Below are 461,373 nucleotides of genomic sequence, written 5' to 3'. Positions count from 1 at the left end.
GTTGAGCAAGACAGCTGCTTCTACACGGTGGTCGCCAGTTGCTCGGCGGCGCGTTGATCGGACCTGCTTGTCGCCACCAGCAACCCGGCGACCCCCAGCCCTGCAGCGGCCAGCAGCAGCGCTGGTTGCAGCCCGCCGCTGAAGTGGTTGCTCAGGGCGGCCAGCAACGGTCCGCTGAGCTGGCCGAGGGCGAAGCAGGCGGTCAGCAGGCCGGCGTTACGCTGGGTGGCGTGGGGCGCAAGTTCACGTGAGCGCTGCATCACCAGTTGCATGCACGCCAGGAACGGGCCTCCGCACAACAGCACGCCCAGGCCCAGGCCAATACCTCCACCCAGCAGGCAGGCCAGCACGCCCAGGGCTTGCAGCCAGAGTGTCGCGGTCAGCCAGGCGCTGGTGCGGCCTGCGCCGCGCAGGCTGACGATCAGTACGCCAAGCGCTGCGGCCAGGCCGAAGCCGGGCCAGAACAGGTCGGCAAGCCATTGCCCCTGGAACTGCTGGCTGGCCATCTGCGAAAGGAAGGTGGCCGGCAGGATGTAGCCGATGCCGTACAGCGCATAGACCAGCGCCAGGCGGGCGATGCCGCGCTGGTGTGCATGAGCCTGTACCGGTGCGTTGGTGGTCGTGGGCGTCAGCAGGTGGGCGCGGGGCAGCCACGGCAGCACGGCCAGCAGCATGACCAGTGCGGCTACCGAATACATCAGCCACAGCGCGGCCGAATCGAGGCTGAGCAGGTGTGCCCCGAGCGCGAGGAAACCGGTGATGGCGATCCCCACGCCGGGACCTGCGAACACCAGGGCGCCCAGTCGCGCCCGGCCATGGCGGCTGGCCACGTGCTGGCTGAGGCTGGTCAGCATCACCAATGCCCAGGCGCTCGCCACACCTGTGCCGAAGCGCAGCAGCAGGTGGCTCCAGAAACCGTTGGCAGCCCAGGAGGCCAGGGTCAGCAGCACGCACAGCCACAATCCGGCATGCAGGCGCAGGCGTACCTGCTGTGGGTGGCGGGCGAACATGCCGTCCACGGCGCCGATGAAATAGCCGAGATAGTTGGCTGCGGCCACCAGGCCACCTGCGGTCAGGTCGAACTGGCCCTCGGCAATCAGGCGGGGCATCTGCGGGGTCAGGGCGAAACGGCCAATGCCCATGGCCATCATCAGCGCGACGGCACTGGCCATGAGTTGCAGTAGCGGCGACATGGGAAAACTCCTGCGCGGTGATAAGCGATGGATGGCAGGGTAGGCGTTCTTGACTTTCAGTAAAATTGAATAATGATGATAAAGTTGTTCTGTTTTGGAGAATGTCGTGGACTTCAGCCAACTGCGTATCTTCCAGGCCGTCGCCGAGGAAGGCTCGGTGACCCGCGCCGCCGAGCGCCTGCACCGGGTGCCGTCGAACCTGTCGACGCGCCTGCGTCAGCTCGAGGAGCAACTGGGTGTCGAGTTGTTTTTGCGTGAGCGTCAGCGCTTGCAGTTGTCGCCGGCAGGCAAGGTACTGCTGGATTACGCCAACCGCCTCGCGGCGCTGCGCGATGAGGCCATGGCGGCGGTACAGGGTGGCCAGCCCGCCGGGGACTTCACGCTCGGCACCATGTACAGCACGGCGGCAATCCAGCTCCCGGCGTTGCTGGCGCGTTATCACCAGGCCTACCCGGCGGTGAACCTGCAGGTGCAGGCCGCGCCCAGCGGCGAACTGCTGCAGGGTCTGCTCGAGCGGCGCCTGGATGCCGCGCTGGTGGATGGCCCGCCGGGGCTGGCCGGGCTCGATGGCGTGCCGTTGTGCGAGGAACGACTGGTGCTGATCACCAGCCCCGAGCATCCGCCTGTGCGCAGTGCGCGCGATGTGGCCGGGCGTTCGGTGTTCACCTTCCGCCAGGGCTGTGCCTACCGCATGCGCCTGGAAGCCTGGTATGCCCACGACCACACGCCAATGGGGCGGGTCATGGAGATCGAGTCGTACCAGGGCATGTTGGCCTGTGTGATCGCGGGGGCGGGGGTGGCGATGATGTCGCGCTCGATGCTCGACAGCCTGCCAGGGCGCGAGCGGGTCAGCGCCCATCCATTGCAGGCGCCCTTCGATCATGCCGAGACGTGGTTGATGTGGCGCCAGGGCATGTGCGGGGCGAATCTGCAGGCCTGGATCGACCTGCAACAAGGTGAAACAGTAAACCGGCTGTCGGAGTACGGCGTTTCCGCTTGATCTGCGGCAAAATCGCCCATATCTGTAAGATTAGACGCAGGCGATATACAGAACATGGGACTATGATCTGTATGAAGCATCGCAGAATTGATTCGCCGTGAGGCTGACCCGTAAAGGGGGCAACTATGAACAAACCCATGTCCAACTGGCTCCACGACCTCGCCGTCGCCCTTGGCCTGGTACCGCCGCCATTGCAGCCGGTGCCGATTCCCAGCGACGAAGAACAGCGCAAGCGCCAGCCGCGTCGGCGCTGATAAACGCAGGAAAAAGGCCGCCGCATCCTTGGGGGATGCGGCGGCCTTTTGCGTTTTTGCAGGGGGAGTTGTGCTATGGCTTTCGCGGGCAAGCCCGCTCCCACGGAAGGGGGCGGGTTTGCTCATCCAGGCCCACTCTGCAGATCAGGCCAGGTTCACTGCCGCCGCCGGTTTGCGCGACATCAGGCTGACCACGACGAAGCTCACCAGGCCCACCGCCAGGCTGTAGTAGATCGGCGAGTTGGCATCCAGGCCGTCCTTGAACATGAAGAACAGCGCGGTGGCAAAGCCCAGCGACATGCTGGCGATGGCGCCCGGGGTGGTGGCGCGTTTCCAGAAGATCGCCCCGATGAGCGGGATCAGCATGCCGCCGACCAGCAGGTTGTAGGCCAGGGTCAGGGCACTGATCACATCGTTCACCGCCAGGGCGATCACCAGCACGGCCAGGCCAGTGAGCAGGGTGAACAGGCGGTTCACGCCCAGGCTCGAGCGCTTGCCGCCACGCAGCTTGGGCAACAGGTCTTCGGTCAGGGTGGTGGATGCCGCCAGCAGGCCGGCGCTTGCGGTCGACATCATCGCCGCCAGTGCCGCGGCCATCAGCAGGCCACGGATGCCGTCGGGCAGGGTGGTCTTGATCATCTCGGCGAAGGCGTTGTTCGGGTTGGCCAGGTCCGGCATCAGCACGTGGGCGGCCATGCCGATCAGGGCGCAGGCCAGACCGTAGATCACGCAGTACACGCCTGCGGCGGTGCCGGCGCGCTGGCAGACCTTCTCGTCACGGGCAGTGAACACACGCTGCCAGATGTCCTGGCCGATCAGGATGCCGAAGAAGTAGATCAGGAAGTAGGTGATGATGGTGTCCCAGCCGATGGTGGTGAGCTGGAAGCTGGCCGCCGGCAGCTTGGCCACCAGGGCATCCCAGCCACCGGCCTTGTACAGGCACACCGGCAGGAGGATGAACATCAGGCCCACGGTCTTGATGACGAACTGCACGATGTCGGTGAGGGTCAGCGACCACATGCCGCCGATGGTCGAGTAGACCACCACCACGCCACCGCCGAACAGCAACGCCATCCAGAACGGGACGTCGAGCAGCACTTGCAGCACGGTGCCCATCGCCAGGGTGGAGACCACGCCGATCATCAGCGCGTAGGCCAGCATGATCACGGCACTGGCCTGGCGCGCCATGGGGTTGTAGCGGCGCTCCAGGACCTGGGTCACGGTGAAGATGCGCAGGCGCAGCAGCGGTTTGGCCAGGAACAGGTTCAGGGCGATGATGCCCAGGCCCAGGGCCGCGCACAGCCAGAATCCGGAAATGCCATGGACATAGCCCAGGCGCACGGTGCCGACGGTGGACGCGCCACCCAGTACCGTGGTGGCCATGGTGCCCATGTAGAGGGTCGGGCCGAGATTGCGCCCGGCCACCAGGTAGTCTTCGTGGGTTTTCGCCCGCCGCATGCCGTACCAGCCAAGCCCGAGCATGCCGGCGGCATAGATCAGTACAACGATGATGTCCAAGGCCATGGGTGTCTCCGATTATCTTTATTATGCGAGATCGATCGCTCGGGCGCTGTCACCGCGCCCGGCGTTCCTCATCGAGTGTTGGCGGGCCTCTATGGCCCTGTCCCACGGCTCCTGCCCGGGTACTGCAGGTGTTTCAGGTCAACAGGCTCAGCGACGCACCACGCCGGGAAGCACGCAGAGCATCTCGAACAGCAGGTTGGCGCCCAGCAGCGAGGTGTTGCCGGTGGTGTCGTACGGCGGCGAGACCTCGACCAGGTCGCAGCCGATCAGGTCCAGGCCGTGGCAGCCGCGGATGATCTCCATCGCCTGGATGGTGGTCAGGCCGCCGATTTCCGGGGTGCCGGTGCCAGGTGCCCAGGCCGGGTCGATGCCGTCGATGTCGAACGACAGGTACACCGGGCCGCCACCGACCTTCTCGCGCACTTCGGCCATGAGTGGTTCCAGCGACTTGTGCCAGCACTCTTCGGCCTGCACCACGCGAAAGCCCTGGCGGCGGCTCCAGTTGAAATCGTCGGCGGTATAGCCCTGGGCGCGCAGGCCGATCTGCACCACGCGGTCGCAGTCCAGCAGGCCTTCCTCGACGGCGCGGCGGAAGGTGGTGCCGTGGGCGATCTTCTCGCCGAACATATGATCGTTGACGTCGGCGTGGGCGTCGATGTGCACCAGGCCGATCTTGCCGTGTTTCTTGTGCAGCGCCCGCAGGATCGGCAGGGTGATGGTGTGGTCGCCGCCCAGGGTCATGGGGATGACGTTGTGTTCGAGGATTTCGTCGTAGGCTTCTTCGATGATGCGCACGGCGTCGAGCAGGTTGAAGGTGTTGATCGCCACGTCACCGATGTCGGCGACCGACAGCGAGTCGAACGGGGCGGCGCCGGTGGCCATGTTGTAGGGGCGGATCATCACCGATTCGGCGCGGATCTGCCGCGGGCCGAAGCGGGTGCCGGAGCGCAGCGAGGTGCCGATGTCCAGCGGTACGCCGATGAAGGCAGCGTCCAGGCCTTCGGCGCTTTGCAGGTGGGGGAGACGGAGCATGGTGGCGATGCCGCCGAAACGCGGCATTTCGTTGCCGCCCAGTGGTTGGTGGAGAGTCTTGTCCACGGTGGGCCTCATCAGTCGGTCGATTGTTCTGTTTGTTCGAACCTGTGTCGCGGCACGCTTGGCAAGCACGAAGGCGCCAGCGACCAGGGACATTTCGGCCAGTCTGCGCAAGGTAGTGCCTGGAAAGAATCGCTACCGACAAATACTTACTTCAGGAATTTCTGAACTATCGCGGCGAAGGCGCGGTAGACTCCGAGCGAATTCCTGTTTGCGGACCCCATGCTCCATGGCCTCATCGCTGCCCGACCTGAAACTGCTGCGCATCTTCGTCAGCGTGGTGCGCCACCAGGGGTTCGCCAATGCCCAGCGCGACCTCAACCTGTCCACGTCGGCCATCAGCACCTACATGAGCCAGCTGGAGAGCGCCCTGGGCCTGGTGCTGTGCCATCGCGGGCGCGGCGGCTTCAGCCTGACCAGCAAGGGCGAGCTGTTCCATCAGGAGACCCTGCGCCTGCTGGGCGAGCTCGACGGCTTCGAGCAGTACGCCGCAGCGCTCAAGGGCGAACTGCGCGGCACCCTCAACCTGGGTGTTATCGACTCCACCGTGGGCGACCGCGCGCTGCCCTTGGCCGAGGCGATCGGCGCCTACAGCCAGGAGCACCCGGCCGTGCACTTGCACCTGTCGGTCTCCAGCCCTTACGAGCTGCAGCTGGGTGTGCAGGACAACCGTCTGGACCTGGCGATCGGCGCCTTCTCTTCGCGCATGAGCGGGCTGGTCTACCAGCCGCTGTATCGCGAGCAGCACTGGCTGTATTGCAGCAGTCGCCATCCATTGTTCAGCGAGCGGCGCATTCCGGCGCAGGTCATTACCCAGCAGCGCATGGTCGGGCGCGGCTACTGGAGCCAGGCCGAACTGGCCCGCCACGGCTTCAAGCACAGCGCCGCGACAGTGGAGAGCATGGAGGCGCAGCTGATCCTGATCCTGTCGGGCGCCTACATCGGCTATCTGCCCGAACACTATGCCCAGGCCTGGGCCGACAAGGGCGATCTGCGTGTGCTATCGCCGTCGACTTTTGGTTATCAGGCGCCATTTTCGTTGATCATTCGCCGTGGGCGCAGCCGCGAACCTTTGATCCAGACCTTCCGCGACCTGCTCAAGTCGCAGTTGAACGTGGGCTGATCGGCGTTGCCGAAAATACGTTCCGTCAGGTCGGGAACTTTTCTTGCAAATGCTGATCTCGCGCGTGAAAAAGCTCTGCTAAACCTTTACTTGCTTTGATGAAATTTCCCTCTCATCTACACAAGCAAGGACCGCCCGAGATGCGCACGAATCTGCCCGTAACCGAGCATGAAAGAACGTTCTCCAGCGAGCAGCGGTTGATTTCCACCACCGACCTGAACAGCCGGATCACCTACTGCAACGATGCGTTCGTGGCGATCAGCGGATTCACCTACGACGAGCTGGTGGGGCAGCCGCACAACCTGGTGCGCCACCCCGACATGCCGCCGTCGGTATTCGGCCATATGTGGGAAACCATCAAGCAAGGCAAACCGTGGATGGGTGTGGTGAAGAACCGTGCCAAGAACGGCGACTTCTACTGGGTCAGCGCCTATGTCACGGCGATCTACGAGAGCGGCCGCATCAGTGGCTACGAGTCGGTGCGTTCGGTGCCGACCCGCGAACAGATCCGCCGCGCCGAGGCGTTGTATGCGCGCCTGCGTGCCGAGCGCTCGCCGGTGCCCTGGGCGGCGCGGCTGAGCCATGGCCTGGGCGACGGCTGGCCGCTGATCGGCGCAGGGCTGGTCTCGGCGGCTGCGTACCTGTGGCTGCCGCCTTATGCGGCGCTGGGGCTGCTGATGACCAGCCTGCTCGGCGCCTGGTACCTGATCGAACACCGGCAGAACCAGGCCATCCGCCGGACCCTGGCCGAGCATCCCAAGGCGTTCACCAGCCCGCTGGTGGCGCTGACCTACAGCGACAACCCCGGCCTGCGCGGCCAGCTCGACCTGGCGATCATCAGCGAAGAAGCGCGCCTGCAGACCGCGCTGACGCGGCTGGTGGACGCCGGTGTCGGGGTCAAGTCGCGGGCGGCGCAGTCGGCCGAGCTGTCCGACGCCCAGGCACAGATGCTCGACCGCCAGCGCAGCGAAACCGACCAGTCGGCCACCGCCATCGCGCAGATGGCCGCGACCATCCAGCAGGTCACCCACAACGTGCAGAGCACCGCCCATGCCGCAGGCGATGCCGACCAGCTGGCGCAGCAGGGCAGCGACCTGGCCCAGCAGAGCCTGCGCGCCATGGGCAGCATGAGCGAGGCGGTGAACGACATCGGCCAGGCGGTCAACGCCCTGGCCGAGCAGACCCAGTCGATCGGCAGCGTGGTGGATGTGATCACCTCGATCGCCGAGCAGACCAACCTGCTGGCGCTCAATGCCGCGATCGAGGCGGCGCGTGCCGGCGAGCAGGGCAGGGGCTTTGCGGTGGTGGCCGATGAGGTACGGTCGCTGGCCCAGCGCACCCGCTCGTCCACCGAAGAGATCCACCAGATCATTGCCTCGTTGCGCGCCGGGGCTGAAAGGGCGGTGAGCAGTGCCAGCCGTGGCGAGCAGATTTCCCGCGACAGCGTGCACAGTGTCGAGGCGGTGCAGTCGGCCCTGACCGGCATCGTCCAGGCGGTGAGCCGCATCACCGGCATGAGCCAGCAGATGGCGACCGCCTCCGAGCAGCAGAGCCATGTGGCCGAGGATATCAACCAGCAGATCGTGCGCATCGCCCACCTGTGCGACGAGAGCGCCGGGCAGGCCAAGCAGGGTGCCGAGATCAGCCAGGACCTGGAGCGGATGGCGGAGTACCTGCATAGCCTGGCGGAACGGTTCAGTCGTTAGCGGGGATGGCGACGCCGACAAGCCCACACAGGACAGCACCGCATTCGAGGCGTGTGGTGTACCTGTGGGAGTGGGCTTGCCCCGCGAATGGCCCGCAAGGCGGGCCCCGATTTCCGGCATATCGTCCTGGCATATGGCAAAATCCCTCCGCCAACGGAGACCCCCATGCCCAGACCCCGCTGCGAACGCTGCCAGCGCCCGCTCGACCATTGCCTCTGCCCGCTGATCCCGTCACTCGCCAGCCGCACCCGCGTGGTCCTGTTGCAGCACCCCAGTGAAACCAGCCACGCCCTGAACACCGCCCGCCTGGCGGCCCTGGGCCTGGTCAATGCCGAGCTGCGCATTGGCGAAGTGTTCGACGACCTCCCTGAACTGCTCGCGACCCCGGGCTATCGGCCGGTGCTGCTGTTCCCGGGCGAGCAGGCCGAGGTGGTGTCGGCCTATGGCGAAGGCGATGCGCTGCCTCTGCTGCTGATCGTCCCCGACGGCACCTGGCGCAAGGCACGCAAGCTGCTGTATCTCAACCCGTTGCTGGAGGGCTTGCCGAGGTTGACGCTCGGCCAGGTACGGCCCTCGCGCTACCGGCTGCGCAAGGCGCCGGAGGCGGGCGCGCTGTCGACGTTGGAGGCGGTGGTGCAGGCGTTGAATGTGTTGGAGCAGCCAGCGAATTTCGATGAATTGCTCAGGCCGTTCGAGGCGTTGATCGAGGGGCAGATCAGCGCCATGGGGGCTGAGACCTTTGCGCGCAATCATGGGCAAGGATGACAGATTGGCGGGGGGCTTTTCGCGGGCAAGCCCGCTCCCACAGGGGCCTCACAGCATTCAGAATGCTATGGGCAGTTCAATTTGTGGGAGCGGCGGTTCGCCGCTGCGACTTGCCCGCGAAAAGGCCACCACGCATCCCACGGCCCTCACCGCTCGCGCATCGCCTCGGTCCTGGCCTTCATCACGGGCTTGAGCAGGTAGTCCAGCACGCTCTTCTGCCCGGTGATGATGTCCACCGTCGCGGTCATCCCGGGGATGATCAACAGCGGCTTGTTGTCGCCGCCCAGGTGATTCTTCTCGGTACGCACCTGGATCAGGTAGAACGCGTTGCCCTTGTCGTCGGTGACGGTGTCGGCGCTGATCAGCTCGAGCGTGGCCTTGAGCCCGCCGTAGATGGTGTAGTCGTAGGCACTGAACTTGACCATCGCCACTTGCCCCGGGTGCAGGAAAGCCACGTCCTGCGGGCGGACCTTGGCTTCGATCAGCAGGTTGTCCTCGATCGGCACGATCTCCACCAGGTCGCTGCCCGGCTGGACCACGCCGCCGATGGTGTTCACTTTCAGCAGCTTGACGATGCCGCGCACCGGCGACACCACGGTGGTGCGGTTGACCCGGTCGTCGATGGCGATGCTGGTGGCAGTGATCTTCGACAGCTCCGTGCGCTTGTCGTTGAGCTCCTTGGCGGCGTCCGAGCGGAAGCTGGCGTCGGACTCCTGGATCTTGCTGCGGATCTCGGCGATGGCAGCTTCGGCACGGGGGATCGCCAGGCTGGTGGCGTTGAGCTGGCCGCGGGCTTCGACGGTGCGTTGCTTGAGGCGCAGGATCTCCACCGGCGAAATCGCGCCCTTGCCCACCAGCGGCGCAGACATGTCCAGCTCCTGCTGCAGCAGGCCGACGGCCGAGCGGTACTGCTCGACCTTGGAACGGAACTCGGCAAGTTCCTGGGTCTTCTGCCGCAGTTGCTCGTTGAGCGTCTGCTTCTCGCTGGTCAGGCGGCGTTGGCGCGACTGGTACAGGGCGACTTCGTCCTCGGCCACCTGCGGGGCCTTGGCGCGGACCTCGTCCGACAGGGTGAAGGGGCGCCCTTCGGCTTCTGCCGACAGACGCTCGACCTGTGCGGTCAGGGCGTAACGGTCGGCCTCGCTCTCGCCCTTGTTCGACTTGAAGCGGGTATCGTCCAGGCGCAGCAGGGTGGCGCCCTTGTCGACCATCTGCCCTTCGCGCACGAAGATCTCGGTGACAATGCCGCCTTCGAGGTTCTGGATCACCTGCACCTTGCTCGAGGGGATGGCCTTGCCTTCGCCGACCGTGACCTCGTCGAGCACGGCGAACTTGGCCCAGACCAGCGCCACCAGCAACAGCAGCGCCGCCAGCCATACGGTAACGCGCGACAGGCGCGGCGAGTCCTGCAGGGTGGCGCCGGCCAGCTCCGGCATGTAGTCGCGCTCGGCATGCTTGTCGGTGCCGGCGAGGTGGCTGCGAACGCTATGGCTCAGGGGCATGTCGACCTCCGATGAAAACCGCGGGCCTGTGGCCGCGCGCCGTTCTTGACGTCGTTTACAGGGCAGCGCCGATACGGCCTTTGCGCAGCGCGTCGATCACCGCATCTTTCGGCCCGTCGGCCACCACCTTGCCGTTGTCCAGCACCACCAACCGCTCCACCAGGCTGAGCATCGAGCTGCGGTGGGTGACCAGCAGCAGGGTCTTGCCCGGTACCCAGGCCAGCAGGCGTTGGCGCAGTTGGTCTTCACTGCTGTTGTCCATGTGGCTGGTGGGTTCGTCGAGGATCAGCAGCGGCGGATCCAGCAACAGTGCGCGGGCCAGCAGCACGGCCTGGCGCTGGCCGCCGGAAAGCAGCTGGCCGCGCTCGCCCAGGGGGCGATCGAAGCCTTGCGGGTGTTGGCGGGCCAGTTCGCTGGCGCCGGTCAGTTCGGCGACCTCGAGCATGCGTGCATCGCTGACATGGCGCGCCCCGAGGGTCAGGTTGTCGCGCAGGCTGCCGGCAAGCAGGGGCATGTCGTGGGCGACGTAGCCGAGCTGGTTGCGCAGGTCGGCGATGTCCAGCTGGCGCAGGTCGAGGTTGTCCAGCAGCACCTGGCCCTCGTCGGGGTGGTGAAAGCCCATGAGCAAGCGGCCCAGGGTGCTCTTGCCCGAGCCGCTGCGGCCGATGATGCCGATGCGTTCGCCGGGCTTGACCGAGAGATTGATGTCGCTCAGCGCAGCGGCGGCCTGGCCGGGATAGCGGAAGGTCACGTGGCTGATGCCCAGGCCACCTTGCAGGGCCGTATGCTCCAGCGCCTGATGACCGGGCTGGCGTTCTTGCGGCAACCCCATCAGCGCATCGGTGCTGCGCATGGTCAGTTGCGCCTGCTGGTAGCGGGTGATCAGCCCGGCGATCTGCCCCAGCGGCGCCAGCACACGGCTGCCGAGCATGTAGCAGGCAACCAGCGCGCCGACGCTGAGGCTGCCGGCGATGATCGAATAGACCCCGGCGACGATGGTGGCCATGCCGCAGAACTGCTGGATGAACAAGGTGCCGTTGCTGGCCAGGGCCGACAGGTTGCGGGCATGGGCGTCCAGCCGGGCGATGGCGCCGTTGGTGTGTTCCCACTGGTACTGGCGCTCGCTTTCGGCGCCGTAGGCCTTGAGGGTTTCCAGGCCACCGAGGGTTTCGATCAGCAGGGCCTGGCGCACCGCGCCCAGGCTCAGGCTCTTCTGCACCGTGTCGCGCAGCCGCGCCTGGATCAGCAGTGCCACACCCACCGCCAGCGGGAAGGCCACCAGCGGGATCAGCACCAGCCAGCCGCCGAGCAGGCCGATCACCACCAGCATCAACACCACGAAGGGCAAGTCGATGATGCTGGTCAGGGTCACCGCGGTGAGGAATTCGCGCAGGCCCTGGAAGTCGTGGATGCTCTGGGCAAAGCCGCCGACGCTGGCCGGGCGCGCCTTCATGGCCATGCAGGTGATGCGCTCGAACAGGGTCGCCGAGAGAATCAGGTCGGTCTTCTTGCCAGCCTGGTCCAGCAGGTGCGCGCGCACCATGCGCAGCACCAGCTCGAAGGCGGTGCCGATGAACAGGCCGATGACCAGCACCCACAGGGTCGACAGCGCCTGGTTGGGCACCACGCGGTCGTAGGTCTGCATGACGAACAGCGGCACCATCAGCCCGAGCAGGTTGATCAGCAGGCTGGCGAGCAGGGCGTCGCTGTACAGCCAGCGCGAGTGCCTGAGGGTGTCGCGGAACCAGGCTTCGACCCGTGGCAGCAGCGGCGTGCGCAAGTCTTCCAAGGTGTGCCGTGGTCGGGCGAACAGGGCCTGGCCGCTGTAGGCCTGCTCCAGCGCGGGGCGCTCGACCCACTGTTCGCCGCCTTCGGCTTCGCACGGCAGGATCAACGCCCGGCCGTCTTCGCTCCAGCGCTGCAGCACCGCGCTGCGGCCGTTGTCGAGCAGCAGCAGCACCGGCAGGTTGAGGGGGGAAATGGCGGCCAGCTCACGGCGCAGGATGCGTGCCTGCAGGCCGGCCCGTGCGGCGGCGCGCGGCAGCAGCTCCAGGCCCAGGCGCTGCTCGGCCAGCGGCAGGCCGGCGCACAGGCTGGCACGGCTGGCCGGGCAGCCGTGCACCTTGCACAGGATCAGCAGGCCATCGAGCAACGGATCGTCCGCAGCCAGGGAGGGCTGCGTGCTTTGCATACTGGTCACGATGGCCTACTCCTGCCGCAGTGGACGGGAAGCGGCCGTGGCGTTGCCCGGCCGCGTTGCAGGACCTAGCGCATGTCGGGCAACTGGGCCTGGTTGCGCACCTCGGTCTTGGCGATGGCTTCCGGCGGCAGCGAGATGCGCTGCTTGCTCAGCAGCTCGCCCATGGTCGCCAGCACCCGGTACATGGAGAACTCTTCGGTGTAGCGCACTTCGGTGTAGCGACGGTTGGCGTTGTACAGTTCGTTCTCGCTGTCGAGCACGTCGAGCAGGGTGCGTTGGCCGAGGCCGAACTGGTCCTGGTAGGCGCCACGTACGCGCTGGGTGGTCTCGGCGTATTCGCGGGCGCTCGGGGTCTGCTTGCGCGCGTTGTTCATGGCGTTCCAGGCCAGGCTGAGGTTCTCGGTCAGCTCGCGCAGGGCATTGTTGCGGATGTCCATGGCCTGGTTGATCTTGTGCGCATCGGACTGCAGGCGGGCCTTGTCGCTGCCGCCACGGAACAGGTTGTAGCTGAGCTCGACGCCGGCCTGCCAGTCGTTGTTGCTGTGGCCGCGCTCGCCGCCCAGGTTGTTGTTGGCGCCGGTGGCCAGCACTGCGTCCAGGCGTGGGTAGAACGGCGACTTGGCCACTTCGTACTGTTTCTCCGCGGCATTGACGTCAGCCTGCGCGGACTTGAGGTACGGGTTGTTCTCGCGCATGCCCTGGCGGGCTTCGTCGAGGGTGCCGGGCATCTGGATCTTGATCGAGGTCGGCGTTTCCAGTTCGTCTGGCTGGCGACCAATGACGCTGTAGAAGTTGGCCTCGGCGTCGGCCAGGTCGACCTCGGCGGTGTCCAGGTTGTTTTCGGCCAGGGCGCGACGGGCGCGGGACTGATCAAGGTCGGCGGTGCTGCCCACGCCGCGCTCGCTGCGCAGGCCGATCTGGTCGTTGACCCGCAGGTGCGCCTGCAGGTTGTTCTTGGCCAGGGTCACCAGTTCGCGACGCTTGAGCACTTCCAGGTAGACCTCGATGGCGCGCAGGGCGACATCCTGGGCGATGGCCTGGGTGTAGTATGCCCGCGAGGTGGCCACCGACTCGGTCCGGCCGACTTCGTTCGAGGTGTTGAAGCCATCGAAGATCATCTGCCGCAGGCGCAGTTCGGACTGTGTGTAGCTGAGGGTTTCCTTGTTGTGGTTGCGCGTGCCGTCGGGGTTGATGCCGCGGGTGTTGAGGTTGTCCGAGCGCTGGCGCCCGTAGCCGGCCACCAGGTCGACCGTGGGGAAGTAGCCACCGCGTGCGAACTTCACATCCTCATCGGCCGACAGCTTGCTGTTGCGATTGGAGCTGATCTGAGGGTGGTAGTCCACGGCACTCTGGACGGCCTCGGTGATCGACATCGCCTGGGCGTTGGCACAGGCCATGGCCAACAGGATCGCACTGGTGATGGGGGTTAGAACGCGCATGGGGTACATCTCCCTGGTCTTGAATAAGGTGCTGCAATCGCCAAAAAAATGACGAAAAATGAAGTTGAAACCGTTTCAGGTTTGTAACAACAGAGCTAAGAACATTTAACGGGCGAGCTAAGAAGATTTTTTCATAAGGTCTATGCGAAAAAAAACTTATGCGGTCTAAGGAAAGCAAGACATTGTTCTATTCAAGCGCTCGGCTAAATCGGCTGCAGTACCTGATTTCCGGGCTTCGCAGAAAGTTCCAGATTTTTTGCAGCTAAGGACCCTGGAGAGGACAACAACGGCAGAATTTGGCGACAGAAAATTGGCATTCGAATAATGGCCAATTACCATTACTGCCCGTGTTGAGCTGTCCTGGTGAGTGAGCTTTCTCACCTTCGTGACAGACGCGAGACCCAACGGATCGCTTCCCGCATTACCTGGCCCCACTGCAAGAAGCCAATCGGCAGGGGAGGCGTGCGTTCATGGCTAAATCAATCGGCGTGGTCAGCAAGGTCGTGGGTCAGGTGTTCGCGGTAGGCGATGACGGCGCCCGGCGCTTGCTGGTGGAGGGCGACCGTCTGTTTGCCGGTGAACAGCTGGAAACCGGCGCGGCCGGTGCGGTGGCCGTGCGCCTGGGCAACGGCGCCGAACTGACGTTGGGGCGTGGCAGCAGCCTGGAGATGACCCCGGAGTTGCTGGCCAATCGCGCGCCTCATGTGCAGGCGCCCGACCCCGTGCCCAGCGAGGCGCAGCTCAGTGATGTCGAGCGTTTGCAGCAGGCCATTGCCGCCGGTGCCGACCCGACCCAGGACGCTGAGGCGCCGGCCGCCGGCCAGAGTGCCAACGGCGCACCGGGAGCACTGGGGGGCGGGCACAGCTTCGTGCTGCTCACCGAGGTGGCCGCGCGGGTCGACCCCACCGTCGGCTTCCCGACCGCCGGGTTCAATGGCATCCCGGAGCTGGCCAACCGTTACATCGGCACGCTGGACTTCGACAACAACGCCGCCCCGGGTATCAACCCGCCGCTGACGCCCCCGGTCAACCCTCCGGTCAACCCGCCCGTAACACCGCCGGACAACCCGGTGACCCTGCGCGGGCTCGACCTCAGCCCTGCGGAGCTGACCCTCGACGAAGCCAACTTGCCCCAAGGCTCGGCCAGCAATCCAGCGGCGCTGACCCAGTCGGGCAGTTTCACCGTGGTGGCGCCGGATGGGGTGTTCAACCTCAGCGTCGGCGGTATCAACGTGGTGACTGCAGGTGTGGTGACCGGCGTCGGCCAGTCGATCACCACCGGGCTTGGCAATCTGCTTACCATCACCGGCTACAACCCCGCGACCGGCGTGGTCAGCTACAGCTACACCCTCACCGGCGCCGAGCAGCACGCAGATGGCGCGGGCAACAACGTGCTCGGCGAGCACTTCCCGGTGCTGGTCAGCGACACCGACGGTGACGTGGCCAGCGGCTCGCTGGACGTGATCATCCGCGACGACGTGCCCACGGCAGTCAATGACAGCAACGCGGTGCATGCCACCGAGCAACACACCCAGCTCACCGGCAATGTGCTGGACAACGACATCCAGGGGGCCGACCGGGTGGTCGGCGGGCCTGTGGTGGCCGGGACCTTCGTCGGCACCTACGGCACCCTGGTGCTCGCCGCCGACGGCTCCTACACCTACACCCTCAACACCGAAGACCCGGACTTCAAGCAACTCAACGGCGGCGGACAGGGTGTCGAGACCTTTACCTACACCCTGAAGGATGCGGACGGTGACACCAGCAGTGCGACCCTGACCCTGAACATCACCAACCTCGACGATCCGGTGACCCTCGGTGGCCTGGATGTGAATGGTGGGGAGCTGACGGTCTACGAGAAGAACCTGGGCAACGGCAGCGCGCCGGACACTGCGGCCCTGACCCAGAGCGGCAGCTTCACCGTCAGCGCCCCCGATGGCCTGCAGAGCCTGAGCGTCGGTGGCATCAGCGTGGTCAGTGGCGGTGTGGTGGCGGGCTTCCCGCAGTCGATCACCACCGCCCTGGGCAACACCCTGACCATCACTGGCTTCAATCCGCTCACCGGTGTGGTGACCTACAGCTACACCCTGCTCGGCAACGAGGGCCATCCGGCGGGCGATGGGACCAACAGCCTGAGCGAGCATTTCAGCGTGATCGCCCAGGACACCGACGGTAGCAGCGCCACCGCCAGCCTGGATGTGAACATCGTCGACGACGTGCCCCAGGCGCAGCCTGACTCGGCCAGCGTGGTGGAAGGCGGTACGGTCAGCGGCAACGTGCTGCTCAACGATCAGTTGGGCGCCGACCAGGCAGGGACCGGCAATGTAGTGGTGGGTGCGCGGGCGGGGACCGACACCTCGACCTCGGCCATCGGCAATCTCAACACTGCGATCGGTGGCCTGTATGGCACCCTGACTATCGATGCCGCCGGCAACGCCACTTACCATGCCAACCCGAATGCCGTGGCGCCGCCCGGTGCTACCGACGTGTTCGTCTACACCATTCGCGACACCGATGGTGACGAGAGCACCACGACCATCACCATCAACGTCAAGGATTGCTCGCTGATCGCCGGGCCTGACGATGGCGTGACGGTGTACGAGAAAGCGCTGGACCTGGTGAAGGATGGCAATGACCTGGCCCCGGGCAATGTCACCGGTAGCGCGCCGGGCTCCACCGGCGAAACGGCTTCCGGTAGCCTGGCGGGCTCCGTGAGCGGTGGCGTCGGTGCCCTGACCTATACGCTGGTGGGCAGCGCAGTGGGCCAGTACGGCCAGATCCAGCTCAATGCCGATGGTTCCTACACCTACACCCTGACCTCGGCGCCGAAATCGCCGGATAACCTCAATGACGGGGCGAACAGTCTGACCGAGAGCTTCACCTACGAGGTGAAGGATTCGCTGGGCAATTCGACCACCAGCACCATCGTCATCACCATTGTCGACGACGTGCCCAAGGCGCACAGCGACTTCGCCAATGTCTTCGAGGGCGGTACGGTCAGTGGCAACGTACTGGTCAATGACGTGTTCGGCGCCGATGTGGTGGCCGATGGCAAATACGTGGTCGGGGTCCGCGCAGGCGGTGATACCTCCACGTCGGCCATTGGCCAACTGGGCGTCCAGGTGCTCGGCCAGTACGGTTACCTGACCCTCGATGCCCAGGGCAACGCGATCTATCATGCCAACCCCGACAGCGTCGCGCCGCCCGGTGCAACGGATGTGTTCGTCTACACCATCCGCGATGCCGACGGCGACGAGAGCACGACGACCATCACCATCGATATCCACGACTGCTCGTTGGTCGCGACGCCTGACGGCGGCGTGACGGTGTACGAGAAGGCACTGGACCTGGTCAAGGATGGCAATGACCTGGCGCCGGGTACTGTCACCGGCAGCGATCCGCACTCCCCGGGCGAGACGGCGTCGGGCTCGCTGGCCGGCTCGGTAAGCGGTGGTATCGGGGCGATGACCTTCACCCTGGTGGGCAATGCCACCGGGCAGTACGGGCAGATCCAGCTCAATGCCGACGGCTCCTACACCTACACCTTGACCTCGGCGCCGAAAACGCCGGGCAACGTCAACGACGGCACGAACACCCTGACGGAGTCCTTCACCTATCAGGTGAAGGATTCGCTCGGCAACTCGACCACCGGCACCATCGTCATCAGCATCGTCGACGATGTGCCCAAGGCGCACTGTGACGTGGCCAGCGTGACCGAAGGCGGCGTGGTCAGCGGCAATGTGCTGGACAACGACATTGTCGGTGCCGATGTGCGGGGGGACGGTCAGTACGTGGTCGGCGTGCGCGCCGGATCCGACACCTCGACCTCGGCACTAGGCCAGCTCGGCAGCCAGGTCATGGGCCAGTATGGCTACCTGACCCTCGATGCCCAGGGCAATGCGACCTACCATGCCAACCCCAACAGCGTGTCCCAGGCCGGTGCTACCGATGTGTTCGTCTACACCATCCGCGATGCCGATGGCGACGAGAGCACCACCACCATCACCATCAATGTGCACGACAGCAAGCTGGTCGCTTGCGAAGACAGTGAAGTGAAGGTGTATGAAAAAGCACTGGACCTGAACAAGGACGGCAATGACCTGGCCGCAGGCAATGTCACCGGCAGCGACCCGCATTCCACGGCGGAAACCGCGTCAGGCAGCCTCGTGGGCTCGGTAGGTGGTGGTGTTGGCGCGCTGAGCTTCAGCCTGGTCGGCAACGCCACCGGGCAATATGGGCAGATCCAGCTCAATGCCGACGGCTCCTACACCTATACCTTGACCTCGGCGCCGAAAACGCCGGGCAACGTCAATGATGGTGCGAACAGCCTGACCGAGTCGTTCACCTATCAAGTGACGGACTCGGCAGGCAACTCGACCACCAGCACCATCGTCATCACCATCGTTGACGATGTACCCAAGGCCCATTGCGATGTGGCCAGCGTCACCGAAGGCGGCGTGGTCAGCGGCAATGTGCTGGACAACGACATCGTCGGTGCCGATGTGCGGGGGGACGGTCAGTACGTGGTCGGCGTGCGCGCCGGCTCCGACACCTCGACCTCGGCAATAGGCCAGCTTGGCGGCCAGGTCATGGGCCAGTATGGCTACCTGACCCTCGATGCCCAGGGCAATGCGACTTATCACGCCAACCCTGACAGCGTGTCCAAGGCTGGCGGCACCGATGTGTTCGTCTACACCATTCGTGATGCCGATGGTGACGAGAGCACCACGACCATCACCATCAATGTGCAGGACAGCAAGCTGGTGGCCTGTGAGGATCGTGACGTCACCGTGTACGAGAAGGCGCTGGACATGGTCAAGGACGGCAACGACCTGGCGGCGGGCACGGTCACCGGCAGCGACCCGCATTCCACCGCGGAAACCGCGTCCGGCAGCCTGGTCGGTTCGGTTGGCGGCGGTGTAGGGGCGCTCACCTACAGCCTGGTCGGCAATGCGGTAGGCCAGTTCGGGCAGATTCAGGTCAACGCCGACGGCTCCTACACCTACACCCTCACTTCAGCGCCGAAAACCCCAGGGGGCGCCGATGATGGGGCCAACAAGGTCGTCGAATACTTCACCTACAAGGCCACCGATTCGCTGGGCAACAGTGTCACCAGCACCATCGCCATTTCCATCGTCGATGATGTGCCCAAGGCCGTGTGTGCCGAGCGCAACATCACGCCGGGCCAGGTGGATTCGAACATCCTGCTGGTGATCGATGTGTCCGGCAGCATGAACTTCGCCTCGGGTGTGCAGGGATTGAGCCGCCTGGCGCTGGCCAAGCAGGCGATCACTGCACTGCTGGACAGGTACGACGACATGGGCGACATCAAGGTGCAGATCGTCACCTTCGCCACCGGCGCGCAGGTCAAGACGCCGGTCTGGGTGTCGATCGCCGAGGCCAAGAGCATCGTCGCCGGGCTGAGCGCAGACGGCTCGACCTACTACGACTCGGCCGCGACCAAGGCGCAGGAGGCCTTTGCCACCAGCGGGAGGATCGAAGGCGCGCAGAACATCAGCTACTTCTTCTCTGATGGCGTGCCCACCAATGGCCATTCGATGACTGCCGTGCGGGAGACCGCTTGGGAGAGCTTCCTCGATAACAACGGGATCAAGTCCTACGCCATTGGCCTCGGCACCGGGGTGAATCAGGCCAACCTCGACCCGCTGGCCTACGATGGCAGCAGCCATGTCGATACCGACTCGGTGGTGGTCACCGACCTGAGCCAGCTCAGCGCGGTGCTGTCCGGCACAGTGCAGGGGGCGCCGATCACCGGCAGCCTGATGAGCGGTGGCCACTTCGGTGCCGATGGCGGCTTCATCAAGGCGCTGCTGGTCGATGGCGCTACTTATACCTTCGACCCGAAAGCCAATGCCGGCCAGGGCGGCTACACGGTCGCCGGTGGCCCGGACAAGGCCAGCTTCGACACCACCGGCAATACCCTGTCGATCAAGACTGCACTCGGCGGCACGCTGCTGGTGGACATGGACACCGGCGAGTTCACCTATACGCCGCCGAAGGATACCGGCAGCAGCCAGGTGGAGAAGTTCGGCTTCACCGTCAGCGACAACGACGGCGATACCAGCAGCGCCAACCTGGTGGTGAAGATCAACAGCAACAGTGCTCCCCTGGCCGGTGCCGACCACATCATCACCAACATCGCCGGCGCCAGCGTCACCGTACCGGCCGAAGCGCTGCTGGCCAGTGACAGCGATGCGGATCACGACCCCCTGAGCGCTGCGCCCATCACCTTCAACACGGGCTTTGCCGACAAGGGGGCGGGCTTCACGGCGGGCAGCCAGGCCCAGACGCTCAAGTTCGACGGCACTGGCAACCGGCCCGAGAACCAGCTCAAGGATCTGGCCCGCAGCGACTTCACCGCGATCTCAGGTTCCATGACTGCGGCACTGGTGATTGCCGGCTACCTGGGGGCGATCAGTACGGCCAACGCCAATGACGAAGACACCCTGACCGTCACCCTGCGCAAGGGCGAGAGCCTCAGCCTCGACCACGACCGCCCGGCAGGCAACCTGATGCTGGAGTGGAAGGATGCCAACGGCAGCTATCAACCCATTGCCGATGGCGGCAGTTTCACGGCCAGTCACGATGGGGTGTACAGCATCCATGTGATCAACAGCGAGAATGCCCAGGGCAACAGCAAGGCGGCCGAAAGCTACAAGCTGAGCATGGTCATCGACTACAGCCATGCCGAGAACGCGGTCTACCAGGGCAGCTACACCCTCAGCGACAACCACGGTGGCAGCGCCAGCGGGGCGGTGGACATTACCTACCAGGCCGGCAGCACGCTGCAGGGCACGGCGGGCGACGACGTGCTGCTGGCCGGCAATGGCGATGACACCTTGATCGGTGGCAACGGCCACGACGTGCTGGTCGGTGGCGCGGGGAACGACAAGCTGTACGGCGGGGAGGGCGATGACCTGCTGATCGGCGGGCCGGGCAACGATCTGCTCGACGGCGGGCCGGGCAACGATACCGCAAGCTACGCGTCGGCGACTGCCGGGGTGACGGTCGATCTCGGTCATGTCGGTGCGCAGAACACCGGTGGTGCAGGGCTCGACACCTTGGTCAGCATCGAGAACCTGATCGGCTCGGACTACAACGACACGCTGATCGGCAACGACGGGGACAATGTGCTCAGCGGTGGAATGGGGGACGACACCCTCATTGGGGGCGGGGGTAACGACATCCTCATCGGCGGGCCAGGCAACGACACCCTCACCGGCGGCAGCGGCAACGATACCTTCGTCTGGCAGAAAGGCGACACCGGGCACGACCGGGTGACCGACTTCACGCCGGGCGGCGACCGACTCGACCTGTCGCAATTGCTGCAGGGCGAGAATGCCACGGCGGCGTCACTGGACGACTACCTGCACTTCAAGGTCAGTGGCTCGGGCGCCAATGTGGTCTCGACCATCGAAGTCAGCAGTGTGGCGGGCGCTGCGGCGACCCAGACCATCGATCTTGCCGGCATCGACCTGGCCCAGCACTACGGGGTGACGGCAGGAGCGGGAGGCATGATCGCGGCGGGGCACGATACTGCGACTGTCATCAATGGCATGCTCAACGACCATTCGCTGAAGGTGGATACCGTGTAACGAGCGCTCCTGCCATCCCTGTGGGAGCAACTGTCTTGCTCAAGATCCAAAGGTCAGTCCAGGAATTGGGCTGGCCTCTAGATTTTGAACAAGACAGTTGTTCCTGCACAGGGGTGTGTTCAGGGCAGGCGCAGGGTCTTCTGCTTGAGGATGTAGAGGGTGACCAGTACGGCACTGGTGAGCATGAAGGCCCTGGCCCAGAACAGCGGCACCAGGTAGCAGGACAGGCCGATGCTCGCCCACATCAGGCCGATGGCGTAGACCTTGCCCTTGAGCGGGATGCCCTCACCGCTGAGGTAGTCGCGGATCCACGGCCCGAGCCTGGGGTGGTTCACCAGCCAGGCGTGGAAGCGCGGCGAACTGCGGGCGAAACAGGCGGCCGCCAGCAGCAGGAAAGGGGTAGTGGGCAACACCGGCAGGAAGATTCCCAGCACCCCCAGCGCGACACTGAGCCAGCCGACGGCCAGCAGCAGGTAGCGCACCACTGCGGATCAGTGGTGGCGCGGCTTGAGCAGGGCCGGTTTTTCTTCCGGTGCGTGCAGCAGCAGGAACAGCGCGCTCAGTGCCTCGGGGATCTGCACGACCATGTCGTCCTGCAGGTTGGCGTTGCTGGCGATGTCGGCAAATTCCGGCTGCTCGTCGAACAGGCCCGAGCCGACCATGATCGGCAGGAGCATTTCGCTGACTTCCTCTTCGGCGTTCTCGAACCAGGCCTCTTCACGCAGGAACACCCCCTCCATGAAGCCGATGCACCAGCCGCGCAGGTCGGAATCGTCCGGCTCGTCGGTCAGGTCCAGCTCACAAGGCAGGTCGAATTCTTCGTCGCTGGCCAGCTGGCGGGCGATGTGGCCCTTCAGCGCCACCAGCGTGGCTTCGATCTCGGTGCGCTGGGCTTCGCTGGCGTAGTGCGGTTCTTCGGCGAAGAGCGCGTCGATCCATTCGCGCTCGGGAACGTCCTCGGCGCAGATCGACAGCGCGGTCAGGTAGCCGTGTGCGGCGACGTAGTCCAGCGCTTCTTCGTGCAGCTCGTCGGCGTCGAGGAAGGCTTGCAGGCGGGTCAGTTGCTCGGCGAAGGACATTACAGGGCTACCTTGGGGGAATAAACGATAGTGAATTCTAGCACCTTGCGGCCTCGGCGGGGCAAAGGGAACGTCTGTCACCCAAGCCTGCCGCAGAGCGGGGCACTCGGGTATACTCCGCGGTTTTTCAAGCCAGGTGGCGTTTCACTGCCACCCGGTAAAAACCGCTTACGCATCCGGCGTGTGCGCGGCGGATTTATCGTCCAGCCTGTGTCCAGGATGGTACGGCGATTTGGAGTGGCAAATGCTCGAACAGGCTCAGCGCGTCCTCAAGGACATCTTCGGCTACGACAGCTTCCGCGGGCGCCAGGCAGCGATCATCGAATGCGTGGCCAACGGCGGCGATGCCCTGGTCCTGATGCCCACTGGCGGCGGCAAGTCGCTGTGCTTCCAGGTGCCGGGCCTGCTGCGCCCGGGCCTGACCGTGGTGGTGTCGCCGCTGATCGCGCTGATGGACGACCAGGTCGCCACCCTCGACGAGCTCGGTGTGGCCGCTGCGGCGCTGAACTCCACGCTCAGCGCCGAACAGCAGCGCGACCTGGCCGGGCGCCTGCGCCGTGGTGAAGTGAAGATGCTGTACCTGGCACCGGAGCGCCTGGTGCAGCCGCGCATGCTGGATTTCCTGCGCACCCTGGACATTGCCCTGTTCGCCATCGACGAAGCGCACTGCGTGTCGCAGTGGGGGCACGACTTCCGCCCCGAATACCTGCAGCTGGGCCAGCTCGCCGAGCTGTTCCCGCACGTGCCGCGCATCGCCCTGACCGCCACCGCCGACATGCGCACCCGCGAGGAAATCGTCCAGCGCCTGCACCTGCAGGGCGCCGAGCGTTTCCTGTCGAGCTTCGACCGGCCCAACATCTTTTACCGCATCGTGCCCAAGGAGTCGCCGCGCAAGCAACTGATGGCCTTCCTCGGCGAGCGTCGCGGCAACGCCGGAATCGTCTACTGCCTGTCGCGCAAGAAGGTCGACGAAACGGCCGCCTACCTGTGCGAGCAGGGCTTCCCGGCGCTGCCTTACCATGCCGGCCTGCCGGCTGAGACGCGTTCGGCCAACCAGCACCGCTTCCTCAACGAGGAAGGGCTGATCATGGTCGCGACCATCGCCTTCGGCATGGGCATCGACAAGCCCAACGTGCGCTTCGTCGCCCACCTCGACCTGCCCAAGTCGCTCGAGGCCTACTACCAGGAAACCGGCCGTGCCGGTCGTGACGGGCTGCCGTCCGATGCCTGGATGGCCTATGGCCTGCAGGACATGGTGATGCTCAAGCAGATGCTGCAGAACTCCGAAGGCGACGAGCGCCACAAGCGCGTCGAGCAGCACAAGCTCGATGCCATGCTGGCGCTGTGCGAGGAAACGCGTTGCCGTCGCCAGTCGCTGCTGGCGTATTTCGACGAAGTGCTCGAGCAGCCCTGCGGCCACTGCGACAACTGTGTCGACCAGGTGCAGACCTGGGACGCCACCGAGCCTGCGCGCCAGGCCCTGTCGGCGGTGTTCCGCACCGGCCAGCGCTACGGCGTCGGCCACCTGGTCGATGTGCTGACCGGCAAGGACACCGAGAAGGTACGCAGTTTCGGCCACGAGAAGCTGTCGGTGTTCGGTGTCGGCAAGGCCCTGGGCGAACATGAATGGCGCTCGCTGTTCCGCCAGCTGGTGGCCCGTGGCCTGGTGGACATCGACCTGGAAGGCTACGGCGGCCTGCGCCTGTCCGACAGCTGCCGGCCGCTGCTGCGCGGCGAGGTCAACCTGCAACTGCGCCGCGACCTCAAGCCGCAGACCGTGGCCAAGTCCTCGGGCAGCGGCGGTGGCAGCCCGGCCAGCCAGCTGGTGCGTGCCGAGGAGCGCGAGCTGTGGGAGGCGCTGCGTACGCTGCGGCGCAAGCTTGCCGAGGAGCACAGCGTGCCGCCCTACGTCATCTTCCCCGATTCGACCCTGCTGGAAATGCTGCGCAGCCAGCCCACCAGCCTCAGCGACATGGCCCAGGTCAGCGGTGTCGGTGCGCGCAAGCTCGAGCGCTATGGCCAGGCGTTCCTGGAGGTGCTCAACGGCGCTGGCGGCACCGAGGAGGCGCCGAAAGTGGTGCTCGACCTGCGCCACGAACTGGTCAGCCTGGCCCGCGCCGGCATGACCCCGGCGCAGATCGCCGGTCAGCTGAACTGCAGCGAGAAGAACGTCTACAGCCTGCTGGCCGAAGCCATCGGCCGCCAGGAACTGAGCCTGGAGCAGGCGCTGGATCTGCCCGAAGAGCTGATGATGGAAGTGCAGGACGCCTTCCTCGACGGCGAGGGCGAGCTGCCGCCGGTCTCGGCCATTGCACCGCAGTTCGGCCCGCGTGTGCCGGAAGGGGTGCTGTACTGCGTGCGTGCGGCGCTGGCGGCCGAATTCGAGCTGTGAGCCGGCGATGCCCGTTGTTCGAACGCCCCACTGCGGCGCGGTGCGGGCGTCGTCGATGGGCATGACATTCCGGTCAATCCTGACCTTTGTCACGCTTTTTGACGATTATCGGACGTTTCCCACCTGACGAACCTTGCCTGATCCCCCGGGGCATGATTAGCTGACTAATAATTAGTTCTATCGATCGAGTTGTTTATGCCCCTGACCGACAACCAACACCGCTTCGGCATGCAGCTGGCACAGATGTCCCGCGGCTGGCGCGCCGAGCTGGACCGCCGCCTGGCCGGGCTCAACCTGTCCCAGGCCCGCTGGCTGGTGCTGTTGCACCTGGCCCGTTTCGACGAGGCCCCTACCCAGCGTGAGTTGGCGCAGAGCGTCGGTGTCGAGGGGCCGACCTTGGCGCGTCTGCTCGACAGCCTGGAAACCCAGGGCCTGGTGCGGCGTCAGGCGGTGATGGAAGACCGGCGGGCGAAGAAGATCCTGCTGTGCCCGCCGGCCAAGCCGCTCATCGACCAGATCGAGACCATCGCCAACGCCCTGCGCGCTGAGCTGTTCACCGGTGTCGACGAGGCCGACCTGGAAGTGTGCATGCGCGTGCATGCCAGGATTCTCGACAATCTCGAGAAGCCCTGAGGGCAGCATTGCGACTCGAGCTTCAAGAAAACGGATAGCGTGCATGCGCCTTCCGTTTTTTTGTGCGCCTCGGGTGGCGGGCATTTTCCGAACACTGTTTTTTCGCGCGGCAAGGGGAGGGGCATGAAAGCCACCTGGGACATCTTCTGCACGGTCGTGGACAACTACGGCGATATTGGCGTGACCTGGCGCCTGGCGCGCCAGTTGGCGGGCGAGCATGCGCTGGCCGTGCGCCTGTGGGTGGACGACCTGCAGGCCTTCGCGCGACTGTGCCCGGAGGCCGACCCGCAGGCCGCGCAGCAGTGGCAGCAAGGTGTCGAAGTCCGGCATTGGGCGGCCCAATGGCCAGGGTGCGAAACTGCCGAGGTGGTGATCGGGGCCTTTGGCTGCCGCTTGCCGGGCGCCTATGTCGATGCCTTGGCCGCGCGCCCGACCCCGGCGCTGTGGCTGAACCTCGAATACCTGAGCGCCGAGGACTGGGTCGAAGGCTGCCATGGCCTGCCGTCGCCGCAGCCCAATGGCCTGCGCACGGTGTTCTTCTTCCCCGGCTTCAGCGACGGTACCGGCGGTTTGCTGCGTGAGCGCGAGCTGCTGGACAAGCGCGCAGCCCTGGAGAGCGATACCGCCGCGCGCCAGGCGTTTCTCGCTGGCCTGGGCGTACGGCAGGCGCCCGGTACGCGGCTGATGTCGCTGTTCGCCTACGAGAATGCGCAGCTGGGTAGCTGGCTGGACGCGCTCGCCACAGACGCTCATCCCACCCACTTGCTGGTGCCCGAGGGCCGTATCCTGGTGGACGTGCATGCCTGGCTGGGCGAGCCGCTCGGCGTTGGCCAGGTACGACAGCGCGGGGCGCTCACCGTGCAGGTGATCCCGTTCGTCAGCCAGGACGATTACGACCGCATTCTCTGGTGCTGCGATTTCAATGCGGTGCGTGGCGAGGATTCCTTCGTCCGTGCGCAATGGGCCGGGCGGCCTCTGCTGTGGCACATCTACGTGCAGGAGGAAAACGCCCACTGGGAAAAGCTCGAGGCCTTCCTGAAGATCTATCGACAGGGTTTGTCGGACGATGCTGCAGATGCACTGCTGGCACTGTGGCGCGCCTGGAACATGGACCGCGACATGGGCCAGGCCTGGCGCGGGGTGTTGAAACACTGGCCGCAACTGCAGGCGCATGCCCGGCAATGGGCGCAGATTCAGGCCGCTCGGCCGGACCTTGCCACAGCGCTGGTACAGTTTTACCGAAATTGGATATGATATGCGGCCTCGATTTTTATAAATCCATCCAGATTCGGATACTTCGTAATGAAAACTGGTAAAGAGCTGAAACCCGGTACCGTACTGCGGATCGACAACGACCCGTGGCTGGTTCAGAAAGCGGAATTCACCAAGTCGGGCCGTAACAGCGCGATCATGAAGACCAAGCTGAAGAACCTGCTGACCGGCTACAAGACCGAAACCGTCTACTTCGCCGATGACAAGCTGGACGACGTGATCCTGGATCGCAAAGAAGCGACCCTGTCGTTCATCAACGGTGACGAATACACCTTCATGGACACCACCGACTACACCATGTACGAGCTGAACGCCGAAGACATCGACGCCGTTCTGCCGTACATCGAGGAAGGCATGGAAGACGTCTGCGAAGCCGTCTTCTTCGAAGGCCGCCTGGTATCGGTCGAACTGCCGACCACCATCAGCCGCAAGGTCGTCTACACCGAGAACGCTGCTCGTGGCGACACCTCCGGCAAGGTCATGAAGCCTGCCAAGCTGGCTAACGGTACTGAAATCCAGGTCGCCGATTTCATCGAAATCGACGAGTGGATCGATATCGACACCCGCGACAACAGCTTCAAGGGCCGCACCAAGAAGTAATCCTTCTTGCGACCCACGAAAAACCCGGCCTAGGCCGGGTTTTTTTGTGTCTGCTGCAAGGCCGCTACGGGCTTGCTCAGACTGTCACGTGCAGGCGCACATCGACGTTGCCACGGGTGGCGTTGGAGTACGGGCAGACCTTGTGCGCCTTCTCCACCAGCCCTTCGGCATCGGCCTGGGCCAGGCCCGGCAGGTTGATGTGCAGGTCGATGTCCAGGCCGAAACCACCAGGAATCTGGCCGATACCGACCTTGGCGGTGATCGATGCGTCGGCAGGCAGGGCTTTCTTTTCCTGGCCGGCAACGAACTTCAGGGCGCCGATGAAGCAGGCCGAGTAGCCGGCGGCGAACATCTGCTCGGGGTTGGTGCCCTCACCGCCAGCGCCGCCCAGTTCTTTCGGGGTGCTCAGCTTGACTTCCAGCTTGCCGTCGCTGGAGCGGGATTTGCCGTCGCGCCCGCCGGTGGAGGTAGCTTCTGCGATGTACAGGGGAGTGACCTTTTGCATCTTGAGCCTCGCGTGTGTGCTGTGCGCCGTGGCGCTGGGTGGGTATGGGTTTAAATTAGCGCGCAATCATTTAGTGCGCAAGATAAATTTTCAACCATTCGTCCGACAGCCATCCCACAGCATAGCCGTCAGAGGGTTTTTTGCAGGCTGTTGCGCAGGTCCAGCAGTTCCGCCTGCAGCTTCTGCAAGCGCTCCACGGTGCGCCCGGAGGCCTCCAGGATGCAGTGCGGCACCTTGCGTGCTTCGTCGCGCAGGGCGCGGCCCTTTTCGGTCAGTTGCACCAGCACCACGCGCTCGTCTTCGCGGCTGCGGTTGCGCTGCAGCAGGCCTTCGCTTTCCAGGCGCTTGAGCAGGGGGGTAAGCGAGCCGGGGTCGGTCAGCAGGCGGTGGCTGATTTCGCCCACGGTCAGGCCGTCCTGCTCCCACAACACGAGCATGGCCAGGTATTGCGGGTAGGTCAGGCCCAGGGCCTGGAGCAAGGGCTTGTAGACCTTGGTCATCAGCAACGAGGTGGAGTGCAGGGCAAAGCACACCTGGTTGTCCAGCAGCAGCTCGTCGCACGGGGCTTTGGGGTCGGCGTTCATGCAGGTCCTTGAATGAGTTCAGTTAAGAATCTAGCACGCTGATCGTTAGCGCGCTCATCAACTACGCAGTCCACTGCGTAGCGCCAGGTCCCAGGGTGGGACCGGGCTGAAGCGGCTCTTGAGGAATTCGAGCAGCAAGCGGCTGCGAGAGTTCGTTTCATGTTCGAGTCGCAGTGCATAGATGCCGGTGGTTTCCGCTTCCGGCAGGCCGTTTTCGCAGAACAGCGGCAGCAGTTCGCCGCGCAGCAGGTACTCGCTGACCAGCCAGGTGGGCAGGTGGGCAATGCCCAGGCCGGCGAGCGCGCCGAACAGCAAGGTCTCGGCATTGTTGGCAGTCATGCGCAGGCGTGCCGGTCGATACAGGCGCACCTGGCCATCGACTGCGAAGCGCCAGGCGAAGGGCGGCGCGAGGCCGTCCCAGTCCAGGCCGTCGTGCTGTGGCAGTTCGCTGGGACAGGTCGGTACGCCGCGGGCAGCCAGGTAGGCCGGGCTGGCGCAGGCGATGCGCACCATGTAGGCCAGCGGCGTGGCCACCAACCGGGTATCGGCCAGGGTGCCGGCGCGCAGCACCAGGTCGACCTCGCCCAGGTGGCTGCCGTGCATGTCGACGAAGCTGTCGATCAGGCGCAGTTGCACATCGAGCCCGGGATACGCCACCAGGAAGTCGGCGATCGCCGGTGCCAGGTGGCGGCGGCCGAAGGCGGCCGGAGCGTCCATGCGAATCAGGCCTTCCGGCGCGTTGCTCAGCGACACCGCTTCGGCGCGGGCCAGGCGCAGCTCCTCGATGATGCGCCGGGCGCGTTCGGCGAAGGCGTTACCCGCCGGGGTCGGGCGTACGGCGTGGGTGCTGCGCGCGAACAAGCGGCTGCCCACGGCGTTCTCCAGGTTGTCGATGCGCCGGGCGACTGCCGAAGGCGTCAGCGGATGACGGCGCGCAGCGGCCGAGAAGCTGCCTGTTTCCAGGACATCGAGAAACAGGCTCAGTTGTTCGGTGAGGATATCGGGGCTCATGGCCACTCCCATGCTTGTGCGTATCACGCAAAGCCATTGTGCGCTGCTGTGCGTTTCCCTGCCAGCCTGCACTGGGTAGCATGCGCAGATTAAGAACGCAGTCGGATGAGGCGCTGATGATCGAGTGGTTGATGTACATCGTTTTGGGTGCCGCCCTGGGCACCATGGGAGGGTTGTTCGGCATCGGTGGCGGATTGATCGCGATTCCTGCGCTGGGCGTGCTGTTCGGCCTCGACCAGCAGTTGGCCCAGGGCACTGCCCTGGTGATGGTCGTGCCCAATGTGCTGCTGGCGCTGTGGCGCTACCACCAGCGCAACCGCATCGAGCTGCGTCATGCCGTGCCGCTGTCGCTGTGCAGCTTCATCTTCGCCTGGCTGGGGTCGATCTGGGCGGTAGGGCTGGACGCCCACGCCATGCGCCTGGGATTTGTCGCCTTCCTCGTGGCCCTGGCGGTATGGAACGTGGCGCGGATGTTCATGAAGGTCAGGCCGCCCAGCAGCCAGCTGCGCTATCCATGGCCGTGGCTGGGTGTACTGGGCTGCTTTGCCGGCAGCATGGGCGGGCTGTTCGGGGTAGGCGGTGCGGTGGTGGCCACACCGATCCTGACCAGCGTGTTCGGCACCACCCAGGTGGTGGCCCAGGGGCTGTCGCTGGCGCTGGCGGCGCCGAGCACCATGGTCACGCTGTTCACCTACGGCGTGCATGGCAGCGTCGACTGGCATGTGGGCATCCCCCTGGCGGTGGGCGGCCTGCTCAGCATCAGCTGGGGGGTGAAACTGGCCCATGCCCTGCCCGAGAAAGTGCTGCGTACGCTGTTCTGTGTGTTCCTGATCGTCTGTGCGGTGATGCTGGGGCTGGAGCTTTGACAGCGTTTACCTGAAGCCGTCGATCACATACTCGGCCATGCAGTCGGTGATCGGCGAGTGGCTTTGCGCATTGCGCAGCAGCATCACATTGGCCATCGGCAACTGCGGCAGGCCCTCGTCTTCGCCGAGGATGCACAGGGGATCGCTGATAAGGCTCTGCAACTGAGCGGTAACCGCCAGGCCCGCGCCGACGATGGCAAAGATTGCAGCCAGGCTCGGGCTTGTATAGGCGATGCGGTAGTCAATCCCCTGATGGTCCAGGGCGTTGCAGGCCCAGGAGCGGCAGAAACAGTCGGTGTTGAACATCGTCAGGGGCATCGGCCGCTGTTCATGGGGGCAGAAACCCTTGGCGGCTGCCCATACCAGGCGCTCCTGGCGCAGCAACTGACCCACCTCGGCACCTGGCTCGCGGGTGATGATGGTCAGGTCCAGGTCCTGGCGCTGCATCAACTGCTTCGATGGCTCGCAATGCACCTCCACCTGGATCAGCGGATAGCTGCTGGCGAAGCTGGCAAGAATCGCCGGCAGAAAGCGCATGGCGTAGTCGTCCGGTGTGCCGATGCGTACCACGCCGACCATGTGCGGCATGCGCAAGGTGTTGAACACCTCGCCGTGCAGCTTGAGGATGCGTCGGGCATAACCCAGCAGCACCTGGCCCTCGGCGGTCAGGCGCACCTGGCGTCCGTCGCGCTCGAACAGCTGGCGCTGGAGGACGTCTTCCTCCAGGCGTTTCATCTGCATGCTCACTGCCGACTGGGTACGGTTGACGACTTCCCCTGCGCGGGTGAAGCCGCCTTGTTCGGCGATGGCGACGAAGGTGCGCAAGACCTCGGCATCGAGGCTCTGGTAAGTGGACATTCATCAATCCTCAAGATGCAAGGCATCAGAAACATTCGTTGGATTGATCCTAAGCCTGGCGCGAGACTGAAACCACTCACACGGAGGGCTTCACGATGAAAGGTCATGTCGGCGTCACGCACGCTCCCTTCTCATTGGGCCAGCGACTCGCTCAGGCGCTTCAGCGACTGCTGCGCTGGCAGCAGTTGTACCGTCAGCGCCGGCAATTGGCCAGCCTCAGCGACGATGCGCTGCACGATCTGGGGTTGAGTCGGGCGGATACCCTGCAGGAGGTGGAGCGTCCGTTCTGGGGCGACCCATTGCGCAAATGAGGCGTCGCTGCGGAGCAGGGCCGCCCCACAGGATTTAAAGGCTGTAGTAGTAACCGCGGCTGCGCAGGGCGACGATGCGCGGGCGGCCGTCGGCGTGCGGGCCGATCTTCTTGCGCAGGTTGCTGACGTGCATGTCGAGGCTGCGGTCGTAGAGCGTCAGTTTGCGGCCCAGGCCGATCTGCGCCAGCTCCTGCTTGTCCAGGGGCTCGCCGGGTTGGCGCAGCAGGGCTTCGAGGATGCGGCTTTCCGAAAGGGTGAGGCTCATCTCGCGCTGGTCGATGCTGACCACCCCGCGCACGGGGCTGAAGGTCAGGTCACCGATTTCCATCTGGGTACTGGGCGCTGCCGGGTGGCTGCGACGCAGCACGGCGCGCAGGCGGGCGGTCAGCTCGCGCGGGTCGCAGGGTTTGGCCAGGTAGTCGTCGGCCCCCAGCTCGAGGCCGAGGATGCGGTCCAGCGGCTCGCCCCGGGCCGACAACATCAGCACCGGCAGCTCGGCGTGATCGCTGCGCAGTTGCTTGAGCAGCTCCAGGCCGCTGCCATCGGGCAGCATCACATCCAGCACCACCGCCGCCGGGGCGTGGGCGGCCAAGGCCTGGCGCGCGCTCTCGCCATCATGGCAGGCGCGGACCGCAAAGCCTTCCTGAGTCAGCCAACTGCCGAGCAGCTCGCACAACTCCTGGTCATCATCAATCAGTAACAGCTCGCTCATGACTCACTCAATTCAACCATTGTCGGCGTCTTCTGTGTCCGCCGCTGGCTAAGATACCGCAGACTACCGAGAACAGTGCAACGGCCGATCCGATCAGGAACCATTGTTGCTGCTCGGTGAGCAGGCGCAAGGGGCTGGCGGCCTGCAGTTTTTCCACTGCTGCCTGCAGGCGCTGGTTGTCCTGGCGCAGGCGTTCGAGCTGGCTGCTGTCGCGGGCGCTGCCGGCTTCCTGCAGTTGCCGGTTCAGGGCCGCGCGCTGTTTCTCGCTTTCATCCAGGCGCTGCTGCAGCTCGGTGATGCGCGCGCCGGCTTCCAGCGACAGGGGCTGTTCGGCGAGGGCGAGGGGGCTGAGCAGCGACAGGCAGAAAAGCAGCAGGGATATCGGACCTTGGCGCATCGGGACTCCTGATTCTTGTTCGATTCAGAAGGTTGTCGGCAGTGGGTCGCAATAAATGAATCCAGGGGTGTAGCGGCGCTGTTCGCAGGCGCGGTGTGCCGGCCAGCAGCGCCGGGCAGGCTCAGGGCAGCACTTGCTTGAACGGCTTGACCAGCACCTGCTCGTACACGCCGGCAGCGATGTACGGGTCGGCGTCGGCCCAGGCCTGGGCGGCCGCCAGCGAGTCGAATTCGGCGACGATCAGGCTGCCGCTGAAACCGGCAGCGCCCGGGTCGTTGCTGTCGATGGCAGGGTGCGGGCCGGCCAGCACCACGCGGCCCTCGGCCTTGAGCTGCTGCAGGCGCTCGAGGTGCGCAGGGCGGGCGGCCAGGCGCTTTTCCAGGGAGTTTTCGACGTCGCTGGCGATGATGGCGTAGAGCATGTCAATCCTTGGGTTTGGAGGTGGAGGGGTCGGTGTCGTGCAGGTGGCGCGACAGGTACACGCCCTGGGCCACCAGGAAGATCACGGTCATGCCCAGGCTGCCGAAGACCTTGAAGTCGACCCAGAACGCCTGGAAGGTGAAGGCGACGAACAGGTTGGCTGCACCGCAGACCAGGAAGAACAGGATCCAGGCGACGTTCAGGCGCGTCCAGATTGTATCCGGGAGTGTCAGGGCGTGGCCCATGATGCGTTTGATCAGTACCCGGTCGCCGATGAAGTGGCTGCCGGCGAAGGCCAGGGCGAACAGCCAGTTGACCACCGGCGCCTTCCACTTGAGGAAGGTTTCGCTGTGGAAGGCCAGGGTCAGGCCGCCGAACACCAGGCAAGCCACCAGTGTCAGCAACTGGCCCTTCTCGAGCTTGCGATGGCGCAGGAACAGCGCGCCGTAGACCACCACCGAGCTGAGGATGAGCATCGCCGTGGCGCTGTAGATACCGCCGAATTCGAAGCTTTGCCCGGCGAATTCGAGCGGACGTGGGTCCAGCTTGTAGACGATGAAGAACAGCAGCAGCGGGATGAAATCGATGAATTGTTTCACAGTGGCAGCCAGAAGCGGGATGTGACGGCATAATAACAAACATCGATTAAGGCGAAAGCGCTCCACCATGAATGTTGATCTGCACTGTCACAGCACCGCCTCCGACGGCGCCCTGTCGCCCACGGCACTGGTTGCCCGGGCCCACGAGCACGGAGTGCGAACGCTGGCGCTGACCGACCACGACACCCTCGAAGGCCTGCCCGAGGCACGCCAGGCCTGCCAGGCGCTGGGCATGCAGTGGGTCAGCGGGGTGGAGCTGTCGTGCACCTGGGGCGGGGCGACCATCCATGTACTGGGGTACAACTTCCCGCTCGATGCGCCGCCCTTGCTGACGGCCATCGAGCAGTTGCACCGCGGTCGCTGGCTGCGTGCCGAGGATATCGCCGGGCGCCTGGCGGGCAAGGGCATGCCCGGTGCGCTCGAGGGCGCGCGGGCCGTGCAGCAGGAGCTGGGCGATAGCGGCAACGCCCCGGCGCGTCCGCACTTTGCCGAGTTCCTGGTGCGCGCCGGGCACGTCAAGGACCGTGGCGAGGCGTTTCGCAAATGGCTAGGCGCCGGCAAGCTGGGCGACGTCAAGCTGCACTGGCCGACGCTCGAGGAAACTGTTGCCACGCTTCGTCAGTCCAACGCTTGGGTGAGCCTGGCCCATCCCATGCACTACGAACTGACCCGCAGCAAGCGCAGACGGCTGATCGCCGACTATATTCAAGCAGGAGGGCAGGCGCTTGAAGTGGTCAATGGCATGATGCCGCCCGAGCAAGTGGGCACGATGTCCATCCTTACCCGTGAGTTCGGCCTGCTGGCAAGTGCTGGCAGTGACTTCCACGGCCCCGGCACCTGGGGCGAGATCGGTGCCTACCGGCCACTGCCCGAGGACCTGCCACCTCTGTGGCGCCGATTCAGCCATGAACAGTCTATGGCGGTATGAACAGGACGATTACGTGAGTCAATTCTTCCAGATTCACCCGGAGAATCCGCAGCCGCGCCTGATCCGTCAGGCGGTGGAGATCATCCGCAAGGGTGGCGTGGTGGTGTATCCGACCGATTCGGCGTACGCCCTGGGTTGCCAGATCGGCGACAAGGCGGCGATCGAACGGGTCCGGCGCCTGCGCGGCCTGGACAAGACGCACAATTTCACCCTGATGTGCTGCGACATGTCGCAGCTGGGGTTGTATGCCAAGGTCGATACCGGCACCTTCCGCCTGCTCAAGGCCCATGTTCCCGGCCCGTACACCTTCATTCTCAACGGTACCCGCGAGGTGCCGCGCCTGTTGCTGCACGAAAAGCGCCGCACCATCGGCCTGCGCGTGCCGGACCATGCCATCACCCTGGCGCTGCTCGCCGAACTGGGCGAGCCGCTGATGAGCGTCAGCCTGATCCTGCCCGGCGACGATGAGCCGATGACCGATCCCTACGAAATCCGCGAACGCCTGGAGCATCACGTCGACCTGGTCATCGACGGTGGCTTCGGCGACCTGAAGGCGTCCACCATCATCGACCTGTCCGGTGACGAGCCACAACTGATCCGCGAAGGCTGCGGCGACCCGTCGCCCTTCCTGGTCGACGCGTGAGCCAGGTGCAGGCCCCCGAGGCGCCGACGGTCGAGACCGAGGCGCCGCAGCAACTGCAGCTGGCGCTGGTCTACGGTGAAGCCCTCACCGAAATGCCGGTCGACCTGTACATTCCGCCGGATGCCCTGGAAGTCTTCCTCGAAGCCTTCGAGGGCCCGCTGGACCTGCTGCTGTACCTGATCCGCAAGCAGAACATCGACATCCTCGACATCCCCGTGGCCGAGATCACCCGGCAGTACATGGGCTACGTCGAGCTGATGAAGTCGGTGCGCCTGGAGCTGGCCGCCGAATACCTGGTGATGGCCGCCATGCTCGCCGAGATCAAGTCGCGCATGCTGCTGCCGCGCTCCAGCGAGGTCGAGGAGGAAGAGGGCGACCCACGCGCCGAGCTGATCCGTCGCCTGCAGGAGTACGAGCGCTTCAAGGCCGCCGCCGAAGGTATCGACGAGCTGCCACGGATCGGTCGCGAGGTGCTGGTGCCGCAGCTCGAAGCGCCGCAGGCCAAGGTGCGCAAGCTGCTGCCCGAGGTCGCGCTGGAGGAGATCCTGCTGTCGATGGCCGAGGTCATGCGCCGCAACGACCTGTTCGAAAGCCACCAGATCACCCGCGAGACCCTGTCGACCCGCGAGCGCATGAGCGAGGTGCTCGAACGCCTGAAGGGGGGCGGCTTCGTGCCCTTCATCGAGCTGTTCAGCGTCGAGGAGGGCAAGCTGGGCGTGGTGGTCACCTTCATGGCGATTCTCGAGCTGGTGAAGGAATCGCTGATCGAACTGGTGCAGAATGAGCCTTTCACCCCGATCCATGTCCGTGCCCGGGCCGAATGACAGCAAAGAGCGCCGATGAACCTGAACGAACCCCGCGACCTGGCGTCGCTGATCGAGGCTTTCCTGCTGGCCTCCGGCAAGCCGCAATCCCTGGAGCGCCTCTTCGAATTGTTCGAAGAAGCCGAGCGCCCGGCGCCGGCCGTGTTCAGGAAGGCGCTGGAGGTGCTCGGCAAGTCGTGCAACGGCCGCGCCTTCGAGCTCAAGGAAGTTGCCAGCGGCTACCGCCTGCAGATACGTGAGGATTTCGCGCCCTGGGTCGGTCGCCTGTGGGAGGAGCGCCCGCAGCGCTACTCCCGTGCCCTGCTCGAGACCATGGCGCTGATCGCCTATCGCCAGCCCATCACCCGTGGCGAGATCGAGGACGTGCGCGGCGTGGCGGTGAACAGCAACATCATCAAGACCTTGATGGAGCGCGAGTGGATCCGCATCGTCGGCTATCGCGAAGTCCCGGGCCGTCCGGCGATGTTCGCCACCACCAAGGCGTTTCTCGACCACTTCAACCTCAAGAGCCTGGATGAGCTGCCGCCGTTGGCCGAGTTGCGCGAGATGGAGCCTGAGCCGGTGCTCGACGACCTTGACGATGCGCCCGTGCCGGCGCACCTGCAGGCGCTGGCCGATGCCAGCCTGGGTGAGGATGAGGAGGAGGGTGAAGCGAAGGAGGAGACCAGTTTCCGCAGCCTGCTGGTGGAGCTCGATGCCATGGAAGAAGGGCTCAAGACCGACTTCGATGACCTGCGCGAGGAAGAGGACGTGGTCGAGCCCGAGGACAAGCCCTGATTGGCGCCGCCCTTGTGTAGGCGCGATTGCCCGCGGCAAGGGCGACGCCGCTACACCACCGGGCAGAAAAACGCCCTCACCCCGATGCGCCAGCCCCATGAAACGCGTACAATGCGCGCCCCCTTGGCGCATCCGTCGCCAAACCGTTTTCACTACACCGTACACCGGGAGGTGCCCAGATGAGTGACAAAGACCTGCAGGAAACCCAACCAACCCCTCCGTCCGGCGAGAAGCTGCAAAAAGTCCTCGCGCGTATCGGCGTGGGCTCGCGCCGTGATGTCGAAGCCTGGATCAGCCAGGGCCGCATCAAGGTCAACGGCGTCGAGGCCACCCTCGGCCAGCGCGTCGACCTGCACGATGCCATCGCCGTCGACGGCAAGCTGATCAAGCGCGAGGAAGCCGCCGAGGCGACCCGCCGCGTGATCATGTACAACAAGCCCGACGGCGAGATCTGCACCCGTGACGACCCGGAAGGCCGCCCGACCGTGTTCGATCGCCTGCCGCGGCCGAAGGAAGGCCGCTGGATCAACATCGGTCGCCTCGACATCAACACCACCGGCCTGCTGCTGTTCACCACCGACGGTGAGCTGGCCAACCGCCTGATGCACCCGTCCTACGAGATGGACCGCGAATACGCGGTGCGTGTGCGTGGCGAGGTCGACGACGAGATGATCGAGCGCCTCAAGGCGGGCGTGATGCTCGAGGACGGCCCGGCCAAGTTCACCGACATCCAGAAGGCGCCAGGCGGCGAAGGCTTCAACCACTGGTACCACTGCGTGGTGATGGAAGGCCGCAACCGTGAAGTGCGTCGCCTGTGGGAGTCGCAGGGCATGGTGGTCAGCCGCCTCAAGCGCGTGCGCTTCGGCCCGGTGTTCCTCAACTCCGACCTGCCGATGGGGCGCTGGCGCGAAATGAGCCAGGGCGAGATCGACATCCTCGCCGCCGAAGTGGGGCTGCAGCCGGTGGCCCTGCCGCAGTTGAACCTCAAGGCCAAGGACAAGCTCGAGCGCCTGCAGCGCAAATCCACGCGCCCGATGGGCCGTGGCGAGCGCGTGCGCGACCTGCGCCCGGCCAAGGATGCGGGCGAGCGTCAGCCGCGCGCAGCCAGTGAGCGCCCGGCCCGTCCGGCCCGTGAGGAAGCGCCGCGCAAGGGTGGCCGTGGCAGCGCCGTGGCCGAGCGCCCGAGCGAGATGCGCAAGCGTCCTGCACGTGCCGAAGGCGACAAGCCAGCGGGTCGCGGTCGCGGCAAGCCGCGCGGCTGATCCCCTGATGCGGTGCCAGAGCCAGCCTTCGGGCTGGCTTTTTTGTGCCGGGTCGTAAACACGCAAGCAGCTGAACAGAAAGCATTTTTGCCCGCTCTGGAAAGTATTTGAACCATCCTGTAAAGAAATCTGTACGAAACGGAGCGGGATTGTCGTGCGGTTGGCTGCATGCCTCGCCGGTGTAAACAGATCTTGCCGCACGGCCCGCTGCAGAGCCTCTCCATGGCCGTCCACGCTATTGCCCAGGGCCGCGTTCCACGCTGTGATGACAGCCATTGCCCTGTGCATCGGCCCGCCTGCCAAGCTGGCCTTCAGAACAACAAATGGAGGCGCCATGTACGCCGATCACCGCGCCTTTTCAGGCCATCACCCCAGGACCGCTGCGTTTTTTCCCGAGGAAACGACGCAACGCGTTGACGCCTGCGCGCTTGCAGGGGTATACAATGCGCCGCGTTTTACCTGTGACCCCCTCGCGTACCACGCATTCCCGCCGACTCCCGGCTGATCCGCCCAGGCCCTGTGCCAGGCGCGACACCAGGGTCCGGGAACCCAAGGTAACCACCTTGCCTCATTCCGCTGTGCCACGAGCGCGGCGGGTCCGATTCCGTCACAGATAAAAACAAGCAGGTGACTTCGTTCATGAGTGGACACAATTCGCAGTCGTCAGGCGAACTCAAGCGTGGCTTGAAGAACCGCCACATCCAGCTGATCGCCCTGGGCGGCGCCATCGGTACCGGCCTGTTCCTCGGTTCGGCCGGGGTGATGAAATCCGCCGGCCCGTCGATGATCCTCGGCTATGCCATCTGTGGCTTCATTGCCTTCATGATCATGCGCCAGCTTGGCGAGATGATCGTCGAGGAACCGGTGGCCGGCTCCTTCAGCCATTTCGCCCACAAGTACTGGGGCGGTTTCGCCGGCTTCCTGTCGGGCTGGAACTGCTGGGTGCTGTACATCCTGGTGGGCATGTCGGAACTCTCCGCAGTCGGCAAGTACGTTCACTACTGGTGGCCGGAGATCCCGACCTGGGTGACGGCGGCAGGCTTCTTCCTGCTGATCAATGCGATCAACCTGATGAACGTCAAGGTGTTCGGCGAGGCCGAATTCTGGTTCGCGATCATCAAGGTCGCAGCCATCGTCGGCATGATCGCCCTGGGTGCCTACCTGCTCACCAGCGGCAGCGGCGGCCCCGACGCCTCGGTGACCAACCTGTGGAGCCATGGCGGGTTCTTCCCCAATGGCGTGAGCGGGCTGGTGATGGCCCTGGCGATCATCATGTTCTCCTTCGGCGGCCTGGAAATGCTCGGCTTCACCGCTGCCGAGGCCGACAAGCCGAAGACCGTGATCCCCAAGGCGATCAACCAGGTCATCTACCGTATCCTGATCTTCTACATCGGCGCCCTGGTGGTGCTGCTGTCGCTGACCCCGTGGGACAGCCTGGTCGCCAGCATCGACGCCTCCGGCGGCAGCTACGGCAGCAGCCCGTTCGTCCAGGTGTTCTCGCTGCTCGGCAGTGATGTGGCGGCGCATCTGCTGAACTTCGTGGTGCTGACCGCTGCGCTGTCGGTGTACAACAGCGGCACTTACTGCAACGCCCGCATGCTCTACGGCATGGCCGAGCAGGGCGATGCGCCGGCCGGCCTGGCGAAGATCGACCGTCGCGGCGTGCCGGTGCGGGCGATCCTGGCCTCGGCAGCCTTCACCCTGATTGCCGTGCTGCTCAACTACTTCATGCCGCAGCATGCCCTGGAGTTGCTGATGTCGCTGGTGGTCGCGGCGCTGGTGATCAACTGGGCGATGATCAGCTACTCACACCTGAAGTTCCGCCAGCACCTCGACCGCACCGGCCAGAAGCCGCTGTTCAAGGCGCTGTGGTACCCCTACGGCAACTACCTGTGCCTGGCCTTCGTGGTGCTGATCCTGGGCATCATGCTGCAGATCCCGGGGATCCAGATCTCGGTCTATGCGATTCCGGTGTGGCTGGTGGTGATGTATGTGTTCTACGTGATCAAGAGCAAGCGCATGGCGCAGGCGGAGACTGCGGCCGGCAGCGTCGCCAAGTAAGCCGGCAGCTTGATTCGGAAAAACCCGGTGCCGGGTGACTGGCATCGGGTTTTTTGTTGCCAGGTCAGGCCCTGTGGGAGCGTGCTTGCCCGCGAAAGCGCCCAACCAGGCACCCGCTAGATCTGCTCCAGCAACCACCCGCGAAACGCCCTGAGCGACGGCAGCGCCTCGTTGCGCGGCGGGTAGATCAGGTAGTAGCTGCGCTGGCTGGCGAAAGCCTCGCCCGGGCTGAACAGCTCGCCCTTGGCCAGTTCCTCGGCCACCAGGATTCTTGGCACCAGGCCGATGCCGATCCCGGCGCGTACCGCCTGGATCAGGTGCGAGGTCAGCTCGAAGCTCGGTCCCAGGCGCATGGCGCGGTGAGCCAGGGCGTGATGGGAAAACCACTCGCCCCAGGCATGTGGGTTGTTGGCGACATTGAGCAGCAGTTCCTCGCTGATCCGCGCCGGTGTCCACGCCTGCGCAGCGTCCGCCGCCTGCGGCGGCAGGATCACCACCAGTTCCTCGGCATGCAGGCGGTGGCAGATCAGCCCGGGCAGGTCGTGGCTGGCCACGCCGATGGCGGCATCGATCTCGCTGGTGTCGAAGTTGATCGCCTCGATGCGCGAATGGATGTGCACCAGCATCCCCGGGTGGGCGCTGTAGAACGCGTTCAGGCGTGGCAGCAGCCATTTCGAGCCGAAAGTCGGCAGGGTCGCCAGGCGCAGGGTGCCGACACCGGACTGGTAGGCGAGGGCCTGCAGCGTGGCGCTGCGGATACGCCCGAGGGCTTCGCTGAGTTCGCGCTGATAGAGGCGCCCGACATCGGTCAGTTGCACCTGGCGCCCTTCGCGACGGAACAGGGTCAGGCCCAGTTGCTGCTCCAGGGCCTGGACCTGGCGGCTGACTGCGCTCTGGGTCAGCGACAGTTCGACGGCGGCGCGGGTGTAGCTTTCATGCCGGGCAGCGGCTTCGAAGGCCAGCAGCAAGGACATCGATGGCGTCAGGTGGCGGTAATTCATTCATGAAACTCATCGATAGCGGCAGGATTATCCGTTTGCCCTCGGCTGGAAAGTACAGGAACATTGGCCTCCTCGTCATCTGCGCAGCGTGCATTCATGCGCTGATGGCAACCGTGAACCTGCCTATACAGATCAAGAGGCCATCCTTCGATGATCGCCCAGTTGCCCGTCCGTGCGCCTGCCGCCGGTTACCCCGAATTCCTCGAAGCCCTGCGTGCCAGCGGCTTCCGTGGCCAGATCAGCGCCGACTACGGCACCCGTACGGTGCTGGCCACCGACAACTCGATCTACCAGCGCCTGCCCCAGGCGGCGGTGTTCCCGCAGGATGCCGACGATGTGGCGCGGGTCGCGACGCTGATGGCCGAGCCGCGTTTTCGCCAGATCAAACTGACCCCGCGTGGCGGTGGGACCGGCACCAACGGCCAGTCGCTCACCGACGGCATCATCGTCGACCTGTCGCGGCACATGAACGGTATCCTCGAGATCAACACCCAGGAGCGCTGGGTGCGGGTCCAGGCCGGTGTGGTCAAGGACCAGCTCAATGCTGCGCTCAAGCCGCACGGGCTGTTCTTCGCCCCTGAGCTGTCGACGTCCAACCGCGCCACAGTGGGCGGCATGATCAACACCGACGCCAGCGGCCAGGGCAGTTGCACCTACGGCAAGACCCGCGACCATGTGCTCGAACTGCACAGCGTGCTGCTCGGTGGCGAGCGCCTGCACAGCCTGCCGATCGACGACGCCGCGCTGGAGCAGGCATGCGCTGCATCCGGGCGGGTGGGCGAGGTGTACCGCATGGCGCGGGATATCCAGCAGACCCAGGCCGAGCTGATCGAAAGCACGTTCCCCAAGCTCAACCGCTGCCTGACCGGCTACGACCTGGCGCACCTGCGCGACGAGCAGGGGCGCTTCAACCTCAACAGCGTGCTGTGTGGTGCCGAAGGCTCGCTGGGCTACGTGGTCGAGGCCAAGCTCAACGTGCTGCCGATCCCGAAGTACGCGGTGCTGGTCAACGTACGCTACACCAGCTTCATGGATGCCCTGCGCGACGCCAATGCACTGATGGCGCACAAGCCGCTGTCGATCGAGACGGTCGATTCCAAGGTGCTGATGCTGGCGATGAAGGATATCGTCTGGCACAGCGTCGCCGAGTACTTCCCCGCCGACGCCGAGCGCCCGACCCTGGGCATCAACCTGGTCGAGTTCTGCGGCGACGAGCCGGAGGAGGTCAATGCCCGGGTCGAGGCGTTCGTCGAGCACCTGCGCAACGACACCGGCGTCGAGCGACTGGGCCACACGCTGGCCGAAGGCGCCGAGGCAGTGACTCGCGTCTACACCATGCGCAAGCGTTCGGTGGGGTTGCTGGGCAACGTCGAGGGCGAGGTGCGCCCGCAGCCGTTCGTGGAAGATACCGCGGTGCCGCCGGAGCAACTGGCCGACTACATCGCCGAGTTCCGCGCGCTGCTCGATGGTCATGGCCTGGCCTATGGCATGTTCGGTCACGTCGACGCCGGTGTGCTGCACGTGCGCCCGGCGCTGGACATGAAGGATCCGGCGCAGGCCGCGCTGGTCAAGCCGATCTCCGACGCGGTGGCAGCGTTGACCAGGCGCTATGGCGGCCTGCTCTGGGGTGAGCACGGCAAGGGCCTGCGTTCGGAGTACGTGCCGGAATACTTCGGTGAGCTGTATCCGGCGCTGCAGCGCCTGAAGGGTGCGTTCGACCCGCACAACCAGCTCAACCCGGGCAAGATCTGCACGCCGCCCGACAGCGCCGAGGGCCTGACCCCGGTCGACGGCGTCACCCTGCGCGGCGATCTGGACCGCAACATCGATGAGCGCGTGTGGCAGAGTTTCGGCAGCGCGGTGCACTGCAACGGCAACGGCGCCTGCTACAACTACGACCCCAACGACGCCATGTGCCCGTCGTGGAAGGCCACTCGCGAGCGCCAGCATTCGCCCAAGGGGCGCGCCTCGCTGATCCGTGAATGGCTGCGCCTGCAAGGCGAGGCCAACATCGATGTACTCGCCTCGGACCAGCGCAAGGCGTCGTGGCTCAAGGGCCTGCCGGCGCGCCTGGGCAACCTGCGCGCCCAGCGCAAGGGGCAGGAAGACTTCTCCCACGAGGTGTACGACGCCATGGCCGGTTGCCTGGCCTGCAAGTCGTGCGCGGGGCAGTGCCCGATCAAGGTGAATGTGCCGGATTTCCGTTCACGTTTCCTCGAGCTCTACCACGGCCGTTACCAGCGTCCGCTGCGTGACTACCTGATCGGTTCGCTGGAGTTCACCATTCCGTACCTGGCCCATGCGCCGGGTCTGTACAACGCGGTGATGGGATCGAAGTGGGTCAGCCGCCTGCTGGCCGACAAGGTCGGCATGGTCGACAGCCCGCTGATCAGCCGCTTCAACTTCCAGTCCACCCTGACCCGTTGCCGTGTCGGCGTGGCCAGCGTGCCTGCACTGCGCGAGCTGACTCCAGCCCAGCGCGAGCGCAGTATCGTGCTGGTACAGGATGCGTTCACCCGCTATTTCGAGACGCCGTTGCTGGCCTCGTTCATCGAGCTGGCTCATCGGCTGGGCTACAAGGTGTTCCTGGCGCCCTACAGCGCCAACGGCAAGCCGTTGCACGTGCAGGGCTTCCTCGGTGCCTTCGCCAGGGCCGCGATCCGCAATGGCCGGCAGCTCAAGGCGCTGGCCGATTGTGGTGTACCGCTGGTGGGCCTGGATCCGGCGATGACCCTGGTCTATCGCCAGGAATACCAGAAGGTCGATGGCCTGCAGGGCTGCCCGACGGTGCTGTTGCCGCAGGAGTGGCTGATGGATGCCTTGCCCGAGCAGGCCACGGGGCAGGGTGGCAGCTTCCGCCTGATGGCGCACTGCACCGAGAAGACCAATGTGCCGGCCAGCACCCGGCAGTGGGAACAGGTCTTCGCGCGCATGGGGCTGAAGCTTTCCACCGAGGCTACGGGGTGCTGCGGCATGTCCGGCACCTACGGTCACGAGGCGCGTAACCAGCAGACCTCGAAGACCATCTTCGAGCAGTCCTGGGCGACCAAGCTGGACAAGGATGGTGAGGCGCTGGCGACCGGTTATTCCTGCCGCAGCCAGGTCAAGCGCATGACCGAGAAGCAATTGCGCCACCCGTTGGAGGTGGTGTTGCAGCACGTGGTGCGTTGATCTCGCAGCCTCTTCGCGGGCAAGCCCGCGAGGAGGTCAGCGCAACCTTCAGCCGTGCTGTGCTCGCCCGAGCCGCGCCTGCCGGTACAGGTACAGGCTCAGCACCAGCCCGCACACCGCCGCGCCGGCGGCAAACAGGAAGATCGACCTGAAGCCGAACCCCGAAGCCACTGCGCCAACCAGTGGCCCGGTGATCCCCAGCGACAGGTCGATGAACAGCGAATACGCCCCGACCGCCGCCCCGCGGTTGGCTGCCGACACCTGGTTCACTGCCTCCACGCCCAACGCCGGGAACACCAGCGAGAAGCCGAAGCCGCTCAAGGCCGCGCCCACCAGGGCCAGCTCGGCATTGGGCGCCAGCCACAGCATCAGCAGGCCCAGGGTTTCCACCGACAGGCAGGCAATGGCGACCCGGAAGCCGCCGATACGGTTGATCAGGTTGCCGAACAGCAGGCGTGCGCAGATGAAGCTGGCACCGAACAGGCTCAGGGTCAGCGCGGCGTTCGGCCAGCTACGGCTGGCGTAGTACAGGGTGATGAAGGTGGCGATGGTGCCGAAGCCGATCGAGCCCAGCGCCAGCCCCGAACCATGCGGGAACACCTTGCCCAGCACCTGCAGGAAGGGCAGGCGCTTGCCGGCCACCACCGGTGCCGCCTGCTTCGGCCAGGCCAGGGCCAGGCCGAGGATGCCCAGCAGGATGATGCTCACGCCCATGCTCCACAGCCCCAGGCCCTTGACCATCAGCACCCCCAGCGGCGCGCCGACGGCCAGTGCGCCGTAGCTGGCGATGCCGTTCCAGGAGATGACCTTGGCCGTGTGCTCGGCGCCGACCCGGCCGATGCCCCAGCCAATCGAACCCGAGCCCACCAGGCTTTCCGCGCTGCCCAGTACCAGGCGCCCGACCAGCAGGCAGGCCAGGCTCAGCCAGGGCAGGTGGGTGAGGAAGCTGCAGGCGAGCATGAACACCCCGCTCAAACCGCAGCCGAACAGGCCCCACATCACCGCCTTCTTGCTGCCAAGGTTGTCGATGATGCGGCTGGCGGTCGGGCGGCTGAGCAGGGTTGCCAAGTACTGCACGCTGATCACCAGCCCGGCGAGCACGGCGCTGAAGCCCAGGTCGTTGTGCACGTAGCTGGGTAACACGGCCAGGGGGATGCCGATGTTCAGGTAGCCGATGAAGGTGAAGAGGACGATGGAGACGACTTGCAGGGTGACCGCAAGAGGGCGCGGTGAGTCGGGCATGGGGGCCTTCGTGGCAGAGGTTCTGGACTGTGTGAAAACGCGATGACGGGGGTAGCCCGCAGGTCAGCCGTTTTCACACGGTCGGTGGGGATGCGCGGTTATTCCTGATCGGCGCTGGATTGATCGTCACTGTCCTGCGAAGCAGGTGCCGGCTCGGCGGCGTGGGCGGTGACGGTTTGCTCTTCGGGGTTCAGGCTTGGGAAGGGAAGATTCGGGATTTCATGCATCTCGTCGTTCCTCGCAAGTGTGAGTGAAAAGGCGGCGCGTAGCGCAGTGGAAGCTTTTGCAAAGCCGGGGCAGGATACAGCAGTCTGGATGACAGTTTATAAATTTTCCTGTTCGCCGGTCGGTTTGCGGGCGAACAGCGGACGGGCAAGGCGCCCTTTTCGCCGGTACGTCGCCACACTCGAGAGCGACGCAATACCGGTGGGAGCGGGTTTACCCGCGAAAAGGGCGATGCGATATATCAGGCGTTATTTACGCCCTTCAGCCGTCTCGGCCACCTTGTCGGTACGTGCGCACATGATGAAATCGTTGCGGTGCAGGCCCTTGATCGAGTGGCTCCACCAGGTCACGGTGACCTTGCCCCACTCGGTGAGCAGGCCTGGGTGGTGGCCCTCGGCCTCGGCGATCTCGCCGACGGCGTTGGTGAAGGCCAGGGCGTGCTTGAAGTTCTTGAACAGGAACACACGCTCCAGTTCCATATGGCCATCACGCACTTCGACGTTCCATTCCGGAATCTCGCGGATCAGTTCGGCCAGTTCTTCGTCGCTGACCTTCGGGGCGTCGGCGCGGCAGGCTTCGCAGTGGGCTTGGTTCAAGGCATTCATGGAGGTTTTCCGCTTTCGAGTTGTTGTCGGCAAGGCGGCTCAGGCCGCCTTGGGTGGGAATTTCGGCGCGTGCAGGCCCAGCTGCATGGCCTGCTGGACCATGCCCATGATGTCATCGTGGGCCAGGTCGAACAGGCGCTTCATGTTCGGCAGGACGAAGTACACCGGCTGCAGGATATCGATACGGTAAGGCGTGCGCATGGCCTCGATCGGGTCGAAGGCCTGGTGCTCAGGCTCGCCGGACAGGCTGTAGACCGTCTCTTTCGGTGAGGAGAGGATACCGCCGCCATAGATCTTGCGGCCCTGGGCGGTTTCCATCAGGCCGAACTCGATGGTCATCCAGTACAGCCGCGCCAGGTACACCCGCTGCTCCTTGGTCGCGGCCAGGCCGAGCTTGCCATAGGTGTGGGTGAATTCGGCGAACCAGGGGTTGGTCAGCAGCGGGCAGTGGCCGAAGATCTCGTGGAAGATGTCCGGTTCCTGCAGGTAGTCCAGCTCCTCCGGGGTGCGGATGAAGGTGGCGACCGGGAAACGCTTGCTGGCCAGCAGTTCGAAGAAGGTCTGAAAGGGAATCAGCGCCGGTACCCGGGCCACCTGCCAGCCGGTGGTGGCGCCCAGCACCTTGTTCACTTCGCCCAGTTGCGGAATGCGGTCATGGGGCAGCTTGAGCTGTTCGATGCCGTCCAGGTATTCCTGGCACGCGCGGCCCTCGATCACTTTCAACTGGCGGGTGATCAAGGTGTTCCACACCGCATGCTCTTGCTGCGGGTAGTCGATAAAACCCTGCGCATCGGGCTCGCGGGCCACGTATTGCGTCTGCTTCATGGAGCTCTCCTGGTGAGGGCTTTCTTGTTATGTGGGACGTGCCCTAGAAATAGCCCTCTGCCGGTCGTTTTGCACTGCTTCTGCAAGTAGGAAAGCCGAGCAGGAGGAAGGCTTGTTGTAACGATAATTTTACAAAATAACGGTTATCCCGGAAAATCAAGGGTGTCCGGCTGATGTTGTGTGCATTTTTGTCAGCTTATCTTTACGAGTTTTCTGCGCGTCGATGAAAAATCGTCTGCCTCGGGGTCTTCCATGCGTATCAAAGTCCACTGCCAGAACCGCATCGGCATCCTGCGCGACATTCTCAACCTGCTGGTGGAGTACGGCATCAACGTGCTGCGCGGCGAGGTCGGCGGCGATCACGGCAACGCCATCTACCTGCACTGCCCGAACCTGATCAACCTGCAGTTCCAGGCACTACGGCCCAAGTTCGAAGCCATTGCCGGTGTCTTCGGGGTCAAGCGTGTCGGATTGATGCCCAGCGAGCGTCGGCACATGGAACTCAATGCGCTGCTGGGGGCGTTGGAGTTTCCGGTGCTGTCGATCGACATGGGCGGCAGCATCGTCGCGGCCAACCGCGCCGCCGCGCAGCTGCTTGGGGTGAGGGTCGACGAGGTGCCGGGCTTGCCGTTGGCGCGCTATGTCGAGGACTTCGACCTGCCGGAGCTGGTGCGGGCCAACAAGTCACGGATCAACGGGCTGCGGATCAAGGTCAGGGGCGATGTGTTCCTGGCCGATATCGCGCCGTTGCAGTCCGAGCACGACGACAGCGAGGCGCTGGCCGGCGCGGTGCTGACCCTGCACCGCGCCGACCGTATCGGTGAGCGCATCTATAACGTGCGCAAGCAGGAGTTGCGCGGGTTCGACAGCATCTTCCAGAGCTCGCGGGTGATGGCTGCCGTGGTGCGCGAGGCGCGGCGCATGGCACCGCTGGATGCGCCGTTGCTGATCGAGGGCGAAACCGGAACCGGCAAGGAACTGCTGGCCCGTGCCTGCCACCTGGCCAGCCCGCGAGGCCAGGCGCCATTGATGGCGCTCAATTGTGCCGGGCTGCCCGAGTCGATGGCCGAGACCGAGCTGTTCGGCTACGGTCCGGGCGCCTTCGAGGGGGCCCGGGCTGAGGGCAAGCTGGGGCTGCTGGAGTTGACCGCGGGTGGCACGCTGTTCCTGGATGGGGTAGGGGAGATGAGCCCGCGCCTGCAGGTGAAGCTGCTGCGTTTCCTGCAGGACGGCTGCTTCCGGCGAGTCGGCAGCGACGAGGAGGTCTACCTCGATGTGCGGGTGATCTGTGCCACCCAGGTCGATCTGTCGGAGTTGTGCGCACGGGGGGAGTTCCGCCAGGACCTTTACCACCGGCTCAATGTGCTGTCGCTGCACATCCCGCCGCTGCGCGAGTGCATGGATGGCCTGGAAGGGCTGGCGCAGCACTTCCTCGACCAGGCCAGCCGGCAGATCGGTTGCCCATTGCCACGTCTGGCGCCTGCGGCGATGGACAAGTTGAGTCAATACCACTGGCCGGGCAATGTACGGCAACTGGAAAACGTGTTGTTCCAGGCCGTGTCGTTATGCGAAGGCGGTATCGTCAAGGGCGAACATATACGCCTGCCGGACTATGGTGCACGACAACCTTTGGGCGAGTTCTCATTGGAAGGAGAACTTGCACAGATTGTCGGGCGTTTTGAAAAAGCGGTATTGGAAAGTTTGATGGCAGAGTTTCCAAGTAGCCGGGCGCTGGGTAAAAGACTGGGTGTTTCCCATACCACGATTGCCAACAAGTTGCGGGAGTATGCGTTGGGCAAGTCGGCGGATTAATGATGGTTCGGGTAAGGGATATTTAATCGGCGGTGTTATTTTCGCGGGCAAGCCCGCTCCCACAAAAGCCCGCTCCCGTAAAGGTGTCGAGATCTGCCGAAGGGAGCGGGCCGGCGAGTTAACCGTTGGAGCAGCCGTTGCCCATGACGCGGTATTCGAGAATGTGCTTCTGGCCCTTGGAGTCTTCGTAGGTCATGCGCGCCGGCACCACTTCGCAGACATTCGGCACTTCGCTCATCGACAGCACCCTGGCAATGTCCAGGTGCTGCGAGTAGGTGTACTGTTCGACCGGAATCTGCTCGGCATTCGTTGCAACGTCGTCGGCCATTGCCGCGCTGCAGACACTGCCAAGTACCAATACCAGTAAAGCTTTCATTTTCAATTTACCTGTCTAAGGTCGTGAGGGGGCGCGCGGCACTTGTGGTGCCGCGTATACATCCAAAGTTTCACTGTCGTAATAGAGAGGCGATCAACGTGCCTTCGTGGGGGCTGTTACATGAAATTAATCGCCTTGCCGTTGCTGGCGAGGTGAATTCTAGGAGCCTGCCCTGAATTGAAAAAGAGCAGGTTTTGATAAAGTTTTCCGGGCTTTTGACGAATCTGGTAACAATCGCTGGTACGGGCGTACCTGTTTTAGCGGTGCAGCGCCGAAACACTGCGGGCTAGAGCCGCTTGATGAAATTCATCCTCGCTGCACGCTACACGTTACTACCAACGTCGAATGGTCATGGGCGCTCTGGTACAGTTAAAACCGTCCCATACAAAAACAACTATTCCACCGAGGTAACACAGATGAGTGCGGCTCCACTGTATCCCGTTCGTCCCGAGGTTGCGGCAAACACCCTGACCGACGAGGCCACCTACAAGGCCATGTACCAGCAATCGGTGATCAACCCGGACGGTTTCTGGCGCGAGCAGGCCCAGCGCCTGGACTGGATCAAGCCGTTCACCAAGGTCAAGCAGACCTCGTTTGACGACCACCATGTCGACATCAAATGGTTCGCCGACGGCACTCTGAACGTTTCCTACAACTGCCTGGACCGCCACCTCGAGGAGCGCGGCGACCAGTTGGCAATCATCTGGGAAGGCGACGACCCTTCCGAGCACCGCAACATCACCTACCGCGAGCTGCACGAGCAGGTCTGCAAGTTCGCCAACGCCCTGCGTGGCCAGGACGTGCACCGCGGCGACGTGGTGACCATCTACATGCCGATGATTCCCGAGGCCGTGGTGGCCATGCTGGCTTGCGCCCGCATCGGCGCCATCCACTCCGTGGTATTCGGCGGCTTCTCCCCCGAGGCCCTGGCCGGTCGCATCATCGACTGCAAGTCCAAGATCGTCATCACCGCCGACGAGGGGCTGCGCGGTGGCCGCCGTACGCCGCTCAAGGCCAACGTCGACCTGGCGCTGACCAACCCTGAAACCAACAGCGTGCAGAAGATCATCGTGTGCAAGCGTACCGGTGGCGACATCGCCTGGCACCAGCACCGCGACATCTGGTACGAAGACCTGATGAAGGTCGCGTCCAGCCACTGCGCGCCGAAGGAGATGGGCGCCGAGGAAGCGCTGTTCATCCTCTATACCTCCGGCTCCACCGGCAAGCCCAAGGGTGTGCTGCACACCACCGGCGGCTACCTGGTGTATGCCGCCCTCACTCACGAGCGCGTGTTCGACTACCGTCCGGGCGAGGTCTACTGGTGCACCGCCGACGTGGGCTGGGTCACCGGTCACAGCTACATCGTCTACGGCCCGCTGGCCAATGGCGCGACCACGCTGCTGTTCGAAGGCGTGCCGAACTACCCGGACATCACCCGTGTGTCGAAGATCGTCGACAAGCACAAGGTCAATGTCCTCTACACCGCCCCGACCGCCATCCGCGCGATGATGGCCGAAGGTCAGGCCGCAGTCGAAGGCGCCGACGGCTCGAGCCTGCGCCTGCTCGGTTCGGTGGGCGAGCCGATCAACCCGGAAGCCTGGAACTGGTACTACAAGACGGTCGGCAAGGAGCGTTGCCCGATCGTCGACACCTGGTGGCAGACCGAGACCGGCGGCATCCTCATCAGCCCGCTGCCGGGTGCCACCGGCCTCAAGCCGGGCTCGGCGACCCGTCCGTTCTTCGGTGTGGTCCCGGCCCTGGTGGACAACCTGGGCAACCTGATCGAGGGCGCCGCCGAGGGCAACCTGGTGATCCTCGATTCGTGGCCGGGCCAGTCGCGCTCGCTGTACGGCGATCACGACCGCTTCGTCGACACCTACTTCAAGACTTTCCGTGGCATGTATTTCACCGGTGACGGTGCGCGCCGCGACGAAGATGGCTACTACTGGATCACCGGTCGCGTGGACGATGTGCTCAACGTCTCCGGGCACCGCATGGGGACCGCCGAGATCGAGAGCGCGATGGTCGCCCACTCCAAGGTTGCCGAGGCTGCGGTGGTGGGTGTGCCGCACGACATCAAGGGGCAGGGCATCTATGTCTATGTCACGCTCAATGCCGGGGTGGAATCCAGCGAGCAACTGCGTCAGGAGCTGAAGAACTGGGTGCGCAAGGAGATCGGCCCGATCGCCTCGCCGGATGTCATCCAGTGGGCGCCGGGCCTGCCCAAGACCCGCTCGGGCAAGATCATGCGGCGCATCCTGCGCAAGATCGCCACGGGTGAGTACGATGCACTGGGTGATATCTCGACCCTGGCCGATCCGGGCGTGGTCCAGCACCTGATCGACACGCACAAGGCCATGAGCCTGGCGACCGCGTGATGATGCCCTGGGGGTAGGCTGCCTTGCCCTTGCTCCCTGCAACCAGACCCCGCCGTTGATCGGCGGGGTTTTTGCATTCTGTTACCCGACATTCATCGGTAACCCGCTGCTGTCACCCTGATTGCACGCAAGCGGGGCCAGGGGAAACATCCATGCGCCTTCGCGGTGCGGCCTTGTAGCCATTTTTTGCAGTGGTGCACCCTGCACTTGCCGGATTACAAGGCTTTGCCAATAATAGGCCCACTTATTGCTTCGTCTAAAGGTTGTTTTCCTTTTGCGCTTGCATGTTTCGCAAGAGCTGTCAATATCGCCGCCCGCAGCTTCAGGCGCTTCTGTACGTAGTTGTCGCTTTGAAGAAATATCGACTACCGGGCTGTCGTTAAAATGCCACTCACTCGCTCGTGGTCTGCGACCTTGGTCGAACCCTGCGCGGCTCGCGTTGTACTCATTCGCATATCCGGCAATCGTGTCCCTGCCGAGTATTGCCCCGTACCGATGGAGTTACCTGATGAAGAAGCTTGCACTGCTTGGCGCCCTGGCGCTGTCTGTGTTTTCCCTGGTCTCGCAGGCCGACGAGAAGCCGTTGAAGATCGGTATCGAAGCCGCCTACCCACCCTTCGCCTTCAAGCAGCCTGACGGCAGCATCGCCGGTTTCGACTACGACATCGGCAACGCCCTGTGCGAAGAGATGAAAGCCAAGTGCACCTGGGTCGAGCAGGAGTTCGATGGTCTGATCCCGGCGCTGAAAGTGCGCAAGATCGACGCCATCCTGTCGTCGATGTCGATCACCGACGATCGCAAGAAGTCGGTCGACTTCACCAAGCGCTACTACCTCACTCCGGCGCGCCTGGTGATGAAGGAAGGCAGCACCGTCAGCGACAGCCTCGACGAACTCAAGGGCAAGAAGATCGGCGTGCAGCGCGGTTCGATCCACGATCGCTTCGCCAAGGAAGTCCTGGCACCGAAGGGCGCCACCGTCGTGCCTTACGGCACCCAGAACGAAATCTACCTGGACGTCGCCGCCGGCCGCCTCGATGGCACCGTGGCCGACGCCACCCTGCTCGAGGACGGCTTCCTGAAAACCGACGCCGGCAAGGGCTTCGCTTTCGTCGGTCCTTCGTTCACCGACGTGAAGTACTTCGGTGACGGCGTCGGCATCGCCGTGCGCAAGGGCGACAAGGCCAACGCCGACCGCATCAACGCCGCCATCGACGCGATCCGCGCCAACGGCAAATACAAAGAGATCGAGAAGAAGTACTTCAACTTCGACATCTACGGCCCAGACGCCAACTAAGTCGTCGGGTTCACCTGTGCAATGGTGCAAACAGCAGAAGCTCTGAGGTTTGCACCATTTTTCATTCCCAAGTCCTGAGGAATCCCAATCATGTTGAAAGGCTACGGGGCAGTCATCCTCGAGGGGGCGTGGCTGACGTTGCAGCTCGCCCTGTCGTCGATGGCCCTGGCCATCGTTCTCGGCCTGATCGGCGTGGCCCTGCGGTTGTCGCCGGTGCGCTGGCTGGCCTGGCTGGGCGACCTGTACTCCACGGTGATCCGTGGCATCCCGGACCTGGTGCTCATCCTGCTGATCTTCTACGGCGGCCAGGACATCATCAACCGGGTCGCGCCGCTGGTGGGCTACGATGACTACATCGACCTGAACCCGATGATCGCCGGTATCGGCACCCTGGGCTTCATCTTCGGCGCGTACCTGTCGGAAACCTTCCGCGGTGCCTTCCTCGGTATCCCCAAGGGCCAGGCCGAAGCCGGTGCGGCCTACGGCATGAGTGGCCGCCAGGTGTTCTTCCGCATCATGGTGCCGCAGATGATCCGCCTGGCCATCCCGGGCTTCACCAACAACTGGCTGGTGCTGACCAAGGCCACTGCGCTGATTTCCGTGGTCGGCCTGCAGGACATGATGTTCAAGGCCAAGCAGGCGGCGGATGCCACCCGCGAACCCTTCACCTTCTTCCTGGCGGTGGCGGCGCTGTACCTGGTGCTGACCAGCGTCTCGCTGCTGGCGCTGAAGTATCTCGAGAAGCGCTACTCGGTGGGCGTAAAGGCGGCTGAACTATGATCTTCGACTACAACGTCATCTGGGAGGCCATGCCGCTGTACATCGGCGGTCTGCTGACCACCCTCAAGCTGCTGGCGCTGTCGCTGTTCTTCGGCCTGTTGGCGGCGGTGCCGCTGGGTCTGATGCGGGTGTCGAAACAGCCGCTGGTGAACATGACTGCCTGGCTCTACACCTACGTGATCCGCGGCACGCCGATGCTGGTGCAGCTGTTCCTGATCTACTACGGCCTGGCCCAGTTCGAGGCGGTGCGTGAAAGCGTGTTCTGGCCGTGGCTGTCGAGTGCGACTTTCTGCGCTTGCCTGGCCTTCGCCATCAACACCAGTGCCTACACCGCCGAGATCATCGCCGGCAGCCTCAAGGCCACGCCCCACGGCGAGATCGAGGCGGCCAAGGCCATGGGCATGTCGCGCATGAAGATGTACCGGCGCATCCTGCTGCCCTCGGCCCTGCGCCGGGCGCTGCCGCAGTACAGCAACGAAGTGATCATGATGCTGCAGACCACCAGCCTGGCGTCGATCGTCACCCTGATCGACATCACCGGTGCCGCGCGCACGGTCAATGCCCAGTACTACCTGCCTTTCGAGGCCTACATCACGGCGGGCGTGTTCTACCTGTGCCTGACCTTCATCCTCGTGCGCCTGTTCAAGATGGCCGAACGCCGCTGGCTCGGCTACCTGGCGCCGCGCAAGCACTGACCGCTCTGTGAGAATCGACAGCATGTACAAACTCCAAGTCCAAGACCTGCACAAGCGCTACGGCAGCCATGAGGTGCTCAAGGGCGTCTCGCTCGAAGCCAAGGCAGGCGACGTGATCAGCATCATCGGCTCGAGCGGTTCGGGCAAATCGACCTTCCTGCGTTGCATCAACCTGCTGGAACAGCCGCATGCCGGCAAGATCCTGCTCAACAACGAGGAACTCAAGCTGGTCGCCGGCAAGGACGGTGCGCTCAAGGCCGCCGACCCCAGGCAGCTGCAGCGCATGCGTTCGCGCCTGTCGATGGTGTTCCAGCACTTCAACCTGTGGGCGCACATGACCGCGCTCGAGAACATCATCGAGGCGCCGGTGCATGTGCTGGGCGTGAGCAGGAAGGAAGCGCTGGAGAAGGCCGAACATTACCTGGCCAAGGTCGGCGTGGCTCACCGCAAGGATGCCTTCCCCGGGCACATGTCCGGCGGCGAGCAACAGCGTGTGGCGATCGCCCGTGCGCTGGCCATGGAGCCTGAGGTGATGCTGTTCGACGAGCCGACCTCGGCGCTCGACCCGGAGCTGGTCGGCGATGTGCTCAAGGTCATGCAGTCGCTGGCCCAGGAAGGCCGCACCATGGTGGTGGTCACCCATGAGATGGGCTTCGCCCGCGAGGTGTCCAACCAGCTGGTGTTCCTGCACAAGGGGCTGGTGGAGGAGCGCGGCAATCCGCGTGAGGTGCTGGTCAACCCGCAATCGGAGCGCCTCAAGCAGTTTCTCTCCGGCAGCCTCAAGTAAAGGCTGCCTTCCTGCACCAGAATAGGGCATGCTGCGCAGCGAGCGCGGCATGGCCTGCGCCACTCGACTTCAGGTTTCGGACCGTAGCCTATGACCACCCAGCGAATCGGATTTCTTATCTGGCCCGGCACCAAGCCGCTGACCCTGGCCCTGGCCGAGGAAGTGCTGCAGGTGGCCCAGCGGGTGCATCCTGATGTGGTCTACGAGCTGGCGTACCTGCAGGCCGAGCCGCTCGAGGAGGGTGCCTGGCGCTTGCCGGGCGAGCCCTGGAACGGTCGCCTGGAGGGTTTCCAGAAGCTCCTGCTGCTGGCCGACGAACCGCCACTGGCCGTGGGTTCGGCGTTGTCGGCGGCGCTCAAGCACCTGGCCCGCAGCGGCTGCATGATCGGCGGGTTGTCGGCCGGCGTCTATCCGCTGGCCCTGCTCGGCCTGCTCGACGGTTACCGCGCGGCGGTGCACTGGCGTTGGCAGGACGACTTTGCCGAACGCTTCCCCAAGGTGATCGCCACCAGTCATCTGTTCGACTGGGACCGCGACCGCCTGACCGCCTGTGGCGGCATGGCCGTGACCGACCTGCTGCTGGCGGTGCTGGCCCGTGACCACGGGGCGGAGCTGGCGGGTGCGGTGTCCGAGGAGCTGGTGGTCGAACGGATTCGTGAGGGCGGTGAGCGCCAACGCATTCCCCTGCAGAATCGCCTTGGCTCCAGCCATCCGAAGCTGACCCAGGCGGTGCTGCTGATGGAGGCCAACATCGAGGAGCCGCTGACCACCGACGAGATTGCCCAGCATGTCTGCGTGTCGCGTCGGCAGCTGGAGCGGATCTTCAAGCAGTACCTCAATCGCGTGCCGAGCCAGTATTACCTGGAGCTGCGGTTGAACAAGGCGCGGCAGATGTTGATGCAGACCAGCAAGTCGATCATTCAGATCGGCCTGTCGTGCGGGTTTTCTTCCGGGCCGCATTTCTCCAGTGCCTATCGCAATTTCTTTGGTGCTACGCCGCGGGAAGATCGTAATCAGCGGCGTAACAGCAGTCCGTTCGAGTTGAGTTCGGCGCCTGCCGAGAAGGGTTGAGTCAGCGGCTGTTTCTGATCTTGAGCTTGATCTTGCTTCTAGTGAGCTGCATGAATCGTGTGAATATCCATTTGCCAAGGTGAGGCTCAATCACCTTTCCGCCCTTACGGCGGGTCCCTTTTTGGAGCCCCAAAAAGGAACCAAAAAGGGCTGGCTCCCACATACGGCCCTCCGCTTCGCTCCGGGTCCCCTCGCTACGGCGTCTTCCGGGCCCATCGCCGCTACGGTTTGCTGCGCAAACACTTCGCCTGGCGACTTCGGCTGACGCCGAAGGGCGCTGCGCGCCTGGCCCTCCAGACGCCTACGCTCGGCCTCCTGAGGTCGCGATTTGTGGCGCCTGAACTATCACGCACTTAGAAGCAAGATCAAAGGCGAGTGTGGTGGGATTGAAACGAGGGCTCATCAAACCTCCCTGTCGTACTTGGCTGCTTGATGGGGCCTTCGATTCTTCACTTCTGTGTTCGCGGCCTGGCCGGATAAGAGCTGTTGCTGTTGCTGTTGCTGTTGCTCTGGCTTCTGCGTGCGCGATGGATCAGACACCACAAGGTGCGACCTCAGGAGGCCGAGCAGAGGTGCCTGTAGGGCCAGGCGCGCAGCGCCCTTCGGCGTAGCCGAAGTCGCCAGGCGAAGTGTTTGCGCAGCAAACCGTAGCGGCGATGGGCCCGAAAGGCGCCGGCGCGAGGGGACCCCGGAGCGTAGCGTAGGGGCCGTATGTGGGAGCGAGGCGGTTTTGGTTACTTTGCCCGCGAGCAAAGTGACTCGCTGTAAAAGCGAAAAGGTGATTGAGCCTCACACTGGCAAACGGATATACACACGGTTTTCGCATCATCGCGCTTTTTTAGCCGCTTTGAGGCGAGGCGCATGGCTGCATGAATGGAGTGAATATCCGTTTGCCAGGGTGAGGCTCAATCACCTTTCCGCCCTTACGGCGGGTCCCTTTTTGGAGCCCCAAAAAGGAACCAAAAAGGGCTGGCTCCCACATACGGCCCTCCGCTTCGCTCCGGGTCCCCTCGCTCCGGCGTCTTACGGGCCCATCGCCGCTACGGTTTGCTGCGCAAACACTTCGCCTGGCGACTTCGGCTGACGCCGAAGGGCGCTGACGCGCCTGGCCCTCCAGACGCCTACGCTCGGCCTCCTGAGGTCGCGATTTGTGGCGCCTCAGCTATCGCGCGCTTAGAAGCAAGATCAAAGGCGGGTCAGGTGGGATTGAAAAGAGGGTTCATCGAACCTCCCTGCAGTACTTGGCTGCTTGATGGGGTCTTCGATTCTTCACTTCTGTGTTCGCGGCCTGGCCGGATAAGAGCTGTTGCTGTTGCTGTTGCTGTTGCTTCTGAGTGCGCGATGGATCAGACACCACAAGGTGCGACCTCAGGAGGCCGAGCAGAGGTGCCTGTAGGGCCAGGCGCGCAGCGCCCTTCGGCGTAGCCGAAGTCGCCAGGCGAAGTGTTTGCGCAGCAAACCGTAGCGGCGATGGGCCCGGAAGGCGCCGGCGCGAGGGGACCCGGAGCGAAGCGGAGGGCCGTATGTGGGAGCGAGGCGGTTTTGGTTACTTTGCCCGCGAGCAAAGTGACTCGCTGTAAAAGCGAAAAGGTGATTGAGCCTCACACTGGCAAATGGATATTCACACGATTCATGCGGCTCGCTTCAAAACTTTTAAAGCTATATCCGCTTGCCAGTCAGGCACCTACGCTCAGGCCTCCTGAGGTCGCGAGTTGTAGCGCCTGAGCTATCACGCGCTCAGAGGCAAGATCAAAAGCAACGGCAAGAGCAACGGCAAGACCACAAGCCCGGTCGGCCTCAGGATCGAGGCCAGCAACGCCAAGTTGTGAACACCCGTTCTCCGAACCCCCGCCTACCGGTACACTGCGCGATTGCGACAGTGTTTGTCGCATTGCCGAAAGCCTTGGCAAAACAGGGTTTGGCGCTGTAACAAGTTGTCGCCTGGCAGCAAGGACAGGCGCCGATCAGTCCTTACAATCCCCCCATCGCTCGCCACTTCCAGGCCAGCGTTCCTCTTCAGGAGACTCAGATGTCCGTTGAGCAAGCCCCGGTGCAACGTGCCGATTTCGACCAGGTCATGGTCCCCAACTACTCCCCGGCGGCGTTCATTCCTGTTCGAGGCGAGGGCTCCCGCGTCTGGGACCAGTCGGGCCGCGAACTGATCGACTTTGCCGGCGGCATCGCGGTGAACGCCCTGGGTCATTGCCATCCGGCACTGGTCAAGGCACTGACCGAACAGGCCAACACCCTCTGGCACGTGTCCAACGTCTTCACCAACGAGCCGGCCCTGCGCCTGGCGCACAAGCTGGTCGATGCCACCTTTGCCGACCGTGCCTTCTTCTGCAACTCCGGCGCCGAAGCCAACGAGGCCGCCTTCAAGCTGGCCCGTCGTGTCGGCCATGACCGCTTCGGCCCGGAAAAGCACGAGATCATCGCCACCGTGAACAGCTTCCACGGGCGCACCCTGTTCACCGTCAGCGTCGGCGGCCAGCCCAAGTATTCCGACGGCTTCGGTCCGAAGATCACCGGCATCAGCCATGTGCCGTACAACGACCTGGAAGCGCTCAAGGCGCAGATTTCCGACAAGACCTGCGCCGTGGTGATCGAGCCGATCCAGGGCGAGAGCGGTGTGGTCCCGGCAGACAAGGCCTACCTCGAAGGCGCGCGCAAGCTGTGCGACGAGCACAACGCGCTGCTGATCTTCGACGAAGTGCAGACCGGTGTCGGCCGCACCGGCTCGCTGTATGCCTACCAGCACTACGGCGTCACCCCGGACATCCTCACCAGCGCCAAGAGCCTGGGCGGCGGGTTCCCGATCGGCGCCATGCTGACCACCACCGAACTGGCCAAGCACCTGGCCGTTGGCACCCATGGCACCACCTACGGTGGCAACCCGCTGGGCTGCGCCGTGGCCTGCGCCGTGCTCGACGTGATCAACACCCCCGAGACGCTGGACGGTATCAAGACCAAGCACGAACGTTTCAAGACCCGCCTGGACAAGATCGGCCAGGACAGCGGCCTGTTCACCCAGGTGCGCGGTGTCGGCCTGCTGATCGGCTGCGTGTTGAGCGAGGCCTGGAAAGGCAAGGCCAAGGACATCCTCAACGCGGCCGAGAAAGAAGGCGTGATGGTGTTGCAGGCCGGTCCTGATGTGGTTCGCTTCGCCCCGAGCCTGGTGGTCGAGGACGCTGATATCGACGAAGGCCTGGACCGCTTCGAGCGTGCCGTGGTCAAGCTGACCCAGGGCTGATCGGCCTGCGGTCCCGTCACCGGCGTGGTGTTGCACCGCGCCGGTGATACCTGAATTCCAGTGCGGGTGCCTGCTTGCCCAGGCAGCGTGGCGCCCGCCGTTCTTCCGTGCCGACCGGGTCGGCCCGTATTCCAAAGGAGTGACACCATGCTGGTGATGCGCCCCGCGCAAATGGCGGATCTGAACGAAGTGCAGCGCATGGCTGCCGACAGCCCCATTGGTGTCACCTCGCTGCCCGATGATGCCGGTCGTCTGGGCGACAAGATTGCCGCTTCGGAAACGTCCTTCGCTGCTGAGGTCAGTTTCAACGGTGAGGAGAGCTATTTCTTCGTGCTCGAAGACAGCGCCACCGGCAAGCTCGCCGGTTGCTCGGCCATCGTTGCTTCGGCCGGCTATTCCGAGCCGTTCTACAGCTTTCGCAACGAGACCTTCGTGCACGCCTCGCGCGAGCTGAAGATCCACAACAAGATCCACGTCCTGTCGTTGTGCCACGACCTCACCGGCAACAGCCTGCTGACCAGCTTCTATGTGTTGCCGGAGCTGGTTGACAGCGGCTTTGCCGAGCTCAATTCGCGCGGGCGCCTGCTGTTCATGGCCGCGCACCCCGAGCGCTTCGCCGACTCGGTGGTGACCGAGATCGTCGGCTACAGCGACGAGCAGGGCGAGTCGCCGTTCTGGGATTCGATCGGGCGCAACTTCTTCGACCTCAACTACGCCGATGCCGAGCGCCTGTGCGGCCTGAAGAGCCGGACCTTCCTCGCCGAGCTGATGCCGCACTACCCGATCTACGTGCCACTGCTGCCCGACGAGGCCCAGGAAGCCATGGGCCAGGTGCACCCGCGGGCGCAGATCACCTTCGACATCCTCATGCGCGAGGGCTTCGAGACCGAGCACTACATCGACATCTTCGATGGCGGTCCGACCCTGCACGCGCGCACGTCGGCCATTCGCTCGATTGCCCAGAGCCGCGTGGTGCCGGTCAGGCTCGACGACACGCCGGTCAAGGGTGGGCGCCCGTACCTGGTGTGCAACGGCCAGTTGCAGGATTACCGCGCCGTGCTGCTGGAGCTGGACTGGGTGCCGGGCAAGCCGGTGGCACTGAGCAATGAAGCGGCCGACGCCCTGGGTGTCGGCGAAGGTGGCAGCGTCCGTCTGGTTGCCGCCTGAGCCTGGGTGCTCCGCTGGCAAGCGCGATTCGCGGCAGGCAGAGGCCGCCGCACAAGGAGATAGCATGATCGTTCGTCCTGTACGCAGCAGCGATTTACCCGCGCTGATCGAATTGGCACGCAGCACCGGTACCACCGGGTTGACCACGCTCCCGGCCAATGAAGAGCGCCTGGCCCGTCGTGTCGGCTGGGCCGAGAAAAGCTTCAGCGGCGAAGCCGAGCGCGGCGACACCGACTACCTGTTCGTGCTGGAAAACGATGAAGGCCTGGTGGTCGGCATCAGTGCCATTGCCGGCGCGGTCGGCCTGCGCGAGCCCTGGTACAACTACCGTGTCGGCCTGACCGTCAGCGCCTCCCAGGAGCTGAACATCTACCGCGAGATTCCGACCCTGTTCCTGGCCAACGACCTGACCGGCAACTCCGAGCTGTGCTCGCTGTTCCTGCGCAGCGATTACCGCAGCGGGCGCAATGGCCACCTGCTGTCGAAGTCGCGCATGTTGTTCATCGCCGAGTTCCCCGACCTGTTCGGCAAGAAGATCATCGCCGAAATGCGCGGCATGTCCGACGCTGCCGGTCGCTCGCCGTTCTGGGAAAGCCTGGGCCGGCACTTCTTCAAGATGGAATTCAGCCAGGCCGACTACCTCACCGGCGTGGGCAACAAGTCGTTCATCGCCGAGCTGATGCCAAAATTCCCGCTGTACACCTGCTTCCTGTCGGAGGCGGCGCGCAGCGTCATCGGCCGTGTGCACACCGATACGGAACCTGCGTTGGCGATGCTCAAACGCGAAGGTTTCAGCTATCAGGGCTACGTCGACATCTTCGACGCAGGCCCGGCGATCGAGTGCGAGACGGCGAAGATCCGTGCCGTGCGCGACAGCGAAACCCTGGTGCTGGCCGTCGGCACGCCGGGTGACGACGCCACCCCCTACATCATCCACAACCGCAAGCGCGAAGACTGCCGCATCACCGCAGCGCCGGCGCGCCTGGCGGCCGGCACCCTGGTGGTCGATCCGCTGACCGCCAAGCGCCTGCGCCTGGGCGTCGGCGACAATGTCCGCGCCGTGCCGCTGACTGCACCCCGGGAGGCCCAATGATGACCACGCACTACATCGCCGGACACTGGCAGGCCGGCCAGGGTGAAGCCCTGCAATCGCTCGATCCGGTCAGCCAGGCCGTGGTCTGGACAGGGCAGGGCGCGACATCCGCCCAGGTCGAGACTGCCGTGCAGGCGGCGCGCCAAGCGTTTCCCGCCTGGGCGCAACTGAGCCTGGAGGCACGCATCGCCGTGCTCGAAGGCTTTGCCGACCAACTCAAGTCCAGCGCCGACGAACTGGCGCGCTGCATCGGTGAGGAAACCGGCAAGCCACTGTGGGAATCGGCAACCGAAGTCACCAGCATGATCAATAAGGTGGCGATCTCGGTGCAGAGCTACCGCGAGCGGACCGGCGAGAAGAGCGGCCCGCTGGCCGATGCCACCGCCGTGCTGCGACACAAGCCCCATGGCGTGGTGGCGGTGTTCGGCCCCTACAACTTCCCTGGCCACCTGCCCAACGGGCATATCGTGCCGGCGCTGCTGGCCGGCAACTGCGTGGTGTTCAAGCCCAGCGAGCTGACGCCCAAGGTCGCCGAGCTCACGGTCAAGTGCTGGATCGCCGCCGGCCTGCCCGCCGGCGTGCTCAACCTGGTGCAGGGCGCGCGCGAAACCGGTGTGGCGCTGGCCGCCAACCCGGGTATCGACGGGTTGTTCTTCACCGGTTCCAGTCGCACTGGCAACCTGCTGCACCAGCAGTTCGCCGGTCGCCCGGACAAGATCCTGGCGCTGGAGATGGGTGGCAACAACCCGCTGGTGGTCGATGAGGTCAAGGATCTGGACGCGGCGGTCTACACCATCGTCCAGTCGGCGTTCATCTCTGCCGGGCAGCGTTGCACCTGTGCCCGTCGCCTGCTGGTCCCGCAGGGCGCCTGGGGTGATAAATTGCTCGCGCGCCTGGTCGAGGTCAGCCGCACTATCAGCGTCGGCGCCTTCGATCAGCAACCTGCTCCCTTCATGGGCTCGGTGATTTCCCTGCAGGCTGCCGCTGCCTTGCTCGCGGCGCAATCCGCGCTGCTGGCCAAGGGCGCGCAGGCGTTGCTGGAAATGACCCAGCCGCAGTCCGGCGCCGCCTTGCTGACGCCAGGTATTCTCGATGTGACTGCAGTTGCCGATCGACCGGACGAAGAGTTCTTCGGCCCGCTGCTGCAGGTGATCCGCTACAGCGACTTCGACGCTGCGATCGACGAGGCCAACGCTACCCAGTACGGCCTGGCGGCCGGGCTGCTGTCCGATTCGCGCGCCCGCTACCAGTATTTCTGGCTGCGCAGCCGCGCTGGCATCGTCAACTGGAACAAGCAACTGACCGGCGCCGCCAGCAGCGCGCCGTTCGGTGGCGTGGGCGCCAGTGGCAACCACCGCGCCAGCGCCTATTACGCGGCCGACTACTGTGCCTACCCCGTGGCCTCGCTGGAGACCGCCAGCCTTGCCCTGCCGGCGACCCTGACGCCGGGCGTCACCCTATAACAACAGGTCTCGGAGCTAGCCGATGAAATCCCATGAAGTGAATTTTGATGGCCTGGTGGGGCCGACCCACAACTACGGTGGCCTCTCGTACGGCAACGTGGCCTCGCAGAGCAACAGCCAGCAGCACTCCAACCCGCGTGAAGCCGCGCGCCAGGGGCTGGCGAAGATGAAGGCCCTGATGGAAATGGGCTTCACGCAAGGCGTGCTGGCCCCGCAGGAGCGACCGGATGTGGCTGCCCTGCGCCGCCTGGGTTTCACCGGCAGCGACGCCGAGGTGATCCGCCGTGCGGCCAAGGAGGCCATGCCACTGCTGGTCGCCAGTTGCTCGGCCTCGAGCATGTGGGTGGCCAACGCCGCCACCGTCAGCCCCAGCGCCGACACTGCAGATGGTCGCGTGCATTTCACCGCAGCCAACCTCAACTGCAAGTACCACCGCAGCATCGAGCACCCGACCACCAGCCGCGTGCTGGCGGCGATGTTCGCTGACGAGCGGCATTTCGCCCATCACCCGGCGTTGCCGGCGGTGGCGCAGTTCGGCGACGAAGGCGCGGCCAACCACACGCGTTTCTGCCGTGCCTATGGCGAGCCTGGCGTGGAGTTTTTCGTCTACGGCCGCAGCGCCTTCGATGCGCGCTATCCGTCGCCGCAGAAGTACCCGGCGCGCCAGACCCTCGAAGCCTCCCAGGCGGTGGCCCGCCTGCACGGGCTGAGCGAGGACGGCGTGGTCTACGCTCAACAGAACCCGGCGGTGATCGACCAGGGCGTGTTCCACAACGACGTGATCTCGGTGGGCAACGGCGAGGTGCTGTTCTACCACGAGGACGCCTTCCTCGAGACCGACACGGTACTCGGCCAACTGCAGGCTAAACTGGCTGCAAAGGGCGGCAACTTCCAGGCGATCCGCGTGCCGCGTTCGGCGGTGACGGTAGAGGATGCAGTGCGTTCCTACCTGTTCAACAGTCAGTTGCTGTCACGTGACGATGGTTCGATGCTGCTGGTGGTCCCTGAAGAGTGCCGCAACAACGAGCGGGTGTGGAGCTACCTGGGCCAGTTGACCGGTCAGCAGGGTGTGGTCAGGGAGGTCAAGGTGTTCGACCTCAAGCAGAGCATGCAGAACGGCGGTGGCCCGGCTTGCCTACGCCTGCGCGTGGCCCTGAAGGAAACCGAACTGGCGGCGGTCAACCAAGGCGTTATCATGACCGCCCCGTTGTACGACACGCTGGTGCAGTGGGTCGACAAGCATTACCGCGACCGCCTGGGCGAAGCTGATCTTGCCGACCCGCAGTTGCTGGACGAGTGCCGTACGGCACTGGATGAGCTGACCCGGATCCTGAATCTGGGCTCGGTGTATCCGTTCCAACGCCAACCTTGAGAGAGAGAACTTGCAATGTCCGATGCCCTGCGCCTGATCCTGGAAGATGAAGACGGCACCCAGCTGGAAACCTCCTGCACCCGTTTCGCCGTTGTCTGGCAAGGCAAGGAAGTGTGGATCCAGCAGGATGGCCGCGGCCAGCTGCTGATCGGTGTCGATGTCGAGGAAGGCGACAGCGAGTACGCCAACTTGCTGCTGCGCCCGATGGCCACCAACCTGGTCAGCCTGCAACTGGAGATGGAGCCTGCCGAGGTCGATGAAGACGACGACCACGTGCATGGCCCGGACTGCGGTCACCACCACTAAGGAAGCGCCCTATGCTCGCCCTCGGCAAACTGCTTGAGCTGACCCTGACCGATCACGAACCGGCCGAGAAGACCCAAGTGACCCCCAAGGGCGTGCGCTTGCGCTGGCTGGGGGAGGGCGCGCTGGAGGTGCGTCCGGCCGAGGCCGAGGATTGCGGGCTCGACCTGCTGCTCTCGGCAGGGATCCATGGCAACGAGACCGCACCGATCGAGTTGCTCGAGCGCCTGTTGCATGGCGTGGCCAAGGGCACGATCCAGCCGCGCGCACGGGTGCTGTTCCTGTTCGGCAATCCGGCGGCGATCCGCAAGGGCGAGCGTTTCATCGAGCAGGACATCAACCGCCTGTTCAACGGTCGCCATGAACTGTCCAGTGGTTTCGAGGCGCTGCGCGCTGCGGAGCTGGAGCAGTTCGCCCGGGTGTTCTTCAGCAAGCCTGAGCGCACCCGCCTGCATTACGACTTGCACACGGCCATCCGCGGCTCGAAGATCGAGCAGTTCGCGCTGTATCCGTTCAAGGAAGGGCGCAAGCATTCGCGCCGCGAGCTGGCACGCCTGGCTGCGGCAGGCATGGAGGCGGTGCTGCTGCAGAGCAAGTCGTCGATCACCTTCAGCGCCTTCACCTACGAGCAGCTCGACGCTGAAGCCTTCACCCTGGAACTGGGCAAGGCCCGTCCGTTCGGGCAGAACGAACAGGTCAACCTCGACAAGCTCGAAGCACGGCTGATTCAGCTCATCGAGGGGAACGAGCCCGAGATCGGGCACAACCTCGATGGTCTGCAGCTGTTCAGCGTTGCCCGTGAAATCATCAAGCACAGCGACAGCTTCCACCTGCACCTGCCGGCGGACATCGAGAACTTCTCCGAGCTGAACAAGGGCTATCTGCTGGCCGAAGACCTGGCCGAGATGCGCTGGGTGGTCGAGGAGGAGGGTGCGCGGATCATCTTCCCCAACCCCAAGGTCAGGAATGGCCTCAGGGCAGGAATCCTGATCGTGCCGGATTCCGGGCAGCGCCTGGGCTGAACCAGCGATCCCTGTGGGAATGATTTCATCCGCGAATGCGGCCACAGGGTTTGGATCCCATCGCTCATGAAATCCTTTTAATTCCCCGCCTATTCCCTTTTCCCTTCCTCTGGGCGGTAATTGGCTTGTCAGTGACGAAAGCCGCGTTTTAGCATCCGCTCATGTCGTTTTTGCTGGTTCGCAACGGAAAAACTGTCCGATTGCCGGTTTCCATCGCATAAACACACTGCACCTCGATTGCAGGACCGATATAATGCGGCCCTTTGCCGTCGTTTCGTCGATCCGACGCGTTAGCCAAAACGGCCGCCGTTTCCGTGGAAGAACCTATGAAAAGCGCAGAAATCCGTGAAGCCTTCCTTCGCTTCTTCGAAGAGCAGGGACATACCCGAGTCGCCTCCAGTTCGCTGATCCCGAACAACGACCCCACCCTGCTGTTCACCAACGCAGGCATGAACCAGTTCAAGGACTGCTTCCTGGGCGCCGAGAAGCGTGCCTACACCCGTGCCGTCAGCAGCCAGAAATGCGTGCGCGCCGGTGGCAAGCACAACGACCTGGAAAACGTCGGCTATACCGCGCGTCACCACACCTTCTTCGAGATGCTGGGCAACTTCAGCTTCGGTGATTATTTCAAGCGCGACGCGATCACCTTCGCCTGGACCTTCCTGACCTCCGACAAGTGGCTGAACCTGCCCAAGGAGAAGCTCTGGGTCACGGTCTATGCCACCGACGACGAAGCCTACGACATCTGGACCAAGGAAGTCGGCGTGCCGGCCGAGCGCATGGTGCGCATCGGCGACAACAAGGGCGCCCCGTACGCCTCCGACAACTTCTGGACCATGGGCGACACCGGCCCTTGCGGCCCGTGCACCGAGATCTTCTACGACCACGGCGCCGACATCTGGGGTGGCCCGCCCGGCTCGCCTGAAGAAGACGGTGACCGCTACATCGAGATCTGGAACAACGTCTTCATGCAGTTCAACCGCACCGCCGATGGCGTGCTGCACCCGCTGCCGGCGCCGTCGGTCGACACCGGCATGGGCCTCGAGCGCATCAGTGCGGTGATGCAGCACGTGCATTCGAACTACGAGATCGACCTGTTCCAGAGCCTGCTCGACGCCGCTGCCCAGGCCATCGGCTGCCGCAACGAAGAGCAGTCGTCGCTCAAGGTGGTTGCCGACCACATCCGTTCCTGCGGCTTCCTGATCGCCGACGGCGTGCTGCCGTCCAACGAAGGCCGCGGCTACGTGCTGCGCCGCATCATTCGTCGCGCCTGCCGCCACGGCAACAAGCTCGGCGCCAAGGGCAGCTTCTTCCACAAGGTCGTGGCCGCACTGGTCAGCGAGATGGGCGAAGCCTTCCCCGAGCTCAGGAACCAGCAGGCGCACATCGAGCGCGTGCTCAAGACCGAGGAAGAGCAGTTCGCCAAGACCCTCGAGCAGGGCCTGCGCATCCTCGAGCAGGACCTGGCGCAACTGCAGGGCAAGGTAGTTCCGGGCGACGTGGTGTTCAAGCTGTACGACACCTACGGCTTCCCCATGGACCTGACTGCCGACATCGCCCGCGAGCGCGAGCTGACCATCGACGAAGCCGGCTTCGAGCGCGAGATGGACGCCCAGCGCGAGCGTGCCCGCTCGGCCAGCGCCTTCGGCATGGACTACAACAGCCTGGTCAAGGTCGACACCGCCACCGACTTCCTCGGCTACAGCGCCACCGAGGGCGAGGGCAAGATCATCGCCCTGTACAAGGACGGCCAGTCGGTCGATCAGCTCGGTGAAGGCGAGGAGGGCGTGGTCGTCCTGGATCGCACGCCGTTCTACGCCGAATCCGGCGGTCAGGTCGGTGATAGCGGCTACTTGCAGGCCGGTGCGGCGCGCTTCGACGTGCGTGACACCACCAAGACCGGCGGCGCCTTCCTGCACCATGGCGTGGTCGCCAGCGGTGCGCTGCTGATCGGTGCGCCGGTCCAGGCCCGCGTGGATGCCGAGGTGCAGCACGCCACCTCGCTGAACCACTCCGCGACCCACCTGCTGCACGCTGCACTGCGCGAAGTGCTGGGCGAGCACGTCCAGCAGAAGGGCTCGCTGGTCGACAGCCAGCGCCTGCGCTTCGACTTCAGCCACTTCGAGGCGGTAACGCCTGCGCAGATCAAGGCCCTGGAAGACATCGTCAACCGTGAAGTGCGCAAGAACTCTGCGGTCGAAACCATCGAGACCGACATCGAGACCGCCAAGCGCAAGGGCGCCATGGCGCTGTTCGGCGAGAAATACGGCGATACCGTGCGCGTGCTGAGCATGGGCGGCGACTTCTCGGTCGAGCTGTGCGGCGGTATCCACGCCAAGCGTACCGGCGATATCAGCCTGTTCAAGATCATCAGCGAAGGTGGCGTGGCTTCCGGTGTGCGCCGTATCGAGGCGATCACCGGCGCTGCGGCGCTGGCCTACCTGAACGCTGCCGAAGAGCAGGTCAAGGAAGCGGCGCAACTGGTCAAGGGTAACCGCGACAACCTGATCGACAAGCTGTCGGCTGTGCTCGAGCGCAACCGCCAGCTGGAGAAGCAGCTCGAACAGCTGCAGGCCAAGGCCGCCAGCGCCGCAGGGGACGATCTCTCCAGTGCGGCCGTTGAGGTCAAGGGTGCCAAGGTGCTTGCCGCTCGTCTCGACGGGCAGGATGGCAAGGCGCTGCTGGCGCTCGTCGATCAGCTGAAGAACAAGCTCGGCCATGCAGTGATCCTGCTGGGCAGCGAGCATGAGGGCAAGGTCGTGCTGGTGGCCGGCGTGACCAAGGACCTCTCCAGCCAACTCAAGGCTGGCGACCTGATGAAACAGGCCGCTGCGGCGGTGGGCGGCAAGGGCGGTGGTCGTCCGGACATGGCCCAGGGTGGTGGCGTCGACGTCGCTGCACTGGACCAGGCCCTGGCACTGGCCGTGCCGTTCGCCGAGCAGGGGCTTTGAGATGACGCGCCCCGTGGTCTAGTGACGGGGCGCGTCAGCAAGGATTGATTACTGGGTGCCCTTCGTGGGCTGAGGCACTTTGAAATGGCGTTGATCGTACAGAAATTTGGCGGCACCTCCGTCGGCTCCGTCGAGCGGATCGAGCAGGTGGCCGACAAGGTCAAGAAACACCGCGAGGCGGGCGATGACCTGGTGGTTGTGCTGTCGGCCATGAGCGGGGAAACCAACCGCCTGATCGACCTGGCCAAGCAGGTGAACGATCAACTGGTTCCGCGTGAACTGGATGTGATCGTCTCGACGGGCGAGCAGGTGACCATCGCCCTGCTGGCCATGGCCCTGATCAAGCGTGGCGTGCCGGCGGTATCCTACACCGGCAATCAGGTGCGGATCCTGACCGACAGTGCGCACAACAAGGCGCGCATCCTGCAGATCGACGACCAGAAGATCCGCGCCGACCTCAAGGCCGGTCGCGTAGTCGTGGTAGCCGGTTTCCAGGGGGTCGACGAGCACGGCAACATCACCACCCTCGGCCGTGGCGGCTCCGACACCACCGGTGTCGCCCTGGCGGCGGCGCTGGGTGCAGACGAGTGCCAGATCTACACCGACGTCGATGGTGTCTACACCACCGATCCGCGTGTGGTGCCGCAGGCCCGTCGCCTGGAGAAGATCACCTTCGAGGAGATGCTGGAAATGGCCAGCCTCGGCTCCAAGGTGCTGCAGATCCGTTCGGTGGAGTTCGCCGGCAAGTACAACGTTCCGCTGCGCGTGCTGCACAGCTTCAAGGAGGGTCCGGGTACCCTCATTACCATCGATGAAGAGGAATCCATGGAACAGCCGATCATTTCCGGTATCGCCTTCAACCGTGATGAGGCCAAGCTGACCATTCGCGGCGTGCCGGACACCCCGGGCGTTGCCTTCAAGATCCTCGGTCCGATCAGCGCGGCGAATATCGAAGTCGACATGATCGTGCAGAACGTCTCGCACGATAACACCACCGACTTCACCTTCACCGTGCACCGCAACGAGTACGAGAAAGCGCTGAGCGTGCTGGAGAACACCGCCCGCGAAATCGGTGCCCGTGAAGTGGTCGGCGACACCAAGATCGCCAAGGTGTCGATCGTCGGCGTCGGCATGCGCTCGCACGCCGGTGTTGCCAGCCGCATGTTCGAGGCCCTGGCCAAGGAGAGCATCAACATCCAGATGATCTCCACTTCCGAGATCAAGGTGTCGGTGGTGATCGAGGAGAAGTACCTGGAGCTGGCCGTACGTGCGCTGCACACCGCGTTCGAGCTTGATGCGCCTGCCCGACAGAGCGAGTGACGCATTGCCCAGGAGGGCGCGGCTCTGGCCGCGCCCTTCGTGTTTCTGGCTGTCGTGCAGGTTACTGTCCTTTCCTGCCTGATGGCCGACAAGGGTGCCGGGCCGTCGTCCCGACCGGCACCCTGCTTCCAACAGACTGTTGTCCCTGAATGATTGCGTGAGGAGAAAGCTATGTTGATTCTGACTCGTCGGTGCGCCGAGAGCCTGATCATTGGTGACGGTGAGATCACCGTGACGGTCCTGGGTGTCAAAGGCAACCAGGTGCGAATCGGCGTGAGTGCCCCGAAGGAAGTGGCCGTACACCGTGAGGAAATCTACCTGCGGATCAAGAAAGAGAAGGACGAAGAACCAAGCCTTTAATTTTTTTGAAGTTTTTTTCAAAAAAGGGTTTGCAAACGGGGAGGGGTCTGGTTAATATACGCCCCGTGTTGCGGTGAGGTGGCCGAGTGGCCGAAGGCGCTCCCCTGCTAAGGGAGTATACCTCATAAGGGTATCGGGGGTTCGAATCCCCCCTTCACCGCCATTCTTCGTGTAGGGCGCTGTAATTGGTCAAAACGCTTAAGTCGTTGAAATTAAACGAAAAAGTACTTGGCAAAACGATTTAGCGAACTATAATGCGCGGCAAGACACGGACTCATAGCTCAGCTGGATAGAGTACTCGGCTACGAACCGAGCGGTCGGAGGTTCGAATCCTCCTGAGTCCGCCATACAATGAGGCGGTTTTCCTCTGGAAGACGCATCATTTCACCAGTGGTAATCTGGTCTAAAAGTACCAGCGACGGACTCATAGCTCAGCTGGATAGAGTACTCGGCTACGAACCGAGCGGTCGGAGGTTCGAATCCTCCTGAGTCCGCCACTTTCTGAAGTGGCTTTGCTTGTCGAGAGATCCTCAAGAAGAGAAGCTTCAAAAACCAGTGGTAACCTGGTCTAAAATTACCACCACGGACTCATAGCTCAGCTGGATAGAGTACTCGGCTACGAACCGAGCGGTCGGAGGTTCGAATCCTCCTGAGTCCGCCACACCCTGAAAAGCCCGCTCACGTAGCGGGCTTTTTCTTTTCTGCAGTTTCACGGAATTGTCAGTGCCGCACGGCTAGACTCCGTATTACACCGCCTGCATCGATGTGCTTTTTCGCTGTTGCCCGCCGTCGCACTGTTGGCTTCGAGCGTTGTCACAGCTTTATCGCGCAACCGATTGTTCTGGCCAAAAATTTAAGCGATCCCACCGCGTGAGCAGTGTATGATTGCGCCCGTCAGCCCCGCCGGGGCTTGTGGAATACCACCATGGACTTACCCAGTAGTTACCCCTTAATACGCTTTATCAAGCCAGATCTGACCGATTGATTCTCCCGGCGTGCTCCGCTGCTGGGAGTGGAGTTCGCCTATGACCGAAGTCGAAGTAAAGAAAGTCCAGGAAAGCCTGCAGGATCGCCTTGCCCAGGTGATCGAGCTGCTGCAGCGCCAGCGTGTCGTCGAAGACCTGACCCACCGCCAGGAAGGTCAGCACAACGACCTGGTGGAAAACCTCGTCCACCGTCAGAACCTGGTCGAGCTGCAACGCAAGCTCGATGACCTGCACCCGGCCGACATCGCCTACATCCTCGAAGCCTTGCCCCTCGAAGACCGTCTGACGGTCTGGCAGCTGGTGCGCTCGGATCGCGATGGCGACATCCTCCTCGAAGTGTCCGACGCCGTACGCCAGACGCTGATCGCCGACATGGACGATCACGAGCTGCTGGCGGCGGCCAAGGAAATGGACGCCGACGAACTGGCCGACCTGGCGCCGGAACTGCCGCGTGACGTTGTCCATGAGCTGATGGAAACCCTCGACGCCCAGCAGCGCGAACGCGTGCGTTCGGCCCTGAGCTACGACGAGGAGCAGGTCGGTGCGCTGATGGACTTCGAGATGGTCACCATCCGCGAAGATGTCAGCCTGGAAGTGGTATTGCGTTACCTGCGTCGCCTCAAGGAGCTGCCGGGCCACACCGACAAGCTGTTCGTGGTCGACTACGACGGCATCCTCAAAGGCGTGCTGCCGATCAAGCGCCTGCTGGTCAACGACCCGGACAAGAAGGTGGCGGAGGTCATGGCGACCGACCCTGTCAGCTTTACCCCCGAGGAAGATGCCTACGATGCAGCGCAAGCGTTCGAGCGTTATGACCTGGTGTCTGCGCCGGTGGTCGACAAGGGCGGTCGCCTTATCGGCCGTCTGACCATCGACGAGATGGTCGACCTGATCCGTGAAGAGAGCGAGAGCGAAGTGCTCAATATGGCCGGTCTGCGCGAAGAAGAAGATATCTTCGCCTCGGTCTGGCGCTCGCTGCGTAACCGTTGGGCGTGGCTGGCGATCAACCTGATCACCGCCTTCGTCGCCTCGCGGGTGATCGGCCTGTTCGAGGGCTCGATCGAGAAGCTGGTCGCGCTGGCGGCGCTGATGCCCATCGTGGCCGGTATCGGCGGCAACTCGGGTAACCAGACCATCACCATGATCGTCCGTGCCATGGCGCTGGACCAGGTCTCGCCGGGCAACACGCGTCGCCTGATGCGCAAGGAGCTGGCGGTATCGCTGCTCAACGGGCTGATCTGGGGCGGGGTGATCGGGGTGGTGGCGTTCCTGCTGTATGGCAGCTGGTCGCTGGGTGTGGTGATGACCGCAGCAATGACCCTGAACCTGTTGCTGGCGGCGCTGATGGGCGTATTGATCCCCATGACCCTGGCGCGCCTTGGGCGCGATCCGGCGATGGGCTCGAGCGTGATGATCACTGCGGTGACCGACAGTGGTGGCTTCTTCATCTTCCTCGGCCTGGCGACGCTGTTCCTGCTCTGACGGGCAGGCGCCAGGCGCTATGCGCAAGATGCCGCTCTAACGAAAAAAGCCAGCTTGCGCTGGCTTTTTTCGTGGGCGTTGGAAGCCTCAGGAGGCGTCGGCGGCCATTTCCACATCGTGAGCGATGAGGGCGACCAGCGCATTCTGCTGGCGGTGGGTGAGTTGACGGAAGCGTTGCAGCAGCTCGCGTTCGTGCAACGACAGTTCCGGGCTGTCGAGGCGCATGCTCAGCTCGTCGCCCAGCGCACCTTCCTGGATAAGGCTCTGTTCCAGGCGGGCGATGATCTCGGAGTTCATGCTGCGGTGATGGTTGCGCGCTACCTCGGCGATGCGCTCACGCATCCCGTCAGGCAGGCGGACGACGAATTTGTCAGCGGTGCGGCTGGAGTAGATAGCCTGTTTCATTGGGCGCATATAAATTGACCGGTTGTTCTGGTTCAGGGGAAGCGGTTCTCAAATTGGCCGCACGGTTGTGGGTACGACCGTCGCGACGACAAAATGTTCAACCGTGATGTGGTTTTGGATGCTCATCTTGCCTCATGGTCGCCGTTTCCTTGGCGTCAATTCTGTGACAAATAGTGATCCGGATAAAGGCTTTATGCCAGTACCAATTATCAGAAATGAGTACTGGTTTGAAAAGTTTTACTCTTTTCCACCTCTCCGGGATGTCAGGTCCTGGTCGTCAAAATCCTGTAAAAAACGACAAAGGCCCGGGAAAAATCCTTAAACCCGAAAGGATCTCTCTACCATTGAGCATAGTGGCTATGCAACATGACGCAAGCATTCCCCATCAGGCCGAAGCGCCCGACGTTGTGGTTATGACCACGCCAGCGCAAAAAATTCCCTGGCGATGCCATTAATATGCAATTAAATCCCGTGTACTCGGGATTCGAGGTGAAATCGCGGAAAAGGCCTACCTGAAAATGCCTGCTTCGGACATGACAAACGGTCGCGTGCTGGTTACCATGCTCGCCGCCGACATGCTGCGGCGCTTCGGATGGCTTCTCCAAGCTACTGAATTTGCGTAGAATGCGCGCTGTGATGTCCCCTTAGTTCAACGGATAGAACAAGCCCCTCCTAAGGGCTAGATGCTGGTTCGATTCCAGCAGGGGACACATCCTTTCTCTTCTGCTGCCTTTCTGCCCAGCGTCTCCACGACGACCGGCGTTGCACCGGCCATCGTGATCACAACCTTCAGACGGCCTGCGCCTTTTCCTTGTCTTCCTGCTGCTTGCTGTTCTCGCCAGCCTTGCTCATGTCGGCCATATTACCGGCGGCACGTTCGGCCTGCTGTTCCAGCTTGGCCTGGGTCTTGAGTTCGACATCCTCTTTCATGCGCTGGGCGATCTGGTCGTCGATCTTCTGTTTCTTCTCAGGTGGCAGGGCGTTGTAGTCCTCTTCCGTCATGCCCAGTTTCTGCAGGATCTTCTCCTTGATCTTTTCCGCCGGCGACTTGGACATGTAGTCGCGAAACTCCTGCAGGGCATTGCTGGCCGCCGGTTTCGCAGCGCTCGCCTGCTGGCGTGCGGCGATGTCCGGGTTCTGCAGCGCAACCTTGAGCTTGGCGAAGGCTTCCTGGCGGGCGTCTTCGGCGTTCTGCTGCGAGGTATTGCCCTGGCTGTTCTGCTGGGCACTGGTATTGCTGGTGGCCATCGCCTGACGCTGCGGCATGAAATCGGCCTGCACTGCGTCATGGTTGACCCGGCTTGGCTGCTGCACTGCAGTCTGCCAGCCCAGCCCGTTGAGGCTGATCATCATGTGTTTCCTCCTTGGATGGTTAACCGCACAGGGCCAGTGGCAAAACCTGTGCCAGAGGGCACGGGCCAGGATCGACAAGGGTTGTGGCCGCAGAGCGGCGATGGCCGAGGCAGCGCATTGCCTGCAGGAGGAAGCCGCTTGCCGATATCGGCAAACGGCACAAGGGCCATGCCCCTGGTGTGGCCAGGCAAAAAAAGACCCGCAGCACCTTCGGTGTTGCGGGTCAACACGGCCTGAGCCGCTTCAGTGTCGATCAGATATGCAAGGCATGCCCCAGCGCGCGCAGCGCCGCTTCCTGGACCGCTTCACCCAGGGTCGGGTGGGCGTGGATGGTGCCGGCCACATCTTCAAGTCGCGCGCCCATTTCCAGCGATTGGGCAAAGGCCGTGGACAGTTCGGAAACCGCCACCCCGACCGCCTGCCAGCCGAGGATGAGGTGGTTGTCGCGCCGCGCTACCACCCGCACGAAGCCAGTTTTCGATTCCAGGCTCATGGCCCGCCCGTTGGCGGCGAAGGGGAACTGCGCAATGATGCAGTCCAGGCCTTCGGCGCTGGCCTGTTCCGGCGTCTTGCCGGCGACTACAACCTCCGGGTCGGTGAAGCAGACGGCGGCGATTGCGGCAGGCTCGAAGCGGCGGTTGTGGCCCGCGATCAGCTCGGCGACCATCTCGCCCTGGGCCATGGCGCGGTGGGCGAGCATCGGTTCTCCCGCCACGTCGCCAATGGCCCAGACATTGCGCATGCTGGTCTGGCAGCGGGCATCGATGGCAATCGCCGCGCCATTCATTTCAAGGCCCAGGCTCTCCAGCCCGAAGCCCTGGGTACGTGGCCGACGGCCAACGGCAACCAGCACCTGGTCAGCCTCCAGGCGCAGTTGCTCGCCAGCACGGTCGCGCGCCTGCAGGCTGCCGCCCTCATAGCCTTCGACGCTGTGCCCCAGGTGCACGGTGATCCCCAGCTTCTTCAGCGACTCGGCCACGGGTGCGGTGAGTTCGGCGTCATAGGTGGGCAGGATGCGCTCACGCGCTTCCACCACGCTCACCCTGGCGCCGAGCTTGCGGTAGGCGATGCCCAGCTCCAGGCCGATATAGCCGCCGCCGACCACCACCAGGTGCTGCGGCAGGCTTTTCGGGGCCAGGGCCTCGGTGGAGGAAACCACCGGCCCGCCCAGCGGCAGCATCGGCAGTTCGACACTGCTCGAGCCGGTGGCCAGCAGCAGGTGCTCGCACTGGATGCGCTGGCCGTCGACCTCGACGTTCTTGCCGTCGAGGATCTTCGCCCAACCGTGGATCACCTTCACTCCGTGCTTCTTCAGCAGGGCGGCGACGCCGCTGGTGAGGCGGTCGACGATGCCGTCCTTCCATTCGACGCTGCGGGTGATGTCCAGTTGCGGTGCCGAGACGCTGATGCCCAGCGCCGAGCCGTCGGCGTAGCGGCTGGTCTGGTGGAACTGCTCGGCCACATGGATCAGCGCCTTGGACGGGATGCAGCCGATGTTCAGGCAGGTGCCGCCCAGTGCCTGGCCTTCGACCAGCACGGTCGGGATGCCCAGTTGCCCGGCGCGGATGGCGGCCACGTAGCCGCCGGGGCCACCGCCGATGATCAGCAGGGTGGTATCGAGGATCTGTTGCATGCTCACTCCACGAACAGGCAGGCGGGCTGTTCCAGCAGGCCGCGCACGGCCTGGATGAACAGGGCGGCGTCCATGCCGTCGACCACCCGGTGGTCGAACGAGCTGGACAGGTTCATCATCTTGCGCACCACGATCTGGCCGTCGATCACCACTGGCCGCTCGACCATGCGGTTGACGCCGACGATCGCCACTTCCGGGGTGTTGACCACCGGGGTGCTGACGATACCGCCCAGGGCGCCGAGGCTGGTCAGGGTAATGGTCGAACCCGACAGCTCCTCACGGCTGGCCTTGTTGTTGCGTGCGGCATGGGCGACACGGGCGATCTCGCCGGCGTTGCTCCACAGGCTGCCGGCTTCGGCGTGGCGCAGCACTGGCACCATCAGGCCGTTGTCGCCCTGGGTGGCAATGCCCACGTGCACCGCGCCGTGGCGGGTGATGACCTGGGCTTCGTCGTCGTAGGTGGCGTTGATCTGCGGGAAGTCGCGTAGGGCCACGACCATGGCGCGTACCAGGAACGGCAGCAGGGTGAGCTTGCCGCGGCTTTCGCCATGCTTGGCGTTAAGCTGCTGGCGCAGGGCCTCGAGCGCGGTGACGTCGATTTCCTCGACGTAGCTGAAGTGCGCGACGCGGCGCTTGGCGTCCTGCATGCGCTGGGCGATCTTGCGGCGCAGGCCGATCACCGGCACCTGCTCGCTGTCGGTACGCTTGCCATAGCCGCCCGGCGCCTGGCCGACGGCGGTCTGCGGCTTGCTGATGAAGGCGTCGAGGTCTTCGTGGAGAATGCGCCCGGCCGGGCCGCTACCGTGTACGTAGCGCAGTTCGATGCCGGCATCCAGGGCGCGCTTGCGCACTGCTGGCGAGGCCAGCGGCTTGTCGTGCGCCTCACGCGGCACGATCGGCGCGGCAGTGTGCAGGGTGGCAGGCTGCGCACGGCTCTCTGGCTGCGGCTCGGGTCGTGCCTGGGCCTGCACGGGCGCCGGTGCGGCATGAGGCTCCACTGCCTTGGCCTGCGGCACATCGACGTGGTTGCCGCTGCCTTCGACTTCGATGCGGATCAGCTCGCTGCCGACCGCCATGACTTCACCAGGCTGGCCGCCCAGCGCCAAGACCTTGCCGCTGACCGGCGAGGGGATTTCCACCGTGGCCTTGTCGGTCATGACGTCGGCCACTACCTGGTCTTCGGCGATCAGGTCGCCGACCTTGACGAACCATTCCACCAACTCGACCTGCGCGATGCCTTCGCCGATGTCCGGCATCTTGATGACGTGCGTGCCCATTCAGACCTCCATGACCCGTTTCAATGCCGCACCGACCCGCGAAGGACCTGGGAAATAGGCCCATTCCTGTGCATGGGGGTAGGGGGTGTCCCAGCCGGTGACGCGTTCGATCGGTGCCTCGAGGTGATGGAAGCAATGCTCCTGCACCAGCGCCACCAGCTCGGCGCCGAAACCGCAGGTGCGGGTAGCCTCGTGAACGATCACGCAACGGCCGGTCTTCTTCACCGACTCGACGATGGTTTCCAGGTCCAGCGGCCAGAGGCTGCGCAGGTCGATGACTTCGGCATCGACACCGCTTTCTTCGGCCGCCACCTGGGCCACGTACACCGTGGTGCCGTAGGTGATCACCGTGACGTCGTTGCCGGGGCGGGTGATGGCCGCCTTGTCCAGCGGCACGCTGTAGTAGCCGTCGGGCACGGCGCTGTGCGGGTGCTTGGACCAGGGGGTTACCGGGCGGTCGTGGTGACCGTCGAACGGGCCGTTGTACAGGCGCTTGGGCTCGAGGAAGATCACCGGGTCATCGCATTCGATGGAGGCAATGAGCAGGCCCTTGGCGTCGTAGGGGTTGGACGGCATCACCGTGCGCAGGCCGCAGACCTGGGTGAACATCGCTTCCGGGCTCTGGCTGTGGGTCTGTCCGCCGTAGATGCCGCCGCCACAGGGCATGCGCAGGGTCAGCGGCGAGATGAACTCGCCGGCCGAGCGGTAGCGCAGGCGGGCCATCTCCGAGACGATCTGGTCGGAGGCGGGGTAGAAGTAGTCGGCGAACTGGATTTCGACTACCGGGCGCAACCCATAGGCGCCCATGCCCACGGCGGTGCCGACGATGCCGCTTTCGGAGATCGGCGCGTCGAACACGCGGGATTTGCCGTACTTGGTCTGCAGGCCTTCGGTGCAGCGGAACACGCCGCCAAAGTAGCCGACGTCCTGGCCGTAGATCACCACGTCGTCATCGCGTTCGAGCATCACGTCCATGGCGCTGCGCAGGGCCTGGATCATGGTCATGGTAGTGGTGGCCATGGCGGTTTCCGGGTTGATGCTGTTGTTGTGATCGTTCATCTCAGACCCCCAGTTCCTGGCGCTGACGGCGCAGGTGATCGGGCATTTCCTTGTACACGTCCTCGAACATCGAAGCCGCGCTGGGGATGTGGCCGTTGGCCAGGGTGCCGAACTGCTCGGCGTCCTTCTGCGCCTTGATCACTTCGGCTTCCAGCTCGGCGCTGACGGCCTGGTGCTCGTCTTCGGACCAGTGGCCAGCCTTGATCAGGTGCTGTTTCAGACGCAGGATCGGGTCGCCCAGGGGGAAGTGGTTCCAGTCGTCGGCCGGGCGGTACTTGGACGGATCGTCCGAAGTGGAGTGCGGGCCGGCGCGGTAGGTGACCCATTCGATCAGCGTCGGGCCCAAACCGCGGCGGGCACGCTCGGCGGCCCAGCGCGAGGCGGCATACACGGCGATGAAGTCGTTGCCATCGACGCGCAGCGAGGCAATGCCACAGCCCACGCCACGCCCGGCGAAGGTGGTCGACTCGCCACCGGCGATGGCCTGGAAGGTGGAGATCGCCCACTGGTTGTTGACCACGTTGAGGATCACCGGGGCGCGGTAGACGTGGGCGAAGGTCAGGGCGGTATGGAAGTCGGACTCGGCGGTGGCGCCGTCGCCGATCCAGGCAGAGGCGATCTTGGTATCGCCCTTGATCGCCGAGGCCATGGCCCAGCCGACCGCCTGCACGAACTGGGTCGCCAGGTTGCCGCTGATGGTGAAGAAGCCGGCCTCGCGCACCGAATACATGATCGGCAGCTGGCGGCCCTTGAGTGGATCGCGGGTGTTGGACAACAACTGGCAGATCATTTCGACCAGCGACACGTCGCGGGCCATCAGGATGCTCTGCTGGCGGTAGGTGGGGAAGCACATGTCGCTGCGGTTCAGCGCCAGTGCCTGACCGCTGCCGATGGCTTCCTCGCCCAGGCTCTGCATGTAGAACGACATCTTCTTCTGGCGCTGGGCGACCACCATGCGGCTGTCGAAGATGCGCGTCTTGAGCATGGTACGCATGCCTTGGCGCAGCACCTGCGGGTCGATGTCCTCGGCCCATGGGCCGACGGCATTGCCGTGCTCATCGAGCACCCGCACAAGGCTGTAGGAGAGGTCCGCGGTATCGGCGGGCTCGACGTCGATGGGTGGTTTACGGACTTGCCCTGCATCGTTCAGACGCAGGTAGGAAAAATCGGTCTGGCAGCCTGGCCGGCCTGTAGGCTCGGGCACGTGCAGGCGCAGGGGGGCGTACTCGTTCATGCTTTTCACGCTCGCTCGAATGTTGTTTTTGTGAGCTCTGAAGCGGCCGCCGCTGCCTGCCGGCTTGTGACTGGCGGGTCAGCGTCATTTACATCTTAGAGGGTGAGCCGGAGAATTTTTCTCTCAAGTTCATTGCCTTTGTTGTCCAGCGCAGATAAACATTCCGCATAAACACAAGAATCAGGTGAATTTGTCTCATGCGTAAACTCGATCGCACGGATATCGGCATTCTCAACAGCCTCCAGGAGAACGCCAGGATCACCAACGCCGAACTGGCGCGCTCGGTGAACCTCTCGCCCACGCCCTGTTTCAACCGGGTCAAGGCGATGGAGGAAATGGGGGTGATTCGCCAGCAGGTGACCCTGCTGTCACCGGAGGTGCTGGGCCTGGACGTCAACGTGTTCATCCATGTGAGCCTGGAGAAACAGGTGGAACAGTCGCTGCACCGTTTCGAGGAGGAAATCGCCGAGCGCCCCGAGGTGATGGAGTGCTACCTGATGACCGGCGACCCGGATTACCTGCTGCGGGTGCTGTTGCCGAGCATCCAGGCGCTGGAGCGCTTTCTCGATTACCTGACGCGGCTGCCGGGAGTGGCCAACATCCGCTCCAGCTTCGCTCTCAAGCAGGTGCGCTACAAGACAGCGTTGCCGTTACCGGCGAATGGGATGACCGTGCGCGAGTGACCGGCATCCGCTCAGGCATGTGCCCTGGGCTGCTCAGCTGACCCAGATGTTGCGCAGGTTGAACTCCAGTATCTCGCCCGGCAGGTCCCCGGCTGCCAGGAAATGTGCGGAGGATTGACTGGATCCGGCGGGCCGGGTGTGGGCGACTTGGTAACCTCGTGAGTCACGCAGATAGAAAGGTATGCTCTCGACGGTCTGTATATCGCCATCCCAAGAGGCCAGGGGCTGTATCTTCCAGAACGGCCGCGGGCCCGCAAGGCTGAAGGTGTCACTCTTGAGCCTGCCGAACACATGTGTTCCGTAAAGGCCCAGCCAGCCGTTGGCGTTGCTGTCAAGCACGGCGCCGGAATAATCCCAGTGTTGATCGCAGCGAATTGCGTAGTGCCAACGGTTTTCCCCCTGGCTCAGGAAAGTGAACTGGAACACAACAGGCTTGAATTGGCCTGGCCTGGTTCTGTTGCGCTCTACCTCGGTACACAGCCAGCCGTCCTCGTCGGCACTGGTGAAAATGCTTTCAGAGAAGTTGGTGTCGGCAATGACAACTTGACCGTATCGGCAATGCAGTTCAGCGCTGAAGTTGGCGTTGATCATAACGGTTCCACGGTGAGTGAGATGGAGGTGGTACGCATGCGTGTTGCCAGCGTAACCCTGCGTCTGCAGGCCCATCAGCGGGAAACCTTTGCATGCACCTGGCGGTCCCATGACGCCTGGAGCACTGCTGACGCGCTGGGCAGACACGCCTGATCGCGACGTGAGCTGCACCGACCACGTCGTGGCAAGGGAAAATCGTTGAAGGGGGCCTGCGCCCGGCGGTTTTTGCCCTTATGCTGCAAGCAGCCGCCACCTGACCAAGGGAGCTTCACGGGACCTATGCGAAATATATGGAAGCCGTTTCAGTCGTTGTATTTCGCCGCGCTGATGATGTTGATCGGCTCGGGCTTGCTCAGTACCTACCTCGCCCTGCGACTGGCCGCCGACCATGTCGATAGCCTGTGGATCGGTGCCTTGATGGCGGCCAACTACTTTGGCCTGGCACTGGGCGGCAAGATCGGTCACAGGCTGATTGGCCGGGTCGGGCACATACGTGCCTATGCCACCTGTGCGGGCATCGTTGGCGCGGCGGTGCTTGGCCACGGACTGACCAACTGGCTGCCGGCCTGGATCGGCCTGCGCATGATTGTCGGTCTTGGCATGATGTGCCAGTACATGGTCATCGAGAGCTGGCTGAACGAGCAGGCTGATGTGAAACACCGCGGTGCGGTGTTCAGCGGCTACATGATCGCCTCCTACCTGGGTTTGGTGCTGGGCCAGCTGATCCTCGTGGTGCACCCGGCGCTGGGGCCTGAGTTGCTGATGCTGGTGGCAATGTGCTTCGCCCTGTGCCTGGTGCCGGTGGCCATGACCCGCCGCATCCACCCGGCGCCGCTGCGCCCGGCGCCGATGGAGCCGAAGTTCTTCATCAAGCGCGTGCCGCAGTCGCTGAGCACGGTGCTGGGGGCGGGCCTGATCGTCGGTTCATTCTATGGTCTGGCACCGCTGTATGCGGCGCGCCAGGGCCTGAGCACCGAGCAGGTCGGTCTGTTCATGGGCTGCTGTATTTTCGCCGGGCTGCTGGTGCAGTGGCCGCTGGGCTGGCTGTCGGACCGTTATGATCGGGCGGTGCTGATCCGCAGTGTGTCGATTGGCCTGGCGGTGGTATCGCTGCCGCTGGCGATCCTGTCCAGTGTGCCGCTGGAGTTGCTGTTCGTTGCCGGCTTCACCGTCTCCTTGCTGCAGTTCTGCCTCTATCCATTGGCCGTGGCATTCTCCAACGACCATGTGGAGAGCGAGCGGCGGGTGTCGCTGACGGCAATGCTGCTGGTCACCTACGGGGTGGGCGCGAGCATCGGGCCGCTGGTGGCGGGCGTGCTGATGAAGGCGCTGGGCGCGCAGATGCTCTATGCCTTCTTCACTTTCTTCGCCCTGGTGCTGGTGTGGCGAATTCGACCGAAGGCCGTCACCGGGCTGCACCAGGTGCAGGACGCACCGCTGGGTCACGTGGCCATGCCGGCAGCGGGTTCGCCACTGTCTGCTGCGCTCGATCCGCGGGTCGACGAGCAGACCGTGCAGGATGTGATGCAGGCGCCGGTGGCGGCCGAGGATACCGAGGCCGAGGAGGAGAAGGGCACGGTTGCCAAGGAGCCACAGGCCGAGGTGGACAAGTCGGTCTGAGGGGCCGCCATGCGGGGCCCGCGACAGGGTCCTCGCAGACCAGAACGAAAACGCCACCGATCGGTGTAATGCTGTTCACTTAAGCGGAACAGCCTTACGGTCCACCGGATACCGGGTTTTGGAAATCTTCACCGTCCTTGGCCGCCCTGGCCTTGGGCGGTGATCCAGAAACATCCCCGCGACACCTCCCCGCATCTCAGCCAACCTTCTACCTGTAGCCGATACCGGATTGGCCGCAGCCATGACGATCAACTGCACGGCGATGTACTGGCAGCCCGGCTTGAAACGTATGTCAGAAGGCGTTCGGCCAAAGGCTACAGCCGCTTGGCTAGCCTCCCGACGGATGATGTTGTAAGCCAGCAAGAGTCCCCAGACCTCCTGATAGATCAGCTCGATTTTCTTGCTGCGCAGCGTCACGGCATTCTGTTGCATGGAGCTTTTGATGTCCCGGAAACCTAGCTCGATCTCCCAGCGCTCCAGGTACAGCTCGGCTACCGCGTCTGCGCTGTAACGGTCGGCAGGCAATGAGGTGAGCAGCGATCTGACGTGCCCCTGGCTTTCATAAGTGACTTCACGCACTTCCCAGTGCGTGGGCAAATCCGGGTTTCGTTTGCGAGCCTGGGGGGAGACCTTCATGCGAACACGCCGGTCGTGCTCGCCATAACGCTCAACTTCTTCCATGACCAGATTCTTGCGAGCCGGCGTCAACCAGTGACGATTTATACCCCCTTCAGCGACGCTCAATAGCAGGTCGGCACCCCAAAAGCCCTTATCGAATAACGTGATCGAGTCATCTGGAATCTGCCCGAGGAAGCTTTCGGCCAGGCGCATTTCGCTGCCCCGGTAAGGACTGAGCTGGGCGTCGAGGATCACATGGGAGCGCACATTCATCAGCGCAACGAGGCGCAGCATCGGGAACGGTGTCTGGCGCTCGGTGCCGGTGTTGCCTGAGCCAAAATGCTCTCGCAACTCAGGTGAGTCAGGCGTTCGCATCAATGCGCCGTCCACCGCGAACACTTGTAGGCCACCCCAGTCATCACCTTCGTATCGCTCGCAGCCCCACTGCTTGGCAGTCTGGCGGAACAGCGACTCGACTGGGTCGGCACCCAGCCGTTTACGCGCCTCAGTCACGCCGCTGCGCGCTAACAACTGATCAGAAGCCAATCCTTGGGCACAGATATTCAGGCGTCTGGCCACCTCGTGCACAGGTTCATCACGGAACAAGGCCATGCCCAGCACCAACCAAAGCACCTGATCGCTCGGCAAGCGGCGCCTCCGGATGGTGGCTTGTGTCGAAAGATTAAGCGCACTGGCAACCCACTCAACAGGGATGTTCTGGGTAAAAGTGCTGAGGTCAGAGAAGTTGAAGAGATCGCCGAGGTCGAGCAACTGCTGCTGAATGGGCATAAAAAATCCGATACCAGAGGGCTGGTATCGGATTTTCTAGAAACCCCGGCTTGGACTCAAATGCTTAAGTGAACAGCATTACACCGATCGGTGGCGTTTTTCATTCTCGCAGGACGATCAGTAGTCGTCTTTATCGAACCGCCGCGCTTCGCGCTGCAACTGATACACGAAGCTTTCGATCTTGCGCTGGCTCTGCCCGTTCAGATTGTGGAAGCGCACACCGGCGAAGGTGGTGTTGATGCGCTCTTCGAAGTGCAGGTGGCGCAACTCCACCATGACGTCGGCAAGGCCCAGCGGGTTGGCGGCCTTGAACCGCTCGTACACCTGGCCCAGTTGCAGGCGTTCTTCGACATTGCCTTCGAAGCGCAGCTTGCAGCCGGTGGCGGAGACGTCCAGCAGCTTGCCGCGCAGCGCACCGTTGCCCTTGAGGTGAGTGCCGTCGAGCATGATGTCGACCAGTTGCGACAGCTTCAGCGCGGCGCGGAAAGCGTTGCGGCGCTGGTGATAGGTCATTTCGGCAGGCAGCGGGCCGCGGTAGCAGCGGTGGCCATCGACTTCGCCGATGGTCAGTGCAGTGTCGCATTCCCAGGCGATGCGTACGCCGTCGTGAAAGCCCTCGACGCGGAAGGGTTCGCCGTTCTCGATGAATTTCTCGCCGTCACGCGGGATCATTTCGTCCAGCGCCAGCATGTTGCTGTCGCGGTCTACGTGGACCACGTAACTCTGGAAGCGCTGGCTGCGTTCGTGGAAGCTGATGATCAGCGGATCGTGGCTCTCCATCAGCTGGCGCAGGTTCGCCGAAATCTCCAAAGGGGTGGTCAGCACCTTTGGCGGCTGAGGAGCATCGGATTCATTGAACACGGGTAATCAATCTCCAGGCAAAAACGACACACGCAAGTAAAGGCATTTTGCCAGTATGTTCCGTGCCTTGAACAGGAATAATCACACCTGGCTGATTGCCCGGGGCTTGTCCATGGGGGAGGTGGTGCCACGGCTGTCGTACAGCGACGGAGAATCGCCGCCGTTGAGGATTCTGATCTGGTTGGCCGTGGCATGTTGCTGCACCTGGATGACCCGGCCGTTGGTCTCGTTGACCTTCTGGCAGGTGTCCATCAGCTGGGTGAGCGCATCGAGTTGCTGCAGGATGATCTCGCCGTTCGGCGATTGCGCAGCAACGGCTTGTACCCCTGCGCGGTCGGCACTGAGGCCGAGCTCGGTGAGCAGGTAATTGCGCCGCATGCCCTGCTGCTCGAGCAAAACGATCAGCGATTGCTTGCGGGCGAGGATGTTCTCCAGCACCAGCATGTCCCGACCGTGCAGGGCGACCGTTTCCTTCTGGAGAAGGTCGAGCAGTTCCTGGGTCGGCGCGATGTCGTCTTCGATCAGTTGCAGCAGTGTGGTGTCGTGCATGGCTGGCTCTTGGCTCTGGCGTCCTGGAAGTCAGCGCACCGTCAGGTTAGCGCTGTGCTTCGAAATCTAGCAGTTTGCTGGCGATCCGGCCGGCATCGACCTGGTAGCTGCCGTCTGCGATCGCCTGCTTCAACTGGGCCACGCGGGCGCTGTCGACGGCTGGTTGATCGCGCAGCTTGTCGCTGATCTTCTGCAACTGCTGTGCCTCTTGACTGAGGTGTACCGCCTCTCCGCTGACGCTGGCTGGCTTGCCTGCATCGCTGGCCACACCGGGTTTTTCGGTGCTGCCGGATGCGGCGGTGCCGCGAACGCCGCCCGTGACGGACGGAGAGTTATTCAAACGACTGAAGTCGATGACCATGATCAGAAACCTCTGGGTGAATAGGACGCTTGCCTTTGTTTCGGCCAACCCGAAACAAACTTTAGGCACAAATGTTCTGCCGTCCGTCAGCAAACCCGCATATCCCGATTTCTGACACAGTTTAGGAAAAGCGGTTCCTCGCCGCCAGTCCCGGGCCTTGCATTGTGTGTTTCGCCGACGATGGACTGTCGGCGGCTGTTGCAGCCTACATGGCCACTTCGACCTGCCCCGGCCCGACCACCGTGGCCTTGACCACGCGTTGCGAGTTGAGGTTGCGCACGCGGATCTGCTCGGTCAGGCCGCCCTTGCTCAGGGCTTCGCCCGGCATGCGCACGCTCAGGCCGCCGCTGCGCGCGGTGATCACCACGTGGTCGCCCTTGCGAATCACATCCGCCTGCTCCAGTTGCTGCAGGGTCAGAACCTGGTCGAGCGTGGTCGGACGCAGCAGTTTCATGCCCACGGCCTGGTCAAGCTCGCTCAGAAAACCCTGGCCGAGGCTGCTGACGTCGCGTTCACGCAGGGCCACATCGCCTTCGCCGATCACGCTCTCACGCTTGAGCGGGCGGGTCATCACCACCACGTCGCGAAACAGCTTGACCTGCGCCGGCACGAACACCGTCCAGGGAGAAGCGCCATCGCAGCGCACCCGCACCGTCACCCGTCCCAGCGGTTGCGCGGGGCTTTCCAGCGAAGCGTCCAGCTGCTGGCTGCACAGCGGCATGCGCAGGCGTGGATCGAGGTTGTTGACCTGGATGTCGTAGCGACCCACGGTCTGGGTCTTGGTCATGTAGTCTTCGACGGCGAATTCAAGAAACCCTTGGGTGACACCGATAAGCTGTTCAGGCAAGGTAAACGAATCCGCCAGCGTGCGAGCGCCGGATGCGAACAGGCATGCGATGGCCAGGGGGATGGCCAGCAGGCGCGTCGGTCGTCGGAAAAATGTCGTTTTCGTATACATACGCTCAAAAAAGCAAAGCCCGTGCCGACTTGTTGGCAAGCGAGCAGAAAAATAGAAGGAGTCTGGCATGGCTGGCGTTATGGATTCGGTCAACCAGCGCACGCAACTGGTTGGACAGAATCGCCTGGAACTGCTGTTGTTCCGTCTCAATGGCGATCAACTCTACGGCATCAACGTGTTCAAGGTTCGGGAAGTGCTGCAGTGCCCGGAGCTGACCCTGTTGCCCAAGTCCCATCCGGTGGTGCGCGGTGTGGCGAACATTCGGGGGGCGACCATCCCTATTCTCGACCTGTCGATGGCGACCGGTCTGCCGAGTCTCAAGGAAGAGACCCGTAACAGTTTCGTGATCATTACCGAGTACAACACCAAGACCCAGGGTTTCCTGGTGCATTCGGTCGAGCGCATCGTCAACATGAACTGGGAAGAGATCCATCCGCCACCCAAGGGCACCGGTCGCGATCACTACCTGACCGCGGTCACCCGGGTGGATAACCGCATGGTCGAGATCGTCGACGTGGAGAAGGTGCTCGCCGAAGTGGCGCCGTCGTCGGAGTCGGTGTCCGCCGGTGTGGTGGATGCCGAGGTGCAGGACAAGGCGGTGCTGCTGCGGGTACTGACCGTCGACGATTCGTCGGTGGCGCGCAAGCAGGTCAGCCGTTGCCTGCAGACCGTCGGCGTGGAGGTGGTGGCGCTCAACGACGGACGCCAGGCCCTGGACTACCTGCGCAAGCTGGTGGACGAGGGCAAGCGTCCGGAAGAAGAGTTCCTGATGATGATCTCCGACATTGAAATGCCGGAAATGGACGGCTATACCCTCACGGCAGAGATTCGCAGCGATCCGCGCATGCAAAAACTGCACATCGTCCTGCATACTTCGCTATCGGGTGTGTTCAACCAGGCGATGGTCAAGAAGGTCGGCGCTGACGACTTCCTGGCCAAGTTCAAGCCGGACGACCTGGCCCAGCGCGTGGTCGACCGGATCAAGGCGACGCATTGAAACGGCCGGGGGCCTTGCTCCCGGCGCAAGTGATTGAAAAGAGGCGGCAGCATTGTCTACGGGTAATTTGGATTTCGAACAGTTCCGGGTCTTCCTGGAGAAAGCCTGTGGCATCCTGCTGGGCGAAAATAAGCAGTATCTGGTGTCCAGCCGTCTCAACAAGCTGATGGAGCAACAGGGCATCAAGAGCCTGGGCGAGCTGGTGCAGCGTATCCAGACCCAGCCACGCAGCGGCCTGCGCGAGCAGGTGGTCGATGCCATGACCACCAACGAGACCCTGTGGTTTCGCGACACCTACCCGTTCGAAGTGCTGAAGAACAAGGTGATTCCCGAATTCATCCGCAACAACCCCGGCCAGCGCCTGCGCATGTGGTCGGCGGCCTGTTCGTCGGGGCAGGAGCCGTACTCGATCTCGATGGCGATCGACGAGTTCGAGCGCAGCAACCTGGGGCAGTTGAAGATGGGGGCGCAGATCGTTGCCACCGACCTGTCGGGTGCGATGCTCAACAACTGCAAGACGGGCGAGTACGACAGCCTGGCCATTGCCCGCGGCTTGTCGCAGGAGCGCCTGCAGCGCTACTTCGACCCCAAGGGGGCGGGTCGTTGGGCCGTGAAACCGGCGATTCGCAGCCGTGTCGAGTTTCGCTCGTTCAACCTGCTCGACAGTTATGCAGCGCTGGGCAAGTTCGACATCGTGTTCTGCCGCAACGTGCTGATCTACTTCTCGGCGCAGGTGAAGAAGGACATCCTCATGCGGATCCACTCGACGCTCAAGCCGGGCGGGTATCTGTTCCTGGGGGCTTCTGAGGCGCTGAATGGGTTGCCGGATCATTACCAGATGGTTCAGTGCAGCCCGGGAATCATCTATCAGGCCAAGTGAATGAAAAGGCCGGTATCGAGAGATACCGGCCTTTTCGTTTTCGGGCCTGGCCGTTGCTCGTGTGTCCAGTCAGCAAGGCCAGGATCGATCGAGGTTGCGATCAGAAGTCGTAGCGCACCTTCGCCGAGAACACATCGGCATTGAAGTCCGATTTGCCCACGTAGTCATAGTTGACCCCGAGGGTCACCGCACCCAGCTTGTAGTCGGCACCGATACCCGCTTCGTAGCTGTTGCGCACCGCGCTCGCACCTTGGGTCACGAACGGAGTGTTGCCGAGCAGGAAGGTCGAGGTGCTGTTGGTCTGGTCGGCGGCGAAGTCGTGGTAGGCCATCAGCTTGAGCTGCGGCTCCAGCCTGCCGACGCCCACGGCATAGCTGCCTGCCACCCGCACACCGGCGCCGAGTTCCAGGGTTTCGTAGCGTTCGTCTTCGACCTTCAGCGCCGCAGACGAACCCTTCTCGCGGTACCCATCAATGTCGACGCGGCTGTAGCGGGCGGCCACGCGCGGTTCGACCAGCAGGTGCGGGTCGAGGCGCCAGGTGTAGCCGCCTACCAGGTTGGCCGCCAATTGCTTGCTGTCGTAGTCGGCCTTGGCGCGGGTGTCGGCGATCTCGCGCTTGCCTTCGTTGTCGCCGAAGCCGTAGGTCAGGCTGGCGTCGACGAAGTAATTGCCCAGCGTGTAGGCGCTGTACAGGGTGAAGGCATGGCTCTCTACCGACGTCTTGTTGCCACTGCTGCCGTTGACGTCAGTGTCCAGGAAGCTGTACGCCAGGCCCAGGGTGAGCTGGTCGTCGAGCTTGCCATCGGCGCCGACGGCAATGCCGCGACTATAGGCGTTGTAACCCGCCACGCCGTCGCGGGTGCTCTGGGTGGCGTCACTGTACAGCGATTGAATCCACACGCCGGCCTGGCTGAAGCCTTCCCCCGACGAGGCACCACGCAGGTTGCTGGCGCGGCTGCTGATGGCGTTGCCGATCATGCGCTGGCTGCCCGTGGCCGCCTGGCGTGCACCGCCGTTGACCTCGGGTGCCAGCTGGCGGGCCAGTCTCGCGACCTGAGCCTGGTCGGCGTTGGCGGCGTAGGCCAGCAGCGGGTCGCCCTTGGGCAGTTGCGCCAGCAGGCCGTTGTCGATGGCGTTGCCGATCGCGCCCTGGGCATTGCCGTTGCCGCCACCTTCCTTGACGATTTCCGTGACTTCTTCGGCCGGCTTGGTGGTGACCTGTGCGTAGACCTTGTTGTCTTCCACCGCGCTGCTCTGCACGCGCAACAGTGCCGAGGTGCTGGTGACCTGGATACCGTTGGGGTCCAGGCTGTGGCCGGCGGTATCGACCAGTTGCACCTGGCCGGCTTCGACCAGCAGGTAGCGCGAGCCGGACGGCTGGAAGTCCTCCTCGTCGGCGTGCAGGGCGATGCGTGAGCCTTGCTCGAACCTGCTGGTGCCGCTGACCTTGAGTACCGCCACGCTCGGGTCGGTTTCGCTGGACAGTTCCAGGCCCAGCGCCGAGTTGCCGGCGATCGACAGGTTGCCGTCGATCACGGTGCGGGTTGCGGTCAGTGACAGGGTTGCGCGGGTATCATCGCCCAGGTAGCCGACGTCGATCCAGCCGTCGGGCTTGAGGCGGATGTCCGGGGTGGTGTGGGGCAGATAATGGGACTGGAACTCGCTGTTGCCCTCGACCTCGATGTTGCTCAATCCGTCGAGCATGCCGGTGATCTGGCTGCCCTCGCGCAGGATGAGCTCGACCGGCCGATTGCTGTGGCTGGCGTCGATGGCGACCTGGGCCATGATGGTGCCGCTGTTGAAGATGTTCAGGTCGCCGTGGTCGCGATAACCAGGTTGCTGGCCGGGGGCGTCGAACGCTACATCGCCGATGCGAATGCCGGTGCCGCTCATGGCGTAGATCGAGCCACGGTTGTCGATGTGTCTTCCGAGGTTGGTGGTCAGGGTTGCACCGTCGAGCGCGATGGCCTGGCTGTTGGTATCGCTGGCGACGATGTTGCCGTAGTTTCCGATGCTGTCCAGGCGGGTTGGCATGCCGGCGGCGCCGCCGCGCGAAGTGGCGTTGACGCTGATGGCGTTGGGGCCGCTGCTTTCGATGGCGCCGCGGTTGATGATCTTGCCCTGCACGGTGGCACCGGCCAGGTTGAGGGTGATCGCGTTGTAGCCATAGGCGCGGACCTTGGCGTCCTGGGCATTGACCAGGTCACCCTTGATCAGCGTCGATCGGCCGGGGGCGCTGGCCAGGTTGATGCCGTAGGCCTCTCGTCGGTTCACGATGCCGATACCGGTGCCGGCCTGCAGCGTGCCCTGGTTGACCAGGCTGCCATCGACGGTGGTATTGCTGATTTTCAGCGCATTGCCATCGAGGCTGGTGCTCCTGACGAACGCCTGGTTCACCAGGTCGCCGGTCACCTGGCTGTTGCGCAGGGTAAGGGCATCGCTGCGATTGACCATGTCAACGGTGGTGCGGTCGTTGTCGTTGATCGGGCTGTTGAAGGTCAGGCCGCCCTGTACCTTGGCGTCGTCGAGCACGATCGCGCTGCGGGAGATATTGGTGAAGCTGCCGCCGAACTCGAGCCCATTTGCGTAGTTCTGGTGGCTGGAGCTGAAGCCTGCATCGGTCAGCTGGACGGTCTGGCCGTGGGCGGGCAGGGCGCTGGCAGCGATGGCCAGGGCAAGCAGGGTCTTGCGGTAGTTCAGCGAGGGCACGGTTTCTTCCTTGGAAGGCGATGAGGACGGTGCGCATCCATGCTGACCCTGAAACCGTAAACCGTGGCTTCATGCCACATCTCTGCGCGGGTGCGAATCCTACGCCGGATAGTGGCAAAATAACACTATCGCGTTGACGTCAATTTTTTGGATTGCCGCTTTTGCCGCTCGGCAATTGCCGCTCCCCCGTCATCAGGCGGAAGCACTTTGCCGCTTTTCTGGCATGGGCGCCGTTTCGTTATGTAGCCGATGCCCGGTATTGCTGGGCTTGCGGGTGTTGGCACAGCCCTTGCTAAAGCTTGAGCAACGCAACGCTGGTCAACCTTCGAAGGTTCCCCGACATGAGCATCAGCTTCGACAAGGCCCTCGGCATCCATGAACAGGCACTGGGCTTTCGCGCCCAGCGCGCCGAGGTGCTGGCCAACAACATCGCCAACGCCGACACGCCCAACTACAAGGCGCGTGACATGGACTTTTCCTCGGTGCTTGCCGCCGAGGCAGACAAACAAAGCAACGGGCGTATCTCGCTGACCCGCACCAACGGCCATCACATCGAGGCCGAAGGCCTGGCCATGGGCGACGACAGCCTCAAGTACCGCACGCCGATGCAGCCGTCGATCGACCAGAACACCGTTGATGCCCAGATCGAGCAGTCGAACTACGCGCAGAACGCCATCGACTTCCAGGCCAGCTTCACCTTGCTCAACAGTAAATTCAAAGGGCTGGTATCGGCCCTGCGCGGAGAGTGACCATGTCCCTTGCCAGTGTCTTCAATATCGCCGGTAGCGGCATGAGTGCGCAGAACACGCGCCTGAACACCGTCGCCTCGAACATCGCCAACGCCGAGACCGTCTCGTCGAGCATCGACCAGACCTATCGTGCGCGCCATCCGGTGTTCGCCACCACCTTCGAGCAGGCCCAGAACGGTGCCGGCCAGTCGCTGTTCGACGACCAGGGCCAGGCCGGGCAGGGCGTGCAGGTCAAGGGCATCATCGAGGACCAGAGCAATCTGGAAGCCCGCTACGAGCCCAATCACCCGGCGGCGAACAAGGACGGCTACGTCTACTACCCGAACGTCAACGTGGTCGAGGAGATGGCTGACATGATCTCCGCCAGCCGTGCGTTCCAGACCAACGCCGAGCTGATGAACACCGCCAAGACCATGATGCAGAAGGTGCTGACCCTGGGTCAGTGATTGAGGAGCGCAAAGCATGGCAGTCAATGTTAATGATGTGCTCGCCAATTCCGGTGTGAGCAACGGCACCAAGAAGCCCACCAGCGAGCCGACCGACAAGAACGCGCTGGGCAAGGATGCGTTCCTGCAGTTGCTGGTCACCCAGATGCAGCACCAGAACCCGCTCGACCCGCAGGACAACGGCGAGTTCGTCGCCCAGCTGGCGCAGTTCAGCAGCCTGGAAGGCATCCAGACCCTCAACCAGTCGGTCAATGCCATTACCGGTGCATTGGGTTCGTCCCAGGCGCTGCAGGCTTCGTCGCTGGTCGGTCGCTCGGTGATCGTGCAGAACGACAAGGCCCTGGTCGATCCGAGCAAGAGCTTCAACGGCCAGGTCGTGGTGCCGCAGAACATCGAGAGCGGCAAGATCACGATCAAGGACAAGGACGGCAACGTCGTCAAGACCCTCCAGCTGGGCGAGCAGAAGAAGGGCACAGCCGACTTCATCTGGGACGGCACCAACGACAAGGGCGAGAAAGTCGCTGCGGGCAACTACACCTTCACCGCGACCACCACCGTCGATGGCAAGGCCCAGGAGATGTACACGCTGCTGCCGGCCACCGTCACCAGTGTCACCGTCGGCGGTACCGGCGGCGAGATGATGCTCAACCTGGCGGGTATCGGCAAGGTCGGCATCTCCAAAGTACAAACCATCGGAATCTAAGGCCGGACTGTTCGGCAGAAGGAGCAACGCATGTCTTTCAATATCGGCCTTAGCGGTCTCTACGCAGCCAACAAGCAACTGGACGTCACCGGCAACAACATCGCCAACGTCAACACCACCGGCTTCAAGTCCTCGCGTGCCGAGTTCGCCGACGTCTATGCCGGTGCCAACCGCCTGGGCGTCGGTCAGAACCAGGTGGGCAACGGTGTGCGCCTGGCGGCCGTGTCGCAGCAGTTCACCCAGGGTGACGTGAACAACACCGGCAACGTGCTGGACATGGGTATCCAGGGTCAGGGCTATTTCGTCCTCTCCGACAACGGCTCGCTGACCTACACCCGTGCCGGTGCCTTCCGCACCGACAAGGACAACAACGTGGTGACCTCCGATGGCCTGAACCTGCAGGGCTACGCCGCCGACAGCAGTGGCAAGATCCAGAAGGGCATCCTCACCAACCTGAAGATCGATACCTCGGCGCTGGCCCCGAAAGCCACCACCCTGATCGACCAGGGCATCAACCTGAACTCCTCCGCCGACACCATCCCGCTGGAAGTGTCCAACGGCGCGACCCCGCCGGTGATGGTGCCGAACAAGCCGTTCGACCCGGCCGACCAGTCGACCTACACCAAGTCCTTCCCGACCAAGGTGTACGACAGCCAGGGCAATGAGCACACCATGGAGCAGTTCTACCGCAAGACCGGCACCAACGAGTGGACCATGTACACCCTGGTCGACGGTCGCAACCCGTTGAATCCGGGCAGCACCACGCCGCTGACCGGCACCATGACCTTCAACTCCGATGGCAGCATCAAGGCCATGGCCACCGACAACACCACGGTGCCGGCGGCTTCCTGGAGCGTGACCAACAACACCTTCAGCCTCAAGGGCTGGATCCCGGCTGCCAAGGATGCCGCCGGCAACTGGGCGGCCAACGGTTCGACCGGCAATGCCGACGGCATGCGCCTGGCCATGAACAGCACCACCTCGTACAACACCGAGACCGCGCGCATGTCGCAGAACCAGGACGGCTATGCCACCGGCATCCTGTCGAGCCTGTCGATCGACTCCACTGGCGTGATGTTCGCCAGCTTCAGCAACCAGCAGTCGCGCGCCATCGGCCAGGTGGCCATCGCCAGCTTCGCCAACGACCAGGGCCTGCAGCAGATCGGCGGCACCCGCTGGAAGGAGACCTTCTCCTCGGGTATCCCGGGTATCGACGCGCCGAAGACCGGCACCCTGGGCTCGGTCGAGTCCAACTCGCTGGAGGCGTCCAACGTCAACCTGACCCAGGAGCTGGTCGAGCTGATCAAGGCGCAGAGCAACTACCAGGCCAACGCCAAGACCATCTCTACCGAAAGCACCATCATGCAGACCATCATCCAGATGACCTGATGGTCGCGGGTTGAGTGTGTCTGGACGAGCCCCTTTCCCGTGAAGGGGTTCGTCGTTTTTGTCGGAGGCATCATGAGAAAACTGGCTGTCGCACTGCTGACGGCGCTGTGCCTGCTCCAGGCCCAGGCCGGTACGGCCTCCTGGTGGCGCTGGGAAAGCCAGGTGGATGGGCGACTGGTGTGCTCGCAATGGTCGCCGGGGGAGGGCTGGAAGCGCTTTGCCGGGCCTTACAACAATGGTGGGTGCCGGGATTAGGCTCTCAAGGCGTTTCATGCAGACCCTGCCAAGGGCTTGAAGGCGGCAGTGTCTGCTTCGCGGCCACGACACCACTGTTGCTGAACTTTGGCACCCCTTTGCCGCGAGCGGCAATGCAGCGCCGGATAACCGACGTTCCGCCCTTGGCAAAAACCCGTAATAGCCCGTATCCACGGGCTTTTTCCTGTCCTTGAAAAAGTTGGTTCGGAACTTGCTTTATAGCCTGCATAGCAACGGTGAGCGGTAATCGATCGCCAGTGCAGCGGAGGATGACTGTGGACAAGATGCTTTACGTGGCCATGACCGGCGCCGCCCAGAACGCGGTGGCCCAGAAGGCCCATGCCAACAACCTGGCGAACGTTTCCACCACCGGTTTTCAGCGTGACCTGGAGCAGGCGCGTTCGATGCCGGTGTTCGGCGACAGCTTTCCGGCGCGTGCCTTCGCCATGAGCGAACGCCCGGCCACCGACTTCACCGCAGGCCCGATGATCGAGACCGGTCGCGAGCTGGACGTGGCGGTCAGCGGCAACGGCTTCATCGCCGTGCAGGCCCCCGACGGCAGCGAAGCCTATGTACGCACCGGCAGCCTGAACATCGACGCCCTCGGCGTGCTGCGTGCCGGCAACGGCATGCCGGTGATCGGCAACGGCGGTCCGATCGCCATTCCGCCAGAGCAGAAGGTCGAGGTTGGCGACGACGGCACCATCAGCATCCGCGCCATGGGTGAAGACCCGCGCGTGATGGCCGAGGTCGACCGCATCAAGCTGGTCAACCCCGACATCAAGAACATCAGCAAGGGTCTCGATGGCCTGATCCACACCAACAACGGCCAGCCGGCCGATGCGGACGTCAACGTCCGGGTGGTGTCGGGCTTCCTCGAGGGCAGCAACGTCAACGCCGTCGAAGAGATGACCTCGGTGCTGACCCTGTCCCGCCAGTTCGAGCTGCACGTCAAGATGATGAAGACTGCCGAGCAGGGCGACGAAGCCATGGCTCGGGTTTTGCAAATCAGCTAATTACCTTTGAACGGGTGCCGTAAAACAGGCGCACGAGGAGAACATTAAATGCTTCCGGCTCTCTGGGTCGCTAAAACCGGCCTGTCCGCCCAGGACACCAACCTGACGGTCATCTCCAACAACCTGGCCAACGTCTCGACCACCGGCTTCAAGCGCGATCGCGCCGAGTTCCAGGACCTGCTGTACCAGACCAAGCGTCAGCCTGGTGCCCAGTCGACCCAGGACAGCGAACTGCCCTCGGGTCTGCAGGTGGGTACTGGTGTGCGCATCGTCGGCACCCAGAAGAACTTCCAGACCGGCAGCCTGCAGACCACCGAGAACCCGCTGGACCTGGCGGTCAACGGCCGTGGCTTCTTCCAGGTGCTGCAGCCTGATGGCACCGTTTCCTACACCCGCGACGGTACCTTCCACCTGAACTCCGATGGCCAGATCGTCACCGCCAACGGCTTCGCCCTGGAACCTGCCATCGTCGTGCCGCCGGAGGCCCAGACCTTCACCGTCGGCCAGGACGGCACCGTGTCGATCACCACCGCCGGCAACGCTGCGGCGCAGATCATCGGCAACATCCAGACCGCCGACTTCATCAACCCGGCCGGCCTGCAGGCGATCGGCAACAACCTGTTCTTCGAGACCGCTGCCAGCGGCGCGCCGCAGATCGGCACCCCGGGCCTGAACGGCTTCGGCACCACCCTGCAGCAGACCCTGGAAAACTCCAACGTCAGCACCGTCGAAGAGCTGGTGAACATGATCACCACCCAGCGCGCCTACGAGATGAACTCCAAGGTCATCTCCACCGCCGACCAGATGCTCTCGTTCGTCACCCAGCAACTGTAAGCCCTGGCTCTAGCTACCCGGCCGCTGTCGCAGCGCCTGTTACACCGTGAGGTAAGCGTCATGAATCGTCTGTTGTCCGTCGTCGCCCTGGGAGCGGCTGTAGTGCTGGCCGGTTGCGTTGCCCCGGCGGCAAAGCCCAACGACCCGTACTATGCGCCCGTGCTGCCGCGCACGCCCCTGCCGTCGGCGGCCAACAACGGTTCGATCTACCAGGCCGGTTTCGAGCAGGACATGTATGGCGATCGCAAGGCGTTCCGCGTCGGTGACATCATCACCATCACCCTCAACGAACGCACCTCGGCGAGCAAGAACGCCGGCTCGCAGATCCAGAAGGACAGCAACGCCAACATCGGTCTGACCTCGCTGTTCGGCGCCACGCCCAACACCAACAACCCGTTCGGTGGTGGCGACCTGTCGCTGAACGCTGGCTACAAGGGCGAGCGCGCCACCAAGGGCGCCAGCCAGGCCAGCCAGGGCAATACCCTGACCGGCTCGATCACCGTGACCGTGGCCGAGGTGCTGCCCAACGGCATCATCGCCGTGCGCGGCGAGAAGTGGATGACCCTCAACACCGGCGAGGAGCTGGTGCGCATCGCCGGCCTGATCCGCGCCGACGACATCGCCACCGACAACACCGTGCCGTCCACCCGGGTGGCCGACGCGCGCATCACCTATTCGGGTACCGGCTCCTTTGCCGATGCCAGCCAGCCCGGGTGGCTGGACCGCTTCTTCCTGAGCCCGCTTTGGCCCTTCTGAGTACGGATGACCATGTTCAACGCCAGGCAGTTGATTGCCGCGACCCTGCTCCTGTCCTTCGCATTCGGCGCACATGCCGAGCGCCTGAAGGATATCGCCAGCATTTCCGGCGTGCGCGCCAACCAGTTGATCGGCTACGGCCTGGTGGTGGGGCTCAACGGCACCGGTGACCAGACCACCCAGACCCCGTTCACCCTGCAGACCTTCAACAACATGCTGTCGCAGTTCGGCATCAAGGTGCCGCCAGGATCGGGCAACGTGCAGTTGAAGAACGTTGCGGCGGTGTCGGTGCATGCCGACCTGCCAGCCTTTGCCAAGCCCGGCCAGGTGATCGACATCACCGTGTCGTCGATCGGCAACTCCAAGAGCCTGCGCGGCGGCAGCCTGCTGATGACCCCGCTCAAGGGGATCGATGGCAACGTCTATGCCATCGCCCAGGGCAACCTGGTGGTCGGCGGCTTCGACGCCGAAGGCCGTGACGGCTCGAAGATCACCGTCAACGTACCATCGGCCGGTCGCATTCCGGGTGGTGCCTCGGTCGAACGCGCAGTGCCGAGCGGTTTCAACCAGGGCAACAGCCTGACCCTGAACCTCAACCGTCCCGACTTCACCACCGCCAAGCGCATCGTCGACAAGGTCAACGAGCTGCTGGGTCCGGGTGTCGCCCAGGCGCTGGATGGCGGTTCGGTGCGGGTGACCGCGCCGATGGACCCGAGCCAGCGGGTCGATTACCTGTCGATCCTCGAGAACCTGGAAATCGATCCGGGCCAGGCCGTGGCCAAGGTCATCATCAACTCGCGTACCGGTACCATCGTCATTGGCCAGAACGTCAAGGTGTCGCCGGCCGCCGTCACCCACGGCAGCCTGACCGTGACCATCACCGAAGACCCGATCGTCAGCCAGCCGGGGCCGTTCTCCAACGGCCAGACCGCCGTGGTGCCGCGTTCGCGGGTCAATGCGCAACAGGAAGCCAAGCCGATGTTCAAGTTCGGCCCGGGCACCACGCTGGATGAGATCGTCCGCGCGGTGAACCAGGTCGGCGCGGCACCGGGCGACCTGATGGCGATCCTCGAAGCCCTGAAACAGGCCGGCGCCTTGCAGGCCGACCTGATCGTGATCTGAGGACGCTGGCGATGAATCCCAAGAGCCTGGTCTCGAGCAGCGCCGACAGCGGCGCCTACACCGACCTCAACCGTCTGAGCTCGCTCAAGCACGGAGATCGCGACAGCGAGGCCAACATCCGCAAGGTGGCCCAGGAGTTCGAGTCGCTGTTCATCGGCGAGATGCTCAAGGCGTCGCGCAAGGCCGGCGATGTGCTGGCTGCCGACGACCCGATGAACACCGAGACGGTCAAGCAGTACCGCGACATGTACGACCAGCAGCTGGCAGTGAGCATGTCGCGTGAAGGCGGCGGCATCGGCCTGCAGGATGTACTGGTGCGCCAGCTTTCCAAGAACAAGGCCGCGCGCCCGAACACCAGCCCGTTCCCACGTATCGACGGCAATGCGCCGGCGCTGTGGGGCACCAAGGTGGTTACTCCAACCCACGTCGCCGAATCGACCGCAACGCGCAACGACGTTGCCGCGCTCAATTCGCGGCGCCTGGCGCTGCCCGGCAAGCTCACCGACCGCCTGCTCGCCGGCATCGTGCCCTCGGCCGCCAATCCGGCGGCGACCAACACCTCGGCGCTGCCGGGCCGCGGCGACATCCCGCCTGGTGGCGTGGCCACCGGTGACTGGGAGCCGGCCCAGGCCTTCGCCGCCCCAGGGCGCGGCATGCAGATTCTCGGGCGTGCCGTGGCCCAGCCACCGCTGGCACCGAAGAAAGCCTTCGCCGACAGCGACGAATTCGTCGCCACCATGCTGCCGATGGCCGAGCAGGCCGCCAAGCGCATCGGTATCGATCCGCGCTACCTGGTGGCCCAGGCTGCCCTGGAAACCGGCTGGGGCAAATCGGTCATGCGCAACACCGATGGCAGCAGCAGCCACAACCTGTTCGGCATCAAGGCCACCGGTAGCTGGCAGGGCGGCGAGGCGAGGGCGATCACCAGCGAATTCCGCAACGGCCAGTTCGTCAAGGAGACCGCAGCGTTCCGTTCCTACGACTCCTACCAGGACAGTTTCCACGACCTGGTGAGCCTGCTGCAGAACAACGCGCGCTATCAAGATGCAGTGAAGTCGGCCGATAACCCGGAACAGTTTGTGCGAGAGCTGCAGAAGGCCGGGTATGCCACCGACCCGAACTACGCCAGCAAGATCTCGCAGATCGCAAGGCAGATGAAGTCGGACACGAGCTACGCAATGCTCGGGACCACCACGCAACTTTAAGGGCATCGAATCATGGCGAGCTTGATCAATATTGGCATGTCGGGGCTGGGCGCCGCGCAGTCGGGGATGTACACCCTGGGCAACAACATTTCCAACGCCGATGTGGAAAGTTACTCGCGCCAGCAGAACGTGCAGAAGACCAAGGGCTCGCAGCAGAACGGCAACGTCTTCATCGGCAGCGGCACCACGCTGGCCGACGTACGCCGGGTGTACAACTCGTTCCTCGAGAACCAGCTGCGCACCACCACCTCGCTGTCCAGCGATGCCAACTCGTACCTGAACCAGATCAACCCGCTCGATACCGCCCTGTCGAGCGCTGACACTGGCATCACGGCGGCCCTCAAGGGTTTCTTCACCGCCATGCAGGATGCCGCGGCCAAACCCAACGAAGATGCCTCTCGCCAGTTGCTGCTGACCAGCGCCCAGTCGCTGGCCAAGCGCTTCAACAGCCTGTCGACGCAGCTCAACCAGCAGAACAGCAACCTCAACGCCAACATGGCGTCGATTGCCGACCAGGTGAACAAGCTCACCTCGACCATCGCCCAATACAACGACCAGATCGCCCGCGTCTCGGCGATCCAGGGCCAGCCGAACGACCTGCTCGACAAGCGTGACGGCGCCGTGCGCGACCTGAACAAGCTGATCGGCAGTCAGGTGGTGGAGCGCGAAGGCAACTACGACATCTACCTGCCCAACGGCCAGGCACTGGTGCTGGGCAAGACCACCCAGGCGCTGGAAGTGGCGCCGAGCCGCAACGATCCGACGCGCATGAGCCTGCTGATCAACCGCGGCAGCACCAAGATGGACATCACCGACACCACCACCGGTGGCGAGCTCGGTGGCCTGCTGCGCTACCGCAAGGAAACCCTGGACCCTGCGCTCAACGAGCTGGGGCGCGTGGCGCTGGTGGTGTCCGATGCGATCAACAGCCAACTGGCCCAGGGCGTCGACAAGAACGGTGAATTCGGTGCGCTGCTGTTCGGCGATATCAACAGCGCCAAGGCCATCAGCGAGCGCAGCATCGCGCGCCAGGGCAACAGTGCAGGCTCCGGCAACCTCGATGTGACCATCAAGGATACCGGCAAGCTCGGCACCAGCGACTACCAGGTAACCTTCACCAGCGCCACCGGCTACAACGTGCGCAAGCTGCCCGAAGGCACCGACATGGGCAACTTCGATCTCAACGACAACCCCCCGAAAGTGATCGACGGCTTCAGCCTCTCGCTCAACGGTGGTGCCGTGGCCGCCGGTGACAGCTTCAAGGTCACCCCGACCCGCAACGCTGCAGCCGGCATCGAGTCGGTGCTGACCGATCCCAAGCGCCTGGCGCTGTCTGCGCCGTTGGGTGCGGTCAGTGGATCGGGCAACAAGGGCACCGGGCAGATCACCCAGCCGAACCTGACCTCCAAGCTGGACATCTACAATGCTGCCGACCGCGCTCAACTGCAGACCGGCCTGAAATACTCGACCCCGGTCAAGCTGGTGTTCGGTGACGACACTGCATCGCCCCAGGGCTACACCCTGTACGACGCCAAGGGCAACTCCATCGGTACCGGCACCATCGTGCCTGGCCAGAGCAACAAGCTGCAGCTCTCGGTGCCGATGGTCGATGGCTCCGGCAACCCAATCATGGACGGCGCTACCCAGCGTTCGTTCACCTTCGAGATGGAAGTGGCCGGTGCGCCGAAGAACGGCGACAGCTTCACCGTCTCGCTGACCGGCGCAGGTTCCTCCGACAACCGCAACGCCAAGTCGGTGATCGACCTGCAGACCAAGTCCACCGTGGAAGTCGGCGCCGACGGCAAGGGCATCAGCATGACCGATGCCTACGCCAAGCTGGTGTCCAACGTCGGCGGCAAGGCGGGCCAGGCGAGCATGGACGCCGACGCCACCAATGCGCTGCAGAAGTCGGCGCTCGATGGGCGCAACGCCGTCTCTGGTGTGTCGATCGACGAAGAGACCGGCAACCTCATCAAGTTCCAGCAGTACTACACCGCGTCGTCGCAGATCATCAAGGCGGCCCAGGAAACCTTCGCCACCTTGATCAACAGCCTTTAAGGAGCCGTAGACCGTGCGCATTTCCACTTCGCAGTTCTACAACACCAGCAGCGCCAACTATCAGCGCGGCTTCGCCAACGTGGTGAAAACCCAGCAGGAATCCAGCGATGGCATCCGCGTGCGTACTGCAGCCGACGATCCGGTGGGCGCCTCGCGCCTGCTGCAGCTCGAGCAGCAGCAGAACATGCTCGACCAGTACAAGAGCAACATCACCAACGTGCGCAACTCGCTGAGCACCTCCGAAAGCACCCTCGATGCCATCGGCAAGGTGCTGCAGCGGGTCAACGAACTGGCGATCAGCTCCGGCAACGCCGGCTTCACCGATGCCGACCGCAAGGCCAACGCCGACGAACTGGGCTCGCTGGAAGAGCAGCTGTTCTCGCTGATGAACAGCAAGGACGAAAACGGCAAGTACCTGTTCTCCGGCTCCAAGGGCGACACGCCGCCCTATGTGCGCAACGCCGACGGCACCTACAGCTACCAGGGTGACCAGGGCCAGTTGAAACTGCAGGTCGGCGACATGCTCAGCCTGGCGGCCAACGAGAACGGGTTCGACGCCTTCGAGCAGGCGCTCAACACCAGCCGCAGCAAGACCACGCTGACCGCCCCGGCGGTGGATGACGGCCGGGTCAGCCTGTCCAATGGCCAGGTGTCCGGCAGTGCGACCTTCAACGATCGCTTCCGCAGTGGCGAGCCGTACCGCGTCGAGTTCCTCAGCAGCACCCAGTACCGCATCCTCGATTCGGGCAACAACGACGTCACCCTCGAGGCCTCCCAGGGCGGCACCTACAATCCGAATGCCGAGAACGGTTCGATCTCGTTCCGTGGGGTCGACCTGCGCCTGAAGATCACCCTGCAGCCGGGCGACAACCCGGATACCGCGATTGCCGGCCACACCTTCAGCCTGGGCTCCAAGCCCGATGCCATCGCCGGCTCGCGCAGCCCCGGCAACACCTCCGGTACCCAGGTCAGCAACGCCACCATCAGCAACCAGGCGCAGTACAACGCCTCGTTCCCCGGCGGCGGCGCAGTGCTCAAGTTCACCAGTGCCACCGACTTCGAGCTGTACGCGGCGCCAGTCACCGACAACAGCCGGCCGATTTCCACCGGCACCCTGGCAGGCAATACCGCCACGGCGTCGGGCGTGAGTTTCCAGTTGTCCGGTGCACCCAATGCCGGCGACTCGTTCGCGATCAAGGTCGATACCCACCAGAACCAGAACATGCTCAACACCATCGGCCAGCTGCGCACCGCGCTGAGCGTGCCGATGAACAGCGACCCCAAGGCGCGCCAGGACTTCCTCGCGTCGCTGGACTCGGCCATCGGCAACATCGCCAGCGCCACCAACCAGGTGAGCTCGTCGATCAGCGCCATCGGTGGACGCGGTGCGGCACTCGATGTGCAGGCCGAAACCAACGAGGCCCTGGGCGCTGAAAACTCCAAGACCCAGAGCTCGATCCGCGAGAGCGATCCGGCCACGGTGATGCTGCGCCTGCAGATGCAGACCAACATGCTCCAGGCCTCGCTGCAGTCCTATGCCAAGATCGCCGGTCTGTCGCTGGTCAACTACATCTGAACCCTGGCGCGGGTGATCGCGGGGTGATCGTCCGTCGAGCCTGCCTCGCCACCCGCCGGGAATCGCGCGTCCGTCCAGGACGCGCCAGCGCCGGGCCGGGTGGCAGCCAGGTCCTGCGGTTCAATCGCTTGAGTGAGTACCTGTGAACGCACATCCCCTCGTCACCATCGCCATCCCCGCGTTCAACCCCGAGTTTTTCCGTGCCACGCTGGCCAGCGCCATCGGCCAGGACTACCCGAACCTGGAGATCGTCGTCTGCGATGACAGCCGCGGCGACGAGATCGAGACGATCTGCACAGAGCTGCGGGCCGGTTGTGCGGTACCTTTGCGCCACGTACGCAACCCCGAGCGCCTGGGCTTTGCCCGCAACCTGCAACGCTGCCTGGAGCAGTCGTCGGGCGAGCTGATCAAGTTTCTCTGTGACGACGATGTGCTGTTCGGCACCTGTATCAGCCAGCAGGCCAGGGTGCTGGCCGAGCATGCGCAGGTCAGCATGGTCATCTGCCAGCGCCTGCTGTGCGCGGCCGACGATGTGCTGCTGCCGGCGCGCTGGCTGAACTTCGTCATTTCCCTGAACAGTGCCGTGATCAAGGGCACCGACCTGCTTGAAAGCGTCGCCGATGGCGTGCCCAATCTGTTCGGCGGGATCAGCCATGCGCTGCTGCGCCGTGACGAGGTGCAGGCCTACCTGCCGGCGCTGGTCGGCAACGGGCAGGGCTTTGCCGCCCGCCTGGACCTGGCACTTTATGCCTGCCTGCTGCGCCGTGGTCACCTGTGCAGCCTGGACCAGGTGCTGAGCCTGGAGCGGGTGCATGCGGGGCGCCTGAGCCATCAGGGGACCATGGTCGAAGCCGCCAGGACCGAATCCGAATGGCTGCTGCAGATGCTTGCCGAGTCCACCGGCGAGCCGGCGCCGGCCGATGGCTGGGTGCGTACCGTGCCGTTGGCCGAGTTCACCGGGGCGGCCGATCAGGTCTGGGAGGAAATGGACCTGCGCCGCTTCTTCTCCGGGCAGATGGCCAACCTCGGCCAGCAGATCGGCACCGACAGCATCAGCTTCGACGAACTGTATGCCGAGTGGCTGGAGTCTCGCCAGTTGTCGGCGGGGCAGGTCAGCCTGCTGCCCAAGCGCATCGAGCAGTGGCCACGCCAGCCGCGTATCGCGGTGGCGGTGTTTGCCGATGCGGGCGATGAAAAGGCCCTGCGCACGACGTTGCAGAGCCTGCAGGAGCAGTCCTATCCCGCTCGCAGCACCTTGGTGCTGGGGCCTTCGGCGCTGGCAGGCCATCTGCAGGGCGATGCCCGCCACCTGCACAGTGACGGCGATGGTTTTGCCGAGCTGGGCCAATGGCTGACCACCGCGCACGACCTCGACTGGCTGCTGCTGTTGCGCGCCGGCGACCGCATGCACCCGCACACGCTGGTGATCATGGCCGAGCGCATGGCCTTGCGCGGCGACAGTCGCTGCCTGTACCTGGATGAGGGCGCCAACGACAACCTGGCGGCGTCCTGTCCGATCTTCAAGCCCGATTTCAACCTCGACCTGATGCGCAGCCTGCCTTATGTCGGCCGGGTGCTGGCGTTCGATATCGACACGCTGCGCGAGCTCGGCGGCTTCGATCCGGGCTTTGCCGGCCTGGCGCCCCACGATCTGCTCTGGCGCATGGTCGAGACCCATGGCCTGCAGGTGGTCGAGCACATTGCCGAAGTACTGGTGCAGTGTCACCACAGCTACGCCGACTGGCTCAACGATGCGCGGGCACAGGTGCAGGCTCCTCGTGTGCTGCAAGCGCACTTCGAGCGCCTGGGCGTGCAGGCCCAGGTCACGGCCATCGAAGGCAGCCTGATGACGCGGGTCACCTACCTGCATCCGCAAGCCGCCAGTGTCTCGATCCTCCTTCACGCCGCTGGCGAGCTGGCGCCGCTGATGCGTTGCGTCGACTCGCTGTTTGCCCATACCGCCTACGCTGATTTCGAGGTGCTGCTGGTGGCCAGTGGCGAAACCTCAGCCGAAGTGCGCGACTGGCTGAGTGGCCTGCAGGGCCTGGGCAGTGACCAGTTGCGGGTCTGCCAGGTACAGGCCAGTGGCCGCGCGCAGAGCCTCAACGAAGCCAGCCGCCAGGCCCGTGGCGAGTACCTGCTGCTGCTCGATGCGGCCTGCGTGCTGTTCGACGGTCAATGGCTGCAGGAACTGATGCACCTTGCGCAGCGCCCGGAAGTCGGCATGGTCGGCCCGAAGCTGTTCGACAACAACGGCGCGGTGCTCTCGGCCGGGTTGGTGATGGGGATGAACGGCACCGCCGGTACACCGTTCCTGAGCTGCGCAGTGAATGCCGACGGCTACATGAACCGCCTGAGCCTGGTACAGAACTGGAGCGCCCTGAGCCTGGACTGCCTGCTGGTGCGCGGCGCACTGTTCGCCGAACTGGGCGGCCTGGACAGCGCAGCGTTCGAGGTGTCGCTGTTCGATGCCGACCTGTGCCTGCGCGCGCGCGAAGCCGGTTACCTGTCGGTGTGGACGCCGTTCTCGCGGGTCGCCCAAGTGCCGGTGCCCATTCTGGATCAGCCTGCGCCGCAAAGCCTGCTGGCCGATCAGGAGCGCCTCTACGAGCGCTGGCTGGCCTGGGTCGCCTTCGATCCGGCGTACAACCGCAACCTCAGCCTGAAACTGCCCAACTTCAACTTCGAACCCGGCCTGCGCGGCGGCTGGGATCCGTTCATCGCGCGCGCCATGCCGTCGGTGATGGGCCTGCCCAGCAGCACCTCGGCCATTGGTCACTACCGTGTATCCCAGCCGTTCGCCGAGCTGGAAAAGGCCGGCTGGATCCAGGGACGCATCGACTACAGCGCCCCAAGCCTGATCGACCTGGAGCGGGAAAAGCCCGACGTGGTGATCCTGCAGTGCCGCTACACGCCGGCGAGCCTGCGCGACATTGCCCGCTTCAAGCGCTTCTCCAGTACCCGCCGCATCTACGAGCTGGACGACTACATCATCGACCCGCCGAAGAAGAACGATCACGCCCGCAACCTGCCGCGCAACATGCGCGAACTGGTCAGCGAGGCCATCGGCCTGTGTGATCGGGTAGTGGTGTCCACCGAGCCGCTGGCCGATGCCTTGTCGAGCATGCACCACGACATCCGCGTGGTCCCCAACATGCTCGCTGCGCCACTGTGGACCGGGCTTCGCAGTCAACGTCAGATGAGCGCGCGACCCCGTGTGGGCTGGGCCGGCGGCACCAGCCACCGCGGTGATCTGGAGCTGTTGCTGGACGTCGTGCGCACCCTGGCCGACGAGGTCGACTGGGTGTTCTTCGGCATGTGCCCGCCGATGCTGCTGCCCTATGTGAAGGAGTTCCACCCGGCCATTTCGTTCGGCGACTACCCACGCAAGCTGGCCAGCCTCAACCTCGACCTGGCCCTGGCGCCGCTGGAGCAGAACCTGTTCAACGACTGCAAGAGCAACTTGCGCCTGCTCGAATACGGCGCCTGTGGCTTCCCGGTCATCTGCACCGACACCAAGGCCTATGCCGGCTACCTGCCGTGCACGCGGGTCGCCGACAACACCACGGCGCAGTGGCTGGACGCGATCCGCATGCACCTGGACGACCCGGCGGCCAGCTATCGCCAGGGCGATGCACTGCGCGAGGCGGTACTGAGCGACTACGTCCTGACCGAACATCATCTGCAGCACTGGGCCAACGCCTGGCTGGCTGACTGAAATCCAGGCGCCGGGCCTTGGTCCTGCGCAGAATCGAACTCTTGAACAGGTGCCTTATGATCGAAACTGCAACCGGCTCGCACAACCAGGTGACCGTTGTCCTGCTCGGGCATGACCAGGCGGATCACCGCGCTCGCGCGCGTCACTACTACGCAAGCCAGGGGGTTGCATGCCTGGCGCTGGACGTCGGTGGGCAACTGGGTGAATTGCTCGGGCAGGTACAAACACCCTTCGTCTGCCTGGCGCTGGATGCCGACTTCGTGCTCGCCGATGCCCTGGGCAAGGCCAGTGCGCACCTCGCCGCACAGCCCCGGTCAGCGGGCGTGCAGGGCCATGCGCTGGCCTACGCGCCGGGCAACGGCGAGCTGAGCTACCACAAGCTTGGCGATTACGTTGCGGTCGAGGGCGAAGAGGACGCCCTGGCGCGGCTGCGTCGCTATGGCGACAGCGGGCAGCAGGCCTGGCGAGCGGTGCTGCGCCTGGCCACCCTGCAGCGTGCGCTGACAAGCCTGCCGCACGACCTGGACACCGCCGGCTGGCGCGTGGCGCTGAGCTACGCGATCCTGCTGCAAGGCGAGATCGCCAGCCTCGAGCAAACCGACGTAGTCTGCGAACTGCTGCCCGACGACCTGACCGCCGCCGCCCGGGAAGAGCGCCTGACCCACACCGTGCGCAGTCTGCGCCAGTGGGACGAAGCCTTTGGCGTGTGTGCCGGCGAAGACGGGTTCGCGGTGCTCAACCGCTTCGTGCGCGGCAGTTACGACCAGGGCGAGACGCCGCTGCTGTTCCGCTCCGACTGGGCCAGCGTGATCGACGACCCCGAGCAGACCTTCGAGCCGCGCCAGTATGTCGAGCTGCCGTACTACAACGGCGCGCTGTTGCGCCGTCTGACCGAGATCGAGTTCCTGTGCCATGCCTGGCCGACCGGCGAGCGTCACCTGCGTGCGCTCGAAGGCACCTGGGTGCGCCAGCACGACCTGCTGCAGGTGCACCCGAACGATACCAACGACAGCCTGCAGCAGCGCTACCTGCATGCCCTGGGCCTGGGCCTGTTCAACCAGGATGTCTGCAAGCGTCTGGTGCCACTGCTGACCGGCGCCAAGGATACCCATCATGTGCGCGAGATGCAGGATTGGCTCGCGCGCTTGAGCCAGGTGCCGGCGCCGGATGCGCAGGCGCTGCTGGACACCACCCCCTCCGGCAAGGTGCTGGCAGCCATTGCCGCGGCAACTCCGGGCCAGGCCGATCGGACCCGCGCGCAGACCTACCTGGCGCGTCATCCGGCTGCACAGATTGCCTTCGTGGTGCTGGACCTGGGCAATGACGACCAGGCCCTGCAAGCGACGTTCGACAGCCTGCTGGCCAGCGGCCTGCGCAACTTCAAGCTGGTGGTGCTCAAGGGTGGCAAGCCGCCGGCCATCACCACCGCGCGCGATACCCTGCACTTCATCCAGGTCAATGAAGGCAACTGGGCGACCCACCTGAACCAGGTGGTGAAACAATTGCCCAGCGAGTGGTTGCTGCTGCTCGATGCCGGTGATGTGCTGCTTGCCGGTGGCCTGCTGCGCCTGGCCGTCGAACTGGCCCAGGCGCCGGGTTGCCAGGCGATTGCGGCGGACGAAGTGCAGCGTGACGACGAGGGCCGCCTGCTCGATGTGGCCCGCCCGGGCAGCGACCTGGACCTTCTGCGCAGCCAGCCGGGGTTGATGTCGCGGCACTGGCTGGTACGCCGCCAGGCCGTGCTCGACCTGGGGGGCTACAGCGAGTCCTACCGCCATGCGCTGGAATACGACCTGTTGCTGCGTCTGGTCCAGCAGCAGGGTGTCGGCTGCCTGGCGCACATGGACGACTATCTGGTCATCGGCCAGCAGCCGGTGCAGGCGCTGAGCGACGAAGCGGCCAGGATCCTCAATCGGCACCTGACCGAACTGGGCTATCGTGCCCAGATCAGCGACCAGGGCGCTGCGGGCCTGACCGTCGACTTCCGTCATACCGCCACGCCGCTGGTCAGCATCCTGCTGGCGGGCGAGGGCGATACCGCGCAGTTGCAGGCGTGCCTGACCGGGATCTTCCAGCGCACCCGCTATCCGCGCTTCGAGGTGGTGGTGGCCCTGCCTGGGCATGACAGCCAAGGGCAGGGCGCTATCGCCCAGGCCTTCGGCAGCCGCGTGCGGCTGATCGCCGGTGAAGCCAACGCTGCGCGTGAGCAATTGCTGGCGCTGGCGGCCGGGCAGGCGCGGGGCGATTACCTGGTGCTGATGTCCGAGCGCTGCCACGTCATCACCCCGGCCTGGATCGAATCGCTGCTCAACGAGGCCCAGCGCCCCGAGGTGGGCATTGTCGGTGCAAGCCTGTTGGGGCGTGGCGAGGTGCTGTTGCACGCGGGTTACGAGTTGCTCGAAGGTGGCCAGGTCAACGCGCCCTGGGCCGGCCTCTCGGCGGCCCGCCTTGCCACCGCGCGCTGGCCGCTGTCGGTCCGTGATTGCCCGGCGGTGTCCGGCGACTGCCTGATGATCGGGCGTGAGGTTCTGGAGCAGTGTGGCGGCCTGTCGGCCGCGGGCGCGGCGGACCTGGCCCTGTGCCTGGCCGTGCGCAGCAATGGCTTGATGGTGGTGTGGACGCCGCGTGCACGCCTGCTGGGTAACGAGCTGCTGGTGCCAGCCGGGGAGGCTGTGCAGGCGCTGGCCGAGCAATGGCCCGATGCATTCCAGGGGCGTGCAAGGCTTGACGGTCAAGGCGCTTCGCGCGCACCGCAATGGCTTGCGCAGCTGGGGTGACTGGCGCGCTAATTGCAAAAAAGCCGGGTCAAGCCCGGCTTTTTCATGCCCGCTGGCAAATTATTGACAGGCTGCCGGGCTCGATGGCCGGCGGCCTGCCCTGATCCTGGAGTTCGTCCCCCCCATGTCGACCGCTGCGCAGCTGGATGCTCTTTCGCTCGAACAGGCGCTGACGCGCCTGCGCCTGATGTTCACCAAGCCCGGGCATCCCTACTACCTGCTGGCACCGGCCTACCGGGATACGTCCTCCGGTATCGTCTCGATGCACTACCTCTGCCACATGCTCAACCTCAACGGGCGCGAGGCCTATATCTGTGGCACCGAGGTGGTCAATCCTGAACTCAAGACACCCCTGTTCGACCCGGTCGTCGCGCGCCGTCACCTGGCCGAAGGCAAGGTGCCGATCGCGGTCTACCCCGAAGTGGTCAGCGGCAACCCGCTGGAGTGCCCGGTGGTGGCGCGCTACATGCTCAACTTCGAGAGCTTCATCAGCGGCAAGAGCATGAATGCAGCGGCAACCGACCTGATCTTCTATTACGCCGAGCGCCTTGCCGAGGCCCGTGGCGATGTCAACGTCGACCTGCTGTGCCTGCCGACCATCGACATCGAGCTGTTCGCCGCAGGCGCGGCCGATGGCCAGCGCCAGGGCGCCTACCTCTACCAGAACCGCCACCCGCTGGAGCGCATCGACTACGGCCAGTTGCCAGAGGGCATCCGCCTGCTGAGCGTGGCCAATGCCCTGAGCCTGCCTGAACTGGCCCAGGTGCTGCGTCATGCCGAGGTGCTGTACACCTACGAGTGGTCGATGACCTGCGTGATCGCGGTGCTCTGTGGTTGCCCGGTGCTGTTCATGCCGGGCCATGGTGTCGATCAGCAGGTGCTCGACAACAGCTTCTTCGGTTGTGTCGGTTTTGCCATGGCCGACCAGCCGCAGGCCCTCGAACAGGCCCGCGCCACCGTCGGCGATGGCCTGCAGCGTTATGTGCAACGCACCGCATCGTTCTGGCAGCAACTCGACACCTTCATCGCCAAGACCCAGGACGCAGCGGCCCGCGAAGCTGCGGGCAACCGCCATGGCATGCTCGACTGGCTGCGCCAGCGTTACCCGTTGCCCGCCCAACTGCTGCGATTGCAGCAGGCGTTGTCCGGCCCCGATGCGCCAAAGCTTGCAGTACTGGTTCGCGATCATGGCGACCGCCAGGCCCTGGTGCAGACCCTGGAAAGCCTCGACCGTGGCCTGTACCGACAAGTGCAGGTGCAGGTGCTCGGCGAGAGCGACCCGCAGCGCGTCGGCGTGCGATGGCAGGCGTGCGACCCGGATGAGCCGGTGGCGGCGATCAATGCGCTGCTGAGCCAGGGTGACAGTGACTGGTACTTGCTGGTCGAGGCTGGCGAGACCTTCATCGCCAGCGGCTTGCTGGCGCTGGCGGTGCGCTTGCTGGATGCGCCCGACGATTGCCGGGCGGTGTACGCCGACGAAGGGCTGCGCCGCGAGGACGGGGATATCGAGCTGGCATTGCGCCCGGACCTGAACCTGGACCTGTTGCTGGCACTGCCGGGCAGCCTGTCGCGGCACTGGGTCTACCGACGCGAAGCGCTGGCGGCGGGCTTTGACCGCACTGGCGGGCGCGCTTTCGAGCTGGCGCTGCAGCTGGGGCTGTTGCTGGAACTGGGGCTTGGCGCGGTCATGCATGTCGCCGAGCCCCTGCTGATCGGCAAGGGTGCGGCGCTGGCGGCCTGCGCCGACGAGCAGGCGGTCATCTCCCATCACCTGCGCCAGCGCGGTTACCAGCAGGCGCAGGTCCTGGCCCTGGACGATGTGCCGGGCGGCTACCGGATCGACTATGCCCATGCGCAGGTTGCGTCGGTCAGCATCCTGGTGCCGCTGCGCGGGCAACTGGTCGACTTCCAGCGCTGCCTGGAAACCCTGCTGACGCACACCGCCCATGAATCGTTCGAGGTGTTGCTGATCGAGGCGGGCAGCGACGATCCGGCGCTGCTCGAGTGGCTGGACATGGTGGTGCAGATCGGCCAGGGACGCTTCCAGGTGCTGCGCTACATGCCTGGACAGTCTTGGGCGGCGCTGTGCAATGCGGCCGCGCAGGAGGCGCGGGGTGATTACCTGGTGTGGCTCGACGGGCGCGCGGCCGTGCTCGATGGTCACTGGTTGCCGGCCTTGCTCAATCATGCCCAGCGCCCTGAAGTCGGTGCCGTCGGCGGCAAGCTGCTGGCCGCCGACGGCACGGTGTGTCAGGCGGGTCTCCTGCTGGGCATGGACGGCGCGGTGGGCGCGGCCTTCGCCGGCCTGCCTGCGCAGTCTGCAGGCTACATGGCGCGCCTGGCGCTGGAACAGAACTTCGCTGCCGTAGGCGGCGAGTGCCTGATGCTGCGGCGCGAACTGTTCCACGAGGCGGGCGGTTTCGATGCCGGCGAGCTGCTGGCGCCCTGGACCGATGTCGACCTGTGCCTGAAGCTGCACCAGGCCGGTTACCTGAATGTCTGGACGCCCCATGCACGGTTGCTGATGGATGCGCCACGCCAGACGCAGGCCAGCGAGGAGCAGCATGACGCGCTCTATGCCCGTTGGTTGTCGCGTCTGGCGCACGACCCGGCGTACAACGGCAATTTTTCGCTGCGTGCGGGCCAGGGGTTCGTCCTGGAAAGCAACGACCTGAGCTGGCGCCCCCTGCTCGGCAAGGTGCCGCGCGTATTGGCGTGTCTTGCCGAGCAAGATGGCGATGCACTGTCGCGGCTGGTCCTTCCGCTCGCGGCGCTGTGCGAAAACGCGATGCTCGACGGCGCCGCAATCGTGGGAAGGCTGTCGCCGGTTGAGCTGGAGCGTTTCGCCCCGAGCAGCGTGATCCTGCAGCGGCCGCTGGATGATGAAGGCTTGCTGGCCATGCGGCGGCTGAGCGCGTTCTCCCAGGCCCTCAAGGTCGTGGAAATCGGCGCTTATCCCGAACCGATGCCGTTCGAATCCGCCGACGACCTGTTGCAACGCCTGCAGGCCGTGCTGATGCAGGCCGACCGGGTGCTGGTGCCGACGCCTGCACTGGCCGAATGGCTGCGCGGGCTGCATCAGGATATCCGCGTGGTGGACAACGCCTTGCCGGTCGGCTGGGGCCGCCTGCAGGGCAAGCGAGGAGTGGGGGCGCTGCCGCGTCTGGGCTGGATCGCCGGCAAGGACGACGCTCTGCTCGAGCAGGTGGTGCCAGCCTTGGTCGGTGAGGTCGAGTGGGTGGTGCTGGGTGAGTGTATCGATTCGCTGAAACCGTTCGTCAGCGAGTCGTATCCGGCGGTCGAGCCCCAGCACCTGGGTGAGGCGCTGGCGGCGCTGAACCTGGACCTGGCCCTGGTGCCCATGGCCGACTCGCTGGAAAACGCCTGCTCCGGCGACCTGCGCGTACTGCAGCATGCCGCCTGTGGTCATGCGCTGATCTGCAGCCGGGTGCCGGGCTTCACCGCAGCCGATGTCTTGCCGCTGTCGCGGGCGGACAACCGGCCCGAGGCGTGGCTGCAGGCGATCGGCCTGCACCTGTCGGACCGTGACGCCTCGGCAGCCCTCGGCGATGCGTTGCAGGAGGCCGTGCGCGCCCATTGGCTGCTGGAAGGTGCGCGACTGGAGAGTTGGCGCCAGGCCTGGTTGGCCGATTGAGGGTTTGCCCACGCCGATGATGTGACGCTATCGTGTCCATTCGACAAAAAACGCGTGACTTGAGAGTCACTGCGCGCATCTTCACTGTATATTGTCGAAACCAGGAGCCGCCGTAGCGCATCCGCAAACGCAGTCAGGAACAGGGGCGTCCCGTGTTCCTGGCGTTTCGTCGTTGCGTACGCCGTGGGCTGCTTCACTGTTACTGAACGGGAAGCCACATGATTGGCATTAAAAGCATCGCCAGTTACCTGCCGACTCAAGGGGTAGACAACTACGCCCAGGGCGCAAAATTCGGCAAGGACCAGGAATTCATCTTCGGCAAGATCGGCTCCACCTTCTTGCCGCGCAAGGAAGACGGGCAGGAAACCTCCGACCTGTGTGTCGCAGCTGCACGCAACCTGTTCGCTGCCAACCCTTCGCTCGATCCTGCCAGCATCGATGCGGTGATCGTCGTCACCCAGAACGGCGATGCCGAAGGCCTGCCGCACACGGCGGCGATCGTCCAGCACAAGCTGGGGCTTGCGACCCATGTCGCGGCGTTCGATGTTTCGCTGGGCTGCTCGGGCTATGTCTACGGCCTGTACGCCATGAAAGGCTTCATGGAAGCGGCTGGCCTGAAGAACGGCCTGCTGATCACCGCCGATCCGTACTCCAAGATCGTCGACCCTGAAGACCGTAACACCACCATGCTGTTCGGCGATGCTGCCACCGCGACCTGGATGGGCGAGGGTGCTGCCTGGCAACTGGGCAAGTCGCTGTTCGGCAGCGACGGTGCCGGTGCCGAGCACCTGCGCACCACCGATGGCAAGTTCTTCATGAACGGCCGCCAGGTCTACAACTTCGCCTTGGTCAAGGTGCCTGCGCACCTGAACCAGTTGCTCGAAGCCAGCCAGCTCAAGGCTGACGACATCGACCTGTACTGCCTGCATCAAGGCAGCGCGGCTATCGTCGACGCGGTGTCGGCCCGCTTCGCCGAGGGCGAGCACAAAGGCAAGTTCGTCAAGGACATGGTCGAGACCGGCAACACCGTGTCTTCGAGCATTCCCCTGCTGCTGGAGAAGCATGTGCTGGGCTCGACCCACAAGCGCGTGGCCCTCAGTGGCTTCGGCGTCGGGCTGTCGTGGGGTTCGGCGATCATCGAACGCAGCGACTGACGGCTGCGTGGAGTGTGAAAAAAGCGCTGGGCGGGAAACCGTCCGGCGCTTTTTCGTTGGAATTCTGGCGTCAAACCCTTGATTTCATTGGAGTGGCAGCGTGCCACTAAAAAAAATCGCAAAACCCCCTAAAGCAAAGCGCACGGACGACGATAACCATTACGAAGGTTCTCTAGGCCACACACCCGGCAAACGCCAGGGCCGGAAGCCGCAGTACCCAATCCAACGAGGAATTCGTCATGGCTTTGACCGTTAACACCAACACCACCTCTCTGGGCGTTCAGAAAAACCTGAGCCGTGCTTCCGACGCTCTGAGCACCTCGATGACCCGTCTGTCGTCCGGCCTGAAAATCAACAGCGCCAAAGACGACGCTGCCGGCCTGCAGATCGCTACCCGCATGACCTCGCAGATCCGCGGTCAGACCATGGCAATCAAGAACGCCAACGACGGTATCTCCATCGCCCAGACCGCTGAAGGCGCGATGCAAGAGCAGACCAACATCCTGCAGCGTATGCGTGAACTGGCCGTCCAGTCGCGAAACGACTCCAACAGCCAGCAAGACCGTGACGCTCTGGACAAAGAGTTCCAGTCGATGCTGTCGGAAATCGACCGTATCGCCGACTCCACCCAGCTCAACGGCAAGAACCTGCTGGACGGTACCGCTGGCGTCATGACCTTCCAGGTCGGCTCCAACACCGGCACCGCCAACCAGATCACCGTTACCCTCAGCGCCGCGATGAAAACCACCGGTACTGGCGCCGCCCTGACTGCCCTGGCCAACAAGAGCATCACCGGTGCCAACAGCACCGCCGCCGAGCAGACCTTCACCGCCGCCATCAGCGCCATCGATGCTGCCCTGCAGGCAATCAACACCAACCGTGCTGACCTGGGTGCCGCCCAGAACCGTCTGACCAGCACCATCAACAACCTGCAGAACATCAACGAGAACGCCGAAGCCGCTCGTGGCCGTGTACAGGACACCGACTTCGCTGCCGAAACTGCCCAGCTGACCAAGCAGCAGACCCTGCAGCAAGCTTCGACCTCGGTTCTGGCCCAGGCCAACCAGCTGCCGTCGGCAGTACTGAAGCTGCTGGGCTAATCTGCCTGATAGCTGTCGGCGGGGGAGTGCACACGCGGCGCTCCCCCGCCTTTTCATTACGAGGTGGTGGACATGGACATGAGCGTCAAGCTGAACCTGTCTTATCCGGCCGCACGCTCGGCCGAGCAGGTTACCGACAAGCCGGTCTCGCGGCCGTCGGAAGCATCCGCTGAGGGTGGCAAGAAGGACGCGGTCAAGGTGCATGACACCGACAACGTCAAGAACGCCGTCTCGCAGATCGAGCAGTTTCTGAAAGAAACCCGCCGTAATCTTGAGTTTTCCACGGATGAAGAATCCGGCAAGATTGTGGTCAAGGTCATCGCCAGCGAAACCGGCGAGCTGATCCGGCAGATTCCCTCCGAAGAGGCCCTGCGGATCGCCGAAAGCCTGCGCGATGTCAAAAGTGTACTGTTCAACGCCAAGGTCTGACCGGCGGCGAGCATTGCACGTCACGAATCATGCCGGCCTTGCAGGAGCGAGGCGGGCGCGTTGAAGAGAGGGGCAGGACATGGCAGCAATTACTCCTACCACAGGCGTGGGCTACGGCCTCGAGATCAGCAAGATCGTCGATGCGTTGGTGAAGTCCGATACTTCGGCCAAGTCCAACCAGATTGCCCGGCAGTCGAGCAACAACACGGCGATCCTCTCGGGCATTGGCTCCCTGCGCAGCGCCCTGACGGCGTTCCAGGACGCCATGAAGAAGCTCAACGACAAGGATGCGCCTTCCTTCAACGCCTTTGCCGGTACCTCCGGCAACGAAAGCGTGGTCAAGATCAAGACCACCAATACCGCCGTTGCCGGCACCTACGATATCAAGGTGAGCCAACTGGCCACCGGCTCGAAGGTCGCCAGCCAGCGCTTCGACGGCGGCGCCACATCGCCGATCAGCGAGGGCGAGCTGACCATCAGCCAGAACGGCAAGACCTACAAGGTCAACGTTGCTGCCGGTTCCACGCTGCAAAGTGTGCGCGACCAGATCAACAAGGAGCTGAGCAAGGAAGGCATCACCGCCAACGTGGTCAACGAGGCGGGCGGTTCGCGCCTGGTGTTCGGCTCCACCACCACGGGCAAGGGCAGCGATATTTCCGTTGGCGGTATCCCTGAGCTCACCGTAGATGGCACCAAGCAGATGAATGGCGCTGGTGCGGGCTTTATCGACGCCCTGGCCCAGGATGCCGAGTTCACCGTCGACGGCCTGAAGCTGACCAGCTCCAAGAACGTCGTCGACAACGCAGTCAGTGGCCTGAGCTTCGAGCTCACCGGTGTCACCCCTGCCTCCGCCACCACCGGGACCAAGGTCACTGTGGCGCTCGACAACGACGGCCTGAAGAAGTCGGTGCAGTCGTTCGTCGATGCCTACAACACCCTGCGCAAGGCCGTCACGGCACTGACTGCGCCGACCAAGGATTCCTCCGGCAACGTCACCAGCCTCGGCCCGCTGACCAACGACCCGACCACGCGTTCGCTGCTGGGCGACATCAGCAAGGTGATTGCGGAGGCCGGCTCCGGCACCCAGCTCAACACCCTCAGCCAGCTGGGGATCAACACCCAGAAAGACGGCACCCTGGAGTTCAACAGCACCAAGTTCACCGCTGCGCTGAACGACAAGAAGCTGGGCTCGCAGATCCAGGGGCTGTTCAGCGGCGAAGGTGGCATTTTCGACCGGATGACCAAGGCCCTCGACCCTTACGTCAAGACCGGCGGCTCGCTGGATTCGCGCAAGTCGGCCCTGGACAAGGTGACCAAGAACCTGCAGGACCAGCAGGCGGCGCTGGACCGTCGTACCGAGCTGCTGACCACTTCGCTGACCAAGAAGTACGCTGCGCTCGACACCGCCCTTGGCCTGATGAAGAAGCAGGGCGAGCAGATCGTTTCCATCTTCGATGCGATGAACGCCCAGGCCAGAAAGGGCTGATCGTTCGCTGAAGGTGAAAAGCCCGGTGGCACCTTGCAGGTGCCCCGGGCTTTGTGTTTCATGGCTAAAGTTTTTTGACGAACCGGCGATACAGCAGGTATACGCAACCTTTTCGCTGCAATGAGGTAGTTCCATGAACCCGATGTTGGCCCTTCGGCAGTACCAGAAAGTCAATGGTGCTGCGCAGACTTCCGAAGCCAGTCCGCACCGTCTGGTGCAGATGCTGATGCAGGGCGGCCTCGACCGGATGGCCCAGGCCAAGGGCGCCATCGCGCGCAAGGACGTGGCGCAGAAGGGCATTCTGATCGGCAAGGCCATCGACATCATCGGTGGCCTGCGCGAAGGGCTGGACCTGGAAAACCATGCCGACAGCCTGACCGACCTGGACAACCTGTACCAGTACATGAGCCGCCGCCTGATCGAGGCCAATGTCCACAGCGATCCGGAAATCATCGACGAAGTGGCGCGCCTGCTGATCACGGTCAAGGAAGGCTGGGACGCGATCGGCGAACAGGTGCCGGCAGAGTAAATCCAGGAGGTGCACATGAGCGAAGTGATTGCACGTATCGAACAGACCCGCGACGACCTGCTGGCAGCGTTCGCCGAACGCGACTGGGATGCCGTGGGCAAGCTCGACCTGGCATGTCGCGTGTGCGTCGAGGAGATCCTCGCCGAGGCACAGGAAAACGATGCGCAGGTCAGGAGCAGCCTGGATGAATTGTTGGCGGTCTATCGACAATTGATTGAAGTTGCAAGTGGGGAGCGTCAACAAATAGTCGACGAGATGTCGCAGATCCGTCAGGCGAAAAACGCAACAAAGGTATACCATCTGTTCAGCTGATCGCTGGGCAATCCAAGAAGCTGCGCCATAAATTTGACTGTGTGCTGTTTTTTGACTTAACTAGTGGCTGTTTTCGAAATTTCAGACGTCCGAGCACTGACCATTTCAGTCGGAATGATGTCGAGCACGCCTGCGGGCGCCGATATGACTAGGGAAGTTAGTATTGAATGTGGCGTGAAACCAAGATCCTCCTGATCGATGACGACAGCGAACGCCGCCGCGATCTGGCGGTGGTCCTGAATTTTCTCGGCGAAGAGAACCTCTCCTGCTCCAGTGCCGACTGGCAGCAGTCGGTCGAGGCGTTGTCTTCGAGCAGGGAAGTGCTCTGCGTGCTGATCGGGGCTGTGAACGCTCCGTCCAGCGTACTGAGCTTGCTTAGGACAGTGGCTGGGTGGGATGAGTTCCTTCCGGTCCTGCTTCTGGGCGAAATTTCTTCCGCCGAGTTCCCCGAAGATCTGCGCCGGCGCGTGTTGTCCAACCTGGAAATGCCGCCCAGCTACAGTCAGTTGCTCGACTCGCTGCACCGCGCCCAGGTCTACCGCGAGATGTACGACCAGGCCCGTGAGCGTGGTCGCCAGCGCGAACCCAACCTGTTCCGCAGCCTGGTCGGCACCAGCCGTGCCATCCAGCATGTGCGCCAGATGATGCAGCAGGTCGCCGACACCGACGCGAGCGTGCTGATCCTCGGCGAGTCCGGCACGGGCAAGGAAGTGGTGGCGCGCAACCTGCACTACCATTCCAAGCGCCGCGAAGCGCCGTTCGTGCCGGTCAATTGCGGCGCGATCCCGGCCGAGCTGCTCGAAAGCGAGCTGTTCGGTCACGAGAAGGGCGCCTTCACCGGGGCGATCACCAGCCGCGCCGGGCGTTTCGAGCTGGCCAACGGCGGGACGCTGTTCCTCGACGAGATCGGCGACATGCCGTTGCCGATGCAGGTCAAGCTGCTGCGTGTCCTGCAGGAGCGCACCTTCGAGCGGGTCGGCAGCAACAAGACCCAGAGCATCGATGTGCGCATCATCGCCGCGACCCACAAGAACCTCGAGAGCATGATCGAGGAGGGGACCTTCCGCGAAGACCTGTACTATCGCCTGAACGTCTTCCCCATCGAGATGGCGCCGCTGCGCGAGCGTGTCGAGGACATCCCGCTGCTGATGAACGAGCTGATCTCGCGCATGGAGCACGAGAAACGCGGGTCGATCCGTTTCAACTCGGCCTCGATAATGTCGCTGTGCCGCCATGGCTGGCCGGGTAACGTCCGCGAGCTGGCCAACCTGGTCGAGCGCATGGCGATCATGCACCCGTACGGCGTGATCGGTGTCGCCGAGCTGCCGAAGAAGTTCCGCTATGTCGACGACGAAGACGAGCAGCTGGTCGACAGCCTGCGCAGCGACCTCGAAGAGCGCGTGGCGATCAACGGCCACACGCCAAACTTCTCCAGCCACGCCATGCTGCCGCCGGAAGGGCTGGACCTCAAGGACTACCTTGGCAGCCTCGAGCAGGGTCTGATCCAGCAGGCCCTGGACGACGCCAATGGTATCGTCGCGCGCGCCGCCGAGCGCTTGCGCATACGTCGAACCACGCTGGTGGAGAAGATGCGCAAGTACGGCATGAGTCGCCAGGGCGGCGAGGACGCCACGGACGACTGAGGCGTGCCACACGCCTTGTAGAAGCGGCGTGTGTCGCGAAAGGGCCGCGCAGCGGCCCGATTGTGACACACGGCCGCTTGCGCAAGCCCAGGTGGATTTGTACAAATCCCCATCCCCGGCACGGCTATTGCTACACCGCAGGCAAAGTACCGTTTTTATGACGGTCAGCCACGCGAGAGAGCACGATGCCCCAGGCCGCCCACATCTCCCGAACCCCAGACCCGCACGGGCGCACCCCGGTCGAACAGGAAAGTCGACAAGGGCTCGAGCAGGCGTTCGCGCTGTTCAACCAGGTGTCTTCGCAACTGAGCGAGTCCTACAACCTGCTCGAGGCGCGGGTCAGCGAGCTCAAGGGCGAGCTGGAGGTGGTCAGCGCGCAGCGCATGGCCGAGCTGGGCGAGAAGGAGCGCCTGGCCAATCGCCTGCAGCACCTGCTGGACCTGCTGCCTGGCGGGGTGATCGTCATCGATGGACAAGGGCTTGTGCGCGAAGCCAATCCGGCGGCCTGCGAGCTGCTTGGCGAGCCCCTGGTCGGCCAGCTCTGGCGCCAGGTCATCGCCCGCAGCTTCGCTCCGCGCGAGGATGACGGCCACGAGGTTTCGCTGCGTGACGGGCGGCGCCTGTCCATTGCCACGCGCTCGCTGGATGCCGAACCTGGCCAGCTGGTGCTGCTCAACGACCTCACGGAAACGCGTCGTCTGCAGGGGCAGCTGGCGCGCCACGAACGTCTGTCGTCATTGGGGCGCATGGTCGCCTCGCTGGCCCATCAGATTCGCACCCCGCTGTCGGCCGCCATGCTCTACGCCAGCCATCTGGCCGACGACCAGGGCGCCCTGGCCCTTGAGACGCGCCAGCGCTTTGCCGGCAGCCTCAAGGAGCGCCTGCACGAGCTGGAGCATCAGGTGCGCGACATGCTGGTGTTCGCCCGTGGCGAGCTGCCGCTGGGCGACCGGGTGACCCCCAAGGCGCTGTTCCAGGCCCTGCAGCAGGCAGCACAGGCGCATGTCCAGGGGCATTCGGTGCGCTGGCAGTGCGATACCCATCTTGGCGAGTTGCTGTGCAACCGCGACACCCTGGTCGGAGCCTTGCTCAACCTGATCGAGAACGCGCTGCAGGCCAGCCCTGAACCTGCGCGCCTGAAAGTGCACCTGTTCCGCCGCGGGCAGAGCCTGCACCTGTGCGTCAGTGATGCCGGCAGCGGGATCGACGCACTGCTGCTGGCGCGCCTGGGCGAGCCGTTCCTGACCACCAAGGCCACCGGCACCGGCCTGGGCCTGGCGGTGGTCAAGGCGGTGGTCAAGGCTCACCAGGGCAGCCTGGCGTTGCGCTCGAAGGTCGGGCGCGGCACATGCGTGCAGGTGGTGCTGCCGCTGATCGGCGGGCAATCGGCGGAGGTGGTGTGATGGTCAAGGTGCTGCTGGTCGAGGACGACCGTGTCCTGCGCCAGGCGCTGGGCGATACCCTGGAGATCGGTGGCTTCGACTACCGCGCCGTGGGCAGCGCCGAGGAAGCGCTGGAGGCCGTGGCCGAGGATGCCTACGGGCTGGTGGTCAGCGATGTGAACATGCCCGGTATGGATGGCCATCAGTTGCTGGCCCGGTTGCGTCGCCATCATCCGCAGTTGCCCGTGCTGCTGATGACCGCCCACGCTGCGGTCGAGCGCGCCGTCGAGGCGATGCGCCAGGGCGCTGCCGACTACCTGGTCAAGCCATTCGAGCCCAAGGCCCTGTTGAGCCTGGTCGAGCGCCACGCCACAGGGCATCTGGACGCCGAGGAAGAGGGGCCGGTGGCCTGCGAGCCGGCCAGCAGGCAGTTGCTCGAACTGGCTGCCCGTGTGGCGCGCAGCGATTCCACGGTGCTGATCTCGGGTGAGTCGGGAACCGGCAAGGAAGTGCTGGCACGCTACATCCACCAGCAATCGGGGCGTGCAGCGCAGCCCTTCGTCGCAATCAACTGTGCGGCGATCCCGGACAACATGCTCGAGGCCACCCTGTTCGGCCACGAGAAGGGTGCCTTTACCGGTGCCATCGCAGCCCAGGCGGGCAAGTTCGAGCAGGCCGAAGGCGGCACCTTGCTGCTCGACGAGATTTCCGAAATGCCGCTCGGCCTGCAGGCCAAGCTGCTGCGAGTGCTGCAGGAGCGTGAAGTGGAGCGGGTCGGTGGGCGCAAGCCGATCGCTCTGGATATCCGCGTGCTGGCCACCACCAACCGTGACCTGGCGGGCGAGGTAGCTGCAGGTCGTTTCCGCGAGGACCTGTACTACCGCCTCTCGGTGTTCCCGCTGGCGTGGCGCCCGCTGCGCGAGCGCAGCGGCGATATCCTGCCGCTGGCCGAGCGCCTGCTGGCCAAGCATGTCGGCAAGATGAAGCACGCGCCGGTACGCCTGTCGGCAGAGGCGCGCGCGTGCCTGCAGGCGCACGCCTGGCCGGGCAACGTGCGCGAGCTGGACAACGCACTGCAGCGGGCGCTGATCCTGCAGCAGGGGGGCGTGGTCGAGGCGGCGGATTTCTGTCTGGCAGGCGCCATTCCGTTGTCACCTGCGAGCAGTGCCATCATTGAGCCATCATGCGCTGAATCGGCTTCCGAGTCCAGTGGCCTGGGTGACGACATGCGCCGTCATGAATTCCAGATGATCATCGACACCCTGCGCGCCGAGCGCGGGCGACGCAAGGAGGCGGCCGAGCGACTGGGCATCAGTCCGCGCACGCTGCGCTACAAGCTGGCGCAGATGCGTGATGCGGGGATGGACGTTGAGGCCAGCCTGTACGGCTGACGGCCTTTGTCGAGGGTGCTGCACGAAGGCTGGCACCTTTGTTGCTTTATCCGTCCTACCCGCTGCATCAGTGTCAAAAAAATGCGGCCGCCGGAGAGAGAAGGTCATGAGCCAAGGTGTTGAATTCAATCGTCTGATGTTGGACATGCGCGCGATGCAGGCCGATGCCATGTCGCTGCCCAAGGTCACGGCTGCGCCTGAGCTCGCGCCGGGCCAGAGCAGCTTTGCCGACATGCTCGGCCAGGCCATCAACAAGGTCAGCGATACCCAGCAGGCTTCCAGCCAGTTGGCCAACGCCTTCGAGATCGGCAAGAGCGGCGTCGACCTCACCGACGTGATGATCGCCTCGCAGAAGGCCAGCGTGTCGTTCCAGGCCCTGACCCAGGTGCGCAACAAACTGGTCCAGGCGTACCAGGACATCATGCAGATGCCGGTTTGAGGACGAATTGAGTCATGGCCGAAGCAGTCGTCGATAACGCCCCCGCCAAGAGTGGCCCGCCCGTGGCCAAGCCGCCGCTGTTCGGCATGGCGTTCCTGGAAAACATCTCGCAGATGCCCATGCTGCGTCAGGTCGGCCTGCTGGTCGGGTTGGCCGCCAGCGTGGCCATCGGCTTCGCCGTGGTGCTCTGGTCGCAGCAGCCCGACTACCGTCCGCTGTACGGCAGCCTGGCCGGCATGGACACCAAGCAGGTCATGGAAACCCTGGCCGCTGCCGACATTCCCTACACCGTCGAGCCCAACTCCGGTGCGCTGCTGGTCAAGGCCGACGATCTCTCCCGTGCGCGCATGAAACTGGCCGCCGCCGGTGTGGCGCCGAGCGACGGCAACATCGGTTTCGAGATCCTCGACAAGGACCAGGGCCTGGGTACCAGCCAGTTCATGGAGGCGACCCGTTATCGCCGTGGTCTGGAAGGTGAGCTGGCGCGGACCATCTCCAGCCTCAACAACATCAAGGCTGCCCGTGTGCACCTGGCGATTCCGAAGAGCTCGGTGTTCGTGCGCGACGAGCGCCGCCCGAGCGCTTCGGTGCTGGTCGAGATGTTCCCGGGCCGCAACCTCGAAGCCGGCCAGGTGATGGCCATCGTCAATCTGGTCGCGACCAGCGTGCCGGAACTGGACAAGTCGCAGGTCACCGTGGTCGACCAGAAGGGCAACCTGCTCTCCGACCAGTTGCAGGACACCTCGCTGACCATGGCCGGCAAGCAGTTCGACTACACCCGCCGCATGGAAGGCCTGCTCACCCAGCGTGTGCACAATATCCTGCAGCCGGTGCTGGGCAACGACCGCTACAAGGCCGAGGTCTCCGCCGACGTCGACTTCAATGCCGTCGAGTCCACCTCCGAGCAGTTCAACCCCGATCAGCCGGCGCTGCGCAGCGAGCAGTCGGTGAACGAGCAGCGCGCCAGCAGCCAGGGCCCGCAGGGCGTCCCCGGTGCCCTGAGCAACCAGCCACCGGCCGGCGCCGCCGCACCTGAGAACGCCGCCGGTACTGGCACCCCGGCGGGTGCCATTGCGCCCGGCCAGCCGCTGGTCGATGCCAACGGCCAGCAGATCATGGACCCGGCCACCGGCCAGCCGATGCTCGCGCCGTATCCTTCGGACAAGCGTCAGCAGAGCACCAAGAACTTCGAACTGGACCGCTCCATCAGCCACACCCGTCAGCAGCAGGGTCGCCTGACCCGCCTGTCGGTGGCGGTGGTGGTCGACGATCAGGTCAAGGTCGACGCCAATGGCGAGACCACCCGCGCGCCGTGGGGGGCCGAGGACCTGTCGCGCTTCACCCGCCTGGTGCAGGACGCGGTCGGCTTCGACGCCAGCCGTGGCGACAGCGTGACGGTGATGAACGTGCCGTTCTCCGCCGACCGTGGTGAAGTCCTGGCCGACATCCCGTTCTACTCGCAGCCCTGGTTCTGGGACATCATCAAGCAGGTGCTGGGTGTGGTGTTCATCCTGGTGCTGGTGTTCGGCGTGCTGCGCCCGGTGCTCAACAACATCACCGGTGGCGGCAAGAGCGCGGCCAGCGACAGCGACATGGAACTGGGCGGCATGATCGGCATGGACGGCGAGCTCGGCAACGACCGCGTCAGCCTCGGTGGGCCGAGCAGTATCCTGCTGCCAAGCCCGAGCGAAGGCTACGAGGCGCAACTGAACGCAATCAAGGGCCTTGTGGCCGAAGATCCGGGCCGTGTCGCCCAGGTCGTGAAAGAGTGGATCAACGCCGATGAGTGACAACCGAGCCGTTACCGCCAAGCTGAGCCGCGTCGACAAGGCGGCGATTCTTCTGCTGTCCCTGGGCGAGACCGACGCGGCCCAGGTACTGCGCCACATGGGGCCCAAGGAAGTGCAGCGGGTCGGCGTGGCCATGGCGCAGATGGGCAACGTGCACCGCGAGCAGGTCGAGCAGGTGATGAGCGAGTTCGTCGAGATCGTCGGCGACCAGACCAGCCTGGGCGTCGGCTCCGACGGCTACATCCGCAAGATGCTCAACCAGGCCCTGGGCGAAGACAAGGCCAACGGCCTGATCGACCGCATCCTGCTCGGTGGCAACACCAGCGGCCTGGACAGCCTCAAGTGGATGGAGCCGCGTGCCGTGGCCGATGTCATTCGCTACGAGCACCCGCAGATCCAGGCCATCGTGGTGGCCTACCTCGATCCGGACCAGGCCGGTGAAGTGCTGAGCAATTTCGACCACAAGGTGCGCCTGGACATCGTCCTGCGCGTGTCTTCGCTGAACACCGTGCAGCCCGCAGCGCTCAAGGAACTCAACCAGATCCTCGAGAAGCAGTTCTCCGGCAACTCCAATGCCGCGCGCACCACCCTGGGCGGCATCAAGCGTGCTGCCGACATCATGAACTTCCTCGACAGCTCGGTCGAAGGCCAGCTGATGGACGCGATCCGAGACATCGACAGCGACCTGTCCGAGCAGATCGAAGACCTGATGTTCGTCTTCAACAACCTGGCCGACGTCGACGACCGCGGTATCCAGGCGCTGCTGCGCGAGGTGTCCTCGGACGTGCTGGTGGTGTCGCTCAAGGGCGCGGACGAGAAGGTCAAGGACAAGATCTTCAAGAACATGTCCAAGCGTGCCTCGGAACTGCTGCGCGACGACCTGGAGGCCAAGGGGCCTGTGCGGGTCAGCGACGTGGAAACGGCGCAGAAGGAAATCCTCACCATTGCCCGACGCATGGCCGAGGCCGGCGAGATCGTGCTCGGTGGCAAGGGTGCAGAGGAAATGATCTAAGCGATTTCGCGCACCGTGCTGACTGGCGCTGACCCTGTGGACGCGCGTTGGCTGAACATGGTTTCGAGAACATGACCGCATGTCCACCAAAGAACATCCCAGCGACCTGATCCGCGCCCGTGACCTCGAGGGTGTCGATGTGTGGGCGCTGCCCAGCTTCGACCCGGAACCGGAGCCGCAACCCGAGCCGGAACCCGAGGTGGTCGAGGAAGTCGAGGAAGTGCCGCTGGAGGAAGTCCAGCCGCTGACCCTCGAAGAGCTCGAGGCGATCCGCCAGGAAGCCTACAACGAAGGCTTCGCCACCGGTGAGCGCGAGGGTTTCCACAGCACCCAGCTCAAGGTGCGCCAGGAAGCCGAAGAGGCGCTGACGGCCAAGCTGGCAAGCCTGGAGCAACTGATGGCGAACCTGCTCGAGCCCATCGCCGAGCAGGACACCCAGATCGAGAAGTCCCTCGTGCACCTGGTCGCCCATGTCGCGCGCCAGGTGATCGGCCGCGAGTTGCGCAGCGACTCCAGCCAGATCACCCATGTGCTGCGCGAGGCCCTGAAGCTGCTGCCCATGGGCGCCGACAACATCCGCATCCACCTCAACCCGCAGGATTTCGAGCTGGCCAAGGCCCTGCGCGAGCGCCATGAGGAGAGCTGGAAGCTGCTCGAGGACGAGTCGCTGCTACCCGGTGGCTGCCGCATCGAGACCGCCCACAGCCGTATCGACGCGACCATGGAAACGCGTATGGAGAAGGCCGTGGCGCAGCTGTTCGAGCAGTCCCACGATCAATCCCTGCACCCGGCGGCGCCGGACCTGTCCGTCGATCTGGATACCCCCGATGCGCCTTGAACGCACCAGCTTTGCCAGGCGCCTGGGCGGTTACGCCGAGGCCGTGAAGCTGCCCGAGCAGCCGGTGGTCGAGGGGCGCCTGCTGCGCATGGTCGGCCTGACCCTCGAGGCTGAAGGTCTGCGTGGCGCCGTGGGCAGCCGCTGCATGGTGATCAACGACGACAGCTATCACCCGGTGCAGGTCGAGGCCGAGGTGATGGGCTTTGCTGGTAGCAAGGTGTTCCTCATGCCGGTCGGCAGCATTGCCGGCATCGCGCCAGGCGCACGGGTGGTGCCGCTGGATGACAGCGGCCGCCTGCCGATGGGCATGAGCATGCTCGGGCGGGTGCTCGATGGCGCCGGCCGTGCCCTCGACGGCAAGGGCGGGATGAAGGCCGAGGACTGGGTGCCGCTGGATGGCCCGGTGATCAACCCGCTCAACCGTGATCCGATCAGTCAGCCCCTGGATGTCGGCATCCGCAGCATCAACGGCCTGTTGACCGTCGGCCGCGGCCAGCGCCTGGGCCTGTTCGCCGGTACCGGTGTCGGCAAGTCGGTGCTGCTGGGCATGATGACCCGCTTCACCAAGGCCGACATCATCGTGGTCGGGCTGATCGGTGAGCGGGGTCGCGAGGTGAAGGAATTCATCGAGCACATCCTTGGCGAGGAAGGCCTCAAGCGCTCGGTGGTGGTTGCCTCGCCAGCCGACGATGCACCGCTGATGCGTCTGCGCGCAGCCATGTATTGCACGCGTATCGCCGAGTATTTCCGCGACAAGGGCAAGAATGTCCTGTTGTTGATGGATTCACTGACCCGTTTTGCCCAGGCGCAGCGGGAAATCGCCCTGGCCATTGGCGAGCCACCGGCCACTCGCGGCTATCCGCCTTCGGTGTTCGCCAAGCTGCCCAAGCTGGTCGAGCGCGCCGGTAACGGCGAGGCCGGGGGTGGCTCGATCACGGCGTTCTACACCGTGCTCTCCGAGGGCGACGACCAGCAGGACCCTATAGCCGACTCGGCGCGAGGCGTGCTGGATGGCCACTTCGTGTTGTCCCGGCGCCTGGCCGAGGAAGGCCACTATCCGGCGATCGATATCGAAGCCTCGATCAGCCGGGTCATGCCGCAGGTGGTGGACGCCGATCATCTGCGCCAGGCGCAGAAGTTCAAGCAGTTGTGGTCGCGCCTGTCGCAGAGTCGCGACCTGATCAGCGTCGGCGCCTACGTTGCCGGCGGCGACCCGGAAACCGACCTGGCCATTGCCTTGCAGTCCAAACTGGTGGCCTTCCTGCGCCAGGGGCTGGACGAGAGCGTCGGCATGCCCGAGAGCCGCGAGCAGCTCGGCGCGGTGTTCGCACCGCCGGCGGGCGGCTGATAGCTCATGGCCCTGCCCAGTCGTGCCGCGCGCCTGTCGCCGGTGGTGGAGATGGCCGAGGAAGCCGAGCGCAAGGCGGTCCAGCGCATGGGGCACTTCCAGCAACTGGTGGCCCAGGCCCAGGCCAAGCTCGCCGAGCTTGAGCGTTTTCGCGAAGACTACCAACTGCAGTGGATCAATCGCGGCAGTCAGGGTGTGGGCGGCAGTTGGCTGGTGAACTACCAGCGCTTCCTCGGCCAGCTTGAAACGGCCATGACCCAGCAGCGCCAGAGCCTGACCTGGCATCAGAACAACCTCAGGAACGCCCGTGATGCCTGGCAGCAGGCCTATGCCCGGGTCGAGGGGCTGCGCAAGCTGGTGCAGCGCTACCTGGACGAGGCGCGTCGGGCCGAGGACAAGCGCGAGCAGAAACTGCTCGACGAGCTGTCGCAGCGATTGCCCCGCCAGCAGCATTTCTAGGTCTTCAAACACTTGCAGTTGCGGCCTTGCATCGCGCCCGATCGCGACACAAGGTCGCTCCTGCACAAGCCGCTGCGCTTGCGGCCCGGCCGGGCGACTGCTACACCTTCCTGAGTCGTAGCCATCATCGAAGGAATCGCACGCATGGCAGTCGAATCTGATTTTTCACCGGACGAAAAGCAGCTGACGATCAAGGTCAAGGGCCGTTTCGATTTCGGCAAGCATCAGGAATTTCGTGACGCCTACGAGCTCCAGAGCCCGCCGCCCGCCTCGGTGGTGGTGGATCTGAAGGAAGCCACGTACCTCGACAGCTCAGCGCTGGGCATGCTGCTGCTGTTACGTGATCACGCCGGTGGTGAGCGCTCGGATATCAAAGTGATCAATACCAGCTCCGACGTGCGCAAGATTCTCGCCATTTCCAACTTCGAAAAATTGTTCGACGTCAGTTGAGGCTCCCATGCCCGTCGAACAGGGGTTGAGGGTGCTGATCGCCGAGGACGGTGCGGCAGATCGCTTGCTGCTCGCGCAGATCGTCCGGCGCCAGGGGCACGCGGTAGTCACCGCCGAGAACGGCGAGCAGGCCGTGGCCCTGTTTGCCGAGCATTCGCCGGACCTGGTGTTGCTCGATGCCCTGATGCCGGTGATGGACGGCTTCGAGGCTGCGCGACGGATCAAGGCAATGGCTGGTGAAGCGCTGGTACCGATCATCTTCCTGACTTCGCTGAACGAAGAGCAGGGGTTGGTGCGCTGCCTGGAGGCGGGCGGCGACGACTTCATGGCCAAACCCTACAGTGCGGTGATCCTGGCCGCCAAGATCCGCGCCATGGATCGCCTGCGACGCTTGCAGGCCACGGTGCTGGAACAACGTGACGAACTTGCCCGGCATCACCATCACCTGCTCAACGAGCAGCGCGTGGCCAAGGCGGTGTTCGACAAGGTTGCTCATTCCGGGTGCTTGCGCAGCAGCAATATCCGCTACCTGCAATCGCCTTACGCGCTGTTTAACGGCGATCTGCTGCTGGCGGCTTTCACCCCGTCGGGCGACATGCATGTGCTGCTCGGGGATTTCACAGGTCACGGATTGCCCGCAGCGGTGGGTGCCATGCCCCTGGCTGAAGTGTTCTATGGCATGACCGCCAAGGGCTACGGCCTGGTGGAGACGCTGCGCGAGATGAACGCCAAGCTCAAGCGCATCCTGCCGGTGGACATGTTCTGCTGCGCGCTGCTGCTGAACCTGAGCTTCGAGCGCGGCACGGTTGAGGTGTGGAATGGCGGGATGCCGGATGGCTACCGGCTGTCGGCAACCGGCGAGGTGCTGTCGGTGCTGGCGTCGCGTCACCTGCCGTTGGGGATCCTCGAGCCCGAACGGTTCGACGACGGCACCGAGATACTGCCGCTGGCCACCGGGGAGCGGTTGTTCCTGCTCTCCGACGGGGTGGTCGACACTGGCGATGCGCAGGAGCGCCTGTTCGGTGTGGAGCGCCTGCGCCAGGTGCTGGAGGCCAACCGCGAGCCGCAGCAGCTGTTCGACGAAGTGATGCAGGCATTGGCGCATTTCGGTGGCGTACCGCGCGACGATATCAGCCTGTGCGATATCCGCATGGCCGAACCGGGCGGCCTGGCGCCGCTGGTGCCGGTGTATTCCGACAGCGGTCAGTCGAGCCCGCTGGACTGGTCGCTGTCGCTGGTGCTGCATGCCGAAAGCCTGAAACGCTTCAACCCGGTGCCCTACCTGCTGCAGTTCCTCCAGGAGATCCATGGCCTGCGTCCCAGCAGCGGGGTGTTGCACAGTGTGTTGGGCGAGCTGTACTCCAACGCCCTGGAGCATGGCGTGCTGCGCCTGGATTCGCGGCTCAAGCAGGACGCCGAAGGCTTTGCCGAGTACTACCATGAACGCGCCCAGCGCCTCGCGCGTTTGCACGAAGGCTTCGTGCGTATCGAGCTGAAGGTGGAACCCATTGCCGCTGGAGGGCGTCTGACAGTGGAAATCAGTGACAGTGGCACGGGTTTTGATATCGAAAAGGTGTTGCGACGTCCTGCGTCGGAAAAAGGCTTCAGCGGCCGCGGTCTGCATTTGGTAAGGCGCTTGGGTGTTCGCGCCGAATGGCTGGATGGAGGTCGGCGGGCGCGCGTGGAATTCGGCTGGTGAGAGGTCCCTGAGGATTGAGGCATGATCAGGCTTGATCAAGGAGTGAACAAGTGACACACGAGCATATCGACCATAAGGTCCTCAGCGACCTGCAGGAGGTCATGGAGGAGGGTTACCGGCAGTTGCTGGAAACCTTTCTGGAAGACTCCGAGCGTCGCCTCGCCCAGTTGCACGAGGCCAAGGATGCGCACGAGCTGAGCATGGCAGCGCACAGTTTCAAGGGCAGTAGCAGCAACATGGGGGCCATCGGCCTGGCCAGCCTGTGCCAGCAGCTCGAGGACCGCGTGCGGCAACAGCCGCTGTATGGCATCGAAGACCTGATCAACCGCATCGACCAGGAGTTCGCCGAGGTCCAGCGCTTCTATCGCGGCGAGCGCGAGCGGGTTTCTGCAGGCTGAGGGCAAAGCTGGCGCGACTTTTGCCTGTCTACACCCAGAGATCATTTCGGTTCACTGGCGTGGAGAGTTTCAATGCCTGTCGCATCCAACCCCCTGTTGCAAGCCGGCCTCGCCAACGCGACCTCGCGGGCGCCTGCACCTGCGGCGGACAAAAGCCCGCAAGCGCCGGGCAATCAGGGCAGCGGCTTCGATCAGTTGATGGCCAGGCAGCAGCGCGACACCACGCCGTGGCGCAACGACAAGGCTTCCCAGCCGGCGCCGAAGGATAAGCCCGACTACAGCAGCAGCGGCAAGACCGGCAACGACAAATCCTCGGCGGTTGCCGCCAATGGCAAGAATTTGCCAGGCGCCAGCAACAAGGCCACTGACAAGAGCAGCCCGGGCAGCGACAGCACCCAGCAGGCGGGCGACACTGCGCAACAGCCCGGCGACAGCACTCAGGCCAGCGATTCGAGTTCGCTGGATGCCAATCTGGTGGCGGGGCAGGTGACCGACGCCCAGGCCGGCGCGCAACTGATCCAGGCCCAGGCCGAAGCCGTCGCGCCGGTGCTGCAGGCTGCGGTCCAGCAACCGGCGGCGCAACCTGTGCCTGAACAACCGGCGCCCCCGGTCGCCGAGCAGGCCGACAGCGATTTCGACCCCGAGGCCGATGCCTTGGCGAACATGCCCACCCTGCGCCTGGCCCTGGAGCAGAGTGCCCAGGCCAAGGGAACGACCTCCACTCACGCCTCCGCGCCGGGCGACAAGACCCAGGCCCAGGACGACAGTGCCCAGGCCAACGTCAATACCTTGGCGAACCTGGCCATCAAGCCCGAGGGTGAGTCCGAGCGCGGGCAGTCGCAGCCTGGCGAGAAAGGTTTCTCCGAATTGCTCGCCAATGGCCTGAAGGACGCCAGGCATGCCGACAGCGACACCCGTGTGGACGACTTCGCCAACCGCCTGGCCAACCTCACCCAGGCCGTTACCGCCAAGACCGCCCATGCCGTGCCGCCGACCAATCCGCTGCACCAGCCGCTGGCGATGAACCAGGGCGCCTGGACCGAAGGGCTGGTCAACCGCGTCATGTACCTGTCGAGCCAGAACCTCAAGTCGGCCGATATCCAGCTCGAGCCGGCCGAACTCGGGCGCCTTGACATCCGCGTCAATGTCGCGTCCGACCAGGCCACCCAGGTCACCTTCATCAGCGGCCATGCCGGCGTGCGTGATGCGCTGGACAGCCAGCTCTACCGCCTGCGCGAGCTGTTCGCCCAGCAGGGGTTGGCGCAGCCTGACGTCAATGTCGCCGACCAGTCGCGCCAGCAACAGCAGCAGGCCCAGCAGGGCGGCTCGAACCTGTCGGGTGTCGCCGCACGTCGGGCCGGGGAGGGCAGTGATGACGGTGAGCTGGCCGATGCCTCGCGGCCGCTCGAGCAGCAGGTGGTGATCGGCGACAGTGCGGTGGACTACTACGCCTGACAATCCATGAGCGGCGCCCGCAACGACACCGGCGTACCTGAAAAAAATGTGCTCAAGCCCGCCTGGGCAAATCTGGCATAACACTTGCTCAAGCCACGTCATCCTTTCTTGAAACCGCGATGGACGACGGATTATTGGCATGGCGAAGAGCGACGCAGTCAAAGACCCCGCCACTAAAGGCAAACTGAAGCTGATCCTGCTGCTGGTCCTGGCCTTGCTGCTGGCCGTGGGCCTGTCGGTGGGCGCCACCTGGTTCATCATGCACAAGAGCGAGCCGGCGCCGGCCGCCGACCCTGCTGCTGCCAACGTCAAGCAGGCGGCGATCTACGAGCCCCTGGCTCCGGCCTTCGTGGTCAACTTCAACCAGAACGGTCGCCAGCGCTACATGCAGGTGAGCATTACCCTGCAAGGCCGCAACCAGGCCGATCTCGATGCGCTGAAAGTGCACATGCCGGTGATCCGCAACAACCTGGTGATGATGTTCTCCGGGCAGGGCTTCGACACCCTGGCCAGCAGCGCCGTGGGTCAGGAAATGCTGCGCCAGAAGGCCACCGCCGTGGTCCAGGAAGTGGCGCAGAAGGAAGTCGGCAAGCCGGTCATCGACCAGTTGCTGTTCACCAATTTCGTATTGCAGTAGGAGCACACTAGATGGCCGTGCAGGACCTGCTGTCCCAGGATGAGATCGATGCCCTGCTGCATGGGGTCGATGATGGGCTGGTACAGACCGAGAGCGCTGCCGAACCCGGTGGCGTCAAGAGCTACGACCTGACCAGCCAGGACCGGATCGTCCGCGGTCGCATGCCGACCCTGGAAATGATCAACGAGCGCTTCGCACGCTACACCCGCATCAGCATGTTCAACCTGTTGCGGCGCTCCGCCGATGTGGCGGTGGGCGGCGTGCAGGTGATGAAGTTCGGCGAGTACGTGCATTCGCTGTACGTCCCCACCAGCCTCAACCTGGTCAAGATCAAGCCGCTGCGCGGCACCTCGCTGTTCATCCTCGACGCCAAGCTGGTGTTCAAGCTGGTGGACAACTTCTTCGGCGGCGACGGCCGTCACGCCAAGATCGAAGGCCGCGAGTTCACCCCGACCGAGCTGCGCGTGGTGCGCATGGTCCTGGACCAGTGCTTCGTCGACCTCAAGGAAGCCTGGCAGGCGATCATGCCGGTGAACTTCGAGTACATGAACTCCGAGGTCAACCCGGCCATGGCCAACATCGTCGGCCCCAGCGAGGCGGTGGTGGTCTCGACCTTCCACATCGAGCTCGATGGCGGTGGCGGCGACCTGCACGTGACCATGCCGTATTCGATGATCGAGCCGGTGCGCGAGATGCTCGATGCCGGTTTCCAGTCGGACCTGGACGACCAGGACGAACGCTGGGTCAAGGCCCTGCGCGAGGACGTGCTGGACGTCAGCGTGCCGTTGTCGGCCACCGTTGCCCGCCGCCAGCTCAAGCTGCGCGACATCCTGCACATGCAGCCCGGTGACGTGATTCCGGTGGAACTGCCCGAACACCTGGTACTGCGCGCCAATGGCGTGCCGTCGTTCAAGGCGCGGCTGGGTTCGCACAAGGGCACCCTGTCGCTGCAGATCATCGACCCGATCGATCGCCGCTGACGGCGGGTCGGTCGCACCACGAATTGAAAGCCTGTCGAGGACTTTATGGCTAACGAAAACGAGATTACCTCCCCGGAGGAACAGGCCCTGGCCGATGAGTGGGCAGCTGCCCTGGAAGAGACCGGTGATGCGGGTCAGGCCGATATCGACGCGCTGCTGGCAGCCGATGCCGGTCGCTCGCCAGGCGCCGGTCGCCTGCCGATGGAGGAGTTCGCCAGCTCGCCGCGCCCCAGCGAGAACGTCAGCCTCGAAGGCCCGAACCTGGACGTGATCCTGGACATCCCGGTGAGCATCTCGATGGAGGTGGGCGCCACGGAAATCAGCATCCGCAACCTGCTGCAACTGAACCAGGGTTCGGTGATCGAGCTCGACCGCCTGGCCGGCGAACCGCTGGATGTGCTGGTCAACGGCACGCTGATCGCCCATGGCGAAGTGGTGGTGGTCAACGAGAAGTTCGGCATTCGCCTGACCGACGTGATCAGCCCCAGCGAACGCATCAAGAAGCTGCGCTGAGTGAAGGGCATGATGCGGGGCGTGGCCGCCCTGGTCGCACTGCTTGCCAGCGAGGCAGTGATCGCCGCCGCCGAGCCTGCACCGGCCGCCGCCAGTGCGGCGCCGGGCGGCCTGGGCGGGCAGCTGGCGCAGATGGTCTTCGGGCTGCTGGTGGTGGTGGGCGCGATCTTCCTGCTGGCCTGGCTGCTGCGTCGCCTGCAGGTGGCGCAGCCGCGCGGCGGCCAGGTGATCGAAATCGTCGGCAGCAAGGCGCTGGGCCCGCGCGATCGGCTGTTGCTGGTTCAGGTCGGCAAGGAGCAGATCCTTATCGGCCACAGCCCGGGCAGCATCGAAGCGCTGCACGTCATGGCCGAACCGGTGGAGGTGCCTGCCGGCGCGCGCCAGGCGGCACCGGAATTCGCCCAGCGGCTGCTCGAGCTGATGGGCAAGGACCAGAAGGACAAGAAGTGATGAGCGGCGCATTGCGCTTGATGCTGACCGTGGCGCTGCTGCTGGCCGCGCCCCTGGCCCTGGCTGCCGATCCGTTGTCGATCCCGGCCATCACCCTGTCCAATGGGCCGAACGGCCAGCAGGAGTATTCGGTCAGCCTGCAGATCCTGCTGATCATGACGGCGCTGAGCTTCATCCCGGCGTTCGTCATCCTGATGACCAGCTTCACCCGCATCATCATCGTCTTCTCCATCCTGCGCCAGGCCCTGGGCCTGCAGCAGACCCCATCGAACCAGCTGCTCACCGGCATGGCGCTGTTCCTGACCATGTTCATCATGGCGCCGGTATTCGACCGGGTGAACCGCGATGCGCTGCAGCCCTACCTGAACGAGCAGATGACTGCCCAGCAGGCCATCGACAAGGCCCAGGGGCCGCTGAAGGACTTCATGCTGGCGCAGACCCGGCAGAGCGACCTGGACCTGTTCATGCGCCTGTCCAAGCGCACCGACATCGCCGGCCCCGACCAGGTGCCGCTGACCATCCTGGTGCCGGCCTTCGTCACCTCGGAGCTCAAGACCGCGTTCCAGATCGGCTTCATGATCTTCATCCCGTTCCTGATCATCGACATGGTGGTCGCCAGCGTGCTGATGGCGATGGGCATGATGATGCTGTCGCCGCTGATCATCTCGTTGCCGTTCAAGATCATGCTGTTCGTGCTGGTCGATGGCTGGGCGCTGATCATGGGTACCCTGGCCGGCAGTTTCGGCGGCGTCTGAGGCCGTTCGAGGAGAGTGTTCCATGACCCCTGAAGTTGCTGTCGACCTGTTTCGCGATGCGCTTTGGCTGACGGCTCTGATGGTTGCCGTGCTGGTGGTGCCGAGCCTGCTGGTCGGCCTGCTGGTGGCGATCTTCCAGGCCGCCACGCAGATCAACGAACAGACCTTGAGCTTCCTGCCGCGCCTGCTGGTGATGCTGATCACCCTGATCGTCGTCGGGCCCTGGCTGGTGCAGAAGTTCATGGAATACATGACCGGCCTGTACAGCGGCATTCCGCAGTTGATCGGATGATGAGCCCATGCTCGAGCTGAGCGCCGCACAGATCGGCACCTGGGTCGCGACCTTCATCCTGCCGCTGTTCCGTGTGGCGGCAGTGCTGATGACCATGCCGGTGTTCGGCACGCGGATGCTGCCGGCGCGCATTCGCCTGTACGTGGCGGTGGCGATCACCGTGGTGATCGTGCCCGGCCTGCCGCCCTTGCCGGAGTTCGAGCCGTTGAGCCTGCGCGGGGTGCTGTTGTGCGCCGAGCAGATCATCGTTGGCGCGCTGTTCGGGTTCTCGTTGCAGATGCTGTTCCAGGCCTTCGTCGTGGCCGGGCAGATCGTCGCGATCCAGCTGGGCATGGCCATGGCCTCGATGGTCGACCCGGCCAACGGCGTCAACGTGGCGGTGGTCGGGCAGTTCCTGACCATGCTGGTGAGCGTGCTGTTCCTGTTGATGAACGGCCATCTGGTGGTGATCGAGGTGCTGACCGAGAGTTTCACTACCTTGCCGGTGGGCAATGCCCTGGTGGTTGCGCACTTCTGGGAGATCGCCGGGCGCCTGGGTTGGGTGCTGGGTGCCGGGCTGGTGCTGATCCTGCCGGTGATCGCTGCGCTGCTGGTGATCAACATCGCCTTCGGCGTGATGACCCGCGCGGCGCCGCAGCTGAACATCTTCTCCATCGGTTTTCCGCTGACCCTGGTGCTGGGCCTTGCCATCTTCTGGGTCGGTCTTGCCGACATCCTGTCGCACTACCAGCAACTGGCCAGCGAGGCCCTGCAGTGGCTGCGTGAACTGGCGCGGGCGGGCTGAGCATGGCCGAGAGCGAGAGCGGTCAGGACAAGACAGAGGAACCCACCGAGAAGCGCAAGCGCGACGCACGGGAAAAGGGCGATATCGCCCGCTCCAAGGAGCTGAACACCTTTGCCGTGACCCTGGGTGGCGCCGGCGCCTTGCTGGCCTTTGGTGGGCACCTTGCCGAAACCCTCATGACGCTGATGCGTGTCAACTTCACCCTGTCGCGTGAAGTGATCGTCGACGAGCGGGCCATGGGCGCCTTCCTCATGGCTTCGGGGAAGATGGCGATCTGGGCCACGCAGCCGGTGCTGGTGCTGTTGTTCGTGGTGTCGTTCGTCGCCCCGATCGCGCTCGGCGGCTTCCTGTTCTCCGGCTCGCTGCTGCAGCCCAAGTTCAGCCGCATGAACCCGCTGTCGGGGATCAAGCGCATGTTCTCGCTGAACTCGCTGACCGAACTGCTCAAGGCGGTGGCCAAGTTCTTCCTGGTGCTGGTGGTGGCGCTGGTGGTACTGGCCAACGACCGCGAGGCGCTGATGGCCATCGCCAAGGAGCCGCTCGAGCAGGCGATCATCCACAGTGTGCAGGTGGTGGGCTGGAGTGCGCTGTGGATGGCGGCCGGGCTGTTGCTGATCGCCATCGTCGACGTGCCGTTCCAGCTCTGGCAGACGCACAAGAAGCTGAAGATGACCAAGCAGGAAGTGCGCGACGAATACAAGGATACCGAGGGCAAGCCGGAGGTCAAACAGCGCATCCGCCAGCTGCAGCGCGAGGCATCCCAGCGCCGGATGATGGCGGCGGTGCCCGAGGCCGATGTGATCATCACCAACCCGACGCACTACGCCGTGGCGCTCAAGTACGATCCGGAGAAGGGCGGCGCAGCGCCGTTGCTGCTGGCCAAGGGCACGGATTTCCTGGCGCTGAAGATCCGTGAGATCGGCCAGGAGCACAAGGTGCAGATCCTCGAGTCGCCGGCACTGGCGCGGGCGATCTACTACTCCACCGAGCTCGAGCACGAGATCCCGGCCGGGCTGTACCTGGCGGTAGCGCAGGTGCTGGCGTACGTGTTCCAGATCCGTCAGTACCGTTCGGGCAAGGGTAAGCCGCCGGAGCCGCTGAAGAAGGATCTGCCGATTCCGCCGGACTTGCAGCGCGACAGTTGATCTTTGAGGAGGGTGGCCGGCCCTTTCGCGGGTAAACCCGCTCCCACAAGTCTTCCCGGTCTCCACCCTGGCAAAGTTGGAAAGCTTCTTGCAAAGCCACGCCCAGGCGCTGCTCAGGCGTCAAAGTTTTGCTTGAAGAGGATACCCGGTGGATCGCGCTCAGTTAATCAGCAACGCCCGCAACAACCTGGCCGGTCTCGGTCGGGGGAACCTGGGTGTGCCGCTGTTGCTGCTGGTGATGCTGGCAATGATGATGTTGCCCATCCCGCCGTTCCTGCTCGACGTGTTCTTCACCTTCAACATCGCCCTGTCGATCGTGGTCCTGCTGGTCTGCGTGTATGCCCTGCGGCCCCTGGATTTCGCCGCTTTCCCGACCATCCTGCTGGTGGCGACGCTGCTGCGCCTGGCGCTGAACGTCGCCTCGACGCGGGTGGTCATGCTCCACGGCCAGGAAGGCCATGGCGCGGCGGGCAAGGTGATCCAGGCCTTCGGTGAGGTGGTGATCGGCGGCAACTACGTGGTCGGTGCGGTGGTGTTCGCCATCCTCATGATCATCAACTTCGTCGTGGTGACCAAGGGTGCCGGGCGTATTTCCGAGGTGAGCGCGCGCTTCACCCTCGATGCCATGCCCGGCAAGCAGATGGCCATCGACGCCGACCTCAACGCCGGCCTGATCGACCAGGCCCAGGCCAAGGCGCGGCGTGCCGAAGTGGCCCAGGAGGCCGAGTTCTACGGTTCGATGGACGGCGCCAGCAAGTTCGTGCGCGGTGACGCCATCGCCGGCCTGCTGATCCTGTTCATCAACCTCATCGGCGGCATGCTCATCGGCATGCTGCAGCACGGCATGACCTTCAGCGACGCAGGCAAGGTGTACGCCTTGTTGACCATCGGTGACGGTTTGGTGGCGCAATTGCCCTCGCTGTTGCTATCGACCGCGGCCGCGATCATGGTCACCCGCGCCTCGGGCTCCGAGGACATGGGCAAGCTGATCAACCGGCAGATGTTCGATTCGCCCAAGGCACTGGCCGTTTCCGGCGCCTTGATGGTGGTGATGGGCCTGGTGCCCGGCATGCCCCACATCGCCTTCCTCAGTCTCGGCCTGATGGCCGGTGGCGGCGCCTATCTGGTGTGGAAGAAGCAGCAGAAGGCCAAGCTCGTGGCCGTGCAGGAGGCACAGCGTCAGCAGGACCTGCTGCCATCGCCGCAGCGGGCCATGGAAACCAAGGAGCTGGGCTGGGACGATGTCACGCCGATCGACATGATCGGCCTGGAGGTCGGCTACCGCCTGATCCCGCTGGTCGACCGCAACCAGGGCGGCCAGCTGCTGGCGCGGATCAAGGGCGTGCGCAAGAAGCTCTCGCAGGACCTGGGCTTCCTCATGCCCACCGTGCATATCCGCGACAACCTCGACCTGCAGCCCAGTGCCTATCGCCTGACGCTGATGGGCGTGATCCTGGCAGAGGCCGAGATCTACCCGGACCGCGAGCTGGCGATCAACCCGGGCCAGGTGTTCGGCACCCTCAACGGCATCGCCGCGCGCGACCCGGCCTTCGGCCTGGAAGCGGTGTGGATCGATGTCGCCCAGCGCGCCCAGGCGCAGTCGCTGGGCTATACGGTGGTCGATGCCAGCACCGTGGTCGCCACCCACCTCAACCAGATCCTGCAGAAGCACTGCCACGAACTGATCGGTCACGAGGAAGTGCAGCAGTTGCTGCAGGTGTTGTCCAAGGCCTCGCCCAAACTTGCCGAGGAACTGGTGCCGGGTGTCATTTCCTTGTCAGGGCTGCTCAAGGTCCTGCAGGCCTTGCTCGCCGAGCAGGTGCCGGTGCGTGATATCCGCAGCATTGCCGAGGCCATCGCCAACAATGCCGCCAAGAGTCAAGATACCGCCGCGTTGGTGGCGTCGGTGCGGGTCGGTTTGTCCCGTGCCATCGTGCAAAGCATTGTCGGCGTTGAGTCCGAGCTGCCTGTGATCACCCTCGAGCCAAGGTTGGAACAGATCTTGCTCAATAGTCTGCAAAGGGCCGGGCAAGGTCAGGAAGACGGTGTTCTTCTGGAGCCGAGCATGGCCGAGAAGCTGCAGCGTTCGCTGATCGAGGCGGCGCAGCGCCAGGAGATGCAGGGCCAGCCGGCCATTCTCCTGGTCGCCGGCCCGATCCGTGCCATGCTGTCGAGATTCGGTCGTCTGGCCGTGCCCAACCTGCACGTGCTGGCGTACCAGGAAATACCGGACAACAAGCAAGTCACCATCGTTGCCACCGTGGGCCCTAATGGCTGAGGTAGTGGGTTATGCAAGTTAAGCGTTTTTTCGCCGCCGATATGCGTCAGGCCATGAAGCTGGTCCGTGATGAGCTTGGCGCCGATGCCGCGATCATCGGCAACCGGCGCATCGCCGGGGGTGTCGAGCTGACGGCCGCGCTGGACTACAAGCTGTCCGCCCTGGCCCCGCGCGTGCCCAACGTCGAGCTCGAGGACGAGCTGCGCAAGACCCACTCGCGCATCGCCACTGCCCAGGCCGAACTGGACGGGCGCGGTGAGGTCGATGTCGGCAACCGGCAACTGTTTGCCGGCCTGTCGCTGACCGCCTCCGAGCCGTTGGTCGAGCCGCACGTGGATGTGCCGGCGCCCGCGCCGGCCCCTGCCGCGCCATCGGTGGACAAGCGCGTGTTCGATGCCATGCGCTCGGAGCTCTCCGGCCTGCGCGAGCTGCTCGAAGTGCAGCTGGGGTCGCTTGCCTGGGGCCAGTTGCAGGGCAACAAGCCGCAGCAGGCCAACCTCTGGCGCCGCCTGCAGCGCCTGGGCCTGTCCGGCCCGATCGCCCGCGAACTGCTCGACCTGGCTGGTGAGATCGAAGACCCGCGCCAGGCCTGGCGCATGGTCCTGGCCCACCTGGCGCGCCTGATCGAGGTGCCCGAGGTCGAGCCGATCGAGGAGGGCGGTGTCATCGCCATGGTCGGCCCGGCCGGCATGGGCAAGACCACCACCCTGGCCAAGCTCGCCGCGCGCTACGTGCTCAAGTACGGCTCGCAGCACCTGGCGCTGGTGAGCATGGACAGCTACCGCATCGGTGCCCAGGAGCAGCTCAAGACCCTGGGGCGCATCCTCAACGTACCGGTGACCTACGTCGACCCCGGCCAGTCGCTGGCCCAGGCCCTGGAGCCGCTGCTGCGCAAGCGCGTGGTGCTGATCGATACCGCCGGCCTGCAGGCCAGCGATCCGGCACTGCGCATGCAGCTGGAGTCGCTCGCCAGCCGCGGCATCGCCGCCAAGAACTACCTGGTACTGGCCACCACCAGCCAGAAGCAGGTGCTGACCGCCGCCTACCACAGCTACAAGCGCTGCGGCCTGGCCGGTTGCATCCTGACCAAGCTCGATGAAACGGGCAGCCTCGGCGAAGTGCTGAGCCTGGCCATCAGTCACGAACTGCCCGTGGCCTATCTCACCGATGGTCCGCGCATTCCTGACGACCTGCAGTTGCCGCGCAAGCACCAGTTGGTGAGCCGCGCGGTCAGCGTGCAGTTGCAGGAGGAGCCCAGCGAAGAGGCCATGGCCGACATGTTCGCTGATCTCTACCACAATCCCGATAAGCGCGCGGGTTGAAGATGAACGGCGCAGGGGGTCGGCAGCGATCCGTCAAGTGGGCACGTCCCACGCGAGACAAGGTAAAGAACAGACATGGGTAGCATGCATCCCGTACAGGTGATCGCCGTCACCGGTGGCAAAGGTGGCGTCGGCAAGACCAACGTTTCAGTGAATCTGTCCCTGGCGCTGGCCGAACTCGGCCGCCGGGTCATGCTGCTGGACGCCGACCTGGGTCTGGCCAACGTCGACGTCCTGCTGGGCCTGACCCCCAAGCGCACCCTGGCCGACGTCATCGAAGGCCGTTGCGAGCTGCGCGATGTGCTGCTGCAGGGCCCTGGCGGTGTGCGCATCGTGCCGGCCGCCTCGGGCACGCAGAGCATGGTGCACCTGGCGCCGGCCCAGCACGCCGGGCTGATCCAGGCCTTCAGCGAGATCGGCGACAACCTCGATGTGCTGGTGATCGACACCGCTGCGGGCATCGGTGACTCGGTGGTCAGTTTCGTTCGCGCCGCGCAGGAAGTGCTGCTGGTGGTGTGCGACGAACCCACCTCGATCACCGATGCCTACGCCCTGATCAAGCTGCTCAACCGCGACTACGGCATGAACCGTTTCCGCGTCCTGGCCAACATGGCGCAAAGCCCGCAGGAAGGGCGCAACCTGTTCGCCAAGCTGACCAAGGTCACCGACCGCTTCCTCGACGTCGCGCTGCAGTATGTCGGCGCCGTGCCGTATGACGAATGCGTGCGCAAGGCGGTGCAGAAGCAGCGCGCTGTCTACGAAGCGTTCCCGCGCTCCAAGTGCGCCCTGGCCTTCAAGGCCATCGCGCAGAAGGTCGACAGCTGGCCGCTGCCGGCCAACCCGCGCGGGCACCTGGAGTTCTTCGTCGAGCGCCTGGTTCATCCCACCAGTGCGGGGCCGGTGCTATGAATGCGAGCGGGTTCAAGATGTACAGCAAGGCGTCCAAGGACGCCCAGTACGAGCTGGTCGAGCGCTATGCACCGCTGGTCAAGCGCATCGCCTACCACTTGCTGGCGCGCCTGCCGGCCAACGTGCAGGTCGAGGACCTGATCCAGGCGGGCATGATCGGCCTGCTGGAAGTGGCCAACAAGTACGATGCCAGCAAAGGCGCCAGTTTCGAAACCTACGCCGGCATCCGCATCCGTGGCGCCATGCTCGACGAGGTGCGCAAGGGCGATTGGGCACCCCGTTCGGTGCACCGCAACACGCGCATGGTCAGTGACGCAATTCGCGCCGTCGAAGCAAGAACCGGTCGTGACGCTAAAGATCACGAGGTTGCTGCCGAACTCCAATTGGGTCTCGATGATTATTACGGGATCCTGAACGATACCTTGGGCAGCCGCCTGTTCAGTTTCGACGACCTGCTGCAGGACGGCGAGCACGAAGGGTTGCACGAGGACGGTGCCAGTGGCCAGGTCGAGCCGTCGCGTGATCTGGAAGACGAACGCTTCCAGGCTGCGCTGACCGATGCGATCGCCAACCTGCCGGAGCGCGAGCGCCTGGTCCTGGCGCTGTACTACGACGAAGAGTTGAACCTCAAGGAAATCGGGGAAGTGCTGGGGGTCAGCGAATCGCGTGTCAGCCAGTTGCACAGCCAGTGCGCGGCGCGTCTGCGCAGCCGCCTGGGCGAATGGCGGGCACGTTGAACCCGGGTTCGATGCAGTCGTTGTAAGTGATGCCGAATTGATTGAGCGCGCGCTTGTGAGACGAGCGCGTTTAAGACTGCTTGGAGGTCTAATTGAACAAAGATATGAAAATCCTCATCGTTGACGACTTCTCGACGATGCGGCGGATCATCAAGAACCTGTTGCGTGATCTGGGCTTCACCAACACCGACGAAGCCGACGACGGCACCACCGCGCTGCCGATGCTCGAAAGCGGCCACTACGACTTCCTGGTGACCGACTGGAACATGCCGGGCATGTCCGGCATCGACCTGCTGCGCAAGGTACGTGCCCATGATCGCCTCAAAGGCATGCCGGTGCTGATGGTGACTGCCGAGGCCAAGCGCGACCAGATCATCGAAGCGGCCCAGGCCGGCGTCAACGGCTACGTGGTCAAGCCATTCACCGCGCAGGTGCTCAAAGAAAAGATCGAGAAGATCTTCGAACGCGTCAACGGCTGAAGCATGTCTGGGGGCGCTATGGAATCAAGAAACGATTCTCTGGGGGAGTTCGAGTCGACCCTGAAGAAGCACGCCGAACAGCTGGTGCAGAGCCTTGAGCGCGGCCAGTTCGGCGAGGCGGTGCAGCTGATCCACCAGCTCAACCAGACCCGTGACCGCGGCCTGTACCAGGAAGTCGGCAAGCTGACCCGCGAGTTGCACAGCGCCATCGTCAGCTTCCAGATCGACCCGCGCATGCCGCAGGCCGAGGAAGTGTCGCAGATCACCGACGCCACCGAACGGCTGTCCTACGTGGTGCGGCTGACCGAGAACGCGGCCAACCGCACCATGGACCTGGTGGAGCAGAGCACGCCGGTGCTCAACGACCTGGCGACAGAGGCGCAGGGCCTGTCTGCCGACTGGCAGCGCTTCATGCGCCGCGAAGTGGCGGCGCCGGAGTTCCGCGAGCTGGTCAAGCGCGTCGACAGTTTCCTGACGCAAAGTGCCGAGGGCAACCGCAAGGTCGCCGGCCACCTCAACGATATTCTCCTGGCTCAGGACTATCAGGACCTGACCGGGCAGGTGATCAAGCGGGTGACCGCGCTGGTCACCGAAGTCGAAAGCAATCTGCTCAAGCTCGTGCTGATGGCCAGTCAAGTCGACCGCTTTGCCGGCATCGAACATGACCACGATCAATTGCGCGCTGAAAAAGATGAAGAAAAACATCCAACTCGGGGTGAAGGTCCGCAGATTCATGCCGATAAGCGTGAAGACGTCGTGTCCGGTCAGGACGATGTCGACGATCTGCTGTCCAGCCTGGGTTTTTAGGGAGCACGTTTAATGAGCTTCGGCGCCGATGAAGAAATCCTTCAGGATTTCCTGGTAGAAGCCGGCGAAATCCTCGAGCAACTGTCCGAGCAACTGGTCGAGCTGGAAAGCCGGCCCGATGATGCGGACTTGCTCAATGCGATCTTTCGCGGTTTTCACACTGTAAAAGGGGGCGCCGGCTTCCTTCAGCTCAATGAGCTGGTGGAGTGCTGCCACATTGCCGAGAACGTCTTCGACATCCTGCGCAAGGGAGAGCGCCGGGTCGATGCCGAACTGATGGATGTGGTGCTCGAAGCGCTGGACACGGTGAACAGCATGTTCGGCCAGGTCCGCGAGCGCAGCGACATCACCCCGGCCACGCCTGAACTGCTGGCCGCGCTGTCGCGCCTGGCCGAGCCTGCCAGCGCCGACGCCATGGCACCGGTTGCCGCAGCGCCCGTCGCCGTCGAAGCGCCCGCTGCCGAGCCGGACATCACCGACACCGAGTTCGAACAACTGCTCGACTCCCTCGACGCGGTCAAGGCCCAGGCCGAGGCGGCCGAGCAGTCGCAGGGCCAGGCCGTTTCCGGCGCTGCCGACGAGATCACCGACGCCGAGTTCGAATCGCTGCTCGACCAGTTGCACGGCAAGGGCCAGTTCTCGCCGGAAGTTGCTGCGAGCGAGCCTGAGGCTGCCGTTACAGCGCCTGCCAGTGACGAGATCACCGACGCCGAGTTCGAAGCATTGCTCGACCAGTTGCACGGCAAGGGCACCTTCGCCGCCGATGCACTGCCAGGCACCGAAGTGGCGGCGAGTGCGCCGATGGCCGAACCTGCCGGCGACCACATCACCGACAACGAATTCGAAGCGCTGCTCGATCAACTGCACGGCAAGGGCAAGTTCAGTGGCGATGCCGTCGCTGCTGAGGCGCCTGCCGTTGCCGTGGCTGCCGCTCCTGCTGCCAAGGTTGAAAGCAAACCGGTCGCCAAGCCGGCGACTGCTCCCGCTGCGGCCGCCAAGCCGGCCGCAGCTCCGGCCCCGGCGCGCGCTGCAGCTCCGGCTGCCGACAAGCACGGCGCCAGCGAGGCGGAAACCACGGTGCGGGTCGACACCGCGCGCCTGGATGAAATCATGAACATGGTCGGCGAGCTGGTGCTGGTGCGTAACCGCCTGGTGCGCCTGGGCCTGAACAGCGGCGACGAGGCCATGTCCAAGGCCGTGTCCAACCTCGACGTGGTCACCGCCGACCTGCAGACCGCGGTGATGAAGACCCGCATGCAGCCGATCAAGAAAGTCTTCGGCCGCTTCCCGCGCCTGGTTCGCGACCTGGCCCGCCAGCTCAAGAAAGAGATCAACCTGGAGCTGGTCGGCGAAGAGACCGACCTGGACAAGAACCTGGTCGAGGCCCTGGCCGATCCGTTGGTGCACCTGGTGCGCAACGCGGTCGACCATGGCGTCGAGACCCCCGAGGAGCGCGAGGCTTCCGGCAAGTCGCGCACCGGCCGCGTGGTGTTGTCGGCCGAGCAGGAGGGTGACCACATCCTGTTGTCGATCTCCGACGACGGCAAGGGCATGGATCCCAACATCCTGCGCGCCAAGGCCGTCGAGAAGGGGCTGATGGACAAGGATGCCGCCGACCGCCTGAGCGAGTCGGACTGCTACAACCTGATCTTCGCCCCGGGCTTCTCGACCAAGACCGAGATTTCCGACGTGTCCGGCCGTGGCGTGGGCATGGACGTGGTGAAGACCAAGATTTCCCAGCTCAACGGCTCGATCAACATCTTCTCGGCCAAGGGCCAGGGCTCGAAGATCGTCATCAAGGTGCCACTGACGCTGGCAATCATGCCGACGCTGATGGTGATGCTGGGCAACCAGGCGTTCGCCTTCCCGCTGGTCAACGTCAACGAGATCTTCCACCTGGACCTGTCGCGCACTAACGTCGTCGACGGCCAGGAAGTGGTGATCGTGCGCGACAAGGCACTGCCGCTGTTCTACCTCAAGCGCTGGCTGGTCCAGGACCAGCAGCACGAGGAGCAGCTCGAAGGGCACGTGGTGATCCTGTCGGTCGGCACCCAGCGCATCGGCTTCGTGGTCGACCAGCTGGTGGGCCAGGAAGAGGTGGTGATCAAGCCGCTGGGCAAGATGCTCCAGGGCACCCCGGGCATGTCCGGCGCGACCATCACCGGCGACGGTCGTATCGCGTTGATCCTCGACGTACCGAGCATGCTCAAGCGTTACGCCGCCCGGCGTATTTGATTTCGGCGGCGCGACCTGGCGGTTGCGCCGCCTAATGGAGTGTTTATGGCAGTCAAGGTCCTGGTGGTGGATGATTCCGGTTTCTTCCGCCGCCGCGTCTCGGAAATCCTCTCGGCGGACCCGACCATCCAGGTGGTCGGCACCGCGACCAACGGCAAGGAAGCGATCGACCAGGCGCTGGCGCTCAAGCCCGATGTGATCACCATGGACTACGAGATGCCGATGATGGACGGCATCACCGCCGTGCGCCACATCATGCAGCGCTGCCCGACACCGGTCCTGATGTTCTCCTCGCTCACCCACGAAGGCGCGCGCGTAACCCTCGATGCGCTGGACGCAGGGGCGGTCGATTACCTGCCGAAGAACTTCGAGGATATTTCGCGCAACCCCGAGAAGGTCAAGCAGATGCTGTGCGAGAAGGTCCATACCATCTCGCGCAGCAATCGCCGTTTCAGCAGCTTCGCCAGCCACGCACCAAGCCCGGTCGCCAGCGCCGCGCCCAGCACCAGCCATGCTCCGGCCAGCACCTTGGGCAGCACTGTTCCGGCTCGCGCTGCGGCGCCGGTGCGTGCCGCAGCCAGCCATTCGCCAGCCCCCAAGCGCAAGCCTTACAAGCTGGTCGCCATCGGCACCTCCACCGGTGGCCCGGTGGCGCTGCAGCGGGTCCTGACGCAACTGCCCGCCAGCTTCCCGGCGCCCATCGTGCTGATCCAGCACATGCCGGCTGCGTTCACCAAGGCCTTCGCCGAGCGCCTCGACAAGCTGTGCAAGATCAGCGTCAAGGAGGCCGAGGACGGCGATGTGCTGCGTCCGGGCCTGGCGCTGCTGGCCCCTGGTGGCAAGCAGATGATGGTCGATGGTCGCGGCACGGTGAAGATCCTGCCGGGTGACGAGCGCCTGAACTACAAGCCGTGCGTCGATATCACCTTTGGCTCGGCGGCCAAGACCTATGGCGACAAGGTGCTGTCGGTGGTGCTGACCGGCATGGGCGCCGATGGCCGCGAAGGTGCCCGCCTGCTCAAGCAGGGCGGAAGCACCGTGTGGGCCCAGGATGAGGCGAGCTGCGTGATCTACGGCATGCCCATGGCCATCGTCAAGGCCAACCTGGCCGATGCGGTGTACAGCCTGGACGAGATCGGCAAGCACCTGGTAGAGGCCTGTGTCTGATGGATGTCCTTAGCCTTATCGGCCTGATCCTGGCGTTCGTCGCCATCGTCGGCGGCAACTTCCTCGAAGGCGGCCACGTCGGTGCGCTGCTCAACGGCCCGGCCGGGCTTATCGTGCTGGGCGGCACCCTGGCCGCGGCGCTGCTGCAGTCGCCGCTGTCGGCGTTCAAGCGCGCGCTGCAGATCCTGCGCTGGATCATCTTCCCGCCACGGGTAGACCTGGCGGGCGGTATCGATCGCGTCGTCAACTGGAGCCTGACCGCACGCAAGGAAGGGCTGCTGGGCCTGGAAGGGGTGGCCGATGCCGAGCCAGACCCATACGCGCGCAAAGGCTTGCAGTTGCTGGTCGATGGTGCCGAGCCGGAGTCGATCCGCAGCATCCTCGAGGTCGACTTCCTCACCCAGGAGAGTCGCGACATCCAGGCCGCCAAGGTGTTCGAAAGCATGGGCGGCTATGCACCGACCATCGGCATCATCGGTGCGGTGATGGGCCTGATCCACGTGATGGGCAACCTGGCCGATCCGTCGCAACTGGGCAACGGCATTGCCGTGGCCTTCGTCGCCACCATCTATGGCGTGGCCAGTGCCAACCTGATCCTGCTGCCGGTGGCCAACAAGCTCAAGGCCATCGTCATGCGCCAGTCGCGTTATCGCGAGATGCTGCTCGAGGGCCTGCTGTCGATCGCCGAAGGCGAGAACCCGCGCTCGATCGAGCTGAAGCTGCAAGGCTTCATGGAGTAAGCCATGCGTCGTCGTCGCCATACCGAGGAACATGAGAACCACGAGCGCTGGCTGGTCTCGTATGCGGACTTCATCACATTGCTGTTCGCCTTCTTCGTGGTGATGTACTCGATCTCCTCGATCAACGAAGGCAAGTACAAGGTGATTTCCCAGGCGCTGATCGGCGTGTTCAACGACCCCGAGCGCAGCCTCAAGCCGATCCCGATCGGTGATGAACGCCCGCTGACGGTCAAGCCTGCCGAGCCGCTGATCAAGGACAGCGACCAGGTCGATGCCGGCCTGGGGCAGACCAGCGTCGATCCGCTCAAGACCATCACCGACCAAGTGGCCGATGCCTTCGGCGACCTGATCAAGTCGAACCAGATGACCGTGCGCGGCAACGAGCTGTGGGTGGAGATCGAGCTCAACTCCGCCTTGCTGTTCGGCAGTGGTGATGCGATGCCCAGCGACATCGCCTTCGAGATCATCGAGAAGGTCGCCAAAATCCTCAAGCCGTTCGCCAACCCGGTGCATGTCGAGGGCTTCACCGACAACCTGCCGATCCGCACCGCCCAGTACCCGACCAACTGGGAGCTGTCGTCGGCGCGGGCCGCGAGCATCGTGCGCCTGCTGGCCATGGAAGGGGTGAACCCGGCACGCATGGCTTCGGTGGGCTACGGTGAGTACCAGCCGGTGGCCGGCAACGACACCGCCGAAGGACGGGCGCGCAACAGGCGGGTGGTGCTGGTGATTTCCCGCAACCTCGAAGTGCGCCGCAGCCTGACCGGCTCGGGCAGTGCCAATGCCACTCCGGACGCGGCGCTGCGCCGTGCTGGCACACAAAGTGCACCAGCTAAGCCAGCCACGACGGTCGGGAGCAATCCCGTCAAATCTCCGTCACCGAATCTATAGAACCGTTCCCGGCAGGACATTCAGCCCAGGCTGGGAGGAAGCAACGCACGATGAGAGTCTGGGCAGTAGCCAATCAAAAAGGTGGCGTCGGCAAGACCACCACTACCATCGCCCTGGCAGGCTTGCTGGCCGAGGCGGGCAAGCGCGTGGTCGTCGTCGACCTCGACCCGCACGGCTCGATGACCAGCTATTTCGGGCATAATCCCGATGCCCTGGAGCACAGTTGCTACGACCTGTTCCTGCACAAGGGCGCGGTGCCGGAAGGGTTGCCGGGGCAGTTGCTGCTGCCGACCAGCCATGAGCGCATCTCGTTGCTGCCCTCGAGCACGGCGCTGGCGGTGCTCGAGCGCCAGTCGCCGGGGCAGAATGGCCTGGGCCTGGTGATCGCCAAGAGTCTGGCGCAGCTGTGGCAGGATTTCGACTTCGCCCTGATCGACAGCCCGCCGTTGCTGGGGGTGCTGATGGTCAACGCCCTGGCTGCCAGCCAGCAACTGGTGATTCCGGTGCAGACCGAGTTCCTTGCAGTCAAGGGGCTGGAGCGCATGGTCGGCACCCTGGCCATGATCAACCGCTCGCGCAAGCAGGCGTTGCCCTACCAGATCGTCCCGACTCTCTTCGACCGCCGCACCCAGGCCTCGCTGGGCACGCTCAAAGTGCTGCGCGACACCTATGGCGAGCAGGTGTGGCAAGGCTACATCCCGGTCGACACGCGCCTGCGCGATGCCAGTCGCAACGGTGTCACGCCCTCGCAGTTCGACGGCAAGAGCCGCGGTGTGATCGCCTATCGGGCGCTGCTCAAGCACCTGCTGACCTACCGCAACGCATTGCAGGTGGCCTGATGAACCACGCCCCGCAGATCACCAGCAAGCCGCAACTGGCCCTGCAGTCGTACCTCGACGGCCTGCTGCAGGAAGCCACCGAACCGACTGAACTGCCGCAGGCACCGCTGCCGACAGCACCCGTCCAGCATGCCGAACCCAGCGACGAATTCGCTGCAGCGGTACGTGAGGAACAAGCCCGCGATGCCGTTCGCCCGCCCGAGCCGGTGGCGGCGCTCAAGCCCTTCGCCGAACCTGTGCCCAAGGTATTGCCTACGCTGCTGCCGCCGGTGGAGCCGGTAGTCAGCGTGGTCGAAGACCAGGTACTGCCCGAGGCAGCGATTCCGGTCCTGGGCGAGGCGCAGGTCATCGAGCCGGTCGCACCACTGGTCGAGGTCCACCTGCCGGCGCCTGCCGCGCCCGTCCCGCCGGCTACGGTCGACGGTCGTCCAGCCTGGGCCGCGGAGCCGTTCGAGTGCCTGCTGTTCGACGTCGCCGGGCTGACCCTGGCGGTGCCGCTGGTGTGCCTGGGCTCGATCTACAGCCTGGCGGGCCAGGAGCTGACGCCGTTGTTCGGCCAGCCGGACTGGTTCCTCGGCATTCTCAGCTGCCAGGCGGGCAACCTGAAGGTGCTGGACACTGCGCGCTGGGTCATGCCCGACCGCTACCGCGAAGATTTCCGTCAGGGCCTGCAATACGTGATTTCGGTGCAGGGCTACGAATGGGGCCTGGCGGTGCATCAGGTCAGCCGCTCGCTGCGCCTGGACCCGGCCGAGATCAAGTGGCGCAGCCAGCGTGGCCAGCGGCCATGGCTGGCCGGTACGGTGATCGAGCACATGTGCGCTTTGCTCGACGTCGCCGAGCTGGCCGAGTTGATCGCCAGTGGTGCGGTCAAGCAGATGAACATTCAACACAACTGACATAGGCGCCGCATCTGCCGCGGCCATAACGAGCATACCGTCAAGGGCGGTTAAAGAGGGCTAGGGGAATGAAGAAGTCGTCTGCACAAGGTTCCGAAGATCCGATCCTGCAGTGGGTCACCTTCCGTCTGGACAACGAGTCCTACGGCATCAACGTCATGCAGGTGCAGGAAGTCCTGCGCTACACCGAGATCGCCCCGGTGCCGGGTGCGCCGAGCTATGTGCTGGGCATCATCAACCTGCGCGGCAACGTGGTCACCGTGATCGACACCCGCCAGCGCTTCGGCCTGATGCCCTCGGACGTCACCGACAATACCCGCATCGTGATCATCGAGGCGGACAAGCAGGTGGTGGGCATCCTGGTCGACAGCGTGGCCGAGGTGGTCTACCTGCGTCAGTCGGAGATCGAGACCGCACCGAATGTCGGCAACGAAGAATCGGCCAAATTCATCCAGGGCGTGTGCAACAAGAATGGCGAGCTGCTGATCCTGGTCGAGCTGGACAAGATGATGACCGAGGAAGAGTGGTCGGAGCTGGAGAACATCTGAGGTGATCTTCGAGGCTGCAGTAATCCTCCTTGCATTGTTGTGGGCGCTGAGCCTGTGGTTCTTCCTCAACTACAGCAAGCGCCAGCGCGAGCTGGCCAGCCAGCAGGCCCAGGGCGATGCGCTGCGTGACCAGCGCATCAAGGACCTGGCCAAACGTCTGGATGACTACCAGAACGTCACCGTGCGCATGGGCGAGGCGATCCATGAACTGCGTGCGACGGTTGCACCACTGCCGGAAAAACTGCTGCAACTGGAGCAGCGCGACCCCAACAGTGTCACCTTCACCCAGGCCGCCAAGCTGGTGGGCATGGGCGCCAGTGTCGAGGAGCTGACCCAGACCTGCGGGCTCACCCAGGCCGAAGCGGAGCTGATGAGCAAGCTGCACCGCAACGGGTGATCGGCTTGATCACCCGCAGGGCGCGGTTCAGTGGTGCATCCAGCTGTGTGCCCGTCCGATCATCGCCACATGGTCCAGCGGCACATGCCGTTCGAGGACCGTCAGCAGCTTGTGCACGTCCACCAGCTCCACCGCATCGCGCACCGGTGAGGCCAGCAGGTTGCAGGCCTCGCGCAACTGGCGCAGCCAGGGCAGGCGCTGATCGATCACATCATTGAGCACGCCCGGACCGGTCAGACGGTTCAGGCGTCGCGCATAATCGTTGAACGCAGCAGGCGACCGTATGGGGTCGGGGCGCTGTCGGTAGAAGTCCGGCTCCAGTTGCAGGCGCCGGACGATCTCGTCGGAGATGGCATCCAGGGTCGGATTGCCCGGGTGACTGCCGATCATGCTGCTGTTGTACTTGATGTACATGCCCAACTGGTCGTTGCTCACCGGCGGTGAAAGCACCAGGCCGTCGCTGCTGGTCTGCAGCTTCAGACGCTCCAGTGGCAACTGCCCGGAAGCTTCGACAGGCAGCAGCAGGTCGTCGGCGTCCAGGTAGATTCCACCGTAATGGCTGAGCAGGCGGTAGCGCAGGATGTCGCTGGCGGAGCTGAAGTTGGTGGCCATGCCGCCACTGCCCTCGATCGCTGCCCGATAGCCCGGGAAATAGCTGGAGCGTTCGAAGGCCAGGTACCAGGGCTGCTCCTCCAGGGTCAGGATCTGCAGGTTCGGCGCATGCCGGGCCAGCAGGCGCACATTCTGCTCGAAGACCTGCGGGACCTGGCGCGAGAGCAGTAACTGGTACTCGAACGTGCTCTGGTGCAGGACCCTGGCGTTGTGCGTCAAGGCGTCCAGGAAACTGTCTCCGATCAGACGGTCGCCGATCCAGACGCTGCTGATCCGACGGGGGATCGGCAGCTCCTGCAATCTGTCGAAGACGCTGTAGTCCATGGGCAGGTCGAGATCGATACCCAGTGACCGCAGCGAGGCCATGCGCGTGGCGTCGTCGGTGGCATGGGCATCGCCCAGCAGGCGCAAGGCCAGCGGATTGTCCGGGTCGACGATCCAGCGCGACGGGTTCGCTTGTTCGCTCTCGCTTTCACGAATGAAACTGTCGGTGCGCGCCTCGTATTCGACCCAGTCGCAGGGCGGTCCCTGCTCGACATTGAGCCAGGCAGCGAAGCGCGGCCGCAGGCTCTCGTCGATGCGCACCACCAGGGCCGACACCGAGGTCGAGGCCTGGACCGGTTGCTCGCGAAACGCCATCTCGGCGGGCAGCAGCGGCAGTTCTTCGGGCAGGGGCGCGGCGCCTATTCGTGTCCGCGCCCGTTCGGCCAGGCGTGCCGACGAGAAGAACCCCGGCCTGCAGTAGCGAAACAGGGCCTCGGGACGGGCCAGCACGCTGCCCGTTGCGGCAACGGCGTTGAACAGGCCGATGGTCTGTTCGGACACCCCGGCAACCTTTTGCTCGAGCGTCTTGCCATGCAGGGCCTGGTCCAGGCCCAGGCTGAACTGCGCGAGCCCTGTCGCCGCCAACACCAGGCCAAGCTCCGGTACTGCAATGGCAACGGGTGCCAGCAGCGTCAGGGCGATGTGCAGGTAGCTGATCCAACGGGTCTTGTCGATGTCGTGGTTGCTGGTGATCTGCGCATCGGCGTCGGCGTAGCTGCGGCGTTGCTGCAGGCGTGTGAGTTGGCCGAAGAGTTCGCCGGTGATGGGTGGGCTGTACGTGTGGTTGCGGTAACCGATCATCTCCTGGGGATTCCAGATACCGCTGGTGGCAAAGCCTTGGTGGAACGGCGAAAGACGGTGGGGCCTGGGGTACAGGCCCAGTCCCTGGAGCGCGGTGCGAAGGCCGCTGAAGTCCAGGCCGTCCGGGCGATCGGCGACGGCGAAGTGGTGCAGCAACGCTTCGCGCTTGTCGGGGATCTGGCACTGGCCGGCGACCCAGTGCTTCATGGCGGCTTCGTCGATGAACTCGTGCAGGGGAAAGGTATTGCCTGGGATGTAGAGCAGGGTGAGGGGGCTGTGGTTATCCTTGACGAGGAAGATCGTGCTCGAGGTGTAGCCGTAGATATCCAGCATGTGCACGGTGTGCGCGCCCGCGTGTTGCGGCAGCAGGCCGGCTACCTGCCAGGCCATCAGCCTGGCGGCTTCGGACAGTCTGCCCTGGCTGACCTGGCGGTTGCAGGCGGCAATGAAGTTGATGCGCATCGCCCGCTCGTAGAGGGCGCGGCGCTGCTGCCAGTAGGTGTCGAGGCGGGTCTTGAAGTGCTGCAGCAGGTGCTGGTTCCAGATGAACCCCTGGAAGTCCTCGGCGCGAACCGGCAGCCGGTTGTGAGGGCCGAAGGAGGATGGCGTGGTGCGGCGGTAGAGGCCGTTGAATATCAGGTAGCCCCTGTTGTTGGCGAGTGCGCCAGGCTTCTTGAGCTGGTCGACCAGGTGTACCTTCGCTTCGGGGGCCAGGCCGGCCCAGTCGCCTAAATGAAAACCCTGGAAACTACCGGCCACTTCGCCCTGCCAATTGCCGAGAAGGGCTTCGACAAGGTTCGACTGCTGGCTGATCAGGGCATCGATGCGCAGCGTTCTGGAGTCGTCGACATAGGCGTACTGGTAGTGGAGGGTGACGATGTCGATGTCCCAGGGCGAGGTCTCGACGCCGTGTTGTTTCAGCCAGGGCTGCAACAGCTTTTCGGCGAGGGTGTCGGGCCGGGGGAAATCGATCAGTGCTTCACGCACCAGGTGCAGGTTTTCCTGGGGAATGGCGTTCATGGGCGACTGCTGCCTCTTTGTCAGGGGAGGCTGCAGCATCCTTTGTACCCTTGGCCAAAGGTGTTAGATAAGGCTGGGTCCGGTCATCGGCTCGATGGCAGGCGCAAGGTCTCGGGCGAGATGTCGCGGGGTGGCGACTGCTCGTCGTTGAAACCTGCGGGCACGCGGCCACGCAGTTGCCAGGCGAAGGCGATGATCTCGGCGATGGTCAGGTACAGCGCTTCGGGAATCTGCTCGCCCAGTTCCAGGCGGGCGAGCAGGCGCACCAGCTCGGCATTTTCGTAGATCGGCACTTCATGTTCGCGGGCCAGGGCGAGGATGGCGTCGGCCAGCTCATCCTCACCCTTGGCGCTCAGGGTCGGCGCCTGATCACCGTCGTAGCTCAGGGCGATGGCCTGGCGGGGGGCTTTGCTGCTCATGCGGTTTCATCCACCCAGCGTTGCTCAAGTCGTGTGTGTGGGCCTTGCGGCGGGATGCCGGGGTGGCATTCCAGGTCACCCACGTCCAGGCCACGCGCCAGCAGGCGTTCGCGCAGGCTGCCGAGCTGGCTGTCGATCAGCTCGGCGGTTTGCGGGCGCTCGGCCCAGAGCTGGCCGCTGAGGCGACCCTTGACCAGTTGCGCCTGGACCTGCAGTGGCCCCAGCGGTGGCAAGTCGAAGGCCAGGTCGATGCGCCACAGCGATTCGAGGGGATCGCGTTGCTGGCGTTGCGGGTCGGCTTGTTGCTGCGGGGTTTCCTCGCGTTGCAGCTTGGCCTGCAGGGCGATGAACTCCTGGCCGTGGCGCAAGGGGATCTCGGCCTGCCAGGTGGTCTGCTGGTTGCCGCTTTCGGTGGTGCCGGTCTGTTGCAGGCTGGCCAGTTGATGGCTTTGCACCCGGGAGATGGCGGCGGCGGCCAGGCGCAGCAGCTGTTGCAGGTCGCCCTTGTCTTCCAGGCTCTGCAGCAGTCTTGCAGGCAGCGGAAAGGCGCCGGGCAAGGGACGGTTGCTGACCTGGTCGAGCATCCCCAGGGCACTGCGGGCCATGCCGGGAAGCACCTGGGCCAACGCGCTGGCTGCCAGTGCCGGGTTGAAGCTCGGGTTGCCGGGCACGCCGGGCGCGATCTGCGCCACCAGGCGCACCAGCTGTGCCTTGAGGTCGGGCGCGACCGTGGTGCCCAGGCCACCGAGCAGCTTGGCCTCGAGAAACGCGCCGCTGTTGTTCAGGGCCTGGGCGACGCTCTTGGCATCGACCAGTTGCCCAGCGTTCGGCAGGCTGGCCAGCAGGCGCGCAGCGGTGGCGCTCAGTTCGGTGTTGCCGGCGGGGGCGCTGGCGATCTGCTGCAGGGTATTGAGCAGGGCTGGCAGCGAAGCCTGGCGGCCTTGCTGGGTCAGCAGTTGCTGGGCGATGCTCAGTTGATCCTGGCGACCGCTCAGGGGCACGAAGCGCAGCGACTGGTCGCCTTGCACCAGGGCGCTGAGCAGGCTGCCGACCGGCAGCGGGCGCGGGCTGTCGATGGTCAGGGTGGCACCGGCCTGGCTGCTGTTGAGCAGGCTGACCAGCGAGCGGAAGGCCGTGGTCTGCGCCGCATCGCCCGGCAGCGCCTGGCTGGTCAGGACCTTGCCCTGGAGCAGGGTGCCGATCGGCAGCTTGTCGGTGTCGAGCTGGGTGAGGGTGGCGATGTTGCTGGCGCTGGCCTGCTGCAGGAGCACCGCCAGGCGGCTGCCGTCGGGCTGGCCGAGGGTGATCTGGCTGCCCGGCGGCAAGGGCTGGCTGGCGCTGGCCTGAACCTGCACCTGGCTGCCGTTGGCCAGGCTCAGGCGCAGCAACAGCATGAAGTCCTGGCCCACCTGGCGCAGGTTCAGCACTTCGGCCTGGGCCGTCTGGCCCGGGGGGATCAGGCCCGGTTGCGCCTGCGTCAGGCGCAGCAGCTCACCGGTCAGGCTGGCCTTGGCCATCTGGGCGGCGAATGCGCTTTGTGCGCCGAGACTATTGATTTCCGTCATGATTGTATACAACCTGTCGAGCCAGCCCTCTTGGCAGCAGGGCGGCACATGCAATAATGCCGGGCGCGCTGCCACTGCCAGTATAACGGCCAGGGGCGGGGCGACTTGAGACAAGGGTGTTGATCTGCAGTGTTTCATTCGCGGGCAAGCCCGCTCCCACAGGATCGATGCGGCCTGTGGGAGCGGGCTTGCCCGCGAAGAAGGCGCCACCGCTCGACACGCCAAGAACAGCATAAGGCGAAACCGTGACCCTCCACCTCCAAGCCGCCAACCTTTCCTGCGAGCGCGATTGGCGATTGCTTTTCGAGCACCTGGACTTCGAGCTGCGCCCCGGCGACATGCTGCAGGTCAGCGGCCCCAACGGCAGCGGCAAGACCAGCCTGCTGCGCCTGCTGGCCGGGTTGATGCAACCGACGGCGGGGCAGATCCTGCTCGATGGCCGCGCGCTGGACGAGCAGCGCCATGCTCTGGCCAGCATCCTGCTGTGGATCGGGCATGCTGCGGGGATCAAGGAGCTGCTGACGGCCGAAGAGAACCTGGCCTGGCTTTGTGCCCTGCATCGTCCGGCGACCCGCGAGAGCATCTGGACGGCACTCGAGGCGGTTGGCCTGCGTGGCTTCGAAGACGTGCCCTGTCATACGCTCTCGGCCGGCCAGCAGCGGCGAGTCGCCCTGGCCCGGCTGTATCTCGACGGCCCGCCGCTGTGGATTCTCGACGAGCCCTTCACCGCCCTCGACAAGCAGGGGGTGGCCCAGCTCGAAGCCCACCTGGCCGCACACTGCGAGCAGGGCGGTACCGTGGTATTGACCACCCACCATCATCTGCAGGGCAGGCCGTCCGGCTACCGTGAACTCAATCTGGGGCAGTGGGCGGCATGAGCGTATTCCTTCTGTTGCTGCGCCGCGAAGCGCGCCTGCTGTTCCGCCGTCCGGCCGAGCTGGCCAACCCGCTGGTGTTCTTCGCCATCGTCGTGGCGCTGTTCCCTCTGGCGGTCGGTCCCGAGACACAATTGTTGCAAACCTTGTCGCCCGGGCTGGTCTGGGTCGCGGCTTTGCTGGCGGTATTGCTGTCGCTGGACGGCCTGTTTCGCAGCGATTTCGAAGACGGCTCGCTCGAGCAGTGGGTGCTGTCACCGCATCCGTTGCCGCTGCTGGTGCTGGCCAAGGTACTCGCGCACTGGACCTTTTCCGGCCTGGCGCTGGTATTGTTGGCGCCACTGCTGGCGCTGATGCTGGGCTTGCCGGCCGCGTGCCTGCCGGTGTTGCTCGCCTCGCTGCTGCTCGGTACCCCGGTGCTGAGCCTGCTGGGTGCGGTCGGTGCCGCCCTGACCGTCGGCCTCAAGCGCGGCGGTTTGCTGCTGGCGTTGCTGATTCTGCCGTTGTATATCCCTGTATTGATCCTGGGCAGTGGTGCCCTGCAGGCGGCGTTGCAGAATATGCCCGCGACCGGACACCTGCTCTGGCTGGCCAGCCTGACCGCCCTGGCCGTGACACTGACACCCTTTGCGATAGCGGCCGGCCTGAAGATCAGCGTCGGTGAATAACGAGTCCCGGGCATCGAAGCCCGGCCAAGATCCTGGATGTACCCTGATGAAAATGAGCTGGACGTGGTTCCACAAGCTGGGTTCCCCCAAATGGTTCTATGCCATCAGCGGGCGCATGCTGCCCTGGCTGGTCGCAGCTGCCGTGCTGCTGCTGGCGGTCGGTATCGTCTGGGGCCTGGCCTTCGCCCCGCAGGACTACCAGCAGGGCAACAGCTTCCGCATCATCTACATCCACGTCCCGACGGCCATGCTGGCGCAGTCCTGCTACGTGCTGCTGGCGGTCGCCGGGGTGGTCGGGCTGGTGTGGAAGATGAAACTGGCTGACGTCGCCCTGCAATGCGCTGCGCCCATCGGCGCCTGGATGACCGCGGTGGCGCTGGTCACCGGGGCCATCTGGGGCAAGCCGACCTGGGGCAGTTGGTGGGTGTGGGACGCCCGCCTGACCTCGATGCTGATCCTGCTGTTCCTGTACTTCGGCATCATCGCTTTGGGCCAGGCGATCAGTAACCGCGACAGCTCGGCCAAGGCCTGCGCGGTGCTGGCCATCGTTGGCGTGGTCAATATCCCGATCATCAAGTACTCGGTGGAGTGGTGGAACACCCTGCACCAGGGCGCCACCTTCACCCTCACCGAAAAACCGGCGATGCCTGCCGAAATGTGGCTGCCGCTGTTGCTGACGGTGCTGGGTTTCTACTGCTTCTTCGGCGCCGTGCTGCTGCTGCGCATGCGCCTTGAAGTGCTCAAGCGCGAAGCTCGTGCCAGTTGGGTACGTGAAGAAGTGCTGAACAGCCTGGGCCGGGGGATTGCGCGATGAGCTTCGCCTCCTTCAGTGATTTCCTCGCCATGGGTCACCACGGCCTGTACGTGTGGTCGGCCTACGGGATCTGCCTGGCAGTGCTGGCGATCAACGTCGCCCTGCCGCTGCTGGCCCGCCGTCGCTACCTGCAAGAAGAGGCGCGCCGTCTGCGCCGGGAGAACCACCAGTGAATCCGCAGCGCAAGAAACGCCTGTTGCTCATCCTCGGCCTGCTGGTCGGCGTCGCAGTGGCCCTGGGCTTTGCCCTGAGCGCCCTGCAGCAGAACATCAACCTGTTCTACACCCCGACCCAGATCGCCAATGGCGAAGCGCCGCAGGACACGCGCATCCGCGCTGGCGGCATGGTCGAGAAGGGCTCGGTGCAACGTTCGGCCGACTCGCTCGACGTGCGCTTCGTGGTCACTGATTTCAACAAGTCGGTGCCGATCACCTACCGTGGCATCCTCCCGGATCTGTTCCGCGAAGGGCAGGGCATCGTGGCCCTGGGCAAGCTCAACGCCGAAGGCGTGGTGGTGGCCGACGAAGTGCTGGCCAAGCACGACGAGAAGTACATGCCGCCCGAAGTGACCAAGGCGCTCAAGGAAAGCGGCCAGGCCGCCACTGCCGGGGAGGTCAAGCCATGAACGCAGCCCTGGTGATGCCTGAACTGGGCCAGTTGGCGATGATCCTGGCGATCTGTTTTGCCGTGGTCCAGGCCAGCGTGCCGCTGCTCGGTGCCTGGCGCGGCGACCGCCTGTGGATGAGCCTGGCGCGCCCGGCCGCCTGGGGGCAGTTCGCCTTCCTCGCGTTTGCCTTCGCCTGCCTGACCCATGCCTTCATGACTGACAACTTCTCGGTCGCCTATGTCGCCCACAACTCCAACACCGCACTGCCCTGGTACTACAAGTTCAGCGCCGTGTGGGGCGCCCACGAGGGTTCGCTGCTGCTCTGGGCGTTGATCCTGGGTGGCTGGACCTTCGCCGTGTCGGTGTTCTCGCGCCAGTTGCCGCAGGTGATGCTGGCGCGGGTGCTGGCGGTGATGGGCATGATCAGCACCGGCTTCCTGTCGTTCCTGATCATCACCTCCAACCCCTTCACCCGCCTGCTGCCGCAGGTGCCTACCGACGGCCGCGACCTCAACCCGCTGCTGCAGGATTTCGGCCTGATCGTGCATCCGCCGATGCTGTACATGGGCTACGTGGGCTTTTCGGTGGCCTTCGCCTTCGCCATCGCCGCACTGCTCGGCGGTCGCCTGGATGCGGCCTGGGCGCGTTGGTCGCGGCCCTGGACCATCGTCGCCTGGGCATTCCTCGGCATCGGCATCACCCTGGGCTCGTGGTGGGCCTACTATGAGCTGGGCTGGGGCGGTTGGTGGTTCTGGGACCCGGTGGAAAACGCCTCGTTCATGCCGTGGCTGGTCGGCACTGCGCTGATCCACTCGCTGGCCGTCACCGAGAAGCGTGGCGTGTTCAAGAGCTGGACGGTGCTGCTGGCCATCGCTGCCTTCTCGCTGAGCCTGCTGGGCACCTTCCTGGTCCGCTCCGGTGTGCTGACCTCGGTACATGCCTTTGCCGCCGACCCGTCGCGCGGCGTGTTCATCCTGATCTTCCTGTTGTTCGTGGTCGGCGGTTCGCTGACCTTGTTCGCCCTGCGCGCTCCGGTGGTCAAGAGCCAGGTAGGCTTTGGCCTGTGGTCGCGCGAGACGTTGCTGCTGGCCAACAACCTGGTGCTGGTGGTGGCCGCTTCGATGATCCTGCTGGGTACGCTCTACCCACTGGTGCTCGATGCCCTGACCGGCGCCAAGCTGTCGGTCGGCCCGCCTTACTTCGACGCCCTGTTCCTGCCCTTGATGGCCCTGCTGATGGTGGTGCTGGCGATCGGTGTACTGGTGCGCTGGAAGGACACGCCCGGCCAGTGGCTGCTGGGCATGCTGACCCCGGTGCTGATCGGCAGTGCGATCCTGGCGCCGGTGGCCGGGCTGATCGTCGATGATTTCGACTGGCCGGCGCTCAGCGTGTTCGCCCTGGCCGCCTGGGTGGTGCTGGGCGGCGTGCGCGACATCCTCGACAAGACCCGTCACAAGGGGCTGATCAAGGGCGTGCGCGGCCTGCACCGCAGCTACTGGGGCATGCAGCTGGCGCACCTGGGGCTGGTGGTCTGTGCCCTGGGCGTGGTGCTGTCGAGCAACAACAGTGCCGAGCGCGACCTGCGCATGGCGCCGGGCGAAAGCGTCGAACTGGGCGGTTACCACTTCCTGTTCGAGGGGGCGAAGCACTTCGAGGGGCCGAACTTCATCTCCGACAAAGGCACCGTCCGCGTTTCCCGCGAAGGCCGTGAAGTCTCCGTGCTGCACCCGGAAAAACGCCTGTACACCGTGCAGCAGTCGATGATGACCGAAGCCGGTATCGATGCCGGCTTCACCCGTGACCTGTATGTCGCCCTGGGCGAGCCGCTGGAAAACGGCGCCTGGGCGGTGCGGGTGCATATCAAGCCCTACGTGCGCTGGATCTGGCTCGGTGGCCTGCTGACCGCGCTGGGCGGGCTGCTGGCAGCCCTCGACCGGCGTTATCGGGTCAAGGTCACGGCGCGGGTGCGCGATACATTGGGGATGTCTGGAGCGACGGCATGAAGCGTTGGATCATGGTAGTGCCATTGGCGGTGTTCCTGCTGATGGCCGTGTTTCTGTACAAGGGGCTGTTCCTCAAGCCTGACGAACTGCCGTCGGCGATGATCGGCAAGCCGTTCCCGGCGTTCTCGCTGCAGAGCGTGCAGGGCGATCGCACCCTGACCCAGGCCGACCTGCAGGGCCGCCCGGCGCTGGTCAACGTGTGGGGCACCTGGTGCCCCTCGTGCAAGGTCGAGCACCCTTACCTGAACCAGTTGGCCGAGCAGGGTGTGGTGATCCACGGCATCAACTACAAGGACGACAACGCCGCCGCGCTCAAGTGGCTGGCCGAGTTCCACAACCCCTACCAGCTCGACATCCGCGACGAGCAGGGCACCCTGGGCCTGGACCTGGGCGTGTACGGCGCGCCGGAAACCTTCCTGATCGATGCCAAGGGCATCATCCGCTACAAGCACGTCGGCGTGGTCGATGCCTCCGTCTGGCGCGAGCAGCTGGCGCCGCTGTACCAGGGGCTGGTCGACGAGGGCCGCCCATGAAGCGCTGGCTTGCTGCCGCCGTACTGGGCCTGAGCATGGCTGGTGTGGCCAAGGCGGCGATCGACACCTATCAGTTTCGCGATGACGCCGAGCGTGAGCGCTACCAGCAACTGACCAAGGAACTGCGCTGCCCCAAGTGCCAGAACCAGGATATCGCCGACTCCAATGCACCGATCGCCGCCGACCTGCGCCGCGAGATCTTCCGCATGCTCGGCGAAGACAGGAGCAACCAGCAGATCATCGACTTCATGGTCGATCGCTACGGTGACTTCGTGCGCTACAAGCCGGCGCTGACGGCGCGTACCTGGCTGCTCTGGTTCGGTCCCGGGGTGCTGCTGGCCGGCGGTTTCGTGGTACTGGTGGCGATCGTTCGCCGCCGCCGCAACCCGGTGGCGCAAGGCAACTCCGAACTCTCCGTGGACGAACGCGAACGTCTCGCCAAACTGCTGGATAAAGAACACACCCATGACTGAATTCTGGCTGAGTGCGAGCCTGCTGTTGCTCGCTGCCCTGGCTTTGCTGCTGATCCCGATCCTGCGTGGCCGTCGCCAGCAGCAGGCCGAAGAAGACCGTACCGCGCTCAACGTCGCCCTGTACCAGGAACGTGTGGCTGAGCTGGCCGCCCAGCACGAGGCCGGGGTGCTCGATGCCGGGCAGTTGGCCAAGGGCCGCGACGAGGCCGCGCGCGAGCTGCTCGCCGATACCGAGGGCGTCGACGCCCCGCGTCAGGGGCATCTGGGCAGGACCTTGCCGTTGCTGGCGGCAGTATTGGTACCGGTGATGGCGCTGGGGCTGTACCTGCATTTCGGCGCGGCGGACCAGGTCGAATTGACCCGCGAGTTCGCCCAGGCCCCGCAGACCCCCCAGGAAATGATCAGCCGCCTGGAGCGTGCCGTGCAGGCCCAGCCGGACTCTGCCGAAGGGCTGTATTTCCTGGGTCGCGCCTACATGGCCGACCAGCGTCCCGCCGACGCCGCCCGCGCCTTCGAGCGTGCGGTGGCCCTGGCCGGTCGCCAGCCCGAGCTGCTCGGGCAATGGGCCCAGGCGCAGTATTTCGCTGCCGACAAGCAGTGGAGTGCGCAGTTGCAGAGCCTCACCGATGAGGCTCTCAAGGTCGACCCCAACGAAGTCACCAGCCTGGGCCTGCGCGGTATCGCCGCCTTCGAGGGTGAGCGCTACCAGGAGGCGATCGACTACTGGCAGCGCCTGCTGGCGCAGCTGCCCGAGGGCGATGCCTCGCGCGCGGCCCTGCAGGGTGGGATCGACCGCGCCGCCGACAGGCTCAAGGGCGAGGGCGGCAAGCCTGCGCAGGCAGCGAGCCTGACCGTGCGTGTGGAGCTGGCTGCAGCGCTCAAGGACAAGGTCAGGCCCGACGACACGGTGTTCATCTTCGCCCGGGCCAGCAATGGTCCGCCGATGCCGCTGGCGGCCAAGCGGGTGACCGTGGCCCAGTTGCCCATCGAGGTGCAGTTGTCGGACGCCGACGCCATGATGCCGCAGATGAAACTGTCGGACTTCGCCGAAGTCCAACTGGTTGCACGCGTGTCACGTGCCGGCCAGCCGACCCAGGGCGAATGGATCGGCCAGAGCGCGCCGCTGGCCACCCGGGGCCAGCCTGCCCAGCAGCTGACCATCGACCGTCCCGACCGATAAGAGATCGCCACCATGAACCGCAGCGTACGCCTGACCCTGATCACCCTGGCCCTGGGGCTTTCCGCCTGTACGGTGCACCAGCAGCCGGGTGAGCGCGAACCGCTGCCGCCGATCGAGACCACGCCACCACCGCACCAGGGGCCGGTGGTCAAGCCCTTGCCCGGCGGCCAGACTGCGCCGCAGCCTGGCGCTCCGAGCGGCATTCCCAAGCCGCTGCCGCGCACCTCGGCAAGCTTCGCGCCGCCACCTGGCGGGGCCAGCCACTGGGACCCGAAACTTGGGGTGTACGTGCTGGAGAAGCAGCCCAACACTTTCTACCGCCAGCGCACCTACTATCGCTTCGACAATGGCTGGAGCTGGTCGCTGAGCCCCAATGGGCCCTGGCAGGAGACCGACAGCAGCGGTGTGCCGGGCGGATTGGGCAGGGCCTTCGCACAGTAGGCGCACTCGAGGGACCTCGCAGTCTCCAGCCGAACTGGCATAATCCCCCTCTGAATCGAACCGGAGGGTGGCATGAGCAAGACAGTCCTGGTACTGGTGGAAACCGTCGACGATTACCTGCCGTTGCTCGAACAGGCCGGTTACCGCCTGATCCGCGCACCGTCTGCGCAGTTGCGTGCCAAGGCCATCTCCGAACAGGGCGAGCAGATCGACGCCGTGCTCACCCGTGGCCCGCTGGGCCTGACCGCCGCTGAAATCCAGGCGCTGCCCAGGCTTCAGATCATCTGTGTGATCGGTGCAGGCTACGAGCAGGTCGACCTGGCCGCCGCCAAGGCCCGTGGCATCACCGTCACCAATGGCGCTGGCGCCAATGCCGGTCCGGTCGCCGACCATGCCATGGCCTTGCTGCTGGCGTTGCTGCGTGACATTCCCCGTTCTGACGCCAGTACCCGGCGCGGCGAGTGGAACCGGGTCATCAGTCCGTCGGTGAGCGGCAAGCGTTTGGGTATCATCGGCCTTGGCGCCATCGGTCAGGCCATCGCCAGGCGTGCTGCCCAGGGCTTCGACATGAGCGTCAGCTACCACAGTCGCACTCCGCGCACCGATACGCCCTACACCTGGCATGAAACCCCGCTGCAACTGGCCCAGGCCGTGGATATCCTGGTGATCGCCACCCCGGGCGGTGCCGGTACCCATCACCTGGTCGATGCACCGGTGCTCGCTGCGCTGGGCAGCGAGGGTTATCTGGTCAATATCGCCCGTGCCAGTGTGGTCGACACCCAGGCGCTGGTGCAGGCTTTGCAGACCGGCGTCATTGCCGCTGCCGCACTGGACGTGTTCGATGACGAACCCGCTGTGCCCGATGCCCTGAAGGCTCTGGGCAATACCGTACTGACCCCGCATGTGGCTGGGCAGTCGCCGGAAGCGGCACGCGACACCGTGACCTTGGTGCTGCGCAACCTGCAAGCGTTCTTCGCCGGTGAGCCGGTGCTCACGCCGGTCCATGGGTAATCTCTGCTTCGATCCCGCCCTACAAGGAGTGTGTGCATGCAACTCGAGATCTTCCAGGTCGACGCTTTTTCCGCTGAACCCTTTGGCGGCAACCCCGCGGCAGTGATCCCGCTGGACACCTGGCTGCCGGACGATGTGCTGCAGCGTATCGCCGAAGAGAACAACCTGTCCGAGACGGCCTATTTCGTGCGTAACGGCGAAGGTTACGACCTGCGCTGGTTCACCCCTACCGTTGAGGTCGACCTGTGTGGTCACGCCACGCTGGCTTCGGCCTGGGTGTTGTTCGAGCAGTTGGACGAACAGGCCGAAGTGCTGCGCTTCAATACCCGCAGTGGCGAGCTGCGGGTCAGCCGTGGTGCTGATGGCCTGCTGGCCATGGACTTCCCGGCCAAGCATCCGCAGGCGGTGCAGATCCCTGATGGTCTGCTCCAGGCCCTGGGCCTGCCGAGCGCCAGTGCGCTGTACCGCTCGGACGATTTCGTGGTGGTGATCGACGATGCGGCCCTGCTCGATCCGCTCAAGCCCGACTTCGTCGCACTGTCGGCCTTCGATGTGCGTGGCATTGCCGTGACCGCGCCGGGCCGTGGCTTCGACTTCGTTACCCGCTGGTTCGGCCCGCGTGTAGGGGTCAACGAAGACCCGGTGACCGGCTCTGCGCACACCACGCTGGCGCCGTACTGGTCCGAGCGCCTGGGCAAGCGCAGCCTGAGCTGCGAGCAGGGCGGGGCGCGCAAGGGGCAGTTGCACTGCGAGGTGCCGGGCAACGGCCGGGTGATCATCAGTGGGCGCGGGGCACTGTACATGCGAGGGAAGGTGTTTATCTGATCGGCTGGGTGGCCTTTGCCGGCCTCATCGCGGGGCGAATCGCAGCAGCGAGCCGTCCCGCGATGAAGGCGGCAGATGCACCGCTATACTTGGCAACTTCCTACCTGCCAGGAGCCCACCCCATGTCTCACACCAAGCACGGCGCCTGCCTCTGCGGCGCCACACGCCTGACTGCCACGGTCGACAACCTCGAGGTCAATGCCTGCCACTGCAGCATGTGTCGCACCTGGACCGGCGGCCCGATGTTGGCGGTGCACTGTACCCGGCCGCCGAGCTTCGAAGGTGCTGCTCCCAGCGTTTACCGCTCCTCGGACTGGGCCGAACGGGGCTTTTGCGGGCAGTGTGGCACCCACCTCTATTATCGGTTGATCGCCAAGGACGAGTATGCATTGCCGGCCGGTCTGCTCGAAGGCGAGCAGGACTGGCAGTTCACGATGCAGATCTACGTCGACCAGCGCCCGGCCTGGTACTGCTTCGCCAATCAGACCCAGGACCTCACCGGCGAACAGGTCATGAAACTGTTCGGTTAGCCCTGCACTGGCTGCGGCGGCTGATTTGGGGGCGATCGACATCATTGGTCAGCCGCGATGAACTGGAAGGTCGCACTGTTTTTGTGTGTGGCGGGCAACGTGACCTTGATGAGCGGCACGTTGATGCCGGTCTTGGCCAGGAAGCGCTGCTTGTTCTTGCGTGCATCGACCAGACCTGCGGCCGATGCATAGAAAAACGCTTCGATGGGCAACACCTTGCCTTGGGCCTGCGGCCAGATTTGCAGAAGCAATTCGTTCTGTTCGCCGAAGTAGGCGGTGTTCAGCCACTTTGCCTGCAGGCCCGCATAGAAGTTCGGTCCGGCATGATGATTGAGTTTGTCACGCACATCGAAGCCGCAGATATTGCTGCCGGGGGTGCCGGGGGGAAATTTGCTTACCCACTGCCTGCCTGTGGTAATGCCCAACTGATGGCAGGCGTTGCTTCCCGGTACGCCAGGATAAACGCCGCACGCCCGTCGGTCTGTCCTGTTGTCCGTCCAGCCATCCATCGGGAAGTGACAGAGAATCTGTATCTTGAGTTTGCCAGGCGGGGTACTGAGAATCGGGTAGAAGATGAATCCGTTAGCGTTGTTCGGCGCCCACGCGAATATCTTGAAGTTGTTGTCCTTGCGCAGATAAGAGAATGAAACGCTGCCCTTCTTGATCGCCTTTGGGCTCGGGTCCCAGGAGTCATAGGCATCACCGTAGATAGTCGCGCGGATAATGATGCCGGAGCAGAGAAACGCGGGTTTGCTGTCGCTTCCGCAGTTGCGGCGGGTATTGTTGTAACGGCGCGTGAGTTCCGCTGCAGTGGCGGGGCCGTTGAGCACGGTGTTCAACGTGGAGACGGAAGACAAGGTGGAAGCGGAAGACAAGGTGGACGCGGAGGGCTGGATGGATACGGGCGGCTCGGTCGACACCCTGGGCTGATTCGACTGCCGGCCAGAGCAGGCGAGTAAAGGTATGAATACCGCCAGCAGCAGTATCTTGTTCATCGAGTAGCCCTCAACCAACGGAGGATACGCGTCAGGATCACGCGACCGCTCAGAGACCAGCCCTGCCACGGCCTTTCCAATCTCTCGATGTACAGCACCTGGGAAATGACCCTGCGCGTGTCGGCAGGGCGAAGAACGGCGTAGTTCAGCCAGACCTTGCGGCCTTGGTTCTGTCTGAACCAGTTCTCATCGATGGTAATGCTCACCGATCTGGAACCGGCCGGCACTGCGACTTCCTTTGTGTCGACGTACGTGGTCGGCCCGCTATAGAGGCGGGCACGTACTCGGTGTCCGGCCGCTATGTTCGTGTAGCTGATTCGAAGTGTGCGGGTGCCTTGGGGCAGGCTGGGTCGCTCAAGCACCATCGCCGGAGATTGCACCCTGACGTTCCGACTCTGGGAGATCCGCCAGCCTTCGGCGCCGGTGCGCAGCGCGAAATTCAGGTCCATGACGTTACCGGCGGAGCCGTACAGCATGAATTTGGGAATTGCAGTCAGCAATGGACGTTGCAGGGAGTCGAGCCGTCGCTCGATATCATCGTAGATGACCTGGCCGATGCGCCCACGCACGCGGATGTAATCGCCAACAGCCATTCCCGCCGAGATCGGTACCTCGCAGCGCAGTGTTTCGCCAGAGATACCGTAGATCGTGTCGATCGTCAGGTATTGGCTCGAAGGGTTGCCTGGGTCGCTGTCCGCTTGCGGCAAGCTGGGAGCTGTCCAGGCTTGCTCCATGTCGTTCATGTGGAACTCCAACGCAGGTGTTGATTTTCGATCGATTTTCTCTGGCAAGCACGGACCTGTAACCTGGCAGAATTATCAGGTAACCCTGGCGCCCCACGGCAAGTCGGGCTTGCCATTGGTGCGCATTCCTGAGAAAAACCACGCCGGTACGACTGTGTTGGAGCAGGTTCATGAGTAATGTCTTACAGGTCAGCGATGTGTTGGAAGGCGACGGCAAGGCCGTGGTCAAGGGCGCCCTGATCACCACCCAGTACACCGGCTGGCTGGCCGACGGCAGCGAGTTCGACTCGTCCTGGTCACGTGGCAGGCCGTTCCAGTGCGTCATCGGCACCGGCCGGGTGATCAAGGGCTGGGACCAGGGCCTGGTGGGCATGCGTGTGGGCGGCAAGCGCAGGTTGCAGGTGCCCGCGCACCTGGGCTACGGCGAGCGTTCGGTGGGCAGCATCCCGCCGAATTCGGACCTGACCTTCGAAATCGAGCTGCTCGAGGTGCTGACGCGGGATGATTGAGTAACTGGCTTGGCCTCAACAAATCCAGCTCTACTGCTGGTGCAGCACTACGTGGTGCTTTTTCTAGGGCCGGTAGCTGCACAGGTGTACCACTGGTGCAGGAGTTCGAAGCCCAGTATTCCCTGGAGCGTGATCAGGCTTTTCTGAGCTTCCTAGAGGGCAAGGTGAAAGAGTTGGAAATCACCCTAGTGGTTACACAGCTCCAGCTCTGTAACCACAGGGTGCACATGGGCTTGGAACAGCCCTCAGTTGGTGAGTAAGGATCGGTAATGAGTTTGTATGTAGTGGTGGCAATGTGCATCCAAATGGCAGGGGAGGCTACGCCAACGTGTAGCCCTTATGCCACTGATGGTAAGGTGTACAGGAGCGAAGCTCTCTGTGAATCAATGGCGGAATATCGCTATCAAGAGGGGGTGAAAGCCCTTAAGGCACAGGCTGCCCAACGTGGACAAGAGCCGCAGAGGATGGCCGTTTACAGTAAGTGCCTCAGTGCAGATGACACGATAAAGCTCTTGGAGAACCCCGATTCCAACGGGCTCAACCTCTGAGAGTGCAAGCCCAGCCTAACCCGCTGGGCTTTTTCATTCTCAACTCAAGCTATACATTTGGTGTAGATGAAGGCTGTAAGCGCCACAGCCGCTAGCAGATAGGGTGCCATAAGGTCTAGCGTCTCCCTGTGAGACACCCAAGCTTCCCACCTATATTTAAACTCATACCTCAGCAGCTTTCTGAAATGCTTCTTGCTCCAGCTCTCGGTATATTTGTTTAAGTCTATGTGGTTCCTTGTGGATACAGTGCCGTAATACTCATGCTCGAATTTTGTTGGGTAGGAAATCCCTCTCTTGAGTATTCCTTTCTTTTCGTATCTAGGTTCTTGGATTCCCGGTTCATCCCCACCATAGACGTCAACCGCAGCACCCACTAGCGCCTCAACTTCATCTGTATCATGGGCGTAATAGTAAACTGAAGGATCATCAAGAAGCTTGCTCGACCATTGCACAAATAGCCTTTTTCTGTATTTCTCTGAGTAGGCGTAATACCGTAAGACGCTGTACAGCACCCCCGCGACAAGAAACCATTGCAGATTCTCATGACGGGTGAGTTCAATCTTAAATATTAGTGTGTTCACTTCCTTCACCTGTGCACCCGTGGCCACTAGCGCTAGCATCAGCAGGGACAGGGAAAACAGCATGGCACGCTTACTCTTAAAGCCTTTGTCGTTCTCTGGTTCTGGGTCGAGTTGTTCCGCACTCATTGCAGGGGTCCGTCTTCATCCAATTGAAAGGTGAGGGCACAGCGCCATCATTGTCTCATATCCCGTCTTCCCCAGCAGCGGCAGCCTAAGCCCTTGGGCTTCACGATATAACCCCGTGTACTGTGTAGCTTACAAAATACTTGTGACCAGGGCCTGATGGGCATGCGTGCGGGCGGCAAGCGCAGGTTGCAGGTGCCCGCGCACCTGGGCTACGGCGGGCGTTCGGTGGGCAGCATCCCGCCGAATTCGGACCTGACCTTCGAAATCGAGCTGCTCGAGGTGCTGACGCGCGACGAATGATGTCCAGTTGTTGCCGTGGTGACGTAATTCGGCAATATCGAGGGTCCAACATGGCTGCTGCCACGGAGGGCCAGCATGGAACAGCCCATGAGACAGCCGGTACGCAGCACTGCGGCTGTCCAGCATGGTGCACAGGCAAGGATGCTTCCCGTCCTTAGCCGAACGAGCCCTGCCATGAAGTGGATGCAATACGTGCGACGCCGTCACCTGTTACTCGGACTCACCCTCGCTGCGGTGCTGATACCGCTGACCCTCGATGTGGTGCAAAGCCGCGACCAGCACGGTGACGGAACCCAGACCCTGGTATTCCTGCGTCACGCCGAGAAGCCCGGCGAAGGACTCGGGCAACTGAACTGCCAGGGCCTCAATCGCGCCATCGACCTGGCCACCCTGCTGCCGGAGCGTTTCGGCGCGGCCGACTACGTGTTTGCCGCCGACCCCGGGCGGCATGTCGAGGAAGGCAGCCAGGATCAGCGCTACAGCTACATCCGCCCGCTCATGACCATCAGCCCCAGCGCCATCCGCCTCGGCCTGCCGGTCAACATCGACTTCGGCGCCAACGACTATGACGACCTCGCCGAAGAACTGCTGCGGGCCAAGTACCGCAATGCCACGGTCTATACCGCCTGGTCGCACGGCTATCTGCCCGACCTGATCAATGCCGTGGCCGGCAAGGCCCTGGGCGAGAAACGCGTCATCACCTCGGACTGGGACGGCGACGACTTCGACACCCTCTATGTGATCACCCTGACCTGGCACGACGGCAAGGCCACGATGCTCAGCCGTAACGTGCGTCAGGAACTTGATGGCGGGTCGGAGGTTTGCCCGACCTGATTCAGACGTTTCTGACTCAATCGAGGTGTTCAGGCTGACATATTTCCAGATGACGAAAAAGGCACTGTCCACGGGGTTTCGGAAGTCCGATTCCGGGAGTGAATAGTGCGGGGTTGCATGGAAATCGATCGGTCTTATCGGTTCATTGGTCATCGCGGCGTGACCTTCGATGTCATCGAGTTCACTGTCAGGGCCGATAACTGCTGCTGGCTCAATACGCTGCATATTCCGACAGCGGGCCGACATCAATATCGGGTGGTGAGTGAGGTAAAGGCGTTATACGCGCGGATGCTGGCCGGGCAATTGCCCTGCGTGATGGCGGTGGCGGTTTCATTGCCGTTGACGCGCGAGCAGGGGGATGCTTTGAACGCACAGCGCTGGACAGTCGCTGCTCTGGTGTCGGCAGGGGGGGCTGCAGTTACCGGGACGTTCGCTCCGGCGTTGGTAGCTGGTGCGGCAAAGATGGGCACATTCGCTTTTGTCTCCAGCCGTCTGTCAACGTTTCACGCGGGTGATGTCTTGGTATCGGTCGAGGCCAAGGTCCAGGGCGGTATCGGTCCGCAACGCAGTTCTACTTCCCTGATACTGGAAGGTGGGGTCGAGCATGTCGTTCGATGATCTGCTGCAGCCGATTTTGATCATGATCAGCTGGTGGGCACTGGATCGCTGGACCGTATCACCCTGGCGCGGATGGGTAGGGCTGGCCCTCCTGGCGGGTGGCCTGGCCAGCTTTTTCTGGACCGAAATGTGGAGAGTTTTTGGTCACGAAATAATCATGTGGAAGTCGTCCGCTGTATCTCTCGGCTTTTTTCTCATGGTGCGCAACAATCGGCATGTCGACGGGTCGTGAGCGTTACTGGGAGAGGAGTATCCTGCGCCTGGCCGCCGCACCCTTGGCTGATGATGCGGCGGCCTCGCGCTGAATTTACCGCCCCAACCGCATCGGCCAGCCCACCACCTTCTTCGCCCGTGGCGTTGCATAGGTGCGCACCTTCGACGTGCTCAACCCCAGGCGCACCAGTGATTCGGCAATGGTCACCGCCGCGCTCACGCCATCGACCACCGGCACGCCGGTACGCTGGCGAATCTGTTCGTCGAGCCCGGCCATGCCGCCGCAGCCCAGGCAGATCACCTCGGCCTTGTCGTCACGCACGGCGCGTTCGGCCTGTTCGACGATGGCCTCCACGGCGCGCTGCGGATCAGCCTCCAGCTCCAGTACAGCCAGGCCGCTGGCCCGAACCGAGGCGCAGCGGTCATACAGTCCGGACAGCTTCAGGCGGTCCTCGATCAGTGGCACGGTGCGGTCCAGCGTAGTCACCACCGAATAGGCATGGCCCAGGTACATCGCGGTGCTGGCGGCGGCATCGGTGATATCCACCACTGGCACATCGAGCAGCTCCTGCAAACCCTCGCGGCCGTGCTCGCCGTAGCCGGCCTGGATTACCGCGTCGTAGGGCTGGTCATAGGCCAGCACCCGGTCCATCACGGCGATGGCGGCCAGGTAGCTTTCGAAATTGCCTTCCACCGACTCGGCGCCGAACCAGGGCGTCAGTCCGACGATCTCGGTACCAGGCGCTGCCACGCTGCGCGCCTGCTCGGCGATGGCCTCGGTGATGGCTTCGGTGGTGTTGACGTTGACGATCAGAATACGCATGGAAAATCCCTTGATCAGTGGCTGCTGTGGTCGACGGCGATGGCTTCGCCGCTGACGTCGAGGTATTGGCGGTTACGCGGTGCGATCAGCAGGTAGAGCGCTGCGGCGGTGCTGGCGCCGATCAGCCAGGAGAACGGCGCGACGCTGTGGAAGTGCGGCACCAGGGCCAGGACGATGGCCAGCAGGGCCGAGGGAATGAAGGCCGCGAGGGCACGCAGATTGATGCCACGCGAGTAGTGGTAGGCCCCGGCCGGGTTCTCGCTGTACAGCTCCGGTACATTGATCCGGCCTTTGCGCAGCAGCCAGTAGTCGGACATGATCACCCCGTACAGCGGGCCGAGCAGGGCACCCAGGCCAGACAGGAAGTACACGATCACCAGTGGGCTGTTGTACAGGTTCCACGGCAGGATCAGCACCGCCACGGTCGCGCTGATCAAGCCGGCGCGGCGGAAGTTCAGGTGCCGCGGCGCGAGGTTGCTGAGCACGAAAGCCGGAGCGACGAAGTTGGCCATGATGTTCACTGCCACGGTGACGATCAGGAAGGCCATGCAGCCCAGTACCAGGAACAGTGTGTTGGGGATGGTGGCGACGATCTGGGTCGGACTGTCGATCACCTGGCCGTTGATCTGGAACTGCGCACCGCACAGCACCACGGTGATCACCGCGAACACCAGGATGTTCACCGGCAGACCCCAGAAGTTGCCGACGCGGATGGTCCGACGCGACGGCGAGGAACGGGCGAAGTCGCAGAAGTTGAGCACCAGGGTGCCGTAGATCGCCAGCCACAGTGCGCCGCCGGCGAAGATGTTGCGCCACATCTCGTAGCCGGTCAGGGGATCGCTCACCGACCAGGCGATGCGTGCGTCGTTCTTGAAGAACATCCAGGCCGCCAGGCTCGCCACGGTCAGCAGGATCACCGGACCCGCGAAGCCTTCGTAACGACGCACCATCTCCATGCCGTAGGCGAGGATCACCAGTTGTACGACCCAGATGGCGACGAAGCACATCCAGCCAAGGCTGGACAAGCCAAGCACGCTGTCGTGATCGTACGCCGCGACCTGGGGCCATACGGCGCTGAGCAGCACGCGCAACACCACCGAGGCGAGGTAGGTCTGGATGCCGAACCAGGCGATGGCGATCACCGCGCGGATCAACGCAGGGATCTGCGCGCCGTGGATGCCGAAGGCGATGCGGCTCATCACCGGAAAGGGCACGCCGGTCTTCTGGCCCATGTAGCCGGAGAGGTTCATGAAGAAGTAGACAAGCGCGGCACCGATCGCCAGGGAGACGAGGATCTGCCAGCCGCCAAGGCCGAGGGCGAACAGGCCCATGGCGAAGGAGTAGTTGGCGATGTTGTGCACGTCGTTGGTCCACAGCGCGAAGATGCTGTAGCCGCCCCAGCGGCGGCCCTCGATGCGGGTGGGGGCAAGATCGCGGTTGTGCAGGCGCGGGCTCAGCTCGAAGGATCCTGCGGGGGATTCGAGTGGTGTGGCGGTGGGGTGGGTGCTGGCAACGGAAAGTTCAGGGGCAAGGTCGAGACTGCTACTCATTCCGGCGGCTCCTGATGCGCTAGGACTGCGATGAGGCGGGCTTGCGCACGGGCTCGCCTTCTCGTCTGTGCAGCATTGGCATCACTGGGTTCTGGGCGCGAACGGCCTGCGGGACAGGCGCTGCGAGTTCTTGTGTATTTATGTTTTGTTCGAGTTGTATACAAAACATGAGTTCACTAAAGCCAGTTCCATGCCAGAGAGGACACAGTTTTCAAGTTGCTATTATTTTGAATTCGTCCTTATTGATGATAACTAGATGATAAATAGCCAATATAACTTGACCATTTGATCAGCATTTATTTTTCCTAGAAGCGTTACTTGATTTTTGGGTCAATTTTTAGCGCGCAGTTCATGTAACTTGTTGGGGCACTGTCGTAACCAGTGCACACAAAAATGGCACCTGAGGTGACATTCTTGTGTACAGATTTTGCTCAGGCCATCGGTGGCAGGCGTCGCTTGACCGGTGTCTTCTTGATGATCGCGGTGTTGGTCTCGGCCAGGGTATTGAGCCGATCCAGCAGGCTGTCCAGTTGTTCCATCGAGCGCACGTGCAGGCGGGCGATGAAGCAGTCGTCGCCGGTCACCTTGTCGCATTCGGTGAATTCGGGAATGGCGATGATCTGTCGCTCGACTTCCTGCAACTGCCCCGGCAGCGGGCGAATGCGCACGATGGCCTGCAACTGGTAGCCGAAACAGCGCGGATCGATCTCGACGGTGTAGCCGCGCAGGACGCCGCGCTCTTCCAGGCGCCGCAGGCGCTCGCTGACGCTGGGGGCGGAGAGGCCGCTGATCTGCGCCAGTGCCTTGAGCGAGCGGCGCGAATCGTTCATCAGTGCATTGATCAGCAGTTGGTCGATATCGTCGGTCATGGATGCCTCGTCAGGTAAAAAGCCGAATCTACCTTGATAGTAAAGGTGAATACGGCTATCCGGCTTTTTTATCCGCTGGAGGGGGCGGTCTGCTCTACGCATACTGTTGCCATCTTCGACAGGAGGCATGAGATGGACAGTTCGATTCGTCGCGGCTCGCTGGAAATGGTGGCCGCCATGCTGATTTCCGGGACCATCGGCTGGTTCGTCCTGGTGTCCGGTCAGCCGGTGCTGGAGGTGGTGTTCTGGCGCTGTGTGCTGGGCGCCGGCACCTTGTTGCTGATCTGCGCGGTCATGGGCTTTCTCAAGCCCGGTGTTCTGACCCGCGCGACTTTCCTGCTGGCGGTGCTAAGCGGTGTGGCCATCGTCGGCAACTGGTTGCTGTTGTTCGCTTCCTACTCGCGGGCCTCGATTGCCATCGGCACGGCGGTGTACAACGTCCAGCCGTTCATGCTGGTGGGGCTGGCGGCGGTGTTTCTCGGTGAGCGGATCACCGCAGCCAAGCTGACCTGGCTGGGTCTGGCTTTTGTCGGCATGTTGGCGATCGTCAGTGCTCACGGGCAGGGGCAGGGCGGCGACCAGTACCTGCTGGGCGTCGGGTTGGCGCTGGGGGCGGCGTTGCTCTATGCCTTGGCGGCATTGATCATCAAGCGCTTGAGCGGGACGCCGCCGCACCTGATCGCCTTGATCCAGGTCAGTACCGGAGCCTTGCTGCTGGCCCCTTGGGTCGGGTTCGGCGATCTTCCGGCAGCGCCTGTCGCGCTGGGTAGTCTGGTGACACTGGGTGTGGTGCATACCGGATTGATGTACGTGCTGTTGTACAGCGCCATCCAACGCTTGCCCACGGCGCTGACCGGAGCACTGTCGTTCATCTATCCGATTGCCGCGATCCTGGTCGACTGGGTCGCCTTCGGCCATCGCCTGGCCGCGCTGCAGTGGCTCGGGGTGGCACTGATCCTGCTGGCGGCGGCAGGGATGCAGCAGGGCTGGTGGTTCAGGCCGCGCAAGGCGGGCACGGCGCCGCAAAGCAGGTAGAATGGCGGTTTTTCGCAATGCGGCCCGCCATGACGTCTCCGATCCACACCCTGGAGCAGCACCTGCTCACCGCCCTTGATCCGGCTCCTGTCGAAACCCGTCGGTTGTTCCATGGCCGCGGCCGCTGCTGGCCGGGCCTGGAGCAGATCACCGTCGACTGGCTCGACGGCGTGCTGCTGGTGGCCCTGTTCCGCGAGCCGGCCGAAGGCCAGTTGGCCGAGCTCGAGGCGATGCTGCGCGCATTGGCCGAGCGCCCGCAATGGACCGGCCAGGCGATTCTGCTGCAGCATCGCTACCTGCCCGACAGCCCCGGCCAATGGTTGCTCGGTGAGCCTTGCCAGCAGCGTACCGTGGTCGAGGATGGCTTGAAGTACCTGCTCGACCTGGGCGTTCGGCAGAACAACGGCCTGTTCCTCGACATGCGCTACGGTCGGCGCTGGGTGCGCGAGCAGGCGGCGGGCAAGCGGGTACTGAACCTGTTCGCCTACACCTGCGGCTTCTCGGTGGCGGCCATTGCCGGCGGCGCGCAGCAGGTGGTCAACCTGGACATGGCCAAGTCGGCGCTGTCGCGCGGGCGCGAGAACCACCGCCTCAATGGTCACGATGCTGCAAGCGTCGCTTATCTCGGGCATGAGCTGTTCAAGTCCTGGGGCAAGGTACGCAAGTACGGGCCGTACGACCTGATCATCATCGACCCGCCGACCTTCCAGCGTGGCAGCTTCGTGCTCACCCAGGACTACGCCAAGATCCTGCGCCGGTTGCCCGAGCTGTTGAGCGAGGGGGGAACAGTGCTGGCCTGCGTGAACGATCCGGCGATCGGCCCGGCGTTTCTCATCGAAGGCATGGCGCAGGAGGCACCGCAACTGGCCTTTGTCGAGCGCCTGGAGAATCCGCCGGAGTTTCCCGACGCAGACCCGCAGGGCGGCTTGAAGGCGCTGGTGTTCCGCCAGCAGGGCTGAACCCGAGGGTGTCGGGTTCGGCCCGACAGAATCAGTATTCGGACAGCGAAAACTCGGTCAGGCAGAAGGTCGGCACCCCGGCGGCCTGCAGGCGGCGCGAGCCTTCGAGCTCTGGCAGGTCGATGATCGCCGCGGCCTCGAATACCTTGGCCCCGGTGCGGCGCACCAGGTTGGCGGCTGCCAGCAGGGTGCCGCCGGTGGCGATGAGGTCATCGAAGATCAGCACCGAATCGCCGTCGCACAGGCTGTCGGCGTGCACTTCGAGGAAGGCTTCGCCGTATTCGGTCTGGTAGGGCTCCGACAGCACGTCGGCCGGCAGCTTGCCCTGCTTGCGGAACAGGATCAGCGGCTTGTTCAGCTGGTGGGCGATGATCGAGCCGATCAGGAAACCCCGCGCGTCCATGGCACCGATGTGGCTGAACTCGGCCTCGACATAACGCTCGATGAACTGGTCGGCGACATAGCGCAGCCCGCGCGGCGACTGGAACAGCGGGGTGATGTCACGGAAGATCACGCCCGGCTTGGGGAAGTCCACTACCGGGCGGATCAGGGCTTTGAGGTCGAAGGCGTCGCTGTGCATGGGGCGGGTATCCTGGAAAAACCAAGCACTCAGTATACCCTGCCCGTGTCGCGATCAGGCCTCCATCGCACCACCGGCCAGCGCGCACAGCTGGATCGGGTCGAGGATGTGCACTTCCTTGCCCTCGGCCTTGAGCAGGCCGTTCTGCTGGAAGCGGGTGAACACCCGCGACACGGTTTCCACCGCCAGGCCCAGGTAGTTGCCGATCTCGTTGCGCGACATGCTCAGGCGGAACTGGTTGGCCGAGTAGCCACGGGCGCGGAAACGGGCCGAGAGGTTGACCAGGAAGGTGGCGATGCGCTCGTCGGCGGTTTTCTTCGACAACAGCAGCATCATCTGCTGGTCGTCACGGATCTCGCGGCTCATCACCCGCATCAACTGGCGACGCAACTGCGGCAGTTGCACCGAGAGTTCGTCGAGGCGTTCGAAGGGGATCTCGCAAACGGAGGTGGTTTCCTGGGCCTGGGCCGACACCGGATAGGCTTCGGTGTCCATGCCCGACAGCCCGACCAGCTCGCTGGGCAGGTGGAAACCGGTGATCTGCTCTTCGCCGGCATCGCTGAGGCTGAAGGTTTTCAGGGCGCCGGAGCGTACCGCGTAGACCGAGCCGAAATTGTCACCTTGGCGGAACAGGAACTCGCCCTTCTTCAGCGGGCGACCGCGCTTGACGATTTCATCCAGTGCGTCCATGTCCTCGAGGTTGAGCGACAGGGGCAGGCACAGGGGCGCCAGGCTGCAATCCTTGCAATGGGCCTGGCTGTGGGGGCGCAGTTTGACTGGCTCGGACATTTCTTTCGATCCTTGTGATAAAGCACACATAAGCTGTAAGGGTAACCCACAGCTGGATTGGAGGCCAGCCTGCACTTTTTTGGTGCGGCCTGGCGGCGCCTGCGCGCGGGTGTGCGCGCAGGCCTTCTACCCTCCATGGTGTGCCTGACAAGGCGGGCCGTCCATGCGGTGTAACGTCCCGGAAAATCGACTAGATCACCCGGGAAAAACGCTGGCGATTGTGCAGGGCCAAGTAGGCATCGAACACCATGCATACCGAGCGCACCAGCAGGCGGCCGGCCGGCAGCACCTTGATACCGCGAGCGTCGAGGGTGATCAGGCCGTCGCGCTGCATGGCCTGCAACTGCGGCCACAGGGCCTTGAAGTAACCTCGAAAGTCGAGGGTGAAGGCCTGCTCGATCTGCTCGAAGTCCAGTTCGAAATGGCAGATCAGTTGCTGGATCACCGCGCGTCGGATTCGATCGTCCTGATTGCACAGCAGGCCGCGCTGGGTCGCCAGTTGGGCGCTGGAGAGCGCGTCCTGGTAGGTATTCAGGTCGCTGCTGTTCTGGCAGTAGAGGTCGCCGATCTGGCTGATGGCCGAAACGCCCAGCCCCACCAGGTCGCAATGACCGTGGGTGGTGTAGCCCTGGAAGTTGCGCTGCAGGGTGCCTTCTTCCTGGGCGATCGCCAGCTCGTCGTCAGGCAGGGCGAAATGGTCCATGCCGATGTAGCGATAGCCGGCAGCCGTCAGTTGCTCGATGGTGTTGTGCAGCATTTCCAGCTTGGCTGCCGGTGCCGGAAGCTCGCTTGCGTCGATGCGCCGCTGGGGCATGAAGCGCTCGGGCAGGTGCGCATAGTTGAACACCGACAGGCGATCCGGCTGCAGGCGGATCACTTCCTCGACAGTGCGGGCGAAGCCCTCCGGGGTCTGACGGGGCAGGCCGTAGATCAGGTCGAGATTCACCGAGCGGAACTGCAGGGTGCGTGCGGCCTCGACCAGGGTGCGGGTCTGCTCCAGGCTCTGCAGGCGGTTGATCGCTCGCTGCACCGCAGGGTCGAGATCCTGCACGCCGAGGCTGATACGGTTGAAGCCCAGCTCACGCAGCAGGCCCATGGTCGACCAGTCGGCCTCGCGCGGGTCGAGTTCGATGCCGTAGTCACCGGAGTCGTCGTCCAGCAGGTTGAAGTGCTGGCGCAGGCTGGTCATCAACTGGCGCAGTTCGACGTGACTGAGGAAGGTCGGGGTGCCGCCGCCGAAGTGCAACTGCTCGACTCGTTGCCTGGGATCGAGGTGGCAGGCGATCAGCTGGATCTCCTGCTCCAGGCGCTGCAGGTAGGGCGCGGCGCGGGCGCGGTCCTTGGTGATGACCTTGTTGCAGGCGCAGTAGTAGCAGATGTTGGCGCAGAACGGCACGTGGACATAGAGCGACAACGGGCGTACCGCGCGGCGGCTTTCACGCAGGGCGTGCAACAGGTCGAACGAGCCCACATCGCCGTGCAGTTGCACGGCAGTTGGGTAGGAGGTGTAGCGTGGACCGGCCAGATCGTAGCGACGAATCAGGTCGGCGTCCCAATGTAGGTCGTCGAGCATGTGGGTAGTCCCCGGAGAGAGCGGCAGTGTCCGGAGTCTAGAGAGGTCTGCAGGAAGGGGTCTTGACCTGCATCAACGGGGGAAAACCGCCGGCAGCCAGTCTCAGTGTCCCATCAGCCAGTGCTGGTGCGGCCCGGGCAGGGTCCACAGGCCGAACAGCATGACCATCACGCCGCCCGCCAGGCGTACGCCGCGGCGGCGCAGCAGGGCATTGACCCGTTCGGCGGCCATGCCCGTGGCCAGCAGCACCGGCCAGGTGCCGACGCCGAACGCCAGCATCAATGCCGCACTGTGTAGCGCGTTGCCCTGGCTCGCAGCCCACAGCAGGGTGCTGTAGACCAGCCCGCAGGGCAGCCAGCCCCACAGCGCGCCGAGCAGCAATGCCCGTGGCAGGCTCGAGACCGGCAGCAGGCGTGAAGCCAGCGGCTGGATGTGCCGCCACAACCCCTTGCCCAGCGCTTCGATACGTGTCAGGCCACTCCACCAACCGGCCAGGTACAGGCCCATGGCGATCAGCAGCAGGGCCGCCACCACCCGCAGCACCTGCGCCGCCGGGCTGCTGGCCAAGGCCCAGCCGGCCAGGCCGAGCACCAGGCCGGCGGCTGCGTAGCTGAGCACGCGACCCAGGTTGTAGGCGATCAGCAGTCGCAGGCGACGGCTGCGCTGCTCGGGCGGTATGGCCAGGGTCAGCGCGCCCATCAGCCCACCGCACATGCCCAGGCAGTGGCCCCCGCCCAGCAGGCCGAGGACCAGGGCGGAGCCGAGCAGCGCAAGCAGGTCAGGCACGCGGGGTCGGGTCCTTGTCGTCGGGCTGCTCGGTCTTGGCCTCTTCGGTGTTGATCGCGGCCTGGTGGCGCGGGTCCTGGTCGTCGAACAGGATGCTGTGGGCAGGGCCTTCGAGGTCGTCGTACTGGCCGCTGTCCACGGCCCAGAAGAAGATGTACACCGCCACGCCGACGAGCAACAGGGCGGCGGGGATCATCACATAGAGGGCGGGCATGGGGGATTCCTGCTCAGGCCATGACGGGACTAGGGGCAGCATTGGCAGCCTGCACGGTTGGCATGCGGGTCAGGCGCAGGGCATTGAGCACCACGATCAGCGAGCTTGCCGACATGCCGATTGCCGCCCACACCGGCGTGATCCAGCCCAGCGCGGCGAAGGGCAGCATCAGCCCATTGTACAGGGTTGCCCAGAGCAGGTTCTCGAGGATGTTGCGGCGCGTGCGGCGCGCCAGGTCGAAAGCCTGGGCCAGGGCCTGCAGGCGGTTGGACAGCAGCACCGCGTCGGCGCTGGTCTTGGCCAGGTCGGTGGCCGAGCCCATGGCGATGCTGATGTCGGCAGCGGCGAGCACCGGCACGTCGTTGACGCCGTCGCCGAGCATCAGCACCTTGCGCCCTTGCGTCTGCAGAGCCTTGACCCGTGCCAGCTTGTCGTCCGGGCGCAGGTCGCCGATGGCCTGATCGATGCCCAGTTGCGCAGCGACCTCGGCGACCATCGGCGAGCTGTCGCCCGACAGCAGCACGGTGCGCCAGCCACGGGCCTTGCAGGCGGCCAGCAGCTCGCCGGCATCGCTGCGAAGGTGGTCGTCAAGGCCGAACCAGGCCAGCGGGCCCTGGCGATCACCCAGCAGCAGCCACTGCCCACGCGGTTCGGGGACGGCCGGCACTTCGGCGCCGCTCAGTGCGCAGACGAAGGTGGCCTGGCCGATGCGCAGCCGCTGTTGGCCGACCTGGCCCTCCAGACCCAGCCCCGGTACCGCCTGGACGTTCTCGGCGGGCTCGGTGCTGCGTCCGAAGGCGCGGGCGATGGGATGCTCCGAGCGGTTCTCCAGGGCGGCTGCCAGGGCCAGGCAGCGGTCGGGTGCCACCGTGCCCAGCGGGCGAATGCTGCGCAGGGCCAGGCGGCCCTCGGTCAGGGTGCCGGTCTTGTCGAACACCACCGTGTCGATCTGGTTCAGCCCTTCGAGCACATGGCCGCGGGTGACCAGCAAGCCGAGCTTGTGCAGGGTGCCGGTGGCGGTGGTGAGCGCGGTCGGGGTGGCGAGGGAGAGGGCGCAGGGGCAGGTCGCCACCAGCATCGCCAGGACGATCCAGAACGCCCGGTCGGCATCCAGGTGCCACCACCAGAGGCCGATGGCCAGCGCGGCCACCAGGCTGAACAGCAGGAACCACTGCGAGGCGCGGTCGGCGATCTGCGCCAGGCGCGGTTTTTCCGACTGGGCGCGTTCGAGCAGGCGCACGATGGCCGACAGGCGCGAGTCCTGGCCGAGGGCCTGGACCTCGACTGTCAGGGTACTCTCGACATTCAGCGTGCCGCCGGTGACCCGGTCGCCGACCCGTCGGGCCTGGGGCAGGTACTCACCGGTGAGCAGCGACTCGTCGATGCTCGAGCGGCCTTGGAGAATGCGCCCGTCGGCAGGAATCACCGCCCCCGGCAGGACCTGCACGCGATCGCCGCAGGCCAGTTCGGCCAGGAGGATGCGCTCGGGTCGGCCCTGGGTATCCAGGCGCAGGCACGACGCCGGCAGCAGGTTGACCAGCTGTGCGGTGGCCGCGGCAGTACGCTCGCGGGCGCGGCGCTCCAGGTAGCGGCCGGTGAGCAGGAACAGCGCGAACATGCCGACGGTGTCGAAATACAGCTCGCCGCTGCCGGTGATCGCGGTCCAGATCCCGGCCCCGTAGGCCAGGGCGATGGCCAGCGACACCGACAGGTCCATGGTCAGGTGGCGGGTGCGCAAGTCGCGGGCGGCGCCCTTGAAGAACGGCGCACAGCTGTAGAACACGATGGGCGTGGTCAGGAACAGCGCAACCCAGCGCAGGATGGTATGCAGTTCGGGCGACAGGTCGATGTTGAATTCCGGCCAGGTCGCCATGGTTGCCATCATTGCCTGGAACCACAGCAGACCGGCCACACCCAGGCGTCGCAGGGCCGTGCGGTTTTCCCGGGCCAGCTGTTCGGCGGCCTGGTCGGGCTGGTAGGGGTGGGCGGCGTAGCCGATGCCGCGCAGCTCGGCGATCAGCCGCGAGAGCGGCAGTTGCCCGTCGTTCCAGCTGACGTGCAGGCGATGGTTGGACAGGTTCAGGCGCGCCTCGCCTACTGCATCGAGGTTGCGCAGGTGTTTTTCGATCAACCAGCCGCAGGCGGCGCAGCTGATGCCCTCGATCATCAGGGTGGTTTCGGCCAGGCTGCCCTGGTGGTGCACGAAATTCTGCTGGACGTCGGCGCGGTCGTATAACGCCAGTTCGTCCTGCAATTGCCGTGGCAGCGTCTCGGGGTTGGCGCTGGTTTCGCTGCGATGCTGGTAGTAGTGCTCGAGCCCGCCCGCGACGATGGCCTCGGCCACGGCCTGGCAGCCAGGGCAGCAGAACTGCCGGGGCTGGCCAAGCACCACAGCGGTGAAGCGGCTGCCGGCGGGGACGGGCAGGGCGCAGTGGTAGCAGGGTGTGGGCTGGGTCATCGTGGTTTTGCCTGGCCTTGGGCAACAGCATGAAACCTGTGGGGGCTGATGCGGCGGTTCATTCCTGATGCTCGGCGCCCTGCAGGGCTTCGTCGCCCAGCTGCAAGGTCACGCCATGCTCGACCTTCTCTTCCTCGAACAGGCGCCAGACCTGGCCGTTCTCCTGGCCGAGCAGCTCGACGAAGCGCCGCCCTTCGACCTTGTCGTCGAGCTGGCCGACATAGCGCCCGGCTTCGCTGCGGGCCAGCTGGACCTTGCGGTCCTTGTCCGGCTGGGTCGGCGAGATCAGGTTCAGTTCCAGGGTCTGCGGGTCGCTGTTGCCGGTCAGGCGCAGTTCCACTTCGCCGGTCAGCTCGTCCAGGTGCACGCTGGCCTTGAGCCCGAGAGTCTGGGCCAATAGCTCGCGGTCCAGCGAACGGTTGATGCCCTTGCCGGCCTCGTAGTAGTTGTCGTTGACCAGATTGTCCGGGTTGCGCACGGCAATGCTGACCATGGTCAGGCTCAGGCACACCGAGGTGGTCAGGATGCCGATGATGATCCAGGGCCAGAGATGCTTGTACCAGGGGCTGGTGGCGGTGGCGGCGGTCATTGTGAAAAGTCTCTCTCAGCGGATCTGTGGGCCGATGAAGCGGCTCTTGGCTTCAACCTGGGTGGCGCTGTCGTCGGCGTCCTTGAGGATGAAGGTGATGTCGTTGGTGCTCGAAGGCAGTTTCTCGGGGGCGACCGACAGTTGTACCGGCAGGCTGACGATATCGCCGGCGGCCACGCGGATCTCCCGTTGCCCGGACAACTGCAGCCCCGGCAGGCCGGCTGCGTCGAGTACATAGACGTGGTCACGCTGGTCCTTGTTCATCACCTTGAGGCTGTAGACGTTCTCGATCCAGCCCTGGGCATTCTCGCGGTACAGCACGCGGTCCTTGCTGACGTCGAAGCCGACCAGCGAGCGGGTGGCGAAGGCAGTGGCCAGCGCGCCGATCATCAGCAGCAGCACCAGGGCGTAGCCGATCAGGCGTGGGCGCAGCATGTGGGTCTTCTGCCCGGAAAGATTGTGCTCGGTGGTGTAGCTGATCAGCCCACGCGGGTAGTCCATCTTGTCCATGATGCCGTCGCAGGCATCGATGCACGCGGCGCAGCCGATGCACTCGATCTGCAGGCCGTCGCGAATGTCGATGCCGGTGGGGCAGACCTGCACACACATCGTGCAGTCGATGCAGTCGCCCAGGCCCTGGGCCTTGTAGTCGACGCCTTTCTTGCGCGGGCCACGGGTTTCGCCACGGCGCGGGTCGTAGGAGACGATCAGCGTGTCCTTGTCGAACATCACGCTCTGGAAGCGCGCGTACGGGCACATGTACACGCACACCTGCTCGCGCAGCCAGCCAGCGTTGCCATAGGTGGCGAGGGTGAAGAAACCGACCCAGAAGTAGGCCCAGCCATCGGCCTGGCCTGTAAAGAATTCAGTGACCAGTTCGCGGATCGGCGAGAAGTAACCCACGAAGGTCAGGCCGGTGACGAAGCCGATCAGCAGCCACAGGCTGTGCTTGGCCAGCTTGCGCAGGAACTTGTTGCCGCTCATGGGGGCCTTGTCGAGCTTCATGCGCTGGTTGCGGTCGCCTTCGGTGACCTTTTCGCACCACATGAAGATCCAGGTCCATACGCTCTGCGGGCAGGTGTAGCCGCACCAGACGCGGCCGGCATACACGGTGATGAAGAACAGGCCGAAGGCGGCGACGATGAGGATGCCCGACAGCAGGATGAAGTCCTGCGGCCAGATGGTCGCGCCGAAGATGTAGAACTTGCGTTCGGGCAGGTTCCACCATACGGCCTGGTGACCGCCCCAGTTCAGCCACACGGTGCCGAAGTAGAGCAGGAACAGCAATGCACCGCCGACCATGCGCAGCCTGCGGAACAGGCCGGTGAAGGCGCGGGTGTAGATTTTCTCTCGGGCGGCGTAGAGGTCGACGGAATCCTTTCCTTTGTTGGCAGGCGGGGTGACGTCATGTACCGGAATCTGCTTGCTCATCATCAAGTCCCACGGCAGTGGAGAAGTGCCAGGGCCAGTGCATGCCGGCCGTGGTCGCGCGCCGATGCTGGCGCTCTGCGGCCCATGATACGCCTGTGATGGCAGGGTAGGGCTTGGCTGCGACGTTTAGTCGCGTTGGGTGGTCGTTTGAATCGTGTTATGGCGAGTGTCAATTGATCCAGGTCAGGCGGTGGTGCATTTGTTGGCCTCATCGCGGGGCAAGCCCGCTCCCACAGGTTCCCGGTTATCCCACAATCTGTGGGAGCGGGCTTGTCCCGCGATGAGGCCAGGCCTGCATTACTCCTGTTTGGCCGGCTCCGCCTGCTGCGACAGGCTGTACACATAGGCCGCCAGCAGGTGCACCTTGTCGTTGCCCTGGATTTCAGCCTGCGCCGGCATCTGGCCCTGGCGCCCGTAACGGATGGTCTGCTGCAGCTGGGCGAAGCTCGAGCCGTAGATGAACGCCTGCGGATGGGTCAGGTTCGGTGCGCCCATGGCCGGGGTGCCCTTGCCTTCGGGGCCGTGGCAGGCCACGCAGTTGGTGGCGAAGAGTTTCTGCCCGTTGCCGACATCGGCCTTGATCCCTTCGGGCAGGCTGCGACCGTCGAGGTTGGTCAGCACGAAGGCGGCGACATCGGCCACGCCCTGCTCGCCGATCACCTCGGCCCAGGCCGGCATTACCCCGTGACGACCATTCATGATGGTGGTCTTGATGGTTTCCGGCTCGCCGCCCCAGCGCCAGTCGCTGTCGGTCAGGTTGGGGAAACCGTAGGCGCCCTTGGCGTCCGAGCCGTGGCACACCGAGCAGTTGGAAGCGAACAGGCGCGCGCCCATCTTCAGCGCTTGCGGATCCTTGGCGACGTCTTCCAGCGGCATGGCGGCGAACTTGGCGAAGATCGGCCCGAAGCGGGCATCGGCCTTGGCCATTTCCTTCTCCCACTCGTGCACGCCGGTCCAGCCCGACTGGCCATTGCTGAACTCGGTCTGCTTGTCGTTATCCAGGTAGCTGTAGCCTGGCAGGATGCCCTTCCAGTTGCCCAGGCCTGGGTAGAGCACCAGGTAGCCGAGGGCGAAGACGATGGTGCCGACGAACAGCCAGAACCACCATTTGGGCAGCGGGTTGTCGTACTCCTCGATACCGTCGAACGCATGGCCGACGGTTTCGTCGGTGATCTCTTCGCGCTGGCCCTTGCGGGTCGACAGCAGCAGCCAGGTCAAGGCGAAGATGGTGCCCAGGGTCAGGACGGTGACGTACAGACTCCAGAAGGTTGTCATTGTTGTTTGCTCCCAGAAGCATTCTTTTGCGCGTGCTCGACATGCCGGCTGGCCTCGGGGTCATCCGCGAAGGGCAACTGCGTGGCCTCGTCGAAATCCTTCTTGCGCCGCGGGCTGAACACCCACAGCGCCAGGCCCACGAAGGCCACCAGCACGACGACGGTGCCCAGGCCGCGAATCATCCCGATATCCATCAGCGTCACCGTTTGCTCTTGATGAGGGTGCCAAGGCCTTGCAGGTACGCCACCAGGGCGTCCATCTCGGTCTTGCCCTTGACCGCGTCGCGGGCCCCGGCGATGTCTTCGTCGGTGTAGGGCGTGCCGAGGGTGCGCAGCACTTCGAGCTTCTTGGCCGTATCCTTGCCATCGAGGTGGTTCTCGACCAGCCACGGGTATGCCGGCATCTTCGACTCCGGCACCACGTTGCGCGGGTTGTACAGGTGGGCGCGGTGCCAGTCGTCGGAGTAGCGTCCACCGACGCGGGCCAGGTCCGGACCGGTGCGCTTGGAGCCCCAGAGGAAGGGGTGGTCCCACACGCTTTCACCGGCCACGGAGTAGTGGCCGTAGCGCTCGGTCTCGGCGCGGAACGGGCGGATCATCTGCGAGTGGCAACCGACGCAGCCCTCGCGTATGTAGATGTCGCGGCCTTCGACTTCCAGCGCGGTGCGCGGCTTCATGCCTTCGACCGGCTTGTTGGTAACGTCCTGGAAGAACAGCGGGACGATTTGCGTCAGGCCGCCGATGCTCACGGCAATGACCATGAAGAAGGCCAGCAGGCCTATGTTCTTCTCGACTGCTTCATGCTTCATCAGTGCGCTCCCACGACGACGATCTTGGCGGCTTCATCGGCCTGTGCCGGATTGGCAGCGCGGACGGTACGCAGCACGTTGTAGGCCATCAGCAGCATGCCCGAGGCGAAGAAGGCGCCGCCCAGTGCGCGGACGATATAGCCCGGATGGCTCGCCTGCAGCGCTTCGACGAAGGAGTAGGTGAGGGTGCCGTCATCGTTGATCGCACGCCACATCAGGCCCTGGGTGATGCCGTTGACCCACATCGAGGCGATGTACAGCACGGTGCCGATGGTCGCCAGCCAGAAGTGCGCGTTGATCAGGCCGACACTGTGCATCTGCTCGCGGCCGTAGAGCTTGGGAATCATGTGGTACACCGCGCCGATGGAGATCATCGCCACCCAGCCCAGCGCACCGGCATGCACGTGACCGATGGTCCAGTCGGTGTAGTGCGACAGCGAGTTGACCGTCTTGATCGCCATCATCGGCCCTTCGAAGGTCGACATGCCGTAGAAGGCCAGCGACACCACGAGGAAGCGCAGGATCGGGTCGGTGCGCAGTTTGTGCCAGGCACCGGAGAGGGTCATCATGCCGTTGATCATGCCGCCCCAGCTCGGGGCCAGGAGGATGATCGACATCACCATGCCCAGCGACTGCGCCCAGTCGGGCAGGGCGGTGTAGTGCAGGTGGTGGGGGCCGGCCCAGATGTACAGGGTGATCAGTGCCCAGAAGTGGACGATGGACAGGCGGTAGGAGTAGATCGGCCGCTCGGCCTGCTTGGGCACGAAGTAGTACATCATCCCCAGGAAGCCTGTGGTGAGGAAGAAGCCTACGGCGTTGTGGCCATACCACCACTGGATCATCGCGTCGGTGGCGCCGGCGTAGGCCGAGTACGACTTGAACAGGCTGACCGGCAGCGAGATGTGGTTGACGATGTGCAGCATCGCGGTGACCACGATGAAGGCGCCGTAGAACCAGTTGCCGACGTAGATGTGCTTGGTCTTGCGCTTGACGATGGTGCCGAAGAACACCACCGCGTAGGTGACCCAGACGATGGCCAGCAGGATCGCGATGGGCCATTCCAGCTCGGCGTATTCCTTGGTGGTGGTGTAGCCCATCGGCAGGGTGATCAGCGCGCCGAGGATCACCGCCTGCCAGCCCCAGAAGGTGAAGGCGGCCATGCCGTCGGAGATCAGCCGGGTCTGGCAGGTGCGCTGCACCACGTAGTAGCTGGTGCCGAACAGGGCACAGCCGCCGAAGGCGAAGATCACCAGGTTGGTGTGCAGCGGGCGCAGGCGTCCGAAGCTGGTCCAGGGCAGGTCGAAGTTGAGCTGCGGCCACACCAGTTGCGATGCGATGAAGACGCCGAGGCCCATGCCAAGGATCCCCCAGACCACCGTCATGATGGCGAACTGGCGGACGACCTTATAGTTATAAGCAGTCGGACTGATTGCTGTGCTCATGCTAAGGTTCCACGGTTTGGGTGTTCTTGTTGGTGGAAAAATCGGCGCCAGTCTCGTTAGCCGCAACGGCTACTACCACGCAAGGTACCCTGCGCCGACCCGTGTCCATACCCTCCCCACCACCGTCCCGTGGCGTTTCGGGTCGAACGATTGTACACAAATAAATATCTGTAATGTGTACCGTTTTTCACCTTTTTCTGATCGATCGGTCAAGCTTTTTTTCAGGCTGCTTTTTAGCACACGACGTCAGGCAATGCGCCGTGCCAGTGGCGTCGCTGCAAGTGCGGCCACTGTGGCAACAAGCTTAGTTCCGTTCGGAGGGGGTGCAAGGGAGGGGGAGCGGGGTAGGGGCGTTAGAGTCAGCGCAAGCATTGTTGTCTTCGAGTGCGGGTGCGATGGCTGTAGGGGCTTGCCCACGAACACTCGCGTAGTCGGTGCCATCCATGAAGTAGCCAGCATGGCAGGGCTCGCCCCTACGTACCCGGGTAGACCGATTAGCGACAGTAGCCCCCATCGGGTGCAGTTCACTCATTCAGGGGCTGTTTTGGCCTTGCGGGGATTCTTCTCCGGGCGCTTGCCCGGCTTCAGGTGCCAGCGGTCGGCGTTGGCGAGCAGGCGCTGCTGAATGTCAGGCGGGTAGTCGCTCAATGTGGTGAGTGGGGGCACCGGTTTACCCGGTAGCCCGGCCTCGCGGATGATCTTCGGCCAGCGTGGACGCCAGCAGAGCATCAGGCTGAGCCAGTGCGAGGTGCCAATGATCACGAAGGCAGGCCAGACCAGCAGCAGGGCAACCTTGAAGGGCCACCTGCTATTGCGAAAGAAACGGCCCATGCCTTCGAATTGGGCACTGAACGCCTGGATGGGAGAGGGGAAGCGTGTGCTCAGGCGCGGGCGCGGGACGGAGTCGGGGCCTTCTTCCATGTAGCGGCGGATGAACTCCCATTCGTCCCGCAGTTCGCTGTCGCCTTGGCCTTGTTTGCCCAGGAGGGCCATTTCCATGTGAGGTAGGCCTGTGAAATGAGGGTGCCAAGCCAGAACGAGTCGCATACCCATGCTAAGACGATCATCCTTTGGGTTAGTGGCGGTGCTTCCTGTTGTTTTCCAGGCAAATGTAACAATGCCGCCGCAGTAGCCAGGGCGGTGCAAATGAACTTGCTGAGTTTTACGGTTGAACCGTATTAATAAGTGGCGGCTTGTCAGCATTTCCAAGCGAGTCAGTCGAAAGCCGTACCGAGCGTAAAAATAGCCTGTGCTGCCACCCAGTGCCAGCAGAAACGTAGTCAGTGATAGCGTCAGTACGCTGAAGTCTGGGAGCTGTGTGATGATTAGTGATATGAATCCGAAGGTTATTGTTGACCATGCCCAAGCTGCAGGTGCCAGCAGTCCTAATGTAGCCATGGTTATCAAGCCGCGTTTTTCCTCTGATCCGCCGCAGCGCATTTCCATGATGTTGTCGTCAAACTCGAATACCGGCCCGCGGCTGATCGGATTATCACTGACGGGTCTAAAATGTAAGTCAGATGTAAAATCCTCTTCGTAATTATCTTTGGCGGCTCGCAGTTGAGCGCGCGTTTGGATTGATTCTGCTATTTTGCGGTCCACCGATGACTCGATGTGCATTCTCCAGAATATCCATTCAATTAGGTGCATTATATGACCTCATTGAACGCTTTGTAGAGTTCTGGAAGTTCATGGGTGCTATCGAAAGGTTTTTTTTGTAGATCCCGTCGGTAGACGCTTTTTTTGCACCATTTCTCCAGTGCATTATCGTCAAAAATAAAAATGATCACTGTAATTGCAATACCAATCCAGAATGTGCCGAGTACGAGCCTGGCCAATATGAGACGGGCGGCTTGAGTTCCTAGCCTTGCGGAAAGCGCGCTAAATGAACTGGCTACGCTGCTTAAAAGTGTGTTGGAGGTGGTTCTGGCTAGATGTTGGAACAGCGGCTGGGCAATGGCTATGGCTGTGCCCACCTCAGCTAGCGATAAACCCACGACGGCGAAAGCGCGCGTAAGGTATGCAGTAGCTAATATTTGGCTACTGCTTCTGGGAGTATGTGAAGGTTCTATAGACTTATAGTGCTCAATCCCATCCGCAAAGTCCCACCAGGCCAACACCAGCCCCCCCATCCCCGCCAACCCCGCCCCCCACAACTTTAACCGCCCCAACGCCACCGTTGCCCCGCCGCCAGTCACGCTTTGTGCGCCATAGCGTGTCATGACCATTTCCACATAACTAACCCCGATCTCGAACCCGGCAGCCGCCGTGCTCATCGCTGCTGCCAGTAGTTCGGTTTTCAGGCGCATGTCGCTGTCTGGTAGCTGTCGCGCCTTGAAGGCCATCAACATCCCCTCGATGAGGGTGATGACCCCGGATACCCGAACTTTGTAGAAGTCACTATTGTGCGCCTGCATCAGCCCTTCGGCCCAGGCCTGATCGAGGTAGCGGGTGATCTGGCCGGCGCTGCGTTGTGGGTTGATGGTTTGGTTGAGCTCCGCTGCTTGCGCAAGGCGCACATTCACGGCGGCTTCGTGCACGGAGGCAAATAGCGTGACCCGCAGCCCTTGGTGCAAGGCGCGGTCCATGTTGTTCGGCGCCGCGGTGCGCAGCACTTGGCGCCCGAGCGCGACATACCAGGCATACAAACCAACGCTAGCCCTGGCGTTTTGTGCCTGACGCTGTTCGTACAGTGTGTTCAGTCGGGTAAAGGCGTTGGCCGCTGCATGGGCCTGGCGGGCGAGGGCTTCCGGCAGGTCGAAGGAGGTCTCTGAACCGGATGCGGCCTTGGCGGCGTCGCGCAGCTGCGCCAGCTCGTCGCGCAGGGTCTGTTGGTTGAAGGCGATGCTGCGCATGGCCAGGTTGTCTCGCTCGGTGGGGTCGCTGCGCCACCAGTGGTCCAATACCTTGGTGCCGAGCTCGCTGAGTTCCATGCCGACCACGCACTGCCCGGTCTGTTCGGCGAAAGCCAGGCCGTCTGTAGAGTCTGCGTCGTCGTAACGGTCCAGGGCCTGGAGGAAACGCTCGTTGATCACCCAGCGCAGGTGGTCCAATGCGCGTGCCTCGGCGGCGAGCTTGGCCGACTGCGTGACCTGGTCGAAATGTTCGAGCTGAAGGCGCATGGCGGCGCGGTCCACCAGGGGGCCGTACTTCTCGTCGAACTGCCGGTTGAACTCGCCCGCTTGCTGGCGGGCGTTTACCCGCGCTCGGGTGTCTCGCTCGAATTTTTCGAGATGGGGCTTGAGCTGGGCATCGTGGGCGTCCGCGTCTTTTCTCGCCTGTTCTGTGAAACCGTAGTACTCCGCAGGCATTACCGGTTGAAGGCGCAGGGTTTCTGCCATGACCTCACGTTTGATGATCTGTTCGGCGCGCATTGCGGGATAGAGCTTTTCGATCTTTAGAAACGACTGCGCCACCAACAGCCGGCGCTCATTGTCGACGCCCGGCTCCACGCTGCGCTGCAGCCAATCACTGCGCACCTGGTCGACTGCTGCATTACGCCAGGCGTTGAGTTCCTGGGTGATGCCGATAATGTCATCGACCACGATGGCGGCGCCGCGGGGGTTGTTGCGGTTAGGTGGCGGGGCGAAGGCCTGGCGCGTAGCCTGCAACGACAGTACATGGTCCTGGTTGAACGGCTGCTGCTTCAGCAGAGCCCGCAGTTGAGGGTCTTGTTGAGCCTTGAAGTCGGCGATGCACTCCAACTGGTCGTACTTGAGCACTGACGGTGGTGAGGGGAGCTCCACCGGCTGAACGAGAGTCTCGACGTCGATGCTCGGCAAGCTGTCGCGGTAGCCATCCTCGATCAAGCGGTAATTGTCGAGCATGCGTGGTGTCAGCGGGGTGGGGCTGTAGAGAGGGCGTAGCTCCTGCATGCTGTCGAGGTCGTACAGGGTTATCGTCCAGCCGAAACTCTGGATCAGATCATCGAGGGTCGCGCTGGGCAGGGCCTCCCAGGGGGCATCAGCGCTGATCGCGCGCAGCGATCCGTTGGCGAGGACGCGATACTGGCTGTGCCAGTGATAGGCCGGGTTGCCATGGCGCTTGAGCAACAGGTACAGAAACCCTTCGCGCAATGGGCGCAGCGCGTAGCTGGAATGACTGAGAGGTTGCACGTCGGGGTAAGGAGTCAGCGGCTCTGTAAGCGTGGGTAGCCGGCTGCGTTGCGTGGCTTCGCCACCGACTGCTGCGAAGCGTAGCGGCAGCAGTTGGAAGCTGCGCGTGCATGAGGCCACCGGGCTGTTGCTCAGCGCAGGTTTGTAGGTGGCATTGACTTGTTTGCAGAGTTCGAGTGTTTCCAGCAGGGTGCTCATAATTGGCCTCAGCGCGTGGACGCAGGCAGGAAGGTCTGCAGGTTGTCGACAAGCGCGGTCTGTTGCTCACAGGTCGCACTCAGGGCTTGCTGCCAGGCAGGTGTGTCGGCGAGCTTGTCACCGTTGCACGCGAGCATCAGCACGTAGGTGATCAGGTCCTTATCCAGCGTCAGGCCATGTTCGCGGGCTTGGCGCAGGTAGAGGTCGATGAGGCCGATCCGTGTGTCGGGGCAGGCCCGATTGAATGCTGGAGCGGTGTTTTCCTTGCGCAGCAGTTTGGCCAGGCGATAGCTCAGCGGGTCCCCGGCCAGCGCAGTCCAGCTATCGTCATCGAGGTGTATCGCAGGCACAGCGAGTGCTTCTGGCTGATCGGCGCCAGTAAGCGACCTCCAGCGCCGTTCATTTGGATTGAGGGTAGGTTCCGGGAACCACCAGCAGTGAACGGGTGCGAACAGTTGCCTGACGCCGGGCAGGTCACGGCGGCTGTCCAGCACCTTTAGCGCCGCGGCGGTGTGGTAGCGCAGCAGGTAGCGATGCCCGTCCGGCCCGGTTGCTACCGCGGCCTGGCTGAGGTGCCTGGCCAGTTGTTCGGGTGCAAGCGCGCTGATGATCCAGCCGCAAACCGCGCGCTCTGCACATTCATCGAGTGCTCCCAGAAAATCGTACTGTCCGGACACGTCGGCACTTGGTCTGGCCGCGAACAGCCAGGGCCCTGCGGCCTGCAGGTTGGCGAACTGCGCCTGTTGCAGCAGCGGCCAGCAGTACGTCGAGACGTGTTCCTGAACCCTGTCACGCGCAGAAGGGGTGAGGGAGGCTATGTCGATAATGCCGCTGAGCCGATAGCTGTGGGACTTTCGCAGAGTCGTGACGATTGACTGGATGAACGGGCTGAGCATCAGGCACCCTCCATGGGAATCAGGCTGCGTCTTTCGGCGGTCGCCTTGAGCGGTGTGCTGGTAGTGCGTGCCCTGGTCGGCGGTGGCGGCTTCTCGCCCTGGCTGAAGCTGCTGGCCAGGCCGGGAACGTGACGTACTGGCCGTTCTCCTTTCCAAAGGGTGAACAGCACGGGCTTGTCGAGCAAGTGACCGAAGTCGACGTCGTTGTCGTGGCTGACCAGTTCCCGCTGCAGTTGGTAAGGTGTGCTGACTGCTTCATTCAGGGTGAATGACACCACCTCGAATTGGGTCCCGCCAAGCATTGACGAGAAGGTGTAATGAATGTCGGATTGGTGCGGCATGGAACTCCCTGTCTAGTGTTGTTCGAAGTGCCATATGCAGCGCGCTTGGACCTCTTGAACTCGGGGGAGACCGTAAAAGATGAGCCTGGGGAAGTATTGTCGGTGGATTCCTAAATTGATGTAGGAGGCGTCGCGCCAGCAGCATCCGAAACGTGGGGACGGTTTGCCCCGCAATGGTCTTGGCAAACAAGACACATCGCGGGGCAAGTCGCAGCGGCGTGCTGCCGCATCGGTGGGTGTTACTTGGCGGTTACTGTCTCAGGGGCCTGGTCTTGCGACAGGCTATACACATAGGCCGCCAGCAGATGCACCTTGTCGTTGCCCTGGATCTCGGCCTGCGCCGGCATCTGCCCCTGGCGACCGTAGCGGATGGTCTGCTGCAACTGGGCGAAGCTCGAGCCGTAGATGAACGCCTGCGGGTGAGTCAGGTCGGGGGCGCCCATGGCCGGGGTGCCTTTGCCTTCCGGCCCATGGCAGGCCACGCAGTTGCTGGCGAAGATTTCCTGGCCCTTGGCCGCGTCGGCCTTGATCCCTTCAGGCAGGCTGCGTCCGTCCAGGTTGCTCAGCACGAAGGCGGCGACATCGGCCACGCCCTGTTCGCCGATCACCTCGGCCCAGCCGGGCATTACGCCATGGCGGCCGTTCATGATCGAGGCCTTGATCGTCTCGGGCTCGCCGCCCCAGCGCCAGTCCTTGTCGGTCAGGTTGGGGAAGCCGTACGAACCCTTGGCGTCGGAGCCGTGGCACACCGAGCAGTTGGAGGCGAACAGGCGTGCGCCCATCTTCAGCGCCTGCGGATCCTTGGCCACTTCCTCCACCGGCATGGCGGCGAATCTGGCGAAGATCGGCCCGAACCTGGCGTCGGCCTTGTCCATTTCTTTCTGCCATTCCTTCACCTGGGTCCAGCCATCCTCGTAGCCGGGCAGAATGCCTTTCCAGTTGCCCAGGCCCGGGTAGAGAATCAGGTAGCCGACCGAGAACACCAGGGTGCCGACGAACAGCCAGAACCACCACTTGGGCAGCGGGTTGTCGTACTCCTCGATGCCGTCGAAGCTGTGGCCCATGGTCTGGTCGGTGGTGTTGTTGCTCTGGCCCTTGCGGGTGCCGAGCAGCAGCCAGGTCAGGCCGATCAGGCTGCCGATGGTCAGTACGCTGATGTACGTACTCCAGAAGGTGGTCATTGCCCGTTACTCCTCATGGCAGGTTCCTGCCCGGCAGGGGGCAGGCGGTCGTCGTCGAAGGGCAGCAGGCGCGCTTCGGCGAAATCACGGTCGCGGCGACGGTTGAACACCCAGAGCGACAGGCCGATGAAGGCGATCATCACCACCAGGGTGCCCAGGCCACGGATCATGCCGATGTCGAATTCCATCGTGCTCACCTCTTGTTCTTGATCGAGGTGCCGAGCACCTGCAGGTAGGCGACCAGCGCATCCATCTCGGTCTTGCCCTTGACCGCGTCACGGGCGCCGGCGATGTCGTCGTCGCTGTAGGGCACGCCGAGGGTGCGCAGTACGCGCAGCTTGGTATCGGTGTGGCTGTTGTCGACCGGCTGCGCCACCAGCCACGGATAGGCCGGCATCTTCGACTCCGGCACCACGTTGCGCGGGTTGTACAGGTGTGCGCGGTGCCAGTCGTCGGAGTAGCGTCCACCGACGCGGGCCAGGTCCGGGCCGGTGCGCTTGGAGCCCCAGAGGAAGGGGTGGTCCCACACGCTCTCGCCGGCCACCGAGTAGTGGCCGTAGCGCTCGGTCTCGGCGCGGAACGGGCGGATCATCTGCGAGTGGCAACCGACGCAGCCCTCGCGGATGTAGATGTCGCGGCCTTCCAGTTGCAGCGCGGTGTAGGGCTTCATGCCTTCTACCGGCTTGTTGGTGACGTCCTGGAAGAACAGCGGGACGATCTGAGTCAGGCCGCCGATGCTCACGGCGAACACCATCAGCAAGGCCAGCAGGCCGACGTTTTTCTCGATGACTTCATGTTTCATCAGGCGTGTCTCCTCAAGCCAGCTGGGCGTTCGCAGGGGCGGCGTCGAGCGCTGGCGAACGCACGGTGCGCCAGGTGTTCCAGGCCATCAGGAACATGCCGCTGAGGAAGATCGCCCCGCCGACGAAGCGCACGATGAAGCCGGGGTGGCTGGCCACCAGGGTTTCGACGAACGAGTAGGTGAGCGTGCCGTCGCTGTTCACTGCACGCCACATCAGGCCTTGGGCGATGCCGTTGACCCACATCGAGGCGATGTACAGCACGGTGCCGATGGTCGCCAGCCAGAAGTGCGCGTTGATCAGGCCGATGCTGTGCATCTGCTGCTTGCCGAACACCTTGGGGATGGTGTGGTACAGGGCGCCGATGGAGATCATCGCCACCCAGCCCAGCGCACCGGCATGCACGTGGCCGATGGTCCAGTCGGTGTAGTGGGAGAGGGCGTTGACGGTCTTGATCGCCATCATCGGGCCTTCGAAGGTCGACATGCCGTAGAACGCCAGCGACACCACGAGGAAGCGCAGGATCGGGTCGCTGCGCAGTTTGTGCCAGGCGCCGGAGAGGGTCATCATGCCGTTGATCATGCCGCCCCAGCTCGGTGCGAGCAGGATCAGCGACATGATCATGCCCAGCGACTGGGCCCAGTCGGGCAGGGCGGTGTAGTGCAGGTGGTGAGGGCCGGCCCAGATGTACAGGGTGATCAGCGCCCAGAAGTGCACGATCGACAGGCGATAGGAGTACACCGGCCGCTCGGCCTGCTTGGGCACGTAGTAGTACATCATCCCCAGGAAGCCTGCGGTCAGGAAGAAGCCCACGGCGTTATGGCCGTACCACCACTGGACCATGGCATCGGTGGCGCCGGCGTAGACCGAGTACGACTTGGTCAGGCTGACCGGCATCTCGAGGTTGTTGACGATGTGCAGGATCGCCACGGTGAGGATGAAGCCGCCGAAGAACCAGTTGCCCACGTAGATGTGCTTGGTGGTGCGTTTCATCAGCGTGCCGAAGAACACGATGGCGTAGCACACCCAGACGATGGTGATCAGGATATCGATCGGCCATTCCAGTTCGGCGTATTCCTTGGAGCTGGTGTAGCCCAGCGGCAGACTGATCGCCGCCAGCACGATCACCAGTTGCCAGCCCCAGAAGGTGAAGGCGGCCAGTTTAGGCGCGAAGAGGATGGTCTGGCAGGTGCGCTGCACGGAATAATAGGAGGTGGCGAACAGGGCACAGCCACCGAAGGCGAAGATCACTGCGTTGGTGTGCAGCGGTCGCAGACGGCCGAAGCTGGTCCAGGGCAGGTCGAAGTTGAGGCTCGGCCAGACGAGTTGCGCGGCGATGAAGACGCCGAGCCCCATCCCGACGATGCCCCACACCACCGTCATGATGGCGAATTGGCGGACCACCTGATAGTTGTAGGCGGTACTGCTGGTTGTGTTCATGTATGGGTTCCCATCCACGGTTATAGGCAGGCTAAACAGCGAGGCAAGCATGAAAGATGGGCAATGTGCCGGTATTGACGGGGATCAATGGGCCCAAGTGGGAAATGTCCCAGGCTTGCGCGTCGATCCCCCGCAAACCGGAAGGGATCATGGGCGTTCCAGCACGCTGATCCTGGCCCACGGCGCGGGTGCGCCGATGGACAGCACGTTTATGGACGACTTGGCGCAAAGGCTGGCACTGCTTGGCGTCGGGGTGATTCGCTTCGAATTTCCCTACATGGCCGAGCGTCGGTTAAACGGCGGCAAGCGCCCGCCCAATCCGCAGAAGGTGCTGCTTGAAAGCTGGCGTGAGGTGTATCGGCAGGTGCGACCTTTGGTCACGGGCACCCTGGCCATTGGCGGCAAGTCGATGGGCGGGCGCATGGCCAGCCTGCTGGCCGATGAACTGCAGGCCGATGCGCTGGTGTGCCTGGGGTATCCGTTCTATGCCGTGGGCAAGCCGGAGAAGCCGCGGGTCGAGCATCTGGCCGAGCTCAAGACACCGACGCTCATCGTTCAGGGCGAGCGGGATGCGCTGGGCAATCGCGAGGCGGTGCAGGGCTATGTGCTGTCACCGGCGATCGAGGTGAACTGGCTGGTGGCGGGGGATCATGACCTCAAGCCGCTCAAGGCTTCGGGGTTCAGCCATGCACAGCATCTGCAGGCAGCGGCTGAAAAAGTGGCGGGTTTCCTGAAGGGGCAGTGCTGAAATCTTCGCGCCTAAGCGGCGCGAAGAGGTCGGTGCAGGCGACTGCTCAGTCGCGATACTCGCACAGGTAAGCGGTATCGACCTTCACCTGCAGCTGGAACTTGCTGTCGGCCGGCACGTTGAACTTGTCGCCGGCGTTGAAGGTTTCCCAATTGTCGCTGCCTGGCAGCTTGACGGTCAGGGCGCCGGACACCACGTGCATGATCTCGCGCTTGGCGGTGCCGAATTCGTATTCGCCCGGGGCCATCACGCCGACGGTAGCCGGACCTTCTTCGCCAGCGAAGGCGATCGACTTGACGGTGCCGTTGAAGTACTCGTTGACCTGGAACATGGGCGACTCCTGAACAGAAGGGCTGAAAAATGGCTGGCCAGTATGCCCAAGCCCCGCACGGTCGTCATCTGCTTTCAGATAAGGCTCAAGGGCAGCAACCGCGCGGTGTTGCGTGCATCCTCCAGGGCCCGGTGCTGTTGCCCGCTGAACTGCAGGCCGGCCAGTTGCAGGGCACCGTTCAGGCCGGTGGGGCGCTGCAGGTGACGGGCCTTGGCGAAGCGCTGCTTGAGGTTGATGTGCGGCAATCCTTCCAGCAGGCTCGAGATCTGGTATTGCTGCCATTCCTGCAGCAACTGCTTGCGGTCGTAGTCGCCCCAACTGACCCAGGCCTGCAGTTGCGCCTGGTGATGGCCCAGCCAGCGCTCGAACTGCGCCCAGACCTCGGCGAACGGCGAAGCAGCGTCGACACTGGCCTGGCTGATGTGCGTCAGCTCGCGGCAGAACGGCGTCAGTTGCGGTCGCCGCCGTGGCTTGACGAAACGCTGGAAGTGATCGACCTCGCGGCCTTCACGGGTGACCAGGCTAGCGCCGATTTCAATGATTTCCATCTCGGTGACCGGCCAGCCACCGTCGTCGGTGGTGGCCTCCAGGTCGATGACCAGCCAATGGCCCATACCAGGCTCCCTTGCAAGACGCTGTAGTGCGCGGCGTCTGGCAAGGGCCTGCGCCGCGGGCTCCTAGAGCGTAGCCAATCCGGCGCCCTTACGGCATCCCCTGGCAGATTGCCGCTACTTTGGCGTAACCAGCGGTTGTGCCCTGAGGGGAAAACGCCTAGCTTAGGCGCATTCAGGTCCATCCTCCGTGATTGAGTGTCTCACTTGACCCCACTGCCCGGCCTCAAGGCCCTGTCACCGCTGATGATGCTTGCTGCACTGTGGCTGGCCGGATCGGCCTGTGCCGCCGAAGTGATGGAAGTGAGGATCGGTGCGGCGCACTTCCCACCTTACACGGTGCGCCCGGAGCGGGGCGCGGACACCGGCCTTCTGCCCCAGCTCGCCGAGGCATTGAATCACCTTCAGGCCGGCTACCATTTCGTCCTGGTGCCCACCTCGATCCCACGTCGTTTCGGTGATTTCCAGCAAGCGCGCACTGATATGGCGATCTTCGAGAACCCCGCGTGGGGGTGGCAGCAGATTCCGCACGCGGTGGTCGACATGGGGCTGGAGGACGCCGAGGTCTTCGTCGCCCGTCGCCAGGCAGGGCGTGACCAGCATTATTTCGATGACCTGAAGGGCAAGCGCCTGGCGCTGTTCAACGGCTATCACTACGCCTTCGCCGGTTTCAATCCGGATCCCGACTACCTGAAGAAGAACTTCCAGGCCAACCTCACCTATTCCCACGACAGCAACCTGTCGATGGTCCAGCATGGCCGTGCAGATATCGCTTTGGTGACCCGCTCATACCTGAGCGACTACCTCAAGCGCAACCAGGCCAAGGGCGAGGAACTGCTGGCCTCGGATCGGGTCGACCAGGTCTACCATCACTACGCCTTGCTGCGGCCCGGCGCGCCGATCAGCCCCGAGGCGTTCGCCCAGCTGATGCAGCGCCTGCGCGACAGCGGCGAGCTGACGGCCATCTTCGACCCCTACCGGATCACCGTCGGCATCCCGCGCAACTAGATGGCGGGCCCGGCAGGCCTCAGCCCAGGCGGCTGCTCTTGCGGCAGTGGATCAGCGCATCGCGGATCATGAAGTTGACCAGCGTCGGCGAGACGCCGAGCTCCTTGGCGATATCCTTCTGCGGCACCCCATGCAGGCGGTACATCTCGAAGGCGTAGCGGGTTCGCTGCGGCAGCTCGTTGAGTGCCTCGGCGATATCCTCGAGCGCCGCCAGGTTGATATGGGTGGCCTCGGGCGAAGCGTTCTGGATCACCACGTTCAGGCCCTCTTCCTCGCTGCCCGAGTACTTGAGCTCCATCGCCTGCTTGCGGTAGTGATCGATCGCCAGGTTGCGCACGATCTGGAACAGGTAGCTGAGCTGGGCCTTGAACGAAGAGGTGATCTGCGGCGCGGAACCGAGCCGGAAAAACGCGTCCTGCACCACATCCTCGGCGCGTGAGCGACAGCCGGTGATGCGCGCGGCAATCTTGACCAGAATGCTGCGATTGTCGACGAACGCCTGGAGCAGTGGTGAATCGCACTTACCTGTGGATAGTTGTTCCGCCATGGAAATCACCTTGTCTCTATAGGGAAAGGGAGCACGCCACATGGGGATGCTTCCTACGACGTGCGACAAATTATTCGCAATGATAATGATTGTCAAATACAGAAGTTAGTGAGTCTCTATTCGATCAAGATCTAAGCTGCGCCCTCTGCATGACCGCTGTGTGAAGGTGGGATCGACGGTGTAGGACGTATCTAATTATTTCTCCGGCCCATCCGTTCCCCTGTGTACATCCGGCTGCCGACTGCCGTGCGCCCCTCGTGCCCCGAGCACCTGGCCCGGCCCCGGCCCGACTTCACCAGACACTGGCAGGAACATTCCATGACGGACGCCTTCGAACTCCCGCTCACGCTGGTCCAGGCCCTGGCGCAACGCGCTGCGGCCACCCCGGACCGGATCGCCTTGCGCTTTCTTGCCGACGATCCCCGCGAACAGGCGGTGCTCAGCTACCGTGAACTGGACCTGCGTGCCCGGACCATCGCCGCAGCCCTGCAGAGCCGTGCTTCGTTCGGCGACCGCGCGATCCTGCTGTTCCCCAGCGGCCCGGACTACGTGGCCGCGTTCTTCGGCTGCCTGTATGCCGGCGTCATCGCGGTGCCGGCCTACCCACCGGAGTCCTCGCGCCAGCACCATCAGGAGCGGCTGCTGTCGATCATCGACGACGCCCAGCCGCGACTGTTGCTGACGGTAGAAGCGCTTCATGACGGTTTGCAGGGTCTCGATGCCCTGGCGACGGACGACGCTCCCGGCCTGCTGGCGGTGGACCGCCTGGACCCTGCGCTGGCCAACGCGTGGCGCCAGCCGGCGTTGAGTGGCGAGCACATCGCGTTCCTGCAATACACCTCCGGCTCCACCGCGCTGCCCAAGGGCGTGCAGGTCAGCCATGGCAACCTGGTAGCCAACGAGCAGTTGATCCGCCAGGGCTTCGGCATCGACCTCAACCCTGACGACGTGATCGTCAGCTGGTTGCCGCTCTACCACGACATGGGCCTGATCGGCGGCTTGCTGCAGCCGATCTTCAGTGGCGTGCCCTGCGTGCTGATGTCGCCGGGCTATTTCCTCGCCCGGCCGGTGCGCTGGCTGCAGGCGATCAGCGACTATCGCGGCACCATCAGCGGCGGCCCGGATTTCGCCTACCGCCTGTGCAGCGAGCGGGTCAGCGAAGCGGCCCTGGCCGGGCTCGACCTGAGTCACTGGCGCGTGGCCTATTCCGGCTCCGAACCGATACGCCAGGACAGCCTCGACACCTTCGCCGACAAGTTCGCCGCCAGTGGTTTCCAGGCAAGCAGTTTCTTCGCCAGCTACGGCCTGGCCGAGGCGACCCTGTTCGTCAGCGGCAGCCGCCGCGGGCAGGGCATCGGTGCGCTGGAACTGGACGCCCAGGCCTTTGCCGCAAACCGTGCCGAACCAGGCGAGGGCAGTGTGCTGATGAGCTGCGGCTATCCGCAGCCGGGCCATGCGGTGCGCATTGTCGAACCGCAGCAACTGAGCCAACTGGGCGACAACCTGGTCGGCGAGATCTGGGCCGGTGGCCCGAGCATTGCGCTGGGCTACTGGCGCAACCCCGAGGCCACCGCACGTACCTTCGTCGAGATGGACGGCCAGACCTGGCTGCGTACCGGCGATCTGGGCTTCATGCGCGATGGCGAGGTATTCGTGACCGGGCGCCTGAAGGACATGCTGATCGTGCGTGGCCAGAACCTCTATCCCCAGGACCTGGAAAAGACCCTCGAACGCGAAGTCGATGTGCTGCGCAAAGGCCGCGTGGCAGTGTTCGCCGTGGACGACCAGGGCGAGGAAGGGATCGGCGTGGCGGTGGAAGTCAGCCGCAACGTGCAGAAGGCCATGGCACCCGAAGCCTTGATCAAGACCCTGCGCCAGGTGATCGCCGACGCCTGCCGCCAGGCGCCGGCCGTGGTCCTGCTGCTCAACCCGGGCGCGCTGCCCAAGACCTCCAGCGGCAAGCTGCAACGCTCGGCCTGCCGCCTGCGCATGAACGACGGTAGCCTGGACTGCTACGCACGCTTCCCGACCGCCCAGGCGGCGGTCTCGCAAGACCTCGGCGCCGATGCCCTGCAAGCGCGCATTGGCGCCGTATGGCGCGAGCTGCTCAAGGTGGAGGCGGTCGCAGCCGATGACCACTTCCTGCTGCTGGGCGGCAACTCCATCGCCGCCACCCAGGTCACGGCGCGCCTGTCCGATGAGCTGGGCGTCGCGCTCGGCCTGCGCACCCTGTTCGAAGCGCCGGTGCTGGCCGACTACAGCGCGGCGGTGGCTGCGCTGCTGGAAGCGGGCGGGCAGGGCACTGGTGCGATCGAGGCCCTGGACCGTGCCAAGGCGCTGCCCCAGTCGTTGGCGCAGAACCGCCTGTGGTTGCTCTGGCAACTCGAGCCGCAGTCTGCGGCGTACAACATTCCGGCGGGCCTGCACCTGCGTGGCGAACTCGACGAGGCGGCGCTGCAGGCCAGCTTCCAGGCCCTGGTCGCGCGCCACGAATCCTTGCGCACGCACTTCAGTGAGGTGGATGGCCAGGCGCTGCAGCATGTGCTGGCGCACGCCGACCTTGCCTTGCGGCGTGTCGATCTCGAAGGGCTGGACGCCAACGAGATCGCCAATCGTCGCGAGCATGAGGCCCGTCAACCGTTCGACTTGCGCCAGGGCCCGCTGCTGCGCGTGACCCTGGCACGCCTGGACGATGAAGAGCACCAGCTGTGGGTGACCCTGCACCATATCGTCGCCGACGGTTGGTCGCTGAATATCCTGCTCGATGAATTCGCCCGGCTCTATGCGGCCCACTGCCAGGGCCAGCAGCCCAGCCTTGCGCCTCTGGCGCTGGGCTACGCGGACTACGGCACCTGGCAGCGCCAGTGGCTCGCCGACGGCGAGGCGACGCGGCAGCTGGAGTACTGGAAGGCGCAACTGGGCGATGAAGTGCCCGTGCTCGACCTGTGCACCGATCACCCGCGCTCGGCCCTGCACGAGCAACGTGCCGCGCGCCTGAACCTGAAAGTGCCGACCAGGCTCGGCGAGGCGCTCAAGGAGCTGGCCCGCGACCAGCAGGCCAGCCTGTTCATGGTCCTGCTGGCCGGCTGGCAAGCCGTGCTGCAGCGCTACAGCGGGCAGTCCGACATCCGCGTCGGCGTGCCCAACGCCAACCGCCCGCGCCTGGAGACCCAGGCAATGGTCGGCTTCTTCATCAACACCCAGGTGCTGCGCGCCGAGTTCGACGGCCGCACGCCGTTCGACCAGTTGTTGGCCCAGGTACGCGAGCGCACGCTCGGCGCCCAGGCGCATCAGGACCTGCCGTTCGAACAACTGCTCGAGGCCATGCCGCAGGGCCGTGAGCAAGGCCTGTTCCAGGTCATGTTCAACCACCAGCAGCGCGACCTCTCGGCCCTGCGTCGCCTGCCCGGCCTGCTCGCCGAAGAGTTGCCGTGGCACAGCCGCGAGGCCAAGGTCGATCTGCAGCTGCACAGTGAGGAAGATCATCAGGGTCGCCTGACCCTGGCCTTCGACTACGCCGCCGAGCTGTTCGAGGCCAGCACTGTCACGCGTCTGGCCCAGCATCTGCTGGCCCTGTTCGAACAAGTCTGCGCCCAGCCGCAACTGGCGGTGGGCGAGGTGCAACTGCTCGATGCGCAAGGTCGCGAGCAATTGCTCGCCTGGGGCCAGGCACCTGCCACGCCCGCCAGCACCTGGTTGGTCGAGCAGCTCAACGAACAGGCACGCCTGACCCCTGAGCGTATCGCTCTAGTCTGGGACGGTGGCCAGCTCGACTACGCCAGCCTGCACCAGCAGGCCAACCGCCTGGCCCACTATCTGCGCGACAAGGGCGTTGGCCCGGACAGCTGCGTGGCCATTGCCGTGGAGCGCTCGCCGCAATTGCTGGTCGGCCTGCTGGCCATTCTCAAGGCCGGTGGCGCCTATGTCCCGCTCGATGTCGACTACCCGGCCGAACGCCTGGCCTACATGCTCGCCGATTGCGGCGCAGGCCTGCTGCTGAGCCAGAGCAACCTGCTCGAACGCCTGCCGCAGGTCGCCGGGGTCAGCACCATCGCCCTCGACCAGCTGCACCTGGACACCTGGCCCAGCCAGGCCCCGGGCCTGCACCTGGAAGGCGAGCACCTGGCATATGTGATCTACACCTCCGGCTCCACCGGCCAGCCCAAGGGCGTTGGCAACACCCACGCCGCCCTGGCCGAACGCCTGCAGTGGATGCAGGCGGCCTATGCGCTGAACGACAGCGACGTGCTGATGCAGAAGGCACCGATCAGCTTCGACGTGTCGGTGTGGGAGTGCTTCTGGCCGCTGGTCACCGGCTGCCGCCTGGTGCTCGCCGGCCCCGGTGAGCACCGTGACCCGCAACGCATCGCCGAGCTGGTGCAGCAACACGGCGTGACCACGCTGCACTTCGTGCCGCCGCTGTTGCAGGTATTCGTCCAGGAGCCGCTGGCCGCAGGTTGCACCAGCCTGCGTCGGCTGTTCTCCGGCGGCGAGGCGCTGCCGGCCAGCCTGCGTGACCGCGCCCTGGCGCTGTTGCCCCAGGTGCAACTGCACAACCGCTATGGCCCGACCGAAACCGCGATCAACGTCACCCACTGGCACAGCCAGGTCGAGGATGGCGAGCGTTCGCCTATCGGCCGCCCACTGGGCAATGTGCTGTGCCAGGTGCTGGATGACGAATTCGAACTGTGCCCGCCGGGCGTGCCGGGTGAGCTGTGCCTGGGTGGCGCAGGCCTGGCCCGTGGCTACCTAGGCCGTGCGGGGCTGACCGCCGAGCGTTTCGTGCCGCAGCCCGACGGCGACGGTCAGCGCCTGTACCGCAGTGGCGACCGTGCGCGCTGGCTGGTGCGCAGCGGTGCCCTGGAATACCTCGGGCGCCTCGACCAGCAGGTCAAGGTGCGGGGCTTCCGGGTCGAGCCGGAAGAGGTCCAGGCAGTGCTGCTGGCCCAGCCCGGTGTCGAACAGGCGCTGGTGCTGATCCACAAGGATGCCGTGGGTGCGCAGTTGGTCGGCTACTACAGCGGCGTCGAGCGCAGCGCCGAATTGCTCGCCACGCTCGCCGCGCAACTGCCGGCGTACATGGTGCCGGCGCAGCTGGTGCACCTGGCGCAGATGCCTCTGGGGCCGAGCGGCAAGGTCGATCGCAAGGCCTTGCCGGCGCCGGTGTGGCAGCAGCGCGAACACATCGAGCCGCAGACCGGGCTGCAGCAGCAGGTGGCGGCGATCTGGCGCGAAGTGCTGAATCTGCCCAAGGTCGGCCTGCAGGATGACTTCTTCGCCCTCGGTGGCCACTCGTTGCTGGCGACCCAGATCGTCTCGCGCAGCCGCCAGGCCTGTGACGTCGAACTGCCGCTCAAGGCATTGTTCGAAGCCAGCGAGCTGGGCGCCTTCTGCGCCGAGATCGCGCGGATCCGCGACAGCGGCGGGCGCAACCTGCAAGGTGCGATCGCCCGCGTCGATCGCCGTCAGGCCGTACCGCTGTCGTACTCGCAGCAGCGCATGTGGTTCCTCTGGCAGATGGAGCCGGACAGCCCGGCGTACAACGTCGGCGGCATGGCGCGCTTGAGTGGCGCGCTGCATGTGGACGCCTTCGAGCGCGCCCTGCAGGCGTTGATCGTGCGCCACGAGACCCTGCGCACCACCTTCCCCAGCATCGATGGCAAGCCTTACCAGTGCGTCGCCGACGACAGCGGCCTGCACCTGGACTGGCGGGACTTCAGCGCGCTGCCGGCCGACACTCGCCAGCAGCGCCTGCAGCAACTGGCCGACGAGCAGGCGCACCAGCCGTTCGACCTGGAACGCGGGCCGCTGCTGCGCGCCTGCCTGGTCAAGGCGCAGGACCGTGAGCACTACTTCGTCCTGACCCTGCACCATATCGTCACCGAAGGCTGGGCGATGGACATCTTCGCCCGTGAACTGGGCGAGCTTTACGAAGCGTTCGTCGACGAGCGCGAATCGCCGCTGGCGCCGTTGCCGGTGCAGTACCTGGACTACAGCGTCTGGCAGCGCCAGTGGCTGGAAGCCGGTGAGGGCGCCCGTCAGCTGGGCTACTGGAAGGATCGCCTGGGTGACGAACACCCGGTGCTGGCGCTGCCGGCCGATCGGCCGCGTCCAGCGGTGCAGAGCCACCGCGGCGAGCTGTACCGCTTCGACCTCGACCCGGCGCTGGCCGAGCGCGTGCATGACTTCAACAGCCAGCGCGGGCTGACCCTGTTCATGACCATGACCGCCACCCTGGCGGCGTTGCTGCACCGCTACAGCGGCCAGCGCGACTTGCGCATCGGTGCGCCGGTGGCCAACCGCATCCGCCCGGAAAGCGAGGGGCTGATCGGGGCCTTCCTCAACACCCAGGTGCTGCGCTGCGAGCTGGATGGCCAGATGAGCGCCGCCGCGCTGCTCGAGCAGATGCGCCAGACCGTCATCGACGGCCAGTCGCACCAGGACCTGCCGTTCGACCAGCTGGTCGAAGCCCTGCAGCCGCCGCGCAGCAGCGCCTACAACCCGCTGTTCCAGGTGATGTGCAACGTGCAGCGCTGGGCCTTCCAGCAAAGCCGCACGCTGGCCGGCATGCAGGTGGACTACCTGGTCAACGACGCCAGCGCCACCAAGTTCGACCTGTATCTGGAAGTCACCGACCTCGACGGTCGCCTGGGCTGCTGCCTGACCTACAGCCGCGACCTGTTCGACGAGCCGCGCATCGCACGCATGGCCGAACACCTGCAGCAGTTGCTGGCGGCCATGCTCGAGGATCCGCAGCAACGCCTGTGCGAGCTGCCGATGTTGTCGGACGCCGAGCAGCAGGTGCTGGTCGGCCAGCTCCAGGGTGAGCAGGACTTCGCGCTCGAGCAGACCTTGCACGGGCTGTTCGCCGCCCAGGTCGAGCGCACGCCCCAGGCACTGGCGCTGACCTTCGCCGGCCAGCACCTGAGCTACGCCGAGCTCGACCAGCAGGCCAATCGCCTGGCCCGCGCCCTGCGCGAGCGTGGGGTCGGCCCGCAGGTGCGGGTGGGTCTGGCGCTGGAGCGCTCGCAGGCGCTGGTGGTCGGCCTGCTGGCAATTCTCAAGGCTGGTGGCGCCTACGTGCCGCTCGACCCGGAATACCCGCTCGACCGTCTGCACTACATGATCGAGGACAGCCGCCTGGGCCTGCTGATCGGCCAGCGGGACTTGCTCGCCACCCTCGGCGCGCTGCCGGCCGGTGTCGCCACCTGGAGCCTGGAGGACGATGCTGCGTCGTTGTCAGCCTACAGCGATGCACCGCTGGACAACCTCAACCTGCCGCAGCACCAGGCGTACCTGATCTACACCTCGGGCTCCACCGGCAAGCCCAAGGGTGTGGTGGTCAGCCACGGCGAAATCGCCATGCACTGCCAGGCGGTGATTGCCGACTTCGGCATGCGCAGCGACGACTGCGAGCTGCATTTCTATTCGATCAACTTCGACGCTGCCAGCGAACGCCTGCTCACGCCGCTGCTGTGCGGTGCCCGCGTGGTGCTGCGTGCCCAGGGCCAGTGGGGCGCCGAGGAGATCTGCGACCTGGTGCGCGAGCAGCAGGTGAGCATTCTTGGTTTCACCCCGAGCTATGGCAGCCAGCTGGCGCAGTTCCTCGCCGCACGTGGCGAGCAGTTGCCGGTGCGCCTGGTGATCACCGGTGGCGAAGCGCTGACCGGCGAGCACCTGCAACGCATTCGCCAGGCCTTCGCCCCGCAACAGTTCTTCAATGCCTACGGGCCTACCGAGACGGTGGTCATGCCGTTGGCGTGCCTGGCGCCGCAGACCCTGCCGGCCGACGCAGGCAGCGTGCCGATCGGCCGCATGATCGGCGCCCGTACCGGCTACATCCTCGATGAAGACCTGGCGCTGTTGCCCCAGGGTGGCATCGGTGAGCTGTATGTCGGTGGCGCAGGCCTTGCCCAGGGGTATCACGACCGTCCGGGGCTGTCGGCCGAGCGCTTCGTCGCCGACCCGTTCAGCCATGACGGTGGCCGCCTGTACCGCACCGGCGACCTGGTGCGTCTGCGGGCCGACGGTCTGGTCGAGTACATCGGCCGCGCCGACCAGCAGGTCAAGATCCGTGGTTTCCGGATCGAGCTGGGCGAGATCGAAAGCCGTCTGCAAGAGCATGCCGATGTCGAGGAGGCCGTGGTCCTGGCCCTCGACCTGCCGGGTGGCAAGCAACTGGTCGGCTACCTGGTGTGTGGCCAGGCCAGCGCCGACCGCGAGGCACAGGCGCAACTGCGCGAGGCGGTGAAAGCCCATGCTCGCCAGCACCTGCCGGACTACATGGTGCCGGCGCACCTGGTATTGCTCCAGCGCCTGCCCCTGATGGGCAACGGCAAGCTCGACCGTCGCGCATTGCCGGCACCGGACCTGGAGCAGGCGCGCCAGCATTACCAGGCGCCGACCAATGAGCTGGAAGAGCAGCTGGCGCAGATCTGGCGCGAGGTGCTGAACGTCTCCCGGGTGGGCGTGCAGGACAACTTCTTCGAACTGGGTGGCGACTCGATCCTGTCGATCCAGGTGGTCAGCCGCGCCCGTCAGCTGGGCCTGCAGTTCTCCCCGCGTGACCTGTTCCAGCACCAGACCATCCAGACCCTGGCAGCCGTGGTCACCCGGGGCGATGCGCCGACCCAGGTGGAGCAGGGGACCCGCCAGGGCCGCATCGGCCTGACGCCGATCCAGCACTGGTTCTTCGACAGCGAGGTGCCGCAGCCGCAGCACTGGAACCAGGCCGTTCTGCTCGAGGCGCGCCAGGCGCTGCAGGTCGACCGCCTCGAGGCGGCACTGACGGCGCTGGTGCAGCACCACGACAGCCTGCGCCTGCGCTTCACCCAGGCCGGCGGCCGCTGGCAGGCCGAGTACGACCAGGCCAGCGCCCAACCGTTGCTGTGGAGTGCGACCGTCGCTGATTTCGCCGATTGCCAGGCGCTGTACAGTGACGTCCAGCGCAGCCTCGACCTGCAGCAAGGCCCGCTGCTGCGCGGTTTGCTGCTGACCGATGGTAGCGGCGCGCAGCGTCTGCTGCTGGCGATCCACCACCTGGTGGTCGATGGGGTGTCCTGGCGCGTGCTGCTGGAGGATCTGCAAGCGCTGTACCGTGGCCAGACCCTGGCCGCCAAGACCCATGCCATGGGGGACTGGTCGGCGCGCCTGGCCAACTATGCCGGCAGCGACTCGCTGCGCGACGAGCTGGATTGGTGGGAAGGGCAACTGGGCCGCGTGCGTCGCGAGCTGCCGTGCGATCACCCGCAGGGCGGCAACCTGCACCGCCATGCCCGCACCCTGGCCATCGAGCTCGACACCGAGCAGACCCGCCAACTGCTGCAACAGGCACCGGCGGCCTACCACACCCAGGTCAACGACCTGCTGCTGACCGCGCTGGCACGCACCCTCGGGCGCTGGAGCGGCGACGAGCAGGTGCTGGTGCAACTCGAAGGCCATGGCCGCGAAGGGCTGTTCGAAGACATCGACCTGACCCGCAGCGTCGGCTGGTTCACCAACGCCTACCCACTGAGCCTGAGTCCGGCGGCGGGTGACGACGATGCCGCGCGCAGCGCCTCGATCAAGGCCATCAAGGAGCAACTGCGTCAGGTGCCGCACAAGGGCCTGGGTTATGGCGTGCTGCGCTACCTGGCCGATGCTGCGGGACGCGAGCGCATGGCTGCGCTGCCGCAGGCGCGTATCACCTTCAACTACCTGGGGCAGTTCGACCAGCAGTTCGATGCCGACGCCGTGTTCCAGCCGCTGGACGCCCCGGCGGGCCTGGCCCACGACCTGGATGCGCCGCTGCCGAACTGGCTCAGCGTGGACGGCCAGGTCTATGGCGGTGCCCTGCAACTGCGCTGGACCTTCAGCGGCGAACGTTACGACGAGGCAACCATCGCCGAGCTGGCCGAGTCCTATCGCCAGGAGCTGCTGGCGCTGGTCAGCCACTGCCTGGCCGAGGGCAACGGCAGCTTCACGCCGTCCGACTTCCCGCTGGCCCAGTTGACCCAGGAGCAGATCGACGCGTTGCCGGTGCCGGCCGCCGAGATCGAGGACGTCTACCCGCTGACGCCGATGCAGGAAGGCTTGCTGCTGCACACCCTGCTCGAGCCTGGCACCGGCATCTACTACATGCAGGACCGCTACCGCATCAACAGCGCCCTGGACCCTGAGCGTTTCGCCCAGGCCTGGCAGGCGGTGGTCGCTCGCCACGAGGCCTTGCGCGCCTCGTTCAGCTGGAATGCCGGCGAAGCGATGCTGCAGATCATCCACAAGCCGGGCAAGACCGCCGTGGATTACCAGGACTGGCGTGGCCTTGACGACGCCAGCCAGGAAGCGCGCCTGCAGGCACTGCACAAGCAGGAGCGCGAGGCCGGCTTCGAGCTGCTGCGCGAGGCGCCGTTCCACCTGCGCCTGGTACGCGTGGACGAGGAACGCTACTGGTTCATGATGAGCAACCACCACATCCTCATCGATGCCTGGTGCCGCTCGCTGCTGATGAACGATTTCTTCGAGCTCTATCAGGCGCTCGGCGAAGGCCGTGCGGCGCAGTTGCCGGTACCGCCGCGCTACCGCGACTACATCGGCTGGCTGCAACGCCAGGACCTGGACGAGGCGCGCCAGTGGTGGCAGGCCAACCTGGCCGGGTTCGAGCGCGCCACGGCGATCCCCAGCGACCGTCCGCTGCGCCATGACCATGCCGGTGACGGCATGATCGTCGGCGACTGCCATACCCGTCTCGAGGTGAGCGAAGGCGCGCGTCTGCGTGAGCTGGCCCAGGCGCACCAGCTGACGGTGAACACCTTCGCCCAGGCGGCGTGGGCACTGGTACTGGCCCGCTACAGTGGCGAACGCGACGTGGTATTCGGCGTGACCGTTGCCGGTCGCCCGGTGAGCATGCCGCAGATGCAGCGCACGGTCGGCCTGTTCATCAACAGCATCGCCCTGCGTGTGCAACTGCCGGCTGCCGGCGAGCGCCAGAGCGTGCGCCAGTGGCTGCAGGGCCTGCTCGACTGCAACATGCAGTTGCGCGAGTACGAGTACCTGCCGTTGGTGGCGATCCAGGAATGCAGCGAGCTGCCCAAGGGGCAGGGCCTGTTCGACAGCCTGTTCGTGTTCGAGAACGCGCCGGTGGAAACCGCCGTGCTCGATCATGCCCAGCACCTGAACGCCAGCTCCGACTCGGGCCGTACCCACACCAACTTCCCGCTGACGGCGGTGTGCTACCCGGGCGATGACCTGGGCCTGCACCTGTCGTTCGACCAGCGCTACTTCGACTACCCGACCGTCGAGCGCCTGCTGGCCGAATTCAAGCGCCTGCTGCTGGCGCTGGTCGAAGGCTTCGAGGGCGAGGTGCAGGCACTACCGCTGCTGGGTCTCGACGAGCAGCGCTTCCTGCTCGAAGACTGCAACCGCACCGAGCACGCCTACACCCTGGAACAGAGCTATGTCGAGCTGTTCGAGGCACGTGTGGCCGCGCACCCTGAACGTATCGCTGCCCGTTGCCTGGAAGCGTCCTACGACTACGCCGGGCTGAACCTTGCGGCCAACCGTCTGGGGCATGCGCTGGTCGCTGCCGGTGTGGCCATCGACCAGCCCGTGGCGCTGCTGGCCGAGCGTGGCCTGCCGTTGCTGGGCATGATCGTCGGCAGCTTCAAGGCCGGCGCGGGCTACCTGCCACTGGATCCGGGCCTGCCTGCAGCGCGTCTGCAACGCATCATCGAACTCAGCCGCACGCCGGTGCTGGTGTGCAGCGCGGCCTGTACCGAGCAGGCTCGGCAATTGCTCGACGAACTGGGTGGGGCGATACGGCCCAAGCTGCTGGTGTGGGAAGACATCCAGGCCAGCCAGGTCGCCGGGCACAACCCGGGTATCCACAGTGGCCCGGACAACCTCGCCTATGTGATCTACACCTCCGGTTCCACCGGGCTGCCCAAGGGCGTGATGGTCGAGCAGCGCGGCATGCTCAACAACCAGTTGAGCAAGGTGCCGTACCTGGCGCTGGACGAACACGACGTGATCGCCCAGACCGCCTCGCAGAGCTTCGACATCTCGGTGTGGCAGTTCCTCGCCGCGCCGCTGTTCGGTGCTTGTGTCGAGATCGTGCCGAACACCATCGCCCATGATCCCCAAGGCTTGCTGGCGCATGTCCAGGCCACCGGCATCACCGTGCTGGAAAGCGTGCCGTCGCTGATCCAGGGCATGCTGGCCAGTGACCACCAGGCGTTGGACGGCCTGCGCTGGATGCTGCCGACCGGTGAGGCGATGCCGCCGGAGCTGGCGGCCCAGTGGCTGGAGCGTTATCCACGGATCGGCCTGGTCAACGCCTATGGTCCGGCGGAGTGCTCGGACGACGTGGCGTTCTTCCGGGTCGACGCCGAGTCTACACGCGGCAGCTACCTGCCGATCGGCACGCCGACCGACAACAACCGCCTGTACCTGTATGGCGAAGAGCAGACCCTGGTGCCGCTGGGCGCCGTGGGCGAGCTGTGCGTGGCCGGTACCGGTGTTGGCCGCGGTTATGTCGGCGACCCGGTGCGTACCGCCCTGGCCTTCATCCCGCATCCGCACGGTGCGCCGGGCGAGCGTCTGTATCGCACTGGCGACCTGGCACGCCGACGTGCCGACGGCGTACTCGAATACGTCGGACGCATCGACCATCAGGTGAAGATCCGCGGCTACCGCATCGAGCTCGGCGAAATCGAAGCGCGTCTGCACGAGCAACCGCAGATTCGCGACGCGGTGGTCGGGGTCCAGGAGGGCGCCAACGGCAAGCATCTGGTCGGCTACCTGGTCGCTCATCAGGGTGTGGTGACCGATGCCGGACTGCTGGAGCAGATCAAGCAGCGTCTGCGTGCCGAGCTGCCGGAGTACATGGTGCCGCTGCACTGGGGCTGGTTCGACCAGCTGCCGCACAATGCCAACGGCAAGCTCGACCGCAAGGCGCTGCCGGTCATCGAGATCGGCGGCCAGCACAGCCAGGACTACCTGGCACCACGCAGCGAGCTGGAAGAAACCCTGGCCGGCATCTGGGCCGAGGTGCTCAAGGCGGAGCGGGTCGGGGTGCGCGACAACTTCTTCGAACTGGGCGGGCATTCGCTGCTGGCCACGCAGATCGCCTCGCGGGTGCAGAAGCGCCTGCAACTGAACGTGCCGCTGCGGGCGATGTTCGAGTGCAACACCGTGGAGGAACTGGCGGTGTATGTCGAAGGGTTGCAGGGCAGTGCGCTGGACGAGGAGAAGGTCGATCGGCTGAGCGATCTGATGGCGGAGCTGGAGGGGCTTTGAGCATCGGGGGCGCATGGCGCCCCCTTTTCGTTCCCGGGCTTATCGCTTGCCGAGAATCGTGCCCAGCATTTCCGGGCGGGGTGCGCCTTGCTGGCTTTGCAACTGCCCCTGTTCGTCACGGTAGAAGATGGCCGGGGTGGCACCGAGGCCCATTTCTTCCATCAGCGCCTGGTTGGCTGCGAGCTGTTTCTGGGTCGCTTCGGGGATCGTCTCCAGGGCCTTGAGCGTGCTGGCCTTGCCGGCGCTCTCGTGGTCTTGCAGCGCCTTGGCCGGATCCTTGGCAGACAGCAGCGCAGCCGATTTGCCTGGACTGTCCGGGCGGATGATGCCGACCATGATATGGCGCAGCTGTACCTTGCCCGACTCGACCCAGGGCCGCGCCTGCTGCCAGAACATGGTGCAGTAGGGGCAGTTCGGATCGCTGAACAGGTAGACGATGCGCGGTGCATCGACCTTGCCGTCCTGGATCCAGGCGGCCTTTTCCATCTTCGCCCAGATTTCCTTGCTCATGGGCCCATACACCAGCTTGTCCAGCGGTTCGGCGCTCAGGTCCTGGCCTTGCTCGTCGAACAGGCTGCCCACCAGTACATGCTTGCCGTCCGGGGTCAGGTAAAGGGCGATACCGTTGTTGTGGTACTCGGCGGCGTAGCCACGCAGGCCGTTGGGGGCCTCGAAGCTGCCCTTGATCACGGCGCCCTTGGCTTGCATCTGCTGGATCGCCTTGGGCCACGGCTCGGCATGCGCCAAGGGCGCGGCGAACAGGGCCAGGGTGATGGGCAGGAGGGCATTCAGTCGCATGTCATTTTCCTTGTACGGCAGGGGCGGCGGGCATGGCGGCCCGTTCGAGAGGAGCGAGGGCGTTGCGCAGGCTGGCGCGGGACAGCTCGCCGAGATGGCTGCCGACCAGGCGACCGTCGGCGTCGTAGAACAGGGTGGTGGGCAGGGCCATGGAGCCGACCCGCTGCGCCAGTTGCCCGGTGCCGTCGAACAGCACGTGATTCAGGCTCAGGCCGGTGGTGGCCAGGAAGGTACTGACGGTTTCGGGGGTTTCGCCCTGGTTGACGAACAGGAACGTCACCCCGGGATAATCTCCTTGGGCTTGCTGCAGTACCGGCATTTCGCGGCGGCAAGGCGGGCACCAGGTGGCCCAGATATTGATCACCAGCGGGGTGCCACGGTAGCGCTGCAGGGCCACGGACTCGCCGCTGGCGTTGCGCAGGCTCATCTGGGGCAGTTCGGTGCCTTTGCTGTAGAGGTGGCTGCCCAGGCTGGCCAACCCCCAGAACAGCGCGCCACTGAACAGCGCCCAGCCCAGCGGACGACGCAGGCCGGGGCGACGGCGGCCCTGCCAGATCGCGGCGGCGACGATACCAGCCAGGCCGCTCCAGAGCTGGAAGCCGCCGTCGCGGATGTCGATGGCCTGCAGGGGGTCGTCACGGTACATCGACCAGTACTGCAGGACGAAGCCGATGCGGGCGCTGAGCACGCCGATCAGGAACAGGTTGAACAGTGCAGACTCCGGGCTTTCGCCGCCACGACGGGCTGCCCACCAGCCGACCAGGCAGGCGATGCCCAGCGCGGTGAGCAGCAACAGGTGATTCAGGGCCATGGTCAATGGCCCCAGTGTTACCGTCAGCATCAACCTTGACTCCTGGTCTGGGCCCAGTGTTGCAGAAACGCAGCCGCGTCGATCTCGCCGGTGATGCGGCGTGCGCGGCGCTCGTCACCTTCCGGGCCGATCCAGATCAGGCTGGGTGGGCCGGGGACCTGGTAGCGCTGCAGCAGTTCGCGACTGGCCGGCGTGTCGGCGGTGACATCCAGGCGCAGCACCTGCACCGTCTCCAGGCTGGCCTGCACGTCGCTGCGGGCGAACACCTGTTTCTCCATCACCTTGCACGATGTGCACCAGTCGGCGTAGTAGTCGACCAGTACCCACTGGTTGCGCGCCTTGGCGGCATCCAGTTGGCGTTGCAGGTCTTGCGGGTTGTCGACGGTAATCACGCGCTCGTCATGCGCATTGCCAACTGCGAGCGTGGCGCCGCCGGTGAAGGGTTGCAGCGGCTGCCACAGGTCGCTGCCGCCAGCGGCCGCGCCGACCAGCAGCAGCCCGCCCCAGAAGGCCCCCAGCAAGGGCAGCGCGCGCAGCGCCGGCAGACCTTGCAGGGCCGGCCAGGCGGCCCAGCCCAGGGCAATCAGCCAGGCACCGGCCAGGGCCAGCAACAGCGGCTCGGGCAGCAGGCTGCGCAGGGTATACAGGGCCATGGCCAGGAAGACGAAACCGAACACCCCCTTGACCAGGTTCATCCAGGCACCGGGGCGCGGCAGGTAGCGGTTGCCCAGGGTCACCAGCAACAGCAGCGGCACGCCCATGCCCAACCCCAGGCTGAACAGCACCAGTGCGCCTTGCAGCACATCGCCGCTCTGCGCGATATAGAGCAGGGCGCCGGCCAGCGGCGCGGTCATGCACGGTCCCAGCAGCAGACCCGAGAGCGCACCGAGCAGCGCCGCGCCGTACAGGTTGCCGCCGCGGGTACCCTGGCCGGCGCGGTCAAGACGGTCACGCAGGGCCGCGGGCAGTTGCAGTTCGAAGGCGCCGAACATCGGCAGGGCCAGGATCACGAACAGACCCGCCAGGCTGCCCAGCAGCCAGGGCTGTTGCAACCAGGCCTGCAGGCTGGCGCCCAGCAGGGCGGCGACCACCCCGAGGGCGGCGTACACCAGCGCCATGCTCAGAACGTAGACCCCGGCCAGCACCCAGCCACGTCGGGCGCTGGCACCATTGCCCATGACCAGGCCGGCGAGGATCGGCAGCATCGGCAGGGAGCACGGCGTGAAGGCTAGCAGCAACCCCAGGCCGAAGAAGGCCAGCAGGCTCCAGGCCAGGCTGCTGTGCTGCAGGTTGCTGGCCAGGGCCTGGTCACTGGCCTGTTCGCTGTCGCCAGCGGTGGCTGCAGCGGGCGCCTGCTGACCGCCCAGATCGATCACCGTGGTCTGCGGCGGATAGCACAGTCCGGCGTCGGCACACCCCTGCCAGCCCAGGCGCAGTTCGCCGCTGGCGTCTGCAGGCAGCACCAGTTCGAGTTCCGTGCGGTAGACGGCGCTGTCGCCGAAGAACTCGTCGTGATGGTTGAGTGCCGGAGGCAGCTGCGGTTGCTGCTCGGCAGGAATGCCGTCGAACTTCAGGCGTTTCTGGTAGAGGTAATAGCCGTCCTTGATCTGGAAATACAGGCGCATCTGCCCCGAGGGCAGGCGGTCCTGGCTCAGGACGAACGCCTGGTCCACCGGCAGGAAATCCGACTTGGGCGCGAAAGGGTTGGCCTGGAGCGGGCCGGCGAGCAGGAATGTAAGAAAGAGCAGGAGAACACGCATGTCGACGCCTTGGCAGTGCATTGAGTGCACCATGCTGGAGCAGGCTGATTAACCGAAGGTTAACCCGGTCCGACGTGAGGCCCTGTTCTGGGTGCAGAACAGGGCTGCGCAGCGTCACATGTCGTCGAAGTAGCGCTCGTGCCAGTCAACCAGCGGTTGCGGTGCGTTGAGTTTCTGGCCGTAGATCACCGAGTACGACAGCACGTTCTGCACGTACTGGCGTGTTTCGTCGAACGGAATCGACTCGACCCATACATCGAAGCTCAGGTGCTTGGCACCCTTGAGCCACTGGCGCACACGGCCGGGGCCGGCGTTATAGGCCGCCGAGGCCAGGACCCGGTTGCCGTTGAACTGGCCATGCACCTGGCTCAGGTAGGCCGCGCCGAGCTGGATGTTCTTGTCCGGGTCCAGCACCTGGGCCGGCGAAGCCAGCGGAATGCTGAATTTGCGTGCGGTTTCCTTGGCAGTGCCCGGCATCAGCTGCATCAGGCCGCTGGCACCGACCGGCGAGCGCGCGTCGTCCATGAAGGCGCTTTCCTGGCGGGTGATGGCGAACACCCAGCTCGAGTGCAGGCCACGGACCTTCGCCTCGCGCACCAGGGTATCGCGGTGGGCCATCGGGAAGCGGATGTCCAGGTCGTCCCAGTACTGCGCCTGGCTGATGGTGCGAATGGCCGGGAAGTACCAGCGCAGGTCGTAGGCCAGGCGCGCCTGGGCGACCATCTCGTCACGGTTGAAGTGACGGCTGACGTGGTACCACTCGCGTCGACCCTCGACGATCTGGCCGCGGGCATGGAACTCCAGGGCGCGCCGCACACCGGGGGTGTTGCGCACCTTGTTGATCACCTGCTGGCTCAGCACCAGGGGTTTGTTGTTGAGCTGGTACGGCGTCTGCGCCCGGTCGGCGGCGAGGAAGCCATAGAAGTCGCGCTCGCGCGAGACGTTCTTGTACAGCAGGGGGATCTGCGGGTTGTTCGGCTGGGCCAGTTCCAGGCTGCGCGCCTGCCAGTAGCGCCAGCGGCTGCTGCCGGCCAGGTCCTGGGGCAGGCGGCGGCTCAGCTCGTAGGCTTCTTCCCAGCGCCCGAGGCGCAGCAGCAGGCGCATGCGCCATTCGCTGACGGTGTTGTCGCGCAGTTCCGGGTCGTAGCGGGTCATCAGGTCGAGCGCGCGTGGGTCGTAGCGTCGCGCGAGCGTGAGGCCGATCTCGCGGGCGATGGCGACCTTCTCGTCACGGGAGAAATGCATGCGCTGGGCGTAGTCGTCGAGCAGCGCCATGGCCTGCTCGGGGTCCTGACGGGCGAGGCGGCGCAGGCCGAGGCTGACCACGTCGGACATGGCCTCGCTGACGGGCATGAAGCGCGACGGCTGCTTGAGCAGCTCGGGCTTTTGCGCCACATCGACCAGCAACTTGCCCTGCGCGCCGAGCGTGCTGAGCGTTTGCACCAGATTGTTGGCCAGGCTGTAGTTGCGCGCCTCGGCCGCCAATTTGGCACGCTGCCAGCGGCGGGCCTCGGTGAGTTGCCCTTCGGCGGCCCACAGGCCGAACAGGGTGTCGCAGGCCGCCGGTTGCGACTTGCCGACGTTCCACAGTTTTTCGGCGGTGGCGAAGCCCTCGGCACGCAGGCCGTTGGTCAGCTGGTACTGGCCGTTGAGGCAGTCCAGCTCGGTGAAGTTGAGCTTCGGGTCGTAGTATCGGGCGAAGGTCTTCCAGTCGCCGCGTTCGGCCTGCCAGCGCAACCAGCGCAGCTTCATCCAGTTGGCCTGGGGCAGGTCGCCATGCTTGGCGAGAAACCCTTCGACCTCCTCGTTGCTGGCGCTCTTGAGGCGGGCGGTGAGTTCGTCGTAGGCCAGGTAAGGGGTCAGCGGGTAGTCGCCGAGCGCCTGGGCATAGCGCAGGTACGGACCCTTGTCGCCCTTGGCGAGGGCACGCTTGGCCTCGTCGTAGTACTGGCGCTGCTGGGTGATGTCGATGGCCTGTGCGGCACTCGCGGTCGTGGCGGTGAGCACCAGGCAGGAAACGAATTGGAACAGGCGGCTGCGCATGATACGTCCGGGCAGTTGAACCATGAAAAGTGACGGCGAAGCCAGCACTGTTGAAATCTTGTTTCCTTAGCTTAGCCGTTTGCCGACGATGGATGAAAGCACTGTGCTTGTATCGAATCGTTAACGCCGACCGCGCGTCGCCGGGCGCGCGCTGCCGTTGCGCGGGGAATCTCACGCAAGGGCCAAGTCGCGGCGAAAGTCAGGTAGAATGCGCGCCCGGTTTTTGGAGATGATCATGACCCTGCTCAAATTCAGCGATGTGTCCCTCGCGTTCGGCGCCATGCCGCTGCTGGACAAAGTGTCCTGGCAGATCGCCCGTGGCGAGCGGGTGTGCATCATCGGCCGCAACGGCACCGGCAAGTCGAGCATGCTGCGCCTGGTCAAGGGCGAGCAGAAAGGCGACGACGGCGATGTCTGGCGCGCCCCGGGCCTGAAGATTGGCGAACTGCCGCAGGAGTTGCCGGTGGCCGACGAACGCACCGTGTTCGACGTGGTTGCCGCAGGCCTGGACGGCGTCGGCGAACTGCTGGCCCAGTTCCACCACCTGAGCCAGAACATCCAGGGCGATGACGACCTGGAACAACTCATGCACGTCCAGCACGAGCTGGAGGTGCGCGACGGCTGGCGCCTGCAGCAGGTGGTGGAAAGCACCCTGAGCCGCCTGCAACTGCCGGCCGACAAGACCCTGGCCGAGCTCTCCGGTGGCTGGCGCCGCCGCGTGCTGCTGGCCCAGGCCCTGGTGTCCGAGCCTGACCTGCTGCTGCTCGACGAGCCGACCAACCATCTGGACATCGGTGCCATCGCCTGGCTCGAAGAGGCCCTGAACGGCTTCAATGGCGCGGTGCTGTTCATCACCCACGACCGTTCCTTCCTGCAGAACCTGGCCACCCGTATCCTGGAACTGGACCGCGGTGGGCTGATCGACTGGAATGGCGACTACGCCAGCTTCCTGGTGCACAAGGAGGCCGCGCTGGCCGCCGAGGAAACCGCCAACGCGCTGTTCGACAAGCGCCTGGCCCAGGAGGAGGTGTGGATTCGTCAGGGCATCAAGGCCCGCCGAACCCGCAACGAAGGTCGCGTGCGGGCACTCAAGGCCTTGCGTGTGGAACGTGGCGAGCGCCGTGAGCGCCAGGGCAAGGCCAACATCCAGATCGAGTCGGCGGAAAAATCCGGCAAGCAGGTGATGGTGCTGGAGAACGTCAGCTTCGCCCACCCGGGCGGCCCGTTGCTGGTCAAGGACTTCTCCATGGTCCTGCAGCGCGAAGACCGCATCGGTCTGCTGGGCGCCAACGGTACCGGCAAGACCACCCTGCTGAAGATGATGCTCGGTGACCTGGAACCCACCGCCGGCAAGGTCGAGCGCGGCACCAAGCTGGAGGTGGCCTACTTCGACCAGATGCGTCACCAGCTCGAGCTGGAAAAGACCGTCATCGACAACCTTGCCGAAGGTCGCGACTTCATCGAGATCGATGGCCAGAACCGTCACGTGCTGAGCTACCTCGGCGACTTCCTGTTCAGCCCGCAGCGTGCCCGCACGCCGGTCAAGGCGCTGTCCGGTGGCGAGCGTGCGCGGCTGCTGCTGGCCAAGCTGTTCAGCAAACCGGCCAACCTGCTGGTGCTGGACGAACCGACCAACGACCTCGACGTGGAAACCCTGGAACTGCTCGAAGAGGTGCTGTGCAACTACAAGGGCACGGTACTGATGGTCAGCCACGACCGGGCCTTCCTCGACAACGTGGTCACCAGCACCCTGGTCTTCGAAGGGCAGGGCAAGGTGCGCGAGTACGTCGGTGGCTACGAGGACTGGATCCGCCAGGGTGGCTCGCCGAAGCTGCTGGGCGTGGCCGAGAGCAAGAGCGGCAAGTCCGAACTCAACAGTGCGGTGGTCGAGAAGGTAGTGGAGGCGGCGGCACCCGCGCCGGTTGCTGCTGCAGCCGACACGTCGAAAAAGAAGCTCAGCTACAAGCTTCAGCGTGAGCTGGAGATGCTGCCGGGGCAGATCGACGAAGTGGAGCAGCGCATGGCCCAGGCACAGGAAGAAGTGAACGCTGCCGGCTTCTATCAGCGGCCGATTACCGAGACTTCGGCGGTGCTGGCCAAGATCGAGAAGTTGCAGGGTGAGCTGGATGCCCTGGTCGAGCGCTGGGCCGAGCTGGAAGGCTGATTGACCTGTACCGGCCTCTTCGCGGGTAAACCCGCTCCCACAGGTATTGCAAAACCCTGTGGGAGCGGGTTTGCCCGCGAACGGGCCGGCCCTGGCTACATCATTCTTTCTTCTGCAGGCGCACCGCCAGCACATCGCACGGCGCTCCATGCAGCACGTCATTGGCCGTGGAGCCCAGCAGCAGCGCCAGGCCATGGCGCCCGTGGCTGCCGACCACGATCAGGTCACAGTCCTGGTCCTTGGCCAACTGGTGGATTTCCTGGCGCGGCTGGCCGTAGGTCAGGTGCGAATCGCCGCGCTGGATGTCGGGGTATTTGTTGAATAGGCGATCCATGCGCTCCTTGGCCTGGTCGAACTGCTGCTGTTGCAGCTGCGACAGGTCCATCGGCACATCGCCACCAAATGCCATGGCCATCGGCTCGACGATATGCACCAGGGAAACCTTGGCACCGGTGGGTTCGGCCAGTTTCATGGCGCGCTTGATCACCGGGTCGCATTCTTCGGTCAGGTCGACGGCAACCAGAAGATGTTGGTAGGACATGAGCGGCACTCCTGACAATCGCAATAGTGAAAGTATGGTCGCTTTCTGGCGGGGCCTGGGTAAAAAACAGCAACCCGCTCATTTGCAACGCTTTATGGGAACTACAGATATGACGGTATGGCTGGTGGTGTCAATCCTTGCGCTGATTCTCAGCCCGCTGGCCTGGTTGCGTCCTTCGCGCAAGCAGAGCGAGCAGATGGGCCTGCGCCTGGAAGGGCGGCGCATGGGCCTGGCCATGCAGTTGTCCCCCCAGCAGTGGCCGCACTGGCTGGAAAACGAGCCGCCCAGCCCGTGCCCGCAGTATCACCGTGGGCGACGCAAGGGGCGTGAGGATAGCTGGTGCTACTGGCAGGTGAGCCCGGGCGTGTGGCTGAACAAATGGCGTGAGCCCTGCGAGGAGCCGCGTCTGATGGCGTGTTTCGCACGCTTGCCGGCCAGTGTCTACAAGGTCGAAGCCGATACCCGCATGATCGCCCTGTGCTGGAGTGAGCGGGGCGAGAAATCTGTATTGCAGGATATTGCCCACACCCTCGAAACCCTCGCCTGAGCTTGCCCTGCGCGCTGCCCGTTGCTTGAGGCGCCCGCTCGCCAGCAAAAAAACGGGAGCGGGGCAACCCCGCTCCCACAGTGGTGGAACTGGCCAGGCAGGCCGGGAAAACATTCGATTCGAAGGCAGTGTAGACCCGCGAAGCGAACCTGCGCAGGAAAAACCAGGCTTTTCCCCTCTCTGCGATCCCGCCCCCGATGGTCAATCGCCGACATGAATGATCGGCAATCACTGTCATCATGCTTTATCCACAGACGTTACAAAATGACTGGAAAGTCGCGTTTTCCGGGTGCTTTCGAGCATTTGACAATGTCGACCTTTTCGGGGAATGTGTGCATACCCAAATCAAACGGGCGTATGAATTGAGCGTTTGTATGTTCACATCGCTCGTACAGAATCCCGACTAGCGCGCTGACGGGTGTGCCTGGGGGAGGGGCGTAAAGCCGGCCCTCCTGCCAGCGATCGGCGCGTACAGTTCAGCTTCCATATCGTGGAGATCAGTTGATGATTTACGAAGGTAAAGCCATCACGGTTAAGGCTCTTGAAAGCGGCATCGTCGAACTGAAGTTCGACCTCAAGGGTGAGTCCGTCAACAAATTCAACCGCCTCACCCTGAACGAACTGCGTCAGGCCGTTGACACCATCAAGGCCGACGCGTCCATCAAGGGCGTGATCGTCAGCAGCGGCAAGGACGTGTTCATCGTCGGTGCCGACATCACCGAATTCGTCGACAACTTCAAGCTGCCCGAGGCCGAGCTGGTCGCCGGCAACCTGGAAGCCAACCGCATCTTCAGCGACTTCGAAGACCTCGGCGTGCCGACCGTCGCCGCGATCAACGGCATCGCCCTGGGCGGCGGCCTGGAGATGTGCCTGGCCGCCGACTACCGCGTCATGTCCAGCAGCGCCAAGATCGGCCTGCCGGAAGTGAAGCTGGGCATCTACCCAGGCTTCGGCGGCACTGTACGCCTGCCGCGCCTGATCGGTTCGGACAACGCCATCGAATGGATCGCCTCGGGCAAGGAAAACCGCGCCGAAGACGCCCTGAAGGTCGGTGCCGTCGATGCGGTGGTTGCGCCTGAACTGCTGCAGGCCGGTGCCCTGGACCTGATCAAGCGCGCCATCGCCGGCGAGCTGGACTACAAGGCCAAGCGCCAGCCCAAGCTCGAGAAGCTCAAGCTCAATGCCATCGAGCAGATGATGGCCTTCGAGACCGCCAAGGGCTTCGTCGCAGGCCAGGCCGGCCCGAACTACCCGGCACCGGTCGAAGCCATCAAGACCATCCAGAAAGCCGCCAACTTCGGCCGTGACAAAGCGCTCGAAGTCGAAGCTGCAGGCTTTGCCAAGCTGGCCAAGACCTCGGTAGCCGAGAGCCTGATCGGTCTGTTCCTGAACGACCAGGAACTCAAGCGCAAGGCCAAGGCCCACGACGAGATCGCCCACGACGTGAAGCAGGCTGCCGTGCTCGGCGCCGGCATCATGGGTGGCGGCATCGCCTACCAGTCGGCGGTCAAGGGCACGCCGATCCTGATGAAGGATATCCGCGAGGAAGCCATCCAGCTGGGCCTGAACGAGGCTTCCAAGCTGCTCGGCAAGCGCGTCGAGAAGGGCCGCCTGACCCCGGCGAAGATGGCCGAGGCGCTCAACGCCATTCGCCCGACCCTGTCCTATGGCGACTTCGCCCATGTCGACATCGTCGTCGAAGCCGTGGTCGAGAATCCGAAGGTCAAGCAGGCCGTGCTGGCCGAGGTGGAAGGGCAGGTCAAGGACGACGCGATCCTCGCCTCGAACACCTCGACCATCTCGATCAACCTGCTGGCCAAGGCGCTCAAGCGGCCGGAAAACTTCGTCGGCATGCACTTCTTCAACCCGGTGCACATGATGCCGCTGGTCGAAGTCATCCGTGGCGAGAAGTCCAGCGAGGTGGCAGTGGCCACCACCGTGGCCTACGCCAAGAAGATGGGCAAGAACCCGATCGTGGTCAACGACTGCCCGGGCTTCCTGGTCAACCGCGTGCTGTTCCCGTACTTCGGCGGCTTCGCCAAGCTGGTCAGCGCCGGTGTCGACTTCGTGCGCATCGACAAGGTCATGGAGAAGTTCGGCTGGCCGATGGGCCCCGCCTACCTGATGGACGTTGTCGGCATCGACACCGGCCACCACGGTCGCGACGTGATGGCCGAAGGTTTCCCGGACCGCATGAAGGACGATCGCCGCTCTGCGGTCGATGCCCTCTACGAGGCCAATCGCCTGGGCCAGAAGAACGGCAAGGGCTTCTACGCCTACGAAACCGACAAGCGCGGCAAGCCGAAGAAAGTCGCCGACGCCTCGGTGCTGGACGTGCTCAAGCCGGTGATCTTCGAACAGCGTGAAGTCAGCGACGAAGACATCATCAACTGGATGATGGTGCCGTTGTGCCTGGAGACCGTGCGCTGCCTGGAAGACGGCATCGTCGAGACCGCCGCCGAAGCGGACATGGGCCTGGTCTACGGCATCGGTTTCCCTCCCTTCCGCGGCGGCGCGCTGCGCTACATCGACTCGATCGGTGTAGCCGAGTTCGTTGCCCTGGCCGACAAGTACGCCGATCTGGGTCCGCTGTACCACCCGACCGCGAAGCTGCGTGAAATGGCCAAGAACGGCCAGCGCTTCTTCAACTGAACGGCCAACGAGCTAGAGCGAGAATATTGATATGAGCCTGAATCCAAGAGACGTGGTGATTGTCGACTTCGGTCGCACGCCAATGGGCCGTTCCAAGGGTGGCATGCACCGCAACACCCGCGCCGAGGACATGTCGGCGCACCTGATCAGCAAGTTGCTCGAGCGCAACGACAAGGTCGATCCGAAGGAAGTCGAGGACGTGATCTGGGGCTGCGTCAACCAGACCCTGGAGCAGGGCTGGAACATCGCGCGCATGGCCTCGTTGATGACGCCTATCCCGCACACCTCCGCAGCGCAGACCGTCAGCCGCCTGTGCGGCTCGTCGATGAGCGCGCTGCACACCGCTGCCCAGGCGATCATGACCGGCAACGGCGACGTGTTCGTGGTCGGTGGCGTCGAGCACATGGGCCATGTCAGCATGATGCATGGCGTCGACCCCAACCCGCACCTGTCCTTGCATGCCGCCAAGGCTTCCGGGATGATGGGCCTCACTGCGGAGATGCTCGGCAAGATGCACGGCATCACCCGCGAGCAACAGGACCTGTTCGGCCTGCGTTCGCACCAGTTGGCCCACAAGGCCACGGTCGAAGGCAAGTTCAAGGATGAGATCATCCCGATGCAGGGCTACGACGAGAACGGTTTCCTCAAGGTCTTCGACTTCGACGAGACCATCCGCCCGGAAACCACCCTCGAAGGGCTTGCCGCGCTCAAGCCGGCCTTCAACCCCAAGGGCGGTACCGTGACTGCCGGTACTTCGTCGCAGATCACCGATGGTGCTTCGTGCATGATCGTCATGTCCGGCCAACGCGCCATGGACCTGGGCATCCAGCCACTGGCGGTGATCCGCTCGATGGCGGTGGCCGGTGTCGATCCTGCGATCATGGGCTACGGCCCGGTTCCGGCAACGCAGAAGGCGCTCAAGCGCGCAGGTCTGAGCATCGCCGACATCGACTTCTTCGAGCTCAACGAAGCCTTCGCCGCACAGGCCCTGCCGGTGCTCAAGGATCTGAAAGTGCTCGACAAGATGGATGAGAAGGTTAACCTGCACGGCGGCGCCATCGCGCTGGGTCACCCGTTCGGTTGCTCCGGTGCACGGATTTCCGGCACCCTGCTCAATGTCATGAAGCAGAACGGCGGTACCTTGGGCGTGGCCACCATGTGTGTCGGCCTGGGTCAGGGCATCACCACTGTCTTCGAACGCGTCTGATCGCGTTGCAGGACAGCAGCCGGGGCCTCGTGCCCCGGTTTTTGTTTTTCACAGGATTTATTTCAGGAGAAGGGCGGCATGCAGATACAGCCAGGCATATACCGGCATTACAAGGGGCCGGAATACCGTGTGCTGGGTGTTGCACATCATACTGAGACCGATGAGTTGCTGGTGGTCTACCAGTTGCTATACGGTGATTATGGCCTGGGTGCACGTCCACTCGACCTGTTCAAGGATACGGTCGAGGTTGACGGCGAGCAGGTGCCGCGCTTTGCTTTGGTCAAGGCCGAGAAGGGGATGTTCAAGCCCCCTCACGAGGCAGACGGTTGAACCTCCGCGCTTGACCTCACTCTGTTGCCACTATATATAGCGGTGCCGCGTCCGGCACCTGACGCGTTTTTCATCTTCAGATTCAGGAATATTCCGATCCATGGGCAAATCGCTGGTCATTGTGGAATCCCCGGCCAAGGCCAAGACCATCAACAAGTACTTGGGCAGCCAGTACGTGGTGAAGTCGAGTATCGGCCATATCCGAGACCTCCCCACCAGCGGTTCGGCCAGTACGGCCAAGGAACCGGCGGCCAAGCGCGGCAAGACCGCCAGTGAGGCGCCGGCGCTGACGCCGAAGGAAAAGGCCCGTCGCCAGTTGGTGGCGCGCATGGGCGTCGACCCGGAAGCCGGCTGGAAAGCCAAGTACGAGATCCTTCCCGGCAAGGAGAAGGTGATCGACGAGCTGCGCCGCCTGGCCAAGGATGCAGACACCATCTATCTCGCAACCGACTTGGATCGCGAGGGGGAAGCCATTGCCTGGCACCTGCGCGAAGCCATAGGCGGTGACGACAGCCGCTACAAGCGCGTGGTGTTCAACGAAATCACCAAGAAGGCCATCCAGGAAGCGTTCTCCCAGCCTGGCGACCTCGATATCGCCAGGGTCAACGCCCAGCAGGCACGACGCTTCCTCGACCGCGTGGTGGGCTACATGGTCTCGCCGCTGCTGTGGTCGAAGATCGCCCGCGGCCTGTCTGCCGGCCGTGTGCAGTCCGTCGCGGTGAAGCTGGTGGTCGAGCGTGAGCGCGAGATCCGTGCCTTCAACCCCGAAGAATACTGGGAAGTCCACGCCGACCTGGGCACCGCCAAGAACGCCAAGGTGCGGTTCGAGGTGGCGCGCGAGAACGGCGAGGCCTTCAAGCCGCTCAACGAAGCCCAGGCCATGGCTGCACTGGAAAAGCTCAAGGCTTCCAGCTACAGCGTCGTCAAGCGTGAAGACCGGCCGACCAGCAGCAAGCCGTCGGCGCCCTTCATCACCTCCACCCTGCAGCAGGCGGCGAGCAACCGTCTGGGCTTCGGGGTGAAGAAGACCATGATGATGGCCCAGCGTCTGTACGAAGCCGGTTACATCACCTACATGCGTACCGACTCGACCAACCTGTCGACCGATGCCGTGGACATGGCGCGCAGCTACATCGAGAACGAGTTCGGCAAGCAATACCTGCCCGCCGCACCGGTCGTGTACGGCAGCAAGGAAGGCGCACAGGAGGCGCACGAAGCGATCCGGCCTTCCGACGTCAACACCCACCCGAGCAAGCTCAGTGGCATGGAGCGCGATGCCGAGCGCCTGTACGAACTGATCTGGCGCCAGTTCCTGGCCTGCCAGATGCCGCCGGCGCAGTACCTGTCCACCAGCGTCACCGTGGCTGCCGGTGATTTCGAGCTGCGCGCCAAGGGTCGCATCCTCAAGTTCGACGGTTACACCCGCGTCCTGCCGCAACAGGCCAAGCCGGGCGAAGACGACGTGTTGCCGGAGATGGGGCAGGGCGAGACGCTCAAGCTGATCCAGCTCGACCCGAGCCAGCACTTCACCAAGCCGCCTGCGCGCTTCACCGAGGCGAGCCTGGTCAAGGAAATGGAAAAGCGTGGTATCGGCCGCCCGTCCACCTACGCGGCGATCATTTCCACCATCCAGGACCGCGGCTACGTGACGCTGCACAACCGCCGCTTCTACTCCGAGAAGATGGGCGACATCGTTACCGAGCGCCTGTCCGAGAGCTTCTCCAACCTGATGGACTACGGCTTCACTGCCGGCATGGAAGAGAACCTCGACGATGTGGCCCAGGGCGAGCGCGACTGGAAAAACGTCCTCGACGAGTTCTACGGTGATTTCAGCAAGAAGCTGCAGACTGCCGAGTCCAGCGAGAACGGCATGCGTGCCAACCAGCCGACCCTGACCAACATTGCCTGCAAGGAATGCGGTCGGCCGATGATGATCCGCACCGCCTCCACCGGTGTGTTCCTTGGCTGCTCGGGCTACAGCCTGCCGCCCAAGGAGCGCTGCAAGGCGACCGTCAACCTCGTGCCGGGCGACGAGATCGCCGCCGACGACGAGGGCGAGTCCGAGTCGCTGGTGCTGCGTGGCAAGCATCGCTGCCCGATCTGCTCGACGGCGATGGACGCCTACCTGCTCGACGAGAAGCACAAGCTGCACATCTGCGGCAACAACCCGGATTGCCCTGGCTACGAGATCGAAGAGGGCAGCTACCGCATCAAGGGTTACGAAGGGCCGAGCCTGGAGTGCGACAAGTGCGGCAGCGAGATGCAGCTCAAGACCGGCCGTTTCGGCAAGTTCTTCGGCTGTACCAACCCTGCGTGCAAGAACACCCGCAAGCTGCTCAAGAGCGGTGAGGCGGCGCCACCGAAGATGGACAAGGTGGACATGCCGGAGCTCAAGTGCGAGAAGGTCGATGACACCTACGTGCTGCGTGACGGTGCCTCCGGGCTGTTCCTGGCGGCCAGCCAGTTCCCGAAAAACCGCGAGACCCGCGCGCCGCTGGTGCTGGAGATCATTCCACACAAGCACGAGATCGATCCGAAGTATCACTTCCTCTGCGACGCACCGCAGAAAGACCCGGACGGTCGCCCGGCCGTGATCCGCTACAGCCGCAAGACCAAGGAGCAGTACGTGCAGTCCGAGGTCGATGGCAAGCCGACTGGCTGGAAGGCGTTCTACGACGGCAAGGCGTGGAAGGTCGAAGACAAGCGCTGATAGTTCGGTGCTGCGATTGGGGCCGCGTTGCGGCCCCAATCATTTATGATGCGTCTATCCGCCTTGCTGCCCATGGGAGGTCATCCGAAATGGCCCAGGAACTCTACACCCGCACCAACCAGAAACTGTTTTTCGCAGGCCTGGCCCTGGAGTCCATGGCCAAGGCCGAACAGAGCCAGGCCATGAACGCCCAGGGCCTGATCCAGGCTGAGCGCGAGTCTGCGTTGTTCCACCTGTATGGTGCGTTGCTCGGGCTGTGCCATGAGATCGCCGGCTTCTATCGTCTGCCGCAGGCCAATGCGGCGCGTGCAGAAGTGCTGCTCAACGATGAAACGCTGAAGGCTGTGGCGATTCCGGAAATGGCCGAAATGCTCGAGCTGGCACGCCAGCCGTCGACCTGGCTCGCGCAATTGATCAAGGCTTATGCCGATTTGTTCCAACCACCGGTCGCCAGGAAAGCCGCCAAGACCGATGTCACCCAGCCGTTGATCCAGGCCGTCAATCTCGACGAAACCGAGGAACAGGTACTGTCTCGGGCAGAGTTGGAAGCCTGGCGACAGGATCTCAAGAAGCTTGTAAGACGTTTCCGAGAAGCGTTGAGTGAGTGCTGACAGCCCGCGTGGCTGGTACACTACCCGCCTTTCGTGAACAGCAGGCCCACTATGTCAACGTCCTTTCTAGAAATTGTCGAATTGCCTGATGGCCGGATCGAGTTGCGCCGCGCCGAGGACGAAGGTTCGCTGGTTACCCTGGATTTCTCCGAGGATGCCAAGGCGTTCCTGCAAGGGCAGCATGTGGAAGTGGCCAAGGCCATGCTCAGCGTTGGCGTGCAGATGGCTGGCAAGTTGATTGAAGGCGATTTCGAACGCGACGAAGGGCCGCGGGTTCTGCACTGAGCCGCCGCGTGTCACATGGTGCGGGGTCTTGTTACAGGCAAAGCCTGGACATCAGCCGAGGCGGATGTTCAGGCTTTGTGCGTTTCCACGGCTGGCAGCGCGAACCAGTTGCTGGCGGATGCTGCTGTTGACGTTGTCGAGCCAGCTGACCACGGTGTGGCTATGGCCCAGGCGCAGTGCCTCGCAGGCCAGTTGCAGGGCGCTCTGATTGGTGCCGGGCTGCAGCAGCAGGATACGCTCACGGTTTAGCCCTGCATCGCGTAGCCAGGCCTGGGTCAGGCTGGCCGGTGGTGCGATCAGCGTCAGCCAGCGTGCGTCGTCCTCTTCGCTCAGTTCTCGGAGGATAGGCGCCAGCAGGCTCTGGCAATGTCCCGGTGCGCCGCGCAGGGACAGTTCGCTGAACAACTCGGGCTGGCAGGTTGCCTTGCTCGGTTGCTCGCGGGTTTTCAGGCCCGGCAATACGGGTTGTGCGAGGAACGCTTCGAACAAAGGCAATTGTGCGGGCTGCGATAGATGGGCGGACTGCTGCATGACGCCTCCTGGATCAGCGGCGAATGACGCCGACGCTCAAGCCCTCGATCACCAGTTCCTGATCTTTCAGGTCGACTTCGATGGGGGCGAATTCGGGGTTTTCGGCAATCAGCCAGACCTTGCTGCCTTCACGCTTGAAGCGCTTGACGGTCACTTCGTCACCGATACGGGCGACCACGATCTGGCCGTTGCGGGCCTCACGGCAGGTGTGGACGGCGAGCAGGTCGCCATCGACGATGCCGATGTCCCTCATGCTCATGCCGTGGACACGCAACAGGTAGTCGGCGCGAGGATGGAAGAAGGCCGGGTTGATGTTGCAGGATTCCTCGATGTGCTGTTCGGCGAGGATGGGGGCACCGGCGGCCACTCGGCCGATGATCGGCAGGCCGCTGTCGTCCGGCTTGGTTTCGACGCCGGGGATGCGGATGCCGCGGGAGGCGCCCGGAGTCATCTCGATCGCGCCCTTGCGCGCCAGGGCCTTGAGGTGTTCCTCGGCAGCATTGGGTGACTTGAAGCCCAGTTCCTGGGCAATTTCCGCGCGGGTAGGCGGGAAACCGTTGTCTTCGAGGCAACGTTTGATGAAGGCCAGGATCTCGGCTTGGCGTGGCGTGAGTTTCAGCATGGCGAGTGGCTCTGTCTTTTTATACAGTGACTGGAATTATATACAGTATAGGGTCCACTGCAAGCGCCTGGCTTGAAGAAAATCGCCGCAGCCACCCGGCATTCGGATCCAGCCCTTGGCATGTGTGGCTTGCAGCTTGCGGCCAGGCACTTTAAAAAAGTCGACCGTCGGGTCACCGAACCTTGACACCCGCGTGCTTGAAACGTATGTTTCAAACAACTGTTTGTCAGGCGGATAAGTCATGGCCCAATCGGAAACCGTTGAACGCATTCTCGATGCTGCAGAGCAGCTGTTCGCGGAAAGAGGCTTCGCGGAAACTTCGTTGCGTCTGATCACCAGCAAGGCCGGGGTCAACCTGGCGGCGGTGAACTACCACTTCGGTTCGAAGAAGGCGCTGATCCAGGCGGTGTTCTCACGCTTCCTCGGCCCGTTCTGTGCCAGCCTCGAGCGCGAGCTCGAGCGGCGCCAGGCGCGTCCGGAGCACAAGCCAAGCCTGGAAGAGCTGCTGGAAATGCTGGTGGAGCAGGCCCTGGCCGTGCAGCCGCGCAGCAACAACGACCTGTCGATCTTCATGCGCCTGCTGGGCCTGGCCTTCAGCCAGAGCCAGGGCCACCTGCGCCGTTACCTGGAAGACATGTACGGCAAGGTGTTCCGCCGCTACATGCTGCTGGTCAACGAAGCGGCCCCGCGCATTCCGCCGATCGAGCTGTTCTGGCGCGTCCACTTCATGCTGGGTGCTGCGGCTTTCAGCATGTCGGGCATCAAGGCACTGCGCGCCATCGCCGAGACCGATTTCGGTATCAATACCTCGATTGAGCAGGTCATGCGCCTGATGGTACCTTTCCTCGCCGCCGGCATGCGCGCCGATACCGGTGTCACCGACGAGGCCATGGCCGCCGCGCAACTGCGCCCGCGCAGCAAGAGCACTCCCGTCGGCGCCTCCGTCAAGGCCTGACACTGGGCGGGGCAGGCCGCTTGGGCTAAGCTAGCGGCCATGCCCGACCTCGATCCACTGCACATTTCCCTTGCCGACCAGCGCCTCTACGGGGTTTCCCGTGGGGCGTTGCGTGTGCGCCTGGTCGTCTGCTGGGCCGCTACATCCACCTGCACGGCCCGCCTGGCTGCGAACCGCCCGGACGAGCCTGCCCGCCCGCAACGGGCCTCCCTGGATATTCAATGATTCAATGAAGGACACCCTATGACTGCCAGCCTGCAAGGCTCCCTGATGGTGGATATCGCCGGCCTCTGGCTGACTGCCGAGGACCGTCACCTCCTGCGCCAGCCCGAAGTGGCCGGCCTGATCATCTTTGCCCGCAACATCGCCAGCCCGCGCCAGGTGCGCGAGCTGTGCGCCTCGATCCGTGCCATCCGCCGCGACCTGATCCTGGCGGTCGACCAGGAAGGTGGCCGGGTCCAGCGCCTGCGCCAGGGGTTCGTGCGCCTGCCGGCGATGCGTGCCATCGCCGACAACGACAATGCCGAGTACCTGGCCGAGCAGTGCGGCTGGCTGATGGCGACCGAGGTGCTGGCGGTTGGCCTGGACCTGAGCTTCGCCCCGGTGCTGGACCTCGACCACCAGCGCAGCGCGGTGGTCGGCAGTCGTGCCTTCGAAGGTGATCCGGCACGCGCCACGCAACTGGCCGGTGCTTTCATCCGCGGCATGAATGCCGCCGGCATGGCGGCCTGTGGCAAGCATTTCCCTGGGCATGGCTGGGCCGAGGCCGATTCGCACGTGGCGATCCCGACCGACGAGCGCAGCCTGGAACAGCTGCGCCAGGCCGATCTGGTGCCGTTCACCCGTCTGAGCGGGCAATTGGCCGCGGTGATGCCGGCGCACGTGATCTATCCGCAGGTCGACAACCAGCCGGCCGGTTTCTCGCGGCGCTGGCTGCAGGACATCCTGCGTGGTGAACTGGGCTTTGACGGGGTGATCTTCAGTGACGACCTGTCCATGGCGGGTGCGCATGTGGTGGGCGATGCGGCCAATCGCATCGAGGCGGCGCTGAGTGCCGGCTGTGACATGGGATTGGTGTGCAACGACCGGGCTGCGGCGGAGCTGGCACTGAGTGCGGCGCAGCGCCTGAAGGTGCGGCCGTCGCCGCGTATTGCCGGCATGCGCGGACGCGGCTTTGCGCGAACCGACTACCGCGAGCAGCCGCGCTGGCTGGAGGCGCTCGGAGCGTTGAAAGACGCGCAGTTGGTGGATTGACCTTCGCGGGACAAGTAGGCGCGCCGAACCGCCGCGCCTACTAGCTCACTGAATACCAGTAGCGCGTAGGGACTACCCGTATTCAGCGCGCCCGCTTGCCCGGCAGCGGCGCGAACAGCGCTTCGATCTCGTCGTCCCCCAGACGCCATTGCCCGGCCTGTCCACCATCGAGCAGACCGGCGGCCAGCGCCGCTTTCTCCTGTTGCAACTGCTGGATCTTCTCTTCCACCGTGCCGCGGGTGATCAGCTTGTAGACGAACACCGGCTTGTCCTGGCCGATGCGGTAGGCGCGGTCGGTGGCCTGGTTCTCGCTGGCCGGGTTCCACCAGGGGTCGTAGTGGATCACGGTGTCCGCTGCGGTCAGGTTCAGTCCCGTGCCGCCGGCCTTGAGGCTGATCAGGAACACTTCGCTGTCGCCGTTCTGGAATTGCTGGACCGGTGCCCGACGGTCGCGGGTGTCGCCGGTCAGCAGGCTGTAGCGGATTTCGCGTTTCTCCAGCTCCTGTTCGATCAGCGCAAGCATCGAGGTGAACTGCGAGAACAGCAGCACCCGACGCCCTTCGCTGAGCAGTTCCTCGAGCATCTGCATCAGGCTGCCCAGCTTGCCCTTGTCGGCCTGGTTGCCCTTGATCTCCACACCCTTGACCAGGCGCAGGTCACAGCACACCTGGCGCAACTTGAGCAGCGCATCGAGGATGACGATCTGGCTGCGCGATGCGCCATTGCGGGCGATTTCGTCGCGCACCTTCTTGTCCATCGCCACACGCACGGTTTCGTAGGTGTCACGCTGGGCGTCGCTGAGGTCGACCCAATGCACCATCTCGGTCTTGGCCGGCAGCTCGCGAGCCACCTGCTCCTTGCTGCGGCGCAGCAGGAAAGGACGCACCCGGCTGGCCAGGTGCGCCAGGCGCTCGTGGTCGCCATGGCGCTCGATGGGGGTGCGGTAGTCCTGGTTGAAGCGCTTCTGCTCGCCCAGCCAGCCTGGCATCAGGAAATGGAAGATCGACCACAGTTCGCCCAGGTTGTTTTCCATTGGCGTGCCGGTCAGGCACAGGCGCTGCTCGGCCTGCAGCTCACGCGCGGCCTGGGCGGCCTTGCTGGTGCTGCTCTTGATGTTCTGCGCTTCGTCCAGCACCAGCACGTGCCAGCGCTGGCTCTGCAATTGCTCGAGGTCGCGCGGTAGCAGGGCGTAGGTGGTCAGCACCAGGTCATAGTCGTCCAGTGCGGCGAAGAACCGATTGCGGCTTGGGCCGTGCAGGGCCAGCACGCGCAGGTCGGGGGCGAAGCGCTGGGCTTCGTCCAGCCAGTTGGGCACGAGGCTGGTCGGCATGACCGCCAGGGCAGGGCAGGTCAGGCGTCCGGCTTCCTTCTCCAGCAACAGGTGGGCAAGGGTCTGCAGGGTCTTGCCCAGGCCCATGTCGTCGCCGAGGATGCCGCCGGTGCCCATCTCGCGCATGGCCTGCAGCCAGTTCAGGCCCTGCTGCTGATAGGGGCGCAGGCTCGCAGCCAGGCCCTTGGGCGGCTCGACCTGCAGATCGCGGGCATTGCGCAGGCGCCGGCCGAGGTCGCGCAGGTGCTCGCCGCCTTCCCAGCGCAGGGGCAGGTGCTCGATGTCGTTCAGGCGCGCCGCATCGGCGCGGTCCATGCGCAGCGCCGGGCCGGCGGCGTCTTCGTGCAGGTACAGCTCGCCAAGGGTGCCCATCACCGCCTTGATGCGTCCGTAGGGCAGGGCAACACGCATGGCCGGGCTGTCCAGGCGGCCGCGATTGAGATCGATCAGCAGGTGCTCGTCGTCGCTGCGCCGCGCCAGTTCGCTGGGGCGCAGTAGTTCCGGGTTGCTGCGCAGCAGTTGCAGCACGATCGGCAACAGGCTGTGGCGCTGGCCGTCGACCACGATGCCCAGTTCCAGGTCGAACCATTCGTGGCCGGGCGCCTCTTCGATATTGGCGTACCAGTCCTGCACCTCGTGAAGGTTGAAGGCGAAGTCGCGGTGGATATCCACCTTCCAGCCTGCCTCGCGCAGATGCAGCAGCTCTTCGCGGGCAAAACGCAGCCAGGTTTCGTCGTCGGGCAGCTGGAACATTTCGCCAGCGCTGTCGGGCAGGGCCTTGCTCTGGCGGGTGGCGGCCTTGAAGCCGAGTTTGCGCAGGGTGTCGCGCAAGCGCTTTTCGTGCTGGGACTGACGGCGAATGCGCTCGCTGGTACTGCCCACCAGGCGGCTCAAGGGCTTGTCGTCGGTGCCGCTGGCGCGCAAGCCGTCGTAGTCGAACGACAATGCGGCGCGATGCTGCATCTGGCGTTGCATGCGTCCGGTCTTGGGCATGTAGGCGCTGAACTCGACGCTGCCGAGGGTGAGGTGCGGGATCGGTTCGATATCCTCGAGCAGTTGCTGGCTGACCGTGGTCGGGGTTGGCAGCTGGTGGTTCAGGGCGTTGAGCTTGTGGCTCAGTGGCACGATCAGGTGTTCCGGTACATCAGGTGCAATCGAGAGCTGGATGGCGGTGTGCGGGTCGAGGGTGTGGGCGATGGTGCCGACCTCACCGGTCGTGACGTCGAAATAAAACAGCGGTATCAGCGGCAGCACGCGAAGTAGCGGGGTATCGCCGCTGTACCACATGCCTCGGTATTCGCCGCTGTCCAGGCGCACCCAGCGAAACTCCGCCTGACGCTCCGGGCCCTGGTGCAACAGCGGCAATTCTTCGAGGCACAGCAGGCGCCCGGTCTGCAGCACCCTCTGCATCAGCTCGCCACCTTCCTGGCCCTTGAGCACATAGCCGCGCTCCTGGCCGTAGGGGGCGTTCTGCGCAGACAACTGGCGCAGGATGCGCAGGTCTTCTTCCGTGACGAACTTCGGTGGCTCGTAGAGCAGTTCGTACAGTGAGTGTATCCGGCTGTAGCGTATGCCTTCTTCGCTGCGTGTGCCCTTGCGTACGCGCAGGCCGCAGCTCTGGTCGTCGCGCAGCATGAGTTCATAGCAGACCATGCGGCCGCGCTTGTCTTCGCCCGGTTGGCGGGCAGCGGGCGGTTGCTCCAGGCCTTGCAACCAGTGCTGCAGGTGGTGGGGCAGATGATCGCTGCTTGCAGGTTCGAGCCTGTAGCTGTCGGCCAGGGTGTAGAGGGCGGCGGCGCAGTGTTTGCAGTTCTCGCCTACCGGACAGCTGCAATGGCCGCGCACCAGCATTTTTCCCGAGGCAGTGAGGGAAATGCCGATGCTCTGGCGGTACTGGCTGTTGCCGCTGCCGCTGCAGGTCGCTTCGATGCGGTTATGGTCACAGGAAATGATCTCCACCCGGCCCTGCTCGGCATAACGTTCGCCGCGCTGCAGGGCGCCGCTGTCGAACTCGCGCTTCCAGCCCGGATTTTCCGCCACCTGCCTGTGCAAATCGTTCACGGGGTCACTGCTCCATCATTTCCGGATCCAGCGTCGGCAGCTTGCGCATCCCGGCCGGCGCGACCTTGATCAACAGCGCCAGGTGCCCGCCGTCGAGGAAGGTCAGCTGGCCGTTCTTCACATTGCTGTTGCTCTGCTTGAACTGCTCGCTGCGCAGCACGCTGCCGTTGCCATCCAGGTCATTGACCCAGAAATTGGCCTCGATGCGGGTGAAGCGCCCCTCGGCGATGCTCAGGTTGCCTTCGATGGGAAAGTGGCCGAACTGTTCGTCGCCGGCGCCTACGGCAATGCGGCTCGGTTCGCTGCCAACCTGTTGCTGCCAGGCCTTGTGCAGCAGCACGCTGTAGTCGCCGGTGGCCTGCAGGCGGGTGGCCTCGTCGACCAGCGCCAGCGGGCGCTCGGCCTCGCTGGCCAGGCGCGGGGCGCCGGCGCTCCAGTTCTCGGGGGCGAACGGGCTGGTCACGGCTGGTACGGCGTTCTGCCGCAACAGGATCATTTCCACCTGATAGGGGCCTTCGGCGAAGGCCATCGCCGGCGCGATCAGCGTCAGCAGCAAGGTCAGGCAACGAATGGCACGCATGGAGCTTCCTTAGTTTGACTGTGGGGCCAGGCGCTCGAACAGCGCCTCGAGGGTGTTGAAGCGTTCTTCCGGGCGTTCCATCGGCACCAGGAAGCGGAACTGGGTCGCGCCTTCGAACTTGTAGCGTTTGGGCTGGCCCTGGATCAGCTTGATCAGGGTCAGTGGGTCGACCGGGGTTTCGGCCTCGAACTCCAGCTTGCCGCCGTTGGGGCCGGCATCGACCTTCTTGATCCCGAGTTTCTCGGCCTGCAGCTTGAGCAGGGTCAGGCGCATGAGGTTCTTGGTCGGCTCGGGCAGCAGGCCGAAGCGGTCGATCATCTCCACCTGCAGGTCCTTGAGCCCTTCCTCGTCGGCGGCCGAGGCGATGCGCTTGTACAGGATCAGGCGCGCGTGGACGTCCGGCAGGTAGTCTTCGGGGATCAGCGCCGGCAGGCGCAGGTTGATCTCCGGGCCACCGCCCAGGGGTTGTTCGAGGTTGGGCTGGGTGCCCTTGCGGATCGCCTTGACCGCGCGCTCGAGCATTTCCATGTAGAGGGTGAAGCCCACCGCCTGGATCTGCCCGCTCTGGCCTTCGCCGAGCAGTTCGCCGGCGCCACGGATTTCCAGGTCGTTGGTGGCCAGCACGAAGCCTGCCCCCAGGTCCTGGGTATTGGCGATCGCCTCCAGGCGCTTTTCGGCGTCGCCGCTGATCTGCTGGCGGGGCGGGGTGAGCAGGTAGGCGTAGGCCTGGTGGTGGCTGCGCCCGACCCGGCCGCGCAACTGGTGCAGCTGGGCCAGGCCGAACTTGTCGGCACGCTCGATGACGATGGTGTTGGCGCTGGGCACGTCGATCCCGGTCTCGATGATGGTCGAGGCGATCAGCACGTTGAAGCGCTTGTGGTAGAAGTCGCTCATCACCTGTTCGAGTTCGCGCTCGCGCATCTGCCCGTGGCCGATGCCGATGCGCGCTTCGGGCACCAGTTCGGTGAGGTCGGCGGCGCACTTCTCGATGGTCTTCACGTCGTTGTGCAGGTAGTAGACCTGCCCGCCGCGCAGCAGCTCACGCAGCAGCGCTTCCTTGACCGTGCTCTTGTTCTGCTCCATGACGAAGGTGCGCACCGACAGGCGGCGCGCCGGCGGGGTGGCGATGATCGACAGATCGCGCATGCCGGCCACTGCCATGTTCAGGGTGCGCGGGATCGGCGTGGCGGTGAGGGTGAGGATGTCCACCTCGCTGCGCAGGGCCTTGAGCTGTTCTTTCTGGCGCACGCCGAAACGGTGTTCTTCGTCGATGATCGCCAGGCCCAGGTCCTTGAAGCGTACATCGTCCTGCAGCAGCTTGTGGGTGCCGATGAGGATGTCGATCTTGCCTTCGGCCAGGTCGGCTGCGGCAGCGGCCACCTCCTTGGCGGACTTGAAGCGGCTCATCACCTCGACGGTCACCGGCCAGTCGGCGAAGCGGTCGCGGAAGCTGTTGTAGTGCTGCTGGGCGAGCAGCGTGGTGGGCACCAGCACCGCCACCTGGCGGCCGCTGTGCACGGCGATGAAGGCGGCGCGCATGGCCACTTCGGTCTTGCCGAAGCCGACGTCGCCGCATACCAGGCGGTCCATGGGCTTGGCCGCGAGCATGTCCAGGCGCACGGCTTCGATGGCGGCCTGCTGGTCGGGTGTTTCCTCGAACGGGAAGCCAGCGCTGAAGGTGGCGTAGTCGGCGGCCGGGTCGGCGAAGGCATAGCCCTTGCGTGCAGCGCGGCGGGCATAGATGTCGAGCAGTTCGGCGGCCACGTCGCGCACCTGCTCGGCCGCCTTGCGCTTGGCCTTCTGCCAGGCTTCGGAGCCGAGCCGGTGCAGCGGCGCCAGGGCGTCGTCGCTGCCGGTGTAGCGGGCGATCAGGTGCAGGTTGGCCACCGGCACATAGAGCTTGGCACCCTCGGCGTATTCCAGGGTGAGGAACTCGGCGGCCTGGTCCTCGATTTCCAGGGTCGCCAGCCCCAGGTAGCGGCCGACACCGTGGTCGATGTGCACCACCGGGGCGCCTTCGCGCAGCTCGGTGAGGTTCTTGATCACCGCGTCGTTGGCCGCTTCGCCGCGCTTGTCGCGGCGTCGGCGCTGCATCACGCGCTGGCCGAACAACGGGCTCTCGGCCACCAGCGCCAGGCTCGGGTCGTCCAGCAGCAGGCCGTCGTCGAGCGGGGCAATGGTGATCGCCAGGCGCTCGCTGCCGGTGATGAAGTCGGCCCAGCCATCGACGGTGTGCGGGCGCAGCTTCAGGCGTTCGAGCAGCTCCAGCAGCACTTCGCGCCGGCCCGCCGATTCTGCGGTGAACAGCACGCGCCCGGGGAACTGGTCGAGGAAGTTCGACAGCTCGGCCAGCGGCTGGTTGGCCTTGGCCTCGATGGCCAGGTTGGGCAGGGCGCGGGCCGGGAAGCGCTCACGGCCTGCGCCGGGCTCGAGCTCATCGGCGCTGACCACCACCCGTGGCCACTGCTTGAGCCGGGCGAAGCAGTCCTCGACCGGCATGAACAGCTCGGCAGGCGGCAGCAGCGGGCGGCTGAGGTCGCCGCGGCGCTCCTCGTAGCGCCCGCGCACATCGTTCCAGAAGTGCTCGGCGGCCTGCTCGACGCCGGGCAGGGAGAACACCTGGGTGTCTGCCGGCAGGTAGTCGAACAGGGTGGCGGTCTCTTCGAAGAACAGCGGCAGGTAGTACTCGATACCGGCCGGGATGATGCCGCTGGTCAGGTCCTGGAAGATCGCGCTGCGGCGGAAATCGACGTCGAAGCGTTCGCGAAAGCGTGCCTTGAAACGCGTCACTTCGTCCTTGTGCATCGGGAATTCGCGCGCCGGCAGCAGGCGGATCGACTCGACTTTGTCGATCGAGCGCTGGGTTTCCGGGTCGAAGGTGCGCAGCGTCTCGATCTCGTCGTCGAACAGGTCGATGCGGTACGGCGCCTTGCTGCCCATGGGGAACAGGTCGATCAGTGCCCCGCGCACGGCGAACTCGCCATGCTCGTAGACCGTGTCGACGCAGCGGTAGCCGCTGGCTTCCAGGCGCGTGCGCATCTGCTCGACATCGACCTTCTGGCCCACGTCCAGCACCAGGCTGCTGCCCAGCAGGAAGCGCGTCGGCGCCAGGCGGTGCAGGGCGGTGGTGATGGGCACGACGAGGATGCCGTGGTCCAGCTCCGGCAGCCGGTAGAGGCTGGCGATGCGCTGCGAGATGATGTCCTGGTGCGGCGAGAACAGGTCGTAGGGCAGGGTTTCCCAGTCGGGGAAGGGCAGCACCGGCAGCTCGGGCGCGAAGAAGCGCAGCTCCTGCTCCAAGCGGTCGGCCGCCTGGCTGTCGGCGGTCAGCAGCAGGGTGAAGCGCCCGGCACTGCTGGCGGCCTCGGCGATGGCGAGACTGAGGGCGGCACCGGGCAGGTTGCCCCAGGTTTGTTTGCCGGCCGTGGCCGACAGTTGCGGTAGGCGCAGAACTGACACGGAAGATCCGACTCCAAGCGTTGCGGCAAAGAGGTCAAGTGTACCGGCGCCGCCGCCCGCTGTCAGGCTCCAAAGGCCATGGCGGCCGGCTTTGGCGGCGACGACAGGCGCTCATTGCCCGATACGCGCCGGGGCGTCATAATGTAGCCCCTTTTTTCTGTCCCTACATGTGGAAGGTTCCCGTGACTCAGAAGCCCGACCAGTGTCTTGGTGAGTGGATCGATCGTGAAGCCCTGGCTGAAGCGATGATCCCGCTTATCGGTCAGCTCTACCGCAACAACAACGTGGTGAGCTCGATCTATGGCCGCAGCCTGATCAACCGTTCGGTTATCTCGATCCTCAAAGCCCACCGCTTTGCACGTCATCGTCAGACCGACGAGACCGAACTGTCCGTACACGAGACATTCCCCCTGCTCAAGGCGATGAGCGAGCTGAAACTGGGCGCCGCCTCGGTCGACCTGGGCAAGCTGGCCAACAAGTTCAAGCATGAAGGCAATGGCCGCACTGCCGAGCAGTTCGTCCGCGAAGAGCTGGCCGACGTGGTGGGCCAGCAGAACGCCTCGGCGCGCAAGGGCACCGATGTCGTCCTGTACGGCTTCGGCCGCATCGGCCGCCTGCTGGCGCGCATTTTGATCGAAAAGACCGGTGGTGGCGACGGCCTGCGCCTGCGCGCTATCGTCGTGCGCAAGGGTGCCGAGAACGACCTGGTCAAGCGTGCCAGCCTGCTGCGTCGCGACTCGGTGCACGGTCCGTTCGACGGCACCATCACCATCGATGAAGCCAACAACACCATCACCGCCAACGGCAACCTGATCCAGGTCATCTACGCCAAGAGCCCGAGCGAAGTCGACTACACCCAGTACGGCATCGACAACGCGCTGATCGTCGACAACACCGGTGTATGGCGTGATGCCGACGGCCTGGGCCAGCACCTGGCCTGCCCGGGCGCTGCCCGCGTGATCCTCACCGCACCGGGCAAGGGCGCGCTGAAGAACATCGTGCACGGCATCAACCATGGCGACATCGCCGCCGATGACAAGATCATCTCCGCGGCTTCCTGCACCACCAACGCCATCGTGCCGGTGCTCAAGGCCATCAACGACCAGTACGGCATCGTCAACGGCCACGTCGAAACCGTTCACTCGTTCACCAACGACCAGAACCTGATCGACAACTTCCACAAGGGCAGCCGTCGCGGCCGTGCCGCGCCGCTGAACATGGTCATCACCGAAACCGGCGCCGCCACCGCCGCTGCCAAGGCACTGCCAGTGCTCAAGGGCAAGCTGACCGGCAACGCCATTCGTGTACCGACACCAAACGTGTCGATGGCCATCCTCAACCTGAACCTGGAAAAGGCCACCAACCGCGAGGAACTCAACGAGTACCTGCGCCAGACCGCCATGCACTCGGAACTGCACAAGCAGATCGATTACGTCAGCTCCCAGGAAGTGGTTTCGACCGACTTCGTAGGCTCGCGCCACGCTGGTGTGGTCGATGCCGAGGCGACCATCTGCAACGATAACCGCGTTGTCCTGTACGTCTGGTACGACAACGAATTCGGTTACAGCTGCCAGGTCGTTCGCGTGATGGAAGAGATGGTCGGTGTGAACCCGCCAGCATTCCCTCGCTGACAGGCAGGTAAGGCAATGGAAGAACGGGAACCCTTGGGTTCCCGTTTTTTTGTCCGGGTTTTGCATGGCCTGTTGCCCCTCGACAGTGCCCCCCGAGCCCGGATGACGACAGCGCCCAATTCAAGGACAATGTCCGACGCCTGTGCCCTTGGCTGAAAGGCAGGGGAAAGCCAGGACACGGATGATCGCCGCCACGGAATCGGCGAAATGACATGTAGTGCAGGCAAAGATGGCCTACGACGCGACCAAGGGTTAATGTGCGCCGCGTTCACGCTTGATTAGACTGCACCCGAAATTTTTCATGGCGCCCCGGTGACATGATGAGCCCCGCGGCCAGCCGGCCGGCGGGCCAGTTCTGAAGGAGTACGCATGGCTGTCTACAACTACGACGTAGTGGTGCTGGGTTCCGGCCCGGCCGGAGAAGGCGCGGCAATGAACGCCGCCAAAGCGGGGCGCAAGGTCGCGATGGTCGACAGCCGTCGCCAGGTCGGCGGCAACTGCACCCACCTGGGCACCATTCCGTCCAAGGCACTGCGTCACTCGGTGCGGCAGATCATGCAGTTCAACACCAACCCGATGTTCCGTGCCATCGGCGAGCCACGCTGGTTCTCCTTCCCCGACGTGCTCAAGAGCGCCGAGAAAGTAATTTCCAAGCAGGTCGCCTCGCGCACCGGCTACTACGCGCGCAACCGCGTCGACGTGTTCGTCGGCACCGGCAGCTTCGCCGACGAACAGACCGTCGAGGTGGTGTGCTCCAACGGCGTGGTCGAGAAACTCAACGCCAAGCACATCATCATCGCCACCGGCTCGCGCCCGTATCGCCCGGCCGACATCGACTTCCATCACCCGCGCGTCTACGACAGCGACACCATCCTCAGCCTGAGCCACACGCCGCGCAAGCTGATCGTCTACGGCGCCGGGGTGATCGGCTGTGAATACGCCTCGATCTTCAGCGGCCTGGGCGTGCTGGTCGAACTGGTCGACAACCGCGGCCAGTTGCTGAGCTTCCTGGATTCGGAAATCTCCCAGGCGCTGAGCTACCACTTCAGCAACAACAACATCACCGTACGCCACAACGAGGAGTACGAGCGTGTCGAGGGCCTGGACAACGGTGTGATCCTGCACCTGAAATCGGGCAAGAAGATCAAGGCCGACGCCTTGCTGTGGTGTAACGGCCGTACCGGCAACACCGACAAGCTGGGTCTTGAGAACATCGGCATCAAGGTCAACAGCCGCGGCCAGATCGAGGTCGACGAGAACTACCGCAGCAGCGTGCCGAACATCTATGGCGCCGGTGACGTGATCGGCTGGCCGAGCCTGGCCAGCGCCGCCCATGACCAGGGCCGCTCGGCGGCCGGCAGCATCGTCGACAACGGTAGCTGGCGCTTCGTCAACGACGTGCCGACCGGCATCTACACCATTCCCGAGATCAGCTCGATCGGCAAGAACGAGCAGGAACTGACCCAGGCCAAGGTGCCGTACGAAGTGGGCAAGGCCTTCTTCAAGAGCATGGCGCGCGCGCAGATCGCCGGCGAGCCGCAGGGCATGCTGAAGATCCTGTTCCACCGCGAAACCCTGGAAATCCTCGGCGTGCACTGCTTCGGCTACCAGGCCTCGGAGATCGTCCACATCGGCCAGGCGATCATGAACCAGCCGGGCGAGCTGAACAATCTGAAGTACTTCGTCAACACCACGTTCAACTACCCGACCATGGCCGAAGCCTATCGGGTAGCTGCCTACGACGGCCTGAACCGGCTTTTTTGAGCGGCTCCGGCCGGTGGCCTGAGCCGGTCGGGGAGACCGATTTCAGCCCTACCCGAGGGTGGTCTTGGCCAAACCGGGAAAGTCTGTAATCAGGCTGTCCACGCCAAAGTCGGCGAGTCGGCGCATCAGTGCCGGCTCGTTGACCGTCCACACCGACACATGCAAACCCTGCTTCTGCGCCTTGATCAGGCGCTCTGGCGTGCACAGCGTCCAGTTCAGGGCAAGCATGGCGCAGCCATAGTTCTGCGCGACCTTGAGCGGATCGAGCCAGGCGTACTCGGCGACCAGCCCGCGGGCGATGTCCGGTACCAGTTCCTGCGCCGCCCCCAGTACTTCCCGCGAGCTCGAGGTGATGGTCACCTTGTCGAGCAGGCCGTATTGCTGGGCCAACTCGCGAATCGCCAGCACGGTGCTGGCGGCGCGGGTGCGCGAGGCGCTCTTGACCTCCAGTTGCCAGTGCGCGAAGGCGCATTTTTCGAACAGTTCCTCGAGCCGTGGGATGGGGCAGGGCTGCACATGGCCCGGGCCGCCCTTGCGTGCGTCGTAGGTGACCAGGTCTGCAGCCGAATGCTCGACCACCTTGCCGCGTCGGCCGGTGGTGCGTTTGAGGGTCGGGTCGTGGATCACCATCAGCTCGTTGTCGGCCGACAGGTGCAGGTCCAGCTCGCAGCGGTCGACGCCGTGCGACAGGCACTGGCGGAAGCTGGTCAGGGTGTTCTCGGGTGCTTCGCCCTTGGCGCCGCGATGGCCGTAGATCAGGGTCACGTTCGTTCCTTCAGGTCTAAGGAGAAAAGGCTCAGGATGCCGGGTCGTCGTGTTCGAGCTGCTGGCGCCGTTGCTGCTGCTGGCGCTGCAGGATATAGCGCGCCAGCAGTTGACGCTGGGCATCGGTCATGTCGATGAATTCGGTGCCGACCTCGAAGTCGCCATCGGGTCGCGGGTCGCAATGGGTGACCTTGCCGCGCAGCAACAAGCCGTGGGCACGTGGCATCAGCACCATCTTGACCCTGACGCGGGTGCCGGGTGCGATCTGCCGGGCCTGGGCGAACTCGACGCCGCCTTCGGAAATGATCACCCGCTGCGGTTGGCCGATCTCGCCGATCAGGGTATGGGCGACCACCGCGCTGAGCAGGTCGAGGCGCTTGTTCTGGGCGCGCAGGAAGGCGGCCAGGGTGCGGTCCTTGTCGCTGAGCTGGCGCAGCAGGTGCTGGGATTCGAAGTCCGACAGGTGCAGCTCGCTGAGCAGGTTGAACAGCGGCGAATCATCCTGCAACAGTTCTGTCTCAAGGGCTTCGGCCGCGCTCAAGGGGCTGATTTCCAGTGCGATCCTGTCTTCGATGCGGTAGTATTCCCGGCGATCTTCTTCGTCTAATGTCGTCATGGCGAACCCATGGTTGCGGCGGTGGTCCGAGTGTAAAGCCGCCGTAGGCGCCTCGCCACCAGGACGTTCCCTTTCATCCGAACAAGCCCCGACATGTTCAGACCTCTCTTCGTATTCATCGGTACGCGCTACACCCGTGCCAAGCGACGCAACCACTTCGTCTCGTTCATTTCCCTGACCTCGATGATCGGCCTCGCCCTGGGCGTGGTGGTGATGATCGTGGTGCTGTCGGTGATGAACGGCTTCGATCACGAGATGCGCACCCGCGTGCTGGGCATGGTCCCTCACGCCACCATCGAGGGCGACCAGCCCATCGCTGACTGGCAGGCCCTTGCCCAACAAGTAAAGCAGAATCCGCACGTGCAGGCGGTCGCGCCCTTCACCCAGATGCAGGGGTTGCTGACCCATGACGGCAAGGTGCAGAAGATGCTGCTCAACGGCATCGAGCCGGACCGCGAGCGCGAGGTGTCGATCATCGACAACTTCCTGCGCGAGGGCAGCCTCGACCAGTTGGCTCCCGGCGAGTGGGGCATCCTGATCGGCGACAAGGCCGCCGACAAGCTGGGCGTGAAGGTCGGTGACAAGGTCACCTTCGTCGCCCCCGAGGTGAGCATCACCCCTGCCGGGATGTTCCCGCGCATGAAGCGCTTCACCGTGGTCGGCACCTTCCACGTCGGTGCCGGCGAGATCGACGGCTACCTCGGCCTGACCAACCTCTCCGACCTGTCGCGCCTGCATCGCTGGAAGGCCGACCAGGTGCAGGGCCTGCGCCTGAAGTTCGACGACCTGTTCAAGGCGCCGCGCGAGGCCTGGAGCATCGTCCAGCAGTTGGGCGAGCACCAGTACTACGCCCGCGACTGGACCCGCACCCAGGGCAACCTGTACCAGGCGATCCGCATGGAGAAGTCGATCATCGGCCTGCTCCTGCTGCTGATCGTCGCCGTGGCGGCGTTCAACATCATTTCCACGCTGGTGATGGTGGTCAACGACAAGCGCGGCGACATCGCCATCCTGCGCACGCTCGGCGCGACCCCGCGGCAGATCATGGCGATCTTCATGGTCCAGGGCACGGTGATCGGCGTGGTCGGCACGCTGATCGGCGCGGTGGTCGGGATCATCGCCGCGCTCAACGTCAGCGCGGCGATCGCCGGGATCGAGACCCTGATCGGGCACAAGTTCCTCAACGCCGATGTGTACTTCATCGATTACCTGCCGTCGCAGATCATCGCCCAGGACGTGTGGATGGTCTGTGGTGCGGCGCTGGTCCTGAGTTTCCTCGCCACCCTGTACCCGGCCTGGCGCGCAGCGCGCACCCAGCCTGCAGAGGCGCTACGTTATGAGTGAGTCGCGCATGAGTGATAAAGCCGTTCTGAGTTGCCGCAACCTGGGCAAGTCCTACGACGAAGGCCCGGAGTCGGTGCAGGTGCTGTCCGGGCTGAGCCTGGAACTGCATCCGGGCGAGCGGGTGGCTATCGTCGGCAGCTCCGGCTCGGGCAAGAGCACGCTGCTCAACCTGCTGGGCGGCCTCGACACCCCCACCCAGGGCAGTGTCTGGCTGGCCGGAGAGGAGCTGTCGGCGCTGGGCGAGCGCGACCGCGGCCTGCTGCGCAACCGCGCCCTGGGCTTCGTCTACCAGTTCCACCACCTGCTGGCGGAGTTCACCGCGCTGGAAAACGTCTGCATGCCGCTGCTGATCGGTCGTACACCGATCCCGGAAGCACGCCAGCGCGCCGAGACGCTGCTCAAGCGCGTCGGGCTCAGCCATCGCCTGAATCACAAGCCGGCCGAACTGTCCGGCGGTGAGCGCCAGCGCGTTGCCATTGCCCGTGCCCTGGTCAACCAGCCCGGCCTGGTGATGCTCGACGAGCCCACCGGCAACCTCGACCATCACACCGCCCAGGGCATCCAGGAGCTGATGCACGAGTTGTCGACGGCCTCGCGCACCGCGTTCCTGGTGGTGACCCACGACCTCAACCTGGCCCGCCAGATGGACCGTGTGCTGAGCCTGGAAGACGGCCGTCTGGTCTCGATCTGATAGCAACGGGGCTGCCCGCGCAGCCCCGATCCTCTGTTCAACTGGGTGTTCGCGTACATGTTCAGACCCTTGCCCTTGTTCATCGGTGCTCGTTACACCCGTGCCAAGCGCCGCAACCACTTCATCTCGTTCATCTCGATGACTTCGATGATCGGCCTCTCCCTGGGTGTGCTGGCGATGATCGTGGTGCTCTCGGTGATGAACGGCTTCCAGCGCGAGATGAGCTCGCGCGTGCTGGGCCTGGTGCCCCATGCCAGCATCCTCGGCGTGCAGCCGCTGGACGACTGGCAGCGTGTGGCCGAGGCCGCGCTGAAGAACCCGGCGGTGATCGCCGCGGCGCCGGTCACCGAAATGGAAGGTATGCTCTCGTACAAGGGGGCGATGCAGCCGATCCAGGTCAGCGGCATCGACCCGGCGCAGGAGGGCAAGGTCTCGATCGTCGGCCAGCACATCGTCCAGGGGGCGTTGCAGGCCCTGCAGCCCGGTGACTATGGTGTGGTGCTGGGCGAGCTGACCGCGCGACGCTTTCGCCTGAACACCGGCGACAAGGTCACGCTGATCGTGCCGGAGGTGAGCAGTGCTCCGGGCGGGATCACCCCGCGCATGCAGCGCCTGACCGTGGTCGGGATCTTCAAGGTCGGTGCCGAGCTCGACGGCTCGCAGGCCTATATCCACATGGCCGATGCCGGCGAGATGCAGCGCTGGGCGCCGGGCCAGGTGCAGGGCGTGCGCCTCAAGCTGCACGACCTGTACGCCGCGCCGCAGGTGTCCAAGGCGATTGCCTCTGGCCTGGGCGATGCCTACCGTGCCGATGACTGGTCGCATACCCAGGGCAGCCTGTTCAGTGCGATGAAGATGGAAAAGACCATGATCGGCCTGCTGTTGCTGATGATCATCGCAGTGGCGGCCTTCAACATCATCGCTACCCTGGTGATGGTGGTGAACGACAAAGGTTCGGACATCGCCATCCTGCGCACCATCGGCGCCACGCCGGCGCAGATCATGGGCACCTTCATGGTCCAGGGCAGCCTGATCGGTATCGTCGGCACCTTGATCGGTGGCGTGCTGGGGGTGATCGGCGCGCTCAACGTCAGCGCCATCGTCGGATGGCTGGAGCGTACCAGCGGGCAGCACATCTTCACCTCCGACATGTACTTCATCAGCAGCCTGCCGTCGCAGTTGCAGTGGGGCGATGTGGCGATCATCTGCACGGCGGGCCTGGTGATGAGCTTCCTCGCCACGCTGTACCCGGCGTACCGGGCATCGCAGATCGAGCCGGCCATGGCGCTGCGCTACGAGTGAAGTCCGTGGTCGCCTGGGCGAGGTGGCCGTACTTGCTCAGGGGCTGTCCGACAGCTCTATGACGAATCGGGTCCAGCCGCCCTCGCAGCGTGCCTGGATCCTCCCGCCATGGGCCTGGACGATCGAGCGGGTGATCGCCAGGCCCAGCCCTGCATGTTCGCTGCTGCCTTCATGGCGGGCCGGATCTTCCCGATAGAAACGGTCGAACAAGCGCCCCAGGGCCTGCTCGGCGATGGCCGGGCCGGTATTGGCGACTTCTATGCGTGGCCCCGCCGACAGCGTTATCTCGATCATTCCCCCCGCAGGTGTGAAGCGCATCGCATTGTCCAACAGGTTGGACAGGGCCCGGCGCAGCATGTGGCGGTCACCCTCGATCCGGGCTTCGCCGCGACGCTGCAACTGGATGCCGACTTCTTCGGCCAGCGGCGTGTAGTACTCCAGCAACGCGTCGGTCTCGGCCGCCAGGTCCAGGGGCTGGCGGCCGGGAATCAGCAGGCCGTGATCGGCCTTGGCCAGGTACAGCATGTCCTTGACCATCTGCGCCATCCACTGCAGTTCCTCGAGATTGCCGTGCAGGGCTTCGCGGTATTCCTCCAGGCTGCGCGGGCGGGTGAGGGTGACCTGGGTGTGGGTCAGCAGGTTCGACAGTGGTGTACGCAGTTCATGGGCGATGTCGGCGGAAAAGGTCGACAGGCGCTGGAAGGCATCCTCCAGGCGCTGCAGCATGGCATTGACGGTTTCGCCGAGTTCGGCAAGTTCCTCGGGCAACGCTGCCACCGGCAATCGTATCGTCAGTGAGCGGGCGTTGACGCTGGCCGCCACCGCGCCCATCTGGCGCAAGGGCCGCAAGCCGCGGCGGGCAGCCCAGGCACCGAGCAGCGCGGTGCTCAACGCCGACAGGCCGACGGTGAGCCAGATCAGCTGCTGCATGCGCTGCAGGAAGTGCTGATGGTGGGTGATGTCCATGAACAAGGTGATCTGTGCATTGCCCAGCGCCTGGCACAGGCTGCGATAGTCGATGCCCTCGCTGTGCAGGGTGGCCAGGCCGGGTTGCCGAGGCTCGTCCGGAAGGCCGGCGCGGCTGTCGAACCACAGGGTTCCATCATTGCCGCGGATGCGCAGGGCCAGTTCGGACTGGTGGCTGAGCGCGCTGCGCAGCAGGGGCAGGTGAGGGGCCAGGTTGGCTGCGGAGTCGACCGTGGCCAACTGCTCCTGCAGTTGCGCAAGGCGGGCACCGAGCAGTTGCTGGTCGAGCTCGATGAAGTGGCTGGCGCTGGCCTGGCTGAACAACCAGCCGGCGGTCAGCGAGACGACGGCGGTGCAGGCCGCGAACAGCAGGGCCAGGCGCCCACCCAGGGACAGTCGTGGCATCAGTCGTGGCGCTCCTCGAGCACGTAGCCCATGCCACGCACGGTATGGATCAGCTTGTTGGCATGCGGGTCGTCGATCTTCAGGCGCAGGCGACGGATCGCCACTTCGATGACGTTGGTGTCGCTGTCGAAGTTCATGTCCCACACCTGCGAGGCGATCAGCGATTTGGGCAGCACTTCACCCTGGCGGCGCAGCAGCAGTTCGAGCAGGGCGAACTCCTTGGCGGTGAGGTCGATGCGATTGCCGCCGCGTTCGGCACGGCGACGAATCAGGTCCAGGCGCAGGTCGGCCAGGGCCAGGCTGGTGTCCTGGGTCGGGCTGGCGCCGCGGCGCAGCAGGCTGCGCACCCGTGCCAGCAGCTCGGAGAAGGCGAAGGGCTTGACCAGGTAGTCGTCGGCGCCCAGTTCCAGGCCATGGACCCGGTCTTCGACCGCGTCGCGGGCCGTCAGGAACAGCACCGGCGTATCCAGACCCTGGCTGCGCACGGCCTTGAGGATCTGCCAGCCGTCACGGCCGGGCAGCATGACATCGAGGATCAGCAGGTCGTAGTCGCCGGTGAGGGCGAGGAACTGGCCGGTCTCGCCGTCGCCGGCCAGTTCCGTGGCAAAGCCGGCTTCGCTCAGGCCCTGGCAGAGGTATTGGCCGGTGCGGGCCTGGTCTTCGACGATCAGCAGTTTCATGCACTGTCCAGGGTCGGGAGGTGAACACACGACGCGCGTCATGCTTGCGTATGGATTCGGATGATACGTGACGCCGCGTCAGTGCGCCCAAGCTGACAGGTTTGTAATCTGCCTGTCAGGTAATCGCCAGTCACCTGGGCCTAGAGTCACGGCATTCTTGTACGCGCACACGGAGTCGTCATGAAACACCTGTTCTTCGCCGCCACCCTGGCCATGGCCAGCCTGCCAGCTTTCGCCGACGGCGCCAGGACCTTCGCCTTCGGCGAGCCCGCCGCTGCCGCCAAGGCCACCCGTACCGTCGAAGTGCGGCTCAAGGATATCGCCTTCGAGCCCGCGAGCCTTGAGGTCAAGGCTGGCGAAACCGTGCGCTTCGTGTTGATCAACGAAGGCCAGCTGGCCCACGAGTTCAACCTTGGCGACAAGGCGATGCACGCCGAGCACCAGAAGGAAATGGCAGCCATGGCCGGCATGGATCACAGCCAGATGGGGCATGGCAGCCACGGACACGATCAGGCCAACACCGTACTGGTCCAGCCCGGCCAGCGCGCCGAGCTGACCTGGACGTTCCGCAAGTCGGCGCCCATCGAGTTCGCCTGCAATGTGCCCGGCCATTACCAGGCTGGCATGGTCGGTCAATTGACCATCGAGTGACATCGGCTCCAAGGCGGGGTGCAAAACCGGTAGAATGACGCCATTCCCGAGCTTTCAGGTCAGATACATGCATCCCGCCGCCGAACATTCCCCGCTGGGCAAGTCCAGCGAATACATCGCCACCTACACCCCGTCGCTGCTGTTCCCCATCCCGCGCACGGCCAAATGGGCCGAGCTGGGCGTGACGGCCCAGACCCTGCCATGGCAGGGCGTGGACTACTGGAACTGCTTCGAACTGTCGTGGCTGCTGCCGTCGGGCAAGCCGGTGGTGGCCATCGGTGAGTTCGCCATCCCGGCCGATTCGCCGAACATCATCGAATCCAAGTCGTTCAAGCTCTACCTCAATTCGCTGAACCAGACCGTCTTCGCCTCGAACGCCGAGCTGCAGGCATGTCTGGAAATGGACCTGTCCGCTGCCGCAGGCAAGCCGGTCAAGGTCCAGGTACGTACGCTGGCCGAAGTCCAGCAGCAGGGTGTTGAAGCCTTGCCGGGGCTGTGCATCGATGCGCTGGACGTGAGCATCAGCAACTACGAGCAGCCCCAGCCTGAGCTGCTGCGCTGCAACCCCGAGCGCATTGTCGAGGAAACCCTGCACAGCCACCTGCTCAAGTCCAACTGCCCGGTCACCGGCCAGCCGGACTGGGGCAGCGTGGTGGTCGAGTACAAGGGCAGGGCACTGGATCACGCCAGCCTGCTGACCTACCTGGTGAGCTTCCGCCAGCATGCCGACTTCCATGAGCAGTGCGTGGAGCGTATCTATCTGGATTTGCTGCGCTTGCTGGAGCCGGAGCACCTGACCGTGTATGCGCGCTATGTGCGCCGTGGCGGGCTGGATATCAACCCTTACCGCAGTAATGGGGTGATCAGCCCGGTGAACCAGCGGCTGGTTCGCCAGTAGCTGTTGAGCGGCGGGGCCGCCTTGCGGCCCTGCGGGTAGGTCCCGGTGTACTAGATCCCCATGCTGTGCAGCGAGTTGGCGATGCTGCGCAGTGTTGCCGTGAGGTCCGGGTGGTCGGCTTCGAAGCGTTCGATGGCCAGGTTGACGCCATCGACCAGGTTGTTGTCCGGGGTGGCTTCCTCGAGCTTGAGCTGTGCTTCGATCTGCCGCGCCTCCTCGTGCAGGCTGGCCAGTTCCTCTTCTGACAGCGGTACGTTTCGATCCAGTTGCTCGCGCAGGCTGTTCAGGCGCTCTTGCAATTCGCGGGCGGGCATTGGTTGTTCTCCATCAATGACTTGGCAAGCCATGGACCTCGGCGAAGCGGTAAAGGTTCTGGCCTGACTGCAAGCGTAATCCACTTGCCGGTGCTTTGCATGACCGGCATCAACGACGATGTGTCAGGGTTTTTCACCCTTGCGTCGGCGCTGGGCAATGTCGGCGAGGCAGGTATCGAGCGCTTCGAGGTGGTCGATCACCGAATGTACGCCCAGGCCGAACAGTTCCAGCGTTGCCTTGGCGCGAGTGATCTCCTGCTCCTGCACGCTCATGGCCTGCCATTGTCTGGACGTCAGGTCGCACGACGGGCTGCAGGCGGCGAGTCCCACGGTCCACAGCCCGGCGTTGAGCCCCGATTGCAGCAGGCGGGGCTCGCCGCTGACCAGTACGCAACCGTCGAGACGATCGCTGTTCAGCGACATCAGCGCATGCCAGCAGGCGTTCGGTGACGGCCAGGGCGAGCCGTTGGCCGTCTGCCCGGGAAGCCAGTGTGGCAGCACGCTGGCCAGGTGCTTGCCCTGGCTGCTGCCCGGATCGTCCATCCAGATGCAGGGAATATCCTGCTGGCGCAGGCGCTCGAGGGTGTCCAGCGCTCCTGGGGCGGGCGACAGGTTGTCGTTCATGGTCTGGACCAAGCAGCCGCGCAGTCCGAACAGCACGGCAGTGGGGGCGGGGGCTGGGTACATGGCAACGTCCCTGAAATACATTTCAGGCTAAGGACTGTTTGTGACGACTGGATGACAAATCAAAGATGAACGGGTTGTTCACAAAATGTTGAATATGGGTGTGTAATGCTGCCTGTCAGCCAGATAGTCATTATACTGGCGCACTACTGTGCAGCGCCTGTTGGCGTCTGCCACCGAGAAATCCGATGGAGAAACACCTATGCAGAGGATCGGTGCCGGTGTGATCGAGCGAATCACCCAGGCCTGTGTCTGTGCCAGCCTGCTGCTGGCGCCCGTGGCAGCCACCCAGGCGGCCACCGAGCAAGATCCCTGGGAAGTGGTCAACCGACCGATCTTCAGGTTCAACGACACCATTGACACCTACGCCCTCAAGCCGCTGGCCCAGGGCTATCAGGCGGTCACCCCGCAGTTTCTCGAAGACGGTATCCACAACATCTTCCGCAACGTCGGCGATGTCGGCAACCTGGTCAACAACGTCCTGCAGCTCAAGCCACGTGCCGCCGGTATCGACACGGCGCGCCTGATCGTCAACACCACCTTCGGCCTGGGCGGCTTCTTCGACGTGGGTACCCGCATGGGCCTGCAGCGCAGCGATGAAGACTTCGGCCAGACCCTCGGCTACTGGGGCGTGCCCAGCGGGCCATACGTGGTCATCCCGCTGCTCGGGCCGAGCACCGTGCGTGACGGCCTGTCCAAGTACCCGGACTCGTTCACCGAACCCTACCGCTATATCGATCATGTACCGACCCGCAACTCGATCTTCGCCCTGGACGTGATCGACACCCGCGCCAGCCTGCTGTCGGCGGAGAAGCTGATGCAGGGCGACAAGTACATCTTCATCCGCAACGCCTACCTGCAGAACCGCGAGTTCAAGGTCAAGGACGGGGAAGTCGAAGACGACTTCTGATCGGCCCATCCATCCGTTCATCGCGTAGAGCCCCGCCTTGTGCGGGGTTTTTTGTGCTTTTTGCATGAGTGCGCACCCTCGATTAGGCAGGGCGAGCACAGGTAAGGTTTTCTCCTTCCTCCGAACCCAACGGCTGTGTGCAAGACGTTGATCGAGCTCGGCAGTATCACCGCTGCACCTGTTATTTTTGCCAGTAGCGCTGGGCCGAGGTGCGTGCTTATATCGCCAGACGGACACAGGGTGTCTGTTTCGGTCCGCTGATAATGTCGAGGGAAACGATATGAGCGAAACAAAATCTGAAAAGAGTCAGGTATCCCACATAAAACTTCGTGGTGGACCGGCAGGCAAATCGATTTTTGAACTTCAAGCTACGTCGGATGGTGGTCTGCTGGTGCTTACAGGGCAGAAACCCGAGGAGGGGCGAGCGTTTCTGCACAAGTATGATTCAGCCGCCGAGCCTGCGCATGAATTTGGCGGCGACGGTCTATTGGAACTGCCTGTGTCGCAACATGGGCGAATCAGTATTGTCGATCAAGAGGAGAATTTTCTTCTTGTTCGAGGCAGTGTTTCAACTGAGCAATTTCGCGGTTTGAGTGTGAGTCGGTATTCCATACATACCGGCAAAAAAGATGAAGGTTTCGGGCAGGGTGGTACGTTTTCTTACGAAATCAATGACCTATTTTATGTCCATCCTGCATATGATAAAGAGTTGCACAAGCTCTATGTCGTGCTATCAATCCGGCAGCCCTATCGTATTTCTGTACTCTGTATTACGCGAGATGGGAAGATCGATACCGATTTTGGCCAGAACGGCTTGGTAGAGATCCAAATGCCAGAGGGCGCCTCTTCAATCATCAGACATGTCACTGTGCGAAAAAACGGCCATCTCCTGATCTGCTTCGATGGTCGTGAAAAGGAGGGCAGATCTTTGCACTGTCGGCAGTTGAACCGTCACGGTGACCTGGATGTAGCGTTCGGGAGTGGGGGGAGCGTCAAGAAGGTTCTTGGTGACGGGGAGTTGCACGTTTTTGTGGATGACTCGGAAAGCATAAAGTATGTGGTCACGACCGCAGGCATCGTATGGGTTAGGGGTTTGAAAGCCAATGGGCAAGATGATCCAGATTTCGGGTCTATCAGGGATCCTGCGGATTATTCAGATACAGAATCGCAATGGTGGAATCCCATTTCACACGGGGTGGGAGACGATTACAGAATTGTTCACACCTCGGTTTACAGACCGTCGCATACCTCTTTGCCGGGTTGGGTGCATCAGGTTGATGAGAAAGGGCAACTTGATACAGGGTTTTACGACGGCGGAAGATATGAGTTGGAGCACAGAGGCGGTTGGAGCGCAATTGTTGCAGTGCCAAGCCGTTTCCCCGGGTCTAATGATTTGTTCGTTGCAGTCAGCGACTCTGTGTATTGGTTCAGGCGTTGATTGGCATGTCATCCGGGGTAGGCGTAGTTCGCTGGACGGCTTCATGCCAAGCCGCGGACCGGGCCTCAGCGCAGTACCAGATACCTTCGGGTGTAGCATGGATCACATATGTGGGCCTGTACGGTTGTATGGAGATGGGCGGGCTTGTCCCTGCGTCGGCTGCATCCGCCAGCGGCCAGGTTCATGTCAATTGATTGTACTGGCCGGCGTTTTTATAACCCCCGGTGCTTTGTCCTGCACAGAGCACCTCACTCGACCCTCGTATGCTTGAAACGCCCCGCGGATGGGAGTACCGTCTGCGCCTTACAGGGCACCACTGTGATTTGCCGGACGGGTTTTCCTGTCCTACACCTCAAAGAGCAATGGTCAAAGAGTATTCCAGTAGCCGTCCGTCGCCCTTGCCGATGCCCGCTACGCCAACCAATCGGCGCCGTTCGCCCACATGCAGAAAACCAGTGCAACGCTGCTGATCATCGATGACGACGACGTGGTCCGTGCAAGCCTCGCCGCCTATCTGGAAGACAGTGGCTTCAGCGTCCTCCAGGCCGGTAATGGCCAGCAGGGGCTCCAGGTCTTCGAAGAACACCAGCCCGACCTCGTGATCTGCGATCTGCGCATGCCGCAGATGGGCGGCCTCGAACTGATCCGCCGGATCACCGAGCAGGCCCCGCAGTTGCCGGTGATCGTGGTGTCCGGTGCCGGGGTCATGAGCGATGCGGTCGAGGCCTTGCGCCTGGGGGCTGCCGACTACCTGATCAAGCCGCTGGAAGACCTTGCCGTGCTCGAGCATTCGGTGCGCCGTGCACTCGACCGCTCACGCCTGGTGCTCGAGAACCAGCGCTACCGCGACAAGCTCGAAGCCGCCAACCGCGAACTCGAGGCCAGCCTGCACCTGCTCCAGGAAGACCAGACGGCCGGTCGCCAGGTGCAGATGAACATGCTGCCGGAAAAGCCCTGGAGCGCCGGTGACCTGTCGTTCGACCACCAGATCATTCCGTCGCTGTACCTGTCCGGCGACTTCACCGATTATTTCCGCGTCGATGAGCGCCGTATCGCCTTCTACCTGGCGGATGTGTCCGGTCACGGTGCGTCGTCAGCGTTCGTCACCGTGCTGCTGAAGTTCATGACCACCCGCCTGCTGTTCGAATTCAAGCGCAACGGCAAGATGCGCGAGTTCAAGCCGTCCCAGGTGTTGGCACACATCAATCGCGGGCTGATCAACTGCAAGCTGGGCAAGCATGTGACCATGGTCGGTGGGGTGATCGACGAGGACACCGGTCTGATGACCTACAGCGTCGGCGGCCACTTGCCGCTGCCGGTGCTCTATACCCCGGGCCAGGCACGTTACCTGGAAGGCCGTGGCCTGCCGGTGGGGCTGTTCGACGAAGCCACCTACCAGGACCATGTGCTGGAGCTGCCACCGCGCTTCAGCCTGACGCTGATGTCCGATGGCATCCTGGACCTTTTGCCCGGTGACACACTCAAAGATAAGGAAGCGTCCTTGCCGGAAATCGTCAAGGCCGCGGGGGGCAGCCTGGACGGGCTGCGCCAACGATTCGGATTGGCTACGCTTGGGGAGATGCCGGATGATATCGCCCTATTGGTGTTGAGCAGGAACCTTCAATGAGTACCGGTAGAATCCAGTTCGCCGAGCAGAGCGGTACCTTCGTACTGAAATTCGTCGGTGAAGTGCGCCTGACCCTGTGTTCGGCGCTGGATGCCACGATCGAGAAGATCTTCACCGCGCTGAATTTCTCGGCCATCGTCATCGACCTGACCGAAACCGAGAGCATCGACAGCACCACCCTGGGCCTGCTGGCCAAGCTGTCGATCCTGTCGCGGCAGAAGGTCGGCCTGCTGCCGACCGTGGTGACCACCAACCCGGACATTTCCCGGCTGTTGCAGTCGATGGGCTTCGACCAGGTGTTCAACATCGTCGACCGGCCGCTGCCGTGCCCGGACTGCCTGAGCGACCTGCCGTCGCAGGACCAGAACGAGGAAGTGGTGCGCTCCAAGGTGCTGGAGGCGCACAAGATCCTCATGGGCCTGAACGACTCCAACCGCGAGGCATTCCGCGACCTGGTCAGCGCCCTGGAGCGCTCCTGACCCCAGCCGCTACGCTCGGCTGCTGCCTGCTTCCCGAGCCGGAAACGTCGTCGCTTCTTCTCCCCGGGCGCTCAGTTGCAGCACCTGTGTCGGCCGACCCTGTTCATCGAAGAACACCTGGCCCAGGCCCGCTCCGTTCCACAACCGTTCTCCCGCCCGGCTTCGGCTCGGCAGGCGTGGCACCACTTCCATGGCGCGGCGCTGGGTGAACCAGTTCAGTGGCGAGCGCGGCGAATACAGCCAGCGGTTGAGTCGGTCGAGCACATCGAGCAGGCGCCCTGGAAACTCGTTCTTGATCCCGCTGCTGGTTACCTGCCACAGGTGTGGGCTGCGCTGGCGGTGACGAATCAGTACCTCGTAGACGAACGAGTAGTGCACGTCCCCCGAGAGAATCACGTAGTGCCCCGGTGTGCGCGAATGGCGGAAGATGTTCAGCACCACCTGGGCTGCGCCGCGGTGCGCCATCCAGTTTTCGGCGTCCACCAGCAGCGGATACCCCAGGGCACTGAACACCCGCTGTACCGTCTCGATCAACTTGACCCCGAAGATCGGCGCTGGAGAAACGATGATCGCCGAGGGGTGATCCAGCAGTGCCTGCTGTAGTTCGCTCAGCGCTTCCCAGTCCAGCAGGCCTGAAGGCTTTTTCAGGTTGCTTTCGCTGCGCCAGCGCCGGGTGCGGGTGTCCAGTACCCGCAGCGGCGGATCGCTGGGCAGATCGTACTGCCAGCCCTGGAAGCGCAGCAGCTCACCGATCAGGGTATCCAGGGCCTCACCGTCCAGCGCTCGTTGCCTGGCGTTCGCGGTCAATGCCTGCAGGCCTGCCAGCGGCTTGGCGCAGCCTGCAGGATCATTGCCCCAGCCCTGGCAGAGCAGGTAGCCGAGCAGGGCGTTGCCGATGATGCGCCGCGAGAAGGGGTGGCCATAGGCGGTCTCTTCCCACTGCGCCGAGAGGTTCCAGTCATCGGTGATGTCGTGGTCGTCGAAGATCATCAGGCAGGGCAGGTGCGCCATGACCCGCGCAACACCGCCCAGGCCATCGCGGAACGCCTGGATCAGCGGCAGTTCGTGGGCATAGCGCTGCTGGCGTTCGGCCGAAAGCCCAGCAGGCGCGTCCAGGTCCACCAGCCGCCAGGCGGTGGGCGACCACACCAGCAGGTACATGGCCATGACCTCGGCGAAGGTCACCAGGTGGTTGTCGGCGTTGCTCGACGAGAAGATTGGCTTGCGCTTGCCGCGGAAGAAGCGTCGACGCAGCGGTTCGTTGCTCTGCTGGGCGGGCAGCAGGTCTGCGCGATGGTAGTAGCACGCCGGATGCTCATAGAGCGCCTGGCCGCTGTCGACCCGCGCGCCGTCGAGCGGTTCGTCGAACAACCCCAGGCGCTCGATCAGGCCGTGAATGGCCTTGAGCATCGGGCCGGCCACGTCGTCGGCGTAGACCTGGTCACCGGTCATCAGCAATAGTGCCGGGCGCTGTTCGGCGCCAGGGGCTTCCAGCAGCAGGCGGTCGGCGCAGAGCAGGCCATCGGCAGCCGGGTGGTGCGGCTTGCGGCAGGAGCCATGGAGCAACTGGTCGATGCGCCTGCGCAATACGAAATTCGGGCGTCGGGCGCCGGGATAGAGCAGGTGCGGCGCCCAGTCGGCGATGCCTTGGCCATCGTCCAGGCGCAGGTCGTATTCCAGCAGCACCTCCTCGGGCAGGGGCTGGTCGAAGTGCAGGCTCAGCAGGTGTACATGCGCATGCTCGCCGACAGTGACGACCTGGCAGTCCAGTTGGCTGCCGATATGAGGGCAGTCCAGCACGAATTCGGGGTTCAACGGTCGTGAGGCGACCAGCCAGATGGCCAGGCATTGCGGTTCCAGGCGGCGCAGCACGGGGCCGGCGAGAACGAGGGGGAGGGTGGTGGTCATTGCTTCCATCTGTTGGGAGGCTGCCAGCCTCACCGCCGGACAACCCCGCTTCCGCAGCAACATCCATCCCGTGGCAGGGCACATGTTTCTGTGGGAGCGGGCTTGCCCCGCGATAGACCGGCAGCTTCTTCTTCGAATACACAAACGCAAACGGGCGGGAAATACTCAGTACTTCCCGCCCGTTCCACAACCCGAAGTTGTATCAGCCTTTGTCGGCCATCAACTGCTCGAGCTTCTCCTGGTCCCGCGCGAACTGACGAATGCCCTCGGCCAGTTTCTCGGTGGCCATTGCGTCTTCGTTCATCGCCCAGCGGAACTGGCTCTCGTTCAGCACTTGCTTGGCTTCACCGGCATTGCCTGGCTTGAGGATGCGCGGCAGCTCGCCGTGGTCGTCGCTCAGTTGCTGCAGCAGCTCAGGGCTGATGGTCAGGCGGTCGCACCCGGCCAGTTGTTCGATCTGCCCGACATTGCGGAAGCTGGCACCCATGACCACGGTGCCATAGCCATTGGTCTTGTAGTAGTCGTAGATGCGCGTGACCGACTGCACGCCCGGATCCTCGGCGCCCACGTATTCCTTGCCGGTGCTCTTCTTGTACCAGTCGTAGATGCGGCCCACGAACGGCGAAATGAGGAACACTCCGGCATCGGCACAGGCCTGGGCCTGGGCAAAGGAGAACAGCAGGGTGAGGTTGGTCTGGATGCCTTCCTTCTCAAGCTTTTCTGCAGCGCGAATGCCTTCCCAGGTGGAGGCCAGCTTGATCAGCACGCGGTCCTTGGAAATACCGGCGGCTTGGTACAGGGCGATCAGCTGGCGGGCCTTGTTCAGCAGCGCCGGCTCATCGAACGACAGCCGCGCATCCACCTCGGTCGAGATGCGTCCGGGAATGGCCTTGAGGATACCCGAACCCACGGCGACCGCGAACTTGTCGCAGGCCACGTCGACATCACCCTTGGCGTCGGCCTTGACCTGCCTGAGCAGGTCGGCGTATCCGGGGATGGCCGCAGCCTTGAGCAGCAGCGACGGGTTGGTGGTGGCATCGACCGGCTTGAGGCGGGTGATGGCGTCCAGGTCCCCGGTGTCGGCGACCACGGTGGTGAACTGCTTGAGTTGTTCCAGCTTGGAAGTCATGGGCGTGCTCTGTCCTGGTGCTCTGTCCTGTGAGTGTCTTGACATTACCCGAGCCCCGACGGCCACTCAAGGCCAAAGGTTCGAAGTCGATTCCCCCTTCGAGTGCACGCCCTGCCGAGGGTTCCGCTAGCGTCCCTGAAGCAGCTCGGCGGCCTGCTCGACCACCTTCAGGGGTTCGGCCGCGTTGTGGATGTCGGCCGACAGCAACTGGCGGAAACGCCGTGCACCGGGGAAGCCCTGGCCGAGCCCGAGAATGTGCCGGGTGATGTGATGAATGGCCCCGCCACTTTCCACATGCGCCACCAGATACGGCATCAGGCGCGCCATCGCCTCGCTGCGCGTCACCACCGGTGCGTCGCTGCCGAACAGCTGTCGATCCACTTCGGCCAGCAGGTAAGGGTTGTGGTACGCCTCGCGCCCGAGCATCACCCCGTCGAAGGTCTGCAGGTGTGTGCGGCATTCGTCGAGGGTCTTGATCCCGCCGTTGAGCACCAGCTCCAGGTCCGGGAAGTCCTGCTTCAGTTGCGCAGCCACGTCATAGCGCAGCGGCGGCACCTCGCGGTTCTCCTTCGGCGACAGGCCCTCGAGGATCGCGATCCGCGCATGCACGGTAAAGCTGCGGCACCCCGCCTCGCGCACCTGGCCGACGAAATCGCACAGCTCGCCATAGCTGTCACGGCCGTTGATGCCGATGCGGTGCTTGACCGTCACCGGAACGTCCACCGCATCGATCATTGCCTTCACGCAGTCGGCGACCAGCGCCGGGTGGCCCATCAGGCAGGCGCCGATCATGTTGTTCTGCACCCGGTCGCTGGGGCAGCCGACGTTGAGGTTGACCTCGTCGTAGCCCGCTTCCTGCGCCAGGCGCGCACAGGCGGCCAGCTCGGCCGGATTGCTGCCACCCAGTTGCAGGGCCAGCGGGTGCTCGGAGGCGTCATGGCGCAGGAAACGCGCCGCATCGCCGTGGAGCAGCGCGCCGGTGGTGACCATTTCGGTGTAGAGCAGGGCGCGTTGGGAGAGCAGGCGCAGGAAGTACCGGCAGTGGCGGTCGGTCCAGTCCATCATCGGTGCAACGCTGAACCGGCGGGACGATTCAGGACGCGTGGTTTGTGGGTTTGGAGCTGATTCTGGGGGCATTCTGGTCTACGTGGTTTGTACCCGTTTTCGGGGGGGGCAGTGGTGGTACTGATGGCAGTGGCTATCAGCCCTGTGCTCCTGGAAATCAGGTTGACGATCAGAGCAAGCAGAGAGACGGATGGCATGTCGGTTGAGTTGGCCAAGCTCGCCTCGGGAACAAGGTGCGCAGTTTACCAACAACCCAGGGGCTTTGCCCGCAGCGGTGATGTTGCAACGCAGCGTTTTCGAAGCCGCTCCCTACTTTCGACGGCTTTCACTTCGAGAATCTCGAAATCTGCGATGCCAGGGCGAACCAGCGGCACTCCAAGGCCGAAGTGATGGAGGAGTCGAGGATTCTCAACGAGGTGTCGGATCAACTGGGGCGGTCATTCCGGCGTTTTCAGTGGGACAGGTTCTATAAACTCGGCTCCTTCATTGCGAACATTCCCAACTTGCTTCGAGACAGGGTGCCACTTGAAGTCAGCAGCGGGGCGACAGCCTTGTCGCACGATTTCTTCGGCACGTTCTACCGTTGTGGTGGGGTCGATCCACTCCCTCGCAACGCCTGGAGTGAGTACCAGCGGTTTTCGGTCATGGATGTCGAGCAGGCCCTCATCTGCGGCGGCAGTGATGACGACGAAGCCGTCATGCTCGTCCGGCTGGAGGCGGTCATTCACTTGCGCCAGGGCAGCGAAGAACAAGGGCTCACCTGACTTCGAGCTGATGTAGTAGGGCTGCTTGCGCTTTGGCTCTGCTTGGTCCGGTAACCACTCGAACCAGCCATTGGCCGGTGCCAGAGCTCGGCCCATCGGCCATAGCGTCCTGAAAAACTTTCCCGTCATCACCGTCTCTGCCCGCGCGTTAATCGAGTCAGGACGCTTCCCCTTCGCCCAAAACGGAGCCCACCCCCATTTCACTCGATCTACCCTCAACCCCTCTCGCACCGGTCGTATCACCTCCACTCGGGTGGAGGGGGCGACGTTGTATCGATTGATCTGCTCATGGTCATAGCCATTGATCACGACCAGGTCGAGGCTCAACTGCCGGAGGTAGTTGTCCATGGATTCGTAGATCGAGTACCGCCCACACATACCTCACCTCGCTCGTTCGTCGGCTGCCACACGCCTCGCGTTGACGCCGGAAAGATCTGACAGTTAACTGTACAAATATACAGTTATCTATTTGGAATGACCCTTCATGACCGTTACTTTCTTGGGAGTTCCGACCGGTGGCCTGGCATTGCTGCCCGTGTACTCGTTTCGAGTGCCCGCAGGCTTCCCCTCGCCAGCGGCGGATCACCTGGAGCGCCATATTTCGCTCGATGAGCTATTCGAGCTGCGGGCCCCGCATGTGTACCTGGTGCAGGTGGAGGGCGACAGCATGCAGGGCGCTGGAATTTTTTCCGGCGACCTTCTTATCGTAGACCGCAGCAAGGAAGCAGAGCATGGCGACATTGTGATCGCTGCGATCAACGCTGAGCCTGTCTGCAAGCGTCTGCACAGGCGGGGTGGGGTGGTGATGCTTCAGTCCGAAAACCCCAGTTATCCGCCCCGGTACGTGATGGAAGGCGATGACCTGGTCATCTGGGGTGTGGTTCGCTACAGCGTGCGCGATCATGCGCAGTGACCAGGTGTTTGCGCTGATCGATTGCAACTCGTTCTACGCGAGCTGCGAACGCGTGTTCCGGCCGGATCTGGCTAAGACGCCTATCGTGGTACTGAGCAACAACGACGGCTGCGTGATCGCGCGCAGCTATGACGCCAAACCGTTCGTGAAGATGGGAGAACCGTACTTCCAATGCCGCGAGAGGCTGAAGCGGCACGGCGTGGTGGCGTTCTCCTCCAATTACGCCTTGTATGGCGACATGAGTGAGCGGGTGATGTCGATCATCGAATCGATGGTACCTGCGGCTGAGGTCTATTCGATCGACGAATGCTTCGCCGATCTCAGTGGGGTGCAGGGCAGCCTGACCCAGTTCGGCCGTGAGGTGCGGGCCAAGATACTTCAGCGTACCGGCATACCAGTCGGTGTCGGCATCGCGCGTACAAAGACCCTCGCGAAGCTGGCCAACCACACCGCAAAGCGGCTGCAGGCACACACGGGCGGCGTGGTCGATATCACGACGGATTTCGAGCGTGACTGGGTACTACGTAATACCGAGATCAAAGAGGTGTGGGGGATTGGGCGGAGGATGACCGAGCACCTGCAGAGCATGGGGATTCAGAAAGCCATGGACCTGGCAAAGGCTGATCCGCGCATGTTGCGGGACAAGTTCAGCGTGGTGGTGGAGAAGACCGCGCGAGAGCTGGCTGGCGTTCCCTGCCTGGAGCTGGATGAGGCGGCGCCACCGAAGCAGGAGATCTGCTGCAGCAGGATGTTCGGCAAGCGGCTGAGTGAGCTTGTCCCGATCAAGCAGGCCGTGGCCACCTACACCGGGCGAGCGGCTGAAAAGCTGCGGGCGCAGGGTTCGGTATGCAAGCGTATGCGAGTGAGTATCCGTACCGGCATGTTCAACCCGGATGAGTTGCACCATGCGCAGGGAGCGCTTGTGGAGCTGCCTTACCCAACGAACGATACGCTGCTGCTCACCAGGGCGGCGACAAACGCGGTGGAGCGTGTTTTCAGGGAGGGCTACCGATATAGCAAGGCTGAAGTTTTACTACTCGACTTGTGCCAGCCAGGTGATTTCACGGACGATCTGTTCGCGATCACGCAGCTTTTGGCAAGCGACAAACTGATGTCGGTAGTGGACCAGATCAACGACCGATATGGGCGAGGGACAATGAGGGCGGGCAGCGTCCCCCGCACCCCCGATTGGGGTATGCGCCGCGAGCTGATGAGTAGGTCATATACCACGAAGATCAACCAATTGTGGCGAGTTCGCTAGAGGGGAGTGAGGCAAAAATGGGGCAAACCAAGCGCCATTCCATGCCCCTTTATGCCTCTAGTGGGCTCTTCTCGCTGACATAAGAAAGCGTCCAAGCCCTTTGTATATAGGGCTTGGGCGCTTTTTCTCGTCAATACTCCAGCACAATCGGGGTGTGTAGCGTAGCGCTATGATTTCAGCAGTAGCAGGGGGAGGCAAAATGCTATATTTTAGGCTCTGGAGCTTAGAGCGTGTTAGCAGGGATAAAACGAATGATTCGAACCCTTGGATTCGAGAACTTTAAAAGGTTCAAAAACGAAAGTCTGGATCTGACGAAGCCCATTACTTTAATGTACGGCGAAAACAGTTCAGGTAAGTCTTCGGCGTTGAAAGGGTTGGCTGCGCTTATTCAAACATTTAGCTGGACCCGTAATAAACATGAAGCCTTTGTGGCGCATGGTGATTATACGAATCTCGGTGTATATAGGGATTATGTATATAATCACGATGTATCAAATAAGATTTCCATCTCGTTAACCATACCGCCGGACCGTTGGTATGTGAATTTTAGTGATATAAAGGTTGCCAATTTTAAAATAAGATTGTGCTACGATCGGCATGTTTTTACTGAGCAGGCGCGAATTTATTCAGTTGAAGCCGTCGTGTATTTTGTGGATGGGACTTTCCGGGAGTTGGCCAGGCTAAAGCGTGCTGAGACTAAAGCTTATTACACTTTGGTTACTGATCCTGAAGCGTTAGAAAAAGAGGCCCATTTATTTGGAAGGAAAAAATATTCATCAAAAGATTTGCGTAGGGTTGCAGGTTTAAAAACAAAACTAAAGTATACTGAGAAATTTAGTTTCGGGTTCGTCAATGCTGAAGATGAAGATTCCCTGCCGGGGGTTAAGCTTCGCATATTTGAGCGTGTGATGTACCTTATTTATCATCTTCCTGAAAGCTATAAGTATTTGGGTCCGCTTAGATCGAGCCCAAGTCGAAGTTATACAATATCGGCAGCAAGCTCTGACGTTGGTGGCACAGGTGAGAATACCCCTTCCGTTATTTCCTATCTAAAGCGTAGCTCCGAAAGTAATAGGTCCAATAGGGATGCATACAGAAAAATCCTACATTGGATAGATCTAATTTTTCCTGGGCGATCGATATCAGTAGAAGATTTTGAAGAGCTGGTAAAAATTAAAGTTATTCGTGGCGGGGTGGCTGACTCTATCCAAGATGTAGGCTTTGGTTTTTCTCAGGTGCTACCAATTATCGTGCAAACGGCAGCCTGTCGCCCTGGGAATGTCATTGTGATTGAGCAGCCAGAGCTGCATCTTCATCCGCGTGCACAAGTATCTTTTGCAAGATTTTTGGTAGAGGCATCTCGAGATGGGAAGCACTTTATTATCGAGACTCACAGTGAACATATTTTGCGTGGGTTGCAGCTCGCCATCTCGGAACACTCTTTAGACTCTGAAAATGGGATGTCTAAAGATGATTTGAAAGTCTATTATTTTCCGAGTGAAGCTGATGCTAAAGTCTTCGAGATTGGGATAACAGATGATGGTGAATTGGCCGAAGGATGGCCTGCGGGGTTCTTCGATGAATCTTATAATTTAACGAAAAAAATTATCAGTAATAAGATTCGCAGGATGACAGGTGAAGTCATATGAGGGCCGTGATCGAAAAGGATGCCTTGTCTGAAGGGTTTGCGGGCAACCTATCAGAAGTTTTCGTTTTGTCGCAGTCCGCTGTTCTTGGAGTTACTCCTGAAATAATTAAGCAGTATATGGAGGTTGGGGATGGTGTGGGAATATTTAAAGAATGGTTCACTAGGGTGTTTCTGGCAGAAAATAAATATTTTCTTGTTTCTCCTGGCGCGTTGCAAAATTATAAGCTAAGTAAGGACTGTCTGCTTTCCAATTATTTGGGGGCGGCGTTTCACCATTCGGGGCCATTAATAACTTCGCCAGGACTGGATTTTACACCGTTGCGGCCCGATCTATGGGGGGTCGATGTAATTGAAGCAGGAAATTATAAACACGATCCACTCAGCAATCATGCAGGTGTGAAGGTAGCAGCTATCATTTCATTGACTCCGACAGGCTTTCAGTCGCCGCAATTGCTTGCAAAATACTTTGCGCGTGAAAATAAAGTTTTCATTTTTGATAAAAATATTAACCTGGCTGGTGCTGATCTAATATGCGAGTTTACTAAATACGCAGATGCTTCTTGTAAATTTGTGGTTATGTCGAATTTCGAGAGGGCTGGTCAGCGTGGGTTGCTCGATAGGGGGCAGCTTGAAAAGTATTTGAATTCCAACAAGCATGGAGGGACTGTCGAAGTGCTCCAGGCAGATAAAAAGACAGTGCGAAACTATCATGATAGATTCGTATTTTTAGGAGATAGATTTCAAATATCCTTTTCGAGTGGTTTAGATTGCTTTGGGAGGCCGCCGCAATGGAACAATAGTGATGGTGATGTGGTGGTGCATTGCGTGCACAATTCTACATCTACCATGGAGTTCGCTGCGGGTGTTCGTAAGTCATACAAATTTAAGTCAAAAGGCTAGTTTGATTGCGTATAGTTAAGTAATTTAAGAGCGTTTAAGGCCTATATTTTTTGATTGGCTATTCATTGTTGACGGAGAAGCCAGACGCTATTCTATGTTTCTCTGTGCTCGTGAAATAAGCGTCCAATGCCTTCATAGGGGGCTTGGGCGTGTCAGGTTGAACCCCTGCCGACCTTAGCGTAACGCCTGTTTGGTGTTATGGGTATGGGTTGAAAAAGATGACAGGCAGACCAGGAGAGCGATTGGGAAGGCCGTGGTAAGAGAAGTGGTACAAAAATGGTACTCAGAGGGGGTTGGATATCTGTAAGCCTTTAAAATTAAGCCCTTCAGAAAGTACCTGCCCAATCCATCATGGGTGCAACGCTGAACCGGCGATTGGGCTCAGGGCGCGTGTTTGGTGGGTTTGAGGCTTGTGATGCGGTGCGTTCGTTCAACGTATTCAGTACCGGTTACCGACAATTTGTCGCGTTGTACCCTTCGCTCGGGGCCCTGTACCAACAGAGCCGCGACAGGAGGCGTTCAGGGCGCCAGTTTACCAAGAGCACTGGGTATTTGCCTGTAGAGCCTTGCTTGCAGCGGCCCGGTGGTCAGTCCGGTATGGAACCATTGCCTGCGAAACAACCTACGGCTTGGGTGGCTCCCAGCTGATTTTGCCGAACGTTCGCCTCAAGATAAGTTATTCGTCCCGATCAACTAGCGCCATGTCGAAATTCAAAGGCAGTATGTGCCGCATCCGAAGGGAAGACTCATGCATCCATACGACATGCCCCAAGCCGAAGCGGAGAAGATTCACGTCGAAATCGCCAAACTGATGGCAGAGACTCGCAAGCTCAATGCCGAAGCAGGCAAGTTGACCCGTGAAACCTTCTGGTACCCGGTCGCCATCGCCACCGGTCTGGTGACCGCAGTGGCGGGCATCACTGCACTGACAATCAAGGCCTTTGCCTGAATCTCCGGCCCCGCAATCGATGGATCTTATCTTCGGCGGGGTGTGTCACACTCTAGAATTTCTTCAGGCAGAGCCCAGTCCGTCACCGGAACTGAGTCATAAGTGGGGTCGGTCGCGCATTCAATGATCATTGGAAATAACGAATATCGCGAACGGATATAGCCTGGCCTTTAAGCCGGGATATTATAAAAAGAGCCTGCAAAGTTTCGAAAAGTTACAGGCTTGTACAAGGTGCCTCGATTGGATAAGTCAACAGGCGGCCTCCACCTTATTCATGCCAGTCTTCACAATGAGATTAAGGAGAATCTCCATGGTACAACCATCCCGCAACACCGGCGCCACGAAAGTGGAGCACTCCGATGACTTCGGCACGGCTGAAGTTGGCCCCTTTACAAGCATTTCACGCCCTTATTTTTCTGGATATACGACGTCTGTCGGGAACCTCGGGGGGCGTGATCCGACTTCTATACACCCAGGTGGTCATGACGATAATAAATCGATTTCCGTGTTCTCATTGCAATCAATCGGGGACCATCATGATCCAGAGGATGTGAATTTCTCAACCCTGTTCACCCTGGAATTTAAAGAGGTGTATTCGGAAGTGACCCTGACGATCAGGGTTGAAGTAGACGGTGGCGGAGTCAGTGAGGCAACGATCACCGCGCTGGATGCCAATGGCACTAAGCTGGAAGATCATAGTGTTCCCAATGATAACACCCAGTCTTACGACCTGAAAATGGGCGGATCAGGTGGCGATCCGATAAAATCTCTATTATTCCGTTCAAGAACTGTCCAGAGGGAGTCGAATTACCAATGGCATGATACGTATCTGGAACATGTGAAGATGACCCGATAAGAGGATACAAACATCAAGCTGCAAGCCGAGGAACTCGGCAATCGACTTTTGGGATAGGGATAGAGCGAGCCCGCGTGTTCTAGACACGCGGGCTGGTTGTGGAGGATTGCTCCCCTGGCGGCGCTGCTGGTGTCCAGGCCAATGTGATGGCAGGCTGTTCGGGGGCAGGCTCGGCACCGCCACTGTGTATCGTCCCGTCTGCGGATCGAGTGTAGCCGCTCGTACAGGGACGCTCCTGGAGAGGTTAACGCCGTCAGCTGCGACCACTGAAATATACGAGCGGCCATCACCTCGTATTTCGTTGGTCAATCGGTAGGTCGGTTCGACGCTGCCCTGAGTACTGGCAATGGCGTTGAGATCCGCCCCAGTCCAAAACTGGCGCCAGCGCCATCGATGGTCAAAGCTGCAAGTTCACTCTGCATTGATAAAGGACTCCGCATGCCCATCCGACGCTCACCGATCGCCGCTGCCATCGCCTTGTCTTTCCTGTCGTTTTCCGCACTCGCTGCCAACCTGACTCCCGACGCGCTGCTGAAAAAAGCCGAGGCCGAACAGCAGGCCTACCTCGCCACCGTCAAGCAACTGGTCAATGTCGACACCGGCACCGGCCAGGCGCCGGGTCTGAAAACCGTCAGCGCGACGCTGGTCGAGCGACTCAAGACGTTGGGCGCCGAGGTCAAGACCAGCCCGGCCAGCCCGTCGGCGGGCGACAATATCGTCGGCACCTTCAAGGGCACCGGCAGCAAGTCGTTCCTGCTGATGGTCCACTACGACACGGTGTTCTTGCCGGGCACTGCGGCCAAGCGACCTTTCAAGGTCGAGGGCGAGCGGGCTTATGGCCCGGGTGTGGCCGATGCCAAGGGTGGCGTGGCGATGATCCTTCATTCGCTCAAGCTGCTGCAGGACGAGCAGTTCAAGGGCTTCGGCACGCTGACCGTGCTGTTCAACCCGGATGAGGAAACCGGCTCCAGCGGCTCGAAGACAATCATTGCCGAGCTGGCGCGCAAACATGACTACGTGTTCTCGTACGAGCCGCCGGACAAGGATGCGGTGACGGTCGCCACCAACGGCATCAATGGCGTGATGCTCGAGGTCAAGGGCAAATCCTCGCATGCCGGCTCCGCCCCCGAAGCAGGGCGTAACGCGGCCATGGAGCTGGCGCACCAGATGCTGCAACTCAAGGACCTCGGTGATCCGGCCAAAGGCACCACGGTCAACTGGACCATGGTCAAGGCGGGCGACAAGCGCAACATCATTCCATCCAGCGCCTCGGCCGAGGCCGACATGCGCTACTCGGACCTGAGCGAGAGCGACCGCGTGCTGGCCGACGCGCAGCGTCTGGTGCAGAAAAAACTCATCGAGGGCACCGAAGTCACGGTGCGTCTCGACAAGGGCCGCCCACCGCTGGCGAAGAACGCCGGCTCCGAGCAGTTGGCCAAGGCAGCCCAGGCGCTCTACGCGAAGATCGATCGCAACATCGAACCGATCGCCATGCGCTTCGGCACCGATGCGGGCTACGCCTATGTGCCTGGCAGCGACAAGCCTGCGGTGCTTGAAACCATGGGCGTGGTAGGGGCGGGGCTGCATGCCGAGGACGAATACATCGAACTGTCGAGTATCGCGCCGCGGTTGTATCTGACAGTGGCATTGATCCAGCAATTGTCTGGCACTGCGCACTGAGCCTTGCATGCCAGCCTGCTCAGGACGACCTGGGCAGGCGATGCCGGTGCGAGGGTGCAGTTACGCCGCAGCGCGAATCGTCGGACCGCTCCACTCTCCGATAAACAACATCAGACGCACGCTTGCAGTGCCTTGATATGCCGCCACATCAGTGCCGGGTTGGAGTACATCGGGAAGTGGCCGCAATCGGGGATGCATGCCAGTTGCACGCCCTGGGCAGCGATATGGTCCAGATACGAAAGGTGGGCGTTGCTCGCGCCAAACAGATACTGGCGCGGAAATGGCAGTGCCAGGAACTTCTCCATGAGAGCACCATTGTCGGACAGCTCGACCATGGACTCGAAGATCCCGCGCACTGCCCCCGTACGCACCTTGTGCGCAAGGCTCGCCGCGTAGAGCGCGCTGGCAGGATCTGCCGCCAGCCGCGTGCGCTCGATGAAATCTCGCATGAAGCGTGCATCGTCCTCGCGCTTGTGGTCGTGGATCTGTCGGCTGAGGAAGCAATCCTCCGGGGCGATGTTACCTTCGATGTTGACGAAGCTCAGCACGCGTCCAGGATTTGCGTGAGCGAGCATCAGCCCCGTCAGGCCCCCCATGGAGTGGCCCACCAGGTGAAACCTGTCGATGCCGAAGTGGGCAAGGACGGCTTGGGCGGTTTTCACCAGCAAGGGGATGTCGATGCGCGCAAGGTCGCTGCATTCGGTTTCTCCACACCCCGGCGCATCGTAGGCAATGAAGGGGTGGCCATCGAAAGCGCTCTGCAAGGTGATGTCGGCATAGTCTTCCTTGGTGGAGCCGAAACCATGCAGGAAGAGGATGGGGGCTTTGGGACCGGAGCGGTGGATCAGCGCCAGATCCAGTTGTACACCGTCGATGCTCAACGGCAGTTTTTCGTGAGTGAAACGAGCAGTGTCGGCCACGGTGGCGATTCCTTCTAAATGAGCCGCCAATGTCGAGCCCGCAGGCTCTTTTGTAAAATATGAAGCCGCGAATCCTGTCATAGGTCCAACCTATGATGCGCGGGCGATTCATGGTTTGCGTGAGTATGCCCGACAGGGGTTATAACCCGTCTTTTATATTCAGTAAGTTGTAAATGCGTTGGGGCAGTCTGCCTGGAGGCGGCGGACTTGACGGGTCGGGGCATTGAACTATGGTTGAGAGGTCTGAAACTTGTATTTGTCTTTTGGCGTTTTCTTCAACCCAAAAGTCGGTTGATGGTTTCAGCGTGATCATTGATCAATGGACAGTTTTCAAATGGAATTTCAGGGAGTCAAAGGAATGAAAATGTCTCGTACTGCAAAAGGTGTTGCACTGGCCTTGCTGGGCTTCTGTTCAACGCTTCCCGTCGCGCACGCCTGCACACGCCTGGTCTACCTGGGCGATGACAACCAGACCATCACTGCGCGCTCGATGGACTGGGCGTGGGATGTCCAGACCAACTTGTGGGTCTTCCCCAAGGGCATGAAGCGTCAGGGTGAGGCCGGGAAGAACTCCGTGGAGTGGACCTCCAGATACGGCAGTGTCATTGCATCGGGTTATGACAACTCCACGACCGACGGCATGAACGAGGCCGGTTTGACTGCCAACCTGCTGTGGCTGGCGGAGTCGGAGTATCCCAAGGGCGACGGTAAGAAGCCCGGGCTGACGATCGCGGCCTGGGCGCAGTATGTGCTCGACAACTTCAAGACTGTCGATGAGGCGGTCAAGGCGCTGAAGGCCGAACCCTTCATCGTGATGACCGGGCCTGTACCCGAGCAGGACCGACCGGCGACATTGCACTTGTCGTTGTCCGATGCGTCTGGCGACAGTGCAATCATCGAGTACATTGGCGGCAAGCAGGTCATTCATCATGATCGCGCTTACCAAGTGATGACCAACTCGCCGATCTTTGAAAAGCAGTTGGCGGATTATGCGGCATGGCAGGCGGGCGGCAAGAAGGACCTGCCCGGCGGCAGTACATCGGTTGACCGTTTTGTCCGAGCGTCCCACTACGTTCATGCAGTGCCTGGCAAAGAGGATACGCGAACGTCGCTTGCCAGCGTGTTCAGTGTGATACGCAACGTTTCCGTACCCTACGGTATCGTCACGCCCGGCCAGCCCAACAACTCATCCACTCGTTGGCGCACGGTGTCGGATCACAAGCAGAAGCAGTACTTCTTCGAGTCTGCAGTGACACCCAACACGTTCTGGGTCGACCTGACCAAGCTGGATTTCAGCGATAAAACCGGGAAGGTCAGGAAGCTGGACCTTGGGCCCAACCAGAACAAGGTCTACTCCGGAGAAGTATCGGAGCACTTCAAGGAGTCCGATCCTTTCAAGTTCCAGAGCGCGGAAGCATGATCGTGCCTGATTGATGCATGTCGGCCTCGATTGCGGGCAGATACACGCTGCCCGCAATCACCGGCCAAGCCGCAGCCCCGCCTCAACGGTCAGGCAAAGCCACTTCAACCGTAGGCGAAGTTGTATTCCTCGTCGTGATCTTCCTGAGTGATCGGTCCGCCGGTGAGGTCGTACTTGTCCAGCACCGGCTTGAGCTCACCGAAGAACTGGTCCTGCATCTTCTCGCGCTTGGCCACTTCGATGATCGGCAATACGATCCCCGCCACCAGCCCGATACCTGCCGTGGCCCAGCCCAGCACCCCGGAGAAGGCACCGGCGATGGCACCCACGTCGGCCAGGCCGAACAGGCCGGCGCCACCTTCGATGATCGAGGTGATCGCCGCACCCGTGCCCAGCGCGCCGGTGGTCAGCGAGAAGCCGGCGCCGACCTTGTCGCCGGAGAACGCGCTGTTGACGCCGCTGATCAGGCCCAGCACGCCGCCGATGAAGCTGCCCGTGCCGCCGATGACCTTGCCCAGGTTGCCCAGGCGGTTGATGCCGTCGGTGTTCTGCACCATCTTGCCGGTCGGGAACTCACCGATCGGTGCGGGCTTGGACGGGTCGACCGGGGTCGGTTTCCAGACCATGCCGTAGCCGGCCTCCTTGGCGTACTTGGTGCCGCCTTCGATGATCAGGCCGGCGAACTGCATGCCTGCCGAAACCCGTGAAGCGTTGTCGGCCGGGCTGTTGCCACCGGTGGCCGAACGCGCGGCGAGCACACCGCCGGCCAGCAGGGCGCTGCCGATGTGCAGCAGGCCCTGCTTGTAGGACTCGCTGACATTGAGCTTCAGGCCGTCGATCGACTTGGGCAGCACATCGCTGATCTTCTCGCCCTGGCGATTGGTGTCCCACACCGAGCGCAGCATCGAGATCACATCCTGCGGCTGGATCGGTGCGCCGCTGGCGTCCTTGAACATGTCCGGGTCGTCGGCCATGGCCTTGTCGATGATGGCCTTGGCCTTGTTTTCATCGAAGTTGCCGTTGCCGTCGCCGAAGATATCCTTGAGCGTGTTGTTGTCGGCGCCGTCGATCAGCGAGTCGGACACCGACTGGTTGATGCGCTGGCCCACTTCCGAGGCTTCCTGCGGCGTCACCTTGTCGCCGAGGTACTCCTTGAACAGCGCGGCGTTGGAGGCGTACTGGCCGATGACGGTCATCGGGTCGCCGCCCTTGGACAGGCCGTCCTCGAGGTCCTTGCCGTTGAGGATGTGCTCGCGGAAGTACTGCTCGATATCACCGGACTTGCCCGACTTGTCGGCGATCGAGGCCAGGTCGACGTTGCCGTCGCCGCCCAGCGCCAGGTCGGTCAGGGTGGCATCGGTGCCGGCCAGGGCCAGGGCGTCGGGCAGCGACAACGGGTTGCCGTTGGCGTCCTTGGTGGCCAGGGCGGTGTTGATCACCTCGCCGCTGTTGATGTGGCTATCCTGGCTGTGTTGCAGCGCCTTCTTCATGGCCGGGTCGGCATTGATGATGTCGCGCATGCCCGGGCCCTGGTTGGCCGACAGGTACGCCTTGACGTCGGCATCGGTGCCCAGTTTGGTGATGGCGTCGTCCAGTTGCTTCATGACCTTGGACTTGGTCGGGTTCAGGTGATACTGGCTGTCGGCGGTGATGCCGGCATACAGGTCGCCGTCGACCTTGTCGCTGGCCTGCAGGCGCGTGCGGGCATCGGTGATCTCCAGCATCGCTGCGGCCTTGGTCTTGCCGTCGTAGTTCTCGGGGTGCTCGAGCACGTCCTTGGTCAGCTTGGAGGTGTCGACCCCTGTCAGCGAGCCGCGGATCGAGGCGTTGCTGAGCATCATCAGCACGCCGTGATCATCCTTGGGCGCCTGGTTTTCCAGCCAGGCGCCGATGTTCTTCTGCTGGACGATGCCGTCGGACGACGCGGTGGCCGGGTGATCGCCGGCCGAGTCCATCACACGCCACATGCCCGGGTTCGACCAGTAGCCGGCTGCACCGGTGAGCTCCGGGCTCAGGCCGCTGTCGGACTTGATCGCGTTGAGGTTGTCGGTGGTCAGGCTGCCGTTGTTGGCACGCTGGTGGTCGCCCCACATGGCCGGGCCGGCGCTGCTGACCAGCGAGATGTTGGCCATGACGATGGCACCGGACTTGGCGTTTTCCTTGGCCAGGTCCGAGGCGTCCGGATTCTTCGAGAGAAATTTCGAGTAGGCGGAGGAGGCCGCCGACAGGTCCTTGTTCGACTGGCTGATGAACTTGTCGACATCGGCGTGGGTGATGACGCCATCGCTCTTGCCCAGGCCGCCGCTGTCCAGGGCGTTCATCAGGCTCGGGCTGCCGGCCAGGTACTTGAGGGTCGCCTGCGCCTCGGGCGGCAGGTCGCTGGGCGGGTTGGCGAAGTCGATCTTGCGGTCGTGCAGGCCCCATTTGTCCCAGTTGTCGCTGAGCATCTTCGAGGCGGCACGCGGGCGCTCGAGGTCTTTCTCGGCCTGGGACGGTTTGTCGGCGCCCTTGTTGCCGGTGATGGTGTCCCAGTCGCGTACGCCGCTGGCGTACTTGGAGTTGTCGATCCAGCTGGTGTCGACGGCACCGCCGACGCCGAAGATGCCGTTGGACTCCTTGCTCATCGAGGCATAGAGGTCCGGGCTGATACCCTGGGAGACGATGATCTTCTCGCCGCTTTCGGTTTCGTAGCGGATCAGGCCGTGGCCCAGTTCCTCGGGCGTGCCGATGGCCTTGATGCCGTCGGCTGGCTCGTCGGCCCTGGCCAGGCGGTAGCCTTCCTGCTCGCTCTTGTTGATCAGGGCCAGCGACTCGCCGTCGGCTTTCACCTGGTCGAACAGGGCGTGGTTGGTCTCGTTGGCGACGATCACCTTGTCGCCGGACTGGGTTTCGTAGCGGATCATGCCGGGGCCGACCTCGTCGGCCGGGCCGATGAACTTGTAGTCGTCCATGCCCGGTGGCACGTCGCCGGCCTGGGCGATGCGGTAGCCCTCGGCCTTGCTCTTGTTCAGGGCGTCGACGGCTTCGGTCTTGCCGGCCATGCCGTCGAACAGGTACGGGGTCATCTGCTTGATGATGACGATGTCGCGGCCGTCGCGGGTCTTGAGGTCGAGCACGTTGTCGGACAGCTTGGTGATCGAGGCGATGTTGGCCAGCGGAATGCCAGTGTTGCCGATATCGGCGAGGTTCGGGTCGTTGAGGTGCTTGATGACTTCCGGGTCTTTGGTCGCCAGCGCGGCGGCGATTTCCTGTTCTTTCTTGTTGTCGACCGTGGCGGCGACGACAAAGCGCTTGTTGCCGGCGGGCGGTGTGTCCGGCGTTTCCTTGAAGTTGGAAAGCGAGCGGGTGACTGCGGTTTCGAAGCGGGCCAGGGGATTGTCGGAAGAGGCTGAGCCGGGGGCGTCGGTGTTCGTGGTTTTCATGGTGCCGGACCGTGTTGATGCGGGAGGCTTCCGACGATAGGCAGGCAATAAGTCATATTTGTTTCAAGTTGTAAAATAACATTGCGAAGTGTGATTTTATTATCGTTTTAACGCGGCGGTGAAAGTTTGGTTGGGTGCATGAGAAAGTTGTGAATAGTTGCGGGTTGTGCGCCCTGTATTATTTGACAATGTTAAAAGTTGTGAAGTTTTTGAATGCCATGCCTGATAATCACCCGAGCGTCGCTTTCAGGACGTGCCCTGTCGCTTGCACGCTACCCTTTACTGGCATCGGTGCCATGCTTGTCAGGATGCCCAGGTACCGAGTGCGCACAGACGCACCGGCATGGGCGAGGAGGGCGACCGCGACCCTGTGACCGTGACAGGGCCGGTGCGCCGCAGCAGAACACCGCCGGACACCTCCCCGCACCCTCGGGGAGGTCCGGGTTGCCGAGGTCCGCTGTATGCCTGACGAGACGCTTGACCTGCCGCTGATCCAGCGCGTGCTGGACAGCCACAAGGAGGTGCCCGGTGCGCTGTTGCCGATCCTCCATGCCATCCAGCAAGGCCTGGGCCATGTACCCGACGAGGCCGTCCCCGAGATTGCCCACGCCCTGAACCTGAGCCTTGCCGAGGTGCGCGGGGTGATCAGCTTCTACCACGATTTCCGCACCTCGCCGCCGGCACGCCATACCCTGCGCCTGTGCCGGGCCGAATCGTGCCGCAGCCGTGGCGCCGAAGCCCTGGCCGCGCAACTGCGCGAACAACTCGGGTTGGACGACCACGGCACCAGTGCCGACGGCTCGCTGAGCCTGCGCCCGGTGTACTGCCTGGGTGCCTGCGCCTGCTCTCCGGCGCTGGAACTGGACGGTCAGGTGCATGCGCGGCTCACACCTGAGCGCTTGCAGGCACTGGTCGAACGCTGCCGGGGCGAGGTGGGCGCATGATCAAGCTATGTATTGCCTGCGATTCGCTGGCCCGCGCGGTGGGCGCCGATGCGCTGGCCGAGGCGATCGAGCATGAAGCGGGGCAGCGGCAGTTGCCGTTGCAGATCCGCCGCACCAGCTCGCGTGGCCTGTATTGGCTGGAGCCGCTGCTGGAAGTGGAAAGCGCCGAAGGGCGCCTGGGTTTCGGGCCGGTCATGCCGGAGGATGTGCCCGGCCTGCTGGAGGCCCTGAGCGAAGGCCGCGAGCATCCGCTGGCGCTGGGGCTGGTCGAGCAGATCCCCTACCTCAAGACCCAGCAGCGTCTTTTGTTCGCCCGCGCCGGCATCACCCGGCCGTTGTCGCTGGACGACTACCAGGCCCACGGCGGCTTCGACGGGCTGCGCAAGGCGGCGCTGATGGACGGCGATGCAGTGGTTGCCGCCGTGCTCGATTCCGGCCTGCGCGGGCGCGGCGGCGCGGCGTTCCCGGCGGGCATCAAGTGGCGCACCGTGCGCCAGGCGCCGGCCGGGCAGAAGTACATCGTCTGCAATGCCGACGAAGGCGACTCCGGCACCTTCGCCGATCGCATGCTGATGGAGGGCGATCCGTTCCTGCTGATCGAGGGCATGATCATCGCTGGCCTCGCCGTGGGGGCGAGCAAGGGCTACATCTATGTGCGCTCCGAATACCCCGACGCCATCCGCGTGCTCAACGAGGCGCTGATGCTGGCCCGTGAAGCGGGCTACCTGGATGTCACCGGCAGCGGCGTGGCCTTCGAGCTGGAGGTGCGGGTGGGCGCTGGCGCCTACATCTGCGGCGAAGAGACGGCGCTGCTGGAGTCGATCGAAGGCAAGCGCGGCATCGTGCGCGCCAAACCGCCGCTGCCGGCGCTCGAAGGCCTGTTCGGCCAGCCGACGTTGGTGCACAACGTCCTGACCCTGGCCTCGGTGCCGATCATCCTGGCCAAGGGTGCCGCCTTCTACCGCGACTTCGGTATGGGGCGGTCGCTGGGCACCTTGCCGTTCCAGCTGGCGGGCAACGTACGCCAAGGCGGGCTGGTCGAGCGCGCGTTCGGCCTGACCCTGCGCGAGCTGATCGAAGGCTATGGCGGCGGCACCGCCAGTGGTCGCCCCCTGAAAGCCGCGCAGATCGGTGGCCCGTTGGGTGCCTGGGTGCCGCCGTCGCAGTTCGACACCCCGCTGGACTACGAGGCCTTCGCCGCCATCGGCGCGATGATCGGGCACGGTGGCGTGGTGGTCGCCGACGACACCCTGGACATGGCCGCGATGGCGCGCTTCGCCCTGCAGTTCTGCGCCGAGGAGTCCTGCGGCAAGTGCACCCCGTGCCGGATCGGTTCGACCCGTGGCATGGAGGTGGTCGACCGCCTGATCGCCACCAGCGATCCGGGCGCGCGTGAGGACCAGGCGCACCTGCTGCGCGACCTGTGCGACACGATGCAGTACGGCTCGCTGTGCGCCATGGGCGGCATGACCGCCTACCCCGTGGCCAGCGCCCTCAAGCACTTTCCCGCCGATTTCGGTCTGGCCAGCCCGGAGGCCGCACGATGATCCATTATTTCGATCCCGCCAGCAGTGACATCGACCTGGGCACGCCGGCCCGTGACAGCGAGGTGCAGGTCAGCCTGAACATCGACGGACGGGCGATCAGCGTACCGGCTGGTACTTCGGTGATGCGCGCTGCGGCGCTGCTGGGCACCAGCATTCCCAAGCTGTGCGCCACCGACAGCCTCGAAGCCTTCGGCTCGTGCCGCATGTGCATGGTCGAGATCGACGGTATGCGCGGCTACCCGGCCTCGTGCACCACACCGGTCAGCGACGGCATGGTGGTGCGCACCCAGACCCCGCGCCTGGCCGACCTGCGGCGCAACGTCATGGAGCTGTACATCTCCGACCATCCGCTGGACTGCCTGACCTGCTCGGCCAACGGCAATTGCGAACTGCAGACCGTCGCCGGCCAGGTCGGTCTGCGCGAGGTGCGCTATGGGTATGACGGCGCCAACCACCTCGCCGAAGCCAAGGACGTTTCCAACCCGTACTTCGACTACGAGCCCAGCAAGTGCATCGTCTGCAGCCGCTGCGTGCGGGCCTGCGAAGACATCCAAGGCACCTTTGCCCTGACTATCAGCGGTCGTGGTTTCGAGTCGCGGGTGGCGGCTGCCGGCGGCGACAACTTCCTTGCCTCCGAGTGCGTTTCGTGCGGCGCCTGCGTGCAGGCCTGCCCGACCGCGACCCTGACCGAGAAGAGCCTGGTGCGCCTCGGCCAGCCGGAGCGCGCGGTGATCACCACCTGCGCCTACTGCGGTGTCGGTTGCTCGTTCCGTGCCGAGATGAAGGGCGATGAACTGGTGCGCATGGTCCCGGACAAGAACGGCGGCGCCAACCACGGCCATGCCTGCGTCAAGGGGCGTTTCGCCTGGGGCTACGCCACCCACCCGGACCGCATCACCACGCCGATGATCCGCAAGCGCCTCGAAGACCCGTGGCAGGAAGTCAGCTGGGACGAGGCGTTGAGCCACGCCGCCAGCGAGTTCCGGCGCATCCAGCTCAAGTACGGGCGCGACTCGATCGGCGGCATCACCTCCAGCCGCTGCACCAACGAAGAGGCCTACCTGGTGCAGAAACTGGTGCGTGCCGCCTTCGGCAACAACAACGTCGACACCTGCGCACGGGTCTGCCATTCGCCAACCGGATACGGATTGAAGCAAACGCTGGGCGAGTCTGCCGGGACCCAGAGTTTCGACTCGGTGATGCAGGCCGACGTGATCCTGGTGATCGGCGCCAACCCCACCGACGCCCACCCGGTGTTCGGCTCCCAGCTCAAGCGCCGCCTGCGCCAGGGCGCACGGCTGATCGTCATCGACCCACGCCGGATCGACCTGGTCGACTCACCCCATGCCCGGGCCGAGCTGCACCTGCAACTGCGCCCGGGCACCAACGTCGCCATGCTCAATGCCCTGGCCCACGTGATCGTCGACGAAGGGTTGCTCGACCAGGCCTTCATCGACGCCCGTTGCGAGAGCGCCGAGTTCAGCCGTTGGCGCGAGTTCGTCAGCCTGGCGGAAAATTCTCCCGAGGCGCTGGGGCCGATCTGCGGCGTACCCGCCGAGCAGATCCGCGAGGCTGCGCGGCTATATGCGGGTGCCGGCAATGCGGCGATCTACTATGGTCTCGGTGTCACCGAGCACAGCCAGGGCAGCACCGCAGTGATGGGCATCGCCAACCTGGCCATGGCCACCGGCAACATCGGGCGCGAGGGTGTGGGGGTGAACCCGCTGCGCGGTCAGAACAACGTCCAGGGCTCGTGCGACATGGGCTCGTTCCCCCACGAGCTGCCGGGCTACCGGCACATCTCCAACGAGACGGTACGCAGCGAGTTCGAGCAGGCCTGGGGCGTGACCCTGCAGCCTGATCCGGGCCTGCGCATTCCCAACATGTTCGAAGCGGCGCTCGATGGCAGTTTCAAGGCGCTGTACTGCCAGGGCGAGGACATCGCCCAGAGCGACCCCAACACCCAGCACGTCACCGCGGCCCTGATGGCGATGGAGTGCGTGGTGGTGCAGGATATCTTCCTCAACGAAACCGCCAAGTTCGCCCACGTGTTCCTGCCGGGCAGCTCGTTCCTGGAGAAGGACGGCACCTTCACCAACGCCGAGCGGCGCATTTCGCGGGTGCGCAAGGTGATGGAGCCGCTGGCCGGCAAGGCCGACTGGGAAGCGACGGTGGCCCTGGCCAACGCCCTGGGCTATCGCATGGACTACCGGCATCCGTCCGAGATCATGGACGAGATCGCACGGCTGACGCCGAGTTTCCATCGCGTCAGCTACGCCGAGATCGACCGGCACGGCAGCCTGCAGTGGCCATGCAACGACGCCGCACCGGACGGCACCCCGACCATGCACATCGACCAGTTCGTGCGTGGCAAGGGGCGCTTCATGCTCACCGGCTACGTGCCCACCGACGAGAAGGTCAACGCGCGCTACCCGCTGCTGCTGACCACCGGGCGCATTCTCAGCCAGTACAACGTCGGCGCGCAGACCCGGCGCACGCACAACGTCGCCTGGCACGACGAGGACCGCCTGGAGATCCATGCCAGCGATGCCGAGAGCCGTGGCATCAGCGACGGCGACTGGGTTGGCGTGGGCAGCCGTTCAGGGCAGAGCGTGCTGCGCGCGCGGGTCAGTGCACGGGTGGCGCCGGGCGTGGTGTACACCACCTTCCACTTCCCCGAGTCCGGCGCCAACGTGATCACCACCGACAACTCCGACTGGGCCACCAACTGCCCCGAGTACAAGGTCACGGCCGTGGAGGTGGTGCGGGTCTTCCAGCCTTCGGAGTGGCAGAAGCGCTACCAGCATTTCAGTGACGAACAGCAGCGCCTGCTCAAGGAGCGGCGCCAGGCCGAAGGCCAGGAGAAAGCCGAGGTGCGTCGATGAGCAGTGACAACCTGGTCAAGATGGCCAACCAGATCGCCCACTATTTCGACAGCGAACCGGACCGCACGCTGGCGGTGCAGGGGGTGCGGCAGCACCTGCAGAGTTTCTGGACCCCGGCGATGCGCCGCCAGCTGAGCGAGTGGATCGAGGCCAATGCCGGGGAGGGGCTCGATGCGAAGGTGCGGGAGGCGCTGGGGTAACGGACGCCGTGGTGCCAGTGGGAGCAACTGTCTTGTTCAAAATCTGGAGGCCAGCCCAGCGATCGGGCTGGCACGCCCAACATGAAACCTCCGTCATCCTGGCGACCTCCGCCCGGTGCTAGGCTCGTGTGAATACTGGCCACCGGGAAAACCCCACCATGGAAATGAACTGGCACCAGGCCCTGCAGGAGAGCCTGAGCTGGCTTGCCGTCGCATCACTGATCACCCTCGTGACCTTTACCGCTGCCGCCGCCCTGGCGGTGCGCTTCACCCGCTGGGGCCAGCAGTTCTGGCAACTGGCGGGCGAGTACTTCAGCTTCAGGCGCAGCTGGCGGCCGTTGCTGGTGTTTGCGCTGTTGTTGTTCCTGGCACTGTTCTCGGTGCGCATGAACGTGCTGTTCTCGTTCTGGTACAACGGTTTCTACAGCGCCCTGCAGGGGTTGGACCAGACGGCGTTCTGGTACCTGCTCGGGGTCTTCGCGATGCTGGCGAGCATCCATGTGCTGCGGACCCTGTTCAACGCCTACGTCACCCAATCGTTCAACATCCACTGGCGGGTCTGGCTGACCGAGCGCCTGACGGCCGACTGGATGCGCGGCGACGCCTACTACCGTGGCCAATTCCTCGAGGAGCCGGTGGACAACCCGGACCAGCGTATCGAGCTGGACGTCAACGCCTTCGTATCCGGTTCGCTATCGCTGGCGCTGGGGGCGGTGAGCGCGCTGGTGTCGCTGGTGGCGTTCACCGGCATTCTCTGGGGGCTGTCGGCGCCGCTGGCGGTGGCCGGGGTCGAGGTGCCACGGGCCATGGTGTTCGCGGTGTACGTCTACGTGCTGATCGCTACCTGGATCGCCTTCCGTCTCGGCCAGCCGCTGATTCGCCTGAACTTCCTCAACGAGAAACTCACGGCGAACTTCCGCTATGCGCTGATGCGCCTGCGCGAGAATGCCGAGAACATCGCGTTCTACCAGGGCGCGCAGGTCGAGCGCGCAACGTTGCTCGGGCGTTTCTTCGCCTTGATCGGTAACGCTTGGGCGCTGGTCTGGCGGGGCCTGAAGTTCAACGGCTTCAACCTGGGCGTCAGCCAGGTGGCGGTGGTCTTCCCGTTCATCCTGCAGGCGCCGCGGTTCTTCAGTGGCGCGATCAAGCTGGGCGATGTGATGCAGACCTCCCAGGCATTCGGACAGGTGCAGGATTCGCTGTCGTTTTTCCGTGAGTCCTACGACACCTTCGCCAGCTACCGCGCGACCCTGGACCGTCTCACCGGCTTTCTCGACGCCAACCGCCAGGCCAGCGAACTGGCACGGGTCACTACCCGCGACCTGCCGCGAGCCATGGATATCACCGGTCTGCAGGTGCGCCGGCCAGATGGGCACGCGCTGATCGCCGACCTGAACATCCAGCTGCAGGCCGGGCAGGCGCTGTTGATCAAGGGCCCGTCAGGCAGCGGCAAGACCACCTTGCTGCGGGCCCTGGCAGGGCTGTGGCCCTATGCCGAAGGCGAGGTGGCGCGGCCTGTGGGCGAGCGGGCGCTGTTCCTCTCGCAGCGGCCGTACCTGCCGTTGGGCGACCTGCGCACGGCCATTGCCTACCCGGTTCAGGCCACCCATGAGCAGGATGCGCGGATGCAGCAGGCCCTGCGGCAAGTGAACCTGGTGCATCTGGCCGAGCGTCTGGAGGAACGTTGCGACTGGGCGCGCATCCTGTCGATCGGTGAGCAACAGCGCCTGGCGTTTGCCCGGGTGCTGTTCAACCGGCCGCACGTGGTGTTTCTCGATGAATCCACCTCGGCGATGGACGAGGGGCTCGAGCACGCCCTTTATTCGCTGCTGCGCAACGAGATGCCGGAAACCCTGCTGGTCAGTGTCGGGCACCGCAGCACCCTGGCGAGCTTCCACAGCCACCGGTTGGAGGTGGACGGGCAGGGCAGTTGGGCGCTGTTCGAGCAGGAGGCCGTGGTGCTGTCCTGAGCATCCGCTGCGTTGAATGAGAAAGGCCCCCTGGCATCGCTGCCAGGGGGCCTTTTCATGTGGTGCGGGCCTTACATGTTGGGGTAGTTGGGGCCACCCGCGCCTTCAGGCGTCACCCAGGTGATGTTCTGCGAAGGATCCTTGATATCGCAGGTCTTGCAGTGCACGCAGTTCTGCGCGTTGATCTGGAAACGCTTGCTGCCGTCTTCCTGGGTAACCACTTCGTACACCCCGGCAGGGCAGTAGCGCTGGGCCGGCTCGTCGTATAGCGGCAGGTTGGTGGCGATCGGCACGTTCGGATCGGTCAGCTTCAGGTGGCAGGGTTGTTCCTCTTCATGGTTGGTGCTGGAGAGGAATACCGAGCTGAGCTTGTCGAAGCTGAGCTTGCCGTCCGGTTTCGGGTAATCGATCTTCTTCGCCTCGGCCGCCAGCTTCATGCAGGCGTAGTCCGGCTTGGTGTCGTGCAGGGTGAAGGGCAGCTTGCCGCCGAACCAGTTCTGGTCGACATAGTTGAACGCCGCGCCGAACAGTGGGCCGAACTTGTGCATGGCCGGGCCGAAGTTGCGGCTGGCGTACAGCTCTTCATACAGCCAGCTTGCCTTGAACGCGTCGACGTAGCTGTTGAGCGCATCGCCACCTTCGCTGCCGGCGAACAGGGCGTCGGCCACTGCATCGGCGGCGAGCATGCCGGATTTCATTGCCGTGTGGCTGCCCTTGATCTTGGCGAAGTTCAGGGTGCCCAGGTCGCAGCCGATCAGCGCGCCACCGTTGAACACCATCCTGGGCAGCGAGTTCAGGCCGCCCTTGCAGATGGCGCGGGCACCGTAGCTGATACGCTTGCCGCCTTCCAGGTATTGGCTGATCACCGGGTGATGCTTCAGGCGCTGGAACTCGTCGAACGGCGACAGGTACGGGTTGGCGTAGGAGAGGTCGACGATCAGGCCCACCACCACCTGGTTGTTCTCCAGGTGATAGAGGAACGAGCCGCCGGTGTTCTCGGCGCTGACCACATCCAGTGGCCAGCCGGCCGTGTGCACCACCAGCCCCTGTTCGTGCTTGGCCGGGTCGATTTCCCAGATTTCCTTGATGCCGATGCCGTAGTGCTGCACGTCGGCCTCGCTGTCCAGGTCGAAGCGCTTGATCAGCTGCTTGCCGATGTGGCCACGGCAACCCTCGGCGAACAGGGTGTACTTGGCGCGCAGTTCCATGCCCGGGGTGTACAGGCCGTCCTTGGGCTGACCTTCACGGTCCACACCCAGGTCGCCGGTGACGATGCCGCGCACCACGCCGTTGTCGTCGAACAGCGCTTCCTGGGCGGCGAAGCCCGGGTAGATTTCCACACCCAGGTTCTCGGCCTGCTGGGCCAGCCAGCGGCACAGGTTGCCCAGCGAGATGATGTAGTTGCCCTGGTTGTGCATGGTCTTGGGCACGAACAGGTCCGGCACCTTGACCGAACTGCCCTGGTCCTTGAGCACGTAGATGTCGTCGCGCTTGACCTCGGTGTTCAGCGGCGCGCCGAGTTCCTTCCAGTCGGGGAACAGTTCGTTCAGCGCACGGGGCTCGAAGACTGCGCCGGAGAGGATGTGGGCGCCGACCTCGGAGCCTTTCTCGACCACGCAGACGCTGATCTCGTTACCGGCTTCGGCGGCCTTCTGCTTCAGGCGGCAGGCGGCGGACAGGCCCGCCGGGCCTGCGCCGACGATGACCACGTCGAATTCCATGTATTCGCGTTCCACAGGTTCTCTCCTACTCAAGGCTCATCGTATTGCTTGTCTTATGGGTGTCGGATGCCCGCTCACGGTCGGGGCAGCTGTAGCCGTGCCGGTGGCGGACTACACCGTTTTGTCTTGGCCGCGCATTATATCTACACCACTTGGCGGGTCCAATACAAACGTTTGTTTGAATTTGCCGCAGCCCAGTAAAATCACAGGAGCGCGGCTGGAGGCTGGCCAATTTGCCGTATTGACCGGATTGGGTGTTACGGTCAAGATACGAGCGGTTTTACGCTCGCCGTAGGCTGACCGTCGGGCGCAGGTGCACCTCTAAAAACCAGGTGTAGAGCAGGGATTACGGGCCGAAACCCTTTTTGTAGTGGAGTCTACACGCCACGACAGAAAATGACCCGCGGGTTTTGCCGCGCAAGTCGCGACAAGACTGATCGGTCACGGCAAATTTCGCTCGACCCGGAACGTTTTCAGAGGTGTCCTTGTACCCACGCGCATTCGCCGGGCACGCCCCAGGCGACATTCTTTTCACCGGAGAGTAACGAGGAATCCATGAAGGTTCTTGTAGCTGTCAAACGAGTGGTCGACTACAACGTCAAGGTTCGCGTCAAGGCGGACAACTCCGGCGTCGACCTTGCAAACGTCAAGATGTCCATGAACCCCTTCTGCGAAATCGCCGTGGAAGAAGCCGTACGCCTGAAAGAGAAGGGCGTGGCGACCGAGATCGTCGCCGTGGCCGTCGGCCCGACCGCCGCCCAGGAGCAACTGCGTACCGCCCTGGCACTGGGTGCCGATCGCGCCATCCTGGTCGAGAGCAGCGATGAGCTGAACTCCCTGGCCGTGGCCAAGGCACTGAAGGCCATCGTCGACAAGGAGCAGCCACAGCTGGTCATCCTCGGCAAGCAGGCCATCGACAGTGACAACAACCAGACCGGCCAGATGCTGGCCGCGCTGACCGGCTACGCCCAGGGCACCTTCGCCTCCAAGGTCGAAGTGGCTGGCGACAAGCTGAACGTCACCCGCGAGATCGATGGCGGCCTGCAGACCGTCGCGCTGAACCTGCCGGCGATCGTCACCACCGACCTGCGCCTGAACGAGCCGCGCTACGCGTCGCTGCCCAACATCATGAAGGCCAAGAAGAAGCCGCTGGAGACCGTCACTCCGGATGCGCTGGGCGTTTCCACCGCCTCCACCAACAAGACCGTGAAAGTCGAAGCGCCTGCGGCTCGCAGCGCCGGTATCAAGGTCAAGTCGGTGGCCGAACTGGTCGAGAAGCTGAAGAACGAAGCGAAGGTAATCTAAATGACTATCCTGGTTGTCGCTGAACACGAGAACGGTGCCGTAGCCCCGGCCACCCTGAACACTGTCGCTGCCGCCGCCAAGATCGGTGGTGACGTCCACGTGCTGGTCGCAGGCCAGAACGTCGGTGGCGTAGCCGAGGCTGCTGCCAAGATCGCCGGCGTTGCCAAGGTGCTGGTCGCTGACAATGCCGCCTACGCCCACGCCCTGCCGGAAAACGTGGCGCCGCTGATCGTCGAACTGGCCAAGGGCTACAGCCACGTGCTGGCCCCGGCCACCACCAACGGCAAGAACATCCTGCCGCGCGTTGCCGCGCTGCTGGACGTCGACCAGATCTCCGAGATCGTCTCGGTCGAATCCGCCGACACCTTCAAGCGCCCGATCTATGCCGGTAACGCCATTGCCACCGTGCAATCGAGCGCTGCGATCAAGGTCATCACCGTGCGTACCACCGGCTTCGACGCCGTGGCCGCCGAAGGGGGTTCTGCTGCGGTGGAAGCCGTTGCCGCCGCCCACGATGCCGGCAAGTCGGCCTTCGTTGGCGAAGAGCTGGCCAAGTCCGACCGTCCAGAGCTGACCGCCGCCAAGATCGTCGTTTCCGGCGGCCGCGGCATGGGCAACGGTGACAACTTCAAGCACCTGTACGCCCTGGCCGACAAGCTCGGCGCCGCTGTCGGCGCTTCGCGCGCTGCGGTCGACGCAGGCTTCGTGCCCAACGACATGCAGGTCGGCCAGACCGGCAAGATCGTCGCGCCGCAGCTGTACATCGCCGTCGGTATCTCTGGCGCGATCCAGCACCTGGCGGGCATGAAGGACTCCAAGGTGATCGTTGCGATCAACAAGGACGAAGAAGCCCCGATCTTCCAGGTAGCCGACTACGGCCTGGTCGCCGACCTGTTCGAGGCGGTGCCGGAGCTGGAAAAGCTGGTCTGATCCGAGCGCTTCACTTATAAAGAAGCCCGACCCTCGTGACAGGGGTCGGGCTTTTTTTTGCATGGTTGGCAAGGAGTAGGGTAATGGCGTTTGGCAGAACGGGTCGGTTGCTGACTTGCATGGTGGCCTTGGTATCCTCGCAGGCGATGGCCGCCGGCAAGTGTGAAAAGTTGGTGGCCACCGGCAGCCCTGATGCACCGCCGTACTCCTGGCAGGATCCGAAAGACCCCGGGCACCTGATCGGTGCCAACGTCGACCTGCTGCGCCAGGTGGCGGGCGAGCTTGGGGTGAGAGTGGAGGTACTGCATGCCGGGCGCCGCGAGCAGGCGCTGGAAGAGGTGCGCAGCGGGCGCATGGACCTGCTGCTGGACACCCCGATGCAGGTGTCCCAGCTCACCGCCCTGGACTACATCCACCCACCCCTGCAGCTCAATGAGTACCTGGTGTGGACCCGCCACGACTCGACCGTGGATTTCGACGGGCCGGCAGACCTTGCCCGGTACAAGGGCAGCCTGTCCGAAAAGGCCCGGCTGACCCCGGCCTTCGACGCCTTCGCCAAGGCCCAGCTCAAGCTGGTGCCGGCGCAGAACCTCACCCAGGCCTTCCAGAAGCTGGTGCTGGGCCAGGTCGATTACGTGCTGGCCGGGCGCTACTCGGGGATGGCCATGACCCAGAGCCTGGGCATGAGCAATGATCTGGTTGCACGTGGCCTGCCGGTGGACCGCCCAGGGCTGTATCTGGCGGTCTCGCACAATTCGGCCTGCAACGATGCCTGGTTGCGTGGGCAACTGGCGCAAAAGCTGACAGAATTGCCGATCTCCGGCGCCTCCGAAGCGGTGCTGCAGCAAAATGTGGAGCGCTGGAAGGCGCAGATGCAGATGACCGGGGACGCCCCCAAACAGTAGGAAGATTGCGTGAGAACTCAACCACTGATCCTGGCCCTGGCCCTTGTCGGCCTGGCCGGCTGTGCCAATGATCCGGCCCCCCACGAACAGATGCGCCTGTCCGAACAGGCCCTGGAGCAGGCCAAGGCCGTCGGCGCCACCGAGCAGGTCGAGGCGTTCAAGCTGGCCGAAGACAAATTCGCCCGGGCCAGGACCAACATGGCCAGCGAAGACTTTCGTGATGCGCGCATGCGCGCCGAGCAGGCTGAGCTGGATGCGCGCCTGGCCGAAGCCCAGGTGCTGACGCAAAAGAGCGAGGAGCAGTTGAAAGTGACCGAGTCGCGGATCAAGCGTTTGCGCAAGCAACTGGAGGCGCAGCCATGAGTCGTGCTTCGATGCCTTTCGCCGCCCTGGCGTTGCTGGCGCTGCTCGGCCTGCAGGGGTGCGCGAGCCAGCGCAGCGAGTCGGCACTGGACGATGCCAGCGCCGCCTTCCAGAAGGTCAAGGACAACTCGGATGTGCTGCGCAGCGCGCCGCGTGACGTGATCCGGGCCGGCGAGTCGCTGGCGCGTGCCGAGCGTCTGGCCAGCTACATCGGCAGCGGTGCCGACGTACGGCATTACGCCTACCTCAGCCAGCGCTACAGCGAGATCGCCCGCGAGCACGCCAACCTGGCGCTGAACCAGGAGCGCCTGGCCAAGCTCGACCTCGAGCGCCAGCGCCTGCAACTGGCTTTGCGCGAGGCCAAGCTGGCGAGCGTGCAGCAGCAGGGCAAGTGGGTCGAATCGCAGATCGCCGCCCTGGCTTCCGAGCAGGCCGATCGTGGCCTGGTGATGACCCTGGGAGACGTGCTTTTCGATACCGGCGAGGCCGAGCTCAAGAGCTCGGCCAGCCGCACGGTGCTCAAGCTGGTGCAGTTCCTCCAGCTCAATCCGCGTCGCGTGGTGCGCATCGAAGGCTACACCGACAGCACCGGTGCCGCCGAGGACAACCTCAAGCTGTCGCGTGATCGCGCGCAGTCGGTGGCCGACATGCTGGTCGACCTGGGCATCGACGAGAAGCGCATCGAGGTCGAGGGCTACGGCGACCAGTATCCGGTCGAGGTCAACGCCTCGGAGCGGGGCAGGGCGCAGAACCGCCGGGTGGAAATCGTCTTCTCCGACGAGAAGGGCAAGCTCACGCCGCCACGCTGAGTGCTGTGCGGGTGCTGCCTGGCACCCGCGCCGACGGTTCGTCTGTTCGCCGCTGCCAAGCAAGTGTAATGTCGACTATTCTCGGAACTGTCCCAGTACACTTTGCAACTGTTACGGTATTCTGTCTCGACTGTGAGTCGTACAAGAACAACGAACCCGTCCGCGCTTCGAGAATCACCATGACCAACCTGCTGTTGTACCAGCGCATTGCCCAGCAACTGGCCGATGACATCCGTCGCGGTGTCTACCAGCCAGGCGAGCGCGTGCCCTCCGTGCGCAAGATGAGCGCCCAGCTCAATGTCAGCCATGCCACGGTGCTGCAGGCCTACGCCAATCTCGAGGACCAGGGCCTGATTCGCGCCCGTCCCCAATCCGGCTACTACGTCCACCAGACCCCGGCGCTTACCGCGCAGACCCCGGACATCGCGCGGGTCGAGCGGCCAGGGCTGGTCACCCGTGCCAGCATCATCCAGCAGGTACTGACCGAGGCGCGCCGCGATGGCGTCTTCCCGTTCGGCGCGGCGGTGCCGCACGTGGACTACCTGCCGGTGCGCGCGCTGCATCAGCAGATCGCCAAGGTCACCCGCTTTCACAGCCCGCGGGCTTTCAGCTACATGTTCAGCCCGGGCTTCGAGCCACTGCGCCGGCAGATCGCCATTCGCATGCGCGACGCCGGGGTGCTGGTCGATCCGCGCGAGGTGATCGTCACCCATGGCTGCGTCGATGCCTTGCAGATGGCGTTGCGGGTGCTGACGCGGCCGGGCGACCTGATCGCTGCAGAATCACCGACCTATTACGGCTTGCTGCAGTTGGCCGATCTGCTCGGCCTGAAAGTCATCGAGATTCCCAGCGACCCGTCCACCGGGATCAGCCTCGAGGCCTTGCAACTGGCGGCCAACCAATGGTCGATCAAGGCCCTGGTGCTGACCCCGCGCCTGAGCAACCCGCTGGGCGGCACCATCCCTGAAGAGCGGCAGAAACAGTTGCTGCGCCTGGCGTCGGACTTCGATATCCAGATCGTCGAGGACGATATCTATGGCGAGCTGATGTTCGAGCAGGGGCGCACCAAGGCGCTCAAGGCGTTCGATCGCCTGGACCGGGTGATCTACTGTTCGAGCTTCTCCAAGACCCTGTCACCGGGCGTACGAGTGGGCTGGATGATTCCCGGGCGTTACCAGGACGAGATCCAGCGCCTGCAGACCTTCACCACGCACTCGGCCTGCAGCGTGACGCAGATGGGCGTGGCGGCCTATCTGGAAAACGGCGGCTACGACCGTCACCTGCGCTACATTCGCCAGGAATACCGCAAGAACCTCAGCGCCTACCAGCTGGCAGTGCAGCAGCATTTCCCCGAGGGAACCCAGATGACCCGGCCTACCGGCGGATTCATTCTCTGGGTCAGCCTGCCGGGGCGGGTCAACACGCAGGAGCTGCATGTGCGGGCGCTGGAGCAGGGCATCAGCATCGCGCCCGGGCTGATCTTCAGCAACACCGAGCAGTTCAACCACTGCATTCGCCTCAATTGCGGGATTCCCTGGAACAAGGAGGCAGAGCGGGCGGTAATGACCTTGGGGCTTTTGGCCCAGCAATTGTGTCGAGAGTCTGCCGGCGCGATTTTCTAGCTTGTCAGATGCGCGTCGAACAGGGAGCATAGGCATTTTGATGCCATGCTCCCGATGCCCATGAATGCATTTCGCTCCGTTGCCCTGCTGCTGTGTCTCGCGCTGCCCTGGCTCCCGGGCGCTGCGCCGCAGGCTGCGCAAGCGTCGACCAAGAGCGAGGCGTCTCAGGGCAAGGCTGCCAAGCCTGCGGTAAAACCGGCCGGCAAGCCGGCCGCCAAACCTGTGACGAAAGCAGCGAGCAAGCCCAAGAGCAAGGCCAGGCAGAAGCCTGTGAGCAAGGCGGTGGCCAAACCGCTGCCCAATCCAAAGCTCGACCTGAGCCTGCCCAGCGAGATGGTCAAGAACCTCAAGCCGGACGTCAGTAGTACTCCATCGACGCGCAAACCCTTGCTGCCGGCAATGTTCCCCGAAAAGCCCGCATCCGACGACAGCCCGTTCCAGCTCAATGGCCGGCTGATCAGCAACGAAATGCAGCTGCAGTTGCGCAACGACAGCCGCCGCGATGTCGAGGGTGCGGCGATCGATTTCGAATTTCGCAACTGACTGCCGGGTCACGGCGCATTTCATCGAATCGGTAATTTCAAACATATGTTTGAGCAGTTAGTATCCAGGGATGTCCGTCCCGCTGAGCTCCAGGGAGTCCTGTTGTCATGAAATGCCGTGAGGGCTGCGGTGCCTGCTGCATTGCCCCGTCCATCAGTTCGCCGATTCCTGGCATGCCCCAGGGCAAGCCGGCGGGCGAGCGTTGCCTGCACCTGTCCGTGGAAAACCTCTGCGCGCTGTTCGGCAAGCCCGAACGGCCGAAGGTCTGTGGTGGGTTCAAGGCCGAGGTGGATGTCTGCGGCACTGATCGCGACGATGCGATCAGGATCATTGGCTGGCTGGAGCAGATGACGGCGGCGTGACGTTTGGATCTTCGACAAAAGGAACAAGACGATGAGATCGATCAAGCGCGTTGTACTGCTGTGTGGCATGGGTGTCCTGCTGGCGCCGACCGCCTGGGCGGAAAACTGGCAGGTGGCCAAGGACGAGGAGGGCATCCAGGTGTCCCTCAGCGAAGTGGCCGGCTCCAAGTACAAGGCCTACCGAGGCGTGACCGTGATCAAGGCGCCGCTGGCCAAGGTCAAGGCGCTGCAGGAAGATGTCGCTGGCGCCTGCGCCTGGGTGCATGAGTGCAAGTCGCAGAAGCTGCTCAAGCATGAAGGTGACCAGAGCTGGACCTACACCCAGTTCAACACGCCCTGGCCGGTGACGCCACGCGACTCGATCCTGCATGTGACCACGGAGCAGGGGGGCGACGGCAGCCTGACCCGCAAGCTCGAGGGCGAGCCGAAGTACCTGCCGGAGGAAAAGGGCTTCGTGCGCGTGGCCCAGGTCGAGGGCTTCTGGAAGCTGGTGCCCAAGGGTGACAGCACCGAGGTGACTTACCAGGTGCACACCGAGCCGGGTGGCAGCGTGCCGTCGTGGCTGGCCAACAAGTTCGTGGTGGATGCACCGTTCAATACACTGAAAGGGTTGCGCGAGCGGGCCGAGAAGAACTGAAGCTGATAGATGGCCAATCCAGGCTGAACAAAAAAGGCTGCCCTGAGGCAGCCTTCTTCACGTTCGGCCCAAAGGCTTACTTGCGGTCTTTCAGTGCAGTGATGTCACGCTGCGGTTCGCCGGTGTACAACTGGCGCGGGCGGCCGATCTTGTACGGGCCGGAGAGCATTTCCTTCCAGTGCGAGATCCAGCCCACGGTACGTGCCAGGGCGAAGATCACGGTGAACATGCTGGTCGGAATGCCGATCGCCTTGAGGATGATCCCCGAGTAGAAGTCGACGTTCGGGTACAGCGAGCGCTCGATGAAGTACGGATCGGTCAGGGCGATCTCTTCCAGGCGCATCGCCAGTTCCAGCTGCGGATCGTCCTTGATGCCCAGCTCGCGCAGGACTTCGTCGCAGGTCTGCTTCATCACGGTGGCGCGCGGGTCGCGGTTCTTGTAGACGCGGTGACCGAAGCCCATCAGCTTGAACGGGTCGTTCTTGTCCTTGGCCTTGGCGATGAACTTGTCGATGTTCGAGACATCGCCGATTTCATCGAGCATGGTCAGGACCGCTTCGTTCGCACCGCCGTGGGCAGGGCCCCACAGTGCGGCGATACCGGCGGCGATACAGGCGAACGGGTTGGCACCCGAAGAGCCGGCCAGGCGCACGGTGGAGGTGGAGGCGTTCTGCTCGTGGTCGGCGTGGAGGATGAAGATCCGGTCCATCGCCTTGGCCAGCACCGGGCTGATCGGTTTGATCTCGCACGGGGTGTTGAACATCATGTGCAGGAAGTTCTCCGCGTACGACAGGTCGTTGCGCGGGTACATCATGGGCTGGCCCATGGAGTACTTGTAGACCATCGCGGCCAGCGTCGGCATCTTCGCGACCAGGCGCACAGCGGAGATTTCGCGGTGCTGCGGGTTATTGATGTCCAGCGAGTCGTGATAGAACGCCGACAGGGCGCCGACCACGCCGCACATGACGGCCATCGGGTGGGCGTCGCGGCGGAAGCCGTTGAAGAAGGACTTCAGCTGCTCGTGGACCATGGTGTGGTTCTTCACGGTGCTGACGAACTGGGCCTTCTGCTCGGCGTTCGGCAGTTCGCCGTTGAGCAGCAGGTAGCAGGTTTCCAGGTAGTCCGACTGCTCGGCGAGCTGTTCGATGGGGTAGCCGCGGTGCAGCAGTACGCCCTTGTCGCCGTCGATGTAGGTGATCTTCGACTCGCACGAGGCGGTCGCCATGAAGCCGGGGTCGAAGGTGAAGTGACCGGATGCCCCCAACCCGCGGACGTCGATAACATCGGGACCAACGGTGCCGGTTAAAATGGGCAGCTCTACGGGGGCTGCGCCCTCGATGACCAACTGCGCTTTTTTGTCAGCCATGTGGCCTCCTATTAATGCTTGAAATCATCAGACAGACCCCCCACGCAGGGCCCGCACCACTATAGAGGGATAAATTCGAATGTCAATTTGCCTAAAGGCTGGTTGAAACACCCTCCAAGCCCATGATTTTCACGAAATTGCGGCCCATTTACGCCTTTTGCGCGCTAAAGGCAATGCGCTATTCGGGCTAGCCCCTCACGTTGTCATAAGCAGCCTAACTGTCTATACTCGGCAGCCGACTCCCAGGGGCTTTCCAGCCCGCCCTGCTGGGTGTCGTGTTCTCTTCGGTGGTGGGTACCTGACCAGTACACTTACCAACAACTTTGCCCTGTTCGCTAGGGGCTCTTCAGTGTGAAAAAAGCCGTGAAAAGCCAACGACCTGTAAACCTAGACCTAAGGACCATCAAACTCCCGATCACCGCGTACACGTCCATTCTTCACCGTATTTCCGGTGTCATCCTGTTCCTCGGCCTTGCCATCATGCTGTACGCATTGGGCAAGTCGCTGGGTTCCGAGGAAGGCTTTGCCGAGGTGAAGGCGTGTCTGACCAGCCCGCTGGCCAAACTGGTGACCTGGGGCCTGCTGTCCGGCCTGCTGTATCACCTCGTCGCAGGTGTTCGCCACCTGATCATGGACATGGGTGTCGGTGAGACGCTGGAAGGCGGCAAGCTGGGCTCGAAAATCGTGATCGTCATCTCCGTGGTGCTGATCGTTCTGGCGGGAGTTTGGGTATGGTAACTAATGTCACGAACCTGTCGCGTTCGGGCCTCTATGACTGGATGGCGCAGCGCGTCTCGGCAGTCGTTCTCGCGGCTTATTTCATCTTCCTGATCGGCTACCTCGCGATCCACCCGGGCATCGACTATGCCCAGTGGCACGCTCTGTTCTCCAACAACGCGATGCGGATCTTCAGTCTGCTGGCTCTCGTCGCCCTGGGCGCTCACGCCTGGGTCGGCATGTGGACCATTGCCACCGACTACCTGACGCCGATGTCGTTCGGCAAGTCGGCGACTGCGATTCGTTTCCTGTTCCAGGCGGTATGCGGCGTTGCGATGTTCGCTTACTTCGTCTGGGGTGTGCAGATTCTCTGGGGTATCTGATCCATGGCTAGCATTCCAACCATTTCCTTCGACGCCATCATCATCGGTGGCGGCGGCGCCGGCATGCGCGCTGCGCTGCAACTGGCTCAAGGCGGCCACAAGACCGCAGTAGTCACCAAGGTGTTCCCGACCCGTTCGCACACCGTATCCGCCCAGGGCGGCATCACCTGCGCCATCGCTTCGGCCGACCCGAACGACGACTGGCGCTGGCACATGTACGATACCGTCAAGGGTTCCGACTACATCGGTGACCAGGACGCTATCGAGTACATGTGTCAGGAAGGCCCGGCCGCGGTCTTCGAGCTGGACCACATGGGCCTGCCGTTCTCGCGTACCGAAACCGGCCGCATCTACCAGCGTCCGTTCGGTGGCCAGTCCAAGGACTTCGGCAAGGGCGGCCAGGCCGCGCGTACCTGCGCCGCGTCCGACCGTACCGGTCACGCCCTGCTGCACACCCTCTATCAGGGCAACCTGAAGGCGGGCACCACCTTCCTCAACGAGTACTACGCCGTTGACCTGGTCAAGAACCAGGACGGCGCTTTCGTCGGTGTGATCGCGATCTGCATCGAAACCGGCGAAACCATGTACATCAAGTCCAAGGCCACCGTTCTGGCCACCGGCGGTGCGGGCCGTATTTACGCCTCCACCACCAATGCCCTGATCAACACCGGTGACGGTATCGGCATGGCCCTGCGTGCAGGTGTACCGGTACAGGACATCGAGATGTGGCAGTTCCACCCGACCGGCATCGCCGGCGCCGGTGTACTGGTCACCGAAGGTTGCCGCGGTGAGGGTGGCTACCTGATCAACGCCCACGGCGAGCGCTTCATGGAGCGTTACGCGCCGAACGCGAAGGACCTGGCTGGCCGCGACGTGGTCGCCCGTTCCATGGTCAAGGAAATCATCGCCGGCAACGGCGTGGGCCCGAACAAGGACCACGTACTGCTGAAGCTGGACCACCTGGGCGAGGAAGTGCTGCACAGCCGCCTGCCAGGCATCTGCGAACTGTCCAAGACCTTCGCCCACGTCGACCCTGTGGTCGCGCCGGTGCCGGTCGTTCCGACCTGCCACTACATGATGGGCGGCGTAGCCACCAACATTCATGGCCAGGCCATCACCATGGACGAAGAAGGCAAGGATCACATCATTCCTGGCCTGTTCGCCGTAGGTGAAGTGGCGTGCGTATCGGTTCACGGTGCCAACCGCCTGGGCGGCAACTCGCTGCTCGACCTGGTGGTCTTCGGCCGTGCTGCCGGCCTGCACCTGGAAAAGGCGCTGAGCGACGGCATCGAGCACCTCGACGCCAGCGACACCGACATCGACGTTGCCCTGAACCGCCTGAACAAGCTCAACGAGCGCTCTACTGGCGAAGACGTTGCCACCCTCAAGCGCGAGCTGCAGAGCTGCATGCAGAACTACTTCGGTGTGTTCCGTACCGGCGAATACATGCAGAAGGGTATCGAGCAGCTGGCTGGCCTGCGTGACCGCATCGCCAACGTCAAGATCAACGACAAGTCCCAGGCCTTCAACACCGCGCGTATCGAAGCGCTGGAGCTGCAGAACCTGCTGGAAGTCGCCGAAGCGACCGCCATCGCGGCCGAAGCCCGCAAAGAGTCCCGCGGCGCGCACGCCCGTGAAGACTTCGAAGACCGTGACGACGAGAACTGGCTGTGCCACACCCTGTACTACCCGGGTGAGAAGCGCGTTGCCAAGCGTGGCGTCAACTTTGCGCCGAAGACCGTTCCTGCCTTCGAACCAAAAGTCCGGACTTACTAAGGGTGGCCGCTATGTTGAAAGTCGAAGTTTATCGTTACAACCCGGACACCGACTCGGCGCCCAAGATGGAGTCGTTCGACGTCGATACCGGCGGTAAGGACCTGATGGTGCTGGACGTGCTGGCACTGATCAAGGAAAAGGACGAGGGCTTCTCGTACCGTCGTTCCTGCCGTGAAGGCGTGTGCGGTTCCGATGGCATGAACATGAACGGCAAGAACGGCCTGGCCTGCATCACCCCGCTGTCGGGCGTGGTCAAGGGCAACAAGCTGGTGCTGCGTCCGCTGCCGGGCCTGCCGGTCATTCGTGACCTGGTCGTCGATATGAGCATCTTCTACAAGCAGTACGAGAAGGTGAAGCCATTCCTGCAGAACGACACGCCGGCTCCGGCCATCGAGCGTCTGCAGTCGCCGGAAGATCGCGACAAGCTGGACGGTCTGTACGAGTGCATCCTGTGCGCCTGCTGCTCGACCTCCTGCCCGTCGTTCTGGTGGAACCCGGACAAGTTCCTGGGCCCCGCCGCCCTGCTGCAGGCCTACCGTTTCCTGGCCGACAGCCGTGACACCAAGACGCAGGAGCGTCTGGCGTCGCTGGATGACCCGTTCAGCGTGTTCCGCTGCCGCGGGATCATGAACTGCGTGAACGTCTGCCCGAAGGGTCTGAACCCGACGAAGGCAATCGGTCACGTACGTAACATGCTGCTGCAAAGCGGCACCTGATACAAACGCAGTAACGCTGTATGCCGACGCGCGGGTGGTGTGCCCGCGCCGAGGTAAAACCCGAGCAAGGGCTTACAAGGCCCTGGCTCATTACCTATGAAGATATGAGACCAGCAGGGGCTTCCGGGCTGGTACCCGGAAAATCTGCAGGATCCAGGTGGCGTGGTTGGTCGCTGTGTTCGGACTTTTCCAGGTTTGCGTGGCTCTTGCCGATCCGTCCCCTAACCGAGGGTGACCAAGCATGCAAGAAAGCGTGATGCAGCGCATGTGGGAAAGCGCCCACCTTTCAGGTGGTAACGCTGCATATGTGGAAGAGCTCTACGAGCTCTACCTGCACGACCCTAACGCTGTGCCAGAAGAGTGGCGCACCTACTTCCAGAAGTTGCCCGCCGACGGCAGCACCGCTACCGACGTATCGCACTCTACGATCCGCGACCATTTCGTACTGCTGGCGAAGAACCAGCGCCGCGCCCAACCGGTTTCCGCCGGGAGCGTGAGCAGTGAACACGAGAAGAAGCAGGTTGAAGTGCTGCGACTGATCCAGGCCTATCGTATGCGCGGCCATCAGGCTGCCCAGCTCGACCCGTTGGGGTTGTGGCAGCGCCCTGCGCCCGTAGACCTGTCGATCAATCACTACGGCTTGACCAATGCCGACCTTGATACGACCTTCCGTGCCGGCGACCTGTTCATCGGCAAAGAGGAAGCGAGCCTACGCGAAATCTTCGAGGCGCTGCAGAAGACATATTGTCGCACCATTGGCGCCGAGTTCACCCACATCGTCGATTCCGAGCAGCGCAGCTGGTTCCAGCAGCGCCTGGAAAGCGTCCGTGGCCGTCCTGATTTCTCCGCCGACGTGCAGACTCACCTGCTCGAGCGCGTCACCGCGGGCGAGGGCCTGGAAAAGTACCTGGGCACCAAGTACCCGGGCACCAAGCGCTTCGGCCTGGAAGGCGGCGAAAGCCTGATCCCGATGCTGGACGAAATGATCCAGCGTTCCGGTTCCTACGGGACCAAGGAAGTCGTGATCGGCATGGCCCACCGTGGCCGTCTGAACGTGCTCGTCAACACCTTCGGCAAGAACCCGCGCGAGCTGTTCGACGAGTTCGAAGGCAAGAAGATGAACGAGCTGGGCTCCGGTGATGTGAAGTATCACCAGGGCTTCTCCAGCAACGTCATGACTGCCGGTGGCGAAGTGCACCTGGCCATGGCCTTCAACCCGTCCCACCTGGAAATCGTCTCGCCGGTGGTGGAGGGTTCGGTTCGTGCCCGTCAGGATCGCCGCAACGACAGCGTCGGCGACAAGGTCCTGCCGATCTCGATCCACGGCGACGCGGCCTTCGCCGGCCAGGGCGTGGTCATGGAAACCTTCCAGATGTCGCAGACCCGCGGTTTCAAGACCGGCGGCACCGTGCACATCGTGATCAACAACCAGGTCGGCTTCACCATCAGCAACCCGCTCGATGCGCGCTCCACCGAGTACGCCACCGACGTTGCCAAGATGATCCAGGCGCCGATCCTGCACGTCAACGGCGACGACCCGGAAGCCGTATTGTTCGTGACCCAGCTGGCCATCGACTACCGCATGCAGTTCAAGCGTGACGTGGTCATCGACCTGGTCTGCTACCGTCGTCGCGGCCACAACGAGGCCGACGAGCCGAACGGCACCCAGCCTTTGATGTACCAGCAGATCACCAAGCAGCGCACCACCCGCGAGTTGTACGCCGACGCGCTGATCCAGGCCGGTCGTATCGATGCCGAGCGCGCCCAGGCCAAGATCGACGAGTACCGCAACGCGCTGGACAACGGTCTGCACGTGGTCAAGAGCCTGGTCAAGGAGCCGAACCGCGAGCTGTTCGTCGACTGGCGTCCGTACCTGGGCCATGCCTGGACTGCGCGTCACGACACCCGCTTCGATCTCAAGACCCTGCAGGAACTGTCGGCCAAGCTGCTCGAGTTGCCGGAAGGCTTCGTCGTCCAGCGCCAGGTCGCCAAGATCTACGAAGATCGCCAGAAGATGCAGGCCGGTGGCTTGCCGATCAACTGGGGTTATGCAGAGACCATGGCCTACGCCACCCTGCAGTTCGAAGGTCACCCGATCCGCATGACCGGCCAGGACATCGGCCGTGGCACCTTCTCGCACCGTCACGCGGTGCTGCACAACCAGAAGGACGCCAGCACCTACGTTCCGCTGAAGAACCTGTTCCCGGGCCAGCCGAAGTTCGAACTGTACGACTCCTACCTGTCGGAAGAGGCGGTACTGGCGTTCGAATACGGCTACTCCACCACCACGCCGAACGCGCTGGTGATCTGGGAAGCCCAGTTCGGCGACTTCGCCAACGGTGCGCAGGTGGTGATCGACCAGTTCATCACCAGCGGCGAGCACAAGTGGGGTCGCCTGTGCGGCCTGACCATGCTGCTGCCTCACGGCTATGAAGGCCAGGGTCCGGAGCACTCCTCGGCACGTCTGGAGCGTTACCTGCAGCTGTGCGCCGAGCACAACATCCAGGTGTGCGTACCGACCACGCCGGCACAGATCTACCACCTGCTGCGTCGTCAGGTCATCCGTCCGCTGCGCAAGCCGCTGATCGTGCTGACGCCCAAGTCGCTGCTGCGCCACAAGCTGGCCATCTCGACCCTGGAAGACCTGGCCGAAGGCTCGTTCCAGACCGTGATCCCGGAAATCGATGCCATCGATCCGGCCAAGGTCGAGCGCCTGGTGCTGTGCAGCGGCAAGGTCTACTACGACCTGCTGGAAAAACGCCGTGCCGAAGGCCGCGAAGACATCGCCATCGTGCGTCTCGAGCAGCTGTACCCGTTCCCGGAAGACGACCTGGTCGAAATCCTCGGGCAGTACAGCAACCTCAAGCATGCCGTCTGGTGCCAGGAAGAGCCGATGAACCAGGGCGCCTGGTACAGCAGCCAGCATCACATGCGCCGTATCCTGGGCCGCCACAACAAGGCACTGGTCCTGGAATACGCCGGTCGCGACGCATCTGCCGCGCCAGCCTGTGGTTACGCATCGAAGCACGCCGAACAGCAGGAAAAACTGCTGCAAGACGCGTTCACTGTCTAACGCCTTCGCGCACCTGAAACCGAATTTAAGGAAACACTGATAATGGCTATCGAGATCAAAGCCCCAACCTTCCCGGAATCGGTTGCCGATGGCACCGTTGCCACCTGGCACAAGAAGCCGGGCGAAGCCGTCAAGCGTGACGAGCTGATCGTCGACATCGAGACCGACAAGGTCGTCCTGGAAGTCCTGGCCACCGCCGACGGCGTGCTGGGCGACATCGTCAAGGGCGAGGGCGACACCGTCCTGTCCGACGAAGTCCTGGGTTCGATCGTGGAAGGTGGCGCTGCCGCCGCCGCACCAGCCGCTGCCGCCGCGCCTGCTGCTGCTCCGGCTGCCGCTGCCGCCGACGCTGGCGAAGACGACCCGGTTGCCGCCCCTGCCGCGCGCAAGCTGGCCGAAGAGAACGGCATCGACCTGGCTACCGTTTCCGGTACCGGCAAAGGCGGTCGCATCACCAAGGAAGACGTGGTGGCTGCAGTCGCCAACAAGAAGTCGGCCCCTGCCGCACCTGCTGCCAAGCCGGCTGCCGCTGCTGCTGCCCCGGTTGTCGTCGCTGCTGGCGATCGCACCGAGAAGCGTGTGCCGATGACCCGTCTGCGCGCCAAGATCGCCGAGCGTCTGGTCGAAGCCCAGTCGAGCATGGCCATGCTGACCACCTTCAACGAAGTCGACATGACCGAAGTCATGGCGCTGCGTTCGAAGTACAAGGACCTGTTCGAGAAGACCCACAACGGCGTACGCCTGGGCTTCATGTCGTTCTTCGTCAAGGCCGCCACCGAGGCGCTGAAGCGCTTCCCGGCAGTCAACGCTTCGATCGACGGCAACGACATCGTCTACCATGGCTACGCGGACGTCGGCGTTGCCGTCTCCAGCGACCGTGGCCTGGTGGTACCGGTGCTGCGCAATGCCGAATCGATGTCGCTGGCCGAGATCGAGAACGGCATCGCCACCTTCGGCAAGAAGGCCCGTGACGGCAAGCTGTCGATCGAAGAGATGACCGGCGGTACCTTCACCATCACCAACGGTGGTACCTTCGGCTCGATGATGTCGACCCCGATCGTCAACCCGCCGCAGGCCGCGATCCTGGGCATGCACAACATCATCCAGCGTCCGATGGCGATCAATGGCCAGGTGGTCATTCGTCCGATGATGTACCTGGCGCTGTCCTACGACCACCGCCTGATCGACGGCAAGGAAGCGGTAACCTTCCTGGTGACCATCAAGAACCTGCTGGAAGATCCGTCCCGCCTGCTGCTGGACATCTAATCGCGTAGCTGCAGGCTGCGGGCGACAGGCTCCAGACCGGAGCCCGGCGCCCTGCAGCGTGCGGCTTGTAGCTTGAAGCTGATAAGGAATCTTTTATGACCCAGAAATTCGACGTAGTGGTGATTGGTGCGGGTCCTGGCGGCTATGTTGCCGCCATCAAGGCTGCCCAACTTGGTCTGAAGACTGCCTGTATCGAGAAGTACACCGACGCCGAGGGCAAGCTGGCCCTGGGCGGCACCTGCCTGAACGTAGGTTGCATCCCGTCCAAGGCGCTGCTGGACAGCTCCTGGAAGTACAAGGAAGCCAAAGAGAGCTTCAACGTCCATGGTATCTCCACCGGTGAAGTGAAGATGGACGTTGCCGCGATGGTTGGCCGCAAGGCCGGTATCGTCAAGAACCTGACCGGTGGCGTTGCCACCCTGTTCAAGGCCAACGGCGTCACTTCGATCCAAGGCCACGGCAAGCTGCTGGCTGGCAAGAAAGTCGAAGTCACCCAGGCCGACGGCACCACCGAAGTCATCGAAGCCGAGAACGTGATCCTGGCCTCCGGCTCGCGTCCGATCGACATTCCGCCGGCTCCGGTCGACCAGAATGTCATCGTCGACTCCACCGGCGCCCTGGAATTCCAGTCGGTTCCCAAGCGCCTGGGCGTGATCGGTGCCGGCGTGATCGGCCTGGAACTGGGCTCGGTATGGGCTCGCCTGGGTGCTGAAGTGACCGTGCTCGAAGCCCTGGACACCTTCCTGATGGCTGCCGACACCGCCGTGTCGAAAGAAGCCCAGAAGACCCTGACCAAGCAAGGCCTGGACATCAAGCTGGGCGCTCGCGTCACCGGCTCGAAAGTCAACGGCGACGAAGTCGAAGTCACCTACACCAACGCCGAAGGCGAGCAGAAGATCGTCTTCGACAAGCTGATCGTCGCGGTTGGCCGTCGTCCGGTCACCACCGACCTGCTGGCTGCCGACAGCGGCGTCAACATCGACGAGCGTGGCTACATCTATGTCGATGACCACTGCGCCACCAGCGTTCCGGGCGTCTACGCCATCGGCGACGTGGTACGCGGTCTGATGCTCGCGCACAAGGCTTCGGAAGAGGGCATCATGGTCGTCGAGCGCATCAAGGGTCACAAGGCCCAGATGAACTACGACCTGATCCCTTCGGTCATCTACACCCACCCGGAAATCGCGTGGGTCGGCAAGACCGAACAGGCATTGAAAGCCGAAGGCGTTGAGGTTAACGTGGGCACCTTCCCGTTCGCGGCCAGCGGCCGTGCGATGGCGGCCAACGACACCGGCGGCTTCGTCAAGGTCATCGCCGATGCCAAGACCGACCGCGTCCTGGGCGTTCACGTGATCGGCCCATCGGCTGCCGAGCTGGTTCAGCAAGGCGCGATCGCAATGGAATTCGGCACCAGTGCCGAGGACCTGGGCATGATGGTCTTCAGCCATCCGACCCTGTCCGAAGCGTTGCATGAAGCAGCGCTGGCCGTGAATGGCGGTGCCATTCACGTGGCCAACCGTAAGAAGCGTTAATTATAAAAACCACGGCGGGCTGCCCGTCGTGGGTCTTGCGTGCAAGATCCACCGCGGAATGTCCGCCGGACCGGGCCACCGGAAAAATCCGGGGTTAACGGTCACAGGTGGCGCGGCCCTGGAAACAGTGCAGCGCCGAAGCGCAGTACCTAACGAAGACGGTAAAAAGCATGAATCTTCACGAGTATCAGGGTAAACAGCTGTTCGCTGAGTACGGCCTGCCAGTTTCCAAGGGTTTCGCTGTAGACACCCCTGAGCAAGCCGCAGAAGCCTGCGACAAGATCGGCGGTTCCGAGTGGGTTGTCAAAGCCCAGGTCCACGCTGGTGGTCGCGGTAAGGCGGGCGGCGTCAAGCTGGTTCGCAGCAAGGAAGACGCCAAGGCGTTCGCTGCGCAGTGGTTGGGCAAGAATCTGGTCACCTACCAGACTGACGCCAACGGTCAGCCAGTCTCCAAGATCCTGGTCGAATCCTGCACCGACATCGCCAAAGAGCTGTACCTGGGCGCTGTAGTGGATCGTTCGAGCCGTCGCATCGTGTTCATGGCTTCCACCGAAGGTGGCGTGGACATCGAGAAAGTCGCTCACGAAACTCCTGAGAAGATCCTCAAGGCTACCATCGACCCGCTGGTCGGCGCTCAGCCGTTCCAGGGTCGCGAGCTGGCATTCCAGCTGGGCCTGGAAGGCAAGCAAGTTCAACAGTTCGCCAAGATCTTCGTAGGCCTGGCCAAGCTGTTCAAGGATCACGACCTGGCCCTGCTGGAAGTGAACCCGCTGGTGATCAAGGCCGACGGCGACCTGCACTGCCTCGATGCCAAGATCAACATCGACGCCAACGCCATGTACCGTCAGCCCAAGCTGAAGACCTTCCACGACCCGTCCCAGGACGACGCCCGTGAAGCCCACGCTGCCAAGTTCGAACTGAACTACGTTGCGCTGGAAGGCAACATCGGCTGCATGGTCAACGGTGCCGGCCTGGCCATGGGTACCATGGACATCGTCAACCTGCACGGCGGCAAGCCGGCCAACTTCCTCGACGTTGGCGGCGGCGCTACCAAGGAGCGCGTTACCGAAGCGTTCAAGATCATCCTGTCCGACAGCAATGTCGCGGCCGTTCTGGTCAACATCTTCGGTGGTATCGTTCGTTGCGACATGATTGCCGAAGGCATCATCGGTGCAGTGAAAGAAGTCGGCGTGAAAGTGCCGGTCGTTGTCCGCCTCGAAGGCAACAACGCCGAACTGGGCGCTAAAGTACTGGCAGAAAGCGGTTTGAACATCATTGCGGCAACCAGCCTGACCGACGCTGCTCAACAAGTTGTCAAAGCTGCGGAGGGCAAGTAATGAGCGTCCTGATCAATAAAGACACCAAAGTCATCTGCCAGGGCTTCACCGGCTCGCAGGGTACTTTCCACTCCGAACAAGCCATCGCCTACGGCACCAAGATGGTCGGCGGCGTCACCCCAGGCAAGGGTGGCACCACCCACCTGGGCCTGCCGGTGTTCAACACCGTCAAGGAAGCTGTGGAAGCGACCGGCGCTGACGCTTCGGTCATCTACGTTCCGGCTCCTTTCTGCAAGGACTCGATCCTGGAAGCGGCCTTCGGCGGCATCAAGCTGATCGTCTGCATCACCGAAGGTATTCCTACCCTCGACATGCTGGACGCCAAGGTCAAGTGCGACGAGCTGGGTGTCACCCTGATCGGCCCTAACTGCCCAGGTGTGATCACTCCGGGCGAGTGCAAGATCGGCATCATGCCAGGTCACATCCACCTGCCAGGCAAGGTCGGTATCGTTTCGCGTTCCGGCACCCTGACCTACGAAGCTGTGAAGCAGACCACCGACGCCGGTTTCGGCCAGTCGACCTGCGTCGGCATCGGCGGTGACCCGATCCCGGGCTCCAACTTCATCGACATCCTGAAGCTGTTCCAGGAAGACCCGAAGACCGAAGCGATCGTCATGATCGGTGAGATCGGCGGTTCGGCTGAAGAAGAAGCTGCTGCCTACATCAAGGCCAACGTCACCAAGCCAGTCGTTTCCTACATCGCCGGTGTAACTGCACCTGCGGGCAAGCGCATGGGCCACGCTGGCGCCATCATCTCCGGCGGCAAAGGCACTGCAGACGAGAAATTCGCTGCACTGCAGGACGCTGGTGTGAAGACCGTGCGTTCCCTGGCTGACATCGGCAAGGCCCTGGCCGAGCTGACTGGCTGGGAAGCCAAGAAGTAAGTAACACGCTACACCCCCCCACGCGCACAGAGGCCACCTTCGGGTGGCCTTTGTCGTTCCGGGGCGGCCTCATGGCGGGAGTGACAACTCAGATTATTCGATGGGTTCCATAGGATTTTTGCAGCAGACGATTGTTTCAATTCGGGGATAATCGCAACAGTCTTCGGTCATGCAGACGACAAACACATACGCACATCGGACAAGCAGCACCATTACAGTGCGTTTGCCGGGCAAATTCTGTACCCTACGCGTTCACTCTGTGCCCGTACCCCAAAAGGGAACGACACGCTAAACGGGTCTGGCTCACCAAGCCGGGCAACATTTCCTCCATTCACGGGGAAATTTCCTCTCGAATCCCGATTTCAGCAGTGTGGTACTTCCTTAAATGAAAGTGTTAAAAGGCCAGGATATCCTGGCACTTGGCTTCATGACGTTCGCGCTTTTCGTCGGTGCGGGCAATATCATCTTCCCGCCTATCGTCGGCCTGCAGTCCGGTCCGCACGTGTGGATGGCCGCGCTTGGCTTCCTGGTCACTGCCGTGGGCCTGCCGGTCATCACCGTGGTCGCACTGGCCAAGGTCGGTGGCGGCATGGACGCCCTGAGCAGCCCGATCGGCAAGTTCTTCGGTGGCCTGCTGGCAGCGGTCTGCTACCTCTCGGTCGGCCCGCTGTTCGCCACCCCGCGTACCGCGACCGTTTCGTTCGAGGTGGGCGTGGCGCCGCTGACCGGTGAGAGCCCGCTGGCGCTGTTCATCTACAGCCTGGTGTACTTCGCCGTGGTACTGGCGGTGTCGATGTATCCGGGCAAGCTGCTCGATACCGTCGGCCGTTTCCTGGCACCGCTGAAGATCATCGCCCTGGCTGTGCTCGGCATCGCTGCCTTCGCACTGCCGGCCGGCCCTATCGGCGACGCGCAGCCAGCCTACGTGGCAGCGCCGTTCTCCCAGGGCTTCATCAACGGCTACCTGACCATGGACACCCTCGGTGCCCTGGTGTTCGGCATCGTCATCGTCAACGCCATCCGTTCGCGCGGTGTCGAGTCGCCGAAGCTGATCACCCGCTATGCCATCATCGCCGGCCTGATCGCCGGTGTCGGCCTTGCGCTGGTGTACATCAGTCTGTTCCGCCTGGGCGCGGGCAGCCATGAGATCGCGGCCAACGCCAGCAACGGGGCGGCGGTTCTGCATGCCTATGTGCAGCACACCTTCGGTTCGCTGGGCAGCGGCTTCCTTGCCGTACTGATCGCGCTGGCCTGCCTGGTCACCGCCGTGGGCCTGACCTGCGCCTGTGCCGAGTACTTCAGCCAAATACTGCCGCTGTCGTACCGCGCCCTGGTGGTGATCCTGGCGGGCTTCTCGCTGCTGATCTCCAACCTGGGCCTGACCAAGCTGATCATGTTCTCGATCCCGGTGCTGACTGCCATCTACCCGCCCTGCATCGTGGTGGTGGGGCTGAGCTTCGTGAAGGATCTGTGGAACTCGCCGGTACGTATCCTGGCGCCGGTGATGCTGGTGTCGCTGCTGTTCGGCATGGTCGACGCGATCAAGGGCAGCAGCCTGGCGCACATCCTGCCTGACGCTGCGGCGCACCTGCCGCTGAGCGAGCAGGGCCTGGCCTGGCTGGTGCCGTCGGTGATCGCACTGGCTGCGGCCGTGGTCTGTGACCGCATGCTCGGCAAGCCGCGCGAGGCGCTGGCCTGACAGGTTGAAGCCTGCGGTGGGTGCTGGCCACAAGCCAATGGCACTTGCCGAATGCTTGAGCCAAAAGCCCCGCATCCGAAAGGATGCGGGGCTTTTTATTACCCATGCGCCCGCCATGTGAGCGGGCTTGCCCGCGAAGACGCCCGCACAGGCAACGCATATTCCACGCGTAAAGTGTGCCTTTTACCGCTGGCCAACGTCGAACCCCGGACTCCATCATTTATGCACCTGGCCTTCGGAGCCCCTGCATGACCTTCATCCAAAGCAATCTCCATAACCTGCTGGCCATCGCCTGGTTTGCGCTGTGCTGGGGTGGCTATACCCGTTATGCCACCTGGAAGGGGCGTGATACTGCGTGCCTGGCCAGTGTCCTGCATCTCTATCGGGAAGACTGGATGCGCCGCATGTTGCTGCGCGACAACCGCATCGCCGATGCCAGCGTGATCGGCAACCTCGAGCGCAACGCCTCGTTCTTCGCCTCCAGCACGCTGATCATCCTGGCCGGCATCCTCACCGTGCTCGGCGCGTCCGACCGTGCGCTGTCGCTGCTGGCCGACCTGCCGCTGGTGCAGCAGGCCTCGCAAGGCATGTCGGAAATCAAGCTGCTGTGCCTGGCGATGGTGTTCGTCTACGCCTTCTTCACCTTCAGCTGGTGCATGCGCCAATACAATTTTGCCGCGGTGCTGGTGGGGTCGGCGCCGATGATCGGCGAGCGGCAAGTCAGCGAACAGGAGCGCAAGGCGTTCGCCTCGCGTGCGGCCCGCGTGCTGTCGCTGGCGGCCAACCAGTTCAACCTTGGTTTGCGTTCGTATTATTTCGGCATGGCCATGCTCAGCTGGTTCGTCAGCCCGTGGCTGTTCATGATCCTGAGTGTCGGCGTGGTATTCATTCTGTACCGACGGGAGTTCCACTCCCATGTACTGGAAGTGATGGTCTTCACGCCCACGGAAAGTGTGGCGGGTGAAACGGTCAAGGATACTTCGGTCAGCGTTAGTTGATATTCAGGCACTGAAGCGTTTCATCCATTGACGCAGACACAAAAAAACCCGACCTGAGTCGGGTTTTTTCGTTCAGCGCACTTACTGCTTGGCGGGTTCGGCCGGAGCAGTGGAAGGTGCTGGCGTGGAAGGCTGGGCTTCCTCGGCGGCTTTCTGCTGCGCTTCGGCCTGATCTTTGGCGGCTTCGGCGTTTTCCTTGGCGGCCTCGTTCACTTTATCCTGAGCCTCGCCCATTTTCTCCTGGGCTTGCTCGGCATGTTGCTGTGCGTCCTGGGCCTTGTCTTCGCTCGCCTTGTCGCAAGCAGCCAGGCCCATGGCAGCGGCCAGCATCAGAGCAAAAGCAAAAGGTTTACGCATGGGGTGTTTCTCCTTGGTGGAATAACTTGCTTGAAACCTTCGAGTCCAGAGGTCAGCTATAAGTTCAACGCAGGTTGCAGATATATAACACCGCGTTCTATATCGACTTTTCTGCGTTGTTGTGAATTATCGAGTCGGCAAGGAGCAAGTGGATCATGAGCCAGACGCCCCTGATGGCAATGGCCGAACGTTTTCTTTCGGCACTCAGGCACTGCCAGCTGTTACAGATGCGGGTCCATCACGCCGACGCCGAGGGCATGACGCTGTTGTTGCCCTGGTCGCCGGTCATTGTCGGAAATCCACAGACCGGCGCCGTCCATGGCGGTGCGCTGACCACCCTGATGGATACCACCTGCGGCATGGCCACGTTGTGCGTGCTGCCGCAGTTCGAGGTCTGTCCGACCCTGGACCTGCGCATCGACTACATGCACCCCGCCGAGCCTGGCAAGGACATCCACGGCCACGCCCACTGTTATCGAGTTACCCGCGACGTGATCTTCACCCGGGGTAGCGCATACCAGGACGATCCCGGCCAGCCAATCTGCCAGGTGGTCGGCACCTTCATGCGCCTGGGGCACGAGGCACGTGGCGGTATTCGCTTCGCCAGCGCGCTGAAGGAGGGCAGGGCATGATTCCCGAGAACGTCCGCCAGCAACTGACCGAGGCCCACGCGCGCGGCGACTATGCGCCGTTGCTGGCGCTGATCCCCTACGCAGGCCTGATCGGCATCGAGTGCGAGCGCCAGGGCGACGACCTGCTGTTCCGCCTGCCGGCCAACCAGGACAACATCGGCAATCCCTTGCTGCCGGCCATCCATGGCGGCGTGATCGCAGGCTTCATGGAGCTGTCGGCGGCGCTGTATCTGCTGATCTTCAGCGAGAGCCTCAGTATTCCCAAGATCATCGACTTCTCCATCGATTACCTGCGCGCCGGGCACTACCGCGACACCTTCGCCCACTGCCAGCTGTGGCGCCAGGGGCGCCGGGTGACCAATGTGGCGATCACCGCCTGGCAGGCTGATCGCGATTCGCCCATCGCCACTGCCCGTGCGCATTTCAAGATCGAGCCGCATAAGCCCTTGAAATAGTCGGACATGCCCCCATCTGCTGAACATCTGCCCGGCCATGCGCAATTGCCGTCGGGTGCAATGACCAACAGATCGGAGTTTGAAGACGATGAGTGTGGAGACTCAAAAAGAAACCCTGGGCTTCCAGACCGAGGTCAAGCAACTGCTGCACCTCATGATCCATTCGCTGTACTCGAACAAGGAGATCTTCCTGCGCGAGCTGATCTCCAACGCCTCCGACGCCGCCGACAAGTTGCGTTTCGAAGCCCTGGCCAAGCCTGAGCTGCTCGAGGGCGATGCCGATCTGAAGATTCGCGTGAGCTTCGACAAGGATGCCGGCACCGTGACGCTGGAAGACAACGGCATCGGCATGAGCCGCGCCGACGTCATCGCGCACCTGGGTACCATCGCCAAGTCCGGTACCGCCGACTTCATGAGGAACCTCACCGGTGACCAGAAGAAGGATTCGCACCTGATCGGCCAGTTCGGCGTGGGCTTCTACTCCGCCTTCATCGTCGCCGACAAGGTCGATGTGTTCAGCCGCCGTGCCGGCGCACCTGCCGCCGAAGGCGTGCACTGGTCGTCCAGGGGCGAGGGCGATTTCGAAGTCGCCACCGTCGACAAGCCGCAGCGTGGTACCCGCATCGTCCTGCACCTGAAAAAGGACGAGCAGGAATTCGCCGATGGCTGGCGCCTGCGTAATGTGGTCAAGAAATACTCCGACCACATTGCCCTGCCGATCCAGCTGCCCAAGGAGCAGCCTGCTGCCGCCGAAGGCGAAGAGCAGCCGGCCGAGGAATGGGAAACCGTCAACCGTGCCAGTGCCCTGTGGACCCGTTCGCGTACCGAGATCAAGGACGAGGAATACCAGGAGTTCTACAAGCACATCGGCCACGACTTCGAGAACCCGCTGGCCTGGAGCCACAACAAGGTCGAAGGCAAGCTGGAGTACAACTCGCTGCTGTACGTGCCGGCGCGTGCACCGTTCGACCTGTACCAGCGCGAAGCGCCGCGCGGCCTGAAGCTGTACGTGCAGCGCGTGTTCATCATGGATCAGGCCGAGTCGTTCCTGCCGCTGTACCTGCGCTTCATCAAGGGCGTGGTCGATTCCAACGACCTGTCGCTGAACGTCTCGCGGGAGATCCTGCAGAAGGACCCGATCATCGACTCGATGAAGTCGGCCCTGACCAAGCGCGTGCTGGACATGCTGGAGAAGCTGGCCAAGAACGAACCCGAGCAGTACAAGGGCTTCTGGAAGAACTTCGGCCAGGTGCTCAAGGAAGGTCCGGCCGAAGACTTCGCCAACAAGGAGAAGATCGCCGGCCTGCTGCGCTTTGCCTCCACCCACGACGACAGCGGTGAGCAGAGCGTCGCGCTGGCTGATTACCTGGCCCGTGCCAAGGAAGGCCAGGACAAGATCTACTACCTCACCGGCGAGTCGTACGCGCAGGTCAAGAACAGCCCGCACCTGGAGGTCTTCCGCAAGAAAGGCATCGAAGTGCTGCTGCTGACCGACCGCATCGACGAGTGGCTGATGAGCTACCTGAGCGAATTCGACGGCAAGAGCTTCGTCGACGTCGCCCGCGGCGACCTGGACTTGGGCAAGCTGGACTCCGAAGAGGACAAGAAGGCCCAGGAAGAAGTCGCCAAGAACAAGGAAGGCCTGGTCGAGCGCCTCAAGGGTGCACTGGGTGACAGCGTGGCGGAAGTCCGCGTTTCCCATCGCCTGACCGATTCGCCGGCGATCCTGGCGATCGGCGAGCAGGACCTGGGCCTGCAGATGCGCCAGATCCTCGAAGCCAGTGGGCAGAAGGTACCGGATTCGAAGCCGATCTTCGAATTCAACCCGAGCCACCCGCTGATCGAGAAGCTGGACAACGAGCAGAGCGAGGACCGCTTCTCGGAGCTGTCGCACATCCTGTTCGACCAGGCGGCCCTGGCGGCCGGTGACAGCCTGAAGGACCCGGCGGCCTATGTTCGCCGCCTGAACAAGCTGCTGGTCGAGTTGTCTGCTTGAATTGATGCTTGGAAAGCCCGCTTCGGCGGGCTTTTTTCATGGCTGCCTGGAAAAGTGCCAAAGGAGTGCTTGATGAGCAAAGTAATCGTCGAATCGCTGGTTTATCACCTGTCCGGCAAGACCTACGAAAGCCGCCTGGTCTACGAGCCCGGTGCGCTGGGTCGCCCGGCCCTGGTCATGGCGCCCAACTGGATGGGCATTGGTGAAGGGGCCGAGCGCATCGCCAAGGAGGTCGCCGAGAAGGGCTATGTGGTCCTGATCGCCGACCTGTACGGTCAGGGCGTGCGCCCTGCGAATGCCGATGAGGCAGGGGCGGCAATGATGCCGCTGAAGAATGACCGTGCCGAGTTGCGCAAGCGCATGCAGGAAGCCCTGGCGCAATTGCTCGGGCAGTCCAGGGCGTTGCTTGCGCCTGGCAAGGTCGGCACCTTTGGCTTCTGCTTCGGTGGCTGCTGCGCCCTGGAGTTGGCGCGCACCGGCGCCGACTTGCGCGCTGCGGTGTCGTTCCACGGCACCCTCGACACACCGAACCCGGAAGATGGCAAGCGCATCAAGGGCTCGGTGCTGGTGCTGCACGGCGCCGCCGACCCGCTGGTGCCCAAGGAGCAGTTGCCGGCGTTCGAAGCGGAGATGGATGCCGCCAAGGTCGACTGGCAGTTGCTGAGCTATGGCGGGGCGGTGCATTCGTTCACCGACCCGAATGCCAATGTGCCGGGCAAGATGCAGTACGACCGCCGCACCTCGGAGCGGGCGTTCCGGGCGATGCACAACCTGCTGGAAGAGGTGTTCCAGCGCTGAGACAGCGGGGGCCGCCTTGCGGCCCCACGTTCAGCGTGGCAACTCGATTCTCGAGGTTTCCCCTGGAACCGTCGGCCAATCCCCGGCAGCCCAGCGGGCCCTGGCCTGCTCGATCAAATCCCCATCGCTGGCCACGAAATTCCAGTTCATCCGCCGCGGCCCATCCAGTGGCGCACCGCCAATCAGCACCAGCTGGCAGCCTTCCTCGGCGTAGAGCGTCACGGTTTCTCCCTCCGGCAGCACGATCATGGTGCAGGCTTCGACCTGCTCATCGTCCATCTCCAACTGGCCATCGAGCAGGTACAGGGCCCGCTGTGCATGCTCGCTCGGCACCACCAGGGTGGTCGCAGGCTGCATCGTCACGTGCGCATAGAGGGTAGGGGAGAGTACCGGCACGGGTGACTCCAGGCAGAAGCCGCTGCCGGCGATCATGCAGATGCGCACGCCCAGGGCGTCACTGACCGGCAGGCTTGCTGCCGGGTGATGGCTGTAGCTCGCCGCGCCCTGCTCATGCTCGCGCGGCGAGGCCAGCCAGACCTGCAGGCCGTGCAAGCGCGAACCGTGGGCCAGGGCGTCCTCGGGTGTGCGTTCGACGTGGGCTACGCCGTTGCCGGCGGTCATCCAGCTCACATCGCCCGGCAGCACGCGCTGCTCGGAACCCAGGCTGTCCTTGTGCAGGATGGCGCCTTCGAACAGGTAGGTCAGGGTCGACAGGCCGATGTGCGGGTGCTGGCGGATATCCATGCCATGCCCCGGCGCGTAGTCGGTTTCCAGCATGTGGTCGAAGAACACGAAGGGCCCGACGCTGCGGCACTGGGCCGACGGCAGCGGACGCAGGATCGGCTGGCCTTCCACCGATTCGGCGCGTGGTCGGATGATCAGGGGGCTGCTCATGGTGGGCTCCAGGCGGGGAAGTGTTCCCAGCATAGCGGTTTGCCAGGTATTGCTGAACCGTTGCGCTTGCGCGCCGGTCTACCCAGTTCAGACCGAGGACAGGATATTGCCCATGATTGCCAGAGCGCTGGCCTGCATGATGTTGACCGGATGCTTGTGCCAGGCCGCGCAGGCGCGCGACTACCGTTACAGCGATGCACACCTGCACTATGTCGATTTCTTCCAGGAAACCGAGGGCATGCCCGCGCTGCTCGAGGCCATGGACAAGGCCGGGGTCGAGCATGCGATGATTTCCGGTATACCGGTTGCCAAGAAGTGGCACGAGGATGAGCCCAAGCGCCCGCGCTACTATGCCGGCGATGACGCCGACGCCTACTGGTTCAGCGCCACCGACATCCATGTGGTGGCTGCGGTGCAGAAGTTGCCGGCCGGGCAGCGCAAGCGTTTCCATCCGTTCCTGTCGGGTTTCAATCCGGTGGACAAGAACGCAGTCAGCCACATCGAACGCATGCTCGAATTGCACCCGGGGTTCTGGCAGGGCATCGGCGAGGTGTTCACCCGGCATGACGACCTGACCGCGCTGACCAGCGGCGACACGCCACGGGCCAACAACGAGGCGATGACGCGCATCTATCACCTGGCGGCCGAACGCGACCTGCCAGTGCTGGTGCACTCGAACATCACCTCCAAGCGCGAGCGCAACCCGCTGTACCTGGCGGAGATCGAGGAGCCGTTGCGCAATCATCCGCATACCCGCTTCATCTGGGCGCACGCCGGCACCAGCATGGAGATTCATCGTCACCAGACGCAGATGGACTTCATCCTGCCGACCCTGGAGCGCATGCTCGAGGCCTACCCGAACCTGTACATCGACCTGTCGTGGAGCGTGTTGCAGCCTTACCTGCTGGATGAGCAGGGCAAGCCGCGCAAGCAGTGGCTGGCGCTGGTCGAGCGCTTCCCTGAGCGGTTCATGCTGGGCTCGGATGTGGTGGGCAAGTTCGGCAGCGTCGGCGAACAGATGCACGGCTTCGACCCGTTTCTCGACGCCTTGCCGCAGGAGGTGGCCAACAAGGTCGCGCGGGATAACTTCCTGGCGGTGTTGCCCAAGCCATAGTCGTCCAGCCGTGCTGGTCTGTTCGCCGGCCGGCACGCTGCAACTGGGCCGGAGTACGGCGCAGAAAAGAAAACGCCCCGAACCAGTCGGGGCGTTCTCAGTGTTGCGTCAGCGTATCACTTGCCAGTCCAGCGCTTGAGCACCAGGGTGGCGTTGGTGCCGCCGAAGCCGAAGCTGTTGCTCATGACCGTGTCGATCTTGGCATTTTCTTCGGTCTGACGCAGGACCGGCAGGTCGGCGACCTCAGGGTCCAGCTCGTCGATGTTGGCGGAACCGGCGATGAAGTTGTTTTCCATCATCAGCAGGCAGTAGATCGCCTCGTGCACGCCTGCGGCGCCCAGCGAGTGGCCCGACAGGCTCTTGGTCGAGCTGATCTTCGGAGCCTTGTCGCCGAACACTTCACGTACGCCTTTCATCTCTGCGACGTCGCCGACCGGCGTGGAGGTGCCGTGGGTGTTCAGGTAGTCGATCGGGGTGTCGACGGTGGACAGCGCCTGCTGCATGCAGCGGATGGCGCCTTCGCCGCTCGGTGCGACCATGTCGTAGCCGTCGGAGGTCGCGCCATAGCCGACGATCTCGGCGTAGATCTTGGCGCCACGGGCCAGGGCGTGCTCGAGTTCCTCGACCACTACCATGCCGCCACCACCGGCGATGACGAAGCCGTCACGGTCGGCGTCATACGCGCGCGAGGCCAGTTCCGGGGTTTCGTTGCGCTTGGTCGACAGGGCGCCCATGGCATCGAACAGGAACGACTGGCTCCAGTGCTCTTCTTCACCGCCGCCGGCGAAGACGATGTCCTGCTTGCCCCACTGGATCTGCTCCAGCGCGGTACCGATGCAGTGTGCCGAGGTGGCGCAGGCCGACGAGATCGAGTAGTTGATGCCCTTGATCTTGAACGGGGTGGCCAGGCACGCCGAGACGGTGCTGCCCATGGTGCGGGTGACACGGTACGGGCCGACGCGCTTGACGCCTTTCTCGCGCAGGGTGTCCAGCGCTTCCATCTGGTTCAGGGTCGACGCGCCGCCGGAGCCGGCCACCAGGCCGGTGCGCGGGCTCGATACCTGCTCCTCGGTCAGGCCTGCGTCCTTGATCGCGTCCTGCATGGCCAGGTAGGCGTAGGCTGCGGCGTGGCCGACGAAGCGATAGACCTTGCGGTCGATCAGCTCTTCGAGGTTCAGGTCGATGGAGCCGGAAACCTGGCTACGCAGCCCCATTTCCTTGTATTCCGGGTTGTAACGGATACCCGGACGGCTGTTGCGCAGGTTTTCGGTGACGGTAGCTTTGTCATTGCCCAGGCACGAAACGATGCCCAGACCAGTGATAACGACGCGGCGCATGCGAATAACCCTTAGAAATTGTCAGTGGAGGTGAACACGCCGACCCGCAGGCCTTCGGCGGTGTAGATCTCGCGACCGTCGACGCTGACCGAGCCATCGGCGATGGCCATGTTCAGCTTGCCCTTCAGGACGCGCTTGATATGAATGTTGTAGGTGACTTTCTTGGCCGTAGGCAGCACCTGGCCGAAGAACTTCACTTCGCCCGAACCCAGTGCACGACCGCGGCCCGGCAGGCCCTGCCAGCCGAGGAAGAAGCCGACCAGCTGCCACATGGCGTCGAGGCCCAGGCAGCCCGGCATCACCGGATCGCCTTCGAAGTGGCAGGCGAAGAACCACAGGTCTGGATTGATATCCAGCTCGGCGACCAATTCACCTTTGCCGAACTTGCCGCCTTCCTCGCTGATGTGGGTGATGCGGTCTACCATCAGCATGTTCGGGGCGGGCAGTTGCGCATTACCGGGGCCGAACAGCTCACCGCGACTGCAGCGCAGCAGGTCTTCCCGAGTAAAGGCGTGTTGTTTGGTCATGCGAGCTCCTCAATAACCCCCTGCGGCAGGGGATGAATCTTCCCGGCCGGCCCGGATTCCTACAGAGTCCGAGGCGGCAGCCTACAGGTAGACTATTGCGTTGTGGTGAAAGTCACAGCGCACCTGGCAAAAGAAGTACAGGTGTGCACTGAAAGTTTTATTTTCCGGGCCAACGGCGGCCCTGTCCAGTCTTTAAGACTGCCGCACTTTATCATTTATCGCCAGTCGCAGCTGTGTGGCCAGGCAACCAGCGCTGAAGAATTCGCTGCAGATCGGTACGTTTGAACGGTTTGCTCAGATAATCGTTCATTCCTGCGGCCAGACAGCGCTCGCGATCACCCTGCAGGGCATTGGCGGTCAAGGCGATGATCGGCAACTGCGCGCCGCGGCTGCGGATGCGCCGGGTGGCTTCGTAGCCGTCCATCAGCGGCAGGCGGCAGTCCATCAGAATCGCGGCGAAGCGCTGCTGCTCGGTCATCTCCACGGCCTGGGCGCCATCGAGCGCCAGCCCTACCTCGAAGCCCAGGCTGCGCAACATGGCCTCGATCACGCTCTGGTTGACCGGGTTGTCTTCGACCAGCAGGACGCGCTGGCCATTGCCTGCCGGTACCGGATTGCCCGGCTGGCCGCTCAAGCGCACTGCAGGCCTGTTCGACAGCGTCAGTGGCACTTCGAGGGTGAAGGTCGAGCCCATGCCTTCGCGGCTTTCACCGCGCAGCTTGCCGCCCATGCGTTCCGCCAGGGTGCGGGCGATGGAGAGGCCCAGGCCGGTGCCGCCGTAACGTCTTGAAATAGAACTGTCGGCCTGCTGGAAGGCGACGAACATGGTTTCCAGGCGGTCGCTGTCGATGCCGATGCCGGTGTCGCGCACTGCACAGGTCAGCCACAGGCGCTGGCGATCGAGTACCTGCCAGCGGGCATCGATCTCTACCTCGCCATGCTCGGTGAACTTCAGGGCATTGCCTACCAGGTTCAACAGGATCTGGCGGATCCGCGTCGGATCACCGACCACCTGCAACTGGTCCATGCCCGGCGGCAGGTGCAGGCGCAGCGCCAGGTTGCGCTGCTGGGCGCTGTGCTGGAACGACTGCACGCTGCTGGCGATCAGGTCGCCGAGGTTGAAATCGATGTGCTCGAGCTCGAGGCTGGTGCGCTCGATGCGCGAGAAGTCGAGGATGTCGTTGATAACCTTGAGCAGGTGGCCGGTGGACTCGCTGGCCACCGCCGTATATTCGGCCTGTTCGCTGCTCAGCGGTGTGGTTTCGAGCAACTGCAGCATGCCCAGTACGCCGTTCATCGGGGTGCGCAGCTCGTGGCTCATCATTGCCAGGAAGTCGGACTTGGCGCGGTTGGCCCGCTCGGCCTCCTCGCGTGCCTGGATGAGCTCGGCGATGGCCTGCTGCTGTTCGTGGCTGGCCTGGTCCAAGGCGCTTGCGAGGTTGTTGATGTGCCGCGCCAGGTGGCCCAGTTCGCTGTCGTCCACCACTGGCAGGGGCGCATTGAACTCGCCCTGCTGGATGGCCTCGACCGCATGGCCCATGTCGCTGATCGGCTTCGACAGGCTGCGCGCCAGGCGCCGGGCGAGCAGGAAGGTGAACAGCAGGGCGAACAGGGCGAGGATGCCGGCCTTGATCACGATCTCCTGCTGACGCTCGCTGAAGGCGTCGTCGGACATGCCGACGATCACCCGCCCGAGGTAGTCGTCGCCGATGCTCGGCGGGGTCTTGCCTTGCTGCAGGAAGTCGTTGTCCAGGCGAATCTGCTGCAGGCGGATCGGTGCCTGGAACACCTCGACGCGCTGCGCACGGTTGATGTTTTCGCCGGCTTGCTCGACATACACCAGGATGTGGTTGCGACTGTCCTGCACCTCGAGAAAGCGCACGTGGGGGATGCTCAGCGTCGCTCGCATCAAGCCTTCGAGCACCTCGTTGTTGCCCGAGATCACCCCGTACTCGGACGCCGGCGCCAGTTGGTTGGCGATCAGCTGGCCGGTGTGGTTGAGCTCCTGGCGAAGGTCCTGGATGCGCACGAAGGTGAAGAAACTGATCAGCAGCAGGGTGAGCAGCAATGCAGGGCCCAGGCTGATGATCTGGGTGCGGGTGTGGATGTCCCAGCTCAGGCGCTTGGTCATGGGGTGGATTCTCCTTCGGCCAGAGCCATGGCGGCGGCGTTCGGATCGATGGTTTCCAGGCCCAGGGCCCGGGCCACCTGCTGGTTGCCGTTGACCCCGTAGTAGCGGGGGTAGAGGCTGCGGGGCCAGCGGGCCGGTGGCTGGTCGAGCAATTCGTCGAGTACCGCCAGCCAGTTGTCCTGGTCGCTGTAGGTGCTGGCCAGGGCACCGGCGCGCACGAAGCCGGCATTCGGGCCGATCAGCGCCATCTGCCGGCCGTAGCTGCTGAGCAGGACATTCTTGGCGGTCTTGGCGTTGTACAGGTCCGGATCGTCAAGCCCCAGCAACACGTCGCTGCTGCCCAGCAGGTGCTGCAGCGGGCGGCTGTCGCGCAGGTCGGACCACTCCTGGGCGACGATCTCGAGGTCCATGCTGCGTGCCGTCTGGCGCAGCTCGTCAAGCAGGAAGCGGCTGCCCGGGCCGTACAGTACGCCAATGCGTCGGGCCTGGGGCAGCAGGTAGCGGGTCAGGCGCAGTTGCCGCGGCAGCGGTGGGTCGCTCCACAGCAAGCTGAGGTAGGTGGGGCGCGACTTTCCCAGGCGCTGCTCGGCCTGTACCCGGCTCACTCGCAAAGCCAGTGCCGGCGGGCCGTCGGCTTCGCTCATGCGCCAGTCCAGTGCTGCATTGTCGAGCAGGATCAAGCGCGTATCGGCCTTGAGCCGGGCAGGGCGGGGCAATTGTGCGACGGTCTGCAGGCGCACGGTGTCGTGGGGGCGACGTGCCTCCAGGGCGCTGGCGAAGCTGCGCAGGCCTGGCTGGTCCTCGCCGCCGACCAGCAGGATCTCGCTGGCCGACAGCGCACCCATAGGCCACAGGCACAGCAGCAGCACGCGCAACAGGCGCAGCATCAGAACTCCAGCTCCGCGCTGAAGCTCAGGCGATGGCGGCTGTCGTAGCGGTTCTGTTCCACGGTGGTGGGCTGGTCGTCCAGGCGCTGCTGCCACAATGCCGCCAGTTCCAGGGACGTGCCGTACAGCCGCAGGCGCTTGGCCACGCGCAGGTCGAGGCGTTCGTAGCGATACTGGTTCAGGGCATCGTCGCCGTAGTAGAAGAGGGCACTGGACCAACCCCGGCCCCAGTCCCGCATCCACCCGGCCGAGCCGCTGTTGCGTGCGCTGAGGCGGCGGTCGTCGGGGTTGCTGGCCCAGGCATCGACATAGGCATAGGTGACGCGCAGGCGGTCACGCATGCCCAGGCGCCAGTCCAGTTGCGTCTCGGTGCCGCTGAAGCGCGCCTTGTTGGCGTTGCTGGCGATGTACTGGTTGTTCTTCAGCGGCTCGCTGATCATGCCGGTGATCTCGTCGTAGAACAGCTTGACGTCGAGGTTCAGGTCGGTGTCGGCGAAATAGCCGTTGTAGCCCAGTTCGCGCGAGCGCATGCGCTCCTGGTCGAGGTTGCCGGGGCCGCGGGTCTTGACGAAATACTCGCCGTTCTGCAGGCCGAGGCCGTTGGGCGTGAGGTTCCTGACGGTGTAGCTCCAGTTGACGTTGTTCTCGAACATGTCCGGTGAGCGTACGGCCTCGGAGTACACCGCGCGCAGGCCATGACGCGGGGTGATCAGGTAGTTGATCGCCACGCGCGGGGTCAACGAACTGCCGGACAGCTCGCTGTCCTCGAACATCGCCCCGCCCTGGAGGATCCAGTGTTCGTCGGCGCGCCATTCCAGCTGGCCGAACAGGCGCCAGGTGCGATCGTCCAGGCTGCCGTTGAAATAGGTCTGCGAGTCGGCGCGATCATAGCGGTAGTTGAAGCCGCTGAGCAGGCGCAGGCTGTCGGTCAGGCTCAGGGTGTCCTGGATTTCCAGGTCGTAGCGGGTTTCACGGGTGCTCTGGTCGACGTCGCCGCACACCTCGCGGTTGCCGCCGTTGTCCCACTGGGTCTTGACCTGGTCGCGCAGCCCTTGCAGCACCGGGTCGCTGTTGCCGGGCGGGTTGTTGGCGTTGCGCGCGACCTGCTCGGCGTAGTCCGGGTTCAGTTGCCACAGGCGGGTCAGCTCGGGGCTGAACGCCAGCGTCGCGTCGCAGGCGCGCCATACCTGCTGGCGCTCGAACTGCTGCGCCGACCCCTGCACATAGAGGCTGTGCTCAGGGTTGAAATCGATGCTCCAGCGCAGCGAACCTGCATAGTCCTTGGCGTTGAGGTCGGCGTTGTCGCCGCGTCCCTTCACGAAGGGAAACACCGGGGTGTAGGTATAGGGGCGCTGGTTGCTGCCTTCCTTGGCAGCCAGTTGCCACTCCAGGGTCTGGTCCGGTGCCAGGGTGTGGCTGGCGCTGAGGTTGAAACGGGTCAGCCGGCGGCTGTCGCGGTAGTCCTGCCCGTACTGGTCCTTGTCGAAGCCGTCATCCTGCATGCCGGACATCGACAGGCGCAGGTCGCCGCCTTCCCAGCCCAGGCCCTGGCTCGCATAGAAGTCGTTGATGCCGTCCTGGCCCTGGGTGATCTTCAGCCGCGTGCCGTGGCTGTCGGCGGGGCTGCGGGTGAGGATGTTGACCACGGCCATCAGTGCGTTGGCGCCGTAGCTGACCGTGTTGGGGCCGCGAAACACCTCGATGCGCTCGATATCCTCGATCGTCACCGGGATATCGCTCCAGTCCACGGTTGCCAGGCCTGCACGGTAGACCGAGCGGCCGTCGATCAGCACCTGCATGCGCCGGGCATCGTTGACGTTGCTGCCATGGTAGTTGACGGTCGGCTGGTTGCCGGCGCCGTAGCCGATCATCATGCCGGGAACCAGGCGCAGCAGTTCGGGGATGTCGCGGGCGCCGCTGGCACGGATCAGCTCGCTGTCGAGCACGGTCATGCTGCCCGGTACTGCCGCCGGGGATTGTTTCAGGCGCGTGGCGGTCAGAACCTGCGGCAGGTCCTGGGTGTCGATGAACAGATCGTCGGCCACCGCCGAGCCGCCGAGCAAGGCAGTCAGCAACAGCAGGCGGGAGGCAGGAGGCGGGCCCGGGAACACGTGACGGCCTTGTTTCAGGAATGAACCCGGCATGGTAACCGACCTTGGCGGTTTTTCCAGCGATCTGCGGCGGATTTGCCCGCCCCCTCAAGGGTGTCGGCACTGGTTCTGTAGCAGGCGAGCCGTATAATGCAACGCTCGCCACTCAACTTATTGGCTTTGACGGATTGAATATGACTGAACAGCAACCTGTTGCAGTTCTGGGAGGCGGAAGCTTCGGCACCGCCGTGGCGAACCTGCTGGCCGAGAACGGCCACGCGGTGCGCCAGTGGATGCGCGACCCGCAGCAGGCCGAGGCCATGCGCGTCAATCGCGAGAATCCGCGTTATCTCAAAGGCATCCGCCTGCAGGACGGCGTCGAGCCGGTCAACGACCTGCTGGCCACCCTGCAATCGAGCGACCTGGTCTTCGTCGCCCTGCCTTCAAGCGCCCTGCGCAGCGTGCTGGCGCCGCATGCCGAGCTGCTGAGCGGCAAGTGCCTGGTGAGCCTGACCAAGGGCATCGAGGCACAGACCTTCAAGCTGATGAGCCAGATTCTCGAAGAGATCGCCCCGCAGGCACGCATCGGCGTGCTCTCCGGGCCCAACCTGGCGCGCGAGATCGCCGAGCATGCGCTGACCGCCACCGTGGTCGCCAGTGAAGACGAAGCACTGTGCCAGCGCGTGCAGGAGGTGCTGCATGGCCGTACGTTCCGCGTCTATGCCAGCACCGACCGCTTCGGTGTCGAGCTGGGCGGCGCGCTGAAGAACGTCTACGCGATCATCGCCGGCATGGCCGTGGCACTGGACATGGGCGAGAACACCAAGAGCATGCTGATCACTCGCGCGCTCGCCGAGATGACCCGCTTCGCCGTGAGCCAGGGCGCCAACCCCATGACCTTCCTGGGCCTGGCGGGAGTGGGCGACCTGATCGTCACCTGCTCCTCGCCCAAGAGCCGCAACTATCAGGTCGGCCACGCCCTGGGCCAGGGCCTGAACCTTGAAGAGGCGGTCAGCCGCCTGGGCGAAGTGGCCGAGGGGGTGAACACCCTCAAAGTGCTCAAGGCCAAGGCCGAGGAGGTGCAGGTGTACATGCCGCTGGTGGCCGGGTTGCATGCGATCCTGTTCGAAGGGCGCACCCTGGCGCAGGTGATCGAGCGCCTGATGCGTGCCGAACCCAAGACCGACGTCGATTTCATTTCCACCAGCGGTTTCAACTGAGCCCCAGGGCCTCAACGAGAGCAAGGAGCGACACATGAACGATACCCCCGAGCATGCCCAGCGTGAGTCGATCATCCTGCGGGTGCTGTGGATGCTGGTGTTCCTGGTGGTCTGGCAGTTGGCCGAACTGCTGCTCGGCGCTCTGGTGCTGGTGCAGCTGGTCTACCGCCTGGTCTACGGGGCGCCCAGCGCCAGCCTGATGAACTTCGGCGACAGCCTCAGCCAGTACCTGGCGCAGATCGGTCGCTTCGGCACCTTCCACACCGACCAGAAACCCTGGCCGTTCGCCGACTGGCCGACGCCGCGCGCGCCTGACGGCGAAGCTGCGCACGCCGTGGCCCCGGCGCCGCACCCGGTGCGCGACGAGGAGCCCAAGCTGTGAAACTGTGGATCCTGCGCCACGGCGAAGCGGAGCCGCGCGCCAACACCGATGCCGAACGGCGCCTGACCGCCCATGGTCGCGAGCAGGTGCTGCACAGTGCTGCGCGCCTGCTGGGCCAGCCACTGCAGGCGATCATCGCCAGCCCTTATGTCCGCGCCCAGCAGACCGCCGCGCTGGTGCACGACACCCTCGGTTTCACCGAGCCGGTGCGCACGGTCCCCTGGCTGACCCCGGAGAGTCGGGTGCAGGAAGCGATCGCCGAGATCGAGCGCCTGGGCCTGGAGCATGTGCTGCTGGTCAGTCATCAGCCGCTGGTGGGTGGGCTGGTAGGGATGCTCGAGCACGGCCATCTGCAGCAACCGGCCCCCATGAGCACGGCGAGCCTGGCCGCGCTGGAAGGGGACTGCCCGCTGCCCGGGAGCATGACCCTGCGCCGGCTCGACTCACCGTCCTGATCCGGGCGACCTGGCATTTTTGCCAGTTGTTGCCTGCGGCTGCTGCTTGTTAGCGTTTTGCCATGACGCACAGGAAGCCGAGGAATCATGGAATGAGCGCTCTGCACCAGGAGTTGATGCGGTCTTTGGATTTGCTGCCGACCGCGGGCAGGCTGCATGAGGGTGTGCCGCTGGACTTTGCCGAGTACAGCCTGCTGCGTGATGTGGCCGATGCCAAGTTCTACCATCTGCTCGAACGGCTTCAGGGCCGACGTACCGACATCTGCAGGGCAAGGCTGCGCGCTGCCCAGGAATTACGCGGGCTTCACCAGCAGTGCCTGCAGACGGCGCGCAGCCTGCAGACCAGTTGCCTGGCCCTCGACCGTGCTGGCCTGGCCCCGGATGACGCGCGGCTGGCGTGCGAAGTCCTGGAGAGCCAGCTGATCTACATGAAAGCGTGCCTGCAGCGCTCTCTGGTGCGCCTCGACGGTAGCTGTTGACCTGATCGCCCTTGGCGATGACCTATCCGGACGTTGCCGAGCGCAAGGCGAGTGCCGACAATGGGCCATCATCCTGGGTCCGGACAGCCGCCATGTCGCAGCAGATCTTCTTCACCCACGCCAACGGCTTCCCTTCGGCAACCTATGGCAAGCTGTTCGCTGGCCTGGCCCCTGACTACCAGGTCTGCCACCTCGAACAGCATGCCCATGATCCGCGCTTCCCGGTCGATGAAAACTGGGAAAGCCTGGTCGATGAGCTGCTGCATCACCTGGCACGGCAGCAGGCGCCGGTCTGGGGCGTCGGTCACTCCCTCGGCGGAGTCCTGCACCTGCATGCCGCGCTGCGTCGGCCCGAGTTCTACCGCGGGGTGGTGATGCTCGATTCACCGGTGCTGACCCGCGCCGACCAGTGGCTGATCCGCACCGCCAAGCGCTTCGGCTTCATCGACCGCATCACCCCTGCCGGGCGTACCGAGGGGCGGCGCCAGCTGTTTTCCGACCGCGACAGTGCGCGCAGCTACTTTGCCAGCAAGACCCTGTTCCGCCAGTTCGACCCCGACTGCCTGGAGGCCTATCTCGAGCATGGCCTGCAAACGGTCGAGGAGGGCGTGCGCCTGCGCTTCGATCCGGACACCGAGATGCGCATCTACCGCAGCATCCCCCATGCCAGCCCGGCGCCGGCGCGGCAGTTGCAGGTGCCTTTGGCCATGGTCCGTGGCGAGCGCAGCCGGGTGATCCGCAAGCACCATGCGCTGGCGGTGCGCGGCATGTCTCGCGGGGAATACCACAGCGTGCCCGGCGGGCACATGTTCCCGCTGGAGCGGCCCACCGACACCGCCAGCCTGATCAAGGGCCTGTTCGACCGCTGGGGCCAGGCATGAGCACCCAGGTCGAGGAAGTACGCCTGAGCCTGGGCCATATCGAACTGGCCGCGCACCTGTTCGGCCCGCTCGACGGCCTGCCGGTGATCGCCCTGCACGGCTGGCTCGACAACGCCAACAGTTTTGCCCGCCTGGCCCCGCGCCTGAAGGGGCTGCGGATCGTTGCGCTCGACCTGGCCGGGCATGGCTATTCGCAGCATCGCCCGCCAGGGGCAAGCTATAACCTGGCCGACTATGCCCACGATGTGCTGCGCGTTGCCGAGCAACTGGGCTGGGAGCGCTTCGGCCTGCTTGGCCATTCGCTGGGGGCAATCATCTCGGTACAGCTCGCCGGCGCGCTGCCGGAGCGCATCAGTCACCTGGCCCTGATCGATGGAGTGATCCCGCCCATTCTCAGCGAGCAGGACGCGGCCGAGCGGCTGGGCATGGCGCTGCAGGCGCAGCTGCGCCTGGATGGCAAGCGCAAGTCGGTGTACCCGAGCCTGGAGGAAGGTGTGCAGGCGCGCATGCAGGGCATGGTCGCGGTCAGTCGCGAAGCCGCCGAACTGCTGGCCCAGCGCGGCCTGATGCCGGTGCCCGGCGGCTACAGTTGGCGCAGCGACAGTCGCCTGACCTTGCCCTCGGCGGTACGCCTGAACGAGGCGCAGGCCATGGCGTTCGTGCGCAGGGTGAGTTGCCCGGCCTGCCTGGTGATCGCCGGCGACGGCATGCTGGCGCGTCACACAAGCCTGCGAGAGCAGCTAACCTTCGAGCAGGTGACCTTGCCCGGTGGTCATCACCTGCATCTGAACGATGAGCAGGGCGCGGCCCTTGTCGCAGACTGTTTCAATCGCTTCTTTGGCTTTGCTTGACTTGCACCGGACAAGTGTCGAGGCTTGGCGGGTTGAACAGGGAGACAACCACACATGCCAGACATTCACGATCTTCGCCACGGCGCCCGTCGCCGCAAGGATGGCCGATGAGCGCGCCGTTCCTCGTTCGCGGTGCCATCGCCGCCTGCCTCACACTCGCCAGCCCGTTGTTGTGGGCCGGCAACCTGCCGGTACCGGTGGACGCCAAGGTGGTCGACCAGCGCCCTGCCGTGGAGCAGGAACGGGTCTACCCGATGGGGCCGGTGCGCAAGATCAGCGGCCGCCTGCGGGTCGAGGGCAAGGTCGAGAGCCGTGGCCAGGTCAGTTCGGTCACCTATGAGCTGCCTGTGGAGCGTACCGCCCGCGAAGCTTTCACCAGCGCCCGCGAAGACCTGCAGCGTGATGGTGGCTATCCGTTGTTCTGGTGCCAGGGACGCGACTGTGGCGAGGCCAGCATCTGGGCCAACGATGTGTTCAACAATGCCCGCCTCAACGGCGGCGACGAGCAGCAGGCCTTCATTCTCCTGCGCCGCTCGGCCGAGGAAGCCGATACGCTGGTTGCGCTGTACAGTGTCACCCGCGGCAACCGCCGTGCCTACCTGCATGTCGAGGAGTTCGTTGCCGAAAGCCCGCTCGGCGAGGTGCTGCCGACCCCGGCCACGGTGCTGCGCGAGATGCGCGACACCGGCAAGCTCGACTACCCTGACCTGAGCACGCCGCAGCCCACCTGGGTGACACTGCTGGCGCGCAGCCTGAACCTGGACAGCACCCTGCGCGCCAGCCTCAGCGGCGAGGCCGCCGAAGCCTGGCGCGAGCAACTGGTCAAGGCCGGGGTGCGCAGTGCCCGCCTCGAAGTCGGCAGCGCCGCCACCGATGGCCTGCACCTTGAACTGATTCGCTGAACGAGGGCCATCATGGCCAACAATGACCGCCTGCTGGTGCAGATTCTCTTGCTGGCGCTGTTGGGCGCCGCGCTGTGGGTGATGGCGCCGTTCATCTCGGCGCTGCTCTGGGGGGCCATCCTGGCCTTCGCCAGCTGGCCGCTGATGCGCCTGCTGACCCGCTGGCTGGGTGGCCGCGAAACGCTCGCCGCGAGCATTCTCACCACGGTGTGGATCCTGGTGGTCGCACTGCCCCTGGTGTGGCTGGGCTTCAACCTGGCCGACCATGTGCGCGATGCCACCAACTTCGTGCGCGACATCCAGGTCGAAGGCTTGCCGGACGCGCCGGAGTGGGTGCGCGGCATCCCCTTCGTCGGCGAGCGGCTGGTCAACTGGTGGGAGTCGCTCGACCAGCAGGGCGCTGCGCTGCTGGCCTCGGCCAAGCCGTATTTCGGCCAGGTCGGCAACTGGTTCCTGGCGCGCAGCGCGCAGATCGGCAGCGGCGTGCTGGAGCTCACCCTGAGCATCGTCTTCGTGTTCTTCTTCTACCGCGACGGCCCGCGTCTGGCGGCGTTCGTCCAGCGCCTGCTGCAGCGCCTGGTGGGGGAGCGGGCCGAGTACTACATCGAGCTGGTGGCCGGCACCGTGCAGCGGGTAGTCAATGGCGTGATCGGCACTGCCGCCGCGCAAGGACTGCTGGCGCTGATCGGCTTCCTGATCGCCGGCGTGCCGGGCGCCATCGTGCTGGGCCTGGTAACCTTCATGCTCAGCCTGATCCCGATGGGCCCGCCATTGGCGTGGATCCCCGCCACCGGCTGGCTGGTGTGGAAGGGCGAATACGGCATGGCGGTGTTCCTCGGCGTGTGGGGCACCTTCATCATCAGTGGCGTGGACAACGTGCTCAAGCCGTACCTGATCAGCCGCGGCGGCAACCTGCCGCTGGTGATCGTGCTGCTCGGGGTATTTGGCGGGTTGATCGCGTTTGGCTTCATCGGCCTGTTCATCGGGCCGACCTTGCTGGCCGTCGGTTACAGCCTGTTGCTGGACTGGAGCCGGCATTCGGGGCAGGTCAAGCCGTAAAGCTGCTGCGGCCTCTTCGCCGGCAAGCCCGCGAAGAGGCCGCCCCAATCCGCGATCTTTACGCATTCTTTATGCCCTGACCCACCCCCCGACCTCGCCCCTTTACGCCCCGCGCTCCGACAATTTCCCCAAAGCGGCCACCGCCGCAAGACGGGGAGATCCACAGATGAACATGCTCGACGGGGTGTCACTGCTGCTGGCAGTGGCGCTGGCCATTTACCTGCTGGTGGCGCTGCTGCGCGCCGATCGCAGCTAGGGAGCGGCCATGCACAGCTACGACTTCGCATTGCTGCTGGCGTTCTTCGCCCTGGTGCTGCTGCCGGCGCCCTGGCTCGGACGTTTCTACTACAAGGTGATGGAGGGCCAGCGCACCTGGCTGTCGCCGATCCTCGGCCCGGTGGAGCGGGGCTGTTACCGGTTGTCCGGGGTGCGCGCCGACCAGGAGCAGAACTGGAAGCAGTACGCCATCGCGCTGCTGGCCTTCAACCTGGTGGGCTTCCTGGCGCTGTTCGCCGTGCTCCTGCTGCAAGGCGCGTTGCCGCTCAACCCGCAGCACCTGCCAGGCCAGGAGTGGTCGCTGGCGTTCAACACTGCGGTCAGCTTCATGACCAACACCAACTGGCAGGCCTACAGCGGCGAGGCATCGGTCAGCTACCTGAGCCAGATGATCGGCCTGACCGTGCAGAACTTCGTCAGCGCCGCCACCGGCCTGGCGGTGCTGGTCGCGCTGTGCCGTGGTATCAGCCGACGCTCGACCCATGAGCTGGGCAACTTCTGGGTCGACATGACCCGTGCCACTCTCTACGGCCTGCTGCCGCTGTGCATCGTGCTGGCGCTGCTGCTGGTCTGGCAGGGCGTGCCGCAGACCTTTGCCGACTACGCCCATGCCGTCACGCTGCAGGGGGCCGACCAGAGCATCCCGCTGGGCCCGGCCGCCAGCCAGATTGCCATCAAGCAGTTGGGCACCAACGGCGGTGGCTTCTTCGGCGTCAACTCGGCGCATCCGTTCGAGAACCCCACGGCCTGGAGCAACCTGTTCGAGGTGGCCTCGATCATCCTGATCCCGATGGCGCTGGTGTTCACCTTCGGCCACTACGTCAAGGACCTGCGCCAGAGCCGGGCGATCCTCGCCTGCATGCTCGCCCTGTTCCTGGTCGGCGGTGCCGTCGGCCTGTGGTCGGAGTACCAGCCCAATCCGGCCCTCGACAGCGCCCAGGTACAGCAGGGGCCGCCGATGGAGGGCAAGGAAAGCCGTTTCGGCACCACCGCGACGGTGCTGTGGACGGTCACCACCACTGCAGCCTCGAACGGTTCGGTCAATGCCATGCACGACAGCCTCAACCCGCTGACCGGCATGGTGGCGATGGTCAACATGATGGTCGGCGAGGTGATCTTCGGCGGTGTCGGCGCCGGCCTCTACGGCATGCTGCTGTTCGTCCTGATCGCGGTGTTCCTGGCCGGGCTGATGATCGGCCGAACCCCGGAATACCTGGGCAAGAAGCTGCAGGCCCGCGAAGTGCAACTGCTGGTGGCGACGCTGCTGGTGATGCCGCTCGGCGTGCTGGTACTCGGCGCCATCGCCGCCAGCCTGCCGGGGCCGGCCGGGGCGGTGAGCAACCCCGGGCCGCACGGCTTCAGCCAGTTGCTGTACGCCTATACCTCCGGGACTGCCAACAACGGCTCGGCTTTCGCTGGCTTCAGCGCCAACACGGTGTTCCACAACCTGATGATCGGCCTGGCGATGCTCATCGGCCGCTTCGGCTACATCCTGCCGGTGCTGGCACTGGCGGGCAGCCTGGCCGCCAAGAAGAGCGCGCCGCAGGGCCAGAACAGCTTCCCCACCCATGGCCCGCTGTTCGCCGGCCTGCTGCTGGTGACCATCCTGCTGGTCGGTGGCCTGACGTTCCTGCCGACCCTGGCCCTCGGGCCGATCGCCGAACAGCTGAGCCTGGGTTTCTGAGGATCCGAACATGAACATGCCCCTCCCTGAAGTGAAAGCCACCCGTGCCGCCGACCAGACGCGCTTCGCCGCGCTCTGGCGCCCGGCCCTGGTGCAGGCCTTCGTCAAGCTCGACCCGCGTCAGCTCAAGCGTTCGCCGGTGATGCTGGTGGTCGCCCTGACCGCCGTGCTGACCACCGTGCTGTGCCTGGTGCCCGGCAGTGGCGTGAGCACTGGCGTGGCGGTGCAGATCGCCCTGTGGCTGTGGTTCACCGTGCTCTTTGCCAACTTCGCCGAAGCCCTCGCGGAAGGGCGCGGCAAGGCCCGGGCCGACAGCCTCAAGGCCGGTAGCCAGGGCCTGACTGCCCAGCGCCGACTGGCCGATGGCCGTTTCGAAACCGTTGCCGCCACGGCCCTGCGCAAGGATGACGTGGTGCGCGTGGTGGCCGGCGAGTTGATCCCCGGCGACGGCGAGGTGCTCGAAGGCATCGCTGCGGTCAACGAGGCGGCGATCACCGGTGAGTCCGCGCCGGTGATCCGCGAGTCCGGCGGCGACCGCTCGGCGGTCACCGGCAACACGCGGCTGGTCTCCGACTGGCTGCTGATCCGTATCACCAGCAACCCTGGCGAGTCGACCCTGGACCGCATGATCGCCCTGGTCGAGGGCGCCAAGCGGCAGAAGACCCCCAACGAAATCGCCCTCGACATCCTGCTGATCGGCCTGACGCTGATCTTCCTGATCGTGGTGGTGACCCTGCAGCCGTTCGCCCATTTCGTGGGCGGCAGCCTGCCGCTGATCTTCCTCGCCGCACTGCTGGTGACGCTGATCCCGACCACCATCGGTGGCCTGCTGTCGGCGATTGGTATTGCCGGCATGGACCGCCTGGTGCGGCTGAACGTCATCGCCCGCTCCGGCCGTGCCGTGGAGGCTGCAGGCGATGTGCACACGCTGATGCTCGACAAGACCGGCACCATCACCTTCGGCAACCGCCGCTGCAGCGCGCTGCATGCCGCGCCCGGTGTGACCGCCAAAGAGCTGGGCGAGGGCGCGTTGCTCGCTTCGCTGGCCGACGACACCGCCGAGGGCAAGTCGATCGTCGAGTACCTGCGCCAGTTGCACGACTTCGTCGAGCCTGCGCCAGGGCAGTACAGCGCAATCGCCTTCAGCGCCGAGACACGCCTGTCGGGCATCGACTTCGAGCAACGTCACTACCGCAAGGGGGCGGTGGACGCGGTGCTGGCCTTCGTCGGTCTGCAGCGCCTGGAAATGCCGGCGCCGCTGGCCCGGGAAGTCGAACGCATCGCCCAGAGCGGCGGCACGCCCCTGCTGGTGTGCGTCGACCGACGCCTGCTAGGGGTGATCCACCTCAAGGACGTGGTCAAGCCCGGTATCCGCGAACGCTTCGCCGAACTGCGCAAGCTGGGCATCCGAACCGTGATGGTGACCGGTGACAACCCGCTGACGGCGGCCGCCATCGCCGCCGAGGCGGGCGTCGACGACGTGCTGGCCGAAGCCACCCCCGAGAAGAAGCTGGCACGCATCCGCCAGGAGCAGAACGACGGCCGTCTGGTCGCCATGTGCGGCGACGGTGCCAACGATGCTCCGGCCCTGGCCCAGGCCGATGTCGGCATGGCCATGAACGACGGCACCCAGGCGGCGCGCGAGGCGGCCAACATGGTCGACCTGGACAGCGACCCGACCAAGCTGCTGGACGTGGTCCAGGTCGGCAAGGAACTGCTGGTGACCCGTGGCGCGCTGACCACCTTCTCCATCGCCAACGACGTGGCCAAGTACTTCGCCATCCTGCCGGCGCTGTTCGCCTCGATCTACCCGCAACTGGGCGTGCTCAACCTGATGCACCTGGCCAGCCCGCAGAGCGCGATCCTCTCGGCCATCGTGTTCAACGCGCTGATCATCATCGTGCTGATTCCCCTGGCACTGCGTGGCGTGCGTGTGCAGGCGGCGAGTGCCGCGCACCTGCTGCGGCGCAACCTGCTGATCTACGGCGTGGGCGGCATCCTCGTGCCGTTCGCCGGGATCAAGCTGATCGACATGCTGCTCACTGCCCTGCACCTGGTCTGAAGGAGAGACGAACATGAGCACCTACGTACGCCCGGCCGTGAGCCTGGTATTGCTGATGACCCTGGTCACCGGCGCGCTGTACCCGCTGGCGGTAACCGGGATCGCCCAGGTGGCGTTCCCCGACCAGGCCAATGGCAGCCTGGTACGCGACGGGCAGGGCCAGGTACGCGGCTCGGTACTGATCGCCCAGGCCTTCACGGGCGACGGCTGGTTCCAGTCGCGCCCCTCGGCGGGCGCCTTCGCCACCGTCTCGAGCAGCGCGAGCAACCTGGCGCCGAGCAACCCAGCCCTGGCCGAGCGGGTCAGGACCGACGCGGGCGCGCTCTACCAGCCGGCACTGGGGCCGGTGCCACAGGCCTTGCTGACCACCTCCGGCAGCGGGCTCGACCCGCAGTTGCCACCGGAGGCGATCGCCTACCAGCTGCCGCGTGTGGCCGCTGCCCGGCAGATCCCCATCGAGCGCTTGCAAGCGCTGGTGGATGAGGCCACTCTGCGGCCATTGGTCGGCCCGCCCGTGGTCAATGTCCTGACGTTGAACCAGGCGTTGGAACGCTTGGCGCCTGTGACTGATCGCTGATATTCAGACCGTGTCGCGGCCAGCGCAGGGCAAGCCCGCTCCCACATGAATCTGGACTGAGCCCAGGAAGTTGGACACAGGTCCAACCCTTGGGGCAGTCCAATCCGTAGGAGCGGGCTTGCCCCGCGATGGCCTGCGAAGCAGGCCCCTTACCGAAGGATCAAGCATGAGTGATTCCGCCCGCGCCGATGCCCTGCTGGCCAGTCTGCCCCGCGAAGGCCGTGGCCGCCTCAAGGTGTTTCTCGGCGCCGCCCCCGGCGTGGGCAAGACCTTCGCCATGCTCCAGGCCGCCCACGCCCAGCAGCGTCAGGGGGTGAAGGTACTGGCGGCGGTGGTGGAGACCCACGGCCGTGCCGAGACCGAAGCGCTGCTCGCCGGCCTGGCCCAGCAGCCCTTGCTGCGCAGCGAATACCGGGGCGTCATCCTCGAGGAGATGGACCTCGACGGCCTGCTCAAGGCTGCACCGCCGCTGGCGCTGGTCGACGAGCTGGCGCATACCAATGCGCCCGGCAGCCGCCACGCCAAGCGCTGGCAGGACGTCCAGGAGCTGCTCGCTGCCGGCATCGACGTCTACACCACGGTCAACGTCCAGCACCTGGAAAGCCTCAACGACAAGGTCCGCGACATCACCGGCGTGCTGGTCCGCGAAACCCTGCCCGACTGGGTGCTGCAGGAGGCCTTCGAGCTGGTGCTGATCGACCTGCCGCCGCGCGAGCTGCTCGAGCGCTTGCGCGAGGGCAAGGTCTATGTGCCCGAGCAGGCACGCGCGGCGATCGATGCGTTCTTCTCGCAGACCAACCTCACGGCCCTGCGCGAGCTGGCCATGCAGACCGCCGCCGCGCAGGTCGATGCCGACCTGGCCCATGGTTACCGCCAGCGTGGCGAGCAGGCCCCGGCCTTGCGTGGTCGCCTGCTGGTCGGGGTCGATGGCGACGAGCAGGCCGAGCGCCTGGTGCGCCATGCCAGCCGGGTAGCGCAGCGCCGGCACCTGCCCTGGAGCCTGGTGCATGTCGACAACGGCAGGCTGCGCGAGGAGGGCGCCCGTCAGCGGCTGCAGGCGGCACAGCAGTTGGCTGAGCACCTGGGTGGCGAAGTGGTGGTGCTGCGGGCCGGTGAAGTTGCGCGCACTCTCGTGCAGCACGCGCTGGAGCGACGTGCGAGCCTGGTGCTGGTCGGCCAGTCGCGCGACCGCCTGCGCCGCCGCCTGTTCGGTGCCGGGGTCGCCGCACGGCTGCTGCGCGACAGCCGAGGGCTCGAGATCAACGTGCTTGACCGTGACGCTCAGCCAGCGCCTGCGCGCGCGGTGGTCAATCGGGTGTGGGTCTGGCGCCACTACCTGCTGGCACTGCTGGCCACGGCCCTGGCGGCGGCACTGGCCTGGGGCGTTTCGAGCGTGCTGGCGCTGCCGAACATCTCGCTGGTGTTCCTCGCCGCCGTGCTGCTGGTGGCGGTGCGCAGCAGCCTGGGGCCGGCGCTGGCCTGTGCAGCGCTGTCGTTCCTGAGCTACGACTTCCTGTTCATCCCGCCGAACTTTTCCTTCAGCATCCAGCGCGAGGAGGACGTACTGACCCTGGTGTTCTTCCTGCTCATGGCGGCGCTGACCGGCAACCTCGCCGCACGCCAGCGCCGTCAGCTGCAGGCCCTGCGCGAAACCCAGGGCGAGACCCGGCAGTTGCTCGACCTGTCGCGACGCCTGACCGTGGCCACCGACCGCCAGGCCGTGTTCAGCGCAGCCGGCCAGCACCTGGGCGACTGGCAGGACATCCAGGTGTGCCTGCTGGAACGTGATGCCGAAGGCCTTCTGCAGATTGCCAGCGGCGGCCCGCAAACCTTCACCGACAATGAACGCGCCGCAGCCGAATGGGCCTGGCAGCATGGCCAGGCCGCAGGGCAGGGCAGCGACACCTTGCCCCATGGCCGCTGGTGGTGGTGGCCACTGGCGGTGGAGGAAGCGCCGCTGGCGTTGCTCGGCGTGCGCCCTGCTTCTGGCGACCCCCTGACAGCGCAGCGTCGTCGCCTGCTCACGGCCCTGGCCGAGCCCCTGGCCCAGGCCCTGGCCCGTGCCCGTCTGGGCGAGCAGCTCGAAGCGGCGCGTCTGCATGGCGAGACCGAGCAGTTGCGCAGCGCCTTGCTCGCGTCGGTGTCCCACGACCTGCGCACTCCGCTGACTGCCATGCGCGGCAGCATCGACAGCCTGCTGGCGCTGGGCGATGCGATCCCACCGGATGACCGTCGCGAACTGCTCGAAGGCACCCGCAACGAGGCCGAACGGCTGGATCGCTACATCCAGAACCTGCTCGACATGACCCGCCTGGGCCATGGTGGGCTCAAGCTGGCGCGCGACTGGGTGTCGCCCGGCGACATCGCCGGCAGTGCCCTCAACCGCCTGCGCGCGGTGCTGGCGCCACTGCGTGTGCACACCGAACTGCCCGCCGAGCTGCCCTTGCTGTTCGTGCACGCTGCGCTGATCGAGCAGGCGCTGGTCAACGTGCTGGAAAACGCCGCGCGGTTTTCGCCGGTCAATGGCCGCCTGGAACTACGCGTGGCCGTGGAGGGCGAACGCCTGTGCTTCGCCGTTGCCGACCAGGGCCCGGGCATTCCGGTGGCCGAGCGCGAGAAGATCTTCGACATGTTCTACACCGCTGCCCGCGGTGATCGCGGCGGGCAGGGCACAGGGCTGGGGCTCGCCATCTGCCAGGGCATGATCGGCGCCCACGGCGGCAGTATCCGGGTGGCCGAGGGCATCGATGGCCAGGGCACGTGCATCACTCTATGCTTGCCTTTGCCCGAACAACCCGACAGCGAAAGTGAAGCCCCATGAGCCAGCCCGCCACCCTCCTGGTCATCGACGACGAGCCGCAGATCCGCAAGTTCCTGCGCATCAGCCTGGCGTCCCAGGGCTACAAGGTGCTTGAGGCCGCAACCGGCGGTGAGGGCCTGGCCCAGGCGGCGTTGGGCAAGCCTGACCTGGTGGTGCTCGATCTTGGCCTTCCGGACATGGACGGCCAGCAGGTTTTGCGCGAACTGCGCGAGTGGAGCTCGGTGCCGGTGATGGTGCTGTCGGTGCGCGCCAGCGAGGTGCAGAAGGTCGATGCCTTGGATGGCGGTGCCAACGACTACGTGACCAAGCCGTTCGGCATCCAGGAGTTTCTTGCCCGGGTCCGCGCGCTGTTGCGGCACAAGCCCCAGGCAGATGCGGCGCCCAGCGCCAGTGCCAGCTTCGGTGCACTGGTGGTCGACTTCGCCTTTCGCAAGGTCACCCTCGATGGTGTCGAGGTGGCGCTGACGCGCAAGGAGTACGCCCTGCTCGCGCAACTGGCCGGGCATCCGGGGCGGGTGATCACCCAGCAGCAACTGCTCAAGGATATCTGGGGGCCGACCCACGTCGACGACACCCATTACCTGCGGATCGTCGTCGGTCACCTGCGCCAGAAGCTCGGCGATGATCCGACTGCGCCGCGCTTCATCATCACCGAGGCGGGTGTCGGCTACCGCCTGGTGGCCCCTGCACAGGCGTGAGCTCGGGCGGTGTTCAGCCGCCTGAACAGTCAATTCGCAGGCCGCTCGTTTATGCGCCAGCAGGCCTTCGCTAGAGTCCATGGTCATGTCCACGCCTGCCAAGGAGCAGCCCATGACCGACTCATCCCGCAACTTTCCTGCCGGCTACCTGCCCCCCAAGGTCTGGTCTGCAAAGACCTCCCATGGCGGCCGTTTCGCCAGCATCAACAGCGCCGAATCCGGTGCCCGTTTCGAGCAGGCCCTGCCGGTGGGCAAGCACCCCTTGCAGCTGTATTCGCAAGGCACGCCCAATGGCCAGAAGGTCACCATCCTGCTCGAGGAGCTGCTGGCCGCCGGGCATGCCGGCGCCGAGTACGACGCCTGGCTGGTGAACATCTTCGACGGTGATCAGTTCGGCAGCGGCTTCGTCGAACTCAACCCGAACTCGAAGATTCCGGCGCTGGTGGACCACAGTACCGATCCGCTGACCCGGGTGTTCGAAAGCGGCTCGATCCTGGTCTACCTGGCCGAGCGCTTCGGCGCGTTCCTGCCCGAGTCGGGCCAGGCGCGCAGCGCCACGTTCAACTGGCTGATGTGGCAGATGGGGTCTGCGCCTTTCGTGGGTGGCGGGCTGGGGCATTTCTACGCCTATGCGCCGATCAAGATCGAGTACGCCATCGACCGCTATGCCATGGAAACCAAGCGTCAGCTGCATGTGCTGGACACCCATCTGGCCAGGCACGAGTACCTGGCGGGCGACACCTACACCATTGCCGACATGGCCGTGTGGCCCTGGTATCCGGGCAGCCTGTTCGGGGTGTATGACACCCATGAGTTTCTCCAGGTCGAAAGCTACAGCCACCTGATGCGCTGGTACCACGCCATTGCGGCTCGCCCGGCAGTGGCCCGTGGCCGAGTGGTCAACCGGATCAATGGCGGGCCGGGCGAGTGCCTGCGCGAGCGGCACGACGCCAGCGACTTCGACGCACTGACCTGATCGACCAGGCCCTGTGTGCACTGCACGGGGCCGCACTCATGCCAGGCCCGGCGGTCGAGCAGCCGGCGCCTGGCTGATCAGCGCTTGCAGCACGGCCATGGCCGGGATCAATGTCGCGGCCATCAGGTCCGCCTTCGCGGTGGGGCAGACACAACGGCCGCAAGGGGTGAACAACGGGTCGCCAAAGCGCGCGCGCAATTTGCCCAGCACATTGCTGACGGCCGGCTGCGTGACCTTGAGCACGCGCGCCGCCCGTGACACACCGCGCTCCTGATACACCACCAGGAAGGTCACCAGGGTATTGAGGTCGATCCCGTGAAAGACGCTGGCGTCCAGGGGCGGTACAACACCCTGGACGTCAGCGTTCAGCGGTCGAGCCGGTGCGTCAGGCGGTGCCTGCATGGCGGTCCTCGCCTCGCGCCGCTTCACAGGCGCTCGTGCATCACGAGGCTTTGACTGTTCCAGCCTCCGCCCAGTGCGTGCAGCAGATCGACGGTGACCCGTGCGCGCTCGCCCTCGGCCTGCACCAGGGTCTGGCGATTGCGCAGCAGGGTGCGCTGGGCATCGACCACGCGCAGGTAATCGACATCGCCCTCGTCGAAGCGCGACTGCGCTGCCTCGGCGACCCGTGCCGAGGCCTGCTCGGCGCCACGTTGATGCTCGATGCGCAGGTCCAGGGTGCGCAACGAGGATAGCGAATCCTCGACCTCGCGCAAGGCGTGCAGCACGGTCTTGCGGTATTCACCCACGCGCAGTTGGTAACGCGCCCGGGCCCGCTCCAGGTCGGCATCGCGCCGCCCGCCGTCGAAGATCGGCAGGTTCAATGCGCTGCCCACCAGCGGCCCGAGCAGGAAGGTGCGCTGCGACCAGTGCGCCAGGTTGCTCAGTTCCTGCGACTCGTAGCCCAGGCTGCCGGTAAGCGTCAACGCCGGGAAGAACGCGGCCTTGGCCACGCCGATGCGCGCGTTCTCGGCGGCCATCGCCTGTTCGGCGGCGCTGATGTCGGGGCGGCGCTCCAGCAGGCTCGATGGCAGCCCCGGCGGAAGCCGCACAGTGACCGCTTGCAGCGGTGCGGGGGCGAGGGTGAAGGTGGACGGCGTCTCGCCGAGCAGGGTGGCGAGGGCATGCGCGGCAAGTGCGTGCTGTTGCTCGACCGCCTGCTGGTCGGCGCGGGCGGTGAACAACTCGGCACTGGCCTGGTCGAGGATGAAGCTGGCGACGTCGCCGTCGTCGCGGCGCTGTCGCAGCACGCGCCGGGCTTGCTCGCGCAAGGTTACGGTCTGGGCCAGCAGGCGCCGTTCGCCTTCCAGCTGACGCAGGTTGAAGTAGCTGCGTGCCACATCGGCCTGCACCAACAACAGCATTTCATGCGTCAGGGCCTGCTGCTGCGCGGCGTCGGCCCTGGCTGCCTGCACCGAGGCCGAGACGCGGCCGAACAGGTCGACCTCGTAGGCCAGGGTGGCCTGGGCGCGCCACAGGGTCTGCGAGCGACCCGGAGCGCCGTCACCGTCGCCTTCGGCGGCGCCGGAGGTGCGCTGGCGGGTCGGACCGAAGCCTGCATCCACCGAAGGCACTCGCGCCGACTCGCTGCGCGCGCTGAGCGCCCGAGCCTGCTGCAGGCGGGCCATGGCGATGGTCACGTCCGGGTTGGCGTTCAAGGCCTGTTGTTCCAGGCGCATCAGCACCGGGTCGCCGAAGACCTGCCACCAGGGTGACGCTGGCTGTTGCCCGGCAGGCTCGGCCGGTCGCCACTGCCCCGGTACTTCCGACGGTTTGAGCGGGGTGAACACACCTGGTCCGGCTTCGGCGAACTGTGCCGGCATGTCCAGCGCAGACCGGTGCGCGTCGGGTGTGACCGAGCACGCCGTCAGCAAGGCCAGCGCGAGGGCGAGCGTACAGGGCCGGTGCGCGGCGGTGATGAAAGGGCTCATGCCTGGGTCTCCGGCGAGTGGGCTGCAGGATGTGGGACGATGGCGGGCGCTTGATGTTGCGCCGCCGAATGCAGTGGCCGGCCCTTGCCCAGGGCCCTGGCCAGGACGTAGAACAGCGGGGTCAGGAACAAGCCGAACAGGGTCACGCCGATCATGCCGAAGAACACCGAGATGCCCATCGCCTGGCGCATCTCGGCACCGGCCCCGGTCGACAGCACCAGCGGCACCACGCCCATGATGAAGGCCATGGAGGTCATCAGGATCGGCCGCAGGCGCAGGCGGCAGGCTTCGATCACCGCCTTGAGCGTGGGCACCCCGGCGATCTCCAGTTCACGGGCGAATTCGACGATCAGGATGGCGTTCTTCGTCGCCAGGCCGATCAGCACGATCAGGCCGATCTGGGTGAAGATGTTGTTGTCGCCCCCGGTCAGCCACACGCCCATCAGCGCCGAGAACAGGCTCATCGGCACGATCAGCAGGATGGCCAGCGGCAGGGTCAGGCTCTCGTACTGGGCGGCCAGCACGAAGAACACCAGCAGTACGCACAACGGCAGGATCCACACCGCACTGTTGCCGGCGATGATCTGCTGGTAGGTCAGGTCGGTCCATTCGTAGCTCATGCCGGCCGGCAGGGTTTCCCGGGCGATGCGTTCGATGGCCTGCATTGCCTGGCCCGACGAATAGCCCGGCGCCGGGCTGCCGCTGACATCGGCTGCGGTGAAGCCGTTGTAGCGCACCACCTGGTCGGGGCCGTAGGTCTGGCTGATCCTGGCCACCGAGGCAATCGGCACCATTTGCCCGGACGCACTGCGCACATGCAACTGGCCGATGTCGTCGGCCTTGCTGCGGTACGGCCCATCGGCCTGCATGCGTACCTGGTACACACGGCCGAGGAAGTTGAAGTCGTTGACGTAGTAGGCGCCGAGGAAGGCCTGCAGGGTGTCGAACAGCGTCGAGGTGTCCACGCCCAGTTGCTGGGCCTTGGCCCGATCGATATCGATCTTCAGTTGCGGGACGTTCACCGTGTAGGTGGAAAACAGCGGGCTAAGCTCCGGTGCTTCGCCGGCTTTGCGGATGAACGCCTGGGTGGCGGTATAGAGCGCTTCGTAGCCCAGGTCGGCGCGGTCCTCGATCTGCAGCTTGAAGCCGCCCGTGGTGCCCAGGCCGAACACCGGAGGTGGCGGGAAAATGCCGGTGAAGGCGTTGCCGATGCTGGCGAATTCCTTGCGCAGGTCGGCGGCCACCTGGTCGGCGCTGATGCCCTTGCGTTGGTCGAAGGGCTTGAGCAGCACGAAACTCAGGGCGGTACTGGAGCTCTTGGTCACGGCATTGATCGACAGGCCGCTGTAGCCGGAGGTGCCCATCACCGCCGGGTGCCTGAGCGCCAGCGCGTTCATCTTGTTGATGGTCGCCTCGGTGCGGTCCAGGGTCGAGCCTTCCGGCAACTGGGCGAGCATGACCAGGTATTCCTTGTCCTGGGCCGGCACGAAGCCGCCGGGTACATGGCCGGTGAGCCAGGCGGTCGCACCCAGCAGGGCGGCGTAGATCACCAGCATCGCGCCCTTGCGCCTGACCAGGTGGCTGATGCCCGAACCGTAGTTCTGCGAGGCGCGGTCGAAACTGCGGTTGAAGCGGCTGAAGAAGCCGCCGAACAGCTTCTGTGTCACGCGGGTGAAGGCATCCGGTGTGTGATCGTGCCCTTTGAGCAGCAGGGCGGACAGCGCCGGTGACAGGGTGAGCGAGTTCACCGCCGAGATCAGCGTGGAGATGGCGATGGTCACCGCGAACTGCTGGTAGAACTCGCCGGTCAGCCCGCTCAGGAAGGCCAGCGGCAGGAATACCGCCGACAGCGTCAGGGCGATGGCGATGATCGGCCCGCTGACCTCGCGCATGGCCAGGTAGGTCGCCTCGCGCGGATTCAGGCCACGGGCGATGTTGCGCTCGACGTTCTCGACCACGACGATGGCGTCGTCGACCACGATGCCGATCGCCACCACCAGCCCGAACAGCGATAGGGTATTGATCGAATAGCCGGCCAGCAGCAGGAAGGTGAAAGTGCCGACGATCGAGATCGGCACTGCCAGCAACGGAATGATCGAGGCGCGCCAGGTCTGCAGGAACAGGAACACCACCAGCACCACCAGTGCCACCGATTCGAGCAGGGTCTCGATGACGGCGTCGATCCCCGACTGCACGGCGCGGCTGGGCTCGTAGACGATGCGATAGGTCAGGTCTTCGGGAAAGTCCTTCTCCAGTTCCTGCATCACCCGGTGCACTTCACGGGAGATCGCCAGCGAGTTGGCCCCGGGCGCTTCCTGGGCGGTCACCGCCACGGCCGGTGCGTTGTCGAGGGTCGCGCGGATGCCGTAGTCCTCGGCGCCGAGTTCGACGCGGGCGACGTCGCCCAGGCGGGTGAGCGCGCCCTGGGCGTCGGCCTTGATGACGATGTCGCGGAACTGTTCGGGGGTCTTGAGGCGTCCGTCGGCGTTGACGTTGAGCTGGAAGGCCGTGCCAGCCGGAGCCGGTGCGCTGCCAATGGTGCCGACCGCCGCCTGGAGGTTCTGGCGGCGGATGGCATCGGCCACATCGCCCGGGCTCAGCCCGCGCTCGGCCAGGGCGGCCGGATTCAGCCAGATGCGCATGGCGTAGCCGCCGGGGCCCCAGATCGACACTTCACCCACCCCCGGCACCCGGGCCAGGCGGTCCTTCACATGGCGAATGGCGTAGTTGCTGACGTAGTTGTTGTCGTAGGTGCCGTTGGGCGAAACCATATGCACAGAAATGGTGATCACCGGCGAGCTCTTGACCGCCGTCACCCCCAGGCGCTGCACGTCCTCGGGCAGCCGCGCCTGGGCTTGCGAGACGCGGGTCTGCACCAGTTGCTGGGCCAGGTCCGGGTTGGTGCCGAGCTTGAAGGTCACGGTCAGGTACAGGTGGCCGTCGCCGGCTGCCTTGGAGTCCATGTAGAGCATGTCCTGGACACCGTTGACCGACTGTTCCAGCGGCGCTGCCACGGTTTCGGCGATGGTCCGCGCGTCGGCGCCGGGGTACTGGGCATGCACCACCACCGACGGCGGGATCACCTGCGGGTATTCCGAGACCGGCATGTTGAGCGACGAAACGATCCCCGCCAGGAGGATCAGCGCCGAGATCACGCAGGCGAAGATCGGGCGGTCGATGAAGAACTTCGAGATGTTCACGGGCGACCTCCGTCGGCGGCGCGGCTGGCCGCCTCGGGTGCATCGTCGGCCACGGCGTTCACCGCCGAGCCGGGTGGGGCGCGGAAGGCGCCGTCGCTGATGACCTTGCTGCCTGCCTCGAGGCCGCTGCGCACGACCCGGTCATGGCCCTGCAGCACGCCAAGCTCGACGAAGCGCCGCTCGACCTTGCCCTGGGCATTGACCACCAGCACGAACTTGCGGTCCTGGTCGGTGCCGATTGCGGCATCGTCGACCATGACCGCGTCATAGTGCACGCCGCCTTGCAGGCGCACACGGGCCTGCAGGCCGGGCAGCATTTCCTGGCTCGGAGTATCGATGCGCGCACGCACGCGCACCGTGCCGGAGCGTACGTCCATGCGGTTGTCCAGCGCTTCGAGGGTGGCCGGGTAAGGGAAGCCGTTGCCGTCGGCAAGGCCTACGGACACCGCCGGTTGCCGGCCGGCGCGCTGTGACGGGGCGATCAGGCGCAGGTAGCTCTGTTCGTCGAGGTTGAAGGCGGCGTAGAGCTGGTCGTGCGAGACGATGCGGGTGAGCGTCGCAGCTTCGCCCCCGGCGCTGAGCACGTTGCCGGCGGTGATCTCGGCACGGGAAATACGCCCGCTGATCGGCGCGCGTACCTGGGTGTAGTCCAGTTGCAGTTGCGCGTGGGCCAGCGCCGCCTGTGCGCCCTTGAGGGCTGCAGCGGCTTCGCGCGCGGCGTTGTCCAACGCGTCGAACTCGCGGTGGGCGATGGCGTTCGAGGCCAGCAGCCGCCGCCCGCGGTCCTGATCGGTCTCGGCCAGGCGCTTGCGCGTCTGCGCGGCGGCCAGGTTGGCACGGGCCTGATCGACCTGGGTCGCATAGGGTGCCGGGTCGATGGTGAACAGCAGTTCACCCTGGCGCACGGTCTGGCCGGGTTTGAAATGCACGCTGAGCAAGGTGCCGGGAACCCGGGGTCGGACGTCGACGACTTCCACGGCTTCCAGGCGGCCGGTGTAGTCCTGGGTGTCGGCGACCGGACGTTGTTGGGCTGTGCGGTACTTGACCGTGGGCAGTGCAGCGGCGACCTCGGCGTGGACGTCGGCGCCGGCGCTCCACAGGCCGGCGCCTGTGCCAAGCACTGCGATCGCAGCCGCGAGGGCTGCCAGGCGAGGGGTGTTCAAGGGTTTCATGGGGCACGCTTGATAGGGCTGGGAAAGCATGAGTCTGCGCATGCCGTGTCCCGGCATCCAGACTGAAACCTGGCTAACTTTATTGCCTTATTTGGAATAATTAGACGTTATGATGCGTGGGTGCTCGGGTGCGCTTGCTTGTGGAGCCGAGCCTGCAACGAGCCAACACTGATACTTATTGCCCGATGTGGAATAAATTTCACCGGCAGGAGAGCCCATGGACCGCCTTCAATCGATGCAGATCTTCGCCCGCGTGGTCGAGATGCACAGCTTCGGCCGCGCCGCCGACAGCCTGTCGTTGCCGCCGTCGCGGGTCACCCGGGCGGTCAAGGAACTGGAAGCCTTCCTCGGCGTGTGCCTGCTGCGCCGCACCACACGGCACATCAGCCTGACCCCGGAAGGCACGCTGTACTACGACCATTGCCGGCGCCTGCTTGCAGACATCGAGGCGGTCGAATCGGGCTTTCCCGGCTCGGCAGGCACCCCGCGCGGGCGCCTGCGTGTCGACATGACCCTGTCCCTGGCTCGCCTGGTGGTGTTGCCATGCCTCAAGGATTTCCAGGCACGCTTCCCCGATGTCGAGCTGACCCTGACCATGAACGACCGCACCGTGGAGCTGGTGCAGGAGGGCATCGACTGCGTGATCCGCGCCGGCACCCCAGAGGACTCTCCAACCCTCGTGGCCAAGCGCATCGGCGCGTTCGAATGGGTAACGTGCGCCGCACCAGGCTACCTGGCCGAGCACGGCACCCCGCAGACCCTCGAGGACCTGGCCGGGCATCATGCCGTGGGCTACCTGTCCAGCCGCACGGCTCGCTCGCTGGAGTGGCACTTCGTGATCGATGGCGAGGACCGCTGCGTCCGCATGCGCGAACGGCTGATCGTCAACGACACCGATGCCTACGTGGCCTGCGCGGTCGAGGGGCTGGGCATGATCCGCGCCGGCAGCTACATGGTGCGCGACCAACTGGCCAGCGGGCGGCTGGTTCGCGTGCTGACCGACTATCGTTCGCCTGCCGTGCCGCTGTCGGTGCTGTACCCGAAGAACCGCCACCTGTCGCCGACGGTGCGGGCCTTCGTCGACTGGGTGGCGCAGGTAGTGCAACAGGCTCAGGCCACCTGGCGCTTCGATGGCGCCGGGCGGCTGTAGTCATTGCTTGGGCTGGAATTTTCAATTGCATCGGACAGGGTTGTCGCCGCGGGCGGCAGCCTCAAGTATGCGGGCGATCACGGCGACCCGTTGGGGCGTCTTTCCCCCTGTCCAGGAGTAATCGATGTGAAGAAGGTCCTGATGGTGCTGGCCAACGGTGTTGAGCCTCTGGAGATGGCGGCGTTCACCGATGTGCTCGGTTGGGCCGACCTGCTCGGCGACGTGCGAATCGAACTGGTGATGGCCGGGCTGCGCGAGGAAATCACCTCGACCTTTGGCCTGGTGATACGTCCCGCTCACCAACTGGCCGACCTGACCCTGCATGACTTCGACGCCCTGGCGCTGCCAGGCGGCTTCGAACCCAGCGGGTTCTACGAGGAAGCGCTGAGCGAGCCGTTCCTGGATGTGATCCGGCATTTCGCCCAGGCCGACAAGATCATCGCCAGCGTCTGCGTGGCCTCGTTGTGCCTGGGACATGCCGGTGTGCTGCAGGACCGCCAGGCGACCGTCTACCACCAGCCCAATGGCCGCCGCAAGCAGCAACTGACAGCCACCGGTGCGCGTTTCGTCGACCGTCCGCTGGTGGTCGATGGCAACCTGATCAGTTCCAGCGGGCCGGGAACCGCCACCGAGGTGGCGTTCCAGCTGGTCGAGATGCTCAGCAGCGCTGAAAACGCGGCGAACATCCGGCGGATCATGCGTTTCTCCACGCCGGACCGGCAGTGGTACGAAACGGCGCAAGTGCCAGCCGACCTGTAGGCACGGCCCTGGCGCCAGGCCCGTTGCGATCATTGCCCGTCATCAGCGCGGTCAATGGTGGCAGACGGGGTGGAGATCTCCCTCTAGATTTCGTCGGGCGTGCTGGAAGCCCCGAACAACAACAACGAGGGACTCGTCCATGTCGACTGCCGTGCAAGCGTCCAATGCCTGGCGCATTCTGTTTCTGCTGTTCCTGGCCAACCTGTTCAACTTCTTCGACCGTACCATCCCTGCGATCATCATCGAACCGATTCGCCTGGAGTGGCACCTGAGCGATTTCCAGATCGGCCTGATCGGCACCGCGTTCACCCTGGTCTACGCCATCGCCGGCCTGCCGTTGGCGCGCATGGCCGACACCGGCTCGCGTGCCAGGCTGATGGGCTGGGGGTTGGCGGCCTGGAGCGGCTTGACCGCGGTCAACGGCATGGTCGGCAGCTTCTGGACCTTCCTGCTGGTGCGCATGGGGGTGGGCATCGGTGAAGCCAGCTATGCACCGGCGGCCAATTCCCTGATCGGCGATCTGTTCCCGGCCGCGCGACGAGCGCGGGCCATGGGTATCTTCATGCTCGGCCTGCCGCTGGGGCTGCTGCTGGCGTTCTTCACCATCGGCGCGATGGTCCAGGCCTTCGGCAGCTGGCGTGCGCCTTTCTTCATCGCCGCGGTGCCCGGCCTGTTGCTGGCGCTGTTCGTCTTCATGATCCGCGAGCCGGCGCGTGGCGCAGCGGAAACCGTCGTCATCTCCCAGGCTCCGATCGACCGCCCTTTGCGCCGGGTGCTGAGCGTACCGACCTTCGCCTGGCTGGTGCTGGCCGGCCTGACCTTCAACTTCGCCTCGTACGCCTGCAACTCGTTCATGGTGCCGATGCTGCAGCGCTATTTCGCCTTGCCGTTGCATGATGCAGCCGTGGCCACGGGTGTGATCGTTGGTGTCAGTGGCCTGGTCGGTCTCACGCTCGGTGGCTGGGTGGCCGACAAGGTGCATCAGCGCTTCGCCAACGGGCGGCTGCTGTTCGCGGTGCTGAGCATGCTGGTGTCGACGCTGGCCACTGCCTGGGCGCTGCATGCCGGGCGTATCGAACTGGGTGTGTTCGTGGCGGTGTTCGGGGTGGGCTGGCTGTTCTCGTACAACTTCTACACCTGCGTGTACACCGCGATCCAGGACGTGGTGCAGCCGCGCCTGCGGGCCACGGCCATGGCCCTGTACTTTGCCGGGCTGTACCTGCTCGGCGGTGGCCTTGGCCCGGTGGTGGTCGGCGGGCTGTCGGACCACTTTGCCGTGTCGGCCATGCAGGCGGCGGGCGAGGGGGCGATGAACGAGGCGTTCAAGGCCCAGGGGCTGCATGATGCGATGTACCTGATACCGGTGGCGCTGATGCTGACGCTGGTGTTCCTGTTGGCGGCGTCGCGTTGCTTCGTGCGCGATGCGCAGAAGATGCGCGAGGGGATGGTGATCGACGGCGAAGCCGTGGTTGCCCGCACCGCCGAAGCCTGAAACCGGCCAACAGCAGGCCTGTTCGAACAACCCGCCGCCTCACGACTTGTGGGGCGGATTTGCCTGTGAAAACCGCAGCCTGATCCATCTCCCCCACGCAGGCTGCTGCCCGTCGCATTCTCATCCCCATCGGTGACCTGCAAAATTCAGGGTATTCATTTGACTCTGCCCATAGTTGTACGTACATTTAAGTGGTTGTATGTACAAGTTGGTGTCGTTTCCGTCCAGCCTTGACGAAAACCAGTGGGATCACCAGATGTCTGAAAGCGAGCACACGCGTGCAGTTACAGAGGTTGAACACTGCTGGATCCGTATGGCCGACGGCGTGCGCCTCGCTGCCAGGATCTGGCTGCCTGTCGATGCAGGCGTGAATCCGGTGCCTGCAGTCTTCGAGTACCTGCCTTACCGCAAACGCGACGGCACAGCCTACCGCGACGAGATGTACCATCCCGCTGTCGCCCGGCACGGTTATGCCATGGTTCGGGTCGACATCCGCGGCACCGGTGAATCCGAAGGTATCCTCACCGATGAATACCTGCCGCAGGAGCAGGACGATGCGCTGCAGGTCATCGACTGGCTCGCTTCGCAACCCTGGTGCACGGGTAGCGTCGGCATGATGGGCCTGTCGTGGGGCGGTTTCAGTTGCCTGCAGGTGGCTTCGCGGCGTCCAGCGGCGTTGAAGGCGGTGATTTCGCTCTGCGCCTCGGATGACCGCTTCACCGATGACGTCCACTACAAGGGCGGCAATCTGTTGATGAAGAACGCCGCCTGGGGGGCGTTCATGCAACACAGCCTGGCCTCGGTGCCTGATCCCCAGTTGGTGGGCGAGGGCTGGCTGACCATGTGGAAGGCCAGGCTTGAGCAGGCCCCGCTCTGGTCTGCGCCGTGGTTCAGGCATCAGCTCAAGGACGGCTACTGGAAACACGGTTCGCTGAGTGAGGACTACGCCAGCATCGACGCTGCGGTCTATTGCGTGGGCGGGCTGGCGGATCCCTACCGCAGCAGCACTGCACGGACCTTCCAGAATCTCACCTGTCCCAGGAAACTGCTGATCGGCCCGTGGATTCATGAGTATCCGCATATCGCCAATCCGCAACCCACGGTCGATTTCATTGCGCTGAGCCTGCAATGGTGGGACCACTGGCTCAAGGGCAAGCACAACGGCGTGATGGATGCGCCGCCGGTCACCGTCTTCGTGCAGGACGCCGCGCAGCCTCGACCCTACTACGAAGAGCGTACCGGGTCGTGGCGCGTCTTCGAGCAGTGGCCGATAGCGCAGACGAGGGTCGTGCAATATTCCCTGACCTCCCGGGGAATGGTCATGGGGCAGGATGGGCAGTTGCCTGAAGGAGTCAGGATAGCGTCGCCGCTGACCACCGGTGTCTGTCATGGCGAGTCCTGTGCAGTCTCCGTCGGACCTTATGGGCCTGTCGACCAGCGCCGTGATGACAGCCTGAGCCTGGTGTTCGATTCGGCCCCTTTGCTTGAGCCGATGTGCCTGATCGGCCAGGCCCGGTTCAGTTGCCGGTTGGCCAGCGATGTGGATTGCGGGCAGATAATCGCCAGGTTGAATGCGGTGGCCGAGAACGGTGAATCCACGCAGCTGAGTTGCGCTTCGCTGAATCTCAATCACCGCCAGGGCTTCGACGTTCACTGCCCGCCCGTGCCTGGAGAACCCTTCGAGGTTGTGCTGACCTTCGACCTCGCTTCGGTCAGGCTGCAGCCCGGCAAACGTCTGCGGCTGACCTTGAGCACTGCCTGCTTCCCATTGCTGTGGCCGGCCAGGAAAAACGCCACCCTGACGCTCTGCCCAGGTAACCATGTGCTGAGCCTGCCGACGGTCGCACTGCTCGGGGAGGGTATCGAAATGCCCGGTGGCCAGGGAGCCGAACCTGCGGTCGATGTACTGCGTTGCTGCAAGTGCGAGCGCTACATCCATGAGGACATCGCCACGGGCAGCACCGCAGTCACCATCGAGGAAGATCATGGTTGCCTGCATTTTCCCGGCCATGGCCTGCGCTTCGACCAGCAGGGTATCGAAACCCATCGTGTCGACCCTTCGGACCCGCTGACGGCGCAATCGACAATGCAGTGGCGCTATTCGGTTTGTCGCGGCGAGTGGACTGCCGAAGTCCAGACCCATTTTTCCGTGCGCTGCGATATGGACAACTTCTATCTGGACGCCCGCCAGGTGGTGCATGCCGAGGGCGTATTGATTCATGAAAAAACCTGGCAGGAGGAAGTGCCTCGAGTCTCGGTGTGATCAAGCGTGACTGGGCCGATATCCGGCTTGCCTGGCCGCAGTCACGGTGCAACGTGCTTTGACCTTTCAAGAACAACAATAAAAGAGGTTGGGTGATGCCTGTAAAGTTGAAATGCCTGTACGCACTGCCTTTATGTGCTGCGCTGATACCCTGTGCCTACGCGGTGCAGGTGACGGACAACCTGAATGTGGGCGGCGCTGTTCGTGGGCGGCTGGATTATGATCCGGACGAGAAACTTCGCGAGCTGAGTTTCGATGCAGTCGCGCTGTCGGTCGATTATAAATCCGACACCTGGGTGGGCGCGGCGCGCTATTGGTTTTATGGCGGTGACTATCCCTACGACTATGTCGACAAGGTTGGCGATATCTCATTTCCGGAGTATGCCTGGATCGGATACAACCTGACGCCTGACAGCCAGGTCCAGTTTGGCTTGAACCAAGTACCGTTCGGTATTCTTCCCTATTTCAGCAGTACCTTCACCGAGACGTTGGGCTATGTCGTGGGCCTGGAAGACCTGTACGAGCTGGGTGGCAAGTATCAGAAGAACGTGGGCGACTGGAATTTCCAGGCCGGCTACTATCTACGCCCTGCCTTTCAGGGGAAGGGCACCAGCCATGATGGCAAGACCTACTCGAACGTGATCGCAAGTGCTGACGATGGCATCGACAACGGCTCGCGCAATCGAGAAAGAAACCTCGTGGCTGCGCGCATCTCCAAAAGCTTCAGCTCGGCAGGCAGCGTTCGTGAAGTGGGGTTGTCAGCCCTGTCGTCAACCCTGCAGAACGCCGACACCAGGCGCAACGGCCGACGTGCCGCGCTCGCCCTGCATTACACGCAGACCACCGGCCCCTGGTTCGTCCAGTTGCTGGCGGCAAGGCAGCTTATGTCGCCGCGCAACCGTGACAGCGACGAAGTAGTGACCCTGGGTGGGCTGGACGCCAGCTACAACGTGGCCAGCCGTGGCAGCCTGTACGTGGCGGGCCTGGACTACAACCTGTCCAGCACCTTCATCGACGGTTGGATCAACAGTATAAAGCTCTATGCAAACTATAGCGCATTCACCAAGTCGGGCAGGGACTTCTCCGATACGCAGCGTTATATCACCGGGGTGTCGTTCTATATGGGCGCACATGTATTCGTGGCAGCGGAATGGTTGTTCGGGAAGAACGACCCTTACGTGGGCGCGAGTGATTATGCCCAGAGCCTGGCTGCGGGGGGCTCGAATCGCTGGGAGAACCAGGGTTATATGAATATAGGTTTCTACTTCTAACCGGGTGTGTGCAGCGCACTGCGCATGATATTGACCGTTCCCTTACACCGCCGATGTTTCGGACCTCTGCTTGGCAGGATAAAAATGATAAAATCGAAAAGCACGACTGAAAGCCATTGCGAAGTCGACCGTCAGACTGAACTTAAAGCAGGACGCTTGGGTGTTGGCGCTTTGGTATTCTCCGTCATCTCCGCGATGGCGCCCCTGACCACGATCACCGGCATGTTTCCGTTCGGTTTCATCTATGGCAACGGCACGGGCTTTCCGGTTGCTTATCTGCTGGCGATGATTGTCCTTCTGGTGTTCAGCGTCGGCTACCTGACGATGATGCGTCATGTGAAGTCCGCCGGTGCGTTCTATGCGCTGGTGAGCCGGGGGATCAGCGGCAGGGCCGGAGGGTGTTCGGCGCTGGTCATGCTGCTTGGCTACAACGCCAGCCAGGTTGCCATGCAAGGGATGTTCGGGGCGGTCACCCAGGACTTCATGCACACTTACTTTGCCGTCGACTTGCCGTGGTGGGTGTACTGTTTCGCCTCGATCTCGGCCATCGGCATGCTGGGCTACAGGAAGGTCGACTTCTCCCTGGCGATCCTGGCGTTCCTGGTGGTCGGTGAGTTCCTGATCGTTGCGACCGTCGACTTGAGTGTGATTGCCAAGACCGCCGATACCTTCAGCATGGCCTCGTTCGGCTTCGAGAACATCGTCTCCGGTTCGCTGCCGCTGGCGCTGTTGATGGCGATCGGTTCATTTCTCGGCTTCGAGACCACTGCGCTGTACAGTGAAGAAGCGAAGAATCCGGAAAAGACCATTCCGCGTGCCACCTACCTGTCGATCTTCGTCATCGGGATGTTCTACTGCTTCTCGGGCATCTGTGTGCTGAACGGGCTTGGCTTCGACCAGGCGATCGAAGGCTTCAAGGGCATGAGCGACACCACGCAGTTCATCTACACCCTGGCGAACAACTTCATCAGTCCATCGACCACCATCTATGTTCACTTCCTGTTGATCACCAGTACCTTTGCCTCGATGCTGGCATTCCACAACGCGGCAGCGCGGTATTTCTACGTGCTGGGCCGTGAAGGGGTGCTGCCGTCTGCACTGGGTATCACCCACCACAAGCATGCGAGCCCGTATCGTGGTTCGATGCTGCAAACCTTTATCGCTGTCTCGGTGATTGCCTTCTTCGCAGTGCTGAAGCTCGATCCGATGTCGACACTGTTCGCCTGGCTGGGCAGCGTGAGCATCCTGGGCATCATCAGTGTCACCGCACTGGTGTCCTATGCCGTCATGCTGTTCTTCTTCAAGCATCGCGGGCTGGAAGCAGGAATCGTACGCACCGGCATCGCTCCGGCGATCGCTGCCGTGCTGCTGACTGGCATCAGTCTCAGCATCGTGAGGAACTTCGGCCTGTTCTCCGGAGCCTCGGGGTGGATAGGGGTGTTCCTGCCGATGCTCATTCCGCTGTTCGGCCTCATCGGATGGCTGGCGGCGGGGCGGCTCAGGAGCAAAGACCTTTCGTTGTACCAGTCACTTGGGCAGAACAGGTACTGACGATCCATGCCGGCCCTTGGCCGGCATGTTCGTTTCAGGCGAGTCGTGAATCCGAAGCTCGCTCGGTGCTTGCTGGATCAGTTCTGCGCCGTCTCCAGAAATGCCGCCTCCAGCAACTGCCGGGTATACGGGTGCTGCGGCGCATGGAAGATCCCCTGGGCATCGCCTTGCTCCACCACATGCCCGTGCTTGATCACCATCAACTGGTGACTCAGCGCCTTGACCACCGCCAGGTCATGGCTGATGAACAGGTACGTCAGGTTGTACTTCAACTGCAGATTGCGCAGCAGCTCCACGACCTGACGCTGCACGGTGCGGTCCAGCGCCGAGGTGGGTTCATCGAGCAGGATCAGCGCAGGCTTCAATACCAGCGCCCGGGCGATTGCGATCCGCTGGCGCTGTCCGCCAGAGAACTCGTGTGGATACCGATGCCGCGTACGCGGATCCAGCCCCACTTCCTCCAGCGCTGCAATGATCGCGGCTTCCTGCTCGGCAGGCGTACCGATCTTGTGAATCCGCAACCCCTCGCCAACGATGTCGGCCACGCACATGCGCGGGCTCAGGCTGCCGAACGGGTCCTGGAACACCACCTGCATCTCGCGCCGCAGCGGCCGCACTTCCTGCTGGTTCAGCCCTTCCAGCGACTGCCCGTGGAAGCGAATCCCACCCTGGCTTGCGATCAGGCGCAAGATCGCCAGGCCCAGCGTTGACTTGCCAGATCCGCTCTCGCCGACGATCCCCAGGGTTTGCCCCTGCGGGAGGCTGAAATTGATCCCGTCGACGGCTTTCACATGATCGACAGTACGGCGCAGCAGGCCCTTCCTGATCGGGAACCACACTTTCAGGTCGTTGACTTCCAGCAGCGGTTTGCCAACCGTGTTCGCCACCGGGCCGCCACTGGGCTCGGCATTGATCAGCATCTGCGTATAGGGGTGCTGCGGGGTTTTGAACAGGGTCTCGCAGTCGGCCTGCTCGACGATCTTGCCACACTGCATCACGCACACGCGGTGGGCGATGCGCCGCACCAGGTTGAGGTCGTGGCTGATCAGCAGCAGCGCCATGCCCAGGCGCGCCTGCAGGGACTTGAGCAGGTCGAGGATCTTCAACTGCACGGTGACGTCGAGCGCGGTGGTGGGCTCGTCGGCGATCAGCAGTTCCGGCTCGTTGGCCAGGGCCATGGCGATCATCACGCGCTGGCGCTGGCCACCGGAGAGCTCGTGGGGCAGGGCCTTGAGGCGCTTCTTCGGGTCGGGGATGCCGACCAGTTCGAGCAACTCCAGGGTGCGGGCGGTGGCCTGCTTGCCGGTCAGGCCCTTGTGCAGCAGGAGTATCTCGTTGATCTGCTTCTCGATGCAGTGCAGCGGGTTCAGCGAGGTCATCGGCTCCTGGAAGATCATCGCGATGCGGTTGCCGCGGATGCGCTGCATGGGCTTCTCGCCCAGGTGCAGCAGGTCCTTGCCCTCGTAGTGGATGGTGCCGCTGGGGTGGCGCGCGAGCGGGTAGGGCAGCAGGCGCAGGATCGAGTGGGCGGTCACAGACTTGCCCGAGCCGCTTTCGCCGACCAGGGCCAGGGTCTCGCCCTTGCGGATGTCGAAGCTGATGCCGTCGACCACGCGGTTGACCTGCTCGCCAGTGACGAACTCCACCGCCAAGTCGCGGACTTCGATCAGGGTGTCTTGGCTCATGTCATTTCCTCGGGTCGAAGGCATCGCGGGCGGATTCGCCGATGAACACCAGCAGGCTCAGCATCACCGCCAGTACGGCGAAGGCACTGATGCCCAGCCACGGCGCCTGCAGGTTGGACTTGCCCTGGGCGACCAGCTCGCCCAGCGACGGTGAGCCGGCCGGCAGGCCGAAGCCCAGGAAGTCGAGGGCGGTGAGGGTGCCGATGGCGCCGGTGAGGATGAACGGCATGAAGGTCATGGTCGAGATCATGGCATTGGGCAGGATGTGGCGGAACATGATCGGACCGTTGCGCATCCCCAGGGCACGGGCGGCGCGCACGTACTCCAGGTTGCGCCCGCGCAGGAACTCGGCGCGCACCACGTCCACCAGGCTCATCCACGAGAACAGCAGCATGATGCCGAGCAACCACCAGAAGTTCGGCTGCACGAAGCTGGCGAGGATGATCAGCAGGTACAGCACCGGCAGGCCCGACCAGATTTCCAGGAAACGCTGGCCGGCCAGGTCGACCCAGCCACCATAGAAGCCCTGCAGGGCGCCGGCGATGACGCCGACGATGGAGCTGGCGATGGTCAGCGTCAGGGCGAACAGCACCGACACGCGGAAGCCGTAGATCACCCGGGCGAGCACGTCGCGGCCCTGGTCGTCGGTGCCGAGCAGGTTGTCGGCCGAGGGCGGTGCCGGCGCGGGCACTTTCAGGTCGTAGTTGATGCTCTGGTAGCTGAACGGAATCGGCGCCCAGAGCACCAAGCTGTCTTTTTTCTCCAGCAGTTCGCGGATGTAGGGGCTCTTGTAGTTGGCCTCGAGCGGGAACTCGCCGCCAAAGGTGGTTTCCGGGTAGCGCTTGAACGCCGGGAAGTACCACTCGTCGTCATAGCGCACGGCGATGGGCTTGTCGTTGGCGATCAGCTCGGCGCCCAGGCTCAGGCCGAACAGGATGAGGAACAGCCACAGCGACCACCAGCCACGACGGTTGGCCTTGAAGCGCTCGAAGCGCCGGCGGTTGAGGGGAGAGAGGGCCATGTCAGTGCTCCCGGCTGGCGAAGTCGATGCGTGGATCGACCAGGGTGTAGGTGAGGTCGCCGATCAGTTTCACCACCAGCCCCAGCAGGGTGAAGATGAACAGGGTGCCGAACACCACCGGGTAGTCGCGGTTGATCGCCGCTTCGAAGCTCATCAGGCCCAGGCCGTCGAGGGAGAAGATCACCTCGATCAGCAGCGAGCCGGTGAAGAAGATGCCGATGAACGCCGAGGGGAAGCCGGCGATCACCAGCAGCATGGCGTTGCGGAACACATGGCCGTAGAGCACGCGGTTGCGGCTCAGGCCCTTGGCCTTGGCGGTGACCACGTACTGCTTGTTGATCTCGTCGAGGAAGCTGTTCTTGGTCAGCAGGGTCATGGTGGCGAAGTTGCCGATCACCAGCGCCGTGATCGGCAGCACCAGGTGCCAGAAGTAGTCCATCACCTTGCCGGTCGTGGACAGCTCGTCGAAGTTGTTCGAGGTCAGGCCCCTGAGCGGGAACCAGTCGAAATAGCTGCCGCCGGCGAACAGCACGATCAGCAGGATGGCGAAGAGGAAGGCGGGGATGGCGTAGCCGACGATGATCGCCGAGCTGGTCCAGACGTCGAAATGGCTGCCGTGGCGCACCGCCTTGGCGATGCCCAGCGGGATCGATACCAGGTACATGATCAGCGTGCTCCACAACCCCAGCGAGATCGACACGGGCATCTTCTCGATGATCAGGTCGATCACCTTGGCGTCGCGGAAGAAACTGTCGCCGAAGTCGAGCTGGGCGTAGTTCTTGACCATGATCCACAGGCGCTCGGGGGCCGACTTGTCGAAGCCGTACATGCGCTCGATCTCGGCGATCAGTGCCGGATCCAGGCCCTGGGCGCCGCGGTAGTTGGAGCCGGCCACCGACACTTCGGCGCCGCCACCGGCAATGCGGCTGGTGGCGCCGTCGAAGCCTTCGAGCTTGGCGATCATCTGTTCGACCGGGCCACCGGGGGCGGCCTGGACGATGATGAAGTTGATGATGAGGATGCCGAACAGGGTCGGGATGATCAGCAGCAGGCGACGCAGGATATAGGCGAGCATGTCAGTTCGCCTCGTCGACGAGGGGCACGCGCGCTTCGCTGACCGCCGGGGTCACGTCGGGCTTGATCCACCAGGTGTCGATGCCGATGTCGTACTTGGGCGACACCTTCGGATGACCAAGGTGGTTCCAGTAGGCCACGCGCCAGGTCTTGATGTGCCAGTTGGGGATCACGTAGTAGCCCCACAGCAGCACGCGGTCCAGCGCTCGGGTATGGGCGATCAGGCTCTGGCGCGAGTCGGCATTGATCAGGCCTTCGACCAGCTCGTCGATGGCCGGGTCGCGCAGGCCGATGGTGTTGCGGCTGCCGGTGCGGTCGGCGGCGGCGCTGCTCCAGTATTCGCGCTGCTCGTTGCCTGGCGAGTTGGATTGCGAGAAACCGCCGACGATCATGTCGAAGTCGCGCGAGCGCAGGCGGGTGATGTATTGCGAGACGTCGACGCGGCGAATGCTCAGGTCGATGCCGAGGTCGGCGAGGTTGCGCTTGAACGGCAGCAGGATGCGCTCGAACTCGGTCTGTGCCAGCAGGAACTCGATCGACACCGGCTTGCCCTGGGCATCGACCATCTTGTCGTTCTCGATCTTCCAGCCGGCCTCGGTCAGCAACTGGTAGGCCTTGCGCTGTTGCTCGCGGATCATGCCGCTGCCGTCGGTGACCGGATTGTGGAATGCCTCGGTGAAGACCTGGTCGGGGATCTTCCCGCGCAGCGGTTCGAGGATCTTCAGCTCGTCGTCCGAAGGCAGGCCTTTGGCGGCCATCTCGGAGTTCTCGAAGTAGCTGCCTGTGCGGGTATAGGCGCCGTTGAACAGCTGCTTGTTGGTCCACTCGTAGTCGAGCAGCAGGCTCAGGGCCTGGCGCACGCGGATGTCCTGGAACACCGGCTTGCGCAGGTTGAAGATGAAGCCCTGCATGCCCACTGGGTTGCCGTTGGGCAGTTCTTCCTTGATCAGCCGCCCTTCACGCACCGCCGGTACGTTGTAGGCGGTGGCCCAGTTCTTCGCGCTGACTTCCAGGGCATAGTCGAACTGCCCGGCCTTGAGCGCTTCCATCGCGACGGCAGTGTCGCGGTAGGCGTCGAAGGTCATGACATCGAAGTTGTACATGCCGCGGTTGATCGGCAGGTCCTTGGCCCAGTAGTCCTTGACCCGCTCGTAGCGGATCGAGCGACCGGCCTTGACCTCGGCGACCTTGTACGGGCCGCTGCCCAGCGGAATCTCCAGGTTGCCGCGCTCGAAGTCGCGGTTCTGGTACCAGTGCTTGGGCAGCACCGGCAGCTGGCCGAGGATCAGCGGCAGCTCACGGTTGTTGCTGTGCTTGAACTTGAACAGCACGCGCAGCGGATCTTCGACGACCACCTGCGCGACATCGCCGTAGTACTGCCGGTACAGCGGCGCGCCCTGCTTGGTGAGCGCGTCGAAGCTGAACGCGACGTCTTCGGCGCGCATCGGCTGGCCGTCGTGGAAGCGTGCCTCGGGACGCAGGTAGAAACGCACCCAGCTGTTGTCCGGGGCCTTCTCGATCTTGCCGGCGACCAGCCCGTATTCGGTGAAGGGCTCGTCCTGGCTCTGGCGCATCAGGGTGTCGTAGATGATGCCGATGTTCTCGGCCGGCACACCCTTGTTGATGAACGGGTTGAGGCTGTCGAAGCCGCCGAAGCTCGACTGGCGGAAGGTGCCGCCCTTGGGCGCGTCGGGGTTGACGTAGTCGAAATGGGTGAAGTTGGCGGGGTACTTGGGGGGCTCGTCATAGAGCGTCAGGGCGTGTTGCGGCGCGGCCAGTGCAGGCAGGCTCAGACAGGCGAGCAACAGGCTGCAGGCCAGGCGCAGGCGAGGCGTCGGCATCATTTGGCTTTCTCCGAAGTCTTGAGCCACCAGCTGTTCAGGCCCAGGGTGTAGGGCGGCGTGGTGACGAAGGCGAACCGGTTGCGGTAGGCCAGGCGATGGTTGTCCAGGTACCAGTTGGGAATCATGTAGTAGTGCCACGACAGCACCCGGTCCAGCGCGCGGGCAGCGGCGACCTGGTCATCGCGGGTGCGGGCGGCCATCAGTGTGTCGAGCAGGTGGTCGACCACAGGGTCCTTGATGCCCGCGTAGTTCTTGCTGCCCTTGACCGCGGCCTGGCTTGAGTGGAAGTACTGCCACTGCTCGAGGCCAGGGCTGAGGGTCTGGTTCAGGGTCATCAGGATCATGTCGAAGTCGAATTGGTCCAGCCGTTGTTTGTACTGGGCTCGGTCCACGGTGCGCAAGCGCGCGTCGATGCCGATGCTGGACAGATTTTCGACATAAGGTTGCAGGATGCGTTCCAGGTTGGGATTGACCAGCAACAGTTCCAGGCGCAGCTGGCGGCCCTTGGCATCGACCAGGCGCTGGCCGTCGAGTTTCCAGCCGGCCTCGCCGAGCAGGCCCAGGGCCTGGCGCAGGGTCTGGCGGTCGATGCCGCGTCCGTCGGTCTGGCTGACCTGGTAAGGCTCGGTGAACAGCCTGGCGGGCAACTGGTCGCGCAGCGGCGACAGCAGCAGCCACTCCTTGCCGGTGGGCAGCCCGGCGGCGGTAAATTCGCTGTTGGGGTAGTAGCTGGTCGAGCGGCGGTATGCGCTGGAGAACAGCGCGCGGTTGGTCCACTCGAAATCGAGCATCAGCCCCAGCGCCTGGCGCACCTTCGGATCGGCGAAGGCGTCGCGCCGGGTGTTCATGAAGAGGCCCTGGGTCTGGGTCGGGATGCGGTGCGGAATCTGCGCCTTGATCACCTCGCCGCGGCGGATTGCCGGGAAGTTGTAGGCGTTGGCCCAGTTCTTGGCCTGGTGCTCGATGTAGATGTCGAATTCGCCGGCCTTGAACGCTTCGAAGGCGACGGTGGCGTCGCGGTAGAACTCGTACTCGACCCGGTTGAAGTTGTACTTGCCACGGTTGACCGGCAGGTCCTTGCCCCAGTAGTTCTTCACCCGGCTGAACACCAGGCGCCGACCCGGCTGCACCTCGGTGATTCGGTACGGGCCGCTGCCCAGCGGTGGCTCGAAGGTGGTGGCCTTGAAGTCGCGATCTTGCCAGTAGTGCTTGGGCAGTACCGGCATCTCGCCCAGGCGCAGGATCAGCAGCGGATTGCCGGCGCGCTTGAAGACGAAGCGGATGCGCAGCGGGCCGAGGATGTCGACGCGCTGCACTTCCTGCAGGTTGGTGCGGTACAGCGGGTGGCCTTCCTTGAGCAGGGTTCGGTAGGAGAAGGCCACATCCGCCGAGGTGATCGGCTTGCCATCGTGGAAGCGCGCCTCGGGGCGCAGGTTGAACACCACCCAGCTGCGGTCTTCGCTGTACTCCACCGAACGGGCGATCAGGCCATAGCTGGAGGTGGGTTCGTCGCCGGACGGGTCGTACTGGCCGGTGCCGACCATCAGGGTCTCGTTCAGCTCGCTGACGCCATACTGCTGGAAGTTCGGCGTCGAGACCGGGCTGGTGCCCTTGAAGGTGTAGGGGTTGAGCGTGTCGAAGGTGCCGAATGCCATGGCCCGCAAGGTTCCACGCTTGGGCGCCTGCGGATTGACCCAGTCGAAATGGGTGAAGGTGGCCGGGTACTTGAGCGTGCCGAACTGCGCATAGCCGTGGCTTTCGGTCACGGTGGCGACTGCGGGGAAGCTCAAGGCCAGGCTCAGTGACAGGAGAAAGGTTCTTATCAAGTCTGGGATCCGGTCAAGGCGGCGTTGGGCTTGGTCCGGCGTACAGTAACAGCTTGTCTGGAATGGAAAAAGGGTGGGGCGTCGGTGAAAAACCGAACCTCGGCGCGACCGTTGCAGGAGCGACCTCGTATGGCGAAAAGGTTGCTGCGCAGCCCTTTCGCCATACGAGGTCGCTACCAGGTCAGCGTGCCAGGTAGACGGTGAGCGTCTGCCCCGGCTTGAGCGCCTGGCCGCTGCGTGGGTTCCAGCGCTTGAGGTGCTTCATCTCGACGTTGAAGCGTTTGGCGACCAGGTAGTAGGAGTCGCCCTTGCGGACCTTGTACTGGGTGGAGCGCTGCTTGGCCGCCGCGACGCGGTTGGCGGCAGCGCTGGGTGCGCTACCGCCGCGCAACGCCAGGACCTGGCCGACCTTCAGGCTGCTGCCCGACAGGCGGTTCCAGCGCTGGATATCCTTGATCGACACGCGATTGGCCCTGGCAATGGCTCCCAGGTTGTCGCCACGCTTGACCCGGTAGCTGCTGGTCGCAGCCGGCGCCTTGGCTTCGGCCAGGGCCGCCTGGAACACCGCCTTGTTCGGTTGCAGGCTGACCAGTTGCTCTGGCTTGAGATTGGACAGGCTGCTGGTCAGCAGTTGCGCCTTGGCGGTGGGGACCAGCAGTTGCTGCGGGCCGTCGACGGTCATGCGCTTCTTGAACGCCGGGTTGAGCTGGATCAGTTCGTCTTCGTCGATGTTGGCGAAGGCGGCGACGCGGGTCAGGTCGAGGCGGTCGGTGATGGCGACGGCTTCGAAGTAGGGCTCGTTGGCGATCGGGCTGAGGTTCACGCCATAGGCCTGCGGCGTCATTACCACCTGCGACAGTGCCAGCAGCTTGGGCACGTAGTCGCGGGTTTCCTGAGGCAGCGGCAGGTTCCAGTAGTCGGTGGGCAGGCCGAGGCGTTCGTTGCGCTCGATCGCCCGGCTGACCGTGCCTTCGCCGGCGTTGTAGGCAGCCAGGGCCAGCAGCCAGTCGCCGTTGAACATGTCGTGCAGGCGGGTCAGGTAGTCCAGCGCGGCGTTGGTCGAGGCGGTGATGTCGCGACGGCCATCGTAGAAGTTGGTCTGGCGCAGGTTGAAGTGGCGCCCGGTGGAAGGGATGAACTGCCACAGCCCCACGGCATGGGCGCGGGAGTAGGCCATCGGGTTGTAGGCACTTTCGATGGCAGGCAGCAGCGCCAGCTCCAGCGGCATGTCGCGTTCTTCAAGGCGCTCGACGATGTAATGCAGGTAGAGGCTGCCGCGCTCGCCGGCGTTCTCGAGGAAGCTCGGGTTGCTGGCGAACCACAGGCGCTGCTGCTCGATGCGTGGATTGACGTCGATGCTGTCCTGCAGGGCGAAGCCCTGGCGCATGCGCTCCCAGACATCCTCCGGGGCCTTCTGCTCGGCCGGCTTGATCAGCAGCGGTGCCGGCTTGTGCTTGATTCGCGCCTGGTAGTTGTGCGCGCGAACGCTGTCGGATTCGTCGACCTGACGGGTGCTCTGGCAGCCCACGAGCGTGGCGGCCAGGGCCAGTGCGCTGACCTGGGCCAGACGCGTCAGGGCGGCGGAATGAGCGGTGCGGCGGCTACGGGAAGACATCGGCGGACACGGTTTTCCGGGCAAAAAATTTCGGCGATTCTAGAAACCGTGTCCGGTCGGGTCAACCTTGGATGTCATCCTGCGATATATCTTGAGGTTATCAGAAGCCGTCCTTCCAAGACCTCAAGGCAGCAAAAACAGCGGGTTGGGATTCGTTTGGATGGCCCTTCCACTCGTCTGCTTTTTGTTTAACGGATGTTTCAGTTGTGCGAAGAAACGGGTTGGTTCGCCGCTCGAGCCCGATGGTGGAAGGCAGGGTGATGCGATTGTCGGCGCGCAGGCGGGTAACTTCCTCGAAACGCCGGGCAATGTCCGGGTTCTGCGGCTCCACGGCCCTGGCGAAGCGCAGGTTGCTGAGCGTGTACTCGTGAGCGCAGTACACCTCGGTTGCCTCCGGCAGCGCGGCGAGGCGCTGAAGCGCTGGTTGCATCTGCTCGGGCGTGCCTTCGAACATGCGCCCGCAGCCGGCGGCGAACAGGGTGTCGCCGCTGAACAGCAGCGGGGTCGGTGTTTGTGCGCTGTAATAGGCGATGTGGCCGAGGGTATGACCGGGCACGGCGAGCACGTCGAAGGTCACGCCCAGCGCCGTCAGCGTGGCGCCGTCCTCCAGCGCCACGTCGCGGCCTGGAATGCGTTCGCTGCCGGGGCCGTACACCTTGGCACCGGTGGCCTGCTTCAGTTGCTCCACACCGCCGACATGGTCGGCGTGGTGATGGGTGATGAGGATGTCGCTGAGCGTCCAGCCGGCGTTCGCCTGCAACCATTGCAGCACCGGGCCGGCGTCACCGGGATCGACCACCGCGCACTGGCGTTTGGCAGTATCCTGTAACAACCAGATGTAGTTGTCGGAGAAAGCGGGGAGGGCATCGATCTGTATCATGGTGCGGATCCGAATCATCTGGCGTGGGACATGAAGGCATCTTAGCCGCGATGGCGCGGCTGACGAAACCTTCGAGGGAGAATGCAATGACCGATCAAGCCTTTGCCCAGGCCGATCCGCAGTGGGTGGAACTGATCAGCCTGGCCCGCGACTGGTTCGCCGGGCCTTTGGGCCAGTTGATGCTCAAGGAGGAGGAGAAACTGCTCGAGGAAGAGCTTGGCCGCTTCTTCGGCGGCTTCCTGGTGCACTACGGCCCCGGCGCCGAGGCGCCGCCCAGTGCCCCGCAGGTGCAGCGCAACGTGCGCCTGGGGGCACCGCTGCCGGGTGTCGAGATCGTCTGCGAGGAGCAGGCCTGGCCGTTGTCCGAGCACGCCGCCGACGTGGTAGTGCTGCAGCACGGCCTGGATTTCAGCCTGTCACCGCACGGGCTGCTGCGTCAGGCCGCCAGTGCGGTGCGCCCGGGCGGGCACTTGCTGATCGTCGGTATCAACCCCTGGAGCGCCTGGGGCGCGCGGCATTTCTTCGGCCGCGGAACGCTGCGCAAGGCGCGCTGCATATCGCCGTCGCGGGTCGGCGACTGGCTCAACCTGCTGGGCTTCGCGCTGGAGAAACGCCGCTTCGGGTGCTATCGTCCGCCGCTTTCCTCCCCGGTCTGGCAGCAGCGTCTGGCGGGCTGGGAGCGGATGGCCGGAGGGTGGCAATTGTCCGGCGGTGGGGTGTACCTGCTGGTGGCCCGCAAGATGGTGGTCGGCCTGCGGCCGCTGCCTCTGGAGCGTCGCGAGCCCATGGGCAAGCTGCTGCCCCTGCCGCTGGCCAAGGTCAATCGCCGTCACAGCGAACCCTGACAACGCCGTCCGCGATCGATAACCTGCAAGCGAACGAAGGCGGTACATGAGCGATAGCGTCGAGATCTACACCGATGGTGCCTGCAAGGGCAATCCTGGCCTGGGCGGCTGGGGCGCCCTGATCGTCTACAAGGGCGTCGAGAAGGAGCTGTGGGGCGGCGAGCGCGAAACCACCAACAACCGCATGGAACTGATGGCGGCGATCTGCGCGCTGATGGCGCTCAAGCGCGAGTGCGAAGTGGTGCTGACCACCGATTCGCAGTACGTGATGAAAGGCATCACCGAATGGATGGCCAACTGGAAGAAGCGCGGCTGGAAAACCGCCTCCAAGGAACCGGTGAAGAATGCCGACCTGTGGAAGCTGCTCGATGAGCAGGTCAACCGGCACAAGGTCACCTGGAAGTGGGTGCGTGGGCATATCGGCCATCCGGGCAACGAGCGCGCCGACCAGTTGGCCAACCGCGGTGTCGACGAGCTGCGCGCCCAGCGTTGAGGCGGCGGCAGAGCCGGCAAGCGCTTTGATGTATACTCGCCCCTTTCCCTGATGTCGCTTGGAGCCCCCGCGTGGAGCAGCAGAACACCCGACTGATCGTCCTCGATACCGAAACCACCGGTATGCCGGTCAGCGAAGGCCACCGGATCATCGAGATCGGTTGCGTCGAGGTCATCGGCCGGCGCCTGACCGGCCGCAACTTCCACGTCTACCTGCAGCCGGACCGCGAGAGCGACGAGGGCGCCATCGGCGTTCACGGCATCACCGATGCCTTCCTGATCGGCAAGCCACGTTTTGCCGACGTCGCCGAGGAATTCTTCGAGTACATCCAGGGCGCGCAACTGGTCATCCACAACGCGGCGTTCGACGTTGGCTTCATCAATAACGAATTCGCCCTGATGGGTCGGCAGGACCGCGCCGACATCTCCCAGCATTGCACCATTCTCGACACCTTGATGATGGCGCGGTCGCGCCATCCCGGCCAGCGCAACAGCCTCGATGCGCTGTGCAAGCGCTACGGCATCGACAACTCCGGCCGCGACCTGCACGGCGCCTTGCTCGACTCGGAGTTGCTGGCCGACGTCTACCTGGCGATGACCGGCGGCCAGACCAGCCTGTCGCTGGCTGGCCAGGGCGCTGAAGACGATGAAGGGCAGGGCGGCAATGGCAGCGAAATCCGCCGGATCGTCGGTCGTCAGCCGGGACCGGTGATCATCGCCAGTGAGCAGGAGCTCGAAGCCCACGCCGAGCGTCTGGCAGCCATCGCGAAATCGGCCGGTGCTCCGGCGATGTGGCAGACGCTGACGCAGCCGCCTGCAGACTGACGGGCCCGCGTAGCGAGCCCTCCGTGCTGGTCGGGATCAGGGAATGCGGATGATCTCGACGCCGCTCTGGGCCAGTTCGAAGCGGTCTTCGCCCAGGTGCGTGACCCGGTCGCCAATGGCCAGGCGATAGGTGGTGATCGGCGCGCCCAGGGTGCTGCCGTCGGCCTGCAGGGTCGACTCCTGGAACTCGTGCACCGGATAGATGCGGCCTTCGGCGTCGCGGGCGTGGAATTGGCCGACCAGTACTGCTGCCATGTAGGTTGAAACCTCTGAAATATGGAGAAATATCTGCAGTCATAGACCAGCGAAGGGCGGGGGAAGTTTTCTTGTTACGGAAAAAAACCTCGGTGGCGATGAAGGGTCATCTATAACTACACAGTTTCCCTTCCCCTGTAGAGGATGCAAATCGCCATGAGCCAGGTCTATTCGGTAGCGGTCGTTGTCGGCAGCTTGCGCAAGGACTCCTACAACCGCAAGGTCGCGCGTGCCCTTGCAGAGCTGGCACCGTCCAGCCTCGCCCTGAAGATCGTCGAGATCGGCGACCTGCCCCTGTACAACGAGGATGTCGAGGCCGCTGGTGTGCCGGCGCCATGGCAGCGTTTTCGTGACGAGATCCGGCGCAGCGACGCGGTGCTGTTCGTTACCCCGGAATACAACCGCTCGGTACCCGGCGCGCTGAAGAACGCTATCGACGTGGGTTCGCGGCCCTATGGGCAGAGTGCCTGGAGCGGCAAGCCAACCGCGGTGGCCAGTGTGTCGCCGGGTGCGATCGGTGGCTTTGGTGCCAACCATGCGGTGCGCCAGTCGCTGGTGTTCCTCGACATGCCTTGCATGCAGATGCCCGAGGCCTACATCGGCGGCGCGGCGACGCTGTTCGACGAGGCGGGCAAGCTCAGCGACAAGACCCGGCCGTTCCTGCAGACCTTCATTGACCGCTTCGCGGGCTGGGTGAAGTTGAACCGGGCAGTCTGACAGGCCGGACTACCGTTTTCGCAGGCAAGTCGGGGTACGCTTCGCCGCCCCGGCTTGCCCGCGAATGATTCATCGCCTGGCCATCAGAAACCCTGCGGCATCTCGCCCTTGGCCAGCCGCCGGTTGATGTCGGCCACCACCTGCGGCAGTTCGTTGATGGTGTCGATCAGGTAGTGCGGTCGCGAGCCTTCGAACAGCGCATGAATACGCTGGCGCTCCTGCTCCAGCTTGTCGGCATCCAGCGCCTGGTACTGCTCCCAGGTCAGCCCCAGGGCATTGCCCGAGCACACCAGGGCCACTGTCCACATCCCCGCTCGACGCCCTTCCAGGATGCCCGGCACGGTGTCGTCGACCTTCACGCAGGCCGCGACATCGTCGATCCCCAGGGCGATGACGTTGGCCAGTGCCTGGGCTGGCCACGGACGGCCGTTGGGCGTTTCGTCGGTGGCCACCACATGGTCGGCGACATAGCCGTTGCGCGCGGCCAGCTCGACCACCTTGTCCATCACCACTTTCGGATAGCCCGAGCACGAGCCGATCTTCAGGCCATCCTTGCGCAGCCCGGTGAGGGTGTCCAGGGCGCCGGGAATCAGCGCCGAATGCACGGCGATCTTTTCGATCTGCAGGGGCATGAAGCGTTCGTAGATGGCCGTGACGTCCTTGTCGGTCGGGGTACGGCCGAACACCTTGCGGTAGCGCTCGGCGATCTGCGGTACGTCGCACAGGGTGCGGATATGGTCCCATTTGCCCATGCCCATCGGGCCGCGGGCTTCTTCGATGGAGACAGCGACATCGAATTCGGCGAAGGCCTCGACGAAGATCTGGGTCGGGGCGAAGGAGCCGAAGTCGACCACGGTGCCGGCCCAGTCGAGGATGGCGGCTTGCAGCTGGGTGGGGTTGCTGTAGTTCATGGGTGCGATTTCCGTGAAGAGGGTGGGCGAAGGGTTCAGATGTCCAGCACTTCCATTTCCCGCAGCACCTGGGCCACGGCATCGACGGCGGCCTGCATGCCCGCCGCACCGACCACGCCGATGCAGCCGACGCGGAAGGTTTCGACCTGGGTCAGCTTGCCGGGGTAGAGAATGAAGCCCTTGGCCTTGACTCGCTCGTAGAAGTCCTTGAACTGGTAGCGGGAGTCCGTGGGGGCGTGGAAAGTGACGATGATCGGAGCCTGGATGTCGGTGGGCAGGAAGCTGCGCAGGCCGATCCTGGCCATGCCGTCGAGCAGGGTCCGGCAGTTGTCGGCGTAGCGTTGGTGGCGCGCTGGCAGGCCGCCTTCTTCAGCGTACTGTTGCAGTGCTTCGTGCAGTGCCGCGACCACGTGAGTCGGCGGGGTGAAGCGCCACTGGCCGGTCTTGGCCATGTAGCTGTGCTGGTCGTGCAGGTCCATGGCCAGGGAGTGGGCATTGCCTTCGGCAGCGGCCAGGGCATTTTTTTCGGCGAACACGAAGCCCATCCCCGGCACACCCTCCAGGCATTTGCCGGAGGCAGCGATCAGTGCTTCGAACGGCACTTCACGGGCATCGATGGGCAGGGCGCCGAACGAACTCATGGCATCGATGATCAGGCGCTTGCCATGGCGCTTGACGACCTGGGCGATTTCCGCGAGCGGGTTGAGAATGCCGGTGCTGGTTTCGCAATGGATCAGCGCGACGTGCGTTACACCGGGGTCGGCCGCGAGCAGGCGGTCAACGTCGGCGGCGGTGGTCGGTTGGTCTTCGGCGGTCTCGAAGGTGCTGTAGCTGCGGCCCAGCACCTTGCAGATCTTCGCCAGGCGCTGGCCGTAGGCACCGTTGATCAACACCAGTACCTTGCCGTCGCGTGGCACCAGGGTGCCGATGGCCGCTTCCACGGCGAAAGTACCGCTGCCCTGCATGGGCACGCAGTGATGGCTGGCGCTGGCGTCGAGGATTGCCAGCAGTTGTTCGCAGACGCTGGCGGTCAGTTGATTGAAGTCGCGGTCCCAGGAGCCCCAGTCCACCAGCATGGCCTGGCGGGTGCGGATCGAGGTGGTCAGGGGACCGGGGGTCAGCAGGATCGGGGCGCTGGACATTGCGGGAATTCCTCACAGGCAGTGGGCTGAAACGACGGTGCTAGGTTGCAATTCGATCAATCATCAATCAAATTGTTTATTGTTATGCCAGCCATAAGTCAGGCCGATAAATGAACCTGTTCCAGCTCCGTGCCTTCGATGCCGTTGCCCGTGAGGGCAGCTTCACCCGCGCCGCAGCGCGCCTGTTCATCAGCCAGCCGGCGGTGACCGGGCATGTGAAGGCCCTGGAGGAGCATTACCAGATCACCCTGCTGCGCCGCACCGCCCGGCGCGTCGAGCTGACCGAGGAGGGTACGCGCCTGGCGGCGATCACCCGGGCCATGTTCGGGCTGGCCGAGGAAGCCCAGGCGATGCTCGAGGCCAACCGTCAGCTGCTGACCGGGCGTCTGGAGGTAGCCGCCGACGGGCCGCACAGGGTCATGCCGATGCTGGCGCTGTTGCGCGCACGCTTCCCCGGCATCACCGTCAACCTGCGCCTGGGCAATGCCCAGGAAACCCTGGCTGCGTTGTTGTCCGAGCATGCCGATGTGGCGGTGCTGACCGAGGTGGAGCCGCGCAAGGGCCTGTACCTGCAAAGCCTGGGCGACTCGCGCCTGTGCGCCTTGCTGCCGGTCGGTCATCCTTGGGCGGGCGAGCCCGGTGAGCTGGCACTGAGTGCCCTGGACAAGCAGATCATGGTGCTGCGCGAGCCCAGTTCCATCACCCGGCGAACCTTCGATCTGGCTTGCGTCGAGGCAGGGATCCAGCCGCGTGTGCTGCTGGAGCTCGACAGCCGCGAGGCGGTGACCGAGGCGGTGGCCGCCGAGCTTGGCATCGGTATCGTTTCGTCGGTGGAAGTGGCGCATGATCCGCGGGTGGTGGCACGCCCGATGGCGGGAGACGGGCTGCTCAACCTGCACATGATCGGTTGCCTGGAGCGGCGCCGGGAGTTGCGCCTGATCCAGGCGTTCCTCGGGCTGGCGGCGAGCCTGTGAGCGCAGGCTGGTGTTTTCCCGGTATCACCCTAAGATGACGGCACTGTGCAACCTGGATCCTCGATGAGCGAGAAAGACACCATCTCCATGCAACTGGTGCGCGAAGCGCTGTTGCAGAGCTGCCCGGACAGCAAGGCAGCCGCTGCCTTGCTGACGCGCGCCGGCATCGATGCAGAGCAGCTGGACCAGCCGCTGGCGCGGGTTGGCGCCGATGCCTATGCGCGCCTCTGGCGTCTGCTGGCCCGGCGTTGCAACGATGAGTTCTTCGCCATGGATCCACGTGGCTTGCGCAGCGGCAGCCTGGCTTTCCTGTGTCGGGCGAGCATGGCGCAGCCGACCCTGGGCGAGGCGCTGGACACTGCATTGGGGTTTCTGTCGTTGATGCTCCAGGATCTGCAGCCGAGCCTGGTACGCCAGCAAAGCCTGGTCGAGATCGTCATCAACGAACCGCGCGACGAACCACGGCGAGCGTTCACCTACTTTGCTTTCTGGATGATCGTGCATGGCGTGGCCTGCTGGCTGGCGGGCCGGCGCATCCCGATCCTGGCCATCGACCTGCGCTGTGCCGAGCCACCATTCTGCGACGACTACCGGGTGATGTTCTCCGAGAACCTGCAGTTCGGTCGCCCGCGCACGCGCATGATCATCGCCGCCGACTGTCTCGACCTGCCGATGCGGCGCAGCGCCGAAGAGTTGCAGAAGTTTCTCGCCGAAGCACCGGGCAACATCCTGGTCAAATACCGCGACCCGGACAGCCTGGCGCGCCGGGTCCGACATCGCCTGGGGCAGATCGACCCGGGGCAGTGGCCAGACGCCGACACCCTCGCCCGTGACTTGTGCCTGTCGTTGTCGACCCTGCGTCGTCGCCTGGCCGAAGAGGGCCAGACCTACCAGGGGCTCAAGGACAGTGTACGGCGGCAACTGGCCATCGACTGGTTGAGCCAGGGCACGCTGGCGATGACGGACATCGCCGAGCGCCTGGGTTTTGCCGATGGCAGCTCGTTCTACCGGGCGTTTCGCAAATGGTTCGGCTGCAATCCCGGGCATTACCGCTCGTTGATGCTGGGGCGCAGCGATCCCTGACACGCTTTCCTGCTGTGCTCACGCAGATTTTGCTGGGACCGTGCGCTCTGCATTCAGACAGGAGCATGGTTCATGGGTCAGCATCAGCCCTCTTTTTCCGCCAGCCAGGTCACCGATGGTTTCATCGGGCATGCGCTGCCTGACTGGTTGCGCGGTGCCAGCCCTTCCCAGATCAACGGTCTGCGCGATCAGTTGGCTGCCCACCGGCTCACCGAGCAAGCCTTGCAGGCGTCACTCGCGAACCTGCAAGCCCCCCAGGCCTTTGCCCAACCATTGCTCGAAGCGTCCTTGCAGGCATTGACCACCAGCAAGATCGACCTGTCGCGCCTGCACTGGCGCGAGCGTTGGCGCACGTTCTCACTGCCGGGCAACAGCGCCTACAAGGAGCATGAAACACAAATTCCGGCTCTGGAGCGTCTGCTGCAGAACTTTTATGAGGATGCGTCCTCCGAGCCAGGCTCTGGCCTCGTTCACCAAGGTGCTGGCGGCAGGTTGCTGGCATTGGCGCCCGCGCAGATCGGCGCAGCCTGCCGCACCCTGGATGTGGGGCAGCGCTATCAGTCGCACCTGGACAGCGTGCTCGATGACGACCTGCGAGTGTTGCTGGCACGGGACAAGCGCCAGCGGCTTGGCCTGTCCGTGGAGCTGGAGGCCCTCAATGACAGGCTCGAGGCTGAGGATGCGCAGATGCTGCGAAATCTGGTCGCCGGCAAGCCGATCCGACACCCGCGGCACCGGGTCATCAGGACCTGGCAGTTGAGGCTGATGGGTTGCCTGGTCGAGGACGCTCTGGTCTGGAGTTTCGAAGAGGCCCCAGTACCCCATGGGGCTCTACCCTACGTGCGGGTAAACGGGTTGATTCTGTACATGACTGACCTGCCGATACGTCGCTTTGACAGCTGGGAGGCGTTGGGGCGTGCCCTGGCAGAGGCGCTGTCGCAGCCGGACTACCAGGCCGGATTCTGTCTGCGTATAGGGCTGCATGATCGAGTCCGCTTCCTGCAGACCCTGGGCATGCGGCTGCAGGACTCGGCACCCGACGTTGACCCTACCGGGCTGGAAATATCGGGGAGTGTTTTCGAGGGGCTGGCATGTCGACAGATGGATCGCATGCGCAACGATGCGCGTTTTTTACTTCCACCAGTACAGCAACTGGACCGCGACCAGCATCGCAGACACCTTCAGGCCCTGGCTCAGGTGGGGCTCGGCCTGCTCCAGCTGGCCGGTTTGTTCGTGCCGATAATCAACAACGCGCTTCTGGCGCAATTGATTGGCCAAACCCTGCTGGATGTCTTCGAAGGGGCACATGACTGGGCGCGGGGGCATCAGCACGAAGCCCTCGAACATCTGCTGGGCGTAGCCGAAACCCTGGCGATCAATACGGCCGTGGCCGGCGGTGCGCAGGTGGTGATGCGGGGCTTTGCGCGCAGTGGCTTCGTCGATGCCCTGGTGCCGGTCGATACGGCCCATGGTGCGCGCCTATGGCATGACGACCTTTCCCTGTACAGGGTGCAGGCACTGCCTGAGTCCGCAAGACTGACGCAGAACGGGCTGCTCAGCGACGGTACCCGCTACTGGTGGCGCCATGCCGGTGATGTTCATGAGGTCCATCAGCCGCATGCCAACGCTGCCTGGCAGCTCAGGCGCAACGATGGTCGGGCGGGCTTCGGCCCGTCGCTGTATGGCAATGGAGACCGCGCCTGGCGCCTGGCCTGGCATCGTCCGCAGCAGTGGCGTGGGCGCCAGCGCCTGCTGGAACACCTGTGGCCGGAAACCGAAACGCTCGATGCCCATGGGCTCGGCAGGGCGCTGGATCTGCTCGGTTTCGATGAGGCCTTTCTCCGCGCTCTGGTGGTCGAACAGCGGGCGATACCTGTGCTGCTGCGCGACCTGCTGCTGGGATTCACTGCCGATGCGCGCATCAACCGTTTCTTCGAAAGCCTGGCGCAGGTACAGGGTCCTCCCGTCGATGGCGAGTTGTGGCAGTTCTGCATGGATCATCTGCGGGCGTCTGCATGGCCGGCTTCAGAGCAGCATCAAGTGGTGCTCGATGCAGCTGCTGCCCTGCGCCAGGCGATGATGAAGCAGTTGACCGATACGCCGGTTGCCTCTCATCCCCAGCTCGCGTTGCTCAGGCGCGACTACCCCGGATTGCCCGACCGCTTTGCCGTGGAGCTGCTTGCCCGCTGCAGCTTCCAGGAGCTTGAACGGATGCGCCTGCGCGGGCGGCTGGCGTTACGGGTGGCCGAACAGGTGCGCACGAGCTTGCAGCAAGCCCGCCTCGGCCGCCTGTTGCAGGGGCTGTTGCTGGTCAATCGCTATAGTGATGAGTTGCCCGAGCTGGTGTTTGCGCTGTTGCGCAGACACGCAGCCTGGCCGCAACAGGTCAATTTCGAAGTGCGCCGGGGTTCTGATACAGGGGCCTTGCTGGCGCGTCTGTATCCGCAGGACTCGCGCCATCCGCCCAGGGTCATGGTGCACGGCCCGTCCGGCTTCAGAGTCTACGAAAACGGTCGCGCCTGCGAGCAGCCGATTGAATCGCCCTGCGGACTGCTCGAGACTTTGTTGGCGTTCCTGCCTGTCGCTCATCGGCAACGTCTGGGCTGGGAGGGGCAGCAGGCGGTCGAACGCCTGCGCACCGATCTGCAGGGGTGGCTGCCCGATACCCGCTCGGCGTTGATGACACTGGTGGGTATGCGCGAAGCCAAACCGCGCTTGCGCTCAGGTGAACGGTTGGCGGACGGGCGCTACGGCTACCTGCTCAGTGGCGGACAGACCGGTCCGGTGACTGCGCTGGAAACTCTGCGTAATCGCTTGCGTGCCCTTTACCCCGGTTTCAACGAAGCCATGATCGATCGTTACCTGCTGATGCTCGGTCGCAATCCTGAGCAGGCGTTTGTGGCCTTGTTGCGTGAAGAGGACAGTTATCGCCAGTTGGATTCGAGCTTGCGGGACTGGTCCGAGCGCAACGCAACGGCTGGCCAGCAGGCCTCGCGACGGCTGGTGGCCGATGAATTGCGCCGTTGCTGGCAGCTTCAGGGGGACCGGGGTGTTGCGCAGATCGATGGTACGCCGGGGCGCCGTTTGAGCTTGATTGGCATCCCGGTCGAGGAATTGCCGAGCTTGCCGGCTGCTGTAGACTTTTCCCATGTGACCGAACTGCTGTTGGTCAATCTGCGCCTGTCGGCGCTTCCTGTGCGGTTCCTCAGTCGGTTTCACCAGGTCGTGCGCCTTAACCTGTCCAACAACCTCATGACCACCTTGCCCTCGGGTCTGCCCCGTCTGGCGTTACTGCGCGAACTGGTGCTTTCGCGTAACCGCCTGCGCCTGGATGCGTCGGCTGGCGAAGTCGTCTCGGGTCTGGCCCAGTTGCGCGTGCTGCAGCTTGATTTCAATCCGCTGGGCACTTTGCCAATCACGTTCGCCCGCCTGCCGAGGCTGCGCGAACTGGGGGTGCGCAGTACCGGGCTGACCCGCGTACCCGATGGTCTGCTGGAGGCCGCTTCGCTGGAACATGTGGATCTGCGTGACAACCGGATCATCGAAGTGCCGGTGGCCATCCGCCAATCGCCATTGGGCATGGGAGCAGGGCTGGCCCTGCAGGGCAATCCGGTACACGAGCCTGGGCCAGCGGGCGCTGGCGTCTGGGATGACGAGCCGGATCTGCTGCCACGGGATCGCTGGCTGCTCAACGTTCCTGACGCCGAGCGCGCGGCCAGGCTCGCGCGTTGGCATGGGTTGCAGGACGAGCGCGGCAGCGATGCCTTCTTTGACCTGCTGACGGACCTGCTGTCGACCAGCGACTATCGGCGGGTGCGTGAGGATCTGGAGCGACGGGTCTGGACCCTGATCGACGATATGTACGCGCACGTCACCCTGCGCGAGGCGCTCTTCGACCTGGCCGCCGAGCCCAGGACCTGCGTGGACCGGGTAATCGCCTGCTTCAGTCGGCTCGAGGTGCGTGCAGTGGTGGAGTCCTCCCTGGGTGGTCTTGAGGCCAGTGCCGGGCGGCAGGAGCGTCTGGCACTGGGGCGGCGACTGTTTCGCCTGCAGTGGCTGGAAAACCATGCCGCTGATGAGATGCGCCGTCGTGCAGCTGCCGGGCAGAGCGTGGATGAGGTGGAGGTGAGCCTGGCTTACCGCATTGGCCTGGCAGCGCAACTCGAGTTGCCAGGCCAGCCGCGTACCATGCAGTTCGAAGGCGTCGCAGGTGTCACGGCGGCCGATCTGCAGGCCGCCAGCGAAGCGGTGATGCGTGCCGAGGCCGGTAACGCGCTGATCGCCTTCCTGGCGGAACGCGATTTCTGGCTCGAGCATTTGCGGGCGGTCGATGAGCAGGCGTTCCTGTCTATCGAGGCACCCCTGGAGCAGCGTCAGGACGCGCTGTTCGAGCAGAAAGAGCAGATGGGCAGCGGAGCGTGGAAGGCGGCGCTCGACGAGCTCGCCAAGGCTCGCGAGCAAGCGCTGCACGAGCTGGCCATGCGCCTCACCCGCGAAGCACTCGAGGGGGGTGGCGATACCTGAGCCGGGAAGGGAAATGTTCCAGCTGTTGGTCGATGGGCACCTGCCGGGATAGTGGCTGCCCGTTTTTCCACAGGACTCTGGCCTCATGACCCACACCACCCCCCCGATAACCGCAGGCACTGCGGGCGCTAAGGCCGTGGACGGGCTTATCGCCCGTCGGCTGCCGGCCTGGCTCAGGCAGGCTTCGGCTGCGCAGATCAACCGCCTGCGTGACCGGTTCGCTCGTCACCAGTCCAGTCAGGCAAAGGCCAGGGCGGCAACGCTCGAACTGATTCCGCTGCAGGACTTTGCGCAGAAGGCGTTCGCCCGCTTGCTCGCTGATCAACTGCCTGCAGGCAGTACGCTGGATACCCTGCAATGGCTGGATGTGCGCCGCGAGTTTGGCCAGGTGCCGGGTAGCCATTGGCCGTTCTATCGCCCGCGCCTGGTGCGTCAGCCCGGGCTGTTGCGCCTGATGCAGAACTTTTCGGATGACGATGCGGTACTGCAAGGCAGCGGGCTGGTGCGTCCCGGTGATGACCAGGTGCTGTCCGCAGACCCGGTACACCTGGCGCGGGCCTGTCGACATGCCGATGTGGGTCGCCTCTACCAGGACCTGCTGGTGCAGGTGTTCACGCCCGCCACCTGCGCCTTGCTGGCCGAGGACAAACGATCGGCCCTGCTGCTCATGGGGGAGATCGCGGCACTCAAGGGCGATATCGGCCCCCAGGAGCAGATTGTCCTGCAGGATCTTGGGCACGCCAATACAGACCCCCATGACGGCTTCCTGCACGGCTACCCGGGGCTGCTGCAAGTGCTCGGGTGCAGCGTCGCCGATGCCATGGTCGTCAGTCTGCGTGACCGCAACGGCGCCCACCAGGGGGTGATGCTCCATCTGCCCAGCGACACTGAAAACGCCTTGCGTCACTACGCGTCCTGGTCGGCGATGGAGCGTGCGCTGATCCGCGAGCTGCGACGCCCGGACTGTCGCCAGCGGTTTGCGCAGCTGATCGCGATGCAGCAGCGCGCGAGCTTTCTCGGTACGTTGCTCAAGCGTCTGGAGGATGATGTCCCGGACCTCGAGGTCCAGGGTCTGACGGCCCCGGGCGACATTTTCGAACGCCTGGTCGAGCAGCAGGTCGAGCGGGTCAAGTCCGATGCCCGGCTGCTGCTGGTGCCGACCGCCGACGCGGACCAGCAAGCCGCGGATGCACGGCTGCAGGTCTGGTCCGGCATCGGCCTGGGCCTGGCCAACCTGGCCGGCCTGTTCATTCCAATGGTCGGCGCGATGCTGTTGGGTTTGCTGGTGGTCCAGACCCTGTCGGAGGTGTTCGAAGGTGCACTCGACTGGTACCACGGCCACCAGTACGAAGCACTGGAACACATGCTGGGTGTGGCCGAGACGCTTGCCGTCACTGCGGCCCTCGCCGGCGGCGCATCGGTGGTGGCGCGCGGTTTTGCCCGCAGCACGTTCGTCGATGGGTTGCACCCTGTGAGCCTGGGGGAGGCGGGCGAGCGACTGTGGTCATTCGATCTGGCGCCTTATGCGCAGCAACCGGAGGATGTGAGGTTGCAGGCTGATGGTCTCTATGGTCAGGGCAATCGCCGCTGGCTGCGGATCGGCCAGCGTTTCTTCCGGCTCCGCCGTGCAGGTGCCGATGAGCCCTGGTGCCTGCGTCACCCGCTGCGTGAGAGCGCTTACGGGCCTCAGGTCGAGGCGCTGGGCGATCGTGGTTGGCGCCTGCATCTGGACCGTCCGCTGGAATGGCAGGATGAGGCGCGCATGCTCGATACGCTCTGGCCGCAACACCCGCCCGTTTCCGCGGGCCAGGCGCGCCAAGTGATGAAGGTCGCCGATATCGATGCGCCAGCGTTGAGGGGGCTGCTTGTCGAGGGTCGCAGCTTGCCCGCGAACCTCGCCGATACACTGCTGCGCTTTGAGGCTGACCAACGCGTAACGACCTTCTTCGAGGCCCTGGCCGATGGCCGGCAACCGGCCGGCGACGCCGCTATCCAGGCCTGGTGCCTGGCACTGCCCGGCACCGAGGGTCTGGAGGAGGATGCGCTGCGCCACATGCTGCTCGAACGGGCGCCAGCGCTGCGCGAGCAACTGTTCGAGGCCCTGACGCAACAGGCATTGCCGACCGATGCCTTGCGATCCCTGGTGCTGCGCGATTTTCCGGGGCTGCCAGCCGCCTATGCGCAGCAAGTGGTACAGGACGTCGGGGGCGACGAGCGGGAAGTGGCGCTGACGCAGGCCAAGATGCCGATGACCCTGGCGGTCAAGGCACGCGCGTTGCTGCAGATGGCCAGGCTCAACCGCGCCGTCGAAGGGCTGTATCTGGATAACGCCTACTGCAGCGAAACAGGCGAACTGGCACTGGCGCTACTGGCCCGTCTGCCCGGCTGGACAGGCAGCACCCGTCTGGCCCTGCGCGAAGGGGCGGTGAATGGGCGGGTGATCGCGGCGGCAGGCCCGGAGGCGATCCATGTCGAGCATGCCACGCTGGTGCGCAGCGACGGGGCCTTCCAGATCTACGACGGTACAGATACCCTGCGCGCGACGGCCGATGCCGCTCCACTGCGACGTATCGAGACCGCAATCATCGCAGCGTTGCCCCTGTCGGTGCGCAGCGACCTGGGCCTGGCGGGTTCTGACGGGCCGGCTATCCTGCGTCGTCTGCTGCAGGCCCAACTGCCCGAGGCTCGAAACGAACGTCTGCAAGTGCTCGGCTGGACCGCGCAGCCGCGCTGGTTCAACCCCGGAAGGCGCCTGGCCGATGGCCGTGTGGGTTATCCGCTCAATGGCCAGGATGGGTCAGGCCCCTCGTCCTCGCGGGTAATGCGCGATCGGCTGCGAGCCTTGTATCCAGGGTTGTCCGATACGCAACTCCAGGCACGGCTGCAGGTGCTGCTGCAGGCCCCCGACTCTGCCTATCGGCGCCTGCTGGCGCTGGAGAACGACTTCAACAGGCTCGGCCAGGCGCTCGATATCTGGATCCGTGGTGCAGTGCAAGGCCACGTCCAGAAGGCGAGGCGCCTGTTGGCCGAACGTCTGCGCCGCGCATGGCGCCTGCTGGGTGAACCGGACCCGGCGGCCGATAGTGCATCGGCGGGCCACAGCCTGAGTCTTACCGGCCCGCAGGTGCGCACGCTCCCTGCCCTTGTGCCGCCGATCGAGTTTCCCGCAGTCACCACACTGGTGATCAGCGATACGCCGCTGAGCCAGATACCGACAGATTTTCTGCGCTGCTTTGGCGCCTTGCACGAGCTGGACCTGAGCAACAACCAACTGCTGGGTGTGCCGCCCGGAATCGCCCAGCTTGCGCAACTGCGGCGCCTGCGGATGTCGCGCAACAATCTGCGGCTTTACAGCGACGGCATCGAGGTGATCAACAGCCTGCGGCACCTGCGCAGCCTAGATCTGAGCCACAACCCGCTGGGTAGCGCAGGCTTGAGCTTCGGCCACCTGCAGCGCCTGGTCAGCCTCAACCTGCGTAACTGCCGCCTGACCGCCTGGCCCGATGGTATGCAGCTGTGCGCCGACCTGGAGCGGGCAGACCTTCGCGACAACCTCATTGCCAGGGCGCCGGCCGGCATCCTGAAGATGCCGAACCTGTTCCGTCGGGCTTTTCTGGTGGAGCACAACCCGATGTCCAATGTCGAACTGTGCATCCTGTATGCCATGGACACGGTGATGGAGCATCTTCACTTGCCCGAACGGGTCATTGCCCTCGACCCTGCAACGCATCGGGCGCACTGGCTGGCCAGTGTGGCGGTCGCCGAACAGCCAGGGTACAGGGTGCTCTGGGATACACTCCACGCCCTGCCTGCAAGCAGTGGCCTGTTCCGCTTGCTGGCGCGTTTGTCGCAGTCTGCAGAGCAGGTCAATGCACCGACGGTACTGGCCCGCAGGGTCTGGGGTCTGCTCGAGGCGCTCCATGCCGACAGCGATCTGCGCGGCCGGGTATACGCCTTTGCCAGCGAGCCGCTTGGGTGCCAGAACGGTGTCAGCGATTGCTTCAGCGAACTGTTGCGACTGACCGCCGTCGCCAGGGCCGAGGCCAACACCTTGCACGAGCGGGGTGACGCGTTGATCACCCTCGGGCAGGGGTTGTTCCGGCTCGAGCGTCTGGAGCAGTTTGCACGGCAGGATATCCGCCGGCGTCTGCAAGCGGGCGACAGCGTCGATCAACTGGCCGTCAGGCTTTACTACCGTGTGCACCTGCGCGGGCGCCTGAGCCTGCCGTTCCAGCCAGGCAGCATGGCCTATGTCGAGGCTGCAGAGGTCGATGATGACCAACTGCAACGAGCCTTGAGCGCCGTGCTTGCAGCGCAAACGATGCAGGCGCTGTCGCGCAATATGGCAGGGCGCAGGTTTTGGCAGCGCTACATCCGTGAGCGAAACCCTGAACCCTTCGAGGTTGCCGAGCAGGCGCACCTGGCGCGGCAACGCGCCCTGGAAGAGCGTGCAGACACGATGAGTACCCAGGCTCTGGAGAGTGAACGCGAGGCCCTGCGCCTGGAGCGGGACGGCCATGAGCAGGCGTTGGTATTCGAACTGACCCGCCAGATGCTCTACGGCCGCGAGCGTGGGCAGGCCTGAGTGGCCAAACCGTTCAGCCGCTTTGAGGGCTTTTGCCATTGTCCTGACAGGCTGGCAGCGCGACTATCGTCGGACCCGGGATTCAACGCCAACAACAAGAAACCAGGAGTCCGACGATGCGTGATTACGCCGAGGCGGCACGGGCATTCGACTATGCCCAGGTGGCCGCCAACGCCTTGCACGGCAACCTGCAGGCGCTCAACGCCTGTGTCGAGTGCTGCGACCGCCACACGGGCATGAACAAGCCTGCGCTGGTCTGCGAAGACCAACACGGTAAAGGCGCGCGGTACAGTTTCGAGTACCTGCAATCGCAGGCTGCACGCTTTGCCAATGTGCTCAAGGCTCAAGGTGTGCAACCCGGCGACAGGGTCGCCGGCCTGATGCCACGTACGGTCGAGTTGCTGGTAACGATCCTTGCCACCTGGCGGCTGGGCGCGGTGTACCAGCCGTTGTTCACCGCCTTCGGCCCCAAGGCCATCGAGCACCGCCTGGAGCAATCCCACGCACGCGTGGTGGTCACCGATCAGGCCAACCGCTGCAAGCTGGACGAAGTGCCTGACTGCCCGACCGTCATCACCGTCGGCGCGGCGCACGGCCTGGACTTCCAGTGCCTGCTCGAGGCCGCGAGCGATCACTGCGAGCCGGTGATGCGCAGCGGCGATGATCCTTTCCTGCTGATGTTCACCTCAGGCACCACTGGCCCGGCCAAGCCGCTGGAAGTGCCGTTGCGAGCGATCGTGGCGTTCAAGGGCTACATGCGCGACGCCATCGACCTGCGCCCCGACGACAGGTTCTGGAACCTGGCGGATCCGGGCTGGGCCTATGGCCTGTACTACGCCGTGACCGGTCCGCTGGCGCTGGGCCAGGCGACGACCTTCTACGACGGACCGTTCAGCGTCGAGAGCTGTGCACGCATCATCGACAAGCTGGGGATCAGCAACCTGGCCGGCTCACCTACCGCCTACCGTCTGCTGATCGCCGCCGGCAACGCATTCTCGACGCCGATCAAGGGCCGCCTGCGGGTGGTCAGCAGCGCCGGTGAACCGCTCAATCCGGAGGTGATCCGCTGGTTCGCCGATGCCCTGGACGTGACCATTCATGATCATTACGGCCAGACCGAACTGGGCATGGTGCTGTGCAACCATCATGGCCTGGCGCACCCGGTACGCATGGGCTCGGCCGGCTTCGCCATCCCCGGGCATCGCATCGTGGTGCTGGACGAGGCGGGTAACGAACTGCCGGCCGGGCAACCCGGGATCCTCGCCGTTGACCGCCAACAGTCGCCGCTGTGCTGGTTCGGCGGTTACCACGGGGTGCCGACCAAGGCCTTTGTCGGCAAGTACTACTTGTCCGGCGACACCGTCGAACTCAATCCAGACGGCAGCATCAGCTTCGTCGGCCGCAGCGACGATGTGATCACCACCTCCGGCTACCGTGTCGGCCCGTTCGATGTGGAGAGCGCGCTGATCGAGCATCCCGCCGTGATCGAGGCGGCGGTGGTCGGCAAGCCTGATCCGCAACGCACCGAGCTGATCAAGGCGTTCGTGGTGCTGGCGGCAGGCTACGACGCCAGTCCCGAACTGGAAGAGACCCTGCGCCAGCACGTGCGTCAGCGTCTCTATGCACACGCCTACCCGCGTGAAATCGAATTCGTTGGCGAGCTGCCCAAGACCCCGAGCGGCAAGCTGCAACGCTTCATCCTGCGCAATCAGGAAATCGCCAGACAACACGCCGCGCAGGCCACCCCTGCCGACGCTTGAAGGAAGCTATCCATGAAAGTCACAGACAAGAATTTCATCGTCACCGGCGCTGCCTCCGGGCTGGGTGCCGCCACCGCGCAGATGCTGGTCGAGGCCGGCGCCCGGGTGATGCTGGTCGATCTCAATGCCCAGGCGGTCGAGGCCAAGGCGCACGAGCTGGGTGACAACGCCCGCTTCGCCGTGGCCGACATCAGCGACGAACAGGCCGCACAGGCGGCGGTCGAGGCGGCGGTCAGCGCCTTTGGCAGCCTGCACGGGCTGGTCAACTGCGCCGGTATCGTCGGCGCCGAGAAGGTCCTGGGCAAGCAGGGGCCGCATGGCCTGGCGAGTTTCTCCAGGGTCATCAACGTCAACCTGATCGGCAGCTTCAACATGCTGCGCCTGGCGGCCGCCGCCATGGCCGAAGGGGCGGCGGACGAAAGCGGCGAGGGTGGGGTGATCATCAACACCGCTTCCATCGCCGCCTATGACGGGCAGATCGGCCAGGCCGCCTATGCCGCCTCCAAGGGCGCCATCGCCAGCCTCACCCTGCCGACTGCCCGTGAACTGGCACGCTTCGGCATCCGTGTGATGACCATCGCTCCCGGCATCTTCGAGACGCCGATGATGGCCGGCATGACCCAGGAAGTACGTGACTCGCTGGCCGCTGGCGTGCCGTTCCCACCGCGCCTTGGCCGCCCGCAGGAATACGCAGCCCTGGCCCGTCACATCATCGAGAACAGCATGCTCAACGGCGAGGTGATCCGCCTCGACGGCGCCCTGCGCATGGCTGCCAAGTAAGGAGAATACCCATGACTCTCGCCAATGATCCGATCGTCATCGTCAGTGCAGTGCGCACGCCCATGGGGGGCCTGCAAGGCGACCTGAAGAGCCTCAGTGCGCCGCAACTGGGCAGCGTGGCGATCCGCGCCGCCGTCGAACGGGCCGGTATCGACGCCGCCAGTGTCGAGCAGGTGCTGTTCGGCTGCGTGCTGCCCGCAGGCCTCGGCCAGGCACCAGCACGCCAGGCCGCACTCGGTGCCGGCCTCGACAAACACACCACCTGCACCACCCTGAACAAGATGTGCGGCTCCGGCATGCAGGCGGCGATCATGGCCCATGACCTGCTGCTGGCCGGCAGCGCCGAGGTGATCGTTGCCGGTGGCATGGAGAGCATGACCAACGCCCCCTACCTGCTGGACAAGGCCCGCGGTGGCTATCGCATGGGGCATGGCACGATCATCGACCACATGTTCAAGGACGGCCTCGAGGACGCCTACGACAAAGGCCGGCTGATGGGGAACTTCGCCGAAGACTGCGCGCAGAAAGGCGATTTCAGCCGCGAAGCCCAGGATGCCTTCGCCATTGCATCGCTGACCCGCGCCCAGGAGGCGATCAAGAGCGGTCGCTTCAGCGCCGAGATCGTGCCGGTGGAAGTCACCGAGGGCAAGCAGACGCGTGTCATCACGGATGACGAACAACCGCCCAAGGCGCGATTGGACAAGATTCCCCAGCTCAAACCGGCCTTCCGCGAAGGCGGTACGGTGACGGCAGCCAACTCCAGCTCGATCTCCGACGGTGCCGCAGCGCTGGTGCTGATGCGCCGCAGCCAGGCTGAACAGCGCGGTCTCAAGCCGCTCGCCGTGATCCACGGTCATGCAGCCTTTGCCGATACACCGGCGCTGTTCCCGACCGCGCCGATCGGCGCCATCGACAAGCTGGTCAAACGCACCGGCTGGAACCTGTCGGAAGTCGACCTGTTCGAGATCAACGAAGCGTTCGCCGTGGTCACCCTGGCGGCCATGAAGCACTTCGACCTGCCCCATGACAAGGTCAACATCCATGGCGGTGCCTGCGCACTGGGCCACCCGATCGGCGCCTCCGGGGCACGCATTCTGGTGACCCTGCTTTCGGCGCTGCGCCAGAACAACCTGCGCCGTGGTATCGCGGCCATCTGCATCGGCGGCGGCGAGGCCACGGCGATTGCAGTCGAATGCCTGTACTGAGGTGAGCCATGCTGGTAACTGACGAGCAACAACAGATCGCCGACGCGGTGAAGGACTTCGCCCAGGAGCGCCTCAAGCCGTTCGCCGAACAGTGGGACAAGGAACACCGTTTCCCGCGCGAGGCCATCGACGAAATGGCCGGGCTCGGCCTGTTCGGCATGCTGGTCCCGGAGCAGTGGGGCGGCAGCGACACCGGCTATGTCGCCTACGCCATGGCCCTTGAAGAGATCGCCGCTGGCGATGGCGCCTGCTCGACCATCATGAGCGTGCACAACTCGGTGGGCTGCGTGCCGATCCTCAAGTTCGGCACCGAGCAGCAGAAGCAGCAGTACCTGACGCAGTTGGCCAGCGGTTCGATGATCGGCGCCTTTGCCCTCACCGAGCCCCAGGCCGGGTCCGATGCCAGCAGCCTGAAGACCCGTGCGCGCCGCGACGGCGATCACTACGTGCTCAACGGCAGCAAGCAGTTCATCACCTCCGGGCAGAACGCCGGGGTGGTGATCGTCTTCGCGGTCACCGACCCCGAGGCGGGCAAGCGCGGGATCAGCGCCTTCATCGTCCCGACCGATTCCCCCGGCTACCAGGTGGTGCGGGTCGAGGAAAAGCTCGGCCAGCATGCCTCGGACACCTGTCAGATCGTCTTCGATGACGTGCGTGTGCCGGTCGCCAATCGGCTGGGTGAAGAAGGGCAGGGCTACAAGATCGCCCTGGCCAACCTCGAAGGTGGACGCATCGGCATCGCCGCGCAGTCGGTCGGCATGGCCCGTGCCGCGTTCGAAGCGGCGCGCGACTATGCCAGGGAGCGCCAGAGCTTCGGCAAGGTACTGGTCGAGCACCAGGCCGTAGCCTTCCGCCTGGCCGACATGGCCACCCGCATTGCAGTTGCGCGGCAGATGGTGCTGCACGCCGCAGCGTTGCGCGACGCCGGGCGCCCGGCGCTGGTGGAGGCTTCGATGGCCAAGCTTTTCGCCTCGGAAATGGCCGAAAAGGTCTGCTCGGATGCCTTGCAGACGCTCGGCGGATATGGCTATCTGAAGGACTTCCCGCTGGAGCGCATCTACCGTGATGTGCGGGTCTGCCAGATCTACGAAGGCACCAGTGACATTCAGCGCATGGTCATTGCGCGCAATCTTTGAAGGAGCAGCTTGCATGGCATTCGAAACAATCCTGCTGGACATCCACGGCAAGGTCGGCCTGATCACGCTCAACCGTCCCCAGGCGCTCAACGCCTTGAACGCGCAGATCGTGGCCGAGATCAACCAGGCCCTGGATCAGCTCGAGCGTGATCCGAACATCGGTTGCGTGGTGTTGACCGGTTCTGCCAAGGCTTTTGCTGCGGGCGCCGACATCAAGGAAATGGCCGAACTGCAATACCCGCAGATCTATGTCGACGACCTGTTCAGCGATGCCGACCGCATCGCCAACCGGCGCAAGCCGATCATCGCTGCGGTGTCGGGTTTCGCCCTGGGCGGTGGCTGTGAGCTGGCGATGATGTGCGACTTCATCCTCGCCGCCGATAACGCCAGATTCGGCCAGCCCGAAATCAACCTCGGTGTGCTGCCGGGCATGGGCGGCACCCAGCGCCTCACCCGGGCAGTGGGCAAGGCCAAGGCCATGGAGCTGTGCCTGACCGGCCGCCTGATGGGCGCCGAGGAAGCCGAGCGGGCGGGCCTGGTGGCCCGCGTGGTGCCCCAGGCCGAGTTGCTGGAGGAGGCGTTGAAGGTGGCGGCGACCATCGCCGGCAAATCCATCCCGGTCAGCATGATGGTCAAGGAAAGCGTCAATCGCGCGTTCGAGGTTAGCCTGAGCGAGGGCGTGCGCTTCGAGCGTCGCGTGTTCCACGCAGCCTTCTCCACCGAAGACCAGAAAGAGGGCATGGCCGCCTTCATCGCCAAGCGTGAGGCACAGTTCAAGGATCGCTGAGTGTCAGGGGCGCTGCCAGGCGGCGCCCCTGCCAGGGTCAGAGGTTGAAGAATGCCTCCTGCGCCTGGGCCCGGGTGATGGGCATGCGGTACACCTCGACCTGTTGGCCGGTGCTGTCGTTCATAAGTGACCGTCCGTTGGCGAAGCGCTGCGCTGCGGTTTTCAGGTGGCCGGCGATGAAGTCGGCTTTTTCGCTGTCGGCGGCGCGGTAATGGAAGTGGGCATACCACAACACTTCGCCGTCGTGACTGATCGCATACTCGTCGAGGTAATCGGCCGGCCGGCCTTTTTGCCTGGCCAGTAGTCTGCGCGAGCCTTCCTGGCGGATCGTCACCTGCTCGTGCTCGATCAGGAATTTCAGTTCGCCCATGCGTGGCTTCTGTGCGAGCGCGGCTCGGGTGCGAAGCGTCACCGCCTGTTCATCCAGGGTGGCGGAGAGATCCTCGAGTGCCTTGATGGTGATTGCCGCATCCTGGCCGCTGCTGCTTTCGTCGGTCTGGTTGTCGGCCGTCAGCCGTCGCTCCATGGCGCTGCGGTGCTCGTCAACATTGCGTCGCTGGTTCTGCAGGATTTCCTCGATTTCCACCGGCAGGTAGCTGCTCGCAGTCCTGGCCTGCAGGCTGGCCAGGGCCTGGCGTCCCTCGCGCAGCAAGTGTTCTGCGCGGCTGAGCAGGTCCCTGAGCTTGCGTGGCTTGCTGCTCGAGGGGCGAGCGGCGGCGTGCTCAACGCGTACCCATTGATCGTCCTGCAACTGGTAGGTGCGTGTAGGTGTGTCATCTTCGCCGGACGCTTGGATGTCGATCAGGTCGTCGTTGCCGGGACGTGGCTTGCCTAGCAGCAATCCCTCGTCGGGCGTTTCGATCAGTCCGGGGAGTTCGCGACGTAACTGGCGGACCGAGCTTCTGGCGGGATAGTCAGGGCACTCGGCCAGATCGTTTCGGATATGCGTGGTGAAGTCCAGCATGTCCTGTTGCATCAGGATCAGGACTGTATTGGTCCCGCTTGGTGTCAGGAGCGCCTGCAGGTTGTTCAACTGTCGCTGCGCTGTCCTGGTGTGCTCCTCGATGCTTTGCAGCAGGCGATAACGCACCTCTTCGCTGGCGTTTTCCAGGGCGTTGAAGCGCAGGTGCTGGGCTACAGCGAGCTCGATGTTCGACCAGTAATGGTCCAGCCAGTAGAGCGCCTCGTCATCCAGGTTGGACAGCAGCGACAGGCGACTGGTACAGGACTCCAGGCGGATCAGGCGCCAGAATGTCGGATCGGTGGGGGTCTTCCAGTGCTCGCGTACCTTCGTGAGCATCGTGGTGATTTCCGGTTGAGCGCGACTTGCCAGTTGCGTCAGGGACTCCAGGCCCTCCGAGCGGCTCGTGCTGTTGTCGATCATCTGCCCGAGCAGTGGCAGCAAGGTCTCGAAGTGTTCGCCGGCGATGCGTCGATCGGCCTCGCTCATCTGGTACCCGGTTTCCAGACGCCGCGCCATTTCGACCACCTCCTTGCGCACGGGGCGGTACAGGCGGGACAAGGTGACGCCAACCGACTGGTCGCAGCGCAGTCGCTGATTCAGGGCACTGGCGCGCAGCACCTTGTACCGGGTCAACGGTTCCTTGTCGTTACGTGTCTTCAGCCGTTCCAGATGCTGGGCGAGGAAGCGCGAAAAACCCTGGGCCTTGTCCAGGTAGTTGTACAGGATAGCTGGCGGAACTTCGCCTGCGGCGACGTTCGCCACCGACTCCAGGTAGCTGACCTGGACCTTTATGTGTTCGACATCCTGGCGCAGTTGCAGATCAAGATCGGTGATGGCCTGCGCGTTGCTCAGCTTCATCTGTTTCAGGCGGGCACTCAAGGGCATGCCGCCACGCAAGCGCAGCCTCAGGTCTGGATGCCAGCGGCCAACCTCGTCACGGAACAGCCAGGGGCCCGGGACGTTATCCTGCGGCCCGCTGATGATGCGTGGCGCGCCTTGCTCCTCATCCAGCGCGACCTTGTAGACGACCCCCTCCAACACCGCCCAGAAAGCACTGTCGTAAAGGTGCAGGCCAGCCATCGGGCCGCTGGGTATTGCCGGCCCGAGCACTTCTGCGAGCAGGCCAGCGCGCATCTCGGCCAGCGCCTGGCGTTGGGCTGCAGTGAGCTGCAGTGCTGCACTGGACCAGCTGAAATCCAGGGTTGTGGCCGGTTGACCGGCAATGAGGCGGGCGCGGGGACGCGGCGCCACGACGACATTACCGCGTGAAGGTGCGGGCGCAGGCAGTTTCATCGCCTGGCGGTTGATGGCGTGATGCAGTACTACGGATGCCAGGTCGAGCAGCAACTGGGCCAGCGCCTCGTTTCGTTGTGTGGTATCGCCTCTGGTCGCACCGTCCACCACCTGGGTGAGGGCGACTTCCATCCGTGCCAGCCAGGCAACCCTGGCCACGGCGCCTTCGGTGAAGGGCAGCACGCAGTCCAGCAGCAGCCAGCCAAGTTCGGCCCAACGCGCCCAGCGCGCCTGCGCAGTAGTTGTGGCGCGAGCCTGGAACTGTTCCAGGGTCTCTTGCACGCAGCCCTCGTAGATTGCCGCGGTGGGGTTGTCCAGTGCCTTTTCACGCGCCAGGGTGGCTGGCGCCGGGGTACCGAAGGGAATGCTGAACGGATCGTCGATGGGGTGGAACAGGTGGGGTTCCAGGAAACCACCGTGGTCGTAGGTCTTGCGGTCCTGAGGCGCGAGTCGTTGCAGGATGTCGTCCTGCAAGGGGCCTGGCGTGCTGATCGCGACCAGCAGGGCAAGGCGGTCGGTAAATGGCAGCAACGGTTCGCGGTGCAACGGGCGGTAGAGCAGGCAGGCGCTGGCGTCCGCCTTCGGCGACTCTATGAGCCAGGTGTTGAGCGGGTGGTCGGGGCGCGCATCGGCACTGGAGAGCAGGCCCAGGCGGCGTATCTCCCAGCTCGGGGTGCCGGGCAGTGGCTCGCTGGCGAACAGTTGGCCGATCCCGTCCACTTCGGCTCCGGGCAACTGCCCGCCGCGCATGCTCAGCTCCATGGCCATGGCGGGTAGTTGGGCCTGCAACTGCCTGCTCAGCAGGGCTTCGCGCGCCTTGCGCCGTTGTGGGTCATCCAGCAGTTGGGCGCGTAGCATCCGCGGATAGAGGGTAGCGATATCTACCTCGCTGACGAGCTCGCGCACATAGGCTTCATCCAGCCACTGGGGGACGGCCTGCTTGTCGATGTGTTCGATGGTGACCCGACCAGGCCTGAGCAGTCCCAGGTTGGAGATCGCCAGTTGGGCGAGAGTAAAGGATACGGGCTGGATCACGCCGTCCTGGATGAGCGCGCCCTGGCTGGGGATGGCAGCTGCGATCACCTGATGATTAACGACGCGGATCTTGCTCAGGTCGGGCACCGATCCGGGGTGGTCGTGGCCGATGCGTTGTGCGAGTCGGGTATAGGCGAAGGCTTCGGCATCTTCGATACCTTCGAGCCAGTGCTTCCCGGCGGACTCATGGGTGGCACTGGCGATGTTGCCCAGCAATACGCTGTAGTGCAACAGCGAGCGAGTGCTGGCGTCGCGCAGCCAGTCGGGCAACTGGTGCGCCAGTGACAGCTGGCGGTTTTGCTGCGAGACATCGCATTGCGCGCTCAGGTCGCCGATGCGGTCCAGTGCTCGGGCGAGTGTGTCGCTGTCATAGCGCTGGCGATAGCTGAAGCAGGCGCTTTCCATGGTCAGCAGTTGCTGGTGCAGGAGATTCAGGGCCTGGGCGTCGAACAGTTCGACGGCCGGACGCGCCAGTTGCAACAGCGGTGGGGTGCTGGCCTGCGAATCCGGCCAGTTGCTGCTCAGCGTATCCAGCAAGGCCTGTCGCGAGGCAAACGGCAGCAAGCGTCCCGACAGGGTGTAGAGCAGCGCGCCCTGGTCGCGTTCCATGAGCAAGGCACTGGCCAGGTCAGGCTCCAATTGCCACTGCATGACCAGATCCAGGCGCAGCAGATGGACACTGATCTGCGCCGGCCCCAGCCATTGCTCGGCGTCGGCGGGTTGTGAGTGGATCTGCACCACCGATGCCATCTCAGCATCCTTCGCGGTCAGGGTGCCGTCGTCCAACATGCGCTTGATCGACTGCTGCAACTGCTTGCGCAGGTAGTCGCCGTACCAGTGCCATGGGGACTGTCCCTGCATGTCGGATGCTCCCCAAAAAGCCACCAGCGCGCGTGCAAAAGCTTCGAACATCCACGGGCCGCAATCGTTGATCAGCAGCTCCACCTCATGCAGGTCAATGTCGACGGCGTACTGTGGATCGGCATCGGCACGATTGCTCAGGTGGTCTTCGTCCTCGGTGAGATTGATGGTGCGTTCATGGCAGTAGCGCTCCACCAGCACATGGTGCAGCGGACGGATGAAGACGTCTTGCGAGCCCTCCTTGCGGCTGATCAGGTAAAGGTCCTGAGTCGGATGCGTGGCGAGCTTGCGCGCATGCCATTGTTCATCCAGTACCTGTGCGGCAATATCGTAGAGAGTGGGCCGTGCATCGAAACGCTCGGCGACGGCGCAGTCGAAACGGCTGCTGCGGGGGATGCGGGCAGGAGCGGGCATGGTGGAGCCTCCGGTGAATGAGGCGTGCAGCTAAACCCGACTTGCTGTCGGTGCTGCCGTACTCCGGTAACACCCGCTGACAAATGCACGACCATTGCCGGGGTGGCGCTGGAAATGCGATGCTCGCTGCCAGGGCACGAATGCCGGTGGACGGATAATCGGCTGAATCGGTCGAATCGACCGTCATTTCTGTTGCCCCGTGCGGCCTGGCACCTTAGACTGCCGCCCCCTGTAAAAGAGTGCCGGCTGGCGCTTGAAGAATTCCGTCACTCGCGAGTCATCGCGGGTGGTACCTGAATCGCCCAAATGCACATTTTTTCATAGAGAAATCGATGACCAAGGAACAGTTGCTGGCCATGTCGGCCGATGACTACATGAACGCCGAACAGCTCGCTTTCTTCACCGCGCTGTTGCAAGCGATGAAAGTCGAGACCCATGAGCGCATCGAGCTGAGCCGCGCCACCATCGAAAGCCTGGACACCCCTTCGGATCCAGCCGACGTGGCTTCGGTCGAAGAAGAGCGCCACTGGCTGGTCAATGCCATCGAACGCGATCAGCGCCTGCTGCCGCAACTGGAGATGGCCCTGGGCCGGATCGGTGATGAAAGCTTCGGCTGGTGCGATGACAGCGGTGAGCCGATCGGTCTGCAGCGACTGCTGATCAGCCCGACCACGAAGTACTGCATCGAAGCCCAGGAGCGCCACGAACAGCTCGACCGCCACCAGCGTCAGATCTGATCGAACAGTCTTGTGACAAGGCCCTGCGGAGCGATCCGCGGGGCCTTTCGCGTTTTCGTGAGTGTCGCCACCTGGCATTTGTTGCGGGCCATGCAATACAGCTCTGCGAGAACGGGCTTTTTCCCCGTGCGGGCCGCTCGTATCCTGTACACATTGTTAGCTTGCTAATGAAGTGTGGAGGTGATCATGGGAGCCCGGATCGACGTAGCGGTGATGATAGGTTCTGGCGTGCCGGCGATGTTGCAAGCGCAAGGCCAACGGGTGTGCTGGGTGGTGTTGGTCGATGGCGAGCGCCGCGGCACGGCTTTTGCCAGTCGGGCTCAGGCTGTGGAATGCCAGGCAGCCTGGTTGCAGCAGTTGGCAAGGGGGCATGCAGCGTAGGTGTCGAGGCGTCGTGCCAGTGCGCAGGCTTCGAGGTGGTCGCGACGAAACCCTTTGACCTGGCCGGTGGCGCGTTCAGTGACGTGGAAGAATTCGACTCCGGCAGGAATAACCACGAAACGTGGTAGGACTTGATGCTTTCGAAAGTAAGAAATATTCGAGATCTCTCGACGGATTTCGGTGTTTTCGGGCATATTCTTTCCCCTGTAAATGCGCGGATGAGTGTCTGGCCGATTCTGCCTGGGGGCCTGCCTCTATCTTTTGCATCTTTTCTGGCAGCATTGTTGTCAGGCAGTACTGTTCCCCCTGTGGGATTTATGCCGAACGTTTCAATGGGGTTTTGGCTGGCGGGCAAGGGTAAAAAATCCTGCGCGTCTTATCGCCGTGCCCCGCAGACGTTTTGCGCATCGTGTCACTAACCTTTCAGACATCATGTTGAAATGGCCGCCGTGCCACGCCTTCACGACTTCGTGTGGCGGCGGGAAACAACCGGTTCGAGGATCACTTCATTGGCAGTCAGTACTCTGGATACCCATGCCCTGTTCGCTTTGGGCGATTTGCGGGCCAAGTTGGTCAAGCTCTTTCAGGGCCGTTTCATCTACGTCACCGAGCAGAACCCGGAAGGCCTGTACATGGCCGAGATCGATACCGACGGCGCGATGGTCGTCGACGACAAGCAGCGCCTGGAGCTGAAGGTCGGTGACCACTTCCGCGCCGCCGTACTGCCAAGCCGCGAAGGCGGCAAGCTGGAACTGCGCTTTCGCGACATCAAGTTCAACGTCTACGGTGTTGGCGACTATGCGTTTGTCTCGGTTCCGGAAGGCGACGGTATCGTGTTCCGGGACGGGCAAGGCGTGATGCTGGTGTTTGCCGCCGGGCAGCAGGTGTCCGAGGGGCTGGGCAAGTTGCTCAAGGCGGTGACCGGCAAGGTCGCCAAATGGCGCAAGGGTGAGCTGACCACCTTCAAGGCCAGCGAATGATCGATGGTGCTGAACGACCCGAGGGGCGCGCCCAGTATCATCAGCGCCACCAGGTTCGGGCAGTGGTCGAGGCCGAGCGGCTCATGGCCCAGCGTGAGCGACTGCAAGGCGCCTGGCTGGCCTGGGTTGCAGCCGAGCTCTACCAGTTGGGGGAGCCGGCCTTCGTCGCCATGGTCCGGCGCGAGCTGGAGCGGTTGAGCCGACCTTGAGGGCTGCCCGGCAGCGAGGATGCGTCAGTTGCCGTGCTCACCGCCACTGCTGACTTCTTCCGGGACTTTCTCGCCTGACATGCGCTTGCGGAACAATGCAGCGCGTGCGAGCAGCAGTGTGGTTACCGGCACGGTGATCGACAGCAGGATCGGGATCAGCCAGGCATGCAGCACTGGCCCTTGCTTGAGCTCGGAGAAGTACAGGATCGACGCCAGGCTCACGCACCAGGCACCGATGGTCGAGGCCAGTGCCGGTGGGTGCATGCGCTGGAAGTAGTCTTTCAGCCGCACCAACCCGATTGCCCCCAGCAGGGCAAACAGACTTCCGGTCAGCAGCAGCACGGCCGTGACCAGCTCCAGCCAGAACGGCAATTCGACGGTCTGGATCATTCGATCACCTCCCCGCGCAGCAGGAACTTGGCCAGCGCGAAGGAACCGACGAAGCCGAACAGGGCGATCAGCATCGCGCCCTCGAAGTAGGTGTCGCTGGCGTAGCGGATGCCGAGCACCAGCATCATCAGCATGGCCAGGATATACAGGTAGTCCAGCGCCAGGACCCGGTCCTGCGCGGAGGGGCCGCGAAACACCCTGATCAGCGCCAGGGCCATGGCGATGACGAAGATGAACAGGCTGGCGAGGATGGCATTGGCAAGCAGGCCAGTCATTCGAAGATCTCCATCAGCGGACGTTCATAGGTGTGCTTGAAATGTTCGATGAAGGTGGCTTCGTCGTCCAGGTCGAACACGTGCAGCAACAGTACGCTGCGATCCAGGGCAAGCTCCGACCAGACTGTGCCGGGCACCACCGTGGTGATCATCGACAGCGCCGCCAGGCCATGGGCATCCCTCAGCGACAGCGGAATGTGCACGAAGGCCGAACGCGGCGGGCGGCTGCCGGCCATCAGTACGCTCCGTGCCACCTGCAGGTTGGAGAGGATCACATCCATCCCCACGCGGCCGATCAGCCGGGCGATGACCAGAGGGCGGCGGACATGCGCATGCTGCGGGCGCAGCGGTGCCATCAGCAACGGCGCAAGCACCCCCAGCACGGCGCCGAGGAGCAGATTGCCGGGGCTTACCGAGAGGTTCAGTACCAGCCACAGGACGAACAGCGCCAGTGACAGCAGTGGGGCGGGGAACAGGCGGTTCATGGCTGCACCTGCGTCAGGGTGGTCGGGCCGGGGACCGGGCGGGTCGACATCACTGCCTGGATGTAGGCATCCGGCGCCTGCAGGCCGGCGGCGGTATCCTGGGTGTAGCGCAGCAGCGGTTCGGCTTGGATGCTGAGCAGAATGCACAGGCCCAGCAGCACCACGATCGGAACGCATTCATAGCGACGCAGCAGCGGTGAGGGCCGCTCTTCAGGCTTCCAGAAGCGCTGGATACCGACCCGGCCGAAGGCAATCAGTGACGCCATTCCCGACAGCAGCAGCAACGCCACCAAACACCAGGCGGCTGCAGACAGGGGTTGCTCGGGGGCTACGCCCAGGCCCAGCGGATTGAACAGGGCACTGATCAGGTTGAGCTTGGCGATGAAGCCCGAGAGCGGTGGCATGCCGATGATCAGCAGCGCGCAGGCGATGAAACTCAGGCCGAGAAACGCCATGGTCCAGGGAATGATCTGGCCGATCACCGCCTTCTGTTCATCGTCCAGGTTGATACCCTTGGGCGGGTGCAAGGACTCCAGCGGAGACGGGATCGCGTCCTCCTCGTCGTCCAGCGGCGCTTCGTTGGCCGAGCGCGAGCGTTCGATCAGTTCTGCCAGCAGGAACAGGGCGCACAGTGCCAGTGTGGAGCTGGCGAGGTAGAACAGTGCCGCGCCGGTCAGGGCGGCCTGGCCGAAGCCGACCGCCGCCAGCAGGGTGCCGGCCGAGACCAGGATGCTCAGCGCGGCCATGCGCTCCAGGCGCTGCGCGGCGAGGATCGATACTGCAGCGACCGCGAGAGTCGTCAGGCCTCCATAGACCAGCCATTCGCCACCGAAGTGCGCCGAGGCGCCCGCCTGCCCGGAGAACAGCAAGGTCCACAGGCGCAGCACGGCATACAGGCCGACCTTGGTCATGATCGCGAACAGCGCGGCGACCGGCGCACTGGCCGAGGAGTAGGCCGGTACCAGCCAGAAGTTCAGGGGCCAGACCCCGGCCTTGACCAGGAAGGCCATGGCCAGGATCGCTGCGCCGGCGTGCAGCAGGCCGCGATCGGCTTCGGCCACCAGCGGGATCTTCAGCGCAAGGTCGGCCATGTTCAGCGTGCCGGTCACGCCATAGAGCATGGCGGCTCCGACCAGGAACAGCGACGAGGCGAACAGGTTGACGGCGATGTAGTGCAGGCCGGCGCGTACCCGTGCGCGGCCTGAACCGTGCAGCAGCAAACCGTATGACGCTGCCAGCAGCACTTCGAAGAACACGAACAGGTTGAACAGGTCGGCAGTGAGGAAGGCGCCGTACAGCCCCATCAGCTGGATCTGGAACAGTGCATGGAAGCTGGCGCCGGCACCGTCCCAGCGAGCCCGGGCGAACAGCAGGGCACTGACGCCGATGATGCCGGTAAGGGTGAGCATCAGCGCAGAAAGATGATCGAGCACCAATACGATACCGAAAGGCGCCGGCCAGTTACCCGGCAGGTACACGCCGATCGATTCGGCCTGGCCCTGCCCGCGTACCCACAGCAGCAGGGTCGCTGCAATGCCCAGGCCGATCAGGCTCGACAGCAGGTTGAGGCGGCCCTTGAGTTGGCGGTGCTTCTCGCCGATCAGCAGCATGATCGCGGCCGTCACGAGCGGCAGCAGGATCGGGGCGACGATCAGTTGGTTCATCCCGCTCATTCCTCACGCTCCCGGCCGTCGACGTGGTCGGTGCCGGTCAGGCCGCGCGAGGCCAGCAGCACCACGAGGAACAGCGCGGTCATGGCGAAGCTGATGACGATGGCCGTCAGCACCAGCGCCTGGGGCAGCGGGTCGGTGTAGTTCAGCAGGTCCTGGGGCACGCCGTCCTTGATGATCGGTTCCTTGCCGATGAACAGGCTGCCCATGCTGAAGATGAACAGGTTGACGCCGTAGGATAGCAGGCACAGGCCCATGATCACCTGGTAGGTTCGTGGGCGCAGCACCAGCCATACGCCGGAGGCGGCCAGTACGCCGATCGCGACTGCGATGACTTCTTCCATCAGGCGGCTCCTGCTTGGCTGGATTTCGGATGGCCCGGGCGATAGGCACGCACCGACTGGTGCGCCAGGGCAGTGAGGATCAGCAGCGTGGAGCCGACCACCACGGTGTAGACGCCGATGTCGAAGAACAGGGCGCTGGCGACGTGGATATCACCGAGCAGCGGCAGGTGCAGGTGCGCGGTGTGGGTGGTGAGGAACGGGTAGCCCAGCAGCGTGGCACCGACCCCGGTCAGGGTGGCGCACAGCAGGCCCGTGCCCATCCAGCGCAGTGGTCGCAGGCTCATCTGCGCCTCCACCCACTGGGTGCCGGCCACCATGTACTGGAGGATGAATGCCACCGACATCACCAGCCCGGCGACAAAGCCGCCGCCCGGCTGGTTGTGGCCGCGCATGAACAGGTACATCGACACCAGCAGCGCGATGGGCAGCAGCAGGCGTACCAGCACCGCCGGCACCATCATGAAGCCCAGTGCGGTGTCGGCGACATGCCGCGGGTTGACCAGGTCGGTGACCACGTCCGGGGCCAGCTGGCGCTGTTGTGCCGGTAACTGCATGCTCTCTTTCGGTGGCCGGAAGCGGCGCAGCAGGGCGAAGACTGTCAGCGCCACGGCCACCAGCACGGTGATCTCGCCGAGGGTGTCGAAGCCGCGGAAGTCGACCAGCATCACGTTGACCACGTTGGTGCCGCCACCTTCGGGCAGCGCGCGGCTCAGGTAGAACGAAGATATGTCGTTGGGCGTGGGGCGGGTCAGCATGGCATACGACAACAGCGCCATGCCGCCGCCGACCAGCACCGCCAGCAGCAGGTCGCGCAGGCGCCGCACGCGGGCACGTTCCTGGCTGCCCGGCAGCGGAGAGACCCCTTCGATCCGTCGAGGCAGCCAGCGCAGCCCCAGCAGGATCAGTACCGTGGTGACCACCTCGACCACCAGTTGCGTGAGTGCGAGGTCCGGCGCGGAGAACCAGACGAAGGTGATGCAGGTCATCAGGCCGCAGACGCCGACCATGATCAGTGCCGCCAGACGGTGGTACTTGGCCTGCCAGGCGGCGCCGATGGCACAGGCGATCGCAATCAGCCACATGGCGACGAACACCCCGGAGCCCGGAATCTTCGGTCGATCTCCCCAGCTGATGCCGCTGTACAGCATGGGCGTGAGGCCGGCGAGGAAGGCGGCGACCACCAGCATGAACAGCTGGGTCTGCAGGCGTCGGCTGGTCAGCAGCCCCTCGATGCGACGGGCCAGCAGCATCAGGCGGACCAGCCCATGTTCGAACAGGCGCTTGCCGTTGAAACGCTCGATCAGCGGCGGGTAGGGGAAGCGGCCCAGGCGCAGTTGCTTGCGCAGCAGCAGGTAGAGGATTACGCCGCCGCACATGGCGATCAGGCTCATGATCAGCGGAGCGTTCCAGCCATGCCAGATGGCCAGGCTGTATTCGGGCAGCGTGCCGCCGACCACCGGCAACGCCGCGGCGGCCAACAGCGGGCCGACCGACTGGGCCGGGAAGATGCCCACCACCAGGCAGGTCAGGACCAGCAGTTCGACGGGGGCACGCATCCAGCGCGGCGGCTCGTGTGGGGTGTGCGGAAGGTCCTGGGCGGTGGGGCCGAAGAACACATCGACGGTGAAGCGCAGGGCGTAGGCGACGCTGAAGGTGCCGGCGAGCGTGGCGATCACCGGCAGTGCTGCCTCGACCCAGGCGGTCGAACTGATGAACACGGTCTCGGCGAAGAACATCTCCTTGGACAGGAAACCGTTCATCAGCGGCACTCCGGCCATCGATGCGCTGGCGACCATGGCCAGGGTGGCAGTGTAGGGGACCAGGCGTATCAGCCCGCTGAGGCGGCGGATGTCGCGGGTGCCGCTCTCGTGGTCGATGATGCCGGCGGCCATGAACAGCGAGGCCTTGAAGGTGGCGTGGTTGAGGATGTGGAACACCGCTGCGACCGCCGCCAGCGGGCTGTTCAGGCCTAGCAGCAGGGTGATCAGGCCCAGGTGGCTGATGGTCGAGTACGCCAGCAGGCCCTTGAGGTCGTTCTGGAACATCGCCGCAAAAGCGCCGAGCAACAGGGTGCAGGCACCGGCGCCACTGACGATCCAGAACCATTCCTCGGTGCCCGACAGCGTCGGCCATAGCCGTGCCAGCAGGAACACCCCGGCCTTGACCATGGTCGCCGAATGCAGGTATGCCGAAACCGGCGTGGGGGCGGCCATGGCGTGTGGCAGCCAGAACTGGAAGGGAAACTGCGCGCTCTTGCTCAGCGCGCCGATCAGGATCAGCGGCAGCAGCACCGGGTACAGCGCATGCTGGCGCACGGTCTCGCCGGCGGCGAGGACCTTGTCCAGGTCGTAGCTGCCGACCACATGGCCGAGCAGCAGGGCACCGACCAGCAGGCACAGCCCGCCGGCACCCGTGACCATCAGCGCCATGTAGGCGCCGCGGCGGGCATCGCTGCGGTGGTGCCAGTAGCCGATCAGCAGGAAGGAGAACAGGCTGGTCAGTTCCCAGAAGAACACCAGCTGGATCAGGTTGCCGGAGATGACCAGGCCGAGCATGGCGCCCATGAACGCCAGAAAGAAGGCAAAGAAGCGCGGGACAGGGTCCTGCGGCGACATGTAGTAGCGCGCGTACAGCGACACCAGTGTGCCGATGCCCAGCACCAGCAACGAGAACAGCCAGGCGAAGCCGTCCATGCGCAGCACGAGGTTGAGCCCGAGGCTGGGCAGCCAGAGGAATTCCTCGCGGATCACGCCGCCATGGGCGACCTGCGGGTACAGCAGCGCGACCTGGACGGTGCCGACCAGGGCCACGAGCCCTGCGAGAATGGACTCGGCGTTACGTGCATTGTGCGGCAGGACGGCTGCCAGGCAACTGCCGACGAAGGGCAGAAGCAATAGCACTATCAATGACATAGCGTTCTAATCTACGGAGGTTTGCCATGGATCATACGTGCCACGCCTGCGATCACCAACACGCAAGCTGTGGCAGAATCCTACAAAAGCGCTGTGACAAGCTGTTTTTTTATAACAGTTTTTTTCAGAGCATAGCCGCTCGTCGAGAGTTCAACGACCTGGCTCACCTTCGTGTGGGGCAACGTCCTGTGCTTCTGGCAACGGCTCCCGGCTGCGGCGGATCTTCAGTTCACTGACCACCACGGCTACCACGATCAGCAGGCCGCCGATCAGCGCCACGCCGGGCAGGCGCTCGCCGGCGATGCGCCCGACGATGCCGGCCCACACCGGCTCACCGGCGTAGATCAGCGTGGCGCGGGTCGGCGAGACCGACTTCTGTGCCCAGTTCATGGCCACCTGGATCACCGCACTCATGGCGCCCAGGCCGACAGCGCTGACCAGCAGCAGCCAGGAAAAGTCGGGGATCCGCTCCTGGGTCGGGACGATCATCAGGAACGACAGGGCCGAGGCGGTCGCCAGTTGCACGACGGTGACCCGGCGCACGTCGACCTTGCCGGCGTAGCGGCTGATGAGGATGATTTCAGCGGCGATGGCCACTGCGCTGACCAGGGTGACGATTTCGCCTTCGCTGAAATGCAGCGCACCGCCCTCGGGTCCGGCCAGCAGCATCAGGCCGACGAAGGCCAGGCAGATACCGATGCTTGGCATCAGCCCAGGGCGGCGCCCCAGCACGAGCCATTGCAGCAGCGGTACGAAGGGTACGTAGAGTGCGGTGATGAACGCCGACTGGCTGCTGCTGATGGTTTGCAGACCCATGGTCTGGAGGCCGTAGCCCAGCATGATCGAAACGCCTATCAGCACGCCGGCTTTCAGTTCGAGGAAGGTCAGGCCCGACAGCGCGCGTGCCGATACCAGGCCAACGAACAGCGCGGCCGCCGCGAAACGCAGGCCGACGAAGAACATCGGGCCGCTCACGCTCATGACGTTGTGCACGATCAGGAAGGTGCCACCCCACAGCATGGTGATGAACACCAGCACCAGTTCGGCTTTGCTCAGGCGAAAGGATACGGACGGCCGTGGGCTGCTGACGGGTTGGGTCATGGTATTGCGCACTCGGAAGGGGCGGCGCACAATCGCCGCAAAGTGGGCAGTATACTGCGCACCCCCTACCAGTGAGCAATATAGTGCACAAAGATTCCTCGCATCGCGCGACGGTCCTGCAGCATGTCAGCCAGAACATTCGTCGCTTGCGCAACGACCAGGGCCTCAGCCAGAGCGCTCTCGCCGAGCGCTCCGGGGTAAGCCGGCGCATGCTCGTCGCAATCGAGGCCGGCGAGAAGAATGTCAGCCTCACCACCCTCGACCTGATCGCCGAAGCCCTCGGCGTGGCCTTCAGTACCCTGATCCAGGCTGCCGAGCAGCGTGATCCGGCGCGCATCAACGAGTTGGCCTGGGCCGGTGGGCACCCGCAGAGCCGCGCAGTACTGCTGGGCAGCAGTCCGGCGCGGCGTGAAGTGGAACTGTGGGAATGGACCCTCGGCCCCGGCGAGCACTACGCCAGCGAAGCCGACGCCGAGGGCTGGAGCGAGCAGATCTACGTGACCGAAGGCTGCCTGACCCTGCTGATCGAAGGCGGCGAATTGCGCCTGCGGGCAGGGGAGTTCCACATATTCCCCAGCGATTGTCGCTATGCCTACCGCAACGACGGCGACCTGCCCACACGTTTCGTACGCAATGTGGTGATCTGACTGGCAGGCTACTTGCCCAGCAGCGCCTCGGTACTCTCGACCGTGGCGAAAGCGAAGGCCAGCGCTGCCATGGCCGAGCCATGCACCTGGGCTGCCGGCACGGTCTGCCCGTCGAACGCCAGTGCCAGGGTGGCGCAGGCATCGTGTGCCACCGACACCTGGTAGCCGAAGTCCGCTGCCGCGCGGGTGGCCGAGTCGATGCACATGTGGCTCATGGCCCCGGCGATGGTCAGGGCCTGGACATCATGTTCGTCGAGCAACGCCTTGAGTCCGGTGTCGCGAAACGCGTTGACCTGATGCTTGAGCACAACCGGCTCGCCTTCGGCGGGCAGCACCTTGGCATGGATAGCCGCACCCTGCGAACCAGGTTGGAAGAACGGCGCGTCCGCCGATTCGAACTCGTGACGCACATGCACCACCAGGTCGCCCCGCTTGCGCGCCGCTGCCAGCAATCGCGCGGCGTTGTCGGCAGCAGCGTCGGCGCCATCGAGGGTCCATTTGCCACCGGGGAAGTAATCGTTCTGGATATCGATCAGAATCAGTGCCTGTCTGCTCATGTCACATGCCTCCTTGGGCGTGGTCGTGGTGTGACGACAGTTATAGGCTTTGGCGAGTGACCTTGGGATTGGCGCAATCGACACAATGAAGGCAAAAACTGACATGAGTGCGGGTGTGGAAATAGGCGTGCTGATCTATCCGGATGTGCAACGCGCTGCCGTGCACGGGCTCACGGACCTGTTCGTGGTGGCCAACCAGGTCGCTGCCGAGCTGGGCCATGGTGAGCTGCCACCTGTGCGGGTCAGCCATTGGCAACTGGACCAGGGTGGGATCCTCTGCGAGGTCTACGACAGCCTGCCGGGGACTGCCCATGACCTGAAGGTGCTGGTAGTGCCGCCCAGCCTGGGCCCTGCGCCTGTACCTGCCCTGCTGGAGCAGCACCGCGCCTCGCTGTGCCAGCACCATGATCGCGGCACGGTCCTGGCCTCGGTGTGCATCGGCGTGTTCTTCCTCGCGGCCAGTGGTGTGCTGAACGGGCGCTCTGCGAGCACTCACTGGAACTACGCACAGGCCCTGGCCGAGCGCTATCCGCAGGTACGCGCCGATACCAGCGTGCCGGTGCTGGACGATGGCGATATCCTGACCTCGGCCGGCCTGATGGCCTGGACCGAACTGGGCCTGCGGCTGCTGGAGCGTTTTCTCGGTGCAACCCTGGCGCGGGAAACCGCTCGTTACCTGGCGGTGGACCCTGTCCCTACGACCTTGCCCGGTGCGCTGTTCACGCCACGGCTGGACCATGGCGACGAAGCAGTGCTCAAGGTTCAACACTGGTTGCAAGGCAGCGGCGCGCAGCACGCCAGCCTTGCCGACATGGCCGGACATGCTGGCCTGGAACCGCGGACGTTCCTGCGCAGGTTCCGCGCAGCGACCGGACTGCGGCCTACCGAGTACTGCCAGCAGGTGAAAGTGGGGCGTGCCTGCCGCCTGCTGGAGTTCACCCGGCGCAGCGTCGACCAGATCGCCTGGGGCGTCGGTTACCAGGACCCTGGTGCGTTTCGAAAGGTGTTTCAGCGCATCACCGGGCACACCCCCAGCGACTACCGCCGACGCTTCTCCGTGGGCGGGTGATCATCCGTTGCCTGCGGGTGCGGCCCGGGGCCTTCTTCGGCCAGTCGGTCCTGATGGTTGCGCAGCGGGCACTCCTTCAGCGACAGGCAGCCACAACCGATGCAGCCGTCCAGCTGGTCGCGCAGCATCTGCAGTTCCTCGATGCGTTGGGTCAGGTCTTCGCGCCATTGCGCTGAAAAGCGCCGCCAGTCTTCGGCGGTCGGCGTATGTCCCTTGGGTAGCGTGTTGAGCGCCTCGGCAACCTGTGCCAGCGGCACGCCCAGACGCTGCGCCATCTTGATTACCGCCACCCGGCGCAGCATGGCGCGCTCGAAGCGGCGCTGATTACCGCTGTTGCGCGTGCTGTGGATCAGGCCCTTGCTCTCGTAGAAGTGCAGGGCGGTTACCGCTATGCCACTGCGCGCCGCCAGTTGGCCGACACTGAGCAGGCGTTCCGGGGCGAGGGGCGTTTGGCCGGGCATGCTGAAATATTCCTTGACCTTGAGTTAACTCGAGGTTTTACCCTGCTGGCCATCATGCTGCAAGCACCCGAAGCAAGGAGACTGTCCATGACGGCTACACCCCGTTCCCTTTGGTTCACCCAGATGATCGAGTACGAAGTACCCGCGACCCGCCAGCAAGCGCTGGCCGAAGCATTGGTGCTGCGTGCCGAGGAGATTGCCAGCCGTTGCGGCGGGCTGCTGGGTGTCAGCATCCAGGCCAGTGACGACGGCAGCCGCGTGCTGCAGTACCTGCAATGGCAGTCGCGCCAGGAGTGGGCAGCGGCGGCGGCCTGCTTCGTCGAGGAACCGTTCCTCGAGTTGCTGCGGCATCACCAGGCGCGTGGCGTGAATTTCACCGCCTACCAGACCCTGCGCAGCCTGGTGCGAGGCATCGATGGCGGCCTGCACTGCGAGGTCGGCGGGGCTCAGGCGTACCAGGGCGCGTAGTGAGGGTAACGATCCAGGCGGGCGCCGATCACCATTTCGCCTATCCATGATCCCAGAATGGAGCTGTAGGCTTTCTGGCTCTGTTCACTGGACAACGCATGGTCTGCGCCGTCGACGATGCGGTGGGTCAGCGAATGGGCGCCGATGAATGCCGAACGGTAGCTCATCAGGGTACTGTGCGGTACGTAGTCGTCGTGCTCGGACTCCACCAGCAGCACATCCCCCTCGAACTCGGCGCACGCAGCCAGGGCACGGTTGTCGGCCGGGCCGAGGATGCGTTGACGGTACTGGTTCAGACGCTGGCGATCGAGCGCTTGCTTGGGCGTTTGCCACTCATCGTCCCAATACAGCGCCGGTACGCGCATGGCCAGCCATTTTACCGGCCGTTGGGCGGTCAGCAGCGTGGCAAGATAGCCGCCGTAGCTGCTGCCGATCAGGGCAATGGCGCCGGGATCGACGGCGGGATGGGCGATCAGGCGGTCGTAGGCGGCCAGCAGATCCGCCAGGTTCTGCTCGCGGGTGACGCTCAGGCGCTGGCTTTCGGTCTTCTCGTGGCCACGCAGGTCGAAGGTCATGCACACGCAGCCAAGTCCGGTGATCTGCCGCGCTCGCGCCAGGTCACGTTGCTGGCTGCCGCCCCAGCCGTGGACGAAGAGGATCCCTGGCATCTTGCTCCCCGGGCTGACCAGGGTGCCGGCGATGCTGTCGCCCTCGACCTGCAACTCGACCTGCTCACTTTGAATCGCCATGCTCGCGAATCCGTGCGAATTTGCTGAATTGTCCGAGTTCACTGTCGTCCCCCTGGTAGAAGAGTGTGGCGTCGGCCGGTAGCGTCGGGTGACCGAACACCTCGTGGGTTGATGCGTGTACCTGTTGCAGCGCCGGGTCGTCGACGAAGGCGCGCAAAGCCAGCAGTTCGGCGCTGCTGGCACCGCCCAGGCGCCACGACTGCTCCAGCACACCGCTGCGCAGTTGTCCGTCGGCGTCGAGGCCGCGGGCGATGTCGTAGTTGCGGCGCGAAGCGATAAAACCCTGGAAATGCTGCTCGGCGGCCTGCTCATAAAGGATTGCCTGGTTGATCGCCAGGCGCAGGTGGTCCTCCAACGGTTGCTTCAGCAGGGCCTGGTAGTCGCCGCGCACTACCACCAAATCGGAACCGCCGTAGACCTCGTTGCCCTGGTGGTCGCGGGTCAACTGCTGGGTGCCGTGGTAGCTGCAAGTGATGCCGGCAACACGCACCTGGCCAACGCTGAAAGTCCGGACCTTGCTCAGGTCCTGCTCCAGTACCAGCCCGAACAGCGACAGCGCCTGTTCATCCATGTTCACCAGCAGGGGCTCCAGGTCGTCGAGCCTTTCTATCACCTGCTGGCCACGACCTGCACAGGCCAGCACCGGTTTGACCCGCACCGCGCCCTCGCGTAGCAACAACTCGGTCGCGCGGCGGGCGTCATCCTTGGCAAACACGGAGTACCCGCGCAGCAGGGCATCGCCAGCGTGCCGGGCGAACGCATCGGTCCAGCCGGGAGGGCGGCTTGCATGGGGCAGCAACGGGTGGGAAATGGCCTTGGTTGCCATGTAGGGATGGCTGACCAGGCCACCGAACAGATCCCCCTCGGTGTGAATTCCCAGCGGCGCGTAGCGTGCCGGGTCGATGAGGGTTTCGGTGGGCAGGTAATAATAGCGGTCCGCATTGCCGGGCGCTTGCGCGGGCGTGACGAAGGGCACGCCAAGCAGCTGCGCCAGGTGTTCGGCGAGCTTGCGGTGGACGGCGCGTTCGTGATCCGGGGTCTGTTTGCGGGTGTCGAGGAGTACGACGGCGGCTTTCGGCTCTTGGGAGTAGGCCATGTGCGATCTCGTCCGCTGGGGCTGTAAGACGTCTGAAGGTCTGCACACCGGCAAAGTTCATCCTGCAGGACCGGCGGCGAGGGCGTTCCGGGCAATCGTCAGGGCTTTGCGATGATCCGATTGCGGGCGCTGGCAGGCTGTTCCATTATCCCAGACTGGAACCGTCCAAGATGTGATCGCAGGAGAGCGCATGAACAGTCTCAACCCCCTTCAGGAATCCGTACCGGCACGCCTTGCGCGCGTTCGCGAGGTCATGGCCAGGGAGGGTGTCGATGCCCTGTTGGTGCCCTCTGCCGATCCCCATCTCTCCGAATACCTGCCCGGCCACTGGCAGGGGCGCCAGTGGCTGTCGGGCTTCCACGGTTCGGTTGGTACGCTGGTGGTCACGGCGAATTTCGCTGGCCTTTGGGCCGACAGCCGCTATTGGGAGCAGGCCGAAAAGGAGCTTCAGGGCAGCTCCATCGAGCTGATGAAACTGTTGCCGGGCCAGCCCGGTGCCCTGGACTGGCTGGGGGAGCAGGTCGCCAAGGGCGGCACGGTGGCGGTCGACGGCGCGGTCATGGCGTTGGCCTCGGCTCGTCAGTTGCAAGAGCGCCTCAAGGCGCGCGATGTGAAGCTGCTGACTGACCGCGACCTGCTCGACCAGGTATGGGACGGTCGCCCGGCTTTGCCTGGCAACCCGGTCTACCAGCACCTGGCGCCCCATGCCACGGTCAGCCGGGCGCAGAAACTCGAGGCGTTGCGCCAGGGCTTGAACGACAAGGGCGCCGACTGGCATTTCATCGCCACCCTGGATGACATCGCCTGGCTGTTCAACCTGCGGGGCAGCGATGTTTCGTACAACCCGGTGTTCGTTTCCTTTGCCTTGGTGGGCCAGGACCAGGCCACGCTCTTTGTCGGTCAGGACAAGATCAATGACCATCTGCGCCAGGTCCTGGCGGCTGACGGTATCGAGGTGCGTGACTATGCCGAAGTGGGTCAGGCGCTGGCGGCTATTGCCGGTGATGCCCGCCTGCTGGTCGATCCGGCGCGGGTCACCCATGGCCTGCTGGCCAAGCTCGATCAGCGGGTCGTGCTGGTCGAGGCGATCAACCCGACGACGCTGGCCAAGTCACGCAAGGGAGAAGCGGACCTGGTGCACATCCGTCGGGTGATGGAACAGGACGGCGCGGCCCTGTGCGAGTTCTTCGCCTGGTTCGAGGCACACCTGGGCCGCGAAACCATCACTGAGCTGACCATCGATGAGCAACTGAGTGCGGCCCGTGCGCGACGGCCTGATTTCGTTTCGCTGAGTTTCTCGACCATTGCCGCATTCAATGCCAACGGTGCCATGCCGCATTACCGTGCCACCGAGCAGTCCCATGCGGTGATCGAGGGGGACGGCCTGTTGCTGATCGACTCCGGGGCGCAGTACCTGGGCGGAACGACCGACATCACCCGGATGGTCCCCGTCGGTACGCCCAGTCGCGAACAGAAAGAGGACTGCACGCGAGTGCTCAAGGGCGTGATCGCGCTGTCGCGGGCGAGTTTTCCGCGGGGCATCCTGTCGCCGCTGCTCGACGCCATCGCCCGGGCACCGATCTGGGCCGAGCAGGTCGACTACGGCCATGGTACCGGGCATGGCGTGGGCTATTTCATGAATGTCCACGAGGGACCGCAGGTCATCGCCTACCAGGCGGCCACTACGCCACAGACAGCCATGCAGGCCGGGATGATCAGCTCCATCGAGCCGGGAACCTACAGGCCGGGCGCCTGGGGCGTGCGCATCGAGAACCTGGTGGTCAATCGCGATGCTGGCAAGAGCGCGTTCGGTGACTTCCTGAACTTCGAAACCCTGACGCTCTGCCCGATCGACACTCGTTGCCTGTTGCCCGAGTTGCTCGATGCCTCCGAGCGCCTGTGGCTCGATCGCTACCACAGCACCGTGCGCGAGCGCCTGGCGCCACTGCTGCAGGGCGAGGCACTGGCCTGGCTTGAGCAGCGCACACAGCCGGTCTGAACGGCAGAAACGAGAAAGGGCAGCTTCAAGCTGCCCTTTTCCTTACTTGCAGATGACGATCATGCTACGGCTGGTGTATCCGGCCGGGTTGATCCCGAAGATGTAGTCGCCAGGCTCCTCGTCGTTGTCGCTGGAGCGGGCTATTACCTTGTAGCCCTTGCTGCCGCATGAGGCCTGTGCGTTGGCGTAGCATTTGTCCCAGGACGACGAAAGCCCCGAGCAATTGATGTGCAGGCCCTTCTTGCCCCGCTTCACCTCGGTCTTGGCTGTCGCGGCACACCCAGCAATGGCCAAGATGGCCAGGATGATAAAAATACGTTTCATTCCTGTCCTTAACGGGCGTTTACTGCGACTCGCCCTTGTAGTGATTACTGCGTCTTCCTGATCTTCCCTGCGTCCATGCCCGCTTCAGTAGAACTTCCGAAGATGATGATTCTGTGACAGCTTAAACAGCCAGGCCCGCAGGTACAAGGCTGACGGTGTGGCAAATGCAACTATTTCTCAAATCAGTCTGCGGCGACCGGTGGGGCACTTTCCTTGCGCATGGACAGTGTCGCGCCCACCGATGCGGTGATGATCGCCAGGATGGCCAGCCATTGCGTCAGGCTCAGCACCTCACCCAGGAACAGCAGCCCCGACAGTGCGCCGAAGGCAGGTTCGATGCTCATCAGGGTGCCGAAGGTCCTGGCGGGCATGCGGGTCAGGGCGACCATCTCCAGGCTGTAGGGCAGGGCAGTCGAAAGGATCGCTACCCCCAGCGCCACAGGAATGAGTGCGGGGGTGAGCAGCGCACTGCCCGCATGGACGATGCCGATCGGGGCGATGAACAGGGCGGCGATCAGTACGCCCAGGGCGGCGGTCTGGATGCCGTTCTCCGCACCGGCGCGTTGGCCATATAGAATGTAGAGAGCCCAGCACACACCGGCACCCAGGGCGTAGGCAGCGCCGGTCAGGTCCAGGGCGGCGCCGGTATTGCCTGTCGGAATCAGCAGCAGCAAGCCAACGATGGCCAGCGCGATCCAGAGAAAGTCCAGCGCCCTGCGCGAGGCGAAGATCGCCACGGCCAGCGGGCCTGTGAACTCCAGTGCAACGGCGATGCCCAGTGGTACCGTGCGCAGCGACATATAGAAGAGGAAGTTCATGCCGCCCAGCGCCAGGCCATAGATGATGACGCTGCGCAGGGTGCTCGCGTTGAGCTTCGCACGCCAAGGTCGCAGCAGGGCGAGCATGATGATGCTGGCGAACACCAGGCGCAGTGCCGTGGTGCCCTGGGCACCCACGACCGGGAACATGCTCTTGGCCAGCGAGGCGCCGGACTGGATCGAGGCCATGGCGATCAGCAGCAGGCCGATGGGGAACAGCGTGGCGGCCAGGCTGCGGGGTTGGGTGTTCATCTGGAGGGGGCGATCCTAATATAAAGAAGAGAAGCGGGTGCGCAATATAGTGCGCAATTGCGCTGGGGTGGCGCAACTGCTGTCGTGATGAGCATGCGCTAACCTCCTCATTCTTATTAAGATTTTGTGAAACTAATGCTTGACGCCCTCTCGAATCCCCTTATAATGCGCCCCACTTCCGCAGCAAACGGAACGCGAAACTCCTTGTTAATCAACGAGTTAAGCGAGTTCGGTGTAGCGCGAAGGGCTTCGGTCTCCTGATCGGCAGCGGTGAAAAAGGCAGTTGACAGCATCGTTTGGTGCTGTATGATTCGCCTCCCGCTACGAGAGATCGCAGCGAGTCAAGTGTTTGAGGCTAAACGAGTTTCTCGCGAAAAACTTCAAAATAAATGCTTGACACCGAATGAGGAAAGCGTAGAATGCGCGCCTCGGTTGAGACGAAAAGCTCTTGACCAAACGCTCTTTAACAAATCGAATCAAGCAATTCGTGTGGGTGCTTGTGAGTACGGACTGATAGTCGCCAAGATTATCAGCATCACAAGTGGCCATGCGAGAAATCACATAGTCATTTGAGATTGCTGAGCCAAGTTTAGGGTTTCTTAAAAACCCAAGCAGTATTGAACTGAAGAGTTTGATCATGGCTCAGATTGAACGCTGGCGGCAGGCCTAACACATGCAAGTCGAGCGGATGACGGGAGCTTGCTCCTTGATTCAGCGGCGGACGGGTGAGTAATGCCTAGGAATCTGCCTGGTAGTGGGGGACAACGTTTCGAAAGGAACGCTAATACCGCATACGTCCTACGGGAGAAAGCAGGGGACCTTCGGGCCTTGCGCTATCAGATGAGCCTAGGTCGGATTAGCTAGTTGGTGAGGTAATGGCTCACCAAGGCGACGATCCGTAACTGGTCTGAGAGGATGATCAGTCACACTGGAACTGAGACACGGTCCAGACTCCTACGGGAGGCAGCAGTGGGGAATATTGGACAATGGGCGAAAGCCTGATCCAGCCATGCCGCGTGTGTGAAGAAGGTCTTCGGATTGTAAAGCACTTTAAGTTGGGAGGAAGGGTTGTACGTTAATACCGTGCAATTTTGACGTTACCGACAGAATAAGCACCGGCTAACTCTGTGCCAGCAGCCGCGGTAATACAGAGGGTGCAAGCGTTAATCGGAATTACTGGGCGTAAAGCGCGCGTAGGTGGTTCGTTAAGTTGGATGTGAAAGCCCCGGGCTCAACCTGGGAACTGCATCCAAAACTGGCGAGCTAGAGTATGGTAGAGGGTGGTGGAATTTCCTGTGTAGCGGTGAAATGCGTAGATATAGGAAGGAACACCAGTGGCGAAGGCGACCACCTGGACTGATACTGACACTGAGGTGCGAAAGCGTGGGGAGCAAACAGGATTAGATACCCTGGTAGTCCACGCCGTAAACGATGTCAACTAGCCGTTGGAATCCTTGAGATTTTAGTGGCGCAGCTAACGCATTAAGTTGACCGCCTGGGGAGTACGGCCGCAAGGTTAAAACTCAAATGAATTGACGGGGGCCCGCACAAGCGGTGGAGCATGTGGTTTAATTCGAAGCAACGCGAAGAACCTTACCAGGTCTTGACATGCAGAGAACTTTCCAGAGATGGATTGGTGCCTTCGGGAACTCTGACACAGGTGCTGCATGGCTGTCGTCAGCTCGTGTCGTGAGATGTTGGGTTAAGTCCCGTAACGAGCGCAACCCTTGTCCTTAGTTACCAGCACGTTATGGTGGGCACTCTAAGGAGACTGCCGGTGACAAACCGGAGGAAGGTGGGGATGACGTCAAGTCATCATGGCCCTTACGGCCTGGGCTACACACGTGCTACAATGGTCGGTACAGAGGGTTGCCAAGCCGCGAGGTGGAGCTAATCTCACAAAACCGATCGTAGTCCGGATCGCAGTCTGCAACTCGACTGCGTGAAGTCGGAATCGCTAGTAATCGCGAATCAGAATGTCGCGGTGAATACGTTCCCGGGCCTTGTACACACCGCCCGTCACACCATGGGAGTGGGTTGCACCAGAAGTAGCTAGTCTAACCTTCGGGAGGACGGTTACCACGGTGTGATTCATGACTGGGGTGAAGTCGTAACAAGGTAGCCGTAGGGGAACCTGCGGCTGGATCACCTCCTTAATCGAAGACATCAGCCTGCTGATGAGCTCCCACACGAATTGCTTGATTCATTGTAAAAGACGATGCTGTAACGCGACCCTGTTATAGGTCTGTAGCTCAGTTGGTTAGAGCGCACCCCTGATAAGGGTGAGGTCGGCAGTTCAAATCTGCCCAGACCTACCATTACATGGTGCGGCCTAGGACAAAACGGGGCCATAGCTCAGCTGGGAGAGCGCCTGCCTTGCACGCAGGAGGTCAGCGGTTCGATCCCGCTTGGCTCCACCACTCTTTCAAGATGCAGCACTGTTCAGAACTTAGAAATGAACATTCGGACATGAATGTTGATTTCTGACTTTTGTCAGATCGTTCTTTAAAAATTCGGATATGTGATAGAAATAGACTGAAGACCAGTTTCACTGCTGGAATTCAGGCTAAGGTAAAATTTGTGAGTTCTCACGAATTTTCGGCGAATGTCGTCTTCACAGTATAACCAGATTGCTTGGGGTTATATGGTCAAGTGAAGAAGCGCATACGGTGGATGCCTTGGCAGTCAGAGGCGATGAAAGACGTGGTAGCCTGCGATAAGCTTTGGGGAGTCGGCAAACAGACTGTGATCCAGAGATCTCTGAATGGGGGAACCCACTCAGCACAAGCTGAGTATCTTGTACTGAATACATAGGTGCAAGAGGCGAACCAGGGGAACTGAAACATCTAAGTACCCTGAGGAAAAGAAATCAACCGAGATTCCCTTAGTAGTGGCGAGCGAACGGGGACCAGCCCTTAAGCTGGTTTGAGATTAGTGGAACGCTCTGGAAAGTGCGGCCATAGTGGGTGATAGCCCCGTACACGAAAATCTCTTGCCAGTGAAATCGAGTAGGACGGAGCACGAGAAACTTTGTCTGAACATGGGGGGACCATCCTCCAAGGCTAAATACTACTGACTGACCGATAGTGAACCAGTACCGTGAGGGAAAGGCGAAAAGAACCCCGGAGAGGGGAGTGAAATAGAACCTGAAACCGTATGCGTACAAGCAGTGGGAGCCTACTTTGTTAGGTGACTGCGTACCTTTTGTATAATGGGTCAGCGACTTATATTCAGTGGCGAGCTTAACCGAATAGGGGAGGCGTAGCGAAAGCGAGTCTTAATAGGGCGCTTTAGTCGCTGGGTATAGACCCGAAACCGGGCGATCTATCCATGGGCAGGTTGAAGGTTAGGTAACACTGACTGGAGGACCGAACCGACTACCGTTGAAAAGTTAGCGGATGACCTGTGGATCGGAGTGAAAGGCTAATCAAGCTCGGAGATAGCTGGTTCTCCTCGAAAGCTATTTAGGTAGCGCCTCATGTATCACTGCTGGGGGTAGAGCACTGTTTCGGCTAGGGGGTCATCCCGACTTACCAAACCGATGCAAACTCCGAATACCAGCAAGTGCCGAGCATGGGAGACACACGGCGGGTGCTAACGTCCGTCGTGAAAAGGGAAACAACCCAGACCGTCAGCTAAGGTCCCAAAGTCATGGTTAAGTGGGAAACGATGTGGGAAGGCTTAGACAGCTAGGAGGTTGGCTTAGAAGCAGCCACCCTTTAAAGAAAGCGTAATAGCTCACTAGTCGAGTCGGCCTGCGCGGAAGATGTAACGGGGCTCAAACCATGCACCGAAGCTACGGGTATCACCTCTGGTGATGCGGTAGAGGAGCGTTCTGTAAGCCTGTGAAGGTGAGTTGAGAAGCTTGCTGGAGGTATCAGAAGTGCGAATGCTGACATGAGTAACGACAATGCGAGTGAAAAACTCGCACGCCGAAAGACCAAGGTTTCCTGCGCAACGTTAATCGACGCAGGGTTAGTCGGTCCCTAAGGCGAGGCTGAAAAGCGTAGTCGATGGAAAACAGGTTAATATTCCTGTACTTCCAGTTATTGCGATGGAGGGACGGAGAAGGTTAGGCCAGCCTGGCGTTGGTTGTCCAGGTTTAAGGTGGTAGGCTGAAATCTTAGGCAAATCCGGGATTTCAAGGCCGAGAGCTGATGACGAGTGCTCTTTAGAGCGCGAAGTGGTTGATACCATGCTTCCAAGAAAAGCTCCTAAGCTTCAGATAACTGGGAACCGTACCCCAAACCGACACAGGTGGTTAGGTAGAGAATACCAAGGCGCTTGAGAGAACTCGGGTGAAGGAACTAGGCAAAATGGCACCGTAACTTCGGGAGAAGGTGCGCCGGCGAGGGTGAAGGACTTGCTCCGTAAGCTCATGCCGGTCGAAGATACCAGGCCGCTGCGACTGTTTATTAAAAACACAGCACTCTGCAAACACGAAAGTGGACGTATAGGGTGTGACGCCTGCCCGGTGCCGGAAGGTTAATTGATGGGGTTAGCGCAAGCGAAGCTCTTGATCGAAGCCCCGGTAAACGGCGGCCGTAACTATAACGGTCCTAAGGTAGCGAAATTCCTTGTCGGGTAAGTTCCGACCTGCACGAATGGCGTAACGATGGCGGCGCTGTCTCCACCCGAGACTCAGTGAAATTGAAATCGCTGTGAAGATGCAGTGTATCCGCGGCTAGACGGAAAGACCCCGTGAACCTTTACTATAGCTTTGCACTGGACTTTGAGCTTGCTTGTGTAGGATAGGTGGGAGGCTTTGAAGTGGGGACGCCAGTTCTCATGGAGCCATCCTTGAAATACCACCCTGGCAACCTTGAGGTTCTAACTCAGGTCCGTGATCCGGATCGAGGACAGTGTATGGTGGGTAGTTTGACTGGGGCGGTCTCCTCCCAAAGAGTAACGGAGGAGTACGAAGGTGCGCTCAGACCGGTCGGAAATCGGTCGTAGAGTATAAAGGCAAAAGCGCGCTTGACTGCGAGACAGACACGTCGAGCAGGTACGAAAGTAGGTCTTAGTGATCCGGTGGTTCTGTATGGAAGGGCCATCGCTCAACGGATAAAAGGTACTCCGGGGATAACAGGCTGATACCGCCCAAGAGTTCATATCGACGGCGGTGTTTGGCACCTCGATGTCGGCTCATCACATCCTGGGGCTGAAGCCGGTCCCAAGGGTATGGCTGTTCGCCATTTAAAGTGGTACGCGAGCTGGGTTTAGAACGTCGTGAGACAGTTCGGTCCCTATCTGCCGTGGACGTTTGAGATTTGAGAGGGGCTGCTCCTAGTACGAGAGGACCGGAGTGGACGAACCTCTGGTGTTCCGGTTGTCACGCCAGTGGCATTGCCGGGTAGCTATGTTCGGAAGAGATAACCGCTGAAAGCATCTAAGCGGGAAACTTGCCTCAAGATGAGATCTCACTGGGATCTAGAATCCCCTGAAGGGCCGTCGAAGACTACGACGTTGATAGGTTGGGTGTGTAAGCGCTGTGAGGCGTTGAGCTAACCAATACTAATTGCCCGTGAGGCTTGACCATATAACACCCAAGCAATCTGCCCTGCAGATTGTGGTGGTGAAGACGAAACGAACCGAAAGTTCGAAGCGACCCACAAAGATCACATATCCGAATTGGCTGGCGTGTCTGCAAGGACGCACTGGCAACCGAATTTCTTGACGACCATAGAGCATTGGAACCACCTGATCCCATCCCGAACTCAGTAGTGAAACGATGCATCGCCGATGGTAGTGTGGGGTTTCCCCATGTGAGAGTAGGTCATCGTCAAGATTCATTTCGCAAAACCCCTATCTGCGCGAGCAGGTAGGGGTTTTGTCTTTTCCGACTGTCAGCCCTGCGCCAACTCGGCCTGATGCGAGGTTTCCTCCTCGCTCTTGAGTACCAGTACATCCCCCTCGAGCGAGTCGAGTACCACCTCGGCGGTATTGCCGATCAGGGCGCCGGAAATTCCGCTGCGTGCCACAGTGCCAATAATGGTCACTACCGCATCGATCTGCTTTTCGGTATAGGGGATCAGTACATCCGCAGGCCCTTCGGCGACATGCAGGCGCTCCTCGCTGATATCGAACTCAGCCTGGAATGCCGCACATGCTTTCCGGTAGCGCTTCTCGATGGTTTCGCTGAGCTGGTACACCGGGTCGGATGCCGAGAGCATGGGCGAGGGATGGGCGCTGATGACGTGCAGTTCACCCTTGGCCAGGCTGGCGATGTCGTAGCCATGATCGATAATGCTGGCATGCAGCCGGCGATGGTCCTGGTCCTGATTGCCCACATCCACGGCCGCCAGGATCTTGCCGCCGGTCCAGGGCCGTTCGCTCTTGACCATCAATACCGCGCAAGGGCACTGACGCAACAGCTTCCAGTCGCTGGGGGTGAGCAGTGCCTTGCGCAGAGGGTTGTCCGGGCGATGCTCCTTGATCACCAGCTCGCAGCCCTCGGCCTGCTGCACCGCGATGATCGACTCATGCAGGGTGTCGTGCCAGGCTTGCTCATGGGTGACGTTGTCATAGCCGTCATCGTGCAACTGGCTGGCCAGCAGGCTGAGCACGGCGTTGTGCTCGTGCTTCTTGTCGCACATCAGCAGATGCAGGCGTGCACCGGTCACCCCGGCGATCAGCTTGGCCCGGGTCAGGGCGCGGCTGTGGGCGTGCTCGGGGTCGAGTACCACGAGAATGCTGCGAACGGCTTGCATGGGCATGAACTCCCCTGGGAAATGAAGGCCAGTGCCTGACTATAGTCGGCGTGCTGCGTTGCGCCGTTTGACGTGTATCAAGCATAGTCGCTGGTGATCGGCATCGCCCCCGGTATAATCCGCGCTCCTGCGATGTCACCCAGCTGTGAGCTTATGTCCCTGACCCCTGAAATCGACGCCTTCCTTGGTTGCCCTACGCCCGACGCCTGGATCGAAGCGGCGCTCGCCGACCAGGAAACCTTGATGATCGACCACAAGAACTGCGAGTTCAAGGCCGCCAGCACGGCTCTGAGCCTGATTGCCAAGTACAACACCCACCTTGAGCTGATCAACATGATGTCGCGCCTGGCCCGCGAGGAACTGGTGCATCACGAGCAGGTGCTGCGGCTGATGAAGCGGCGGGGCGTGCCGCTGCGCCCGGTTTCCGCCGGTCGCTACGCCTCGGGGTTGCGCCGTGTGGTACGTGCCCATGAACCGGTCAAGCTGGTCGACACGCTGGTGGTAGGCGCCTTCATCGAGGCGCGCAGCTGCGAGCGTTTCGCGGCGCTGGTGCCGCACCTGGACGAAGAACTCGGCACCTTCTATCACGGCCTGCTCAAGAGTGAGGCGCGGCATTACCAGGGCTATCTGAAGTTGGCCCATCAGTATGGTGAAGAAGCCGAGATTGCGCGGGTGGTGGACAAGGTGAGGGAAGTGGAAGCAGAGCTGATCACTTCGCCCGATGTGGAAATGCGCTTCCACAGCGGCATCCCGATGGTCCGACCGGCCTGAGCCAGGCCGGACCCGCAGGATGCGAGGTTCAACTCACTGCCGACGGCCCAGCAACAGCCCCACCACCAGACCGAAACCTGCGGAGATCGCTACGGTCTGCCACGGGTGACCGCCAATGTATTCCTGCGTGGCATCCACCACCGGTTGTGCCTTCTGGCCCAGGCGGCTGGTGGCCTGGCGTGCCTGACGTAGCTTGAGGCCGAGCTGGGCACGCAGGGAGTCGGCTTCCTCGCCGACCAGTGAGGCGCTGTCGTCGAGCAGTTTTTCGGATTCTTCGATCAGCGCCTGCAGCTCACTGAACACCTGGTCCTTGATCTGCTCGGTCTCGGTTGTCGCGGTGGATTTCCTGGCCATGAACACGTCCTCTTGGATGGATTGACTTGTACAGTGGAAAGCGGCGGGCCTTGAAAGTTGCAACGGCATACCGGGGGCGCGTCGCTACGGTGTAAGATAGCGCTCATTTTCACGCGGCAGGAAAGACCATGAGTTTCAATCTGGCCAACAGAGATTTCACCGAGCGTGCGCAGATCGAGGCAGAAAAGGCGCGCCTGTTCCAGCTGTGGCAGAACAACCTGGGCAAGGCCAAGGGCGAAGCGGCCCGCATGATTGCCGAGAAGTCACGGCGCAAGGGCAAGTGGGCCGAGTGGGTGCGGGCCGAACTGGATGGCATGTCGCCCCCCGAGTTCGCCAACATGGTCCGCAGCGAGGTCAACAAGATGATGGCCGCCGCCAGCGCCAACCGCTGACCCGCAGCCAGCCTGAGGTTTACCAGCCCGCACTGCCGGGCTGTGGCAGATCAAGCGTACCCTTGTCGGTGAATCGCACGGTGCCGAACGGCCCGCCGGCAAGCTTGCCGCGCAGCACATAGGGCAGGCCCTGCAACGATTGCGTGCGGCTCAGGCCGTACGCCTGGCGCAGGAAGGAGAACGCAGTGATGCTCACCGGTACCACCACCACTTCCTCGCCATAGCGCCCGATCTGCCCGCGCTGGTCGCTGACCCCCGCAGCCAGTGGTTGATCGTTCACTTCCAGATTCAGCGCGATGCCGTTGTAGTCCACCGCTGTTTCATTGGGGTTCTGCACGCGCAGTTTCACCGCCATGCGCAGCTCCAGCTCTTGTCCAGGCAATGGCTCGATACCGATCACGCTGATGTTCAGGGGATCACGGCCTTGCAGCAGCGCGCAGGCGCCAAGGGTGGTGGCTAGCAGGATGGCCAGGCAGAGGCGGGCGGTGTGGCGCAGGCGTGCAGTCATGTCGGGGCCTTGGCGGTGAAGGGCTCTTGAGTGTGGCAAATACCGCCGAGGGTTGAAACCCTGTGGCGCAATGCTGTCCTGGCTGCAAGGAAACATCACGAATCAACTCCGGCAGGTTTCATGCTTTTGTCGCGAACCTGAAGCGCCTTAGGCTATCCAACGCTTGGGCGCGACTTTTCGTACCGGAGATGATGGATGAAACCTACACTGCCTTTCTTGGCTATCAGCCTGCTGCTGTGCCTGCCGGTTCACGCGGCGCCGGTGCAGATGCCCTTGCTCGCCGCCAGCGACCGTAACAACCCCTACAACAGCCCGATCCAGCGCGCCAACCCCAACAGCCGCCAAGGTAGCGTGCCGTCGACCCCGCCGGTGCGCGGCCCGTCGACCCAGCCTATCCAGCGCCAGCCGAGCCTGGACAATCGCGGCATTGGCAACGGTGACAACCTGCGCCGCCAGCAACAGACCCCGAACCTGGAACCCACCCGGCCACCGCGCGACTCGCAGCGCGCGCCCTGAGCCCTCTACTGGAAGGATCCCTGCATGACGCCACGTACCTGGATGACCACCCTGGCCGCCGCCACGCTGTTTCCGCTTCTGGCGCACGCCGCTGACGAGAAACAATTGCCAAGCGAAGAGGGTCAGTTGACTGTCAGCACGGTCGCCGACGGCCTGAGCAACCCCTGGGCCCTGGCGTTCCTGCCAGGTGGCAAGGACATGATGGTGACCGAGCGCTCGGGCAACCTGCGTGTCGTCAATGCCGAAGGCAAGGTCGGCCCGCCGCTGTCCGGCGTGCCCAAGGTCTGGGCGCAGGGCCAGGGTGGCCTGCTCGATGTGGTGCTGTCACCGGAGTTCGAGAAGGATCGCACCGTCTACCTGTCGTTTGCTGAAGCGGGTGCGGATGGCAAGGCCGGCACGGCGGTCGGTCGCGGCCAGCTGTCCCAGGACCGTGCACGGCTGGAAAACTTCACGGTGATTTTCCGTCAGCAACCCAAGCTGTCGGAGGGCAATCACTTCGGTTCGCGCCTGGTCTTCGACCGCGATGGCTACCTGTTCATCGCCCTGGGCGAGAACAATCAGCGGCCCACCGCCCAGGACCTGGACAAGCTGCAGGGCAAGCTGGTGCGCATCCTGCCCGATGGCGAGGTGCCCAAGGACAATCCTTTCGTCGGGCAGGAAAACGTGCGGCCGGAAATCTGGTCCTACGGCCACCGCAATCAGCAGGGCGCAGCGCTCAACCCCTGGACTGGCAAGCTCTGGACCCACGAGCACGGCCCCCGTGGCGGTGACGAGATCAACATTCCCGAGCCGGGCAAGAACTATGGCTGGCCAATCGCGACCCATGGCATCAACTATTCGCTGATGCCGATTCCCGAGGCCAAGGGCAAGCACGTCGCGGGCATGGAAGACCCGCACCACGTGTGGGAGAAGTCGCCGGGCATCAGCGGCATGGCCTTCTACGACAGCCCGACGTTCAAGGCCTGGGACCACAACCTGTTCATCGGCGCCCTGGCCACCCAGGAGTTGATTCGCCTGCAGCTCGACGGTGACAGGATCGTGCACGAGGAGCGTCTGCTCGGCGAGCTCAAGGCGCGTATTCGCGATGTGCGGGTCGGTCCGGACGGCTACCTGTACGTGCTGACCGATGCCAAGGACGGCGCGCTGTTGAAGATCGGGCTCAGCGAAGGTTGATGCAGGAGGCGGGCAATGGCGCTGCTGGATTATCATGGGGTTTTGCCTGTGATACGCCGCCATGACGCCCGCCATGCTCTACCAGCAGGCCCTGCAACAGCAGGGCTTTGTCCCCGATCCAGCGCAGGCCCGTGCCGTTGCGGCCTTGCAGCGCTGTTTCGAGGCGCTGCAGCAGGACCACACCGCCCTGGGCGTCTACCTCTGGGGGCCGGTCGGGCGTGGCAAGACCTGGCTGATGGATCAGTTCCATCAGTGTCTGCAAGTACCCTCGAGACGCCAGCACTTCCATCACTTCATGGCCTGGGTGCACCAGCGCCTGTTCCAGCTGGGCGGCACAGCCGATCCGTTGCAGGCCCTGGCTCGTGAGCTGGCCGGGGAGATCCGCGTACTCTGTTTCGATGAGCTGTTCGTCAACGATATCGGTGACGCGATCATTCTCGGGCGCCTGTTCCAGGTCCTGTTCGACCAGGGCGTGGTGATCGTCGCCACCTCCAACCAGCCACCCGAACAGCTGTATCTCGATGGCTTCAATCGGGATCGCTTCCTGCCGGCGATCGCCGCCATCGAGCAGCACATGCAGGTGCTCGATGTGGCTGGCGAGCAGGACCACCGCCTGCATCCGGGTGCCGCCCGACAGCGTTACTGGGTTGCGCAGGCGGGGCGAACCAGCGCGCTGGACGACGTCTTCCGGCAATTGAGCGGGGATGATCCGGACACTGATCGCCCGCTGCAGGTCGGCTCGCGCCAGATCCGCGTTGTCCGGCGCAGCGAGCGGGTCATCTGGTGCCGTTTCGCCGACCTGTGCGAACAACCACTGGCGGCCCTGGAGTTCATGGCCCTGTGCGACCGCTTTGCGGCGATCCTGGTCGATGGCGTACCGGAGCTGGGCGGCGAGCAGCGTGCCGGGCGCATCGCGCGCGGCACCGAGGACGCGGCCCGGCGGGTGGAGGCGGGTGAGCGCGAGCTGCCATCGCTGTCGCCGCGCGACGACAGCGTGCGGCGCTTCATCGCGCTGGTCGATGAATGCTACGACCGTCGGGTTGCCTTGTATCTTGAAGCAGAGGTGCCTCTCGAAGCGCTCTACACTCAAGGGTACCTGGCATTCCCGTTCAGGCGGACCCTCAGCCGGCTGCGGGAGATGCAATTGCAACGCTTCGCCTGAAGGAGCCGACCATGGAGCTGCTGTCGCGCCATCTGCTGACCCAGGCCTACAACAACGGCTGGGCCAATCACCGCCTCTACAAGGCCTGCCTGCAACTGAGCCATGACGAGTTCGTCGCGCCGCGTTGCAGTTTCTTTCCCTCGATCAAGGCCACCCTCAACCACCTGCTGACGGTGGACTGGTTCTACCTCGATGCGCTGGAGTGCGAGCAGCGCGGTGAAGCACCGCAGATCGACTGCGAGCGCTTCTTCGAGCCCGAGCAGCCGTTCGCCACCTGCACCGACCTGCATGCGCAACAGGCTCAGGCCGACCAGCGGCTGATTGCCTACTGCCGGCAACTGCGTGACGACCAGCTTGGCCGCTATGTGAGTATCGTGCGTACCGACCGCGTGCAGCGCGAGCAGCGCCTGCGCCTGCTCGCGCACCTGTTCGAGCACCAGATCCATCACCGTGGCCAGGTGCACGCGATGCTCAGCGACACCTCGGTCAGGCCGCCGCAACTGGACGAGTTCTTCTGTGAGGAAGAGGCGCACCTGCGGGCGGATGACCTTGCCGAGCTGGGCTGGAGCGAGGCGCAGGTCTGGGGACCCTGAGCGCTCCTGCATCGGGTGCAGCGGGGGCTTAATGCCCCAGCCAGCCGATCAGAGCCTTGTGGAACTGCTCCGGCTCTTCGATCTGCGGCGCATGCCCCATGCCTTGGAACGTCACCAGTTGCCCCTGTGGAATCAGCTTGGCGACCTGCGGCCCGAGCACTGCGTACTTGCCCAGCCGCGCCTTGACCTCGGGTGGCGCGATGTCGCTGCCGATGGCCGTGGTGTCTTTGTCTCCGATCAGCAGCAGGGTCGGCACCTTCAGGTCCTTGAACTCGTGAACCACCGGCTGGGTGAAGATCATGTCGTAGATCAGCGCCGAGTTCCACGCCACCGCCTCATGCCCAGGCCCTTTGTTCAGCCCCACCAGCATCTGCACCCAACGCTCGTAGTCAGGTTTCCAGCGACCGGCGTAATAGGTGTTGCGCTCGTAGTTGCGCACGCCCTCGGCGTCGAGCTTGAGCTCGCGCTGATACCACTGGTCGACGGTACGGTAGGGCACGCCGAGGGCTTTCCAGTCTTCCAGGCCAATGGGGTTGACCATGGCCAGGCGCTCGACTTGCTGGGGATACATCAGCGCATAGCGCGTGGCGAGCATGCCGCCGGTGGAGTGACCCAGCACGTCGACCTTGTCGATGCCCAGTTGCGTGAGCAATGCATGGGTATTGTCGGCCAGTTGCTGGAAGCTGTACTGGTAGTGCGCGGGCTTGCTTGAAGTGCAGAAACCGACCTGGTCTGCGGCGATCACCCGGTAGCCGGCGTGGGTCAAGGCATCGATGGTGGTCTCCCAGGTGGCTGCGCAGAAATTCTTGCCGTGCATCAGCAGCACGCTGCGGCCGTTGGCCTTGCCTTGGGCCGGGACGTCCATGTAGCCCATCTGCAGGTCCTGGCCCTGGGATTTGAAGTCGAAGTGCTTGAGCGGGTGGGGGTAGGTGAAACCTTCGAGCTGTTTGCCGTAGGTCGGCGACTCGGCGGCGATGGCCGGGGTGCCGGCCAGGCAGGCCATGGCCAGTGCGGTTGCGCGCAGCATCGGGAACTCCGTTCAGGGTCAGGGAGGAAAAGGCGACTGTAGCAGTCAGTTGACCACCTGAAGCGTGAAAGGTGTTACCCGCTGTGAAACCAGCCAAGGGTGATCATCACGACCACCAGGTAGCGCCCGGCCTTGGCCAGGGTGACCAGCAGCATGAAGCGCCACAACGGTTCGCGCATGATACCGGCGATCAGGGTCAGCGGATCGCCGATCACCGGCATCCAGCTCAGCAGCAACGACCACTGGCCCCAGCGCTGGTAGCGTGCCTGCGCGCGCTCGAGCTGGCTGCTGCTGAACGGAAACCAGCGTTTCTGGCGAAAGCGCTCGATTGCCCGCCCCAGCAGCCAGTTGACCAGCGAGCCGAGCACATTGCCCAGGGTCGCCACCAGCAGCAGGGTGAGCCAGGCCGCGGGATCGCGTAGCAGCAGACCGACCAGCACCGCCTCGGACTGCAGCGGCAGCAGGGTGGCAGCGCCGAAGGCGCTGAGAAAAAGGGCCCACAGGCTGAGCATCAGAGTTCGGCGACCTGGTTGTCTTGCTGGTCATCACTGACATCGATCACAGCCTTGGCGCGCGTCCGGATACCAAGGTTGCTGTGGGACGCAGAGCCAGCAGCGTGAAGGTGGGGCGTTTCATCGTGGCTCCGTTGAGGAGGGCAGTCGATCATGTCGAAAGGGAACCGGTTCCTGATACCTGACCCACGCTTGGGCGCCTAGTGTGAGGGCTCCCTAGCCAACGGACAAGCCATCATGGACTTATCTTCGCACGCCTCGCTTTCCCTGTCCGATATAAACCTGGTCTCCATCGGTGCAGGCCTGACGCCAGAGGAGAGCACCGATTTGCTCGACCTGCTGGCGCAGGCCGAGGGTTTCGCCAGCAAGCATATTGACCATCGGGAACTGTGGAAGAGCTGGCTGGACCGCTATCGCAACCGCCTGGAAAAACATGGTTGCGTGCCGATGGGCCGCTTGCCCGGTCAAGCGCAGGTCATCAACAAGTATGAGGATTTCCGCGATCTGCTCAAACCGATTGTCGCAGGCGATGTGCCCAGCCTGCTGGCCAACCAGGTGCTCGACTCGCTGAGCGTCATGCAACGCAGCCGGTTTGCCAGGAAGTTCTTCAGATCGGGATCAGACGAAGGCTGCTCGTCATCCTTCGTCGTCACACCGTGCCAGAAGGACGCTCAGGGCCAGATCTTTTTCGCCGTCTATGCATTCGAACTGCATGGGGACGTGTCGGTGCGCGACTTCGATTTCTGGACCGAGACCACCCGCGAAATGGTGGTCTGGAACATTGGCACCCTGTACCACTTCGACCGCAGACGGTTCGCTGATTTTCGCGAGCCTGTCCGTGATTACCTGCGTAATCAGGCCAAGAGTGCATTCGCCCAGTTCGATCTCTGATCGTCATGAACCAGGCAGTTAGACCATTGCTGGCCGGCGACGGCATCGTCGATGGCCGGGCTGACGATGCGGTCTTTGACCAGGATCAAGCCGCGCTGATGGCACTTTTGCCCCTACGCTGTGCACTAAGGTCCAGGACAACCGAGGAAAGCCCATGAATCAAACCGCTCTACAGAACAGGGCGCTGGCCGTATTGCTGGCGCTGGTCACCATCGCGTTCTTCTGGATCCTGCTGCCGTACTACGGCGCGATCTTCTGGGCCGTGATCCTTGGCATCCTGTTCGCGCCACTGCAGCGCAACCTGCTGCTGCGCTTCAACCGGCGGCGCAACCTGGCCGCCGGTGCGACCCTGGCAACCTGCCTGCTGATCGCGATCCTGCCAGTGATCATCATCAGTGCCCTGCTGGTGCAGGAAGGCGCCACGCTGTACCAGCGCATCGAGAGCGGCCAGCTGGATATCGCCGGCTACATCGAGCGCGGCAAGGACATGCTGCCGCACTTCGCCCAGAACGGCCTGGACCGCATGGGCATGGGCAACCTCGATGGCCTGCGCGACAAGATCACCAAATGGGCGACCCAGGGCAGCCAGTTCCTCGCCAGCCAGGCGTTCAGCTTCGGCCAGGGCACCTTCGACTTCCTGGTGAGCTTCGGCATCATGCTCTACCTGCTGTATTTCTTCCTGCGTGAAGGCCCGGAGCTTGCGCGCAAGGTGCGCCAGGCCGTGCCGCTGCCCGAGCAGCAGAAGCGCCGCCTGCAGTTGAAGTTCAACCGGGTGGTACGGGCCACGGTGAAGGGCAACCTGCTGGTGGCGATCACCCAGGGGGCACTGGGCGGTCTGATCTTCTGGGTGCTGGATATCCCCAGTGCGCTGGTGTGGGCGGTGCTGATGGCGTTCCTGTCGCTGCTGCCTGCGGTCGGCGCTGGGATCGTCTGGGGGCCGGTGGCGGTCTACTTCCTGCTGACCGGTGCCATGTGGCAGGGGATCGTGCTGACCGCGTTCGGCGTGCTGGTGATCGGCCTGGTGGACAACCTGTTGCGGCCGATCCTGGTGGGCAAGGACACGCGCATGCCCGACTACCTGATCCTGGTCTCGACCCTGGGCGGCCTGGCCGTGTTCGGGCTCAATGGTTTCGTGATCGGGCCGTTGATCGCCGCGCTGTTCATTTCCAGCTGGACGATCTTCACCGAGACCACGCCGCAGGTGCAGTTGCCGTCCTGATCTGCTGGCTGTCACCCGCTCCTGCAGGGCGATGGCTAGCGCAAGCTGTAGGACACCCCGGCATACACCGCGAAGCCTTCTCCCGGAGTCGAGCGCGCGGCATCCAGCCCGGCGTCGTCGTACCCTGGTGTCACCGTCGCGGCGTAGCGCTTGTTGGTCAGGTTGCGCAGGTCCAGCCAGGTCTGCCAGTCGCGCTTGGGTGAGTCCCAGCCCAGGCGCGCACCCAGCAGGGCATAGGCGTCGGCGTGGTAGCTGTTGGCGTAGTCGACCTGCACCTTGGAGGCCAACTGCGTGTTCACGCCCGCGTGGAAGCCGCTCGGCCAGTCGTAGCGCAACTCGGCCTGGTAGTAATGCATGGGGATGCCGGGCAGGCGGTTGTCGCCGAAGCGGTCATCGTCGCGGTAGTGGAAGTCGCTGAAGGTGTAGGCCTGGCGCAGCGACAGCCTGCCGCTGTCTGGCTGCTCCCACAGCGTGCTGTCCAGGCCGGCCTCGATGCCCTGGTGCACGGTGGCGCTGGCATTGAACTCCTTGAACGGCTGGCCTGGCACGATCTCTACCGCCAGCAGCTCGTGCCGCACCTGCGAGTAGTACCAGGCCAGGTCCCAGCGGCCGAGCTGCGAGTCGCCGCGAGCGCCCAGCTCCAGGGTGGTCGCGGTCTGGTTCTGCATCTCGATCGGCTGGGTCGCGACCGTCGAACTCCAGATCAGCGACCAGGGGTGCGGCGGTTCGACGGAGCGGCTGAGGTTGCCGTACACCTGGGTCTGCGCATCGATGTCGTAGCGCAGGCCCAGGCGTGGCGCGTAGTCCCAGTCGTGCTGGCTGACCTTGCCACCGCTGGCAGGGTAGCTGACATCACTTTCGCGGCGGGTATAGATCATCGCCAGGCCCGTGGTCAGCCACAGGTTGGGCACCAGTTCCAGGTCGTTGCCCAGGTGCAGCACGGTGTCCGAGCCCTGGTAGCTGAAGTCGCGGCTGCGCGGGCCGAATACGTCGCCGCTGCGGGCGAACTGCGAGGCGCCGCTGTTGGGCAGGTGCTTGGTGGTACGCCAGCCGATGGTGGTCTTGCTCTCGCGGCCGAACAGGGTGTCGCGGCGCAGGTAGTTGAGCGTGCCGCTGACATCGGTGTAGGCCACCTTCAGGCGCATGGGGCCTTCGCGCAGGTCCATCGGGTAGTCGTGGTAGACCAGCCCGGCCTCCAGGCGTGAGTCGTCGTCGAGGAAGAAGGTGGTCTTGTTGCCCACCCAGGTGCTGCCCGGTTGCGGGCGGCTGTCGTCGCGGGCCAGGTAGGCGGGGTTGGCGGCGCGTGGGTGGTGCTTGATCTGGTCCTTGGTCAGTCGCCCGGCCAGGTCGTTCTCGGTTTCCCGATAGCGCAGGTAGAAGCGCGTTTCCAGGTTCGGGTTGAAGCGATAGCCGACATTGGCCGCGACACCCTTGGCACTGCCGCTGCTGTGCTGCTGGTAGCCGTCGTACTCGGCGTCGGTCAGCGCCACGTAGTAGTCCAGGTTGCCCAGCACCTGGCCGGAGCTGATGTGCCGGCGCTGATAGCCGCGGCTGCCGACCTCGTAGCGCAGCTGCAGGGGCGTGGCATCGTGGCCGGTGTGGGTCACGTAGTTGATCGCCCCGCCCAGGGCCAAAGCGCCCTGGTCGAAGCCGTTGGCACCGCGCAGCACCTCGGCGCGGCTCAGCCACAAGGGTTCGAACAGCTCGTAGGGCGTGCCGCCTGGGCCGGTCAGCGGCAGGCCGTCGAACATCGTGTAGACCCCCGAGCCGTGAGCGCCTGGCGCGCGGTTGATGCCCGAGCCACGGATCGACAGCTTGATCCCGTCGTTGCCCGCCGACTGGGCGAACACCCCGGGCTGGTACGCCAGTACGTCCTGGTTGCTGGCCACGCGGCCCTGACCGACGTTCTCCATGTCCACCAGGTTGCTGGCGCCCGGGATCTCGCGCAGCCGTTCGCCGGCGGCCTCCTGCTCGGACTGCTGGCGGTCCTGGATCAGCACCTGCTCGAGTTCGATGCGCTCTGCGGCGTGGGAGGCGGTGCCGGCCAGCAGGGCCAGTAGCGAGAGGGGGAGGTTCGGACGCATGGGCATGGGGTTCCAGATCGGGTGCGGGTGTGTGACGCTGCAACTGTCAGACGAAGCACAGTTGTCGATCTGCAGGGCGCAGCAATGGCCTGTGCGTGTTAGCCTTGAGCGGTTCCTGCCGTTTCGGACGCCTTATGGCCAACCACAAGATCGAAATTCGCCGCCGCAATATCGAGAAGATCCTCCAGGCCGCCGAGCAGGTGTTCGCCGAGCAGGGCTACGGCGTCACCTCCATGGGCGATATCGCCGAACGTGCGCAGTTGCCGCGTTCCAACCTGCATTACTACTTCAGCACCAAGGACGAACTGTACCGCGCGGTCCTGCAGGATCTGCTGGAGGTGTGGAAGCAGGATGCGATGTGTTTCGAGCAGTTCGACGACCCGCGCGTGGTACTGACCAGCTACATCCGCGCCAAGATGGGCCACTCGCGCTCCAGGCCGCTGGGTTCGAAGGTGTGGGCCGAAGAGATTCTTCACGGTGCGCCGCTGCTCGGCGACAGCCTGGGCGATGCGCTGGTGCCCTGGGCGCAGATGAAGCAAGCCAAGATTCGCCGCTGGGTAGAGGAGGGGCGCATCCTGCCGGTCGAGCCTTCGGCGCTGTTGTACATGATCTGGGCTTCGACCCAGCATTACGCCGACTTCGGCTACCAGGTCACCTTGCTCAACGACGGCGAGCCGCTGTCGGACATGGCCTTCGAACGGGCGGTGCAGACCGTCACTGGCGTGATCCTGCGGGGAATCGGGCTGGAGCCTTGAGCTGGACAGGCCTGGCGGGGGGGCCTGTGGAACGGCGAGCCGCCGCTCCACAGGCGGTGGCCTCGATCAGCTCGCTTCACGATAGGGGTTGCGCGGATCCTGGGTCCAGTTCAGGTACGGCTTGCCGGTCTCCTGGGCCACCATGTCGATGCAGTGCTCCACCGGGCAGGTGATCTGGCACAGGTTGCAGCCCACGCATTCTTCCTCGATCACGCTGTAGACGTGCGTGCCGTCGGCCTGCACGGTACTGGCGATCGCCTGGTGCGAGGTGTCTTCGCAGGCGATGTGGCAACGCCCGCAACCGATGCAGGCGTCCTGGTCGATGTGCGCCACCGATTTGTAGTTGATGTCCAGGTACTTCCAGTCGGTGGTGTGCGCCACGGCCTGGCCGCGGAAGGCTTCCAGGTTGCGGTGCCCATGCTGGTCCATCCACCGCGCCAGGCCATCCTTCATGTCCTCGACGATACGGAAACCGTGCAGCATCGCCGCCGTGCACACCTGCACCGCGCCGCTGCCCAGGGCAATGAATTCCGCAGCATCGCGCCAGGTGCCGATACCGCCGATACCGCAGATCGGCAGGCCACGGGTTTCGGGGTCGCGGGCGATCTCGGCGACCATGTTCAGCGCGATCGGCTTGACCGCCGAGCCGCAGTAACCGCCATGGGTGCTCTGGTCGCCGACGATGGGGTGGGCGACCATGCGCTCCAGGTCGACGCTGGTGATCGAATTGATGGTGTTGATCAGCGACACCGCGTCCGCGCCGCCACGGTGCGCAGCGCGGGCCGACTGGCGGATGTCGGTGATGTTCGGCGTGAGCTTGACGATCACCGGCAGCGAGCAGTACGTCTTGCACCAGCGGGTGACCATTTCCACGTACTCCGGCACCTGGCCGACCGCCGCGCCCATGCCGCGCTCGGGCATGCCGTGCGGGCAGCCGAAATTCAGCTCGATACCGTCGGCGCCGGTCGCCTCGACCAGCGGCAGGATGAATTTCCATGACTCCTCGACGCACGGCACCATCAGCGAGACGATCAGTGCGCGGTCCGGCCAGTCCTTCTTCACCTGGGTGATTTCACGCAGGTTGATCTCCAACGAGCGGTCGGTGATCAGCTCGATGTTGTTGATGCCCTGCACCTGGCGGTTGGCGCCGAAGTGCGCGGAGTAGCGCGACGACACGTTGACCGCCGCCGGGTCCTCGCCCAGGGTCTTCCAGACCACGCCCCCCCAGCCGGCCTCGAAGGCACGGACCACGTTGTAGGCCTTGTCGGTCGGCGGCGCGGACGCCAGCCAGAAAGGGTTCGGTGCCTTGATGCCGGCGAATTCGATGGACAGGTCGGCCATTTACGCTGCCTCCACATTGAGCATGAGTTGGGCATGGATGGCTTCGGCGGCCAGCTTGCCATGTTGCACGGCCTGGACGGTGAGGTCCTGGCCCAGGGCGGTGCAGTCGCCTCCGGCATAGACGCCCGGCAGGCTGGTGCGCATCTGCGCGTCGACGCGGATGCGCTCGCCGTCGCGAGCCAGCTGCGCGGCCACCGGGTCCTTCACAGCGGCGTCGTCGAAGCACTGGCCGATGGCCTTGAAGACCGCATCGGCGGCCAGTTCGAAGCACTCACCGGTATCGGTCAGCCGGCCGTCTGCCAGGGTGGTGCGGGCGAAGCGCATGCCGCGTACCCGGCCCTGATCGTCCAGCAGCACGGCATCGGGGCGTGCCCAGGTGTGCAGGCGGACCTGGTTGGCCTTGGCGATGTCCTGCTCGTGCCCGGTGGCGCCCATGTCGGCGACACCGCGGCGATACACCAGGTTGACGTCGCGGGCACCCAGACGGCTCATCTGCACCGCCATGTCGATTGCGGTATTGCCCGCGCCGATCACCAGGCAGCGGTCGGCCAGCGGCAGTTGGCTGAGGTCGTCCGTCTGGCGCAGTTCACGGATGTAGTCGGTGGCGGCCAGCATCCCAGGGGCCTCTTCATCAGGCAGGCCGAGCTGGCGCACGGCGTTCAGGCCCAGGCCCAGGAACACCGCGTGGTACTGGTCGCGCAGCTCGCCGAGGCTGAGGTTGTCGCCCAGGCGCTGGCCATGGCGGATCTCGATGCCGCCGATGCCAAGCAGGAACTCCACCTCACGCTGGGCGTAGTCATCGACCAGCTTGTAGCGGGCGATGCCGTACTCGTTGAGGCCAGCGGCTTTTTCCCGGGCCTCGAATACCACCACGTCATGGCCATGCAGCGCCAGGCGGTGGGCGCAGGACAGCCCCGCAGGGCCGGCGCCGACCACGGCGATGCGCTTGCCGGTGCTGGGCGAGCGCTTGAACGGGTGCTCGCTGAAGCCGGCGTTGTCCAGGGCGTAGCGCTGCAACTGGCCGATCAGCACCGGTGCGCACTCCTGGGCATTGTTGCGCACACAGGCCTGCTGGCAGAGGATCTCGGTGGGGCACACACGCGCGCAACTGCCGCCGAGGATGTTCGCCGACAGAATGCGCTCGGCGGCGCCCTGCAGGTTCTCGTCACTGATGCGGTGGATGAACGAGGGAATGTCGATTTCGCTCGGGCACGCGTTCACGCAGGGGGCGTCGTAGCAGTACAGGCAGCGTGCGCTTTCCACGGCGGCCTGGCGCGCAGTCAGGGGTGGGGCGAGGTCGGTGAAGGCTTCGGCGAGCTGGTCGGCGCCGGCCCTGGGGCGCGGCAAGTGGTTCAGGGTGTCGATCACGGTTGGAGCCTCTCTCTTTTTTATGGGTGCAGGCGGCGGTTACTCGCCCGTCCGTTCTGGGGATGGCAGTCAACAGGTGTCTCTGGATCGTTATCGCCAGGGGGCTCGGCGGCCCCCGTCTGCAGGGTCTGCTCAGCGGCTGACCGGCGTCGGCCGCTGTTGCTCGGCCCGTCGCCCGAGCACCTCGTACACCGAGGGGTAGGCTGGCCTTTCCACGTAGCGCCCTGCGCCCGGTTCGGCGCGCAGGTCGCCATCGGCCCAGAGCAGCCGGCCCTGGCTGATGGTGTGGCTGGGGATGCCGCGCACCGTGCGGCCTTCGAAGATGTTGAAGTCGACTTTCTGGTGATGGGTACTGGCCGAGATCGTGCGCGTACCCTGCGGATCCCACAGCACCAGGTCGGCGTCGGCACCGACGCGGATCGCGCCCTTGCGCGGGAACAGGTTGAAGATCTTGGCGGTGTTGGTCGAGGTGAGGGCCACGAACTCCTGCATCGACAGCCGTCCGCTGTTGACCCCGGCATCCCACAGCACCGCCATGCGGTCCTCGATACCGGCGGTGCCGTTGGGGATGCGGCTGAAGTCGTCGCGGCCCATGGCTTTCTGCTCGGCGCAGAAACAGCAGTGGTCGGTGGCGGTGGTGTGCAGGCTGCCCGACTGCAGGCCGCGCCACAGCGCTTCCTGATGCTCGCGCGGGCGGAACGGCGGGCTCATCACATAACCTGCGGCGGTGGCCCAGTCGGGGTGACGATAGACGCTGTCATCGATCAGCAGGTGGCCGGGCAGCACCTCGCCATACACCGGCTGGCCCTTGGCCCGGGCATAGGTGATCTCGTCCAGTGCTTCCTTGCTCGAGACATGCACCAGGTACAGCGGCGTGCCCAGCGTTTCGGCGATGCGGATGGCGCGGCTGGCGGCTTCGCCTTCGACCTGCGCCGGGCGCGACAGCGGATGCGCCTCGGGGCCGGTGATGCCCTGGGCCAGCAGCTTCTTCTGCAGGTGATACACCAGCTCGCCGTTTTCCGCATGCACGGTGGGCACCGCGCCCAGCTGCAGGCAGCGTTCGAAGCTGGCGACCAGGGTGTCGTCGGCCGCCATGATCGCGTTCTTGTAGGCCATGAAGTGCTTGAAGCTGTTCACACCGTGATGGGCCACCAGCTCGCCCATTTCCTCGGCGACCTGTTCGCTCCACCAGGTGATGGCCACGTGAAAGCCGTAGTCCGAGGCCGACTTCTGCGCCCAGCCGCGCCAGGTATGGAAGGCCTCCAGCAGCGATTGCTGGGGGTTGGGGATGACGAAGTCGATGATCGAGGTAGTGCCGCCGGCAAGGCCTGCGGCAGTGCCGCTGAAGAAGTCCTCGCTGGCCACGGTGCCCATGAACGGCAACTGCATGTGGGTGTGGGGGTCGATGCCGCCGGGCATCAGGTACTGGCCGCTGCCGTCGAGGACCTGGCAGCCGGCGGGGGGCTCGAGGTCTTCGCCGACGGCGCGGATCAGACCGTCGGCACACAGGACATCAGCGCGATAGCTTTCTTCGTGGGTAACCACGGTGGCGCCACGGATCAACAGGGACATGCCGTTTTCCTCGCAGGCTGACCGGTCGTTCGCCGGTTCTTGAAATTGTCATGGCCAGCGGCTGGAGGGTTCATTGTAATCCTGTCAGCGCTGACAAGATTGAAATCTAGATGCAGATCCTGCATTGGGCAAGAAAATAGTCTGAAAATTTATGTGGTTATCAACTAACTGTTTTTAATGGTTTTTTATCATTCTCATAGTGACTTTATCGAAGATCTTCATCCTGCCTTCCTTGACAAGAAGCGAAATTGGTCAAGATTTTTCAAGGCCAGAACAACCGTGTGCAACCTGTCTTCAAGGCGCGAATCACGCCGGACACTGGCGAGCTGGACACTCCGGCCATCGCGTCAGCCCGATGAGCGAATAACTACAAGAAAATCTGGAGAAGGCCCCATGCAACAGAGCAGATCGCAAGTGATCGAGCGGCACGGGCTGTACGAGCTGTCCGAAGGCGCCGACGTGCTCGACAGCCCTCGCTACAACCACGACATCGCACCGACCAAGGTGCACCAGCGCACCTGGAACAAGTGGCACATCACCGCCCTGTGGGTGGGCATGTCCATCTGCGTGCCCACCTACACCCTCGGCGGGGTGCTGACCGCCTATTTCGGCCTGAGCGTCGGCGAGGCGCTGCTGGCGATCCTGCTGGCCAACCTCATCGTGCTGATCCCGCTGACCCTCAACGCCTTTCCCGGCACCAAGTACGGCATCCCGTTCCCGGTGCTGCTGCGCTCCTCGTTCGGCATCATCGGCTCCAACGTGCCATGCCTGATCCGTGCGGTGGTAGCCTGCGGCTGGTTCGGCATCCAGACGCTGTTCGGCGGCCTGGCCATCCACCTGCTGCTCGGGTCGCTGTTCGAGGGCTGGAAGAGCCTGGGCGGCACCGGTGAAGTGATAGGTTTCATGCTGTTCTGGTCGCTGAACCTGTGGGTGGTGCTGCGCGGTGCCGAGTCGATCAAGCTGCTCGAGACCCTGGCGGCGCCATTGCTGGTGGCGGTGGGCCTGGGCCTGTTGCTGTGGGCGCTGCCGCACATGTCGATGAGCGAGTTGCTGGCGCAGCCGCCCAAGCGCCCGGAAGGTGCCAGCGTGGTGGGTTACTTCTGCGCCGGGCTCACCGCCATGGTCGGCTTCTGGGCCACCCTGTCGCTGAACATCCCCGACTTCAGCCGCTATGCCAAAAGCCAGAAGGACCAGGTGCTGGGGCAGATCTTCGGCCTGCCGTTGACCATGTTCCTGTTCGCCGCACTTGGCGTGATCATGACCGCTGCCTCGGCGTCGCTGGTCGGCGAGACGGTGTCCGATCCGGTGACCCTGATCGGCAAGATCCAGAGCCCCGGCTGGGTCGCGGTGGCCATGACCCTGATCGTCCTTGCGACCCTGGCCACCAACACGGCCGCGAACGTCGTCTCGCCCACCAACGACTTCCAGAACATCGCCCCGCGCCTGATCGGACGCAGCCGGGCGGTGTGGCTGACGGGGCTGATCGGGTTGGCACTGATGGGCCACGAACTGTTCAAGAAGCTTGGCTGGATCGTCTCCGACGTCAGCCTGGAGACGGTCTATTCCAACTGGCTGCTGGGTTACTCCAGCCTGCTCGGGCCGATCGCCGGGATCATGGTGGTGGATTACTTCCTGATCCGTCGCCAGCAACTGGACCTGGCCGGGTTGTACCGCGATGACCGGTATCCGGCCTGGAACTGGGCCGGGTTCCTGGCCTTTGCGGTGCCGGTGGCGCTGACCCTCATGTCCATCGGCAACAGCCGCTTCAGCTGGTTCTACGACTACGGCTGGTTCACCGGATCGCTGCTGGGGGCGGGGCTGTACTACGTCCTGGGCCGCGTCGCGGTGCGCGATGCCACGCGGCTGGCCAAGCCGTTGCCGTGAATGTGCGGCGGCCTCATCGCCGGACGCGCCCGTTCCCGCAGCCTTCAAGGTCAGGGGCGGGCGAGGCCGCCGCGACCTGCACTTGAGCAGAACATGCAATCGCCTGAGGAGAATCCCCATGCAACAGATCAAGCAAGTGCTGCACTCCACTGACCGCCACGTCGACAGCGCACGCCTGTGGCAGTCGTTGATGGACCTTGCCCGTCTGGGCGCGACCGCCAAGGGCGGGGTCTGCCGCCTGGCGCTGACCGATCTCGACCGTCAGGCCCGCGACCTGTTCGTGCAGTGGTGCGAGGCCGCTGGCTGCAGTGTCAGCGTCGACGGTGTCGGCAACATCTTCGCCCGCCGTCCGGGGCGCAATCCCGAGTTGCCACCGGTGATGACCGGCAGCCACATCGATACCCAGCCCACCGGTGGCAAGTTCGACGGCTGCTTCGGGGTAATGGCTGGCCTGGAAGTGATCCGCACGCTCAACGATCTCGGTGTCGAGACCGAGGCGCCGCTGGAGGTGGTGGTCTGGACCAACGAAGAAGGCTCGCGCTTTGCGCCGTGCATGATGGGTTCGGGGGTGTTTGCCGGCAAGTTCACCCTCGAACAGACCCTGGCCAAGCGCGATGCCGAGGGCATCAGCGTCGGCGAAGCGCTGCAGGCCATCGGTTACGCCGGCCCGCGCGCGGTGCTGGGGCATCCGGTGGGCGCCTACTTCGAGGCGCATATCGAGCAGGGCCCGATCCTGGAGGATCAGCGCAAGACCATCGGCGTGGTGCTCGGCGCCCTTGGCCAGAAATGGTTCGACCTGAGCCTGCGCGGCGTCGAGGCACACGCCGGGCCAACCCCGATGCACCTGCGCAAGGATGCCCTGGTCGGCGCCGCGGCAGTGGTCGAGGCGGTCAACCGCACGGCGCTCGGACATCAGCCCCACGCCTGCGGCACCGTCGGTTGCCTGCAGGCCTACCCGGGGTCGCGCAACGTGATTCCGGGAGAGGTGCGCATGACCCTGGACTTCCGGCACCTGGAGGGTGAGCGGCTCGATTCGATGATCGCCGAGGTGCGCGGAGTGATCGAAAGCACCTGCGCCAGACATGGGCTGAGCTTCGAGCTGACGCCGACTGCGGATTTCCCGGCACTGTACTTCGACCACGGGTGTGTCGAGGCGGTGCGCGAGTCGGCGCAGAGGCTCGGGTTCGCGCACATGGACATCGTCAGCGGGGCAGGGCATGACGCGATCTTCCTCGCCGAACTGGGCCCTGCGGGGATGATCTTCGTGCCCTGCGAAAACGGCATCAGCCACAACGAGATCGAGAACGCCACGCCGGAGGACCTGGCGGCGGGCTGTGCGGTGCTGCTGCGGGCGATGCTGGCGGCCTCGCAGGCGATTGCCGAAGGTCGACTGGCGGCTTGAACAGGGGCTGGTGATCGCGGGACCAGCCCGCTCCCACAAGTACTGTGTTCGGATTTACGTCGGCATTGCACTCTCGTATCGAGGCAGTTCCACATCCTGCTGTCCCGCGATCACCGGCGAAAGCCGGTGCCCGCCGCCTGGATGAAGATCGTCAGACCGTCACCAGACTGTAATATTTCCTTACCTATCATGGCGCTACCCTCCCTCCGTACCAGGGGCCCGCCTTGCCCAGTCACCATGGCCACATCCCGGACAAGCTCCGCCCCCTGGCTGGCGCCGCCCATGGCGCCCAGGAGACCGAGCTGCATGGCCTGCTGTGCGGGTTCCTGTTCCGCCCCGGCGAACCCGGATGCGAAATCGACGCCAGCCAGGCCTTGGAACACCTGCTCGAGGCGGATGATCAGGGCAGCTTCCTGTGGCTGCACCTGAACCTGGCCCATGCCTCCTGCGAGCGTTGGATGCGCAGCAACCTCGAACTGCCGGACACCTTCTTCGAGACCCTGCGCGAAGGCTCGCGCTCCACGCGCATCGAGCACACCGACGCGGCATTGCTGGCGGTGGTCAACGATGTGGTGTTCAGTTTCGGACGGGTGTCATCGGAGGTGTCGACGTTGTGGGCCTGTGCCCGACGCCGCTTGCTGGTCAGTGCACGCCTGCAGCCGCTGCAGTCGGTGGACACCCTGCGCTCGTCGGTCAAGCGCGGCGAGCGCTTCGACTCGACGGTCGAGTTGCTGATTCACCTGCTCGGTGACCAGGGCGACCTGCTGACCCAGGTGGTGCGCGAAACCACGCTGCATGTGGACCGCATCGAAGATCAGCTGCTGTCCCAGCGCCTGGGCGTCAACCGCGCCGAACTCAGCACCCTGCGTCGTGCGCTGGTGCGTCTGCAGCGCCTGCTGGCCCTGGAGCCCGGTTCGCTGCTGCGCCTGCTCAACCGCCCGCCAGACTGGCTGCGCGAGCAGGACATGCGTCAGCTTCGCGCCGCCACCGAAGAGTTTGCGGTGATCATCAACGACCTCACCGCGCTGGTCGAACGGATCAAGCTGTTGCAGGAAGAGATCGCCGCCAAGCTCACCGAGGACAACAACCGCACCCTGTTCACCCTGACCGTGGTCACGGTGCTGGCGCTGCCGATCAACATCATCGCCGGTTTCTTCGGCATGAACGTTGGCGGCGTTCCGCTGGCTGACGACCCCAACGGCTTCTGGGTGCTGGTCGCGCTGGTCGTTACCTTCACCTTGCTGGCCGGGCGCTGGGCGTTTCGCAAACGCGGCGATTACTGACGCCCGGCCGCGGCAGGCTCAGATCACGCCGCAGGCCATGCGGTCGCCGCCACCGCCCAGCGGCATGGGCATGTCGGCGTGGTTGTCGCCACCGGCATGCACCATCAGGGCGTGGCCCTTGATCTCGGAAATCTTCTTCAGCCGTGGTGCCAGCACCGGGTAGCTGGCGGTGCCGTCGGCATTCACGTAGATCGCCGGCAGGTCACCCAGGTGGCCGTCGCCGTAGGGGCCCAGGTGCTTGCCGGTCTTGGCCGGATCGAAGTGCCCACCGGCGGCCAGCGCCGCGACCGGCTTGCCGTCCTTCATGGCTGGTTCGCAGCTGCCGTTCTCGTGCACATGGAAACCGTGCACGCCGACCGGCAGGCCGCTCAGCTTGGGCGTGAAGACCAGGCCATAGGCCGTTTCGCTGATGTTGACCTGGCCGATGGGCTTGGCGCTGCCATCGGCGCCTACCAGGTTGACCGGCACATCCAGGGTGGCGGCCTGCGCGCCGATGGACAGTGTGCCAAGCAGGGCGAGCCAGAGCTGACGTTTCATGTTTGCCTCTTCAATTCAAGATGGGGGAAAGCGTCGCGGCGGGAACCTGAAAGTTGTTCCGACACGCTCGAGAATAGAAAGGCGGGGCAGGGGTGTCCAACTAAAATTGATAATCGGAAAAATATGAAAAGCTATGGAATAAACAGTGGCGCACAGGTGTTATGCGCGTCTTTTATTGGTGGAAAGTGTGACGTGATGAAACAAGGACGATATTTATCAAGTTGAGTTCCCTTCACTTGTAAAAATACTTTGTTCAGCGCACTGTGTGCACATTCGCCGATGGCAAAGTTGCACAGATACATGCGGAGGAGCCATGCAGGTGCCTGGAAACATGCGAGAGGGTTCAGGTACGCAGCAGGTCGCGGCCAGGCGCCGAAGGTCTGGGAGTGTCGTTGAGCAGGGTGCCAATCGTTTGCCTGGCGCGCGACAGTCGACTCATCACCGTGCCGATCGGCACCTCCAGGATCTCGGCCGCTTCCTTGTAGCTGAAGCGTTCCACGGCCACCAGCAGCATCACTTCGCGCTGGCCGTCGGGCAGGCTGTTCACCGCGGTGAGAATCTGCTGGTGCATCAGGTCGGTTTCAGGGGTCGCCGCAGCGGGGTCGGTCACCGATTCGATGACGCTGTCGTTCCATTCCGAGCGCGAGCGGCTGCGCACGTGACGCGAGCGCACCTCGTTGATCCAGGTGGTGTGCACGATGGCGAACATCCAGCTCAGCGGTGCGGTATCGGGGCGCAGCTGGTGGGTGCGTTCGAGGGCGCGCACGCAGGCGAGCTGAACCAGGTCTTCGGCGTCGTGGCGGTCGCCGGACAGGCGCAGGGCGAAGGCCCACAGGCGCGGCAACATGCCAGGGAGCAGTGCAGGGAGGTCGGCACCGGTGATCGACATAGTTCCTCGTTCTTGTGCTGGATGGACTGGAAGTCAGTTGCTTCTCATGCGGCCGCCGTACGCTCCGGCTGGCGGATTCCTTCGCATGTCTTGGACTTCATTGTCGCTGAGCCGATACACTGCGCGGATTGTGCCATCACCTACGATAAAAACCTATCCGGCTATACGTCAAAATCGATTTATAATGCCTCTTGTAGCGCATTTGACGACTTGTCAAGAGTAGGTAAATCTGCTTGCGACCGTTAAAGTGATGTTAATATGATGGCGAGCTGATTACCCCTTCGCTCGCAGTCCGGCTCACAAGGCCACAACCCAGCAGTAACAGAAGTGCGAAGTGCCATGAATAACGGAGACCGGGAATTGACCACCACCGTCGCGGATGATGCCCTGCTGATGGCCTATGTTGATGGCGAACTGTCGCCGCAACAGTGTGAGGAAATCGAGCAGCTCATGAACGCCTCGCCCGAAGTGGCCGAGCGCGTCGCGCTGTTGATGTCGTCTGACCTGCCGTACTCCGAAGCCTTCGCCCGCCAGGCCATTCCTCCTGTGCCCGACAGCCTGGTGCGCAACGTCGATGCGCTGCTCGCCGGTCACGCCGCCTCCGCCGCCGCTTCGGCCCGTGCGGGTTCCGCACCTGGCCCTGCCCAGCAACCCGAAAGCCTGCTGAACCGCCTGTTCGGCCGCCCCCGGTTCGGCTGGCTGGCGGTCGCCTTCGCCACCGGTGCCGTCTGCTACGGCCTGGTGCTGCAGGCCGGTTTCATCGGCGGTGCGCTGAACACCGACAGCAGCCTGCAACAAGCCCCGAGCGTGGCCCAGGCGCAGGCTTCGCCCTGGGTGATGCAGGCGGCCAGCTACCAGCAGTTGTACACCCGCGATACGGTCAACTACGTCACCCCGCAAACCGACGACGTGCGCAAGACCCTCGCCGACATCCGCCAGGTCGATGGCCTGGAATTGCGCGTGCCCGACCTGACCGCTGCCGGCCTGACCTTCAAGCGCGTGCAGCGCCTGCGCTTCAACAACAAGGCGCTGATCCAGCTGGTGTACTTGCCGGAGCAGGGCGATCCGGTGGCCCTGTGCGTGATGAAGGAGCCCAAGCCCGACCAGTCCATCGCCCAGCTGAATGTCGGCGGCATGGATGTTGTGGTCTGGCGCCAGTCTCAGCTAGGCTACGCGCTGATCGGCGCACCGGACGGCGTCGACCTCGATGCCGTGGCCCGCGTGGTCGCAGACCGCAGTTCCGGCCAGTTGTACACGGCCAATGCCCGCTTGCCCTCGCCGTTGTGGTTCGCCGATATCCGCCCATAAGGACCCGGGGTGTGGGCGACCGGCCTCCTGGATCGCCTGAATGCCCGCACCGTATCGCCGTCACGTCCTTCTCGCCGTTTCCCTGACCGTTGTCATCGGCTTCGGCGCAGCGTTGTTCATCGAACGCAGTGGCTGGGCGGCCCTGCCGTCGCTGTCTTCCCCTGCCGGTGCTGCCCGCATGGTCGATGCCTTCGAGGCGGTATCCGGGCCGCAGCCGGGCTTTCGCCGTAACCATGCCAAGGGTATCTGCATCAGCGGCCGCTTCGACAGCAACGGCCAGGGTGCTGCACTGGCGCCTGCGCAACTGTTGCGCGCCGGCAGCTACCCGGTGATCGGACGCTTCTCGGTGGTGGGCGGCAATCCCTCGGTCAACGACACCCACGCACGCATGCGCAGCCTGGCCTTGGACTTGAGCAACAGCGGTGAGACCTGGCGCATGGCGCTCAATTCCAGCCCGATTTTCTTCGTGCGCACGCCCGAGGCATTGCTGGAGCAGTTGCAGGCCTCGGCGCCCGGTGCCCAGGACAGCGAAGCGCGCATCGAGCGCTTCCGACGCAGCCACCCCGAGACCGATGCGTTCGAGCACTGGATGGATGCGCACCGGCCCTCGTCGGGCTTCGACAACGGCGCGTATTTCAGCGTCAACGCCTTCCGCTTCAGCGACGCTGCCGGGCACGTGCGCCTGGTGCGCTGGCGCCTGCAACCGGAAGCGCCCTATGCCCCGCTGAGCGACGAACAGCTCCAGCAGAACGACCCGGACATGTTGTCCTACGGCCTGGTTTCGCGCCTGGCCGAGGGGCCGTTGCGCTGGCACCTGATCCTTACCCCGGCACTGCCGGGCGATCCGGTCGATGATGCCACGCAGTTGTGGAGCCAGCCCGGTCACCAGGAGATCGACGCCGGCGTCCTGGTGATCGACGCCCAGCAGCCGCAGATCGATGGCCCTTGCCGCGACATCGACTTCAATCCGCTGATGCTGCCGCCCGGCATCACTCCTTCGGACGATCCGCTGCTCCAGGCGCGTGGCGCAGCCTATGCCGAATCTCAGCGTCGGCGGGTGCGGGAGATGGCGGGGCAGTAGGCACAGGCCCCCCAAAATAATTTCCAACCCCCCGGAATAATCCCCACTCCCCACCTGTTATCCCCTCAGAACACGCTTTCCGACGGGGTCCTTCGATGTACCTTAACCACCTGGCCGAACCGCTTGACGCCGACGCTCCCTGCGGCGAAAGCCTCGAATACGACGCCGATTACCTGGCCCTCGAAGAAGAAGCCCAGGGCAAGCCGGAAGTCGAGTACGGCACGACCCTGACCCAGGCCACCGCGCCCGACTGGAAACGTGTACAGCACCTGGCGCTGAGCCTGGCCAGCCGCAGCCGCGACTTGCGCCTGGCCGTACACCTGACCCGCGCCGAACTCAACCTCAACGGTTGTGCAGGTCTGGCCGCCGGCCTGGCACTGATCGAAACCCTGCTCGCCGAGCAGTGGCCGCACCTGCATCCGCAACTGGACGCAGACGACGACCACGACCCGCAACTGCGCGTCAACACCCTGGCCAGCCTCTGCGAAGCCGCCGGCCTGTTGCATGAGCTGCGCACCATGGCGCTGGTCGACGTCGCGCAGTTGGGCAGCATCAGCCTGCGTGACATCGACCTTGCCAACGGCGAAGCCAGCGCCTCGACCGAGCCGCAAAGCCCGTCCCTGGCGATGATCGAGGCGGCTTTCCAGCAAGCGGGGCACGAGCGCCTTGGGCAAACCCTGCAAACCCTGGAGCAGGCCTGGCACAGCAGCCAGCGCATCGAATCGTTGCTCACCGGGTATGTCGGCTTTGGCAGTGCCATCGACCTCAGCGCCTTGTCCTCGCTGCTGCGCCGCGCCGTGGACGTGCTGCGCCTGCGACTGCCGAGCAGCCCCGCGGATGTCGAGCAGGCCAGCATTCCCCAGGCCCAGGCCCAGGCCAGTGTGCCCCTGCCGCGTGGCGAAATCGCCAGCCGCGAGGACGTGCGCCAGGCCCTGGACCGTCTGTGTGCCTACTTCGCCGTGCACGAGCCCGGCAGTCCGGTGCCGTTGCTGCTGCAGCGCGCCCGCAAGCTGCTGGAGCTGAACTTCATCGAGCTGCTGCAGGACCTGGCCCCCGATGGCCTGGCGCAGATGGCCATGGTCAGCGGCGTGCGCGATGCATCGCGCAGCGACGACTGACAACCGCAATTCCCGCTAACCCAGCACAGGAGCAGTCCCGTGGCAGAAAACAGCCAGAAGTTCATCGCCCGCAACCGCGCCCCCCGGGTGCAGATCGAATACGACGTGGAAATCTACGGCGCCGAGAAGAGCGTGCAGTTGCCGTTCGTCATGGGCGTGTTCTCCGACCTTTCCGGCAAGCCCGCCGAACCGCTGCCGCCAGTGGCCGAGCGCAAGTTCCTGGAGGTGGACGTCGACAATTTCGACGAGCGCCTCAAATCGATGAAGCCACGCGTGGCTTTCCAGGTACCCAACACCCTCACTGGCGAGGGCAATCTGCCGGTGGAGATCACCTTCGAGAACATGGACGACTTCAGCCCCGGCGCCGTGGCGCGCAAGGTGCCGTCGCTGGACGCACTGCTCACCGCACGCAACCAGCTGTCCAACCTGCTGACCTACATGGACGGCAAGACCGGCGCCGAGGAACTGCTCGCCCGCGTGCTGGCCGACCCGGCACTGCTGCAGGCCCTGGGCAGCGCGCCGAAGCCGGCTGCCGACAGCAGCGACTGACCCCGACTCCCTGATCGAACCCTGACACCCGGCTGGGCCTTCGCGGCACCGGCAGGTAGACCCTTTTGCCCAGAAAACGAGGGATGCTGCAATGTCCACCCCACAAGCACACGAGGCAACGGCCCCCGCAGCGGCCCGCGAAGTCGACCTCGACGACTTCGCCAGCCTCTTGCAGAAAGAGTTCAAGCCCAAGACCGACAAGGCCCGCGACGCCGTCGAGAACGCCGTGCGCACCCTGGCCGAACAGGCCCTGCAAGGCACCCGCCTGATCGCCGGCGACGTGCTCGGCACGGTCGAAGGCATGATCGCCGAACTCGACCGCAAGCTCTCCGAGCAGATCAACCACATCCTCCACCACGAGGAGTTCCAGGGCGTGGAAAGCGCCTGGCGCGGCCTGCACTACCTGGTGAGCAACACCGAGTCGGACGAGTCGCTGAAGATCCGCGTGATGAACATCTCCAAGACCGAGGTGCATCGCACCCTGCGCAAGTTCAAGGGCGTGGCGTGGGACCAGAGCCCGCTGTTCAAGAAACTCTACGAAGAGGAATACGGCCAGTTCGGCGGCGAGCCCTACGGCGCGTTCGTGGCCGACTACTACTTCAACAACAGCGCCCCGGACGTCGAGCTGCTGAGCCAGATGGCCAAGGTCAGCGCCGCTGCCCACTGCCCGCTGATCACCGCCGCCGACCCCAGCGTGATGCTGATGGAGTCCTGGCAGGAGCTGGCCAACCCGCGTGATCTCACCAAGATCTTCCAGACCCCCGAGCACGCCGCCTGGCGCAGCTTCCGCGCCTCGGAAGACTCTCGCTACGTGGGCCTGGCCATGCCGCGTTTCCTGGCCCGCGCACCCTACGGCGCCAAGACCAACCCGGTGGAAGACTTCGATTTCGAGGAAACCACCGACGGCGCCGCCAGCAAGGACTTCACCTGGGCCAACGCCGCCTACGCCATGGCGGTGAACATCAACCGCTCGTTCAAGCACTACGGCTGGTGTTCGCAGATTCGCGGCATCGAGTCCGGCGGCGCGGTGGAGGGGTTGCCGGTGCACACCTTCCCGACCGACGACGGCGGCGTCGACATGACCTGCCCGACCGAGATCGCCATCAGCGACCGGCGTGAGGCGGAACTGGCCAAGAACGGCTTCATGCCCCTGGTGCACAAGAAGAACAGCAACCTCGCCGCGTTCATCGGCGCGCAGTCGATGCACAAGCCTGCCGAGTACGACGACCCGGACGCCACCGCCAACGCCAACCTGGCCGCACGCCTGCCGTACCTGTTCGCCACCTGCCGCTTCGCCCATTACCTCAAGTGCATCGTGCGCGACAAGATCGGCTCGTTCAAGGAGCGCGCCGACATGCAGGTATGGCTGAACAACTGGATCGGCCGCTACGTCGAGCACAACCCGGCCACCGCCACCGAATCGGACAAGGCGCGCAAGCCACTGGCCGGCGCCGAAGTGGTGGTCGAGGAGGTTGAGGGCAACCCCGGCTACTACCACTCCAAGTTCTACCTGCGTCCGCACTACCAGCTCGAAGGGCTGACCGTGTCGCTGCGCCTGGTTTCCAAACTGCCGTCGGCCAAGACCTGACGGCGCCTGTTCGCGCGTATTTCCCCTGACCCAACGAAAAGGTACAGACCATGATCCTGCTCAACTTCAACGGCAAGAAAATCAAAGGCACCTCGACCGTCTCCGGGCACACCGACTGGATCACCATCGATGCCCTGCAGATGGGCGTGGGCCGCGCCATCTCCACCAGCGGTGGCGGCGCCGACCGCGACACCAGCAACCCGTCGTTCTCGGAGATTTCCCTGACCAAGGCCACCGACCTGGCCTCTGCCGACCTGTTCATGGAAGCGGTGTGCGGCAAGAGCCTGGGCAAGGCCGAGATCCATTTCATCCAGACCGGCGGCGCCGAGAAGAAGGAGCAGGTGTTCCTCAAGCTCGAACTGGAGGAAGCGATCATCAGCTCCTATTCGGCCAGCAGCAACGGCGAGCGCCCGAGCGAAACCTTCTCGATCAACTTCACCAAGATCAGCTACCAGTACGACTCCTTCAGCGGCGAGAAGATCACCACCGGCACGCCGAAGAAGTGGGACCTGGAAGCCAACGCCAAGATCTGACCTGGCCCTGTGGCCGACCGGCGCCCAGGCACCGGCCGGCCCTGTGCCCCGGAGTATCGTTCATGACCACCCCGAACCCCTACGGCGCAGCCAACCATGGCTGAGCTGACCAGCAGGGAGCGCCTGCAGCCGTCGCTGCTCGATCGCCTGAGCGACGACGCCCGCGACCAGTCGCAAGAGCCTCGCGAGCAGCGTGTGCTGTCGATGCGCGCCCTGCGCCGCGCGGTGCTGCGCGACCTCGGCTGGCTGCTCAACAGCACCAGCCTGGGCAGCGTGCAGGACCTGACTGCCTACCCGTGGGCGGCGCGCTCGGTGCTCAACTTCGGCCTGCCCGACCTGTCCGGCAAGACGGCCACCGGCCTTGACCCGCAGGCCCTGGCCCGGCGCATCGAGCAGGTAATCGTCGATTTCGAGCCGCGCATCCTGCCGGCCAGCGTGCGCGTCATGCCGCTGGCCCGGGAGCGTGACCAGGCCAGCCCCAACCAGGTGGCGTTCGAAATCCATGGCGAACTGTGGGGCCAGCCCCTGCCCGAGCGCCTGTACCTGAAGACCGAACTGGACCTTGAAGCCGGTGACGTGAAGCTCTACGACATCGAAGCCGGAGGTGTACGGTGAATACCAGGCTGTTGCGTTACTACGAGCGCGAACTCCAGCACCTGCGCGAGATGGGCGGCGAATTCGCTCGCGACTTCCCCAAGGTCGCCGGACGCCTGGGCCTGGAAAGCCACGCCTGCGCCGACCCCTATGTCGAGCGCCTGCTCGAAGGCTTCAGCTTCCTGGCCGCACGCGTTCAGCTGAAGATCGACGCCGAATTCCCACGCTTCACCAACCACCTGCTGGAACTGGTCTACCCCCATTATCTCGCGCCCACGCCGGCCACGGCGGTGGTGCAGCTGCAACCGGACCTGGCCGAGGGCAACCTGGCCGCCGGATTCACCGTGCCACGCGGCACCCCCTTGCACAGCCTGCTGGGCAAGGGCGACCAGACCGCCTGCGAATTCCGCACCGCCCATGACCTTACCCTGTGGCCGATCGAACTCACCGAGGCCCGTTATTTCGCCTGCTCCGGCCAGGTCGGCGGTGTCGAGCTGGCGCGCCTGGGGCCGGTCAAGGCCGCCCTGCGCCTGCGCCTGAAAGTCGGCGCCGGGCTGACTTTCGACAAGCTCGCACTGGAGCGCCTGGTGCTGCACCTGCGCGGCAGCGAAGGGCAGGCCGGGCAGGTGCTCGAGCAACTGCTGGCGCAGGCTGTCGGCGTGCTGGTGCAGCCGGTGCAGGACGACAATCGCTGGCACGAATGGGTCGACATCGCGCAGATCCGCGCCCAAGGCTTCGACGACGAACAGGCCTTGCTGCCGGTGGCGCCGCGAACCTTCCAGGGCTATCGGCTGCTGCAGGAATACTTCGCCCTGGCGCAGCGCTTCCAGTTCGTCGAACTCGGCGGGATGGGCGCGGCAGTGCAGCGCTGCGACGTCACCGAAATGGATGTCACGGTGCTGTTCAAGACCTTCGTGCCAGCTTTGGAGAACAGTGTGTCGGCCACGCAGTTCGCGCTGCACTGCACGCCTGCAATCAACCTGTTCCCCAAGCGCGCCGACCGTGTGCACCTGTCCGACCAGCAGGTCGACTACCACGTGGTGCCCGACCGTACCCGGCCCATGGATTTCGAGATTCACCAGGTGACCGGCGTGACCGGCCACGGCAGTGGCGCCGAGGCCGAGCAACGCTTCGAGTCCTTCTACCGCGCCAACGACTTGCACGACCCGCGTCACGGCGCCTGGTACCAGGTGCGACGCGACACCCGCGTGCTCAGTGCCCAGCAACGGCGCCAGGGCCCGCGCTCGAGCTACATCGGCAGCGAGATCTTCCTGACCCTGGTCGATGCCCACGAGACGCCGTATCGCAGCGACCTGCGCCAGCTGGGCGTCGACACCCTGTGCAGCAACCGCGACCTGGTGCTGAGCATGCCGGTGGGCGTAGGCAAGACCGATTTCACCGTCGAGTCCGGCGCGCCGGTGCAGGCGGTGCGCTGCGTCGCCGGGCCGACCGCGCCGCGCCCTTCGTTCGCCGAGGGCGAGACCGCCTGGCGCCTGGTCAGCCACCTGTCGCTGAATTACCTGTCGCTGCTCGACCAGGACCCGGAGCAGGGCGCCACGGCACTGCGTGACCTGCTGCGCCTGTACTGCGGGGTCAGCGATGCGTCGATGCACAAGCAGGTCGACGGCCTGCGGTCGGTAAGCGCACGCTCGATCGTGCGGCGCCTGCCGATCCCCGGGCCGATCACCCATGGTCGAGGCCTGCAGGTGTGCGTGACGGTGGACGAAAGTGCGTTCGAAGGCGCCAGCCTGTTCGTCTTCGGCCAGGTGCTGGAGCAGTTCTTCGCCAAGTACGTGGCGCTCAACAGCTTTACCGAAACCCAGCTGCACAGCACCACGCGCGGCTTGATCATGCAGTGGCCGGCGAGGATAGGGCGATGCGAGATCCTCTAGCCCTGCTGCAGCGCCTGGCGCAAAAGCCGGCGTCATTCGACTTCCACGCCGCCCTGCGTCAGCTCGAGTGCGCGTTTCCCGATCACCCGCGGATCGGCCAGGCCGCGCGTCCGGCGGACGAGCCGCTGCGCTTCGGTCAGCAGCCGTCGCTGGCGTTCGAACCGGCGATGCTGGCAGGGTTGCAGGCGGGCGAGGGCGACAGGGCGCCGTTGCTGCTGCTCAACGGCTTCGGTGCGTCGGGTGCCAATGGCCCGTTGCCGCTGCACCTGACCGAATACGTGCGTGATCGTCAGCGCAATTTCGATGACCCGACCCTGGCGCGCTTTCTCGACATCTTCCATCACCGCCTGGTCAGCCTGTTCTACCGCGCCTGGGCCAGCGCCCAGCCAGCGGTGAGCCTGGACCGGCCGGGCAGTGACCGCTTCTCCACCTACGTAGCCTCGCTGATCGGCCTGGGCATGCCCTCGCTGCAAGGCCGCGATGCCGTGCCGCAACTGGCCAAGCAACACCATGCCGGACGCCTGGCGCCGCACATGCGCAATGCCGCAGGCCTGGCCGCAGTGCTCAGCGACGACCTCGGCGTGCCGGTGCAGATCGAACAGTTCGTCGGCCACTGGATGACCCTGCCGGTCGATGGCCTGTGCGCCCTGCGCAGCGGGCCGGGGGCCGAGCGCCTGGGCCTGGGCACGGTGCTGGGGCGCAAGGTGTGGAACGCCCAGGGCAAGTTCCGCCTGCGGGTCGGCCCGTTGGACATGGCCCAGGTGCAACGCCTGTTGCCCGGCCAGCCCGGCCTGCGTCGGCTCACCGACTGGGTGCGCCAGTACGCGGGCCTGGCGCTGGACTGGGACGTCAACCTGATCGTCGCTCGCGAGCATCTGCCCGGCACGCGCCTGGGCCACGGCGCCCGTCTGGGCTGGAGCAGCTGGCTGAGCAGTGCGGCGCCCGAACAGGACGACCGGCAGTTGCTCATCAACCCACGCATCACCTCTTCCGTTTCCCCCTCATCGCAAGGATCAGATCATGGCTGAGATCAGTCGGGTGGCCCTGTTCGGCAAACTCAACGGCCTGTGCTACCGGGCCATCGAAAGCAGCACGGTGTTCTGCAAGCTGCGTGGCAACCCCTACGTGGAACTGGTGCACTGGCTGCACCAATTGCTGCAGGCGCAGGACAGCGACCTGGTGCGCATCGTGCGCCACTACCAACTCGACCCGGCACGCCTGGCGGCGGACCTGACCACCGCGCTGGACCGCCTGCCGCGTGGCTCGACCTCGATCACCGACCTGTCCTCGCAACTCGAAGACAGCGTCGAGCGTGCCTGGGTGCATGCCACGCTGATGTTCGGCGAGGGCCAGGTACGTTCCGGGCACCTGCTGGTCGGTCTGCTCAAGGACCGCGCCCTGCGCAATGCGGTGCTGGCGTTGTCCGCCGAATTCGCCAAGGTGCGCGTCGACGACCTGACCGAGTGCTTCGCCACGTTGCTGGCCGACTCGCCCGAGGCCAACCAGGCCGCCAGCGACGGCTTCCAGCTGGCACCGGGTGAAAGCTCCGGTGCGCTGCCCAGTGCCGGCACGAGTGGCCAGGAGGCGTTGGAGCGCTTCACCGTCGATCTCACCGGGCAGGCACGCAGCGGCACGCTGGACCCGATCGTCGGGCGCGATGACGAGATCCGCCAGGTCATCGACATCCTCATGCGGCGGCGGCAGAACAACCCCTTGCTGGTCGGCGAGGCCGGGGTCGGCAAGACCGCCGTGGTCGAGGGCCTGGCCCAGCGCATCGTCCGTGGTGATGTGCCGCCGGCACTGCGCACGGTGCGCCTGCTGGTGCTGGACGTCGGCCTGCTGCAGGCCGGTGCGAGCATGAAGGGCGAGTTCGAGCAGCGCCTGCGTGCGGTGATCGACGAAGTGCAGGGCAGCGCGATACCGGTCATCCTGTTCATCGACGAGACCCACACCCTGGTCGGCGCCGGCGGCGCAGCCGGCACCGGCGATGCGGCGAACCTGCTCAAGCCGGCGCTGGCCCGCGGTACCTTGCGCACCATTGGCGCGACCACCTTCGCCGAATACAAGAAGTACATCGAGAAGGACCCGGCGCTGACCCGACGCTTCCAGACCGTGCAGGTCGACGAGCCCGACGAGGCCCGCGCGCTGTTGATGCTGCGCGGCATCGCGCAGAGCATGGCCGGCCATCACCAGGTGCAGATCCTCGACACCGCGCTGGCCGCCGCCGTGCGTCTGTCGCACCGCTACATTCCGGCACGGCAGTTGCCCGACAAGGCCATCAGCCTGCTCGACACCGCTTGCGCGCGGGTCGCCATCAGCCTGCACGCCACCCCTGCTGCGGTGGACGACAGCCGCCGACGGATCGAGGCGCTCGAAACCGAGCAGGCGATCATCCGCCGCGAGCGCGCCCTGGGCGTGGACACCGATGCGCGCCAGGCGACTCTCGATGCGCAGCGCGTCAGCGAGCGCGAGCGCCTGGATGAGCTGGAGGCCTCGTGGGCCAGCGAGCAGGAGCAGGTTGCGGCCATCGTCCAACTGCGCGAGCAACTGGGCGGGGAGGGCGCCACCGACGCCGCGCTGGATGAACTGCGCAGCCGCCAGCAGGCCCTGGCCGACGCCCAGGGCGAGACGCCGCTGATCCTGCTCACCGTCGATGAACAGGCGGTCGCCGCCGTGGTGCAGGACTGGACCGGCATCCCGGTCGGGCGCATGGTGCGCAACGAGATCGACAACGTGCTCAACCTGGCCAGCAGCCTGTCGCGCCGCATCATCGGCCAGCCCCATGCGCTCGAGGCCATCGCCCGACGTATCCAGACCGCCCGCGCCGGCCTGGACAACCCCGGCAAGCCGGTGGGCGTATTCCTGCTCGCCGGCACCTCCGGGGTGGGCAAGACCGAGACAGCCCTGGCCCTGGCCGAGACCTTGTACGGTGGCGAGCACAACCTGGTGACCATCAACATGAGCGAGTACCAGGAGGCGCACACGGTCTCCAGCCTCAAGGGGGCGCCGCCCGGCTATGTCGGCTACGGCGAGGGCGGCGTGCTGACCGAGGCGGTGAGGCGCAAGCCCTACAGCGTGGTGCTGCTGGACGAGATCGAGAAGGCCCACCCCGATGTGCACGAGCTGTTCTTCCAGGTGTTCGACAAGGGCTGGATGGAAGACGGCGAAGGCCGCCTGATCGACTTCAGGAACACCCTGATCCTGCTCACCACCAACGTCGGTACCGAGACCATCAGCCGCCTGTGCCAGCACCCCGAGCAGACACCCGACCCGGAAACCATCGCCCGCAGCCTGCGTCAGCCGCTGCTGCAGGTGTTCCCGCCGGCCTTGCTCGGGCGGGTGGTGACCATCCCTTACTACCCGCTGAGCGACGCCATGCTCGCCAGCATCATCCGCCTGCAACTGGGCCGTATCGAACGCCGCCTGCTGGAACGCCACGGCGTGCCGTTGAGCTGCGACGAGGCGGTGGTGGCCCTGATCGCCAGCCGTTGCACCGAGCTGGAGAGTGGCGGGCGGATGATCGACGCGATTCTCACCCACACGGTGCTGCCGGCCATCAGCCGGGAATTTCTCGAGCGGTTGCTGCGTGGCGAATCGGTCAAGCGGGTGCACCTGGGCGTGCGCGACGGGGCATTCGACTACCGCTACGACGAGCAAGCGCCATGAACCTCACCCGGCATTGGCGTATCGAGTGCCTGCCGGGCAGCGAGCACGACGCCTCCGATATCACGTGAACCAGGCCTTGCGGCCTTCGAGAGCCTTCCATGAACAAGAAGCAAGATTTCGCATTTTCCTGTGGCGCGGCATCGCTGCTGTGCGCGGCGTCGGAGCTGGGGGTGAGCAATATGCCCAGCACCGGCGCGCGCAGCACCGGCCAGGCCTTGCAGGTCAACTATTTCTGCGAGGCGGCGCTGTACCAGATTACCTCGGGATCGGTGACGGGAGGGCGGTTGAACAAGGAGCAGGCCGACCTGAGCAAGCTGGGCTATTCCTTCCCGCACAACGTCGCCATCGCCGCCCGGGAGCTGGGGCTGGACGTGACCATCTACATGAGCGGCCTGATCGCCAGCGCGCTGTCGACCTTCTATCCCGACGCCGAGACCAAGTGCGTACGCGCAGGCTTCCCGATCATCCACTCCGCACCGCCGGCGCTGGCCGCCAACCGCCGCGCGCTGAAGATCGTGATGACCTTCGGCATCGGCCTGCACTACGTGATGCAGCGTCCGGACGGCAGCTTCATGGACCCGGGTGACGGCAAGGACTTCGCCGACTTCAAGCAGATGAACCTGTGGAGCAAGTGCTACAACGACACCGGCATCACCCTGGTGCTGGAAAAACCGGTGCCCGCCGCTGCAGCGTGATTCGCGGTGTCTGGCACGGCGCTGCTCGTGATCGCGGGGCAAGCTCGCTCCTGCAGGCGCACCACCGTATTCGAAAGCGGTGCCGTACCTGTGGGAGCGAGCTCGCCCCGCGATGGCGTCATTCGCAACACCCACGCGCTCACCCCCGCACGCTTTTTCATCCCCCCACGGAATAAACCCCGCTCCCCGCCTGTTGTGTCCCCAAGGCCGACCCTTGCGGCCACCCCGCGTGAAGGAGCCCTGGATGTCCGTTACCCAAGCCAACCGCGAAATCGCCGTGACCTGCGTGCTCGGCGCCGACACCCTGCTGTTTCGCCGCATGAGCGCCCGCGAAGGCCTGTCGACCCTGAGCGAATACCAGATCGACCTGTACAGCGAACGCACCGACCTCGACCTTGACGACCTGCTCGCCACACCGCTGACGGTCGCCGTCGAGCTGCCCAAGGGCGGCCAGCGGTACTTCAGCGGCCTGATCACGCGCTTCGCCTACACCGGTCGCCAGGGGCGCTTCGCCACCTATCAGGCAGTGGTGCGTCCCTGGCTGTGGTTGCTGACCCGCAGCAGCGACTGCCGGATCTTCCAGCAGCGCAGCGTGCCGGACATCGTCAAGGCGGTGTTCGCGCCCTATACCCTGGCCGATGTCGACACCTCGGGCCTGAGCGGCAGCTACCCGGCCCTGGAGTACTGCGTGCAGTACCGCGAAACCGACTTCGATTTCGTCAGCCGCCTGCTGGAACAGGCGGGTATCTACTACTTCTTTCGCAGCGCTGCCGGGCGCCACACCCTGGTGCTGGCCGACAGCTACGGCGCCCACGCGCCCGCTCCGGGCTACCCGCAGATCCGCTACCTGCCGGCCCAGGACCAGGCCATGCGCGACAGCGAGGTGATCTACGACTGGCGCATGAGCGGCGAGGTCGAACCTGGCGCCTGGGCCTTGCAGGACTACGATTTCGAAAAACCGTCGGCCAACCTGCAGGTGCGCTCGACCCAGGCGCGGGCGTACGAGCAGTCACGCCACGAACGCTACGACTACCCCGGCAAGTACCGCGAGCGCCAGCAGGGCGAGGCCCTGGCCCGCCAGCGTATCGAGGCGCGGCACACCAGCTACCGGCGCATCGAGGGCGCCACCCGGGCGCGCGGGCTGTTTCCCGGCGCGCTGTTCACCCTCGTAGAACATCCGCGTGGTGACCAGAACCAGCAGGTGCTGGTGCTCAGCGCCGAGTACGAACTGTCGTCCGACACCTACGAACCGACCCGCCCCGAAGACCCGGCTCCGGTGCTCACCTGCCGCTTTACCGCCTTGCCGCGCCAGCAGGACTACCGCCCGCCGTGCCTCACCCCGCGCCCGCTGGTGCGGGGGCCGCAGACCGCCAAGGTGGTGGGCAAGGCCGGCGAGGAGATCTGGACCGACCCCTATGGTCGGATCAAGGTGCAGTTCCATTGGGACCGCGAAGGCCAGGAAGACGAAAACAGCTCGTGCTGGATTCGCGTGGCCCAGGGGTGGGCGGGCAAGCGCTGGGGCAGTCTGTTCCTGCCACGCATCGGCCAGGAGGTGGTGGTGAGCTTTCTCGAAGGCGACCCCGACCGGCCGCTGGTCACCGGCAGCGTCTACAACGCCGAGGTGATGCCGCCCTGCAACCTGCCCGAGCAGGCCACCCGTTCGACCCTCAAGAGCCACTCGAGCAAGGGTGGCAACGGCTACAACGAGCTGCGCTTCGAAGACCGCAAGGGTGCCGAGCAGGTGTTCATCCATGCCGAGCGCAACTTCGACCAGCGCATCGAGCGCGACGCCCTGGACTGGGTCGGCGGCGAGCGCCACTCACGGGTGGCCAAGGACCTGCGCGAACGCATCGGCGGCGACCGTCACCAGCACGTGCTGGGCGACCGTACCGAAAAGGCCGTGGGCAGCGTGTCCCAGGCCGCAGGGCGCGACCTGCAGCTGGACAGCGCGCTCAAGGCCAGCCTCAGCGGCGGCACCGACGTGCACATCAAGGGCGGCATGAACGTGGTGATCGAGGCGGGGGCGAGCATCACCCTCAAGGCCGGCGGCTCGTTCCTGACCCTGGGCCCGACCATCATCGCCTCGATGCTGCCCTTGCCGCTGCCACAGGCCTCGGCCGCCGCCAACGCTCTGGTCCTGGCCTCGCGCCCCGGCCCCGTGGGCCAGCCGCTGGAGCCCAGGGAGGCCGACGATGGCCGTCAGTGAATTGCGTCAACTTCAATCAAGGAACCCGACATGCCAGTGAAACTGTGGGTCGAACGTTATCGCGGGCAGCCCCCCGTGGCCGAACTTGCCTGCCTGATCGAAGCCAGCGGTACCTTGGGCCGAGCGCCGGGTAACGATCTGGTGCTCGACGACCCAGGCAAGTACATCTCCCGCAGTCACGCGCGGGTCGAGTTGCGCGAGGGCGGTTACTACCTCACCGACACTGGCAGCAACCCCAGCGTGGTCAACGAACGCCTGCTCGGCCATGGCCGCGAGACGCTGTTGCAGGCTGGCGACCAGGTGGTGATCGGTGATTACCAGATCGGTGTGGCGCTGCTGGTGGTGGAGGAGGTCGATCCCGACCAGACCGGCATCGGTGCCACCCAGACGCTGGCGGTGTTCGTGCCGCCGACACCGGTTCAGGCACCTGAACCGCCGCCACTCGAAGTGCCCGCGCCGGCGCGCAGCGCGCCCGGTTTCAGCCAGCCGCAGGTAGACACCGATGCGCTGGCGGCGGCGAGCATCCTGCAGGGCGAGTCGGTGTTCGAGGCGGCGCCGATGCTCGACGATCCACTGGGCCTTGACCTGTTCGCCGGGCAGCGCCCGACCGCAGCATTCCTCGGCACCCCGGCCGATCACCTGTCGCCGGAACTGCAGGCCATGCCAGTGACGGCCAGCCCGGCACCCCAGGCGCTGGATGGCGCGCGCATTCCCGACGGCTACGACGCCTTGGCGGACCTGCTGGCAGCACCTGCTGTGCCGACCAGCCCGGTGCCCGTTGCAGCGCCAGTTCCGACGCCAGCGCCAGCGCCAGCGCCTCCGGTTGCCGCCGAACCTGCTGCGCCCGGTGCGCAAGAGGCCGTGTTCCAGGCCTTGCTCGACGGCCTCGGCCTGCCGCAGTTGCGCAGTTCGCGCAGCCCCGAGGCGCTGGCGCGACTGGTGGGGGAAATGCTGCGCGCGGCCACCGGCGGCACCATGGGCGTGCTGATGACCCGGGCGCTGACCAAGCGCGAAAGCCACATCGAGATGACCATGATCGGCACGCACTCGAACAACCCGCTGAAGTTCTTCCCCGACCCTACCAGCGCCCTCAGCCAGATGCTCAGCACCGACGCCCCGGCCTACCTGCCAGGCGTGCAGGCGCTGCAGGCTGCCTTCGACGACCTGCGCGCCCACGAGATGGCGGTGATCGCCGGCATGCGCGAGGCGCTGGGCGAGGTCATGCAGCGCTTCGACCCGGCGCGTATCGAACGCCTGTCCGCACCTGGTGCCCTGGAACGCTTGCTGCCTTCGGCACGCAAGGCCCGTCTGTGGGCGCGCTTTGCCGAACTGCACAGCGAACTGGCGCGCGACGGCGATGAAGAACTGCAGCGTCTGTACGGCGAGAAATTCTCCCTGGCCTACCAGCAGCAGGTCAGCCGCCTGCGCGACGCGCCCTGAACCTTTTTTACCGAGACTCCACTCATGTCCTGGAACAGCAAAGTCGTCTGGTCGGAAGGCATGCTCCTGCAGCCCCAGCACCTGCAGCAGCACGACCGCTTTCTCAACGCCCATCTGCAGGCCCGGGTCGCGGCCTTGCGCCCCTATGCCTGGGGGTTCTCGCGCCTGGAAATCGACGAGCAGCACCTGGCCTTCGGCAAGCTGGCGCTCAAGGCTTACAGCGGTGTGTTGCCTGACGGTACTCCGGTCGGCCTGCCGTTCGACGAGATGCCGCTGCCACTGGAAATTCCCGCCGACGCCCGTGACCTCGAGGTGGTGCTGGCACTGCCCACGGCGCGCCACGGCGTGGCGGAAGTCGACGACCGCACCAGCGCAGAGAACTTCGCCCGTCACCGCAGCGTCGAGTACGAAGCCTGGGACAGCAACGGCCTGGACAACAGTGCGCTGATGAGTGTCGGCAAACTGCGCCTGCGCCTGGCGCTGGCCAGCGATGTCGCCGACGCCCACGCGTTGTTGGGTGTGGCGCGGGTCGTGGAGCGCCGCGCCGACCAGCAGGTCGTGCTCGACCCCGGTTACTGTGTGCCGAGCCTGACCCTTGAGGCGGCGCCACGCCTGGCTGCGTTCGTCGATGAACTGCTGGGCCTGTTGAGCCAGCGCGCCGCTGCCATGGCCACGCGCCTGGCCCAGCCCGGCGCCAGCGGTGCGGCGGAGATCGCCGATTTCCTGCTGCTGCAACTGCTCAACCGCAGCGAGCCGCTGGTCCGCCACCTGGCCAGCATGGCCGGCCTGCACCCTGAAGCGCTGTACCGTCAGCTGACCGCCCTGGCCGGAGAATTGGCGACTTTTACCCAGGCCGACAAACGTGCCAGCCGCTATCCGGTGTATCGCCACGACGCCCTGGCGGAAACCTTCGCCCCGCTGATGCTCGACCTGCGCCGCGCCCTGGCCACGGTGATCGATGCGCGGGCCATCCAGATTCCGCTGGAGGAGCGCCAGTTCGGCATCCGTGTGGCGGTGTTGCCCGACCGGGCGCTGCTCGGCAGTGCCACCTTCGTGCTCGCCGTGCACGCGCAGATGCCGGCCGAGGCGCTGCGCAGCGGCTTCCCGCCGCAGGTCAAGCTGGGCTCGGTGGAGAAGATCCGCGACATGGTCAACCTGCAGCTGCCCGGCATCGGCCTGCGCCCCTTGCCGGTAGCGCCGCGGCAACTGCCGTTCCACGCCGGCTTCACCTACTTCGAACTCGACCGCAACAGCGAGTACTGGCAACAGCTGACCCAGTCGGCAGGATTCGCCCTGCATGTGGCCGGCAGCTTCCCGGGGCTGGACATGCAGTTCTGGGCCATCCGCAACGCCTGATCGACAGCGCAGGTACCTCACGTGAACATGAACGACTCCCTGGAACCCGGGCACGACCCGGACCACACCGTGCTGCTGCCGACTCCTGGCGGTCGCCGCCCGGCACCCAGCACCCCGCCAGCGCCCGTCGAGGCCGACCTGGCCTTGCGCGGCGCCGGGCTCAACCCGTTGGTGCGTGCCGCCAACCCCTTGCTCGACCTGGTGGTGCCGCTGCGCGGGCTGACCCGCGCACCGGACATGGAAACCCTGCGTGAACGCCTGGTGCAGGCAGTTCGGGAATTCGAGGCGCAGGCGCGCAACGCACGGGTGGAGACCCAGACCATCGCTGCCGCGCGCTACGCCCTGTGCACCCTGGTCGACGAGACCATCTCCAGCACACCGTGGGGCGCCGGGGTATGGAGCGGTCGCAGCCTGCTGGTGACCTTCCACAACGAGGCCTGGGGCGGCGAGAAGTTCTTCCTGATCCTGCAACGGCTGAGCCTGGATGCGCGGGCCAACCTCGACGTACTGGAACTGATGTACCTGTGCCTGGCGTTGGGCCTGGAAGGGCGCTACCGCGTGCTGGACCGGGGTTTCGACCAGCTGGCGGCGCTGCGCGAGCGCCTGCTGCAGCTCATTCGTCAGCAGCGCGGCGCGCCCGAACAGGACCTCTCGCCACGCTGGCGTGGCGCGCCCACGGCCCCCGTGTCGATGCTGCGCCTGGTGCCGCTGTGGGTGTTGGCGGCCCTAGCCGCGCTGCTGCTGGTGCTGTTGCAGGTGACCGGCAACTGGCTGCTCAACCGCGCCTCGGACCCGGTGTTCGCACAGATGGGTGAGCTGCGCCTGACCTCGCCGCTGAAAGTTGCCCAGCCCACCGGGCCGGCGCCGGTACGCGTGTCGGGCTTCCTTGCCGACGAGATCGCCCAGGGCCTGGTGAGCGTGCGTGAAACCAGCGACCGCTCGGTGATCACCCTGCGCGGCGACGGTGTGTTCGCCTCTGGCAGTGCCGAAGTGTCGAGCAGCTTCGAGGGCCTGCTGACACGCATCGGCGAGGCGCTCAAGGGCGTGCCGGGCGACGTGCTGGTGGTCGGGCATACCGACAACGTGCGGCCTTCGCTGGGCTCGCGGCTGTCGTCGAATTTCGACTTGTCCAACACCCGTGCCCGCAATGTCGCGCGCCTGTTGGCCGAGCGCGCAGGCCCCGCCACGCGCTACCGCAGCGAGGGCCGCGGCGAGACCGAGCCGCTGGTGGCCAACGACTCGGCCGCCAACCGTGCGCGCAACCGCCGCGTCGAGATCACCGTATTTGTTCCTGCGCAGCCGCAGTGAGGGCCAGGCGATGTCTTATCTGATCTATCTGTTCGATACCCTCGTGCGCGGCCTGCGCTGGCTGGCCAGCTCCTGGCTGCTGTCGCTGCTGGGCGTGGTGCTGGTGGCGTTGCTGCTCTGGTACGAAGGCCCGCTGCTGTCGTTCGACGGGCGTGAGCCGCTGGCCTCGGCGTGGGTGCGTGGCTGGCTGGTGACGGCGATCGTTGCCGTCTGGCTGGCGTACTTCGGCTGGCGCGCCTTTGCCGCCTGGCGCGCCAACCGGTTGCTGATGGCCGGGGTTGCCGATGATCAGGGCAGCGAGTCTGCCTCGGCGCGGGCCTCGCAGGCCGAGGTGACGCACCTGGCCGCACGCATGCGCGAGGCGATGGCCGTGCTGCGCAAGGCCAGCCCTGGCTGGAAGCTGGGCGGGCAATACCTGTACCAGTTGCCGTGGTATCTGTTCGTCGGTGCCCCAGGCAGCGGCAAGACCACCGCCTTGACCCACTCCGGCCTGCAGTTCCCGCTCAGCGACACTCACGGCGCCACGGCCATCGGCGGCATCGGTGGCACGCGCCATTGCGACTGGTGGTTCACCGACGAAGCCGTGTTGCTGGACACCGCCGGGCGCTACACCACCCAGGACAGTGACGCCGAGGTCGACAAGGCCGCCTGGCGTGGCTTTCTCGACCTGTTGAAGAAGCATCGCCGGCGCAGCCCGGTCAACGGCGTGATCGTCACGCTCAGCGTCAGCGATCTGCTGCAGCAGGGCGACGCCGAGCGCCAGCGCCAGGCCACGGCGATCCGCACGCGCCTCGACGAGCTGCACGAGCGCCTGGGCGTGCGCTTCCCGGTGTACGTGGTGGTGACCAAGTGCGACCTGCTGGCCGGCTTTGCCGAGTACTTCGAGCACTTCGGCCGCGAGGAGCGCAGCCAGGTGTGGGGCGTGACCTTCCCGCTGGATCAGAGCGAGCAGCCGGGTGCGGCACTGGCAGGTTTTCCCGCCGAGTTCGAGGCGCTGGAGCAGCAGCTGCAGGTGCGTGTGCTCGAGCGCATGCAGCAGGAGCGTGACCTGTCGCGGCGGGCCTTGCTGTACAGTTTCCCGCAGCAGTTCGCCGGGTTGGGCGACGTGCTGTCGGGCTTCCTGCGCACGGTGTTCGAACCCAATCGTTTCCAGGCGCCGACGCGCCTGCGTGGGGTGTACTTCACCAGCGGCACCCAGGAGGGCAGCCCGATCGACCGGGTGCTGGCCTCGCTGGCCGCTGCCTTCGGCCTTGGGCGCAAGGTATTGCCGCCCGGTTATGCCAGCGGGCGCAGCTACTTCATCACCCGCCTGCTGCGCGAGGTGATCTTCAAGGAAGCGGGCCTGGCCGGGCTCGACCCGCGCCAGGAACGGCGTCGCCGCCAGTGGCTGCGCGCGGGCATGCTGCTGGTCGCCGTGCTGGCGTTGCTGCTGGCGCTGGGCATGGCGCTCAGTTACCAGCGCAACCGGGTGCTGGTCGATACCGCAGCGCAGCGTACTGCCGAGCTGGCGCAGCTGGCCAAGGCGCTGCCGGCCGAAGGTAATGTGCTGCAGGCCTTGCCGCTGCTCGACGCGGCGCGCGCCTTGCCGGCAGGCTACGACCAGCGCGGCGAAGGCGTGCCGCTGCTCGAGCGCTTCGGCCTGTACCAGGGGGACAAGCTGGGTAGCGGGGCGGTGACGCTGTACCAGCGCCTGCTGCGCAGCACCTTGCTGCCGTCGATTGTCGGCAATCTGGAAAGCGCCTTGCGCCGTGGCGATGCCAGCAACCAGGACTTCCTCTACGAGACCCTGCGTGTGTACCTGATGCTTGGCCAGCGGCAGTTCTTCGATGCCGCTTCGGTGCAGGCCTGGATCGATGTCGACTGGCGCCGTGAACTGCCCCAGGCCAGCGAAGCGCAACGCCAGCAACTGTGGGCGCATGTGGCTGCGCTGCTCGAGGACGAGGCGGGCGAACCGGTACAGCTCGATGCCGAATTGATCGCCAAGACCCGGCTGACCCTGGCCGGCATGCCGTTGTCGCAGCGTATCTACAACCGCCTCAAGCGCCAGGTGGCGCAGGCTGGCCTGGCCGAGCAGAGTGTCAACGCCGCGGCCGGACGGGATGTCTCGTCGCTGCTGGTGCGACGCAGCGGCCTGCCGCTGTCGCGCGGTGTCAGCGGCGTCTACAGCGTGGCTGGATACCGCGCGCTGCTGGCCCGGCGCGAGCGCGCCGTGGCCGACATGGCCCGCGACAGTTGGGTGCTGGACCGCCAGGAAGCGGCCCTCGGCGCAGGCGATGGCGTGCGTCTGGGCGCCGCCGTGCTCGAGTTGTACTACGCCGATTACATCCGCCAATGGGATGCCTACCTGGCCGACGTGCAACTGGTACCGCTGGCCAGCCTCGGTCAGGCCGCCCAGGTGAGCAGTGCCCTGGCCGCTGCCGACTCGCCGCTGCGTGCTTTCCTGCAGGCCGCCGCACGCGAGACCACGCTCGAAGGGGTACTCGCCGACAACGCGCCAGACACCACCGGCAACCCGGTCGACCGGGCCTTGCGCGAACGCCTGGACAGCGCCCGCAAGCGCCTGGAAAACGCCCTGGCCGACAACGCCCCGGCCCCGGCGCCGAGCACCGGCGGCAACCCGGTGGACCAGCACTTTGCAGCCCTGCATGCGCTGGCCAGCAGCGCCGCCCCGGCGACACTGGAGGAAAGCCTGGCCCTGCTCAAGGACGCCGCGCAGTTCTTCGACAGCGCCGAGAACGCCCGCCGCAGCGGCACGCCTGCGCCCACTGGCGAGGTGCTCGGGCGCATCAAGCGTGCCGCCGCCGAACAACCTGCGCCCTTGTCCGAGATCTTGCGTGCGCTCGACAGCGGCGGCGGGGCACTGACCCTGGGCAACGAACGCGAACGCCTGAATGCCCTGTGGGTCGCCAACGGCGCGCCGTTCTGCCGCGCCGCCATCGCCGGGCGCTACCCGCTGGTGCGCAGCGCCAGCCTTGACGCCACCGCCGACGACTTCGGCCGTTTCTTCGGCCCCGGCGGCATCATGGACGACTTCTTCAGCCGCAACCTTGCACCCTATGTGGACATGAGCGCCGGCCAGTGGCGCTGGCGCACCAGCGGCAGTGCACCGCTGGGCATCCCCCAGGACGTGCTCGACCAGTTCCAGCGCGGTGCACGCCTGCGCGACATGTTCTTCGCCGCCGGTGCGCGCCAGCCATCGCTGCGCTTCGATGTGCAAGCGCTGAGCGCCGACCCGGCCTTGGGCCAGGTCAGCCTCGACATCGCCGGCCAGCCGGTGGCGTTCGTTGCGGGTGGCGATGGTGGCTTCACCCCGATCGTGCTGCCCAGCGGCAAGGGCAGCGACCGGGTGCAGTTGCAGTCGTCCATCGGTACCGGCTTGCGCAGCGATGGCCCGTGGGCCTGGTTACGCCTGCTCGATCAGGGTCAGGTACTAGGCGAGTCGGGCGAGCGCTTTCAGGTCAGCTTCAACATGAGTGGCCACAAGGTCAGCTATGCGCTGCGCGCCAGCAGCGTGATCAATCCGTTTCGCCGCGATGCGCTGGAGCAGTTCCGCTGCCCGGCGCGGCTGTGAGGGGATGCCCATGGAGCAGCGCA

General features: G+C 64.1%; 390 protein-coding genes, 7 tRNA genes, 3 rRNA genes and 1 pseudogene (1 of these 401 only partly in view). 262 read left to right on the top strand and 139 right to left on the bottom strand.

All coding sequences use genetic code 11. The features are described 5' to 3' along the window. Positions 1-20: 20 nt before the first annotated feature. Positions 21-1,193 (bottom strand): YbfB/YjiJ family MFS transporter, encoded by a 1,173-nt coding sequence (locus AC1TXO_RS19340; protein ID WP_486403218.1) that lies wholly within the window; start codon positions 1,191-1,193, stop codon positions 21-23. Between the two features lie 106 nt (positions 1,194-1,299). On the opposite strand from AC1TXO_RS19340, the gene ptrR reads away from it, so the two are divergent. Next, a complete protein-coding gene (gene ptrR / locus AC1TXO_RS19335; protein WP_486403217.1) occupies positions 1,300-2,193 on the top strand; it encodes a putrescine utilization regulator PtrR in 894 nt (297 codons plus the stop codon). 125 nt (positions 2,194-2,318) lie between these two features. Beyond that, positions 2,319-2,447 (top strand): PA1414 family protein, encoded by a 129-nt coding sequence (locus AC1TXO_RS19330; protein ID WP_486403216.1) that lies wholly within the window; start codon positions 2,319-2,321, stop codon positions 2,445-2,447. A gap of 144 nt (positions 2,448-2,591) precedes the next feature. Here AC1TXO_RS19330 and AC1TXO_RS19325 read toward each other — a convergent pair whose 3' ends face one another. After that, a complete protein-coding gene (locus AC1TXO_RS19325; RefSeq protein WP_486403215.1) occupies positions 2,592-3,971 on the bottom strand; it encodes a sodium:solute symporter family protein in 1,380 nt (459 codons plus the stop codon). 147 nt (positions 3,972-4,118) lie between these two features. Continuing rightward, positions 4,119-5,069 (bottom strand): agmatinase, encoded by a 951-nt coding sequence (gene speB, locus AC1TXO_RS19320; protein ID WP_416737193.1) that lies wholly within the window; start codon positions 5,067-5,069, stop codon positions 4,119-4,121. A 226-nt stretch (positions 5,070-5,295) separates the two neighbouring features. Between speB and AC1TXO_RS19315 the strand changes: the two genes are divergently transcribed. The 3 genes from AC1TXO_RS19315 (at position 5,296) to AC1TXO_RS19305 (ending at position 8,660) form a co-directional block, all read left to right on the top strand. Continuing rightward, on the top strand, positions 5,296-6,189 hold the full coding sequence (locus tag AC1TXO_RS19315; protein WP_112897730.1) for a LysR family transcriptional regulator: 894 nt from the start codon (positions 5,296-5,298) through the stop codon (positions 6,187-6,189). Positions 6,190-6,329: 140 nt separating this feature from the next. Continuing rightward, entirely contained in the window at positions 6,330-7,895 is a 1,566-nt protein-coding gene (locus tag AC1TXO_RS19310) for a methyl-accepting chemotaxis protein (protein WP_486403214.1), read from the top strand. A 165-nt stretch (positions 7,896-8,060) separates the two neighbouring features. After that, entirely contained in the window at positions 8,061-8,660 is a 600-nt protein-coding gene (locus tag AC1TXO_RS19305; RefSeq protein ID WP_486403213.1) for a tRNA-uridine aminocarboxypropyltransferase, read from the top strand. A gap of 146 nt (positions 8,661-8,806) precedes the next feature. On the opposite strand, the gene AC1TXO_RS19300 is transcribed toward AC1TXO_RS19305, so the two are convergent. The 3 genes from AC1TXO_RS19300 to AC1TXO_RS19290 all read right to left on the bottom strand — a co-directional run bounded on the left by AC1TXO_RS19300 (position 8,807) and on the right by AC1TXO_RS19290 (position 13,801). Then, positions 8,807-10,162 (bottom strand): HlyD family type I secretion periplasmic adaptor subunit, encoded by a 1,356-nt coding sequence (locus AC1TXO_RS19300; protein WP_486403212.1) that lies wholly within the window; start codon positions 10,160-10,162, stop codon positions 8,807-8,809. Between the two features lie 55 nt (positions 10,163-10,217). Further along, positions 10,218-12,353, bottom strand: coding sequence for a type I secretion system permease/ATPase (locus AC1TXO_RS19295; RefSeq protein WP_486406866.1), 2,136 nt, complete (start codon positions 12,351-12,353; stop codon positions 10,218-10,220). 74 nt (positions 12,354-12,427) lie between these two features. Then, entirely contained in the window at positions 12,428-13,801 is a 1,374-nt protein-coding gene (locus tag AC1TXO_RS19290) for a TolC family outer membrane protein (RefSeq protein ID WP_486403211.1), read from the bottom strand. A 470-nt stretch (positions 13,802-14,271) separates the two neighbouring features. Here AC1TXO_RS19290 and AC1TXO_RS19285 point away from each other — a divergent pair, with 470 nt between their 5' ends. Continuing rightward, entirely contained in the window at positions 14,272-21,417 is a 7,146-nt protein-coding gene (locus AC1TXO_RS19285; RefSeq protein WP_486403210.1) for a retention module-containing protein, read from the top strand. Between the two features lie 119 nt (positions 21,418-21,536). Here AC1TXO_RS19285 and AC1TXO_RS19280 read toward each other — a convergent pair whose 3' ends face one another. Both AC1TXO_RS19280 and AC1TXO_RS19275 read right to left on the bottom strand, forming a co-directional pair. Then, entirely contained in the window at positions 21,537-21,899 is a 363-nt protein-coding gene (locus AC1TXO_RS19280; protein WP_486403209.1) for a YbaN family protein, read from the bottom strand. 9 nt (positions 21,900-21,908) lie between these two features. Continuing rightward, the gene (locus tag AC1TXO_RS19275) at positions 21,909-22,496 is read right to left on the bottom strand and encodes a YecA/YgfB family protein (protein ID WP_186666848.1); all 588 of its coding nucleotides are present in this window, start codon (positions 22,494-22,496) and stop codon (positions 21,909-21,911) included. A gap of 244 nt (positions 22,497-22,740) precedes the next feature. Here AC1TXO_RS19275 and recQ point away from each other — a divergent pair, with 244 nt between their 5' ends. From recQ to efp, 4 genes are all read left to right on the top strand, one after another. After that, positions 22,741-24,888 carry a DNA helicase RecQ gene (recQ, locus tag AC1TXO_RS19270; protein WP_486403208.1) on the top strand — a complete coding sequence of 716 codons (2,148 nt, stop codon included), beginning with the start codon at positions 22,741-22,743 and terminating at the stop codon, positions 24,886-24,888. 195 nt (positions 24,889-25,083) lie between these two features. Continuing rightward, a complete protein-coding gene (locus AC1TXO_RS19265; RefSeq protein ID WP_486403207.1) occupies positions 25,084-25,521 on the top strand; it encodes a MarR family transcriptional regulator in 438 nt (145 codons plus the stop codon). A gap of 123 nt (positions 25,522-25,644) precedes the next feature. Then, the gene (gene earP, locus AC1TXO_RS19260; protein WP_486403206.1) at positions 25,645-26,775 is read left to right on the top strand and encodes an elongation factor P maturation arginine rhamnosyltransferase EarP; all 1,131 of its coding nucleotides are present in this window, start codon (positions 25,645-25,647) and stop codon (positions 26,773-26,775) included. Between the two features lie 48 nt (positions 26,776-26,823). Next, positions 26,824-27,393, top strand: coding sequence for an elongation factor P (efp, locus tag AC1TXO_RS19255; protein ID WP_054891957.1), 570 nt, complete (start codon positions 26,824-26,826; stop codon positions 27,391-27,393). 76 nt (positions 27,394-27,469) lie between these two features. On the opposite strand, the gene AC1TXO_RS19250 is transcribed toward efp, so the two are convergent. The 3 genes from AC1TXO_RS19250 to AC1TXO_RS19240 form a co-directional block, all read right to left on the bottom strand. After that, positions 27,470-27,898, bottom strand: a complete 429-nt coding sequence (locus tag AC1TXO_RS19250; RefSeq protein ID WP_011532840.1) for an organic hydroperoxide resistance protein — start codon at positions 27,896-27,898, stop codon at positions 27,470-27,472. A gap of 128 nt (positions 27,899-28,026) precedes the next feature. After that, positions 28,027-28,482, bottom strand: coding sequence for a MarR family winged helix-turn-helix transcriptional regulator (locus AC1TXO_RS19245; RefSeq protein WP_486403205.1), 456 nt, complete (start codon positions 28,480-28,482; stop codon positions 28,027-28,029). A 57-nt stretch (positions 28,483-28,539) separates the two neighbouring features. Next, entirely contained in the window at positions 28,540-29,493 is a 954-nt protein-coding gene (locus tag AC1TXO_RS19240) for a LysR family transcriptional regulator (RefSeq protein ID WP_486403204.1), read from the bottom strand. 116 nt (positions 29,494-29,609) lie between these two features. Here AC1TXO_RS19240 and AC1TXO_RS19235 point away from each other — a divergent pair, with 116 nt between their 5' ends. After that, positions 29,610-30,359, top strand: a complete 750-nt coding sequence (locus AC1TXO_RS19235; protein ID WP_486403203.1) for a sulfite exporter TauE/SafE family protein — start codon at positions 29,610-29,612, stop codon at positions 30,357-30,359. Positions 30,360-30,365: 6 nt separating this feature from the next. Here AC1TXO_RS19235 and AC1TXO_RS19230 read toward each other — a convergent pair whose 3' ends face one another. Further along, positions 30,366-31,217 carry a LysR substrate-binding domain-containing protein gene (locus AC1TXO_RS19230; protein ID WP_486403202.1) on the bottom strand — a complete coding sequence of 284 codons (852 nt, stop codon included), beginning with the start codon at positions 31,215-31,217 and terminating at the stop codon, positions 30,366-30,368. Between the two features lie 95 nt (positions 31,218-31,312). On the opposite strand from AC1TXO_RS19230, the gene AC1TXO_RS19225 reads away from it, so the two are divergent. Then, entirely contained in the window at positions 31,313-31,528 is a 216-nt protein-coding gene (locus AC1TXO_RS19225; protein ID WP_486403201.1) for a DUF1127 domain-containing protein, read from the top strand. A gap of 34 nt (positions 31,529-31,562) precedes the next feature. Here the strand turns inward: AC1TXO_RS19225 and AC1TXO_RS19220 are convergent, their stop codons facing one another. The 4 genes from AC1TXO_RS19220 to AC1TXO_RS19205 all read right to left on the bottom strand — a co-directional run bounded on the left by AC1TXO_RS19220 (position 31,563) and on the right by AC1TXO_RS19205 (position 33,656). Then, on the bottom strand, positions 31,563-32,240 hold the full coding sequence (locus tag AC1TXO_RS19220) for a response regulator transcription factor (RefSeq protein WP_486403200.1): 678 nt from the start codon (positions 32,238-32,240) through the stop codon (positions 31,563-31,565). Between the two features lie 7 nt (positions 32,241-32,247). Then, positions 32,248-32,637, bottom strand: coding sequence for an SH3 domain-containing protein (locus AC1TXO_RS19215; protein ID WP_486403199.1), 390 nt, complete (start codon positions 32,635-32,637; stop codon positions 32,248-32,250). Between the two features lie 121 nt (positions 32,638-32,758). Next, a complete protein-coding gene (locus tag AC1TXO_RS19210) occupies positions 32,759-33,058 on the bottom strand; it encodes a YciI family protein (protein WP_486403198.1) in 300 nt (99 codons plus the stop codon). A gap of 1 nt (position 33,059) precedes the next feature. After that, positions 33,060-33,656: a septation protein A gene (locus AC1TXO_RS19205; protein ID WP_486403197.1), complete on the bottom strand. Its 597-nt coding sequence runs from the start codon at positions 33,654-33,656 to the stop codon at positions 33,060-33,062. Between the two features lie 67 nt (positions 33,657-33,723). Between AC1TXO_RS19205 and AC1TXO_RS19200 the strand changes: the two genes are divergently transcribed. From AC1TXO_RS19200 to AC1TXO_RS19175, 6 genes are all read left to right on the top strand, one after another. Then, complete coding sequence (locus tag AC1TXO_RS19200; protein ID WP_486403196.1) at positions 33,724-34,584, top strand: PHP domain-containing protein; 861 nt, start codon at positions 33,724-33,726, stop codon at positions 34,582-34,584. Between the two features lie 13 nt (positions 34,585-34,597). Further along, entirely contained in the window at positions 34,598-35,227 is a 630-nt protein-coding gene (locus AC1TXO_RS19195) for an L-threonylcarbamoyladenylate synthase (RefSeq protein ID WP_486403195.1), read from the top strand. 5 nt (positions 35,228-35,232) lie between these two features. Beyond that, entirely contained in the window at positions 35,233-36,051 is an 819-nt protein-coding gene (locus AC1TXO_RS19190; RefSeq protein ID WP_486406865.1) for a segregation and condensation protein A, read from the top strand. A 15-nt stretch (positions 36,052-36,066) separates the two neighbouring features. After that, complete coding sequence (scpB, locus tag AC1TXO_RS19185) at positions 36,067-36,828, top strand: SMC-Scp complex subunit ScpB (RefSeq protein WP_486403194.1); 762 nt, start codon at positions 36,067-36,069, stop codon at positions 36,826-36,828. A gap of 179 nt (positions 36,829-37,007) precedes the next feature. Next, positions 37,008-38,090, top strand: coding sequence for a 23S rRNA pseudouridine(2605) synthase RluB (gene rluB / locus AC1TXO_RS19180; RefSeq protein ID WP_486403193.1), 1,083 nt, complete (start codon positions 37,008-37,010; stop codon positions 38,088-38,090). Positions 38,091-38,729: 639 nt separating this feature from the next. Beyond that, the gene (locus tag AC1TXO_RS19175) at positions 38,730-40,151 is read left to right on the top strand and encodes an amino acid permease (RefSeq protein WP_486403192.1); all 1,422 of its coding nucleotides are present in this window, start codon (positions 38,730-38,732) and stop codon (positions 40,149-40,151) included. A 116-nt stretch (positions 40,152-40,267) separates the two neighbouring features. Here the strand turns inward: AC1TXO_RS19175 and AC1TXO_RS19170 are convergent, their stop codons facing one another. After that, the gene (locus AC1TXO_RS19170; RefSeq protein WP_486403191.1) at positions 40,268-41,152 is read right to left on the bottom strand and encodes a LysR substrate-binding domain-containing protein; all 885 of its coding nucleotides are present in this window, start codon (positions 41,150-41,152) and stop codon (positions 40,268-40,270) included. Between the two features lie 150 nt (positions 41,153-41,302). Here AC1TXO_RS19170 and ydiJ point away from each other — a divergent pair, with 150 nt between their 5' ends. Further along, positions 41,303-44,323, top strand: a complete 3,021-nt coding sequence (ydiJ, locus tag AC1TXO_RS19165; RefSeq protein ID WP_486403190.1) for a D-2-hydroxyglutarate dehydrogenase YdiJ — start codon at positions 41,303-41,305, stop codon at positions 44,321-44,323. A gap of 48 nt (positions 44,324-44,371) precedes the next feature. On the opposite strand, the gene AC1TXO_RS19160 is transcribed toward ydiJ, so the two are convergent. The 4 genes from AC1TXO_RS19160 to phhA form a co-directional block, all read right to left on the bottom strand. After that, the gene (locus tag AC1TXO_RS19160) at positions 44,372-45,565 is read right to left on the bottom strand and encodes an MFS transporter (protein WP_486403189.1); all 1,194 of its coding nucleotides are present in this window, start codon (positions 45,563-45,565) and stop codon (positions 44,372-44,374) included. 98 nt (positions 45,566-45,663) lie between these two features. Beyond that, a complete protein-coding gene (locus AC1TXO_RS19155; RefSeq protein WP_256216352.1) occupies positions 45,664-45,792 on the bottom strand; it encodes a hypothetical protein in 129 nt (42 codons plus the stop codon). A 246-nt stretch (positions 45,793-46,038) separates the two neighbouring features. Continuing rightward, the gene (locus tag AC1TXO_RS19150; RefSeq protein WP_486403188.1) at positions 46,039-46,395 is read right to left on the bottom strand and encodes a 4a-hydroxytetrahydrobiopterin dehydratase; all 357 of its coding nucleotides are present in this window, start codon (positions 46,393-46,395) and stop codon (positions 46,039-46,041) included. A 39-nt stretch (positions 46,396-46,434) separates the two neighbouring features. Then, positions 46,435-47,220 carry a phenylalanine 4-monooxygenase gene (phhA, locus tag AC1TXO_RS19145; protein ID WP_486403187.1) on the bottom strand — a complete coding sequence of 262 codons (786 nt, stop codon included), beginning with the start codon at positions 47,218-47,220 and terminating at the stop codon, positions 46,435-46,437. 252 nt (positions 47,221-47,472) lie between these two features. Here phhA and AC1TXO_RS19140 point away from each other — a divergent pair, with 252 nt between their 5' ends. Beyond that, on the top strand, positions 47,473-49,032 hold the full coding sequence (locus AC1TXO_RS19140) for a sigma-54-dependent transcriptional regulator (protein WP_486403186.1): 1,560 nt from the start codon (positions 47,473-47,475) through the stop codon (positions 49,030-49,032). A 118-nt stretch (positions 49,033-49,150) separates the two neighbouring features. Here the strand turns inward: AC1TXO_RS19140 and AC1TXO_RS19135 are convergent, their stop codons facing one another. Beyond that, positions 49,151-49,408: a DUF2790 domain-containing protein gene (locus tag AC1TXO_RS19135; RefSeq protein ID WP_486403185.1), complete on the bottom strand. Its 258-nt coding sequence runs from the start codon at positions 49,406-49,408 to the stop codon at positions 49,151-49,153. Positions 49,409-49,824: 416 nt separating this feature from the next. Here AC1TXO_RS19135 and acs point away from each other — a divergent pair, with 416 nt between their 5' ends. From acs to mgtE, 21 genes are all read left to right on the top strand, one after another. Beyond that, positions 49,825-51,786: an acetate--CoA ligase gene (gene acs, locus AC1TXO_RS19130; RefSeq protein WP_486403184.1), complete on the top strand. Its 1,962-nt coding sequence runs from the start codon at positions 49,825-49,827 to the stop codon at positions 51,784-51,786. A 508-nt stretch (positions 51,787-52,294) separates the two neighbouring features. Then, a complete protein-coding gene (locus AC1TXO_RS19125) occupies positions 52,295-53,080 on the top strand; it encodes an ABC transporter substrate-binding protein (RefSeq protein ID WP_486403183.1) in 786 nt (261 codons plus the stop codon). A 90-nt stretch (positions 53,081-53,170) separates the two neighbouring features. Continuing rightward, positions 53,171-53,860 (top strand): ABC transporter permease, encoded by a 690-nt coding sequence (locus AC1TXO_RS19120; protein WP_486403182.1) that lies wholly within the window; start codon positions 53,171-53,173, stop codon positions 53,858-53,860. Further along, positions 53,857-54,555 carry an ABC transporter permease gene (locus AC1TXO_RS19115; protein WP_486403181.1) on the top strand — a complete coding sequence of 233 codons (699 nt, stop codon included), beginning with the start codon at positions 53,857-53,859 and terminating at the stop codon, positions 54,553-54,555. Before AC1TXO_RS19120 ends, AC1TXO_RS19115 begins: the two co-directional genes overlap by 4 nt. A 22-nt stretch (positions 54,556-54,577) precedes the next feature. After that, complete coding sequence (locus AC1TXO_RS19110; RefSeq protein WP_486403180.1) at positions 54,578-55,342, top strand: ABC transporter ATP-binding protein; 765 nt, start codon at positions 54,578-54,580, stop codon at positions 55,340-55,342. Between the two features lie 90 nt (positions 55,343-55,432). Beyond that, the gene (gene argR / locus AC1TXO_RS19105; protein ID WP_486403179.1) at positions 55,433-56,413 is read left to right on the top strand and encodes a transcriptional regulator ArgR; all 981 of its coding nucleotides are present in this window, start codon (positions 55,433-55,435) and stop codon (positions 56,411-56,413) included. A gap of 2,029 nt (positions 56,414-58,442) precedes the next feature. Then, on the top strand, positions 58,443-59,663 hold the full coding sequence (locus AC1TXO_RS19100) for an acetylornithine transaminase (RefSeq protein ID WP_486403178.1): 1,221 nt from the start codon (positions 58,443-58,445) through the stop codon (positions 59,661-59,663). 147 nt (positions 59,664-59,810) lie between these two features. Then, positions 59,811-60,830, top strand: coding sequence for an arginine/ornithine succinyltransferase subunit alpha (gene aruF, locus AC1TXO_RS19095; RefSeq protein WP_486403177.1), 1,020 nt, complete (start codon positions 59,811-59,813; stop codon positions 60,828-60,830). A gap of 64 nt (positions 60,831-60,894) precedes the next feature. Next, a complete protein-coding gene (gene astA / locus AC1TXO_RS19090; RefSeq protein ID WP_486403176.1) occupies positions 60,895-61,923 on the top strand; it encodes an arginine N-succinyltransferase in 1,029 nt (342 codons plus the stop codon). After that, a complete protein-coding gene (astD, locus tag AC1TXO_RS19085) occupies positions 61,920-63,386 on the top strand; it encodes a succinylglutamate-semialdehyde dehydrogenase (protein WP_486403175.1) in 1,467 nt (488 codons plus the stop codon). The genes astA and astD overlap by 4 nt, the downstream gene beginning before the upstream one ends. 22 nt (positions 63,387-63,408) lie before the next feature. Further along, a complete protein-coding gene (gene astB / locus AC1TXO_RS19080; protein WP_486403174.1) occupies positions 63,409-64,758 on the top strand; it encodes an N-succinylarginine dihydrolase in 1,350 nt (449 codons plus the stop codon). A gap of 15 nt (positions 64,759-64,773) precedes the next feature. Then, positions 64,774-65,064, top strand: coding sequence for a topoisomerase II (locus AC1TXO_RS19075; RefSeq protein WP_486403173.1), 291 nt, complete (start codon positions 64,774-64,776; stop codon positions 65,062-65,064). A gap of 11 nt (positions 65,065-65,075) precedes the next feature. Then, positions 65,076-66,083, top strand: a complete 1,008-nt coding sequence (gene astE, locus AC1TXO_RS19070) for a succinylglutamate desuccinylase (RefSeq protein WP_486403172.1) — start codon at positions 65,076-65,078, stop codon at positions 66,081-66,083. A gap of 326 nt (positions 66,084-66,409) precedes the next feature. After that, a complete protein-coding gene (gene alaS, locus AC1TXO_RS19065; protein ID WP_486403171.1) occupies positions 66,410-69,034 on the top strand; it encodes an alanine--tRNA ligase in 2,625 nt (874 codons plus the stop codon). Between the two features lie 84 nt (positions 69,035-69,118). Continuing rightward, entirely contained in the window at positions 69,119-70,354 is a 1,236-nt protein-coding gene (locus AC1TXO_RS19060; RefSeq protein ID WP_486403170.1) for an aspartate kinase, read from the top strand. Between the two features lie 171 nt (positions 70,355-70,525). Continuing rightward, positions 70,526-70,714 (top strand): carbon storage regulator CsrA, encoded by a 189-nt coding sequence (gene csrA / locus AC1TXO_RS19055; RefSeq protein WP_003254503.1) that lies wholly within the window; start codon positions 70,526-70,528, stop codon positions 70,712-70,714. 72 nt (positions 70,715-70,786) lie between these two features. Next, positions 70,787-70,877: transfer RNA gene (locus AC1TXO_RS19050), tRNA-Ser, on the top strand. A gap of 107 nt (positions 70,878-70,984) precedes the next feature. Beyond that, positions 70,985-71,061, top strand: a tRNA-Arg gene (locus AC1TXO_RS19045). Positions 71,062-71,134: 73 nt separating this feature from the next. After that, a tRNA-Arg gene (locus AC1TXO_RS19040) sits at positions 71,135-71,211 on the top strand. Positions 71,212-71,298: 87 nt separating this feature from the next. Beyond that, positions 71,299-71,375, top strand: a tRNA-Arg gene (locus AC1TXO_RS19035). A gap of 364 nt (positions 71,376-71,739) precedes the next feature. Beyond that, entirely contained in the window at positions 71,740-73,182 is a 1,443-nt protein-coding gene (mgtE, locus tag AC1TXO_RS19030) for a magnesium transporter (RefSeq protein ID WP_486403169.1), read from the top strand. A gap of 87 nt (positions 73,183-73,269) precedes the next feature. Here mgtE and AC1TXO_RS19025 read toward each other — a convergent pair whose 3' ends face one another. Beyond that, on the bottom strand, positions 73,270-73,596 hold the full coding sequence (locus AC1TXO_RS19025; protein WP_029613963.1) for an Arc family DNA-binding protein: 327 nt from the start codon (positions 73,594-73,596) through the stop codon (positions 73,270-73,272). A 629-nt stretch (positions 73,597-74,225) separates the two neighbouring features. Between AC1TXO_RS19025 and AC1TXO_RS19020 the strand changes: the two genes are divergently transcribed. Continuing rightward, a tRNA-Arg gene (locus tag AC1TXO_RS19020) sits at positions 74,226-74,297 on the top strand. A gap of 79 nt (positions 74,298-74,376) precedes the next feature. On the opposite strand, the gene AC1TXO_RS19015 is transcribed toward AC1TXO_RS19020, so the two are convergent. The 5 genes from AC1TXO_RS19015 to AC1TXO_RS18995 all read right to left on the bottom strand — a co-directional run bounded on the left by AC1TXO_RS19015 (position 74,377) and on the right by AC1TXO_RS18995 (position 80,143). Continuing rightward, positions 74,377-74,940 (bottom strand): hypothetical protein, encoded by a 564-nt coding sequence (locus AC1TXO_RS19015; RefSeq protein WP_486403168.1) that lies wholly within the window; start codon positions 74,938-74,940, stop codon positions 74,377-74,379. Between the two features lie 253 nt (positions 74,941-75,193). Next, complete coding sequence (gene lpdA / locus AC1TXO_RS19010) at positions 75,194-76,573, bottom strand: dihydrolipoyl dehydrogenase (protein ID WP_486403167.1); 1,380 nt, start codon at positions 76,571-76,573, stop codon at positions 75,194-75,196. A gap of 2 nt (positions 76,574-76,575) precedes the next feature. After that, complete coding sequence (locus AC1TXO_RS19005; protein ID WP_486403166.1) at positions 76,576-77,850, bottom strand: dihydrolipoamide acetyltransferase family protein; 1,275 nt, start codon at positions 77,848-77,850, stop codon at positions 76,576-76,578. After that, a complete protein-coding gene (locus AC1TXO_RS19000) occupies positions 77,851-78,909 on the bottom strand; it encodes an alpha-ketoacid dehydrogenase subunit beta (protein ID WP_402758114.1) in 1,059 nt (352 codons plus the stop codon). It abuts the gene before it with no gap. A 1-nt stretch (position 78,910) separates the two neighbouring features. Further along, positions 78,911-80,143, bottom strand: a complete 1,233-nt coding sequence (locus AC1TXO_RS18995; protein WP_486403165.1) for a thiamine pyrophosphate-dependent enzyme — start codon at positions 80,141-80,143, stop codon at positions 78,911-78,913. A 197-nt stretch (positions 80,144-80,340) separates the two neighbouring features. On the opposite strand from AC1TXO_RS18995, the gene bkdR reads away from it, so the two are divergent. After that, positions 80,341-80,826, top strand: a complete 486-nt coding sequence (gene bkdR, locus AC1TXO_RS18990) for a Bkd operon transcriptional regulator BkdR (RefSeq protein ID WP_486403164.1) — start codon at positions 80,341-80,343, stop codon at positions 80,824-80,826. Between the two features lie 33 nt (positions 80,827-80,859). Here bkdR and AC1TXO_RS18985 read toward each other — a convergent pair whose 3' ends face one another. Continuing rightward, on the bottom strand, positions 80,860-81,417 hold the full coding sequence (locus AC1TXO_RS18985; RefSeq protein WP_486403163.1) for a hypothetical protein: 558 nt from the start codon (positions 81,415-81,417) through the stop codon (positions 80,860-80,862). Positions 81,418-81,696: 279 nt separating this feature from the next. Between AC1TXO_RS18985 and AC1TXO_RS18980 the strand changes: the two genes are divergently transcribed. Next, positions 81,697-83,037 (top strand): MFS transporter, encoded by a 1,341-nt coding sequence (locus tag AC1TXO_RS18980; RefSeq protein WP_486403162.1) that lies wholly within the window; start codon positions 81,697-81,699, stop codon positions 83,035-83,037. Positions 83,038-83,112: 75 nt separating this feature from the next. On the opposite strand, the gene AC1TXO_RS18975 is transcribed toward AC1TXO_RS18980, so the two are convergent. The 5 genes from AC1TXO_RS18975 to flgA all read right to left on the bottom strand — a co-directional run bounded on the left by AC1TXO_RS18975 (position 83,113) and on the right by flgA (position 87,173). Further along, positions 83,113-84,444, bottom strand: coding sequence for an IS4 family transposase (locus AC1TXO_RS18975; protein WP_486403161.1), 1,332 nt, complete (start codon positions 84,442-84,444; stop codon positions 83,113-83,115). A 117-nt stretch (positions 84,445-84,561) separates the two neighbouring features. Next, on the bottom strand, positions 84,562-85,305 hold the full coding sequence (locus tag AC1TXO_RS18970; RefSeq protein ID WP_486403160.1) for a flagellar brake protein: 744 nt from the start codon (positions 85,303-85,305) through the stop codon (positions 84,562-84,564). An 81-nt stretch (positions 85,306-85,386) separates the two neighbouring features. Then, entirely contained in the window at positions 85,387-85,854 is a 468-nt protein-coding gene (locus AC1TXO_RS18965; RefSeq protein WP_486403159.1) for a flagella synthesis protein FlgN, read from the bottom strand. 46 nt (positions 85,855-85,900) lie between these two features. Beyond that, positions 85,901-86,215: a flagellar biosynthesis anti-sigma factor FlgM gene (flgM, locus tag AC1TXO_RS18960; RefSeq protein WP_486403158.1), complete on the bottom strand. Its 315-nt coding sequence runs from the start codon at positions 86,213-86,215 to the stop codon at positions 85,901-85,903. Positions 86,216-86,420: 205 nt separating this feature from the next. Further along, entirely contained in the window at positions 86,421-87,173 is a 753-nt protein-coding gene (flgA, locus tag AC1TXO_RS18955) for a flagellar basal body P-ring formation chaperone FlgA (protein WP_486403157.1), read from the bottom strand. Between the two features lie 67 nt (positions 87,174-87,240). On the opposite strand from flgA, the gene AC1TXO_RS18950 reads away from it, so the two are divergent. Then, the gene (locus AC1TXO_RS18950) at positions 87,241-88,170 is read left to right on the top strand and encodes a chemotaxis protein CheV (protein ID WP_486403156.1); all 930 of its coding nucleotides are present in this window, start codon (positions 87,241-87,243) and stop codon (positions 88,168-88,170) included. Positions 88,171-88,222: 52 nt separating this feature from the next. Continuing rightward, a complete protein-coding gene (cheR, locus tag AC1TXO_RS18945) occupies positions 88,223-89,050 on the top strand; it encodes a protein-glutamate O-methyltransferase CheR (protein WP_486403155.1) in 828 nt (275 codons plus the stop codon). 100 nt (positions 89,051-89,150) lie between these two features. Here cheR and AC1TXO_RS18940 read toward each other — a convergent pair whose 3' ends face one another. Further along, the gene (locus AC1TXO_RS18940; RefSeq protein ID WP_486403154.1) at positions 89,151-91,760 is read right to left on the bottom strand and encodes an autotransporter family protein; all 2,610 of its coding nucleotides are present in this window, start codon (positions 91,758-91,760) and stop codon (positions 89,151-89,153) included. A 341-nt stretch (positions 91,761-92,101) separates the two neighbouring features. Between AC1TXO_RS18940 and flgB the strand changes: the two genes are divergently transcribed. The 56 genes from flgB to AC1TXO_RS18660 all read left to right on the top strand — a co-directional run bounded on the left by flgB (position 92,102) and on the right by AC1TXO_RS18660 (position 153,137). Next, positions 92,102-92,509 (top strand): flagellar basal body rod protein FlgB, encoded by a 408-nt coding sequence (gene flgB, locus AC1TXO_RS18935; RefSeq protein ID WP_486403153.1) that lies wholly within the window; start codon positions 92,102-92,104, stop codon positions 92,507-92,509. A gap of 2 nt (positions 92,510-92,511) precedes the next feature. Next, positions 92,512-92,955 carry a flagellar basal body rod protein FlgC gene (gene flgC / locus AC1TXO_RS18930; protein ID WP_054891905.1) on the top strand — a complete coding sequence of 148 codons (444 nt, stop codon included), beginning with the start codon at positions 92,512-92,514 and terminating at the stop codon, positions 92,953-92,955. Between the two features lie 16 nt (positions 92,956-92,971). After that, positions 92,972-93,658 (top strand): flagellar hook assembly protein FlgD, encoded by a 687-nt coding sequence (gene flgD / locus AC1TXO_RS18925; protein ID WP_486403152.1) that lies wholly within the window; start codon positions 92,972-92,974, stop codon positions 93,656-93,658. 30 nt (positions 93,659-93,688) lie between these two features. Continuing rightward, positions 93,689-95,047 carry a flagellar hook protein FlgE gene (gene flgE, locus AC1TXO_RS18920; protein ID WP_486403151.1) on the top strand — a complete coding sequence of 453 codons (1,359 nt, stop codon included), beginning with the start codon at positions 93,689-93,691 and terminating at the stop codon, positions 95,045-95,047. Positions 95,048-95,119: 72 nt separating this feature from the next. After that, positions 95,120-95,302 (top strand): hypothetical protein, encoded by a 183-nt coding sequence (locus tag AC1TXO_RS18915; protein ID WP_486403150.1) that lies wholly within the window; start codon positions 95,120-95,122, stop codon positions 95,300-95,302. Between the two features lie 275 nt (positions 95,303-95,577). Beyond that, positions 95,578-96,318 (top strand): flagellar basal body rod protein FlgF, encoded by a 741-nt coding sequence (locus AC1TXO_RS18910; RefSeq protein ID WP_486403149.1) that lies wholly within the window; start codon positions 95,578-95,580, stop codon positions 96,316-96,318. A 48-nt stretch (positions 96,319-96,366) separates the two neighbouring features. Beyond that, positions 96,367-97,152: a flagellar basal-body rod protein FlgG gene (gene flgG, locus AC1TXO_RS18905; protein ID WP_486403148.1), complete on the top strand. Its 786-nt coding sequence runs from the start codon at positions 96,367-96,369 to the stop codon at positions 97,150-97,152. Between the two features lie 60 nt (positions 97,153-97,212). Beyond that, positions 97,213-97,908 carry a flagellar basal body L-ring protein FlgH gene (gene flgH / locus AC1TXO_RS18900; protein WP_486403147.1) on the top strand — a complete coding sequence of 232 codons (696 nt, stop codon included), beginning with the start codon at positions 97,213-97,215 and terminating at the stop codon, positions 97,906-97,908. Between the two features lie 12 nt (positions 97,909-97,920). Next, positions 97,921-99,030 carry a flagellar basal body P-ring protein FlgI gene (locus AC1TXO_RS18895; RefSeq protein WP_065862324.1) on the top strand — a complete coding sequence of 370 codons (1,110 nt, stop codon included), beginning with the start codon at positions 97,921-97,923 and terminating at the stop codon, positions 99,028-99,030. Positions 99,031-99,041: 11 nt separating this feature from the next. Beyond that, entirely contained in the window at positions 99,042-100,235 is a 1,194-nt protein-coding gene (gene flgJ / locus AC1TXO_RS18890; RefSeq protein WP_486403146.1) for a flagellar assembly peptidoglycan hydrolase FlgJ, read from the top strand. Between the two features lie 12 nt (positions 100,236-100,247). Beyond that, a complete protein-coding gene (gene flgK, locus AC1TXO_RS18885) occupies positions 100,248-102,293 on the top strand; it encodes a flagellar hook-associated protein FlgK (protein ID WP_486403145.1) in 2,046 nt (681 codons plus the stop codon). 13 nt (positions 102,294-102,306) lie between these two features. After that, positions 102,307-103,869, top strand: a complete 1,563-nt coding sequence (locus AC1TXO_RS18880; protein ID WP_486403144.1) for a flagellar hook-associated protein 3 — start codon at positions 102,307-102,309, stop codon at positions 103,867-103,869. Positions 103,870-104,011: 142 nt separating this feature from the next. Next, complete coding sequence (locus AC1TXO_RS18875) at positions 104,012-107,587, top strand: glycosyltransferase (protein WP_486403143.1); 3,576 nt, start codon at positions 104,012-104,014, stop codon at positions 107,585-107,587. Between the two features lie 56 nt (positions 107,588-107,643). Beyond that, on the top strand, positions 107,644-110,364 hold the full coding sequence (locus AC1TXO_RS18870; protein WP_486403142.1) for a glycosyltransferase: 2,721 nt from the start codon (positions 107,644-107,646) through the stop codon (positions 110,362-110,364). Positions 110,365-110,488: 124 nt separating this feature from the next. Then, entirely contained in the window at positions 110,489-114,019 is a 3,531-nt protein-coding gene (locus AC1TXO_RS18865) for a glycosyltransferase (protein ID WP_486403141.1), read from the top strand. Between the two features lie 218 nt (positions 114,020-114,237). Then, the gene (locus AC1TXO_RS18860) at positions 114,238-115,173 is read left to right on the top strand and encodes a ketoacyl-ACP synthase III (RefSeq protein ID WP_486403140.1); all 936 of its coding nucleotides are present in this window, start codon (positions 114,238-114,240) and stop codon (positions 115,171-115,173) included. 239 nt (positions 115,174-115,412) lie between these two features. Continuing rightward, positions 115,413-116,273, top strand: a complete 861-nt coding sequence (locus AC1TXO_RS18855) for a flagellin domain-containing protein (RefSeq protein WP_486403139.1) — start codon at positions 115,413-115,415, stop codon at positions 116,271-116,273. 72 nt (positions 116,274-116,345) lie between these two features. Beyond that, positions 116,346-116,702 carry a flagellar protein FlaG gene (locus AC1TXO_RS18850; protein ID WP_486403138.1) on the top strand — a complete coding sequence of 119 codons (357 nt, stop codon included), beginning with the start codon at positions 116,346-116,348 and terminating at the stop codon, positions 116,700-116,702. A 79-nt stretch (positions 116,703-116,781) separates the two neighbouring features. Beyond that, positions 116,782-118,188, top strand: a complete 1,407-nt coding sequence (fliD, locus tag AC1TXO_RS18845; protein WP_486403137.1) for a flagellar filament capping protein FliD — start codon at positions 116,782-116,784, stop codon at positions 118,186-118,188. Positions 118,189-118,321: 133 nt separating this feature from the next. Further along, positions 118,322-118,717, top strand: a complete 396-nt coding sequence (gene fliS, locus AC1TXO_RS18840) for a flagellar export chaperone FliS (protein ID WP_186709793.1) — start codon at positions 118,322-118,324, stop codon at positions 118,715-118,717. 15 nt (positions 118,718-118,732) lie between these two features. After that, positions 118,733-119,029, top strand: a complete 297-nt coding sequence (gene fliT, locus AC1TXO_RS18835; RefSeq protein ID WP_486403136.1) for a flagellar protein FliT — start codon at positions 118,733-118,735, stop codon at positions 119,027-119,029. A 167-nt stretch (positions 119,030-119,196) separates the two neighbouring features. Then, positions 119,197-120,672, top strand: a complete 1,476-nt coding sequence (gene fleQ / locus AC1TXO_RS18830) for a transcriptional regulator FleQ (protein WP_486403135.1) — start codon at positions 119,197-119,199, stop codon at positions 120,670-120,672. A 185-nt stretch (positions 120,673-120,857) separates the two neighbouring features. Continuing rightward, the gene (locus tag AC1TXO_RS18825; protein ID WP_486403134.1) at positions 120,858-122,075 is read left to right on the top strand and encodes a sensor histidine kinase; all 1,218 of its coding nucleotides are present in this window, start codon (positions 120,858-120,860) and stop codon (positions 122,073-122,075) included. Further along, positions 122,072-123,445 (top strand): sigma-54-dependent transcriptional regulator, encoded by a 1,374-nt coding sequence (locus AC1TXO_RS18820; protein ID WP_486406864.1) that lies wholly within the window; start codon positions 122,072-122,074, stop codon positions 123,443-123,445. Before AC1TXO_RS18825 ends, AC1TXO_RS18820 begins: the two co-directional genes overlap by 4 nt. A 106-nt stretch (positions 123,446-123,551) precedes the next feature. After that, positions 123,552-123,884, top strand: coding sequence for a flagellar hook-basal body complex protein FliE (gene fliE, locus AC1TXO_RS18815; RefSeq protein ID WP_375101102.1), 333 nt, complete (start codon positions 123,552-123,554; stop codon positions 123,882-123,884). 14 nt (positions 123,885-123,898) lie between these two features. Next, positions 123,899-125,674 carry a flagellar basal-body MS-ring/collar protein FliF gene (gene fliF / locus AC1TXO_RS18810; RefSeq protein ID WP_486403133.1) on the top strand — a complete coding sequence of 592 codons (1,776 nt, stop codon included), beginning with the start codon at positions 123,899-123,901 and terminating at the stop codon, positions 125,672-125,674. Further along, positions 125,667-126,686, top strand: coding sequence for a flagellar motor switch protein FliG (fliG, locus tag AC1TXO_RS18805; protein ID WP_054891882.1), 1,020 nt, complete (start codon positions 125,667-125,669; stop codon positions 126,684-126,686). The genes fliF and fliG overlap by 8 nt, the downstream gene beginning before the upstream one ends. A 79-nt stretch (positions 126,687-126,765) precedes the next feature. After that, positions 126,766-127,524 (top strand): flagellar assembly protein FliH, encoded by a 759-nt coding sequence (fliH, locus tag AC1TXO_RS18800; RefSeq protein WP_486403132.1) that lies wholly within the window; start codon positions 126,766-126,768, stop codon positions 127,522-127,524. Beyond that, a complete protein-coding gene (gene fliI, locus AC1TXO_RS18795; protein ID WP_486403131.1) occupies positions 127,514-128,872 on the top strand; it encodes a flagellar protein export ATPase FliI in 1,359 nt (452 codons plus the stop codon). Before fliH ends, fliI begins: the two co-directional genes overlap by 11 nt. A 6-nt stretch (positions 128,873-128,878) precedes the next feature. Further along, positions 128,879-129,331, top strand: coding sequence for a flagellar export protein FliJ (gene fliJ, locus AC1TXO_RS18790; RefSeq protein WP_486403130.1), 453 nt, complete (start codon positions 128,879-128,881; stop codon positions 129,329-129,331). A gap of 144 nt (positions 129,332-129,475) precedes the next feature. Next, positions 129,476-129,781 (top strand): STAS domain-containing protein, encoded by a 306-nt coding sequence (locus AC1TXO_RS18785; protein ID WP_486403129.1) that lies wholly within the window; start codon positions 129,476-129,478, stop codon positions 129,779-129,781. A gap of 7 nt (positions 129,782-129,788) precedes the next feature. Beyond that, positions 129,789-131,480, top strand: a complete 1,692-nt coding sequence (locus AC1TXO_RS18780; RefSeq protein ID WP_486403128.1) for a SpoIIE family protein phosphatase — start codon at positions 129,789-129,791, stop codon at positions 131,478-131,480. A 50-nt stretch (positions 131,481-131,530) separates the two neighbouring features. Next, the gene (locus tag AC1TXO_RS18775) at positions 131,531-131,878 is read left to right on the top strand and encodes an Hpt domain-containing protein (RefSeq protein ID WP_486403127.1); all 348 of its coding nucleotides are present in this window, start codon (positions 131,531-131,533) and stop codon (positions 131,876-131,878) included. A 72-nt stretch (positions 131,879-131,950) separates the two neighbouring features. After that, on the top strand, positions 131,951-133,333 hold the full coding sequence (locus tag AC1TXO_RS18770; protein WP_486403126.1) for a flagellar hook-length control protein FliK: 1,383 nt from the start codon (positions 131,951-131,953) through the stop codon (positions 133,331-133,333). A gap of 139 nt (positions 133,334-133,472) precedes the next feature. Continuing rightward, positions 133,473-133,970 (top strand): flagellar basal body-associated protein FliL, encoded by a 498-nt coding sequence (gene fliL / locus AC1TXO_RS18765; protein WP_486403125.1) that lies wholly within the window; start codon positions 133,473-133,475, stop codon positions 133,968-133,970. 11 nt (positions 133,971-133,981) lie between these two features. Further along, positions 133,982-134,950, top strand: a complete 969-nt coding sequence (fliM, locus tag AC1TXO_RS18760; RefSeq protein WP_486403124.1) for a flagellar motor switch protein FliM — start codon at positions 133,982-133,984, stop codon at positions 134,948-134,950. Between the two features lie 45 nt (positions 134,951-134,995). Continuing rightward, positions 134,996-135,463: a flagellar motor switch protein FliN gene (gene fliN / locus AC1TXO_RS18755; RefSeq protein ID WP_486403123.1), complete on the top strand. Its 468-nt coding sequence runs from the start codon at positions 134,996-134,998 to the stop codon at positions 135,461-135,463. A gap of 12 nt (positions 135,464-135,475) precedes the next feature. Then, complete coding sequence (gene fliO, locus AC1TXO_RS18750; protein ID WP_486406863.1) at positions 135,476-135,913, top strand: flagellar biosynthetic protein FliO; 438 nt, start codon at positions 135,476-135,478, stop codon at positions 135,911-135,913. Further along, positions 135,913-136,668 (top strand): flagellar type III secretion system pore protein FliP, encoded by a 756-nt coding sequence (gene fliP / locus AC1TXO_RS18745; RefSeq protein ID WP_486403122.1) that lies wholly within the window; start codon positions 135,913-135,915, stop codon positions 136,666-136,668. The genes fliO and fliP overlap by 1 nt, the downstream gene beginning before the upstream one ends. Before the next feature lie 22 nt (positions 136,669-136,690). Continuing rightward, a complete protein-coding gene (gene fliQ, locus AC1TXO_RS18740) occupies positions 136,691-136,960 on the top strand; it encodes a flagellar biosynthesis protein FliQ (protein ID WP_054891869.1) in 270 nt (89 codons plus the stop codon). A 7-nt stretch (positions 136,961-136,967) separates the two neighbouring features. Then, the gene (gene fliR / locus AC1TXO_RS18735; protein ID WP_486403121.1) at positions 136,968-137,744 is read left to right on the top strand and encodes a flagellar biosynthetic protein FliR; all 777 of its coding nucleotides are present in this window, start codon (positions 136,968-136,970) and stop codon (positions 137,742-137,744) included. 2 nt (positions 137,745-137,746) lie between these two features. Continuing rightward, positions 137,747-138,889, top strand: a complete 1,143-nt coding sequence (gene flhB / locus AC1TXO_RS18730; RefSeq protein ID WP_426351576.1) for a flagellar biosynthesis protein FlhB — start codon at positions 137,747-137,749, stop codon at positions 138,887-138,889. A gap of 148 nt (positions 138,890-139,037) precedes the next feature. Next, positions 139,038-141,167 (top strand): flagellar biosynthesis protein FlhA, encoded by a 2,130-nt coding sequence (gene flhA / locus AC1TXO_RS18725; protein WP_486403120.1) that lies wholly within the window; start codon positions 139,038-139,040, stop codon positions 141,165-141,167. 11 nt (positions 141,168-141,178) lie between these two features. After that, complete coding sequence (gene flhF / locus AC1TXO_RS18720; protein ID WP_486403119.1) at positions 141,179-142,489, top strand: flagellar biosynthesis GTPase FlhF; 1,311 nt, start codon at positions 141,179-141,181, stop codon at positions 142,487-142,489. A 75-nt stretch (positions 142,490-142,564) separates the two neighbouring features. Next, on the top strand, positions 142,565-143,398 hold the full coding sequence (fleN, locus tag AC1TXO_RS18715) for a flagellar synthesis regulator FleN (RefSeq protein WP_233631012.1): 834 nt from the start codon (positions 142,565-142,567) through the stop codon (positions 143,396-143,398). Then, the gene (fliA, locus tag AC1TXO_RS18710; RefSeq protein ID WP_486403118.1) at positions 143,395-144,135 is read left to right on the top strand and encodes an RNA polymerase sigma factor FliA; all 741 of its coding nucleotides are present in this window, start codon (positions 143,395-143,397) and stop codon (positions 144,133-144,135) included. The genes fleN and fliA overlap by 4 nt, the downstream gene beginning before the upstream one ends. Positions 144,136-144,239: 104 nt before the next feature. Next, the gene (locus tag AC1TXO_RS18705; RefSeq protein ID WP_104881405.1) at positions 144,240-144,614 is read left to right on the top strand and encodes a chemotaxis response regulator CheY; all 375 of its coding nucleotides are present in this window, start codon (positions 144,240-144,242) and stop codon (positions 144,612-144,614) included. Between the two features lie 18 nt (positions 144,615-144,632). Continuing rightward, a complete protein-coding gene (locus AC1TXO_RS18700) occupies positions 144,633-145,421 on the top strand; it encodes a protein phosphatase CheZ (protein ID WP_486403117.1) in 789 nt (262 codons plus the stop codon). 12 nt (positions 145,422-145,433) lie between these two features. Further along, the gene (locus tag AC1TXO_RS18695; RefSeq protein WP_486403116.1) at positions 145,434-147,656 is read left to right on the top strand and encodes a chemotaxis protein CheA; all 2,223 of its coding nucleotides are present in this window, start codon (positions 145,434-145,436) and stop codon (positions 147,654-147,656) included. A 45-nt stretch (positions 147,657-147,701) separates the two neighbouring features. After that, positions 147,702-148,823 (top strand): protein-glutamate methylesterase/protein-glutamine glutaminase, encoded by a 1,122-nt coding sequence (locus AC1TXO_RS18690; RefSeq protein WP_486403115.1) that lies wholly within the window; start codon positions 147,702-147,704, stop codon positions 148,821-148,823. Then, the gene (locus tag AC1TXO_RS18685; protein WP_486403114.1) at positions 148,823-149,563 is read left to right on the top strand and encodes a flagellar motor protein; all 741 of its coding nucleotides are present in this window, start codon (positions 148,823-148,825) and stop codon (positions 149,561-149,563) included. The genes AC1TXO_RS18690 and AC1TXO_RS18685 overlap by 1 nt, the downstream gene beginning before the upstream one ends. 3 nt (positions 149,564-149,566) lie before the next feature. Beyond that, complete coding sequence (gene motD, locus AC1TXO_RS18680; protein WP_486403113.1) at positions 149,567-150,454, top strand: flagellar motor protein MotD; 888 nt, start codon at positions 149,567-149,569, stop codon at positions 150,452-150,454. A 50-nt stretch (positions 150,455-150,504) separates the two neighbouring features. Then, positions 150,505-151,293 (top strand): ParA family protein, encoded by a 789-nt coding sequence (locus AC1TXO_RS18675; RefSeq protein WP_486403112.1) that lies wholly within the window; start codon positions 150,505-150,507, stop codon positions 151,291-151,293. Beyond that, the gene (locus AC1TXO_RS18670) at positions 151,293-152,192 is read left to right on the top strand and encodes a CheW domain-containing protein (protein WP_486403111.1); all 900 of its coding nucleotides are present in this window, start codon (positions 151,293-151,295) and stop codon (positions 152,190-152,192) included. Before AC1TXO_RS18675 ends, AC1TXO_RS18670 begins: the two co-directional genes overlap by 1 nt. Positions 152,193-152,260: 68 nt before the next feature. Then, positions 152,261-152,740 carry a chemotaxis protein CheW gene (locus tag AC1TXO_RS18665; protein WP_016393802.1) on the top strand — a complete coding sequence of 160 codons (480 nt, stop codon included), beginning with the start codon at positions 152,261-152,263 and terminating at the stop codon, positions 152,738-152,740. Between the two features lies 1 nt (position 152,741). After that, on the top strand, positions 152,742-153,137 hold the full coding sequence (locus tag AC1TXO_RS18660; protein ID WP_486403110.1) for a DUF2802 domain-containing protein: 396 nt from the start codon (positions 152,742-152,744) through the stop codon (positions 153,135-153,137). 27 nt (positions 153,138-153,164) lie between these two features. On the opposite strand, the gene AC1TXO_RS18655 is transcribed toward AC1TXO_RS18660, so the two are convergent. The 3 genes from AC1TXO_RS18655 to fliK all read right to left on the bottom strand — a co-directional run bounded on the left by AC1TXO_RS18655 (position 153,165) and on the right by fliK (position 157,878). Continuing rightward, complete coding sequence (locus tag AC1TXO_RS18655; RefSeq protein WP_486403109.1) at positions 153,165-155,894, bottom strand: dermonecrotic toxin domain-containing protein; 2,730 nt, start codon at positions 155,892-155,894, stop codon at positions 153,165-153,167. Positions 155,895-155,977: 83 nt separating this feature from the next. Next, positions 155,978-156,313 (bottom strand): EscU/YscU/HrcU family type III secretion system export apparatus switch protein, encoded by a 336-nt coding sequence (locus AC1TXO_RS18650; protein WP_486403108.1) that lies wholly within the window; start codon positions 156,311-156,313, stop codon positions 155,978-155,980. Next, entirely contained in the window at positions 156,310-157,878 is a 1,569-nt protein-coding gene (fliK, locus tag AC1TXO_RS18645) for a flagellar hook-length control protein FliK (protein WP_486403107.1), read from the bottom strand. Before fliK ends, AC1TXO_RS18650 begins: the two co-directional genes overlap by 4 nt. A gap of 245 nt (positions 157,879-158,123) precedes the next feature. On the opposite strand from fliK, the gene ccmA reads away from it, so the two are divergent. From ccmA to AC1TXO_RS18580, 13 genes are all read left to right on the top strand, one after another. Further along, complete coding sequence (gene ccmA / locus AC1TXO_RS18640; RefSeq protein ID WP_486403106.1) at positions 158,124-158,756, top strand: cytochrome c biogenesis heme-transporting ATPase CcmA; 633 nt, start codon at positions 158,124-158,126, stop codon at positions 158,754-158,756. Continuing rightward, entirely contained in the window at positions 158,753-159,421 is a 669-nt protein-coding gene (ccmB, locus tag AC1TXO_RS18635) for a heme exporter protein CcmB (RefSeq protein ID WP_486403105.1), read from the top strand. Before ccmA ends, ccmB begins: the two co-directional genes overlap by 4 nt. Before the next feature lie 46 nt (positions 159,422-159,467). Beyond that, positions 159,468-160,235 carry a heme ABC transporter permease gene (locus AC1TXO_RS18630; protein ID WP_486403104.1) on the top strand — a complete coding sequence of 256 codons (768 nt, stop codon included), beginning with the start codon at positions 159,468-159,470 and terminating at the stop codon, positions 160,233-160,235. After that, complete coding sequence (gene ccmD / locus AC1TXO_RS18625) at positions 160,232-160,408, top strand: heme exporter protein CcmD (RefSeq protein WP_486403103.1); 177 nt, start codon at positions 160,232-160,234, stop codon at positions 160,406-160,408. The genes AC1TXO_RS18630 and ccmD overlap by 4 nt, the downstream gene beginning before the upstream one ends. Further along, positions 160,405-160,860, top strand: a complete 456-nt coding sequence (gene ccmE, locus AC1TXO_RS18620; protein WP_054895613.1) for a cytochrome c maturation protein CcmE — start codon at positions 160,405-160,407, stop codon at positions 160,858-160,860. Before ccmD ends, ccmE begins: the two co-directional genes overlap by 4 nt. An 11-nt stretch (positions 160,861-160,871) precedes the next feature. Further along, complete coding sequence (locus AC1TXO_RS18615; RefSeq protein ID WP_486406862.1) at positions 160,872-162,845, top strand: heme lyase CcmF/NrfE family subunit; 1,974 nt, start codon at positions 160,872-160,874, stop codon at positions 162,843-162,845. Beyond that, positions 162,842-163,378, top strand: a complete 537-nt coding sequence (locus AC1TXO_RS18610) for a DsbE family thiol:disulfide interchange protein (protein ID WP_486403102.1) — start codon at positions 162,842-162,844, stop codon at positions 163,376-163,378. Before AC1TXO_RS18615 ends, AC1TXO_RS18610 begins: the two co-directional genes overlap by 4 nt. Continuing rightward, on the top strand, positions 163,375-163,851 hold the full coding sequence (locus tag AC1TXO_RS18605) for a cytochrome c-type biogenesis protein (RefSeq protein ID WP_486403101.1): 477 nt from the start codon (positions 163,375-163,377) through the stop codon (positions 163,849-163,851). Before AC1TXO_RS18610 ends, AC1TXO_RS18605 begins: the two co-directional genes overlap by 4 nt. Continuing rightward, positions 163,844-165,031: a c-type cytochrome biogenesis protein CcmI gene (ccmI, locus tag AC1TXO_RS18600; protein ID WP_486403100.1), complete on the top strand. Its 1,188-nt coding sequence runs from the start codon at positions 163,844-163,846 to the stop codon at positions 165,029-165,031. Before AC1TXO_RS18605 ends, ccmI begins: the two co-directional genes overlap by 8 nt. Before the next feature lie 12 nt (positions 165,032-165,043). Continuing rightward, entirely contained in the window at positions 165,044-165,472 is a 429-nt protein-coding gene (locus tag AC1TXO_RS18595) for a hypothetical protein (RefSeq protein ID WP_486403099.1), read from the top strand. A 72-nt stretch (positions 165,473-165,544) separates the two neighbouring features. Next, positions 165,545-166,483, top strand: coding sequence for a 2-hydroxyacid dehydrogenase (locus tag AC1TXO_RS18590; RefSeq protein ID WP_486403098.1), 939 nt, complete (start codon positions 165,545-165,547; stop codon positions 166,481-166,483). Positions 166,484-166,519: 36 nt separating this feature from the next. Continuing rightward, a complete protein-coding gene (locus AC1TXO_RS18585; protein WP_486403097.1) occupies positions 166,520-167,308 on the top strand; it encodes a PhzF family phenazine biosynthesis protein in 789 nt (262 codons plus the stop codon). Positions 167,309-167,430: 122 nt separating this feature from the next. Then, entirely contained in the window at positions 167,431-167,838 is a 408-nt protein-coding gene (locus AC1TXO_RS18580; RefSeq protein WP_486403096.1) for a GFA family protein, read from the top strand. Between the two features lie 41 nt (positions 167,839-167,879). Here the strand turns inward: AC1TXO_RS18580 and AC1TXO_RS18575 are convergent, their stop codons facing one another. Beyond that, a complete protein-coding gene (locus tag AC1TXO_RS18575) occupies positions 167,880-168,833 on the bottom strand; it encodes a halovibrin HvnA (protein WP_486403095.1) in 954 nt (317 codons plus the stop codon). Continuing rightward, on the bottom strand, positions 168,830-169,576 hold the full coding sequence (locus AC1TXO_RS18570; RefSeq protein WP_486403094.1) for a hypothetical protein: 747 nt from the start codon (positions 169,574-169,576) through the stop codon (positions 168,830-168,832). Before AC1TXO_RS18570 ends, AC1TXO_RS18575 begins: the two co-directional genes overlap by 4 nt. Between AC1TXO_RS18570 and AC1TXO_RS18565 the strand changes: the two genes are divergently transcribed. Beyond that, positions 169,566-169,754 (top strand): hypothetical protein, encoded by a 189-nt coding sequence (locus AC1TXO_RS18565; protein WP_486403093.1) that lies wholly within the window; start codon positions 169,566-169,568, stop codon positions 169,752-169,754. The two genes, AC1TXO_RS18570 and AC1TXO_RS18565, sit on opposite strands and share 11 nt — an antisense overlap. After that, on the top strand, positions 169,747-170,085 hold the full coding sequence (locus AC1TXO_RS18560; RefSeq protein ID WP_486403092.1) for an FKBP-type peptidyl-prolyl cis-trans isomerase: 339 nt from the start codon (positions 169,747-169,749) through the stop codon (positions 170,083-170,085). The genes AC1TXO_RS18565 and AC1TXO_RS18560 overlap by 8 nt, the downstream gene beginning before the upstream one ends. Before the next feature lie 592 nt (positions 170,086-170,677). Here AC1TXO_RS18560 and AC1TXO_RS18555 read toward each other — a convergent pair. Further along, positions 170,678-171,340, bottom strand: coding sequence for a hypothetical protein (locus AC1TXO_RS18555; RefSeq protein WP_486403091.1), 663 nt, complete (start codon positions 171,338-171,340; stop codon positions 170,678-170,680). 144 nt (positions 171,341-171,484) lie between these two features. On the opposite strand from AC1TXO_RS18555, the pseudogene AC1TXO_RS18550 reads away from it, so the two are divergent. From AC1TXO_RS18550 to AC1TXO_RS18535, 4 genes and pseudogenes are all read left to right on the top strand, one after another. Then, positions 171,485-171,640: pseudogene (locus AC1TXO_RS18550) on the top strand (FKBP-type peptidyl-prolyl cis-trans isomerase); the annotation flags it as partial. 174 nt (positions 171,641-171,814) lie between these two features. After that, positions 171,815-172,474 (top strand): histidine phosphatase family protein, encoded by a 660-nt coding sequence (locus tag AC1TXO_RS18545; RefSeq protein ID WP_486403090.1) that lies wholly within the window; start codon positions 171,815-171,817, stop codon positions 172,472-172,474. A 117-nt stretch (positions 172,475-172,591) separates the two neighbouring features. Beyond that, on the top strand, positions 172,592-173,092 hold the full coding sequence (locus tag AC1TXO_RS18540) for a hypothetical protein (RefSeq protein ID WP_486403089.1): 501 nt from the start codon (positions 172,592-172,594) through the stop codon (positions 173,090-173,092). After that, positions 173,079-173,324, top strand: coding sequence for a hypothetical protein (locus AC1TXO_RS18535; RefSeq protein WP_486403088.1), 246 nt, complete (start codon positions 173,079-173,081; stop codon positions 173,322-173,324). The genes AC1TXO_RS18540 and AC1TXO_RS18535 overlap by 14 nt, the downstream gene beginning before the upstream one ends. Positions 173,325-173,399: 75 nt before the next feature. On the opposite strand, the gene AC1TXO_RS18530 is transcribed toward AC1TXO_RS18535, so the two are convergent. The 3 genes from AC1TXO_RS18530 to AC1TXO_RS18520 all read right to left on the bottom strand — a co-directional run bounded on the left by AC1TXO_RS18530 (position 173,400) and on the right by AC1TXO_RS18520 (position 176,547). Next, a complete protein-coding gene (locus AC1TXO_RS18530; RefSeq protein WP_486403087.1) occupies positions 173,400-174,128 on the bottom strand; it encodes an aspartate/glutamate racemase family protein in 729 nt (242 codons plus the stop codon). A gap of 14 nt (positions 174,129-174,142) precedes the next feature. Then, a complete protein-coding gene (locus tag AC1TXO_RS18525; protein ID WP_486403086.1) occupies positions 174,143-175,678 on the bottom strand; it encodes an NCS1 family nucleobase:cation symporter-1 in 1,536 nt (511 codons plus the stop codon). A gap of 431 nt (positions 175,679-176,109) precedes the next feature. Further along, positions 176,110-176,547: an Lrp/AsnC family transcriptional regulator gene (locus AC1TXO_RS18520; protein ID WP_486403085.1), complete on the bottom strand. Its 438-nt coding sequence runs from the start codon at positions 176,545-176,547 to the stop codon at positions 176,110-176,112. A 132-nt stretch (positions 176,548-176,679) separates the two neighbouring features. Between AC1TXO_RS18520 and AC1TXO_RS18515 the strand changes: the two genes are divergently transcribed. Further along, positions 176,680-177,582: a DMT family transporter gene (locus AC1TXO_RS18515; RefSeq protein ID WP_486403084.1), complete on the top strand. Its 903-nt coding sequence runs from the start codon at positions 176,680-176,682 to the stop codon at positions 177,580-177,582. 29 nt (positions 177,583-177,611) lie between these two features. Continuing rightward, complete coding sequence (locus AC1TXO_RS18510) at positions 177,612-178,541, top strand: class I SAM-dependent methyltransferase (protein ID WP_486403083.1); 930 nt, start codon at positions 177,612-177,614, stop codon at positions 178,539-178,541. Positions 178,542-178,572: 31 nt separating this feature from the next. Here the strand turns inward: AC1TXO_RS18510 and AC1TXO_RS18505 are convergent, their stop codons facing one another. The 20 genes from AC1TXO_RS18505 to ccoN (AC1TXO_RS18410) form a co-directional block, all read right to left on the bottom strand. Then, entirely contained in the window at positions 178,573-179,121 is a 549-nt protein-coding gene (locus AC1TXO_RS18505) for an adenine phosphoribosyltransferase (RefSeq protein WP_402758250.1), read from the bottom strand. Positions 179,122-179,175: 54 nt separating this feature from the next. Further along, positions 179,176-179,910, bottom strand: coding sequence for a Crp/Fnr family transcriptional regulator FnrA (gene fnrA, locus AC1TXO_RS18500; protein WP_186666359.1), 735 nt, complete (start codon positions 179,908-179,910; stop codon positions 179,176-179,178). A 190-nt stretch (positions 179,911-180,100) separates the two neighbouring features. Next, positions 180,101-181,483 carry an oxygen-independent coproporphyrinogen III oxidase gene (hemN, locus tag AC1TXO_RS18495; RefSeq protein ID WP_486403082.1) on the bottom strand — a complete coding sequence of 461 codons (1,383 nt, stop codon included), beginning with the start codon at positions 181,481-181,483 and terminating at the stop codon, positions 180,101-180,103. Positions 181,484-181,585: 102 nt separating this feature from the next. Next, entirely contained in the window at positions 181,586-182,269 is a 684-nt protein-coding gene (locus tag AC1TXO_RS18490) for a sulfite exporter TauE/SafE family protein (RefSeq protein WP_486403081.1), read from the bottom strand. Further along, complete coding sequence (gene ccoS, locus AC1TXO_RS18485; protein WP_486403080.1) at positions 182,262-182,483, bottom strand: cbb3-type cytochrome oxidase assembly protein CcoS; 222 nt, start codon at positions 182,481-182,483, stop codon at positions 182,262-182,264. Before ccoS ends, AC1TXO_RS18490 begins: the two co-directional genes overlap by 8 nt. A 13-nt stretch (positions 182,484-182,496) precedes the next feature. Continuing rightward, complete coding sequence (locus AC1TXO_RS18480) at positions 182,497-184,941, bottom strand: heavy metal translocating P-type ATPase (RefSeq protein ID WP_486403079.1); 2,445 nt, start codon at positions 184,939-184,941, stop codon at positions 182,497-182,499. Positions 184,942-184,999: 58 nt separating this feature from the next. Next, on the bottom strand, positions 185,000-185,530 hold the full coding sequence (locus tag AC1TXO_RS18475; RefSeq protein ID WP_486403078.1) for a FixH family protein: 531 nt from the start codon (positions 185,528-185,530) through the stop codon (positions 185,000-185,002). Positions 185,531-185,545: 15 nt separating this feature from the next. After that, positions 185,546-186,961: a cytochrome c oxidase accessory protein CcoG gene (gene ccoG, locus AC1TXO_RS18470; protein ID WP_486403077.1), complete on the bottom strand. Its 1,416-nt coding sequence runs from the start codon at positions 186,959-186,961 to the stop codon at positions 185,546-185,548. A 297-nt stretch (positions 186,962-187,258) separates the two neighbouring features. Beyond that, positions 187,259-188,236, bottom strand: a complete 978-nt coding sequence (gene ccoP / locus AC1TXO_RS18465; RefSeq protein WP_486403076.1) for a cytochrome-c oxidase, cbb3-type subunit III — start codon at positions 188,234-188,236, stop codon at positions 187,259-187,261. Continuing rightward, positions 188,233-188,430 carry a CcoQ/FixQ family Cbb3-type cytochrome c oxidase assembly chaperone gene (locus AC1TXO_RS18460; protein WP_054894780.1) on the bottom strand — a complete coding sequence of 66 codons (198 nt, stop codon included), beginning with the start codon at positions 188,428-188,430 and terminating at the stop codon, positions 188,233-188,235. Before AC1TXO_RS18460 ends, ccoP (AC1TXO_RS18465) begins: the two co-directional genes overlap by 4 nt. 5 nt (positions 188,431-188,435) lie before the next feature. After that, the gene (ccoO, locus tag AC1TXO_RS18455) at positions 188,436-189,044 is read right to left on the bottom strand and encodes a cytochrome-c oxidase, cbb3-type subunit II (protein ID WP_054894766.1); all 609 of its coding nucleotides are present in this window, start codon (positions 189,042-189,044) and stop codon (positions 188,436-188,438) included. Continuing rightward, on the bottom strand, positions 189,044-190,486 hold the full coding sequence (ccoN, locus tag AC1TXO_RS18450; protein WP_054894767.1) for a cytochrome-c oxidase, cbb3-type subunit I: 1,443 nt from the start codon (positions 190,484-190,486) through the stop codon (positions 189,044-189,046). The genes ccoO (AC1TXO_RS18455) and ccoN (AC1TXO_RS18450) overlap by 1 nt, the downstream gene beginning before the upstream one ends. Positions 190,487-191,014: 528 nt before the next feature. After that, a complete protein-coding gene (locus AC1TXO_RS18445) occupies positions 191,015-192,136 on the bottom strand; it encodes a DUF6708 domain-containing protein (RefSeq protein WP_486403075.1) in 1,122 nt (373 codons plus the stop codon). After that, positions 192,136-194,799 (bottom strand): T6SS effector BTH_I2691 family protein, encoded by a 2,664-nt coding sequence (locus tag AC1TXO_RS18440; protein ID WP_486403074.1) that lies wholly within the window; start codon positions 194,797-194,799, stop codon positions 192,136-192,138. The genes AC1TXO_RS18445 and AC1TXO_RS18440 overlap by 1 nt, the downstream gene beginning before the upstream one ends. Before the next feature lie 8 nt (positions 194,800-194,807). Then, positions 194,808-195,695, bottom strand: a complete 888-nt coding sequence (locus AC1TXO_RS18435) for a DUF4123 domain-containing protein (protein ID WP_486403073.1) — start codon at positions 195,693-195,695, stop codon at positions 194,808-194,810. Further along, positions 195,695-196,036, bottom strand: a complete 342-nt coding sequence (locus AC1TXO_RS18430; protein ID WP_486403072.1) for a hypothetical protein — start codon at positions 196,034-196,036, stop codon at positions 195,695-195,697. Before AC1TXO_RS18430 ends, AC1TXO_RS18435 begins: the two co-directional genes overlap by 1 nt. Positions 196,037-196,275: 239 nt before the next feature. After that, positions 196,276-197,217 (bottom strand): cytochrome-c oxidase, cbb3-type subunit III, encoded by a 942-nt coding sequence (ccoP, locus tag AC1TXO_RS18425; protein WP_486403071.1) that lies wholly within the window; start codon positions 197,215-197,217, stop codon positions 196,276-196,278. After that, entirely contained in the window at positions 197,214-197,405 is a 192-nt protein-coding gene (locus AC1TXO_RS18420) for a cbb3-type cytochrome oxidase subunit 3 (RefSeq protein ID WP_054894769.1), read from the bottom strand. The genes ccoP (AC1TXO_RS18425) and AC1TXO_RS18420 overlap by 4 nt, the downstream gene beginning before the upstream one ends. Positions 197,406-197,410: 5 nt before the next feature. Continuing rightward, positions 197,411-198,019, bottom strand: a complete 609-nt coding sequence (gene ccoO / locus AC1TXO_RS18415) for a cytochrome-c oxidase, cbb3-type subunit II (RefSeq protein WP_486403070.1) — start codon at positions 198,017-198,019, stop codon at positions 197,411-197,413. Between the two features lie 13 nt (positions 198,020-198,032). Beyond that, positions 198,033-199,457, bottom strand: a complete 1,425-nt coding sequence (gene ccoN, locus AC1TXO_RS18410) for a cytochrome-c oxidase, cbb3-type subunit I (RefSeq protein WP_486403069.1) — start codon at positions 199,455-199,457, stop codon at positions 198,033-198,035. A 49-nt stretch (positions 199,458-199,506) separates the two neighbouring features. On the opposite strand from ccoN (AC1TXO_RS18410), the gene AC1TXO_RS18405 reads away from it, so the two are divergent. Beyond that, the gene (locus AC1TXO_RS18405) at positions 199,507-200,205 is read left to right on the top strand and encodes an alpha/beta family hydrolase (protein ID WP_486403068.1); all 699 of its coding nucleotides are present in this window, start codon (positions 199,507-199,509) and stop codon (positions 200,203-200,205) included. 46 nt (positions 200,206-200,251) lie between these two features. Here AC1TXO_RS18405 and ppnP read toward each other — a convergent pair whose 3' ends face one another. Together ppnP and AC1TXO_RS18395 are read right to left on the bottom strand one after the other, a co-directional pair. Next, positions 200,252-200,536 (bottom strand): pyrimidine/purine nucleoside phosphorylase, encoded by a 285-nt coding sequence (ppnP, locus tag AC1TXO_RS18400; RefSeq protein WP_013973489.1) that lies wholly within the window; start codon positions 200,534-200,536, stop codon positions 200,252-200,254. Positions 200,537-200,610: 74 nt separating this feature from the next. Then, entirely contained in the window at positions 200,611-201,150 is a 540-nt protein-coding gene (locus AC1TXO_RS18395; protein WP_486403067.1) for a 3'-5' exonuclease, read from the bottom strand. 204 nt (positions 201,151-201,354) lie between these two features. On the opposite strand from AC1TXO_RS18395, the gene AC1TXO_RS18390 reads away from it, so the two are divergent. Further along, on the top strand, positions 201,355-202,155 hold the full coding sequence (locus AC1TXO_RS18390; RefSeq protein ID WP_486403066.1) for a substrate-binding periplasmic protein: 801 nt from the start codon (positions 201,355-201,357) through the stop codon (positions 202,153-202,155). Between the two features lie 19 nt (positions 202,156-202,174). On the opposite strand, the gene AC1TXO_RS18385 is transcribed toward AC1TXO_RS18390, so the two are convergent. Then, a complete protein-coding gene (locus AC1TXO_RS18385; protein ID WP_486403065.1) occupies positions 202,175-202,702 on the bottom strand; it encodes an RNA polymerase factor sigma-70 in 528 nt (175 codons plus the stop codon). A 318-nt stretch (positions 202,703-203,020) separates the two neighbouring features. On the opposite strand from AC1TXO_RS18385, the gene AC1TXO_RS18380 reads away from it, so the two are divergent. Continuing rightward, positions 203,021-215,974 carry a non-ribosomal peptide synthetase gene (locus AC1TXO_RS18380; RefSeq protein ID WP_486403064.1) on the top strand — a complete coding sequence of 4,318 codons (12,954 nt, stop codon included), beginning with the start codon at positions 203,021-203,023 and terminating at the stop codon, positions 215,972-215,974. 39 nt (positions 215,975-216,013) lie between these two features. Here AC1TXO_RS18380 and dsbG read toward each other — a convergent pair whose 3' ends face one another. The 4 genes from dsbG to AC1TXO_RS18360 all read right to left on the bottom strand — a co-directional run bounded on the left by dsbG (position 216,014) and on the right by AC1TXO_RS18360 (position 221,386). Beyond that, positions 216,014-216,772, bottom strand: a complete 759-nt coding sequence (gene dsbG / locus AC1TXO_RS18375; protein WP_486403063.1) for a thiol:disulfide interchange protein DsbG — start codon at positions 216,770-216,772, stop codon at positions 216,014-216,016. Between the two features lies 1 nt (position 216,773). Beyond that, on the bottom strand, positions 216,774-217,613 hold the full coding sequence (locus AC1TXO_RS18370) for a TlpA family protein disulfide reductase (RefSeq protein ID WP_486403062.1): 840 nt from the start codon (positions 217,611-217,613) through the stop codon (positions 216,774-216,776). Further along, positions 217,613-219,343, bottom strand: coding sequence for a protein-disulfide reductase DsbD (gene dsbD, locus AC1TXO_RS18365; protein WP_486403061.1), 1,731 nt, complete (start codon positions 219,341-219,343; stop codon positions 217,613-217,615). The genes AC1TXO_RS18370 and dsbD overlap by 1 nt, the downstream gene beginning before the upstream one ends. Before the next feature lie 114 nt (positions 219,344-219,457). Beyond that, the gene (locus AC1TXO_RS18360; protein ID WP_486403060.1) at positions 219,458-221,386 is read right to left on the bottom strand and encodes a transglycosylase SLT domain-containing protein; all 1,929 of its coding nucleotides are present in this window, start codon (positions 221,384-221,386) and stop codon (positions 219,458-219,460) included. A gap of 235 nt (positions 221,387-221,621) precedes the next feature. Between AC1TXO_RS18360 and AC1TXO_RS18355 the strand changes: the two genes are divergently transcribed. Then, on the top strand, positions 221,622-223,550 hold the full coding sequence (locus AC1TXO_RS18355) for an ATP-binding cassette domain-containing protein (protein ID WP_486403059.1): 1,929 nt from the start codon (positions 221,622-221,624) through the stop codon (positions 223,548-223,550). A gap of 100 nt (positions 223,551-223,650) precedes the next feature. Here the strand turns inward: AC1TXO_RS18355 and AC1TXO_RS18350 are convergent, their stop codons facing one another. Beyond that, positions 223,651-224,091, bottom strand: coding sequence for a universal stress protein (locus tag AC1TXO_RS18350; RefSeq protein WP_486403058.1), 441 nt, complete (start codon positions 224,089-224,091; stop codon positions 223,651-223,653). 109 nt (positions 224,092-224,200) lie between these two features. Here AC1TXO_RS18350 and AC1TXO_RS18345 point away from each other — a divergent pair, with 109 nt between their 5' ends. The 7 genes from AC1TXO_RS18345 to AC1TXO_RS18315 all read left to right on the top strand — a co-directional run bounded on the left by AC1TXO_RS18345 (position 224,201) and on the right by AC1TXO_RS18315 (position 232,433). Further along, a complete protein-coding gene (locus AC1TXO_RS18345) occupies positions 224,201-224,638 on the top strand; it encodes a hypothetical protein (RefSeq protein ID WP_486403057.1) in 438 nt (145 codons plus the stop codon). Between the two features lie 504 nt (positions 224,639-225,142). After that, positions 225,143-227,290 carry a fatty acid oxidation complex subunit alpha FadB gene (fadB, locus tag AC1TXO_RS18340; protein ID WP_486403056.1) on the top strand — a complete coding sequence of 716 codons (2,148 nt, stop codon included), beginning with the start codon at positions 225,143-225,145 and terminating at the stop codon, positions 227,288-227,290. Positions 227,291-227,321: 31 nt separating this feature from the next. Continuing rightward, positions 227,322-228,497, top strand: coding sequence for an acetyl-CoA C-acyltransferase FadA (gene fadA, locus AC1TXO_RS18335; RefSeq protein WP_486403055.1), 1,176 nt, complete (start codon positions 227,322-227,324; stop codon positions 228,495-228,497). Between the two features lie 78 nt (positions 228,498-228,575). Then, entirely contained in the window at positions 228,576-228,827 is a 252-nt protein-coding gene (locus AC1TXO_RS18330; RefSeq protein ID WP_486403054.1) for a DUF1653 domain-containing protein, read from the top strand. A 100-nt stretch (positions 228,828-228,927) separates the two neighbouring features. Further along, on the top strand, positions 228,928-231,537 hold the full coding sequence (gene topA / locus AC1TXO_RS18325) for a type I DNA topoisomerase (protein WP_486403053.1): 2,610 nt from the start codon (positions 228,928-228,930) through the stop codon (positions 231,535-231,537). Positions 231,538-231,626: 89 nt separating this feature from the next. Then, the gene (locus AC1TXO_RS18320; protein ID WP_486403052.1) at positions 231,627-232,148 is read left to right on the top strand and encodes a DUF6586 family protein; all 522 of its coding nucleotides are present in this window, start codon (positions 231,627-231,629) and stop codon (positions 232,146-232,148) included. Positions 232,149-232,199: 51 nt separating this feature from the next. Then, positions 232,200-232,433 (top strand): hypothetical protein, encoded by a 234-nt coding sequence (locus AC1TXO_RS18315; RefSeq protein WP_186666313.1) that lies wholly within the window; start codon positions 232,200-232,202, stop codon positions 232,431-232,433. Positions 232,434-232,484: 51 nt separating this feature from the next. Here the strand turns inward: AC1TXO_RS18315 and sulA are convergent, their stop codons facing one another. Then, complete coding sequence (gene sulA / locus AC1TXO_RS18310) at positions 232,485-232,964, bottom strand: SOS-induced cell division inhibitor SulA (protein ID WP_486403051.1); 480 nt, start codon at positions 232,962-232,964, stop codon at positions 232,485-232,487. Between the two features lie 13 nt (positions 232,965-232,977). Beyond that, positions 232,978-233,586, bottom strand: coding sequence for a transcriptional repressor LexA (gene lexA, locus AC1TXO_RS18305; RefSeq protein ID WP_486403050.1), 609 nt, complete (start codon positions 233,584-233,586; stop codon positions 232,978-232,980). 241 nt (positions 233,587-233,827) lie between these two features. Between lexA and AC1TXO_RS18300 the strand changes: the two genes are divergently transcribed. From AC1TXO_RS18300 to nagZ, 3 genes are read left to right on the top strand one after another with little or no spacing between them, the layout of a single operon-like run. After that, positions 233,828-234,541 (top strand): TetR/AcrR family transcriptional regulator, encoded by a 714-nt coding sequence (locus tag AC1TXO_RS18300; RefSeq protein WP_486403049.1) that lies wholly within the window; start codon positions 233,828-233,830, stop codon positions 234,539-234,541. Between the two features lie 39 nt (positions 234,542-234,580). Beyond that, positions 234,581-234,766, top strand: coding sequence for a hypothetical protein (locus AC1TXO_RS18295; protein ID WP_486403048.1), 186 nt, complete (start codon positions 234,581-234,583; stop codon positions 234,764-234,766). A 30-nt stretch (positions 234,767-234,796) separates the two neighbouring features. Further along, positions 234,797-235,795 carry a beta-N-acetylhexosaminidase gene (gene nagZ / locus AC1TXO_RS18290; RefSeq protein ID WP_486406861.1) on the top strand — a complete coding sequence of 333 codons (999 nt, stop codon included), beginning with the start codon at positions 234,797-234,799 and terminating at the stop codon, positions 235,793-235,795. 82 nt (positions 235,796-235,877) lie between these two features. Here nagZ and AC1TXO_RS18285 read toward each other — a convergent pair whose 3' ends face one another. Genes AC1TXO_RS18285 through mfd form a run of 3 tightly spaced genes read right to left on the bottom strand, consistent with a single transcriptional unit; the run spans position 235,878 to position 243,225 of the window. Next, positions 235,878-239,186: a DEAD/DEAH box helicase gene (locus AC1TXO_RS18285; protein ID WP_486403047.1), complete on the bottom strand. Its 3,309-nt coding sequence runs from the start codon at positions 239,184-239,186 to the stop codon at positions 235,878-235,880. A gap of 4 nt (positions 239,187-239,190) precedes the next feature. Further along, positions 239,191-239,766: a CsiV family protein gene (locus tag AC1TXO_RS18280; RefSeq protein ID WP_486403046.1), complete on the bottom strand. Its 576-nt coding sequence runs from the start codon at positions 239,764-239,766 to the stop codon at positions 239,191-239,193. Between the two features lie 9 nt (positions 239,767-239,775). After that, positions 239,776-243,225, bottom strand: a complete 3,450-nt coding sequence (gene mfd, locus AC1TXO_RS18275; RefSeq protein ID WP_486403045.1) for a transcription-repair coupling factor — start codon at positions 243,223-243,225, stop codon at positions 239,776-239,778. A 167-nt stretch (positions 243,226-243,392) separates the two neighbouring features. Between mfd and AC1TXO_RS18270 the strand changes: the two genes are divergently transcribed. Further along, the gene (locus AC1TXO_RS18270) at positions 243,393-244,856 is read left to right on the top strand and encodes a glyceraldehyde-3-phosphate dehydrogenase (RefSeq protein ID WP_486403044.1); all 1,464 of its coding nucleotides are present in this window, start codon (positions 243,393-243,395) and stop codon (positions 244,854-244,856) included. A 369-nt stretch (positions 244,857-245,225) separates the two neighbouring features. Beyond that, positions 245,226-246,620, top strand: a complete 1,395-nt coding sequence (gene sthA, locus AC1TXO_RS18265) for a Si-specific NAD(P)(+) transhydrogenase (protein ID WP_486403043.1) — start codon at positions 245,226-245,228, stop codon at positions 246,618-246,620. A 48-nt stretch (positions 246,621-246,668) separates the two neighbouring features. Here the strand turns inward: sthA and AC1TXO_RS18260 are convergent, their stop codons facing one another. Continuing rightward, positions 246,669-247,385 carry a glycerophosphodiester phosphodiesterase gene (locus AC1TXO_RS18260; protein ID WP_486403042.1) on the bottom strand — a complete coding sequence of 239 codons (717 nt, stop codon included), beginning with the start codon at positions 247,383-247,385 and terminating at the stop codon, positions 246,669-246,671. A 31-nt stretch (positions 247,386-247,416) separates the two neighbouring features. Beyond that, positions 247,417-248,001, bottom strand: coding sequence for a PilZ domain-containing protein (locus tag AC1TXO_RS18255; RefSeq protein WP_486403041.1), 585 nt, complete (start codon positions 247,999-248,001; stop codon positions 247,417-247,419). Positions 248,002-248,094: 93 nt separating this feature from the next. Here AC1TXO_RS18255 and AC1TXO_RS18250 point away from each other — a divergent pair, with 93 nt between their 5' ends. The 3 genes from AC1TXO_RS18250 to AC1TXO_RS18240 are packed head-to-tail and all read left to right on the top strand — an operon-like array spanning position 248,095 to position 251,338. Next, positions 248,095-249,345 (top strand): lipoprotein-releasing ABC transporter permease subunit, encoded by a 1,251-nt coding sequence (locus AC1TXO_RS18250; protein WP_486403040.1) that lies wholly within the window; start codon positions 248,095-248,097, stop codon positions 249,343-249,345. 7 nt (positions 249,346-249,352) lie between these two features. Further along, the gene (gene lolD / locus AC1TXO_RS18245; protein WP_486403039.1) at positions 249,353-250,036 is read left to right on the top strand and encodes a lipoprotein-releasing ABC transporter ATP-binding protein LolD; all 684 of its coding nucleotides are present in this window, start codon (positions 249,353-249,355) and stop codon (positions 250,034-250,036) included. 57 nt (positions 250,037-250,093) lie between these two features. Next, positions 250,094-251,338, top strand: coding sequence for a lipoprotein-releasing ABC transporter permease subunit (locus AC1TXO_RS18240; RefSeq protein WP_486403038.1), 1,245 nt, complete (start codon positions 250,094-250,096; stop codon positions 251,336-251,338). A gap of 36 nt (positions 251,339-251,374) precedes the next feature. Here AC1TXO_RS18240 and AC1TXO_RS18235 read toward each other — a convergent pair whose 3' ends face one another. After that, positions 251,375-252,709 (bottom strand): heavy metal sensor histidine kinase, encoded by a 1,335-nt coding sequence (locus AC1TXO_RS18235; protein ID WP_486403037.1) that lies wholly within the window; start codon positions 252,707-252,709, stop codon positions 251,375-251,377. Continuing rightward, positions 252,709-253,389 (bottom strand): heavy metal response regulator transcription factor, encoded by a 681-nt coding sequence (locus AC1TXO_RS18230; protein WP_486403036.1) that lies wholly within the window; start codon positions 253,387-253,389, stop codon positions 252,709-252,711. Before AC1TXO_RS18230 ends, AC1TXO_RS18235 begins: the two co-directional genes overlap by 1 nt. Before the next feature lie 180 nt (positions 253,390-253,569). On the opposite strand from AC1TXO_RS18230, the gene AC1TXO_RS18225 reads away from it, so the two are divergent. After that, positions 253,570-254,040, top strand: a complete 471-nt coding sequence (locus AC1TXO_RS18225; protein WP_486403035.1) for a cupredoxin domain-containing protein — start codon at positions 253,570-253,572, stop codon at positions 254,038-254,040. Between the two features lie 67 nt (positions 254,041-254,107). Then, entirely contained in the window at positions 254,108-254,938 is an 831-nt protein-coding gene (gene queF / locus AC1TXO_RS18220; RefSeq protein WP_486403034.1) for an NADPH-dependent 7-cyano-7-deazaguanine reductase QueF, read from the top strand. Positions 254,939-254,988: 50 nt separating this feature from the next. Here the strand turns inward: queF and AC1TXO_RS18215 are convergent, their stop codons facing one another. Then, the gene (locus AC1TXO_RS18215; protein ID WP_063545619.1) at positions 254,989-255,252 is read right to left on the bottom strand and encodes a DUF4404 family protein; all 264 of its coding nucleotides are present in this window, start codon (positions 255,250-255,252) and stop codon (positions 254,989-254,991) included. A 123-nt stretch (positions 255,253-255,375) separates the two neighbouring features. Further along, positions 255,376-255,939 (bottom strand): HAD superfamily inactivated hydrolase PcrP, encoded by a 564-nt coding sequence (gene pcrP / locus AC1TXO_RS18210; protein ID WP_486403033.1) that lies wholly within the window; start codon positions 255,937-255,939, stop codon positions 255,376-255,378. Between the two features lie 199 nt (positions 255,940-256,138). On the opposite strand from pcrP, the gene AC1TXO_RS18205 reads away from it, so the two are divergent. The 4 genes from AC1TXO_RS18205 (at position 256,139) to rssC (ending at position 260,390) form a co-directional block, all read left to right on the top strand. Then, positions 256,139-256,846 (top strand): MlaA family lipoprotein, encoded by a 708-nt coding sequence (locus AC1TXO_RS18205; protein ID WP_486403032.1) that lies wholly within the window; start codon positions 256,139-256,141, stop codon positions 256,844-256,846. Between the two features lie 280 nt (positions 256,847-257,126). Further along, on the top strand, positions 257,127-258,284 hold the full coding sequence (locus AC1TXO_RS18200) for a hypothetical protein (protein ID WP_486403031.1): 1,158 nt from the start codon (positions 257,127-257,129) through the stop codon (positions 258,282-258,284). A gap of 442 nt (positions 258,285-258,726) precedes the next feature. Next, on the top strand, positions 258,727-259,911 hold the full coding sequence (rssB, locus tag AC1TXO_RS18195) for a two-component system response regulator RssB (RefSeq protein ID WP_486403030.1): 1,185 nt from the start codon (positions 258,727-258,729) through the stop codon (positions 259,909-259,911). Continuing rightward, positions 259,908-260,390, top strand: a complete 483-nt coding sequence (rssC, locus tag AC1TXO_RS18190) for an anti-sigma factor antagonist RssC (protein WP_054894422.1) — start codon at positions 259,908-259,910, stop codon at positions 260,388-260,390. Before rssB ends, rssC begins: the two co-directional genes overlap by 4 nt. 9 nt (positions 260,391-260,399) lie before the next feature. Here rssC and AC1TXO_RS18185 read toward each other — a convergent pair whose 3' ends face one another. The 4 genes from AC1TXO_RS18185 to AC1TXO_RS18170 all read right to left on the bottom strand — a co-directional run bounded on the left by AC1TXO_RS18185 (position 260,400) and on the right by AC1TXO_RS18170 (position 265,634). After that, positions 260,400-262,298, bottom strand: coding sequence for an alkaline phosphatase D family protein (locus AC1TXO_RS18185; RefSeq protein ID WP_486403029.1), 1,899 nt, complete (start codon positions 262,296-262,298; stop codon positions 260,400-260,402). 202 nt (positions 262,299-262,500) lie between these two features. Further along, entirely contained in the window at positions 262,501-263,427 is a 927-nt protein-coding gene (tal, locus tag AC1TXO_RS18180) for a transaldolase (RefSeq protein WP_486403028.1), read from the bottom strand. A 126-nt stretch (positions 263,428-263,553) separates the two neighbouring features. Then, entirely contained in the window at positions 263,554-264,564 is a 1,011-nt protein-coding gene (dusA, locus tag AC1TXO_RS18175; RefSeq protein ID WP_486403027.1) for a tRNA dihydrouridine(20/20a) synthase DusA, read from the bottom strand. A gap of 365 nt (positions 264,565-264,929) precedes the next feature. Beyond that, complete coding sequence (locus AC1TXO_RS18170) at positions 264,930-265,634, bottom strand: SOS response-associated peptidase family protein (RefSeq protein ID WP_486403026.1); 705 nt, start codon at positions 265,632-265,634, stop codon at positions 264,930-264,932. A 106-nt stretch (positions 265,635-265,740) separates the two neighbouring features. On the opposite strand from AC1TXO_RS18170, the gene AC1TXO_RS18165 reads away from it, so the two are divergent. The 6 genes from AC1TXO_RS18165 (at position 265,741) to AC1TXO_RS18140 (ending at position 271,783) form a co-directional block, all read left to right on the top strand. Next, positions 265,741-266,169: a LexA family protein gene (locus AC1TXO_RS18165; protein ID WP_486403025.1), complete on the top strand. Its 429-nt coding sequence runs from the start codon at positions 265,741-265,743 to the stop codon at positions 266,167-266,169. Next, complete coding sequence (locus tag AC1TXO_RS18160; protein ID WP_486403024.1) at positions 266,159-267,430, top strand: Y-family DNA polymerase; 1,272 nt, start codon at positions 266,159-266,161, stop codon at positions 267,428-267,430. Before AC1TXO_RS18165 ends, AC1TXO_RS18160 begins: the two co-directional genes overlap by 11 nt. A gap of 251 nt (positions 267,431-267,681) precedes the next feature. Next, positions 267,682-269,079, top strand: coding sequence for a DUF3696 domain-containing protein (locus tag AC1TXO_RS18155; RefSeq protein ID WP_486403023.1), 1,398 nt, complete (start codon positions 267,682-267,684; stop codon positions 269,077-269,079). After that, positions 269,076-269,978 carry a hypothetical protein gene (locus AC1TXO_RS18150; RefSeq protein WP_486403022.1) on the top strand — a complete coding sequence of 301 codons (903 nt, stop codon included), beginning with the start codon at positions 269,076-269,078 and terminating at the stop codon, positions 269,976-269,978. Before AC1TXO_RS18155 ends, AC1TXO_RS18150 begins: the two co-directional genes overlap by 4 nt. Positions 269,979-270,741: 763 nt before the next feature. Further along, a complete protein-coding gene (locus AC1TXO_RS18145) occupies positions 270,742-270,927 on the top strand; it encodes a hypothetical protein (RefSeq protein WP_486406860.1) in 186 nt (61 codons plus the stop codon). A 310-nt stretch (positions 270,928-271,237) separates the two neighbouring features. Next, on the top strand, positions 271,238-271,783 hold the full coding sequence (locus tag AC1TXO_RS18140) for a hypothetical protein (RefSeq protein ID WP_486403021.1): 546 nt from the start codon (positions 271,238-271,240) through the stop codon (positions 271,781-271,783). On the opposite strand, the gene AC1TXO_RS18135 is transcribed toward AC1TXO_RS18140, so the two are convergent. Then, the gene (locus AC1TXO_RS18135; RefSeq protein WP_486403020.1) at positions 271,709-272,092 is read right to left on the bottom strand and encodes an S-type pyocin domain-containing protein; all 384 of its coding nucleotides are present in this window, start codon (positions 272,090-272,092) and stop codon (positions 271,709-271,711) included. The two genes, AC1TXO_RS18140 and AC1TXO_RS18135, sit on opposite strands and share 75 nt — an antisense overlap. Before the next feature lie 129 nt (positions 272,093-272,221). Between AC1TXO_RS18135 and AC1TXO_RS18130 the strand changes: the two genes are divergently transcribed. Further along, on the top strand, positions 272,222-273,463 hold the full coding sequence (locus AC1TXO_RS18130; protein WP_486403019.1) for a M20/M25/M40 family metallo-hydrolase: 1,242 nt from the start codon (positions 272,222-272,224) through the stop codon (positions 273,461-273,463). Positions 273,464-273,573: 110 nt separating this feature from the next. Here AC1TXO_RS18130 and AC1TXO_RS18125 read toward each other — a convergent pair whose 3' ends face one another. Then, positions 273,574-274,383, bottom strand: coding sequence for an alpha/beta fold hydrolase (locus AC1TXO_RS18125; protein WP_486406859.1), 810 nt, complete (start codon positions 274,381-274,383; stop codon positions 273,574-273,576). 358 nt (positions 274,384-274,741) lie between these two features. Here AC1TXO_RS18125 and AC1TXO_RS18120 point away from each other — a divergent pair, with 358 nt between their 5' ends. Further along, on the top strand, positions 274,742-275,803 hold the full coding sequence (locus tag AC1TXO_RS18120) for a linear amide C-N hydrolase (protein WP_486403018.1): 1,062 nt from the start codon (positions 274,742-274,744) through the stop codon (positions 275,801-275,803). A gap of 104 nt (positions 275,804-275,907) precedes the next feature. Here the strand turns inward: AC1TXO_RS18120 and AC1TXO_RS18115 are convergent, their stop codons facing one another. Next, positions 275,908-279,225 carry a type III effector HrpK domain-containing protein gene (locus AC1TXO_RS18115; RefSeq protein ID WP_486403017.1) on the bottom strand — a complete coding sequence of 1,106 codons (3,318 nt, stop codon included), beginning with the start codon at positions 279,223-279,225 and terminating at the stop codon, positions 275,908-275,910. 461 nt (positions 279,226-279,686) lie between these two features. Between AC1TXO_RS18115 and AC1TXO_RS18110 the strand changes: the two genes are divergently transcribed. From AC1TXO_RS18110 to AC1TXO_RS18090, 5 genes are all read left to right on the top strand, one after another. After that, a complete protein-coding gene (locus tag AC1TXO_RS18110; protein ID WP_486403016.1) occupies positions 279,687-280,169 on the top strand; it encodes a formate dehydrogenase subunit gamma in 483 nt (160 codons plus the stop codon). Then, a complete protein-coding gene (locus tag AC1TXO_RS18105; protein WP_486403015.1) occupies positions 280,166-281,716 on the top strand; it encodes a formate dehydrogenase beta subunit in 1,551 nt (516 codons plus the stop codon). The genes AC1TXO_RS18110 and AC1TXO_RS18105 overlap by 4 nt, the downstream gene beginning before the upstream one ends. Then, positions 281,713-284,601, top strand: a complete 2,889-nt coding sequence (fdhF, locus tag AC1TXO_RS18100) for a formate dehydrogenase subunit alpha (protein ID WP_486403014.1) — start codon at positions 281,713-281,715, stop codon at positions 284,599-284,601. Before AC1TXO_RS18105 ends, fdhF begins: the two co-directional genes overlap by 4 nt. After that, positions 284,598-284,801 carry a formate dehydrogenase subunit delta gene (locus tag AC1TXO_RS18095; protein WP_486403013.1) on the top strand — a complete coding sequence of 68 codons (204 nt, stop codon included), beginning with the start codon at positions 284,598-284,600 and terminating at the stop codon, positions 284,799-284,801. The genes fdhF and AC1TXO_RS18095 overlap by 4 nt, the downstream gene beginning before the upstream one ends. 158 nt (positions 284,802-284,959) lie before the next feature. After that, the gene (locus AC1TXO_RS18090) at positions 284,960-286,771 is read left to right on the top strand and encodes an ABC transporter ATP-binding protein/permease (RefSeq protein WP_486403012.1); all 1,812 of its coding nucleotides are present in this window, start codon (positions 284,960-284,962) and stop codon (positions 286,769-286,771) included. 71 nt (positions 286,772-286,842) lie between these two features. Here AC1TXO_RS18090 and AC1TXO_RS18085 read toward each other — a convergent pair whose 3' ends face one another. Then, the gene (locus tag AC1TXO_RS18085; RefSeq protein ID WP_486403011.1) at positions 286,843-288,507 is read right to left on the bottom strand and encodes an electron transfer flavoprotein-ubiquinone oxidoreductase; all 1,665 of its coding nucleotides are present in this window, start codon (positions 288,505-288,507) and stop codon (positions 286,843-286,845) included. A 540-nt stretch (positions 288,508-289,047) separates the two neighbouring features. Here AC1TXO_RS18085 and AC1TXO_RS18080 point away from each other — a divergent pair. The 9 genes from AC1TXO_RS18080 to AC1TXO_RS18040 all read left to right on the top strand — a co-directional run bounded on the left by AC1TXO_RS18080 (position 289,048) and on the right by AC1TXO_RS18040 (position 295,968). Continuing rightward, positions 289,048-289,797 (top strand): electron transfer flavoprotein subunit beta/FixA family protein, encoded by a 750-nt coding sequence (locus tag AC1TXO_RS18080; protein WP_486403010.1) that lies wholly within the window; start codon positions 289,048-289,050, stop codon positions 289,795-289,797. Then, positions 289,798-290,727, top strand: a complete 930-nt coding sequence (locus tag AC1TXO_RS18075; RefSeq protein WP_486403009.1) for an electron transfer flavoprotein subunit alpha/FixB family protein — start codon at positions 289,798-289,800, stop codon at positions 290,725-290,727. A gap of 83 nt (positions 290,728-290,810) precedes the next feature. Beyond that, positions 290,811-291,632: a substrate-binding periplasmic protein gene (locus tag AC1TXO_RS18070; protein ID WP_486403008.1), complete on the top strand. Its 822-nt coding sequence runs from the start codon at positions 290,811-290,813 to the stop codon at positions 291,630-291,632. Between the two features lie 9 nt (positions 291,633-291,641). Then, positions 291,642-291,995 carry a DUF4398 domain-containing protein gene (locus AC1TXO_RS18065; protein ID WP_486403007.1) on the top strand — a complete coding sequence of 118 codons (354 nt, stop codon included), beginning with the start codon at positions 291,642-291,644 and terminating at the stop codon, positions 291,993-291,995. Continuing rightward, positions 291,992-292,804 (top strand): OmpA family protein, encoded by an 813-nt coding sequence (locus AC1TXO_RS18060; protein ID WP_486403006.1) that lies wholly within the window; start codon positions 291,992-291,994, stop codon positions 292,802-292,804. The genes AC1TXO_RS18065 and AC1TXO_RS18060 overlap by 4 nt, the downstream gene beginning before the upstream one ends. Positions 292,805-292,983: 179 nt before the next feature. Then, positions 292,984-294,426, top strand: a complete 1,443-nt coding sequence (locus tag AC1TXO_RS18055) for an aminotransferase-like domain-containing protein (RefSeq protein WP_486403005.1) — start codon at positions 292,984-292,986, stop codon at positions 294,424-294,426. A gap of 60 nt (positions 294,427-294,486) precedes the next feature. Continuing rightward, entirely contained in the window at positions 294,487-294,969 is a 483-nt protein-coding gene (locus AC1TXO_RS18050) for a hypothetical protein (protein WP_486403004.1), read from the top strand. 107 nt (positions 294,970-295,076) lie between these two features. Beyond that, complete coding sequence (locus AC1TXO_RS18045) at positions 295,077-295,331, top strand: YkgJ family cysteine cluster protein (RefSeq protein ID WP_486403003.1); 255 nt, start codon at positions 295,077-295,079, stop codon at positions 295,329-295,331. A 31-nt stretch (positions 295,332-295,362) separates the two neighbouring features. Then, positions 295,363-295,968, top strand: coding sequence for an START domain-containing protein (locus AC1TXO_RS18040; protein WP_486403002.1), 606 nt, complete (start codon positions 295,363-295,365; stop codon positions 295,966-295,968). A 76-nt stretch (positions 295,969-296,044) separates the two neighbouring features. Here AC1TXO_RS18040 and gltA read toward each other — a convergent pair whose 3' ends face one another. Next, positions 296,045-297,334: a citrate synthase gene (gene gltA, locus AC1TXO_RS18035; RefSeq protein WP_054894257.1), complete on the bottom strand. Its 1,290-nt coding sequence runs from the start codon at positions 297,332-297,334 to the stop codon at positions 296,045-296,047. A 351-nt stretch (positions 297,335-297,685) separates the two neighbouring features. Here gltA and sdhC point away from each other — a divergent pair, with 351 nt between their 5' ends. The 11 genes from sdhC to AC1TXO_RS17980 all read left to right on the top strand — a co-directional run bounded on the left by sdhC (position 297,686) and on the right by AC1TXO_RS17980 (position 311,715). Then, positions 297,686-298,072, top strand: a complete 387-nt coding sequence (sdhC, locus tag AC1TXO_RS18030) for a succinate dehydrogenase, cytochrome b556 subunit (RefSeq protein WP_023628897.1) — start codon at positions 297,686-297,688, stop codon at positions 298,070-298,072. Next, positions 298,066-298,434, top strand: a complete 369-nt coding sequence (gene sdhD / locus AC1TXO_RS18025; RefSeq protein ID WP_054894255.1) for a succinate dehydrogenase, hydrophobic membrane anchor protein — start codon at positions 298,066-298,068, stop codon at positions 298,432-298,434. Before sdhC ends, sdhD begins: the two co-directional genes overlap by 7 nt. 3 nt (positions 298,435-298,437) lie before the next feature. Further along, positions 298,438-300,210, top strand: a complete 1,773-nt coding sequence (sdhA, locus tag AC1TXO_RS18020; protein WP_486403001.1) for a succinate dehydrogenase flavoprotein subunit — start codon at positions 298,438-298,440, stop codon at positions 300,208-300,210. Positions 300,211-300,221: 11 nt separating this feature from the next. Beyond that, entirely contained in the window at positions 300,222-300,926 is a 705-nt protein-coding gene (locus tag AC1TXO_RS18015; protein WP_012315348.1) for a succinate dehydrogenase iron-sulfur subunit, read from the top strand. A 241-nt stretch (positions 300,927-301,167) separates the two neighbouring features. Continuing rightward, entirely contained in the window at positions 301,168-303,999 is a 2,832-nt protein-coding gene (locus AC1TXO_RS18010; protein ID WP_486403000.1) for a 2-oxoglutarate dehydrogenase E1 component, read from the top strand. Between the two features lie 42 nt (positions 304,000-304,041). After that, a complete protein-coding gene (odhB, locus tag AC1TXO_RS18005) occupies positions 304,042-305,265 on the top strand; it encodes a 2-oxoglutarate dehydrogenase complex dihydrolipoyllysine-residue succinyltransferase (RefSeq protein ID WP_486402999.1) in 1,224 nt (407 codons plus the stop codon). Between the two features lie 95 nt (positions 305,266-305,360). Beyond that, on the top strand, positions 305,361-306,797 hold the full coding sequence (lpdA, locus tag AC1TXO_RS18000) for a dihydrolipoyl dehydrogenase (protein WP_486402998.1): 1,437 nt from the start codon (positions 305,361-305,363) through the stop codon (positions 306,795-306,797). A gap of 170 nt (positions 306,798-306,967) precedes the next feature. Beyond that, positions 306,968-308,134, top strand: a complete 1,167-nt coding sequence (sucC, locus tag AC1TXO_RS17995; RefSeq protein WP_011534748.1) for an ADP-forming succinate--CoA ligase subunit beta — start codon at positions 306,968-306,970, stop codon at positions 308,132-308,134. Then, a complete protein-coding gene (gene sucD / locus AC1TXO_RS17990; protein ID WP_016393102.1) occupies positions 308,134-309,018 on the top strand; it encodes a succinate--CoA ligase subunit alpha in 885 nt (294 codons plus the stop codon). The genes sucC and sucD overlap by 1 nt, the downstream gene beginning before the upstream one ends. A gap of 385 nt (positions 309,019-309,403) precedes the next feature. Then, on the top strand, positions 309,404-310,717 hold the full coding sequence (brnQ, locus tag AC1TXO_RS17985) for a branched-chain amino acid transport system II carrier protein (protein ID WP_486402997.1): 1,314 nt from the start codon (positions 309,404-309,406) through the stop codon (positions 310,715-310,717). 248 nt (positions 310,718-310,965) lie between these two features. Then, on the top strand, positions 310,966-311,715 hold the full coding sequence (locus AC1TXO_RS17980; protein ID WP_486402996.1) for a DUF599 domain-containing protein: 750 nt from the start codon (positions 310,966-310,968) through the stop codon (positions 311,713-311,715). Between the two features lie 81 nt (positions 311,716-311,796). Here the strand turns inward: AC1TXO_RS17980 and AC1TXO_RS17975 are convergent, their stop codons facing one another. After that, a complete protein-coding gene (locus AC1TXO_RS17975; protein WP_054894248.1) occupies positions 311,797-312,072 on the bottom strand; it encodes a hypothetical protein in 276 nt (91 codons plus the stop codon). A 155-nt stretch (positions 312,073-312,227) separates the two neighbouring features. Between AC1TXO_RS17975 and AC1TXO_RS17970 the strand changes: the two genes are divergently transcribed. The 4 genes from AC1TXO_RS17970 (at position 312,228) to AC1TXO_RS17955 (ending at position 315,953) form a co-directional block, all read left to right on the top strand. Then, positions 312,228-312,704, top strand: coding sequence for a PaaI family thioesterase (locus AC1TXO_RS17970; RefSeq protein WP_486402995.1), 477 nt, complete (start codon positions 312,228-312,230; stop codon positions 312,702-312,704). Beyond that, on the top strand, positions 312,701-313,159 hold the full coding sequence (locus AC1TXO_RS17965) for a PaaI family thioesterase (RefSeq protein ID WP_486402994.1): 459 nt from the start codon (positions 312,701-312,703) through the stop codon (positions 313,157-313,159). Before AC1TXO_RS17970 ends, AC1TXO_RS17965 begins: the two co-directional genes overlap by 4 nt. 88 nt (positions 313,160-313,247) lie before the next feature. Next, positions 313,248-315,155: a molecular chaperone HtpG gene (gene htpG, locus AC1TXO_RS17960; protein WP_486402993.1), complete on the top strand. Its 1,908-nt coding sequence runs from the start codon at positions 313,248-313,250 to the stop codon at positions 315,153-315,155. Between the two features lie 72 nt (positions 315,156-315,227). Next, positions 315,228-315,953 (top strand): dienelactone hydrolase family protein, encoded by a 726-nt coding sequence (locus AC1TXO_RS17955; protein WP_486402992.1) that lies wholly within the window; start codon positions 315,228-315,230, stop codon positions 315,951-315,953. A gap of 30 nt (positions 315,954-315,983) precedes the next feature. On the opposite strand, the gene AC1TXO_RS17950 is transcribed toward AC1TXO_RS17955, so the two are convergent. Then, positions 315,984-316,847 (bottom strand): pirin family protein, encoded by an 864-nt coding sequence (locus tag AC1TXO_RS17950; protein ID WP_486402991.1) that lies wholly within the window; start codon positions 316,845-316,847, stop codon positions 315,984-315,986. A 112-nt stretch (positions 316,848-316,959) separates the two neighbouring features. Here AC1TXO_RS17950 and AC1TXO_RS17945 point away from each other — a divergent pair, with 112 nt between their 5' ends. Continuing rightward, positions 316,960-317,961 carry an amidohydrolase family protein gene (locus AC1TXO_RS17945; protein ID WP_486402990.1) on the top strand — a complete coding sequence of 334 codons (1,002 nt, stop codon included), beginning with the start codon at positions 316,960-316,962 and terminating at the stop codon, positions 317,959-317,961. Between the two features lie 116 nt (positions 317,962-318,077). Here AC1TXO_RS17945 and fabB read toward each other — a convergent pair whose 3' ends face one another. The 5 genes from fabB to AC1TXO_RS17920 form a co-directional block, all read right to left on the bottom strand. Continuing rightward, positions 318,078-319,298 (bottom strand): beta-ketoacyl-ACP synthase I, encoded by a 1,221-nt coding sequence (gene fabB / locus AC1TXO_RS17940; protein ID WP_054894239.1) that lies wholly within the window; start codon positions 319,296-319,298, stop codon positions 318,078-318,080. Between the two features lie 11 nt (positions 319,299-319,309). Further along, complete coding sequence (gene fabA, locus AC1TXO_RS17935; RefSeq protein ID WP_102684717.1) at positions 319,310-319,825, bottom strand: 3-hydroxyacyl-[acyl-carrier-protein] dehydratase FabA; 516 nt, start codon at positions 319,823-319,825, stop codon at positions 319,310-319,312. 211 nt (positions 319,826-320,036) lie between these two features. Next, on the bottom strand, positions 320,037-321,956 hold the full coding sequence (locus AC1TXO_RS17930) for a response regulator (RefSeq protein WP_486402989.1): 1,920 nt from the start codon (positions 321,954-321,956) through the stop codon (positions 320,037-320,039). Further along, on the bottom strand, positions 321,953-322,843 hold the full coding sequence (locus tag AC1TXO_RS17925) for an ABC transporter substrate-binding protein (protein WP_486402988.1): 891 nt from the start codon (positions 322,841-322,843) through the stop codon (positions 321,953-321,955). The genes AC1TXO_RS17930 and AC1TXO_RS17925 overlap by 4 nt, the downstream gene beginning before the upstream one ends. Beyond that, positions 322,843-324,987, bottom strand: coding sequence for a TonB-dependent receptor plug domain-containing protein (locus tag AC1TXO_RS17920; RefSeq protein ID WP_486402987.1), 2,145 nt, complete (start codon positions 324,985-324,987; stop codon positions 322,843-322,845). Before AC1TXO_RS17920 ends, AC1TXO_RS17925 begins: the two co-directional genes overlap by 1 nt. A gap of 140 nt (positions 324,988-325,127) precedes the next feature. Between AC1TXO_RS17920 and AC1TXO_RS17915 the strand changes: the two genes are divergently transcribed. From AC1TXO_RS17915 to yghU, 15 genes are all read left to right on the top strand, one after another. Beyond that, a complete protein-coding gene (locus tag AC1TXO_RS17915; protein ID WP_486402986.1) occupies positions 325,128-326,153 on the top strand; it encodes an NAD(P)H-dependent glycerol-3-phosphate dehydrogenase in 1,026 nt (341 codons plus the stop codon). A 34-nt stretch (positions 326,154-326,187) separates the two neighbouring features. Beyond that, positions 326,188-326,535 carry a DUF4389 domain-containing protein gene (locus AC1TXO_RS17910; RefSeq protein ID WP_486402985.1) on the top strand — a complete coding sequence of 116 codons (348 nt, stop codon included), beginning with the start codon at positions 326,188-326,190 and terminating at the stop codon, positions 326,533-326,535. After that, positions 326,532-326,990 carry a phosphohistidine phosphatase SixA gene (gene sixA, locus AC1TXO_RS17905; protein ID WP_486402984.1) on the top strand — a complete coding sequence of 153 codons (459 nt, stop codon included), beginning with the start codon at positions 326,532-326,534 and terminating at the stop codon, positions 326,988-326,990. Before AC1TXO_RS17910 ends, sixA begins: the two co-directional genes overlap by 4 nt. Before the next feature lie 92 nt (positions 326,991-327,082). Further along, positions 327,083-327,469, top strand: coding sequence for a hypothetical protein (locus AC1TXO_RS17900; protein ID WP_486402983.1), 387 nt, complete (start codon positions 327,083-327,085; stop codon positions 327,467-327,469). A 92-nt stretch (positions 327,470-327,561) separates the two neighbouring features. After that, positions 327,562-328,350, top strand: coding sequence for an alpha/beta fold hydrolase (locus AC1TXO_RS17895; RefSeq protein WP_486402982.1), 789 nt, complete (start codon positions 327,562-327,564; stop codon positions 328,348-328,350). Continuing rightward, positions 328,347-329,201 (top strand): alpha/beta hydrolase, encoded by an 855-nt coding sequence (locus tag AC1TXO_RS17890; protein ID WP_486402981.1) that lies wholly within the window; start codon positions 328,347-328,349, stop codon positions 329,199-329,201. The genes AC1TXO_RS17895 and AC1TXO_RS17890 overlap by 4 nt, the downstream gene beginning before the upstream one ends. Before the next feature lie 107 nt (positions 329,202-329,308). Further along, positions 329,309-330,103: a DUF4892 domain-containing protein gene (locus AC1TXO_RS17885; RefSeq protein ID WP_486402980.1), complete on the top strand. Its 795-nt coding sequence runs from the start codon at positions 329,309-329,311 to the stop codon at positions 330,101-330,103. A 12-nt stretch (positions 330,104-330,115) separates the two neighbouring features. Next, positions 330,116-331,162 carry an AI-2E family transporter gene (locus AC1TXO_RS17880; RefSeq protein WP_486402979.1) on the top strand — a complete coding sequence of 349 codons (1,047 nt, stop codon included), beginning with the start codon at positions 330,116-330,118 and terminating at the stop codon, positions 331,160-331,162. 166 nt (positions 331,163-331,328) lie between these two features. Then, on the top strand, positions 331,329-331,418 hold the full coding sequence (kdpF, locus tag AC1TXO_RS17875; protein ID WP_063545570.1) for a K(+)-transporting ATPase subunit F: 90 nt from the start codon (positions 331,329-331,331) through the stop codon (positions 331,416-331,418). A gap of 9 nt (positions 331,419-331,427) precedes the next feature. After that, positions 331,428-333,122, top strand: coding sequence for a potassium-transporting ATPase subunit KdpA (gene kdpA / locus AC1TXO_RS17870; RefSeq protein WP_486402978.1), 1,695 nt, complete (start codon positions 331,428-331,430; stop codon positions 333,120-333,122). Positions 333,123-333,132: 10 nt separating this feature from the next. Then, a complete protein-coding gene (gene kdpB, locus AC1TXO_RS17865; RefSeq protein WP_486402977.1) occupies positions 333,133-335,184 on the top strand; it encodes a potassium-transporting ATPase subunit KdpB in 2,052 nt (683 codons plus the stop codon). A 13-nt stretch (positions 335,185-335,197) separates the two neighbouring features. Beyond that, positions 335,198-335,761, top strand: a complete 564-nt coding sequence (kdpC, locus tag AC1TXO_RS17860) for a potassium-transporting ATPase subunit KdpC (RefSeq protein ID WP_486402976.1) — start codon at positions 335,198-335,200, stop codon at positions 335,759-335,761. Positions 335,762-335,927: 166 nt separating this feature from the next. Further along, positions 335,928-338,582: a DUF4118 domain-containing protein gene (locus AC1TXO_RS17855; RefSeq protein WP_486402975.1), complete on the top strand. Its 2,655-nt coding sequence runs from the start codon at positions 335,928-335,930 to the stop codon at positions 338,580-338,582. After that, positions 338,579-339,280 carry a response regulator gene (locus tag AC1TXO_RS17850; RefSeq protein ID WP_486402974.1) on the top strand — a complete coding sequence of 234 codons (702 nt, stop codon included), beginning with the start codon at positions 338,579-338,581 and terminating at the stop codon, positions 339,278-339,280. The genes AC1TXO_RS17855 and AC1TXO_RS17850 overlap by 4 nt, the downstream gene beginning before the upstream one ends. 112 nt (positions 339,281-339,392) lie before the next feature. Then, positions 339,393-340,256, top strand: coding sequence for a glutathione-dependent disulfide-bond oxidoreductase (yghU, locus tag AC1TXO_RS17845; RefSeq protein ID WP_486402973.1), 864 nt, complete (start codon positions 339,393-339,395; stop codon positions 340,254-340,256). A gap of 36 nt (positions 340,257-340,292) precedes the next feature. Here yghU and AC1TXO_RS17840 read toward each other — a convergent pair whose 3' ends face one another. The 4 genes from AC1TXO_RS17840 to AC1TXO_RS17825 are packed head-to-tail and all read right to left on the bottom strand — an operon-like array spanning position 340,293 to position 346,559. Then, the gene (locus tag AC1TXO_RS17840) at positions 340,293-340,658 is read right to left on the bottom strand and encodes a LysR family transcriptional regulator (RefSeq protein WP_486402972.1); all 366 of its coding nucleotides are present in this window, start codon (positions 340,656-340,658) and stop codon (positions 340,293-340,295) included. Between the two features lie 23 nt (positions 340,659-340,681). Next, positions 340,682-342,187 carry an efflux transporter outer membrane subunit gene (locus tag AC1TXO_RS17835; protein WP_486402971.1) on the bottom strand — a complete coding sequence of 502 codons (1,506 nt, stop codon included), beginning with the start codon at positions 342,185-342,187 and terminating at the stop codon, positions 340,682-340,684. Continuing rightward, the gene (locus AC1TXO_RS17830; protein WP_486402970.1) at positions 342,184-345,387 is read right to left on the bottom strand and encodes an efflux RND transporter permease subunit; all 3,204 of its coding nucleotides are present in this window, start codon (positions 345,385-345,387) and stop codon (positions 342,184-342,186) included. The genes AC1TXO_RS17835 and AC1TXO_RS17830 overlap by 4 nt, the downstream gene beginning before the upstream one ends. After that, positions 345,384-346,559 (bottom strand): efflux RND transporter periplasmic adaptor subunit, encoded by a 1,176-nt coding sequence (locus tag AC1TXO_RS17825; RefSeq protein WP_486402969.1) that lies wholly within the window; start codon positions 346,557-346,559, stop codon positions 345,384-345,386. Before AC1TXO_RS17825 ends, AC1TXO_RS17830 begins: the two co-directional genes overlap by 4 nt. A gap of 217 nt (positions 346,560-346,776) precedes the next feature. On the opposite strand from AC1TXO_RS17825, the gene AC1TXO_RS17820 reads away from it, so the two are divergent. From AC1TXO_RS17820 to AC1TXO_RS17795, 6 genes are all read left to right on the top strand, one after another. After that, positions 346,777-347,709, top strand: a complete 933-nt coding sequence (locus tag AC1TXO_RS17820) for a LysR family transcriptional regulator (RefSeq protein WP_486402968.1) — start codon at positions 346,777-346,779, stop codon at positions 347,707-347,709. 126 nt (positions 347,710-347,835) lie between these two features. Further along, entirely contained in the window at positions 347,836-348,468 is a 633-nt protein-coding gene (locus tag AC1TXO_RS17815) for a DJ-1/PfpI family protein (protein ID WP_486402967.1), read from the top strand. A gap of 139 nt (positions 348,469-348,607) precedes the next feature. Next, on the top strand, positions 348,608-349,960 hold the full coding sequence (locus AC1TXO_RS17810) for a spinster family MFS transporter (RefSeq protein WP_486402966.1): 1,353 nt from the start codon (positions 348,608-348,610) through the stop codon (positions 349,958-349,960). Positions 349,961-350,216: 256 nt separating this feature from the next. After that, entirely contained in the window at positions 350,217-352,223 is a 2,007-nt protein-coding gene (locus tag AC1TXO_RS17805) for a CocE/NonD family hydrolase (RefSeq protein ID WP_486402965.1), read from the top strand. Between the two features lie 95 nt (positions 352,224-352,318). After that, entirely contained in the window at positions 352,319-353,494 is a 1,176-nt protein-coding gene (locus tag AC1TXO_RS17800) for a hypothetical protein (RefSeq protein WP_486402964.1), read from the top strand. Positions 353,495-353,518: 24 nt separating this feature from the next. Continuing rightward, complete coding sequence (locus AC1TXO_RS17795; RefSeq protein WP_486402963.1) at positions 353,519-355,045, top strand: APC family permease; 1,527 nt, start codon at positions 353,519-353,521, stop codon at positions 355,043-355,045. A gap of 77 nt (positions 355,046-355,122) precedes the next feature. Here AC1TXO_RS17795 and AC1TXO_RS17790 read toward each other — a convergent pair whose 3' ends face one another. From AC1TXO_RS17790 to gloB, 7 genes are all read right to left on the bottom strand, one after another. Beyond that, positions 355,123-356,730 carry an ABC transporter ATP-binding protein gene (locus AC1TXO_RS17790; RefSeq protein WP_486402962.1) on the bottom strand — a complete coding sequence of 536 codons (1,608 nt, stop codon included), beginning with the start codon at positions 356,728-356,730 and terminating at the stop codon, positions 355,123-355,125. Between the two features lies 1 nt (position 356,731). Further along, on the bottom strand, positions 356,732-357,751 hold the full coding sequence (locus AC1TXO_RS17785; protein ID WP_486402961.1) for an ABC transporter permease: 1,020 nt from the start codon (positions 357,749-357,751) through the stop codon (positions 356,732-356,734). A gap of 1 nt (position 357,752) precedes the next feature. Continuing rightward, entirely contained in the window at positions 357,753-358,826 is a 1,074-nt protein-coding gene (locus tag AC1TXO_RS17780; protein ID WP_486402960.1) for a microcin C ABC transporter permease YejB, read from the bottom strand. A 1-nt stretch (position 358,827) separates the two neighbouring features. Then, positions 358,828-360,669 (bottom strand): extracellular solute-binding protein, encoded by a 1,842-nt coding sequence (locus AC1TXO_RS17775; RefSeq protein ID WP_486402959.1) that lies wholly within the window; start codon positions 360,667-360,669, stop codon positions 358,828-358,830. Then, a complete protein-coding gene (locus tag AC1TXO_RS17770; protein WP_486402958.1) occupies positions 360,666-362,495 on the bottom strand; it encodes an extracellular solute-binding protein in 1,830 nt (609 codons plus the stop codon). Before AC1TXO_RS17770 ends, AC1TXO_RS17775 begins: the two co-directional genes overlap by 4 nt. Positions 362,496-362,676: 181 nt before the next feature. Then, positions 362,677-364,110 carry a lytic transglycosylase domain-containing protein gene (locus AC1TXO_RS17765; RefSeq protein WP_486402957.1) on the bottom strand — a complete coding sequence of 478 codons (1,434 nt, stop codon included), beginning with the start codon at positions 364,108-364,110 and terminating at the stop codon, positions 362,677-362,679. 100 nt (positions 364,111-364,210) lie between these two features. Next, positions 364,211-364,990 (bottom strand): hydroxyacylglutathione hydrolase, encoded by a 780-nt coding sequence (gloB, locus tag AC1TXO_RS17760; protein ID WP_486402956.1) that lies wholly within the window; start codon positions 364,988-364,990, stop codon positions 364,211-364,213. An 86-nt stretch (positions 364,991-365,076) separates the two neighbouring features. Between gloB and AC1TXO_RS17755 the strand changes: the two genes are divergently transcribed. From AC1TXO_RS17755 to dnaQ, 3 genes are all read left to right on the top strand, one after another. Next, on the top strand, positions 365,077-365,835 hold the full coding sequence (locus AC1TXO_RS17755) for a class I SAM-dependent methyltransferase (RefSeq protein WP_486402955.1): 759 nt from the start codon (positions 365,077-365,079) through the stop codon (positions 365,833-365,835). Between the two features lie 46 nt (positions 365,836-365,881). Beyond that, positions 365,882-366,328 (top strand): ribonuclease HI, encoded by a 447-nt coding sequence (gene rnhA, locus AC1TXO_RS17750; RefSeq protein ID WP_486402954.1) that lies wholly within the window; start codon positions 365,882-365,884, stop codon positions 366,326-366,328. A 122-nt stretch (positions 366,329-366,450) separates the two neighbouring features. Then, positions 366,451-367,152, top strand: a complete 702-nt coding sequence (gene dnaQ, locus AC1TXO_RS17745; protein WP_486406858.1) for a DNA polymerase III subunit epsilon — start codon at positions 366,451-366,453, stop codon at positions 367,150-367,152. A gap of 36 nt (positions 367,153-367,188) precedes the next feature. Here the strand turns inward: dnaQ and AC1TXO_RS17740 are convergent, their stop codons facing one another. Continuing rightward, entirely contained in the window at positions 367,189-367,407 is a 219-nt protein-coding gene (locus tag AC1TXO_RS17740) for a hypothetical protein (RefSeq protein ID WP_486402953.1), read from the bottom strand. 156 nt (positions 367,408-367,563) lie between these two features. On the opposite strand from AC1TXO_RS17740, the gene AC1TXO_RS17735 reads away from it, so the two are divergent. Further along, positions 367,564-368,124, top strand: coding sequence for an NADPH-dependent FMN reductase (locus AC1TXO_RS17735; protein WP_486402952.1), 561 nt, complete (start codon positions 367,564-367,566; stop codon positions 368,122-368,124). 83 nt (positions 368,125-368,207) lie between these two features. On the opposite strand, the gene phnX is transcribed toward AC1TXO_RS17735, so the two are convergent. Together phnX and AC1TXO_RS17725 are read right to left on the bottom strand one after the other, a co-directional pair. Next, the gene (gene phnX / locus AC1TXO_RS17730; RefSeq protein ID WP_486402951.1) at positions 368,208-369,035 is read right to left on the bottom strand and encodes a phosphonoacetaldehyde hydrolase; all 828 of its coding nucleotides are present in this window, start codon (positions 369,033-369,035) and stop codon (positions 368,208-368,210) included. Positions 369,036-369,070: 35 nt separating this feature from the next. Next, positions 369,071-370,177: a 2-aminoethylphosphonate--pyruvate transaminase gene (locus tag AC1TXO_RS17725; protein WP_486402950.1), complete on the bottom strand. Its 1,107-nt coding sequence runs from the start codon at positions 370,175-370,177 to the stop codon at positions 369,071-369,073. Positions 370,178-370,287: 110 nt separating this feature from the next. Here AC1TXO_RS17725 and AC1TXO_RS17720 point away from each other — a divergent pair, with 110 nt between their 5' ends. The 9 genes from AC1TXO_RS17720 (at position 370,288) to AC1TXO_RS17680 (ending at position 387,011) form a co-directional block, all read left to right on the top strand. Further along, entirely contained in the window at positions 370,288-371,151 is an 864-nt protein-coding gene (locus AC1TXO_RS17720; protein ID WP_486402949.1) for a LysR substrate-binding domain-containing protein, read from the top strand. 63 nt (positions 371,152-371,214) lie between these two features. Further along, positions 371,215-372,234, top strand: a complete 1,020-nt coding sequence (locus tag AC1TXO_RS17715) for an AraC family transcriptional regulator (RefSeq protein ID WP_486402948.1) — start codon at positions 371,215-371,217, stop codon at positions 372,232-372,234. Between the two features lie 72 nt (positions 372,235-372,306). Then, complete coding sequence (locus tag AC1TXO_RS17710; RefSeq protein ID WP_486402947.1) at positions 372,307-376,758, top strand: NEL-type E3 ubiquitin ligase domain-containing protein; 4,452 nt, start codon at positions 372,307-372,309, stop codon at positions 376,756-376,758. 85 nt (positions 376,759-376,843) lie between these two features. Next, positions 376,844-381,343, top strand: coding sequence for an NEL-type E3 ubiquitin ligase domain-containing protein (locus AC1TXO_RS17705; RefSeq protein ID WP_486402946.1), 4,500 nt, complete (start codon positions 376,844-376,846; stop codon positions 381,341-381,343). A 116-nt stretch (positions 381,344-381,459) separates the two neighbouring features. Next, on the top strand, positions 381,460-383,103 hold the full coding sequence (locus AC1TXO_RS17700) for an acyl-CoA synthetase (RefSeq protein ID WP_486402945.1): 1,644 nt from the start codon (positions 381,460-381,462) through the stop codon (positions 383,101-383,103). 12 nt (positions 383,104-383,115) lie between these two features. Then, positions 383,116-383,883 carry an SDR family NAD(P)-dependent oxidoreductase gene (locus AC1TXO_RS17695; protein WP_486402944.1) on the top strand — a complete coding sequence of 256 codons (768 nt, stop codon included), beginning with the start codon at positions 383,116-383,118 and terminating at the stop codon, positions 383,881-383,883. 11 nt (positions 383,884-383,894) lie between these two features. Beyond that, on the top strand, positions 383,895-385,088 hold the full coding sequence (locus AC1TXO_RS17690; RefSeq protein ID WP_486402943.1) for an acetyl-CoA C-acyltransferase: 1,194 nt from the start codon (positions 383,895-383,897) through the stop codon (positions 385,086-385,088). Positions 385,089-385,096: 8 nt separating this feature from the next. Beyond that, on the top strand, positions 385,097-386,224 hold the full coding sequence (locus tag AC1TXO_RS17685) for an acyl-CoA dehydrogenase (RefSeq protein WP_486402942.1): 1,128 nt from the start codon (positions 385,097-385,099) through the stop codon (positions 386,222-386,224). Positions 386,225-386,237: 13 nt separating this feature from the next. Continuing rightward, entirely contained in the window at positions 386,238-387,011 is a 774-nt protein-coding gene (locus AC1TXO_RS17680) for an enoyl-CoA hydratase (protein WP_486402941.1), read from the top strand. Positions 387,012-387,048: 37 nt separating this feature from the next. Here AC1TXO_RS17680 and AC1TXO_RS17675 read toward each other — a convergent pair whose 3' ends face one another. Then, positions 387,049-391,578, bottom strand: coding sequence for a hypothetical protein (locus AC1TXO_RS17675; RefSeq protein WP_486402940.1), 4,530 nt, complete (start codon positions 391,576-391,578; stop codon positions 387,049-387,051). 332 nt (positions 391,579-391,910) lie between these two features. Between AC1TXO_RS17675 and AC1TXO_RS17670 the strand changes: the two genes are divergently transcribed. Both AC1TXO_RS17670 and AC1TXO_RS17665 read left to right on the top strand, forming a co-directional pair. Further along, entirely contained in the window at positions 391,911-392,315 is a 405-nt protein-coding gene (locus tag AC1TXO_RS17670; RefSeq protein WP_486402939.1) for a TraR/DksA family transcriptional regulator, read from the top strand. Positions 392,316-392,501: 186 nt separating this feature from the next. Beyond that, the gene (locus AC1TXO_RS17665) at positions 392,502-392,696 is read left to right on the top strand and encodes a hypothetical protein (RefSeq protein ID WP_486402938.1); all 195 of its coding nucleotides are present in this window, start codon (positions 392,502-392,504) and stop codon (positions 392,694-392,696) included. Here the strand turns inward: AC1TXO_RS17665 and AC1TXO_RS17660 are convergent. Further along, positions 392,636-392,890, bottom strand: coding sequence for a hypothetical protein (locus AC1TXO_RS17660; protein WP_486402937.1), 255 nt, complete (start codon positions 392,888-392,890; stop codon positions 392,636-392,638). The genes AC1TXO_RS17665 and AC1TXO_RS17660 overlap by 61 nt on opposite strands. 315 nt (positions 392,891-393,205) lie before the next feature. On the opposite strand from AC1TXO_RS17660, the gene AC1TXO_RS17655 reads away from it, so the two are divergent. Both AC1TXO_RS17655 and AC1TXO_RS17650 read left to right on the top strand, forming a co-directional pair. Next, positions 393,206-393,676, top strand: coding sequence for a hypothetical protein (locus AC1TXO_RS17655; RefSeq protein WP_486402936.1), 471 nt, complete (start codon positions 393,206-393,208; stop codon positions 393,674-393,676). Beyond that, positions 393,673-393,885 (top strand): hypothetical protein, encoded by a 213-nt coding sequence (locus AC1TXO_RS17650; RefSeq protein ID WP_486402935.1) that lies wholly within the window; start codon positions 393,673-393,675, stop codon positions 393,883-393,885. The genes AC1TXO_RS17655 and AC1TXO_RS17650 overlap by 4 nt, the downstream gene beginning before the upstream one ends. 24 nt (positions 393,886-393,909) lie before the next feature. Here AC1TXO_RS17650 and AC1TXO_RS17645 read toward each other — a convergent pair whose 3' ends face one another. From AC1TXO_RS17645 to AC1TXO_RS17615, 7 genes are all read right to left on the bottom strand, one after another. Next, the gene (locus AC1TXO_RS17645; RefSeq protein ID WP_486402934.1) at positions 393,910-394,275 is read right to left on the bottom strand and encodes a Na+/H+ antiporter subunit G; all 366 of its coding nucleotides are present in this window, start codon (positions 394,273-394,275) and stop codon (positions 393,910-393,912) included. Beyond that, complete coding sequence (locus AC1TXO_RS17640) at positions 394,272-394,550, bottom strand: K+/H+ antiporter subunit F (protein WP_486402933.1); 279 nt, start codon at positions 394,548-394,550, stop codon at positions 394,272-394,274. The genes AC1TXO_RS17645 and AC1TXO_RS17640 overlap by 4 nt, the downstream gene beginning before the upstream one ends. Continuing rightward, complete coding sequence (locus tag AC1TXO_RS17635) at positions 394,547-395,035, bottom strand: Na+/H+ antiporter subunit E (RefSeq protein ID WP_486402932.1); 489 nt, start codon at positions 395,033-395,035, stop codon at positions 394,547-394,549. The genes AC1TXO_RS17640 and AC1TXO_RS17635 overlap by 4 nt, the downstream gene beginning before the upstream one ends. Next, positions 395,032-396,708, bottom strand: a complete 1,677-nt coding sequence (locus AC1TXO_RS17630; protein ID WP_486402931.1) for a monovalent cation/H+ antiporter subunit D — start codon at positions 396,706-396,708, stop codon at positions 395,032-395,034. The genes AC1TXO_RS17635 and AC1TXO_RS17630 overlap by 4 nt, the downstream gene beginning before the upstream one ends. Next, positions 396,705-397,049, bottom strand: a complete 345-nt coding sequence (locus AC1TXO_RS17625) for a Na+/H+ antiporter subunit C (protein WP_186666145.1) — start codon at positions 397,047-397,049, stop codon at positions 396,705-396,707. The genes AC1TXO_RS17630 and AC1TXO_RS17625 overlap by 4 nt, the downstream gene beginning before the upstream one ends. Continuing rightward, positions 397,049-399,961 (bottom strand): monovalent cation/H+ antiporter subunit A, encoded by a 2,913-nt coding sequence (locus AC1TXO_RS17620; RefSeq protein ID WP_486402930.1) that lies wholly within the window; start codon positions 399,959-399,961, stop codon positions 397,049-397,051. The genes AC1TXO_RS17625 and AC1TXO_RS17620 overlap by 1 nt, the downstream gene beginning before the upstream one ends. A 150-nt stretch (positions 399,962-400,111) precedes the next feature. Continuing rightward, on the bottom strand, positions 400,112-401,062 hold the full coding sequence (locus AC1TXO_RS17615; RefSeq protein ID WP_486402929.1) for a DMT family transporter: 951 nt from the start codon (positions 401,060-401,062) through the stop codon (positions 400,112-400,114). 83 nt (positions 401,063-401,145) lie between these two features. On the opposite strand from AC1TXO_RS17615, the gene AC1TXO_RS17610 reads away from it, so the two are divergent. Continuing rightward, positions 401,146-401,709: a helix-turn-helix domain-containing protein gene (locus tag AC1TXO_RS17610; protein ID WP_486402928.1), complete on the top strand. Its 564-nt coding sequence runs from the start codon at positions 401,146-401,148 to the stop codon at positions 401,707-401,709. A gap of 8 nt (positions 401,710-401,717) precedes the next feature. On the opposite strand, the gene AC1TXO_RS17605 is transcribed toward AC1TXO_RS17610, so the two are convergent. Continuing rightward, a complete protein-coding gene (locus AC1TXO_RS17605) occupies positions 401,718-402,266 on the bottom strand; it encodes a cysteine hydrolase family protein (RefSeq protein WP_486402927.1) in 549 nt (182 codons plus the stop codon). Positions 402,267-402,351: 85 nt separating this feature from the next. Between AC1TXO_RS17605 and AC1TXO_RS17600 the strand changes: the two genes are divergently transcribed. Then, positions 402,352-403,335 (top strand): GlxA family transcriptional regulator, encoded by a 984-nt coding sequence (locus tag AC1TXO_RS17600; RefSeq protein WP_486402926.1) that lies wholly within the window; start codon positions 402,352-402,354, stop codon positions 403,333-403,335. Here the strand turns inward: AC1TXO_RS17600 and soxR are convergent. Continuing rightward, the gene (soxR, locus tag AC1TXO_RS17595; protein ID WP_486402925.1) at positions 403,305-403,796 is read right to left on the bottom strand and encodes a redox-sensitive transcriptional activator SoxR; all 492 of its coding nucleotides are present in this window, start codon (positions 403,794-403,796) and stop codon (positions 403,305-403,307) included. The two genes, AC1TXO_RS17600 and soxR, sit on opposite strands and share 31 nt — an antisense overlap. A gap of 87 nt (positions 403,797-403,883) precedes the next feature. Here soxR and AC1TXO_RS17590 point away from each other — a divergent pair, with 87 nt between their 5' ends. After that, on the top strand, positions 403,884-404,264 hold the full coding sequence (locus AC1TXO_RS17590; protein ID WP_486402924.1) for an antibiotic biosynthesis monooxygenase: 381 nt from the start codon (positions 403,884-403,886) through the stop codon (positions 404,262-404,264). Here the strand turns inward: AC1TXO_RS17590 and AC1TXO_RS17585 are convergent. Beyond that, entirely contained in the window at positions 404,243-405,013 is a 771-nt protein-coding gene (locus AC1TXO_RS17585) for an alpha/beta hydrolase family protein (protein ID WP_486402923.1), read from the bottom strand. The genes AC1TXO_RS17590 and AC1TXO_RS17585 overlap by 22 nt on opposite strands. Continuing rightward, positions 404,997-406,109, bottom strand: coding sequence for a DUF3182 family protein (locus AC1TXO_RS17580; protein ID WP_486402922.1), 1,113 nt, complete (start codon positions 406,107-406,109; stop codon positions 404,997-404,999). The genes AC1TXO_RS17585 and AC1TXO_RS17580 overlap by 17 nt, the downstream gene beginning before the upstream one ends. 190 nt (positions 406,110-406,299) lie before the next feature. Between AC1TXO_RS17580 and AC1TXO_RS17575 the strand changes: the two genes are divergently transcribed. Continuing rightward, entirely contained in the window at positions 406,300-408,108 is a 1,809-nt protein-coding gene (locus tag AC1TXO_RS17575) for an aminopeptidase P family protein (RefSeq protein WP_486402921.1), read from the top strand. A gap of 42 nt (positions 408,109-408,150) precedes the next feature. Here the strand turns inward: AC1TXO_RS17575 and AC1TXO_RS17570 are convergent, their stop codons facing one another. Beyond that, positions 408,151-408,432, bottom strand: coding sequence for a hypothetical protein (locus AC1TXO_RS17570; RefSeq protein WP_486402920.1), 282 nt, complete (start codon positions 408,430-408,432; stop codon positions 408,151-408,153). 182 nt (positions 408,433-408,614) lie between these two features. Continuing rightward, positions 408,615-409,502, bottom strand: coding sequence for a threonine/homoserine exporter RhtA (gene rhtA, locus AC1TXO_RS17565; RefSeq protein ID WP_486402919.1), 888 nt, complete (start codon positions 409,500-409,502; stop codon positions 408,615-408,617). Between the two features lie 619 nt (positions 409,503-410,121). Here rhtA and AC1TXO_RS17560 point away from each other — a divergent pair. From AC1TXO_RS17560 to rrf, 5 genes are all read left to right on the top strand, one after another. After that, positions 410,122-411,658: ribosomal RNA gene (locus tag AC1TXO_RS17560) — 16S ribosomal RNA — on the top strand. Between the two features lie 85 nt (positions 411,659-411,743). Beyond that, positions 411,744-411,820, top strand: a tRNA-Ile gene (locus tag AC1TXO_RS17555). Positions 411,821-411,846: 26 nt separating this feature from the next. Beyond that, positions 411,847-411,922, top strand: a tRNA-Ala gene (locus tag AC1TXO_RS17550). A 226-nt stretch (positions 411,923-412,148) separates the two neighbouring features. Then, a 23S ribosomal RNA gene (locus tag AC1TXO_RS17545) occupies positions 412,149-415,041 on the top strand. 133 nt (positions 415,042-415,174) lie between these two features. Continuing rightward, a 5S ribosomal RNA gene (gene rrf / locus AC1TXO_RS17540) occupies positions 415,175-415,290 on the top strand. Together the 16S, 23S and 5S rRNA genes with 2 tRNA genes alongside form the textbook arrangement of a ribosomal RNA operon. Positions 415,291-415,348: 58 nt before the next feature. Here the strand turns inward: rrf and AC1TXO_RS17535 are convergent. Further along, positions 415,349-416,212, bottom strand: coding sequence for a universal stress protein (locus AC1TXO_RS17535; RefSeq protein WP_486402918.1), 864 nt, complete (start codon positions 416,210-416,212; stop codon positions 415,349-415,351). A 153-nt stretch (positions 416,213-416,365) separates the two neighbouring features. Between AC1TXO_RS17535 and AC1TXO_RS17530 the strand changes: the two genes are divergently transcribed. Then, positions 416,366-416,983: a MiaE family protein gene (locus AC1TXO_RS17530; RefSeq protein WP_486402917.1), complete on the top strand. Its 618-nt coding sequence runs from the start codon at positions 416,366-416,368 to the stop codon at positions 416,981-416,983. A gap of 33 nt (positions 416,984-417,016) precedes the next feature. Here AC1TXO_RS17530 and AC1TXO_RS17525 read toward each other — a convergent pair whose 3' ends face one another. Beyond that, positions 417,017-417,337 carry an ElaB/YgaM/YqjD family protein gene (locus AC1TXO_RS17525; RefSeq protein WP_486402916.1) on the bottom strand — a complete coding sequence of 107 codons (321 nt, stop codon included), beginning with the start codon at positions 417,335-417,337 and terminating at the stop codon, positions 417,017-417,019. A 128-nt stretch (positions 417,338-417,465) separates the two neighbouring features. On the opposite strand from AC1TXO_RS17525, the gene AC1TXO_RS17520 reads away from it, so the two are divergent. Continuing rightward, positions 417,466-417,729, top strand: a complete 264-nt coding sequence (locus AC1TXO_RS17520; RefSeq protein ID WP_486402915.1) for a hypothetical protein — start codon at positions 417,466-417,468, stop codon at positions 417,727-417,729. A 19-nt stretch (positions 417,730-417,748) separates the two neighbouring features. On the opposite strand, the gene AC1TXO_RS17515 is transcribed toward AC1TXO_RS17520, so the two are convergent. Further along, positions 417,749-418,237 (bottom strand): LEA/WHy family protein, encoded by a 489-nt coding sequence (locus tag AC1TXO_RS17515; protein ID WP_486402914.1) that lies wholly within the window; start codon positions 418,235-418,237, stop codon positions 417,749-417,751. 195 nt (positions 418,238-418,432) lie between these two features. Between AC1TXO_RS17515 and AC1TXO_RS17510 the strand changes: the two genes are divergently transcribed. The 4 genes from AC1TXO_RS17510 (at position 418,433) to AC1TXO_RS17495 (ending at position 421,681) form a co-directional block, all read left to right on the top strand. Beyond that, the gene (locus tag AC1TXO_RS17510; protein ID WP_486402913.1) at positions 418,433-418,753 is read left to right on the top strand and encodes a hypothetical protein; all 321 of its coding nucleotides are present in this window, start codon (positions 418,433-418,435) and stop codon (positions 418,751-418,753) included. 24 nt (positions 418,754-418,777) lie between these two features. Continuing rightward, positions 418,778-419,926 (top strand): PQQ-dependent sugar dehydrogenase, encoded by a 1,149-nt coding sequence (locus tag AC1TXO_RS17505; protein WP_486402912.1) that lies wholly within the window; start codon positions 418,778-418,780, stop codon positions 419,924-419,926. A gap of 73 nt (positions 419,927-419,999) precedes the next feature. After that, the gene (gene zapE / locus AC1TXO_RS17500; RefSeq protein ID WP_486402911.1) at positions 420,000-421,088 is read left to right on the top strand and encodes a cell division protein ZapE; all 1,089 of its coding nucleotides are present in this window, start codon (positions 420,000-420,002) and stop codon (positions 421,086-421,088) included. An 11-nt stretch (positions 421,089-421,099) separates the two neighbouring features. Next, positions 421,100-421,681: a DinB family protein gene (locus AC1TXO_RS17495; RefSeq protein ID WP_486402910.1), complete on the top strand. Its 582-nt coding sequence runs from the start codon at positions 421,100-421,102 to the stop codon at positions 421,679-421,681. A gap of 28 nt (positions 421,682-421,709) precedes the next feature. On the opposite strand, the gene AC1TXO_RS17490 is transcribed toward AC1TXO_RS17495, so the two are convergent. Together AC1TXO_RS17490 and AC1TXO_RS17485 are read right to left on the bottom strand one after the other, a co-directional pair. Next, the gene (locus AC1TXO_RS17490; protein WP_486402909.1) at positions 421,710-422,708 is read right to left on the bottom strand and encodes an alpha/beta fold hydrolase; all 999 of its coding nucleotides are present in this window, start codon (positions 422,706-422,708) and stop codon (positions 421,710-421,712) included. Between the two features lie 74 nt (positions 422,709-422,782). Beyond that, complete coding sequence (locus tag AC1TXO_RS17485; RefSeq protein WP_486402908.1) at positions 422,783-423,220, bottom strand: YqaA family protein; 438 nt, start codon at positions 423,218-423,220, stop codon at positions 422,783-422,785. Between the two features lie 237 nt (positions 423,221-423,457). Between AC1TXO_RS17485 and AC1TXO_RS17480 the strand changes: the two genes are divergently transcribed. Together AC1TXO_RS17480 and AC1TXO_RS17475 are read left to right on the top strand one after the other, a co-directional pair. After that, positions 423,458-424,111 carry a hypothetical protein gene (locus AC1TXO_RS17480; protein WP_486402907.1) on the top strand — a complete coding sequence of 218 codons (654 nt, stop codon included), beginning with the start codon at positions 423,458-423,460 and terminating at the stop codon, positions 424,109-424,111. Positions 424,112-424,265: 154 nt separating this feature from the next. After that, on the top strand, positions 424,266-425,330 hold the full coding sequence (locus AC1TXO_RS17475; protein ID WP_486402906.1) for an AI-2E family transporter: 1,065 nt from the start codon (positions 424,266-424,268) through the stop codon (positions 425,328-425,330). 35 nt (positions 425,331-425,365) lie between these two features. On the opposite strand, the gene AC1TXO_RS17470 is transcribed toward AC1TXO_RS17475, so the two are convergent. Next, entirely contained in the window at positions 425,366-427,414 is a 2,049-nt protein-coding gene (locus AC1TXO_RS17470; protein WP_486402905.1) for a TonB-dependent receptor family protein, read from the bottom strand. A 134-nt stretch (positions 427,415-427,548) separates the two neighbouring features. Here AC1TXO_RS17470 and AC1TXO_RS17465 point away from each other — a divergent pair, with 134 nt between their 5' ends. Further along, positions 427,549-428,169: a TetR family transcriptional regulator C-terminal domain-containing protein gene (locus tag AC1TXO_RS17465; protein ID WP_486402904.1), complete on the top strand. Its 621-nt coding sequence runs from the start codon at positions 427,549-427,551 to the stop codon at positions 428,167-428,169. Between the two features lie 66 nt (positions 428,170-428,235). On the opposite strand, the gene preA is transcribed toward AC1TXO_RS17465, so the two are convergent. From preA to hydA, 3 genes are all read right to left on the bottom strand, one after another. Beyond that, positions 428,236-429,510: an NAD-dependent dihydropyrimidine dehydrogenase subunit PreA gene (gene preA / locus AC1TXO_RS17460; RefSeq protein ID WP_486402903.1), complete on the bottom strand. Its 1,275-nt coding sequence runs from the start codon at positions 429,508-429,510 to the stop codon at positions 428,236-428,238. Next, the gene (locus tag AC1TXO_RS17455; protein ID WP_486402902.1) at positions 429,511-430,878 is read right to left on the bottom strand and encodes an NAD(P)-dependent oxidoreductase; all 1,368 of its coding nucleotides are present in this window, start codon (positions 430,876-430,878) and stop codon (positions 429,511-429,513) included. A gap of 132 nt (positions 430,879-431,010) precedes the next feature. After that, complete coding sequence (gene hydA, locus AC1TXO_RS17450) at positions 431,011-432,450, bottom strand: dihydropyrimidinase (protein ID WP_486402901.1); 1,440 nt, start codon at positions 432,448-432,450, stop codon at positions 431,011-431,013. Positions 432,451-432,843: 393 nt separating this feature from the next. On the opposite strand from hydA, the gene AC1TXO_RS17445 reads away from it, so the two are divergent. The 3 genes from AC1TXO_RS17445 (at position 432,844) to AC1TXO_RS17435 (ending at position 437,019) form a co-directional block, all read left to right on the top strand. Continuing rightward, positions 432,844-434,334: an NCS1 family nucleobase:cation symporter-1 gene (locus tag AC1TXO_RS17445; RefSeq protein ID WP_486402900.1), complete on the top strand. Its 1,491-nt coding sequence runs from the start codon at positions 432,844-432,846 to the stop codon at positions 434,332-434,334. A 118-nt stretch (positions 434,335-434,452) separates the two neighbouring features. Then, complete coding sequence (locus AC1TXO_RS17440) at positions 434,453-435,736, top strand: Zn-dependent hydrolase (RefSeq protein ID WP_486402899.1); 1,284 nt, start codon at positions 434,453-434,455, stop codon at positions 435,734-435,736. Between the two features lie 266 nt (positions 435,737-436,002). Then, the gene (locus tag AC1TXO_RS17435; protein WP_486406857.1) at positions 436,003-437,019 is read left to right on the top strand and encodes a transporter; all 1,017 of its coding nucleotides are present in this window, start codon (positions 436,003-436,005) and stop codon (positions 437,017-437,019) included. An 18-nt stretch (positions 437,020-437,037) separates the two neighbouring features. Here AC1TXO_RS17435 and sodC read toward each other — a convergent pair whose 3' ends face one another. Together sodC and AC1TXO_RS17425 are read right to left on the bottom strand one after the other, a co-directional pair. Then, positions 437,038-437,556 carry a superoxide dismutase [Cu-Zn] SodC gene (gene sodC / locus AC1TXO_RS17430; protein ID WP_486402898.1) on the bottom strand — a complete coding sequence of 173 codons (519 nt, stop codon included), beginning with the start codon at positions 437,554-437,556 and terminating at the stop codon, positions 437,038-437,040. 343 nt (positions 437,557-437,899) lie between these two features. Continuing rightward, positions 437,900-438,445, bottom strand: coding sequence for an RNA polymerase sigma factor (locus AC1TXO_RS17425; protein ID WP_486402897.1), 546 nt, complete (start codon positions 438,443-438,445; stop codon positions 437,900-437,902). Between the two features lie 360 nt (positions 438,446-438,805). Here AC1TXO_RS17425 and AC1TXO_RS17420 point away from each other — a divergent pair, with 360 nt between their 5' ends. From AC1TXO_RS17420 to tagF, 17 genes are all read left to right on the top strand, one after another. Further along, entirely contained in the window at positions 438,806-439,753 is a 948-nt protein-coding gene (locus tag AC1TXO_RS17420; protein ID WP_486402896.1) for an anti-sigma factor, read from the top strand. 40 nt (positions 439,754-439,793) lie between these two features. Then, on the top strand, positions 439,794-440,834 hold the full coding sequence (locus tag AC1TXO_RS17415) for a catalase family peroxidase (RefSeq protein ID WP_486402895.1): 1,041 nt from the start codon (positions 439,794-439,796) through the stop codon (positions 440,832-440,834). Positions 440,835-440,929: 95 nt separating this feature from the next. Then, on the top strand, positions 440,930-441,952 hold the full coding sequence (gene tssA / locus AC1TXO_RS17410) for a type VI secretion system protein TssA (RefSeq protein ID WP_486402894.1): 1,023 nt from the start codon (positions 440,930-440,932) through the stop codon (positions 441,950-441,952). 39 nt (positions 441,953-441,991) lie between these two features. Then, complete coding sequence (tssB, locus tag AC1TXO_RS17405) at positions 441,992-442,501, top strand: type VI secretion system contractile sheath small subunit (RefSeq protein ID WP_486402893.1); 510 nt, start codon at positions 441,992-441,994, stop codon at positions 442,499-442,501. Positions 442,502-442,592: 91 nt separating this feature from the next. Then, entirely contained in the window at positions 442,593-444,089 is a 1,497-nt protein-coding gene (gene tssC, locus AC1TXO_RS17400) for a type VI secretion system contractile sheath large subunit (RefSeq protein ID WP_486402892.1), read from the top strand. 50 nt (positions 444,090-444,139) lie between these two features. Next, complete coding sequence (locus tag AC1TXO_RS17395) at positions 444,140-444,622, top strand: Hcp family type VI secretion system effector (RefSeq protein WP_275636977.1); 483 nt, start codon at positions 444,140-444,142, stop codon at positions 444,620-444,622. Positions 444,623-444,718: 96 nt separating this feature from the next. Next, positions 444,719-445,237: a type VI secretion system baseplate subunit TssE gene (tssE, locus tag AC1TXO_RS17390; RefSeq protein ID WP_486402891.1), complete on the top strand. Its 519-nt coding sequence runs from the start codon at positions 444,719-444,721 to the stop codon at positions 445,235-445,237. After that, complete coding sequence (gene tssF, locus AC1TXO_RS17385) at positions 445,234-447,108, top strand: type VI secretion system baseplate subunit TssF (protein ID WP_486402890.1); 1,875 nt, start codon at positions 445,234-445,236, stop codon at positions 447,106-447,108. The genes tssE and tssF overlap by 4 nt, the downstream gene beginning before the upstream one ends. Continuing rightward, entirely contained in the window at positions 447,093-448,136 is a 1,044-nt protein-coding gene (gene tssG / locus AC1TXO_RS17380) for a type VI secretion system baseplate subunit TssG (RefSeq protein WP_486402889.1), read from the top strand. Before tssF ends, tssG begins: the two co-directional genes overlap by 16 nt. Further along, positions 448,129-450,774, top strand: coding sequence for a type VI secretion system ATPase TssH (gene tssH / locus AC1TXO_RS17375; RefSeq protein WP_486402888.1), 2,646 nt, complete (start codon positions 448,129-448,131; stop codon positions 450,772-450,774). Before tssG ends, tssH begins: the two co-directional genes overlap by 8 nt. A gap of 98 nt (positions 450,775-450,872) precedes the next feature. Beyond that, positions 450,873-451,469 (top strand): T3SS effector IpaJ family cysteine protease, encoded by a 597-nt coding sequence (locus AC1TXO_RS17370; RefSeq protein WP_486402887.1) that lies wholly within the window; start codon positions 450,873-450,875, stop codon positions 451,467-451,469. Between the two features lie 244 nt (positions 451,470-451,713). Further along, positions 451,714-453,675 (top strand): type VI secretion system Vgr family protein, encoded by a 1,962-nt coding sequence (locus tag AC1TXO_RS17365; protein ID WP_486402886.1) that lies wholly within the window; start codon positions 451,714-451,716, stop codon positions 453,673-453,675. A 30-nt stretch (positions 453,676-453,705) separates the two neighbouring features. Continuing rightward, entirely contained in the window at positions 453,706-455,115 is a 1,410-nt protein-coding gene (gene tagH, locus AC1TXO_RS17360) for a type VI secretion system-associated FHA domain protein TagH (protein ID WP_486402885.1), read from the top strand. Between the two features lie 24 nt (positions 455,116-455,139). Beyond that, entirely contained in the window at positions 455,140-456,471 is a 1,332-nt protein-coding gene (gene tssK / locus AC1TXO_RS17355) for a type VI secretion system baseplate subunit TssK (protein ID WP_486402884.1), read from the top strand. Positions 456,472-456,498: 27 nt separating this feature from the next. Further along, entirely contained in the window at positions 456,499-457,779 is a 1,281-nt protein-coding gene (icmH, locus tag AC1TXO_RS17350; RefSeq protein WP_486402883.1) for a type IVB secretion system protein IcmH/DotU, read from the top strand. A gap of 10 nt (positions 457,780-457,789) precedes the next feature. Next, the gene (tssM, locus tag AC1TXO_RS17345; RefSeq protein ID WP_486402882.1) at positions 457,790-461,350 is read left to right on the top strand and encodes a type VI secretion system membrane subunit TssM; all 3,561 of its coding nucleotides are present in this window, start codon (positions 457,790-457,792) and stop codon (positions 461,348-461,350) included. A gap of 10 nt (positions 461,351-461,360) precedes the next feature. Further along, a protein-coding gene (gene tagF / locus AC1TXO_RS17340) for a type VI secretion system-associated protein TagF (RefSeq protein WP_486402881.1) crosses the window boundary here: on the top strand, positions 461,361-461,373 show its 5' portion. 701 nt of this gene lie beyond the right edge of the window; only the first 13 of its 714 coding nucleotides appear in the window; the start codon lies at positions 461,361-461,363; its stop codon lies beyond the right edge, outside the window.

Source organism: Pseudomonas sp. FA117, from assembly GCF_057370475.1.
This window is presented reverse-complemented; position numbering and strand designations above follow the sequence as displayed.

Coding starts and splice junctions, on each gene's coding strand:
- AC1TXO_RS19340 (WP_486403218.1), bottom strand. CDS start 1,193: ATGTCGCCGCTACTGCAACTCATGGCCAGTGCCGTCGCGCTGATGATG.
- AC1TXO_RS19330 (WP_486403216.1), top strand. CDS start 2,319: ATGAACAAACCCATGTCCAACTGGCTCCACGACCTCGCCGTCGCCCTT.
- AC1TXO_RS19325 (WP_486403215.1), bottom strand. CDS start 3,971: ATGGCCTTGGACATCATCGTTGTACTGATCTATGCCGCCGGCATGCTC.
- AC1TXO_RS19315 (WP_112897730.1), top strand. CDS start 5,296: ATGGCCTCATCGCTGCCCGACCTGAAACTGCTGCGCATCTTCGTCAGC.
- AC1TXO_RS19310 (WP_486403214.1), top strand. CDS start 6,330: ATGCGCACGAATCTGCCCGTAACCGAGCATGAAAGAACGTTCTCCAGC.
- AC1TXO_RS19305 (WP_486403213.1), top strand. CDS start 8,061: ATGCCCAGACCCCGCTGCGAACGCTGCCAGCGCCCGCTCGACCATTGC.
- AC1TXO_RS19300 (WP_486403212.1), bottom strand. CDS start 10,162: ATGCCCCTGAGCCATAGCGTTCGCAGCCACCTCGCCGGCACCGACAAG.
- AC1TXO_RS19295 (WP_486406866.1), bottom strand. CDS start 12,353: ATGCAAAGCACGCAGCCCTCCCTGGCTGCGGACGATCCGTTGCTCGAT.
- AC1TXO_RS19290 (WP_486403211.1), bottom strand. CDS start 13,801: ATGCGCGTTCTAACCCCCATCACCAGTGCGATCCTGTTGGCCATGGCC.
- AC1TXO_RS19285 (WP_486403210.1), top strand. CDS start 14,272: ATGGCTAAATCAATCGGCGTGGTCAGCAAGGTCGTGGGTCAGGTGTTC.
- AC1TXO_RS19275 (WP_186666848.1), bottom strand. CDS start 22,496: ATGTCCTTCGCCGAGCAACTGACCCGCCTGCAAGCCTTCCTCGACGCC.
- recQ (WP_486403208.1), top strand. CDS start 22,741: ATGCTCGAACAGGCTCAGCGCGTCCTCAAGGACATCTTCGGCTACGAC.
- AC1TXO_RS19265 (WP_486403207.1), top strand. CDS start 25,084: ATGCCCCTGACCGACAACCAACACCGCTTCGGCATGCAGCTGGCACAG.
- earP (WP_486403206.1), top strand. CDS start 25,645: ATGAAAGCCACCTGGGACATCTTCTGCACGGTCGTGGACAACTACGGC.
- efp (WP_054891957.1), top strand. CDS start 26,824: ATGAAAACTGGTAAAGAGCTGAAACCCGGTACCGTACTGCGGATCGAC.
- AC1TXO_RS19250 (WP_011532840.1), bottom strand. CDS start 27,898: ATGCAAAAGGTCACTCCCCTGTACATCGCAGAAGCTACCTCCACCGGC.
- AC1TXO_RS19245 (WP_486403205.1), bottom strand. CDS start 28,482: ATGAACGCCGACCCCAAAGCCCCGTGCGACGAGCTGCTGCTGGACAAC.
- AC1TXO_RS19240 (WP_486403204.1), bottom strand. CDS start 29,493: ATGAGCCCCGATATCCTCACCGAACAACTGAGCCTGTTTCTCGATGTC.
- AC1TXO_RS19235 (WP_486403203.1), top strand. CDS start 29,610: ATGATCGAGTGGTTGATGTACATCGTTTTGGGTGCCGCCCTGGGCACC.
- AC1TXO_RS19230 (WP_486403202.1), bottom strand. CDS start 31,217: ATGTCCACTTACCAGAGCCTCGATGCCGAGGTCTTGCGCACCTTCGTC.
- AC1TXO_RS19225 (WP_486403201.1), top strand. CDS start 31,313: ATGAAAGGTCATGTCGGCGTCACGCACGCTCCCTTCTCATTGGGCCAG.
- AC1TXO_RS19220 (WP_486403200.1), bottom strand. CDS start 32,240: ATGAGCGAGCTGTTACTGATTGATGATGACCAGGAGTTGTGCGAGCTG.
- AC1TXO_RS19215 (WP_486403199.1), bottom strand. CDS start 32,637: ATGCGCCAAGGTCCGATATCCCTGCTGCTTTTCTGCCTGTCGCTGCTC.
- AC1TXO_RS19210 (WP_486403198.1), bottom strand. CDS start 33,058: ATGCTCTACGCCATCATCGCCAGCGACGTCGAAAACTCCCTGGAAAAG.
- AC1TXO_RS19200 (WP_486403196.1), top strand. CDS start 33,724: ATGAATGTTGATCTGCACTGTCACAGCACCGCCTCCGACGGCGCCCTG.
- scpB (WP_486403194.1), top strand. CDS start 36,067: ATGAACCTGAACGAACCCCGCGACCTGGCGTCGCTGATCGAGGCTTTC.
- rluB (WP_486403193.1), top strand. CDS start 37,008: ATGAGTGACAAAGACCTGCAGGAAACCCAACCAACCCCTCCGTCCGGC.
- AC1TXO_RS19175 (WP_486403192.1), top strand. CDS start 38,730: ATGAGTGGACACAATTCGCAGTCGTCAGGCGAACTCAAGCGTGGCTTG.
- AC1TXO_RS19170 (WP_486403191.1), bottom strand. CDS start 41,152: ATGAATTACCGCCACCTGACGCCATCGATGTCCTTGCTGCTGGCCTTC.
- ydiJ (WP_486403190.1), top strand. CDS start 41,303: ATGATCGCCCAGTTGCCCGTCCGTGCGCCTGCCGCCGGTTACCCCGAA.
- AC1TXO_RS19160 (WP_486403189.1), bottom strand. CDS start 45,565: ATGCCCGACTCACCGCGCCCTCTTGCGGTCACCCTGCAAGTCGTCTCC.
- AC1TXO_RS19155 (WP_256216352.1), bottom strand. CDS start 45,792: ATGCATGAAATCCCGAATCTTCCCTTCCCAAGCCTGAACCCCGAAGAG.
- AC1TXO_RS19150 (WP_486403188.1), bottom strand. CDS start 46,395: ATGAATGCCTTGAACCAAGCCCACTGCGAAGCCTGCCGCGCCGACGCC.
- phhA (WP_486403187.1), bottom strand. CDS start 47,220: ATGAAGCAGACGCAATACGTGGCCCGCGAGCCCGATGCGCAGGGTTTT.
- AC1TXO_RS19140 (WP_486403186.1), top strand. CDS start 47,473: ATGCGTATCAAAGTCCACTGCCAGAACCGCATCGGCATCCTGCGCGAC.
- AC1TXO_RS19135 (WP_486403185.1), bottom strand. CDS start 49,408: ATGAAAGCTTTACTGGTATTGGTACTTGGCAGTGTCTGCAGCGCGGCA.
- acs (WP_486403184.1), top strand. CDS start 49,825: ATGAGTGCGGCTCCACTGTATCCCGTTCGTCCCGAGGTTGCGGCAAAC.
- AC1TXO_RS19125 (WP_486403183.1), top strand. CDS start 52,295: ATGAAGAAGCTTGCACTGCTTGGCGCCCTGGCGCTGTCTGTGTTTTCC.
- AC1TXO_RS19120 (WP_486403182.1), top strand. CDS start 53,171: ATGTTGAAAGGCTACGGGGCAGTCATCCTCGAGGGGGCGTGGCTGACG.
- AC1TXO_RS19115 (WP_486403181.1), top strand. CDS start 53,857: ATGATCTTCGACTACAACGTCATCTGGGAGGCCATGCCGCTGTACATC.
- AC1TXO_RS19110 (WP_486403180.1), top strand. CDS start 54,578: ATGTACAAACTCCAAGTCCAAGACCTGCACAAGCGCTACGGCAGCCAT.
- argR (WP_486403179.1), top strand. CDS start 55,433: ATGACCACCCAGCGAATCGGATTTCTTATCTGGCCCGGCACCAAGCCG.
- AC1TXO_RS19100 (WP_486403178.1), top strand. CDS start 58,443: ATGTCCGTTGAGCAAGCCCCGGTGCAACGTGCCGATTTCGACCAGGTC.
- aruF (WP_486403177.1), top strand. CDS start 59,811: ATGCTGGTGATGCGCCCCGCGCAAATGGCGGATCTGAACGAAGTGCAG.
- astA (WP_486403176.1), top strand. CDS start 60,895: ATGATCGTTCGTCCTGTACGCAGCAGCGATTTACCCGCGCTGATCGAA.
- astD (WP_486403175.1), top strand. CDS start 61,920: ATGATGACCACGCACTACATCGCCGGACACTGGCAGGCCGGCCAGGGT.
- astB (WP_486403174.1), top strand. CDS start 63,409: ATGAAATCCCATGAAGTGAATTTTGATGGCCTGGTGGGGCCGACCCAC.
- AC1TXO_RS19075 (WP_486403173.1), top strand. CDS start 64,774: ATGTCCGATGCCCTGCGCCTGATCCTGGAAGATGAAGACGGCACCCAG.
- astE (WP_486403172.1), top strand. CDS start 65,076: ATGCTCGCCCTCGGCAAACTGCTTGAGCTGACCCTGACCGATCACGAA.
- alaS (WP_486403171.1), top strand. CDS start 66,410: ATGAAAAGCGCAGAAATCCGTGAAGCCTTCCTTCGCTTCTTCGAAGAG.
- AC1TXO_RS19060 (WP_486403170.1), top strand. CDS start 69,119: ATGGCGTTGATCGTACAGAAATTTGGCGGCACCTCCGTCGGCTCCGTC.
- csrA (WP_003254503.1), top strand. CDS start 70,526: ATGTTGATTCTGACTCGTCGGTGCGCCGAGAGCCTGATCATTGGTGAC.
- mgtE (WP_486403169.1), top strand. CDS start 71,740: ATGACCGAAGTCGAAGTAAAGAAAGTCCAGGAAAGCCTGCAGGATCGC.
- AC1TXO_RS19025 (WP_029613963.1), bottom strand. CDS start 73,596: ATGCGCCCAATGAAACAGGCTATCTACTCCAGCCGCACCGCTGACAAA.
- AC1TXO_RS19015 (WP_486403168.1), bottom strand. CDS start 74,940: ATGATGATCAGCCTCAACGGGCTGGGCTGGCAGACTGCAGTGCAGCAG.
- lpdA (WP_486403167.1), bottom strand. CDS start 76,573: ATGCAACAGATCCTCGATACCACCCTGCTGATCATCGGCGGTGGCCCC.
- AC1TXO_RS19005 (WP_486403166.1), bottom strand. CDS start 77,850: ATGGGCACGCACGTCATCAAGATGCCGGACATCGGCGAAGGCATCGCG.
- AC1TXO_RS19000 (WP_402758114.1), bottom strand. CDS start 78,909: ATGAACGATCACAACAACAGCATCAACCCGGAAACCGCCATGGCCACC.
- AC1TXO_RS18995 (WP_486403165.1), bottom strand. CDS start 80,143: ATGAACGAGTACGCCCCCCTGCGCCTGCACGTGCCCGAGCCTACAGGC.
- bkdR (WP_486403164.1), top strand. CDS start 80,341: ATGCGTAAACTCGATCGCACGGATATCGGCATTCTCAACAGCCTCCAG.
- AC1TXO_RS18985 (WP_486403163.1), bottom strand. CDS start 81,417: ATGATCAACGCCAACTTCAGCGCTGAACTGCATTGCCGATACGGTCAA.
- AC1TXO_RS18980 (WP_486403162.1), top strand. CDS start 81,697: ATGCGAAATATATGGAAGCCGTTTCAGTCGTTGTATTTCGCCGCGCTG.
- AC1TXO_RS18975 (WP_486403161.1), bottom strand. CDS start 84,444: ATGCCCATTCAGCAGCAGTTGCTCGACCTCGGCGATCTCTTCAACTTC.
- AC1TXO_RS18965 (WP_486403159.1), bottom strand. CDS start 85,854: ATGCACGACACCACACTGCTGCAACTGATCGAAGACGACATCGCGCCG.
- flgM (WP_486403158.1), bottom strand. CDS start 86,215: ATGGTCATCGACTTCAGTCGTTTGAATAACTCTCCGTCCGTCACGGGC.
- flgA (WP_486403157.1), bottom strand. CDS start 87,173: ATGTATACGAAAACGACATTTTTCCGACGACCGACGCGCCTGCTGGCC.
- AC1TXO_RS18950 (WP_486403156.1), top strand. CDS start 87,241: ATGGCTGGCGTTATGGATTCGGTCAACCAGCGCACGCAACTGGTTGGA.
- flgB (WP_486403153.1), top strand. CDS start 92,102: ATGAGCATCAGCTTCGACAAGGCCCTCGGCATCCATGAACAGGCACTG.
- flgC (WP_054891905.1), top strand. CDS start 92,512: ATGTCCCTTGCCAGTGTCTTCAATATCGCCGGTAGCGGCATGAGTGCG.
- flgD (WP_486403152.1), top strand. CDS start 92,972: ATGGCAGTCAATGTTAATGATGTGCTCGCCAATTCCGGTGTGAGCAAC.
- flgE (WP_486403151.1), top strand. CDS start 93,689: ATGTCTTTCAATATCGGCCTTAGCGGTCTCTACGCAGCCAACAAGCAA.
- AC1TXO_RS18915 (WP_486403150.1), top strand. CDS start 95,120: ATGAGAAAACTGGCTGTCGCACTGCTGACGGCGCTGTGCCTGCTCCAG.
- flgG (WP_486403148.1), top strand. CDS start 96,367: ATGCTTCCGGCTCTCTGGGTCGCTAAAACCGGCCTGTCCGCCCAGGAC.
- flgH (WP_486403147.1), top strand. CDS start 97,213: ATGAATCGTCTGTTGTCCGTCGTCGCCCTGGGAGCGGCTGTAGTGCTG.
- AC1TXO_RS18895 (WP_065862324.1), top strand. CDS start 97,921: ATGTTCAACGCCAGGCAGTTGATTGCCGCGACCCTGCTCCTGTCCTTC.
- flgJ (WP_486403146.1), top strand. CDS start 99,042: ATGAATCCCAAGAGCCTGGTCTCGAGCAGCGCCGACAGCGGCGCCTAC.
- flgK (WP_486403145.1), top strand. CDS start 100,248: ATGGCGAGCTTGATCAATATTGGCATGTCGGGGCTGGGCGCCGCGCAG.
- AC1TXO_RS18870 (WP_486403142.1), top strand. CDS start 107,644: ATGATCGAAACTGCAACCGGCTCGCACAACCAGGTGACCGTTGTCCTG.
- AC1TXO_RS18865 (WP_486403141.1), top strand. CDS start 110,489: ATGTCGACCGCTGCGCAGCTGGATGCTCTTTCGCTCGAACAGGCGCTG.
- AC1TXO_RS18860 (WP_486403140.1), top strand. CDS start 114,238: ATGATTGGCATTAAAAGCATCGCCAGTTACCTGCCGACTCAAGGGGTA.
- AC1TXO_RS18855 (WP_486403139.1), top strand. CDS start 115,413: ATGGCTTTGACCGTTAACACCAACACCACCTCTCTGGGCGTTCAGAAA.
- AC1TXO_RS18850 (WP_486403138.1), top strand. CDS start 116,346: ATGGACATGAGCGTCAAGCTGAACCTGTCTTATCCGGCCGCACGCTCG.
- fliD (WP_486403137.1), top strand. CDS start 116,782: ATGGCAGCAATTACTCCTACCACAGGCGTGGGCTACGGCCTCGAGATC.
- fliS (WP_186709793.1), top strand. CDS start 118,322: ATGAACCCGATGTTGGCCCTTCGGCAGTACCAGAAAGTCAATGGTGCT.
- fliT (WP_486403136.1), top strand. CDS start 118,733: ATGAGCGAAGTGATTGCACGTATCGAACAGACCCGCGACGACCTGCTG.
- fleQ (WP_486403135.1), top strand. CDS start 119,197: ATGTGGCGTGAAACCAAGATCCTCCTGATCGATGACGACAGCGAACGC.
- AC1TXO_RS18825 (WP_486403134.1), top strand. CDS start 120,858: ATGCCCCAGGCCGCCCACATCTCCCGAACCCCAGACCCGCACGGGCGC.
- fliE (WP_375101102.1), top strand. CDS start 123,552: ATGAGCCAAGGTGTTGAATTCAATCGTCTGATGTTGGACATGCGCGCG.
- fliF (WP_486403133.1), top strand. CDS start 123,899: ATGGCCGAAGCAGTCGTCGATAACGCCCCCGCCAAGAGTGGCCCGCCC.
- fliG (WP_054891882.1), top strand. CDS start 125,667: ATGAGTGACAACCGAGCCGTTACCGCCAAGCTGAGCCGCGTCGACAAG.
- fliH (WP_486403132.1), top strand. CDS start 126,766: ATGTCCACCAAAGAACATCCCAGCGACCTGATCCGCGCCCGTGACCTC.
- fliI (WP_486403131.1), top strand. CDS start 127,514: ATGCGCCTTGAACGCACCAGCTTTGCCAGGCGCCTGGGCGGTTACGCC.
- fliJ (WP_486403130.1), top strand. CDS start 128,879: ATGGCCCTGCCCAGTCGTGCCGCGCGCCTGTCGCCGGTGGTGGAGATG.
- AC1TXO_RS18785 (WP_486403129.1), top strand. CDS start 129,476: ATGGCAGTCGAATCTGATTTTTCACCGGACGAAAAGCAGCTGACGATC.
- AC1TXO_RS18780 (WP_486403128.1), top strand. CDS start 129,789: ATGCCCGTCGAACAGGGGTTGAGGGTGCTGATCGCCGAGGACGGTGCG.
- AC1TXO_RS18770 (WP_486403126.1), top strand. CDS start 131,951: ATGCCTGTCGCATCCAACCCCCTGTTGCAAGCCGGCCTCGCCAACGCG.
- fliL (WP_486403125.1), top strand. CDS start 133,473: ATGGCGAAGAGCGACGCAGTCAAAGACCCCGCCACTAAAGGCAAACTG.
- fliM (WP_486403124.1), top strand. CDS start 133,982: ATGGCCGTGCAGGACCTGCTGTCCCAGGATGAGATCGATGCCCTGCTG.
- fliN (WP_486403123.1), top strand. CDS start 134,996: ATGGCTAACGAAAACGAGATTACCTCCCCGGAGGAACAGGCCCTGGCC.
- fliO (WP_486406863.1), top strand. CDS start 135,476: ATGCGGGGCGTGGCCGCCCTGGTCGCACTGCTTGCCAGCGAGGCAGTG.
- fliP (WP_486403122.1), top strand. CDS start 135,913: ATGAGCGGCGCATTGCGCTTGATGCTGACCGTGGCGCTGCTGCTGGCC.
- fliQ (WP_054891869.1), top strand. CDS start 136,691: ATGACCCCTGAAGTTGCTGTCGACCTGTTTCGCGATGCGCTTTGGCTG.
- fliR (WP_486403121.1), top strand. CDS start 136,968: ATGCTCGAGCTGAGCGCCGCACAGATCGGCACCTGGGTCGCGACCTTC.
- flhB (WP_426351576.1), top strand. CDS start 137,747: ATGGCCGAGAGCGAGAGCGGTCAGGACAAGACAGAGGAACCCACCGAG.
- flhF (WP_486403119.1), top strand. CDS start 141,179: ATGCAAGTTAAGCGTTTTTTCGCCGCCGATATGCGTCAGGCCATGAAG.
- fleN (WP_233631012.1), top strand. CDS start 142,565: ATGGGTAGCATGCATCCCGTACAGGTGATCGCCGTCACCGGTGGCAAA.
- fliA (WP_486403118.1), top strand. CDS start 143,395: ATGAATGCGAGCGGGTTCAAGATGTACAGCAAGGCGTCCAAGGACGCC.
- AC1TXO_RS18705 (WP_104881405.1), top strand. CDS start 144,240: ATGAAAATCCTCATCGTTGACGACTTCTCGACGATGCGGCGGATCATC.
- AC1TXO_RS18700 (WP_486403117.1), top strand. CDS start 144,633: ATGGAATCAAGAAACGATTCTCTGGGGGAGTTCGAGTCGACCCTGAAG.
- AC1TXO_RS18695 (WP_486403116.1), top strand. CDS start 145,434: ATGAGCTTCGGCGCCGATGAAGAAATCCTTCAGGATTTCCTGGTAGAA.
- AC1TXO_RS18690 (WP_486403115.1), top strand. CDS start 147,702: ATGGCAGTCAAGGTCCTGGTGGTGGATGATTCCGGTTTCTTCCGCCGC.
- AC1TXO_RS18685 (WP_486403114.1), top strand. CDS start 148,823: ATGGATGTCCTTAGCCTTATCGGCCTGATCCTGGCGTTCGTCGCCATC.
- motD (WP_486403113.1), top strand. CDS start 149,567: ATGCGTCGTCGTCGCCATACCGAGGAACATGAGAACCACGAGCGCTGG.
- AC1TXO_RS18675 (WP_486403112.1), top strand. CDS start 150,505: ATGAGAGTCTGGGCAGTAGCCAATCAAAAAGGTGGCGTCGGCAAGACC.
- AC1TXO_RS18670 (WP_486403111.1), top strand. CDS start 151,293: ATGAACCACGCCCCGCAGATCACCAGCAAGCCGCAACTGGCCCTGCAG.
- AC1TXO_RS18665 (WP_016393802.1), top strand. CDS start 152,261: ATGAAGAAGTCGTCTGCACAAGGTTCCGAAGATCCGATCCTGCAGTGG.
- AC1TXO_RS18655 (WP_486403109.1), bottom strand. CDS start 155,894: ATGAACGCCATTCCCCAGGAAAACCTGCACCTGGTGCGTGAAGCACTG.
- AC1TXO_RS18650 (WP_486403108.1), bottom strand. CDS start 156,313: ATGAGCAGCAAAGCCCCCCGCCAGGCCATCGCCCTGAGCTACGACGGT.
- fliK (WP_486403107.1), bottom strand. CDS start 157,878: ATGACGGAAATCAATAGTCTCGGCGCACAAAGCGCATTCGCCGCCCAG.
- ccmB (WP_486403105.1), top strand. CDS start 158,753: ATGAGCGTATTCCTTCTGTTGCTGCGCCGCGAAGCGCGCCTGCTGTTC.
- AC1TXO_RS18630 (WP_486403104.1), top strand. CDS start 159,468: ATGAAAATGAGCTGGACGTGGTTCCACAAGCTGGGTTCCCCCAAATGG.
- ccmD (WP_486403103.1), top strand. CDS start 160,232: ATGAGCTTCGCCTCCTTCAGTGATTTCCTCGCCATGGGTCACCACGGC.
- AC1TXO_RS18610 (WP_486403102.1), top strand. CDS start 162,842: ATGAAGCGTTGGATCATGGTAGTGCCATTGGCGGTGTTCCTGCTGATG.
- AC1TXO_RS18605 (WP_486403101.1), top strand. CDS start 163,375: ATGAAGCGCTGGCTTGCTGCCGCCGTACTGGGCCTGAGCATGGCTGGT.
- ccmI (WP_486403100.1), top strand. CDS start 163,844: ATGACTGAATTCTGGCTGAGTGCGAGCCTGCTGTTGCTCGCTGCCCTG.
- AC1TXO_RS18595 (WP_486403099.1), top strand. CDS start 165,044: ATGAACCGCAGCGTACGCCTGACCCTGATCACCCTGGCCCTGGGGCTT.
- AC1TXO_RS18590 (WP_486403098.1), top strand. CDS start 165,545: ATGAGCAAGACAGTCCTGGTACTGGTGGAAACCGTCGACGATTACCTG.
- AC1TXO_RS18585 (WP_486403097.1), top strand. CDS start 166,520: ATGCAACTCGAGATCTTCCAGGTCGACGCTTTTTCCGCTGAACCCTTT.
- AC1TXO_RS18580 (WP_486403096.1), top strand. CDS start 167,431: ATGTCTCACACCAAGCACGGCGCCTGCCTCTGCGGCGCCACACGCCTG.
- AC1TXO_RS18575 (WP_486403095.1), bottom strand. CDS start 168,833: ATGAACAAGATACTGCTGCTGGCGGTATTCATACCTTTACTCGCCTGC.
- AC1TXO_RS18565 (WP_486403093.1), top strand. CDS start 169,566: ATGTCGTTCATGTGGAACTCCAACGCAGGTGTTGATTTTCGATCGATT.
- AC1TXO_RS18570 (WP_486403094.1), bottom strand. CDS start 169,576: ATGAACGACATGGAGCAAGCCTGGACAGCTCCCAGCTTGCCGCAAGCG.
- AC1TXO_RS18560 (WP_486403092.1), top strand. CDS start 169,747: ATGAGTAATGTCTTACAGGTCAGCGATGTGTTGGAAGGCGACGGCAAG.
- AC1TXO_RS18555 (WP_486403091.1), bottom strand. CDS start 171,340: ATGAGTGCGGAACAACTCGACCCAGAACCAGAGAACGACAAAGGCTTT.
- AC1TXO_RS18545 (WP_486403090.1), top strand. CDS start 171,815: ATGAAGTGGATGCAATACGTGCGACGCCGTCACCTGTTACTCGGACTC.
- AC1TXO_RS18540 (WP_486403089.1), top strand. CDS start 172,592: ATGGAAATCGATCGGTCTTATCGGTTCATTGGTCATCGCGGCGTGACC.
- AC1TXO_RS18535 (WP_486403088.1), top strand. CDS start 173,079: ATGTCGTTCGATGATCTGCTGCAGCCGATTTTGATCATGATCAGCTGG.
- AC1TXO_RS18530 (WP_486403087.1), bottom strand. CDS start 174,128: ATGCGTATTCTGATCGTCAACGTCAACACCACCGAAGCCATCACCGAG.
- AC1TXO_RS18525 (WP_486403086.1), bottom strand. CDS start 175,678: ATGAGTAGCAGTCTCGACCTTGCCCCTGAACTTTCCGTTGCCAGCACC.
- AC1TXO_RS18520 (WP_486403085.1), bottom strand. CDS start 176,547: ATGACCGACGATATCGACCAACTGCTGATCAATGCACTGATGAACGAT.
- AC1TXO_RS18515 (WP_486403084.1), top strand. CDS start 176,680: ATGGACAGTTCGATTCGTCGCGGCTCGCTGGAAATGGTGGCCGCCATG.
- AC1TXO_RS18510 (WP_486403083.1), top strand. CDS start 177,612: ATGACGTCTCCGATCCACACCCTGGAGCAGCACCTGCTCACCGCCCTT.
- AC1TXO_RS18505 (WP_402758250.1), bottom strand. CDS start 179,121: ATGCACAGCGACGCCTTCGACCTCAAAGCCCTGATCCGCCCGGTAGTG.
- fnrA (WP_186666359.1), bottom strand. CDS start 179,910: ATGTCCGAGCCAGTCAAACTGCGCCCCCACAGCCAGGCCCATTGCAAG.
- hemN (WP_486403082.1), bottom strand. CDS start 181,483: ATGCTCGACGACCTACATTGGGACGCCGACCTGATTCGTCGCTACGAT.
- ccoS (WP_486403080.1), bottom strand. CDS start 182,483: ATGCCCGCCCTCTATGTGATGATCCCCGCCGCCCTGTTGCTCGTCGGC.
- AC1TXO_RS18480 (WP_486403079.1), bottom strand. CDS start 184,941: ATGACCCAGCCCACACCCTGCTACCACTGCGCCCTGCCCGTCCCCGCC.
- AC1TXO_RS18475 (WP_486403078.1), bottom strand. CDS start 185,530: ATGACCGCCGCCACCGCCACCAGCCCCTGGTACAAGCATCTCTGGCCC.
- ccoG (WP_486403077.1), bottom strand. CDS start 186,961: ATGAGCAAGCAGATTCCGGTACATGACGTCACCCCGCCTGCCAACAAA.
- ccoP (WP_486403076.1), bottom strand. CDS start 188,236: ATGACAACCTTCTGGAGTCTGTACGTCACCGTCCTGACCCTGGGCACC.
- AC1TXO_RS18460 (WP_054894780.1), bottom strand. CDS start 188,430: ATGGATATCGGGATGATTCGCGGCCTGGGCACCGTCGTCGTGCTGGTG.
- ccoO (WP_054894766.1), bottom strand. CDS start 189,044: ATGAAGCATGAAGCAGTCGAGAAGAACATAGGCCTGCTGGCCTTCTTC.
- ccoN (WP_054894767.1), bottom strand. CDS start 190,486: ATGAGCACAGCAATCAGTCCGACTGCTTATAACTATAAGGTCGTCCGC.
- AC1TXO_RS18445 (WP_486403075.1), bottom strand. CDS start 192,136: ATGCACCTAATTGAATGGATATTCTGGAGAATGCACATCGAGTCATCG.
- AC1TXO_RS18440 (WP_486403074.1), bottom strand. CDS start 194,799: ATGAGCACCCTGCTGGAAACACTCGAACTCTGCAAACAAGTCAATGCC.
- AC1TXO_RS18435 (WP_486403073.1), bottom strand. CDS start 195,695: ATGCTCAGCCCGTTCATCCAGTCAATCGTCACGACTCTGCGAAAGTCC.
- AC1TXO_RS18430 (WP_486403072.1), bottom strand. CDS start 196,036: ATGCCGCACCAATCCGACATTCATTACACCTTCTCGTCAATGCTTGGC.
- ccoP (WP_486403071.1), bottom strand. CDS start 197,217: ATGACCACCTTCTGGAGTACGTACATCAGCGTACTGACCATCGGCAGC.
- AC1TXO_RS18420 (WP_054894769.1), bottom strand. CDS start 197,405: ATGGAATTCGACATCGGCATGATCCGTGGCCTGGGCACCCTGGTGGTG.
- ccoO (WP_486403070.1), bottom strand. CDS start 198,019: ATGAAACATGAAGTCATCGAGAAAAACGTCGGCCTGCTGGCCTTGCTG.
- ccoN (WP_486403069.1), bottom strand. CDS start 199,457: ATGAACACAACCAGCAGTACCGCCTACAACTATCAGGTGGTCCGCCAA.
- AC1TXO_RS18405 (WP_486403068.1), top strand. CDS start 199,507: ATGAAAGATGGGCAATGTGCCGGTATTGACGGGGATCAATGGGCCCAA.
- ppnP (WP_013973489.1), bottom strand. CDS start 200,536: ATGTTCCAGGTCAACGAGTACTTCAACGGCACCGTCAAGTCGATCGCC.
- AC1TXO_RS18395 (WP_486403067.1), bottom strand. CDS start 201,150: ATGGGCCATTGGCTGGTCATCGACCTGGAGGCCACCACCGACGACGGT.
- AC1TXO_RS18385 (WP_486403065.1), bottom strand. CDS start 202,702: ATGGCGGAACAACTATCCACAGGTAAGTGCGATTCACCACTGCTCCAG.
- AC1TXO_RS18380 (WP_486403064.1), top strand. CDS start 203,021: ATGACGGACGCCTTCGAACTCCCGCTCACGCTGGTCCAGGCCCTGGCG.
- dsbG (WP_486403063.1), bottom strand. CDS start 216,772: ATGCGACTGAATGCCCTCCTGCCCATCACCCTGGCCCTGTTCGCCGCG.
- AC1TXO_RS18370 (WP_486403062.1), bottom strand. CDS start 217,613: ATGCTGACGGTAACACTGGGGCCATTGACCATGGCCCTGAATCACCTG.
- dsbD (WP_486403061.1), bottom strand. CDS start 219,343: ATGCGTGTTCTCCTGCTCTTTCTTACATTCCTGCTCGCCGGCCCGCTC.
- AC1TXO_RS18360 (WP_486403060.1), bottom strand. CDS start 221,386: ATGCGCAGCCGCCTGTTCCAATTCGTTTCCTGCCTGGTGCTCACCGCC.
- AC1TXO_RS18355 (WP_486403059.1), top strand. CDS start 221,622: ATGACCCTGCTCAAATTCAGCGATGTGTCCCTCGCGTTCGGCGCCATG.
- AC1TXO_RS18350 (WP_486403058.1), bottom strand. CDS start 224,091: ATGTCCTACCAACATCTTCTGGTTGCCGTCGACCTGACCGAAGAATGC.
- AC1TXO_RS18345 (WP_486403057.1), top strand. CDS start 224,201: ATGACGGTATGGCTGGTGGTGTCAATCCTTGCGCTGATTCTCAGCCCG.
- fadB (WP_486403056.1), top strand. CDS start 225,143: ATGATTTACGAAGGTAAAGCCATCACGGTTAAGGCTCTTGAAAGCGGC.
- fadA (WP_486403055.1), top strand. CDS start 227,322: ATGAGCCTGAATCCAAGAGACGTGGTGATTGTCGACTTCGGTCGCACG.
- AC1TXO_RS18330 (WP_486403054.1), top strand. CDS start 228,576: ATGCAGATACAGCCAGGCATATACCGGCATTACAAGGGGCCGGAATAC.
- topA (WP_486403053.1), top strand. CDS start 228,928: ATGGGCAAATCGCTGGTCATTGTGGAATCCCCGGCCAAGGCCAAGACC.
- AC1TXO_RS18320 (WP_486403052.1), top strand. CDS start 231,627: ATGGCCCAGGAACTCTACACCCGCACCAACCAGAAACTGTTTTTCGCA.
- AC1TXO_RS18315 (WP_186666313.1), top strand. CDS start 232,200: ATGTCAACGTCCTTTCTAGAAATTGTCGAATTGCCTGATGGCCGGATC.
- sulA (WP_486403051.1), bottom strand. CDS start 232,964: ATGCAGCAGTCCGCCCATCTATCGCAGCCCGCACAATTGCCTTTGTTC.
- lexA (WP_486403050.1), bottom strand. CDS start 233,586: ATGCTGAAACTCACGCCACGCCAAGCCGAGATCCTGGCCTTCATCAAA.
- AC1TXO_RS18300 (WP_486403049.1), top strand. CDS start 233,828: ATGGCCCAATCGGAAACCGTTGAACGCATTCTCGATGCTGCAGAGCAG.
- AC1TXO_RS18295 (WP_486403048.1), top strand. CDS start 234,581: ATGCCCGACCTCGATCCACTGCACATTTCCCTTGCCGACCAGCGCCTC.
- AC1TXO_RS18280 (WP_486403046.1), bottom strand. CDS start 239,766: ATGCGTGCCATTCGTTGCCTGACCTTGCTGCTGACGCTGATCGCGCCG.
- AC1TXO_RS18270 (WP_486403044.1), top strand. CDS start 243,393: ATGTGGAAGGTTCCCGTGACTCAGAAGCCCGACCAGTGTCTTGGTGAG.
- sthA (WP_486403043.1), top strand. CDS start 245,226: ATGGCTGTCTACAACTACGACGTAGTGGTGCTGGGTTCCGGCCCGGCC.
- AC1TXO_RS18255 (WP_486403041.1), bottom strand. CDS start 248,001: ATGACGACATTAGACGAAGAAGATCGCCGGGAATACTACCGCATCGAA.
- AC1TXO_RS18250 (WP_486403040.1), top strand. CDS start 248,095: ATGTTCAGACCTCTCTTCGTATTCATCGGTACGCGCTACACCCGTGCC.
- lolD (WP_486403039.1), top strand. CDS start 249,353: ATGAGTGATAAAGCCGTTCTGAGTTGCCGCAACCTGGGCAAGTCCTAC.
- AC1TXO_RS18240 (WP_486403038.1), top strand. CDS start 250,094: ATGTTCAGACCCTTGCCCTTGTTCATCGGTGCTCGTTACACCCGTGCC.
- AC1TXO_RS18235 (WP_486403037.1), bottom strand. CDS start 252,709: ATGCCACGACTGTCCCTGGGTGGGCGCCTGGCCCTGCTGTTCGCGGCC.
- AC1TXO_RS18230 (WP_486403036.1), bottom strand. CDS start 253,389: ATGAAACTGCTGATCGTCGAAGACCAGGCCCGCACCGGCCAATACCTC.
- AC1TXO_RS18225 (WP_486403035.1), top strand. CDS start 253,570: ATGAAACACCTGTTCTTCGCCGCCACCCTGGCCATGGCCAGCCTGCCA.
- queF (WP_486403034.1), top strand. CDS start 254,108: ATGCATCCCGCCGCCGAACATTCCCCGCTGGGCAAGTCCAGCGAATAC.
- AC1TXO_RS18215 (WP_063545619.1), bottom strand. CDS start 255,252: ATGCCCGCCCGCGAATTGCAAGAGCGCCTGAACAGCCTGCGCGAGCAA.
- pcrP (WP_486403033.1), bottom strand. CDS start 255,939: ATGTACCCAGCCCCCGCCCCCACTGCCGTGCTGTTCGGACTGCGCGGC.
- AC1TXO_RS18205 (WP_486403032.1), top strand. CDS start 256,139: ATGCAGAGGATCGGTGCCGGTGTGATCGAGCGAATCACCCAGGCCTGT.
- AC1TXO_RS18200 (WP_486403031.1), top strand. CDS start 257,127: ATGAGCGAAACAAAATCTGAAAAGAGTCAGGTATCCCACATAAAACTT.
- rssB (WP_486403030.1), top strand. CDS start 258,727: ATGCAGAAAACCAGTGCAACGCTGCTGATCATCGATGACGACGACGTG.
- rssC (WP_054894422.1), top strand. CDS start 259,908: ATGAGTACCGGTAGAATCCAGTTCGCCGAGCAGAGCGGTACCTTCGTA.
- AC1TXO_RS18185 (WP_486403029.1), bottom strand. CDS start 262,298: ATGACCACCACCCTCCCCCTCGTTCTCGCCGGCCCCGTGCTGCGCCGC.
- tal (WP_486403028.1), bottom strand. CDS start 263,427: ATGACTTCCAAGCTGGAACAACTCAAGCAGTTCACCACCGTGGTCGCC.
- dusA (WP_486403027.1), bottom strand. CDS start 264,564: ATGCCCCCAGAATCAGCTCCAAACCCACAAACCACGCGTCCTGAATCG.
- AC1TXO_RS18170 (WP_486403026.1), bottom strand. CDS start 265,634: ATGTGTGGGCGGTACTCGATCTACGAATCCATGGACAACTACCTCCGG.
- AC1TXO_RS18165 (WP_486403025.1), top strand. CDS start 265,741: ATGACCGTTACTTTCTTGGGAGTTCCGACCGGTGGCCTGGCATTGCTG.
- AC1TXO_RS18160 (WP_486403024.1), top strand. CDS start 266,159: ATGCGCAGTGACCAGGTGTTTGCGCTGATCGATTGCAACTCGTTCTAC.
- AC1TXO_RS18155 (WP_486403023.1), top strand. CDS start 267,682: ATGATTCGAACCCTTGGATTCGAGAACTTTAAAAGGTTCAAAAACGAA.
- AC1TXO_RS18150 (WP_486403022.1), top strand. CDS start 269,076: ATGAGGGCCGTGATCGAAAAGGATGCCTTGTCTGAAGGGTTTGCGGGC.
- AC1TXO_RS18145 (WP_486406860.1), top strand. CDS start 270,742: ATGCCCCAAGCCGAAGCGGAGAAGATTCACGTCGAAATCGCCAAACTG.
- AC1TXO_RS18140 (WP_486403021.1), top strand. CDS start 271,238: ATGGTACAACCATCCCGCAACACCGGCGCCACGAAAGTGGAGCACTCC.
- AC1TXO_RS18130 (WP_486403019.1), top strand. CDS start 272,222: ATGCCCATCCGACGCTCACCGATCGCCGCTGCCATCGCCTTGTCTTTC.
- AC1TXO_RS18120 (WP_486403018.1), top strand. CDS start 274,742: ATGAAAATGTCTCGTACTGCAAAAGGTGTTGCACTGGCCTTGCTGGGC.
- AC1TXO_RS18115 (WP_486403017.1), bottom strand. CDS start 279,225: ATGAAAACCACGAACACCGACGCCCCCGGCTCAGCCTCTTCCGACAAT.
- AC1TXO_RS18110 (WP_486403016.1), top strand. CDS start 279,687: ATGCCTGACGAGACGCTTGACCTGCCGCTGATCCAGCGCGTGCTGGAC.
- AC1TXO_RS18105 (WP_486403015.1), top strand. CDS start 280,166: ATGATCAAGCTATGTATTGCCTGCGATTCGCTGGCCCGCGCGGTGGGC.
- fdhF (WP_486403014.1), top strand. CDS start 281,713: ATGATCCATTATTTCGATCCCGCCAGCAGTGACATCGACCTGGGCACG.
- AC1TXO_RS18095 (WP_486403013.1), top strand. CDS start 284,598: ATGAGCAGTGACAACCTGGTCAAGATGGCCAACCAGATCGCCCACTAT.
- AC1TXO_RS18090 (WP_486403012.1), top strand. CDS start 284,960: ATGGAAATGAACTGGCACCAGGCCCTGCAGGAGAGCCTGAGCTGGCTT.
- AC1TXO_RS18080 (WP_486403010.1), top strand. CDS start 289,048: ATGAAGGTTCTTGTAGCTGTCAAACGAGTGGTCGACTACAACGTCAAG.
- AC1TXO_RS18075 (WP_486403009.1), top strand. CDS start 289,798: ATGACTATCCTGGTTGTCGCTGAACACGAGAACGGTGCCGTAGCCCCG.
- AC1TXO_RS18070 (WP_486403008.1), top strand. CDS start 290,811: ATGGCGTTTGGCAGAACGGGTCGGTTGCTGACTTGCATGGTGGCCTTG.
- AC1TXO_RS18060 (WP_486403006.1), top strand. CDS start 291,992: ATGAGTCGTGCTTCGATGCCTTTCGCCGCCCTGGCGTTGCTGGCGCTG.
- AC1TXO_RS18055 (WP_486403005.1), top strand. CDS start 292,984: ATGACCAACCTGCTGTTGTACCAGCGCATTGCCCAGCAACTGGCCGAT.
- AC1TXO_RS18050 (WP_486403004.1), top strand. CDS start 294,487: ATGAATGCATTTCGCTCCGTTGCCCTGCTGCTGTGTCTCGCGCTGCCC.
- AC1TXO_RS18045 (WP_486403003.1), top strand. CDS start 295,077: ATGAAATGCCGTGAGGGCTGCGGTGCCTGCTGCATTGCCCCGTCCATC.
- AC1TXO_RS18040 (WP_486403002.1), top strand. CDS start 295,363: ATGAGATCGATCAAGCGCGTTGTACTGCTGTGTGGCATGGGTGTCCTG.
- gltA (WP_054894257.1), bottom strand. CDS start 297,334: ATGGCTGACAAAAAAGCGCAGTTGGTCATCGAGGGCGCAGCCCCCGTA.
- sdhD (WP_054894255.1), top strand. CDS start 298,066: ATGGTAACTAATGTCACGAACCTGTCGCGTTCGGGCCTCTATGACTGG.
- sdhA (WP_486403001.1), top strand. CDS start 298,438: ATGGCTAGCATTCCAACCATTTCCTTCGACGCCATCATCATCGGTGGC.
- AC1TXO_RS18015 (WP_012315348.1), top strand. CDS start 300,222: ATGTTGAAAGTCGAAGTTTATCGTTACAACCCGGACACCGACTCGGCG.
- AC1TXO_RS18010 (WP_486403000.1), top strand. CDS start 301,168: ATGCAAGAAAGCGTGATGCAGCGCATGTGGGAAAGCGCCCACCTTTCA.
- odhB (WP_486402999.1), top strand. CDS start 304,042: ATGGCTATCGAGATCAAAGCCCCAACCTTCCCGGAATCGGTTGCCGAT.
- lpdA (WP_486402998.1), top strand. CDS start 305,361: ATGACCCAGAAATTCGACGTAGTGGTGATTGGTGCGGGTCCTGGCGGC.
- sucC (WP_011534748.1), top strand. CDS start 306,968: ATGAATCTTCACGAGTATCAGGGTAAACAGCTGTTCGCTGAGTACGGC.
- sucD (WP_016393102.1), top strand. CDS start 308,134: ATGAGCGTCCTGATCAATAAAGACACCAAAGTCATCTGCCAGGGCTTC.
- brnQ (WP_486402997.1), top strand. CDS start 309,404: ATGAAAGTGTTAAAAGGCCAGGATATCCTGGCACTTGGCTTCATGACG.
- AC1TXO_RS17980 (WP_486402996.1), top strand. CDS start 310,966: ATGACCTTCATCCAAAGCAATCTCCATAACCTGCTGGCCATCGCCTGG.
- AC1TXO_RS17975 (WP_054894248.1), bottom strand. CDS start 312,072: ATGCGTAAACCTTTTGCTTTTGCTCTGATGCTGGCCGCTGCCATGGGC.
- AC1TXO_RS17970 (WP_486402995.1), top strand. CDS start 312,228: ATGAGCCAGACGCCCCTGATGGCAATGGCCGAACGTTTTCTTTCGGCA.
- AC1TXO_RS17965 (WP_486402994.1), top strand. CDS start 312,701: ATGATTCCCGAGAACGTCCGCCAGCAACTGACCGAGGCCCACGCGCGC.
- htpG (WP_486402993.1), top strand. CDS start 313,248: ATGAGTGTGGAGACTCAAAAAGAAACCCTGGGCTTCCAGACCGAGGTC.
- AC1TXO_RS17955 (WP_486402992.1), top strand. CDS start 315,228: ATGAGCAAAGTAATCGTCGAATCGCTGGTTTATCACCTGTCCGGCAAG.
- AC1TXO_RS17950 (WP_486402991.1), bottom strand. CDS start 316,847: ATGAGCAGCCCCCTGATCATCCGACCACGCGCCGAATCGGTGGAAGGC.
- AC1TXO_RS17945 (WP_486402990.1), top strand. CDS start 316,960: ATGATTGCCAGAGCGCTGGCCTGCATGATGTTGACCGGATGCTTGTGC.
- fabB (WP_054894239.1), bottom strand. CDS start 319,298: ATGCGCCGCGTCGTTATCACTGGTCTGGGCATCGTTTCGTGCCTGGGC.
- fabA (WP_102684717.1), bottom strand. CDS start 319,825: ATGACCAAACAACACGCCTTTACTCGGGAAGACCTGCTGCGCTGCAGT.
- AC1TXO_RS17930 (WP_486402989.1), bottom strand. CDS start 321,956: ATGACCAAGCGCCTGAGCTGGGACATCCACACCCGCACCCAGATCATC.
- AC1TXO_RS17925 (WP_486402988.1), bottom strand. CDS start 322,843: ATGCTGCGCCTGTTGCGCGTGCTGCTGCTGTGCCTGTGGCCTATGGGT.
- AC1TXO_RS17920 (WP_486402987.1), bottom strand. CDS start 324,987: ATGCCGGGTTCATTCCTGAAACAAGGCCGTCACGTGTTCCCGGGCCCG.
- AC1TXO_RS17915 (WP_486402986.1), top strand. CDS start 325,128: ATGACTGAACAGCAACCTGTTGCAGTTCTGGGAGGCGGAAGCTTCGGC.
- AC1TXO_RS17910 (WP_486402985.1), top strand. CDS start 326,188: ATGAACGATACCCCCGAGCATGCCCAGCGTGAGTCGATCATCCTGCGG.
- AC1TXO_RS17900 (WP_486402983.1), top strand. CDS start 327,083: ATGAGCGCTCTGCACCAGGAGTTGATGCGGTCTTTGGATTTGCTGCCG.
- AC1TXO_RS17895 (WP_486402982.1), top strand. CDS start 327,562: ATGTCGCAGCAGATCTTCTTCACCCACGCCAACGGCTTCCCTTCGGCA.
- AC1TXO_RS17890 (WP_486402981.1), top strand. CDS start 328,347: ATGAGCACCCAGGTCGAGGAAGTACGCCTGAGCCTGGGCCATATCGAA.
- AC1TXO_RS17885 (WP_486402980.1), top strand. CDS start 329,309: ATGAGCGCGCCGTTCCTCGTTCGCGGTGCCATCGCCGCCTGCCTCACA.
- AC1TXO_RS17880 (WP_486402979.1), top strand. CDS start 330,116: ATGGCCAACAATGACCGCCTGCTGGTGCAGATTCTCTTGCTGGCGCTG.
- kdpF (WP_063545570.1), top strand. CDS start 331,329: ATGAACATGCTCGACGGGGTGTCACTGCTGCTGGCAGTGGCGCTGGCC.
- kdpA (WP_486402978.1), top strand. CDS start 331,428: ATGCACAGCTACGACTTCGCATTGCTGCTGGCGTTCTTCGCCCTGGTG.
- kdpB (WP_486402977.1), top strand. CDS start 333,133: ATGAACATGCCCCTCCCTGAAGTGAAAGCCACCCGTGCCGCCGACCAG.
- kdpC (WP_486402976.1), top strand. CDS start 335,198: ATGAGCACCTACGTACGCCCGGCCGTGAGCCTGGTATTGCTGATGACC.
- AC1TXO_RS17855 (WP_486402975.1), top strand. CDS start 335,928: ATGAGTGATTCCGCCCGCGCCGATGCCCTGCTGGCCAGTCTGCCCCGC.
- AC1TXO_RS17850 (WP_486402974.1), top strand. CDS start 338,579: ATGAGCCAGCCCGCCACCCTCCTGGTCATCGACGACGAGCCGCAGATC.
- yghU (WP_486402973.1), top strand. CDS start 339,393: ATGACCGACTCATCCCGCAACTTTCCTGCCGGCTACCTGCCCCCCAAG.
- AC1TXO_RS17840 (WP_486402972.1), bottom strand. CDS start 340,658: ATGCAGGCACCGCCTGACGCACCGGCTCGACCGCTGAACGCTGACGTC.
- AC1TXO_RS17835 (WP_486402971.1), bottom strand. CDS start 342,187: ATGAGCCCTTTCATCACCGCCGCGCACCGGCCCTGTACGCTCGCCCTC.
- AC1TXO_RS17825 (WP_486402969.1), bottom strand. CDS start 346,559: ATGAAACCCTTGAACACCCCTCGCCTGGCAGCCCTCGCGGCTGCGATC.
- AC1TXO_RS17820 (WP_486402968.1), top strand. CDS start 346,777: ATGGACCGCCTTCAATCGATGCAGATCTTCGCCCGCGTGGTCGAGATG.
- AC1TXO_RS17810 (WP_486402966.1), top strand. CDS start 348,608: ATGTCGACTGCCGTGCAAGCGTCCAATGCCTGGCGCATTCTGTTTCTG.
- AC1TXO_RS17805 (WP_486402965.1), top strand. CDS start 350,217: ATGTCTGAAAGCGAGCACACGCGTGCAGTTACAGAGGTTGAACACTGC.
- AC1TXO_RS17800 (WP_486402964.1), top strand. CDS start 352,319: ATGCCTGTAAAGTTGAAATGCCTGTACGCACTGCCTTTATGTGCTGCG.
- AC1TXO_RS17795 (WP_486402963.1), top strand. CDS start 353,519: ATGATATTGACCGTTCCCTTACACCGCCGATGTTTCGGACCTCTGCTT.
- AC1TXO_RS17790 (WP_486402962.1), bottom strand. CDS start 356,730: ATGAGCCAAGACACCCTGATCGAAGTCCGCGACTTGGCGGTGGAGTTC.
- AC1TXO_RS17785 (WP_486402961.1), bottom strand. CDS start 357,751: ATGGCCCTCTCTCCCCTCAACCGCCGGCGCTTCGAGCGCTTCAAGGCC.
- AC1TXO_RS17780 (WP_486402960.1), bottom strand. CDS start 358,826: ATGCTCGCCTATATCCTGCGTCGCCTGCTGCTGATCATCCCGACCCTG.
- AC1TXO_RS17775 (WP_486402959.1), bottom strand. CDS start 360,669: ATGATGCCGACGCCTCGCCTGCGCCTGGCCTGCAGCCTGTTGCTCGCC.
- AC1TXO_RS17765 (WP_486402957.1), bottom strand. CDS start 364,110: ATGTCTTCCCGTAGCCGCCGCACCGCTCATTCCGCCGCCCTGACGCGT.
- gloB (WP_486402956.1), bottom strand. CDS start 364,990: ATGATACAGATCGATGCCCTCCCCGCTTTCTCCGACAACTACATCTGG.
- AC1TXO_RS17755 (WP_486402955.1), top strand. CDS start 365,077: ATGACCGATCAAGCCTTTGCCCAGGCCGATCCGCAGTGGGTGGAACTG.
- rnhA (WP_486402954.1), top strand. CDS start 365,882: ATGAGCGATAGCGTCGAGATCTACACCGATGGTGCCTGCAAGGGCAAT.
- dnaQ (WP_486406858.1), top strand. CDS start 366,451: ATGCCGGTCAGCGAAGGCCACCGGATCATCGAGATCGGTTGCGTCGAG.
- AC1TXO_RS17740 (WP_486402953.1), bottom strand. CDS start 367,407: ATGGCAGCAGTACTGGTCGGCCAATTCCACGCCCGCGACGCCGAAGGC.
- AC1TXO_RS17735 (WP_486402952.1), top strand. CDS start 367,564: ATGAGCCAGGTCTATTCGGTAGCGGTCGTTGTCGGCAGCTTGCGCAAG.
- phnX (WP_486402951.1), bottom strand. CDS start 369,035: ATGAACTACAGCAACCCCACCCAGCTGCAAGCCGCCATCCTCGACTGG.
- AC1TXO_RS17725 (WP_486402950.1), bottom strand. CDS start 370,177: ATGTCCAGCGCCCCGATCCTGCTGACCCCCGGTCCCCTGACCACCTCG.
- AC1TXO_RS17720 (WP_486402949.1), top strand. CDS start 370,288: ATGAACCTGTTCCAGCTCCGTGCCTTCGATGCCGTTGCCCGTGAGGGC.
- AC1TXO_RS17715 (WP_486402948.1), top strand. CDS start 371,215: ATGAGCGAGAAAGACACCATCTCCATGCAACTGGTGCGCGAAGCGCTG.
- AC1TXO_RS17710 (WP_486402947.1), top strand. CDS start 372,307: ATGGGTCAGCATCAGCCCTCTTTTTCCGCCAGCCAGGTCACCGATGGT.
- AC1TXO_RS17705 (WP_486402946.1), top strand. CDS start 376,844: ATGACCCACACCACCCCCCCGATAACCGCAGGCACTGCGGGCGCTAAG.
- AC1TXO_RS17700 (WP_486402945.1), top strand. CDS start 381,460: ATGCGTGATTACGCCGAGGCGGCACGGGCATTCGACTATGCCCAGGTG.
- AC1TXO_RS17695 (WP_486402944.1), top strand. CDS start 383,116: ATGAAAGTCACAGACAAGAATTTCATCGTCACCGGCGCTGCCTCCGGG.
- AC1TXO_RS17690 (WP_486402943.1), top strand. CDS start 383,895: ATGACTCTCGCCAATGATCCGATCGTCATCGTCAGTGCAGTGCGCACG.
- AC1TXO_RS17685 (WP_486402942.1), top strand. CDS start 385,097: ATGCTGGTAACTGACGAGCAACAACAGATCGCCGACGCGGTGAAGGAC.
- AC1TXO_RS17680 (WP_486402941.1), top strand. CDS start 386,238: ATGGCATTCGAAACAATCCTGCTGGACATCCACGGCAAGGTCGGCCTG.
- AC1TXO_RS17675 (WP_486402940.1), bottom strand. CDS start 391,578: ATGCCCGCTCCTGCCCGCATCCCCCGCAGCAGCCGTTTCGACTGCGCC.
- AC1TXO_RS17670 (WP_486402939.1), top strand. CDS start 391,911: ATGACCAAGGAACAGTTGCTGGCCATGTCGGCCGATGACTACATGAAC.
- AC1TXO_RS17665 (WP_486402938.1), top strand. CDS start 392,502: ATGGGAGCCCGGATCGACGTAGCGGTGATGATAGGTTCTGGCGTGCCG.
- AC1TXO_RS17660 (WP_486402937.1), bottom strand. CDS start 392,890: ATGCCCGAAAACACCGAAATCCGTCGAGAGATCTCGAATATTTCTTAC.
- AC1TXO_RS17650 (WP_486402935.1), top strand. CDS start 393,673: ATGATCGATGGTGCTGAACGACCCGAGGGGCGCGCCCAGTATCATCAG.
- AC1TXO_RS17645 (WP_486402934.1), bottom strand. CDS start 394,275: ATGATCCAGACCGTCGAATTGCCGTTCTGGCTGGAGCTGGTCACGGCC.
- AC1TXO_RS17640 (WP_486402933.1), bottom strand. CDS start 394,550: ATGACTGGCCTGCTTGCCAATGCCATCCTCGCCAGCCTGTTCATCTTC.
- AC1TXO_RS17635 (WP_486402932.1), bottom strand. CDS start 395,035: ATGAACCGCCTGTTCCCCGCCCCACTGCTGTCACTGGCGCTGTTCGTC.
- AC1TXO_RS17630 (WP_486402931.1), bottom strand. CDS start 396,708: ATGAGCGGGATGAACCAACTGATCGTCGCCCCGATCCTGCTGCCGCTC.
- AC1TXO_RS17625 (WP_186666145.1), bottom strand. CDS start 397,049: ATGGAAGAAGTCATCGCAGTCGCGATCGGCGTACTGGCCGCCTCCGGC.
- AC1TXO_RS17620 (WP_486402930.1), bottom strand. CDS start 399,961: ATGTCATTGATAGTGCTATTGCTTCTGCCCTTCGTCGGCAGTTGCCTG.
- AC1TXO_RS17615 (WP_486402929.1), bottom strand. CDS start 401,062: ATGACCCAACCCGTCAGCAGCCCACGGCCGTCCGTATCCTTTCGCCTG.
- AC1TXO_RS17605 (WP_486402927.1), bottom strand. CDS start 402,266: ATGAGCAGACAGGCACTGATTCTGATCGATATCCAGAACGATTACTTC.
- AC1TXO_RS17600 (WP_486402926.1), top strand. CDS start 402,352: ATGAAGGCAAAAACTGACATGAGTGCGGGTGTGGAAATAGGCGTGCTG.
- soxR (WP_486402925.1), bottom strand. CDS start 403,796: ATGCCCGGCCAAACGCCCCTCGCCCCGGAACGCCTGCTCAGTGTCGGC.
- AC1TXO_RS17590 (WP_486402924.1), top strand. CDS start 403,884: ATGACGGCTACACCCCGTTCCCTTTGGTTCACCCAGATGATCGAGTAC.
- AC1TXO_RS17585 (WP_486402923.1), bottom strand. CDS start 405,013: ATGGCGATTCAAAGTGAGCAGGTCGAGTTGCAGGTCGAGGGCGACAGC.
- AC1TXO_RS17580 (WP_486402922.1), bottom strand. CDS start 406,109: ATGGCCTACTCCCAAGAGCCGAAAGCCGCCGTCGTACTCCTCGACACC.
- AC1TXO_RS17575 (WP_486402921.1), top strand. CDS start 406,300: ATGAACAGTCTCAACCCCCTTCAGGAATCCGTACCGGCACGCCTTGCG.
- AC1TXO_RS17570 (WP_486402920.1), bottom strand. CDS start 408,432: ATGAAACGTATTTTTATCATCCTGGCCATCTTGGCCATTGCTGGGTGT.
- rhtA (WP_486402919.1), bottom strand. CDS start 409,502: ATGAACACCCAACCCCGCAGCCTGGCCGCCACGCTGTTCCCCATCGGC.
- AC1TXO_RS17535 (WP_486402918.1), bottom strand. CDS start 416,212: ATGCAAGCCGTTCGCAGCATTCTCGTGGTACTCGACCCCGAGCACGCC.
- AC1TXO_RS17530 (WP_486402917.1), top strand. CDS start 416,366: ATGTCCCTGACCCCTGAAATCGACGCCTTCCTTGGTTGCCCTACGCCC.
- AC1TXO_RS17525 (WP_486402916.1), bottom strand. CDS start 417,337: ATGGCCAGGAAATCCACCGCGACAACCGAGACCGAGCAGATCAAGGAC.
- AC1TXO_RS17520 (WP_486402915.1), top strand. CDS start 417,466: ATGAGTTTCAATCTGGCCAACAGAGATTTCACCGAGCGTGCGCAGATC.
- AC1TXO_RS17515 (WP_486402914.1), bottom strand. CDS start 418,237: ATGACTGCACGCCTGCGCCACACCGCCCGCCTCTGCCTGGCCATCCTG.
- AC1TXO_RS17510 (WP_486402913.1), top strand. CDS start 418,433: ATGAAACCTACACTGCCTTTCTTGGCTATCAGCCTGCTGCTGTGCCTG.
- AC1TXO_RS17505 (WP_486402912.1), top strand. CDS start 418,778: ATGACGCCACGTACCTGGATGACCACCCTGGCCGCCGCCACGCTGTTT.
- zapE (WP_486402911.1), top strand. CDS start 420,000: ATGCTCTACCAGCAGGCCCTGCAACAGCAGGGCTTTGTCCCCGATCCA.
- AC1TXO_RS17495 (WP_486402910.1), top strand. CDS start 421,100: ATGGAGCTGCTGTCGCGCCATCTGCTGACCCAGGCCTACAACAACGGC.
- AC1TXO_RS17490 (WP_486402909.1), bottom strand. CDS start 422,708: ATGCTGCGCGCAACCGCACTGGCCATGGCCTGCCTGGCCGGCACCCCG.
- AC1TXO_RS17485 (WP_486402908.1), bottom strand. CDS start 423,220: ATGCTCAGCCTGTGGGCCCTTTTTCTCAGCGCCTTCGGCGCTGCCACC.
- AC1TXO_RS17480 (WP_486402907.1), top strand. CDS start 423,458: ATGGACTTATCTTCGCACGCCTCGCTTTCCCTGTCCGATATAAACCTG.
- AC1TXO_RS17475 (WP_486402906.1), top strand. CDS start 424,266: ATGAATCAAACCGCTCTACAGAACAGGGCGCTGGCCGTATTGCTGGCG.
- AC1TXO_RS17470 (WP_486402905.1), bottom strand. CDS start 427,414: ATGCGTCCGAACCTCCCCCTCTCGCTACTGGCCCTGCTGGCCGGCACC.
- AC1TXO_RS17465 (WP_486402904.1), top strand. CDS start 427,549: ATGGCCAACCACAAGATCGAAATTCGCCGCCGCAATATCGAGAAGATC.
- preA (WP_486402903.1), bottom strand. CDS start 429,510: ATGGCCGACCTGTCCATCGAATTCGCCGGCATCAAGGCACCGAACCCT.
- hydA (WP_486402901.1), bottom strand. CDS start 432,450: ATGTCCCTGTTGATCCGTGGCGCCACCGTGGTTACCCACGAAGAAAGC.
- AC1TXO_RS17445 (WP_486402900.1), top strand. CDS start 432,844: ATGCAACAGAGCAGATCGCAAGTGATCGAGCGGCACGGGCTGTACGAG.
- AC1TXO_RS17440 (WP_486402899.1), top strand. CDS start 434,453: ATGCAACAGATCAAGCAAGTGCTGCACTCCACTGACCGCCACGTCGAC.
- sodC (WP_486402898.1), bottom strand. CDS start 437,556: ATGAAACGTCAGCTCTGGCTCGCCCTGCTTGGCACACTGTCCATCGGC.
- AC1TXO_RS17425 (WP_486402897.1), bottom strand. CDS start 438,445: ATGTCGATCACCGGTGCCGACCTCCCTGCACTGCTCCCTGGCATGTTG.
- AC1TXO_RS17415 (WP_486402895.1), top strand. CDS start 439,794: ATGCCCGCACCGTATCGCCGTCACGTCCTTCTCGCCGTTTCCCTGACC.
- tssA (WP_486402894.1), top strand. CDS start 440,930: ATGTACCTTAACCACCTGGCCGAACCGCTTGACGCCGACGCTCCCTGC.
- tssC (WP_486402892.1), top strand. CDS start 442,593: ATGTCCACCCCACAAGCACACGAGGCAACGGCCCCCGCAGCGGCCCGC.
- AC1TXO_RS17395 (WP_275636977.1), top strand. CDS start 444,140: ATGATCCTGCTCAACTTCAACGGCAAGAAAATCAAAGGCACCTCGACC.
- tssE (WP_486402891.1), top strand. CDS start 444,719: ATGGCTGAGCTGACCAGCAGGGAGCGCCTGCAGCCGTCGCTGCTCGAT.
- tssG (WP_486402889.1), top strand. CDS start 447,093: ATGCGAGATCCTCTAGCCCTGCTGCAGCGCCTGGCGCAAAAGCCGGCG.
- tssH (WP_486402888.1), top strand. CDS start 448,129: ATGGCTGAGATCAGTCGGGTGGCCCTGTTCGGCAAACTCAACGGCCTG.
- AC1TXO_RS17370 (WP_486402887.1), top strand. CDS start 450,873: ATGAACAAGAAGCAAGATTTCGCATTTTCCTGTGGCGCGGCATCGCTG.
- AC1TXO_RS17365 (WP_486402886.1), top strand. CDS start 451,714: ATGTCCGTTACCCAAGCCAACCGCGAAATCGCCGTGACCTGCGTGCTC.
- tagH (WP_486402885.1), top strand. CDS start 453,706: ATGCCAGTGAAACTGTGGGTCGAACGTTATCGCGGGCAGCCCCCCGTG.
- tssK (WP_486402884.1), top strand. CDS start 455,140: ATGTCCTGGAACAGCAAAGTCGTCTGGTCGGAAGGCATGCTCCTGCAG.
- icmH (WP_486402883.1), top strand. CDS start 456,499: ATGAACGACTCCCTGGAACCCGGGCACGACCCGGACCACACCGTGCTG.
- tssM (WP_486402882.1), top strand. CDS start 457,790: ATGTCTTATCTGATCTATCTGTTCGATACCCTCGTGCGCGGCCTGCGC.